Below are 461,373 nucleotides of genomic sequence, written 5' to 3' on the forward strand. Positions count from 1 at the left end.
CGGATGGTTCTTGCAGCGCCTGGGGTCGTCGTTTGCGGGTGTACTGTTTGGTGAGTCGTCGGATGCGCTGACCGCGTTGAAAGATTTTCGCCCGCAAATGAAGCTATTTTTGATCGTGCCGGCGGGTTCCGACGTTAAATCGCGCGAAGGTGTTGAGGTACTGGAAGACGTGAAAGGTCTCCTGTCCCAACGTTTCGATGCACATCCCGGCACGTTCTATTTGCTGCGTCCGGATCAGCACATCGCGATGCGCGCTCGTTCGTTAGAACCTCAGACCGTCCGTGAAGCACTCGCCCGCGCAACTTGCGCCCTGAACGAAACCCAGCCCGCATGATGAGGTCCGCCATGCTCGATACCACCTTGCGCCTCGCCGATCCCGATGCCTTCTATGAAGCGCTGATCGACATGCATCGCGACCTTGGCAACGACGAAAGCCAGCTAGTGAACGCAAAACTGATCCTGCTGCTGTCGAACCAGATCGGCGATATGGATGTGCTGCGCGAAGCGATGTCGATGGCACGCAGCGGCGTTGTGACTTCCGTTGCAGCCTCGATTGCCAGCGTATGAAATTGTAGAAAAGGACAAGACCATGAAACCAGAATCGCCCGGCGCGTTCACGAGTCACACCGACACGAGCCGCCACTATCAATCGGGATTTGCCGCCGACTTCGCCAGCGAGGCGTTGCCCGGCGCGCTGCCGCTCGGCCGCAATTCACCGCAGCGTGTGAACTACGGTCTCTATGCCGAGCAGCTTTCGGGCACCGCGTTCACCGCACCGCGCGGGCATAATCGGCGCTCGTGGTTGTATCGGATACGGCCGGCGGCGGTGCATCAACCGTTCACTCAGATTGAAGGTAATGACCTGCGCGCGAAGCTCGTCGCGAACTTCGCCGAGGTGCCGCCTACGCCACCGAATCAACTCCGCTGGGACCCGCTGCCGATGCCCGATGCACCCACGGATTTCATCGATGGCTGGGTGACGATGGCCGGCAACGGCGCGGCCGAATCCATGCAAGGCTGCGCGATCCATCTCTATGCCGCGAACCGTTCGATGCAGGATCGTTTCTTCTACAACGCCGATGGCGAATTGTTGATCGTGCCGCAGGAAGGACGCTTATCGATCGCGACTGAACTCGGCCGGCTCGATATAGAACCCTTTGAAATAGCGGTCATTCCGCGCGGTGTGCGTTTTTCTGTCGCGCTGCCGGATGGCACCGCGCGCGGCTACATTTGCGAGAACTTCGGTGCTTTGTTGAGGCTGCCGGACCTTGGGCCTATTGGTTCGAACGGTCTTGCGAACCCACGCGATTTCCTCACGCCGCACGCGGCTTATGAAGACCGCGAGGGCGCGTTTGAACTCGTCGCGAAGATGAACGGCGTGTTGTGGCGCGCGGATATCGGCCACTCGCCGCTTGACGTGGTCGCGTGGCACGGCAACTATGCGCCATACAAATACGACCTGCGCCTGTTCAACACCATCGGTTCGATCAGCTTCGATCACCCCGATCCGTCGATCTTTCTTGTACTGCAATCGCAGACGGATTCGCCGGGAGTGGACGCCATCGACTTCGTGATTTTCCCGCCGCGTTGGCTCGCAAACGAGGACACGTTCCGGCCGCCGTGGTTTCATCGGAACGTCGCGAGTGAATTCATGGGCCTCGTGCATGGCGTCTACGATGCAAAATCCGAAGGGTTCATGCCCGGAGGGTCGAGCTTGCATAACTGCATGTCGGGACATGGGCCGGACGCGGGGACGTTCGAGAAGGCGTCGAAGGCGGATACATCGACACCCGTGAAAGTAGGCGACACGATGGCGTTCATGTTCGAGACACGCATGCTGATCAAGCCAACCCGCTTCGCTCTGGAAACCGCGCAATTGCAGGCGCATTACTACGAGTGCTGGCAGGGACTGACCAAACATTTCAACCCGGAGCAACGATGAGTTTTTCAACTCATGAAGCGCTTGAAGCGACGCGCAATCCAGCGCTTAAAAGTTGGATCGAATCCGCGAATAATCCATCAAGCGACTTCCCGATCCAGAACCTGCCGTTCGGCATTTTCACCGATGAAGTCAATCCGTTGCCGCGCGCGGGCGTGGCGATCGGGGACTGGATTCTCGACCTCGCCGTTGTGTATCGAGCGGGGTTGATCGAATGCGAACCGGTGTTCGCGCAGCCCACGCTGAATGCGTTTATTACATTGGGAAGGGATACATGGCGACACGTTCGTGTCCAGGTGAGCGCGTTGCTTGCCGCCCATCGCGATACGCTGAAAAACAACACGGCGTTGCGTCCACGCGCGCTCATACCCCGGGCGAGTGCGATGCTGCATTTGCCTATCGATATCCCTGGCTACACGGATTTTTATTCGTCGAAGGAACACGCGACCAATGTGGGTTCCATGTTCCGCGATCCGAAGAACGCGTTGCTGCCGAACTGGTCGGAGATGCCGATTGGGTACAACGGGCGCGCTTCATCGGTGATCGTGAGCGGGACGCCGGTGCGCCGGCCGAGCGGCCAGATCAAGTTGCCCGATGCTGATCGGCCGGTGTTCAGTGCATGCCGGAAGCTGGATATTGAACTGGAGACGGGGTTTATCGTTGGCGCAGGGAATGCGCTGGGCGAGCCGATTGACTGTGAAGATGCGGAGTCGCATATCTTCGGCATGGTGTTGCTTAACGACTGGAGCGCCCGCGATATCCAGCAATGGGAATACGTGCCGCTCGGGCCATTCAACGCGAAGGGTTTTGCGACCACGATTTCGCCGTGGATCGTCACGCTCGATGCGCTCGAACCGTTCCGTGCCGCCACGCCGAAGCAGGAACCTGAACCGCTTCCGTATTTGCGCCACGCTGGTAATCATGCATTCGATATCGAGCTTGAAGTGCATTTGCGGCCGGCGCTGGCTGCGTCGGCGACGAAGCTCACGCGGACTAATTTCAAGCTGATGTACTGGTCGATGGCGCAGCAACTTGCGCATCACACGGTGGCGGGTTGCAACACGCGCGTGGGCGATCTGATGGGTTCCGGCACGATCAGTGGGCCGACGCCGGATTCATGCGGGAGCTTGCTTGAGATGACGTGGAACGGGCAGCGTCCGATTGCGCTGGACGAGGGCGGCGAGCGCAGGTTTATTGAAGATGGGGATGAATTGACGCTCACCGGATGGTGTCAGGGGGAGGGGTATCGGGTGGGGTTCGGCGAATGCCGAGGTGTGGTTTTGCCGGCGCGGGGCGTGGCCGAGGTTCCGGGTTAGTGGTTGGGGTTGATGCGGGGGTTCTGGGGGTAGCGGTTGGGGTTGATGCCGGGTTGGTGGGTTCTGAGGGTAGCGGTCGAGTTCAATGCCGGGTTGGTGCTTTCGGCCGTGGTGGTCTGCGAGAGTCGGATATTCTCTTTATCACTATTAGCCACTGTGCGTGGCGGCACGTCATTTCTTTGTCCAAAGCGACAAAGAAACGAAGCAAAGAAAACGCTTTTAAAACACGCTACCCTAAGTGTCCACAGCGTGCAGTTTTGATTCATAGGTGCCCCAAAAGCACGGTGCTCGCCAGAGCGAAGGATGTTTGAACCCCTCCTTCTCGCGAATCCCGACATGAACACGCTTCGCCACCAGTGCTCTCGGGCAAGCACGAGGCGCCCAGAAATCCGTACGGCATCACGCGTCTTTACTGCTTCGTATCTTGGTGGGTTGACTGCTTGGTCTGCGCAGCTATTTTTGTGGGCGACGCGGCCTGATACGTATTAACAACTTCGTTTTGGTAAGTTGATCAGGCTGCTTGTACGGTTTTCTTCGCGGCTATGGCCCCACGCATTCTGCGGCTTCGTTTCTGATGGGTTGGCCGTGTGATTCGTCGTGCGTACAAATTCGGCGGGAGGTCGTCCGCGGATAGCGCGGGGTGCCCCTTGGGCAGGTTCAACCACTGGTGGCGAAGCGTGTGGGTATCGGTGTTCGGAGAAGGAGGGGTTCAACCATCCGTGGCTCTGGCGAGCACCGTGCTTTTGGGGCACCTATGAATGAAAACTGCACGCTGTGGACACTTAGGGTAGCGTGGTTTAAAAGCGTTTTCTTTGCTTCGTTTCTTTGTCGCTTTGGACAAAGAAATGACGTGCCGCCACGCACAGTGGCTAATAGTGATAAAGAGAAAATCCAACTCTCGCAGACCACTAAGGCCGAAAGCACCAACCCGGCAATGACCCCGACCGCTAACCCTGGAACCTAGCAACCCGGCATAGACCCAGCCGCTAACTCCGAAACCGCCCCACCGATCACCAACCCCACCCCCGTCCACCGGCGCGAGCGAAACTAAACCACGCCGATGCTCGCGCGCCGCGCCCGTCGATCCATCGACGCCGACAGCAACGTCAATCCAAACGCGCCGCAGGCCATCACCACGCCTACCCACGGCAGCGCCGTGAGCGCCGCCCCCGCGCCAATCGTCATGCCCCCGAGCCACGCGCCAATCGCATTGCCGAGGTTAAACGCACCCTGATTCAACGTAGACGCAAGATTCGGCGCATCGCTTGCACGGTTCACGATCAACACCTGCAACGGTGGAACGATCGCGAAAGCGAGTACGCCCCAGACGAAGACGGTGATCATCGCGGGAATGGCGGCGTGCATCGTGGCGGCAAAAATGGCCTGGACCACAATGATCGACACAAGAAACGTCAGCAGCGAGCGCAATAGCTTCCAGTCCGCGAGCTTGCCGCCGAGCGTGCTTCCAACCGTCAATCCAAGCCCGAACAACAACAGCACCAACGTGACCGCGTGCGGTGAAAAACCGGTGACGTCTTCGAGGATCGGCGTGATGTACGTGAACACGGAAAAGAGACTCGCCGATGCCAGCACGCTGATGCCGAGCACCATCAGCACTTGCGGATTCTTGAGCACGTTGAATTCGCGCAGGATGCTCGATTCCCTCATCTCGATGTGCTTCGGCAGGCACACGGCCAGCGCACCAGCCGCGACCAGGCCGATCACCGTCACCACCCAGAACGTCGCGCGCCAGCCGGCCGCCTGACCGAGCGCGGTGCCGAGCGGCACGCCGAGCACGTTCGCCAGCGTGAGGCCGGTGAACATCAGCGCGATGGCTTGCGCGCGGCGGTTGGGCGCGACCAGGTCCGCAGCGACCACCGAGCCGATGCCGAAGAACGCGCCATGACAGAACGCGGTCAAAATGCGCGCGGCCATCAGCATCCAGTAACCCGGCGCGATGGCACACAGCAGATTGCCGACGATGAATACACCCATCAGGCTCATCAGCGCCTTCTTGCGCGGCATTCTCGCGGTGACGATAGCGAGAATAGGGGCGCCGATAGTCACGCCCAGCGCATAACCCGACACAAGCATGCCGGCTGCGGGGATGGATACCCCGAGATCCCGCGCGACGTTGGGCAACAAGCCCATGATGACGAATTCGGTCGTGCCGATACCGAACGCGGCAATGGCGAGGGCGAGAAGGGGCAGAGGCATGAGGTAAGCGGTGACTGAGTGCTGGCCGGTCGCGCGTTATCGGGGTGAAGAACGCAGGCTCGGGCGAGCTGAAGGAATCAAATTGTACCGAACGTTGTTGCGTTTGCTCGGTGGAAACCCCGAGATTTGTACAGTTGATTCAACGAGTTGGATTTTCAGCCTTTTGCGAGACTCTCACTGTTGCTTTTTGCCATCGGGCAGACTAGGTTGCAGGGTTGCTGCTTTACAACCAAGGACCTTCATGACTGCACTCCGGCATTTTTTCCCGTTGATTGTTGCCCCGCTGCTGGCATTCGCGGTCGTGCCAGGGGCGTTCGCTCAGGAAGCCGACGCGAGTTCGGGACCGATCCGCACCACTGGCGGCAGCGTGGTGTTCGTTCAGCAAGGAGCCACTTTCGAAGCCCAAATCGATGGCAAACCGTTCGATCAGCTGAACGCCCGCCGCATTGCGCATTTCGAAGAGCCGTCGGGGGCGCGGATGATTGTCGAAGCATTCGATACCGGCTCGCCCGAACTCGTTCTCTACGATTTCACCAGGCGCCCGCCCACGGTCGAGCACATGACAAAGCGCATGAAACTCACCAATGTGTTCTGGCAGCGCGATGAAGTGGTGCTGAAAAGTGCCGACGGCTGGTACAGGTTCCAGCGCGGGACGCTGACGAAACTGACATCATCGAAGATGACTTATCACTGAGTCCGCACCGCCATTATCCGATCCCCGGCTACCACGAAAATTCGCTCGCCCCAACGTCCCGATCGATGACTATCGGCACCGGCTTTCGCCTGCGCTGCGCGTGTTCTCGATATCCGACGCGGTCGCGGGGCACGGATTTTCGTATCACTACTTGGTTTGGTATCCTGATTACCCATATCGCATCATCGGCTGGCATGCTCATGGCGGCGCCCCTTCGAGGAACCCCTTGAGCATGCCGAGCGTATCAGCGTCGTCAATATGTTTGTCCGTACGCCATCTCAACATGCGTGGAAACCGCACGGCAATGCCCGACTTGTGGCGCGGACTCGCCTGAATCCCTTCGAAGCCAATCTCGAATACGAGCGTCGGCGTGACGCTGCGCACCGGCCCGAATTTTTCGATGGTCGTCTTGCGCACGACTGCATCAACCTTGCGCATCTCTTCGTCCGTCAAGCCGGAATATGCCTTCGCGAACGGCACAAGAGTGCGCACGCCATCGGCTTCGTCCCACACGGCGAAGGTGAAATCGGTGTACAAACTCGCCCGTCGGCCGTGGCCGCGTTGCGCGTAAAGCAAGACGGCGTCGATAGCGTAGGGATCGATCTTCCATTTCCACCAGGTCCCGGAAGCCTTCGTGCGCCCGACGCCATAAAGCGATTCACGTCCCTTCAGCATCAAGCCTTCAACACCTCGGCCGCGGCTTTCGTCGCGCAACGCGGCCAGGGTCTCCCAATCGGGCGCTTCAACTATCGGCGACACCCGCAGCAGGTCGACCGCCAGCGTCTCGCCCAACGCGGTGGCCAATGCATCGAGGTGCGCGCGGCGTTCGATCAGCGGCGTGACGCGCAGATCGCGGCCATTGGCTTCCAGCAAGTCGTAGGCGAGAAACGTGGCGGGTGAATCGGCAAGCACTTTCTTCGACAAGGTCTTGCGCGTGATCCGCGGTTGCAGCCGCGCAAACGGCAATGGCGCGTGACCACCGGGTTCCCACGCAAGAATTTCGCCGTCTATGACGGTGCCGTCCGCCAGCGCGGCGCCGAGCGAGGCGAGTTCGGGAAAGCGGTCGGTGATGAGATCTTCACCGCGCGACCACAGCCACACCCGGCCGCCGCGCTTCACGAGTTGCGCGCGAATCCCGTCCCACTTCCATTCAATCACCCACTCCGACGGCATGCCGAGCGTCGCCGGATCGGCTTGCAAGGGATGAGCGAGAAAAAACGGATAGGGCAAACCAAGGTCGCTTTCATGCGGCGTGGCGGCGTTTTCATCGTCCGTGCTTTCCGGTGCGATCAGCCGCAAATAACGCGCCGCGCCCGGCGTTTGCTGCGAATCGGTCCAGCCGACCATCCGCTGCGCAATGCGTTTGTGATCCACACCCGCGACTTCGGCGAGTGCACGCACGACGAGTTGGCGCGCGACGCCCACCCGAAACCCTCCGCCTATCAGCTTGGTCAACAAGAAACGTTCGCTCCAGTCGAGTTCGTCCCAGTAACCGAGCAAACGGGTTCGCAGCTCGCCCGGTTCCAGGCCGCGCAAGGTCAGCACGCGTTCCTCGATCCATTGCGCGAGGCCGAGTTCGGATGTGCGCTGCGCGGGCGGCAGGATATGCGCGATGGTTTCGGCCAGATCGCCGACCGCCTGATACGACTCGTCGAAGAGCCATTCCGGCAAGCCGGCGCGCTCGCGGGCAAATTCGATAAGAAGGCGAGTGGGCACCGATTGGCGAGGTTTGCCGCCGCTGAGAAAGTACGACGCCCACGCGGCGTCCTCGGGTTCGGCCGCCGAGAAATACGCGATCAGCGCCTCGAGTTTTTCTTTCGTCGACGTGGTGCCGTCCAGAGCGGTGTACAGCGCGGCGAAGCGTTTCATCGCGGCTTGGCCTCAGGCGGAGGAACGGGTTCGATGGCTTGCTGCGCGGACGGGCTCGCCTGACCGCTTTCCGCTGCGTCGGCTTCTATTGCGTCGTCGCCGTATTCGGTCGTGAACGCGCCGGCTTCCAGACCTTGTTCGCGAAGCCAGCGCACCATCGGCTCGATTTGTCCGTGCGTCACGATTACGCGTTGCGCGCCCGTTGCACCAATAGCGGTTTGCAAACCCGGCCAGTCGGCGTGATCGGACAGCACGAAGCCACGGTCCAGACCGCGCCGCCGCCGCGTGCCGCGAAGCCGCATCCAGCCCGACGCGAACGCATCGCTATAGTCGCCGAAGCGACGCATCCACGGGCTGCCTTGAGCGGACGGCGGCGCAATGATCAGTGCGCCCTTGAACGCGGTCTTGTCTTTCGCGGCGATGTCGCTGACGGGCCGCGTCGCTGGCAAATGCACACCCGCTTGCGTGTATGCCCGGTTCAGCGGTTCCACGGCGCCATGGCAAAAGATCGGGCCAATGGCCGGATCGACGCCTGCAAGAATCCGCTGCGCCTTGCCGAACGAATAGCAGAACAGCACGCAAGCCCGACCTTCAGCGGCGTTATGCCGCCACCATGAATCGATCCCGTCGAAGATCGCGCGGGACGGTTCCCATCGATAAATCGGCAAGCCGAACGTGGATTCCGTGATGAAGGTATCGCAGCGAACCGGTTCGAACGGTGCGCAAGTGGGATCGGGTTCGACCTTGTAGTCGCCCGAGGCGACCCAGATGCGCCCCGCGTGTTCCACGCGCACTTGTGCAGAGCCGAGCACATGGCCGGCCGGATGCAGCGACACGGAGACGCCGTTGACAACCAGGCGCTCGCCGTACGGAACACCCTGCAATGAAATGCCCGGCAGCCGCGACAGCAACACGCCGACACTCGCCTCTGCCGCGAGATAACGGGCGTGCCCGGCGCGGGCGTGATCTGCATGGGCGTGAGTAATGATTGCCCGATCAACGGGACGCCACGGGTCGATGTAGAAATCGCCCGGCGGGCAATAAAGGCCTTCCGGCCTCGCGACGATCAAGTCTTGCGATGCGTCCAACCGGTCCCCGCTCGCGGATAAAAGATAACGACAGGAAAATACGGCGCCAGGACGGCCAGGCGGAAATAGCCGCAGCGGCCGAAGGGTTATTGGATTACAGCAAACGGCATGCCGTCCTGAGGTAATGCAACCACAATATTCTTGAAAATTTTAATTGTATGAAGAATACTCTGATTATCCAAAAAGCTGATTTATCGGACGGGAAGTATAAAAATACCCGCCGATAAACTTCGCATTGAATCGCGCAATGGGATATTCAGGGAAATACCTGATAGCGCGGAGAGCCGTCAAACCAGGCTTTTACATTCCCGAGCGTTGTAGTGGCGATCTCGCTGAGGGCTTCGCGCGTGAAGAACGCCTGATGGGAGGTAATGATTACGTTTGGAAACGACAATAGCCGCGCGAGCACGTCGTCCTGCAGCATGTGATTCGAATGGTCTTCGAAAAAAAGGCCACCCTCTTCCTCGTAGACGTCGAGGCCAAGAAGACCTAGTTGCCCGCTTTTCAATGCGCCAATGAGCGCCCGGCTGTCGATCAAACCGCCGCGGCCCGTATTAATCAGCATGGCGCCGTGTTTCATGCGGGCGAGTGCGGCGGCGTCGATGAGGTGATAGGTGGAAGGTAAAAGCGGGCAATGAAGGCTGACAATATCCGACTCAGCCAGGAGGGTATTGAGGGGAACATAACGCGCTCCGGCTTGCAGAAGATCGGCTGCTGGCGTTCCAGGATCGAACGCCAGCAGCTTCATGTCGAAACCGGCCATGATGCGGCCGAATACCCGCCCGATTACGCCTGTGCCGATAATGCCAAGCGTTTTGCCGTGCAGGTCGAAACCCAGCAAGCCGTTAAGCGAAAAATCGCCATCGCGAGTCCGGGCATAAGCGCGATGCAACTTGCGATTCAGCGTCAGGATCAGCCCGGCGGCATGCTCCGCCACCGCATGCGGAGAATAAGCCGGTACACGTACCACGCCAATTCCGAGCCGGACTGCCGCCGCCAGATCGACGTGATTAAAACCTGCCGAACGCAGCGCCACGAGCTGCGTTCCGCCCTCACGAAGTGTTTCCAGGACAGCTTCGTCAAGGATGTCATTCACGAACGGACATACCACCGCACACCCGTGGGCAAGAATGGCCGTTTGCGCGTCAAGCTGTGATTCCTGGAATTGCAGGGAGTAACCAAATGCCGCGTTTGCCTCGGTGAAGACATCACGATCATATTGCCGGCTGCTGAAGACGATTATATGAATCGGCATCGAACGGTCTCCCCGTCAGCCTTAAAAACGTATATCAGTTAACGACCGCGCTCGTCGGGGGCACCATGGAAAGCCGCGAAAGAACGGTTTCCGGCTGCGGTAATCCGACTTCGCCGCCCGGGCCCATATGTTCAAGCGTGTAGTCAATGAATGCGCGCGTCTTGGCCGGCAGATATTGTCGACCTGGATATACGATAGACACCTTCACGTCCGGATCGTCAATAGCGTAATCACCCAATACCCGTACCAGCGAGCCGTTCTCCAGATCCGCCGCGACAATGCCTTCCGGAATGATCGAAATGCCCATGTGTGCAAGCGTTCCCAGCCGCACCATCAATGCGCTGTTGACAGTATAGACAGGGGCGAGCGTGACCTGGTCGGCGCTGCCGTTGTTGCGATGCCGGAAGTGCCAGGTGGCGCTGCGCATTTCGCTGGGGAGAGCCACGAACGCGTGGTGCAGCAAATCGGTCGGCGTGCTGGGCGAGCCGTGCTCTTCCAGATAAGCGGGCGTTGCGACGGGAATCAGTGTGTTGGTGGCGACCGGGCGTTCTACCAATGCCGTGCTCGTCACCATGAATGCCGTGACAATACCGACATCGAATCCGTCTTCCACAAGATCCACATGACGCTCGGATAAGGTTAGCCGCACATTCACCTTCGGATAGACCTGCCGGAAGCCGTCGATCAGTGGCGTCAGCGCCATGAGCGAAAGCGACCCGGATGCCACCACGCGCAATGTACCGCTAGGGTCGCCTTCGGTATGCGCCACCATTGACTCGAGATGATCAAGTTCTTCGAGCAATGCCCGGCAGCCTTCGAGATAACGCGTGCCAGCTTCTGTAAGTGAGAGGTTACGAGTAGTGCGATTGATTAACCGGGTACGTAGATGCGCTTCCAGCATTGCAATTGCGCGAGTAACAAGCGCGTTCGATACATCAAGTTGTTGTGCTGCACGCCGAAAGCTTTCGGTTTCCGACACCCGCACGAACACCCGCATGGCATGAATTTGATTCATCGTCTCTTACCTCTCAGTGTCCAAAAAAGCGTGGGACCGTATTACGCATCACCGCGCATACGGCATTGTTGATCGGCGCCAAAAAGCGTATTGACACCCATGCGGAATTGCAATATCTCGTTCGTTTCCTGTTTGCATTCCGCATTAACCGCAAGACTTTCACATTTGCTAACTCATTGCAATGGAAAATTACACTTCTCCGGATTTTGGAATGGATCGTCTGATTTATGCAGATTCTTGTTTCAAGAGTTGTGTTACGTCATTCGACTTTGGAAGCGTTCGATAAATAGCTTGGCTTATTGCATACAAACAGGCGGTCCGACTAGCCGAACCGCGATAAGCTCTGCCGGACGTTGTCAATACAGGGTTTTTATTGAATGGAAACGATGCCAATTAGTGCCAAAAATGAAGGCGGGCGTTAAATTTATACCGTCCCGACTTGACCACTGGCAAACTGACATCCCGGAGATGCACTGTTCATCGATTCCAGAATCACGATCACAATTAATCATGTCCTTAATTTGAGTCATTCAAAGCCGTTTGATAGTTTCATTTAAATAATCAATAGAGGCGATAATTTCATGATCTGGAACTTGCTGGCGAGCCAACCGGAAATTGCGTTGTTTGCGAGTCTGGCACTCGGTTTTTTTATTGGCTCTTTCAAGTTCGGACCCATACAGCTCGGCGGGGTATGCGGCACCTTGATCGTGGCGCTGATTCTTGGACAAAGCGGTGCGCGTCTTTCTCCGGATCTGAAGAATATTGCTTTTGCGTTGTTTATCTTCGCTCTGGGTTTCACCGGTGGGCCGCAATTCTTTGCGAATATCGGGCGCGGCTGGCGCTATGGGCTCCTTTCCGTCGTTGAACTGGTGGTGGTACTCGGGCTGGTGCTTGGGGCTGTCGCACTCTTCAAGCTCGATCGTGGTACCGCGGCCGGTTTGCTCGCCGGCGCCGCGACGGAATCGGCCGTGGTCGGCACGGCGTCCGAGGCAATCGGCAAGCTCGCGCTGCCTGCTGCCGAGATTGCCCGGCTGCAGGCAAATATCGTCACGGCCTACAGCGTGAGTTACCTGTTCGGGCTCGTCACCATCGTGCTGTTCACCAGCCAGATCGCGCCGCTCATGCTGCGCGTGAATCTGCGCGACGAAGCCGAGCGCCTGTGGCGCGCGCTCGGTGGCGACAGCGCGCTGGCCGACGGACAGCGGCTCGCGGCGCCGTCGCTCGTCGCGCGCGAAGTCCGCGTCACGAGTGCGGCGGATCTGAGCATCGATACCCTCGAAAAACGCTATGGCAACGAGATCACCGTGGCGCGCGTGGTGCGCGGCCGCTCGCTCGTGAAAGCGCAGCCGAATCTCGTGTTGAAGAAGGGCGACCGGATCGTGATTGGCGGCCGTCGTACGGCGCTCGTGGAGGCGCTGCCGGCCATTGGCGAGGAAGTCATCGGCCGCGATGTCGCCGACGTCTACGCCGACACCCTCGACGTCATGCTCACGCGGCGCGAAGTACATGGCCTGACGGTGGCGCAGGTGCGCGCCCGCGCAACGTCCGCCGATGGCCGCGGTGTCTATATCTCGGCCGTCACGCGGCTGGACAGCACGATCCCCGCGCTGCCGGGGACGGAATTGCATCGTGGCGACGTACTGACCTTGATCGGCTCGGCCGATGACGTGCGGCGCGGCGCGGCGAAGCTCGGCTACGTGGTGCGCGCGACGCTGAAAACCGACTTCGTGTTTCTCGGCATCGGCGTGATTGCGGGGATTGTCGTGGGGCACCTGAGCGCGCGCGTCGGCGGCGTGGAGGTCGCGCTGGGTACCGGCGGCGGCTGTTTGTTGTCCGGGCTGCTGTTCGGCTGGATTCGTTCGCGCTATCCCGTGATCGGTTCGCTGCCTTCCGCTGCAGCGCAGGTGCTCAAGGATTTCGGACTGTGCACATTTATCGCGGCGGTCGGCCTGGGCGCCGGCGCCGATGCGATCCGCCTGATCCGCGAATACGGCGTTGCGCTGCCGCTGGCGGGCGTGGTCATCACGCTCGGGCCGGCGCTGGTATCGCTCGCGGTGGGACGCTGGCTGTTGAAACTCGAAGTACCGATGCTGCTCGGCGCGATCGCCGGCCAGCAATGCAGCACGCCCGCGATCAGCGCGCTGGTCAGTGTGACGGGCAATGCGACGCCGGTGATCGGCTACACGATCACGTACGCGTTGTCGAATGTCCTCCTGCCGCTGATGGGGCCGGTGATCGTCGGGCTCGCGGGGAAGGTGGGATGAACAGGCTTACGTCGTAGAAAACCGGAATAGGCGCGTGGTGGGAAGCGTCAGCATCAGTATCGGGTTCAGATCCAGATTCAGCAGGTCGGGCAGGGCATACGAAACTAGCGAGGGCACTATGGAATGGATACATCAGGTTTTCACGAAGTCACCGGAGATTGCGCTATTCCTCTCTCTGGCGGTGGGGTACTTCATCGGCCAGATCAACTTCGGCAAGTTCCAGCTTGGTGGTGTGGGCGGGTCGTTGTTGGCGGCTGTCGTCATCAGTCAGTTCGGTGTACAGATCGATAACGGTGTCAAGTCTGTCATGTTCGCGATCTTCATCTATGCAGTCGGTTACGACTCGGGGCCGCAGTTTTTTAACTCGCTGTCGCGCAAGACTTTGCGTGAGATCGCGATGGCGGTGTTCCTCGCGGTATCGGCGCTGGTGACCGTGCTGGTGTGCGCGAAGCTGTTCGGCTTGAACAAGGGGATCGCGGCGGGACTGGCCGGTGGGGCGTTGACGCAGTCGGCGATTATCGGCACGGCAGGCGACGCCATCGCCCGGCTCGGGCTGCCGGTTGCCGAAACCAAAGCGCTCCAGGGCGACGTGGCGGTCGCTTATGCCGTGACGTACGTATTCGGATCGCTGGGCGCGATCATCGTGTGCGTGAATATCTTGCCGAAGTTCATGGGGCAGGGATTGAAGGAGGCCGCAGCCGAAGCGGAAAAAAGTTTGCTGGGCGGCACGGTCGCGCACGGAGCCGGCCAGACAGCGGCGATGCCGGAGCTGGTCGGGCGGGCGTATCGCGTGACAGGTGGCGGCGGTGCGGCGGAGCGCGCGGGTGGCGCGGATGCCGGGGGGCTGGCGATCAAGGCCGCTTCAGGCGAAGTGGGCGTGAGCGGTGCGGCGGGCCGGACAGTCGCCGAGATCGAGTTGGCCGAGTCCGACATGATCACGATCGAGCGAATTCGCCGGGCCGGTAAAGCGGTGGAGCCTCGCCCGGACGTGATGCTGCAAGTCGACGATATCGTGCTGGTCGTCGGCCGGCGTGAAGTGATGGTGACGGCGGCGTCGAACATTGGTGAAGAGGTCGCGGACACCGATGGCATCAGTGTCGTGATGCAGAACCGGCAGGGCGTGTTCACGCGCAAGGGCATGAATCACATGACGATTGCCGCAGTGCGCACGACCGTGGATCGCGACTTGCGGCACGGCGTATTTGTGCAGGAAATTCGCCGGGCGGACCAGCCGTTGCCGATCCTTCCCGAAACTCAGCTCGAACATGGCGATGTCATTACGTTCTATGGTTCGCCGCAGGATACGAAGCGCGCCGTGGACGCAGCGGGTTATGAATTGCCGATTACCAACAAGACCGATTTCATCTACATGGGCGTGGGGATCGTGCTCGGTTTGTTGATCGGGTTGATCGTGGTGAATGTGGGTGGCGTGCCGTTGACGCTGGGCTCCGGCGGGGGCTGTTTGCTGGCCGGGCTGCTATTCGGCTGGATGCGGGGCAAGCATCCGATGTACGGCGTGATGCCGTCGGCGGCATCGCAACTGATGAAGGATTTCGGGCTCGCGGCCTTCGTGGCGGCGGTGGGTCTGAACTCCGGGCTGGCGGCCGTGGTGACGGTGAAGAACAGTGGGCTCACGATCTTTTTGCTGGGCGCGATCGTGACTATCGTGCCGCTCGTTCTTACGATGCTTTTCGGCAGATACGTGTTGCGATACACAAACGCAGCGCTTCTGGCGGGTGCCCTGACCGGATCGCGTAGTGCGAATCCGGCGTTTGGCGGCGTGCTGGATAAAGCGGAAAGCGCGGTGCCGACGGTTCCGTTCGCGATTACCTATGCGTTGGCGAATGTATTGCTGACGTTGCTGGGACCGCTGGTGGTGGGATTGGTCTGACGAAGGGATGAGTGCACGCAAGTGCACTCAAAAAAATTTGAACTGAGGCCGACGGCTGGAGCCCAACAACATTCAGGATAAAAGGGAGCCGCCCATGACGCCGCCGCAAAAAACCGTTCGTCTTCCTGCAGCAACCATGCATGGGACCGGAGAGCAACTTCCGGCCTTGGGCCAGGGTACTTGGGAAATGGGCGACAGCGCCAGAACCCGCAGCGCGGAAATCGCCGCGCTTACGACTGGCGTGGACCTTGGCATGACCGTGATCGATACCGCGGAAATGTACGGTGAAGGCGAGAGTGAAAAGCTGATTGCCGAAGCATTGAAAGATCGCCGTAACGAGCTTTTTATTGTCAGCAAGGTTTATCCGCATAACGGTAGCGAAGCCGGCGTGAAGGCCGCGTGTGAGCGAAGTCTCAAGCGGCTACAGACTGACCGTATCGATCTATATCTCCTGCATTGGCGTGGCGGTGAAGACCTGGAAGGGGTGATCGGTGGTTTTGAGGCTTTGAAAGCGCAGGGCAAGATTCGCCATTGGGGCGTGAGCAATTTCGACACCGAGGACATGGTCGAACTCTTTGCCCTGGAAAATGGCAACCGGTGCGCGACCAACCAGATTCTGTATAACGTCGCGCGGCGCGGTCCCGAATTTGAACTCCTGCCGTGGCTGCGCGAACGCAATATACCGGCGATGGCCTACAGTCCTGTTGATCACGCGCGTCTGCCGAAACAAAGTGTACTCAATGACATCGCGAAGGCCCGCGGTTTGTCTGCGATGCAAGTCGCGCTTGCGTGGGTCTTGAGACAACCGCAGGTCATGGCGATTCCGAAAGCCGCGACCGTCGCTCATGTGATTGAGAACGCAGCGGCGCGAGAGGTGAATTTGTCGGGGGAAGAATTAAGTCTTATAGACGCGCAGTTCAAACCGCCGAAGTCAAAACGCCAGTTGGAAATGCTTTGAGACGGTAGGGGCGGGGGGGGCGGGGTTAGTGCTCAGGGTTGGTCGGTTCTGGGGTTAGTGGTCGGAGTCAATGCCGGGTTGGTGCTTTCAGTGTTAGTGGTCTGCGAGAGTTGGATTTTCTCTTTATCACTATTAGCCACTGTGCGTGGCGGCACGTCATTTCTTTGTCCAAAGCGACAAAGAAACGAAGCAAAGAAAGCGCTTTCAACCACGCTACCCTAAGTGTCCACAGCGTGCAGTTTTGATTCATAGGTGCCCCAAAAGCACGGTGCTCGCCAGAGCCACGGATGTTTGAAACCCTCCTTCTCCGAACACCGATACCCACACGCTTCGCCACCAGTGATTGAACCTGCCCAAGGGGCACCCCGCGCTATCCGCGGACAACCAACCACCAAATGTTCACGCGCCTCGAACCATGTCGCCAACCCCGCTGGAAACGAGATTGCGAAGATGCGTAAGGCCGTACCCACGAAAATAACTGTGCGGACCGCGCGGGTAACTCACCAAAACTGGAGCAACAACATGCGTGGTGCCGTGACCTACGGACATAACCGTCAGACCACGTAGCTGACACGCGAAGAGCGCGGCAGCCAGAACGCGTGAGGCCGCGCGGGTTCCTTGGCAATGGTGCTTGCCCGAGAGCGTACGGGGCGAAGCGTGTTCGTGTCAGGATTCGCGAGAAGGAGGGGTTCACACATCCGTGGCTCTGGCGAGCACCGTGCTTTTGGGGCACCCATGAATGAAAACTGCACGCTGTGGACACTTAGGGTAGAGCGGTTAAAGCGTTTTCTTTGCTTCGTTTCTTTGTCGCTTTGGACAAAGAAATGACGTGCCGCCACGCACAGTGGCTAATAGTGATAAAGAGAAAATCCGACTCAAGCAGACCACTAACGCCGAAAGCACCAACCCGGCATAGACCAGAACCACTAACCCAGAACCTGGCACCAACCCCAACCGCTAACCTCGGAACCCACCAGAATCCACCCCCAATCCACCGGCGCGAGCGTCTCATTCAGGCTTTTGCAAGCGCTTCAATTCGGCTACGGGAATATGACACCGAATCCTGTGCCCATCGGCGGCATGCGCGTACGGCGGCTCCTCCTGCTCGCAGATCGCTCCAATCTTGCGCGGACAGCGGGTATGAAACACGCACCCCGACGGCGGATCCGCAGCACTCGGCAACTCGCCTGAAAGGCGGATACGCTCGCGCGCCAGCGGTTCATCGCCGACTGCAGGAATCGACGACAACAACGCCTCGGTATAAGGATGATGCGGCCCGTCGAACACGTCCGTCGCACGGCCAATCTCCATCAGCCGGCCGAGATACAGCACCGCGATACGATCGGATAAATAACGCACCACGTGCAGGTCGTGCGAGATAAACACATAACTCACGCCGCGTTCGCGCTGCAAGTCGGCAAGCAGGTTCAGGATGGCGGCTTGCACGGAGACATCGAGGGCGGACGTGGGCTCGTCGCAGACCACGACGCGCGGATCGCCGGCGAACGCACGCGCAATCGCCACGCGCTGTTTCAACCCGCCCGACAATTGCCGCGTGCGCGAGCTCAGGTAACGCTCGGGCAAACGCACGGCGGCGGTCAGCGATTGCAGCCGCGCTTCCTTCGCCGCCCCCCGCAACGCACCGAGTTTCGACAACGACCGCGCGATCAGCCGACGCACCGAATGCGCCCGGTTCAACGCGGAATCCGGATTCTGGAACACGATCTGCAGCGACTTGACCTGCTCGTCGTTACGGTTTGTCACGCGCGCGGGCAGAGCGGCGCCGTCGAGTTCTATGACGCCGCCCACATCCGGCGAGAGTAAGCCCAGCAACAGCTTAGCGAGCGTCGTCTTGCCGCTGCCTGACTCGCCGACTAGCCCAAGCGTTTCACCCAGCGCCAGTTCCAGTGATACATCGTGTACCGCCCGCAGCGACTCCCCGCCGACATGAAACGTCTTCGATAAATTCTCCGCGCGCAACGCAACCGGTGCATCTGTCCGGTCGACAGCCGCGCTCAAAACCTCCGGCGTTGCACGCGGCAAGTCGATTGCACGTTCGTGATAGTGACAGCGCGCCATTTGGTCGCCATGCGCGGCCGCGACCCGGTACGGCGGTGGTGCGTCACGACGACAACGGTCATCGGCGAGCTTGCAGCGCTGCGCATAGATGCACCCCTGCGTCACCGATCCCGGCAGCGGCAGCGAGCCGGGGATGGTGTCGAGCCGGCCCGTGTCCTTACTGCGTCCCGTGGTCGGCAGGCAGCGCAGCAAGCCCACCGTGTACGGATGCCGCGGCCGCGCGAATACATCGCGCGTCGTGCCTTCTTCAACCAGTTTTCCCGCATACAACACGCCCACGCGATCACACATCCGCCCAATCACCGCCAGATTGTGGCTGATGAAAAGCACCGCTGTGCCAAGCTCCTCGCGTAATTGCGCGATCAGGTCGAGCACCTCGGCTTCCACCGTGGCGTCGAGCCCGGTAGTCGGTTCGTCGAGGATCAGCAACTCCGGATTGCACGCGAGCGCCATCGCGATGACCACGCGTTGCTGCATGCCGCCCGACAATTGATGTGGATAACTATCCATCACACGTTCGGGCGACGAGATCCGCACGCGCCGCAAGATGTCGATGGCGTGTTCCAGCGCTTCATGCACCGACGCACCCGCGAGCTCGAACGCCTCGGACACCTGCCGCGCAATCGTCAACGACGGATTCAACGCGCGGCCCGGGTCCTGATAAACCATCGATACCGCGTTGGCGCGCATGTGCCGCAATGCATCGGCGTTCATCGAAGCAATGTCGTGTCCGGCGATCGAAATCTTCCCCGACTTCACGCGGCCGTTGCGCGGCAGATAACGCAATATCGCGAGGGCCGCGGTGGACTTTCCACAGCCGGATTCGCCAACCAGCCCATACGCCTCGCCGCGTTTTATCCGTAACGAGATGTCCTGCAATACTTCACGGTCCCGCCCGCGCGAACGGTACGCGACCGTCAGGCCGACAAGAGTCAGCGCATCGGTTTCGGCGCTCTTCGATCCATCGAAGATGGGGAAGGCCGACGGCGGCGGTCCGTTCATCGTTCGAGCACTCCCTGAATACCATCGGCGACGAGGTTCACGCCCACTACCAGCGAGGCGATTGCCGCGGCGTCGAACACGACGGTCCACCATGCGCCACCCGCCATCAGCGTGTAGCACTCGGAGAGGGCGAGGCCCCAGTCGGCCGATGGCGGCTGAATGCCGAAGCCGAGGAACGACAGCGTGGCGACCGCGAAAATGGCGTAACCGAGCCGCACGGTCGCTTCCACGATGATCGGCTGCAGCACGTTCGGCAGGATCTCCGCGAACATGATGTAGAACGCGTTTTCGCCGCGCAATTGCGCCGCCAGCACGTAGTCCAGATTGCGCTCGGCGAACACGGCGGCGCGCACGGTGCGCGCGGTGATCGGCATGAAGGTGATGCCGATCACCAGGATCACGGTGACGTTGCTCGCGCCGACCGCCGCGAGCGCGAGCAGAGCGACGATCACCAGCGGCAACGCGAGCACCGCATCGATCAGCCGGCCGATCACGTTGTCCACCCATCCATCGAAATAACCCACGATCAAGCCAACCGCCGTCCCGGCTAGTGTTCCGAGCAGGGTCGCCAGCGGCGCGATGGTAAGAATGTCGCGCGCGCCAACGATCACGCGCGCGAACACATCGCGGCCGAGTTGATCGGTGCCGAACCAGTGCGTGGCGTCAGGCGGCGTGAGCGAGTTCAACGGATCGGACGCGTACGGGTCCTGCGGCACGACCCAATGTCCGATCAGCGCGCACGCGACCCAGAACAACAGGATCAGCACGCCGACCACGAACGTGGGTGAACGCAGCAAGGCCTTGCTGCGTTCGAAACGCGGCGCCTTGTGCGGCGCGGGCGCGACGGTTGCGGTGCTCATTGCGCGTTCCTCACCCGCAAGCGCGGATTCAACACGACATACAGCGCATCCGCGATCAGGTTCGCCGCCGTATAAATCACGCCGACGGTCAGCACGCCGGCTTCGAGCATCGGAAAGTCCTTGCCTTTGGCGGCGTTATAAATGAGCGAGCCAATGCCCTGATAGTGGAACAGCGTCTCCACGACCACCAGCCCGCCGATCATATAGCCGAGTTGCGTCGCGGCGACGGTAACGGTTGGCAGCAACGCATTGCGCAGCACGTGGCGCATGATCACCACGCGGCGTGGCAGGCCCTTGAGGATCGCGGTGCGCGTGTAGTCGGCATCGAGTGCTTCAACGGTGCCGGCGCGCGCCATTCGTGCGATGTAACCGAAGAACACCAGCACCAGCGGCAACACCGGCAGGATCAGATGCTGCAACTGGACGAATACATTCGACCCGGGCGGAAACGTTGCTTCAATCGGCAGCCATTGCAGCCAGATGCCGAACACGAGGATCAGCACGATGGAGGAGACGAACTCCGGCACGACTGTCGCCGATAACCCCGCAATGCTGATGGTCCGGTCGATCCAGCGGCCTTCGTGCAGCGCGGAGTAAACGCCGCCGGCAATGCCAAGCGGCACGACGACGATAAACGCCAGCGCGCCGAGCTTGGCCGAATTCAACAACGCGTCGCCTATGAAGGGTGCCACCGGCGCGCGATACGCATACGACTCGCCCATGTCGCCGCGCAGGAAGTGGGCGATCCAGCCGGCATATTGCGTGAGCAACGGCCGGTCGACACCCAGTTGATGATTGAGCGCGGCGACCGCGCGGGCGTCGGCCAGCGGCCCGAGGATTGCGCGGCCGACATCGCCGGGAAGCAACTGGCCGCCCGCGAACACGATCACCGACAACAGCCACAACGTGATGACCGCGAGCAGCAGCCGCACGCCGATAAACCGCGCAATGCGCGCGGCGCTTCCGGCGTTGCTGCGTGAGCTTACTTTCGGCGCGCCCGGCGCGGCGGGAGGAGAGACCGTGTTCATGATCGGAGCATCCTCGGGTCAGCCTTCAATGAGCGCGAGATTCAAAATGAACCGGCTACGCGCCGATAGTCGCGCGCTGGAAATACAACTGCGAAATGGCATTGAAGCGCACGCCTTTCACATTCGCCCGCGTGACGATCAACTGATCGTAGAAGTACGGAATCACAACCGGGGTTTCATCGAGCAGCAGGGTCTGGATTTGCCCTGAGAGTTTTTTCTGCGATGCCACGTCGAGCGCCGCCACGAAATCCGCTACCAGTTTGTCGTATTGCGGATTCTTGAAATGCGCCGCGTTCCACGTACCTTCGCTGGTGAGTGGTGCATTGAGGAACACGTTCGGCACGCCGCGATGTCCGTAATCCGTGATGCCGAGCGGCGAGTCGAGCCAGTCCGATTTGCCGTACGTGCCCGCGCCGTAATACAGCTCCTGGCTTTCCACCTTCAGCGTGATGCGGATGCCGACCGCCTTCGCCGCGTTCTGGATCACGACCGCGAGATCGGGAATTTCCATGTACTTCTCGGTCGTGAGCGTGACGTCGAAACCGTTCGGCACGCCCGCTGCCGCGAGCAATTGTTTTGCCTTCGCGACATCGAGTTTGCGCTGCGGCACGGACAGGTCGCTGGACGGAAACACCGGCGAGAACGGACTGTCGTTGCCGAGCGTGGCGTGGCCCTTGAACAACCCCTTCACGATCACCTCACGATTCACCGCCAGCGCCAATGCCTGGCGCACGCGTTTGTCCTTGAACGGGCCTGTGTCGGTGCGCATATGCATTTGCCGATGCGCGCTCGACTTCACGCCGAGCACCTTGAACTCGGGATTCGTCATCATGCTGAGCCCGCCCTGCACGGTGAAGTCGCCCATCACGTCGGCTTGCCGGCCTTGCAACGCAAGCAGCTCGGATTGTTCGTCGGCGTAGAACGCGAACGTCACCCGGTCGGGCAACGCTTTGTCGCCCCAGTAATCCGGGTTGCGTACAAACGACGCGCCCACTTTCGGCGTGTATTTTTCAAACTTGAATGGCCCCGTGCCCGGGAACGACTTCTCGTATGTGCCGCTGAAATTCGCCGGCAGGATCACGGCGTTGTACGTGTCCGAGGAAACGTAATACGGGAAGTTGCCGTTCGGCGCGTCCAGATGGAACTCGACCGTCATGTCGTCGATAACCTTCACCGAGCCCTTCGACAGCACGCCCTTGAGCACCGAAAGCGCCGCTGATCCGCTGGCCGGATCGGCGAGCCGATTGAAGGTTGCCGCGACGTCCTTGCCGGTCATCGACTGGCCGTCGTGGAACTTGACGTTCGGGCGCAGCTTGAAGGTCCATACATCGCCCTTGTCGTTCGGCTTCCACGAAAGCGCGAGGGAAGGGCGGAGCACGAGCGCCTGACCGTCATCGTCGATGAGAAATTCGCCCGTCTGATTGATCAGCGCGAGGCCGGCGGGGTCGGTGACGGTGAGCGGATCGACCTGACCCGATGGCGTCAGATGCGCGACGCGGATCGTGCCGCCGGGCTTGCCCGCAGGCGCTTGCGCCCGCGCGCGCGGCATGCCGATCAACCCGCCAGCGGCCATCGATAAACCCAGCAAGCTCGCGTGCCTTAGCACTTCGCGTCGCGACAGCCGGCCGGCCTTGAATTCGTCGATGGCATGGTTGCCGAGTTCTCCTGCCGATCCCCTCGATTGCTCCAGCGCTGCATTGAAGGGGATGAGCGAGTCCAGATCGGTTACGGTCTTTTTCATCGGGCTGTCCGGTTCGGGGTTCGGTTGTTGTTTTGACTCGACGATACCGCGCCGCCCAACGAGGGACGGCGGCAGCGACGGAATCGGATGCGCTTTCAGTTTAGCGGAGCAAATAGTGTTTCGATTCCCGGCGCGCGTTTCACATGCCAATTAATTGCGCGTGCTGTGGGACAGCCACGACGTTGCGGAAAAGCTTGCAGACCAGGCGTGAGGAGGGCGGTAGAAAATTCCGCGCCTCCGTGTGGTCATGCCGTCGGGCTCAATGCTGATGCGGATGTTTATGAATCGGATCGACCCAGAACACTTCCTCGGGCTGCTCCACCGCATCGATATTCAGATTCACCACCACCGCCTCGTTGTCGCTGCGCACGAGTACGCATTCCAGCGGTTCATCGGTGAGCGCATTGATCTCCTGATGCGGCACATACGGCGGCACGAAGATGAAATCACCCGGCCCGGCTTCGGCCGTAAATTCCAGATGATTGCCCCATTTCATGCGCGCCTGTCCGCGCACGACGTAGATCACGCTTTCCAGCGCGCCGTGATGATGCGCGCCGGTTTTCGCGTTCGGATGAATCGTGACCGTGCCGGCCCAGATTTTCTGCGCGCCTACGCGCGCTGCGTTGATCGCCGCCGCGCGATTCATGCCGGGCGTTTGCGCGGTGTTGGTATCGAGTTGATCGCCCTTGATCACCTTGACGCCGTTCTCGCGCCAGTCGGTGTGCTCATGCTCGTGCTGATGTTCGTCGCTCATTGTCTTCGTCTCCGCCGATCCGTGGAAAAGCCGCCGTCGATCTACGCTACCTTCAATCCGGCTAAAGCCCAAAAAAAGTCCGTTGCCGCCGGTAGGCAACAACGGACTTCTTCGGTCGCCCAACTCGTCGTCGAGCCTGGCAACGTCTACTTGGACTTCGAATTCACGATGGATTCCGCGACGTTGTTCGGCGTCTCGGCATAGTGCTTGAACTCCATCGTGTACGTGGCGCGGCCTTGGGTGAGCGAGCGCAGCGTGGTCGAGTAGCCGAACATTTCAGCCAGCGGCACCTCGGCGCGCACGATCTTGCCGCCGCCGCCCGCGATGTCCTCCATACCCTGCACGATCCCGCGGCGTGACGACAAATCGCCCATCACGTTGCCCATGAAATCCTCGGGCGTTTCCACTTCCACGGCCATCATCGGTTCGAGCAACACCGGCTTGGCTTTCCTCATGCCGTCCTTGAACGCCATCGACCCAGCCATGCGGAACGCGTTTTCATTCGAGTCCACGTCGTGGTACGAGCCGAAGGTCAGCGTCACCTTGACGTCCACCACCGGATACCCTGCCAGCACGCCGGCTTTCAGCGTTTCCTGAATACCCTTGTCGACCGCCGGAATGTATTCGCGCGGCACGACGCCGCCCTTGATTGCATCGACGAATTCGTAACCCGTGCCCGGCTTCTGTGGTTCCAGCTTCAGCACCACGTGACCGTATTGGCCGCGTCCGCCCGACTGCTTGACGAACTTGCCTTCAATATCTTCGACCGGGATGCGGATCGTCTCGCGATACGCGACCTGCGGTTTGCCGACCGTCGCTTCGACGCCGAACTCGCGGCGCATCCGGTCCACCAGAATTTCCAGGTGCAGCTCGCCCATGCCCGAGATGATGGTCTGGCCGGATTCCTCGTCGGTCTGCACGCGGAACGATGGATCTTCCTGCGCCAGCCGGTTCAACGCGATACCCATCTTTTCCTGGTCGGGCTTCGTCTTCGGCTCGACCGCTTGGGAGATCACCGGTTCCGGGAAAATCATGCGTTCGAGAATGATCGGATGAGCCGGATCGCACAGCGTGTCGCCGGTCGTGGCTTCCTTCAGACCCACGGCCGCGGCAATATCGCCGGCGCGCACTTCCTTGATTTCCTGACGCTCGTTCGCGTGCATCTGGAGAATCCGGCCAAGCCGCTCCTTCTTTTCCTTGATCGCGTTGTAGACCGTATCGCCGGAATTCACCACGCCCGAATACACCCGGAAAAAGATCAACTGGCCGACAAACGGGTCCGTCATGATCTTGAAGGCGAGCGCGGAGAACGGATCTTCGTCGGTCGGATGACGTTCCGCATGATTGTCGTACTCGTCCACGCCCATGATGGCGGGCACGTCCGCCGGCGACGGCAAGTAATCGATCACCGCATCCAGCATGGCCTGCACGCCCTTGTTCTTGAAGGCGCTGCCGCAGAACATGGGGACGATCTCGCTCCTGAGCGTGCGCGCGCGGATGGCTGCCTTGATCTCGTCCTCGCTGATCGCCTCACCGCCGATGTACTTGTCCATCAGCGCTTCATTTGCGTCTGCTGCGGCCTCGATCATCTTCTCGCGCCATTCTTCGGCGGTGGCGAGCAGGTTGTCGGGGATTTCCTGGTATTCGAACAGCACGCCCTGGCTGGCTTCGTCCCAGATGATTGCTTTCATCTTGACCAGGTCGATCACGCCCTGGAAGTGTTCCTCAGCGCCCACGGGAATCTGCATAGGCACGGCGACGCCTTTCAGGCGCTCGCCAATCTGACGTTGCACGCGGAAAAAGTCGGCGCCCACGCGGTCCATCTTGTTGACGAACGCAATGCGCGGCACCTTGTATTTGTTGGCCTGGCGCCAGACCGTTTCGGATTGCGGCTGAACCCCGCCCACCGAGTCATAGACCATGCAGGCGCCGTCGAGCACGCGCATGGAGCGTTCCACTTCGATGGTGAAGTCGACGTGTCCCGGTGTATCGATGATGTTGATCCGGTGTTCCGGATAATTTCCCGCCATGCCTTTCCAGAAGGCCGTGGTGGCGGCGGAGGTGATCGTGATGCCGCGCTCCTGTTCCTGCTCCATCCAGTCCATCGTGGCCGCGCCGTTGTGAACTTCACCAATTTTGTGATTCACACCGGTATAGAAAAGAATGCGTTCGGTGGTGGTGGTCTTGCCGGCATCGATATGAGCGCTGATACCAATATTCCGATAGCGGTCGATGGGAGTCTTGCGGGGCACTTGAACCTCCTGTTGATTGGTTGGAGCTTTGTAGCCCGAACCGGACACAATGGCCCGTCCGGCGGCTCCGGAGCGAAGCTTTGTCGTGCTGGGTGCTCACTTCGCTGGTTTATTAGAATAGCGCGTCGACAGGGTCTTTGCAGGATTCTTGCCAGCTCGGCAAAAAAGATGAATCTTTGATGACGCGCGCGGTGTCCCGGGCGCCGTCCCGGGTTGAGTCCTGTGCAGTGAAAAGCAGAAAGCCGGCGTGCGCGCAAAAAGCGGACAGCCGGCTTCGGACACAACTCGCGGGACTAGCGCCGCGTGAGCGGGGGCGTGAAGAGACTAACCCCGGAGACTAACCCCGCTCGATGCATACGTTATTGCAATGCAGGTAACCCCTTGATCTGCATGCCCGGCTGAAGTCCTTTCGATGCAAACCAGCCTTTGCTCATTTCCAGTGCGAACACACCATTATTGCGCGGGCAGTGGTTGTTTTCCGTCTCGGCCTGCATTTCGTCGATATCCGTGATCGTTCCGTCCGCGCGCATGAATGCGATCGACAGCGGGATCAACGTATTTTTCATCCAGAAACAATGCACGGCTGTTTCATTGAAGACGAACAGCATGCCTTCGTTGGGCTCGAGCTTCGTGCGATACATCAGGCCTTGTTCGCGATCGGCATCGTTCGCGGCCACGGCTGCGTCGATCACATACATGCCCGCGGTGAGTTTCGTGTGCGGAAAATCGGCGGGCTTTTTCGCACCCGGCGGCATTTGTCCTGCTTCTGCAGCCAGCGGTTGAGCGTGTGCTGCCAGCGGCGCGACCGCGATCAACGAAACGAGTGGAACGGAGAACGCGACAAGCGCGCGGCGCACAAGACGCCCAAGATCAAACGATGAAACCGAACGGGGCGAGAGCCATGAAAGACGCACGGCGAAACTCCTGGTGAGATGAAGCCGGTTAGCTGAAGAATCAGTGAAGACTGGCGCATGTTACTTGAGCGCGCGCACGCCGACAAAAAGTGAGTGGACGAATACAACCCGCATCAATAACCCAACCGATCCCAAGACCCAAAGAAAAAGGCAGAAACCTTTCCAGGTGTCTGCCTTTCAATGCCGCTTTCGCGGCAGCACTGCTTGGTGTAGCGTCGCGTTACCGCGATCTATTACCAACTTACTCCGACGCGGCCGAAGCAGCTGCAGCCGAAGCTGCCTTCTTGTGCGTAGCCTTCTTGTGGGTCGACTTCTTGTGTGTCGACTTGTGAGCGGTCGAAGCAGCTGCAGGAGCCGATGCTTCCGGAGCCGAAGCTTGTGCAAATGCAGCCGTTGCGAACAGGCCAGCGACGAGAGCAGCGATCAGTTTGTTCATGTTGTGAATCCTCAGCTTTAGTTTGATTTAACCTTATGACCCGGTCGATGGAGTCATGTCGGTAAACGAGCCATCCACCTTTTGGTTGACAGGGGATTCGAACAAAACTTCGATCCCGCTGCGAGCGCTTGAACCTTACATAAAGCCTTCGTGTGCCGGCTGTGTGTTGCGGTCCTTCGCTAATGCCGGATGGCGGTTTTAAGGCATCTGCAGCGAATAACGCCGCATGGCGGAAGTCCGTTGACCTGTTTTTTTCGGAATCGTGCAGCGATGATTGTTTGGAAACCGAAATTAATTTGTAATCTCCGGGTTCCGGTGAAACTTCACGCTTAAACGATGCCATTCCATGGCGCGCGCGGCGGCAGTTCGGTTGATGCGCCCGGTGCGAGTCCGAGACTGAATATATCCAGCGCGCCGATACCCACGCGCACCAACCGCAGTGTTGGATATCCGACGGCTGCGGTCATTCGACGCACCTGCCGGTTACGTCCCTCGCTGATCGACAGTTCGATCCACGTGGTCGGAATGGCGGCGCGGTATCGGATAGGTGGGTTACGTGGCCAAAGCTGGACCACCCGTTCCACGGGTTCAACCCGCTTCACGACACACGGCTGCGTCACGAATTCCCCGAGGTCCACACCTGCCGCCAGACGCTCGAGAGCATCTGCGTCGGGCGCGCCGTCCACCTGTGCCCAATACCGTTTGACCAGCTTGTGACGGGGCTCGGCTATACGCGCCTGGAGCGCGCCATCGTCGGTGAGGAGCAGCAGGCCTTCGCTGTCCGTGTCCAGGCGGCCGGCCGGATAAACGCCGGGCGTCTTCACCCAAACGCCTAACGAAGGATGCTTCTCGTGCGGCGAAAATTGACAGATAGTGCCGAACGGTTTGTTAAGAGCAAGCAGCGGCATGGCGGGGAATCGATGAGGAGACGCAATAAGGAAACGAGGCGGCGCTCAAGCGCAGCGCGGGAATCCGGCTATGGCGGATGGCGCGATATTAATGCATAATCCGAAGCGCCATGTCTTATGTCTTATATAAGACATAAGACATGAATCGGGCAGCGGTCGATCGTAGGCACAACGGCAGCCACAATCGCGGCAATAGCATCAACGCACGGTCTTTCGGACCGCGCTTGCGTGCACCGTTTTGTTGCAACGCGGCAAGACGGGTGCCGGGCAGGCCCTGTGCACGGTGGGCTAGAATACCCTTCTGGTCGCCTCGGGCGCCGCGCCGGCATTGGCGCTGGTGGCCCGGCCACCGTTCGCTCATCCGCTTTTCGCCGAATTTCCGAACGCATTCTGCGCATTTCTGTTTTAGCTAGCTAGCCATCTTTGGAGTCGACCATGCCGTATCAGCACATCAAGGTTCCGACGGGCGGTGACAAGATCACCGTCAATGCGGATTACTCGCTCAACGTTTCCGACCAGCCGATCATCCCTTTTATCGAAGGCGATGGTACGGGTCTGGACATCACGCCGGTGATGATCAAGGTCGTGGACGCAGCGGTGGAAAAAGCCTATGCAGGCAAGAAGAAGATCCACTGGATGGAAATCTTCGCGGGCGAGAAGGCCACCAAGGTGTACGGCCCCGACGTGTGGCTGCCGGATGAAACGCTGGACGTGCTGAAGGAATATGTCGTTTCTATCAAAGGGCCGCTTACCACGCCGGTCGGCGGGGGCATCCGTTCGCTGAATGTCGCGCTGCGCCAGCAACTTGACCTGTATGTCTGCCTGCGCCCGGTGCAGTATTTCAAGGGCGTGCCGTCGCCTGTGCGCGAGCCGGAAAAGGTCAACATGGTCATCTTCCGTGAGAACTCGGAAGACATCTACGCCGGCATCGAATGGGCGGCCGAGTCGGAAGAGGCGAAGAAGGTCATCAAGTTCCTGCGCGAAGAAATGGGTGTGACGAAGATCCGCTTCCCGGAAACGTCGGGGATCGGTATCAAGCCGGTGTCGCGTGAAGGCACGGAGCGCCTGGTCCGCAAGGCGATCCAGTACGCCATCGACCACAATCGCAACACCGTCACGCTCGTGCACAAGGGCAACATCATGAAATACACGGAAGGTGCGTTCCGTGATTTCGGCTATGCGCTGGCCCAGAAGGAGTTCGGTGCGGAACTCATCGACGGCGGCCCGTGGATGAAGATCAAGAGCCCGAAGGGCGGCGACGTTGTGCTAAAGGACGTTATCGCAGATGCGTTCCTCCAGCAGATCCTGCTGCGCCCGGCCGAGTACGATGTGATCGCCACGCTGAACCTGAACGGCGATTATGTGTCGGATGCGCTGGCGGCCCAGGTTGGCGGTATTGGCATTGCGCCGGGCGCGAACATGTCGGATTCGGTGGCCATGTTCGAAGCCACGCACGGCACCGCGCCGAAATACGCGGGCAAGGACTATGTGAATCCGGGTTCGGAAATCCTGTCGGCTGAAATGATGCTGCGCCACCTCGGCTGGACTGAGGCGGCGGACGTCATCATCAAGTCGATGGAAAAGTCGATCCTGCAAAAGCGCGTGACGTATGACTTCGCGCGTTTGATGGAAGGCGCGACGCAGGTTTCATGCTCGGGCTTCGGGCAGGTTCTGATCGAAAATATGTAAGTTCGGCCAAGCTTCTTAAGGAAAGCCCCGGCGCGAGTCACTCGCCCGGGGCTTTTTCATGGGCAGCGCGAACGCGATCGGGCTACTCCGCACAACTCTGTCAAAACTTGTCGCAAGCGACTGTTTCACTGCAGCGGAGTGATACCCTCGATTTGCTGGACAACATATGTGTTTTTATACAGTTCGCCTTACGTTGGACGCGCCTATGCCTCACCAAAATTCGCACCTGACTACGTTGTTCGCCCGCTGGCTCGCGGCGGAAACCCGTGGTTTGCTTGGTGGCCTTGCCGGCGGCGTGGTCGGAGGTGTTGTGGCGTTCACGCTGATAAACCGGTTTAGTTCAACGAGCCTGGCGAGCGGTGCCGACGCAATTTCCATTGCGAACACATACATTGTCTACTCAACATTCATGATCGCGGCGGTTGCCGTTTTCCTGACCATGGCGGGTTTGATTTTCACGCAGCATTTCGCCATGGAGAAAGAACGGCACGTCGCGGACGCCTTTGCGGCATTGGTGGCCGAAATGGGCCGCACTAACGGGTGCGCGGTCGAAGTGGTGAAAGAAGTCATGAAGAACGCCGAAGTGGTCCAGCATTTTGACGATCAGGTAAAGGAAAAACTCAGGGAGGTGATGCGTGCGCAACTGGACAACGCGGACCAGCGTAAGGCACGTGCGCGCAGCGAACATGATGCGCTGACCCGTATCGCCAGCGACCTGGAAAGTGCCTAGACCGTTTGAGAGGGGAGAATATGACAATCGTTTCCGCAATACCTGTCTTGCGAACCACCGCAGCGTTGGCGGCATTTTTGATGGCCGAGCGCCATTACGACATGGTGGAGTCCGCACCCCCCATCGACGTCGACGAAATCGCGCGGTTGCTCCAGATCGAGGTGACCGAACATGCGGATCCTGGCGCTGCCAATACGATCGGCAAGATAACGCTGAGTCACGAGGGGCCGGCGAGAGTCTGGATCAATCCGGCGGAAAATGCCTATGGCCCAAGGCGTCGATTCACCCTGGCTCACGAAATAGCGCACTTTTGCATGCACAGATCCACCGATCGCCACGAATTTATCGACGACAAAAGCACTATGAATCGCAGCGAATCCTATTGGAACAGTTACGAATCCGAGGCAAACCGGTTTGCTGCGGAACTGTTGATGCCGCAACAGCTCATTGAGTCGTTGGGACGGCGCGTAATCGATGCTTACAAGGCGGAGCACAACACCGAGAAAATGCCGTTGACGCGGTTTATCGACGTGATGGCGGTTAAATTTCGTGTTTCCCATCCGGCCATGGAGTTCCGATTGAGGAATGTCGGAATTGGCAAACACAAATAGGTAAAAGGCCAGGGTGCGCCCTGCGGGTTTCCCCTCGCGATGCAAAAATAAAAAAACCCGGCGCAATGCCGGGTTTCGAGGACAGCGCGCTATCGAACGGTCAGGCAGCAGATTCCTGGATGTTCGACGCCTGTTTGCCCTTGGGTCCCTGGACGATCTCAAAGCTGACCTTCTGGCCTTCCTTGAGGGTCTTGAAACCATTCATCTGTATCGCCGAGAAATGAGCAAACAGATCCTCGCCGCCTTCATCGGGCGTGATGAATCCGTAGCCTTTCGCGTCGTTGAACCATTTGACCGTACCAGTTGACATCACTTCCCCTCTCACTCTCGTCGCTACCACGAGCACGCTCGAAAAGCTTGGCAACCCACAATGTGGATGGCCCCCTCCTCACAAGCTCACCGCGGCCTTTCTCCAACTGAAACGCTTTCGGAAAAAAGTGCCAGTTTGATTGTTTAATCTCTTAAATCACGTGTCAAGAAAATTTTGAGATGGTTGTCAAGGCGTTGTAAAGACCTCATTTCAAGGGTTTTTCCCGCTTTGCGCGTATCCCGCCGCACAAGCACGCCATCTTGAAAAGTCGCATAATCGACGCACATGAGGAGTACAGGCAACAGGCGGCTGGCACCAGCAGTCGCAGCGGGTTGCAGGAGTAGGTCGCATGAGTGATTCGAACAAGCGGATTACTCAGTCAGTCGCCGCGTGGAAGGCGTCCAAGGTGGTACCGAAGGCAGACCGCGTCCGAGTGGACAATTCGTTTTTTTGAGAGCTGTGCGATACTGGATTCAACGATGTTTCAAGAGGGTCGGCCCGTGTCACAAGGGCTGGCGGAATTCAGCAAGCGACAGGTTGCGCGAAGTGTGCGGCGACACCGTTCAGTTCTCATCGCGAACGGAGTTTTGGCGAGATGGCGAGCCTGTCCGAGTTGTTTAGAATGGGCGTATGGCGATCAATCCCAACAAGCAGGATGGCACCGTACTGGAGCGGCAGGAACAAAAGCTGAAACAGCCGTCCATGTACAAAGTGGTGCTGCTGAATGACGACTTCACGCCGATGGAATTCGTCGTGTTCGTCGTGCAGGAACATTTCAATAAAGATCGTGAGACTGCGACGCAAATCATGCTGAAGGTTCATCGCGAGGGCAGGGGAGTTTGTGGGGTCTATACGCGGGACATCGCGTCGACCAAAGTTGAGCAAGTCGTTAGCCACGCGAGGCAAGCGGGTCATCCGCTGCAGTGTGTGATGGAGGAAGCATGATTGCCCAGGAACTGGAAGTCAGTCTGCACATGGCGTTTATGGAAGCACGTCAGGCGCGGCACGAGTTCATTACGGTCGAGCATCTTTTACTGGCCTTGTTGGACAACCCGACCGCGGCTGAAGTGTTGCGCGCATGCGCAGCAAATATTGAAGATTTGCGTCAAAACCTGCGCAATTTCATTCACGACAACACCCCGACCGTGCCCGGCACGGACGATGTCGATACCCAGCCGACGCTTGGTTTTCAGCGCGTGATTCAGCGCGCGATCATGCACGTGCAATCGACATCGAATGGTAAGAAGGAAGTGACTGGCGCGAACGTGCTTGTCGCTATCTTCGGTGAAAAAGACTCGCACGCTGTCTACTACCTGCAACAGCAGGGTGTGACGCGCCTCGACGTCGTCAATTTCATCTCGCACGGCATCGCGAAGACGAATTCCGGCGATGCAGCGAAGGCCAGCAGCGACGTGAACCCGGAAGCAGAAGATGCGGCTGCGCAGAAGGAAACTCCCCTTGCGCAATTCACGCAGAACCTGAACCAGCTCGCGAAGGATGGCAAGATCGATCCGCTGATCGGCCGCGAACTGGAAGTCGAGCGCGTGGTGCAAGTGCTGTGCCGTCGCAGAAAGAACAATCCGCTGCTGGTCGGTGAAGCCGGTGTCGGTAAAACCGCCATTGCCGAAGGGCTCGCCTGGCGCATTACGCGTGGCGAAGTGCCGGATATTCTTGCGGACGCTCAGGTGTATTCGCTCGATATGGGCGCATTGCTGGCCGGTACTAAATATCGTGGCGATTTCGAGCAACGTCTCAAGACAGTGCTGAAAGAGTTGAAGGAACGCCCGCATGCGGTGCTGTTCATCGACGAAATTCACACGCTCATTGGCGCAGGTGCTGCGTCGGGCGGCACGCTGGACGCATCGAATCTGCTGAAGCCGGCATTGTCGTCGGGTCAGTTGAAGTGCATCGGCGCGACCACGTTCACGGAATATCGCGGGATCTTCGAAAAAGACGCAGCGTTGTCGCGTCGTTTCCAGAAGGTCGATGTCGCCGAACCAACGGTTGAGCAGACCATCGCGATCCTGCGCGGTCTCAAGTCGCGTTTCGAAGAGCACCACGGCGTGAAATATTCGTCGGGGGCGCTGTCCGCGGCGGCTGAATTGTCGGCACGCTTTATTACGGACCGTCATCTGCCGGACAAGGCTATCGACGTAATCGATGAAGCGGGCGCAGCTCAACGCATCCTGCCGAAGTCGAAGCAGAAGAAAACCATCGGCAAGAACGAGATCGAAGAGATCATCTCGAAGATCGCGCGCGTCCCGCCGCAAAGCGTGTCGCAGGACGATCGCAGCAAGTTGCAAACGCTGGATCGTGACCTGAAGAGCGTGGTGTTTGGTCAGGACCAGTCTATCGATGCACTCGCCGCCGCGATCAAGATGGCGCGGGCGGGTCTCGGCAAGACGGACAAGCCGATCGGCGCGTTCCTGTTCTCGGGCCCAACGGGCGTCGGCAAGACGGAAGTGGCGAAGCAACTGGCGTTCACGCTGGGTATCGAATTGCTGCGTTTCGACATGTCCGAGTATATGGAGCGTCACGCGGTCAGCCGGCTGATTGGCGCGCCGCCGGGTTATGTCGGGTTCGATCAGGGTGGTTTGCTGACCGAAGCTGTCACGAAGAAGCCGCATTGCGTGCTGTTGCTCGACGAAATCGAAAAGGCGCATCCGGACATCTACAACGTGTTGCTGCAGGTCATGGACCATGGCACGTTGACCGATAACAACGGTCGCAAGGCGGATTTCCGCAACGTCATCATCATCATGACGACGAATGCGGGTGCCGAAGCAATGCAGAAGTCGGTGATCGGATTCACGAATCGTCGGGAAACCGGCGACGAAATGGCCGATATCAAGCGGATGTTCACGCCTGAGTTCCGGAACCGTCTGGACCAGATCATCAGCTTCCGCTCGCTGGATGAGGAAATCATCATGCGCGTGGTCGACAAATTCCTGATGCAACTGGAAGATCAGTTGCATGAGAAGAAGGTCGATGCGGTCTTCACCGACGGCTTGCGCGCGCATCTGGCGAAGCACGGTTTTGACCCGCTGATGGGCGCACGTCCCATGCAGCGCCTGATCCAGGACACGATTCGTCGTGCGCTGGCGGACGAACTGCTGTTCGGCAAGTTGATGTCGGGTGGTCGCGTGACGGTGGATGTGGACGAGAACGACAAGGTCGCACTCACTTTCGACGAAAGCCCGGTGCCGCGTAATCCGAATCCGGAAGCGGTCGAGGTTGAGTGACTGATTAGCAAGCGATGACTGAAGTCAGGTGACGCACGCTTGAGGTGTGTCATCATCGGCGAGGCGGCGCGGGGAAATTTCCCGCGCCGCCTCGCTTTTTTGCGTGCGCATTTGTTGCGGATAATGACTTCAAGAGGTTGATTTGAGCTTTAAACGTGGGTCGTTCGAGACCATTGTCGAACGGGAGAAGGGGCTGCACCGGAGTTTGACCGCCGGACAGATGTCGATGATTGCTATCGGCGGCGCGATTGGAACGGGGCTTTTTTTAGGCAGCGGTTTCGCGATCGGTTTCGCCGGGCCGAGCGTGCTGGTGAGCTACGCGATCGGCGCGTTGATCGCGTTGTTGCTGATGGGCGCGCTGGCCGAGATGACCGTTGCGCACCCGACTTCCGGATCGTTTGGCGCGTACGCGGAGTTTTATATCGGGCCGCTCGCGGGATATCTGGTCCGCTACGCGTACTGGTCGGCCGTCGTGTTTGCGGTCGGCACCGAGGTCAGCGCGGTCGCCGTGTTCATGAAGTACTGGTTCGCGAAAGTGCCGGGCTGGTATTGGATCGTTGGTTTTTCCGCCGCGCTGATTGGCGTGAACGCGGCGAGCGTCAAGGTGTACGGCGTGATCGAATACGCGTTTTCGATGCTGAAAATCGTGGCGATCGTTGCGTTTATCTTGCTCGGTGCGGTGTTCGTGTATGGCGCACCGGTGTCGTCAGGCGTCGGGCTGAACAACTTCACGGCGCACGGCGGGTTCTTTCCGCACGGCGTGAAGGGCATGTGGTTCGCGGTCATCGTGTCCATTTTCAGCTACCTGAACATCGAGACGATCGCGGTCGCGGCCGGCGAAGCGCGTGATCCGCAACGCGCCGTGGCCCGGGCATTTCGCTCGACCGTATTCCGGCTGGTGCTCTTCTATCTGCTCACGCTGGCGTTGATGCTCGCGATTGTTCCGTGGACGCAGGCCAGCACCGACGAAAGCCCGTTCGTCAAAGTGATGGCCGCCACGCACGTCCCGTTCGCTGCGGGCGTGATCAACTTCGTGGTGCTGATCGCGGCGCTTTCCGCGATGAACAGCCAGCTCTACATCACCACCCGCATGATGTTCAGCCTGTCGCGGGCCGGTTACGCGCCGGCGCGCTTCGGGCGTCTGAGCGCGAACGGCGTGCCCACCGCCGCGCTGTCTTTGTCGACTAGCGGCATTGCGCTGGCCACCATCCTCACCGCGTTCTGGCCGGCGATGGCGTTCGGCTTGATGATGTCGCTAGCCATTTTCGGCGCGATGTTCGCCTGGCTGATGATTTTCGTCACGCACCTCTTTTTCCGCGCCCGGTACGACGGACCGGCACTGTCTTTCCGGATGGTGCTGCACCCGTTCGGAAGTTTGCTGGGTGCGGGTTTGATGGCCGCGATCATGATTACCACCGCCTTCACGAGCGAATTTCGCATGACGCTCGTCTACGGTCTGGCATTCATGGTCGTTCTCGTCGCCGCCTACCTGCTCTGGTATAGGAAACGCGGGTAAACACCGGCCAGAAACCCCTTTGCATGTCTTTCGTTTCGAAACTAAAATCTTTCGAAACGAAAGTGCAAAGGTGGTGCTGCCCGTGTTGGCCAACAAGAATTCGCTTCATCGGCGTCTGCGTATCGTCGAACTTGTCCGCAAGCGCGGGGAAGTATCGGTTGACGAACTCGCTACGGCGTTTGACGTCTCCAGCGTCACGATCCGCTCGGACCTGAATTACCTGGAGCAGCAGCGCTACCTCATCCGGGCGTTTGGCAAGGCGCGCTACGTCGCTCAACGGCCCGGCGAGAACCTGCTGGCAGCGGTACCTCCGAGCGCGACACGGCAGGCCGCCGATATGGCGATTGCGCGCATGGCGGCGGATTTCATCGATGACCACGCGTCGGCGTTCATTGGCGCAGGTCTGATTACGCACAAGTTGCTGCCGCTGCTTGCCGACCGCGCAAACCTCGCGCTGACGCTTAACGACATCGCGATGGTGCCGACCGTCCAGCGTTTCATGCGCTGCGAATTGCGTCTCACCGGCGGTTCGCTCGATGACGATTCCACCGTGCTGCTTGGGCCGGACGCCGAGCGCTCGTTGTTTGCGATGTCGCTGGATCTGGTGGTGCTGGAGGCGAGCGGTATCGACCGCGAGGGCAATTTGCTGTGCGCCGATCCGCGTCTGGCAAGCGTATTCAAAGCCGCGTTAAAAAACGCCAAACGAATCGTAGTCGTGGCTTACCAGCCGGCGCTGCAAGGTGAGGGCGAGGTTTTCTGCCACGTGAGCCGCCTGGGCGGATTGGTACTCGATGACGCCATTGACCCGCCGACACTCGACCTGATTCTCAAAGCTGGACTGGACGTGCATCGGCGGGAAGAAGGGATTCTTGAATTTCATGGTAAGTAACCCTAAACAATAACTGGAGATAGTCACATGTTTCGTCGTCGTTCACTTCTTGCTGTTCTGGTCACCGCGTTTGCCGCAACTGCAACGGCCGCCCAAGCCGCCGATGTAAAGATTGGCGCATCTCTGCTCACGCAACAACATCCGTTTTACGTCGAACTCGCCAATGCGATGAAGGCTGAAGCGGCGAAGGATCACGCGCAGATCGATATCGCGATTGCGAATCAGGACTTGAGCAAGCAGATTGCCGATGTCCAGGATTTCGTGACGAAGAAGGTCGATGTGATCGTGATCTCGCCGGTGGATTCAAAAGGCGTGAAAGCCGCCGTGCTGACGGCGCAGCGCGCCGGGATTCCGGTGATCACCGTCGATATCAGCGCGCAAGGCGTGGAAGTCGCGTCGCACATTGCCACCGATAACTACGCGGGCGGCCTGCAAGCCGGCGCGTTGATGTGCAAGGTGCTGGGCGGCAAGGGCAAGGTTGGTGTGATCGATTATCCGACGGTTCAATCGGTGATCGACCGCGTGACGGGCTTCAAGAAGGCGCTGGAAGCATGTCCCGATGTGAAGATCGTCGCGATACAACCGGGCATCACGCGCGCCGATGCATTGAGCGCCGCGCAGAACATGCTGCAGGCGAATCCGGATCTCGCGGGCATCTTCGGCTTTGGCGATGACGCTGCAATGGCCGCCGCGGTGGCGGGTAAATCGGCGGGGAATCACGTGAAAGTGATCGGCTTCGACGGCATGCCGGAAGCGCGTGCAGCGGTGGACAAGAACCCGAACTTCGTTGGCGTGATTCGTCAGTACCCGGACAAGATGGGCGCGCTTGCCGTGGACACTGCGGTGAAGGTCGCAGAGAAGCAGCCCGTGCCGAAGCTGCAACCGGTGACGCCGGGTCAGTATCTGAACGCGTCGGTGAAATGAATACGGTTTTAAACCCGCGCCCGATGGTGCCGCTGCTCGAGTTGCGCGGTATCGCGAAATCGTTCGGTCCGGTCGAGGCGATCAAGGACGTCTCGCTCTCGATTTTGCCGGGCCGCGTTCATACGCTGCTCGGCGAGAACGGCGCGGGCAAGTCCACGCTGATGAAGATTCTCGCGGGCGTTCACGCGCCCACGCGTGGCGAGATTTTGCTGAACGGATCGTTGGCTACGTTTGCGAATCCCGGTGAGTCGCAGAAGGCCGGCATCGCGATCATCTATCAGGAACTCAGTCTCGCGAAGAACCTGAGCGTGGCCGAGAACATGTTCGCGGGACACGAGCCGCGGCGTTTTGGCATCGTCGATTTCAAGCGCTTGTATGCACAAGCACAGGCGTTGCTGGATGACCTGGGTATCGATATTGATGCCACTTCGTCCGTCTCGCGACTTTCCATGGCGCAGCGCCAGCTTGTGGAAATTGCCAAGGCGCTGAGCCGCGACGCATCGCTTGTAATCATGGATGAACCTACGTCCTCGCTGAGCGATCGCGAAGCCGAGATTCTTTTTCATATCGTCACGAAGCTGACGGCGACGGGCGCGGCGGTGGTTTATATCTCGCACCGCATGGACGAGATCATGCGTATCTCCGACGACATCTCGGTCATGCGCGATGGTCGCTACATCGCGACATTGCAGAAGGGCGAGACGACCATCGGCGCTTTGATCGCGATGATGGTCGGCCGCGAAATGAGCGATGTGTATCCGCGCCGCGAGACGCCTTATGCATGTCCTTCGTTGCCGTTGCTGAAGGTGAGCAACCTCACACTTCCCGGCCAATTTGAAGACATCAGCTTCGAGATTCACGCGGGAGAAATCCTGGGCTTCTTCGGACTGATCGGCGCGGGACGCTCGGAGGTGATGAAGGCGTTGTTCGGTATCGGCCGGCCAAGCGGCGAAATTACGATGAGCGGCAAGCGGCTGAAGTTGCGCAATCCGGCACATGCCATTCGCGAGGGCATCGCGTTTGTCACGGAAGACCGCAAGCACGAAGGTCTCGTGCTGATGCATTCGATCGCCAACAACGTGACGATGGCGAGTTTCGAAGAGCACGGTTCGCGCTTCGGCATCCTGAACCGCCGCTTCGAACGCGATGAAACCGCGAACGCAATCACGCGCATGAACATCCGTGCATCGGGGCCGTTTCAAGCGGTTGGAAACCTGAGCGGCGGCAATCAGCAGAAAGTGGTGTTCTCGAAATGGCTGGCGTTGAAACCCAAAGTGTTGATCCTCGATGAACCCACGCGCGGCGTTGACGTAGGCGCGAAGTTCGAGATTTATCGCGTGATCCGTGAGTTGGCTTCGACCGGGACCGCGATCATTCTTGTCTCGTCGGAATTGCCGGAAGCACTCGCCATGAGCGATCGCCTTGTCGTGATGCGCGAGAAACGCATCGTCCATGAATTTGATGCGCATGGTCCAACGCAGGAAGACGTGATGTCGTACGCAACAGGAGCCAAAACAGCATGAACCCGACTCAACTCAGCGGCGCCGCGTCCACGCGCCGCTCGCACGCAAGCGGCGCGCTACAACGCGCGGCCCGGCACTACGGCGGTATCGTCGTCGGCCTGATCGTTTTATGCGGATTCTTCTGGGCGCTGTCGCCGAACTTCATGTCGGTGAACAACCTCGTGAACGTGGTGATGCAGGTTTCCATCATCGCGATCCTCGGGTTTGGCATGACCTATGTGCTCCTGCTCGGCGATATCGACCTGTCGGTCGGTGCGACGATGGCGCTCGTCGGCACCGTCTGCGCGTTTGCATTGGAGCATGGCGCGTCGCCGTTCATGGCCGTGATCGCTGCGATGGTTACGGGGCTCGTTTTAGGGGCCGTGAACGGATCGCTGACCGCGTTACTGACGATTCCCTCGTTTATCGTCACGGTCGCCACCATGGGCGTTTTCCGGGGCTTGGCCTACCTCACGTCGAACGGAGTGCCCATTTCCATCGACGATGATCGCTTTGCCTTCCTCGGCAACGGTCTTGTGCTGGGCATTCCGCTGCCGATCTGGATCCTCGCGGTCTTGCTGCTGTTGAATCACTTCGTGCTCTCGCGTACCGTATTCGGACGCAAGGCGTATCTCGCGGGCGGAAACCGCGAGGCGGCGCTGTATTCGGGTATCGATGTAAACAAGCTGCGAATCATGATCTTCATGATCTCGGGCTTGCTCGCAAGTATTGGCGGCGTGCTGATGACCTCGCGGCTTTACTCCGCGCAGCCGAATGCGGGGATCGGCTATGAACTCGATGCCATCGCCGCTGCCGTGCTCGGCGGAACGAGTCTCTCGGGCGGCTATGGAACGATCACCGGGACGCTGATCGGCGCGCTGATTATCGGCGTCATCAACAACGGGATGAACCTGCTCAGCGTTCCGTATTTCTATCAACTCATCGTGAAAGGCATCGTGATCCTGGTCGCGGTGTGTATCGATGTTCAAACGAAGAAACGTCATGCCTAACTCAAACGGTGTTCCCTCCAAGAAGCCCGGCACCATCGTCGCGATGGGCGAGATCCTGGTCGAAATCATGGCCACTAAAATCGGCCAGAGCTTTCGTGAACCGGGGACGCTCATTGGCCCGTTCGCGAGTGGCGCGCCAGCCATTTTCATCGATCAGATCGCGAAGCTCGGCAGTCCGTGCGCGATGATCGGCTGCGTGGGCGACGACGACTTCGGCGTGCTCAACGTCGAGCGCTTGCGCAGCGATGGCGTTGACGTATCCGGTATCGCGGTGCTGAAAGATGCGACCACCGGCAGCGCATTCGTCACGTATCGCGAGGACGGTGATCGCGACTTCATCTACAACATTACGAACAGCGCGTCGGCGCAGTTGTCGGTGGCGAATCTGCGGGACGATCTGCTCGCGAACTGCGGCAATTTCCACGTGATGGGGTCGTCGTTGTTCTCGTTCCGGATTATCGAGGCGATGAAGCAGGCTATCGAAACGGTGAAGAGGAACGGCGGCACGGTGAGTTTCGACCCGAACATCCGCAAGGAAATGCTGCGGATTCCGGAGATGCGCGACGCGCTCGACTTCATCCTCGATTACACCGATGTGTTCCTGCCGAGCGGTCATGAAGTGACCTTGCTGGCGAGCGCGACGTCGGAGCGCGGGGCGATCGATGAACTGCTGAAGCGCGGCGTGAAGGAAGTGATCGTGAAGCGCGGCGCGCAAGGCTGCAGTTACTTCGATGCCAACGGCGAGACGCATCGGCCGGCCTTCAAAGTGCAGGAACTCGATCCGACCGGCGCCGGGGATTGCTTCGGCGCGACGTATATCAGTTGCCGCGCGCAGGGCATGGACGTGGATACATCGCTTAAATATGCATGTGCAAGCGGCGCGCGGGCGGTGGGAGTCAAAGGCCCGATGGAAGGAACGGCAACGTTCGCCGAACTCAATACCTTCCTGCAATCAGCCACGGAGTGAAGTCATGAACTCGATCGTCTCGCGTTTGAGCAATGCACACCCGGCGTCGGTGTGGCTGGCCGGCATCTATTCGATCTGCTCCGCGCACCCGTGGGTGCTGGAAGCAGCCATGCGGCAGGCGCTGGAAGACGAGACGCCCTTGCTGATCGAATCGACATCGAATCAGGTCGATCAGTACGGCGGTTATACGGGTATGAAGCCTGCTGATTTCGTGGACTTCGTTCGTGCGATTGCCGAACGCGTTGGTTTCCCACATGCACATCTGATTCTCGGCGGCGATCACCTTGGGCCGAACGCGTGGCGTCATCTTCCCGCAGAAGAAGCCATGCATCGCGCCGATGCGTTGATCGACGCATATGCGTCGGCGGGCTTCACGAAGATTCACCTCGATACCAGCATGTCCTGCGCCGATGACCCCGAGCGCTTATCCGATGCGGTGGTTGCTGCAAGGGCCGCACGTTTGTGCGCGGTAGCGGAGGCGGCGGTGAAACGCGCGGGTCTCGGCGTGAGTCCTGTGTATGTGATCGGCACGGAAGTACCGGTGCCGGGTGGCGCGGCGGAAGAGCTGGACATCGTTGAGCCAACCTCGCGTGAAGCGGCGATTGAAACGGCCCTGATCCACAAACAAGCGTGGCAAGAACACGGCGTGCAAGCCACGTGGCCGCGCGTGATTGCGCTCGTTGTGCAACCCGGTGTGGAGTTCGATCATACGAAGGTGATCGACTATGAGCCGGCGCGGGCCGAGTCATTGAAGAGCGCGCTGGACGATCTGCCCGGCATGGTCTTCGAGGCGCATTCCACCGATTATCAAACGCCCGAAGCGCTAAGCGCTTTAGTCCGCGACGGTTTTCGCATTCTCAAGGTGGGTCCGGGCGTGACCTTCGCATTGCGCGAGGCGTTGTATGCATTGGCCGACATAGAAACGCAGTTGATCGATGCGCATAAACGATCGAATCTGCGCACGGTCGTTGAGCGCGTGATGCTGAGCAAACCGGGTTACTGGGAAAAGTATTATCACGGCGATGCTGAGCAGCAACGCGTGTTACGCACCTATAGTTATAGCGACCGCGTGCGTTATTACTGGGCCGACACGGAGATAGGCGCAGCGGCGCAAACGTTGCTGGATAACCTGAGCGCTTTGAAGATTCCGGAGAATTTGCTCAGCCAGTTCTTGCCTGAGCAGTATTGGGCGGTGCGCCGCGGGCAGCTGAAAAACGAGCCGCTCGCGCTCGTGCAGGATCGCGTGCGGCAGGTTATCCGAACATACGCGGCGGCGTGCCGCGCTTGATTTCTTCGAACCAGCTCAGTGCTTGCCCGTGCTGCCGAAACCGCCGGCGCCACGCTCGCTCTGGGCGAAGTCATCGACAATATTGAACGTTGCCTGAACCACCGGCACGATCACCAGTTGCGCAAGGCGTTCAAGCGGGTTCAGCGTGAACGCCGTCGCGCCGCGATTCCACGTCGAGATCATCAACTGGCCTTGATAATCCGAGTCGATCAAACCGACCAGATTCCCCAGCACCACGCCATGCTTATGACCCAAGCCTGAGCGCGGCAGAATCAGCGCCGCATAATCCGGATCTTCGATATGAATCGCGAGTCCCGTAGGCACCAGAGTCGTCTGGCCGGGTTCGAGCGTGATGGGTTCATCGAGGCACGCACGCAGATCGAGTCCGGCGCTGCCAGTCGTGGCGTAGGCGGGCAGATAGTCGCGCATGCGCGCATCGAGGATCTTGATGTCGAGTTTCATGGGTTCTGTTTGTTGAGTTCGAATGCTTCGGCCAGCAATTCATACGAGCGCATGCGCGCCGGGTAACTTCCTGCAACCGTCAGCACGATCAGTTCGTCGGCGTCGAAGCGTTGTTGAAGTTCATGCAATTGTTCGGTCACGCGTTCTGGCGTGCCGATGATGCTGCGATTTTTTTCCCGCGCAATCACGCTCAGTTCGCGTTCGCCAAATGCCTGACCCGCACCTTGAGCAATCGATGGAATCGGCATGTTGAGGCCGTACGCCATTTGCACACGACGTAAATCAACCGCGCGTTCCAGTGCGGCGGCTTCTGCTTCGGTATCGGCGCAAATGACGAACACGGCGGCCGCGAGATAAGGCTTCGAGTCGTTGCGCGATACAAACCGGTCGCGATACGCCTCCGCCACCCTGTGTCCATATTGCGCATTAATAAAATGCGCGAACGCGAAACGAATGCCGAGCTGCGCGGCGAGCAGGCCGCCGAAATCGCTGGAACCTAGCATCCATAACTCGGGGCGCGTGGCGATTTCCGGCTGCAATAGCACGCCGTGCGCGAGATGATCTTCGGGCAGCGTGCCGTCGAACAGGCCGACGAGTTCGCCCACTTGCTGCGGGAAAATATCGCCGCGATTGTAGTCGCCGGCGGCCACTGCTTGCGCTGTGCGCATGTCGCCGCCGGGCGCACGGCCAACGCCCAGGTCCACTCGGTTCGGAAACAGCGCTTCGAGCATCAGGAATTGTTCTGCGACCTTGAACGAGCTGTAGTAGGGCAGCATGACGCCACCCGAACCGATCCGGATGCGCTGGGTAATGCTGCCGATTCGCGCGAGCAATACCTCAGGACATGGATTCGATACCCCGCGCAAACCGTGATGCTCGGCGCACCAGTAACGCGTGTAGCCGAGGTCATCGGCGAGGCGCGCGAGATCGAGCGTGGCCGCGATAGCATCAGCGGTGCTATGGCCGTGAATGACCGGCGTTTGATCGAGTACGGAGAGTTTCGTCGTCATGGTCCTGGCAACAGCAATGGGCTAAACCGGCAGGCTAAGACAGCAGTGAACCGCCACGCGGCGCCCGCTTCGCGATCTCGGCGATCAACAAGCGCGCCAGCAGTTTTTTATCGGCGCGCGGCAGGCGCGTGATACCCGATGCTTCGAACAGCACGACTTCGTTGTCGTCGAGGCCGAAGGTCAGCGGCCCGAGATTGCCGATCAGCAACGGCACGTTCTTGCGCGCGCGTTTCTCTTCGCCGTGCACTTCGAGATCGCCGCTTTCCGCCGCGAAACCGACGCAATACGGCGGGTTAGGCAAACGCGCGACGGTCGCGAGGATGTCCGGGTTTTCGACGAACGTGAAGGTGGGCATCGGCTGATTGGCGGTCTTCTTGATCTTGTGCTCGCTGAGGTGCTCAACGCGCCAATCCGCGACCGCCGCTACTGCAATAAAGATGTCCGCATCTGGCGTGGCGTGCAACACCGCGTCGTGCATTTGCTGCGCGGTCTGCACATCTTCGCGATACACACCCCAAGGCGTTTCCAGCGCAACCGGGCCGGCCACGAGATGCACGTCGGCACCGGCCTGAGCCGCCGCGCGTGCGAGCGCGAAACCCATTTTGCCGGATGATCGATTAGTAATGCCACGCACCGGATCGAGCGGTTCGAAGGTCGGACCGGCCGTAATCAACACGCGATGTCCTTGCAAAATCTTCGGCTGAAAGAATGCACAGATTGCTTCGAATGTCGCCGATGGTTCCAGCATCCGGCCATCGCCCACTTCACCGCACGCCTGCGCGCCGGAATCGGGTCCAAGCACTTGCACGCCGTCCCCGCGGAGTTGCGCAACGTTGCGTTGAGTCGCCGGGTTTTGCCACATCTGGCGGTTCATTGCGGGCACGACAAGCAACGGGCAATCGCGCGCGACGCACAGCGTGGAGAGCAGATCGTCGCAATTGCCATGCGCGAGCTTGGCGATAAAGTCGGTGGAAGCGGGCGCGATCACGATTGCATCGGCTTCACGCGACAAATCGATATGCGCCATGTTGTTGGCAATCCGCGCGTCCCATTGCGATGTGTACACGGGACGGCCGGACAGCGCCTGCATGGTCACAGGCGTGATGAATTGCGTGGCGGCGTCGGTCATGACGATCTGCACGGTCGCGCCGGCTTTCACCAGCAGACGCGTGAGTTCGGCGATCTTGTAGCACGCGATACCGCCTGACAGCCCAAGTACGAGATGCTTTCCTGCGAGTTCTGCGTTGTCCAATCCCGCCTCCATCGTCATGCTTTACCGTGCGAAGAAACTTACTTTGCCCCGCGCACGCGCCGCAATTCATCGAACACGAGCAGTACGGCGCCGATGGTGATCGCGCTGTCGGCGAGATTAAACGCCGGCCAGTGCCACGTATTGACGTGAAAATCCAGAAAGTCGATCACATGGCCATACGCAATCCGGTCGATCACGTTGCCGATTGCTCCGCCCATGATCAGCGCCAGCGCCGTGCAGAACAGCCGTTGCGTGCCGTGCCGTTTCAGCAAATAGCAGATCACGATAGCCGCGACCACGCCGAGCGCGGTGAAACCCCAACGCTGCCAGCCGCCGGCGGTGGCGAGAAAGCTGAACGCCGCGCCGCGGTTGTAGATCAGGAACAGGTTGAAGAACGGCGTGAGCGCGTGCGGTTCGCCGTAAGCGAATACGCGGGCGACGGCGATCTTCGACAACTGGTCGAAGAGAATCACGATCAACGCCACGCCCAACCACGGCGCGAGTGACCCGCTGCTTTGTTTCGACATCGTTCTTGCCATTATGCTGCGCTCCGCGATTCGCCGTTGCCGAAGAGATTGGTGATGCATCGGCCGCACAATCCAGGATGTTCCGCCGATGCCCCCACGTCCGCACAGTAATGCCAGCAGCGTTCGCATTTCAGATACGTCGATGCAATCACATCGACGCCTTCTTCCGCTTCGCTCGCCACCTTCACCACCCGCGCCGCCGATGTGATCAGCACGAAGCTGAGGTCATCGCCGAGACTGGTCAACGCATTGAACCGCGCGCCGCTCGCCCGTACGTCCACTTCGGCCTGCAGCGACGAACCGATCAGGTTAGCCGTGCGCGCTTCTTCCAGCGCCTTCGTGACGTCGCTGCGCGCCGAGCGGATCAGCGTCCACTTGTCGAGCAATTCGCCGGCCTCGGGCACTTGCGGATAGGTGTGATACACCTCGGTGAAAATGGTATCGCGGCCAGGTTGCAGCACCTTGTACGCTTCTTCCGCCGTGAACGACAGATACGGCGCGACCAGCCGCAACAAACCGTGCGCAATGTGATGCAACACCGTCTGCGCCGCGCGGCGTTCGCGCGAATCGGGCTTCATGGTGTAGAGCCGATCCTTCAGCACGTCCAGATAGAAACCGCCGAGGTCTTCCGAGCAGAACGTCGCGAGCTTCGATACAACCGGATGGAACTCGAATTTCTCGTAGTGCGCGAGCACATCGTCTTGCAAGTTCTGCGCGAGGGCGACGGCGTATTTATCGATCTCGAGCCAGTCTTCCACCGGACGCGCATCTTTCTCGAAGTCGAAATCGGAGAGATTGGACAAGAGGAAACGCAACGTATTGCGAATCCGCCGATACGTCTCCGTCACGCGTTTCAAGATCTCTTCCGAGATCGCGAGTTCGCCCGAATAATCCGTCGATGCAATCCACAACCGGATGATTTCCGCGCCCAGCCGGTTCGACACTTCATGCGGATCGACGCCGTTACCGAGCGACTTAGACATCTTGCGGCCTTCGCCATCGACGGTGAAGCCGTGCGTGAGCAGCGCGTTGTACGGCGGGCGGCCGTCGAGCATGGACGCGGTAAGCAGCGACGAATGGAACCATCCGCGATGCTGGTCCGAGCCTTCCAGATACAAATCCGCCGGGAATTGCAGCGAATCCTTGTGCGAGCCGCGCAGCACGTGCCAATGCGTCGTGCCTGAGTCGAACCACACGTCGAGCGTGTCGCGATTCTTCTCGTACATGTTGGCTTCATTGCCGAGCAGTTCCGCCGGATCGAGCGTTTGCCACGCTTCAATACCGCTCACTTCCACGCGCTTGGCCACTTCTTCGAGCAGTTCCAGCGTACGCGGATGCAGTTCGCCGGTTTCCTTGTGGACGAAGAATGCCATCGGCACGCCCCATTGACGTTGCCGCGACAGCGTCCAGTCAGGCCGGTTCGCGATCATGCTGTACAGGCGCTGCTTGCCCCATGCCGGGAAGAACGCCGTGTTCTCGATCCCTTCCAGTGCCGTCTCACGTAGCGTGCGCGACGTATCGTTGGGCTTCACGTCCATGCCGGCGAACCACTGCGATGTCGCGCGATAGATGATCGGCGTCTTGTGGCGCCAGCAGTGCATGTAGCTGTGCTTGTACTTCTCGGTTTTCAGCAGCGAATGTGCGCCGCGCAAGGCTTCCACGATCTGGTCATTCGCTTCCCAGATCGATAGTCCGCCGAACAACGGCAACGATTCGATATACCGCCCGTCGCCCATGACCGGGTTGATGATGTCCGAGTCCGTCATGCCATGCGCCTTGCATGACACGAAGTCTTCCACACCATATGCCGGCGACGAATGCACGATCCCCGTGCCGCTCTCGGTCGTCACGTACTCGCCCAGATACACAGGCGCCGTGCGTTTATAGCCGGGGTGGGCCGCGCTTAACGGATGATGAAAGCGCAGGCCGCTCAACTTCTCGCCCGTCGTGGTCGCGATGGTCGAACCCGTGAGGTCGTACTGCTTCAGGCATTCTTCTACGCGATCTTCGGCCAGGATCAGCAAGCCCTTTTCGGTATCGACGAGGCTATAGACGATCTCCGGATGCACATTGAGCGCCTGGTTCGCGGGGATGGTCCACGGCGTGGTCGTCCAGATTACGACGCCACCTTCCTGCTTAGGCAACGCGTTCAGGCCGAACGCCTGCGCGGTCTTTTCCGGCTCGGCAAAAGCGAACAGCACGTCGATGGTCGGATCGACCTTGTCCTGATACTCGACTTCGGCTTCAGCCAGCGCCGAACCGCAATCGAAACACCAGTTCACCGGCTTCAGCCCGCGATACACATAACCCTTCTCGAGGATCTTCCCCAACGCGCGGATTTCGCCCGCTTCGTTGGTGAAATTCATCGTCTTGTACGGATTGTCCCAGTCGCCGAGCACACCAAGGCGCCGGAAGCCGAGCTTCTGCTTTTCGATCTGCGCGCTCGCGTAGGTGCGCGCTTTTTCCATCACTTCGCGTGCCGGCAGCGACTTGCCGAACTGCTTCTCGATCTGGATTTCGATCGGCATGCCGTGGCAATCCCAACCGGGGACATAGACCGCGTCGAAGCCCGCCAGATTGCGCGCCTTCACGATCATGTCCTTCAGGATCTTGTTCACCGCGTGGCCGAGGTGGATGTCGCCGTTCGCATACGGCGGGCCGTCGTGCAGGATGAACTTCTTGCGACCCTTGCTGGCGGCGCGGATTTTTTCGTAGATCTTGTTGTCCTGCCATTCCTTGACCCATTGCGGCTCGCGCTTGGGCAAGTCACCCCGCATGGGGAACGGCGTATCCAGCAGATTGACCGGATATTTCGACTGGGGCTTGGCGTCTTTCTTGTTGCTCATGGATGACTCGATATCTATTCGATGAAGCGGCGGTGAGGCGGCGGTTCCAAGCGGGCAAGCTCGGGAACGGGCTCGAAGATGCGTATTTAGCGAGGCAGCGGGCAGCGCGTCGGGGGCGTTATTGGCAATCTAAGCTCCCGGCGCCACGCGCTCACCTAATTCGATCGGTGGCCGAGATGGCGAAACCGCTGTCGCGGCCACTTGAGTTCACGTCTGCAGCGAAATACGCGCGGGCGTTGGTCACGTCGCGCGCGATGGCTGCCGTCAGGGTTTCGAGGTCCACGTATTTTTCCTCGTCGCGCAGTTTTTTCAGGAATTCGATACGTACGAGCTTGCCGTACGCGTCGCCATGCCAGTCGAGCACGAAGGTTTCAAGCAGCACGCGGCCGGAGTCGTCCACGGTTGGGCGCAGTCCGAGGCTCGCCACGGCGGGCAGCGGGTCGGGTCCAAGCCCATGCACGCGCACGACGAAGATGCCTGCGAGCGCCGGCCGCTTGTGGGCGATCGGCATGTTGAGCGTGGGAAAGCCGAGATCGCGGCCGAGCTTTTGCCCGTGGACCACGTGGCCGCTGATCACGTAGGGGCGGCCGAGTGCGACGCGGGCGGCGTCCAGATCACCGGCTACCAGCGACGCCCGCACGCCCGAACTCGAAATGCGTGCGCCGTTAAGGTCCGCGACCGTTGCCATTTGTTCGACTTCGAAGCCGTGTTTGCGTCCGGCTACTTGCAGCGATTCGAAATCGCCGGCACGTTTGGCGCCGTAGCGGAAGTCGTCGCCGATCATGACCCAGCGCGCGTGCAGGCCGTTCACGATCACGTTTTCGACGAACGTATCGGGCGGCTGGCTGGCGAAGGTGTGATTGAAATGTTCGACCACGACGCGATCCACGCCGTTTGTGCGCAGCGCTTCGAGTTTGTCGCGCAGCATGGCGATGCGGGGCGGTGCGCCGGCGGGATTGAAGAATTCGCGGGGATGCGGCTCGAAGGTCATCACGCAGACCGGCAGTCCGCGGGCGTCCGCGGCGGCGCGCACGTGGGCGAGCAGCGCCTGATGGCCTCGGTGGACACCGTCGAAATTGCCGATGGTCAGCGCACAGGGCGCGCGGCTTTCGGCATTGGGTAGGCCGCGAAAGACTCTCACGATATCGGTTGGGTCGGCGGTTGGCGGTTAAATGGGCAGGGGCACTGCCAGTTGGGGCACTGCGCGTGCAGCGCGAAGCCGCAAAGCGTTCGATTATAAACGTTCAGGGGCGGTGGGGGTTTCGTTCGTACTTGGTCGGGCGGGGTTTTGGGGCTGGAGCGGTTGAGGGGCGGTTTTTTGGGGGGCGGGGTGTTCGGGTCTGGGGTTAGCGGTCAGGGGTCAGTGCCGGGTTGGTGCTTTCGGCCGTGGTGGTCTGCGAGAGTCGGATTTTCTCTTTATCACTATTAGCCACTGTGCGTGGCGGCACGTCATTTCTTTGTCCAAAGCGACAAAGAAACGAAGCAAAGAAAACGCTTTCAAACCACGCTACCCTAAGTGTCCACAGCGTGCAGTTTTGATTCATAGGTGCCCCAAAAGCACGGTGCTCGCCAGAGCCACGGATGTGTGAACCCCTCCTTCTCGCGAATCCTGACACGAACACGCTTCGCCCCGTACGCTCTCGGGCAAGCACCATTGCCAAGGAACCACTACGGCCTCACGCGTCTTTTCGGTTTCATTTTTTGGTGCGGTGGCTACGTGGTCTGAACAGTCGTTTCCGCCAGCAATGGCATCTCGCGTATTGGTACTTCATTTCTTGGCGGGTTAACTGCGTGGACTACTCGCTTATTTTCGCCGACTACGGACTCACGCATTTTCGCGGCCTCGTTTCCAGCAGGGTTGGCGACGTGGTTCGAGGCGCGTGCACATTTGGTGGTTGGTTGTCCGCGGATAGCGCGGGGTGCTCCTTGGGCAGGTTCAATCACTGGTGGCGAAGCGTGTGGGTATCGGTGTTCGGAGAAGGAGGGGTTCACACATCCTCCGCTCTGGCGAGCACCGTGCTTTTGGGGCACCCATGAATGAAAACTGCACGCTGTGGACACTTAGGGTAGAGCGGTTAAAGCGCTTTCTTTGCTTCGTTTCTTTGTCGCTTTGGACAAAGAAATGACGTGCCGCCACGCACAGTGGCTAATAGTGATAAAGAAAAAATCCGACTCTCGCAGACCACTAAGGCCGAAAGCACCAACCCGGCATAGACTCCGACCACTAACCCCAGAACCAACCACCCCGCCCCCCCAAACCCCGACCAAGTGCGAACGACCATCCCCGACCAAGTGCGAACGCCGATCCCCGAACGATCTGCCCGGCCCTCCTTGAATGATAAAATCCGCGGATGAAAAAAATCGTCATCCTGATTTCCGGGCGGGGAACCAATATGGAAACCGTCGTGCGGGCTTGCGCGCGCGACGGCTGGCAGGCGTTGGTGGCCGCCGTCATATCGAATCGCCCAGACGCCGCCGGGCTTGCGTTCGCGGCGGAGAATGGCATTCCGGCAACTGTTGTGGATCACCGTGATTTCACCACGCGCGAAACCTTCGATCAGGCGCTTGCACGCGTAATCGACGGCTTCGAGCCAGATCTCGTCATGCTCGCAGGCTTCATGCGCGTACTGACCGACGCCTTCGTAGAACGCTACGCAGGGCGCATGATCAATATTCACCCGTCGCTGCTGCCGTGCTTTCCAGGGCTCAAAACCCACCAGCAAGCACTCGATGCTGGCGTGCGCGTGCATGGCGCAAGCGTCCATTTTGTCACGCCGACGCTGGATCACGGACCCATCGTCGCGCAAGCGGCGGTGCCGGTCATGGCCGGCGACGACGCCGCCACACTCGCTGCGCGGGTGCTGGCTGTCGAACACATTATTTACCCACGCGCGGTGCGCTGGTTCGTCGAAGGGCGTCTTGCCATCGACGGCGAGCGTGTCGTGCTCACGCCACCAGAGCCGCAATGGCTCTTTGCCGACATTGCCGGGGAGGGCGTATGAGGCTTCATGGATTTTTGATAGGACAAACAGAGACGTTGCTGGCAGACGTTCTACGCTTCAGCGGCCCCGCCGACGCGGCTACCAGCCGCTTTTTCCGCGCGCATCCGAAGCTCGGCCACAACGAACGCGGTGTGATCGCCGAAGCGGTGTTCGCTGTCCTGCGCCGCAAGATGGAATTTTCGCATCTCGCCGAAAGCGGCAGCGGCAACCTCGCGCGGCGTCTCGCCTTGCTGGGCTTGATGCAGACGGCGGGGTTATCGGCGGTAAAGCCCTTCATTTCCGCCGATGAATACCAGTGGCTCAACCAGGTATCGAAGATCGATCCGGGCAGCTTGCCGGTGCGGGTGCGGACCAATTTGCCGCAATGGATCTACGACGCCATGACGAAGCGCTTCGATACCGAAGAGCTCGCCTTGCTCGCCGCCGCGCTGAACTACCCGGCGCCGCTCGATCTGCGCGCGAACCCGATCAAGGCGACGCGTGAACTGGTCATCAAGACGCTGACCGAAGCCGGTATCGATGCAGGCGAAATGCCGTATGCCCCGTTTGGCGTGCGTGTGGACGGCAAGCCGGCGTTGACGCGCCTGCAACCGTTCCAGGATGGCTGGATCGAGGTGCAGGACGAAGGCAGCCAGCTTTTGTGCTCGCTGGTTGCACCCCGGCGCGGCGAGATGATCGTCGATTTCTGCGCGGGCGCGGGCGGCAAGACGCTGGCGCTCGGTGCAATGATGCGTTCCACGGGCCGTCTCTACGCCTTCGACGTGTCCGACCGCCGGCTTGCCAAACTCAAGCCACGCCTGGCTCGCAGCGGTTTGTCGAATGTAAATCCGGTCCTGATCGACAGCGAGCACGACGCCAAGATCAAGCGCCTGGCCGGCAAGATCGACCGGGTTTTGGTCGACGCGCCGTGTTCCGGCCTCGGCACGTTGCGCCGTAATCCGGACCTGAAATGGCGCCAGTCGCCGGAATCGGTGGCGGAATTGACGCCGAAGCAGTTGTCCATCCTGACCAGCGCGGCGCGGCTGGTAAAAGTGGGCGGCCGTCTCGTCTACGCAACATGCAGCATGCTGGAAGCGGAAAACGAGGGCGTGGTCAACCAGTTCCTGGCAACGCATCCGGGCTTCAAGCTGGTTCCGGCGCGCGAGGTGCTGGCTGAACAACGCATTGACCTCGACACGGGCGACTACCTGCAACTTTGGCCGCACAAGCACGGCACGGACGGCTTCTTCGCTGCCGTACTTGAACGGTTGCCAGTTGCCGCGAAGGAAGCTCTAGTTGAAGAAGCAGCAGAGGAATAAGTAATATTTGCTCGGTTTGGCCGGCGGAATCGGGAAGCGATCCCCGGCCAAAGCTTTCAAAAGCGGGAAATTCGTGTTTACCGCACTAAACAGCAACGCGATTTAGCGGTCAAATTTCCTGTTGACCCTGCGCGAAATCAAAATTTTCCCTAATCGACACAAAGACTTGGAACGCATGACGTAAAATGCCGTCGAACCACGTGCATAATCCTTTCATGCACCCAACAGCCGTCGATTCGGTTTTCGTTCGGCTATTTTTTCCGCCTTTCAGGTAAATTGCCTTGCTGAATTCATCGCTTCAGTTTCTCGCCAACGGATTGCTCGACCTTTCGTGGTGGCAGATCTTGCTGTTCACGCTCGTGATGACGCACATCACGATCATCGGTGTGACCGTCTATTTGCATCGTTGCCAGGCGCACCGCGCGCTGGAACTGCATCCGGTCGTCAGCCACTTTTTCCGCTTCTGGCTTTGGGCCACCACCGGCATGCTGACCGGACAATGGGCGGCAATCCATCGCAAGCATCACGCTAAATGCGAGACCGAAGAAGATCCGCATAGCCCGCAAACGCGCGGCATCTGGAAAGTCTTGCTTGAAGGCGCTGAACTTTATCGTTCGGAAGCCAAGAACGAAGAAACCATGCGCAAGTTCGGTCACGGCACGCCGAATGACTGGATGGAACGCAACGTCTACACGCGCTACCCCATTCTCGGCATCAGCATCATGATGGTCATCGACATTGCACTGTTCGGCTTTGTCGGACTGACGGTCTGGGCCGTGCAGATGATCTGGATTCCGTTCTGGGCAGCGGGCGTAGTCAACGGACTCGCGCATTGGTGGGGTTACCGGAACTTCAATTCGGCGGACGCCAGCACGAACATCTTCCCGCTCGGCATCCTGATCGGCGGTGAGGAACTGCACAACAATCACCACACGTATGCAACGTCGGCCAAGCTGTCGAACAAGTGGTACGAATTCGATATCGGCTGGATGTATATCCGCATCATGTCGGCGTTTAAGCTGGCCAAGGTCAAGAAGATCGCGCCTACGCCGCGTCTGTCGGCTTCCAAGCCGGTGCTCGATCACGACACGCTGCAAGCCGTGCTGTCGAATCGCTATGAAGTGATGGCGCGTTATGGCAAGGCAATGAAGCGTGCGTATCGGCAGGAATTGTCGAAGCTGAAAGAAGGCGGCTCCGCCGACAAATATCAACTGATGCGTGGCGCTCGCAAGTGGGCGCACAAGGAAGAGGCGGGTCTGGACGAGCCGCAACGCCAGCAGTTGCCGGCGCTGTTCTCGGACAACCACAAGCTGCGCACCTACATTGAATTGCGTCAGGATCTGGCCGCCATGTGGGACCGTTCCAATGCGTCGCGCGAACAACTGCTCGCGCAATTGCAGGACTGGTGTCACCGGGCGGAACAGAGCGGCATCAAGGCGCTGCAGGACTTCGCGTCACGGCTGCGACGCTACGCCTGACGGCAGCAACCGCGCCGACCTTCGTCATCGATATCCGTTAAAATTTCATGACGTCACAAGACCCCGCTCTGGCGGGGTTTTGTCGTTTTGGGGCCTGGTTTTCACGACGGATTCACGGCGTATTCACGAGACACGGAGACGAGGAAGCGATGGAGCAGGCGATTAAAAGCGTCGAGTACGACCGGCCGCAGGGACTGACATGCGGCATCGGGCAGGCGTGGGCGAAAGTGCCGGACGCCCCGTCGCGCGAGGAAAAGCGCGAGTTGAAGGAGCGCATCCGCGCGTTGCTCGTGCGCGAGAAAGCGGTGTTGGTCGCGCATTATTATGTCGATGCCGAGTTGCAGGAACTCGCCGATGAAACCGGTGGCTGCGTAGCGGATTCGCTGGAAATGGCGCGTTTCGGGCGCGATCACGCGGCGCAGACGCTGATTGTCGCCGGTGTTCGTTTCATGGGCGAGACCGCGAAAATCCTCAGCCCCGAAAAACGCGTGCTGATGCCCGATCTCGACGCCACGTGTTCCCTCGACCTGGGTTGTCCCGCCGGCGAATTCTCCGCTTTCTGCGATGCCCATCCCGACCGCACGGTCGTGGTGTACGCAAACACCAGCGCTGCGGTGAAAGCGCGGGCGGACTGGATGGTGACATCGTCGATCGGGCTGGAGATCGTTGCTGATCTGCATGCGCGCGGTGAAAAGATCCTCTGGGCGCCCGACCGGCATCTGGGCGGTTATATCCAGAAGAAAACCGGTGCCGACATGCTGTCGTGGCAAGGTTCGTGTCTTGTCCACGATGAGTTCAAAGGCATCGAACTCGATCTGCTGCGCGCCGAGTATCCCGATGCAAAAATCCTCGTTCATCCGGAATCGCCGGAAGCGGTGGTGGCGTTGGCTGACGTGGTGGGTTCAACCACGCAGTTGATCGACGCGGCGGTGAGGCTTGAGGCGAAGCGGTTTATCGTCGCGACGGATCTTGGAATCCTGCACAAGATGCGGCTTGCGGCGCCGGACAAGGAGTTCATCGAAGCGCCAACGGCCGGGAACAGCGCAACCTGCAAGAGTTGCGCGCATTGTCCGTGGATGGCAATAAACGGCCTGACGAATCTGGCGGCCGTATTGGAACGCGGCCACAACGAAATTTTCGTTGATTCCCAGATCGCGGTTCGCGCACGGTTGCCGATCGACCGCATGCTCGATTTCGCTGCCCGTCACAAGAAGCGCGTCCAGGCAAGCGGTGATCTCGCGAAGGATGTTTCGTTGTTTTCAAACGTAGGAGCGGCGTGATGGCGGCGAGTCAGTTGGTTTCTCCCTTGCTTGAAGAAATCCGGGCCTTGTACGGCGCTGCGTTCGATCAGGCGCTTCAGCGCAATGTCACCGATGCACTGACAGAAGATATCGGCGACGGAGACCGGACCGGGCTTCTCGTGCCTGCCAACGTGCAGCGTACGGCACGCGTCACGGTCCGCGAGGAAGCGGTGTTGTGCGGCGTCCCTTGGTTCGAAGCGGTGATGCGCCGGGTGGATGAATCGATTCGTGTGGAATGGCTGTATCGCGAAGGGGCGCGAATGAGCGCCAATACGCCCGTGGTTTTGCTGCACGGGCCGGCGCGCGCGCTGTTGACGGCCGAGCGTAATGGACTGAATTTCCTGCAGATGTTGTCGGGGGTGGCGACCGCGACGCGTCGTTATGTTGATGCAATTGAAGGGACGCGGGCGCGGATTCTCGACACGCGCAAGACCTTGCCGGGTTTGCGCCTGGCGCAGAAGTACGCGGTGCGGGTGGGCGGCGGCGCGAACCAGCGGCTGGCGCTTTACGACGGCATTCTGATCAAGGAAAACCACATTGCCGCGGCGGGCGGCGTGGGTGCGGCGATGGATGCGGCGCTCGCGTTGAATGTCGGCGTGCCGATTCAGATTGAAGTGGAGACGCTCGAACAGCTTGAAACGGCGCTGGCGCATCGGGCGGAATCGATCCTGCTCGATAATTTCGCCTTCGATGCCATGCGCGATGCCGTGCGGCTGACCGCCGGCCGGGCGGTGCTGGAAGTGTCCGGCGGTGTGAACTTCGATACCGTGAGGACGATTGCCGAGACTGGCGTGGACCGAATTTCCATCGGCGCGCTGACCAAGGACGTGCGGGCCACGGATTATTCGATGCGGCTTGAATAGGGGCGTGATGCCCGGTTGCTGTTTTCAGGCTGGGTGGAAGAGCCTGAAAGCAGCAATCCCGGACCGGCTCCGACCACTGCGCTCAAAATCAATCCGCCACAGCTCACCGCCGACCGATCAGCAATTAGCCGGCATTTTTCTCCCATTGTGTCTAGACAACTTCAATAAACCTTAAAACAAATCGAACGACCGCCCGTCAAATTCTCCGCATCAACCGTAGTAAAGCCTCCGTAAGCCTTATCCATCAAGCTCCTCAGTATTTTCCCTAACTTCCCCTGCTCAGGCGAAAAAAACGTTGCCAGTCCTTTTTGTTCACTCCATGCTTGTATATACAAGTTGGCGTTCGCCACTTGATCCAACAACCTTCGTGGAAGAGTGGCTTAACAATGACAGGCAAAACGAAATTGCTCGCCCGGCTGGCTGCATCGGTGGCCGTTGGTGTAATCGCTCTCGGCGCTGCGAGCGCCCAGGCAAGAGACTGGAAATCCGTCACGATCGCTACCGAAGGCGCGTACGAACCGTGGAACCTGACGCTTCCCGGCGGCAAGCTCGGCGGCTTTGAGCCGGAACTGATCGAGAACGTCTGCGCCCGCATCAAGATCCAGTGCAACCTGGTCACGCAAGACTGGGACGGCATGATCGCCGGCCTGCAAGCAGGCAAGTTCGACGTGCTCATGGACGCGATTTCGGTCACGCCGGAACGCGAGAAAATCATCGCTTTCTCGACGCCGTACGCATCGACGCCCGCCGCTTTCGTGTCCGCCGATCAAAGCCCGTCCGCGCTCGCGAAGCAACCCGGTGCAGGCCAGACCGTCAAGCTGACCGGTGACGCCGCGCACGACAAAGCCACCGTCGATGCACTGCGCGTCGCGCTGAAGGGCAAGACCATCGGCATCCAGTCGGGCACGGTCTACACCAAGTTCATCGATACGAACTTCAAGGACGTCGCGACCATTCGCGAATACAAGACCGCGCCGGAGCATGACCTCGATCTGGTAGCCGGCCGCATCGACGTGGCTTTCGACGACAGCACCTACTGGGCGTCGGCATTCACCAAGCCGGAAAACAAGGGTCTCGCGTTCACCGGCCCGAAGATCGCCGGAACGGTCTGGGGTCCCGGCGAAGCGCTGGCATTCCGTCAATCCGACAAGGACCTGAAGGCTAAATTCGACCAGGGCATCCAGGCGGCACTCGCCGACGGCACGGTCAAGCGCCTCTCGCTGAAGTGGTTGAAGGTCGACGCGACGCCTTGAGGCGCTGCTGATTCACGAAGCCTGGCGAGCGCGCCGCGATAACCCGGCGCGCTCGACGATGTGTCACCGTTGGAGATAAAAGATGAGTCTGGTTCAACTACTCGGTTTCGGCGAGCAAGGATGGGGCAGCACCTTGCTGCTCGCGCTGCTCATGACCGTGGTGCTGACGATCGCCGCGCTCGCCGTAGGCGCAGTTTTCGGCGCGATGGTCGCCGCCGCAAAACTGTCTCGCAGCCGCACGCTGAGAATTCTCGGCGATGCCTACACCACGCTCTTTCGCGGCATCCCCGAGCTGCTGATCATCTATCTCTTCTACTTCGGCGGCTCGTCGGTGATGACCGCCGTCGGTCACTTTTTTGGTGCTGACGGGTTCATCGGCGTGCCGCCTTTCATGGTCGGTGCACTTGCCATTGGCCTGATTTCCGGATCGTATCAAGCTGAGGTGTATCGCTCGGCCGTGCTGGCGGTATCGCGTGGAGAGATCGAGGCAGCGCGGGCCATCGGCATGCCGACGGCAACGTTATGGCGACGCGTGCTGATTCCGCAAGTCATCCGTTTTGCGCTGCCGGGTATCGGCAACGTCTGGCAATTGAGCCTCAAGGATTCAGCGTTGATCGCCGTGACGGGACTCGCCGAACTGATGCGTACGAGCCAGGTCGCCGCCGGATCGACGCATCAATACTTCACGTTTTATATGGTCGGCGGGGCGTTGTACCTGGTCCTCACTAGCCTGTCGAACCGCGTCTTCGACCGCGCCGAAGCACGTATCGGCCGATCATTTCGCGGCACGCTCGCGCGCCACTGAGCCACCCATACGAATCCCTAGCGAATCCGACCATGAATATCGATTTCGAATTTCTCGGCGATACGTTCTCCAAACTATTAGCCGCTGTCCCCGCCACGCTCGGGTTGTTCTTCGCCTCGCTGATCGTGGGCGGGATGCTTTCTCTTGTGATCGTTGCGATGCGGGTGAGCCCGAACTGGGCGCTCAACCGTTTTGCGCGGGGCTATATCCTGGTGTTCCGCGGCTCGCCGCTATTGATCCAGATGTTCCTCGTGTATTACGGCCTGGGTCAGTTCCCGGCTGTGCGCGAGAGCTTCCTCTGGCCGTTGCTGCATGTACCGTATGTGTGTGCGATCGTCTCGCTCGCGTTGTGCACGGCTGGATATACCGCCGAGATTATTCGCGGCGGTTTGCAGTCGGTGCCCCACGGGCAGATTGAAGCGGCACTCGCGTGCGGCATGTCGCGCTGGACCGTGTTGCGCCGGATCATCGCGCCGATCACGCTGCGTTACGCACTGCCGGCGTACTCGACCGAAGCCGTATTGCTCGTCAAGTCGACGGCGCTGGCCAGTCTTGTCACGGTCTGGGACGTGACGGGCGTTGCGCAGCAGATCATCCAGCGCACCTACCGGACGATGGAGGTTTTTATCTGCGCGGCCGCTATCTATCTCGTGCTGAATTTCATCATCGTGCGGGCGCTGGGCATGCTCGAAAAGAAGCTCTCACCGCATCTGCGCGATCGCAACGCTACGGTGCCGAAGAAGCAGCGTTCACAGGCCACGCTCAAAGCGGCGACCGTCCCCGACAGCCAACACATCGATTCCTGAATCCAAGGGAGAAAACCTCATGAACGTAAGCACCTCCATTGCGCTGTCCGCGACCAACATCCACAAGTCATTTGGCGACGCGCACGTGCTCAAGGGCATTTCCCTCGACGCGCACGAAGGCGATGTGATCTCCATCCTCGGCGCGAGCGGGTCCGGCAAAAGCACTTTCCTGCGCTGTATCAACATGCTGGAAACGCCCGACGACGGTGAAGTGAGACTCGCGGGCGAAGCGATCGAAATGAAGCGTGGCCGCGATGGCCGCCTGCAGCCGGGCAACCGCAAGCAGGTCGACCGGATTCGTTCGCAGCTCGGCATGGTGTTCCAGAGTTTCAACCTCTGGTCGCACATGACGGTAATGCAGAACGTGATTGAAGGGCCGTTGCGCGTGCAGAAACGCACGCGTGCGGAAGCCGTTGAAGAGGCGGAGCAGTTGCTGACGAAGGTCGGCCTCTACGAAAAGCGCGATGCCTACCCCGCGCATCTGTCGGGCGGCCAGCAACAGCGCGTAGCCATTGCACGGGCTTTGGCCATGCACCCCAAGGTCATGCTCTTCGATGAACCCACGTCCGCACTCGATCCGGAACTGGTCGGCGAAGTATTGCGCGTGATGCGCGCGCTCGCCGAGGAAGGCCGGACCATGCTGGTCGTCACGCATGAGATGGGCTTTGCGCGGCATGTATCAAATCGCGTGATGTTCCTGCACCAGGGACGAGTCGATGCCCAGGGCGCGCCTGACGACCTGTTCAACGGCCGTTGCTCGGAACGGTTCCAGCAGTTCGTATCGAGTCATCATTCACGTACTGCTAACTAAAATAGAGCGAGGTTGACGTGTTGGCAAGTTCCTTTTTACCGACGCCATCGATTGATCCTATCGTCATCGGCGCGGACTTGAGTGATGGTTGCGGCAACGGGCGCTCGGCAGCGGCGGTGTCTTCCGTGTGTATCGACAAGCCGCTTGACTGGCGTGGCATTGCCCAGATTGCGAATGGCGCGAAGCTGGTTTTGTCGCCGGGGGCGCGCTCGCGGATCGACCATGCGCGCTCGCTGGTCGAGCAGATCGTCGAACGCCGGATTCGCGCGTATGGCGTGAACACCGGCGTGGGCGCGCTGTGCGACGTGGTCGTGTCGCCGTCGGAACAGCGCGCGTTGTCGCGCAATATCCTGATGAGTCACGCGGTCGGCGTCGGCGAGCCGCTGCGGGGTGAGGAGACCCGCGCGATCATCGCGGCGGCGGTGAACAACTTCGCGCATGGGCATTCCGGCGTGCGCCTCGAACTTGTGGAGCTGCTCGTCACGTTGCTCGACAGCGGGTTGACGCCAGAAGTGCCGGCATTCGGCTCGGTCGGGTATCTGAGCCATATGGCGCATATTGCGCTGGTGCTCATCGGCGAAGGATTTGTCCGCGATGACACTGGTCGTATGAGCGCTGCCGGCGCGTTGCAACGGCTGGCGCACGAACCGCTCGTGCTTGAGGCGAAGGAAGGCTTGAGCGTGGTCAACGGCACGCCTTGTGTGACCGGGCTTGCCTCGCTGGCGCTGGCGCGCACTGAGCGGCTGCTCGAATGGGCCGACACCATTTCCGCGATGTCTTTCGAGAACCTGCGTGGTCAAGCTGCGGCCTTCGATGCCGATTCGCTTGCGCTGCGCATATCGCCGGGATTGTCGTTGGTAGGCGCACACCTGCGGGCGCTTCTTGCTGACAGCGGCATTATCGCGGCGTCGTTCGGACGCAAGACGCAGGACCCCTTGAGCTTGCGGACGATTCCCCACGTGCACGGCGCGGCGCGCGACGTGTTCGCGACGACGGCGGAAGTGGTGAATCGCGAACTGGCTTCGGTCACCGATAACCCCGTCGTCGCCGGCACGCTCGCTTCGCCGCGGGTATTTTCGCAGGCGCATGCGGTGGGCGCGTCGATTGGCCTGGCGATGGATAGCCTGAGTACCGCGGTGGCCGAGGTCGCCGCGATGGCTGAGCGCCGCATCGACCGGCTGGTGAATCCGCTGGTGAGCGGCTTGCCCGCTTTTCTCGCCGATAGCGGCGGCACGTGTTCCGGTTTCATGATCGCGCAGTACACGGCGGCTTCACTGGTTGCGCACAATCGCCGCCTTGCAATGCCTGCGAGTCTGGATGGGGGGATTACCTCCGGCCTGCAGGAGGACCACTTGTGTCACGCGACGCCGGCTGCGTTGAAGGCTTTGGAAATCATCGCCAATGCCGAGCGGATCTTTGCTATCGAGTTGCTGGCGGCGACTCAGGCGTATGACCTGCAACCCGCTGACTTGTCGCGTGCGCCTGAAACCGACGCAATTTATCGAAGCGTCCGTGCGGTTATTTCGCGATACCGGGACGACCGGCCATTGGCGGGCGATATCGCCGCAGCCTGGGCGTTCGTCCACGACGCAAACCCCGCGTTTTAATTATCAGGGGCCTTGTATAGACAGATCGCGCACGCTCCGTTGCCGCCGATTCTGCCGTTTTTACGCGGGATCGGCGTTGGCCGCGCGGTTTATACCGGGCTGTCAGCGTCGTTCAAGTAAACCCCTAGCCGAATCCCTCTGCCCACCGCTTGCGCTCTGATTTGTTTTAATTCAGACTTGTATATACAACTCGCCGACCAAGCTCCATTGCTGGCTGAAACGCCCCGAGGAATTGGCTGCAAGATACCGAATGTTCACCATCCCGTCCGAGGAGTGCTTTGATGAAAAACCACAACCCGCGTCCCCTGCGCGCACCGCGCGGCACCGAGCTTACGTGCAAGAGCTGGCTCACCGAAGCGCCGTATCGGATGCTGCTGAACAACCTCGATCCGGAGGTCGCCGAGAACCCCGACAAGCTGGTGGTCTATGGCGGTATAGGCCGCGCTGCCCGCAACTGGGAATGCCTCGACAAAATCCTCGAAACGCTGCAACGCCTGGAAGGCGATGAGTCGCTGCTGGTTCAGTCCGGCAAACCGGTTGGCGTGTTCAAGACGCATGCCGACGCACCGCGCGTGTTGATCGCGAACTCCAACCTCGTGCCGAAATGGGCCACGTGGGAACACTTCAACGAACTCGACCGCAAGGGCCTGTTCATGTACGGCCAGATGACGGCCGGAAGCTGGATCTACATCGGCAGCCAGGGAATCGTTCAGGGAACGTACGAAACCTTCGTCGAAGCCGCGCGGCAGCACTTTAACGGCGACTGGAAGGGCCGCTGGATCCTGACCGCGGGGCTGGGAGGCATGGGCGGCGCGCAGCCGCTGGCGGCGACGCTGGCGGGAGCGGTATCGCTGAATATCGAGTGCGACCAGACGCGTATCGATTTCCGTCTGCGCACGCGCTACGTCGATAAACAAGCGAAGGACATCGATCACGCGCTTGAACTGGTCAAGCAGCACACGGCCGCTGGCGACGCTGTGTCGATCGCGCTGCTGGGCAACGCAGCCGAAGTGCTGCCGGAACTCGTGCGCCGCGCCAAGGCGGGTGGCATCAAGCCGGATCTGGTCACCGATCAAACCTCGTCGCACGATCTGATCAACGGTTATCTGCCGGCTGGCTGGAGCCTGGAGAAGTGGCGCGCGGCGTCGCTCGACCCGTCCCAGCACGCCGAGCTGAAGGCCGCTGCGCAACGTTCCTGCGCCCAGCACGTCCAGGCGATGCTCGATTTCCACGCGATGGGCATTCACGCCGTCGATTACGGCAACAACCTGCGTCAGGTCGCTTTCGACGACGGCGTCAAGAACGCGTTCGATTTCCCAGGCTTCGTTCCGGCGTATATCCGCCCGCTGTTTTGCGAAGGCAAGGGGCCGTTCCGCTGGGTCGCGTTGTCAGGCGATCCGGAAGATATCTACAAGACCGACGCCAAGCTGAAAGAACTGTTCCCGCATAACGCAGGCATGAACCGCTGGCTCGATATGGCACGCGATCGCATCGCGTTCCAGGGTCTGCCGGCGCGGATTTGCTGGCTGGGCCTGGGCGAGCGTCATGTCGCCGGTCTCGCGTTCAATGAAATGGTCAAGAGCGGCGAGCTGAAAGCGCCGATCGTGATCGGCCGGGATCATCTGGATACGGGTTCGGTTGCCAGCCCGAATCGTGAGACGGAAAGCATGAAGGACGGCACGGACGCCGTCTCGGACTGGCCGCTGCTCAACGCACTGTTGAACACAGCAGGCGGCGCGACGTGGGTCAGCTTGCATCATGGTGGCGGCGTTGGCATGGGTTACTCACAACATGCTGGCATGGTGATCGTTGCCGATGGCACCGACGCAGCCCAAAAGCGTCTCGCGCGCGTGCTGGTGAACGACTGCGCGTCGGGCGTGATGCGTCATGGCGATGCCGGTTACGAGCAAGCCATTGAATGCGCGAAGAGCTTCGGCCTCGATCTGCCGTTCATCACGACCTGATCATGGCACTGGCCTTCAGCATTATTCGCGCGGCCGATTTGAAGGCCGTGCCGTGGAAAAACGGAGGCGGTGCGACGCGCGAGATCGCCGCGTCGCCGCCAGGTGCGGCCTTCGATGCCTTCGACTGGCGCGTGAGCATCGCGGATGTATCGGAGGCGGGGGCGTTCTCGGTGTTCGAGGGCATCGACCGCGTGCTGACGCTGATCGAAGGCGCGGAGATGGTGCTTGTCGATGCAGACGGCCCGCGGCATGTTCTCGCTCGCTGGGATTCGCTCGCGTTCGCGGGTGAAACAAAGATAACGGCAGAATTGCCGCACGGCCCGACGCGGGATTTCAACCTGATGTTGAGGCGGGATCGTGTGTTGGGAAGTGTGACAGTGCGGCGTGATGCTGCAGCGTTGAGCGTGGCGCAGGGCAGCGTTGTGCTGGTCTGCGCGCTCGGCGAATTTGCGGTCGATGGTGAGCGTTTGTCTCAAGGCGATGCGCTTGTTTTTGAGGCCGGCGAACAGGCTTCTTTAAACGTCGAACCGGTTTCGGAAGGCGCGGTTCTCATCGACGCTCGTATTGTTTCGAAGGATCGCTGACATGACCAATAACAGCGTGCAAATCTGGCGCAATGCGCGTCTTGCAGCACGTGCCGATCCGGCAGATGTACTCGAAAACGCGGCGATTGTCGTGCGCGACGGGCGCATTGAATGGTTCGGGGCTGAAGCTGAAATACCTTCAGCATTTGCCGAAGCGGCAAGCAACGATCTAAAAGGAAGGATCGTGACGCCGGGTCTCGTCGATTGCCACACGCATCTCGTCTACGCCGGAAACCGCGCAGAAGAATTCGCGATGCGGCTTGAAGGGGCGAGTTACGAAGACATCGCGAAACGCGGTGGCGGTATTGTCTCGACGGTGCGCAACACGCGCGCCGCGAGCGAGGACGAATTGTTCGCGCAGTCGCTGCGCCGGCTGGACGCGTTGCTCGCCGAAGGCGTGACCGCGCTGGAAATCAAATCGGGTTACGGGCTGGACCTTCCGACCGAACGCAAGATGCTGCGCGTCGCGCGGCGACTCGCGGCGGCGCGGCCGGTGACCATCGCCACGACGTTCCTTGGCGCGCACGCGTTGCCGCCGGAGTACGCCGGCCGCGCCGATGACTACATCGCCCATGTCTGCAACGAGATGCTGCCGACGCTCGCGGCAGAAGGCCTGGTCGATGCCGTCGATGTGTTCTGCGAGCGCATTGCGTTCACGCTTGAGCAAGCGGAGCGCGTGTTTGACGCGGCATCGAAACTGAATCTGCCCGTGAAAATGCACGCCGAGCAGTTGTCGCTGATGGGCGGCGCGGCGCTCGCGGCGAAGCATCACGCGTTATCGGCCGATCACCTCGAATTCCTCGACGAAGCCGGCGCAATCGCGATGCGCGAAGCCGGCACCGTCGCTGTTTTATTGCCGGGTGCGTTCTATTTCATCCGCGAAAAACAGTTGCCGCCGATCGACCTGCTGCGTCGTCACGGCGTGCCAATAGCGCTCGCCACCGACAGCAATCCGGGGACATCGCCGAGTACGTCGCTGCTGCTGATGCTCAACATGGGCTGCACGTTGTTCCGTTTGTCGGTGGCGGAAGTGCTCGCGGGCGTGACGCGTCACGGCGCAAAAGCGCTTGGTCACGCCGATGTGAACGGTGAGATCACCGTTGGCGCGAAGGCGGATTTTGTTGCGTGGGATATCGAAACGCTGGCGGAATTGGCGTACTGGACCGGCCTTGATCGTTGCGCGCTGGTCGTGCGCCACGGCGCCGTGACCGTGGATAAACGAAAATAAGCGGAATTAAGTAGGATTCCACATGAATCGAAATAGCTTGTTTGCCGAACACGCGCGTTTGCAGGACGGATGGCATCGCGACGTGCTGCTGGAATGGGACGATCACGGTACCTTGGTCGCCGTTACGCCGGACAGCACGCAACCGGCGGGCGTGGATAAAGCCAAAGGTCCGGTGCTCGCCGGCATGCCGAATCTTCACTCGCATGCGTTCCAGCGCGCGATGGCGGGGCTCACCGAATATCGCGCGAATCCTGCCGACAGCTTCTGGAGCTGGCGCGACCTGATGTACCGGTTTGCCGCGCGCATTTCCCCGGACAGCATTGGCGACATTGCGCGCTGGCTTTATATCGAAATGCTGAAGGCGGGCTACACGTCGGTCTGCGAGTTTCACTACGTGCATCACGCGCCAGACGGCAAACCCTACGCGAATCCTGCCGAAATGGCCGCTCGCGTGGTCGATGCCGCAGCACAAACCGGCATCGGCATGACGATGTTGCCCGTGCTTTATCAATACAGCGGTTTTGGCGAGTGCGAGCCTACGCCCGGTCAAGCGCGGTTTATCCACACGCCGGAAAGCCTGCTCGATGCCCTCGTTTCATTGCGCTCGACGCAGCCCGAAAATGGCAACCTGCGATACGGCGTCGCGCCACATTCGCTGCGTGCTGTATCGAAGGAATCGCTGGGCCGTTTGCTCAGCGGACTCGACAGCGCTTTTCCAGGCGCCCCGGTGCACATTCACGTAGCCGAGCAGACGGCTGAAGTCGATGCCTCTCTGGAGACGCTGAAGGCGCGGCCCGTGCGCTGGCTGCTCGATAACTTCGACGTGAACGAACGCTGGTGCCTCGTGCACGCCACGCATGTCGACGAAAACGAAGTCCGCTCAATGGCCGCAAGTGGCGCCGTCGCGGGACTTTGCCTGACAACCGAAGCCAATCTCGGCGATGGCATTTTCCCCACGCATGCGTACCTGAACGACGGTGGGCGGTTTGGGCTCGGCTCGGACAGCCACATCGCCGTCGACTGGCGCTCGGAACTGCGCTTGCTGGAATACGGACAACGGCTCACGCGACGCGAGCGCAACGTGCTGGCATCGAATGAACAGGCACACGTCGCCGATCGTCTCTTCGACGCCGCAGGCCGAGGCGGCGCCAGCGCCACCGGCCGCGCAGTCGGCGCGCTGGAAGCGGGGCGTCGGGCGGATTTCATCGTGCTCGATCCCGATCATCCGGCGATTGCCGGGCATGCGCCGGACGCGTGGTTATCGGGCGTGGTGTTTTGCGAACACGGCGAGACGCCGGTGCTGGATGTGAGCGTTGGCGGGAAGCGCGTGGTGGAGGCGCGGCGGCATCGCGATGAAGGAGAGGCGTTCGGGCAGTATCGAAACACGCTGGCCGGATTGCTCAAATAAAGGACACGCCTGTGACGGATCAAGTTTTTACGTTGAAGCGCGGCACTGCGCCGCTGCTGATTTCGATTCCCCATGCCGGCACCCAGATTCCCGCCGACATAGCCGCGTCCATGACGCCGATCGCCCGCGAAGTCGATGACACCGACTGGCATCTCGAACGTCTCTACGCGTTCGCGGTGGAGATGGGCGCGTCGATCCTCGTGCCCGCGAATTCGCGTTATGTGATCGATTTGAACCGTCCGCCGGATGGCGCGAATCTTTATCCAGGACGCGATACGACCGGCCTGTGTCCCGTCGATACTTTCAACTGCGAACCGTTGTATCTCGCGGGCGCCGCGCCTTCGGATGCGCAGATCGCCAACCGTCGCGAGAAGTATTGGCGGCCGTATCACGATGCGCTGACCGAAGAGTTGGCGCGTTTGAAAGCGGCGCATGGCAAAGCGTTGCTGTGGGAAGCGCATTCCATTCGCTCACACGTGCCGCGTTTCTTCGACGGCAAGCTTACTGACTTCAACTTCGGCACGGCGGCCGGGGAAAGCGCGGTTGCGGGTCTCGCGGAAAAGCTCGAAGCGATGGTGGTCGGGCAGGGCGCTTACACGGCTGTGGCTAACGGGCGCTTCAAGGGGGGCTACATCACGCGGCACTACGGAGCGCCGCAGGACGGCATTCACGCGGTGCAACTGGAGTTGTCGCAGGTGACTTATATGGAAGAGACACGGCCGTACGCCTATGACGAAGCCCGCGCAGCAAGGGTCGCGCCGTTGATGCGGGATCTGGTGCAGTGCGCGCTAGATGCGGTGCGTTCGGCGTAACCAGGCGCGGTTCAAATCTCCCGCTGCCGATTGCTCCAAGGCAGAAACGAAAAAGCCATTCCAATTCGTGTTGGAATGGCTTTTTCGCTTTTAGCTAATGGGCTGTTGCTGCATACCTGCTATCGCAGTGCAATCCGCGGTTCCCTTCGTTCAAATTCCCCTGCGTCTCACAGACGGCGGCGTCAATACAGTCGGCAGCGCCTTCGGCAACGTCTCCGGCCAGTCGCGGCTGAAGTGCAAACCGCGGCTCTCGCGCCGTGAGCATGCGCTTTCCACAATCAGCGACGCGACATCAACAAGATTCCGCAATTCAAGCAGGTCGCGGCTCACCTTGAAGTTCGCGTAGTACTCGTGGATCTCGTCACGCAGCAGCGCTATCCGATGCTGGGCGCGTGCAAGCCGTTTATCGGTACGCACAATGCCCACGTAATTCCACATCAGCCGCCGCAACTCGTCCCAGTTGTGCGCGACCACGACTTCCTCGTCCGGATCGGAGACGCGGCTTTCATCCCAGGCAGGCAGGGGGGCATGGCCGCTCGCCGCGAAGCCGTCCTTTTCCATGGCTTGCGCCGCCGCGCGCCCGACCACCAGGCATTCGAGCAGCGAGTTGCTTGCCAGCCGGTTCGCACCGTGAAGCCCCGTGCACGAGGTCTCACCCACGGCATAAAGGCCGGCGCGATCCGTGCGGCCGGCCAGATCGGTGACCACGCCTCCGCACGTATAATGCGCGGCCGGCACCACGGGAATAGGCTGTTTCGTGATATCGATACCGAACTCGCGGCAGCGCGCCAGGATGGTGGGGAAGTGCTCCTGAAGGAACGCTTCCGGCTGATGGCTGATGTTGAGATACACGCAGTCAATACCTCGCTTCTTGATCTCGAAGTCGATCGCCCGGGCGACGATATCGCGCGGTGCAAGTTCAGCGCGTTCGTCGTGGGCGAGCATGAACCGCGTGCCGTCGGGCAGGCGCAGGATGCCGCCTTCGCCGCGCACGGCTTCGGAGATCAGGAAGGACTTCGCATACGGATGGAACAGGCAAGTCGGATGGAACTGGATGAACTCCATGTTCGATACCCGGCAGCCCGCGCGCCACGCCATCGCAATACCATCGCCGGTCGCGGTATCCGGATTCGTGGTGTACAGATACACCTTGCCTGCGCCCCCGGTCGCGAGCACGGTATGCGGCGCCTCGATGGTGACGGTACGTCCGCTCGCAAGATCGAGCGCATAAAGCCCATGACAGCGATGCCCGGGCAACCCGAGCCGCTCGGACGTGATCAGGTCGATGGCGTGATGATCTTCCAGGACCGTGATGTTCGGATGATTGCGCACACGCTCGTTGAGCGTGGTGACCACGGCGTGACCGGTTGCATCGGCTGCATGAATGATCCGCCGATGGCTATGGCCGCCTTCACGCGTCAGATGAAAGCCGAGCTCGGCGGACAGATCCTTCGTGAACGGCACGCCTTCGCCGATCAGCCATTCAATGGCCGCACGCCCGTTTTCCACGATGAATCGGGTAGCGGTCTCGTCGCACAAGCCACCGCCGGCGATCAACGTGTCGCGAACGTGGTTGTCGATACTGTCGGCTGAGTCGAGCACGGCCGCGATACCACCCTGGGCCCAGTCGCTGGCGCCTTCGCTTACGCTGCGCTTGGCGAGGATGGCCACGCGCCGGGTGTCCGCCAGATTCAGCGCCACGCTCAGGCCCGCCAGCCCGCTGCCGATAATTGCCACGTCGAAATTCATCCCGCCCTGTCTCCGTCAATTTTATCCGCTGCGACTTTCGGGATTCACGCCGGTGGCATGGAGAAAGCCTGGTCGGTAAGGATAACGCGTGCCACGCTACGCGGCCACTTGGCCGTTCGGCCAGTAGGGCGAACAGAGCGCACGAGTTCGGCCGGACAGGAAGGATGCCGGCACCAAAGCAAAAAGCCTCGCGTGAGCGAGGCTTTTTGTGATGCTGCAGCGAAAGAGACCGGATCTTATTTGATCTTGGTTTCTTTGTATTCAACGTGCTTGCGGACAACGGGATCAAACTTCTTGATCGCCATCTTTTCCGGCATGTTGCGCTTGTTCTTCGTGGTCGTGTAGAAGTGACCCGTTCCTGCGGTCGATTCCAGCTTGATCTTGTCGCGTGCGCCCTTGGCCATGTTCCTGCTCCTTAGACTTCGCCACGTGCGCGCAAATCTGCGAGCACGGAGTCGATGCCGTTTTTGTCGATCAGACGAAGGCCGGCGTTCGAGAGACGCAGACGAACCCAGCGGTTTTCGCTTTCAACGAAGAAGCGGCGATTTTGCAGATTGGGCAGGAAACGACGCTTGGTGCGGTTGTTCGCATGGGAAACGTTGTTGCCGCTCATCGGCCCCTTCCCGGTTACTTGGCATACACGTGCCATGAGAGCACTCCTAATACGCTTTAATTCTGAGTTCGAACGCCAGATACATTTGGGACCGCTTCGGGCTACCGAGAGGTTTGCCCGAAATGATGACCGCGTACGCTCGGAACAGGTTGGTTGAAAGAAGCAAACCGAGATTCTAACCGCAAAAAACCAGCAAAATCAACTCTTTTTGGTACCGGACGAGGTATCCGCCCATCTGGTCCGGGGCAGGTTTCGTGCGGTTTTCCGCCCGCAATGCCTCATTCAGGCTTGGTTTTGCCGCCTTTTGTGGCCAGCGGGCTATTAAATCAGTGAAATCAGCGTTCGGCTGTCACTTCGGCTGCAACTCATGCCGGAATCCATCCCTGTCGCGAAAACGAGAAAACCTCGTTCGAGGTCACCACCAGATGATCCAGCAGCCGGACATCGATCAGCACGAGCGAGTCTTGCAGCACGCGCGTCAGCCTACGGTCGTTTGCGCTCGGCTCGACGCCGCCGGAGGGGTGATTATGCGCGACGATCAGGCTGGCCGCATTTAATGTGAGCGCCCGCCGCACGATTTCGCGAGGATAAACGGCAACACGCGAGATCGACCCCTTCGCCGACTCGTCCACGGTGATCAGGCAATGTCTGATGTCGAGAAAAAGGGTGACGAACACTTCGTTGGGCCGCGTGCCGATCAGCCACTTCAAATAGTCTTCCACCGCCTGCGGGGCGTCCAGCAAGGGCCGGTCGCGGGTTTTTTCCGCGAGCGAACGCTGGCACAGCTCCGAGACAGCAAGCAGCAGCGCCGCCTTCGCCGGGCCGATGCCGCCGAACCTGCGTAATTCCGTCGCAGTCGTGCTCAGCACGCCTCTAATTGATTCGAACCGGACCAGGAGATCGCGCGCCACGTCAACGGACGTCATGCCAGGGCGGCCCGTATTCAGGAACAATGCCAGCAACTCAGCGTCCGATAACGTCTGAGCGCCCAGTTTTAACAGGCGTTCGCGTGGACGATCGCGCGCAGGCCAGTCGAGCATGCGCATGACGGCAGGCGCGATATGTGCGGGAGGCTCCGCGGCGAGCAGGTCGGCGGCAGAATAGGGCGCGTTGTTTTGCACCAGCTCGAGCCGGGCGTTCATGTCACGCTCCCGCCCGCGTGCAATCGCGGAAAGAACGTCGGAACCAAGGTTGAAATTGAGATTGAAATTAGCGTCGAACGCGGTGACTGGCCGGCCCGTCCGCCATCACGCCGGAGCATTGCTCGGATCGAGGCGGGGCTGTCGTACTGTGGCTTACAATGTAGGTTTGGCACTTCCCCGAGCGCCCGTTCAGTGGTTTGCCCAACGGATGCTTCAACTCCTGCGGCGCGGTGCCCGGGTGCCGGCCAAGCTTTCGCCACGACTGCGTCCCGTTTGGACGCCCGGCCTTTTATCGGACGGCGGGACCGGCTGAGAAGGTAATTACGGCTTTTACGGCTACCACGATCAAACATGAGCATCATTGATATTTCCGAGGTGAAACCCGGTTCGCATGTCACGCTTCATTACCGGCTTGCGCTTGAGGATGGAGCGGACATTGTCAGCACGTTTGCCGACAAGCCCGCCACGCTGTTATTAGGCGCCGGTCATCTTGCGCCGCCGCTCGAAGACATTCTGCTGGGTCTGAAGGTGGGCCACCACTCGACCTTTCGGCTGATGCCTGGCCAGGGGTTCGGTCCGCGCAATCCGGAAATGCTGCAATGGGTGTCGTTAGCCACGTTGCGTGAGAACGCGATGATCGGCGAGAATTTTTCTCCCGGCGACCTCGTCGAATTCAATGCGCCGGGCGGTGGCCGTTACGCGGGCGTGCTCAAGGAGGTTGGCGAGACCTCCGCGCTGTTCGATTTCAATCATCCGCTTGCCGGCCAGGCGCTGGCGTTCGAAGTGAAAATCATCGGAATTCTGTAGCCATGAGCTCCACTGACACCCTTCTCGATGTCGAAATTCTTCTCGCCCAGCCGCGCGGCTTTTGCGCCGGCGTCGATCGCGCAATCGAAATCGTGGAGCGGGCCATCGCGTTGTTTGGCGCGCCTATTTATGTACGCCACGAGATCGTGCACAACGCCTATGTCGTCGAGGATCTGCGCAAGAAAGGCGCAGTGTTCATCGAAGATCTGGCGGATGCGCCTGAAGGGAGCACGCTGATTTTCAGCGCGCACGGCGTGTCGAAAGCGGTGCGTTCGGAAGCGGAAACCCGCGGCTTGCGCGTGTTCGACGCTACCTGCCCGCTGGTGACCAAGGTGCACATGGAAGTCGCGAAGATGCGCCAGGAAGGCTTCGATATCGTGATGATCGGCCACAAGGGACACCCCGAAGTGGAAGGTACGATGGGACAGAGCGGTGAGGGCATGCATCTGGTGGAGGATATTGAGGACGTGGAAGCGCTCACGCTTGCCGATCCCGACCGAATTGCCTACGTGACGCAAACCACGCTGTCAGTGGATGACGCCTCTGCGATCATCGGGGCATTGAAGTTGAAATACCCGTCGGTGAAAGAGCCGAAGAAGCAGGATATTTGCTACGCCACGCAGAATCGCCAGGACGCGGTGAAGTTTCTCGCGCCTCAATGCGATGTGGTGATCGTGGTCGGCAGCCCGAACAGCTCGAATTCAAGCCGGCTGCGTGAAGTTGCTGAAAAGCGCGGAATCCCCGCCTATATGGTGGATTCCCCCACGCAAATCGACCCGAAATGGGTGGAAGGCAAAAAGCGCATCGGCGTGACGGCGGGCGCGTCGGCGCCGGAAGTGCTGGCGCAAGCTGTGATCGCGCGGTTGCGGGAACTGGGGGTGCGAAACGTGCGCCCGCTGGAAGGGATCGAGGAGACGGTTTCGTTTCCGCTGCCGCGTGGGTTGACGCTGCCGGGGTGATGCGCCATCCGCGAAGCGTCGTCCTTCGTTCCTGAATTAGAGGCTTAGAGGCGAAAGTCGAAATTGTATTGAGAGGCCGCTCCAACCCGTGTTGGCGCGGCTTTTTATTTGTGCGCCTTGAAAAATGTCGCGCCCAAACGCCGCACCCGCGAGCACGGCACCCGGGTCGCTACGAGAACGCCCGGATTGACCGGCTGATTTTGCACTCGCACCATGAAAGTGCGTTTTCGCGAATTCGCATGGCCGCCAAAGCAATGCAACGCATTGGTGTTTACCCACGATGCCAGTCAATGGTGCAACTTGCGCACCGGGGCGGGGCGCAACCGGGTTGCTCCGAGACCTCCGCCAGAGGCCAAAGAGAGGGTTGCAATGGAGGAAAACCCCTGTCGCTGAACAATATTGCACGTCTCAAAAACCGAGTTACAATGCGCGCGTTCCAAGCCGGATGGGCTGGAAACATCAGCTTCTCAGGGCGCCGGAGACCGATTGAATGCGAATTAAGTTTGGCTTTGTCGTGACCATCGCGGCTGCAGTTGCGATGGCAACGGCGTGCAGCAAAAAAAGTGACAACGAGCAAGCTGCGGGGGCGTCGGCGGTGCCGGAAGCCTCGGCGAGTGTCGGGGGAAGTGCGCCGGCCGTGCCGGCATCGGTGGCTGCGGCCTCCGCGCCCGTACCGGCCAGCACCGCGACTGTCGTCAGGATCGGCCACGTCGCGCCGCTTAGCGGACCGCTGGCCCATCTTGGGCAGGACAACGAAAATGGCGCAAGGCTGGCCATCGAGGAAATCAGTGCTCAGGGACTGACTATCGACGGTCACGCGATTCATCTCGAACTGGACACGCAGGACGACGCAGCCGATCCCAAGAAGGGTATTGCAGCGGCGCAGCAACTGGTGGCTGACCACGTGGTGGCGGTGGTCGGACATTTGAATTCGGGCGTGTCGATTCCGGCATCGAAGATCTATAGCGACGCGGATGTGGCGCAGATCTCGGGTGCGACGACCAACCCCGCGTTCACGCAGCAAGGGTACAAAACAACGTTCCGTGTGGTGCCGACGGACGCGCGCCAAGGGCCAGTGCTGGCGACTTATGCGCTCAAGACGCTGCACGCGCGCAAAATCGTGGTCGTCGATGACGCCACGCTCTACGGCCGGGGTCTCGCGAACGAGTTTGCCAAGGCTGTGGTCGCAGGCGGCGGCCGCATTACGGGTCACGAGGTGACGAGCGAAAAAGCGCGCGATTTCAAGGCGATCTTGAACAAGATCAAGCACGTCCAGCCGGACGCGGTGATGTTCGGCGGCATGGACGTGACCGGTGGACCGTTTGCCAAACAGGCTGCAGCTTTAGGCATCAAGGCGAAGATTCTTGGCGGTGACGGCATGTGTTCCGCCGACATGGCCACGCTCGCGGCCAACGCAGCGCCGAACGTGGTGTGCTCGGAACTTGGCGTGGACGTGTCGAAGCTGGACAAGGGCGGGGATTTCGCGCAGCGCTATGAAGCCCGTTTCCATCTGCCGGTCCAGAGCTACGCACCGTTCACCTATGACGCCGTATATGTGATTGTCGACGCCATGAAGCGGGCTAATTCGATTGAAGCGCCAAAGGTGCTTGCCGCGATTGCATCGACGGATTTCAATGGCCTGACAGGACACATTGCATTCGATGACAAAGGTGATTTGAAAGGCGGCGGCGCAATTACGCTAATCGATTTCAAGGATAACAAGAAGAACGTCATTGACGTCATCACGCCGTAACCGTGTGTTGCGGCGCCGCGCGGCGAATGCACACCTGGTTGAGCAACCCCTCGATTCGTAGTCACTTTCAGACGTTTTAGAGTTTTTTTTCAAGTACGCGCGGTGCGGTTGCGTTTTTTTCTTCCCTTCGGTTTATCGGCCAGCGATAAAGCGTAAATCTAGTCGCACGGGCTAAGGAGCCTTCAATGGATATCTTCATCCAGCAGATTATCAACGGGCTGGTGCTTGGCAGCGTCTACGCCATCATCGCGTTGGGTTACACGATGGTGTACGGGATTCTCGGCATCATCAACTTTGCACACGGGGATGTGCTGATGGTCGGCGCCATGGTCGCGCTGTCTGCCATCGGCGTCATGCAGAACCATTTCCCGGGCATGCCGTTATCGTTGGTGCTGGTCATCGCGCTACTGGTTGCCGCAGTCGTCTGCGCGTTGGTCGGCTACACCATCGAACGCGTGGCTTACCGGCCTTTGCGTAGGGCGCCGCGTCTTGCGCCGCTGATTACGGCTATCGGTGTATCGATTCTTCTCCAGACGCTGGCCATGATGATCTGGGGCCGCAATCCGCTGGCCTTTCCGCAACTGCTGCCGACTGATCCGATCAACGTGATCACCGCAACGGCCGATCGTCCGGGCGCCGTCATTTCAATGACGGAAATTGTAATTATCGTGGTCGCGTTCCTCGTGATGGGCGGCTTGCTGCTGCTCGTGCACAAGACGAAACTCGGCCGGGCGATGCGCGCCATTGCCGAGAATCCGGGCGTCGCGAGCCTGATGGGGGTCAACCCTAATTTCGTGATCTCCGCGACCTTCATGATCGGCTCTGCGCTTGCTGCGCTCGCCGGTGTGATGATCGCCTCCGAATACGGCAACGCGCACTTCTACATGGGCTTCATCCCTGGGTTGAAGGCATTCACGGCGGCGGTGCTGGGGGGGATCGGCAACCTGGGCGGTGCGATGGTGGGCGGCGTGCTGCTCGGCCTGATCGAACAACTGGGTGCCGGGTATATCGGCAATTTGACGGGCGGTGTGTTCGGCAGTAACTACCAGGACGTGTTCGCGTTCATCGTGCTGATCGTTGTACTGGTGTTCCGTCCGTCCGGCCTGCTCGGCGAACGTGTCGCAGATCGCGCTTAAACAGGGAGACCAAGCATGACTTCAATTCAACCGATCGAGCCGTCGACCACGCTCATCCCTGAAAGAAAAACGGCGAAGAATTACGCCGTCACGGTGCTGGTTACCGCGCTCGTGATCCTCGCGCCCATGTTGATCGGCGCGGCCGGCGGCAATTACTGGGTCCGCGTGCTCGACTTCGCGATGCTGTACGTGATGTTGGCGCTTGGCCTGAACGTGGTGGTGGGTTTTGCCGGCCTGCTGGACTTGGGCTACATCGCGTTTTACGCGGTGGGCGCATACGTGGCTGCGTTGCTGTCCTCGCCGCAACTGACCACGCAGTTCGAGTGGATCGCGCACCTGTTCCCCAATGGCCTGCATACGCCGTTCTGGATCATCGTGCCGTGCGCGATGGCGCTGGCGGCCACCTTCGGCGTGTTGCTCGGTGCACCGACGCTGCGTCTGCGCGGCGATTACCTGGCTATCGTGACGTTGGGCTTCGGGGAAATCGTCCGGATTTTTATGAACAACCTGGATCGTCCGATCAACATCACGAACGGGCCGAAGGGGATTACGGGCGTTGATCCGGTGTCGCTGTTCGGCTTCGATTTATCGAAGTCCCATTCGTTGTTCGGGTTCAACTTCCCCTCGGTTTACAACTATTACTACCTGTTCGTGCTGTGTTCGCTGTTCGTGATCTTCGTGTGCGTACGCTTGCAGCATTCGCGTATTGGCCGCGCGTGGGCCGCGATCCGCGAAGACGAAATCGCCGCCAAGGCGATGGGCATCAACACCCGTAACGTGAAGCTGCTGGCCTTCGCGATGGGCGCGTCATTCGGCGGTTTGTCGGGCGCGATGTTCGGTACGTTCCAGGGATTCGTCTCGCCGGAATCGTTCACGTTCTGGGAATCCATCGTGGTGCTGGCCTGCGTGGTGCTGGGCGGCATGGGCCACATTCCAGGCGTGATCCTGGGCGCGGTGCTGCTCGCCGTGTTCCCCGAATTCCTGCGCTCGACTATGGGTCCGCTGCAGAACTTCATCTTCGGTCATCAGATCGTGGACACCGAAGTCATCCGCCAGTTGCTCTACGGTCTCGCGATGGTGCTGATCATGCTGTATCGCTCGGAAGGCCTGTGGCCGTCTCCGAAACACGAAGACAAGATCGCGAAGATTGCGAAGCGCGCTGGCAAGAAGCCGGTGCGTGCCTAAGCCTCGAGCAGCGGAGAAAAAACAATGAGCGAAAAACCCATTCGACTGTCCGTGAAGGGCGTGAACAAGCGCTTCGGCGGCTTGCAGGCATTGGCCGAAGTTGGCCTGGAAATCAGGGAAGGAGAAATCTACGGCCTGATCGGCCCGAACGGCGCAGGCAAGACCACGTTCTTCAACGTGATCACGGGCTTGTACACGCCGGATTCGGGTTCGTTCGTGCTCGATGGCACGCCGTACACGCCGACCGCCGTGCATCAGGTGGCGAAGGCGGGCATTGCGCGTACCTTCCAGAACATTCGCCTGTTCGGCGGCATGACGGCGCTCGAGAACGTGATGGTCGGACGCCACGTGCGAACGAAGCACGGCCTGATCGGCGCGGTGTTGCAGACGCCGTCGGAGCGTCGTGAAGAGAAGGAAATCAAGGAGCGCGCGCTGGAGCTACTGGAGTATGTGGGCGTGTTGCAATACGCGGATTACACGTCGCGCAACCTGTCGTACGGGCACCAGCGCCGGCTGGAAATTGCGCGTGCGCTTGCCACCGATCCGAAGTTGCTCGCACTCGATGAACCCGCCGCCGGCATGAACGCGACCGAGAAGGTCGAGCTCACGCGCCTGCTCGACAAGATTCGCAGCGACGGCCGCACGATCCTCTTGATCGAACACGATGTGAAACTGGTGATGGGATTGTGCAACCGGATGACGGTGCTCGATTACGGCAAGGTGATCGCCGAGGGTCTGCCGCACGACGTGCAAAAGGATCCGAAGGTGATCGAGGCTTATCTCGGGGCAGGGGTTCACTGATGGCTACGATGAATGGCGCGAACGGCGCAATGTTGAAGATCAAGGGCCTGCAGGTCAGCTACGGTGGTATTCACGCCGTCAAGGGCGTGGACCTGGAAGTCGGCCAGGGCGAACTCGTGACGCTGATCGGCGCAAACGGCGCGGGCAAGACGACCACGATGAAAGCCATCACGGGTCTGAAGGCGTATTCGGCTGGCGATATCGAATACATGGGCCAGTCGATCAAGGGTGTGCCGTCGCATGAATTGCTCAAGCGCGGCCTCGCGATGGTGCCGGAAGGGCGGGGCATTTTTGCGCGCATGTCGATTCTTGAAAACATGCAGATGGGCGCGTACTTGCGTAACGACAAGGACGAAATCGACAAGGACACCGACCGCATGTTCGGCTTCTTTCCGCGGCTGAAAGAGCGGGCGTCGCAGTATGCGGGCACGTTGTCGGGCGGTGAACAGCAGATGCTGGCCATGGCGCGGGCTTTGTTGTCGCGGCCGAAGCTGTTGCTCCTCGACGAACCGTCGATGGGTCTCTCGCCGATCATGGTCGAGAAGATCTTCGAGGTGGTGCGTGAGATTTCGGGCGAAGGGCTGACAGTGTTGCTGGTCGAGCAGAACGCCCGGCTGGCGTTGCAGGCGGCGAATCGTGGGTACGTGATGGATTCGGGTCTGGTCACCATGTCGGGTGATGCAAAGACCATGCTGGATGATCCGAAGGTCCGGGCTGCTTACTTGGGTGAATGAGTCGGCGAGTAATCGGCGTTAACGAATGAAGAAGCCGCATGCCTTTGAAGAAGGGCATGCGGCTTTTTTTAATGCGCGATCAAAAGTTCAAAGCCGCTTACCGAGGCTGATCACTTCATCCCTCTGATAACCGAGCTTTGCGTAAAACGCCTGGGTTTCAGGCTTGTTCGCCATGATCTGCAAATTCAGCTTCGGACATCCGATGGCGGCAAGCGCGCGTTCCGCGTGCTCGACCAGCGCGCGGGCATACCCATTGCCGCGTTGATCCTTGGCGACCGCGAGCGAATACATCCATCCGCGATGTCCGTCGTAACCCGCCATCACCGTTCCGATCAGACGCTCTTCCAGCAAGCCGACGAAGAAGAACTCCGGCTGCATGGCGAGCTTGTTTCGAATCGATAAACGCGGGTCCCGCTGCGGTTTGCCAGGCGTGGCGTATTCGGGAAACGCTTGTGCCCAGAGCGCGAGCACGGCCTGCGTGTCGCGCTCATCGAAGACCCGGATAATCAAAGCGCGTCCAGCACGGAGCGCAGCATCGACATCATCTGGTCGATCTCGTCCTTCGTCACGTTCAGCGCCGGCATGAAGCGCAGCAGGTTCGGCCGCGCTGCGTTCAGAAGCAAACCATCCGGTCCCATGTCGCGCGCCATTTCGACAATCTTCGGGCCGTTGTCGTTATTGAGCAGCAACGCGCGCAGCAAACCTTCGCCGCGTTCGCCGTTAAAACCGCGCTCTTCCGAAAGCTGCAACAACTGCGCCTTCAGATACTCGCCGCGTTCCCGCACGCCTTCGAGAAAACCCGGCGCCGTCAGTTGCGAAATCACCGAAAAACCCGCTGCCGTCATCAGCGGATTGCCGTTGTAGGTGCCCCCCTGGTCACCGGGTTCGAAGCACGCCACTTCCTTAGTCGAAAGCAGCGCGGCCAGCGGCACGCCGCCGCCAATGCCCTTGCCGAGCGTCATGATGTCCGGCTCCACGCCCGACAATTCATACGCGAACAAGGTGCCGGCCCGGCCGCAACCGCTTTGCACTTCATCGACGATCAACAGCAACCCATGTTTCTTCGTCAGCGCGCGCAAAGCCTGCATGAACTCGCGGGTCGCCGGGATCACGCCGCCTTCGCCCTGGATAGGTTCGAGCATCACGCCGACGGTTTTATCGGTGATGAGCTTTTCCACCGATGCGATGTCGTTCAGATCGGCCTTCGGAAAACCCGGCACCTGCGGTGCATAGAGGGTGTCCCAGCCCGGCTTGCCGCTGGCCGACATGGTTGCCAAAGTCCGGCCGTGGAAGCTGTGATCGAACGTGATGATCTCGTACGCGCCGCCCTTGAACTTCTTGCCCCACTTGCGCGCAAGCTTGATCGCGCCTTCGTTGGCTTCGGCGCCGCTGTTGGCGAAGAACACTTTGTCGAAGCAGCTGTTGGCGGTCAGCAAGGCGGCGAGCTGGGCCATCGGCGCGTTGTAGAACGCGGGCGACGGGTTGATCAGCGTGCGAGCCTGTTTGTCCATGGCTTCGATCATGCCGTCGTTGCAATGACCCAGACTATTCACCGCCCAGCCCTGGATGAAGTCGAGGTATCGTTTCTCGTTGTTGTCGTAGAGCCAGGAACCCTTGCCGTGGGTGAACACGATCTCAGGACGGTTCGTGATAAACATCAGCGATTCGACGGGGTACTCTTGGAAATTCATGACGGCGGGCTCCACGAAAACAGCAAGTAAAAAAAGTGGCGAGATAAAAAACCGAACCAACAATGCAAAAAGCCACGGAATTCCGTGGCTTCATGGTGGCGAAGTGTGCGCCGGTTCGAAAACTCAAGCGCCAATCCGTGACGAGCCAGCGGCATCCCTAGGGGAGCGGCGAGCGGCGACGTCGAAGAGTGGCGTAAATCTTGAGCATTCGCGAAGAATACGTTACGAAGTTCCTGCGTGTAAACCATGTCGGCCCGATTTTTTTGTCGAGCCGCCACACTCGCAGGCTTTGGTGCGCCTAAACCGGATTGGCCAGATCCGCCGCGCTGGTGAACGAATCGGCGTAGAACTCGTCCTCCGGCAAGCGGTGATGACTCGTGAAATCGCGTTGCGCCGATTCCACCATCACCGGCGCGCCGCACGCGTACACCTGATAGCCGCTCAAGTCTGGCAGATCTTCGATGACAGCACGATGAACAAAGCCCGTACGTCCGGTCCACGCATCGCTTTCATCGGGTTCCGAGAGCACCGGCACGAACGAGAAGTTCGGTACATCTTTCGCCCACTGCTCGGCCATGTCCATCATGTACAGGTCCTGCTTGCGGCGGCCGCCCCAATAGAGCGTCATGGGCCGGTTCAGGTTCTTGAACACAGCATGTTCAATGATTGCCTTGATGGGCGCGAAGCCCGTGCCGGAAGCGAGCAGCACGATCGGCTTCTCTGAATCTTCACGCAGGAAGAACGTGCCGAGCGGGCCTTCGAAGCGCAGAATGTCGCGCTCTTTCATGGTGCCGAACACGTGGTCCGTGAAGGTGCCGCCAGGCATGTGACGAACGTGCAGCTCGATCGGGCCTTCGTGGTGCGGCGGGCTCGCCATCGAATAGCTGCGGCGCTTGCCGTCCTTCAGGATGAATTCGATGTACTGGCCAGCCAGGTATTGCAGCCGTTCGTTGGCCGGCAATTGCAGCTTCAGTTCAATGACGTCGGCCGCCTTGCGTTCCAGCGCGTTCACGCGGCAAGGCAGCTTCTTGACCTGAATGTCGCCTACGCCTGCCACTTCGCGTATGTCGATCGTCAGGTCGCCCTTGGGCGTCGCGCAGCAAAGCAGGGCCATGCCGCGGGTTTTTTCGTCGTTGGACAACGCCGACGACGAATGCGGCGCCTGCTCGACTTCGCCGGACACAACCGTGCCCTTGCATGAACCACAGGCTCCGTTCTTGCAGCCGTAGGGAAGTCCTATGCCCTGACGCAGGGCGGCGAGCAGCACCGCTTCGTCGGGTTCTACCTGAAACTGCCGGCCGCTTTGCCGGAGCGTTACGTTGAAAGCCATAGATCCTGGATGAGTTGGATGAGACAAATGCAAAAGCTGTCGCGGCTACAATCGACAGCATGATAGCCACTCGAAAACTACGCCGCGCGCGCGTGCTGATTGCCGGTTGCGGCGATGTCGGCCTGCGTTGCGTGCCGCTTCTCGCCCACCGTGCCGCCGCGCCTCGCGTGATCGCACTTTCAAGTCAACCCGCGCGCGCAGCCGAATTGCGCGCCGCAGGCACAACACCGTTGATTGCTAACCTGGACGAGCGCCGCAGCCTGCGACGGCTGGCCGGTCTTGCATCCACGGTGCTGCATCTCGCGCCACCGCAGAAAACTGGCGACGACGACAGCAGGACCCGCGCGCTGATTGCCGCGTTGAGTGCGCCGCGCCGCTCCGTTGCGCGCGAGGCGACCAGCGCCGTGGCCCGTCAGCGGGCATGGCGCGGATGGTTTCGTGCGACCTTCAAAAGCGGTATGCCTGCGACCGTCAGAATGGGCGGCAACGCGCACGCCAAAGCCATAAAAAGAGCGTCTATTGTACCCGACCGGGTTTCGGGCGCCGCCGCGCGCCGGCCGCGGATCCGCCTGATTTACGCGAGCACGTCCGGGGTTTACGGCGATTGTGGCGGGGCATGTATCGATGAGACGCGCCCGGTCAGGCCGGACAACGCACGCGCGAAACGACGTGTATCGGCGGAAACGCAATTGCGGGGCGCGACGCGGCGCGGCGTGCTGAGTGCATCGATTGTGCGGATTCCCGGCATCTACGCCGGCAACCGTCTGCCGCTGGCACGACTGCACAAGGGGACGCCGGCGCTTGCGCCGGCCGATGATGTCTACACCAACCATATCCACGCCGACGATCTCGCCGCCATTCTCGTGCTCGCGATCCGCCGAGCGCGGCCGCAGCGCGTGGTGCACGCATCGGACGACAGCGACTTGCGCATGGGGGATTATTTCGACCTGGTTGCCGATGCGTTCGGCTTGCCGCGCGTTCCCCGTGTTTCGCGCGAGCAGGCGGAGGCGCAACTCGAGCCGATGATGCTCTCGTTCATGCGCGAATCGCGACGTCTGCAGAACACCCGGCTGCGAGACGAAATGCGTTACGCGCTGCGTTATCCGAGCATCGGCGACTTCTTGCGCCAGGCGATCGTTCATCCGGCCGTTACATCAGTACCGGCAGCGTCTCCAGCAGGATGAAGCACAGCAAGGCCCCGATCAGCGCACCAATCAGGTTGGGTTGATAGCGATGGTGCCGATGCATTGTCACCAGCAATCCGACGATAAACAACACGCTGACGGCAACGAACGCAATCATTGCAATAGTCGTGTGAGCGGCCATGGTGGCCCTCCTGCTTCTTTTAATAGTCGTGTAAGCAGTATAGATTTTCGTCGTAAGAAAGCCATGCTGCAGTGCGGCGCCAGCGTGTTGTGTTAACACCTATGGAATTGCTACGGCGGGCGTAATGCTGCGGTTATTGCGAATCGATGAACGCCGATATATCCACGAGCACGGTGGAGCGTCCACGCAACGGCAACGCCAGCGCCGAAACAATCCGGATATGACCGAAGCCGTCGTAATGTTTGACCTCCACCGAGTCGCCATGTTTGCGCAGCATGGCCGCCAGACGGTCGGTGTTGCCGGGATCGACGACGGTATCGTCCGTGCCGGCTGCAAGGAACATGGGCGGCTCGTGGCCGGTGACGAAATTGATCGGCTGGCTCTCGGCGCGCGTGTCTGCCGGAAATACGTCGAATAGCGTGGGATCCGTGAGCGGCAGGAAATCGTAAGGTCCAGCTAGGCCGATCACCCCGCGCAAGTCGGTTTTCGACATCGATTGCGAAGCGAGATAACGCGGATCGGTCGCGATCAGCGCAGCCAGATGAGCGCCTGCTGAGTGGCCCATGACGAACAGCCGCGACGGATCGCCGCCGAATTCATGCGCGTGATCGTGGGTCCAGCGCGCGGCAGCCGCTGCGTCATCGACAAAACCAGGAAACGCCGTTTCCGGATACGTACGGTAGTCAGGCAGCACGGCCACGTAGCCGCGCGACGTCAACGCCTGCGCGACAAACAGATAATTGCCGCGATTGCCGGTCTGCCAGCTTCCGCCGTAGAAAAAGACGACAACCGGGCGCGGGCCAGCACTCACCGGGGCGGCGGGTACATAGACATCGAGTACCTGGCGCGGATCGTTTCCGTACGCGATATCTGACGTTTTCCTGTAACCACTCGACGGGATCGTGGCGTTCAAAAGTTTGACGGGACTGCAGGCGGCGAGCGCTGCAGCGCCGAGGCTGGCAAGACCCAATGTCACGATGCGGCGTTTTTGTTGTGTGGGCATAAATGTCGAAAAGCAGGGGGGATGCCACCTTCTACGCTCGAAGCGCCCGGATGGATGCAGCGCGTTGGGCTGCTCTGATGGAGACGTTAAACCCGCCGTGATCGTGACTTGGCGCGCTGTCGCACGAATATGACACACGAAGCGCGTCAGCAATGCCTGAGCATGGCGAGGTCTGCATCGTCCAGCCAGCGCCATTGGCCCTCGGCCAGTTCATCGGGCAGAGCAAACCCGCCAATACGCTCCCGATGCAATTTCTCCACGCGGTTCCCCGCCGCCGCAACCATCCGCTTCACCTGGTGATACTTGCCTTCGAGCACCGAAAGTTCGAGCTGGCGCTCGTCGCGTTGTTCAGCGCTGACCGCTGCAACGGGTTGCGATTCGCCATGCAGCAAGACGCCATTGCGCAACGCCAAGAGTTGAGCATCGTCCAGTGGATGGCGCGTGGTCGCCAGATACACCTTCGGTACCTTGCGTTTCGGCGATGTGAACGCATGCACGAACGCGCCGTCATCGGAGAGGAGCAGAAGGCCGGTCGTGTCCTGATCCAGACGTCCCACGCATTGCACGCCGCGCTCGGTCAACTGTGGCGGCAATAGGTGAAAGACGCTCAGGTGGTGCTGCGGATCACGTGAGCACTCGTAGCCCGGCGGCTTGTTCAGTACCAGATACGCTTTCTCCCGATATCGCCATGTCGCGCCATCGACTTGAAACTCGAATGACGCGAGCGTGTCGGACGCAATGTCGATCGTGGCATTGGCGGCATTGCTACAGGACGAGCCCGCGATGGACACGCGGCCATCGGCTATCAGCGCGCGGCATTGGCGGCGCGAGCCGAAACCCTGCGTGAAAAGAATGCGTTCGAGATCCATCAGGGTGGTTCTTGGCTCAGGCAGAAAGAAGGGACGGACATTCTAGCAACCCGCGTGCTTCGATCCCTTGCGGCGGCCGCCGAGCAACACCGGGATTTAGGTGAGCACATCATGAACGAGGGCCCTGTTGAATGCATTGCATACCGGCGCATCGACCCTCAGCCTCTATCGTCGGCCATCCGTAAAGCAGGCGATTAAGGTTTTTTCATAGTTGATCCCCTGCGTGACGTTTATGCTTTTCGCTTTGAGCCGTTTTGACCCGTTCCACGCGTATGACGAAAGGATGCTGACAATCCGGCACCCGATCGAGCACTCCGATCCCTCTTTTCACCCAAGGAGCAGGACATGGCAAGAAACACGGTTGCGGAATTTTTGGCCAGGACGCTGGCGGCAGCAGGCGTCGAACGTATCTGGGGCGTTACTGGCGACAGCCTGAACGGGCTCGCCTACAGCCTCGAGCAGCTCGGCTCCATTCGATGGATGCACACCCGCCACGAGGAAGTAGCCGCGTTTGCGGCAGGTGCCGACGCCGCATCCACTGGCAAGCTTGCCGTATGCGCGGGAAGTTGCGGCCCGGGCAACCTGCACCTGATCAACGGCTTGTATGACTGTCACCGTAACCAGCAGCCGGTGCTGGCGATTGCCGCGCATATTCCGTCGACGGAAATTGGACTGGGCTATTTCCAGGAGACGCATCCGACCGCATTGTTCAAGGAATGCAGCCATTACGTGGAACTCGTGTCGAGCGCCGCGCAGTTTCCCCGCGTGCTCGCACGCGCGATGCGCACGGCGATCGAAGAGCGCGGCGTCGCGGTGATCGTGTTACCCGGCGACGTCGCGTTGAGCGACGCGCCCGCGGAAAAGCCCGGCTGGTCCGCCACGGGACCGTCGACCATCCTGCCGTCGGACATCGATATCGACCGGCTCGCGGCCATGCTGAACGACTCGGAAGCGGTGACGCTGATGTGCGGCAGCGGCACCGCGGGCGCGCACGACGAAGTGGTTGCGCTCGCGGACGTGCTGGGCGCACCGGTCGTCCACGCCATGCGCGGCAAGCAGTTCATTGAATGGGATAACCCGTACGACGTCGGCATGACGGGGCTGATCGGTTTCAGCTCCGGCTATCACGCGATGATGTCGTGCGACACGCTGCTGCTGCTCGGCTGCGATTTCCCCTACCGGCCGTTCTATCCCGCCGACGCCAAGATCATCCAGATCGACTGGCGCGGCTCGAAGCTCGGCTCGCGCGCGCCGCTCGCGCTTGGGCTGGTCGGCACGGTCAAGGAGACCATCGCGGCGGTCCTGCCGAAGCTTACGCGCAAGTCTGACCGCAAGTTCATCGATACCGCCCGCAAGCACTATGCAACGGCGCGAAAGGGACTCGATGAACTCGCCACGCCGTCAGGCCCGGGCAACGCGATTCATCCGCAATACCTGACGAAACTGATTAACGAAGCCGCCTCGGAAGACGCCATTTTTACCGTCGATGTCGGCACGCCGACCGTCTGGGCCGCGCGTTACCTCACGATGAACGGCAAACGCCAGCTTCACGGCTCGTTCAACCACGGCTCGATGGCAAACGCGATGCCGCAGGCGCTCGGTGCCCAAGGCGCGAATCCGGGGCGCCAGGTGATCTCGCTCTCGGGCGATGGCGGTTTATCGATGCTGCTCGGCGACTTGCTCAGCGCCCGCCAACTCGACCTGCCGATCAAAGTGGTGGTTTATAACAACAGTCTGCTCGGCTTCGTTTCCATGGAGCTCAAGGCCGCCGGTTACCTCGATACCAACGTCGATCTGGCCAAAACGGACTTCGCCGCCATCGCTCAGGGTGCGGGCATTTTCAGCATCCGGGTAGAGGAGTCCGAGGACATCGCAGAGGCTCTGCAAAAGGCTTTCGCTTATCCCGGGCCGGCGCTCGTGGATGTGGTGACATCAAAGCATGAGCTGGCGATGCCGCCCAAAGTGGAATTGGCGCAGGCCAAAGGCTTCAGCCTTTACATGTTGCGCGCGATCCTGAATGGTCGCGGCGACGAAATCGTGGAGCTAGCCAAGACCAATTTCCGATAGGAATATTCTGAATTCGTTGAATTTCTTTACATTTCGAACAACAATGCGATGCTGCAATCGATTCAACACTCCAGGGAGATTGGCAAATGAAGAAGTTCTCGCAAATTGCAATGGTTGGTGCGCTCGCATTCGCGTTCGCAGGCACGGCAATGGCACAAGGTGCGGGTGGTGGTTCGAAGACTGACGAAAGCAAGCCTGCTGTCAGCCCGAAAGAACCCAAGCCGCATCTGCCGCACTTCAAGCATAAGAAGAAGGCAGCATCGGGCGCAAGCGGTACGGCGGCCAAGTAAGACAAGGCATCGCACCTGAAGGGCGCATCGGCTGCCGCATCTCATCTGCTTCAGCCATGGGTATCAACGACAAGGGTCAACCGCAGTAAGCGGCAAGGCCTGGAGTAAGGCGCCCGGGACAGCATGTTTCAAGCGCCACATACGGCGGCACGCGCGAGCGTGCCGCCGTATTATTTTTGAGGCGCCGCGAACAACCCCGGTAATTTCATACCATCGATCCGCGCACGCATTGCAGCGCGCAGTCCACCAGGCCGCGAATCAGCCGGTCACGTACCGACGCCCGTTTCCAGAGCACGCCAAAGCGGCGCGGCTCGGACTCCATCGGCAAGCTGATCCGCGCGATGCGCAGGGCGCTGGTCATTGGAGAGGCGACATCGGGTGCGAGCGATACCCCGAGTCCACGGTCCACCATCATCGCGATGGCCGCGAGCGAGCTTAGTTCGAAGCGCTCGTTGGGCACAATACCGACTCGCCTCAGATAACGCTCCGCTTCTTTACCGCCCGCGAGCGAGCGGTCGTAGCGGATCAGCGGCTCGTGCGCGAGCAGGTCATGCGCATCGCGTTTCGCCAGGCTCTGCGGCGCGATTACCACCAGCGGTTCCTCTCGAAGCAATTCCCACACGAAGGTTTTCGGCATCGCGAAGGCGGGATGCGTGCAGACGGCTGCATCGACGTCACCTTGCCGCAATGCTTCATACAATTCGTTCGACGTCCCCGACTGGATGAACACCTTCACATGCGGATGAGCGCTGACAAAACGCGCGAGGATATCGGGCAGCAGGCTATGTAGCGCCGTATTGATCGTGCCGAGCTTGAGCTCGCCGGTTGCATATTCGTCGTTGGCGAGGATCTTCAGGTCGGCGAGTTCACGCAGCAAACCCCGCGACTGCGCGACGATCCGGCTGCCGGCCGGCGTGACCGATACCGTCCGGCCGGCACGCGCGAGCAGTGGCGCGCCGAATTCGCGTTCGAGCGTGCGGATCTGCTGCGCGACCGCGGCAGGCGTCAGGTCGAGGCGGCGAGCGGCTTCGGCCATGGAACCGGTATCGACGACCAGCAGGAAACTGGTCAGGAACGAGGTTTCCATACAAGATACTTTTAGTTCATTTTGAAGGGACATTCTATCGCTTTATCTTCATTGTGCCGATGACTAGACTGGCGGCATGAAAAGCAAATTATTTGTTCCGGGCTCGCGGCCCGAACTGTTCGCCAAAGCGCTGGCGAGCCAGGCAGACGCCCTTTCTTTCGATCTCGAAGACGCCGTATCCGAAGCGCGCAAGCCCGAAGCCCGGGCACATCTGCGCGATTTTCTCCTGGGTTCTCCGCCGGGTTCGAACGCTTCCTCTTCTCCTGCGGACCGGTTCGGCGGCAAGACGCTGATCGTGCGCGTGAACGCCATCGACTCGCCTCATTTCGAAGCCGATCTCGCCGCCGTCGTGCAGGCGGGCGTCGATCTGATCAACTTGCCGAAACCGCGCAACGCCGACGACGTCCGGGCAGCCGCGAACGCGCTCGATGCCGCTGAACGCGCTAACGGCGTGACCGAGCCGATTGGCTTGCTGCTGAATATCGAATCGCCGGGCGCGTTGCGTCGTGCGTTTGAACTGGCCAGCGCGCATCCTCGCGTGAAAGGATTGCAGCTTGGGCTGGGCGACTTGTTCGAGCCGCTGGGCATCGCGCGACGGGAGACCGCGGCGATCCAGCAGGCCATGTTCGCCCTGAGCATGGCGGCGGGAGAGGCGGGCGTGTTCGCCTACGACTCCGCGTTCGCCGATATCCGCGATCAGGCTGGTTTCCAGGCCGAAGCGCGGCTCGCGCGCAGTCTTGGTTTTATCGGCAAGAGCTGCATTCATCCGAGCCAGGTTGCGCTCGCCAATGAAGTGTTCCAGCCGACGCCCGATGAGATCGCCCACGCGCAACGTGTGGTCGAAGCGGCGGCAGAAGCCGATGCGGCAGGCCGGGGCGCGTATGTGGTCGACGGCAAGATGATCGACGGCCCATTCCTCGCGCGGGCTCGGGCGATCGTGGCTCAGGCAGCTTCTAATGCGGCTTCTATTGCGGCTTCGACGGTTGCGTCAACGCAAGACCGGGAGCCGCAGGCATGAGCGTGTCATCCCGCAGACCCGATGGCGCACGCGGGCCGCTGAGCGGCATTCGCGTGCTCGACTTGAGCGCGTATATCGCCGGGCCGTATGGGTGCAGCCTGCTCGCCGACCAGGGCGCTGAAGTCATCAAGATCGAGCCGCCCGCAGGCGACAACCTGCGCAAATATCCCTCGACCCTTGAGAGCGAAAGCCGGGCTTTTCTCGGCGTGAACCGCAGCAAGCTCGGCCTCGCGCTCGACCTCAAACAACCTGAAGGGTTGGCCGCGCTGAAGGCGCTGGTGGCCAGCGCCGACGTCCTCGTGCACAACTTCCGGCCGAGCGTGCCGGCGCGGCTGGGTATTGATTACGAGCAGCTGAAAGCGCTCAATCCGCGGCTTATTTACTGCGCCGTGACCGGTTATGGCGAAACCGGGCCGCTCAAGGACAAGGCCGGTTACGACCAGGTGCTGCAGACCATGACCGGCATGTGCTCGATGCAAGGCAAGAGCGGCGGCCCGCCCGAGGTGCTGTACGGATCGGTGGTGGATTACTACGCGGCGGCGCTGGTGGCCGGTGGCGTGGCGTCGGCGCTGTTCGAGCGTGAGCGCAGCGGCGAGGGGCAATACGTGGGCGTGTCGCTGTTGCGCAGCGCGCTTGCCATGCAGTCGGCGCGTCTCGTCTGGGCCGACAGCGAGCCCCGCGAAGTCGGCCGGGACATGCGTTCAGGCGGCATCACCGGCATTCATCCGACGCGCGAAGGATACCTCTACATCTCCGCCAACACGCCGCATTTCTGGCAGGCGCTCTGCCGCAAGACGGGCCTTGATGCACTCGCCGCCGATCCGCGTTTCGATACCGTCAGGAAGCGCGCGCTGCATGTGAACGAAATCGTGCCGCAACTTCACGCCGCGTTGGCCGCGAAGAGCGCGCTGGAATGGGAAGCGCTGTTCGGCGAAGACGTGCCGTGCGCGGCGGCGCGCACGGTGGAAGATATGTTCGACGACCCGCAGGTGCTGGCCGAAGACATGATCGCGACGTATGAACATCCGGTGGTGGGGCGATATCGCGGGCTCAAGCGCTCGATCCGGTTCGGCCGGACGCCAGGTCCCGAACCGTTTGCCGCCCCCACGTTCGGACAGGATTCAGAGCAAGTGCTGAGCGAGCAAGGCATGTCGAGCGACGACATCGAAGTGCTGCGGGCGAAGCGCGTGATTGAATAAAAGCCAATAAAACGAACGGAGACACGTCATGCCCGAAATCACTCCAGCGCCACCGTTTGCCTGCGATGCGCACATGCATGTCTACGATGCCCGCTTTCCGCACACCGGCACGATGGTGAACAACGCAACTGCCGATGATTATCGGCGTGAGTTGCAGGCGCGCATTGGCACGACGCGCACGGTGGTCGTGACGCCGCGCATCTATGGCGTCGACAACCGCGTGACACTCGATGCCATCCAGCAACTCGGCGCCGACCGTACGCGCGGCGTGGCTGTGCTGCGCACCGACGTGACCGATGCCGAACTGGTCACGCTGCATGCCGGCGGTATCCGCGGGATTCGCTTCACTTTGTACACGCCGGTGCAGGCGGTGGTCGGCTTCGAGATGGTGGAGTCGCTGTCGCGGCGGGTGCATGAACTTGGCTGGCATGTCCAGTTGCATTGGACGGCGGCGCAGATCGTCGAACATGAGGCTTTGCTGAGACGCCTGCCGTCGAAGATCGTCTTCGATCACCTCGCGCGTTTGTCGTTACCCGACGGCATTGATCATCCCGCGTTTGGCATCGTGCGCTCGCTGCTGGATGGCGGTCGTGCGTGGCTGAAGTTGTCGGGTCCGTACCTTGATTCGCGCGTGGGCGAAGCGCAACGCTACAGCGATATGGACCGCGCGGCGCATGCGTGGGTCGGCGCCGCGCCTGAGCGGCTGGTGTGGGGCAGCGACTGGCCGCATCCAACCGAGGCTACCAAGCCCGACGATACCGCACTGTTCGACCTGCTTTCGCACTGGGTGGAAAACCCCGCGCAACGCCGCGCGATTCTGGTCGACAACCCTGCCGCGCTATATGACTTCTAACACCGCTCGACGCTGAAACATCCAACAACAATGACAAGGAGACTGACATGAAACCGGCGAGCGCCTCACCTTCGGGCGGCAGCGGTAAAACGCGCTTCACCAACGCGACCATTGAGCTTTTCGAGCGAGTAATCCCCGACCCGTTTGTTCTCGCTATCCTGATCACCGCGTTCGTCGCAGTCGTTTCAGCGTTGTTCGCGCCTCATCCTTCGTTCATTGGAATTGTTGGCGGCTGGTACAAGGGTTTCTTCGATATCCTGACGTTTGCGTTCCAGATCACGCTGATCCTCGTCACGGGCCATGCGTTCGCGCACGCGCCCCCTGTGCAGCGGCTTTTTCGTGCGGTCGTTTCGCTTGCGCGCACGCCGGTCCAGGCTGCCACGCTTACCTTTGTGTCGGTAGCCGTGGCATCGTTTCTCAACTGGGGTTTCGGGCTCGTGGTCGCAGCGCTGCTCGCGCGTGAAGTCGCCAAGCGCATGCGCGTGGACTTTGCGTGGATCGTCGCGGCGGGTTTCTCCGGCTGGGTCGTATGGGCGAGCGGCATCTCAAGTTCAATCGCACTCGCCCAGGCGACACACGGCAGCGCGATGAACGTCGTCGAAAAACTGACGGGACAGGTGCTGCCGTTCAGCAGCACGGTTTTCACCGCGTTCAACCTGGTGCCGACCATCGTGATGCTGATCGCCACGCCGATCGTGCTTGCCTTCCTCAAGCCCGCCGATGAAGACATCGTCGTACTCGATCTCGACAAGAATCCCGATCCGCCTGCCAAGACGCGTCCGTCAGGCAAGCTCACACCGGCGAAGTGGCTCGAATATTCGTGGGTGGGCAGCGCGTTTATCGGTGCGGCGGGGGTGTCGTTCCTGGCGATTGCGTGGACGCACAAGACCAGCTTCAGCGGCGTGAACGCAGTGATCTTCGTGATGTTCTTCGCGGGCGTGGTGCTGCACGGCTACCCTCTCGCTTACGCCGATGCCATCAAGAACGCCGCGCGCCAGACCGGGTCGATGATGCTGCAATACCCGCTCTACGGCGGCATCATGGGGATCATGGAGGCGACCGGTTTGCCCGACGTGCTGTCGCACTTTTTCATCGCCATTTCGAACGCGCATACGCTGCCGTTCTGGAGTTATGTGTGTTCGCTGATCGTGACCTTCCTCGTGCCGTCGGGCGGCGGCCACTGGGCGGTGCAAGGCCCGTTCGTGGTGCCGGCGGCGGTGGCGCTCCATGCATCGGTACCCGGCGCGACGATGGCAGTCGCCATGGGTGAACAGGTGTCCAACATGCTGCAGCCGTTCTGGGCCGCGCCGGTTGTCGCCATGGCGGGTGTCGGTGTGCAGCGCGTGCTTGGCTTCACCGTCATGACCTTCCTGCTCGGCGCCGTGGTGTATGGCGCAGCCTTGCTGTTGCTGATCTAGGCGTCCGCGTGACAGCAAAACGAAGTCACGGAGACTTGAATGGAGACGTCTGAAACACGCAGGGCCCACGCCGCTGCGCCCTCAAGCGCAACGGTATGAAGAGATTGGCCGTGTTCGCCTACATGCGTTGAATCGATCACCGCGCTTTCACTCTCCGCGCTGCCCAAGCCCTTTGACGATCACGCCGACAAACGCCTCCGTCACGGGCGGCAGCGTGCGTCCGCGCTTCTTCACGAGCGCAATCGGCCGCACGAAACCCGGTTCATCGATAACCCGCGTCACCAGTGCCGGTTCCGCGCGCACTTCGCGCGCCGAGCGGGGCAGGATGGTCACGCCTAGCCCTGCCCGGACCATTGCAACCGCCGTCATCATGTAGGTCGGCTCGCAGGTGGGCACGGGGGCGCAGCCGGCATGCTCGAACGCGGCATCCACCACTGCCCGCACGCTCGTTCCCGCCGCCGTCAACACCAGCGGATAGCGGACGATCTCCTCCAGGCCGATCCGCTTCCCAGCCGTCAACGGATGCCCCTCCGGGCATACCACGCACAGCCGGTCCTCCCCGGCGTGTAGCACTTCCAGCGAGGCATCGGTGACGTCGCCGCCGGTCAGGCCCACGTCTACATCCTCGTTACGCACCAGCGCGTTGACGACGCTCGCCACCACATCGCGGATCTGAAACGACACGTGCGGCAACTCGCGTCTGAAATCCTGGATCAGATCGGGCAGCAAACTTGCGGCGAACGACGGCAGGCACGCGAGCCGCACCGTGCCGGTGGAACCGTCGCTGAGCGCGCGGGCGTCGTGGAGGACCTGCTCCATGTCGCCGAGCGATTTTTGCAGGACGGGCAACAAATCCCGGCCGACCGGCGTCAACGCAACGCTGCGGCTATTGCGGTCGAACAGCCGCGCGCCGAGCGTTTCTTCGAGGCGCCGGATCTGCACCGTCAACGCGGGCTGCGACAGATGCAGCCGCACCGCCGCGCGCGTGAAATTACCCGCCTGCGCAACGGCGATGAACGCGCGGATGTCGCGGAGATTCAGGTCCATGGTTTTCGACCATTATGAAATGTGATTGCTGCCATCAAATCATTTCAATTGTTTTATCGACGTCCAGAAATTACGCTTGGTTGACTCATAAAACAATCGATTAAAAAGATCGGAGACAAACCTTGCTGCCCTTACTTGGCCTGGCCACTATCGTTGTCCTGCTCGCGGCGATTCTTTCAAAACGGATGTCGCCGCTGGTCGCGCTGATCATCGTGCCGATAGCGGCGTCGCTGATCGGCGGCTTCGGCTTGCAGACCAGCAAGTTTGTCATCGACGGGCTGAAGAGCCTTGCGCCCGTGGTCGGCATGTTCGTGTTTGCGATCCTGTATTTCGGCACGATTACCGACGCCGGCACGCTCGATCCGATCATCGACCGCATCTTGCGCACGGTCGGCACGCGGCCGACGCGCATTGTGATGGGCACGACGCTGCTAGCGCTGCTGATTCACCTCGACGGCTCGGGCGCAGTTTGCTTTCTCGTGACCATCCCCGCCATGCTGCCGCTTTACGACCGTCTCAAGATGGATCGGCGCGTGCTGGCTGCGGCGGCATCGATGGCGGCGGGGATCAATTTCCTGCCGTGGACCGGGCCGATGATCCGCGCGTCGGCGTCGCTGCATCTGCCTATATCGGCGTTATTCAATCCGTTGATTCCGGTGCAGATCGTGGGCCTTATATTTGTGTTCAGCGTGGCGTGGTGGCTTGGCCGGCGCGAGGAAAAACGATTGGGATACACGGGTGCCGACGGCGCAATCCCGATGCCGGGGCACGTGCCGGCGCGCGAACTCACCGACGAACAGAAAGCGCTGCGTCGACCAAAGAATTTCTGGTTCAACATCGTGCTGACGCTGATAGTGCTCGGCACGATGGTGGTAATGGGCGAGAAGATTCCGCCGGCGATCATGTTCATGGTCGGGTTGTGCGTCGCGTTGCTCGTCAACTATCCGAACGTGGATATGCAGCGTCAGCGCATTGATGCTCACGCACGCGCCGCGCTAATGATGGCCGGCATCCTGCTCGCGGCCGGCGTGTTCACGGGCGTGATGCAAGGCAGCGGCATGCTCAAGGCGATGGCGCAAGCCGCCGTTGGGTTCGTGCCGCCGTCGATGGCAACGCACATCCCGGTCGCACTCGGTTTCTTATCGATGCCGCTCAGCATGCTCTTTGATCCCGACTCGTTTTACTTCGGCGTGCTGCCTGTGATCGCGGAAGTGGCAGGGCAGCTTGGCGTGCCCGCCGTGCACGTCGGCCAGGCAGCATTGCTTGGGCAGATGACGACGGGGTTCCCGGTCAGCCCGCTCACGCCCGCGACGTTCCTGGTCGTCGGGCTGACCGGCATCGATCTCGCCGATCATCAGAAATTCACGTTTCCGCTGTTGTTCGGCGCATCGATCGTGATGACGATCGCGTGCGTCGTACTGGGCATCTTTCCTCTTTGAGCGCGTTCTCTTCACGCAAGGAATGGGTATGACTGCTGCACTCAACGCTGTGACCCAAGCCGTCCGCGTGCGGATCGGCGCGGGCGCGGGTTACTCGGGCGACCGTATCGAGCCTGCGGTCGAACTGGCCGAACACGGAGCGCTCGATTATCTCGTGTTCGAATGCTTGGCAGAGCGAACCATCGCACTTGCGCAACAGGCGCGGCGAGCGAATCCGGAGCTGGGTTACGACCCGTTGCTCGAGGCCCGGATGCGCGCAGTGTTGCCGGCGGCTACGCGCAACGGCGTGCGGATTATCTCGAACATGGGCGCGGCGAATCCGCTGGCGGCGGCGCGCAAGACGGCATCGATTGCGCGCGAGCTGGGTTTGATCGGTTTGAAAATCGCGGCAGTGAGCGGCGACGACGTACTCGATGTCGTGAGGCAAGGAGCGTATCGATTCGAGGAATCGGGCGATAGCGTTGCGGACTACGACAGCAGGCTCGTTTCGGCGAATGCGTATCTGGGCGCAGAGCCGATTGTCGAAGCATTACAGGCCGGTGCCGATATCGTGCTCACCGGTCGCGCCGCCGATCCGTCGTTGTTCACGGCGCCGCTGATCCACGCATTCGGCTGGGCGATGGACAATTGGACCACGCTCGGACAGGCGACGGTGGTGGGGCATCTGCTCGAATGCGCGGGACAGATCACCGGCGGTTATTTCGCCGATCCCGGGTTTAAGGACGTACCCATGCTCGCACGCCTCGGCTTCCCGATAGGCGAGGTCGACGCCGATGGCTGCGTCACGATCACCAAGGTCGCGCATGCCGGCGGCCGTGTGACGGAGGCTACGTGCAAGGAGCAACTGCTGTACGAGATCCACGATCCCCGCCGATATCTGCAGCCCGATGTCGTCGCCGACTTCACGCAGGTTCGCGTGGTGGAGGAGGCACCGGATCGTGTGCACGTAAGCGGTGGCCGCGGGACATCGCGTACCGGGACGTTGAAGGTGACCGTGGCTTATCTGGATGGGTTTATCGGCGAGGGGCAGATTTCCTATGGCGGTCCGGGTGCTGTCGCGCGCGCGAAACTGGCGCTTGAGATTGTGCGGGAGCGGTTGGAGATAATTGGCGTTGCGACCAGCGAACTGCGCTTCGATTTGATCGGTATCGATTCATTGCACGGCGCGACGCTGGGTGAGCGTAACGTGGAACCGTATGAAGTTCGGGTGCGTGTAGCCGGTCGCACGGATTCGATGGAGCAGGCTGTTCGTATCGGCAACGAAGTAGAGACGCTTTATACAAACGGTCCGGCGGGCGGCGGCGGGGTGACAAAGACTGCTCGCGAAGTGATTGCGGTGCAGTCGGTTTTGTTGCCACGAGAACTCGTGCGGCCATCGTTTGAAATGGTGGAGGCCTGAGATGAAACTACGCCAACTTGCTCATTCCCGAACCGGCGATAAGGGCAATACGCTGAATGTATCGGTGATCTGTTACGACGCACGGCACTATGATCATCTGCTCGCACATGTCACGCCGGAGCGCGTGAAAGCGCATCTGAGCGACGTGGTAAAGGGCGACGTGATGCGCTTTGAATTGCCGGGAATAGCGGCGGTTAATTTCGTACTCGGGCGCGCGCTGGGCGGTGGCGTGACTCGATCGCTTGCCCTCGATGCGCATGGAAAATCGCTGAGTTCGGCGTTGATGGATCTGGAGATTCCAGAGCCCTAAGGCGTCGAGTTGTTACGTTAAATGCGGAGTCGGATAAGTCCGGCCGCGGCGAGCCAAGCTCTCAATGCCCTAGCTGTCACCAGAGCGCTCCAGCCGTTTAACGACAAGCAATTTTCCAACAAACCAGCATCGCCATGACAACCACGTCATGGCGATGCCCGGTCTTCAAACGTTCACTCTTCGCTCGTTGCGGCCGCTGTCTTTCGCGGACGCCGGCTAGCGGGAGCCGTTTTACGTGGCGTCTTTTTCGCAGCCGTTTTCTTTGCAGGAGACGCGTCCGTTCTGTCAGCAGTTTCACCCGCAGCGGCAACCTCAACCGGCACTTCCGGCTGCGTCTTTGCCACGACTTTCTTCGCTGCCGCCTGACGTCCACGCCGCGCCACGCCGCGTTTGGGTGACGGCGTTTCGCTTACTTCGCTGGGTGGCGCAAGTGCTTCTTCCGTGCGTTCCACGAACACGAATTCTTCCTTGGCCTTCGGCGGTAGCGTGAAGAACGGCTGCTCGTCAGCGGCTTCCACATGAGCTTCGGGTGGCGCTTCATGTGCTACATCGAACAGCGGTTCGTGGACCTGCGGCCTTGCGTTCCGGTTGTTTCTGCGATTGCGTTCGCGGCCCTGCCTGGGTCGCGTGTCCACCTGCGCCTCAGGTTGCTGCGCATCTTGCAGTTCGTTGAGGAGCGGTTCCACGACCTGCGATTGCGGGTTCGGTCCGTCTCTGCGGTCGTGCTCGCCACCCGATTTGGAGCGCGGTTCTATATACGTTCCGGATTGGGCCTCGCGCGGTTCATCGAAGAGTGGTTCGGAAACTTGCTGACGCGGGTTGCGGCCTTTCCGCCGATTCCGGTCGTTGCCCGAGCTACCCGTATTCCCCGTCTGGCGGTTTTCCTTCGGCACGACGGGCGCCTCGATGTCCCTTACCGATTCAGTGACGGCCACCGACTGCGTGCGAAACACGAATGAACCCGACTTTTCGTCCCGTCCCACTTCGAGCAGACCACGTACCTGCGCTTCCTCCAGCAGATTGCCGAACGCGCGAAAGCCGTAGTACGACTCGTTGAAATCAGGTTTGCGCCGTTTGATCGCGCTCTTGAGCACCGAGGCCCAGATCTTCCCGCTCTCGCCGCGCTCGGAAGCGAGGTCATCGAATGTTTCCACCGCAATCGCGATGGCCTTGGCCTTGCGTGCTTCGAGTTCCTGCTTGGGCTGGCGGTCGTCGTCGGGTGAGCGCTTCGCCGACGATGCCGTTGCGTTCGCCTCCCGCGCGTCGCGGGCTTCACGGGCCTCGCGCGCTTCGCGTTTCGCAATGCTGCGTTGCTGCTCGCGGACGAGGTCATCGTAGAAAATGAATTCATCGCAGTTCGCGACGAGCAGGTCGGACGTGGAGTTCTTCACACCGACGCCGATCACCTTTTTCGCGTTCTCACGCAGCTTCGACACCAGCGGCGAGAAGTCCGAATCGCCGCTGATGATGACGAAGGTATCCACGTGCGATTTCGTGTAGCAGAGATCGAGCGCATCGACGACGAGCCGGATATCCGCTGAATTCTTGCCCGACTGACGCACGTGCGGAATTTCGATCAACTCGAAACTCGCTTCGTGCATGGCGGCTTTAAAACCTTTGTAGCGATCCCAGTCGCAATAAGCCTTTTTCACTACGATGCTGCCTTTGAGGAGCAGCCGTTCGAGCACCGGCATGATGTCGAACTTGTCGTACTTTGCGTCGCGCACGCCGAGGGCGACGTTTTCGAAGTCGCAAAACAACGCCATGCTGACGCTATCAGGGGATGAGGCCATAGAAACTCCAGCAGGAATGCCGGGTAAGCACGGCAGTATTAACGAGCGCACATGATATCTGTTTGTGCGGTGGGGTTTGAGAGGAAGGAAACAATCGTGACGGGGGAGGGGGCAGTCAGGGCCTTTCGGTCGCGAGCCGCGTTACGAACAGATCGAGGAACGAAGGTGTTCTGATCGGGGCGGCGGTGATACCCGGCCATGCCGCTCGCAGGGGAATCGGCGGCGTTCGAACTCCGCCAGGACGATCTTCAGAACGGCCTGAGCGAGTTCGTAGCGGACCTGTCAAAGCGGCACCATCCGTAATCTTTCCGAGCGCCGCAGCGGGATCGCGGCTGTCGGGAGCCGCTTGGGTCGCGCGTGGCTGGGGACTGTCGTTGATCTGATCGGTGGATTCCCCGGGTTGACCGCTGCTTCTTGCTAGCGTTGATCCGGCGCGGGCTCAATGCGAAAAAGCCGTCTCTGCATACGCAGAAACGGCTTTTTGGAAATGGTGCCCGGGGCCGGAATCGAACCGGCACGCCTTGCGGCGGGGGATTTTGAGTCCCCTGCGTCTACCAATTTCACCACCCGGGCAAACAGCATTTGAACCAGCCGACTGGAGGCGGAAAAATCCCGACGCCAACCGGCAAGTCAGCGATTATGCCGAAAATCGTTTCCGCGGGCAAGCCCTTGGATGCACGCAGCAGGCTACCGCGTTCACCGGCGCACTCACTGGCTCAAATACGTGAACTGGCCGTTCTTGATGATGCCCATCACGCTCGCCCGTTGATCCAACCCGACGTGATCGGTCGCGCTCGTGTTGACCACGCCGTTAGGCACGACCAGTTCATGCGCGTGTTCCAGCTCCGAGCGCAATGCCACCCGGAACGCCACCGTCCCCGGTTGCCCGGCTTTCAACGCACGCCCGACCGCATCCTGCAGCCGCGGATAGACCCCGGCTGCATCGCCGGCAAACTGCGTGACCGACCCCTTGCCGTACTTCGCCTCGTAAGCGTCAACGAAAGCCAGCGCCGCTTTCTTCGATGGATGATCAGAGGGCAAAGTCCGCGCGACCACCACCGGCTGCGTCGGGAACAGCGTGCCTTCCACGTCCTTGCCGCCGAGCTTGATGAACTCCGGCGTCGCAATGCCGTGTGTCTGGTAAATCGCGCCTTTATAACCGCGCTCGATCAGCGTGCGTTCCGGCAACACCGTCGGCGTACCCGCGCCCGCGATCAGCACCGCATCGGGTTTCTCGGCCATCAGCTTGAGAATCTGCCCGGTCACACTCGTGTCGGTGCGATTAAAACGCTCGCTCGCGACCACCTTGATATGCCGCAACTCGGCGAACTTCGAGAATTCGTTGAACCAGCTATCGCCGTAACTATCGGCGAAACCGATGAAACCGACCGTCTTCACGTTCCGGTTGACCATCGTGCGGGTCATCACATCGGCCATTGCGCGGTCGGTCTGGGCCATCTTGAACGCCCACACCTTCTTGCCTTCCTGCGGTTCGACAACCGATGCCGAGCCAATCAGCGTGATCATCGGCGTCTGGTATTCGGCCACCGGATCGAGCGCCGCGAGCGCTGCCGGCGTGATGTTCGGTCCGACGATCACATCGACCTTGTCTTCTGTAATCAGCTTGCGGATATTGCGCACGGCCGCGCCCGGGTCGGAGCCGTCGTCGAGAATGATGTATTCCGCCTGTTGACCCGCAATAGTCTTCGGCCACATCAGCATGGCGTTCTTGCTCGTGATCCCGATGGCGGCCGCCGGACCGGTGCTCGACAAATCGATACCAACTTTCAGTTGCGCGTTAGCCGCTGCACTGAAAAACGCGAGCGCGCTGACCATCAGCGCCGGGCGCATGAACTTCGACAACTTCATTGGAAGGTCTCCGCGAAGAGGTGTGGTTTAAAAACGCTGAAGTGTGGGATGACAAAAATCGCACGGCGCGGGTTTCGACGCGAGCGTTGCCCGTGTCTTAGGTCGTGCTCGAACCCCGGTCAATCAAAGCTCGTAGGTTTCGTGCTCGCCGGACAGCGCCTGCTCGATCAGCTTGCGGTTCATCGAAGGCGAGAGCAGTTCGACCAGCGTGTACACATAGCTGCGTAAATACGCGCCTTGTTTCAAAGCGAGCCGCGTGACATTCGTGCCGAACAGATGGCCGACGGGCATTGCGCGAAGGTGTTTGTCGCGTTCGGGGTTAAACGCGATATCCGCGAGAATGCCCACGCCCAGGCCCAGCTCGACGTAAGTCTTGATCACATCGGAATCAATGGCTTCCAGCACGATATCGGGCGACAGGTTGCGCAATGCGAACGCCTGGTTGATCTTCGAGCGGCCGGCGAACGCGTTGTCGTAGGTGATGATCGGGTATTGCGCGAGGTCGTCGAGCGTCAGCAGCTTGCGCTCGAGCAGCGGATGGTCCGGCATCATCACGGCCACGTGGTGCCACTGGAAACACGGCAGCGACACCAGTTCCTTATAGTTGGCGAGCGCTTCCGTGGCGATGGCGATATCCGCCTGATCATGTATGACCATTTCGGCGACCTGTGTCGGGTTGCCTTGCAGAATCGAAAGATGCACCTTCGGAAAGCGCTTCTTGAACTCCGCGATGGCGTTCGGCAGCGAATACCGCGCCTGCGTATGCGTGGCCGCGATCACCAGATTGCCCTGATCCTGTGCCGCGTAATCTTTACCGACACGTTTCAGGCTTTCCACTTCCTGCAAGATTTTTTCCACCGATGCCAGGATAATTCGCCCTGGTTCCGTCAGCGAACGAACCCGTTTGCCATGACGCGTGAAGATCTCGACCCCGAGTTCATCCTCCAGCTCGATGATCGCTTTCGATACCCCCGGCTGCGACGTGAACAGCGCTTTAGCGGCTTCGGTGAGGTTGTAGTTCTGCCGGACGGCTTCGCGCACGAAGCGGAACTGGTGCAGATTCATATATAACCCATCCGCATATCAAAGTAATTTATCAGTCGTTTGCAATATATAGGAAGTTTATTACCATCGAGCCAATTTTTCCAATATCGATATCTGTATTTGTCATAAGCAAATGAACGCATCGTCCGAACGGCGTTCCAGGCAATGACTCTACTTATAGAGACGTGCGGCGTGGCTAGGACGCCGTACTGACGGAACTACTGAAAACTGGGGCCCCCGAATGTATCAATACGATCAGATCGACCAGAAAATCGTCGACGAACGCGTCGCTCAATACAGCGACCAAGTGCGCCGCCGTTTGTCCGGCGAGTTGAGCGAAGAAGAATTCCGGCCGCTGCGTCTGCAGAACGGCCTGTACATGCAGCGGCACGCGTACATGCACCGTATCGCGATTCCGTACGGCAACTTGCGCAGCGACCAGATGCGCATGCTCGGCACGATCGCGCGTGAACACGACCGCGGTTATGGCCACTTTTCGACACGGACCAACATCCAGTTCAACTGGATCCAGCTCGAAGAAACGCCGGAAATCTTGCGCAAACTGGCGTCGGTGCAAATGCACGGCATTCAAACGTCAGGCAATTGCATCCGCAATATCACCGCCGATCAATTCGCAGGCGTCGCGCCCGATGAAATCGTCGATCCGCGTCCGTGGGCTGAAATCCTGCGCCAATGGTCGACTTTCCACCCTGAGTTCGCGTGGCTGCCGCGCAAGTTCAAGATCGCGGTCAATGGCTCGGTGGAAGATCGCGCAGCCGTGCAAGTGCATGATCTGGGCGTCTACTTGAAGAAGAACGCTGCGGGCGAAGTGGTGGCGAGCATCCTCGCGGGCGGCGGCTTGGGTCGTACGCCTATCGTCGGCGCGATCATCAAGGAAGACCTGCCCTGGCAGCATCTGCTGACGTATTGCGAAGCCGTGTTGCGTGTGTATAACCGCTACGGCCGTCGCGACAATATATATAAGGCGCGGATCAAGATTCTCGTGAAGGCGCTGAGCCCCGCGAAATTCGCGCAGCAAGTGGAGGAAGAGTGGGCGCATTTGAAGGACGGTCCTTCCACGCTCACGCAAGAAGAACTCACGCGCGTGTCGCAGTTCTTCGCACCGCCCGCGTATGAAAAGCTGCCGGATACGGATGTGTCGTATGAAAAGCATCTCATCGACAGCAAGCCGTTCGCGCGCTGGATCGAGCGCAACGTGCGGCCGCACAAGGTGGCGGGTTATGCGTCGGTGACGTTGTCGCTGAAGCCGACCGGCATTGCGCCGGGCGATGCAACGGACAAGCAGATGGAAGCCGTCGCCGATCTCGCCGATGAATTCTCGTTCGGCGAAATCCGCGTCTCGCATGAGCAGAACCTGATCCTGGCAAACGTGAAGAAACGCGATCTGTTCGCGGTGTGGGAACGCGCGAAAGCGCTGGGTTTCGCGACATCGAATATTGGTTTGCTGACCGACATCATTGCGTGCCCCGGCGGCGATTTCTGCTCGCTCGCGAACGCGAAGTCGATCCCGATTGCGCAAGCGATTCAAGAGCGTTTCAGCGATCTCGACTACGTGTACGACCTCGGCGACCTGACGCTCAACATCTCGGGTTGTATCAACGCGTGCGGTCATCATCACATTGGCAACATCGGTGTGCTCGGTGTCGATAAAGACGGCTCGGAGTGGTATCAGGTCACGCTCGGCGGCGAGCAAAGCTCGGGCGCAACGGGCGCGCATCTTGGCCGCGTGATCGGCCCGTCGTTTTCGGCGGAAGAGATGCCCGAGGTCGTGTCGCAAGTGATCGATACGTTCGTTGAGAATCGCATTGAAGGCGAGCGTTTCATCGAGACGTATGGCCGTATCGGCATCGCGCCGTTCAAGGAACGCGTGTACGCGTCGCGCCAGCCGGCACATGCTTGAAACGCTAAGGAATAAGCACATGGCTTTGATAATCAAGAACCGCGAAGTGGTTGAAGACGACTGGAACGTGGTGCGTGCGGCTGAAGATGGCACGCTGCCCGCAGTCGATGCGTTGTTGCCCGGCAAAGTAATTGTGCCGTTCACGTGGTGGAAAGAGCATAAGAACGCGTTGACCGCGGCGCACAAGAAGGAACCGATCGGCGTGTGGCTCGCCCCCGACGATGAACCCGCGGAACTGGTCGAAGACTTCGACAAGATCGCGCTGATCGCCGTCGATTTCCCCAAGTTCAGCGATGGCCGTGGTTTCAGCATAGGCCGCTTGCTGCGCGAGCGTTATCACTGGACCGGCGAGTTGCGGGCTATTGGCGACGTGTTGCGCGATCAGTTGCGCTTCCACGCGCGTTGCGGTTTCGACGCCTTCGCCGTTCGTGCCGATAAAGACATTCACGACGCATTGAACGCGTTCGGTGAATTGAGCATCCCGTACCAGAGCGCTGTGGACAATCCGGAACCGCTGTTCCGCCGTCGTGGCAAAGCTGCCGCCGGAGCGTCTGCATGAATGCCGAACTGCAAGCCAAAGCCGGTCGTCTTGATGCGCGGCTCGATTCCATCGCGCAACGTCATGCGAACGTCAAGCTAGCCAGCAGTCTCGCCGCCGAAGACATGTTGCTCACGCACGCCATTCTTTCGCGCGGCGTAAAGATCGGCATTTTCTCGCTGAACACCGGTCGTCTGCATGCTGAAACGCTGGGCATGATTGATCGCGTGAAAGAGCGGTATGGATACGACATTGAACAGTTTTATCCGCTGCCGGAAGCGGTTGAAGAGTATGTGCGTGACCACGGTTTGAACGCCTTCTACGAGAGCGTCGATCTGCGTAAAAGCTGTTGCGGAATTCGTAAGGTCGAGCCGTTGAATCGCGCGCTGAAGGATGTGAGCGCGTGGGTCACGGGACAGCGGCGCGAGCAATCGGTAACGCGCGTAGAGTTGCATGAGGAAGAGCACGACGCGCCGCGCGATATCGCGAAGTTCAATCCGCTCGCGGACTGGACCGAAGCCGATGTCTGGGCTTATTTGAAGGCCTTCGATGTCCCCGTCAACCCGCTGCATGCGCGCGGTTATCCGAGCATTGGCTGTGAGCCGTGCACGCGCGCTATCCGTCCGGGCGAAGACAGCCGGGCAGGACGCTGGTGGTGGGAATCGCGGGACACGAAGGAATGCGGCTTGCACGTGACGAATATAAGGATCGTGGAAGACCGCAGCGCAGCGCCAACCTCGGCGCTCTGAACGCATTGATATTGACGCACGACGCCACAAGTTTGGTGTCATGCAAAGCAACCAAGGAACGACGCATATGAGCAGCACGCTCGATTCAACACTCAACGCTCCCATCGCGAATCGCGGGACCCGGATGGATCATCTTGACTGGCTCGAAGCCGAGTCCATTCACATCCTGCGCGAACTCGTGGCCGAGTGCAGCAAGCCCGCGTTGCTGTTCTCCGGCGGCAAGGATTCGGTCGTTGTGCTGCATCTTGCGTTGAAGGCATTTGGCCTGGGCTCGGGTCGCAAGACCGTGCTGCCGTTCCCGCTGGTTCATATCGATACCGGTCATAACTTTAGCGAAGTCATCGACTTCCGCGATCGTCGCGCCGCTGAAATTGGTGCGGAACTCGTGGTTGGTCATGTCGAAGATTCGATCAAGAAAGGCACCGTGCGTCTGCGTCGCGAAACGGATTCGCGTAACGCCGCGCAAGCGGTGACGTTGCTCGAAACCATCGAGGAATACGGTTATACGGCGCTGATCGGCGGCGCGCGTCGTGATGAAGAAAAGGCCCGCGCGAAAGAGCGCATCTTCTCTTTCCGCGATGAATTCGGCCAGTGGGACCCGAAAGCGCAACGCCCGGAATTGTGGAGCATCTACAACGCGCGTTTGCATAACGGCGAGCACTTGCGCGTGTTCCCCATTTCGAACTGGACCGAACTGGATATCTGGCAATACATCGGGCGCGAGAAGCTTGAGCTGCCGTCCATTTACTATGCGCACGATCGCGAAATTATTCGCCGCAATGGCTTGCTCGTGCCGCTGACGCCGATCACGCCGCTGCTGGAAGGCGAAGTGTCCGAAGTCGCGCAAGTGCGTTTCCGTACCGTCGGTGACATCAGTTGCACGTGCCCCGTTGCCAGCGATGCCGACGACGTCGAGAAGATCATCGCGGAAACCGCCGTGACGGAAATCACGGAACGCGGCGCCACGCGCATGGACGATCAAGCGTCCGAAGCCGCCATGGAAACCCGTAAGAAACAAGGTTATTTCTAAGCATCACGCCGCAAACAAGGAACAGGGAAACATCATGAGTATTCATCAACCCGAAGACCTCGGCGTGTTGCGTTTCATCACGGCAGGCAGCGTTGACGACGGCAAGAGCACGCTGATCGGCCGCCTGCTGTTCGACAGCAAAGCGGTGTTGTCGGATCAGTTGTCGGCGTTGTCGCGGGCGAAGAACAAGCGCACCGTTGGTGACGAAATCGATCTGTCGCTGCTGACTGATGGTCTTGAAGCCGAGCGTGAGCAGGGCATTACGATCGACGTCGCGTATCGTTATTTCGCCACGGCCAAGCGCAAATTCATCATCGCCGATACCCCCGGCCACGAGCAGTACACGCGCAACATGGTGACGGGCGCATCGACCGCGCATGCCGCGATCATTCTGGTGGATGCCACGCGCGTGACGTTGCAGGATGGCGTAGCGCAACTGCTGCCGCAGACAGTGCGCCATAGCGCGATCGTCAAATTGCTTGGGCTGCAGCATGTGATCGTCGCGATCAACAAGATGGATTTGATCGAGTTCAGTGAGACGCGTTTCAACGAGATCCGCGACGCGTACGTTGAACTCGCACGTCGGCTTGGAATTGCCGATGTGCGCTTCGTGCCGGTGTCGGCGCTCAAGGGTGACAACATCGTGACCGCCAGCGAGCGCATGCCGTGGTATGCGGGCGAACCGCTGCTCGATCTGCTTGAAGCGCTGCCGGTTACGCAGCCTGTGGATCAAGCGCTGCGTTTCCCGGTGCAATGGGTCGCACGGCAGGACGGCAGTCAGGCCGACGATTTCCGCGGTTACATGGGCCGGGTGGAATCGGGCGAAGTGAAACTGGGCGACACCATCACCGTGTTGCCGGCCAATCGCGATGCAACCGTTGCCGAGATCATCGCACCGGTTCCGGGCGGCGTGGCGCAAGTGGATCGCGCGTTCGCGGGCCAGACGGTGACCATTCGCCTGGCGGAAGATGTCGACGTCTCGCGTGGCGATACGTTCGTGCCGCGCAACACGAGCGGCGCCAAGATCGAGCCGGCGAAGAAGCTGGACGCTGACCTCTGCTGGTTCGACGAGGAGCCGCTTTCACCGCAACGCAAGTACTTGCTGAAGCAGACCACGAACACGGTGTTCGCGCGGATTGGTGCAATCAAGGAAGTGCTCGACGTGCATACGCTGCTGCATTCGGTGGACCGCCATAACCTGACGATGAACGACATCGGCCGCGTGGCGCTGACGCTTCAAAAGCCGATCGTCTGCGATGCTTACGACACGCATCAGGGCACGGGCGCGTTTGTTCTTATCGATGAAGCGACGCATCACACGGTTGCGGCCGGGATGATTCGCTCGTATTCAGCCTGAGAATCGACTATGGGTAAGGTGTATTTGATCGGAGCGGGGCCGGGTGCTGCGGACCTGATTACGGTTCGGGGCGCCCGGTTGTTGAGCCAGGCGCAGGTCGTTCTGCACGACGCGTTGATCGAGCCGGCCATGCTCGACTACGCGCCGGACGCGCGCAAGATTGCGGTGGGCAAGCGCTGCGGACAGCGTTCAACGGCGCAGCATTTCATCAACAAGCAGATCGTCGATGCCGCCCGCGAACACGAGATCGTCGTGCGCCTGAAGGGTGGCGATCCCATGCTGTTCGGCCGCGCCGACGAAGAAATGCGCGCGCTCGAAGCAGCGGGTATTGAGTACGAAGTGGTGCCGGGGATCACGGCCGCGCTGGCAAGCGCCGCGACGTTGAAGCGTTCGCTGACCTTGCGCGGGGTGTCGCGTAGCGTTGCTCTGGCAACGTACAGCCGTGCCCCTGACAGCGATGAAATCCGCGAGCAGGCCAGCGCGGATTCGCTCGTGTTCTACATGGGCCGTGACAGCGCGCCGGAGATTGCGCAGCAACTGATTGATGCAGGGCGGTCGGCGTCGACGCCGGTTGCCATCGTCGAGGCTTGCAGTACGCCGCGCGAACGTTCGCTGACGCTGACGCTGGGCGAAATGGCGATTGGGGAAGCGCAGAATTGGCTCGATGCATCGCAGCCGAGTTTGCTGATGATCGGTGAGGCATTTGCAGATCGGTCGGTTATGGTAGTACCGGTCCAAAACGCGGAAGCGGCATTGCAACAGGCTGCTGCTTGATTGAGGCCGCAGGCGGGCGACGCGGTGAAACCGCGCTGCCTTGGCGAGCTTTAGACTGCTTGTGATTCGTCGTCTGAAAAGCCCCGTGGGTCACTGACCCACGGGGCTTTTTTCACCTGCGCCGGTTTCCTGATGCCTGCGCAATTGCGTGCTTCAACGACCCGTTTCGCGAGCGTTGAAGCACTACGCTTTCTCCACTTCACGCAGCCCAATGGCCTGCGGCTTGCGGAATGCAGAGGAGATTTTGTTGCACTCGGTTCGGGGAACACCGAACTCCTCGAAATAAGTCCGCCACTCTCTCACAACAGTCGACAAACGTTGGATGATTTCAACGGCCGCGTGTTTGAGCAGACCGAATCGGCCCGCCGCGGAGAGGGCGTTGTCGAGCGTCGCCAGCCGGCCCATTGCCGGACCTACGCCCAGTACGAGGAAACGCTCGGAGCCGACCTGCGGCTTCGGCACGACGTCGTAAAGGTCGCTCAGGCGCCAGCCCTTGTTTGCTCCGTCCCACACGAACGCATGATTGCGAAGATGGTCATCGTCGTTCGTCACGAGGATGTTGAACACCATTCGCTTGAACAACTCGATCTTGTCGGCCGCGACAAAGCCCGTGGCGCCGCGTTCACCGAGCAGGTCCGCCAGGTCCGTGTAATTAGCCGATGCGGTATCGCTTTCATGCATCTTGAGCATGGTCAGCGCGCTCACGACGTGGCGTTTGCCGAACGTACCGCCGGGCAACGGCACGCGGTCAAATCGTTCGATCAGCATGACATCGCGCCCGTCGGCCAAGTGAATGGGCCTGGTTGCGGGAACGCGCATACCGCACTCGCGGGCGAGTTCAAGCGTTGCACGCTCCACGACGGGAACGTTGAAACCGTCCCGGGCGACAGGAAATTTGGCGACCCATTGCCGGCCATCGTCCAGCAACACGGCTTTGGGTCGCGCGCCGCCGAAAGTTGCGCCAACGCTAAAGAGTAACTGCAGCTTTTTCGGAACCGGCTTGCCGTCCTGGATCATGGCTGCAGCGTCGAGCAGATAAGAAAGCTCTTTTGCATCCGGCAACTTGCCGGGTTCTGCAGGTGCGGTGGGGGAGTCCCTGAAATCCAGCGCGCCAGTCCGGTGGGGGCCGGCATGAGCCAGATATTCAGTCTCGGGCAAACCGTCGGGCGCCGCCCTCAACATATTCTCAATCACGCGCCGTCCCCAGGAATCCGGAGCCGCGTCACGGATTGCGCCAAACAGCGCCAGTCCTGCGGGGGGCTGAAATACCGTTTCCTTGGACTTCTTCGCCTCGCTCAGAGGCATGCTGACCGGGTCCACGGCAGCGGCGTTCGCACGCTGTAAGTACTTGTTGCCGTAGACGAAGGTCGACCCGACGGGCTTGATACCTTCTTCGAGTAGTTCGAGCTTACCGGCAGGGACCGCCTCGGCCGCTCCTTCGAGGGCGATGAAGACGTATTTGCTCCAGGTTGTTGTATTAAAAATCATACTCGCCTGTCTTCGAAGCGGTCTTGCGTGGACGCACGCGAGATTCCGTCTTGCGCCGCGCTTCGCCGACCACGTCGTTTTGCGGATTCGCGAGCGGCTGGAGCAATCCGAGGAGGCCGGCACGTTCGAACGCGTGCAGCCACGACGAGAAACTGACCGAAACATCGCCATTTTCTATGCGTATCAGGGTGCTCGGGCTGATGTTGGCTCGTTCGGAAAAATCCTTCCGGGTCATGTTGCGTGCGATCCGGGCGGCGGCGACCGCGCGTCCAAGTCCCGTGGCCTGAAGCCCAAGTTCTGGCGAAGAAAAATCCTTGTTGTTGCGCTTCATTTTGTCGTATCTGACATATAAACCCACTTAATTGGTCAGTATAGACAAAATCCTAAGATCGTCAATATTTCTACATGCAAAAATGGTCATATCTGAAAAAATAAGTGGCTTAATTGATCAGATATGACCATTTTTGGCTGATTAGAACGCGTTTGATTGATGATCTGGCCCGCACCGGGTGTCCGTTGAAGCTCGCTCCGGCCCTCTTCGGCGCGCAGGCACAATGGCGTCGGCCAGGAAAATCCTTCGGACAGAACAATGCCCCGGAAGTCCATGACTCGCGGGGCATGTGGAAAACGGTCGTGCTTTCGCCAGCACGCTAGTGAGGGGCGATAAACCTACTCAATCTGCCGAACGCAATATTGTGCGACCGCATCGAGCACCGAGTCGTCTTCACCCACCGCTGTTGCGCATTGGATGGTCAGCAATGGAAACATCGCGCGGCATCGATCGAGCAATTCAGGCAGGTCGCGCCGTATATGACCGCCTTGACCGAAGAACACGGGCACGACGGTGAGCGCGTCACACCCATCCGCCGCCAGGCGTTCGACAGCCGTGGGTAAATCGGGGGTCATCAGTTCAAGAAACGCCAGCGATACCGGCGCGCTGCGCATTGCGCGCAGCTTCGTGGCGAGCCGTTCGAAAGGCTCGGCCCAGCGTGGATCGCGTGCGCCGTGACCGAACAGGATCATGCCGTGCTTGCTCATCGCGTTCTCCCTCGTCTCAAAGCGCTGACGCCTGAAGCCCTAATGCTTGAAGCCTAATGCCGGTCCACCCACCGCAACCCGATCAAGCCGACGATCAGGTACGCCAGCGCCGGCGCTGCGGCCGTCAATGGCGCGGGCCAAGTGTTCAGCGTACCAATGTGTGAAAACAGCGTGTTGACCAGCTGGAAGCTCATGCCGATCATGATGCCGCCGAACACCTTCACACCGACCACGCCGGCGCGCGTATGCAGGTACGCAAACGGCAGGGACAGCACCAGCATCACCAGCACCGCGAGCGGATACAAGATCTTGCGCCAGAACGCGATCTGATACCGCTGCGTGTCCTGATGATTTTCCGTCAAATGCTGGATGTATCTGAAGAGGTTGAACATCGACATCCGGTCTGGCGACACCAGCAGCACCGACAAAATCTGCGGCGTGAGTTCAGAGCGCAGCGAATACTCGGGCAGGGTGATCTGTTTCGCGCGATACACGGGATTAAGCGCGTCGCCGGGGTTCACGGTTTGTGGCGGCGCGTCGATGAGTTCGGTATCCGTTACGTCGGTGAGCTTCCAGTGGCCCGGCGGCTGGAACACGCCACTTTTAGCGATGCGCACGTTCGTCAGCCGGAACAACGAATCGAATTCGTAGATGCGCACGTTCGCAATGGTCGTATCCGGATTCAGCGTGCCCACGTTCACAAAGCGGGTGACCTGTTCGCCGTCCGCGCGTGCGGTCAGCGTGTCTTTCACCCAGACGCCTGATTCGAAGTTCATCGACACCGACGAGCCCAGTGCTTCGAGCCGCACTTTCTCGGAGAGCTGGTCCGAGTAGGGGCCGACCACTTCGCCGATCACATACGTGAGCAGGACCATTGGTATGCCGATCTTGAGCAGCGAGCGCAGCGCCTTGCCGGTGGACAATCCGGATACGCGGAAGATGGTGAACTCGGACGCGGCGGCCATTTGCGCGAACACGTAGATGGCCGCAATCAGCGCGGCAACCGGGATGATTTCGTAGAAGCGCGAGGGCGTCTGCAAGCCCACTCGCAGCACGGCGAGCCCAAACTTGTAGTTGCCGTGGCCGACCGTGTTCAGCTCGTTGATCAAGTCGAAGAAGAAGAACAGGCCTGAGAACGCGAACAGGATGAAGATGAACGCGAGATAGATCTGACGCGCGAAATACCGTTCGTAAATGCGCATTGCGTCAGGCCCCTTTCGAGCGGGTAAACGCCGACAGCTTGAAGAGCGGCCGATTGCGTATGCGCAACCAGAAGATGAACCCGACCATGACCGAGACGATTATGTGCAGTCCCACCAGCCCGACAACAAACGACACCCGGCCTTGCTCGATCCACGACTGCACCACGTTCAGCAGGTTGGAATAAGTCAGATAGATCAGTACTGCCATGACGAGATTGATTGTTCGACTGCGTCGGGGGTTTTGGTAGGAGAGCGGAATGGCGAGCAGCATCAGGTTGATCGCGATCAGCGGCAGACCCGCGCGCCACGCGATTTCGGCAAGGTTGTCGCGGGTGGGATTGGCCAGCAGCTCGTTCGTATACATGCCGGTCGTGGTAGGCGTGTTCACGAATTGCTGGCTTTGAATTTTCACGCCGTAGCGCTCGAACTCCATGATCCGGAAGTTCGGCTGCCCCGGAATGCCGTCGTAGCGCCGGCCGTTTTCCAGCACCACGAAACGATCGCCATTGGCGTGCGTTTCGGTATGGCCGTTCTTCGATACCACCACGTTGACCTTGCCGCCTTCCGTGCTTGTCACGAACACGTTCTGCACATGCCCCTGATCCGGCGACATCTTCTCGATGAAAAACACGCGGTGGCTGGTTTGCGATTCACGGAACTGACCCGGTGCGAGCAGCGAGACTTCGTCGCGTTGCTGGAACCGTGCCTTGATGAGCTTGCTTTGCAAATTCGACCAGGGCCAGACCACGAACGCGAAAAATACGATGGCCAGGATGATGGGCGTGGAGAAGAGCGCGATTGGTTTGATCAGCGCCGTCTGACTGACGCCTGACGCGAGCCACACGACCATCTCCGAGTCGCGATACCAGCGCGTCAGCACGAAGAGGATGGACACGAACAGGGTCACGATCATGATCACGGCGAGATAGCCGATGACGGTAAGGCCGATCAGCACGACGACGTCGCGCGGATCGACTTGTCCCGATGCTGCAAAGCCGACGATGCGGATCATCATCGTGGTCAGCATGATCGTGAGCAGCACCATGAATACGGCGCCAGCCGTATACGCGAGTTCACGCTGAAGGGAGCGTTCGAAGATCATTGATTGTCAGGTGGAAACCGGCGGCGACCAGGCGGTTGGATTATGTGCGGGCCGCGCTTGGACCACGTTTGGACCACACGCCATGACAAACGTGCCGGATGAACGAGTCGACCGAGTCATGAGCGAGACATTCAATCCGGGTATCGCTGCCCGCGACCGCCTCGGAAAAAATAGCGGATAATTGCGGCTTTCTTCCTTCAGCCCAGATTTTATCCGAGGATAAGCGCGATGGACTTTAGCATAAAAGCCTGTGATTGGAGCAAAGGCTCGGCAAATGGTTTCCTTAACGGGAAGGCCGATGTAGTAGTGCTCGGAGTGTTCGAAGCGCAGACGTTGACGGGCGCAGCCCGCGAGATGGATTTGGTGACCAAGGGGCTGCTTACGCGCACGGTGAAAGCTGGTGACATGAGCGGCAAGGCCGGTTCCACGTTGATGCTGACCGAAGTGACGGGGCTTGGGGCGTCACGGATTTTGCTGGTCGGCCTCGGCAAGCAGGACGCTTTCAATCAGAAGGCTTACACGGAAGCCGCGCGCGCCGCATGGCGGGCGCTGCTTGCCACGAAGATCGCGAACGTGGCGTTCACGCTCGCCCAACTGCCGGTGCCCGAGCGCACCAGCGACTGGGGTGTGCGCTGCGCCATCCTCGCGCTGCGCGAGTTGACCTACAAGTTCACGCAGATGAAAAGCAAGCCGGAAAACGGCGATCGCGCGTTGAAGAAAGTGGTGTTCAGCATCGATGCCGCCGACGAAAAAGCTGCGAAGCTCGCGTTGAAACACGCCACGGCACTCGCCAACGGCATGGACCTGACGCGCGATCTCGGCAACTTGCCGCCGAACGTCTGCACGCCCACCTATCTCGGCCATACCGCGAAAAAGCTGGGCAAGGAATTCAAGCTGAAGGTGGAAGTGCTCGGCCAGAAGCAGATCGAAGCGCTGGGCATGGGTTCGTTCCTGTCGATCGCGAAAGGCTCGGTCGAACCGCCCGCGTTCATCGTGATGCATCACCAGGGCGCGGGTGCGAAGGCCGCGCCGGTCGTGCTGGTCGGCAAGGGCATCACGTTCGACACCGGCGGCATCTCCATCAAGCCCGGCGAAGGCATGGACGAGATGAAGTACGACATGCTCGGCGCTGGTTCGGTGTTCGGCACCATGCGCGCGATCGCGGAAATGGGGTTGAAGCTCAACGTGATCGGTGTGGTTCCGACCTGCGAGAACATGCCGGCCGGCAACGCGGTGAAGCCGGGTGACATTGTCACGTCCATGTCGGGCACGACTATCGAAGTGTTGAATACGGACGCGGAAGGCCGCCTGATTCTCTGCGACGCGCTGACCTACGTGGAACGCTTCAAACCCGCGGCAGTTATCGATATCGCCACGCTTACGGGCGCGTGCGTGGTGGCGCTTGGCCATCACAACACCGCTTTGTTCTCGAAGGACGACGCGCTGGCGGGCGAGTTGCTGGATGCATCGAAGGAAGCCATCGATCCGACCTGGCGCATGCCGCTCGACGACGAATACCAGGACCTGCTGAAATCGAATTTCGCCGATGTCGCGAACATTGGCGGACGGCCGGGCGGCGCGATTACCGCGGCGTGTTTCCTGTCGCGATTCGCGCAGAACTATCCTTGGGCTCACCTCGACATCGCGGGTACGGCGTGGAAAAGCGGCGCGGCAAAGGGCGCAACCGGTCGTCCGGTGCCCTTGCTCACGCAGTTCCTGGTCGATCGCGCGGGCCAATGAGCGTGGTTGAACCAAGCGTGAGCGGGGAGGCACAGCCATGACGCGTATCGATTTCCATTCGAATGTGGGGGATTCGATCGCGTACGCCTGCCGCCTCGTGCGCAAGGCTTACCTGAGCGGTCAGCCGTTGATCGTGCTGGCCGAACCCGAGCGGTTGAAGCGGTTCGACGAGCAATTGTGGACCTTCAAGCCGCTCGAGTTCGTGCCGCATTGCATGGCGGACAGCGCGCTGGCGGGGCAAACGCCGGTGTTGCTGACTGCGTCGCTGGAATCGCTGGGGCAGGATCTGCAGCAGCAGATCCTGCTGAACCTCGGCGCAACCGTACCGCCGCAGTTCGCGCGGTTTGAACGCCTGCTGGAAGTGGTCGGCAACGAGGAGCAGGAACTCGTGGCTGGGCGCGACCGGTATCGTTTCTATCGCGATCGGGGCTATGTGCTCAACAATTACAAGCAGGGCAGCTGAGCGTCTTACCCAATCGCTGCGTGCGCTGGCCGCGCGGTATGATCGCGAAAACGCGCGCCGTTACCGTTGTTAGCCCGCACCCGGCCTGCCATCAGGTTTCAACAGCCTGCCATCAAGAGACGGAGTCCACTCGTGCCCATCACCACCGCGCCCGATACGGCTGAAACACCCGAAAACTTCGATTCCTCCATTCCCGTGCTGACCGATGTCATCGTGCCGGGCCGGCCGGACCGTGCCCGTGTTGCACCGCGTGCGCCGGAGCCGGTGTTATCGCCGGCGGCTGTGCCATCGCACGAGGAGCTTGCACACGGCGCGGATCGTGACGCCGATGTGATCGCAGACAGGCTGCGCGGGCGCTTCACGCATTTTTTGACTGGCGATGGCCGGGCGTTGATCGAGGAACGCTGCAGGGAATCGTTGCAGGAGCATTCCACCTGGCTAGTCAGCCAGATTACGCGGGAGGTTGCGTTGGCGCTGGAAACCGAGTTGACGCAATGGGTGCGCGAGGCGGTGGCCGATGAACTGGAAAGGCGAGGGCGCAAGTAAGAAGGGGATTTCGGGGCGATTCTGGCTGCCGGAGCCGAGGCCGACCCAGCGCAGCGGCAATCCGGCATTTAACCCGGCATTAAATTCCCTGCCTACGCCGGCAGAACCTGAAACGGTCCGCCGGCGCGAGCGAAAAACAGCGAGCAATTACCCCGCAATCAACCCGTTACCGCGCCTTTGTTTGCCGGCAACGCGAGCGCAGCATACTTGGCCAGCACGCCACGCGTATAACGCGGCGCAGGCTGCGTCCACTCTCCGCGACGGCGCTCGATCTCGGCGTCATCCACGTTCAGTTGCAACAGCAGCTTGTGGGCATCGATGGTGATCGAATCGCCTTCCTTGATGAACGCGATCGTGCCGCCCGCATAGGCTTCCGGGGCAACGTGACCCACCACCATGCCCCACGTGCCGCCGGAGAAGCGTCCATCGGTAATCAGGCCCACCGATTCACCCAGCCCCTGGCCGATGATCGCCGAAGTAGGCGCCAGCATTTCCGGCATGCCCGGACCACCCTTCGGGCCGAGATAACGCAACACCACGATATCTCCCGCCTTGATCTGACCCGCGACAATCGCGGTCATCGCGCTTTGCTCGTCCTCGAACACGCGCGCAGGGCCGGTGATGACCGGGTTCTTCAGGCCGGTGATCTTCGCCACGGCGCCGTCCGGCGCCAGGTTGCCCTTCAGGATGGCGAGGTGGCCTTCGTCGTAGAGCGCCTTGTTGATCGGGAAAATCACGTCCTGGTCAGCGCGCGGCTTCGACGGCACGTCCTTCAGTTCTTCCGCGATGGTCTTGCCCGTGATCGTGATGCAATCGCCGTGCAGCATGCCCGCGTCGAGCAAGATCTTCAGCACCTGCGGAATACCGCCGGCCTTGTGCAGATCGGTCGCCACGTACTGACCCGACGGCTTCAGGTTGCAGATCACCGGCACTTTCTTGCGCATGCGCTCGAAGTCGTCGATGCTCCATTCCACTTCGGCCGCATGGGCGATAGCCAGGTAGTGCAACACCGCATTGGTCGAGCCGCCGGTCGCCATGATCAGCGCAACGGCGTTTTCGATCGATTTCTTCGTGATGATGTCGCGCGGCTTGAGATCGGCCTTGACCGCTTCGACCAGCACGCGCGCCGATTCCGCGGCGGACGTGACCTTTTCTTCGTCGGGGTTCGCCATGGTCGAGGAATACATCAGCGACATGCCGAGCGCCTCGAACGACGAGCTCATGGTGTTGGCCGTGTACATGCCACCGCACGAACCGCTCGACGGGCAGGCGTTTTTCTCGATGCCGTCGAAATCTTCCTTCGACATCCGCCCAGCCGAGAATTCGCCGACGGCTTCGAACGACGACACAATGGTCAAATCCTTGCCCTTCCAGTTGCCCGGACGGATCGTGCCGCCATACACGTAGATACCCGGTACGTTCATGCGGGCGAGGCCGATCATGCCGCCCGGCATGTTCTTGTCGCAGCCGCCGATTACAACCACGCCGTCCATCCACTGGCCTTGCACAGCCGTTTCAATACAATCGGCAATCACTTCGCGTGACACGAGCGAGTACTTCATGCCTTCGGTGCCCATCGACATGCCGTCCGAGATGGTGGGCGTGCCGAAGGTCTGCGGATTGGCGTCCGATTTACGAATCGATTCGACGGCGGCGTCCGCCAGCTTTTGCAGGCCGGAATTGCACGGCGTGATGGTGGAATGACCATTGGCGATGCCGATCATCGGCTTGTCGAAGTCTTCGTCCTTGTAACCGAGGGCGTAATACATCGAGCGATTCGGGGAACGCGCGATGCCTTGCGTGATGTTTTTCGAGCGGCGATTGAAGGCCATGTGGGGGCTCCTTGAGGATTTTATTGTCTGGTCGCGAAAGGATGAAGCTTGTACGAACGCGTGTCCAATATATTATTCAGGGTCTACTAGGTCGTGGAACATATCAGTGGAAACGCGGAACATTGAACTCAGATTGTTGCGATATTTTGTGACGGTTGCCGAGGAAATGCACTTCGGACGGGCCGCAGGGCGCCTCGCGATGACGCAGCCGCCGTTGTCGCAGGCTATCCGGGCGCTGGAAGACATGCTCGGCGTCGCGCTGTTTGTACGTACGAAGCGTTCAGTCGAGCTGACGCCCGTGGGCAAGGATCTGCTGCCCGAAGTTCGACGGCTGCTCGCCAGCGCGGATGCGTTAAGACCGCTCGCGCAATCGCTCGCGCGGGGCGAGGCGGGGGTTTTATCGCTTGCGTTCGTTTCCACCGCCGATTACGGGCTCCTGCCGCTCTTGCTGCGCGATTTTGGCGCCCGTTACCCTGGCGTCCGGCTGCAACTCGTGGAAGCCACCAGCGACGTTCAGGTTGAGGAACTGGTCGCGGGCCGCATCGACGCCGGGCTCGTCATTCCCCCGCTGCCGCCACGCCACGCCGTCGCGCTGTCGTATTTGCCGATCGCGCGCGAGCCGTTAGTCATCGCCATGTCCAGCGACGCCGCGGCTGCGCTCGGGCTGGGCGCCGAAGAATGGTCGGAGACGCCTGTGAGCCTTCACCAACTCGCCGATGCCCCGCTCGTCGTCTTTCCACGGCGTCTCGCGCCCGGATTCTATGACATCATTATGGGTTGCTACGGCGCGGCTGGCCTGATGCCGCGGGTCGGGCAGGAAGCCATCCAGATGCAGACCATCGTCAGTCTTGTGTCGGCTGGCATGGGCGTCGCGCTCGTGCCGCAATCGCTGCGTCATCTGCGCAGGACCGGAGTGGTGTATCGTCCGTTGCTCGAATCGGGGCCGGTGGTTGAGACCGGACTCGTGTGGCGCGCAGCGGAAGTCAGCCCGGTGCTCGCCGGTTTTATCGATATAGTGCGCGCTCATGCGGCTACCGTGCCTGCGTTGCCGTGACCCCAACACGTAAATAGAAACATGCTCATTCACCCCAATTTCGATCCCATCGCGCTTCATCTCGGTCCGCTCGCTGTGCGCTGGTATGGCCTCATGTATCTGCTGGCGTTTATCCAGTGCATCGTCATCGGGCGCTTGCGGCTGCGCTTGCCGTACGTCTCGGCGCAAGGATGGACCACGAAGGATATCGACGACATCCTGTTCTACGGGGTGCTCGGCACCATCCTGGGCGGCAGGCTTGGCTATGTCGTGTTCTACAAATCGAGTTTCTACTTCGCGAATCCGCTCGATATCTTCAAGGTGTGGGAAGGCGGCATGTCGTTCCACGGCGGCATGATCGGCGTGATTCTCGCGATGGTCCTGTTCGCGTGGCAAAGAAACCGGACCTGGCTGCAAGTCACCGATTTCGTCGCGCCGCTGGTCCCGCTCGGGCTGGCGGCCGGTCGCTTCGGCAACTTCATCAATGGCGAGTTGTGGGGCCGTGTGACCAATCCGAACGCGCCATGGGCCATGCTGTTCCAGAACGCATCTCCCGATGACGCCATCTGGCTGCGCACCCATCCGCAACAGGCCGCGCAGTGGCATTTGAATGAGATCTTCGAGCGTTACCAGATGCTGCCGCGGCATCCGTCGCAGTTGTACGAGATCGCGCTGGAAGGGTTCGCATTGTTTATCGTGATGTGGCTGATGTCACGCAAGCAGCGGCCGGTGGGCGGGATTTCGGCGGTGTTCCTGATTGGTTATGGCCTCGCGCGCTTCACGGTTGAGTTCGCGCGTGAGCCTGATGATTATCTGGGCCTGTTGGCCATGAACCTGTCGATGGGCCAATGGCTTTCGCTGCCTATGATCATTGGCGGAATTGGACTGCTTGTCTGGTCTTATCGACGTGGGCGCGCAGTGCCGTCGGAGTCCGCGAAACTCTCCTGAACGAGAGATCAGCCTTTGCAAATGCCATGAAAAAGCCTCGCGCGCAGCGAGGCTTTTTTATATAGCGAGCCTTGAACTGAGCGTCTAGCGGTTCATCTGTACCGAACCCGACACGTTCACGGTCACCGTCGACGTGCCCCCTTCCAGCGCCATGGGTGCCGACATCTTTGCATCCGCGCTCATGCTGCGCGCGGCCATCATCATGACCGGACGCGGCGATGACCCGTTATGACCGATGTTCACCTCGCGGATCGCATAACCGCTATAGCCGAATGCCTGGGCCGAACTCTGTGCCTGCTGCTTGAACGAAGCAATGGCCTGCGTCGAGAGTCTCTGTTCCGCGGCGCGCTGCGCTTCCGGCGAGAGCGAGAACGTCACACTGCCCACTTGCATTGAATCGCTCATCTTGCCCGCCAGCTTGGACGCAGCGGCGAAGTCCTTCGACTCCAGCACGACTTCCGTGCGGCCGCGCCATGCGGAAATACGGCCATCGCGATCGGTGGACGGATAGACGGTGAACGAACCACTGTGCGCGGTGACGTTATCGACGCCTTTGGCCTGGCGCAGCGCGGCGTCCGCGCGTTGGTTGAGCACCGACGTCAACGAGGCCGGGTCTTGCGCTTCCTGCTCATAGAACAGGGTGATGTCGACCACGTCCTGCGGCACGTCAGCACTGGCCTGTGCTGCGAGCGACAACACGCCCGACGGCTGCGCCTGAACGACGCTTTGCGCAAACGCGCTCTGTGCCATGGCAGCGCCTGCAAGCAGCACAGCGGCTGCCAGTGTGGAAGTGGTGTTTTTCTTTGTCATCGTCTAACTCCGTAAGCATGAGTGCGCGTCATGTGACGCGAAGCTTAGGCGCTTCTCATGCTCGCGAAGTTCCCTTCAACGAGGTTACAAAAGGTGTTCGGTGATAAAGCGCCATTGCGTTTCGGTAACCGGTGTGATCGACAGCCGATTGCCTCGGGCGAGCACTTGCATATCGGCAAGCTCTGCGTGATCGCGTAGCGTGGCGAGGGGGATAAGCGGCGTCTTCTTCACGAAGTGGACGTCGACGAGCAACCAGCGCGGCTTTTCCTGCGATGACTTGGGATCGTAGTAGTGGCTGGTGGAATCGAATTGGGTGGGGTCGGGATAAGCGGCCGACGACACTTTTGCAATGCCTGCGATTCCCGGCTGCGGACAACTCGAGTGATAGAACAGCACGCCGTCGCCAATCTGCATGCCGTCGCGCATGAAGTTGCGTGCCTGGTAATTACGCACGCCGGTCCAGGGCAGGGTTTTTTTGGGAGCGTGAGCGAGATGGTCGATGCTCGCTTCGTTCGGTTCCGACTTCATCAGCCAGTAGCGCATGAATGTCTTCCATGGAGAAAGGTGCCGTGCAAAGAAGCATGCACGATGCAGGATTCACGATGCAAAAGAAAACGGCGCCGGAGAAGCTCCAGCGCCGTTAGTCCATTCAGTCAACTCAATCACTTACCAGCATGCACAAAAAAACATACGCATGCTGTTGAAAAGGGTCCCCGCCCAAGCCGCTAGGCCGGCATCCTGAACCTGGGTTCAAGATTGGTCGCAGTAAGCAGCACTTTGGGCTCATCAGACAGAGTGACGCGCTCGCCAGTGCTACAAGGTCCCACAACCGTGCACAATGGCATTGGTTCAAGGAATATATGACCTTGGCAAACCAGGCAGGGAGCAGTCACTTTACACCAATCGACGACACGATGCAGCAATGATCCAGGAAAACTTTATGGTGACCGATGAATTCGTTAAATGCCTGAAGACGTAGCGGTTGACGCAGAATCGTGCCAGCATTCCGGCAACAAAATAACATCCGGATATTAGCTCGTACGTCAAGCACTTAAAGCAAATTCCAGCCACTACACACTTACCGCTACCGTATCTATTGCAGCAACTACCTCAGCAACTACTGCGCTTCGTATTGTGAAATCACGACGCCCAGTTGCTCGTTCATTTGATGCATGGTGCGGCGAATTTCTTCGGCCGGGAACGCCTCGCCGTGACGCACGCTGTTTTGCAGCTTGAGCAATTCTGACGCCAGTGACAACGCCGCCATCACCGCGATCCGATCCGTGCCGCGCACGCTGCTTGCGTTTCGCACTTTCGACATTTCCGCATCTACGCGCGCGACCGCTTCGCGCAACGCGCCTTCGGTTTCCGGCGAACATGCGAGCCGATACGGCGCGCCGAGAATGGATACCTCGATCTGTTTCGTCGTCATGCCTTTTCTCCGTGATGGTGTGATTCTTCATGCAACGCACCGTGCGCCGAGTCGGCGGTATCCGGTTCGATGCCGCCATCGGGAGGCAAAAGGGCAAGCTGGTTATCCGGCTCCGGTGCAGCTTTCGCACGCGGCAATTTTTCGAGAATCGCGTTGAGGCGAATCTGCGCGTCGTCGATCTTGGCCGACAGCGAGTCGCGTTCCGCCACCAGTGCGTCGCGTTCTTCGCGCATGGCCGCAAGTTCGCCCTGCGTGTTGGCATAGTCGGCGCGCAACTGTTCGAGTTGCTGGGCCAACGCGTGGTGAGCTTGATGATGGCGTTCGCTGATCTTGATCAGCCGGCCGATATTCTGTGACAGTGATTCGAGTTCGTTGAGCATGTGCTGCGTCCTCTTAAGACCTCGCATTTTAGCGCGCTTCTCCGGCGCTTCAGAAATTTGGTTCGTTTCCAGACGTAACAGCATTCAGTCTTCAAAGCATGGGCACGGCCCTTTATTTGTAAGGGGAAACGTTTTATATCGATTCATTTTCCCATTCATTCAGGCGTGCGAGCGTTCTTCGGAATATCGCACGGAGGCCTTTAAAACAGGGGTAAATCGAATAATCGAACCACGTTGTGGACGGTCAATATGCCCGCATGGTCCTGCTTTCTTGACGGGCCATTGTGCCGATCTTAAACTCCCGCCACCCTGGTGCTCATACGTGCGCTGCCAGCGCGCAGTTAAACGGGAAGCAGGGAGCAGAGTCAGCCCGGACGACTCACTCTGCGCTGCCCCCGCAACGGTAAGCGACTCGAACCCAAGTTGCAAGCCGGTCCTGGCGCGTTGTCCCGCCCATTTCACCACTCGAAAAATGGCGTCCGGCAGCACGCGGTTGGCCACTGCGCGTCCGCGCACGGGAAGGTCGCTCGATGGGTCGACATCCCGGATACCGGCTTAGAGGGAATGCAACGGCGGCGATCATCCGCCGTGCTTCAAGCTTCGACGATCTGTACTATCCGTTCAGCGGCAATCCGTTGGTCGCCCAAAGCTTGCATTCCGTGGGGCGGCGCGCTTATCGATAACCTCGGCAACCTCTTCAACAAGGACCATCAGCTTGCGCACTCGTACAGCACGCCGCACGCCGCGTCGCGGCGCCTCGATCATGCCCGGCCGACTGCCGCAGTGAACACTAAGCGCATGAACGCCCAGCGCGCTTTCATGGTCTGGACCGGGCTCGGCCTGGCCGCGCTCGCTGTCTTCGTGGCGTCGCTGGCGCTGGGGAGTATCGCCGTGTCGCCGCTGCGGGTGATGCAGGCGCTCGTGTCCCGGTCGACTGACGTGATCGATGAAATCGTGCTCAGCCTGCGCTTGCCGCGCGCGCTCGGCGGTTTTGCGGTGGGTGCTCTGCTTGGCATGGCCGGTGCATTGCTGCAGGTCTTGCTGCGCAATCCTTTGGCCGAACCGTATGTGCTTGGCGTATCGGGTGGCGCGGCTGCGTTCGCGCTCGCCGCGATGTTGTTCTCCCTGTCGTGGTGGAGCGTCGATGTTGCCGCGTTCACGGGCGCGTTCTTATCGATACTGCTTGTGCTCGGCCTCGCCCGGCGCGAGTTGTGGCGTGGGGAACCGCAGGACACATCGCCGAGATTGCTGCTCACCGGCGCAGTGATCGCGGCGGGGTGGGGCGCGTTGATCACGCTCATGCTCGCGGTCGCGCCCGAGAATCGCTTGCGCGGCATGGTGTTCTGGCTGACCGGCGACCTGAACGGCGTCTCGATGCCATGGACCGCTTTAATCGCGCTGGTAATTGCGTTGATCGCTATCGTACCGGTCGCGCCCCAGCTCAACATACTGCTGCGCGGCGACGTAGCGGCCGAGGCGCTTGGCGTGCGCGTCGTGCAGTTGAGAGTGCGCGTGTATCTCGTTGCGTCGCTGGCGGCAGCCGCTGCCGTGACGACGGCCGGGACCATCGGGTTTATCGGGCTTGTGGTGCCGCATGTGCTGCGGCTCGCGTTCGGCAACGATCAGCGCATGCTGCTGCCTGCATCGGCGCTGGCCGGCGGACTGGCGGTGATGGGAGCGGACCTGATCGCGCGCACGGTGATCGCGCCGGCGCAGTTGCCGGTGGGCGTCATCACCGCGCTGATCGGCGTGCCGGTGTTCTTGTGGATGCTCCTCAGGCGCGCGCCATGAACGGACTTCAGATCACTAACCTCACGTTGCGCGCGGGGACTCACAAAGCAACTCGCGTGTTGGTCGCGGACCTCACGCAGACCTTCGCGCCCGGCGAAATGTGGTGCATCGCCGGTCCGAATGGTGCGGGCAAGACGACCTTGATTGCAGCGATGGCGGGGGTATCGAAGACGGCATCGAATGCGATTTCACTCGATGGAAAAGCGTTGAGCGCCTGGGGCACTATTGAGTTGGCCCGCCGCCGCGCGTTGATGCCACAAGCCACGCACGATGCGTTCAGCGCCACCGTACTGGACACCGTCATGCTCAACCGCTTTCCGCATCTCACCGGCTGGGGTTGGGAAAGCGACGCGGACCGCGCGGCTGCGCACGCGGCACTGGATAGGCTCGGCCTCGCTGAGTTCGCTTCACGCGATGTCCTGTCGTTGTCAGGCGGTGAACGTCAACGTGTGGCGCTGGCCGCGACCTTGTGCCAGGACGCGCCGCTATTGTTGCTCGATGAACCGCTGGCGCATCTCGACGTGCATCATCAGATCGATTGCCTCGAAGCGCTGAGCGGCTGGGTCGGATCGAAACAACGCAGCGTGATTTTCTCGTGTCACGATCTGAACCTTGCCCGGCGTTTCGCCACGCACGCTTTACTGCTCGACGGCGCGGGCCACACGCATGCCGGCCGCGTTCGCGATGTCCTCACGCCCGAGCGTGCCGGCGCCGCATTCGGTTATCCGCTTACCCTGATCCAGCAGGATGGTCACGAGGCGCTCGTGCCCGTGATGCGTTCAACCTCTCCGTGAACAACACTATGAACGACATACTTCCCCGTCCTGAACCGCTCGATCGATCGATGGCGGCCGATTTGCAACAGGTGATCGATACGAAGACAAAACCGCCCGGCAGTCTCGGGCGGCTCGAATCACTCGGGCTTCAGATCGGGCTGATTCAACGGACTTTGCGGCCACGTATCGAGCGGCCGGCGATCATTGTTTTTGCCGGCGATCACGGCATTGCGGCCGAAGGCGTGAGTCCGTTTCCGCAGGAAGTCACCGTACAGATGGTCGCGAATTTCATCGCGGGCGGGGCGGCGATCAATGCGTTGTCGAAGGCGGCGGGCATGACGCTCGAAGTGGTGGACGCGGGTGTGGCGAGTGCATCGCCGGCAGCGCCAGGGTTCGTCGATGCAGCGATCCGGCGCGGCGGTACGCGTAACTTCGCGAACGAACCGGCGATGACGCGGGACGAAGTTCTGCAAGCCATTGAGCGTGGGGCCGCGCGCGTGCGTTTTCACGCGGCGCTCGGGACCAACGTGATTGGCTTCGGCGAGATGGGGATAGCGAATACATCGGCGGCGGCATGCCTGATGAGCCGGATCTGCAGCGTTGAAATTGATGCGTGCGTCGGACGCGGCACGGGTCTGGACGACGCCGGCTTGAACCACAAGCGCGACGTGCTTGCCGCGGCTTTAAAGAAACACGCGGCATCCACCGATCCGATCGAGACACTGGCCACTTTCGGCGGCTTTGAAATCGCGATGATCGTGGGCGCTTTCCTCGCGGCGGCTGAAGCGCGCATGACGATTCTCGTCGATGGTTTTATCGTTACGTCAGCGTTGCTTGTGGCTCACGCGCTTAACCCGGCGGTCCTTGATTACTGCGTGTTCGCGCATGCATCGGATGAAACGGGGCACCGGCGCATGCTGGAGCATTTCAACGCGGCGCCATTGCTGCAGCTTGGATTGCGTCTGGGCGAAGGCACCGGCGCCGCGCTTGCGTTGCCGCTGTTGCGCGCGGCGGTGGCGTTCATCAATGAAATGGCGAGCTTCGAATCGGCCGGCGTGTCCGACAAGGCCGTGTGATCCCGTGATGAACCGGCCATCGCAGGAACTCCACTACTTCTTCACCGCGCTCGGGTATTTCACTCGCGTGCCGGTGCCGCGTTGGGTCGGTTTCGAAGCGCATTATCTGAGTGCGGCGGCGCGCTATTTTCCGTTGATCGGCGCGCTGGTCGGCGGGCTCGGCGCAGTCGTTTATCTCGCCGCGCTGCAGGTGTTTCCGGCGGGCGTGGCCGTGTTGTTGTCGATGGCGGCAACGTTGCTTGTCACGGGCGCGTTCCACGAAGATGGCCTCGCCGATTGCGCCGATGCCTTCGGCGGCGCAACTACCCGCGAGGACGTGTTGCGCATCATGCACGACTCGCGAATCGGCGCGTTCGGCGCGATTGCGCTGATCGTCGTGCTTGCGCTGAAGTGGCAGACATTGGCCACGATGCTGCCGCTGCGCACCGCATGGATGATCGTCGCGGCGCATGCGGCGAGCCGAACGTTCGCCATCAGCTATCTCTGTACGCTCGACTATGTGCGGGCCGAAGGTAAGGCGAAACCGGTTGCGCAGAAGATGAGCGCGTGGGCGTTTCTGTTAGCCGCCTTGTTCGGATTGCCCTGGCTTTTCTGGCCCGACTGGCGGCTCGGATGCGTGATGATCGTGGCGCTCGGTGTGTTGCGTTTTGCCATGGGGCGCTACTTCGTCAAACGCATCGGCGGCTATACCGGTGACTGCCTCGGCTTCGCGCAGCAGATTTTTGAACTTGCTATCTACCTGATTGGACTCGGATGGATCTCGTCCTGATTCGCCATCCGGCTGTTGGTATCGACACCGGGATCTGTTATGGCCGCACCGATGTCCCGCTTCTAGGCGATGCGGCCGATTCAGCGCGTGCGTTGGAGGAGCGTTTGCGGCTGCTGAAAGTGCCTGCGGTTGAAGGCGTCTGGCATACAAGTCCGTTAAGCCGATGCCGTTTGCTAGCCGAAGCACTTGGTCCCATTCAAGCCGATGCACGTTTGCAGGAACTCGATTTCGGCGCATGGGAAGGGCAGCGCTGGGATGGCCTTGATCGCGCGATGCTCGATGCCTGGGCAGAGGATCTTGAACACGCCCGCGAGCATGGCGGCGAGAGCGTCGCGCAGTTTGCCGAGCGCGTAGTGGGTTGGGCCGATTCAATTTGTACCGCCAATACGACCGGCCCTGTTCACGCGGTGACGCATGCCGGCGTCATACGTGTACTGACCGCTCATTTGTTCGGCGTCCCGCGCGCGAACGCGATCCAATGGCCGCTGGATTTCGGCGCGATCGTCTGGTTGAAACGCGTGCGCGATGAGTGGTTGTTAGTGCGCTGGAACGCCTGAATCTCTATTTCGGACGCCGCGTTCTGGCCACTTCCAGGTCTTCGCACAACGCAGCCGCTCCGAGCGCGAGACGCGGTGTCGGCCGGTTGATCAGGTCCCCATCGATACCGAACAGATTGTTGCGCGCGACGGCTTTGATCGATGGCCATTTGCGCCATGCATCCAGCGACGGCAACGCATGTTCCGAACTCGTCGCGCCCGGCGTGGCCGTCACGATCGCTTCGGGATCGGCGGCGAGGACGGCTTCAGTCGAGATGGTAGGCACCAGCGGTTTCAGGTCGGCGAACACGTTGTGACCACCGCATAGATCGATCACTTCGCTGATGATTTGCGACCCGTTGAGCGTCATCAGCGGGTCGTCCCAGACCTGGTAAAACACGCTCACTGGCGGGCGGTTCGAATAACGCGTCCGCAAGCCGGTAATGTCGTGACGGAACGCTTCCGACGCCTTGTTCGCCTGAGCCGATGTCCCGAGCAGGATGCCGAGTTTATCGATGGTGACAGGGATATCGTCCAGTCTGTGCGGCTCGCTGAAAAACAGCGGCACATGCAGTTCGCGCAACCGGTCGATCTGACGCATTGCATTACCGTGCCGCCAGACGACGATCAAATCGGGTTTCATCGCGACGATGCGCTCGAGGTCCAGCGATTTGTTATCGCCAACACGCGGGATGGCTTTGGCTTGCGGCGGGTAGTCGCTATAGCTGACCGCGCCGACCACGCGCGCACCGCCGCCCGCCGCGAACAGGAGTTCGGTGACGTGGGGTGCAAGGCTCACGATGCGTTGTGCGGGAGCGCTGAGGGTAACGGTGGCGCCGGTGTCGTCGGTGACAGTGAGGGCTTCGGCTCGGGCTTGGGCCGATGCAAAAATCGCGGTAACGATGAAGCTCAACGTGAGGAAGTGGCGCAGGGTCATGAGGAGTGTTGGTTCGGGTGCGTCATGTATGGCTCGGGCAGCATAACAAGCGGGTCTTGTGATCGAAGCACGAATACGCGTTCGGTTTTGATTAGCATTGGGAGAGTGAACCGCGCGATAGGAAGGGCTCAGTCGTTCAGCGGATCGCTTTCACCGCGACGTTAAACGCTTCCTCAAACCGCTCCCATTCTTCTTCCGATCCCGTCAAACCAATCCGCAAACTTGGCAACGCGCCGTGCTCGAAGAGCCGTGTCCAGATTCCGCGTGTGGCTAAGGCATGCTGCAGCGCCGCCGCTTTGCCGGTCTCGAACCATACAAAAAGCGGCGTTGCATGGGGATCGAAGCCTCGTGTGCGGATCAATGCTGCCAGCCTTGCGCTATCGCGAGCCAGCGTGGCGCGAGTGTCCGCTTGCCATGAAAGATCATTAAACGCGGCTTGCACCGCGTGCCGTGCTGGACCACTTACCGTCCACGCACCCAGCGCTTCCGAAAGCGCATCGCGTAAGGGCGCCGCCGCGAGTACAAACCCCGCGCGAATCCCAGCCAGCCCATAAAACTTGCCGACCGAGCGCAGCACGATCAATCCCGGCCGCCCACTCTCCGATGCCAGCGAGATCGCCGCATCGCCGTAGGCATCGGCGAAGGCTTCATCAACGATCAACGTACCGCCGCGCCGGGACAATTGCTCATGCCACCGCAGCAGGACATCACGCGTGATACGTTCGGTCGTTGGATTGTTAGGATTCGCAACGATCACGTGATCAATGTCATCCTTCAAATCGATCGATGCAACATCGAGCCGAACTATCCGATGTCCGGCGCGTTCGAACGCCGGCCCATACTCGCCGTAGGTCAAGGGCGCAACGGCCGCAATGCCGCGCTTCAACACGCCAGGCAATGCGCGAATCGCCGCCTGACTACCCGCAACCGGCAGCGCCCCTGGCGCGCCATAGTGACGCGCTGCCAGCTCGGCCAGGCCATCGGCGTCTTCGGGCAAACGGCGCCACGCGTCCATTGGCACGGGCGGGACCGGATACGCCCGCGGATTGATCCCCGTCGATAAATCCAGCCAGTCGGCCAGCGCGATTCCGTATCGACGCGCGGCTTCCCGCAGATTTCCGCCATGCCGGATGGGATCAACCATGAAACCCCACACCCGTGAAAGCCAGCACCAGCAGCACCGCGAGCCAGAGCATCGTCGTACGTTCGACCAGCCGCAGCGCCGCCACCACGTGCCGCGGCGAGGCGGTCATTCCGAACCCGAGCACGGGCCGCGTTTCCAGAGCTCCGTTATAAATCGCCGGGCCGCCGAGCAGCACGTTCAGGCTTCCCGCGCCCGCCGCCATCACCGGCCCCGCGTTCGGACTGTCCCACAGCGGCGCCTGCGTGCGCCAGCAGCGCCACGCCGTGCGGGTGTCGCCCATCAGGGCGTAGCTTGCGGCCGTGAGCCGCGCGGGCACGAAGTTCAGGACATCGTCGAAACGGGCGGCCGCCCAGCCGAAACGCAGGTAACGCGGCGTGCGGTAACCCCACATCGCGTCGAGGGTGTTGGCGAGGCGGAACATCAGCGCGCCCGGCCCGCCCGCGATGACGAACCAGAACAGCGCGCCGAAAATCGCGTCGTTGCCGTTTTCCAGAGCGGATTCGACGGCGGCGCGGGACAGCGCGGCTTCATCGGCGTGGGTGGTGTCGCGCGAGACGATCCGCGCCGTCAGCTTTCGCGCGGCGGGCAGGTCGCCGATCCCGAGGGCACGGGCGATCGGCACGATGTGGTCCCGCAGGCTTTTGGCGCCGAGCGAGAACCACAGCAGCGCGGCATGCACGGCGCACGCAGCGGCGAACGGCAGCACGCTCACGAGAATCCAGCTCACTGCCACCGGCGGCACGACGGCCAGCAGCCACGCGAGAATGCCCGCCGGCCGCGCCCGGAAACCCGTATTCATCTTTGCTTCGATACGCGTGGCAAGCCGCCCGAACGCGACCAGCGGATGCCGCGTGGCCGGTTCGCCAAAGATCCGGTCGATCACCACGCCGGCAATGGCGAGCATCGCCGTAACGTAGAAGGAGAGCAGCAGCATGTCAGCCTTTGAGGACGAGCGGCAGGCCGGCGACCATCATGGTCACATGCGTGCTCGCGGCGGCGACGCGCTGGTTGAGGCGGCCGAGTTCATCGACGTAAAGGCGCGTCACCGATCCCACTGGCACCACGCCCAGGCCGATCTCGTTGCTCACTATGATCACCTTGCCGCGGACGTTTGAAAGCGCGGCGTCGAAGTCGCTGAAAGCCTCAAGCGGCGGCTCGTCGGGTGTGCTGCCGTCAGCGGGGAACAGCAAATTGGCGAGCCATAACGTCAGGCAGTCGATCAGCACCACATGACCTTCGCGATCCAGTTCGCGCAGCACGCCGCCCAGATCGAGCGGTGCTTCGACCAGCGCCCAATGCGCCGGCCGGCGTTCACGATGCTGTTCCACGCGCGCGGCGAATTCGGCATCGCCAATACGCGCCGTGGCCACGTAGGTAACGGGCAAACCGCTGTCGGCGGCCAGCCGTTCGGCAAACGCGCTCTTGCCCGAGCGCGCGCCGCCGAGAATGAAGGTGAGGTCGGGTGAAGTCATCGCAATATTGTACCGGCGGGCGCTACCATAGCGGCTTCCCAGAGAACCGATGAGCACGGAAACACCCATGCAATTTGCACCGCGCGGCACGCTGATGATCCAGGGCACGACCTCCGATGCCGGCAAGAGCACGCTGGTCGCGGGCTTGTGCCGGCTCGCGCGGCGCGGCGGCAGGAGGGTCGCGCCGTTCAAGCCGCAGAACATGGCGCTGAACAGCGCGGTAACCGTGGACGGCGGGGAGATTGGCCGCGCCCAGGCGTTGCAGGCAATTGCGGCGGGCGTGGATGCGGAAATCGACTTCAATCCCGTGCTGCTCAAGCCGACCAGCGATCGCGGCGCGCAGGTGATCATCCACGGCCACGCGCACGCCAATCTCGATGCCCGTGCGTATCACGCGTACAAAACCGTCGCCTTCGACGCGGTTCTCGCCTCGTACGCCCGGCTTCAGCAGCGTTTTGACGCGATTATCGTGGAAGGGGCGGGAAGCCCGGCCGAGGTGAACCTGCGGGACCGGGATATTGCCAACATGGGGTTTGCCGAGCGCGTGGATTGCCCGGTGGTGCTGGTGGCGGATATCGACCGTGGCGGAGTGTTCGCGCATTTGCTGGGGACGCTCGCGTGTTTATCGGAGACTGAAAGGGCGCGGATTCGCGGCTTCATAATCAACCGTTTTCGTGGCGATATCAGCCTGTTGCAGCCGGGTCTCGACTGGCTCGAAGCGCAGACCGGCAAGCCGGTGCTTGGCGTGGTGCCTTATCTGCACGGCCTGACGCTTGATGCCGAGGACATGTTGCCGAGCCAGTTGCACACGCGGGGCGAAGCCGGCGGCGAGTTGCTGAAGGTGATCGTGCCGGCGCTACCGCGCATCAGCAATCACACGGATTTCGATGCGTTGCGTGCGCACGCGCAGGTCGATTTCTCCTACGTGCGTGCGGGGACGGCGCCGCCACCGGCCGATCTGATCGTGCTGCCGGGGTCGAAAAGCGTGCAGCGGGACCTGGCGTGGCTGCGCGAAAACGGCTGGGATCGCGCGATCGAGCGGCATCTCCGATACGGCGGCAAGGTGCTGGGAATTTGCGGCGGCATGCAGATGCTGGGCCGCACGGTGGATGACCCGCAGGGGTTCGAAGGGCCGGCAGGCTGCGTGAACGGGCTGGGCCTGCTGGATCTCGACACCACGCTGACGGCGGACAAGCTGCTCGACAACGTGACTGGCAGGCTGACCTTAACCGCAGGCCCTATCCCAGCGCCCGTGCGAGGCTACGAGATCCACATGGGCCGCACGACGGGCGCGGCGCTTGCCCGGCCGGCCGTGATGCTCGACGGCGAGCGTCCGGACGGCGCGATTTCCGCCGATAACCAGATCGCCGCAACCTATCTGCACGGCATCTTCGATACCCCGGATGCCTGCGCGTCGCTGCTCAAATGGGCGGGTCTGCGTGATGCCGCGGCGCTCGATTACCCGGCATTGCGGGAGGCTTCGCTGGACCGTCTCGCCGATACGCTCGGGCAAGCGCTGGACCTTGACGCTATTGCCGCGATGTTCGTCTGAAAGCGGCGGGGCCTGGTTTGCGCTCGCGTCGGGTTTCGGGTGAGGTCAACATCCAGCTAGCCGATACGCGCCTGGAGAAGCGCCTTGGCTGGCCCAACTTTATCCGACTCGACACATCCCGTTGATGCGCCGTAACCGGCCCACGTTCGCCCAAACCTCTGCCTACCCCGGCGCAGTTTCAATACAAGATCATCTGCGTGCATCGAAACAACGCGATGGTTTTACCCTCGCCGTTCGTCACGACCGCGTCCCAGACATGTGTGCTGCGGCCGAGATGAACGGCGGTCGCCTTGGCCGTGATGACGCCCTCGCGCGCCGTGCCCACGTGGTTGCTCTTCAGTTCCACGGTCGTAAAATTCTTCGCGCCCTCGGGCAGATGGGCGATGCAGGCGTAGCCGCAACACGTGTCGGCAAGGCCGACCACCGTCGCCGCATGCAGGAAACCGTTCGGTGCGAGCACTTCGGGCCGAACGGTCAGTTTGCCGGTGAGCGTGCCACTTTCCATCGATACGAGTTCCACGCCGAGCAGCTCCGGCAGACGGCCGCGCTGGCGTTCGCGCAGATAGTCAAGGGTGATTTCGGGGCGCAGTGTGGCCATGTTGCGGAGTCCTTGAAGTTGAGTGGCGTTGTTGACGCGCATGGATTGAAATAGGCAAATCCGATAGTATCAACGGCTCGAACTTTTCACTTAATGCAGCGCTTACAGCACGCCGGGGGTTGTCGGCTGTGGAGCGCGGCCGACAACGCGTGGATTGAACCTATGACGGTGATCGTGGTGGCGAATCCGAAGGGCGGCGTGGGCAAGAGCACGCTGTCTACTAATCTGGCTGGTTATTTTGCGGCGAACGGCGAATGGGTCGCGCTCGCGGACCTGGACAAGCAGCAGTCTGCCCATGGCTGGCTGGGCTTGCGCCCGGACACGCTGCCGAAGATAGAAGAGTGGAAGACAAACGTTGATGCGCCGTCGAAGCCGCCGAGAGGCCTGGAGAAGGCGGTTATCGACACGCCTGCCGGGATTCACGGCACCCGTCTCGCGCTGGCGCTGGAGCTGGCGGACAAGGTGATCGTGCCGTTGCAGCCGTCCATGTTCGATATTCTCGCCACGCAGGAGTTTCTCGAACGGCTGCAGAAAGAGAAGGCGGTACGCAAGGGCACGATCGAGGTCGGCGTGGTGGGTATGCGGGTGGATGCCCGGACGAAATCAGCGGATCAGCTGCATCGGTTCGTGGAAGGGCTTGACCTGCCGGTGCTGGGTTTTATCCGCGATACGCAGAACTACGTGCAGGTCGCGGCGCACGGACTCACTATCTGGGACGTCGCTAAAAGCCGGGTGGAGAAGGATATCGAGCAGTGGCAGCCGATTATTGAATGGGTGTCGAAGAAGTAAAAGGTGATGTAGACGACCCCGAAGACCATAAAAAACGCCGGTTGGCTTCATTTCCATGAAAGCCAACCGGCGTTTTTTTGCGTTTTCTTAGCAGACCAGAACCCGATTCAGGTCCAGTTCTGCGTCGGCACGTGGTCGCGGTTTCCCTTGATGCGGTTCTTTTCATCGACGAACACGAGATCCGGCTTCCAGCCCGCCTTCAGTTCCGCTTCATCGACCAGCGCAAACGCCGCGATGATCACCAGATCGCCCAGTTGCGCCCGGCGCGCTGCCGATCCATTCAGCGAAATCATGCCGCTGCCACGCTCGCCCTTGATGGCATAGGTCGTCAGGCGTTCGCCGTTGTTCACGTTCCAAATGTCGATCTGCTCGTTTTCAACCAGATTCGCCGCTTCAAGCAAATCCTCGTCGATAGCGCACGAACCTTCGTAATGCAATTCGCAATGCGTGACCGTGGCGCGGTGAATCTTCGATTTCAAAAGCGTTCGCTGCATGTGTTTCTCGTTCAAATTTCCAGGTTGTCAATCAAGCGCGTAGTGCCCAGCTTGGCGGCGGCCAGTACAACGAGCGGGGTCGCGGTATCGCCGGGGCCGGGCGGCAGCAGGTCCACGCGCTTTCTCACCGCGATGTAATCGGGCTGCCAGCCGCGAAGCGCCAACGATTCCACGGCTTCTTTTTCTATCGATGCAAAGTCGCGATTGCCCGCCAGCACCGCATCGCGCACGCGATTCAGCGTTTTTGCGAGAATCGGCGCTTCGGCGCGCTCGGCCGCTTGCAGGAAGCGATTGCGCGAACTGAGCGCCAGGCCGTCGGCGTCGCGCACGGTTTCAGCCGCAATGATCTCCGTGGGCAGCGCAAACTGGTGGCACATCTGCCGCACGATCATCAGTTGCTGATAATCCTTCTTGCCGAATACCGCCACGCGCGGCTGCACGCATGACATCAGCTTCATCACGACGGTACACACGCCCTGGAAGAAACCCGGCCGGAATTCGCCTTCCAGGATGTCTCCCAGATTAGTGGGCGGATGAACCCGGTATTGCTGCGGCTCCGGATAAAGATCGGCTTCGGTCGGCGCGAACAGCACGTACACGTTCTCGGCCTGCAGCTTTTCGATGTCGTCTTGCAGCGTGCGCGGGTATTTATCGAAATCTTCGTTCGGTCCGAACTGCAGCCGGTTCACGAAAATACTGGCAACCACCGGGTCCCCATGCTGGCGCGCCAGCCGCATGAGCGACAGGTGGCCGTCGTGCAGGTTACCCATGGTCGGGACAAAGGCGGTTCGGTTCTGGCCGCGCAACTGGTCGCGCAGTTCATGGATCGAGCTGATGACTTTCATCTAGCAGGTGTCTCCTGGCGGGCAGCTTTGAAAACACTGCTCCAAGGGGAAAGAAAAGGGGAAGGGCGCTGCGCTGCTTATGCGCCACCTATGCGCAGCGGAAGGCTTAGGCCGGCGAATACGCGAGTCTCACGTAGATAGGCGCATACGGCTCGGCCTGGGTGATTTCAATCAGCGCTTCACGCGACAGTTCCAGCATCGCGATGAAATTCACCACCACGACGGGCACGCCGCGCGAGGGGTCGAAGAGATCGCAGAATTCCATGAAGCGGGCATTCTGCAGGCGCCGCAGGATCACGCTCATATGCTCCCGCACCGACAATTCCTCGCGCGAGATCTTGTGATGCTCGACCAGCCGGGCGCGCTTGATGACGTCGGCCCAGGCGGCGCGCAGGTCGTTTGCATCGACGTCGGGGAAGCGTTGCGCCGAACTCTGCTCGACGTACACGTCTGCCCGCAGGAAGTCGCGGCCCAGTTGCGGCAGGTGATCCAGACGCTGCGCCGCGAGCTTCATCTGCTCGTATTCCAGCAAGCGCCGCACGAGTTCGGCGCGCGGATCTTCCGCTTCCTCGCCGGTATCCGCCTTTTTCACCGGCAGCAGCATGCGCGACTTGATCTCGATCAGCATGGCCGCCATCAACAGGTATTCCGCCGCGAGTTCCAGGTTGGATTCGCGAATCTGGTCGACGTAGCCCAGGTACTGGCGCGTGACGTCGGCCATCGGAATGTCGAGGACGTTGAAATTCTGCTTGCGGATCAGGTACAGCAGCAAGTCGAGCGGACCTTCAAACGCTTCGAGAAAAATCTCGAGTGCGTCCGGCGGGATATACAGGTCCGTTGGCAGCTTCCAGAGCGGCTCGCCGTACAGGTGCGCAAACGCCACGCCGTCAATGGTGTTCGGCGTGGAGTCGGTCGCGGGCGCGGCAAGCGCCGCGGCGCGATCATCCTTGCCGGAGTGTCCTGGGTGTCCCGAACGCTCCGGCGCCTCGCGGGCGGCACTCACGTTCAGAAATTCTGGTAATAGACGTAGGGCGTTTGTTCGACCCGCGATGTCTTGATTTCCGAGCTCTCGTCCAGGTCGATAGGCTGCTTGTCCCACAGCAGCGCACGGCCCTGGCGCTGCTCTGCTTCGAGCGACGGTTTCTGCTCTTTCATCTGGTTGATGAACTGGGTGATGTCCGACAGGTACATGATTCGACTTCCGTTGGCTCAGAGCGATTCGAAAACGGGCGCGGCGGGGGGCCAAGCGAGTTGCCACCGTGACTTGCCGCCGTGATTCATCGCAATTTTACCGCAAGCATCGGGGAGCGGAGCGGTTAACCCGCCGGAAGGTCGCCGGAAAGCGGGGACATCGGCCATCAGGTCTACCGGAGCGGCCGGAAAAGTGAACGAGGCGTGAACGAAACGTGAACGAAAAGCGACGGTAAAACGATGTCAATTATTGATGCAGCGCGGAACAAGCGCCGTAGAGAGCCGTCCAAGGCGCACCTCCGGCATTTTTAGGAGCGAGTGAGGCGAAGCGGGCAAAGCCGGGCGACGGTCGGGTTGAACATTGTCCGATCGGCCAACCCGGTGGTTTTTGGGACAGCCGGCCGCGCCAGTGTGGTGAAATAGCGCCTGCTGGATCGACGCTCGGCGCTTGCCAGGCAAATGCGCCGGCAATTCGCCGCGACAGCGTCAGCATCAAGCCGGCACCGAGCGCCGGCCATTCCGTGTCACCCATGCAATCCCATTAATTCAACCCCGGAGGTCACGTTTGGCGGGGCGCCTGTTTGATCCGCTGCGCTTCAAGCGCGGGCAAGCCGATGACCGGCGGCTTCAGCCGCCGGTCATCGCGTCGTCGAAGGCGCCTTCCCGTGCGTGGTGGTGGACATCCGCGCGCCGTGTATTCTGGTCGCTCCACGCGCTGGCGTTGTTTGCGGTGGCCCAACCGGCGCATGCGAAATACGATGTGGATATCGACGCGCCGCGCAGCGTCCGGGCGCTGTTGAAAGACCATCTCGATCTGTCGCGGTTCAAGAAGCGTGACGACATCAGCGACGAACAATTCGACTTCCTGGTCACGGCCACGCCGCAGGAAGTCCGCGATCTCGTCGCGACCGACGGTTATTTCACGCCGATCGTGCGCACCGACGTGAAACATGACGGCAATAAAAAGTCAGTCACCATCAGCGTCGATCCCGGTCCTCAGACCAAGATCGCGTCCGTTTCGCTGACGTTCAAGGGCGCAATCACGACCGAAGACCCGGCGCAAGAAAACACCGCGCGCCTCGCGTTTTCAGTCAAGGAAGGCGATCCGTTCTCCCAAAACGCGTGGGATGACGCGAAGAATGCTGCGCTCAAAGCGCTACAGGCCCGCCGGTATCTCGGCGCGAAAATCTCGCAGTCGAAGGCCCGCGTGAATCCGCGCACGCATATAGCGGATTTGTCGGTGACATTCGATAGCGGCCCGACCTTCACCTTCGGCCAGCTGGACATCAGCGGCGTGCGGCGTTACCCGGAAAAGATCATTCACAATGTGAACCGGATTCATCCAGGCGACACCTACGACGTCGCGCGCGTGAACGAGTTGCAGCGCCAGTTGCAGAACACGCCGTATTACGCGTCGGTTGCTATTGACGCGGACAACGACGTCACCAAGCCGAATGAAACGCCGATGCACCTGAAGGTCAGCGAGTATCCGTACAACAGCGTGCGTTACGGCGTGGGTTATGCGACAGATACGGGTCCGCACATCCAGGGTGCTTACAGTTACCTCGATACCTTCGGCAAGGCTTATCCGTTCACGATATCCGGCCGCCTCGACCAGACTCAGCAATACGGCCAGGTGCAGCTCGCGATGCCGCCGGACGGCCGCACCTGGGTGAACAGCGTGCTGGCTTCGTACACGAACACGAACGTATCCGACACACGCATCTACAGCGCACGCGTGGGCGTGCAGCGCACGCGCTCGCTGCAGAACATAGACACCACGTTTTCGCTGCTCTTCTATGCCGACCGGCTGACACAGAATCTTGGGCCCCCGACCACCAGCCGTGCGCTCGTGCCGTCGTGGCAATGGGTGCGCCGTAATGTCGACGATCCGCTGTTTCCGCGCTCGGGCAACCTGATTCGGGCGGAAGCGGATGTAGCGGTGAAGGGCATCCTCACCGATCAAACCTTCGGCCGCGTTTATACGAACCTGCTGCAATACCTGCCGCTGGGCAAACGCGACCTGTTTGTGTTCCGCGCGGAGTTCGGCGGGGTGTTCACGGCGGGCAGTTCGAGCGGCATTCCCGCGTCGCTGCTGTTCCGGGCGGGCGGTGCGAATTCGGTGCGCGGTTACGGTTATCAGGCTATTGGTAATGACGTCGATGGCTCCGTATTGCCGACCAAGTATCTGATGACCGGCAGCACGGAGTATCAGCACTGGTTTTCGCACGATTGGGGCGGCGCGGTGTTCTTCGATATAGGCACCGCCACCGATACCTGGAAAGAGCGCGTATTCGAGCCGGGCACAGGTGTGGGCGTGCGCTGGCGCAGCCCGGTCGGGCCGGTAAACGTGGATATTGCGTATGGCTTCAAGAACCGGGACATCCGCCCGTACCTGACGCTCGGGATCGCCTTTTGATGAATTTGCCTGGATTATTTCGATTGTTCCTTCAAGCATGAGCGACCAGAACGGCCAATCTCCCGCAGATCAACCGGACCCTTCCGAGGACCGGGGAAACGGCGCGTCTGAAAACGGAACGCGTGATCCAAAGCCACGGCGTGGTGGCTGGCGGCGCCTGGCCAAATGGCTAGGCGGTTTCGTGCTGGTGCTCGTGCTGTGCTTCGCGCTCGGCGTCGCCATGATCCTGTACGCACTTAACAGCGAGCGCGGGACGCGTTACGTGTGGCAGGCGGCGACGTCGCTGCTCGGCGGCCGGCTGAGCGGCACGTTCGACGGCGGCGCAATATCGACGGGCCTGCGTTTGCGCAATGTGCACTGGAAAAGTCTCGACGGCCAAGGAACGGATATTGCCGTGGACAGCGTTTCCGGCAAGTGGGAACTGACCCGCGCGCCGTTGCGTTTCACCATCGATTATTTGCATGTCGGTACGGTCGATGCGCGCATTGCGCCTTCGCCAAAAGACACCAGCAAGACGGAGTTGCCGCAAGATTTGCGTTTGCCGATCCAGCTTGCCGTCAGCGACGTCACGCTCGACAAACTGCGCCTTCATGAAGGCGCGACAACCACCGAATTCTCGCGGCTCGCACTCGACGGACATAGCGACGGCCGTCATCACGAGGCGCGCATCCAGCGTCTAGATACACCGTTCGGCGCGATCACGGCCGCATTGAAACTCGATGGCGGCGCGCGCCCGTTCCCGTTGACTGGCGATGCCGGTTATTCGGGCGAAGTCAGCGGCGAGGCCGTGCAGGTGGCCGCGCATCTGACAGGTTCGCTGGAAAATCTCGCCGCCGATATCAACGCCAGCGGTTTGAAACTCAAGGGCCAGGCGCACGTTGAGGCTGCGCCGTTCGGCGACGTGCCGCTCAAGCGCGCGCTGGTTACCATCGATCACGTCAATCCACAGGCCTTCAGCCCGAGCGCGCCGTTCGCGGACCTCGCGCTGCGGGCAGAACTGACCCCCGATCCGGCTACGCCGAACGCGCTGGTGGTGACCGGGCCGGTATCGATCGTGAACGCGAAGCCGGGTTCGGTCGACAAGCAACTGCTTCCCTTGATCGATGCCCAGGCGAACGTGAAGCTCGATGCGTCGGCGCAAGTTATCTCCGACCTGAACGTGCGGCTGTTGAAGGACGCCACCATCACGGGCGGCGGAACGCTCAAGGGTGGGACAGGGCAGTTCGATCTGAAGGTCGCGAAACTCGACCTGAACGCGATCGAATCGACCATCCGTCCGACGCAGTTTGCCGGGCCGATCGGCATCCATCTCGATGGCGACAAGCAGACCATTACGCTCGATCTCAACGACCCCAAAGCGGCGTTGCACGCGCAGGGCAAGGTCACGCTAGACGCCAAACAAACCGCGTTTGACGACGTGAAACTGAGCGTAGGGAAAGGCCGTATCGAGCTGAGCGGCGCGCTTCAAAAGGACGTGCATTCGAGCTACGACCTGAAGGCGAAGGTCATCGATTTCAATCCGCTGCTGCTGACCGACGAACTGGTCGCGAAGCCTCCGCCGAAGGGATCCAAAGCGAAGCCGGCGGCGAAATCACGGCCCATCGAAGCGCGGGTGAACGGCACGCTTTCCGCGACGGGCGTACTCGCACCAACGCTCACCACCAAGGCGCAGTTCAAGCTCGGCGACAGCGTCTACGATAACCTCCCCCTCACCGGCGCGGGTACGATTCAGGTCGTGGGAACGCGCATCCTGCCGAGCACGGCGACGCTTTCCATTGCGGGCAACAATGTCGATCTCAATGGCAGTTTCGGCGCGCCGGGCGATCGCTTGCGTTTTCGTATCGATGCACCGCAACTCGAGCGGCTGGGCTTCGGACTGGCAGGGCTTGTAAAAGCCGATGGCGATGTCACCGGCTCGTTCGCGCATCCGAATCTGGCGGCCAACTATCAGGCCGACAGCGTGGTGTTCGGTGCAAACCGCGTTGGCCATGCAGAAGGCCGGGCGGAAGCCCGTGACGGCGCGAATGGCGCGCTGGTGTTCACCCTGCAGGCCCGCGATGTCAGCGCGGACGGCGTCGATCTCGCGAGCCTCGACGCGAACCTGAACGGTACGCGCGCGAACCATACGCTCAATGCAACCGCTGTGGGCAAGGTGCGCGGTAACGCGGTCAACCTGACGCTGGCTGCAAGCGGCCGCCTGACCGATGCCCGCGACGGCGCGCATTGGGACGGTACCGTCACGCGCTTGTCGAACAAGGGCACGCCGAACGTGAATCTCGATGCGCCGGTAACCGTGAGCTACGCGCCGAATCACGTGGCGCTGGGGGCGACGCGCTTATCGGCGGAAGGCGCCGTGCTCGACCTGAAATCGTTCGCGCTCGATGGTGGGCGCATCAGTTCGGCCGGCCAGTTGACGAACCTCTCGGTGGCGCGGCTGCTCGAAATCCGTCAGGAACTGGAGGGCGGACCGCCGCCGGCCAAGACCGATCTGGTTTTCGATGGCGACTGGAATTTCGCGCTCGGCGCCACCGCGACGGGCTACGTGCAGCTGAAGCGGCGTTCGGGCGATGTCTCCATCGACGCCGCCCGTGGTGTCGCGGCGCTTGGCATCACGGACATCACCGCTCGCGCGGACTTTACCGGCGGCAATCGGCTCAACGCGACGGTGCACGCGCAGGCCACGCGGATCGGCGTGATCGATGCCAATGTCCACACGAACCTGGTGGCGCGCGACGGCGTGCTCACGGTTGCCGACGAAGCGCCGCTGAGCGGAGCGATCGACGCCAACGTTCCAACGCTGCGCACGACCGGCGGGCTGTTCGGCCCGGCTTATCTGCTCGATGGCCACCTTGGGCTGAAGCTGACTATCGCGGGGATCGTGGCGAAACCGACGGTCTCCGGCATGCTCACCGGTGACGCCTTGTCGGTCACGGTCATCGATCAGGGCGTGCAGTTGAAGGACGGCGTGATCCGGATTGCGTTGTCGGAGAATCTTGTCGATCTGCAGCAGGTCGAGTTTCATGGCGCGAGCGGCACGTTGCGCGCGACCGGCAAGGTGCGGCTGGATCAGCAGCAGCCTGACCTGACGGCCAGCATCATTGCTGACAAACTCGAACTGTTTGCATCGCCGGATCGGCAGTTGCAGTTGTCGGGCAGTGCGTCCGTGGCAAACGCGGGTCTGCAGGGCGGCATGGCGATTGACGGCAAGTTCACCATCGATCACGCGCTCTTCGATTTGCCCGAGCAATCGGCGCCGTCGCTCGGCGACGACGTCGTGATCGTGCGTCCCGACGGGACGGTGAAGGGCGAGGATCAGAAGGTGGTCGCGACGGGCGACAAACCCGTGGGCGCGTTCGCGCCGCGCGCGAATATCGATATCAATCTCGGCCAGAAATTCCGCTTCCGTGGCGCGGGCGCGGACCTTGGTCTCGCCGGCACCGTCACGGCGATGAGCGCGCCGAATATGCCGCTGCGGGCGGTCGGCAATGTGCGCGTCACGCCGGGTTCCACGTATACGGCGTTCGGGCGGAAGCTGGGAATCGAAAACGGCTTTTTCACGTTCAACGGACCGGTCGCGAATCCCGGCATCAATATTCTGGCGATGCGCCGCAATCAGGAAATCGAGGCCGGCGTGCAGGTGACGGGCACAGTGCAGTCGCCGGTTGCCAAGCTGATCTCAGAGCCGAACGTGCCGGATAACGAGAAGTTATCGTGGTTGCTGTTCGGTCATGGCACGGATCAGGGCAACAACATTGGTCAGCAGAGCGCGATGACGAATGCGCTCGCATTGCTGGGAAGTTCGCAGGGCAAGCGGATTGCGCAGACGTTCGGGCTGGATGAGTTTTCTATCGGGACCAGTGAGGTTGGGCTGACCGATCCGCAAGTCGTGATGTTGTCGAAGGCGATCAATGAACGGCTCGTGCTGGGCTATGAGCAGGGTCTGCAGTCGGCAAGCAATGCGATCAAGGCGACGCTGAGCCTCTCGCGGTTCTGGTCGGTATCGGCTTACGGCGGCACGTTCCAGGGCATGGATCTGCTTTACACGCGGCGATTCGATTCGTGGTCGCGAAGGAACGGGCCGACGGACTCGAAGTAGGTTGCGGACCCCGTGAACGTTGTATGAAAGTCAAAAGGCCGTTTCCAACGTGAGTTGGAAACGGCCTTTTGGTTTTGCGTCCGGGCGCGGTGAAAAACCGCGCGACCGGTGCTTTTACTTCACGCTTTACTTCACGCGCATACCCGGCTTCGCGCCGCTGTGCGGTTCGAGGATGTACAAACCCGGTTCGGCTTTTTCGTCGTCGGCGGAAGCGGCCAGCACCATGCCTTCCGACAGCCCGAACTTCATCTTGCGTGGCGCCAGGTTCGCGACCATCACCGTGAACTTTCCGATCAGGTCCTGCGGCTGATACGCCGACTTGATCCCGGAGAACACGTTGCGGGTTTTTTCCTCGCCGATATCCAGCGTCAGCTGCAACAGCTTGTCCGACCCTTCGACCGCCGTGCAATTCACGATCTTCGCAATTCGCAGATCGACCTTGGCGAAGTCATCGATAGAAATTACGCCTTCCGCTTCCGGCTCTTTCACCTTCGCGGCTTTCTTCGACGCAGAAGCAGTAGCCGCTGGAGCCGCAGCAACCGCTTGCCCCGGCGCGACCGATTCCCGGTTTGCCGCGATCAGCGCTTCAACCTGCTTCGGATCGACGCGCGTCATCAAGTGCTTGTACGCGTTGATCGGCCGCAAAGAGCTGAGCGGCGCGGAGACATCTGCCCAGACGAGCGGCGCGATGCCCAGGAACCCTTCCACCGATACCGCCAGCACCGGCAGCACCGGCTTCAACGCCAGCGACAGCAAGCGGAACGCCTCCAGGCTCACGCTGCACGTTTCGTGCAGCGCAGCCGGGTTGGCTTCGTCCTTGGCCTGATCCCAGGGCTTCGCGGTATCGACAAACGCGTTGACGGTATCGGCGAGATCCATGGTCGTGCGCAACGCCCGCCCGTATTCACGCGACTCGTAAAGCGCCGCGATCTGCGGCACGGCGGCGCGCAATTGCAGCAGCAGCGGATGATCCATTGCGCTGTCCAGCACGCGGCCGTCGAAACGCTTAATCAGGAACCCTGCCGCCCGGCTCGCGATATTCACGTATTTGCCGACCAGATCGCTGTTCACGCGCGCGTGAAAATCTTCAAGATTCAGGTCGATGTCTTCCATCGTGTGGTTCAGCTTCGCGGCGAAGTAGTAGCGCAGCCACTCGGGGTTGATGCCCGTATCGATCACGCTTTTCGCCGTGATGAACGTGCCGCGCGACTTGGACATCTTCATGCCGTCGACGGTGAGAAACCCGTGCGCGAACACGTTCGTCGGCGTCCGATGGCCGGAAAACTCCAGCATTGCGGGCCAGAACAGTGTGTGGAAGTACAGGATGTCCTTGCCGATGAAGTGATACTGCTCCGTCTTCGATCCCGGCCGGATCCATTCCTCGAAATCGAGGCCGCGCGCGTCCGCCAGATTCTTGAAGCTGGCGTAATAACCCACGGGCGCGTCCACCCAGACGTAGAAATACTTGCCCGGCGCGCCGGGGATTTCGAAGCCGAAATACGGCGAGTCGCGTGAAATATCCCAGTCGGCGAGTTTGGCGTCGCCCTTGTCGCCGAGCCATTCGCGCATTTTGTTCGTGGCTTCCTGCTGCGCGAGTCCGCCGACCCAGCCGCGCAGGAAATCTTCGCAACGCGGGTCGGAGAGCCGGAAGAAATAGTGCGTCGAGGTCTTGCGCACCGGTGTTGCGCCCGATACCACCGAATACGGGTTGATGAGATCGAGCGGCTGGTACGTGGACCCGCAGACTTCACAGTTGTCGCCGTACTGATCTTTCGCGCCGCATTTCGGGCATTCGCCCTTGACGAAGCGGTCCGGCAGGAACATTTCCTTGACCGGATCGTAGGCTTGCTCAATATCGCGCGCGTCGATCAGACCGGCCGCCTTCAGCGACTCGTAGATGGATTCGCACAGCACGCGGTTTTCTTCGGCATCGGTGGAATAGTAGTTGTCGAACGAGATGCCGAAGCTGTCGAAATCGCGTTTGTGCTCTTTCCCCACGCGCTCGATCAACTGCTTCGGCGTGATGCCTTCCTGCTCGGCGCGCAGCATGATGGGGGTGCCGTGGGTATCGTCGGCGCCGACGTAGTAGACCTCGTGACCGTGCATTCGCAGTGAGCGCACCCAGATATCGGTCTGGATGTATTCGACCATATGGCCGATATGAATCTGGCCGTTCGCGTACGGGAGCGCGGACGTGACGAGAATCCGGCGATGGCCAGGGGTGGCTGACGCCGCTGCGGAGACGGGTGTGGACGAGGTGGGTGCTGACATAAGGCGCTGGCCCTGCGGTTGAAGAATTCAATGATTGCGTGAAAAAGCGAATCACGATTCTAACAGTCAAGGGGCTTTCGTTCGCACTCGGGGACGGGGTGGGCGTGCGGGGTGTTCGGGTTGGTGGTGGGGGCCAGGTTCTGGGGTTAGCGGTTCTGGGTCAATGCCGGGGTGGTGGTTTTGGGGTTAGTGGTCAGGGGTCAGTGCCGGGTTGGTGCTTTTGGCCGTAGTGGTCTGCGAGAGTCGGATTTTCTCTTTATCACTATTAGCCACTGTGCGTGGCGGCACGTCATTTCTTTGTCCAAAGCGACAAAGAAACGAAGCAAAGAAAACGCTTTCAACCACGCTACCCTAAGTGTCCACAGCGTGCAGTTTCTATTCATAGGTGCCCCAAAAGTACGGTGCTCGCCAGAGCCACGGATGTTTGAACCCCTCCTTCTCCGAACACCGATACCCACACGCTTCGCCACCAGTGATTGAACCTGCCCAAGGGACACCCCGCGCTATCCGCGGACGACCACCCTCCAAATGTGTACGCGCCTCGAACCACGTCGCCAACCCTGCTGAAAACGAGGTCGCGAAGATGTGTAAGGCCGTACCCACGCAAATAACTGTGGGGGCCACGCGGGTAACTCACCAAAACTGGAGCAGCAACACGCGTGGTGCCGCGAACTACCGACATAACGGTCAGACCACGTAGCTGACACGCGGAAGAGTGCGGCAGCCAGAACGCGTGATGCCGTGCGGATTCCTTGGCAATGGTGCTTGCCCGAGAGCGTACGGGGCGAAGCGTGTTCGTGTCAGGATTCGCGAGAAGGAGGGTTTCAAACATCCGTGGCTCTGGCGAGCACCGTGCTTTTGGGGCACCTATGAATGAAAACTGCACGCTGTGGACACTTAGGGTAGCGTGTTTGAAAGCGCTTTCTTTGCTTCGTTTCTTTGTCGCTTTGGACAAAGAAATGACGTGCCGCCACGCACAGTGGCTAACAGTGATAAAGAGAAAATCCGACTCACGCAGACCACCACGGCCGAAAGCACCGCCCCAGCATTGACCCCAACCGCCAACCCCGGAATCTAGCAACCCCCAACCCCAGGACCCTAGCAATCCGGCACTAAAATCCCAGACAAAACCTTAAAACGACCAAAGGCCCTGACGCACCCTGCGCCCCAAAAAAAATTCCAGACGAAAAATTCCAGACGAAAAAAAACCGGGGCGATCAACGGCCCCGGAGCAACAACGACAAGAGGAGAATGGCACGTGGCGGCAAAGCCAGCCACCTACCGTTAAGACAGACACGGACAGCAAGGGCAAAGTTTCAAATATTTTCGTGTTCGCAGCGGGTTTACTATTTCGCCGCGAAACGAATTGAATCTCCGAGCTTGAAATTGAATCTCCGACCCTGGCTACAGCGCCATTCCCCCTCATAAATCAAACGTCTTACTGAACCTGACCCGGCTGCGCGGTCGCGCGCAAATAGATTTCCACGCGACGATTCTGCGCACGGCCCAATTCAGTGCTGTTGTCAGCAATAGGTTGCGTCTGGCCCATGCCCTGCGCCGACAGACGCTGCGGTGCCACGCCGTGGCTAGCCAGATACGAAGCCACGCTTTGTGCACGATTTTGCGACAGCGTCTGGTTGTAAGCCGGCTGGCCGGTGCTGTCCGTATGCCCAACCACTTGCGCAATCAACTCAGGATGCTGCGTGAGCGTTTGCGTGACCTGGTCGAGCACCGGCGCGAAACCTGGCTTGATGGCGTAGCTGTTGGTATCGAACGAAATCGAGTTCGGAATGTTGACCTTCAGCGATCCGTCCGGCTGTTCCGTCACCTGCGTGCCCGTGCCCTTCGTTGCGCCGGTCAGCTTGCCCTTGATGGCCTGCCAGTTGTAACCGGTGATGCCGCCCGCCGCCGCGCCTACGCCCGCGCCGATGGCCGCACCCTTGCCGCCGCCGAAGATCGCGCCAAGCGCCGCGCCCGACGCCGCGCCAATGCCCGTGCCAACGGCGGCGTTATTGCCTTGCTGGGTGGCGCAACCGGCGACAAGCGCGCCCGCAACGGCGATTACACACAAGCGGGTCATCATTTTCGAGTTCATTTGTTCATTCTCCAGGATACCAATTCAGACAAAGCCGACACCGACAGCCCGAAGGGTCTTCCGGCGCGTCGTTACGGCTGCCACTACAATACGGCCAAGGATTCAAGCGATTATAACGATGCGTCCCCGAATCATGGCAGCGTCGGATAGTGCATCGCCCAGTGCTGCGACGCAACGTGGTGCAACAATTCCTTTCAATTTCATACTTTGCGCGCGGAACATTCGATCCGCTAAAGCAAAAAGCGTTCCCCTGGAGTTTCGATGAGTCTTGATCGCGCCCAGATCGATACCGCGCTCAGCGGTTTGATCGATCCGAATACCAGCCGCACTTTCGCGGACACGAAAAGCATCCGCAGCGTGGCCGTAGACGGGGCAAACGTCACCGTGAACATCGTGCTGGGTTATCCGGCGAAAAGCCAGTTCGACATCATCCGTGCGCTCGTGGCGGACGCCATCGCCAGCGTGCCGGGCGTGGCCGGCGTACAGGTCACGGTGGCTTCGCAAGTGGTCGCGCACGCGGTCCAGCGCGGCGTCAAGCTGCTGCCGAACGTGAAGAACATCATTGCGGTCGCGTCCGGCAAGGGCGGGGTCGGCAAGAGCACGACCGCCGTGAACCTGGCGCTCGCGCTGGCCGCGGAAGGCGCATCGGTAGGCATGCTGGACGCCGATATCTACGGCCCGTCGCTGCCCATGATGCTCGGCATCAGCGGCCGTCCGGAATCGCCCGACAACACGTCGATGAACCCGATGATCGGCCACGGCATCCAGGCCAACTCGATCGGTTTCCTGATCGAACAGGACAACCCCATGGTATGGCGCGGCCCGATGGTCACGTCCGCACTCGAACAACTGCTGCGCCAGACCAACTGGAAGGACCTCGATTACCTGGTCGTCGACATGCCGCCCGGCACCGGCGACATCCAGCTCACGCTCTCGCAGAAAGTGCCTGTCACGGGCGCGGTGATTGTCACCACGCCGCAGGACATCGCGTTGCTCGACGCCAAGAAGGGTTTGAAGATGTTCGAGAAAGTGGGCATCCCGATCCTGGGGATCGTGGAGAACATGAGCACGCATATCTGCTCGAATTGCGGCCACGAAGAACATATTTTCGGGGCGGGCGGGGGCGAGCGGATGTCGAAGGAATATGGCGTGCCGGTGCTCGGTCACTTGCCGCTCGATATCGCGATCCGCGAGAAAACCGATGCGGGCCAGCCGACGGTGATCTCGGAACCTGACAGCAAGATTGCTGACGCTTACCGGGCAATCGCGCGCAAGGTGGCCATTTCGATTGCCGAACGCCAGCGCGACATGACGTCGATGTTCCCCAGCATCGTAGTGCAAAACACTTAGAGCGCAGCGGGGCACGGGCGATTTTAGCGGCGCGTGTCGCGGTATCATGTCGCCTTGATTGGCGCAGCCGGGTGAACACACGGGGTGGTCGCGGGTCGCCATGAGGATCGCATGAAACAAAGATTCGACGGGCCTGAATCGCGCAGACTGCCTGCCGCGAGACACCCGGTCCCGAGCGTGATACTGAGTTTGAGCACGACTGTCAGCGTGTTGGCCAGTGTCATGCTGCTCGGCGGCTGTGGCCTTCTGTTCCAGAACCACGAAAAACGTGCCGACGCCACGTTGCAGCCTACCGGCGGCAATGCGGCGACCGGCACGGTCACGTTCATCGAACGCTCAGACGGCGTCCAGGTGTCTTACAACCTGTCGGGAATGCCACCCAACAGCGAGCACGCGCTGCAGATTCATGAGCGTGGGGACTGCATCATTCCAGCCTCGTCCGACGTCGGCCCCGTATTCGCGCCCGCGTCCGAGCGTAGTGACTCCGGCTCCAAGGTGGAAGGCGACCTGGCCAGCATTCGCGCCGACGCAAACGGTACGGCGACGGGGTTCATCGTCGCGCCGGACGTGTCGCTCGACGGCGTGCGGTCGGTGTTGTCGCGCGCCATCGTGCTTCATCGCGACGCAGCAGACACCTACGCCATCGTGCCGCACGGCGCCGGTCCCGCTCTCGCGTGCGGCGTAATTCGACAATGATCCGGCAGTGATCTTCCAATGAAATCAGGCTGTTGGGGCGCGTGACCCGGCCGGTTGGCATAGCCGCCTCGTGCAGCCGGCCGCGCGGCCGGTGCATCAAGTAAAATACGCGCTTCTCGTCTGGTCTGGCTGGCTTCGGCGTGCTTCTGCATTCATCCCGAGTCTCCGGCCACGCCCTGTTTCAAGCCCGGCGGCCCTCTCCAAGCCGCCTCTTTCGTTGGGTAGCGTTCCCTATGAGCATCAAGTCCGACAAGTGGATCCGGCGCATGGCCGAAGCGCACAACATGATCGAGCCGTTCGTGCGCGACCAGGTGCGAGTGTCTGAAGATGGCCGCAAGATCGTGAGCTATGGCACGTCCAGCTACGGTTATGACATTCGTGTGGCAGACGAATTCAAGATCTTCACCAACATCAATTCGACGATTGTCGACCCTAAGAATTTCGACGAGAAATCGTTCGTCGACTTCAAGGGCGACGTCTGCATCATCCCGCCGAACTCCTTCGCGCTTGCGCGGACGGTCGAATATTTCCGGATTCCGCGCTCGTGCCTGACGGTTTGCCTCGGCAAATCCACGTACGCGCGCTGCGGGATCATTGTGAACGTGACGCCGTTCGAGCCGGAATGGGAAGGATATGTGACGCTCGAATTCTCGAATACGACACCTTTGCCTGCCAAAATCTACGCGAACGAAGGCGTGGCGCAGGTTCTCTTCTTTGAAAGCGATGAGATCTGCGAGACCTCATACGCCGATCGTGGGGGCAAGTATCAAGGGCAAATCGGCGTAACGCTGCCGAAAACCTGACGTTTCTTGATCGTTCGAAACGTCATTGCAACGCTTTTTGAAAGACCGCTGGAATCGAGCACGCACAACTCGGCCAGCGGTCGTTCCATTTGGAGATTCGCCGCATGAAGTTCCGTTTTCCCGTCGTCATCATCGACGAAGATTTTCGCTCCGAGAACATCTCGGGTTCCGGCATCCGCGCGCTCGCCGAGGCGATCCAGGGTGAAGGCGTCGAGGTGCTCGGGCTGACGAGTTACGGCGATCTGACGTCGTTTGCGCAGCAATCAAGCCGCGCGTCGTGCTTCATCCTGTCGATCGACGACGACGAATTGCTGCCCTATGTAGATAACGTCGTGGTGGCCGAAGGCGATACGCCGGAGCTGGCCTCCGCGATCGTCGCGTTGCGCGCGTTCGTGCAAGCAGTGCGACGACGCAATGCGGATATCCCGATTTTTCTGTACGGCGAAACGCGCACGTCGCGGCACTTGCCCAACGACATCCTGCGCGAGCTGCACGGTTTCATTCACATGTTCGAGGACACGCCGGAGTTCGTCGCGCGCCATATTATCCGCGAGGCGAAGGTCTACCTCGACGCGCTCGCGCCGCCGTTCTTCAAGGAACTCGTGCAGTACGCGGAAGAGGGTTCGTATTCGTGGCATTGCCCGGGGCATTCGGGCGGCGTTGCGTTCCTGAAGAACCCGCTCGGGCAGATGTTCCACCAGTTCTTCGGCGAGAACATGTTGCGGGCGGACGTCTGCAATGCCGTCGATGAACTCGGCCAGTTGCTCGATCACACCGGGCCGATCGCGGCGTCCGAGCGTAATGCGGCGCGCATTTTCAGCGCGGACCATTTGTTCTTCGTGACCAACGGCACGTCGACGTCGAACAAGATTGTCTGGCACGCGACCGTTGCACCCGGCGATATCGTTCTGGTCGACCGCAATTGCCACAAGTCGATCCTGCACGCGATCACCATGACCGGGTCCATTCCCGTGTTCCTGACGCCGACGCGCAATCATTTCGGCCTGATCGGACCCATTCCGCGCGACGAGTTCAAGCCGGAAAACATTCGCAGGAAGATTGAAGCAAATCCGTTTGCTCGCGAGGCGCTCGCTAAAAATCCGAACGTGAAGCCGCGTATTCTGACCATTACGCAAAGCACGTATGACGGTATTGTCTATAACGTCGAGATGATCAAGGACCTGCTTGGCGACATGCTCGACACGCTTCACTTCGACGAAGCCTGGTTGCCGCACGCCGAGTTCCACGACTTTTATCAGGACATGCACGCGATTGGCGCGGGGCGTCCGCGTACGGGCGCGCTGGTGTTCGCGACGCACTCCACGCACAAGCTGCTGGCGGGAATTTCGCAGGCATCGCAGATCGTGGTTCAGGACTCCGAGAACAGCACGTTCGACAAGCATCGCTTCAACGAGGCGTACCTGATGCATACGTCGACCAGTCCGCAATACGCGATCATCGCGTCCTGCGACGTGGCCGCGGCCATGATGGAGCCGCCGGGTGGCACCGCGCTGGTGGAGGAGTCGATTGCGGAAGCGCTCGATTTCCGCCGCGCGATGCGCAAGGTCGACGACGAATACGGCGACGAATGGTTCTTCAAGGTGTGGGGACCGGAAGCGCTGGCGGAAGAGGGCATTGGGGACCGTGAGGAATGGGTGTTGAAGCCGAACGATCGCTGGCACGGTTTCGGGCCGCTCGCGGAGGGCTTCAACATGCTCGATCCGATCAAGGCGACCATCATCACGCCTGGACTCGACGTGGACGGCGAGTTCGGCGAGACCGGGATTCCGGCCGCGATCGTGACGAAGTATCTGGCGGAGCACGGGATTATCGTGGAGAAGACCGGGCTGTATTCGTTCTTCATCATGTTCACGATCGGCATTACGAAGGGTCGCTGGAATTCGATGGTTACCGAGTTGCAGCAGTTCAAGGACGACTACGACAACAACCAGCCGTTGTGGCGTGTGCTGCCTGATTTCATTGCGCTGCATCCGTCGTATGAGCGCATGGGATTGCGGGATCTTTGCGCGCAGATTCACAGCGTTTATCGGGCCAATAATATTGCTCGACTGACCACTGAAATGTATCTTTCCAGCATGGAACCGGCCATGAAGCCGTCCGAAGCGTATGCAAAGCTTGTTCATCGCGAGATTGATCGCGTGCCTATCGATGAACTCGAAGGACGCGTGACCAGCATTCTGCTGACGCCATATCCGCCGGGTATTCCGTTGCTGATTCCGGGCGAGCGGTTCAACAAGACGATCGTCGATTATTTGCGTTTCGCACGTGAGTTCAACGAACGCTTCCCGGGCTTCCATACGGATATCCACGGCTTGGTCGGGGAGATGATCAATGGGCGTATCGAGTATTTCGTCGATTGCGTGGCAGTCGAGCGTTGACGTGACGGTGTAAGAACGTAGGAATGAAGAAGGCCCGCATTGCGCGGGCCTTTTTAGTTCAGGTAACAATAAAAAGACGCTCTGCCACGCCCGGTTCCGGCAATGCCTTCGGTGGTCGCGCGAAGGCGGGATCGGCGGCCATATCGTGCAGCGCGTTTTCCAGCGACTCGCATAATGCCGTCAACGCCAGGTCGTTTTCTTCCAGACCGAACGGATCCTCGATCTGCGCCGCGATCGCCTCCAGCGACATGAACGCGTACGCGACCAGCAGCGCGAACAAGGGTGTGAGCAAACCGGCGCCATCGACAAGACCGAACGGCAGCATCACGCAGAACAGATACACGGTCCGGTGGATCATCACCGAATACGAGAACGGCAAGGGCGTCGATGCCAGCCGTTCGCAGCCGCCGATCACCGCGGACAACTCGTTCAGATTTTGCTCGAATGCGAGCACGGCGTAGCCGTCGAATGCGCCTTCGCGAGCGCGAGTGCTGGCCCATTCGCCGAGCCATCGCAGGATCATGGCCGAGCGATATTGCGCTTGAGCGACGCGCTGATAAAGCGTGGACGGAAGGCGCGTGGCAAGATCGGGGAGGGGATCCGTGCGGCGCATTTCGTGGCGCAGCGCATGACCCAGTGCGCCGATTGCCGCGATGAACTCGCGCGTGTCTTCGTCTTTTACGCCGCGCGGCAATGTCAGCGCCTGGCGCGCGATCGAGCGGCCGTGGATCAACAGCGAACCCCACAGCTTGCGGCCTTCCCACCAGCGCTCATAACTCGCGCTATTGCGAAAGCCGAGGAACACGGCGAGCGCGATGCCAACCAGCGCGAACGGTGGCGTGCCGAGCCCGACCGGATAATTGCGCACGTGGTCGTGCATCACGATCGCCGCGACTGACAACACGAAGATCAATGCAAGGCGCGGTAATAGCTGCGGCAATACGGACCCGCGCCAGACGAACAGCATGCGGAACCAGTTGAGTTTGGGGCGGATGATCATGGGCGTACCGGAAACAACGGAGTTGAATGCATGCTTCTGCGCAATCGCCGCGCGAGACTGTAGCCAGATCGGCTACGATCGTAGCCAAATTAGCTACGATCGATATCGATATCGGTCTAGCGCCGGGCTTAGCCGGGCGCCTTAATTACCCCAACGCCGCCCGAGCCGCCTTCGCCGCCGCCCGAACCTGCTCCGGCGCGGTTCCGCCAGCATGATTCCGGCTGGCGACCGAGCCTTCCAGCGTGAGATATTCGAACACATCGTCGCCAATCAAACGCGCCACGTTCGGCAATTCCGCGCGCATTTCATCAAGCGTCAGATCCGCCAGATCGCAGCCGCGGTCCACGCAGATCCGCACGGCCAGCGCCACCGCTTCGTGTGCATCGCGGAACGGCAGGCCGCGTTTCACCAGATAGTCCGCGAGATCGGTCGCCGTCGAGAAACCCTGCAGCGCGGCTGCGCGCATGGCATCCGGCTTCACCGTGATGCCCGCTGCCATTTCGGCGAAGATGCGCAGGGTGTCGGAGACGGTATCGACGGTATCGAACAGCGGTTCCTTGTCTTCCTGATTGTCCTTGTTGTACGCGAGCGGCTGGCCCTTCATCAGCGTGAGCAAAGCAACCAGATGCCCGTTCACGCGCCCCGTCTTGCCGCGCGCCAGTTCCGGCACGTCGGGGTTCTTCTTCTGCGGCATGATCGACGAACCGGTGCAGAAACGGTCAGCCAGGTCGATAAACCCAACCCGCGGGCTCATCCACAGCACGAGTTCTTCGGAGAAGCGCGACACGTGCGTCATGATCAGCGCGGCGGCCGCGGTGAATTCAATGGCGAAATCGCGATCCGAGACAGCATCGAGCGAGTTCGCGCAGATGCCGTCAAAGCCCAGCGTCTTGGCCACCGCGTGACGATCGATCGGATAGCTTGTTCCGGCGAGTGCTGCTGCGCCAAGCGGCAGGCGGTTCACGCGCTTGCGGCAATCGAGCAGGCGTTCGCTGTCGCGGCTGAACATTTCGACGTAAGCCAGCAGGTGATGGCCGAACGTTACCGGTTGCGCGACTTGCAGATGGGTGAACCCGGGCATGATCGTTTCGGCGTTTTGCTCGGCAATATCGATCAGCGCGCGACGCAGCTCAACCAGCAGTTCGCCAATCCGGTCGATCTCGCCACGCAGCCATAAGCGGATGTCCGTCGCGACCTGGTCGTTGCGCGAGCGTCCGGTATGCAGGCGTTTGCCGGCATCGCCGATAAGCGCCGTCAGCCGCGCTTCAATGTTCAGGTGGACGTCTTCCAGGTCGAGTTTCCACTCGAACTCACCGCGTTCGATTTCGCCGCGGATCTGCGTCATGCCTTGCTGGATGGCCTGGAAATCCGCATCGGCGATGATCTTTTGCGCGGCCAGCATGGCGGCATGCGCCAGCGATCCCTCTATATCTACAAGCGCGAGGCGTTTGTCGAAGAACACCGATGACGTGTAGCGCTTGACCAGATCGGACATTGGTTCGTTGAAGCGAGCCGACCAGGCTTCGCCTTTTTTGTGCAGTTGGGACGTCATAGTGATGCTCGTAAGAGGGCGGAAAGTCGATGGCAGGCGGCCGGGTGTGGCGCAATCCGGATAGAAACCCGCGGAACTGGCGATTTTACAGGCAATGGGAACGAGCAACCATCGAACGGAGGGAAGCGGCTTAGTCCGGCGCAATCCGGTCGATCGGAGCTATACGTACGTAACGACAAGGCGCAAAAGAAAAGGGCGCCTCGCGACGCCCCTTGATCAAACGATAACCGTCAAGCCGCTGGAATCACCTTACCCGTATAGACGACCGGGCCGGTCGGCCCATTCGGATTCGGCGATCCGCCGACAGGCTCCACGGATACGGCCAACATCGGATACGCGTTCACAGAAGCCGCCTTGAACCGCGCGGTTCCCCCGACTGGCAGCACGCCAAGCGAAACCGGGTGCCCTTCCTTGGGCAGGCCCCAGAGCTGCATGGATTTATCTGAGGGATCTGACGAGCCGCTCAAACGTCGCACTGTGACTTCAGACGTGCGGTCGTCCCACGTCACCAGCATCCTTGCGTTCGATTGCTGATCGGCGAGCGTCGCCACATACCCAATCCGCGGTTCCTGCGCGACTTGCGGCGCGGGCACGGGGGCGGGAACGGGCGCGACCGTCGACAGTTCTCGAATGGACACGACCAGCGCGATCGCCGCAATGGCTGTAGCGGCGATCGACCAGCCACGCCAGAACGAGAGATTCTCGAACCAGCTCGGCTTCGGTCGAGTAACCGGCGCAACGGACGGAACCGAGCCCGCCGTCGCATCGCGCCGGGCGTTCGCCAGATTCAAGCGCCGCTCGATCGCCGGCCAGATCTCGGGCGGCGGCGCGACCGCGGCCCCAAGTTCGTTCATTGCCGTCAACCGCAAACGCCAGGTTTCCACGGCGAGGCGAATCGCCGGGTCGTGCTGCGAAATAGCTTCAAACCGTCTGCGCGAACCCCCACGCAGCACGCCGAGCGCGTACTCGGCAGCAAGCTGGTCTACCAGGCCTGGGTATCGATGCAGATCCATCACAGACCTCCCAGGCACGTTTTCAGTTTTTCGAGGCCGCGCCGAATCCACGACTTCACTGTGCCAAGCGGTACTTTCAGGACATCGGCCACTTCGCTGTGGCTCTGATCGCGCAAATAGGCCAGCGCAACGGCCTGTCGCTGATTGGCTTCGAGCCGCCCCATGCAGAGGGCGAGTTGCCGTGCTTCCTGGCTCATCAACATCTGCTCGGAAGGATCTGCCTCATTTGCCGGCAAGGTATCGTCCAACGCATCGCTCCATTCTGTTTCGGCGCTTGCCCCGTTGGCCTTTTGCCGCCGCAAATAATCGAGGGCCCGGTTGCGGACAATCGCCGCCATCCAGGTCATCGGTGCGGACAGGCCGGCTTTGTAGTCGCCCGCATATCGCCAGATATTGACGAACGCGTCCTGCAAAACCTCTTCGGCCCACTCACGCTTCACCAATATACGAAGCGCGAGGCCAAACAGTTTCGAGGAAGTCAGATCGTAGAGCGCGCGCAACGCGGCGGCATCTTCGCTGGCGACACGATCGAGCAATTGCACGAGGGTGTCGGGGGTCGGGTCGTGGGGGAGTGTTGTTGTCATGGGACCGGTCGGGTGGGCGCGATTGATCTTATAGAAATAATCGATACAAACCGCGCTGGTTTTTTTGCATCCGGATGCATCCGTTTCGCTTTTATCTGCGTACCAACGGATACGAGCTTTGCGGCCCGCGAAACAATCAGCGCTGCACGCACAGCTCACCATGTGTCCCCGTTCTCCTCCGGCCCTGCCGGGGAGAGGCTGCTTTGCCCGACCGCGTAGGTCGGGCATTTTTTTGGGGCTATCGGTTCATGAACTTGCCAACAGCCTGGATTCGTGTGCCTCACGCGTATGCGGCAGCGCTCGGCAGTGGTTATCGTATTGAACGGCCCTCGGAGCGGGGGCACCGCCCTCTTTGAAGGAGGGCGTGTGCGGGCTATTCCCGTCGTTATGTCCCGTCGGCACCCACCAGCATCACCAGTTTCAAATCTTCCCGATGCGCCGGCTTGAACGTAATCTGGTCGAACACCAGGCGCCCGCGGGTCGGATGATTGAATTCCCGCATCCCGCCCTCCCGTTCGCCGACGTCCTGCGACGCCCAAAAGCGCGCGAATGCATCGCTGGCGGCACTGAGCGAATCGATCAGCGCTCGCGTGGGGGCATCGTTCAGATGGCGGATCGAATCTGCCCGGAACTCCGCTACCAGCCTTCGCGCGCGCGTTTCCCAATCTACGATCAAGCTCTGCGCCCCCGGCGCCGTAAACGTGAAGCTAAGCAGATTGCGGTCCTGAACGCCGTCCAGCCAGCCGACGAACAATTCCGCCGCTCGCGCGTTCCAGCGCAAGGCGTTCCACTGCCGGTCGAGGACGTAGGCGGGTGCATCGATCAATTCCACTGACTTCAACAGCGCTGCCGGCGCATCCTGCGCCGCTGGATCGGGTTCGGTGGGGTCCCGCTGGGCGGCCAGTTCAAACAGATATGCCCGTTCGGCCCGTGACAACTGCAGCGCCACGGCGATGCGCGCAAGCGCGTCGGCGGAAGCCGACACTGGCCGTCCCTGTTCGATCCACGTGTACCAGGTTGGACTGACGCCGCACAATTGGGCGACCTCTTCCCGTCGTAGGCCGGGTGTACGGCGGCGTGGGCCGGGCGGCAAGCCGACGGCCATGGGCGACAGCCGTTCCCGATGCGCACGGATGAAGTCGCCAAGCGCGCGGGCCGGCGTGGCGTCGAGGGGAGGCGCGGCGTCGGTTTTGCTGGCAGCGGGGGCGGCGGGTGACAAGGGCATGAGGTTCAATACACGCGTTGGAAAGTCCGGCAGTGGCTCGGGTAGTTTAGATACCAGAATAACCGCGCGACTTGTACCGGTACAAGAGGGTGCCATTGTAGCGTTGCGGGCGGCAAGAAAATGCGGACGAAAACCTGGAGCGATGGATGAGACTCGATGAGCAAGCTGCCGACGCGGCCGGTTCCCCCGCAGCGGTTCTGTACGGCCCATAACGGCGCGACGGCTGCTCGACGGTCCCTTTGCCACGGAAGCACGCAGCGCATCAAGTGCACCGGGAATTCGACAATTGACTCTCCCGGCGAGGTAATGAAAAAAAGCCGGCTGTGACGTGCACAAGCCGGCTTTTTCGATGAAGCGATCACGTTGCTACTGCTGGATCACCCCGTATTACGCAACCCTGCCGCAATCCCGTTGATCGTCAGATGAATCCCACGCCCCAGCCGCACGTTGTCATCCCCGGCACGATGGCGTTTCAGCAACTCCACCTGCAGGTGATTCAGCGGATCGAGATACGGGAAGCGGTTTTTAATCGACCGGGCGAGCAACGGATTATTCGCCAGCCGCTCGCTGTTCCCCGTGATCTCCGACAACACATTCGACGTCCGCTCCCATTCCGCCACGATCCGGCCGAACACATGCTTGCGGAGCTTTTTATCGGTGACGAGTTGAGCGTAACGTGATGCCACCGCAATGTCCGTCTTCGCCAGCACCATGTCCATGTTCGACAGCAAATTCGCGAAGAACGGCCAGGTCTTGTGCATTTTCTTGAGCGTGGCAAGACGCTTAGTACGTTCGGCTGCATCCGGCGACGCATCGAGAAAACCGGTCACCGCGCTGCCGAAGCCATACCAGCCCGTGAGAAGCAAACGGCATTGGCCCCACGAGAAGCCCCACGGAATAGCCCGCAGATCTTCGATCTTGCGCTGCTTCGGATCCTGCAGTTTCCGCGATGCCGGTCGGCTGCCAATGTTCAACTCTGCAATCTCCGAAATCGGCGTCGATTCGAAGAAATACTCCTTGAAGCCGGGTGTTTCATAAACCAGCGCGCGATACGCGGCCATCGCTGAATCGGACAGCGTCTGCATGGTGGCTTCGAACAGAGGCAACTGCGCCGGCGTGTTCTCGTGCGGCAAAAGCGATGCTTCGAGCGTGGCGGCAACCACGAGCTCGAGATTGCGCCGCCCGATCTCCGCATTGCCGAACTTGCTCGCGATCACTTCGCCTTGCTCGGTCGTGCGGATCTGGCCATCGACGGTACCCGGCGGTTGCGACAAGATCGCCTGATAGGTCGGACCACCTCCGCGACCGACCGTACCCCCACGGCCATGAAAGAGCCGCAGCGTGGTCTTGTGCTGCTTGAACAAAGCCACCAGCGCCAGTTCCGCCCGGTACAGCTCCCAGTTCGACGTGAGAAAACCGCCGTCCTTGTTGCTGTCCGAGTAACCGAGCATCACTTCCTGCTCGCCGCCTTGCAGTTCGACCAGCTTGTCCACGCCCGGCAGCGCGAAAAAATCGCCCATGATGTGCGGCGCATTGCGCAAGTCGGCGATGGTTTCGAACAGCGGAATCACCATCAGGCCATCGTGCGCGGGGTCTTTGGCATGTCCCAGCCGTCCGTGCAGCAAGCCCGTTTCCTTCTGCAGCAACATCACTTCCAGCAAATCGCTGACCGTTTCCGTGTGCGAAATGATGTAGTTGCGCACCGCGCGCGTACCGAATTTCTCACGCGTCACGCGTGCCGTTTCCAGCACGCCGAGTTCGCTCTTGGCAAGATCGGAGTAATCGAAATAGGGCAGGCGCAGCGGCCGTGGTTGTGCGAGCTCGCTCAGCAGCAACGCGATCTTGTCGGCTTCCGGCAACGCTGCGTAGTCATCCTGGACGCCCGCCCGCGCGAGCAATTCCGCGATCACCGCTTCGTGGATATCGGAGCTTTGACGCAAGTCGATGCTCGCCAGATGGAAGCCGAACACTTCTGCGGCACGCGCCAGCGGCGACAAACGCGGCGCCGACAAATACTCGCCGTGATGCGCCGCCAGCGATTCGATCAGCACATTCAGATCGGCTGCAAATTCCGCCGCCGATGCATACGGTTTCGCCGGATGACGACTACGCGCCGCGACCAGGCCGCGTCCGAGCCGCTCGTCGGCGCTCGCCACGAGCCGTGCATACACGCCGATCAACGCGCGCCGGTAAGGCTCATCGATACGATGCGGCGACGCGTCCGGCGACGCATCGGCCAGCGTCTTCAGCGCATCGCTCGCGCCGGCCAGCAAATGCGACACCGACAACTCCGCGCCCAGCTTGTGAACCTGCTCAAGATAATGTTCGAAGATCACCGTGGCCTGACGCGTGATGGCGTGCACGAGCGTAGGCGCGGTGACGTTCGGATTGCCGTCGCGATCCCCGCCGATCCAGCTCCCCATTTGCAGGAACGGCGGCAGGCGCGCGGGCAGGCCGTGTTCGGTCAGCGCGGCTTCAATGTCGGCGTAAAGCGCGGGAATTTCTTCGAGAAACGTCGTGTGGTAATACGAGAGCGCGTTTTCGATTTCATCGGCAACGCTCAGCCGAGCCTCGCGCAGCATCCGCGTTTGCCAGAGCGAGGTGACGCGCGAGCGCAGCATGGCCTCGTTGTGCGCCCGTTCGCGCGCGGTCAGTTCCTGATCGCGCTCGGCCAAGAGCCGCGCGACTTCGTGCTGCGCATCCAGGATGCTCTTGCGCGAGACTTCGGTCGGGTGGGCGGTGAGGACGGGAACGATAAGCGCGTCATCGAAAAATTTTTGCAGCGTAGCTTGCGCCGACTTCGCATTCGGACTCGCCTTCAGGCGTTCGATGGCATAGGCCATCGTGCCGGGCTGCGGCGTGGAACCGGCGAGCGCGTGAATCCGACGGCGCCGGTTGTGATGCCGGTCCTCCGCGATATTCGCAAGATGCGAGAAGTAGCTGAACGCGCGCACGACGCTCACCGTCTGCTCGGGCGAGAGCGATTTCAAGCGCTTTTCAAGTGTCTGCGACGCCTCGTTGTCTTCTTCACGCCGAAACTTCACGGCCGTCTGACGAATCGTTTCCACGACATCGAATACCTCGTCGCCTTCCTGCTCGCGCACCACGTCGCCGAGCAGGCGGCCGAGATAGCGGATGTCCTCAAAAAGCGGCTGGTCCTTGTTGTCGCGCGTGCGCGAGGGGGCTTTGCCGTTCTTCACAGTCTTCGCGGACGCAGGCGCAGGCGTGGCGGCGGCGCGGCCGTTGGCCACACGTTTAGTTGTCCCAGTTGCAGCCTTTTTCACGGGCGCGGCGGTTTTGGACGCCTTGCTGGCAGTAACGGTAGCGGTGGCCGCGCGGCTACGAACGGCGGGCGCCGTGGCAGGCGCAGCGGAAGAAGCATCCTTCGATACAGCGTTGCGGCGGGGGCGGGCATTGCGCGCCGATCCGGGAGACGTCACGTTGAATTCCTCTTGAAAGCCAGAGACAGGATACCGGGGTGGCCGGGCGCCAGAAAACACGAAAGGGCGCGAGACCGCCTGCCGGTGCGACGTTCGACTGCTTTGCCATGCCTTACTACACCGTAGCGGATGAAACCCGAGATTGCGAAGGCGCCCTACCGCGGCCACACGATAAAATGCGTGCCCCGGCGATGCCGCGCGATGCGGCACACCCTTGCTGTCTCCGTCCTGCCGCCTCGCTCGAAGCCCGCGCCGTGGCGTTCGGGCGCGGGGTCCGACTGTAATTGGGCCATGGCGTGCGTGCTACCATTGTTTGTTATCCATCCCGTCATTCGATTGACTTTGCAATGAACTCCGAGACGCCTTCCACGCCACCGCCCGACACTCTGGTCATTGCCTCGCGGGAAAGCCGTCTAGCCATGTGGCAGGCTGAGCACGTGCGGTTTGCGCTGCACAAATTATATCCATCTTGCGACGTCAAAATCCTGGGAATGACGACACGCGGCGACCAGATTCTCGACCGGACGTTATCGAAGGTCGGCGGCAAGGGCCTGTTCGTGAAGGAACTGGAAGCCGCGCTGGCCGACGGCCGCGCCGACCTGGCCGTGCATTCGCTGAAAGACGTGCCCATGGAACTGCCTGATGGCTTCACGCTGAGCACGATCCTTGAGCGCGAAGATCCCCGCGACGCCTTCGTCTCGCCGCACTATGCGTCGCTCTCGGAACTGCCTGAAGGAAGCATCGTGGGGACGTCCAGCCTGCGCCGCGAAGCCATGTTGCGCATGCAGTTCCCTCATCTCGACGTCCGCCCGTTGCGCGGTAATCTCGATACCCGGCTTGGCAAACTTGATCGTGGCGACTACGCGGCGATCATTCTTGCCGCCGCCGGCTTGAAACGCCTCGGCCTCGAATCACGGATTCGCCAGAGCTTGCCGGTCGAAATCAGCTTGCCCGCCGCAGGACAGGGCGCGCTGGGTATCGAGATCCGCGCCGGCCGCGACAATCTTGCCGCGTGGCTCGCGCCCTTGCATCATGAAGCGACGGCCGCTGCTGTCGAAGCTGAACGGATGGTGTCGCGCTCGCTCGGCGGCAGTTGCGAAGTGCCGCTTGCCGCGTATGCCGATTGGCGCGACGGCGTGCTGCATTTGCGCGGCTGTGTATCGACGGTCGATGGCACGCGGGTCCTGCGCGCCGAAGGCTCGGCCCAGGCCGCTGACGTACAGGCCGCGCTGGATCTTGGCAGTCGCGTCTCGGCCGAACTCGAAGCGCAGGGCGCAATGGATATCGTCCGTGAGTTGAGCACCGCGAGCGGCGCGCATATTCCTCCCGCTCCTCCCGCTGCGTCGCCTGCCGACTGATGGCGAGCGCTCAAGGATCTGCCCATTCATCGGCGCAAGGGCCAACGCAGCGACCCGCTGTTGTCGTCACGCGTCCTTTGGGCCAATCGGCCGTGCTACTGCCGCTGCTGGAGCGCGCCGGTTTCGAGCCAATTGAGTTTCCGCTCATCGATATCGGCCCGGTGGCCGATGCCGCGCCACTGCACGCCGCGCTCGGCGAACTTTACGCACCCGCGCCGCTTGGCTTTGCGCTGGTCGTGTTTGTATCGCCGAATGCGGTCGACCACGCGTTTGCCGCGCTCAGTTCAGCGTGGCCTTCGCAGATACCCATTGGCGTAGTCGGCCCCGGCAGCGTGGCTGCGCTCGCCCGGCAAGGCGTGGCGCAGCCGGCTTATACGATCATCAGCCCGCTTATCAGTCCAGCGCCCGGCGCAACGGCAACAACGGCGGCGCTAACCGACCCCCGTTACGATTCCGAGGCGTTGTATGCGGCTATCGAAGCGCATTTCGGTTCCGATGGCCTCAAGGACAAACGTGTACTGATCGTGCGTGGCGATGGCGGCCGCGAGTGGCTGGCGGACGCGCTCAGCGCGGCGGGCGCGAAAGTGGAGAAGGTCGCGGCGTACCGGCGGATCGTGCCGGAACCGTCCATGCGCGACTGGGAACGCATCCATGCATTGCTCGCCGGCGTTCCGCACGCGTGGCTGCTGACAAGCTCGGAAGGCGTGCGCAATCTTGAAGAGCTTGCCCGCGAACATCTCACCGTCGATGAAACCCTCACGCTCAAGCACGCGCCGCTCGTGAGCCCGCATCCGCGTATTGCCGAAGCCGCGCGGCAAGCGGGTTTTGATACGATTACGGTGTCCGGCGCCGGCGACGAGCGTATCGTGCAGGCGCTCACGGGCATCTTCGCCGCGGCAACGGAAAGAACGGAACAGACCGCGAAACAACCGAAACCCGAACAAGAACCCGGCGCGCAGGTTGCAAAAGCGCAGGAACATGGATACAAGGCCTCGACGGCAGCGCCGTTCAGCCAATCCAGTCAAACCAACCAGGAGTCCGCGCCGACGGATTCCAGGCCGGCTTCAACGCCGGCTCACCAACCGGCTCAATCACGCATGACTGATTCGATCGATTCAAGTAAAACCGCCCCGAAATCCGCTACGTCGACGCCGCCCCCGGCGTCGAACCCGCCGAACACACCGTTCACGCCCTACGAGTCTCAGCCGAAACAGCGTGGCGGCGGCGCGGGCACTGCGCTGCTGTGGCTGGTGCTGCTGATTGTCGTGGTGGTCGCGGGCGTGGGCGGTTTCATGCTCAACCGCAAGTTCGATCAGCGCGATGCGCAATTCGCGCAACGCCTGCAAGCGAATGACACGCAAACGGCCGCGTTGCGGGCCCAGGCAGACCAGGCCGCCAGTTCCGTGCAGGCGCTCAACACGCAGATCATCCAGTTCCAGGGCAAACTCACCGACGCGCAGGCGCAAAGCCAGGCGCTGCAACAGCAATACCAGGATCTGGCGAGCAATCGCGACGACTGGACCCTTGCCGAAGTCGAGCAGATCCTCTCCAGCGCGAGCCAGCAGTTGCAGCTCACCGGCAACGTCCAGCTCGCGCTGTTCGCACTGCAAAGCGCGGACACGCGCCTGGCCGCGACCACGGGTCCGCAGATCGTGACGATCCGCAAGGCCATCGCGCAGGACATGGACAAGCTGCACGCAACGCCGTCCACCGACCTCACCGGGCTGGCCATCAAGCTCGATACGGCCATCGATCAGATCGACTCCCTGCCGTTGGCGGGCGAAGCGCCGATCACGCCGGCCACCGCCCACGCCGATACTCCGCGCAATACCGCCTCCATCGCAGCCGCGACGGGCCAGCCTGTTTGGAAAGTTTGGCTGGAGCAGGTTGCCAGCGGGATCGGGCAGCAGTTGTCGAGCCTTGTGTCGGTGCGTCGCATCGATAACGCCGACGCCATGCTCGCATCGCCGGATCAAGGTTATTTTGTGCGCGAAAACGTGAAGCTGCGTTTGTTGTCGGCGCGCTTGTCGCTGCTGTCGCGCAGTGAACCCGCGCTCAAGTCGGATCTTCATGCCGCCGACACCGCGCTCGGCCGGTATTTCGACCAATCGTCGGGCAAGGTCAAGGCGGTCCGTGCGCTCTTGCAGCAAGTCGATCAGGCGTCGCTCGCCGTCACCGTGCCTGATCTGAACGCGAGTCTCGCGGCGGTCCACCAGTTCAAGCGAGGCGGATGATGACGATGCGCGGACTCATCTGGTTTGTACTGCTGTTCGCGGCAGCGGCGGGCTTGGCGCTCGTCGGTGTCTTCGACGGCGGGCAAGTGCTGTTGGTCATGCCGCCGTATCGGGTGGATATATCGCTGAATCTGTTCGTGGTGGCGCTGGTGGTGTCGTTCATCGTGATCTACGCCGTGCTTCGCGCCATTCGCAGCGTGCTGAAAATGCCGCAGCGGGTGTCGGCGTACCGGACCCGCTCGCGGCTCGCGAAGGCCAATGCCGCGTTGCGCGATGCCATCGGCCATTTGTATGCGGGACGTTTTTCCAAGGCGGAGAAGTCCGCGCGCGATTCCCTTATCGCCGATGAAAACGCCGGTGCTGCTGGGTTGATCGGCGCCAAGGCGGCGCACGAGATGAACGAGTACGCACGTCGCGACGAATGGCTCGCCAAGGTGCAGGGCAGCGACTGGCAGGACGCGCGTTTGATGGCCACCGCCGACATGCGCGCCGATGGCCGCGACGCGGACGGCGCGCTGGTCGCGTTGACCGAGATGCAGGCGCAGGGCGGCCGGCGCCTGCACGCACAGCAGATTGCGTTGCGCGCGCAGCAGCAGCTGAAGAACTGGGGCGAAGTGCTGAAGCTGGTCAAGACGCTTGAGAAACGCGAGGCGCTGCATCCGGCGGTCGCGGTGCGTTTGCGCCAGGTCGCAGCGGAAAATCTGCTGCGTGATCGGCGGCATAACCCGGACGCGTTGCTGGAGTTCTGGCAGTCGTTATCGGCGACCGAGCGGCAATCGCCTCGTCTTGCTGACCTTGCCGCCGAATTGCTGATTGCACTCGATAGAAGGAACGACGCGCGCAAGATCGTGGAAGAAGCGTTGAATCACAACTGGGACGCGCGGCTGTTGCGGCGTTATCCGGATTGTGCGTCGCCGGGCGATGCATTGCCGTTGATCCAGCGGGCCGAAGCCTGGCACAAGGAACGCACCGAAGACGCGGATCTGTTGTTCACGCTCGGGCGCTTGTGTCTGCATCAGCAGTTGTGGGGCAAGGCGCAGGCGTTCCTGGAATCGGCGTTGAAGCTCGCGGACAACGAACCGTTGAAGATTCGTACGCATCGGGCGCTGGCCCGTTTGCATGAGCAACTCGGCGATAGCGAAAAGGCGAGCCTGCATTATCGCGAGAGCGCGCTGGCCATGAACGTGGTTTGAGTTTTTACCGGCTTTAAAGAAACCGCAGGCTTCTTTCGTTTTCGAATTCGAAAGAAGCCTGCGGTTTTTTATTGCGGCATCGAGAGGCGGTCAACCGCGTTGGTCTTACGTGCCGCCGCGCCCAGACTGCTCTTCGCGTAACTTGCGATCAGATCGAGCGTCGGGTAATGGCCGGCCTTCGCCTTCAATGTCTCGCGCTGCGAGTTCGCTACGGCCAGTTGAGCACGACCTGATAGTTCGCGTCGCGTGCCGTATCGATCCATTGCTGCATGTCGGCCGGAACGGGTGGCGGCGTCACGCCGCGCGCGAGGCCATCCACCCCGGGTCACCAGATGCCCGACGATCTGCTCCAGCGCCGCCAGCTTCACTCAAGGTCGTTCTGCGCGCAATTTCCTGCGAGATCGCCTGATCGTATTTGGCCTGGGCTTCGTTGGTATCGGTGAGTGCGGGGTAAAACGAGAATACTAAAGCGGCCGGATCAGTACGTCGGCACGGCCGGATCGACCTGACGCGACCATGCGTCGATACCGCCGAACAGGTTGAATACCTGCGTAAAGCCGCGCGACTCCAGGAACATGCCGACTTGCGCGCTACGGGCGCCGTGGTGGCAGATGCAGACGATCTGCGCTTCGTCGTCCAGTTCTTCGCTGCGCGCGGGGATATCGCGCATCGGGATGGCGACAATATTGGCAAGCCTGGCGGTTTCGATTTCCCACGGTTCGCGGACGTCGAGCAGGACAGGGGCGGGACGCGATGTATCGGCGAGCCATTCGGCCAGTTCGGGTGCGGACAGATTTTGCATGGGATTCCGGTGAAAGTGGTCAGCGACAGCGAGCCGGCCGGCCCGCTGGTGCTACCCGCACAAACAAAGGTGCAGCGTGCAACTTGACGCTTCGGACTCGCCCCAGTAACGCGAGTCCGAGCGTGAAACCAGGTCGTGTCAGAACTTGAAGCGCGACGGTTGCACGGCGTTCTTGAGCGGCGGGATCAGCGTTTCGAAAATATCGGCGACGCGAAATTGCTTTTCGTCCACGCGCGTAATGATTTGCGCCTTCATGACCGGCGCGCCGCCGACAAACGCCGCCAGCCGGCCGCCGATCTTCAACTGATCGAGGAATTCCTGCGGCATGACCGGCAGGCCGCCCGACACGCAGATCACGTCGTAGGTTTCGCCTTCTTTCCAGCCGCGTGCGCCGTCGCCGAGCTCGACCTGCGCATTCGACACGCCGTTCGCCGTCAGGTTTTCTGCGGCCAGTTTCGCGAGTTCGGGCTCGATTTCGACGGTGGTGACCGAACGGCCACGTGCGGCGAGCAACGCCGCCATGTAACCCGATCCGGCGCCGATCTCAAGCACGACTTCGTGCTTTTTCACGGCCAGTTCCTGCAATACCCGCGCTTCGACTCGCGGAAACAGCATGTGTTGGCCGGCGGGCAGCGGAATCTCGAGATCCGCGAACGCGATGTTGCGATACGCGGCCGGAACGAAATTTTCACGCTTGACGATCGACAGCAGGTTCAGGACGTCCTGGTCCAGCACATCCCAGGGACGGATTTGCTGTTCGATCATGTTGAAACGCGCTTGCTCGATATTCATGTTCAGTCTGCGGGTCGATCGACCGTTGGGGTGGAGTTGACGTAACGAGTTGATGTAAATACGACGCCAGAAATAAGGCGAAAATCGAGGACAGATTGTAGCAAATAGCCGGCGGCCTTCGCTCGCGCGTGTGGGCGGGGCTGTGGCCGCGCATTTGCCGTAACGCTCCTGCGGCCTCGGATCAGTGCGGCAAGCGCACGTCCAGCTTGAGCGTGACCAGCCGTGCGAACAATATAAACCCGGTCGATACCAGCACGTTGTACACCCCTTCCAGCCCCAGCCAGTCGAGTCCGAGATACAGCCAGCAACCCGCGAACGCGCAGACCGCATACGGGCGCGAATCGCGCAGGATCAGCGGCACCTCGTTGCACAGCACGTCCCGCATGATGCCGCCGAACACCCCCGTCACCACGCCCATCATGGCCGCCGTGAACGCGGGCATCTCCGCATCGAGCGCAATCGACGTCCCGGAAATGCTGAACAGGCCCAGTCCGATGGCGTCTGCAATCAGCAGCGCGCGTTGATCGAACAGGCGTGTGGTCGTGCGCAGCAGGAAAGGTGCAAAAATCGCCATGATGAAGATGACGATCACGTAATCCTGGTGATGGACCCAGTAAAACGGCCGGCGCGACAGCAGCACATCGCGTATCGTGCCGCCGCCAAAAGCGGTGGCGAGCGCGACCAGAAAGGCCCCGACAGCATCCAGCCGGCGCTTTCTCGCTTCGATCAACCCGGAAATCGCATACGCGAAGATCGCGAACGCCTCCATGATGGAGATGGCCAGCGTGAGCCTGGGATGCACGGTTACGGCCCCTTTCGCTGGTCGCGCCGGTGGTCGGAATCGTGAATCCGGTGGTCCCGGTCTTGCGGATGACTGTGATGCTGCGATGAGGTGCCGGGCTGCAGCAGCACGAGCACGGCACCGGCGCCGCCGTCATGAGGCCGCGCCTGACAGAATGCGATCACTTCCTCTTTCTGCACGAGCCACGCGCGCACTTTGCCTTTGAGGACTGGTTCGCGTCCGATCGATCCCAGTCCCTTGCCGTGAATCACGCGCAAGCAGCGCAGCCCGCGTTTCACCGATTCACGGATAAATTCCGACAGCGCCTCACGCGCTTCCTCGCGCCGCATGCCGTGCAGGTCGAGTTGCGCCTGCACGATCCATGCGCCGCGCCGGAGCTTGCGCACCACTTCCTGGCGCACGCCGTGGCGGCAGTAGGAGAGGGAGTCGTCGGTATCGAGCAGGCTTTCGGGATCGTATTCGTCGGAGAGCGCTTCGTGCAGGACGGCCTCTTCATCCAGGCGCGTCTGCAACGGCAGCGGCGACGGCGGCACGCGCGGCAGCGGCATGCGGGGCGGGACTTTCAACGGCGCTACTTCACCGATCGAACGACGAAACACATCCGCGTCCGCCACGGCTTCGCGCTCGACCATCACGGCCGCAGCGCGCTGGATCTTGCGTTTGGCCGCAGCGGCCTCGAGGGAGCTGCGCAACGCGCCGAGCCCGGCGAGGCCATCGCGTTTCAACACCGCCGACAATTCTTCCGGCGTCGGCGCAGCGGCCTTGGGCGGAGCGGTGGCCGTGCCCGGCACGGCGTCGCGCTGGCGTTTCAGCTTGGGTTCGTTCGGATGGGGCAGGTTCTTGGGCATTACACGGCAGAAGAAGATGCACGGCGGCAGAACACGGTTCACGCCGCTTTCGGAAACCCTTTTTAACATGGGAAGAGGAAAAATCGGCGCGGAGGGCGTTTTCTTACTCGTTTTCGGTCGCCTTCAACCGCGCTCTTCAATCGCCTCCAACCGCGCTCAAACGAAAACGCCGGCCGATCCAAGGGATCGCGACCGGCGTTTCTTTGTCCCCGGCATACCCGTACGGGCAATACCGAGGCGTGTTCATGCGGCGCGCAAATTCGTGTTGATCGGGCGCCGCCTCTCCCGCTGCTTACCGTTCCGCTTCGGCGCTCATCGAGTGCACGGCGGGATTTTCATCGATGCTTTCAAGATAACGCTGCGCATCGAGCGCGGCCATACAGCCCGTGCCGGCGCTGGTGACAGCCTGGCGATAGATGTGATCCTGCACGTCGCCGGCGGCGAACACGCCCGGAATGCTTGTGCCTGTCGCGTTGCCTTGCAGGCCGCCATGCGTGATGATGTAGCCGTTTTTCATTTCAAGCTGGCCAACGAACAGGTCCGTATTCGGCTTGTGGCCGATCGCGACAAACACGCCTTGCAGCGGTACGTCGCTGGTCGTGCCCGTTTCGGTGCATTTGATGCGCAAGCCGGTCACGCCGGAAGCATCACCCGTGACTTCATCCAGCACGTGGTTCCACTTGATGTCGACCAGGCCTTCTTTTTCCTTCGCGAGCAAGCGGTCGATCAGGATCGGCTCGGCGCGGAACTTGTCGCGCCTATGCACCACCGTCACCTTCTTGGCGATACCCGCCAGGTACAGCGCCTCTTCCACGGCCGTGTTGCCGCCGCCGATCACGGCGACTTCGCCGTTCTTGTAGAAGAAACCGTCGCACGTGGCGCAAGCGGACACGCCCTTGCCCATGAACGCTTCTTCCGACGGCACGCCAAGATATTGCGCCGATGCACCCGTCGCAATGATCAGCGAGTCGCAGGTGTACTCGCCCGAGTCGCCGATCAGGCGGATAGGCCGTTCGGTCAGCTTGGCGGTGTGGATGTGATCGAAGACAATTTCAGTGTTGAAGCGCTCGGCGTGATCCAGCAAACGCTGCATCAGCTCCGGACCTTGCACGCCCATTGCGTCGCCGGGCCAGTTTTCGACGTCGGTGGTGGTCATGAGCTGACCGCCCTGCGCCAGGCCCGTGATAAGCAACGGCGACAGGTTGGCACGCGCCGCGTAGACAGCGGCGGTGTAGCCGGCGGGGCCGGAACCGAGAATCAGCACTTTTGCGTGTTTGGGCGAAGACATGAGAGCAATCCGTTGTGGTTAGGGCCGAACCGTTGATCCGCGTTGATCCGCGGTGATCGATGAACGATTCATATCGGCTTGAGCACGCGGACCGTGGAAAGTCGCTTGTGGCGGCTAACCGCTTGCCGCGCACCGTTGCCGATGACCTGTAGTTAGGTGCGAGTTCGCCATTATAAAGGGGGTAAAGAACGCTCGCCGAGTGATCCTTTTAATCGCGGCCATAGCACGCTGCAGGGCTTGCAGCGTGTAACGCGTGTGTTACAGGGTGAAACTGCAGACCATTTTTGCTCGATCATCGCAACGCAGCGTTTACAATGCGTCATTAAACCTGTCGACCCGCTGCACGCCGTGCGGCGGGTCAGAAAGCCTTACGGATCAATGGCAAAAGCTACCTATTCTGCAAGCGCGCAGGCATTGCCGCACCGCATGTCGCGCCTTTTCACCGAGATTCGATGGATCTTGCAGGTCGCGCTCGGCGTGTTCCTGCTCATGGCGCTGGTGAGCTACAGCCGCCACGATCCAAGCTGGACCCACGCCGCGCAAGTCGACCAGATCGCCAACTGGGCGGGCCGCGTGGGCGCGTGGACAGCAGACATCCTGCTGCTTTTGTTCGGGCTGTCGGCCTATTGGTGGGTCGTGCTGCTGGTGCGGCGGATCATCGCGAATTATCGGCGGATCACGAATCACGAAGCGGCTGACGCCGACGACTCGCCATCGAAAGATCGCACGTGGCTGGCCGAGGCGTTCGCGTTCGTGCTGGTGCTGGCCGCAAGCGACGGCATTGAAGCGCTGCGGATGTGGTCGCTCAAGGTGCAGGTGCCGCGGGCGCCGGGCGGCGTGATTGGCGAGGCGGTTGCGCACGGGGTTTCCCATGCGCTCGGTTTCACCGGCGCTACGTTGTTCCTGCTGGTCGCGCTGGCGATCGGTTTGTCGCTGTATTTCAACTTCTCATGGTTGTCCGTCTGCGAAAAAACCGGTGACGCCATCATGGCTACCATCACCGGCGCGAGAATGCGCCGTGAGGCGGGCCGGGACCGCAAGCTGGGTGAGGTGGCGGCTGAGAAGCGCGAAGGCAAGGTGGTGCGCGGGCGCGTGAAGATCGAGGAGCAGGAGCCGGTGATGATCGTGCCTCCCGTCGCGGCGGCCAAATCGGCGCGTGTGGAGAAGGAAAAGCAGGTGCCGCTTTTCACCGATCTTCCCGGCGACTCCACGCTGCCGCCGCTGGCTCTGCTCGACGCCGCGCCGGAAGTGAAGGAAACCATTTCCGCCGATACACTCGAATACACGTCGCGGCTGATCGAGAAAAAGCTGAAGGATTTCGGCGTGGAAGTGGCCGTGGTTGCCGCGTACCCGGGTCCGGTCGTGACGCGCTACGAAATCGAGCCGGCAACGGGAGTGAAGGGCTCGCAGATCGTCGGGCTGGCGAAGGATCTGGCGCGCTCGTTGTCGCTGGTCTCCATTCGCGTGGTCGAGACCATTCCGGGCAAGAATTTCATGGCGCTGGAACTCCCGAATCAGCGCCGCCAGACTGTGCGCTTATCCGAGATTCTCGGTTCGCAGGTTTATGCCGATGCCGCTTCGCCTTTGACCATGGGTCTGGGCAAGGATATTGGCGGTAAGCCGATATGCGCCGACCTCGCGAAAATGCCCCATCTGCTGGTGGCGGGAACCACGGGCTCGGGCAAGTCGGTGGGGATCAACGCAATGATCCTGTCGCTGTTGTACAAAGCCACCGCCGACGAAGTACGCATGATTCTCATCGACCCGAAGATGCTTGAAATGAGTGTCTACGAAGGCATTCCGCATCTGCTTTGTCCGGTCGTCACCGACATGCGGCAGGCCGGCAACGCGCTCAACTGGGCGGTGGCCGAGATGGAACGCCGCTACAAGCTGATGAGCAAGATGGGCGTGCGTAATCTTGCGGGCTTCAACAACAAGATCGACGAAGCCACCAAGCGCGACGAGAAGATCCCGAATCCGTTCAGCCTGACGCCGGATGAACCGGAACCGCTTAACCGCTTGCCGACCATCGTGGTCGTAATCGACGAACTCGCTGACCTGATGATGGTGGTCGGCAAGAAGGTGGAAGAGCTGATCGCGCGGATCGCGCAGAAAGCGCGCGCCGCCGGGATTCACCTGATTCTCGCCACGCAGCGGCCATCGGTGGACGTGATCACCGGTTTGATCAAGGCCAACGTGCCCACGCGGATGGCGTTCCAGGTGTCGTCGAAGATCGATTCGCGGACCATCCTCGACCAGCAAGGCGCGGAATCGCTGCTCGGCATGGGCGACATGCTTTATCTGCCGCCGGGCTCGGGATTGCCCGTGCGTGTGCATGGCGCGTTTGTTTCGGATGAAGAAGTGCATCGCGTGGTGGCCAAGCTGAAGGAGCACGGCGAGCCGAACTACATCGAGGGCATTCTTGAAGGCGGCGTGCTGGGCGATGGCGAGGACGGTGCGCCAGGCGGCGCGGGCGCGGGCGGAGAAGGCGAAGCCGATCCGCTCTACGACCAGGCCGTCGAAATCGTTATCAAGAACCGCCGCGCGTCGATCTCGCTTGTGCAGCGGCATCTGCGGATCGGTTATAACCGGGCAGCACGACTGCTCGAACAAATGGAAAATTCGGGGCTCGTTTCGTCGATGTCCTCGAACGGCAATCGAGAAATCCTCACGCCGGCGCGTGAAGCCGAATAAGGTTATCTGGAGAGTTTTTATATGCAGTCAGTTTTGGGATCGACTTTGAGATCGGCCATGAAACATCAAAGCCGGACAATAAAAGCCGTTGTTTTCGGCGTTTCCATGCTGCTGGCGTCGCAGGCTTTCGCAAGCGGTACCGAGCAATTGAAGGCGTTTATCGCGCAGGTTCACGCGGCGCATGGCAACTTTGTCCAGCGTGAGGTGAAGGCGCCGAGTAAGGCCGCTGCATCGGCTACGCAGGGCATGGCGTCGCGGCTTGGCGGCACGTCGAGCGGCACGTTCACGTTCGCGCGGCCGGGCAAGTTCATCTGGTCGTACGACAAACCCTACGCGCAAGTGCTGCAGGCTGACGGCGACAAGCTCTACGTCTACGATAAAGACCTGAACCAGGTCACGATCCGCCCGCTGGGCAATGCTCTAGGCGCGAGTCCGGCTGCGATTCTCTTCGGCAGCAATGACCTCGACAAGAATTTCACGTCGCGCGATGCGGGCGTGAAGGATGGCATCGACTGGCTGGAACTGACGCCGAAAGCACAGGACACGCAATTCCAGCAGGTTGGTATCGGCTTCAAGAACGGCAATCTCGAAGCGATGGAATTGCATGACGTGTTCGGCAATGTCACCTTGCTGACGTTCTCGAATATCGAGAAAAATCCGCCGCTGAAAGCCGATCAGTTCAAGTTCATCGTGCCGAAGGGCGCGGATGTGATCAACGGGTAATGTAGTGCAGCTTGTTCGGGATAGGCTGCTCAGTCGGGCTTAGCACGCAAACTCAGCCAGCGAACTCAGCAAGCGGGCGAGGGGATCTGACGGTCCTCACGCCTGAACCGCTCGCCTAAGTCGCTGGTGAACTCACCGCGTGAATTTCCGCACGAGTCACCGCCCGACCTACCGCCTAAGTCGCCGACGACCGTTGTTGCTCCCGGCGCCCGGACACTAACGCCAGATAAGCCAGCGCGCCGACCACGAGCGCCGGCAGCGTCGCGCCGAGATTCGGCAGCCACTGATTGATCGCGTGATACGCCGCGATTCCCAACGCCCATGCAATAAACCCGCTCACGTGCCAACCACCCGAGAACCCGTAGGGTCCACGCGGATCGGTGAGCGCGGCGATTTCAACGCGACGTTTTCTCACGATAAAGTGATCCACCAGCACCACGCCAAATAGCGGCGCGAACACCGATCCGATCAGCAGCAGGAAGTTCTGATATTTGCCCATCTGCACGAGCAGCGCGATCAGCGTGCACAACGCGCCGAACGCCGCCGACAGCAACGGCACGCTCGCCTTCGCCCAGAACGTGCCGGTGGAAACGGCGGCCGAATGGATATCGGCGAAAGCGTTGTCGATTTCATCGATGAGAATCAGCAGCAGCGCAATCCCGCCCGCCGCCTGGGCGAGCGCGACGGTCAGCAGCGCATCGCCGCCACCGGCCGCGAGGCCGTAGAACGCGCCGAGCGCATAGAACCAGATGTTCGCGATTCCGTATCCGAACAGCGTGCCGCGGAACGTGCCGCCCGCGCTGCGCCCGAAACGCGTGTAATCGGCAATCAACGGCAACCACGACAGCGGCATCGCCACCACCAGGTCGATACCCGCGCCGAACGGCATCTCACCCGTGCCGGGGCGGTTCATCAGCGCGCCAAAGTCTTGTTTCGACAGCAGATTCCACGTCAACCAGCCCGCGCCCCCTAGCAGCAGCCAGATTCCCCATGTACGCAAGAAGCGCCGGACGAACGACAGCGGTCCGGTGATCGCGAGCGTTGTCGCCAGCACGCCGAAGATCAAGGTCCAGATCAGCGGCATGGAGAGGCCGAATGATTGTTTGGCGAGGGCATCGGCGGAATCGCGCATCACGATGATTTCGAACGAGCCCCAGCCGACCAGTTGGACCGCGTTGATGACGGCGGGCACGGACGCACCGCGCAGTCCCAGTGTTGGGCGCAGCGACGACATGGCGGCCAGGCCCGTATCCGTGCCGACCACGCCGGCGAGCGCCAGCAAGACCACGCCGATCACCGTGCCGATCACAATGGCCGCAAGCGCATGCGGCAGCGACATGCCCGGTACGAGCAGTGCGCCGGCCTGCGCCACCAGCAAGCCGATGCCGAGTGAAAACCACAACGCGAAGGCGTCCGATGTGCCGAACGCACGGCGCCCGGCAGGGACCGGCAGAAGCGGCGCGTAAGTCGATGTGCCCGTTTCGCCGCTCGCGCCTGTTGTGTTCTCCTTCATGTTCCCTTGTCCCATTCGCGTTTCGTCCTTATCTGTAGGGCTTGGCCCGGTTCATGCGCGTTTCTTCGGTTCGTCCGCGGCTGTCATAATCACCGTTGCGGCTCGATTCGCGTTTTTCGAGGCGAAACGTTCATTTTGACGCAGCGGCGGCGTCCGTCTCGAAAAGCGCACGATTATCGCTGTCTTTGCCCAAATTGCACCACCAGACCTATCCGGAAACCTCCAGAGCGCCATGTTCGAAGAAAACCGTGCCAATGTTCCGCTTGCCGAGCGTCTGCGTCCTCGCACTATCGACGAGGTCATCGGCCAGAAACACCTGCTCGGCGCCAGCAAGCCGCTGCGCGTCGCCTTCGAGTCCGGCGAAGCGCATTCCATGATCCTCTGGGGGCCGCCGGGCGTGGGCAAGACCACGCTCGCGCGCTTGATGGCGGCGGCGTTTCACGCTGAATTCATCTCGCTTTCGGCGGTGCTGTCGGGCGTGAAGGACATTCGCGAGGCGGTCGAACTGGCGCAGATTCATCGGGCGAACGGGCATCAGACGCTGGTGTTTGTCGACGAAGTGCATCGATTCAACAAGAGCCAGCAAGACGCATTCTTGCCTCACGTGGAGTCGGGCCTGTTCGTGTTCGTGGGCGCGACGACCGAGAATCCATCGTTTGAGGTGAACAGCGCGTTGCTGTCGCGGGCGGCCGTTTATGTGCTGAAAAGTCTCGAAGCGAGCGAGCTCACCGAGTTGCTGGACCGGGCGCAAGGCGAACTGGGCGGTCTCACATTTACCGACGACGCTCGCGACGCGTTGATCGGTTCCGCCGATGGCGACGGCCGCAAGCTGCTCAACAACCTCGAGATCGTTGCGCGAGCGGCGGCGCAGCAGAAGTCGACGCATATCGACGGGGCGTTGCTGGGCAGCGCGCTTGCTGAGAATTTGCGTCGTTTCGACAAAGGCGGCGACGCGTTCTACGATCAGATCAGCGCGTTGCACAAGTCGGTGCGCGGCAGTAATCCGGACGCGACGCTTTACTGGTTTTGTCGAATGCTGGATGGCGGCGCTGATCCGCGTTATCTGGCGCGGCGTATCGTGCGCATGGCATGGGAAGACATCGGTCTCGCCGATCCGCGCGCGGGGCGGATTGCGCTCGATGCCGCCGAAACCTATGAGCGCCTGGGCACGCCGGAAGGTGAGCTGGCGCTGGCGCAGGCGCTGATTTATCTGGCGGTCGCGCCGAAATCCAACGCGGGCTACAAGGCCTATAACGAGGCGCGCCAGTTTGTCGGCAAGGATCAGTCGCGCGGGGTGCCGGTGCACTTGCGCAACGCGCCGACGAAGCTGATGAAGGAGTTGGGCTACGGGCATGAATACCGTTATGCCCACGATGAACCCGACGCGTTCGCGGCAGGGGAGACGTACCTGCCGGACGGCATGCGCGATCCGCACTGGTACGAGCCGACGCCGCGCGGGTTGGAAGGCAAGATCGGCGAGAAGATGGCGAGGCTGGCCGAGATGGACGCGCAATGGCGGCGCGCGAACAAAGGCGAGAAGAAGTGATCGCGGTCCTGTGCCGCGGTATTGCTGATGAATACCGTAACGACTAATTTCGAGACAGGTTTTTCTGGAACGGAAAACGCCCCGAACTTTAGTCCCAACGGCTAACCCGGCCAAAGCGCGACAATAACCCTTCGGTGCTGAGCTAAAATCGCGGATTCGCACCTACTAAGAACCAGCCCTGCCATGCTCGACATTCAACTTCTGCGCAAAGACCCCGACGCCGTCGCCCAGCGCCTGGCCCAACGCGGCTACACCCTCGACACCGCTGCGTTCGCGGCACTGGAAATTGAACGTCGCGAGATCCAGACGCGGACCGAAGAACTGCAGATGCGGCGCAATACGTTGTCGAAACAGATCGGTGCAATGAAAGGCCGTGGCGAAGACACTGCTGCGGTGATGGCGGAAGTGGGCGGAATTGGCGACACGATGAAAGCGTCGTCGGCACAACTCGACGACATCCAGAAGCGCCTCGCCGACCTGATGCTCGGCGTGCCGAACCTGCCGCACGAGAGCGTGCCGGTTGGCCGGGACGAGACTGAAAACGTGGAACTGCGCCGTTGGGGAACGCCGCGTTCGTTCGATTTCGAGGTCAAGGATCACGTCGATGTAGGCGCACCGCTCGGCCTTGATTTCGAGACTGGCGCCAAGCTGTCCGGCGCGCGTTTCACGCTGCTGCGCGGGCAGATCGCGCGACTGCATCGCGCACTTGCCCAGTTCATGATCGACACCCACACCGAGCAGCACGGCTACACGGAGGCGTACACGCCGTATATCGTGAATCCGGAGATTCTGGTCGGAACGGGACAGTTGCCCAAATTCGCGGACGACATGTTTCGGGTGGAGAAGGGCGGCGAAGAAAACACGGTCACGCAATATCTGATTTCGACCTCTGAGATTTCGCTGACGAATACGGTGCGCGAAAGCATTCTCGAAGCCGCTGCGCTGCCGGTGAAGCTCACCGCGCATTCACCCTGTTTCCGCTCCGAAGCGGGCTCGTACGGCCGTGATACGCGTGGCCTGATTCGCCAGCATCAGTTCGATAAAGTGGAAATGGTGCAGGTCGTGTCGCCGGAAAAATCGTACGACACGCTCGACGAAATGGTCGGCCACGCCGAAGCAATTCTGCAGAAGCTCGAACTGCCGTATCGCGTGATCACGCTGTGCACTGGTGACATGGGATTTTCGGCGTCGAAGACATTCGACCTGGAAGTCTGGCTGCCGGCGCAGAACACTTATCGCGAGATATCAAGCTGCTCGAACACGGAAGCATTCCAGGCTCGCCGGATGCAGGCGCGCTTCCGCAATGCGCAGGGCAAGCCCGAATTTGTTCATACGCTGAACGGGTCGGGACTGGCGGTAGGACGCACGCTTGTTGCGGTGCTTGAGAACTTCCAGAATGCGGATGGATCGGTGACGGTGCCGGCCGTATTGCGGCCGTACATGCGTGGCGTGGAAAAGCTGGAAGTGGTGGGATCGGAATAAGCGGCGCAATGAGTCGGTGTGTTGTAACCGGCTCACGAAAAGGGGTTGGAAATCGATTCCGAGTCGTCTATAATCTTCCTCTTCGCTGAGCATCGACCCGTTCAGCGAAGGCCGCAAAGAGCAGTAACAGGCACTAAAGCGGTTGCAGTAAATGGAAAGGTGGCAGAGTGGTCGAATGCGCTGGACTCGAAATCCAGTGTACGTTTAGGCGTACCGTGAGTTCGAATCTCACCCTTTCCGCCAAATTCAAAAACCCCCGCTGATCGAAAGATCAGCGGGGGTTTTGCCGTTCTAGCGCAGCTAGAACGTCTCGTAAGGTGTGCGACTCAGCCATCCACGTAGCTACCACGCATCACACCATGCGCTCTTGCTCAGCACTTCGGCAGCAGGTGTTCAATATCGAAGGTCGATTTGCCGTCGGGATTTTTGCTGGCGGAGCTTCGCGCCAGATTATTCGATGTCCGGCAGGCCCAATTGTCCGGTTTCTCGACGCTCGGCGTCGGCCGGCTCGACCCATCATCGGCCCCGGATGCGGGGTTTGCCACGGGTTCCGGCTGCGACGTCCCGGTAATCGAGGGCGACCGATACACATGGACCGGCAACACGGACAGCGAGACGGGATTGTCGGCGGACGGCGCGACCGCAACCGGGCCGGCAGTCTGGGCGTCTGCCGTTGAGCAAAGCGATGCAGCAGTCACCGCTGTGGCCAGCAAGCTTGCGCGGACGTTGAGAGCGAGGAGGTTCATGCGTGTACTTCCGTGGTGAGAGACCGGCAGCGGGCGCGGTGGGAATATCCAGGCAAAGGCGAAGCGTTCCGCGAAATGAAAACGCGATTTCACTTCTTTATCCTTGTCCAGCTCGCCGTTATATCAATCTCCGGTTCAAATCGGTAATTCGTTGCATTCGATTAAATAAACTGTGTGGGTGTTCTATTGATCGGCGTTGCAAATGGAGAACAAAATCATCGCAACATTGTTCCCTTTAGTCAGTTTTGAAGGGAAAGATTATAAATAATAACGCCAAAACGGGTAATTAGGATCGCTCTTATTGGTCCTGTACGCCCCTGCAATTTAGTCTTTCGCTTCGTTGCGAAATTCAGATCAACAGAAATCATGTGAATTCATATTCACAATGAATGTGCACGAAATGTGGCAATTAACGTTGCTTTTCGATTTAATGTTATGCATCAATCCCCATGTCCAACTTTAAGAAATTTTTTGCCGCACTGGTCATCGCCCTGACCGGTATTTCGTGCGCTCAAGCAAGCGAGTTCGCGGGCCCCTACGCCGGTATCAAGGTGGGTGAGAACTGGTCTGACGCGTCTGGCGTCCTCAATGTCAAGTCCCATGCCACCACTTTCCCCGGCCTGACCGCGGGCTACGGATTCGATGTAAAGCAGTTCGTGATCGGCGCGGAAGTATTCGGGGACTTTCATCACGGTTCAACCACCTATAAGGATGCTGGTATAGATCTCAAGGCCGGAATGCCATTCAACACGATCATGCCCTACGCGCGTTTAGGCATGACGGGAACCTGGCCTAATGCGCGCCTTCATGGCGGCTTGGGCGTTGAATATAAGTTCATGAAAAAAGTTAGCGTCGCAGCAGAATGGACCGCTGATTCAAACAGTCATGACGGAACCAAACGTAGTAACAACAGCGTCACAGTCGGAGTTCACTACTACTTCTGATTGGTTTCAGTAATTTCTTGCGTCAATATTAAAAAATCCCCGGTGAATGATTATTCGCCGGGGATTTTATTTGACCGATGCCGATTGAATTCAGGTCGTGCAGCGCGCTATATCGAAGCGCATTTCAGGCTCGGGCAACCCGCCATAATCTTCTGAAGATTTTTGCACCTTCACCGTCGACCCATATTGTGACGGCGTGAGCGTAACCAGCCACGCGTTCGGTCCAACCAGCAATTCCGAGGCGCTACCCAGCTTCGATGTTGACACCGCGGGCAGCTTGTCCTCCAAACAATTCAGGACATCACGGGGCTGGCGATGCGACGACACAAAGATCATCGGACTCGAAGCGCGAAGTTCAGGGACGCTCGCGGAACTGCACGCAGCAAGCGCAAGCACGGATGCAAACAAGGACGTGAACGGGACAACTCGGCGTGAGAGCATAAGCAATGGCGTCAGTAGAAACAAGGCAGCAAATAAGACAACAAACAAGGCAACATCAGAACAGCAACAGGCCGCAAATCAGGGGCAGAAACAACTCGCGCAACCCCCAGCCAAGCAAACTGAATCAAGCTGGATCAAAGCCTAAGGCATGAGGTCGCGCGGCCGCAAGGCAATCGAACGCGCCATTGAAAAAAGAGCGAAAAAAGAGCGGGAAAGCGCGCGATGCTATCATCGCCGGCATCCTGAATTAATGCGTCAGCGAACCATCCATATCGCGCGCCGACACACCAACGCTCCATGGCCATTACACTCAAGTCGCCTGCCGACATAGAAAAACTGCGTATTTCCGGGCGCTTGGCCGCAGAAGTCCTCGCGATGATCGGCGAGCATGTGCAGCCAGGGATCACCACGGAAGAGCTGGATACGATCTGCAACCGGTTCATTGTCGAAGAACTGAAGGCGATTCCGGCAAACGTGGGTTACATGGGTTTTACCAAGACCATTTGCACGTCGGTGAATCACGTGGTCTGTCACGGTATTCCCGGCCCGCGGGCTCTGAAGGATGGCGACATCATCAACATCGACGTCGCGATCATCAAGGACGGGTATTTCGGCGATACCAGCCGCATGTATTACGCGGGTACGCCGAGCCGCGAGGCGAAACGGCTGTGCGACACGACGTATGAAGCAATGGTCGCCGGCATTCGGGCGGTGCGGCCGGGCGCGACGCTGGGCGACGTCGGTTATGCGATTCAGACGGTGTCTAACCGCGAAGGGTATTCGATCGTGCGCGAGTATTGCGGACACGGCATTGGCCGCGTGTATCACGAGGATCCGCAAGTGCTGCATTACGGACAGCCGGGAGCCGGATTGCGTCTGAAGCCCGGGCTGGTTTTCACGATCGAGCCAATGGTTAATGCAGGCCGCGCCGCAACGCAGCAATCTCGCGATGGCTGGACTGTGACGACGAAGGACCGGTCGCTGTCGGCGCAATGGGAACACATGGTCGCGGTGACCGACGACGGCTTCGAATTGCTGACACCCTGGCCCGAAGGCACGGGCGAATACGCAGCACCCTGATGCACGCTGAGGCACCATAAAGCACCATGGACGAGCGGGATGGCAGGCCGGGAGACCCGCGGTGAGGGCACTTCGCGCATCGACTGAAATAATGATTTGACTCGTTCGCCTGTTCGGTTGAAGCTATTAAATAGACCAAGCCGGCTTAAGAAAGCTTAAGAAGCTTGTGAAAGCTTGAGAGAAAAACACCCGCATGAGTCCTTCACTAACTGTTCGCAGGATCGCCGCGCATCAAGGTGCAGTCCTGCGCGAGCTTCGCACGGCCTCATTGCGCGAGGCGCCTTACGCGTTCGGTGAGACGCTGGAGGAGGCCTTGTCCGCCGACGTCGCGAGCTTCGACGAAACGGCCGACCGCCACGCGAATTCACCCACCACCGCGTCCTTTATCCTGTACACCGAAGGTCATCCGGCGGGTTTGGTCGGTGCGTTTATCGATGAAGCGCCTGCGCCGCGCGCGTTCGTCTACGCGTTGTGGGTGGCGCCTGCCGTGCGGCATCTGCGCGGTGGCGAGTTGCTCGTGAACGCCGCCACGCAATGGCTCGCGGAGCGGCGGGTGCATGACGTCTTTGCCTGGGTCACCGACGAAAACCGCAACGCCATGCGTTTTTACGAGCGCCTGGGCTTTGGTCCTACCGGTGAACGTCGCCGGATTCCAGCGCATCCCGAGGAATATGAAACGCTGCTTGTGCGCCGCGTGAGCGATTCCCGTGACGTGACCTGAGCGCATGACCTGAACATCTGATCCGCCAGCGTTCGTCGCGGCTGGATTGGCCACGGCTCGCGTGGCTTGTCCGTCGCCGCTCATCCTGCCGTCCTCTGTCTCGCTTCTCTCGTTTCACACCATGCTGCCCGCGCTCGGGCGGCAATCTGAAATATTCCGTTTGCTTGCGTCACGCCTGTAAAATACGCAAAATTTTTGGCTTTACCTATGTCGCTCAAAAAAACGCCCTTTTTCGAATTGCGCAGCGGCTCTGTCGACACGCTTCTGTTTGTCGTCAAGACTACCGACCTCGACGCGCTGCGAACGGAACTCACGCGGCGCTTCGAAGCGACTCCCGAGTTTTTCGCGAACGATACGGTCGCCATCGACGTGCGCCGCCTGGCTGCCGGCGAACGTATATCGATCAGCGAACTCGCGGCGTTGCTCGACAGCGTACGCATGCGCCCGATCGGCGTAGTTGCATCGGGGGACCAGGCATGGGCGTCCGAAGGCGCGTTGCCGTTGCTTGAAGCGCGCGACCGGCGCGGCGCGCCGAAGCCGTCGGTGGACGCGGGCGTCGAGAACACCGAGGCCGCCGCCGTGATCGAAGCGGCCGTAGCGCAAACGCCTGCGCCCAGCGCGCCGGTGCCGAAGACGACCATCATCGACCGGCCGTTGCGTTCGGGCCAGCAGGTTTATGCGAAGGGCGATCTGGTCGTGCTCGGGCTCGTGAGCTACGGCGCGGAAGTGATCGCGGAAGGCAACATTCATATCTATGCGCCGCTGCGCGGCCGGGCGCTCGCGGGCGTGCACGGCAACCTCGACGCGCGCATTTTCTGCACGTGTCTGGAGCCGGAACTGATCTCGATCGCCGGCATCTACAGAACGATGGAAACACCGCTCGGCCCCGATGTCCTGGGCAAGCCGGTGCAGATCTGGCTCGACGAAGAAAAACTGATGATCGAACCGCTGCGGCTGACCTGAGAGGCCTGAGACGAATCAGCCAGGCGCGCCTGATGGGGACGGCGCGCTTTTCGGACAGGACGCGAGCGGATTTAATTGACGAACACAAGGTACAGGAATGGCAAAAATCATTGTGGTGACTTCGGGCAAGGGCGGCGTCGGCAAGACGACCACCAGCGCGAGCTTCGCATCGGCCCTCGCGTTGCGCGGGCATAAAACGGCTGTTATCGACTTCGATGTCGGCCTGCGCAATCTCGATCTCATCATGGGCTGCGAACGCCGCGTGGTGTACGACCTCATCAACGTGATCCAGGGCGAAGCGAACCTCAACCAGGCGCTGATCAAGGACAAGAAGTGCGAGAACCTGTACATCCTGCCAGCCTCGCAGACCCGCGATAAAGACGCGCTGACGCAAGACGGCGTCGAGAAAATCATCAACGACCTGATCGCGATGGACTTCGAATACATCGTCTGCGACTCGCCGGCGGGGATTGAATCGGGCGCGTTGCTCGCCATGCATTTCGCCGATGAAGCGTTGATCGTGACGAACCCGGAAGTGTCGTCCGTACGTGACTCGGACCGCATTCTCGGGATTCTTTCGTCGAAGACAAAGCGCGCGATTGAAGGGAAAGAGCCGATCAAGGAGCATCTGCTGATCACGCGCTACAACCCGAAGCGCGTGAGCGAAGGCGAGATGCTGTCGCTGACCGACATCCAGGAAATCCTGCGGATCGAACTGATCGGCGTGATTCCAGAATCGGAAGCCGTGCTGCATGCATCGAATCAGGGTCTGCCGGCCGTGCACCTCGATGGCACTGACGTAGCTGAAGCCTACAAGGACATCGTTTCGCGCTTTCTCGGCGAAGAAAAGTCCCTGCGCTTCACCGACTATCAGAAGCCAGGTCTGTTGCAACGTATCTTCGGCAACAAGTAAGGGGACGCAATGTCGATTCTTTCGTTTTTGCTGGGCGAGAAAAAGAAGTCCGCTTCGGTCGCGAAGGAACGCTTGCAGTTGATCATCGCGCACGAGCGAGCGGGCGGACACGCGCCCGCCGATTATCTGCCGGCGTTGCAACGAGAACTCGTTGCCGTGATTTCCAAGTACGTAAAGATTTCGAGCGACGATATCCGGGTTAGCCTCGAACGTCAGGACGATCTCGAAGTACTCGAAGTGAAGATCGAGATTCCATCGGTTTGAAGGTGGATGACGGTTTGAACCAGCGCTGAAATATTTCCTTGGCGTGCAGCATCCAAAGGCCGGAATCACTGGATTCCGGCCTTTTCACAAGTGCGCCTGCACCTTCAAGTCGCATAAGCGACTTACATCAATATTCCGTTGCAGTTTAGCCATCGTCGTTACACGGGCGCTGTCGGCTAAACCGTGGCCTCGCGCATTGAGTGTGTATCGCCGATACAAGGCGACCAACTCAAAGAGGCCGATCATGAAAATACGTTTGTTCATTGCCCAGGCGGCTATTGTTCTGGCCGGCGTCGCGGCGGTCGCTGGAAGTGCGTCGGCTGAAGTGATTATCGTGGCGCCGAATGCGCCGCCGCCCGTGCGTGTGGAATCCGTTCCGCCGGCGCGGGTGGGTTATGTGTGGGACAACGGCCACTGGCGCTGGGAACACGGCCGGTACGTGTGGAATCAGGGGCATTGGCAAGTCGAGCGCGTGGGGTACCACTGGGTGCCGGGACACTGGATCGCACGCGGCGGTGCATGGCGCTGGATGCCCGGACACTGGGCTTGACGCCCTCCGATACCTCGTTAGCCGCACGGGCGGCCTGTTAAGCGCCGCCCACATCCAATGAACCCGTTACCGGAGTTCCACATGAAAACCAAACTGTTGATTATCGGCTTGCTCGCAACCTTGCTGGGTGGCTGTATTGTCGTGCCGGCGCATCCGTATGCTTATCATCCGGTGCCACGCATCTACGTTTATTAAGTTTGCCCGAGCGCTATTTGGTGACTGGCTCTTGGTCCTCGACGGGCGTTTCAGGCACTTCGGGCGATGCCCGGGGCACGGGCAAAGGTAGCGGGGTCATGTAGCGCTGAGCCAACGCTTCGTAAAGCGGCGGTGAGAAGAAGCGCGACACCCGGCTCGCAATCAGGGCCGTTGCCATGAGCGAAATCACCAGCGCATGGCCGTTGATCATCTCCATCACGATCACGAACGACATGATCGGCGACTGCGTGACGGCCGCCAGATAACCTACCATGCCGAGCGCAATCAGCATCGACAGCTGCATATGGCTGAAGACCATATGGAGCACGTTGCCGAAGCCGGCGCCAATCGATAACGACGGCGCAAAGATGCCGCCCGGAATGCCGGGCAGATACGAGCCGATCATCGAGATCATCTTGAGCAGCGGATACAGTGGCGAAAGCTGCTCGTGGCCTTCCAGCAGGCCGCGCGCCTCGGCGTAACCGCTGCCGAAGGTCGTGCCGCCCGACACGAGCCCGATCACGGCGATAATCAGCCCGCAGAGCGTGGCGAACACAACCGGGCGGGTCGCGTGCATCTCGCGCAGACGTGCTGGAATCCATTTGGACGTATTGAGCAGCAACCAGCAAAACAGGCCGCCCGCGATGCCCGTCACGACGGCCGTGAGTACCACGGCGACCGCCAGCAAGCCGGGGAAATGCGCGCTGACGTCGATGGTGCCGAAATAGGTGTAATTGCCGTTCAGGCCGAGCGCGACGATACCCGCGAGGATGATGCCCGTGATCAGCACGCCGCTCGTACGCGCTTCGAAGCTGCGCGTCAGTTCTTCGATCGCGAACACAATGCCGGCAAGCGGGGTGTTGAACGCCGCCGATAACCCCGCCGCCGCGCCCGCCAGCACGAGTTGCCGTTCAATGCGGGCGTTCGAGCGCGGAAACAGTCGCCGCAGGTTGTACATCAACGCCGCACCGACCTGCACCGTCGGACCTTCGCGGCCGATGGTGAAGCCTCCCAGGATCGCGATAAACGAGATCCCCATCTTGGCGATCAGGATGGCCGGCGACAGCAGCCGTGTCCCCAGTCCGGGCGGACTATGCAATACGGCGATGACTTGTGGAATGCCGCTGCCTTCCGAGCCGCGAAAGAACTTCCGCGTGAGCCAGACGGATAACGCGGCCACCGCCGGCGTGAGAATCAGCGGCAACCAGACATGGTCGTGCTGAACGGTACGAAACGCGTTATAGCCCCAGTCGATGAGCTTCGCGTACAGCACCGCGACGAGCCCGACCGCAATCGCGCCAACCCAGAAAATGCCATAGCGATACCAGAGGCTGCGTGCGCGCCGAAGAGTAAATCGGGGCAGAGAGCGTAACGCGCGAATCATATGCAGTGAGCCATGCGACCGGCTGTCGGCAAAGCGGTGATTATACCGATCTGTCTCAATAATCCAGCCGATTGGTGCCCGGCAACGTACTTGCGAAAGTACTTGCGAAAAGAAAACGGGGCGCAGCTATGAGCCGGCGCCCCAAAACACTCTCGTCGGGGTGGCGAGAGTGGAGAGAGGAATGTAATGAATAAGTAAGGTATTATTCGGGCTTTTGAATGGCACGCAAACGTTTCAACGATGGCCCAGGGCGATTGAAAGTTTTATCGATTACTGTATTAGACGGGACGTGGAGTGCTTACTAAAGATCAGGTGGTCATTACTTCGAAAGCGACTACGGCGGCAATGGCGCCGGCATTTGCAATCAGCGCCTGCAACACGATTCCGCGCCAGCTCGTCGTCCGGAAACGCACGGCCAGCATGAGTGCGGTGAATAGCGCAATAGCGATTATCGCAACCACATCAGCACTTTGAAGATGAATGCGCATGACGCTGGCCTCACGAATGTTCAGTCTGAGTTGAGTATAGACAGGACGTGCCGGTACGCAAGTTGCACAAAAATAAGCGAAGGCCCGGTCGTTGTATTTATCCAATGATCTGATGGGAATTTTCCGGGCGCTGTCCGTACTAACCCGAACTGATGTTTTCCCGTGCAGGGCGAGCCTTATCCACGGAGCTGCTTTATGAATCCCCCAAATCGCCGTTCTCTCGAAGTGGATTTCTTCAGGGGAGTCGTGCTGCTGGTGATTGCCGTCGATCACATTTCGGGAAGCGTCTTATCCACATTTACACTCCATAGCTACGCGTTCTGCGATTCCGCAGAGGTTTTCGTGTTTCTGGGCGGATATGCATCGGCAGCCGCTTATACAACGCTGGCCGCGAACCGGAGTCACGGGGCCGCCTGCCGCCGCTTCCTGAAGCGCAGTTGGGAGATTTATCGCGCGTACCTTTTCACGGCTGTGATGATGCTGTTGGGCGGCGCGCTGCTCATGTGGCTGCGCATCGATACCCCCATGCTCCAGATCACCGAATGGCCGTCGTTCCTGGCCCGGCCGCTGGGGCTGACGTTTGATATCGCTACGTTGCGGCACCAGCCGTATTTATCGGCTGTATTGCCTATGTACGCCATGTTCGCGCTCGTCGTGCCATTCGTGGTGCCGTTGGCCGAACGTAAGCCGGTTGTCGTGCTGTTTGGCAGTCTCGGCGTATGGCTTTTTGCATCATCGCTCGCGCAATGGCTACCGTCGGCTTACGCGGAAGGGTGGTCCTTCAACCCGTTCGCGTGGCAACTGATGTTCGCGCTCGGTATCCTGGCGCGCGTGCAGCCGATCCCCGCCGAATTCCACGATTCGAAAACCGCGCGCTGGATGACCCGTGCGGCCGTTGTCGTGTTCCTGACGTTTGCGTTCGCGAAGCTGTTCCTGGAGACGCAGGCGCCTCCGGGATATATGAAGCAGAACCTGGCGAGCTTGCGCATAGTGAGTTTTGTCGTCATCGCGTGGCTGTTCGCTCAGGCGGTGCACGCCGGATGGATCAAGGCGCTGGCGAAGAGCTTGCCGAGCGTGGTGAACATTGGCAAGCAGGGGCTGGTGTGTTTTATCGCGGGCGCGTGCATGTCGCTGGTCATCGACACGGCCTTGCGGCTCGTGTCGCTTGGACAATACCAGTGGATCGCGGGGCTGACCGGTGACGCCACCGCGATCGGTAGCCTGATCTGGCTCGCGGCGCTCTGGCGTGACCGTAAGGAGGCGCAGCGGGCGCGGCTGCCGAAACGTCCGCCGGTTCCGGCGCACGCCTCGAACCGGCGTGACAGATGAAAGAGGGGGCGTGAACAAACGCGTGACGGCAAGTTCGTGAAACCTTGCCGGCACGCAAAACGCGCTACGAAAGCTTGATGTCCCGCGTTTCCCGCATGCACAGCACGCCGAGCAGGCTGATCGCCGCCGCGACCGACACATACCCGCCGACCCACGCCAACCCGCCCCGATTCGCCAGCAATTGCGCAATGTACGGCGCCACCGACGCCCCCAGGATCCCGCCCACGTTATACGCGACACCCGCGCCGGTATAACGCACGTTGGTCGGGAACAACTCGGGCAGCAGCGCGCCCATCGGAGCAAAGGTCACGCCCATCAGGAACAGTTCGATGGTGAGGAACAGCGCGACCGCGAAGGTGTTGCCGCTGCCGAGCAGCGGGGCCATGGTGAAGCCCGACAGGATCGCCGCGATACAACCCACAATCAGCACTGGCCGGCGGCCGAATTTATCGCTGGCTAATGCGGAAATCGGCGTCGCGATAGCCATGAAAAGCACCGCGAAACACAGCAAACCGAGGAATTTCTCGCGCGTGAAATGCAGCGTCGAGACGCCGTACGAGAGCGAGAAAACCGTCGAGATGTAGAACAGCGTGTAGCAGACGATCATCGCGATCGCGCCGAGCAGCGTGGGTTTCAGGTATTGGCTGAACAGCGTCGCGATAGGCACGCGCACGCGTTCCTTTTTCTCGATCGCCTCGCGGAACGCCGGCGTTTCCGCGATTTTCAGGCGCACATAAAGTCCGAGCGCCACCAGCACCGAGCTGACGATGAACGGCACGCGCCAGCCCCAGCTACGGAATTGTTCGTCGGTGAGCGAGAGCGCCAGTCCAAAGAACAATCCATTCGATGCCAGGAAACCCACCGACGGCCCGAGTTGCGGGAACATGCCGAACCAGCCGCGCTTGTTTTGCGGCGCGTATTCGGTGGCGAGGAGCGCTGCACCGCCCCATTCGCCGCCAAGCCCGATGCCCTGGCCGAAGCGCAGGATGCACAGCAGCACCGGCGCCAGGCCGCCGATGGACGCATAGCCCGGAACGAAGCCGATCAGCGTGGTCGACACGCCCATCACGAGCAGCGAGGCGACGAGCGTTGATTTCCGCCCGATGCGGTCGCCGAAATGGCCGAAGATGAACGAGCCGATCGGCCGCGCGATGAACGCAATACCGAACGTGACGAACGCCGACAACGCTTGCGCGGCGGGCGAGCTATGCGGGAAAAAGACCGGGCCGATAACCAGCGCGGCGGCGGTCGCGTAGACATAGAAATCGTAGAACTCGATCGCCGTGCCGATAAAACTCGCGAAGATCACGCGGGAACTGCTCATTTTCGCGTCGCTTGCGGGCGATGCGGGTAAGGAGCCCGAGGGTGAGGCTGATGACATGGTGTCTCCGGTTCGCCCTTCGTGTCGCGCCCGGGAACGGGGGCGCGCGTCGGGACGCTTTGTATTGAATGCGCAGCGTGCAACGGGCGCCGGGCGCTCGATGCGATGTATGTACGGCGATGAAAACGAACGGCGTTGGACTGCGCGCAGTGTGTCGCGGAGTCGACCGGTCAGGCGCGTCGATCAAGCGCTGGATGGGCGGCGACGACGGCTTTGCCGGCATGGCCGGCGTGGGGTATCGAAAATTATAACGACCGTGCGCCATGACCGGCAAGGAAACCGTATTGATGAATGCACCAATAGTTCCGCTCGGTTCCGCTCAATCGATGGTCGTTGCCTGCGGTGAATGGACGCTGCGTAGCTGGAATTGGCCGTTGTCGTTGAAGAGCCAGTCTTCGAACAAATCGAGCTGGCCGTTGCCGTCGAGCAGACGCGCGGGCGGCGTGGGCAATGGCGATGCGCGTCGCAGCGATGTGAGGGCAGTGGCTTCGGCTTCGTCGTCGCCATTGGTCCGATAGACCGATGACCGGATCACGCGGCCGTTGCGGTCCACGGTGAACGCGACCACGACGAGCGAGCGCAGCATGGCTTGTGGTGTGCCTTTGAGCACCAGCGACGGATTGCGATCGAAGATGTGTTGCGCGACGCGCACCTTGTACTGGTCAAGCGTCGCGCCGCTTACGGCGGCGGCGGGTTTGGGTTCAAGCGCGCTGGGCGGCGGGGTGATCGTGCAGGCGGCGATGGCTGCCGCGACTGCCGTGGTGAGCGCGATACGCGCGGTTTTCAAACGGGAGGTCATGGCTGGCGAAGCTCCACGAATTCGTTGCACTCATGCTTAACAATACGCGGGTGGTCCGGGTCTTGCTGCCCCATTTTGCACGTCCACTGCATTTTGATGCGCAAGGAGAAAGCCATGAGCAGCGATTCCACTGACGTGAAAAAGCCGAAGCCCGCCGAGCATAGCGATAACGAGGCAAGCAAGATGCCGGATCGCGCCGATGACGACCGTAAGCAGGCTCCGAGCGATAAGCCCGGGAAGAAGCAGGGGGAAGGCGAGCCGGACGTGGGGTGAGGTTTGGCGGTGTGTTGGGTACGCTAGCCCCGCATCGGTGACGACGCGGGGTTTTTTATCGAGCTAAAGCCAATTTTCGTACCAACAAAAAATGACATTGCTTTTGAGTTGATGTTAGTACAATAATTGGATGGGAATTATCTACGACAGCGCGAAGCGCGACAAAACCTTTAGTGAACGCGGACTGGACTTTGAGCTTGCTGCCGAGGTTTTTGCGGGCTTGACGCTGACGCAACCAGACTTGCGCTCCGATTACGGGGAACAACGATTCACGACTGCGGGCTGGTTGCATGGCCGGATTGTCGTGTTGGTTTGGACACCCCGCGCATCATAAGCATGAGGAAAGCAAATGACCGCGAAGCTAAAAGACTCACCCCGCACTTGGGTTGATCCCGACGATGCGCCCGAAATCACCAATGAATGGATCGCTGGCGCGGAGTTACGCGATGGGGGGAAGGTGGTTCGGCGGGGGCGTCCTCTAGGCAGCACGAAGACACCGACCACTGTCCGCCTGGACAACGAAGTACTCGAAGCGTTTCGCGCGACCGGACCGCGTTGGCAATCGCGCCTGAACGCTGCGCTCGCCGACTGGCTGAAGACCCACTCGCCGGACGAACTGCCGGTGTGATGCGCCTCGCTCTGATCTTTGTATATACAAAAAGACTGGCCGGGAACAAATTTTGTATATACAATTTGATCCATGCAAGTCTCCTTCGATGTGAATAAGAGCGCCCGCAACATCGCTGAACGGGGTTTATCGTTCGAACGGGCTGCTGAATTCAATTTCGAGACAGCGTTGATCGGTTCCGATGATCGGCGTGTTTATAGCGAAGTGCGGTACGTCGCTTTGGGATATCTCGACGAACGCTTGCATGTTCTCTGTTTCGCTGAAACCCATGATGGAATTCGCGTGATCAGTTTTCGCAAAGCTAATTCGAGAGAGGTGAATCACTATGCCAGCACGTAAGCCCATGATTGACGAGAGCGGCGAAGTTCGCGAACTGACTGCCGCGGACGTCAAGACGTTCAAGCGCGGTGGCGCTGCGTTACCCGCATCATTGCGAGCGAAGACGGGCGTTCGCGGTCCTCAGAAAGCGCCAACGAAGATTCCGCTATCGCTTCGACTTTCGCCGCAAGTCGTGGAGGCGTTTCGCGCGTCCGGTGAAGGATGGCAGACGCGAATCGACGTGGTTCTGGCCGATTGGCTCAAGACTCACTCGCCGGACGAACTGGCGGTGTGAATGGCTTGGTATGGAGGCGGGGAGTTGAAGCAGAGGGTTGCAGACAAGGCGGAGTGCTGTTCTGGCGGAAGCGGTGTCCCGAAGGTGTCAACTTAAAAAAGTACCGGGGGAAGTACCTGAAAATTTGGGTCCTTCGACTCCTGTGGAAAACGGGCAGAAGATCCGCAGAGCTATTGCGGGCGATGCTGAAAACTCTGGAGACATGGAGACAACTGATGACTACTTCTAAAACCTTTAGCAGAGGAACCTTTCAGTGTCTCCAATTTGTCTCCAAAACGAATGTTTGCTGAAGAGAGATTGGAGGCAAACGGTTGAGAGTTACTGCGCTAGGTGCGTCGCAACCGGTGATATACACCGATAGGCTTCGTGCATGCAAAGGTACCGCTCGGGGAAGCTAGCGCGCAAATGATCGCCCCACGCACCGACCTCTTCGGAGCGTCGGAAAAACATTCCCTTAGAAGAACCGATAGGTTAGAATTCCCGAATCAGGTGGATGCCTGAGGGTTGGGTTTAACAGTATTACGTAGGTCTAGAGGGATCCACGCTCGTCTTCGCAGATGGGCGATTACATTTAACGTGTAATCACGACCGGGAAGCCTCTGCTGGCGTTTTTGGAAACGGAACGCTGGTGGAGTGCGGATCGGAGCCTCCTTGGGGTGTACCCCAGTTAGGCGTGAAAGTGTGGGGAGTTGTCGGCGCAAGGTTATTTGCCCTCTTAGTGGCTCGTTCGGGGTAGGCGGGTGCTGCAGATTAACTGCAGACCGAACCTAAATGAGGCATGTATGACCAAAAAAATCTGTAACGTAATTACTGTAGTTGTCATGAACCCAGTTATTGACCGTCGGGAGACTGTTAATAGCCGCAAACCCGCCGGCGCCGGCAACATTAAAGACTTCTGGCGGGATCATTCCCGCTTGATCATCTTTATCGCAAGTTGCATGTTTCATGTTGTTATGAAATTTGTCAGCTAGCAATCCCCACAACTTTTTCTGCTTTAATGGCGCCATGGCTAGCTACGATAAGATCTACTACAACAGTTCGCCTATTGGCTCGATTTCTGCGTTAGCCACTACTTTGGACGTAAGTCAGTCCCGCCTTGAGAAGATTGCAGCTGACTCAAGTCAGTTCTATCTCGTCTTCCAAAAACAGGTTGGGAAAAAACTACGGACCCTATGTGATCCTATCGATGAGCTTAAAAGAATTCAGAAGAAAATAATCTCCCGGATATTTTCGCACTTGGAATTTCCCCCTTATCTGCACGGTGGAATAAAAGCATCTGATCCGAGGGATTTCCTGTCTAATGCAACTCATCATGCCCGCGCCCACATCGCTGTAGCGATCGACGTTGAAAATTTTTTCCCATCAATCAGCGAAAATTTGGTTGAAACTGCGTTTCGCCTATTGTTTAATTTCAAGCCCGACGTAGCCACTCTTCTTGCGAAGCTAACGACTCTTAACGGTAGCGTACCGCAGGGAGCGCCGACAAGCACTTACTTATCAAACTTTATAATGTTCGATAAGGAATATAGGTTAGTCGCGAAGCTGAAAGCACGGAACATTCGCTACACACGTTTAATCGACGACATTACGCTTAGCTCAGATAAGCCGCTTGATCCAAGTGTCGTCACTCGCATTACTACTGACGTTGTGAACTTACTAAGTAGCTACGGTTTTCGGCGGCATGAAAAGAAATACAAAATTTATACAAGAAGCAATCCTCACGAACTTATGACGATAACGGGTCTCTGGCTGAATCGAGGAGTTCCCAGAATAGCAAAGTCAACTCGAGATGAGATTTCGGCGAAAGTTGTCGCATTAAGCAAAAAAGCGCTTCGACCGGGCGCGACAAATGAGCCGGAATATCATGAGGAATTCGCAAGTCTTTCCGGAAGAGTCGCGGTGTTGCATAGACTGAAGCACACGGAGGGAATTAGGCTGCGTAGAATTCTGAGAAGCATCCCTCCTATCTATGATCTCGATCAGTGCATTAAGCTGCGAAAAATTATAGTGGCATTTAGTCGGCGCTCGGTTAATAGATCTAAACTCGGATATATTAGGAAGTTTTACAGGTTTCAATATTGTGTGGCCGTGATGAAAAATAGCAATCCCAAGTTAGCCAAGCAGCTTCAACGGGTATTGAACGCGGTACGGCCCACGAAAACTTTGAAGGACTTAAATGAGAGTAACGGGACGGCTTAAAGTCTATGACCCTGTGAAGGGGTTTGGATTCATCACAGTGGAGAAAGGCAAAGAGGTATTCGTAAACTATCAAGAGTTTGATGGGGCCTCGGACGCGGCCGTGGTCACGGGGCTTCTACTTGAATTTGATCTCGTCGAGGCGGCGAAAGGCCCCAGAGCCAGAAACGTCAAAATCGTCGGTTAACGACCGCTCATGAGCAGCACTCCGGGAGTCGTTGCAAGCTGTGCGCTAAAATCGGTCCGTCAAGCCGGTCTGGGCGCCGCATCTACTTTTCTGGCAGTCGAACCGAAAAAATCCGAGATCCTAACTATGCGCTTCCGATTTTCGATCTTCGCCTACCAGTGAGTGTGTCGAGAGGACAATTCGAAAAGGTGCTGGAAGAACGCGCTCGGCGCATAGAAGCTGGTCGAGTGGAAGATCACACTGATAGGCCAGAAGCCAAGGTACCTTTCTTCCTTCGCTATCTGCGCATCTTGGATGCGATTGAAGCAGGAGCGTTGTAGGCCGAGATAGCGGAGGTTCTTCGCAAAAATCTGGGCGGGGATCAGAAGAAAACCATTGCCAACAACCTGAAAGTTGCTTTGTCGCTCCGCGATGGCGGCTATCTCGCGTTGCCCCTATCGCAAATCGCAAGACCACGCAAAGAAGAACTTAAATACGGCTCTATTTAGGCGCTGAAGCCCATATAGCGTTGGATGCCTAGATAGCGAAGTTTGCATCCGTCTCTGCGCTTGGTTTCTCGTACGCCGAAACGTCAAATAATGGCCCCTATCCCGTGCCGCCTCGCACGGTCTCATAAGGTAGGAGCATAAATACCCGCACTGCAAAACACCTCGTCGCACACCGCGAAAATCATTCGCATGCGCGCGCTCACGGAGCGCGTCGGTTTAAGCAAGAGCGAGATTTACGGATACTAGAGACCTTAGATTCGCCGGAAGCCTTATGAGAAAAGGCTTTTCGGGATTTCATGACGCTGTCTGAATCGCTGTTTTTGGCGGAAGCGGTGTCCGCCATTTATCAATATCATGCAGTGTCATGACGTTTCAGTAGAAGCCTTATATACAAAGGAGTTGCGGGTAGTTGTTGCGTTAATCTGAGTCAACCAATATCATCTAATCGCAGCATGTTTGGCGGGTACGATGATGGGTTAACTCAGGGCGCGAGAAAATGCCAAAGGTAGCGAAAGAACTAGGTCCACTGGCGGTGTCGCGCCTCACGGCGGAGGGTATGCACCCTGTCGGCAAGGTGGCCGGGCTATACCTGCAGGTAACCGGCGCTAAATCGCGTTCGTGGATTTTGCGCGTTAAGGTGGGCGACCGCCGGCGCGAGATCGGGCTCGGTGCTTTCCCGGCAATCTCCCTCGCTGATGCGCGCTTAAAAGCTCAGCTAGAGCGCGACAAAATCCGAAAGGGCGTCGACCCTATCCTTGAGCGCCGTGAAGCTGCAAGTCGCCTCAAAGCAAGCCAGGATCTGGAGATGACTTTCGAGACCGCGGCTAAAAAATTCATGGATGCCAAATCGTCCGAATGGAAAAATCCGAAGCACGGCGATCAGTGGCGTAACACGCTGGAAACCTACGCCTATCCGTTTATCGGGCGTCTCTTCGTGCGCCACATCGGCCGTGACCATGTGATGCAAGTGTTAGATCCGATCTGGCTAACAAAAAATGAAACCGCGTCGCGTCTTCGCGGCCGCATCGAGGCAATTCTTAATTGGTGCAAGGTGAAGGCCTATCGGTCGGGCGAGAATCCGGCCACCTGGCGTGGCAATCTAGAGAACCTGCTTTCGAAGCCATCAAAGGTTCAGAAGGTCCGTAACCATCCGGCGCTTCCGTTCTCGGAAATTGGCGAGTTCATGCAGAACCTCCGGAAGATTGATGCCGTCGGTGCTCGTTGCCTAGAGTTCGCGATCCTGACAGTAGGTCGCTCGGGAGAGGTGCGCGGCGCCCGTTTCAGCGAAATTGATCGGGAAACAAAGGTCTGGCGCGTCCCGGGCGAGCGCATGAAGGCCAAGAAGGAACACCGCGTGCCGCTTTCGGAAGCCGCATTTGCTTTGATCGAGAAGATGCCGCAGACCGAAGATGACGGACTGATGTTTCCGAGCCCGCGCGGCAAGGTGCTGTCTGACATGACGTTGCTCATGATCGTCCGACGGATGGGCGTTGACGCCGTGCCTCACGGATTCCGTAGCACGTTCCGCGACTGGGCCGGGGAGATAACGAACTATCCGCGCGAGCTGGCCGAGGTCGCGCTCGCACACGTGAAGGGCGATGCAACAGAGGCAGCATACTGGCGCAGCGACATCTTAGAAAAGCGCCGGCGCATGATGGATGACTGGGCCCGCTTCATAGCAGCGCCAATGCCTAAAGGGACGGTGATCCCGCTGCACAAACAAGCATGACCGAACAACCGCGCCTAGCCCGACGGGGCGAATGCAGGGCTCCCTTACCCTGTCGGCGCGGTTCCTCAATAAGGGGTTTGCGGAAGGGCGCAATGGTAAAGAAGCCATCGTTTGCGGACATCAACAAGCGCAACAAGGATTTCTGGGCAGATATTCAAAAGCAAGTAGGCCCCCTGCTGAATAAGCCGTCGCTGGTCGCCGATACCATCGATGACATGAATGATGAAATCAAAAGATGGGGAAGCGTGAAGGGCGTTGCAAGTTTGGAATCTGCACTGATTAAAAAGGCGGCAAAGGAAAGCGCCCGACAGAGAAAGAACCGACAGGGAAAACCCGTCAAGAACCGAAAGCTGACGCACAGAGATGTGGTGATCGCAGCAATGCGTGCCGGAATCGCGAGGGACATGACGTGCTTGCAGTTTCTCGCCGCCGGCAAGAAAGATGCTTGGGAAGGACTTGAATTCGAGTTTCTGGAAGAGTCGGACTCCTACAAAGTTTCTTGCGGAATCCTTGAGCCAAGGACGGAAACCGATCCGCAAAAGGCGAAAGAGGCTGCCAGCAAGGTGGTGCCTTATAAGACGCTCGAAAGTTGGTACACGGTCGCAAAAAAATCCTGATCCCGAAGTAACCGGAAGTCTCGGGGTCGGTTCTTAGTACCGCTCCTTAATGAGTTTGCATGAACTCAGGTGAGCCACGACAAAGCGTGGCGATCTTTGGAGCGACATCATGTCCAAGAAATCGGTCGACGAAGCACTCGGCAGTTCTACGGTTCGCCACTTTGACGAACTACCCGGAAGCGCGCTAGTCGACGTCAAAGTTGTAGCGGCGGTCCGCGGAATCTCTATCCCAACCGCTTGGCGCCACGTCCGAAAAGGCATTCTGCCTGCGCCTCAGAAGAATGGCGGCTGCACTCGTTGGCTTGTGCGCGACTTGCGCGCGGCAGCTTGAGGAGCCGCGTATATGACCACCAGAAACAACAAGGGCCGCGACTCCGGCAAGAGTGCGACCCCGAAAAAGACCACCAAGAAAGATTCTAAGCAGAAGCCCGCTCGGTTGCAAGACATGAGCAGCGCCGCCCAGCGGAAACGCGTTCTTGAATACCTGCGCGCCTCGCCGCAGACAACCTATAGCCTTCGCGCCCACGGCATCTCACACCCTGCCCAGCGGGTTCGTGAGTTGATCGTCATGGATGGCTACCTGATCGATAGCAGCCCCGTGACGGCCATTGATAGCGATGGCTTCATGCATCGCGGCGTCGCGCTCTATTCGCTTTATGGTGAGCCGGCCACGCGCGACCTCTTCGAAGATTTGGAGGTCGCACATGTATGAAAAAGTCAAAGCGTCATGGCGCATCCAGTCGGGATGCGGGCGGCTTTGTGCCAATTCCATGGATGGTGCTGGACAGCGCCGCGTATCTTTCGCTGTCGCATCCAGCGAAGGCGCTGCTCTTGGAGATAGCACGTCAGTTCCACGGAGACGACAACGGGCGAATGATCGTCACGCTGGCGCATTTGAAGCCACGCGGCTGGACCTCGTACGACACGATCCAACGGGCAAAACAGGAATTACTGAACGCTGGCCTGATTCACGAGACGGTGAAGGGTCACAGACCGCACAAGGCGAGCTGGTACGGGCTGACATGGTTGAGCCTGGACAAGCTGGACGGGTACGACCCGGGAACGGCGGCCGGCTTTGTACGAAGCGCCTATCTGAAAACACAGCCCTTACTCCGCCAGGCGGTGTAGACGAGCGCCCTATTGCACCGGGAGACGGTGTAGAGACCCTTCCCACTACACCGGGAGACGGTGCAATAGAGCCCATTTTATGGCTTCTCTCTACACCGCCAGACGGTGACCCTCTAGATATGCCATCTACACGGGCAATTACGGCAAGGGGGAAAGCATGAGCGCGCCAATTCAATCTGACATCGAGCAGATCAAGCGAGTTCGCGCATCTGTCCGCCGGGCTCAAGTGAAAGCTCGCAAGGCGACGAAGGCAGCGGACGCCTTCTCCGCTGCTTGCCCTAATCCGTCAAGGGAGTCACAGAGCACGACCTCGGACACCCGCCATAAACCCTCCATTGGAGCAAAGAGCAAATGAACGAACGAATTGAGCTGAAGGCAGCAATCGAATCGCGGCGCGCTGCCGAGATGGCGCAACAGCAGGCCACTGAGACCTTGGCGCGTGCCGGGGAGTATCTGGCGACCGTTGAAAGCGAATTGGCGGTGCTGCAGGCTCGAAACCAATCCGAGATCGCGCAGCATGGCCGCCGCTTAGTTGAAAATTTCCGTGCTGGCGTGGATGGCGCGGCGCCCATTCAGTCCCAAACCGGTTCGCAGTTGATCGAGGCCGAACGTCAATATTCGGCGACCGCGGCTGCATACGCTGAGATTGAGCGAGATCTGTCGGAGTCCACCGCGGCCTACAAAGCAGCCGATATCGCCGTGACGATGACGGCGGCCCGCGTCTTGAGTGCTGAGAGCGAGGCGATTGCTGACGGCATTATCGAGGCAGAACGGCGCGCTGGTGAACTCCGCGAACAGCTCCGGGCAATCGTTACGATCTCGTCCGGCTTCGTACCTAGCCAGAAAGTGCGCGTACTCTCGCCACGCGCCATCGATGCCTTATCTCCGAAGGGCGATTCGCACGTTCCTGCAAATATCCATCGAGACAATGCAGCGACCTGGCGCACTCGCTTTGAAGCTTTACGCACTGACCCAGATTACGTTTTTCAAACCTGACCCAACTGAGGCGCAATTTCTGCGACGGCGGGTCAGGATGCTCCGCAGGTACGTCGCAGCGTGGGTTAGTCGATGAATCCCATGTGCATAAAAATCTTCGACAGCTCGGACGCCGTCGCAACGCGGGACGAGCCGGTGAGGCCGGGGGCGAGAGCCCTCGGCAACATCGTGACTTACAACCTCACACTTTTGGAGTACGAAATGACTGAAAAATTCATGGGTCGAGCCGGCGTCCACGACATGCCGGTTTCGTTCAACAATACCGAGCGTCTTGGCTATCCTGACAACTATCCGCTGAATGGCAGCGACGAGCGATCCGACAGTCTGAAGGCGCTCACAGTTGGCCGCTGGCACAAATCGATGTTCGAGGTCCATGACGACGGCGAGCACATCGAGGTCCGGCGCAAGCCTGAGATGGAAGTGACGGCCGCCGATGTGCGTGACGCTGCACTGCGAGATCCCCATGCAGGATTGAAGATGCTGAGCCGGCGGTTGAAGGCCATCTACAACAGCTCGCCGAAGGAATAGCCATGGACGACCGGCTGTGGTGTGTTTGGGTCGACGGTGTCGTGCAAGGCATCTACCCGCGAAGGATGGCATGGGACTTTGCAGAAGAAACGCGCCGGCAGCAGCCGGGATCGAGCGTCGCCATGGTTCGGTGTGATGCGACATTGCAGCCAGTACCCGACTGGGTATTGAAGTCGGATGGAAATTAGCCATGGCAAATCAATTCGGCCGAAAGGCATCTCTGATCGTCTCGACTGCCACGGTGGGGCTCGACCTATCGCAGATGCGGTTCAAGTTCAATACTCGAAACGCCGACGAGCAAGCGCCCGACACGATGTACGTTCGCATCTACAACCTCGCGCCGCAGACTGTCGCGAAGATCGGGACTTTCGGCCGCGCCGAGTTCAGCACGATCACGCTGCAAGCTGGGTATGAAAACGGCAGGGTCGGGATCATATTTCAGGGAACGATTAAGCAGACGGCCACCGGGCGCGAGCGTAACGTCGACAACTACCTCGACATCTGGGCTGCAGACGGGGACGACTGGTACAACTTCTCATGCATCAGCGTTTCACTTGCAGCAGGTCATACCCCGCAACAAGTCATCAGCGCCATCGTCAACGCGCCCTCAATCAACGGTGCGCCGCCCATCAACTTTGCGCAGGATGCGAGTGGCCTGATTGTCGGCGCTGGGGCAGGGCTGAAGCAGGCACTTTCTCGGGGCAAGGTGATTTTTGGGATGCCTCGCGACTATCTGCGCGATTGGGCGAACAAATACGGTTATCGCTGGAGCATCCAGAACGGCGAGATCGTCGTTGTGCTAATCACTGGCTATCGCCCGGGTGAAGCTGTAGTGCTGTCCTCAACGACGGGACTTATTGGGATTCCCGAGGCAACTCAGGATGGCGTCAAGGTGCGCGCGCTTCTAAATCCGTTGATCCGGATCGGGTGCCTCGTCCAGATTGCGCAGTCGGACATCAACCAGATCACCCAGCAACAGTGGGGGCTTAGTCTGAACCCGAAAACTGTCCCGACTGCAACGCTCGCGACTGCTGCGGGCTTCTATCGCGTCATGGTCGCGGAGTTTTCCGGAGATACGCGGGGGAACGAGTGGTATGTGGATTTGATATGTCTTGCCGTCGATGTGACGGCACCGGATCAAAACGATTCAGTCAAGTCATCCGGCTAACTAGGCGGAAGCGGTTTTCCGCATTAACGCACGGCGGCGCTTGGTCTGCGGGCAACCTAGAACAGGCGCCCGCCATCCTTCCCGCCATTGATAACCCTGATATTTGCAGGAGCAGAACAGATGACACAGGAAAAGCAGGAACCGCAGGCTGAAGCGATTGATCCGGTAGATGGGGCGACCGAACTGGCAGAGCCGGAAGCCAAGCACAAGAGTTCGAAGATTACCGCTATTTTGATGACCCGCCCGTCGTTCATGGCTGCACATACGGCCATGAGCTTCATACCGGACTCCATGAAGGATAACGGTCCGGCTAACATCCTGACCATGCACAAGGAATACTGGGGTATATGCAAGGAAGTGGTTGAAGGTGATATGACCATCCCCGAAGCACTTCTAATTGCACAGGCGATGTCGCTTAACTCGATTTACAACGAGTGCGCCAATTTGGCCGGCGCGAACATCGCGAATCGTCTACCTCAAGCCGAGGTACTGCTTCGCATGGCACTGAAGGCCCAGGCGCAATGCACTCAGACCCTGCGCGTGTTAGGCGAGTTGAAGAACCCGCGTGCGCCGGCCACGTTCGTGAAACAGCAGAACAATGCGGCGGGTAATCAGCAGGTCAACAACGCGCCGGTGACGCAGGGTGCGACCGCTCACGCGCACGGAGAAAAGGAAACGTCAGTCGCGACGAACGAACTATTAACCGATAACAGGGACGAGCAATATGACCAGACGCTGGACGCCGGAACAAAAATCGGCGCAGGCCGAGAAGATAAAACGCTGGAAGCCGTGGGAGCGATCGACCGGACCGCAGACTGACGAGGGCAAAGCCGCGGCCTCACAGAACGCCCTGAAGCACGGCATGAGGGGCGCGGCATGGATCGAGAAGCGGCGGGATCTGGCCGAACTACTTCGAGACGCGCGGGCGATGCTGCGGCGGTTCCGGTAGTTACCAGTCGCGTGGTTACCAGCATGGTTACCACGGTTTGGGCCTGTTTCCAGTGGCGTTGTTTCCAGCATGTTTCGACGGTTTGAGGGGGGGTGCGTTTCACGCGCACCCCTTATCAACTTGGGAATATGATAGGCGCTCGACAAATGGACATGGGTCGATTTATGTGTGGTTTTTGGCCTTCATCTCTCGTTGATTGGGCGCAGATCGCCGCCGCAATCGGCACCTGCGGCGCGGTGATCGTGTCACTTATTCTCGCCAACAGGGGGATTCAAACGAAGCTCGAAACGTCATGTGTAGTACTGCGCGGAATTGGCGATCCCCGCCTCAAAGTGGTTTATCGAAACGTCGGGCGCGACACCATTTACCTCGTAGGAATTGGAGGAACCGCAGCAGACGGATCAGAACTGCGCGAGAGGTTTATTACGGTCGAGGGCCACTTTGTCCTTCCTCCAAGCGCACCTGATACGACCATAATGGAAAAACACAACACCGTTACGCGGCCGGCCGATGGATTACCCAAACAATTCGTGCGCCTGTGGCTCGAAGACGTAAGTGGCAAACGGTTTCACGTCCGCAATTCGGACAAATGCCTCGGTGAATTGTGGAGTGAAATGCGCGAGGAGCCGGCCGCACCGATCGTGCGCCGCGACTTCCCTCAATAATCGCTTGGCGGATCACCCATCCGCCTTTTCACCAAGCCAGTAAACCGTCTCCGCAGAATATCCGAGACGCACCCACCATAAACCCCGCCATAAGCAATCCTGACTTAACCGGTTAGATCAGGACTCGCCTTTCAAATCGCTCTTAGGCTAAGTCCAAACGTTATCTCGAAGCAACTTGACGCATCAGAAGCAACTTAGCCCGTGTCGGTTGCGTTAAGAGGTATCAATGACCACTGCAATTTCAGAGGCTGGCGTCGATCCAACCGTCCAGCACTTCGACAAGATGCCTGAGTCGGCGTTTGTCGATGTCGCGACCGTAGCAGCTCTGCTCGGAGTTTCCCCGCAAACCATCCGTCGTCGCGCCGCCGAGGGTGAGATCCCTGCGCCGCAAGACATCTTTGGCCTGCAGCGCTATCGGGTGGGTGTCGTTCGCAACGTAATCTTAAAGTCGTTTGATCTGATCGCACTCGACGATTCAGCCGGCGGCTTTGATAAGCCGTTGCAGGAGCCAGTCAATGCCGATTGAAAACGACTTCATCCCTTTTGCGGTCGGCAGCGACGCAAACGTCATCAGCCAAGCAACATATGCGGAGAATACGGATCTCACGCAAAGCGGCTTTTCCGCTGGCATCGCTGTGGCGAACCAGTTGAATAAGGTCTGGCGCCAGTCAAGCATCATGGCGGCCGTACTCGCACAGTTCATCGTTGACCAGACGGGCAGCACCGCGATTGATGACGGGACGACGGCGACACTGCTGGCAAATCTAAAGCTTGCTGTTGGGTCGAACGGCGCTCGTGTCTCGGGCCTAATTGGCATAAACAACTCAACCACGCCGCTGACCCAATACAACGTGAGCGCGGCAAGCGTGACAGTGCTCAATCCGACGACTGGCGCGACTGCTGTGGTCGTTAATACTGCGACGATCACTGTCAATGCAGCAACGGCAGGCCCAGTCGCAAACGGTCGAGATCAGTCCGCTGCATTCACTGCGTCTCAGTGGCTGTATCTGTATTTCATCTACAACCCGGCGACGAATACGCTAAGCACGACCATCTCAGCAGCGACGCCAGCCGCGGGGCCTGCGCTCCCGACCGGGTACACCGCATGGGCATATATCGGCACGATCTACTGGAACGCTAGCTCGAATTTCGCGCAAGTCTATGCCCGTGGCTCTTGGTTTGCATACCAGAGTCCCGTTGCGGTATTAGCTTCCGGATCGGCTACAACTAACACTCCGGTTTCAATGCCGACAGTGGTCCCGCCCACTGCCTTTTCTCCGATGTTTGAGCTCCAAGTCACGAACATTTCGGTGACATCAGCCTCGGGAGGCCAATACAGCGGAACGTTCCTACTCACGATCGACAACATCACTAATTCGATGATTCAAGGGCTCCAAGGGGTCGGTGGTGCAAGCGCCACTTTCGGCATTTCTGGGTCGGTCAAGAGACTCCCGAATCTGTCGCAAGGCTTTAGCTATATCTGGGGGGCTTTGGGATCGAGTACGGGCCAGTCGGCCAACGTACTTTGTGGCGGATATTCCGTATCTAACGGAGGCGAATAAATGAACGCTTTTATCGATATCGATGGCTACTTGGATAAGCGAGGCGCTTGGCACCAAGGACATGGCGCTGACTGGGCTAACTATCTCCCGCAAGAGACGGCCGGATATCTGCTGTGTGCGCGGACTGGCGCCAGATGCAGCCGCACGCTGAGCCGAGGTTTCCAATTGCGCAACGTTGCGTAATTGGGGATTTCCTACTGTTTGTGCGTTTTTCGACAGAATCAAAGTCCGTTACTGGACTTTGATCAGACTTGCGGTCGCATGTCTGGATTTGGAGTGGAAGGTTCTGCCGAGGCCGGCGCAGCGGGCAGCGAACGCTTCTCCTCAGGTTTAGGGGAAGTTCGACTAGATGGCGGGACTTGGGCGGGTAGAGCGGTCAGGCGTGCCGCTCTACCTTGTCGCAGGGCGATTAGTGGCGGAGACAGGCTCCGCCAAAATATATGACCCTATTAATTTTTTGCAATTGATTGCACTACCGGGGTAAACCTTCGACGCGATCTAGCCGTTATCAGAAATGAGCGGGCATCAGCGTTGCGATGCCCAACATTGATTTATGTTAAGGTGCCCGCACATTGCGTGTATTCCCTTATTTTTCGCGCTCAGGCCGGTGCTACCATGGGTTGACCGTCTAAGATTTGATGGAAGGCGTGTATGCACACAGGAGTGGAATATGGCTACTGACAACAAATTTACCGTAGGCGAAGTGTTGGCAATCAACGACGCCGTCATGCACAGAAATTCAGGGCCGGTATCGAAATTGTCCTCCCAGGCTGCGGAGATTGTGCGCCGTTCAGACTTTTCCGTGAAGGAAATTGTCACGGCTTTCCAGACTGCGAGAGAGCATGTCGAAACTGACCTATAACGGCCGATGCCGATAAACCCAATTTATAAGAAACTTGTACAAGGCCCTGACGATACTGTCGGGGCCTTGGCTTATGCGCTCTACAAACAGCGCAAAGTCACATACATCACGGAAATTCAATCGGCTGAAAATCGCCCTCTGACGTCGGAAGAGATTGCTGCCTTTCAGCGACAAAACGCCAACGACGATCAGATTAAAGCATACAAGAAAGAGGCAGCGGCCCTAGCTTCGGAATTTTTGAATGCTGGGCTTGCCAGCAAACTGGCGGATGCGGAAGACGAGGCAAAAAACAACGTACGGGAAGCCGCTCTACGCTCGGAAATCAAGGCAATGGGACAAGAAGTTGCTGAGCTACGGAAACGACTTGAAGAGAAGCGCACCGTTGGTGGATGGCTCCAAGATGCCTTTGGAAACCTGATGGTCAACGTCGTAACGATCCTGCTTATTGGTCTCGCAGTGATCGGCCTCAAGGCTATCGACAAGCTTTCTACACACACCGAGTCAACGATAGGGATAGGCGACGAGAGTCCGGCAGAAGCTTCGCGCGCACCCTCAACAAATGAGCCTTCAACTACGCCACACAAGGCTGCGAGCCAACCTTGATGCGTAGGGCCTGAAGGACACATTAGTGGATTCCGTCCGTCGCGATTCGTGGCGGAACCTGTTTCCGCCCCGGCGCACCGCTTGGTGCGGCCAGGGAGTAACAACCTTATTACTTCCCGCCATCTACCCGCCATCTACCCGCCATCTGAGGCAAAAAAATCCCGCCGTTTAACGGGCGGGATCGGCGGGACGCTGAGAGGGCCATCACCTATAAATTATCTCTTGGCTAGCGCCTTCAGCACATCGCGGTGCGTGGCGATCACTTCGCGGATCGTGCGCAACGCGTCCGCCTTACCTTCAGGCGTCAACCAGTCAATAGGCGCAGCCTTCGGCTTGATCATCAATCGCGGCTTGAGTTCAACGCCGTACAGGACTTTGCCCTTCGTTTCGTCTGTCATGGCTGCGGCTTGTCAAAAGTGTTGCGTTCGATGACGCGATTGAAGTCGATGCCCACACGCGAGACGTCTCCCCGCATCCGGTCTAGGTCAGATCCTGCAGGCGTCGGGTATCTCACCGGTCGGCCCATGTCAGCCGCCGCGCCTAAGCCATGCAACAGCCCGCGTAGGAACGTTCTATACCTGCTTTCGCTTGACACCTTCATCTGGCGCTCCGCGTCCGTGTGAACCGCAAGCTTACCGCTTTTTCTTCTTTTCCCGCTCGTCCAGCGCCTTGACGACCCTGCCGGCCACGTTGTCGGCGAAGAGGTCCATCGTTGCGGTGTCGATCGGCGCCGCCTGCGCGCCGTCTCCGCCGGGCCCAAAAGTCTCCTCTAATCGCGCCACTACCTCGGCGGTAAGCGAGCGCTTGTGCTTCTCCGACGCTCGGTCAAGCCGATCTTTCAGGTCAGCGGGGATTCGTAAATTGATTTGGGGGTCGTCTCTAGCCATGGCTAATATTAATGCAGCACGGTGCTTGCATGCAATAAAGCACGGTGCTATATTTTGTCATGCGCTACCGAAAAGCGCGCCACTCAACGGGAGTTCACCATGATTCGCAAACAACTTAAGATTGGTCAATTGGTTAACGTAGGATTCCTGAAAGGTGCTCGCGTGATTGCAGACGTTGCGCGCGCTGCAGGCTACATCGGCGATACCTACGTCGTTGAGTGCGGTGGACAGTTGTACGAGCTGGCCGCTGGCCAAACGCGCCGGATCTCCATGGACGAAGCCGTCGCGCTTCCGAAGCAGTTCAAAGCCAAGCAGATAGCCAAGCAGCGTGCACATGCCACGCTTTCCAAAGCGTCGATCACGATGGAAGAGGCGATCGATGCAATGTGCGCCTTGACGGCCTAATCTGGAGAGGCCGCTTCGGCGGCGACCATCAACCGATATTTCGAGGTAAATCATGAGAACTGCAGCCGCTGTGCAGGCCGCCGGCGCGAAACCGGGCAGTCTGATCGATCAAATCACCCGCGACGCCCTGCGTCGTACCTCAATGGCGCCCACGTACATGGAAGCGCTCGACATCACCGGAGCCGCGTTGATTGCGGTCGCATACCTTGCGAAGGCCGAGGCGAATCATGGATGAGCCCTTTCCTACGGCCAAAGACTTCAAGGAAAAATTAGGTCAATTCAGCGCGCTGGCCACATTTATGTTCGTCGACGGTAAAGGCGTCTTGGAGCTTTTATCCGAGACCTGCAAAGCCGAACTGCGCTGCATGTGCACCGCGTTGAGCGAGGAACTTCAACAGTTTGCGAAGGAGGTGAATCATGACTAAGGTGGATGCCTCAAAATATCTCGTGACGATCATTTCAGACAGTATGTACGACCCAGCCGACCTCGATTCACTCATGATCGGCGATACCCTAGAAATAGATCCCTCGCTCACGCCAAGGGATGGCGACTTCGTGATCGTGGACTTTGTGACCGTGGAGTTGGGCGAGTTTAAGGGGGTAAGAAAGTTGGTCATCCGCGACGGCAAGCATCTGCTGACGTGGGGCAATCCTGCGTGGACCGAGGCGATAGAGCTGAGCGACGATGCAAAGATAGCCGGCGTTGTCAGCATGAGGAGCCGATCTCTCCTGAACGATGAAAGATTGGCGCCCGAGACGGAGGCAAGCCATGAATAACGTCCATTTGATTGGCGCACCTCGAAAAATCGGGTGCCCTCGCAAGCTGCCATTGCTTAACGCCCCGACGGCTTCTGTTCACGACTTGATGCCATACCGGAGTGTTCGGAAAAGCGTGATTGATGACGTTACCGAAATTCTTGGCCTCATCGAAGGTGCTGTATTTTCCGAGATCAACAACCACGGGCTCATCTTGGACGCCGGCAGCCAAGAGCGATTTCGCATAGCAATCGATTCTGTTCGTACAGTGGTGCGTGACATTCGCTTGACTCGCGGGGAGGTGAGTCATGGCTAGCATCCACACGATTGGCGCTCCGCGTAAGGCCGGTCGGAGACGCGGGATCGTCATCGCGGGACTGCCGTTAGCGCTGATAAAGGATTTCGCGGCTCCGATCATCTCGCCTCGCGAAAATGCGATCGTGAGTCGGGTTCTCATTGAAATCGCGGAAGATGGAACGATCCATTTGCCCGCGATTGTAAGTTGCGAAGAGCACGCGATTGCACTGATTCGACTTTTGAACGGAATCGCGGTTGATTTAGCTGACAGGCACCTATGACACCCGAACGCTACCTCATCCGCGATCGGGCCTATGGCGTCTGGCATCGAGAGAAATCCATCTGTCGGTTTCTCGGTCATCGCCAGGCGCGAACCTTGACCATGGCCGACCTCGATAGCGTGCTGTTCGTCGAGTATGGCCACTCAGGGAAGCTACCGCTCGCGCTGGTTGAGGTAGCGATGGACATCGGCCAAGAGAAACCCACAGGCGTGATCCGCGAGCTGGCAAAGCTCGCGAACCTGCCTGCTTTCGTCGCGCTGTACACGCCGGCAGCGACCGCCAATCCGACGGCGCCGGCCTGGAACGATATCGACGCGTTCCGTGTAAAGCGCGTCTGGCCGAAACCGGAACCCGAGTGGCGCACGCTTTCGCCGCAGGAATGGGCCGAGGCGCTGGTGAGCATTCGTGACTGGCAGCTCCGCCGATTCGTGAACCAAGCGGCAGCGAATGATGAAGTCTATTAACCGGTATCTCCATGGCACGATCGAAGCGATACAAGGGCGATGCGCTGAAGCGCGACGGCTCGACGTTCGCGGCCGTCCCTTACGTGGTGTTGGAGAGTCAAGGCTATATCAATCTTAGCGCCTACGCGCGGGCCTTGCTGCTGGAGTTCTGCCGAGAATTCAATGGCCGCAATAACGGCCGGCTGTGCTGCATCTGGGACCAATTGAAGGTGCGAGGCTGGAACTCGCCAAACACCGTCACCAAGGCAAAGGCCGAACTGATCAAGCAGGGTCTTGTCTGGGAATCGCGCAAGGGTGCTTTCCCGCATCGGCCGTCGTGGTACGCGCTTACTTGGCGCGATCTTGATGTCACTGAAGACTTGGACGCGGCGCCATCGGCGTTCCCGCGGCGCGCGTATTTGCACGTCGAGCCAATCGTCCGCGAAAAGAAGGTTGTCGGCCGGAAGAAGGCGAAATCTAGCGCTTCGACCGTTACATGGCATGTATCTAAGGCCGCTTGAATAAGTACATGGCGTGTAATGGACGTCGCGTTTCTAGTTACATGCCATGTACTTCTCTAAGAGTTGCCATCTGTTTGTCGTTCGGTCCGCCCAGATTCACCGGCAGAATCGTTCCCAATGATGGTGATGCCAGACGCGATGGCAATGATGGTGGTAGCGATCGTGATGGTAGTAGGCGAATGCGGGAGTAGTTGCGGAAAGGGCCGAGACAGCGACCACGATGGTCATGGCGATCTTCTTCATAGTTTCGCTCTTTGTAATGGTGGAGCAATCTATGAGCAGATGCCGTGCCAGAGGTTACCAAATCGGTAACGGGGTACTGATTTGGTAACCCTTCGAAGACCCTTCCGAGACCCTTTGATGGGAGTTGCCGAATCAGCAACGGTTGCCAAATGAGCAACCCATGGCTAACCCATAGGAAACCCGTGGGATAACGGTGGCTTCACAGTGAGTTCACGCGTCACGCTGCGTCACTGACGCGTCACCGTTACGCGTAACGCTTCGGTAACGCTACGTGCGTTACTTCGGTGCCCTGCGTTGCATCGCGTTGCACTTCGTTGCGCAGAACATCCGCCAACGGCGGGAGTTGCCATTTTATTTCAACGCCCCGAATTTTCGGGCGGACCCCAATGGAGAACGTTACTTGCCTCCATGGAGGCAAGCGCTTGGTTCGATTCAAAATCCGACCAAGACGCCCGGTCAGCGTCGCGTTGCGTCGACAAACTAGCGCCAGATGAAGCCGCGCGCTGAGCTGAGGTTTCCAATTGCGCAACGTTGCGTAATTGGGGACTTCCTCAATTTGAGGAAGTCGAACGCGACTGCTTAGCATCTGCTGGACATATCGTTTTTCGACAGAATCAAAGTCCGTTACTGGACTTTGATCTGATTTCCTGCATATGCGAGCATGGTGCTAGCACCGGAGTTCCGGTAGTCGCACCCGTAGACGATAGTGCGTCTACAACTTCCCCCATTGAGGGAAGCTAACGGTGCCGTTTTTGGGATGCTTGAGATAGAACGGTCCCGCTTTCGGTACTGTTCGCTCAGCGCAGTTTTGCACCTGAACAACACTTTAAGGATTGGCGGGACGTTTGGAGGGTAGGACTGAATAGAGTCCTGTGAGCCTTATAGAATAAGGCTTAGTGGCGGAAGCGGTGAGATTCGAACTCACGGACGAGTCACCCCGTCGCTAGTTTTCAAGACTAGTGCCTTAAACCGCTCGGCCACGCTTCCACGTTTCACACACAGCAACACCGGGAAAAGTGCGCTCAAACCGCGTCGCACCTTTCCGGCAAGGCGCGTATTGTAGCGCAACTTTCTCTCGCGTCCAGCAAGCAAGACGGACTCAACCTTCCAACGATCGGGTCGCCCGCAAACCCGGAAACAATCGCATCCATAACAACGCAACGGCGATCGTGCCCACGCCGCCAATCAGCACCGCGGGCACTGCGCCGAACAATCCTGCCGTCATCCCCGACTCGAACTCGCCCAACTGATTCGATGTTCCGATAAACAGCGAATTGATGGCGCCCACGCGTCCTCGCATATCGTCGGGGGTTTGCAACTGCACGAGCGACATACGCACGACGACGCTGATTACATCGGAGGCGCCTAGCGCGGCCAGCGCGATCAGCGAAACGTAGAGGTTCCGCGATAACCCAAACACGATCGTGGCAATGCCAAACGCGATTACGCCGCCGAATAACGCCGTCCCGGCCCGCCGCCGCAGCGGAAAATGCGCGAGATAAATCGATCCGCCCAGCGCGCCGACCGCAGGTGCCGCGCGCAGGACGCCGAGCGCCCACGGCCCGGCGTGCAGGATATCGCGGGCGAAAACGGGCAGCAATGCAGTCGCGCCGCCGAGCAACACCGCGAACAGATCCAGCGATAACGCCCCCAGGATCACGGGCTTGCGTCGAATGAAGGCGATGCCGGAGAAGAGCGATTCGAATGTCAGCGGCGTGCGCATGCGCACCACCTGTTCGATCTTTATCGATGACAGCACCACCGCCGCCCCAATGAACGCCACCGCGACCGCGCCATACACCGTAAGCGCCCCGAGCCCATAGAGCAGACCACCCATTGCCGGTCCGAGGATCTGCGCCGTCTGGTTCGCCGACGTCGACCACGCGGTCGCGTACTGTAACTGGGCGCGCGGAATCAGGTTGGGCAAGAGCGCGGCCATCGATGGCGACTCGAACGCGCGTGCTGATCCGGCAATGGCAGCGATCAAATAGATCAGCCCCTGGCTGGTGATCCCGCGCCACGTCGCCACGCACAGCGTCAACGCGGCCACGCCCTGAATCGCCTGACAGATGAACGCGATCGTGCGCCGGTCGTAGCGGTCGGCGACATGGCCCACCACCAGCGTGAGCATGAACATCGGCAGGAATTGCGAGAGGCCGACGAGCCCGAGTGCGAACGCGCTGTGCGTGATCGAGTAGATCTGCCAGCCGATTGCGACTGACATCATCTGGAACGCAACCGATGACATCACCCGCGCGCTCCAGAAGAGCGCGAAGGGACGGTGGCGCATCACGGAGCCGGTGGTCAGACTAGGGGCGGGTGCGTCCAATTTAACGCTCTTCCTTGATTTTTATCGAGGGCGTGTCCCTAAGAAAGAGCGCTTGCAGATCGTTGAGAAAATCCTGTCCGCGCTGCGTGGGCGCAATGCGTTCAATATCGCGCGTGATCAAGCCACGACGCTCCGCTTCAACCAGTCCCGGTTCGATCGCGGACATCGCAAGGCCGGTTCGTTCGTTGAACGAATGCACCGGAAACCCTTCCACAAGACGTAGCGTGTTCAGCATGAATTCGAATGGCAGGTCGCGCGGCCCAACCTCGTGCTCTTCCTGTACCGCCGCGCCGCCGAGCGCTTCATCCATGTACGTTCCCGGATGTTTGTATCGCACCTGACGCACGATTTTCTGCGGAAACGACAGCTTCGTGTGCGCGCCCGCACCAATGCCGAGATAGTCGCCAAAGCGCCAGTAATTCAGGTTGTGCTGGCTCTTCCTGTGCGGCTTCGCATAGGCCGACACCTCGTAGCGCTCATATCCCGCCGTAGCCGTGCGCTCGTGAATCCAGTCCTGCATGTCGGCGGAAGCGTCGTCATCGGGAACGGGCGGCGGGTACTTGGCGAACATGGTGTTCGGTTCGAGCGTCAGGTGATACAGCGACAAATGCGGCGGCGCAAAGCTGATAGCCGTTTCGATATCCGCCCGGCATTCATCCAGCGTCTGCCTGGGCAGCGCGAACATCAGGTCGAGGTTGAAGTTATCGAAGTTCCTGGCCGCTATTTCAACGGCCTGACGCGCTTGCGTTGCATCGTGAATCCGGCCGAGCGCTTTGAGATGCTGCTCGTTGAAACTTTGGATACCTATCGATAAACGATTCACGCCGCTTGCCCGGAACTGCGCGAACTTCGCGGCTTCGAACGTGCCGGGGTTGGCTTCGAGCGTGATTTCGGCGTCGGCGTCGAGCGGCAGCAGCGCACGGGCATCGGAGAGCAGGCGGTCCAGTCCTTTCGCCGACAGCAAGCTGGGCGTCCCTCCGCCGATAAAAATAGTGTGCACCTGCCGGCCCCAGACCATCGGCAACGCGCGCTCGAGATCGGCGCGCAATGCATCGAGATAACGGTCCTCGGGAAACGTCTCGCCTTTCCACTCGTGCGAGTTGAAATCGCAATACGGGCATTTGCGCACGCACCACGGGAAATGCACGTACAACGACAACGGCGGCAGCGACGTCAGCCGGATACTGCCCGGCGACGTGAACGCCTTGATCACGTTGATTGCCTGAGGGCCGCTTGAGCTGGTCGTCACGATATTTCCTTCAACCGCGCCAGCAGATGGCGAAGCGCAATCGCCCGGTGGCTGTTGGCGTTTTTCACGGCGGGATCGAGTTCGGCGGCAGTTTGTCCGAGCGACGGCACCAGGAAATGCGCGTCATAGCCAAAGCCGTTCGCCCCGCGCGGGGTATCGATGACTTCGCCGTGCCAGCGGCCTTCCGCAATCAGCGGTTCGGGGTCTGCCGCATGACGCACCAGCACGAGGACGGAGAAGAAATATGCGCGCCGATCTGATTCGCTAGCCAGATCATTCACGAGTCGCGCATTGTTTGCGGCATCGCTTTTCTCTCCACCGTTGAGCAATTGCGCATAACGCGCCGAATACACGCCCGGTGCGCCGCGCAACGCATGCACGCAGAGGCCGGAGTCGTCGGCGAGCGCGGGCATTCCCGTTGCCGCCGATGCATGCCGCGCCTTCGCCAGCGCGTTTTCGACGAACGTCACATGCGGTTCCTCGGCCTCAGACACGCCCAGCTCGCCTTGCGTCACGAGATCGATGCCGGCAGTGCTCAGCAGTGCTGCGAACTCGCGCAATTTGCCGGGGTTATTCGACGCGAGTACGACGCGTTTCAACGCGTTATCGGAAGCAGAATCAGACACTGAGCAGCTCCAGCGCGACCTTTTGTTTCGCGATCAACGTTTCGATACCGCTTTGCGCCAGATCCATCAGCGCGTTCATCTCGGCGCGCGTGAACGGTACGCCTTCGGCCGTTCCCTGTACTTCCACGAAACCGCCTGCGCCGGTCATCACGACGTTCATGTCGGTGTCGCACTGCGAGTCTTCGTCGTAGTCGAGATCGAGCACCGGCTGGCCGTTGTACACGCCGACCGAGATCGCCGCGACGAATTGATTGATCGGCGATTCAGCAATCTTGCCGGCGGCCAGCAGCTTGGTGACGGCATCGTGGGCCGCGACAAACGCGCCCGTGATGCTTGCCGTGCGCGTGCCGCCGTCGGCCTGGATCACATCGCAATCGATATGCAGCGTGCGCGCGCCCAGCTTGTTCAAATCGAATACGGAGCGCAGCGCGCGCCCGATCAGGCGCTGGATCTCCTGCGTGCGTCCGGTTTGCTTGCCGCGTGCAGCTTCACGGTCGTTACGGGTGTTCGTGGCACGCGGCAGCATGCCGTACTCGGCGGTGAGCCAGCCTTGATCACGGCCACGCAGGAATTCGGGCACGCGTTCGGAAATGCTTGCGGTGCAAATCACTTTGGTATCGCCGAATTCGACGAGAACCGACCCTTCCGCATGCTTCGTGTAGTGCCGCGTGATACGCACGTCGCGCAATTGGCCCACGGTACGGCCGCTCGGGCGGTTGAACGGGGCGGACGGGTTCAGCGTGGAGTCGGTCATGGAGGCGGCAAAGTGAAAGAAACGCAGTGAAAGGAGCTTGGGCTTACGGTAAAAAAGCGAAAAAATCGCGCCAAGGTTCGAATTTTATCCGTAATCGGAGTGGGCGTCCGGTGCGGCGTCCCGTGTTTATCCGCGCGCGCCGCATTGCGGCATCGCGTTTCCACGGGTGGGATCGGCAAAAATGGGATAATGCCAGCTTCCTCGCCCGGCCAACATTGCCTGCCATTCTCGTGCAGCTTCATACCGGGCGTTTCGAAGCGAACTGGCCGTGCAGCGCAAGCAGCAAGCAATAAGCAGCAAAGCCGCCACGGCCTTCAATCACGGACGCGACAATGATCTACAGCATGACAGGCTACGCCAGCGCTACGCGCGAAGTAGCGTCGGACGGCGCGGGCGCCAATGGCTCGGGCGTGGGGGTATCGGTGGAATTGCGCACGGTGAATTCGCGCTTCCTCGACATGAATTTCCGCATGCCCGAAGACGTGCGCGTCTGCGAGCCGCAATTGCGCGAAATGCTGATGAACAAGCTCTCGCGCGGCAAGGTCGATATCCGCATCAACCTGAATCGAGCAGAGCAGACCACCATTGCCGGCGTGCTCAATCGCGATGCGCTGTCGCAACTCGCCGCGCTGGAGCGCTCGGTGCTGGATATCTTCCCCGATGCCGAACGCATGCGCACCGGTGAAATCCTGCGCTGGCCGGGCATTTTGTCGGAGAGCGGGGTATCGGCGGAAACGCTGCGTGACGCGGTCCTGGCATGCGGCAAGCAGGCGATTGCTGAACTCATCGATGTCCGCGCCCGTGAAGGCGCCGCGCTTAGCTCCGTGCTGATCGCGAACGTGACGGAAATGGAAGCGATCGTGGCGAAGGTCACGCCGCTCGTGCCGGAACTGATCACGAAGCATCAGCAGAAAATTGTCGAGCGGTTGCAGGACGCATTAGGGATTGCGTCGCCGGAAGGCACGCAAACCAGCATCCCGCGCGAGGAAATCGCGGAACGGATTCGCCAGGAAGTGACCATCTACGGCATCCGTATCGACATCACCGAGGAATTGCAGCGTCTCTCCGCGCATCTGGCGGAAACACGCCACGTGTTGCAAAAGGGCGGCAAAGTGGGCAAGCGGCTCGACTTCATGATGCAGGAGCTGAATCGCGAAGCGAACACGCTCGGGTCGAAGGCGGCGGCGAAAGAACTCGCGGATTCGTCGATGACACTCAAATTGCTCATCGAACAGATGCGCGAGCAAGTGCAAAACCTGGAGTAACGCCGCTATGACCGACGCACAACGCAACACCTACGCCGGTGTTTATCCGGGCAACCTGTTCATGGTCGTGGCGCCGTCGGGCGCGGGCAAGTCGACGCTGGTCAACGCGCTGCTCGCGCAGGACGAAGCGATCCGCCTGTCCGTGTCGTACACCACGCGCGAACCGCGTCCGGGCGAGCAAAACGGCGTTCAATACCACTTTGCTTCCGTCGATGACTTCATGGCGCGCCACGCCGCCGGCGAGTTCCTCGAAAGCGCGGAAGTTCACGGCAACTACTACGCAACGTCACGCGTGTGGATTGAAGAGCAGATGAAAAGCGGCCACGACGTGCTGCTCGAAATCGATTGGCAAGGCGCGCAACAGGTCAAGAAACGCTTTCGCAATGCGGTGGAAATCTTCATCCTGCCGCCGTCGCTGGATGCGCTGGAAGAGCGCCTGAAAAAGCGTGGCCAGGATGCGCCGAACGTGATCGTGCGCCGTTTGCTGGCGGCCGGCAGTGAGATGGCGCATGCGCCGGAAGCGGAATATGTGCTGATCAACGAGAACTTCGAGCGCGCGCTCGGCGAATTGCAGTGTCTCGTTGCTGCCACACGGCTACGTTTCGGTTCACAGTACGCCCGTCATACGCAGTTGTTTGTCGAGTTAGGCATACACTCGCCGCACGCCGAGTGAACGGGGCTTTCCGGTCACATAAGGTAGAATGAAGAACATATCGAGAAGGAATCAACCATGGCCCGCATCACCGTCGAAGACTGTCTGAAAATGATCCCCAATCGCTTCGAGCTCGCGCTCGCAGCAACGTATCGCGCACGCCAGCTCGCTCAAGGCCATACGCCGAAGATCGAAAGCCGCGACAAACCGACTGTTGTTGCGCTGCGCGAAATCGCAGCCGGCCAGGTCGGCGTCGAGATGTTGAAGAAGGTTCCGGTCTGATTACGGGCCCGGACGTCTACGCGCCTTGTCACTAACCGCGTCAGCAAATCACGGAGGCGACCATGAATCCTGTTCCATCGTCCGTCTCTGTGGACCCGCATAACGACGTCCTCAGCACACAGTCTCACTCCGGGGCTCATTCCGAAGACCACGCGCTCGATCATGACAACGCTCATGATGCCGATTCGCCCTCGGCGGCGCGCAAGTACATCGACGCAGTCCTCGAACAATCGTTTCGCCATTTGTTCGGGCCGACTGCCACGCCGGAAAAGCCGCGCCGCCACGACGTAGTTTCCATCGCGAAACTGACCACTGAGCTGGCCGCGTATCTTTCGCCGGAAGAAATCAAGCAGGTCAAGCAGGCGTTCCATTTCAGCGATGAAGCCCATCTCGGGCAATATCGTCAGAGTGGTGAGCCGTACATCACGCATCCGGTCGCGGTCGCGGAAATTTGCGCCAGTTGGAAACTCGACGATCAATCGATCATGGCGGCGTTGCTGCATGACGTGATCGAAGATCAGGGCGTGACAAAGACCGAGATTGCGGAACGTTTCGGGCCGAAGGTTGCAGAACTTGTCGATGGCTTGTCGAAGCTGGACAAGATGGAGTTTCGCAATCGCGAAGAAGCGCAGGCGGAAAACTTCCGCAAGATGCTGCTCGCCATGGCGCGCGACGTCCGTGTGATTCTCGTCAAGCTGGCGGACCGGCTGCACAACATGCGCACGCTGGGCGCGGTGCCACCGGAAAAGCGGCGTCGCGTGGCGCGTGAAACCATCGACATCTATGCGCCTATTGCGCATCGGCTTGGGTTGAACAACACGTATCGCGAGCTGCAGGACCTGAGCTTCGCGAACTTCAATCCGCATAGGTACGCCACGCTCGAGCGCGCCGTGAAGGCCGCGCGCGGCAACCGGCGTGAGGTGGTGGGCAAGATCCTTGAAGCGGTCCAGCGCACAATTGCGGACGCGAAAATCAAGGCCGACGTGACCGGCCGCGAGAAAACCATCTTCAGCATTTACAAGAAGATGCGCGACAAGCAGTTGTCGTTCTCGCAAGTGCTCGACGTCTATGGCTTTCGCGTGGTCGTGGATACCGCGCTCGAATGTTATACGTGCATTGGCGCGCTGCATGCGCTCTACAAACCGGTGCCGGGCAAGTTCAAGGATTACATCGCCATTCCGAAGGTGAACGGCTATCAGTCGTTGCACACCACGCTCGTCGGTCCGTTTGGTGCGCCTATCGAATTCCAGATCCGCACGCGCAAGATGCATGAAATCGCCGAAGCGGGCGTAGCCGCGCATTGGCTTTACAAGAATGGCGGCGCTGACCTGAACGATGTGCAAAAGCGCGCGCATCAGTGGCTCAAGTCGCTGCTCGACATTCAAAGCGAAGCCGGAGACTCGAGCGAATTTCTTGAACACGTCAAGATCGATCTGTTCCCCGATGCGGTCTACGTGTTCACGCCAAAGTCGAAAATCATGCCGCTGCCACGCGGCGCGACGGCGCTGGATTTCGCGTATTCCATTCACAGCGATCTCGGTAATCAATGCGTCGCGGTGAAGATCAATAACGAGTTGCTGCCGCTACGCACCGAGTTGAAGAGCGGCGATATCGTGGAAGTGATCACGGCGCCTTATTCGAAGCCGAATCCCGCGTGGCTCGGTTTTGTGCGTACCGGCAAGGCGCGTTCGGCCATTCGCCACTATCTCAAGACCATGCGGTTGAACGAATCGGTTCAACTGGGCGAACGGCTCGTCGATCAAAGCCTCAAGGGCTATGGCCTGGCGTTGTCGGAAGTGACGCCTGAGGCCTGGGAAAAGCTGGCGCAATGGACTGGCAACAAGAGCCGCCAGGAAATTTTCGCGGATATCGGCCTGGGCCGGCGCGTGGCCGCCGTGATGGCGAAGCGCATTGAAGTGCTGATGACCGGTCGCGACGACGACGATTCCCCGCGCGAGAGCTTCAGCACGAATACCGCGCCGCCGGTTGTGATCACGGGCACTGAAGGTATGTCGGTTCAGTTGTCTGCCTGCTGTCGCCCGATTCCCGGCGACGACATCATGGGTTACATCGGCATCGGGCTGGGTATGGCGATTCACACTACCGAATGCCGTGTGGCCCAGCGGATTCACAAGCGCGATCCGGGTCGCTGGATTGACGTGGCCTGGGCGCCGCAGCCGGGCCGTCTATTCGATGTAGCCATCAAGGTGCTCGTCAGCACGTCGAAGGGCGTGTTCGCCCGTGTAGCGGCTGACATTACGTCCGCCGATGCCAACATTGTCCACATCGCCATGGACGAGGACGTGACGCAGGAATCCACCGTGCTGCGTTTCGTCATCCAGGTCAGCGATCGCGTGCACCTGGCGAACGTCATGCGGCGCGTGCGCACGAACCCGGACGTGATGCGCATCGCGCGTGAGCGGCCGAGTGACGAGCCGCATCATCGCAATACCGAAGGCGGCATGCGGATCGATCGCGAACGCGGCGATTATTAACGCCTGGCGTTCGCCTCTTGGCGAGAGCGGCTGGCGAGTTCTGAGTCTGAGTCTGAACCGCCGCCGCTGAAACGCGACCTGCGTGCCTGTACCCATTCTGCGTACACAGGGGCACTTATGAAAACATCAGAACTGGAAGGCGCCGAGCTCGACTATTGGGTCGCGCGCGGGCTGCATGACTTCATCCGCGAAATCCATTTCACCGATGGCGGCCAGACGCTGTCCATCCGCGGCAATGACCGTGGCCGGGCATGGGACGGGCGTTTCCTGCCATCGACGTCGTGGGAAGCGGCGTCAGTCGTACTGGAGCGCGCGTGCCGACTGGAGATGAACGACCACGGACGGGGCGAGGTCGTGTGCACGGCGATATTCGGCAAGGCCGGTGCGCAAGTGGAGGGGCGCGGACCGTCATTGCGTATCGCATTGCTGCGCGCGTTTCTGCTGCATGCGTTCGGAGACACGGTGGACGATGAATTCCCGCATCGTTCGCAAATGCTGCTCGGGGAACGGGCGGAACTGCTGGGCGAGCAGAGCGCAGCGGCGACGGTTGAAGATGCACCGTTGCCGGACGGACGTATAGGCGATATCGGGTCGACTGCGCGGCAGTAAGCAGGTTGCTGCGCCTCGCGCCCTGGTCAGCGGGTCCAGTCCAGCGCACGTCCAGGGGAAATCGCCGGACCGGCATGCAGATTTCGCTCGCGCAAACGCCCGCACAAATAAAAAGGGCCTTCCGTGAGGAAGGCCCTTTTAAAACTGGTGCGGCTGGCAGGATTCGAACCCACGACCCCTTGGTTCGTAGCCAAGTACTCTATCCATCTGAGCTACAGCCGCGCATGAAACAGGGTAATACAAAAAGCTGATACAGGAAACGCTTGCTTGAAACAAAACAACTAAACGCTTTGAAGAAGTGGTGCGGCTGGCAGGATTCGAACCCACGACCCCTTGGTTCGTAGCCAAGTACTCTATCCATCTGAGCTACAGCCGCACGCGAGACCAAGAGTATAGCCAAGCTCTCCCAAAAAAGGAAGGGTTACGCCTCGATTTCTGTAATACCGATCTCCTTCGTGTTACCGTGCACAGGAGCTATCTCGCTCCTCTTCACGTTATTTTGAGCGGTTTGCACCATGAACAAAGCATTTGTAAAGGAATCGGACGAGAGCGACGACGATCTCGACCTTGAGCAACCCGCTGGCGTCCCCCCAGGCACCAAGAACTACATCACGCCCGCGGGGCACCAGCGTCTGCGTGACGAACTGCTGCATCTGCTGGACGTCGAGCGGCCGGATGTCGTGAAACTGCTTTCCTGGGCGGCGTCCAATGGCGACCGGTCGGAGAACGGCGACTACATTTACGGCAAGCGGCGCCTGCGTGAGATTGACCGGCGGATTCGCTTCCTGACCAAGCGGCTCGACAAGGCGGAAGTGGTGGACAGCAGCCGGCAGGAAAACGTCGATCAGGTGTTTTTCGGCGCAACGGTCGATTACGCCGGCGACGATGGCGAAGTGCATACGGTGACCGTCGTGGGCGTAGATGAAGTGAATCTGGATGTCGGGCACGTGAGTTGGATCTCGCCTATCGCCCGTGCCTTGCTCAAGGCCAAGGTCGGCGATACGGTCACGCTGCACACGCCCGCAGGCGTCCAGCAAATCGATATCCTCGACGTGCGTTATCCGCCGAAGGTCTGAGGCGCTTCATCTGACGCAATAACGTCAGGAACCTCAGGACGAAAAAAAGGCGCCGCAAGCGGCGCCTTTTTCACATCGGTACAACCTTGAACAAGGCTTAGAAGCGGTGACGAATGCCAACCGTTGCCGAGACTTGGTTCGGGGTCGACGACATGCCTACGCCCGTGATCGGAGCGCCCAGGCCATCGCCCAGATCGATCGCGTGAACGTATTCGCCTTGCAGGTACACGTCGGTGCGCTTCGACAGCGAATAAGCTGTTTGCAGGGCAAACGTGTGGAACGAAGGCTTCTCGCCGTCAAGACGTGCGTCCGTGTACGTGTACTCGCCAGCCAGGCTCAATGCCGGGGTCAGCGCGTAACGGCCGTTCAATTCATAGTTGTTGAAACGAGCGTAGCCGCCCGACAGAGCAACGCCTGCGCCGCCGGTCGCGCCAGCCGTGATGGCTGCTGCGTCTTCAAGCTTCGTTTGCGTGAACACGAAGCCAACGGTTGCCGGGCCGAACGCGTAGTTCAAGCCAGCACCGAACGTGCGCTGCAGGCCAGCCACGAACGTGTTGTCAGTCGCGACAGCACCGCCGGTGTTCGAGATTGCTGCAGCAGTGCCAGCACCCGTCACCGAGTTGTTCAGTTGCAAGTAAGCAGCAGCAATATTCAACGGACCGTAGTTGTACGATGCGCCCGCGCTGTAAGCCCGGTTGTTCGAGAACCCGTCAGCCTGGTTCGAGAAGCCGTACATTGCGCCAAACTTGAAGCCGGCGTAGTTCGCGCTCTGATACTTGATCGTGTTGTTGACACGGAACGAGTTGTCGAGGTTGTCGTTGTCGAACGGGTGTGCGAACTGCGTGCCACCGTATTGCGTGCCGGTCAGAGCCAACGGGCCGAGGTAGTCGACCACGGAGTCATACTGACGACCCAACGTGACGGCGCCGTACTGGTTGCTCGACAGACCAACGAAGGCCTGACGGCCAAATTCGCGACCACCTTGACCCAGCGTGCCGTTAGCAATGCTGAAACCGTTTTCCAACGTGAAGATTGCCTTCAGGCCGCCACCGAGGTCTTCAGAGCCGCGCAGGCCCCAACGGCTGCCGTTCACGGCGCCGCTCGTCATCTTGAAGTTGTGATCGCCGCCTTGGTTGTTCGTGTACGTCAGGCCAGCGTCGATCAAACCGTAAAGTGTCACGCTGCTTTGAGCGTGAGCGGCGGTTGCAAATACGCCCGACAGGGCGGCGACCATGAGAGTCTTTTTCATCTTTGTAACTCCGAGAGCAGTTTGGGTCTGACAACCCAGGCTTGAAGGAAACTTTCACTCCGACGCGCTGCGAGAGGCGCTATCAGGTGATTTCATGTGCCAACAAAAGACACAGTCGTTTCCGGACCAGACGAAGTGTAAAGACGGCGTTACAGCACTGGCATTCCGATTTACGCAATAAAGTATTCTGCGATCGGCAATGATTGAGAAATGTAATCTAAGCCTTTGCTGGCAAGGCTTTGCGGGGGAATGGCGGGGTTGAATGCGCAGTGTCAACAGGGGTTCGTTGCGCAATTGCTACATGCGCCATCGTTAAAATACAACGCCAATAATCCTGGATGTCGATTGTTGACGGAACAGCAATAGATGATTGCCGGATCTGTTGGTGATTACGAGAAGGTGTGCCGTTATACTCAAATCTCTGCTTTCCGAGGCAGACTTTTTCGTTGACGGAAAAGATCTCCAAACCTTGTCGGCGCGACTTCCCAGTCGCGCTTTTTTTTGCCTGAACGGACTCAATGCCCGAAGCCTGTTTCGGGGCACTTTTTACTTAGTTAATTAGCCGCTTCAAGTACTTCTTCCCGCATCGCTTCAGCTTCATTCCCAATTTCGGGTGATTGCGCTTCGTCGCTGCTATCGAATGTCAGCAGACTCGATATTGTCCAGTCTTCCATCACATAACGGCGTGCGTCCATTGGCGAGGACAGAAGGTTCTGCCAATGATCGCCATGCCATGCCGGGTCGAAATCCAGAGCTGAATGCGATTCCAATACTGCTTGGGACGCTACCAACGTCCTGATCCACGAAAACATGCTTTTGAGTTCGGTCGTCACAGCAATGACCTCCTTTAAAGTGCTTGCGGTACGCTTTTATGATGCCGACAGCTCATTTCGGTAACAAGACTCGTAAACGCTTACGATTCGATAAAATAGTTACAAGTTGAGTAAATATTTCCTTCTGCCGGATATGGGCGGTTTAATCTGGAATTATTACGTCGGGTTGTTCTCTTTTCAGCCGTCGTGATTCAAGAGCGCATGCGTACTGGCGTTCGAAGCTCCTTCCCTGCGTCGAACCGGCCCGGAACCGGGTGCCTGAACGGACGTGAGCTAAAATGGCCGATCGATACGCCTTTTCCTGCGCGGATCGCTTCCATTCCTCTTTTAGCGGTCAGCGCCGTGCTCCCAATCGTTACTACTAATAGTGTTAGCTCAGAACCGCTGGTTTTCGTCGATCTCGAAACCACAGGCGGCGCCTTCGGCGTGGATCGCATCACTGAAGTAGGCGTGGTCGAGGTCGGACCGGCCGGCGTGACGCAGTGGAGTTCGCTCGTCAATCCGCAGCAGCCGATTCCGTTCTTTATCCAGCAACTCACCGGGATCAGCGATTCGATGGTGCGCAATGCGCCGACGTTCGAAGCAATCGCGCATGATTTGCTGGCCCGTCTCGACGGGCGGCTGTTTATTGCCCACAACGCGCGGTTCGATCACGGCTTCCTGCGCAGCGAGTTCAAGCGGGCCGGCATCAAGTTCCAGCCCGACGTGTTATGCACGGTCCAGTTGTCGCGCGCGATCTATCCGGCGCAACGTAGGCATGGGCTCGATGCACTGATCGAACGGCACGCGCTCGTGCCTGCGGCGCGCCACCGCGCGCTTGCCGACGCTGACCTGCTCTGGCAATTCTGGCAGCACCTGCATCGCGCATTTTCTGCCGATGCCCTGCATGGCTATATAGAACAGGTTGCCCGGCGTTTCCGGCTTGCTGGAGATATTGACGAGGACACCATCGAACAGATTCCGGCCGGCTGCGGCATCTACGTGTTTTATGGCGAGGACGACGTGCCGCTGTATGTTGGACGAAGCGTGCGCTTGCGCCAGCGCGTGCGTGCGCATCTGTCGGGGGTGAAACGTTCGGCCAAGGATCTGCGCCTCGCGGAGCTCATCCGGCGTGTGGAGTGGACCGCGACGGGCGGCGAGATCGGCGCGATGCTGGTGGAAGGGCGCTCGGTTGCACGGTTGCGTCCTGCACATAACCGGCTGTCCAAAGCGCGTCGCGACGACCCGAGTCACGCGCCCTGGACATATCCTGGCGCCATCGCGATAGAGGAAACGGATGCGACGACCAGCGCGCGGGTGTGGCATGTCGTCGATGCCTGGCAGTATTTCGGCATGGCCGGGTCGCTCGACGAAGCCGCGCAACTGCGCGCGGCAGCGCCTGCGGCATGCTTCGAGTTATCGACGTATCGCATTCTCAGCGAACGTTTGTCGCGCGGACTGACAATCGTGCCGCTTGCAGCCACCGCGTGCCTGTCAAGCGAGCCGGTCTAGCCGACCGCACCCACGCCACCTGACGCGCACACATGCGACAACGCGCGTGCGAGCGGTGCGTTTTGGGCGGAATCGTAGCGGGTGAGATGTTTCCAGCGCGCGATGCTGTCGGCCAGCCGCACCGGGCAGTCATCGGCATGGCGCAACGGCTCCACGCCCGCTAACGTGGACAGTAACGCGTTGGTCACGCGATCGAGCTTCGGCCGGGTCTCGCGGGCGAGGTCCGGTGGTGTCCCTTCTGGCGCACGCAATTTCCGCCAGTTATCGAAGAGGGCGTTCTGCACGTCCTTGCTCGCCTCGATCTGATCACGAAAGAAAGCTTGTGCAAACGCCGGATCGATGCCGGCGGATTTCGCGCGGCTATCGATAACGGCCAGCAACGCGGCTTCACGGGGTTGATCGGTGATGGGCTCGTGACGCGCCCATTTCCAGCGCGCGACCGGCTCGGCGAGCGCCAGCCGTTGTGACGACAACGCAATGAGATTCGTGAAGGGCGTGTCGTCGCCATCAGCGAGAGCCGCCGAGGAACAAGCGGTGATGGCAATAACAAAAGCAGCCATGGAAGCCATGGCGCGGAGAACTTGCAGAAGGGAATGGCGAAGCATGAATACCGGAGCCAGAGCGAGAAAGCCGCAGCTTAACGTATGACGCGCGGGGCGCGCGTATGGCAATTGATGAGGCGATCGTGAAACGTGCCACGCTCGTGGCGTTATTAGGTGAACCGGTCGGGCTATTCCGGTCGTGCTATTAATACCCGCGTGCGAATCCGGCGCTGCTGCAAAGGCATGCTGCAACGATCAAGCGTGCAGAAACCGTGGCTTGCATAACATCTGCAAACACCGTGGGCGTACTGCGCATTTCAGCAATTACTTCGGGTCGCACAGGTTACGTTGTTCGTCGAAGAATGCCTGCACGTATTCGGGCAACTCTGCGAGGAATTCGACCCCGACCGGTTCTTGATCCGGACATTGCACCTTGTCGGGCGTCGGGATTTTCGTCGGCTTGGCGTCCATCATTTTCTCTCCTTGTATAGGTCGATTATCAATCTCGACTCTGGCTTCGCGCTAGCGTCGAATGCGCGGCTGGTGCATTTCCACGTTTCTGTGTTGCTTTAACGGAACACCCTTGGCGTGACTTAAGGCTGTGATAATTCATCGCGCTGCAGCCGATATTTTTCCCTGCCTCAGGATTCGTTCGCCAACTTGTTTTTCGACCACTTCCACTGATTAAATTCGTCACCCGCTTATTGCTGATCTTTCCGATACCTGACGGCCGCAGCGGCAAATATTTCGCAATCTGCTTCAAAGGACATGGCTGACTGCCGGCTGTTTCTGTGTTCGAAAATGCGAGTCGTTGCTTAAAAAGCGAGTCTCCTTAATAGTGATAACGGCACGATTCAGTTGCGGTTGACCGTTTTACCTATCTTTAAAAAAATTTAACACTTTGCTGTGTCTTAAAGCGCACGTATTCATGCAAACGAATGTTCGCAAATCACGCGGGAAGAAAGCATCGGGGAAACGACGGGAAGTTTATGAATTACGCTCACTTAAAGTTTCACTTTAAGTACATGAACTTACCGATTGATCTTGAAGATCAATTTTGAGATGAGGCCGAAAAATTAAAAAACCCGCGAAGCCTGGAGGCGATGCGGGTTTCTTGAAATGAAGCTTGGTGCCGGAAAGAGGAATCGAACCCCCGACCTTCGCATTACGAATGCGCTGCTCTACCGTCTGAGCTATTCCGGCATCAGAGAAACGAGATTATAAGGACCTTCCGGCGAGTTTGGCAACACCCTACTGTCAATTAATTTCCGAGTGATAGCGTGTCACGCGTTCGACCTCGTTTTTCGATCCGAGGAACACCGGCACGCGCTGATGCAGGTTGGTCGGAACGATGTCGAGGATGCGCTGCTCGCCGTCCGTCGCAGCGCCGCCGGCCTGTTCGACGATGAACGCCATCGGATTCGCTTCGTACAACAAGCGCAGCTTGCCCGGACGATCGGGCGTGCGTTTGTCGGCGGGGTACATGAACACGCCGCCGCGGTTCAGGATGCGGTGCACGTCCGCGACCATCGACGCGATCCAGCGCATGTTGAAGTCGTCCTTGCGCGGGCCGTCCTTGCCTTCGTTCAGCTCGTTCACATACTTTTGCACCGGTTCGTACCAGTGACGGCTATTCGATGCGTTGATTGCGTACTCGCGCGTGTCGGCGGGAATCTGCATGTTGCTGTGCGTGAGTACCCACGAACCCAGCTCGCGATCGAGCGTGAAGCAGTTCACGCCGTGGCCGGTGGTCAGGACGAACACGGTTTGCGGACCATAGACCGCATAACCTGCCGCGACCTGGGCCGAGCCCGGCTGCATGAATGCCTGTTCGCTCGGCTCCGCGCCGTCCGGGCATCGAAGCACTGAAAAGATCGTGCCGATAGACACGTTCACGTCGATATTCGACGACCCGTCGAGCGGATCGAACGTGAGCAAATAGTTGCCCTTCGGATAGCGGTTCGGAATGGGGAAGATCTTTTCCATTTCTTCCGACGCCATCGCGGCCAGGTTGCCGCCCCATTCGTTGGCTTCGAGCAGGATTTCGTTCGAGAGGATGTCGAGTTTCTTCTGCACTTCGCCTTGAACGTTCTCGCTGCCGGCGGTACCCAGCGCTTCACCTAACGCGCCCTTGCTCACTTGATAGCCGATCTGTTTGCATGCACGTGCGATCACTTCGATCAACAGCCGCAGGTCGGCGGGAAGGTTTTGATGTTCCCGCTGCTGCTCGATCAGATACTTGGTCAGCGTCGTGCGACGGGAAATGGATGAGGGGGTCGACATTGCGTTGGGCTCCGGGAGCGTTAGACGAATGCCTCAGATTCTACCCGCTCGGAATGTGTCTCCCGATGTCACAGGAATGGGGTACCGGTTCGGCGAGTCTCACACTGGCTGATTTTCGGGATATGCGAGCATAAAAAAACCGGCGCCAAAGCGCCGATTTCCGATGAGCCCGAGGAAGGGGCCCAAAGGCTCAGAGGATTAAACGCTTAGCCGAGCGCTTTTTCCACAATCTCGCGTACATCACGCGATTTCACCTTCGACGCCACCCGTTCCAGCGCCGCGTGCGCCTTCTCGCTCAAGGCGGGCGTGTACCGGCGCCATTGCTCGAGCGTGCGAGCAAGGCGCGCAGCCACCTGAGGGTTCATTGCATCGAGCGCCACGACCTGTTCGGCCCAGAACGCGTACCCGGAACCATCGGCGGCGTGGAATTGCGCCGGATTCGCACCGCAGAAACTGAAAATCAGCGAGCGGGCGCGATTCGGATTTTTCAGCGTGAACGCTGGGTGTTGCATCAGCTTGCGCACGATGTCGAGCACATTGCGCTTCGGTCCGCCGCGTTGCGTAGCCTGCAGCGCGAACCATTTGTCGATCACAAGCGGTTCTTTCTCGAAGCGTTGGTAGAAATCGCTGAGCGCGGCGTCGGCGACGGTGGTATCGACGGAACCTGACGCGCCCGCCGTCAGCAACGCGGACAACGCAGCCGACCGGTCGGTCATGTTGTTCGCGGCGTCGTACTGGGCGCTTGCCAGTTCGATGGCGCGGGTGGGGTCGTCGAGTTGGCTCAGGTAGGCGAGGGCGAGATTCTTCAGCCCGCGCTTGCCTGCGTCGTCCGGCGTCGCGCGATATTCGCCCGGCGTGCGGTTCGCTTCGTACACGGCGAGCCAACGGTCGCGCAGGCCCGTGGCGAGGCGGCGGCTAACGAACACACGTGCCGCGTGCACGGCGGCGGGGTCCGACACAGCCATTTGTTCCGCAAGATATCCCTCGGACGGCAACATCAGCGCCAGTTCCTGGAATGCAGGCGTGAGCGTGCTGTCGTCGAGTACCTGGGCGAATGCGGATACCACCTGGTCGTCGAGCGTCAGTTCCTCACCTTTCGATGCCCGATCCGCCAGCGCAAGCAGTTCGCGCGTGGCGAGGCGCTGGCCGGCTTCCCATCGATTGAACGGGTCGCTGTCATGAGCGAGCAGGAAGGCCAACTGCTCATTGGTGTAGTCGTAATCCACCACGACCGGCGCCGAGAAGTTGCGCAGCAACGAGGGCAACGGCTCTTCAGCGACATCGGCGAACGTGAAGGTTTGTTCCTGTTCAGTGAACTCCAGCACGCGCGTAGTGCCTTGGGGCTCTTTCTCACCCTCAAGCTTCAGTGGCAGGTCAGCGCCGCTCTTGCCGATCAGGCCGACCGAGAACGGAATCAGCAGCGGACCCTTTTGCGTTGTGCGCGCGGCCTCGGACGCTTCGCCGTAGCCTTGCGTGAGCGTCAGCGTGTAACGCTTCGTGGCTGCGTCGTAACGCGTGCGTACCGTGATCCGCGGCGTGCCCGCCTGACTGTACCAGCGCTCGAATTGCGCCAGGTCGCGGCCGTTTGCGTCGGCCATTGCGTGGCGGAAGTCGTCGCAGGTGACGGCCTGGCCGTCGTGGCGCTGGAAATACAAGTCCATGCCGCGCCGGAAACCGTCACGCCCGAGCAGCGTCTGATACATGCGCACGACTTCCGAGCCTTTTTCATAGACGGTCATCGTGTAGAAGTTGTTGATCTCCACGTAGCTTTCCGGGCGCACCGGGTGCGCCATGGGACCCGCGTCCTCGGCGAACTGCATCTGGCGCAGCACGCGAACGTCGTCAATCCGTTTGGTCGCGCGCGCTGCATCGCTGGCTGCGCCTGGTTCGAGCCCAGCGGCCATGTCGGCGGAGAATTCCTGGTCGCGGAACACCGTCAGCCCTTCCTTCAGGCTCAACTGGAACCAGTCGCGGCAGGTCACGCGGTTGCCCGTCCAGTTGTGGAAGTACTCATGGCCGACCACCGCTTCAATGTTGCTGAAATCCACGTCCGTAGCCGTTTCAGGATTCGCGAGCACGTATTTCGTATTGAAGATGTTCAAGCCCTTGTTTTCCATCGCGCCCATGTTGAAGTCGCTCACGGCAACAATCATGAAACGGTCCAGGTCGAGCTCCAGCCCAAAGCGGCGTTCGTCCCATTCGATGGAATGAACCAGCGAATCCATGGCGTGTTGTGTCTTGTCGAGATCGTGAGGTTCGACCCAGACCTGCAGCAGTTTTTCCTTCCCCGAACCTGTCTTCATGCGCTGCTCGAGCTTGACGAGCTTGCCGGCCACCAGCGCGAACAGGTAGCTTGGTTTCTTGAACGGGTCTTCCCAACGCGCAAAGTGCTGGCCATTTCCCAGATCGCCTTCTTCGATCAGGTTGCCGTTCGACAACAGCACTGGGTACGCTTCCTTGTCCGCCCGCAGCGTGACCGTGTAGGTCGCCATGACATCGGGGCGGTCAAGGAAATAGGTGATGCGCCGAAAGCCCTCGGCCTCACATTGCGTAAAGAAATTGCCGCCCGATACATACAGGCCCGACAAAGTCGTGTTCGCGGCAGGGTTGCACACGCTTTCCAGGGTCAATTCAAACGCGTCGGGAATATTGCTCACCGACAAACCGTTCTCAGTAACGCGGACATCCGCATGCGGGCGCCCGTCGAGCGTTGCGCCAATGAACTCCATCTGCTCACCGAGCAACTCCAGCGTCGCCGCCGGCGCGGCGTCTGGGTTGCGGCGCAGGCGCATGGTGTTGCGCACTACCGTGCGTTCGGGGACGAGGTCGAATTCGAGCGCGACGGTATCAATCAGGAATGCGGGCGGCGTGTAGTCGGCGCGGCGGATTACGGCAGGTGCGGTCGAATTGGACATGGCGGTTCTGATTGAGTTGAGCGGGTGCCTTTGCTTTCGAGGCGGCCTTGTGTCGGATCATTGTACAAAGGCTCGCGGGATTGTGTGCTCGATTCGGGGTCGGCCGAACGGCCTGTTTCCCGAACTTCACCTGTCTGCGACAGTCTTTAAACAGGTGGAATCAGGCGGTTTTCGTGCGGTGCATGCGACACTTCGCGGTTGCTGTTTTACACATGACATCGCAACAAGATCAACAAGACAAATGAGGTCGGCCATGACGTTAGGACGGTTGTACGGGGAATTGAAGGGTGCGGCGCGCGTGGTGCTGATCGCCGGGTTCGCGCTGCTCGGGGGCTGTACCACCTATGTTCAGACGCAGGTGGCGGCGTTCTCCGACTGGTCCGGGACCGACGCCACGCGGACCTATGCGTTCGTGCGCTCGGCGCCGCAGCAGAACAGCATTGAACAGGAGACGTATGAAGTGCTCGCCGCAAACGAGCTCGCCACCCATTCGTTCAAGCAGGTTGCCGACGCCAGCGCGCGTTATCTCGTGGAATTGTCGTACTCCATTCGCGGCGACATGGTCACCGTGCGCCAGCCCGTCTATTACGATCCATGGCCCATGTACGGCGGCTGGTACGGCCGGCCGTACGGATGGGGTGGCTACGGCGGCTGGGGAGGATGGGGAGGGTGGGATATGGGACCGGCGGGTTATGTCGACCAAAGCTACCCGATCTTCGTCCACTCGCTGCAGATCCGCATGACCGAACGTGAAAGCGGGCGCGAGGTGTACAAAGTGACCGCGAGCAATTCAGGCGGCGAATCGTCGCTGGTCCGGGCCATGCCTTATCTAGTGCGCAGCGCGCTCACGGATTTTCCGTTGGGCAACGGCACCGTGCGCACGGTGAAAATCCCGTTCGATAAAACGGGCGGTATCAGTAACGAAGCGCCGGTTGCGGTGGGAGCAAACGAGAAGAGCGCTGTCCCGGCGCCCGCTCCCACGCCGGTTCCTGTGCAATAGCCGTCAAGCCGGCGCAGTTGTTGGGCCCCGTCTGAGAAAAATTTACCGCTATGGAGGCCGGTCGTTTGATCCGGCCGCCGCCTTTGTTGCAGTCCGCGAAACGCTCGAATTTCGATTAAAAATCCGCCTTCTTACAGGTTTATGGCGGAGTGCCCTTGTATGCAATTAAATTCGAAACGAGATATATTTCGAGGATGAACAAACCCCGCAATGCTAAACACCATGCCGTTCCTGAGCCCGCAACCTGGGATGCGCGGCTCGCTCGGCGCCTCGTTACACCGCTCATCGGCACGCCGATTACACCGAATCACCTGACCACTCTGCGCTTGCTGATTGGCATCGCCGGCGCTTATTACCTGTCGGTCGGCAGCTTCTGGTCGTGCAGCCTGGGCGCCTTGCTGATCGCGCTCTCCAATTTCGTCGATCATACAGATGGCGAACTCGCGCGAATCAGCGGGCAATCGAGCAAAATCGGTCATTTTTACGATCTCGCGTGCGATTCGGTGGTGACCGTGCTGCTGTTCGTGGGCCTCGGGTTTTATGTGAACGTGCATCATCCGGCCATGATCGTGTCGGCCGAATGGCTTGGCGGGATTGCGGGCGTCGCCGTCGCGCTGATCTTCTTCCTGCGTATGCGGATCGAATCAATGGCCGGCAAGAGCGGCACGAAGCAGGCCTCCATGGCGGGTTTCGAGACCGAAGATGTCTTGTATTTGCTGCCGGTGGTGACGCTGCTCAACGGCATGACGCCGTTCCTGGTGGCGGCTTCCATTGGTGCTCCGCTATTTGCCGTCTGGGTTGTCGTGGATTACCAACGCGCGCTGCGGCGTTTCGCCCGGGCCACGGCGCGTAACAAAGACTCTGATGGTCAAGATCAAGATTTGCAGGCTGTTCAATGAATTCATCTGTCGATTCCCTATCCACGCGTGCGTTTGGCGGCAAGCCCGCTGATCGCAAGAGCCTTCATGCTCTCGACGAAACCCTGGACGCGCATCTTCAGCGCCTGTCTCCCGAGCGCCAGACCGCGAAGCTGCACGAAACCTTCGATAACCAGGGCGCGTTCCTGTATCTGGACGACTTTCTGCCGCGCGAGTTCACCGAGAAGCTGGTCGCGGCTGTCCACGCGGTCATGCCCGCCATCAATCGCAATTACTTGCCGGGACACAAGCAGGGCGGCAGCGTCAGCCGTCACGCGATTGACGAACTCGCGCCGTTCATCGCCGAGTTGTACCGGTCGCCGGCGCTGATCAGCTGGCTGGAGAAAATCAGCGGCGACACGCTCCAGGAGTCGCCCGCCGACGATCCGCACGCGTACGCGCTGTATTTCTATACGAAGCCGGGTGACCATATTGGCTGGCACTACGATACGTCGTACTACGAAGGCCGCCGTTATACGCTGCTGCTCGGCGTGATGGACGATTCATCGTGCCGTCTCGACTACGAGTTGCACACGCGTTCGCCGGAGATCCCTGACCAGCCGGGTTCGGTGCAGATTCCGCCGGGCGGCCTGGTTTTCTTCGATGGCGACAAGCTGCGTCATCGCGTCACGCCGGCTCGCGCGAACGAATTCCGCGTGTCGCTGACATTCGAGTACGTCACGAATCCGAACATGCGGCCGTGGCAGCGGTTTATCTCGAACATGAAGGACTCGGTTGCGTACTTCGGCTTCGGACAGGTTTTCCGCCGCAAAGGCGGGAAGAACGGCGCCGCATGAGCCGCGCCGGAACGATCCTCCTGTCGCTCGGCGTGGTGTTGTTCATCGCGCTGCTGGGCTGGCAGGGCTTCGGTTCCGTAGCGACCGCGCTCGCGGCCGCGGGTTGGGGCCTGCTCGCGGTGGCGGCATTCCATCTGCTGCCTGTCGTGATCGACGCGCTGGCTATCGAAACGCTCTTTCCCCGCCATGAACGCGATGTGAGCTTCCGCGACGCGCTGTTCGCGCGCTGGACCGGTGAATCGGTGAATAGCCTGATGCCGGCCGGACAGATCGGCGGGCCGATGCTGATGGTGCGTTATCTTTCGCAGCGCGGCATGCGGGCGCGCGACGCGGCGGCAGTCATCACCGTCAGCACGACCATGCAATCCGTCGGACAAATGATCTTCGCGATGATCGGCCTCGCGTTGCTGAGCAGTTATGCGTCGGGCGTGGGCATGCTGCTGCCGGTGCTGATCGTGATCGTGGTGTGCTCACTCATGGTCGTTGGTTTTTTCTTCGCGCAGCGCAAGGGTTTGTTCGCCCGCGCGACGCGGTTTGCCTCGCAATTCGCGGCGCGCTTTTCGAAGAAGCGCGACTGGTCGTCGCTGGTGTCGCGTGCGGAAGCGGTGGATACCGCCGTGCTCGAACTCTACAAGAAGCCCGGACCGGTCGCCGCGAGTTTCGCGCTGAGCCTGCTGGGCTGGATCGTGGGTACCGGCGAGGTGTGGCTTGCGTTGCATTTGCTGGGCTCGCCGGTCGGCTGGGCTGAAGCGCTAATGCTGGAAAGTCTTGGCCAGGCCATTCGGGGCGCGGCGTTCTTCATTCCGGGTTCGCTCGGTGTGCAGGAGGGCGGCTATTTGCTGCTCGCGCGTCTGATCGGCTTGCCGCCGGAGGCCGCGCTCGCGCTTTCGTTAGCGAAGCGCGCGCGGGAATTGCTGCTCGGCCTGCCGGGTATCGTTTATCTGCATTTCGCTGAAAAGGGCTGGCAGCGCCGTCGTCTCGCGCGCGTGCCGGAAATCGAATAAAGCATCACCGATAGGATCAACATGCGCGCAATTATTCTTGCCGCCGGGATGGGTTTGCGCCTGGTTCAGCCGGAAGGGCAGCAAAAGCCGAAGTGCCTGCTGCGTTTCGGCGAGTCGTCGCTGCTCGAACGCCATCTGCAACTGCTGAAGACGGCGGGCGTTGACGAAATCGTCTTTGTGCTCGGCTTCAAGCATGAACAGGTGGAAGCCGAATTGGCTGCGATCGACTGGAAACCGCATACGGAAGTGGTCGTGAACCGCGAGTTTTCGCTCGGCAGCGTGCTGTCCGTCCACACGGCGGCCGAAGCGCTGACGCGCGGCGGCGACGTGCTGCTGATGGACGCCGACGTGCTCTACGACGAACGTATTCTCGAACCGCTGGTGGCGGGCGCGGGACCGGTGAACCGGTTGTTGATCGACCGTGATTTCGAAGCCGGCGATGAACCCGTGAAGCTGTGCGTGGCGAATGGCGTGCCGGTGGAATTGCGCAAGCAGGTGCTGGCGGATTTGCAATTCGACGTGATCGGCGAGTCGGTGGGATTTTTCCGCTTCGACGAAACGGCGGCGCGGCGTCTGGCCGAACTCGTCGCCGGGTATGTAGCGACGGGCCGTGCCAACCTGCCGCACGAGGAAGCCGTACGCGATTTGCTGCTGGAACGCAGCCAGGTATTCGACGTGGCCGATGTAACCGGCGCGCCGTGGATAGAAATCGATTTTCAGAACGACGTTAAACGCGCGGCCGACGAAGTCTTGCCGCAACTGCGTCAGCTTGCAGGAGCCCTACGATGAACGCACCGTATCAACTACCCGCGGCGTATGCCCGCTCCCTTCGCCTGCGCGAGATGCTGCAGAGCAATCAGCTCGAATTCCTGATGGAAGCGCATAACGGCTTGTCCGCGCGCATTGTGAAGGAAGCCGGTTTCAAGGCGATCTGGGGATCGGGTCTCACGATCTCCGCGCAGTTCGGCGTACGCGACAACAACGAAGCGAGCTGGACCCAGGTGGTCGACACGCTTGAGTTCATGGCGGACGCGAGCGACCTGCCTATCTTGCTCGATGGCGACACTGGCTACGGCAACTTCAATAACGTCCGCCGGCTGGTGAAGAAGCTGGAGCAGCGCGGCATTGCCGGCGTGTGTATCGAAGACAAGCAGTTTCCTAAGACCAATAGTTTTCTTAACGGCGAGCGTCAGCCGCTCGCCGAGATGGACGAGTTCTGCGGCAAGATCAAGGCCGGCAAGGACTCGCAGAGCGATCCGAATTTCTCCATCGTCGCGCGCGTGGAAGCGTTGATCGCGGGCTGGGGCATGGAAGAAGCGTTGAAGCGCGCGGAGGCTTATCGCCAGGCCGGCGCAGACGCCATCCTGATTCACAGCAAGCTGTCCAAGCCGGACGAAATCCTCACGTTTGCGCGCGAATGGGCCGGCCGCGGTCCGCTCGTGATCGTGCCGACCAAGTACTACAGCACGCCGACCGATGTGTTCCGCCAGGCCGGCATCAGCACCGTGATCTGGGCGAACCATTTGCTGCGCGGCGCGGCATCGACCATGCAGGCGATCGCCAAGGAAATCCACAGCAGCGAAACGCTCGTGAACGTGGAAGACCGCGTGGCGACGGTCAACGAAATCTTCCGCCTCCAGGACGCCGAGGAATATTCGACCGCTGAAAGCGTGTATCTGTCGTCGGCGAGTGCATCGCGTAACGCGGTCGTGCTGGCGGCAAGCCGGGGCGCGGGGCTGGAAGCCGTTACCGCCGATAAACCCAAGGTCATGCTGCCGATCGCGGGCAAGCCGCTGCTGCGCCGTCTGGTTGAAGCGTTCAAGAAAGAAGGCATCAACGACATTACGGTGGTCGGCGGTTATCGCGCCGATGCCATCGATACATCGGGGATCCGGCTGGTCGTGAACGAGAAGCACGCGCAAACGGGCGAACTGGCGTCGCTGGCATGCGCCGCGAAATCGTTCACCGCCGACACCGTGATCTCCTACGGCGATCTCTTGTTCCGCAGCTACATTCTTCGCGATCTCGTGGAGTCGGACAGCGATTTCTGCGTGGTCGTGGATTCGTCGCAGACCCCGGCGGCTGGCGTGGCATCGACGGATTTTGCGTATTGCTCGACCGCTGACGATCGCGCGTTGTTCGGCCAGAAGGTCTGGCTCGAAAGCGTGACGAGCTCGGCGGGTCCGGCAAATTCCAAGACGCCGCAAGGCCGCTGGATGGGCCTTCTGAACGTGCGCGGCGCAGGCCGGGAGCGGTTGGTCGCCATGCTCGAAAAACTGCAGCAACGTGATGACTTCGACAAGCTCGACATGGCCGCGCTGCTCAACGCGCTGGTGGCCGCGGACGAAAAGATCGAAGTGCAGTACGTGCACGGTCACTGGCGCGGCGTGAACGACCTCGACGAGTTGCGTCAAGCCGGCGATTTCGCACACGGTCAGGCGCCGTACGGATCGAACGGCTCGGGCTCCTCGGAGGCTGGCGCGTGATCGAAGCTGCACAATTTGTCGAAGCCGCGCGCGAGCGCGGTTTCGACTGGTACGCGGGCGTGCCGTGCTCGTATCTGACGCCGTTCATCAATTACGTGCTGCAGGACGAGACGCTGAATTACGTGTCGGCGGCCAATGAGGGCGACGCCGTCGCGTTGATCGCGGGCGTGGCGCTTGGCGCGTCGGGCGTGCATAAGGCGCGGCGCGGCATTTCGATGATGCAGAACTCCGGGCTCGGCAACGCGGTGAGCCCGCTGACCTCGCTTACGTGGACGTTCAGGCTGCCGCAATTGCTGATCGTTACGTGGCGCGGTCAACCGGGCGTCGCCGATGAACCTCAGCACGCGCTGATGGGACCGGTCACACCGGCCATGCTCGACACCATGGAGATTCCATGGGAGCTGTTTCCTACGGAAGCCGATGCGATCGGACCCGCGCTCGATCGCGCGACCGCGCATATGGACAGCACAGGCCGCCCGTACGCGCTGGTGATGCAGAAGGGCAGCGTCGCGCCCTACAAGTTGAACAAGAAAGGCTTGAGCGGTGTGCGTCAGCGCGCGTTGACCGAGCGCGCGAAGGTCCAGTCGTTTGAAGGCGCAAGCGAGCGTGTGTCACGCCACGACGCGTTGGAACGCGTGATCGCGCATACGCCGAAAGAGTCGACGGTCGTGCTGGCATCGACGGGATTTTGCGGGCGGGAGCTTTACGCTATCGATGACCGCGAGAACCAGGTGTATCTGGTTGGATCAATGGGATGCGTGACGCCTATGGCACTCGGCCTGGCGCTGTCGCGGCCTGACCTGAACGTGGTGGCGCTCGACGGCGACGGCGCCGCGCTGATGCGCATGGGCGTGTTCGCGACGCTCGGCGCTTACGGGCCGGCCAACCTCACGCACTTGCTGCTGGACAACGGCGCGCATGAGTCGACCGGCGGTCAGGCGACGGTGTCGCAAGGCGTCGAGTTCGCGCGGATCGCTTCGGCGTGCGGGTACGCGCTGGCGCTGGACGGCGATGACCTCTCGATCATCGACCGGTTGTTCGACGCGAAAGACGTCGATGGCGTGCGTTTCGCGCGGCTGTCGATCAACACGGGCACGCCGAGCGATTTGCCGCGCCCGTCGATTACGCCGGAAGATGTGCGTCGCCGGTTGCAAACGCATATCGGACGCTAGGCTGTCGCGCTGATCTTGCTTCGAATGCCACGCTGTTCACCCAAAGGCCGCACCAACCGATGTTGGCGCGGCCTTTGGCTTGGTGGGCGCGTGTTAATCGTGGGTGACCGTGGCCAATTGTGGTGAATCGGGCTTGCAGAAGATCGCGGTGATAAAAGGCGCGACGCGACGAATAACGGCGTCGCTGCCAGCCGCGCGAACTTTTTGCTTGACCGAATCTTCCCCGCCGATCACAACAGCGCCATAAGCCGAGTCGGCGATAGGATCGCCGTTGCCCTGCTTGAAAATCGCGTCATTTTTCTGGAACCCAACTACCGCGAACACGCCGAAGTCGAACGCGGTGAGATGACTATCGCGCGTTGGTTTAAACGCGTTGATTGAATTGGGCTCCACGCGCATGGGGGTCGTTTCTATCGCGTGATTTTCCTGAAGCGGCGCGATGAACGCGTGCGCGGTCGACTTGCAGTCGAGTTGCGCATCCAGCGCATAGGCCGAAGCTTGCGCGGACAGTGCTGCAATGAGCATGAATAAGCCGATGCGGACGGCTGGTACGAGTGGCTTCATGTTTGTTTGTTCCAACCCACGCGCCCGTGAAGGACGCGACGTGAGTACGCACACGGCGTTGCGAAAAGCCTAGACTTTAGCGGGAAGCTGGAAAGTGCGCTTAAACAAGTGCTTAGAGCCCGTCTGGCGGGGCGCTGCGGGGAGCGGGCTCAGTTCCATTTGCAGCGAATTCCGCGAGTATGCAATCCTCAGCGGAATTAAGGTGAACTGTGCGAATAGGTTCGAAAAAATCCTTAACCCACTCCTTTAATAAAGATAGTTAAGCGAATTAAGGCGTCCGGCAGGTTTCAGCGCTGAACGCGGAGCGCGCCGATTGCCCGGCGCGCTCAACTTGGGGCTTGGTCAGTCAAGGCAGCGCGCCAATGCACAATCGCGCGTTCGTGTTCGCATGTCATCGAGCAACCGGACAGCGAACCACAACCGCTTCAAGCCGCAGCCAACTCCGCCACCGTCCCGCGCCGCGTCCCTCTCCGATGCACGCATTTCCCCGCCGCATACGTCTCGAACACGGCGCGATCGTCGCCGAGCATCGCGAACGCGAACAGCAGTTCTTCCAGCGATTCAGCCCGCGAAGTCCGGCGATCAAGCAGAGGCGTACCAGCCGGGTCCAGCACAACGAAATCCGCCTCGCTGCCCGGCTGCAGCGTCCCGACACGGTCCGCCATATCGAGCACTTGAGCCGCGCCCGTGGTCGCCAGCCAGAACATGCGCGCCGCGGTCAGATGGTGTCCCGTCAGACGCGCGATCTTGTGCGCTTCGCCCATGGTTTGCAGCATCGAAAACGTGGTGCCGCCGCCTACGTCGGTTGCAAGTGCCACTGGCATCTTCGCGGCGCCGGCCTTTTCTATATCGAACAAGCCGCTTCCCAGGAACAGATTCGATGTCGGGCAATGCGACGCCACCGCGCCGGTTTCAGCCATGCGCTGGCGGTCGGTATCGTCGAGATAGATGCAGTGGCCATACACCGCGCGCTGACGCAGCAAGTCGTAGTGATCGTAGATATCCAGATAGCTCCGATGTCCCGGAAACAGGCTTTCGACCCACTTGATCTCATCGGTGTTTTCGGCGACGTGGCTCTGGATATACACGTCCTGGTGCTTGCGCGCGAGCACGGCGCAGGCTTCGAGTTGCGCCTCCGTCGAAGTGGGCGCAAAACGCGGCGTCAGCGCGTATTCCTGCCGCCCGCGACCGTGCCAGCGCGCGATGAGTTCAGCGCTGTCGTCGTAGCCTGATTGCGCCGTGTCGCGCAGATACTCCGGGCAGTTGCGATCCATCAGCACCTTGCCCGCGATCATGCGCAGGTTGCGTGACTCGCTTTCGCTAAAGAAGGCATCGGCGGATTGCTTGTGGACCGTGCAGTACACGAGCGCCGTGGTCGTGCCGCAGGCCAGCAGTTCATCGATGAAAAAGCTCGCCGTTTCCCGTGCATACGCCGGGTCCTCGAACTTGCGCTCGGTCGGAAACGTGTACGTGTTCAGCCACGGCAGCAGACCCGGCGCGGGCGAGGCGATCATGTCGGTCTGCGGATAGTGAATGTGCGAGTCGATGAAACCCGGCACGATCAACTTCTCCCGCGAGTCCTTAACGATTGCATCGGGCGCGATGGTCTCACGCAGCGCCGCATATGCGCCCGCTGCCACCACGCGGCCATCTTCCACCAGCAACAGGCCGTCGGTTTCATGCACGGCGTTGTCGTCGGAGAATGCGGGGTCGTCGCGGAACGTGAGTAGCTGTGCGCGGTAAGCGGTCTGAGTCATGGGTGAAACGTCTCCAGTAAAGCGGGTCAACGCCCTTATAGCTGTGTCAATAACAGCAACGACAGCGCGGCGACAATCCACATCGCCGGCTTGATTTCTTTTCTGCGGCCGGTGAACGACTTGATCACGACAAACGCGAGGAAGCCGTACGCTATTCCGTCGGTGATCGAATACGTCAGCGGGATCAGGATCATGGCGAGGAAGGCGGGAATGGCTTCGTCGAAGCGGCCCCATTCAATCTTCGTGATCGACTCCATCATGAACACGCCGACCAGCACGAGCGCGGGCGCGGTCGCAATGGCGGGCACGAGCGAAAGCAGCGGCGAGAGGAACAGGAAGGGCAGGAAACACAAACCTGCCACGACCGCGACCAGTCCCGTGCGGCCGCCCGCTGAAATGCCTGCCGCCGATTCGATGTACGCGTTCGCCGGGCTCGTGCCGAGCGGCGCGGAGACCAGCGCGGCGAATGAATCGACCATCATCGACTGGCGGATGTTGCGCGGGTTGCCGTCTTTATCGTAGAGCTTGCCGGCTTCCGAAATCGCCATGAACGTGGACAGCGCGTCAAAAAACGACGTGAACAGCATCACGAAAATAAACGGCCAGTAGATCACCTTCAGCGAGCCGAGCAAGTCCAGTTGGCCGACGGCTGAAAAGTCCGGCGCCGAGAACAATCCGTTCCAGTTCACGAGCGTTTTGGTGGCAATGGCGGCGGGCCAGTAAGCGGTGCCGTCGCCCCAGAAGCGGCCAATGGGAATGGCAATCACGGTCGTGAAAATGATGCCGATCATCAACGCGCCGGTTACCTTTCGTGCAACCAGAATCGTGGTCACGGCGAGGCCGATCAGGAACGTGATCACCACCGGATTCAGCGATGCCGAATGCACGATCGTCACCGGATCGCTGATGACAAACTTCGCGTTGACCAATCCGATCAGGCTGATAAACAGGCCGATGCCACACGACACGGCATGACGCAGGTTCGCGGGAATCGCATCGACGACCAGCTTGCGCGCGTTGAACGCCGCTAGCACCGCGAAGATCACGCCGGCCCAGAACACGCAGCCGAGCGCGGTCTGCCACGGCATCTTGCCGCTGTGAACCATCACGAAAGCGAACAGCGCGTTCATGCCCATGCCGGGCGCAACCAGCACCGGGTTGCGCGCATAGAGCCCCATCGCGCAACTGCCGAGGAAACTGACAATCACGGTGGCGGTCAGCGCGGCAGGGAAGGGGACGCCTGCCTGCGACAGAATCCCGGGATTGACGACGATGATGTACATCGCCGTGAGGAAGGTCGTGATGCCCGCAACAATCTCGGTCTTCGTGCGCGAACCCGCCGCGCGGATGCCGAAGAAACGCTCGAGCGTGGTTGTGTCGTTGGTAATCGTAGCCATGGCGTTCTCGCTCATGCCGCCGCGTGCGAGTTGTGCCAGTACGCATCGAGTCTGGCTACCATCGCAACGCGTTCGGCGTCCGTCACGAACGACGCTTCCAGGCTGTTCTTCAGCAGCGTGTAACACTCGGCGTCATTGAGATTCAATGCATCGAGAATCGCGAAATAGTTGGCGTTCACGTAGCCGCCGAAATACGCGGGGTCGTCGGAGTTGATCATCACGGCCACGCCTTGATCCAGCAGCGCCTTGAGCGTGTGTTTCGCCATGTCGTCGAACACGCGCAGCTTCAGGTTCGACAGTGGGCAGACGGTCAGTGCGATACGGGCATCGGCGAGACGGGCGACCAGCGCCGGGTCTTCCATGCTGCGCACACCATGATCCACGCGATCCACTTTCAACAGGTCGAGCGCTTCGTACACGTACGCGGGCGGCCCTTCCTCGCCTGCGTGCGCCACGAGCTTCAGGCCTTTCTCACGCGCCTTCGCGAACACGCGTTCGAACTTCGAAGGCGGATGGCCGCGTTCCGACGAATCCAGCCCGACACCAATCAGCCGGTGCCTGTATTGATCGAACAAGGGCAACGCTTCATCGAACGTTTTAAGCGCATCTTCTTCCGGCAAATGGCGCAGGAAACACAGGATCAGCTTGCTCGTCAAACCGCGCCGCTCACCTTCAGCCAGCGCGCTTTCGATACCCGCGACCGCGGTGGCGATCGATACACCGCGTTCGGTGTGTGTCTGCGGATCGAAGAAAATTTCGGTGTGCGTGACATGATCGGCGAGCGCGCGTTCAACGTATGCCAGGGTCATGTCGTGGAAATCGCGCTCGTGCAGCAGCACGCTCGCGCCCGCATAGTAGATGTCGAGAAACGATTGCAGGTCGGTGAACGCGTAGGCCGCGCGCAATGCGTCGATGGAGTCGTACGCGAGCGTCACGCCGTTGCGTTTGGCGAGTTCGAAGATCAGCTCGGGTTCGAGCGAACCTTCAATGTGAATGTGGAGTTCGGCCTTGGGCGCGCGGGCGATCTTGTCAGCGAGAGTGGGATTCATGCTTGTTTTGTGCTTTAAAAGGTCTGGATCACGCGGTTTGCGGATGCTGCGCCGAATTGTAGCTGTGCGCGGCGCGTTCCTCGACCTTCTGCAGCAACTGCGCTGCCACCGATACTGCAATCATTTCCGGCGCTTTATCGTCAATGCCGGGTACGCCGATCGGGCACGTCATGCGCTTGATCCGCATGGGGTCTATGCCCCGTGAAGTCAGTCGGCGCTCGAACAGCACCTTCTTCGTATGCGATCCGATCATGCCGAAAAATGCAAAATCACCGCGCCGGAGAATACGCTCGGCGAGCGTCAGGTCGAGCGCGTGGTCGTGCGTCATCACGAGGAAATAGCTGTTGGCCGGTGCTTCGTCCACAGCGGCTTCCGGGATTCCGCTGGCGTCCATCGTGACATTGTCGGGGAGCCGGTCAATGGGCGGGAAGGTTTCATCGCGCTCGTCGACCCACACCACGCGGCACGGCAGATTCGCGAGCACCCTGACGATCGCCGCACCCACATGGCCAGCACCGAACAGCACCACCTGAAACTCGCGCACTGCGATGGTTTCGGTCAGCAACGAACCGCTTTCATCGAAACCCGCGCCGTCCCAGAGCAGGCAATCGGGGCCGGCTACGCCCGGTTCCGGGTCGGAGATCATCACGCTGTCCGGGACCGGCCCGAAGCCGACGCTGCGCACCGTGGATAGTCCCTGCGCCATGCGTTTATTCAATGACGTGACCCAGCCGAGATCGCCTACATCCAGCCGCTCGAACGCCAGCACGACCGCGCCGCCGCAGCATTGACCGAGGCTTGGGCCGAGCGCGAAACGCTCGAGCCGCCGCATGTGCGGACTGCGCGCGCCGTCTTTGAGCACCTGTCGCGCGGTTTCAATCGCCTTCCATTCCAGATGGCCGCCGCCGATGGTGTGGCGTGCATCGTCACGCGTGACGATCATCTTCGTGCCCGCTTCGCGCGGCGCCGAGCCCTCCACGCGCGCGACCGTCACCAGCACGACGGCGTCGCCGTGTGCGAGAAGGTGTTGCAGATCGTGTAGCCAGGCTGGCATCGAACAGGCTCCGGTTTGTTAGTTGACCGACACAGGCTGCGCGACGTCTGCGGCCATTGGGGCGAACGCTTTCGCGGCCTGCGCGTCCAGCGCATTCAGGATCGATTCGGGTGTGGCCGGCGCGCGCAGTACGGGCGCATCGGTCGAATCGGGCGCGACCGACGCCACCGCGGCACGGATCGCCAGCAACACCGAGAAACCGAGCAGCAACGGCGGTTCGCCCACGGCTTTCGACAGGAACACGGTCGGCTCGACGTTCTGGTTATCGTAGAGCGCGATGTTCATCGCAGCGGGAATGTCGCTCACCGATGGAATCTTGTACGTCGACGGCGCATGCGTCATCAGCCGGCCGTCGCGATTCCACCAGAGTTCTTCCGTCGTGAGCCACCCCATGCCCTGGACAAAACCGCCTTCCACCTGGCCGATATCGAGCGCCGGATTGATCGACTGTCCCGCGTCGTGGAGGATGTCCGCGCGCAGCAGCCGCCACTCACCGGTGAGCGTGTCCACGACCACTTCCGAGATCGCCGCGCCATACGCGAAGTAGTAGAAGGGCTGGCCGGTCAGCGTTTTCGCATCCCAGTTGACCTTGGGCGTGGCGTAAAAACCATCCGACCACAACTGCACGCGCGCCAGATAGGCCGCTCCGACCAGTTGGTCGAAAGGCATCTGGCCGCCGTTCGACTCGACCACGCCATCGTGAAAACTCACGTCTTCCGCGCGTCCGCCGAGTTGCTTCGCGGCGAGTTCTGCAAGGCGTCCGCGAATGGTGAGCGCGGCGGCTTCGGCCGCCTTGCCGTTCAGGTCGCTGCCGGTGGATGCGGCAGTGGCCGATGTATTCGCGATCTTCGAGGTATCGGTGGCGGTCACGCGCACGCGCGACAACGGCACGCCCAGCGCATTCGCCACGACCTGCGCGACCTTGGTGTTCAGGCCCTGGCCCATCTCGGTGCCGCCGTGATTCACGAGCGCGGAGCCGTCTTTGTAGACATGCACGAGCGCGCCGGCCTGGTTCAGGAACGGCACATTGAACGAGATGCCGAACTTGACCGGCGTGAACGCGATGCCCCGCTTGAGTACGGGACTCGCTTTATTGAACGCGGCAATTGCGTTGCGCCGCTGCACATAAGCACTCGATGCCAGCAGTTCGTCAGTCAGCGGCGCGATGATGTTGTCTTCCACGGTCTGGCCGTAGGGCGTCACGTTGCGCTCGGTGATGCCGTAGTAGTTGACGCGACGGATATCGACGGGATCGCGCTTCAGACGGTGCGCGATTTCATCCATCATGATTTCCATTACCAGCGCGCCTTGCGGACCGCCGAAACCGCGAAACGCCGTGTTCGACTGCGTGTTCGTGCGGCAGCAGAGCGCGGTGATGTCGACGTCCTGCAGGTAATACGCGTTGTCGAAGTGACAGACGGCGCGCGTGGCCACCGCGCCCGACAAATCCGCTGAATAACCCGCGCGCAACGCAATTTCCACGCGCGCGCCTTGCAAGCGACCGTCGTTATCGAAACCGGCTTCGTAGGTGTAGACCGCGTCGTGGCGTTTGCCGGTGATCATGAAGTCGTCATCACGATCCGCACGCAATTTCACCGGCCGATGCAGCAGATGCGCCGCCAGCGACGCGATGCACGCGAAGATCCCCGACTGCGATTCCTTGCCGCCAAAACCACCGCCCATCCGGCGGCATTCGCAGATGACGTTATGCGTCGGCCAGTCGAGCATATGCGCGACCAGATGCTGCATTTCGCTCGGATGCTGCGTGGAACTGTAGACGAGCAAACCGTCGAGTTCCTTCGGAATGGCATACGCGATCTGCCCTTCGAGATAGAACTGTTCCTGGCCGCCAACCTCGAATTCGCCTTGCAGCCGATGCACCGCCGACGCGATTTTTGTGTCTGGATCGCCGCGTTTCAGATGCAGCGGCGGCAGCACGAACTGCTGTTTCGCTTTCGCGTCGCGCGGCGTCAGGATGGCTTCGCGCGGTTCGTATCGGATCACCTCCTCGCTTTTGGCGAGCGCTGCCGCGCGGCGCGCGAGATCGTGCGTTTCCGCGATGACCACGAACATCGGTTGTCCTAAATACAGCACTTCATCTTTCGCGAGGATCGGGTCGTCATGGAGTACGGGGCCGCAATTGTTCTCGCCGGGGATGTCGTCGGCGGTGAACACGGCGATCACGCCGGGCGCGGCCAGAACCAGATCGAGATTGATCGAGACGATGCGCGCATGCGCATGCCGCGACAGACCGAGCGCCGCGTGCAGCGTGCCACGCAGTTCCCCGATGTCATCGACGTAAGTCGCTTCGCCGCTCACATGCAGGGTCGCCGATTCGTGCGGCAAGCCGACGCCGATGGCCGCGCGCTCCGCCTTGTTCGCGGCCGCGTGTAACGCGAGCGCGTCAGCGGCGGCACGGTCGATGTGGTGTGGATCGGTACGCTTGTTCATCGCGTGGTCCTTGGGGCTTGGTGTGGCGTCATGTCGCGTATTGCACATCGAACGCGAACGCGTTGACGTCGCGGAGCGCGAGCGGCGAATCCTCACGGGTCTCCAGAAAGAAACGCAACAGCACGTTGCGCGCCACCTTGCTGCGGTACGCGCTCGACGCCCGCATGTCGGTGAGCGGCTGGAAGTCGACGTCCAGCGCGCGCATGGCGGCTTGCACGTTGGCCTCGTTCCACTCTTCATTCACCAGCAAGGCTTCCGCATTCGATGCCCGCTTGGGCGTGGCAGCCATGCCGCCAAACGCGAAACGTGCGGTTACCACGCGGTTGCCGTCGAGCGTCACGGCGAACGCGGCGCACACCGCCGAGATGTCCTGGTCGTAGCGCTTGGATACCTTGTAAGTCCGAAAGCGCAGTTTCGTCGATGGCAACGGCACGCGAATTCCCGCGACGAATTCGCCCGTTTCCAACGCGGATTTTTGATAGCCGAGATAGAAGGCGTCGAGCGGCATCGTGCGAACCTTGGCGGCTTTTTGCAGCACGATTTGGGCATCGAGGGCAATCAGTGCCGGCATGGAATCGCCGATAGGTGAACCATTCGCCACGTTGCCGCCGAGCGTGCCGGCGTTGCGGATAGGACGCGAAGCAAAGCGCGTCCACAATTCCGCCAGTTCCGGATACACAGCCGAGAGCGCGCCGTATGAATCTTCCAGCGAGGCCGCCGCACCGATGCTCAGCCATTGCCCGTCGCGGGTGATCGACTTGAGCTCGTTCACATTGCCGATATACAGGACGTCGCCGAGATTGCGGAATTGCTTGGTGACCCACAAGCCGACGTCAGTGCTGCCGGCCAGGATGCGCGCGTCCGGATGCTCGGCACGCAAGCGGGCGAATTCGGCGAGCGAGACGGGCGCGAAGAACGTCGGGTGGCCGAATGCAGCGCCGCGCGCGTCGGGCGCCGAGTAGGCGAGCGTTTCCTTGCGCTGGATGCTTTGGAGCTGGCGTTTGAGCGTCTCGCGATCAAGCGGCGCGCGAGGGTACTCGAACATTTTCTGCGACGCATCCACGATCGGCCGATAGCCCGTGCAGCGGCAGAGATTACCGGAGAGGGCAGCGTTGATTTCGTCCCGGGTGGGCAGGCCGGCGTCGGCGGGCTGATTCTGATACAGCGCCCACATCGACATCACGAAACCGGGCGTGCAGAAGCCGCATTGCGAGCCGTGGCAATCGACCATCGCTTGCTGGACCGGATGCAGCGTGCCGTCCCTGGCGCGCAGGTCTTCCACGGTAAAGAGCGCTCGGCCGTCAAGCGTAGGCATGAACTGGATGCAGGCATTGACAGCTTTGAGAACGGGTTGGCCGTCTATATCGAGTTCACCGATCACCACCGTACAGGCACCGCAATCGCCTTCCGCGCATCCCTCTTTGGTTCCGGTGCATTGGTCGTGCTCGCGCAAATGCTGGAGCACCGTGCGGGAAGCGGGTACGTCGTGCACTTCTCGCACGGCGTTGCGCTGGAAGAACCGGATGGTTTGCGTTGTCATAAATAAGTCCGAGACATTGCGGATCGGGCGCGCGTTACGCGAAAATCGGCGTCGGATTCAAAAGAAACCAGGCCGAAAGCGCGCACGTGGATCGCCATCCAAAGATAACGATATCACCGCAATATCTCAAAAATATTCCGGCGAACGTATCAAGACTATGCGAAGAGCCGGATGAGGGTCGGCGGAAACGACGCCAGAACCCCGAGGGATGGGACAGACCGCGATGAAGCGAGAGGAGACTTTTTGGGCCGTTGGTGTCGAAGTCCGGCGGACCGGATAACGGTGACAGACGTTCGTGCGCGGTGGCGCTACAAAAAAGCATGATTGGACAACAACGTCTTTGGCAAGCCTGAGGCCGGCCACGCAGCGCGGATCCGCAGTTCTTGCCGAAAGCGAGGGCAACTCGGCTAAGGTCTAAGGTCCGAACCGTACGCCATCCCCATTCAACCGGCGCGCAACCTGCGCTTGCCCCACAAACTGCCGGCGACGGCCAGGAAGATCACCGCAAACGCAATAAGGCCCCATTGCGGAAGCGAGAGTCCGAAAATGGGCGGATAGGGCGTCTCGCAAAGCCCTGCGACCTTGAAGACCTGAGGCAGCCACTTCGCGGGCGGAAGAGAATCCACGACGGGCTGGAGGGCATCGAACCCACAGCTGAATCCCGGATGCGCCTGCACATAAACGTGCCGTCCGGCTGCTACCACGCCCCCGAGAGCGGACAGCGCAACCAGCGTTTCGAGCAGCGCGATCCCGCTCCATCCCCGGAACGAAGCGCCGAGCAGGGCAAAGACCGCGATCAGCACGAAAAAGTAGCGTTGAATGATGCAAAGCGGGCAGGGATCTTCACCTTTGACGAACTGAAGATAGAGCGCTCCGCCCACGAGCCCGAGAGAGATCAAAGCGAGCAAGACCAGCAATCGTCGTTCGCGGCGAATCTCGCGCTCGTCGTGGTGCATGGTGAAATGGTTCAAGGAGTTGTTCATATTTTTCGAATTGTTCGAGAAAAAAACACCTGAAAGGGCACGTCCCGCGACGGAATTCTATCGCGATCCCTGCCCCAAGGCGGTTTCAGGCATGGCATGAACGGCTTAGCGCGTGGTTTCGAGTACGGCTTCCACGGCACGACCGATGGAGAGCAGCGTGTCGTCGCTGAACGGCGCCCCGGCCAGCATGAGGCCGACCGGCGCTTCGCCCCGCGGATGGCACGGCAGCGACAATGCGCAACTATCGAGGAAATTGAAAACAGAGGGGTTGCGCAGGATCAGCGCGTTGGTCCGGCCAAATGCTTCGTCATCGTGTTCGAGGTCGGCCACGCGCGGCGGCACGACCGGCACGGTCGGGCACACAATGGCGTCGAACCGCTGCCACAGCGCGCGCGCCTGCTCGATCATTACGGCGCGCGCCTGCAACAAGTCGATGTAATCAGCCGCGCTGGCGGGTTGGCCTTTCAGGATCCGGACGTGGACGCGGGGATCGTATTGATCGGCGTGTGCGTGCAGCAGCGGCCGATGCCATGCATAAGCCTCGACTGACGCGAAGCTGAATCGATTGACCTCGGCGAGTCGATCGAGCGGCGCGAAACGCACGTCTTCCACCAGCGCACCGGCTGCAGACAGATGTCCGATTGCCGCGGAGTAGGCACTGGCGACCGTTTCGTCGACGCCGTCCATGACGTAGTTCGTCAGCACGCCAAGACGCACGCCGTCCAGTGGACGGGTCGCGGGTACGCCGGAGTCCCGGCCGGCCAGGATGCGGTCGACAAGCGCGCAGCATGCCACCGACAACCCGATCGGCCCGAACGAGTCGAGCGTGGTGGACAGCGGCACGCCGCCTTGCGTAGGCACGCGGGCAGCGGTTGGCTTGAAGCCGGTGAGCCCGCAGAGCGCGGCCGGGATGCGTATGGAGCCGCCGGTGTCGGTGCCGAGCGCGATGGCCGCCATGCCGTCGGCCACCGACGCCGCAGCGCCTGATGACGAGCCTCCGGCAATCCGCTCGTCGCCCGCTACATTGCTTCGATACGGTGAGTGCGGCGTTCCGTAGTGCGGGTTCAGCCCGAGCCCGGAGAACGCGAATTCGCTCATGTTGGTACGCCCGACGATCACGCCGCCCGCCCGCCGCAGCCTGGCAACGGCGACGGCGTCGGCCTTTGCCGGCAGTGCGTCCGCCAGTACGCGCGAGCCGGCGCGTGTCACCTGGCCTTCGATATCGAAGAGATCCTTGACCGACACAGGAATGCCCGCCAGCGGCGAGAGGACGGTGCCCGCACGGCGCAACGCGTCGTGGGCGTCGGCGGCGGCGCGGGCGCGCTCTGCATCGACGTGCAGGAAGGAAACCGCTCCCTGCCCCGAAGGGTCGGCAATGCGTTCGAGCGCCTGCTCCACCAACTCGCGGCTGGTGGTTTTGCCGTCACGAAGCGCGGCGGCGAGTTGTGCGAGAGGCGCGAACTGAGACGAAGTGATGGGCATGATGTCGAGAGAAACCGGTGGCGTGGCGGGCTGTAAAAGGGGCTGCAAAAAGGGGCAAGGACGGGCGTTCTGCACAGAGCGCGAATGCGGCGCGGTGAGTGATCCGTTCGCACCGTGGCGTTGCTCATTGCCGTGCCGAAGGCCGCGATGAAACGCCTGATGTAACTTGCCCAAAAGTGGCTGTCATTCTAAGCCAGCCCAGTAATAAATACTCGACGCGGCGCGCGCGGCGCTCGATAAACCGGGCCCCTCGGCCATTCGGCCGATAGCGCCGTTACCGCTTCCTGCCTAAGCTTGGCGGGTTCCTGCAGGCGGTCTTTTGCAGCGGCAAACAACAGTCCTGTAAAAACCCAAGCGTTTGGGTTTACTTGCACGCAGCTAACGGATAGAGTGACTACATGCCAACGATTTTCCGCATCGGCGCTGCCCGCGTCGTGATTTATTTAAACGACCATCAACCTGCTCACGTGCATGTCCTTGATGGCAAGCAACACGCCATTTTCAACCTGCACTGTCCGGCCGGACCGCCGACCTTGCAAAAGAATCACGGTTTTTCGCACGTTGATGCAAATACCTTCGCTCGCCGGATGCAAAACGTAGTCGGCTCGCTGTGCACTGAATGGAAAACACTTCATGACTGCTTTTGTTGATATCACCGAACACCAGATGCGCGAAGCCGAAGAGCGGATGAGCAAGCACGTTGCCGAACATCCGGTCGCCCTGTCCGCCTCGTTTAATCCGGTGGACGGCAGGGTGGCTATCGAACTGTCGAATGGCGCGTTGTTCGCGATTCCCGCGCGGATTATTCAGGGTCTGGAAAATGCTTCGGACAGCGACCTGAATACGATCGAAATCACGGCGTCCGGCACGGGTCTGTATTTCCCCACCGTCGACGCCGACATTCTCGTGGCGCCGTTACTTGCTGGCGTGCTGGGGTCGCGATCGTTCATGGCCAGGCGACTGGGCAAGGAGGGCGGGGCCAGCCGCAGCGAATCCAAAGCGGCCGCGGCCCGCGCGAACGGCGCGCGTGGCGGCCGGCCGCGCAAGGTCACGGTGGACAGCGAGAAGCGTGAGGGTGGTGCCGCGCTCACGAAGAAATAAGCTGCGCTTAATAACGTAACTTCGAACGCAACTTCGTGCGTAAAGCGAGCTTACGTGGCGCAGCGATGCATTCAAGGCACGCGGTCCACCGCGGCGGGAATGTCTCCGCGGCTTATCGGTCAGATCGTCCGTGAAAACCGCTGCCTGGCGTTCCCGGCGAGATACCGATCGAAGATCATCGCCACGTTACGCACGAGCAGGCGGCCGGCGGGGAGCACATCAATCCCATCGCGGTTCACCTTGACAAGGCCATCGGCTTCAAGCGATTTCAGGCGCTCCAGCTCACTGGCAAAAGCAGCGTCAAACCGGATCCCATAAGCCGCTTCGAACGCATCAAAGCGCAGCGAAAACTGACACATTATTTCGGTGATGATGTCGCGCCGCAGCCGATCATCGGCGCTTAGCTGCACGCCTCGTGCAATCGCGAGTTCACCGCGATCGATCGCAGCGGCGTAACCGGCCATGTCCTTGGCGTTTTGCGCGTAGACATCGCCGACCTTGCCAATGGAAGAAACCCCTAAACCGATCAGATCGCAATCCGCCTGGGTGCTGTAACCCTGAAAATTTCGATGCAGCGTGCCCGCTCGCTGCGCAACAGCGAGTTCATCGTGTGGCAGGGCAAAATGATCCATCCCGATATACACGTAACCCGCCTCGGTCAGTTTCTCGATAACCCGTTCCAGAATCGCCAGACGCACGGTTGGCGAGGGCAAGGTGGCTTCGTCCATTTGCCGCTGCATCTTGAAAATGCTCGGCATATGCGCGTAGCCAAACACGGAAAGCCGGTCGGGAGCGAGCGTGATAATCGTGTCGAGCGTGCGGCTAAAGCTCTCTACGTTCTGATGCGGCAAGCCATAGATCAGATCGACGCTGACCGATTTGAAACCCTCGGCCCGTGCCGCCGACATGACCGTCTGCGTGGTTTCGAGCGGCTGAACGCGATTGATCGCTTGCTGCACGCGCAGATCAAAGTCCTGCACGCCGAAGCTCAGCCGGTTGAAACCCAGATCGCGCAATACACCGATTGTTTCCGCCGATGCCTCGCGCGGATCGACTTCAATCGAATACTCGGCCTGCGCGTCAGGTAGCAAGCGAAACGACTCAGCGGTCGCGGTCATCAGCTCGGCCATTTCATCGTGGGATAAAAACGTCGGCGTGCCGCCGCCCCAATGCAATTGCGAGACGGGCCGGGTGGTATCGAAACAGGCCGCCTGCAACACCAGTTCACGTTTCAGCCGATCAAGATACGGACGCGCGTGCGCACGATTTTTTGTAGCGATCTTATTGCAGGCGCAATAGAAGCAGACGGTGTCGCAAAATGGAATATGGAAGTACAGCGAAAGATCCGCCGATGCCGCTCCCGGGTCCGCCGCGGCCCGATGGTAATGGGCGGGATCGAAGGTGTCGGTGAACTGAACGGCGGTGGGATACGACGTGTAGCGCGGACCGGCCGCGTCGTATTTGGTGAGCAGATCGGGGCGAAAGAGGGACATTGCGGACAGACTTGAGGAGGGTGCTCCGAGTCTAGCCGACCCCTTCCCCTGGTTCTTGCGTGATAACGCCGCAGCCGCGCGGTGGCACAATGCCGGGTTGCCCCATTCGCCCCATTTGCCCAAACAGTACCAACCGATGTCTGCCGCCTCCCGCCCGAACTCCGTCCACGCCTGCCGCGAAAGCTGCGGTGCATGCTGTATCGCGCCATCGATTTCGAGCGCGATTCCCGGCATGCCCGACGGCAAGCCGGCCGGTGTGCGTTGCGTTCAGCTCGGCGCGGATCTGCGCTGTGCGATTTTCGGCGATCCGCGCAGGCCGGCCTGTTGCTCGGGCTTGCAGCCATCGGCGTCCATGTGCGGCGACACGCGCGCCTACGCGCTGGCCTGGCTCACGCAACTCGAAATCGATACGCAACCTGAGCGCGCCTAGCCGGTCGAACGCTCATCGCTTAAATTCAAGTTCAAGTCACTGGAGAATTTCGCATGACTCAAGCCGTTGCGCCGAAGCGGCGCCGGTTCCTGCTCGCGGCCCTTGGCGGCGCGAGCGCGGTGGCGCTGGGAACCCAGGGATGCGCCGCATCGATATTTCCGTTCATCCCCGATCACTACACGTTCAGCCAGGCGCAGGTCCGGGACGCGGTACAGCGCAAGTTTCCGTTCCAACGCACGGCCTCGCAGATCTTCGATGTCACGCTGAGCAATCCGCTGGTCGGCCTCGCGCCTGATCGCAACCGGATAACCGTACGGCTGGACGCGCGGCTCGCGACGCCGTTCATGCCCAATCCGGTCACCGGCGTGTTTACGCTTTCCAGTCAACTTTCCTACGATGCCGCCAGCCACTCGGTGATCCTGATGTCACCGACGGTCGACGACGTTCAGGTCTCCGGCGAGGCTGCGCAATACGCCCAGCAGATCAACGCGGTCGGCGCGGTCATGGCGACGCAGTTCCTGGACCGTTATCCCATCTACACATTCAAGCCAGAACAATTACAGTTTGCCGGTGTTAATTACGAACCCGGTACAATCACCGTCCTTACAAACGGCATACGCGTGCAGATCGTCGAGAAGTAGTTTTTTCGGCGCAATCCGGTACGCGCGTGCCCGAACGCTTGGCTGGCGACGGCCAAACTATGCCAAAAGGGCGGAGCGATGGACTGGATCCTGTTTTGCAAAGCGCTGATTCTGGGTGTGGTGGAGGGGTTGACCGAGTTTTTGCCGGTATCGAGCACGGGGCACCTGATCGTTGTGGGCAGTCTGCTGAATTTCACGGACGGCCAGGCCAAGACCTTCGACGTCGTGATCCAGTTCGGCGCGATCCTCGCGATTGTCTGGGAATACCGGCGCAAGATCGGCTCGGTCGTCGCCGGGTTGCCCACGCAGCCCAAGGCGCGCCGGTTCGCGCTGAACGTGATCATCGCGACCATTCCGGCGGTTGTGCTTGGCTTGCTGTTCGAAAAGCACATCAAGGCCGTTTTGTTCGCGCCGGTGCCGGTGTCCGTCGCGCTGATCGTGGGCGGGGTCGTAATCCTGTGGGCGGAAGCGCGGCATCGCGAGCGCAACATCGCGCCACGGGTGACGTCGGTGGAGGATCTTTCTTACGCCGATGCCTTCAAGGTCGGGCTCGCCCAATGCTTCGCGCTGATTCCGGGCACGTCGCGCTCGGGGTCGACGATTATCGGCGGGATGTTGTTCGGGCTGGAACGGAAAGTCGCCACTGAGTTTTCCTTCTTCCTCGCTATTCCGATTATTTTCGGCGCCACGCTTTACGAACTTGCGAAGGAGTGGCGCACGCTGTCCGTCGATTCGCTGGGCTTGTTTATCGTTGGGCTTGTGGCTGCGTTTGTCAGCGCATTCGTGTGTATCCGATGGCTGTTGCGTTACGTCGCCACGCACGATTTCACGGCGTTCGCGTGGTATCGGATCGGCTTCGGGCTGCTGATCCTGATTGTCGGGTATAGCGGCGGGTTGAGTTGGACGGAGTGATGATTCGCGGTTTTTAGAGCCGTTCGCCAGCGCGGCGGTGTTGGCTGAAACTGAAAATCAAGGCTCGAAGTCCGCAAGCAAATACGACACAGGCCGTTCCAACGTTGGTTGGAACGGCCTGTTTTTGTATTGGGCTGACAGATGTTTAGCTGTCTTTCAGCGGCGCTTGAATACGAGATCCCAAACGCCGTGACCGAGCTTTAATCCACGCCGTTCGAACTTGGTCACAGGCCGGTAATCGGGACGTTGCGCGTAATCCGAGCCGGCTGTGTTTTCCAGCGCCGGTTCCGCCGACAACACTTCGAGCATCTGTTCGGCATAGTTCTGCCAATCAGTGGCGAGATGCAGATACCCGCCCGGCTTGAGGCGGGACACGAGCAATGCAACGAACTTCGGCTGGATGAGCCGGCGTTTATGGTGACGCGCCTTGTGCCACGGATCGGGGAAGTAGATATGGACGCCATCGAGGCTGTCCGCCGCGATCATGTGTTCCAGCACTTCCACGGCGTCGTGCTGGACGACGCGAATGTTCGTCAACGCCTGTTCGCCGATCAGCTTCAGCAACGCGCCCACGCCCGGCTCATGGACCTCGATGCCGAGAAAATCATCGGCGGGGCGTGCCGACGCGATTTCCGCAGTCGTCCCGCCCATGCCGAAGCCGATCTCCAGCACGCGCGGCGCTTGACGGCCGAACGCGGCGTCCCAGTCGAGCGGCTGCGGCGCGTAGGGCACGACAAAGCGCGGTCCGAATTCATCGAGCGCGCGACGCTGTCCTGTGGATACCCGTCCCGCACGCGTGACGAAGCTGCGAATCCGCCGATGACGAAGCATGCCGGCCGCATCCGCCACTTCGTGGTCTTTGACCTCGTCGCTATTGTCGCTTTCGTTGGTCTCGTCTTGGCCGGGGGTGGGATCGTGGATCATCGAAAAAGGGCGCGGTTTCTGGGTTGAGCGGAGTTTGCGGCAAACGCGATGCAAATCTAGCGCTGCTGTAAATTAAAAAGCCGCCTTCGAAGGCGGCTTTTTGCGCAGGAAAACTGGAGCGGGCGATGGGAATCGAACCCACGGCTCTAGCTTGGGAAGCTAGGGTATTACCATTATACGACGCCCGCAGAGCGCGCTATTTTACGCGAAATACCCCGCCTACCGCAACTTTACGCGGATCGACGGAGATTGAACCCTGGAATTCACACCCCGAACATGGTCATGGTCACGGCCAGCCGCGTGACGATCATCAGCAGTACCTGAACGATCACGAACAGCAGGATAGGCGACAAATCGATACCGCCCATGCGCGGCAACACGCGCCGCAGCGGCTCGAGAAACGGCGCCGTGAGTTGATACAGCAGCGGCATGGCCGGGGATTGCGGGTTCAGCCACGACAGCAATGCCATCAGGATCGTCATCCAGATGATGAGATTCAGCGCCCATTTGATGACGGTGATCACCGCGACCGCGAGCAGTGTGGGCAGCATGGGCGCGAGTCCGGCGGGATCGACGCCCGCGAGCAGCACCAGCAGGATCACGAACACCAGCGCAGCGAGGAAAGCCGCGAGAATGCTCGCCCAGTCGATGGTCTTTGCCGCCGGCAGGATCTTGCGCAGCGGCAGGACGAGCCAGTTCGTGGCTTGCATCACCGCGTTGGACACGGGGTTGTACGGCGGCATGCGGACGACCTGCATCCAGGCGCGCAGCAGCAGGGCAGCGCCGAACAGCGTGAAGATTGTGTTGAGCAGAAAACGGGCGATCTCGCCGAACATCTCAAATCCTTTTCAAGGCAAAAGCGCGGCGCTCATGGCCGCGCGAAGTGATACCAGGGCAAGAAAAGCCGCAGCGGAAATCGCCCGGCTTCATGGAACAGTTACTCCCAGTCAGCTGCTGGCGCGGACGTCGCTGATCTGTACGACCGGCGGAACACCGTCGGGGTAGTAGTTAACGATGTCCGCGGAGAAGTCTTTCGCATGTGGCGAGACCGCAGCCGTGAAGGCGTCGACGGAATCGAACAGCAGGTGGCCCGCTGCGATATACGTGGGCGACGAACCCGGCGCGCCACCCGCGAGGCCCGCTTCCGCCGACCAACCCTTTAATACGCCGCCAAGCAAGCCGGCCACCCAGGGCATATGGCTCGTGCAGTAGTAATCGATGTCGAACGGCGCATTCTCGCGATACGGATAAAAAAAGCTCACCTTGATCATTGTTCGTTCTCGTAGCTGGAATGGGTTGGCGTCGAGGGTGGTGGCCGAAGCCGGAACTTCGCGTGGGTTCAACGCACGGTCCGGGTCCTGAACCAGACTCCAAACCGCGAATTGCAGCGCTCGTTGCTCGATCTTTGCCGGCGTCCGGCGTGGTGGCCGAACCCCTCGGCGGCTTTGCCACACTGGCGTGCCGGGCATCACGATAGCATGGCTTGATGGCGGCTTGTGCCGCTTGGCGTACGCCGGCACACGAGTGCCCCCATACGGCCGGCTATCCGTGTCGGATCGGGGCAATGGATCGGGCAATCAATCGTCGCGCGGCCCGGTCCCGTTCAGCACGAGTTCGATAGCGTGTGACATCGCGTCCAGTGCTTCCGCAGGCGGTGGCGAGGGCCGCCGTTTCGCCAGTGCGACCGCGCGCCGCGTGAGCAGTGCATATAGCGCGGCGTGATCGCCGCCGAGGCCCTGCAGCAGCGCCAGCTGCTTGATCACAATACCCGCGTCGCCGCGCGATACCGGGCCGGCAAGCGCGCCCGGCAAACCCTTTTCACGCGCGGTTTCGATGGTGCCGGCGAGCATCGGCAGGACGGCGCGCAATGCGTCGTCCTCGGTGAATCCCAACTCTTTCCAGAGCGTCACGGTCTCCGACAGCGAGCACAGCGCAAAGCTGGCCGCGTAGTGCGCGGCGGCGTGGTAGAGCAGGCGGCCGCCTGGCGGGATGGATAGCGGATGGCAGCCCAGAGCCTGAACCAGCGCGGTCAGCGTGTCGTGCAGGGACCCGCTCGCTTCGATCGTCACTGAACAGCCCGCAATGCGCGTCTGGTCGCTCGGCAGGCCGCCAAACAGGAACAACGGATGGAATCCGCCGATGTCCGCACCCTGCGCATGGGCAGCAGCGAGGACATCGACGGGCGTGGCGCCGCTGCAATGCACGACCGCCTTGGCGTCACCGAGGGGCGGATCCAGCCGCAAAGCGTTCGCCGTCGCACCGATGGAATCGTCGGGAACGGTTAGAAATACGATATCGGCGTGTTGCGCGACCGCGCTGGCGTCGTCGGCGACTAGACATGCCGGCAATTCGCCTGCGAATTCGCGTGCCGATGCCGCCGATCGGCTTGATATCGCGGTGACCGGGTAGCCCGCGCGCGACCAGACGGCTGCCAGGCAGCGCGCGAGGCGTCCGGCGCCGACGAAGCCCAAGCGGGGCATCGTTGAAAATGGCATGGTTGTTGCTCCGTAGAAATTGTTGCGATGCGCGGATTCGCGTTTGCAGCGCACGATGAAGTATCGCGCAACGGCGTTGGCGCCATAAAAACGGCGCGAAACACCGCCGCCAATGGTTTTGCGAGGCTCGAGCAAACTTGCGTTCCGGGCCTGAACAGTCAGGGTTGGTTTTTTGGCCGATGTGCGCCAGTGCTTGTTTTGCAACGTTCGGGAGTCGCCATGAGTATTTTTGCGTATCGGAAACACCTGCGTTTTCTCAGCCACACACATCGGCGTCAGTGGTGGGATCAGCGCAAACGGCTTACGCCGCGAGTCAGGATCAGTGGGGCATACGTGCCACCCAGCGTCACCCGCGAATTCGCTTACGTTAAGGTGGGCTGAACGGGTGCATTGAGCACCGTTTGCCTGAAAAAGCAGCACAGCTTGAAGATGCCCCGCTCGACGCTTACTTGGCCGGCGGGGCTTTCCATTTTCAGGGCGCTAAAAGCAAAGTGTAATGAATCATTACTTTGGTGACATTGGGAATAACGCTCCGGACAACCGTAGCCAGGCGGTGACTTTCTCAGCAAACCCTTAATCCATCTCGTTAATCCTTTGCGCCAAGGCCAGCGCGGTTGTCCGCCTGCTTGAAATTCGGCAGACAAAACCCATTTTTAGGACTGTAGATATTGCAATTTGCAACAAATGCTTAAGGTGGGATTCAGGGTTTTTAGCTACATTGAATGCATGTCGTTGCGGTAACCGGTCGTGTGTACAGGACCGTAGCGCGGAGAATAAAAGTGAAGAAGATAGTGCAGGTTCTGGCAGCTGCCGCGCTTGGCGTTGGCCTTGTGAGCGCCGCGCAGGCGCACGTTTCGGTGGGTATTGGCATTGGGGTGCCGGCTTATCCCGTGTACGCCGCTCCGCCCCCACCCGTGTATTACGCGCCGGGCCCAGTTGTATATGCACCGCCGCCCGTTGTGGTGGGCGGGTATTACGGCGGTCCGTACTGGCGCGGTCATTATCGTGGCGGTTACGGGTACGGATACCATGGCGGATATCGCGGCGGCTACCACGGTGGTTACGGTGGTTGGCGCCGTTGAATTCCGGGCATGACCGGATCGGCTAGCTGATTGATTGTTTGTTCGAGTATTGGATTGTCTGCAAAACAGCGCAACGCTGGCGTCGAGCCGGGTTGCGCTGTTTTATTTTGCGCCCGGGGTTCTTGCTTTATCGGCGCTGGGGCCAGCCGGCGGCGTTGGCTATTTGGCCAGCTTTCCAAACGCTCCACGATGCTGGGACAATGGAGGCTCCTCAACCGCCGCCCTTGAGTTCCGATGTCAATCCTTCCCGCACCTACCTACGCCGACGTTGCCGACGCCGCAGAACGCATTGCCGGCGCTGCGCATCGCACGCCGGTGATGACTTCCCGCACCGCCGACGCGCTTACCGGCGCGAACCTGTTCTTCAAGTGCGAGAACTTCCAGCGCATGGGCGCTTTCAAGTTTCGCGGTGCGTTCAACGCGATCTCGCATTTCTCCGAGTCCCAGCGCCAGGCCGGCGTCCTGACGTATTCATCGGGCAATCACGCGCAGGCAATCGCGCTGTCGGCGCGCATCGCCGGTATCAAGGCAACAATCATCATGCCGGAGGACGCGCCGGCCGCGAAGATGGAAGCCACGCGTGGTTACGGCGGCGAAGTGATCACGTACGACCGGTACACCGAGAATCGCGAGGAGATTGGTGCGAGGCTCGCGCAAGAGCGCGGCATGACGCTGATTCCGCCGTACGACCATCCGCATGTGATCGCGGGACAGGGGACGTCGGCGAAAGAGCTCATCGAAGAAACCGGGCCGCTGGATTATCTGTTCGTGTGCCTGGGTGGCGGAGGCTTGCTCGCCGGGTGCGCGCTGGCGGCAGCCGAGTTGAGTCCATCCTGCACGGTGATCGGCGTGGAGCCGGAGGCGGGCAACGACGCGCAGCAGTCGCTCGAACGCGGCGAGATCGTTCATATTGAGGTGCCACGTACGATTGCCGACGGCGCCGCATCCACGCACGTGGGTGAATACAACTTCCCGATTCTGAAGCGCTATGTGGACCGGGTCGTCACCGTCAGCGACGACCAGCTTGTGCAGACCATGAAGTTCTTCGCGCAGCGCATGAAGATGGTGGTCGAGCCAACGGGTTGTCTGGCTGCGGCCGCCGTGCTGCAGAACATCGTGCCGGTGAAGGGCAAACGGGTCGGTGTGCTGGTCAGCGGCGGCAATGTCGACCTCGCGCGGCTCGCTCAATTCCTCGCTTGATAGCGTGCCGTCATAAGGTCTGCGCGCCCTTCAGGATCAGGTCGTGATAACCGTTGACGATCACGCTGTACGCGAAGTACGCAAACAGCACCGCCGATAAAACGTGGCAAGCGCGCAGCAATGCTGTCCCTGCGCGTTTGCGGCCGTGGCTGGCGAGCGAGCAGATGAAGAGCGTCCAGCCGAGCCCGCCGCAAAAGAAGCCGATGAGAAACACGGATGCGCTCCCCGAGCCCGTTGCGCCGGCTTTCGCGATCAGTGCGCCGCCCACGGCGGCGAACCAGAGGATCGCGCTGGGTGAAGACACGGCGAGCAGGGTGCCGCGCATGAAGCTGCGCAGGTGAGAGGGCCGCGGTGTAGGGAGAAGATCGGGTTCCCCCGCCACCGGCGGCGCGGACGCCGGAAATAGCGCTTCACGTGCCATTTTGAAGGTCAGGAAAAGCAGCACGATTGAGCCGCCTATCCATACGACCCAGCGCACGGTATCGAACTGAAGTAGTGCCGCCATGCCCGCGAGCGCAAGCGCTGCGTAGATGAGATCGCCGAAACAGGTGCCGAGACCGAGCATCATGCCCGGCTTGAAACCGTGGGAAAGCGTCAGTGAGATGATCGCGACGTTTGCGATACCAATATCCAGACACAGCGACAACGACAGAAAAAATCCATCAGACAGCAATGGCAACACGTGCATCCCGACTTTCCTTTTTTGATCTTTTTATATTGAGCGAAGCGGGTTGTCCGGTTTCGCGTTTTTATGCTGCGGCGTGCGAGGTAACCGGACAAATGCTCCCGTACTAAAGTACTAAAACTGAACGCGTTCGAGCGGCACTGAGACCGCCAGCCGTCCCGTCTCTATACCCATCGTGTTGCGCATTGGCGGGTTTCCATAAGCGGCGAGTTGTGCGCGCTGCGTTTCGTGGCCGATGTCGAGTTGCCCGAGCACATGCGTGACGATTGCGTAAAGCACGGCCGTGTTGCCGTCTTCCACCTTGATCGCGATGCCCAGCGACCCGCGCGTGCCGGTAGCGCGCACGCCGATCGCGTAACTTGCATCGGCGCCTACTTTCCCGACCAGATTGCCGTCGAAGGCTTGTATCAACGCGGTACAGAATCGGCCATCGCCCGCGACGAGTTCCGGATACGTCGTCATCGCGCGATAGATCCGGGCCAGAGCTTTCGAGCGCGGCGCGGTTTCGGAATTAACATCGGCATCCGCATCCGCCATCTTCATGAACAGCCGTGCGAGCCTGTCCAGAGGGACGGCCGGCGTAGGCAGATTGCAGCCATCGATAGCCCATTGCACGCCGTCTTCCGGCAGATCGCAGACCTCGGCAACGGTGCGTTTCACCCGAACCTGAAGCGGATGCTCGGGCAGGTGATAGTCGCGAACGGCCGCCCCCAGCGCCTGCGCACCCGCCAGCATGCCCGCATGTTTGCCCGAGCAATTGCTGCATACGCCGGTTGGCGTGAAGTCACGCCTGATCCATTCTTTCCAGACCGCGTCTGACAAAGGGGCGTGGCCGCCGCATCGAAGATCGGCTTCGGTGACGTGCGCCTTCGCAAGCATCGCGCGCGTGCGCTCGATGTGGCGCGGCTCGCTGTTGTGTGATGCGCACATCAGCGCGAGATCGGCGTCGTCGAAACCGAAACGGTCCAGCGCGCCCGTTTCCAGCACCGCGAGCGCTTGCGCCGGTTTCGCCGCCGAGCGCGCCAGCGTCATACGTGACGGATCGCCGAACGTGTAGATCAACCGGCCTTCGTCATCGACGACCGCCACATGTGCGGCATGCGTGTTTTCAACCAGATCCCCTCGATAAACCGTCGCCGCAACGTTCATGAGCGCTTCCCTCCGGAAAAGCCGATTTCGTCCCACAACGCGTCGACGCGCCGCTTCACTGCATCGTCCATTGTGATCGGCCGGCCCCATTCGCGGTCCGTTTCGCCGGGCCATTTGTTGGTGGCGTCGAGCCCCATCTTCGATCCCAGCCCCGCCTTCGGCGACGCGAAATCGAGATAGTCGATCGGGGTGTTATCGACCAGCACCGTATCGCGCGACGGATCAATGCGCGTAGTGATCGCCCAGATCACTTCCTTCCAGTCGCGAATATTCACGTCGTCGTCCACCACCACGATGAACTTCGTATACATGAACTGGCGCAGGAAGCTCCAGACGCCGAACATCACGCGCTTCGCGTGGCCCGGATAACTCTTCTTGATCTGCACGATCGCCATTCGATAACTGCAGCCTTCGGGCGGCAGATAGAAGTCGGTGATCTCGGTGAACTGCTTTTGCAAGAGCGGCACGAACACTTCGTTGAGCGCGACACCGAGCACGGCCGGTTCGTCGGGCGGCTTACCTGTATAGGTAGAGTGATAAAGCGCGTCGCGGCGCATGGTGATCTTTTCGACAGTGAAGACCGGGAACCACTCTTGTTCGTTGTAATAGCCGGTGTGGTCGCCGTAGGGGCCTTCGAGCGCGTGTTCGTACTTCGACGACGCACTATTCGATGGCCGCGGCGGCGCGCCGGCGGGCAGTGGCGCAACAGGACCGTCCTGCGGATAGATGAAGCCTTCGAGCACGATCTCCGCGCGCGCGGGCACCTGCAACGTATCGACACCCGGCGTAAGGCACTTCGCCAACTCGGTTCTTGCGCCCCGCAACAAACCGGCAAATTGATATTCGGACAGCGAGTCCGGCACGGGCGTCACGGCGCCGAGAATGGTGGCCGGATCGGCGCCGAGCACGACTGCCACCGGATAAGGCTTGCCTGGATTAGCGAGTGCAAACTCGCGGAAATCCAGTGCGCCGCCCCGATGCGCGAGCCAGCGCATGATCAATTTATTGCGCCCGATCAGTTGCTGCCGATAGATGCCAAGGTTCTGCCGCGTCTTGTTCGGGCCGCGCGTGACGGTGAGTCCCCACGTGATGAGCGGACCGGCATCGCCCGGCCAGCACGTCTGAATGGGCAGGCGCGCCAGATCGACGTCCTGTCCTTCCCATACGATCTCCTGGCAGGGCGGCGAGCTGACGGTTTTCGGCGCCATGTCCCAGACGGCTTTCGCCAGCGACAGCAACTTGCCCGCGTCCTTCAGGCCCTTCGGCGGCTCGGGTTCCTTGAGCGCCGACAATAACCGGCCAACGTCGCGCAACGACTCGAGCGCGGCTTTATCGCTGAGCAGACTGGGATCGGCCGCCGCCTGTGCTTCCGTCTCGATACCCATGCCGAGCGCCACGCGCCTTGGCGTACCGAACAGGTTGGCCAGCACGGGCATGGAGTGTCCCACCGGCGCCTGGAACAGCAAAGCCGGACCACCCGAACGCAGCACGCGATCCGAGAGTTCGGTCATTTCAAGGACGGGCGAAACCGGCTGGTTGATGCGGCGCAATTCGCCGAGCGTTTCGAGGCGGGCAGTGAAGTCGCGCAGGTCTTTGTATTTCATCGGCTAAAGGGAAGGGGGCCTGCAGGAAGCGCGATCTGCGCAAAGGCGCACGGACAGCAGACGCGACGGCTGAAATTGCGGTTCAAGCGGCGTCCAAGCCCTTGTGAGGAACTTTCGCGCGCGGGCGATTGTCGATTTTACCTGTGTTGATGTCGGTACGTCAGAGCACACAACGGCACAATTCAGCGGTTTCCGCTGGAAAGTGGCTTGGCAGGCCGCTCTCGCCGTTCTGAACGGTGTTCATAATTACTGAAAGTAATAGCTTTTACATTTACCAGCATTGACGGATCATTTGAGCCTGCTAGAATCCTTTGGCATTGACAACACCAATTGAAACTTTTTACCACTGCCTCAGGTCTTTTGAAACGACGCGACGCGTCACCTGCGCCGGATTAGTACGGCGAATCAAGGCTTTGGTTTTCTTGCCGGCGCTCTTCTTCGCCGGTTTTTCGCGTGGTGACCTGTGTGCGCGCCCCGGCATGTCCTTCGTGCTGCGCGCACCCGGAAACGAAATGTTCCGGTCAGGTTCCCCCAACGGTTTGTGCCGTGTTCCCGATACCGCTCGTGGCTAACCCAGGGCTGGCGGTGTCGATTTCTGCGTGATGGACCAGTTTTTCCGGTTTTCATCTGCGGAAATCATGCAATTTGGGAGATCCATCCAATGAATGCTTGGTTGTCGTGGCGTCCCGACGCTCGCCTGGCGCTTCATCTACGCGCTGTGCTGCGTCGCGCCAAACACATGAGTCTGACGATTTTTAGCCTGGTCGGTGGTGCTGCTGTAGTGACCGCGCTGGCGCTCTGGCTGCTTCCAGCCTGGCGCGGCTCTTTCGCCGCCAAACTCATGCCCCTCGTCTCGGCCGCTGTACAGGCCGGTCCTGCCCGGTTGCTCTCCGGACAACCTTTCCCTCCCTTCGCGCTGGGTCATCAGCGTGAAGAGGATCTGCGTAACGGGACTGGGGGTACTGGCGATTCGACTTCGCTCGGCGCCGCTGCCAGCGACGACGACAGCACCCGTCAGCTCACGGGTGGCATGAGTCTCGCCGTGTCGCCCAATGGGCTCGATCCCCGCACGTTGCCGACCGTTTCGACGCTTGCCAGTGCAATTTCGTCGCAACGGGTTGTCGCCGATGCCCGCGACGACCGGGTGCTCGTGTCGGATCGTGAGCAGAACCTGGTGGCGAACTTCATTGCGCGGCGTTACCACGTGGCGCAGGAGCCGGTCGGTGAGCTTGTGAAAGCAGCCTTCGATACCGGCCGGGAGGTTGGCCTCGATCCGCTGCTGCTGCTGTCCGTCATGGCGATCGAATCGGGTTTCAATCCGTACGCTGAAAGCGGTGTGGGCGCGCAAGGGTTGATGCAGGTGATGTCGAAGGTTCACTCCGACAAATTCCAGTACTTCGGTGGTTCGCACGCAGCGCTCGAGCCCCTCGCGAACATCAAGGTCGGTGCGCTGGTGCTGAAGGATTGCATCGCGCGTGGCGGTTCGGTGGCGGGTGGATTGAAGTTCTACGTGGGTTCGACGGCGCAGGACGACGGTGGTTACGGTGCAAAGGTGCTGGCCGAACGTTCACGTTTTCGCGATGTAGCACGGGGCCGCAATGTGCCGATCGTCACGCCGCAAGCGCCAGTGCCGCCTGCGCCCAAGCAGATGGTGGCGTCGGCTTCGCCCACCAGCTCGGGAACAGGCGAAAAGCGTGTGCACGTGACGCTTGACGGTGCTCCGGCCATTACAGCGCCGCCCAAGTCTGAACCGCAAGCTAGCGACCACAACAATACCGATGACGCCGATGCGCAAGCGAAGCACGTAGCTTCGGCGGAGTTCGGTGCATAAAGGCCATGCGTTGGCAGCAGAAGCAGGACGCTTGGGTTGTTAGTCGCAGGCTGGGTAAGACAAAAAAACACAAAAAAGCCGTTCCAACTCGCGTTGGAACGGCTTTTTTGCTTCTGCTTTCCTGAGAAATCGTTAAGAGATCGGGGCCGCCTTGAATCTGCGGTTCAAGCCCGAAATAGCGTCCTGAGCCGTTGCACGGCCTCTTCAAGCTGTGAGTACGCCGTCGCATAAGACAGCCGGATATACTCCTGCGGCGCATGGAAACCGAAATCGGTCCCGGGTACCAGAACGACCCCGGCGTCATGCAGCATGGAACGCGTCAATGCGTTGCTGTCGCCGGCAGCCGGATGCGCGACGTGCCGCGTATCGGCATAAACGTAGAACGCGCCGTCCGGCACAACGGGCACTTCGAAACCAAGCGAACGCAACGCCGGCACGATGAAATCCCGCCTGCGCCCGAATTCAAGGCGTCGAGACTCGTATATTGCGAGCGTGGCCGGCTCGAAACACGCCAGCGCCGCATGCTGCGCGAGCGCCGACGCGCAGATGAACAGGTTCTGCGAGAGTTTTTCCATGGTGGCGACCATTGCTGGCGGCACCACGAGCCAGCCGAGCCGCCAGCCGGTCATGTTGAAGTACTTCGAAAAGCTGTTCACCGTGACCACGTCATCGCCCAGCGAAAGCGCCGACACGGGCTTCGCGTCGTAGCTCAGGCCCTGATAAATCTCATCGACGATCGTAAAACCGCCGTGCGCGCGCACCACATCGACAATTTTCGCCAGTTCGTCCGGCTCAATGGACGTGCCGGTCGGGTTGGACGGCGACGCGAGCAGTACCCCGCGCGTGGCGGGTGTCCAGTGCGCTTCGACCTGAGCGGCCGTTAACTGGAATCGCTCGGCCGGACCGCTCGGGATCAGCACCGGGCGGCCTTCGGTAGCGGCCACGAAATGGCGATTGCACGGGTAGCACGGGTCAGGCATCAGCACTTCGTCGTCGCGATCGACCAGCGCGGTGCACGCCAGCAGCAACGCGGCCGACGCCCCCGCTGTTACCACAATGCGCGCTGGGTCGATATCGAGCCCGAACGTGTCGCGATAATGCCCGGAAATAGCTTCGCGTAACGACGCCAGTCCGAGCGCATTCGTGTATTGCGTGACGCCGCGACGCAAGGCCTCGGTGGCGGCCGCGATCACCGGTTCCGGCGCCGTGAAATCCGGTTCGCCGATACCCATGTGAATGATGTTGCGCCCCGCGCGTTCGAGCGCCTGCGCTTCTTTCGCCAGTTCCATCACATAGAACGGCTCGATGGCGTCCACGCGGGCGGCGTATCGGATAGCTGCGTTCAACGGTTCTTTTGCGAAGTTCATGAATGGGGAAGACCGTTCGTTCAGCTACGCTGTCCGCGGCCTTGCGCTTCCGTCGGCCGCAACTGGACGGCGAGTTTATCCAGCACGCCGTTCACGTATTTGTGGCCGTCGGAGCCGCCGAAGGTCTTCGTCAGTTCGATTGCTTCGTTGATCACCACGCGATACGGAATGTCCAGGTGATGCTTGAACTCGAACGCAGCGACCATCAGCACCGCACGTTCGACCGGCGAAAGCTGTTCGAGCGGACGGTCGAGGCACGGCTGCAATTCGGCGGAAATGATGTCCGCTTCCTTGATCACGCCGTGCAGGATGGCGTCCAGATGCTCCTGATCGGCTTTATCGAAGCCTTGCGCACCGCGCAACTGAGCGTCGATCTCGCCGCCGGGCGCGCCCGACAGCAACCATTGATAAAGCCCTTGTGTCGCGAGTTCGCGCGAGCGTCGTCGAGCGCTTTTCATGCGCGGTCCTCGTCTTCTTCGTCTTCATCGTCGCCGCCGAGTTGTTCCAGCGCGACCGAGAGATTTGCCATTTCCACCGCCACGCGTGCTGCGTCGCGGCCCTTTTCCGTCATGCGGGCAACGGCTTGCTCGTCGTTTTCGGTCGTCAGGACTGCATTGGCGACCGGTGTGCCGAAGTCGAGCGCGATACGGGAAATGCCCGCGCCGCTTTCATTCGATACCAACTCGAAGTGGTACGTTTCCCCGCGGATCACCGCCCCAAGAGCAATCAATGCATCGAATTGACCCGATTCGGCCAGCTTTTGCAGCGCCAGCGGAATTTCGAGTGCGCCCGGCACGGTGACGAGCAGTACGTCTTCACCGATCACGCCAAGCCGTTCGAGTTCTTCCGTGCAGGCGTCCACGAGGCCGTTGCAGACCGGTTCATTGAAGCGCGATTGCACGATGCCGATGCGCAGTCCGTCGCCGTCGAGGTTCGGTTGATATTGTCCGATTTCCATTGTTTATCCGTTTTCAGTGTGATGCAGTGTGGTAGTTGGCGCTGGTCAGACCGAGCGTAAATGGGCGATGGAAGCGGGGTCGACCGAATCCGTCGAGGTCGTCGTGGCGGGGCAGCCCGGCATGGGGATGAACCCGGTCACCTCCAGGCCGTAGCCCGACATGCTGCCAAGCTTGCGGGGATTCGACAGCACCTGCATCTTGCCCACGCCCAATTCGCGCAAGATCTGCGCGCCGATGCCGTAGGTCTTGAAGTCAATCGGGCGGCGTTTCAGTTCGGCCGCTTTGTCCTCACGCTCGAACGCCTGGAATACATCGACGAGATGTTCTTTCGTGTCGCCGCAATTGAGCAGCACGATAGCGCCCAGGTCGCGGGCGGCGATTTCCTTCATCGCGGCGTCGAGGGTCCAGGAGTGCGTGGACGAGTCCACTTCGAGCAGATCCAGCACCGACAGCGGCTCATGCACGCGCACCGGCGTTTCCCGTTCCGGCGACGGCTGGCCGCGCACCAGCGCAATATGCGGCGAACCGCTTGGCTGATCGCGATACAGCACCGCGCGAAACGCCCCATGCGCCGTCTGCATGGTGCGCTCGGCGACGCGCTCGACGATTGATTCCGTGCGCGAGCGGTAGTGAATCAGGTCCGCGATCGTGCCAATCCGAATGCCGTGCAGTTCGGCGAATTCGATCAGATCGGGCAGCCGGGCCATTTCGCCGTCGTCGCGGATCACTTCGCAGATCACCGATGCCGGCGTCAGGCCGGCCATGGCCGTCAGGTCGCAGCCCGCTTCCGTATGTCCCGCGCGGACCAGCACGCCGCCCGGTTGCGCCATGATCGGAAACACGTGACCCGGCTGCACGATGTGCTCGGCTTTCGCGTCGTGCGCGACCGCGGCCTGAATGGTGCGTGCGCGGTCCGCGGCGGAGATGCCGGTGGTCACGCCTTCGGCCGCCTCGATACTCACCGTGAACGCCGTCCCGTACTGGGTGCCGTTTCGCTGCGTCATCAGCGGCAGGTTCAACTGGCGGCAGCGGTCCTGCGTCAGTGTCAGGCAGATCAGTCCACGGCCGTAGCGCGCCATGAAGTTGATCGCTTCCGGCGTCACGAAATCGGCGGCGATGACGAGATCGCCCTCGTTTTCGCGGTCTTCTTCGTCGACGAGGATCACCATCCGGCCAGCCTTCAGCTCGGCGATGATCTCTGGGGTGGAGGCGAGCGTCATTGCGGTGGTCGTCCGGTGCGAGAAAGGGCGTATTTTACGCCACCGACGATGTCAACGCGGGGGATTTGCCGGTTTTGGGCTGGCGTTGGCCGTTCGGCCGGTTATTAGCCGGATCCACGGGCGGCCGGTCGCGCCATGGTCGAGAGGAAAGCGAATCTGCGAGAAATGCCTCCCCGCCAGAATCGCCTTGCCTTCGGGGGACAGGTTCGGTAGACCGGTCGTCTCACGACCGGCAGATCCCTGACCAAAGTTCAATCGTTCAGCGCGCGCCATACGTCGTGTTGGCAAACAACGCGCCCTGTCCATGCGGCGGGGCACGCCAATAAGGTGGAGGGGCTTCGAGGACCGCCCCGAGTTCCGCTGCCGCGTGCCACGGCCAGCGAGGGTCATATAGCATCGCCCGCGCAAGAGCGACTGCGTCAGCCTTGCCACTCGCGATAATTTCTTCGGCTTGGCGAGCGTCGGTAATCAGGCCTACCGCAAACGTATTGACGCCAGTAGCGTCTTTTACTGCCTGCGCAAATGGAACCTGGTAACCCGCCCCTACGGTGATTTTCTGTAGCGGTGAGATGCCGCCCGACGAAACGTCAATCCAATCGACACCGCGATTTTTTAGCTCCCTGGAGAATGCGATGGTTTGCTCGGTGTCCCAGCCACCATCCATCCAGTCGGTCGCCGATACCTTTACACCGATGGGCTTTTCAGCGGGAAATGCAGCACGTACGGCATCGAAGACTTCGAGCGGGAAGCGCATCCGGTTTTCCAATGAGCCCCCGTATGCATCAGTCCGGTGGTTGGCGATCGGCGACAGGAATTCATGTAGCAAGTAACCATGCGCTGCATGAATTTCCAGGCCATCGACTCCTAGCCGTGCCGCGCGTATTGTCGAGGCGACAAACGCTTCTCGTATTCGATCAAGGCCCGAAGGTTCCAGGGCGAGTGGCGGTTCCTCGCCTTCCATCTGAGCTCGCGCGGAAGGACCGTGGGTCACCCATCCTCCTTTGGCTACCGGGATCAACTGGCCGCCTTTCCATGGCACGGCACTGGACGCCTTTCGACCCGCGTGTCCCAATTGCATCGTCACGGCGATCTTCGAATGCTGACGGATCGCCGCAAATACCGGCTTGAGCGCTGCCTCCGTCGTGTCGTCCCATAAGCCAAGGTCGCCGGGCGTGATGCGACCGTCCGGTTCGACCGCTGCGGCTTCGATGCACAACATGCCGGCGCCAGAAAGGGCAAGATTGCCCAGATGAATGAAGTGCCAGGAATTGGCCTCGCCGTTTTGGGCTGAGTACTGGCACATGGGTGAAACCACGATGCGGTTGGGGATCACCAAGCTTCGCAGCGCCAGTGGCGAAAACAATTGACTCATGAGTGTCTTCCAGAAAATTAAGCCGGGATACGAGACGGTAGGGTGATTAAACGCGGGAGCACGATGACGATGATGGCAAACATGGCTATGGCGGTTGAACCGAGATCAATCGCTACTTCAAGCCCCCAGGTAGTGGCCGCGGCGCCGAGAAGGAGCGCAACGAACCCCTGCATCAGGTAAGCGATCAGGTATAGGGCTGAAAACGTACCGCCTCGATGATGAGCGGGCGCATAGGTATTAATTAAGCTCAGACCGCCGAGGAACAAGAGGCTGTAACCGATTCCCGTCACTGCAATTGACGCAAGAAAGATTGCCAGGGAGTGTTGGTCAGCTGATAGCGCGAGGAGAGCCATCCCGATTGCGGAAGCGAATCCTCCGAGCGTCATGGCCAAACGGGACGGAAGGCGCTTCGCCAGAAGTCCGCATATGCCCCACACCACGGCGAACAGCGAGATCGCCGCGCCATCGACCAGTGTGTTCGCCGAGCCGACGAGATCGTGTGCGATCTGAGCACCAAGCGACAGGACCAGCGCACCGACGACGTAGGCAGTCAGGATCGCGGTCGACGACATGGCGAATACTTGGCGAAGGCCTTTGGGTATGCTGGGCGCCTTGAAATGCCAAGGTCCGGAAGTTTCGCCCGATGTGTGGCGCGGCAAGAACCACGCGGCCACGAACACCGCAGCGAGAACAATAAATAACACCCAGAAGTTCAGGCGCGTAGGAAAGGGGGCGTACTCGATCAGCGCGCCTGCGCTGAGTGTTGCCGCCGCTAACCCGACTGCCTGGGCGACAGTAGTGATGGAACTCGCGCGCTTTGCCTGGCCCGCTGCGCTGAACTCGATCATCGCGGCAGTCGATGGGCCAGCGGATAAGCCGACGCCGAGGCCCATGAACGACCGGCCGATGAAGATCCAGAAGACATTCGGCGCGATAGCGAACAGCAGTACGCCCACCAGCGAAGCGGCAAGCCCGAGCAACATCGTGGCGCGGCGTCCTATGTGATCGGAGATATCGCCAAGACATATGAGTACGCCGACGACCACGATGGGATAGATGGCGAAGATCGCGGCCGTAGTAGTGGTATTCAGGCCCCACTCTGATGCGTAGAGCCGATAGGTCATCGCCGGCGCCGCGCTGGTCCAGAGCGTGTGGGCAACGATAGCCGCCGCGACCCAGAAACTGGCTCGCTTTCCGAGTTGCCGCGGCGTGCCGTTCATGACTGAACTCCGATGGGTGTTGACGGATAATACGACCAGTCGTATTATCCGTCAACACCCATCGCGTGGGAGCAGGCGCCAATTCATTCGACCGCAACCGTTAAGTGCCCCTCGATGGGCTAACCTGCTTCACCCGATAAAATACATACGATCGGTCGTATAAATCAGGTATCTGAGGGATTTCATGGCTTCAAAAGTGCGCGAGAAAATTGTCGATGCTGCGGTAGATCGCTTTCACGCGCTCGGATTCAGTGCGTGCAGCGTGCAAGACATTGTCGACAAGGCCGGTTTGCCGAAGGGTACGTTTTATAACTATTTCAAGGCAAAGGAACTCCTGGCACTGGAGGTGCTGGAGGTCTACGGAAAAGACTGCGAGAGAGAGACGCTGTCAGACAAAACCCTCGCGCCGCTCGATCGTATTCGAAACCACTTCGAATTCATGGCGGCGCGGTTTGCTCGTTCCGGTTATGACAAGGGATGTCTGATTTGCAACTTTGCTGCCGAGACGTCGGACACCATGCCGCTGATCCGAGAGGCTCTCGATCAGTCTCTCACCGCATTGAGTGAGCTCATAGAAGTCGCCATTCGCGAGGCTCAGTCGGAAGGCAGCGTGACTACCGATCTCGACGCCGGGAAGGTGGCGCGCTTCTTGACCAATAGCTGGGAAGGGGCGGTGATACGGATGAAAGTCGTCAATAGCCGGGAGCCGCTCGACGACTTCTTTTCAATCCCATTTTCGCTTTTGACGCGTCCGAATCCAAACAGCCGGGCACCTCGAAAACCGGCGGCCAAGGTCTCCGCGAAGCGGACCGAGGGCTCGCGAACGAAATAACGGACCGGCAAAATCGCCAGGCGACGGCTTGCGCCCGATCCGGTCAACCAGCGTCCCTGTTGATAAATGCGATAGCAGCCTCGATGCCGCTTTCCAAAATCTCGTCGGAAAAGTTCTTGTCGCTGACAGCACGAGCTAGCTGGAGCGTTCCGACCATCATTCCATACAAAGCGATGGCATCACGCCGGCGCGCCTGCGCCGAAGGTGCCGGGAATTGAGCGGCCATCAGCTCAATGAACTCATCAATCTTCGAGGTGAAAACCTCACGAGTAGATTTCGGGTGGCGCGCGACCTCCGCGGCGAGCGCCGAGGTCGTGCAGCCCTTCCCTGGATGATCCCTATGGCGCGCGCTAAGGTAGTTTCGGACGACGCCCTCAAGACCCGCGCCGCTATCGATTACTCCGCCCAACAGCTCCTTGCGTTTGCCGAGTGCGTCAAGCAGGACCTGGCGAAACAAATCTTCCTTTGATTCGAAGTGCGTATAGAAAGCGCCATTCGTCAGACCGGCATCGGACATGACTGAGGCGATGCCGGCGGCAGCGACCCCTTGCTCGCGGAACCGTCGCGAAGCTACATCAATGATGTGTTGCCGCGTTACGTCGCTATGTCCTTTTTCGTATCGCATGGTGCGTTTCTCCTTAACAAATGCCGCTGCCGCCGCACTCCCTATGACTCGCTGGCGTCGTTCGCCCCGGGCTGAGCGGAATCGCCGAATCAATTGATACGGTCCATGCGTATAGGATTATACTCATACTTTAAAAGTACGATCGTAATTCAATAAACCAGCGTAAGGACTCGCATGAAACCTCAAGACAAGGTTGCACTTATCACCGGAGACGCGGCGCATATCCATGCCGCAGAGATCGTCGCGGACGGCGGGCATGCGGTAGCGCCCGCTGCCGTGCCGATCTATAGGCTTTCGGTAGCGCCGCTGTCGACGGTGAATCCGTCATGACAGAATCGTCTACCGCTACTGCTACCGCAGATATCGACGCAGGCGTCGTCGCCAGTCCGGGCAATCCCGGCAATCCCGGCTCGCCCAGAACGGCGGCCGCCAGTCGCAAGGCGGCCGCGCGCAAGGCGATCCTTGAGGGTCCGATTCTGTCCACCTTGCTTCGATTGTCATTGCCAACGCTGATCGTTCTGCTGGCTCAAACCGCGGTCAATATCGCTGAGGCCTACTACGTCGGCTTCCTGGGCACGAGTGCGCTGGCTGGCGTCGCGCTCGTCTTTCCCGTCTTCATGCTGATGATGACGATGTCCGCGGGCGGTCTGGGCAGCGGTGTGGGATCTGCCGTGGCACGAGCCGTCGGAGCAGGGCGGCAGGAGGACGCCGACGCGCTTGTTCTACATGCCATTGTCCTTGCAGTTATCGTTGGCGCCGTCTTCACGCTCGGGATCCTTTGGTGTGGCCCGCTGTTGTACCGTGCGCTCGGTGGCAGGAACGCCGCACTGGATGCTGCCGTCGAGTACTCGAACAATTTGTTCGCCGCATCGATTGCCGTGTGGATCGTCAACCTGCTCGCAGCCGCGCTACGAGGATCGGGCAACGTGAAGGTTCCTGCCACGGTGACATTGATCGGCGCGCTTGTCATGATTCCGGCCTCTCCGATCCTGATCTTCGGTTTCGGTCCGATCCCACGTCTCGGAATCGGCGGCGCCGGCCTTGCGTTTGCCATCTATTACGGCGCGGCCACGCTGGTATTACTGCGCTACATGATGTCGGGTCGCTCCGGTTTGACGCTGAAATTCGCGCGGCTGGAGGGCAGGCTCTTTGCGTCGATTCTCAAAGTGGGCGCGCCCGCCGCGCTCAATACGGTCCAGACCAATCTGACTGTCATCCTCGTCACCGGCGCCGTGGGCCTGTTCGGAACGAGTGCGCTTGCGGGATACGGTATCGCGTCGCGCCTCGACTACGTGATGATCCCGATCCTGTTTGGATTGTCGTCCGGGGTGCTCACCATGGTGGGCATCAACATTGGCGCGGGACAAGTCGCGCGTGCGAAACAGATCGCGTGGGTGTCTGTCGCGGTCGGTGTTGGCCTGACTGAAACGATTGGTCTGATCGTCGCCCTGTGGCCACTGTCGTGGTTGCATCTCTTCAGTCACGATGCCAATGTGCTGGCGCCTGCCATGACCTACCTGCACATTGTCGCTCCCGCCTATGGCCTTCTGGGATTTGGCTTTGTTATCTCTTTTGCAGCGCAAGGCGCTGGCCATGTTCTATGGCCGTACCTGGGCTCGACCTTACGGATGATCATAGCCGCGGGTATTGGCTTGATAGCGGTCAAGTTCCTTGGGGCCGGCATGCCTGGACTGGCGGCGATTGTCGCTGCGTCGCTCGCCGCTTACACGCTGGTGACGGCGATAGCGATGACCTCGCGCAAAGTATGGAGCCCTAACCGTAGCTGAAGCCCGGATGCCGCCGGACCCTTGGTGGCTTCGTAACGACGTAACGAGGGCGAGTACACCCTGGTTTTTACCCACGCAGGGTGGGATAGGGCCGCATCAGGTACCAAGGTAACCGGCGCCAGGTCCAGATTTCCCGGTCACACTACCTGCCATGTATAAAAGGCCGCTCGTTGATCCTTGGCATCAGACCGGATCAACGAGCGGATTACATCGTTACGCCGCTTCCATTGCTGGATAGTCGGTGTACCCGACCGGGCCTCGTACATAGTAGTGTTCCGGGCGCGGCGTATTCAGCGGAGCACCTGCCTTGAAGCGTGCCGGCAGGTCAGGGTTGGCAATGAACGGAATGCCAAACGCCACTGCATCCGCCTTCCCGATTTCCAGCCAGGCGCTGGCGCTCTCCTGCGTGAACAACTCATTCGCAATGTAGGTACCGCCGAACTCTTTCTTCAGGAGCGGTCCGATGCTGTCTTCACCTTCTTTTTCGCGGGTGCAGATAAAGGCAATCTTGCGCTTGCCCAGTTCGCGTGCGACGTATTTGAATGTTTCGAGCAGGTTATCGTCCCCCATGCTGTGATCGACGTGACCGTCCTCACCCGCGTCGGCGCGAGGCGCAAGATGAACACCTACGCGGCCCGGCCCCCACACTCCGATTGCAGCGTCAGTCACTTCGAGAAGCAGTCGCGCACGGTTTTCGCGGGAACCACCATATTGATCGGTACGCTTGTTCGTGCTGCTCTGGAGGAACTGGTCCAGGAGGTAGCCATTGGCGCCGTGGATCTGAACACCATCAAAACCGGCCCGCTTCGCGTTATCTGCACCTTGCCGATAAGCCTCGACGATTCCAGCAACTTCTGACGTTTCCAAGGCACGCGGGACCGGAAAATCGACCTTGGGACGGATCAGGCTGACATGTCCCCGTGCCGCAATTGCGCTGGGCGCGACAGGCGTCTGGCCATCGAGATAGGTCGGGTGAGAGATGCGGCCGACATGCCAAAGCTGGATGAAGATTCTGCCGCCGGCATCGTGGATGGCCTTGGTGACCTCGGCCCATCCGAGCACCTGCTCCTCCGACCAGATTCCGGGGGTATCGGGATAGCCGACGCCCATCGGGGTAACCGACACCGCCTCGCTGAGGATCAGGCCGGCAGACGCTCGCTGGGCATAGTATTGCGCCATGAGCGCGTTGGGCACACGGTCTTCGGCGCGGCAACGGGTCAGGGGCGCCATGATGATGCGATTCGGCAGTTCGAGATCACCGAGCTTGATAGGATCAAAAAGTGTAGTCATAACTCAAGTTCAAGAATGAAACGATTGAAAATCCACATCGCTTGTCGATTCGATAGTTAGACAATCGTCTAACTATCGGTGGCAATGTGGGTACACGGGCCGTGATACCGGACTCGTCAGTCCGCTTCCACGGATTTTCCGCCGACGCTGATCAGGCTGTCTTTGCAGATGGAAGATGCAAGGCCTGCAAGAAACTAGATTGTCGAGAGTTGATGGAGATAAGCCTGGAGGACATCACGTTTGATCTTCAAGTTCATGAATTTCCCTTCGCGGATTATCTCGATCAGCCCTGCACGTTCCAATTCCTTGATGTGATGCGAAAGTGTGGCTGCTGTCACGCCATGCGTGGTAAGCAGCGCGGTGCACGGATATGCGCCGGTCGTGGAGCCGACTTCCTTGAGTATCTGATATCGCCGTGGGGCCGCCAGAGCCTGAGCAATCAACTCAAACTGTCTTTCAGTTATAGCGCTTCTTGCCTGGCGGGATGGTTTCACGATTCACTCTCAATACGATAGTTAGGCAACCATCTAAATATACCCCCAATTAGTCCGCCATGAGCGGACGGGCGCTCGGCCGGCTGCCCGGCTTAACCGGGCGTGCTAAAGGAGAGCTCGACGCGCTTGCCGTCACGATTCGATTCCACGATCTGTTCAATCAGTTCATGCATGCGGATCGCGTCCGCGAAAGTCGGCGCAAGCGTCGAACCGGTCTTTACGTCACGTGCATGGGCGGCGTACAGGTTCGCCAATTCAACAACACTCGCCCCGAGTTTTCCCGGCGGCAGCCATTCATACTCCACCGGAATAGCCAGCGCGGTTAGCGGCTGTGCGTCACCTCGCGCGATTTCTATGCGGTTGAAAGCGTCGCCGAAGCTGGTGGTATTCGAGATTTTCAGATCGCCCTTGCTGCCGGTGATATCGATCTGTACTCCGAAATTATTGCGTTTTCCCGCCTCGAGATGGACCGTCAGCACGGCGCCATTGGCGAAAGTCCCTGCCAGCACGACCTGGTCAGGGCTGGTGTGCGGCAGCGTTTCTCCGGTTTCTATCAGAGTGACTTCTTTGAACTGATTGACAGTCAGCGCAGACAGGCTCTGCGGATAGCCGACCATCGTCGTGAACAAAGCGTCCAGGAAATGGCCGCCATAGATCGACAGAAGGCTGGAGAAGTTCTCTTCGGGTACCGTGTAGTAAAGCGACGCAGGCCGTTCACGCTGGAAGTACTCGACACTCACATGCAGGCGCACCGAACGTACTTCTCCGATCTCGCCCTGGTCCAGCAAATCGCGCACATAACGGTAGCCCGGATTGAGCCGCCGCTGCAGACCGATGATGGTGCGTACGCCCGCCTTGCCGGCCAACGCGAGCAACTCGCTCGACAACGCAGTGCTCGGCGTCAGTGGCCATTCGCAGTAGATGTCCTTGCCGGCCGCGATGGCAGCGCGGATGCCCTCTTCGTGCTGGAACGCGGGCGTCAACACGAGTACGAGATCCACTTCGGGATGCGACACCAGTTCCTGCAGCGATGCTGCCGCGTATTTGAAGCCATGGCGGGCGACCAGCGATGCCGCCTTTTCCTGGCTGCGGCTATACACCGCCGTCAGTTCATATTCCGGCAGCAGTTTCAGCGAAGGGAGGTGCCCATATTCTGACCAATGGCCCAGGCCGATGACACCCACCCTGATTTTGCCGGAGCCCGAAGCTGGCGTCGCGATGTTGTTCAAGAGAACTCTCCGATGTAAGGCTGTGCGGACCACCCTGCCCAGCGACATCGGAATAATAGGGTTCAGGGGAGTGAAGATAAATGGTCTTGGGTTCCGATCATTTCGGACATCTGAGTCCGCTACCACGACAGGTGTGACACGCTGCCGCCGCCGCGAGCCCGGTCTACCAACCGGACACCGTTCCTCCAGGCGATGCGCGATGCAGCCCATGTGACGGCCGCGGAAGCTCGCCCCTGGCACCACATCTTGTTCGATCTAGATTTGCAGATTCTCGCTGACATAGTCGATGAAAACACGCAGCTTGGGCGAGGCGTAACGGCTTGCCGGCCACAGGATCCAGAAGGTGACGGTCTGGTCCATGAAATCATCCAGCACGATATGTAATGCACCGCTCGCCAGAGCATCCCGCACGAGGAAGGTTGGCAGGAGGGCCAAGCCCTTGTCCTGAAGCGCAAGAAAGCCCAGGACTTCAATGGTGTTGCTGACGAATGTTTGCGGTAACTCCGGCTCCGCTTCCGATGCAGCGAGCTGGAACGGCCAGCGTTCCAGCTTGCCGCTGACGGGAAATTTATGCAGCAAACAGGCGTGCCGAACGAGTTCGGAAGGATGCGTGGGTACCCCGTGTCGCTTGAGATATCCGGTCGAGGCGACCAGCACTTGCCCGCAGGAACCCAGGCGTCGGGATACCAGCCGCGAGTCGTGCTGCTCACCGGTGCGAATGACGGCATCGAAACCTTCCTCGATGATATCCACCATGCGATCGGAGAGATCGACATCGAGCTCGATTTCCGGGTATTTCGTCATGAAGCCGTCCAGCACGGGCATGATCAGGCCGGACAGTTGCGGCGTGCTGATCCGCAACCTTCCACGAGGATTGCCGGCGGCATCGGACAGTTCGGCTTCTGCCGCTTCGACCTCGCCCAGGATGCGCCGGCACCGTTCCAGGAACAAGGCGCCTTCGGCCGTCAGCGTGATGCTGCGCGTGCTGCGGTGAAAGAGCCGCACGCCCAGGCGATCCTCGATACGCGCAATGCTTTTGCCCACCGCCGAAGACGATACGCCGAGCAACCGTCCCGCCTCGGTAAAACTGCGGGTCTCTGCCACCTGCACAAACATCGAAATGCCACTGAGGCTATCCATCGCCGCGTCCCGGGATCAATTTAAGACATATGTGTCCGATATATTCGGAACCTTAGCCTATTTTTCTTCTCCCGTTCAGTCCATACACTTCTCCTCAAGGTCGAAAACCCGCTGTTGATCCAACTTCACCAGCCACTGAATCTTGAGGAAATCATGTCCAAACTTCATTCCAGCGTCAAAGTCGGTCCCTACGAATTTTCCCATCGCGTGGTGTTGGCGCCGCTCACCCGCATGCGCGCCGAAGAAGGCGCCAAGCCGGGCCCGTTGATGGCCGAGTACTACGCACAACGCACTTCAGAAGGCGGCTTCCTGATTGGCGAAGCCACCATCGCTGCGCCCAACGGTAACGGCTACCTGGGTGCGCCCGGCCTGTACGACGACAGTCAGATTGCCGGCTGGAAGCTCGCGACCGACGCGGTGCACGCCAAAGGCGGCCGCATCTTCTTGCAGCTTTATCACGCTGGCCGCCAGTCCAACAGCCAGTTGCAGCCGGGTGGCGCCCAGCCGGTGGCACCCTCCGCCGTGCCGCATGGCGGCGTCGCGTACACCGAAGCGGGCTGGGTCCCGAACACGCCCAGCCGCGCGCTGACCCTCTCCGAGATCGCCGATCTGGTCGAGAGCTTCCGCACCGCAGCCATTCGCGGCAAGCAGGCCGGTTTCGACGGTGTTGAACTGCACGCCGCCAACGGCTACTTGTTCGACCAGTTCCTGCAGGACGGCAGCAACAAACGCACCGACATCTACGGCGGCTCGTTCGAAAACCGTGCCCGCTTCCTGATCGAAGTGACTCAAGCCGTCATCTCGGTCTGGGGCAGCGAACGCGTGGCGGTGCGCCTCGGCCCGAGCGGCACCTGGGGCGATATGTCCGACAGCAATCCGGAAGCGCTCTTCACTTACGTAGCGGAGGAACTGGCCAAATTGAACCTCGCCTACCTGCATCTGATCGAGCCGCGTGTGCTCGGTAACGTCGATGACGACAGCAAGGATCAGAACCCCGTTGCCGCGCAACTGATTCGCAAGCACTACAAGGGCACGATCATCGCTGCTGGCGGCTTCAAGGGCCACACAGCCGAAGCCATCTTGCAGGCGGGTGACGCCGATCTGGTCGCATTTGGCCGTGACTTCATCGCCAATCCGGATCTGCCCGAACGCCTGCGCCTCCAGTTGCCTTTGAATCCGTATGACCGTCCCAGTTTCTTTGGCGGCACGGACGTCGGTTATACGGACTATCCGTTCTATCGCAAGGACGCGGTAGCAGCGTAAGCGGAGCCCATGATGAACTCCACCACCATGCGCATTTCCCTTGCGCCGCTGTACTGGCTGGCGCTCGGCACGTTCGCAGTCGGCACCGAGAGCTTCATGATCGCCGGCCTGCTGCCCGATATAGCCGCCGACCTGCATACGAGCATTGTCGCCACGGGCCAGTTGGTGACGGTGTTTGCTTTGGCGTACGCACTCAGCTCACCGGTCCTGACGGCCCTGACAGGCGCGTTCCATCGACGCAGGCTGATGATCCTGTCGCTGTCGGCCTTCACGCTGGCTAACATCATTGCCTGGGGCGCCCAGAACTATTGGGAGTTGATGGCGGCGCGCATCCTGCTTGCAGCCGCCGCCGGCCTGTACGTTCCTGGCGCCAATGCGCTGGCCGGTGCCATCGCTGGTCCCGAACGGCGCGGCACGGCGCTGGCCATCGTCAACGGTGGCATCACGATCGCGGTTGCCTTCGGCGTGCCACTGGGCGCGTTGATTGGTGACCGGCTTGGCTGGCGCATGACGTTTGCGGGCGTCGCCGCGTTGTCCGCGGTGGCCACGGCTGGATTGCTGTTCGGCCTGCCCCGCACGATAGGCGCGGGATTGCCGACCGCTACGCTGCGCGAACGCATCCATGTCGCACGTCAGCCGGTCATCCTGATGACCTTGCTCGTCACTACGCTGTGGGCAACGGGCGCCTACACGATCTATACCTACCTGGCGCTGTTTATCGCCAAGACGACGCCGTTGCATGGCGGGCAGATTGGATACGTCCTGTTCACGTGGGGTGTTGCTGCAGCGGCGGGTGTGTTGATCGGCGGCAAGGCGGTGGATCGCGTTGGCCCGCGCCGCGTGATCGTCCCGTGCCTGATTGTGTCGATCCTCGCTTTCTCGCTTTTGTCGGCGAGCGCGCACTGGTTGCCGGCAAGCTTGGCGCTGGTCCCTGTCCTGCTGGGCGTGGTGGCCTGGGGTATGGCGCACTGGTCGTTTTACCCCGCGCAGCAAGCAGGGCTGATCAGCATCGCGGGCCTGCGCGGGACGCCGATTGTCCTGTCACTGAACGCCTCGTTCATGTATCTCGGCTTTTCGCTCGGCGCCGCGCTCGGTTCCCTTACCTTGAGTCTCACCTCGGTGAGCGATCTTGGCTGGACCGCTGCCGCCTGCGAAGTAGCAGCGTTGGTCTTGACGGTTTTTATCCGCAAGTTCCTGGTGCGGGGGCAGAAGCTGACTGTCGCTGCTGCCTGAAAAAACCGTTATTGCAGCGGCTTGTGATCGTCCTGCGACGTCGACAGAATTCGCTCCACGTAGCGCGCGATTATGTTGAATCAGCGGGGACAGGCCTTGGCCCGCAAAGCGGGGGCTGAATTATGGCTGTATACCGTCAAAAATTCCGTTACGCGGCGGTGTCGGGAACGAGACTGCAATGGACGGCACGAGACTCTTCGCATGGTGCGAGATGCCAGACCACATCCGTTCGGCACGAGGGCGATCACTGCTCGCGTCGCTCGTCGCGTTGACTCTCACATATAGCCAGCCTTTGTCAGTCGGGTAACCCAGGCACCGCGTTTGCCGTGCTGTGCCATCAGCCGCACCAAGCGGCGTCGAAATACTGATTCGCGTTTGGCGCTTGCATACGCTTCGGCAAGGTCCTGCAGCGCACGGAATGCCTGCTCGTAAGCCGATCCCGATCCCCGCTGGAGCTTTGAATCGATGTTGGACCAGGCGCTGTCTTCGTCCTCAAGAAGCGACGTAAGGTAGCCGGCGCGCTCTGCCTTGCGTCGTGCTTCAGCGGCATCGCGCACCTCGCGCTCCCGTTGTTCGCGAACGCCACGGTGAAAACTGACCCGCGCCGCAAGTTCGGTTACGCATCGGCGTTCGGGGAGTACGGCTCGACTGGGCGCCCGTGTCTGCTCCCACGTAAGGAACCCGCGCCGAAGGGTTCGTTCGGCTTCCTGGCTCCGTCCTTCGAGCAGCATGCGCAGCGCAGCCCGCATTTCATCTTTCGTCAACTTGAGCAGCCAAGGATCGAACCGCTCACTATCGTTCGACTCGGCGGCCAATGGAGGGCTCGTTTCTGCCGCGGCGGCGAGGCAGTCCGGATCGAGCATCAGGAATTCAGCAAGGGCGTTTTGCGCAGGCGTCAGCGTCTTGAGTCCGTCCGGCAACGGCGGTTCACGATCATCGTCGCGCAATTCGCCATTGCCCAGCCTGGCTAGCCAGCCGAGATAAAGTGGACGTGTATCGCCTCGGAGCAGTTCGTCCCGGATGGGCAGCAGACGTGCCATCCACCCTACGCCGTCAGCTTCTTCCGAAAAGCGAACGTGCTCTCCAGAGTCATCGTTGAACCACCAGTCGAGGAGGCAATGTTCATCGGTGTCGATGGCATCGAATGATTGCGCAAAGCGCGAATGTGTCGTGCGCCCTGTACGACCGGTATAGTCGCGCAGCGACCGTGCAACGAATATTTCTCGCGGAAACCGCAAAAGAAGACGGCAGCTACCCCAGTTAGCGGAGTAGACATGGGCGTCGAAATAGCGTTCTACCCAGTCGAGCGGATCGCCTTTGAGGTTGCCCCAGTGATATTCATTGACGAAGCTGGAGGCCGTAATCGTCGCGCGCGTGGAACGGCTTCGCAACTCGGCCCGCTGTTGTCCGGTAAGCGGTCTGTCGACTGCGGCAAATTCGTAATATTGGTATTCGCTCACGTTTCAATCTTCATTGTCGCTGTTAGCGGTTGCTCTTCGTCGCGTTGCCGCTGAACGTTTGCATCTCTGAACGGCCACTACAGAAGCCGGTCGGTTGGGATTGCACTTTCTATCCTGTAGCCCATTGCCCGATAGCATGAAATTGTAGCGAGCGGGGTCGAGGCCAGGTTTGCGAAACGGCGCGCAAGCGTCGCAAGCAAAGCATGAGGGTTGTCTGGACCCCGGAAGCAGAACAGGATCGGGACGAGGTGTGAGAATACATCGCGGCCGATAGCGTGGCTGCCGTTGCGCGGACAGACGAATCGTTCAGCGACGCTGCCGCGCAGTTGGTTGATTTTCCAGAGGTTGGGGCGTCCCGACAAGATCGCCGACACTCGTGAACTGATTCCGCACGAAAACTACCAAACTACCGGCTTGTGCATGAGATTGATGGCAACACCGTGTGGATGCTGGCACTGGTTCATACCGCCCGGCTGTGGCCGCCATTGCGGGACTGACTATTGCAGCGGCTTATGACCGTCCTGAGACGTCGACAGAATCCGCTCCACATACCGCGCAATTATGTTGAATCTGGCCCGAATCGCTTGCCCCGCCTAGCTGTGGTCAGTATACCGTCAGAAATACCGTCGACTGCTGCGAGTTGGCGTGAGGCGTCTGTAGACATATGGTGAGCCGAGGATCCCCCTTTCGCTGTGGATCGCATTCGATTATATTGCTGCTCCGTCGCGGTCAGGCACCATTCGGATTCGAGCATGAGTCTCCACACAGCAGGTTGGCAAATCGCGGTTTCCGGTGCTGTTGCCTTTATCGCGGCGTCTGCGGGTGTCGCCGTTCAGTGGCACATCGCACGGAGTAATCGCCGGCAACTCGAGAAGCAGTCGCGCGCCGTGCTCGACGTGCAAATGCGAGTCGCCGAGGAAAACCGCCAGCAACTGGTCAAGCAAACTACAGACACGCTCGAATTGCAGCGTCTTGTGACTAACCGCGCCGCCGCTTCTTTCGTTGCTGACAAGCGGCAGAAGTGGATTGACGAGTTACGCACGGACATGGCGACTCACCTCGCGCAATCGCAGGAAATTCTGTGGAAATGGGACGCCGTACGGAGCAAGGCGGAACACCTTAAGGCCAGCGGAAATCTGGCCCCTACCGCGTTGGCCGCGAAGACGCAAGAAGCGGCTGACGAACATTCGAAGGAAAACGGGCAGCGCGACTATCAGCACCAGGAACGTCACATCCGTATCCGGTTTCGCCTCAATCCGAAAGAAGATAGCCACATCAAGCTGCGTGGATATCTGGACGAGATTCGCGCGTTGCTCTCCCAGACGCAGATGGCCCAGGAGAGGGAAGCTGCGTTAGCTGTCATTCGGCGGATGCAAGTGCTTATCAACATCGCTAGCGATCTTACGCAGGAAATTCTGAAAACCGAATGGACACGGGTGAAGCAGGAGGTTGCCTATCCTGATATGTTGCTTAGCAAAATCCCTGTTCCACCGCTTCCCTGAATTCCACCTGTTCCGGAAGATCGCGATATCGGCTCCTCCTGGAAAGCTTGGCGCATATCGGCTGATTTATGAAGACACACTGAAGGAGCTTATCGGGCAGCGAATTGCCGAATCAGACTTGCCGCAGCAGGAAAAGTCGACGCTGCTCGAACAGGTCCGTTCATTGCCTGGCGAAACGATCAAGCATCTCACGATGAAACTTGTGGACGCAGGCTTGGCCAACTGCTCTGCAGGCCATTGAAACGTTCGCCCGCGGTCACGGCGTTTGAGAGCGTCGAACGACGCTACCCATGATTTCAGACAAGCGGATGAGGTTCTGTGTCTGTGAGCGCAACCCATCAGAGCTACGCACCGGAAAGATCACTCCTTTCACCGCGTGCAGTTAGCTGGCCAATCATTCCTGGCCAAGTGCTGAGGTGAGTGAGTAGACGCGGGAGCATGTCCATGAACTTGCTCGTTCCGGCGTAGAACTCAACAGCAACTTTTGCTACCTCAAGTCCATCGATCTCAATGATGTCTCGGTACTGCCGGACAGCATCCGGATCGCGATGAGCAATGGTTGAGTTTCTGAGGTATGCGAACTGGCGCTGTGCTCGCGACTGAGCCTTACGGATGGTTCGCAATGCATCTGTTATAGATTCCCTCAATTCCGCTGGAACGTTGCCCTCGTCGAGGGCCTGTCGTAACTTGTTTCCCGCCACTTTATCGATATCCAACTCATGGATAGTCAGCAACATAATTCGTGCAGCGAGACCCCTTTTCCATGGGTCAGGATGCGTCAGAGCATCGATTTTCACGGATTGAATATCTAGCTCTGCAATGAGAAAAAACAGGCCAAGGTTCAAAACGATGCTTGTTGCCTCGAAGCCGCGCCGCCGCGATCGCGCCGTCTCTTCTGCTGTTGTGCGCAGTGCAGAAACTAGGGCCATTTTCCTCTTTCTTTCAGACCACCGAAGCCTCTGCCGAATGAAGCGCCTCGCAAGTGCATGCGCAATTGGTCTCGTCTTACGGCGGACCGCCATGCGTACATAGCGCTCGACGAGTTCCTTGCGCTGCTGGAGAAGTTTTCGACGTGTACGTGGCATGCTTGGCTAACAGCTATATGTAGTTCAGACGCCTATGGGTTTAGCGATCCTGCCGGGTGTCCCAAATACGGAGTACGGCAATCATCGTGGGTTCTTCGGCATACGGAGGCAGGACTTCGTAGTGGAGTTCATACCGGCCCGCGAGACACACCCAGCGGTGCACTTCGCGAGCGGGCGGCCCGTCATATCCGTCAAGTTCTTCGCCCAGTCGATGAAAGTGGTCTTGTCCCAAGCGTTCTGCTTCGTCCAGCAGCGCGTTGACGACCTTGCGAGCGGTGGCGGCGTCGTTGAACTTCTTGATGTGGTCGGCAATGACTCCAAGGTCAGACATGGCCTTACTGGTGGGGATGACCTTGACGCTCACGCTTTCGGTACCGGCAGTTCGTTATCCGTGCCGAGGCTGTTTGCCCACACCCGGGCCTGTTCCATCGAGACGAAGCGACCGGCGGTGACGTCGTCCAATCCCTCCTGAATCAGGCGGCGCTTTTCTGCCTCGCGCGAGAGGTACTGGACGAGTGCCTTCTTGATGATCCACTGCCTTGGACGTTCGATCTGTTCCGACAATGCGTCCATTTCTTCCGCCAGTTCGACAGGCACCTGTGCCGTCAGTGTTCGAGTCTCGGTTGCCATCACGTACCTCGGATATTGATTAACAATACAGTCTATTATAAAGCAATAATCTTACCTCGGCCGCTGTGCCTTTACGTTCCGGATAGCTCGAAAATGGTCGCGATCAGGAGAGTGCGGCGTTCTGGAATTCCGAAGATTCGGGGTTTTTCGCGTGCCTAGCCAAAGTTATTTGGCTGTTGAGGGCATGATTTGACCCTTATAAAATGACGATACGACCGAAAAACCGACTAAAAACCGGTGGCGCATGCCATTCGCCGCTATTGAAAAAGCGGGCGGTGAGCGTGTGACATGGTGGCATGGCCGCAAGCGCGACAACTGTCGGGGAAAGAGCGTCGAACGATTCGCTCGAATATATGGGCTTTCCTTTTCGGACCCTTCTACTACCTTTTTCTCGGCATGTGGAAGAAGGCGATCACGCTGACAGTCCTTTTCGTTGAAACGGACGTCACGTGCGAGTGTCCTTGACCATTGCCGCGAATGACTTTACTAGCTTTCACAGTGTAAAATCAATGCGAAATCGTCCCAACAATAACATCATCACGTCAGCGGATCAGGACAGGAATGCAAGTAAGGTTAATACCGTCCGCACTACTTTTTCTCGGTTCGTATTTTCCTCTGAGCGTGATCCTGTTGCTTCAGGATATCGCCGACAACAGCTGGGCTAAATCGCTTTGCTGGTCTTTTAAGGATTGCGAACTGCCGGTCTTAACCAATCCGGGACGATCATTCACGTTTTTCATTATCTGTCTAGTAAGCCTTCTGTTTTTTATCTGGGTTCTCAATCGGATTCCCGGAGTACATGAACTCACGGTCAAGGAATCGAAGACTGTCCCGAACGATCTCATTAATTATGTCTTTCCCTACGTCGTATCATTCATGGGGCTGGATCTTGGGAGCAGCGGAAAATTTTATGGCTTCATCGTGTTTCTAGTTTGGATGTTCCTTATCACCTACCGGTCGGGCCAGATTTTGATGAATCCGCTTCTGCTCGCCACGGGCTGGCAGCTGTACGAGCTCAGTGCAGACATCAACGGCAATAGCAGGAGCGTTATTGCGTTGTCCAGATCAAAAATATATGCAGGTGACAAGCTAAAATCATGCGTCGTGCAGGGCGTCTACGTACTATCAAAATTCAAAGAGTAAATTATGGCCGCTAATGAAGCTCTAGCAAGTATGAAAAATTTTAACGTTGCTGATGCATCCCTGACGCTATGGACGTTCAAGAAAAGCGCCGGGAAAGGCGGCCGTTTTAAGGCGTTCGCCGCTGTAACGACCGATGAGCTTACGGCAGAACTCAAACGGATCGTTACTGACACCCTCGCGCGCTATCAGGAGGTTGAAGATTATCAACTGCTGGCCCAGCCGAATGAAGTCGGCTGCCTCTACCTCGAAGGAGATGAAACTACATTTCCGCAACTGCAGGACCAGATTGATCTGCCGCCTGAGGAGCATCTGATTACCAATGTGAAGCAGTTGGAGAACAGCGCCGGGTACGTGGTCCGGCTCCAGACGCATAACGACGTGCTGTACGGAGTCAGACGGCTCGCGAGTGACTGGCGTGTGAAAAAGCGAGCGTCGGTTGTCAATCTGGTCCTGAATGGCAACCAGCTTGACCTTGCGGGCGATGAATCCTTCCAGATTGCGAAGACATTTGACTTTTTCGCGACGAAAACCGATCTTCTGATCATCAACAAATCCAGTTTCGAGTCGCTGCTCGAATACAAACAGACATATGCGGTCTCCTTCACGGAATTACAGCAAAGCGATGAATTCAAAGCGGTTTTTTCGGATGTAGCCCTACTAGTGCAGCACGTCGGAACAAATGCGATGCACCTTCGGCGCATGGCCGTCGTGCAGGAGCGGGCCCACTATGCCAATCAGGACTATATGCAGCGGCTCCGCGCTACAAGCGCAGCGCGGAACTGGCAGATCCGGTTCGACGATCGTGGCCGGATCATCCCGACCGAAGACACGATCCGGACGGTCATCCAGGTTCTTCTCAACCACCGCCTCCACTCGGAATTGTCCGAGACGGACTTTGACGTGCCGTCCGCGAATCCCGTTTGAGGGTAGGTAATTTCATGCGCCCATGGCGTCGGTCGTCTAGATGGGGGCGATTCAGCGAGATGATGTCGGCGCGATCATCAGTCAGCGAAACTCCCGCCCGTCTCGACAAGTGTGATGCCCGTACGAAGTTCTAAACTCCAAAAGTCAGGTTGATAGATGTAGGGGACGAGTGAAAGTCATCGGCAGATTGTGGTGTCAGCAATCCATAGCCTGCTGTCGAGGGGCTGCTTGTGGCCGAGTTCATTCCGATGCGCATATCTCAGATAGGGCACGTCTATGTGTCCGCTGGACCGCTGTCGCGTTCGGAGTACTCGCAGAATTCGGATTTTCCCGAGAGCTGCGACGTAGCTGTGGCATAAATGCGTCAAGATTGCCTTTCAGGCTGTGCTCTCTTAACTGACTTGCTAATCCATATGGGTAAGGTGCGGCCGGTGGCATGATGGATAACTATGATGGCGCGCGACTTCCAGCTTTTCAATGTCGTGCGCCGTACGCAGAAGATCGGCAAAAAGGCGCGAATTCTCCGCTCTGCCCGATCTCCGGCGAGAGCCGCTGATCCCAATGCCAGCGCGGCAGACAGCCGGGTCGGTTGCCTTGGGGAGGCGTTTCTACAGAGGCGTGACCGCATACTTGGTGCAGAAAACGACGGTATACCGTCATCAAAACGTAGATTTAGCTGGACGCAGTGAGACGAGCGCACATGCTTATTTTCGAAAATTCTATTTATTTCAACGAGTTATGACCGTCCTTAGACGTCGACAGAATCCGCTCCACGTACCGCGCAATCAGATCGATCTCCAGATTGACCTTCGCGCCGGTTTTCAAATGCCGCAACGTGGTCACTTCCACCGTATGCGGAATCAGGTTGATCGAAAACTCGCAGCCATCGGGCCGGTCGTTCACGGTATTCACCGTCAGGCTCACGCCGTTCACCGTCACCGAGCCTTTATAAGCCAGATATTTACCGATATCCCGCGACGCCAGAATCCGTAACTCATGTGACTCGCCAACAGGGGCGAAGTGCGTCACTTCACCAAGACCATCCACATGTCCCGACACCAGATGCCCGCCCAGCCGATCATGCGCACGTAGCGCCTTCTCCAGGTTCACATCGCCGGGTTCGGACAAGCCTGCCGTCTTGCTAAGGCTCTCGCGCGACACATCGACGGCAAAAGACCCGGCCGACTTCTCGATCACGGTCATGCACGCGCCCTGGATCGAGATGCTGTCGCCAAGCTCCACGTCCGTGAGATCCAGCCCGCCGGAGGCCACCGTGAGGCGCACGCCGGTATCGGCATCGGTGGATGAACCCAACGGCGTAACCGCTTCAATGCGGCCGACCGCCGCGACAATTCCTGTGAACATCGTCGAGCTTCCTTACGTTACGTTGTGCGTTAGATAATCGGTTTCGCGTCCGTGGGCGCATCGGTTTTCACCACCGCGAAGCGCGCCAGAATGCGCAGGTCATCACCCAGCCGGTCAATCCTGTGAAACCGCAGATGCGGCCGGGCATCGAGTGTATCGGGTGGCGTGAAATCGAACATGCCCGGCGCGTTGCCCAGCAAACTCGGCGCGAGATAAACCAGCAATTCGTCGACACACCCCTCGCGCAGCAGCGAGCCATTGAGCTTGTGACCCGCTTCCACGTGCAGTTCGTTGATGCCGCGATCAGCGAGAACGCCCAGCATGGCGGGCAGATCGACCTTGCCGTGCTCGTTCGTCAATGGCGTGAATTCGATGCCGCGTTCGCGCAGCGCATCGGCTTTCGCGGGGTCGGGCTCGGCACCGCAAAACACCCACGGCGGCGCGCCTTCCAGGATCCGAGCGGTGAGCGGCACGTCAAGGCGGCTGTCGATCAGTACCCGCTGCGGCTGGCGCGGCGTTTCAATCGCGCGCACGGTCAGTTGAGGATCGTCCTCGCGCACCGTGCCGATGCCCGTCAAAATCGCGCACGCCCGCGCGCGCCATGCGTGACCATCGGCGCGGGCGGCTTCACCGGTAATCCATTGGCTTTCGCCGGTCGGCAAACCCGTGCGGCCATCCAGCGTAGCGGCGACCTTCATGCGTACCCACGGCCGGCGTCGCGTCATGCGCGATACAAAGCCGATGTTCATCTCGTACGCTTCATTGGCCAGCAGGCCGCAGCGCACATCGATACCCGCATCGCGGAGAATCGCCAGTCCGCGCCCGGACACGGCCGGATTCGGATCTTCCATCGCGGCGATCACCTTGGCGACCCGCGCGTCGATCAGCGCGTGCACGCACGGCGGCGTGCGGCCGAAATGGCTGCACGGTTCGAGCGTGACGTAGGCGGTGGCACCCCGCGGATCATGGCCGCGCGCTCGCGCGTCTTTCAACGCGCGAACCTCGGCGTGGTCCTGGCCGGCGGGCTGCGTGAAACCTTCGCCAATCACGTCGCCGTCTTTCACCAGCACGCAGCCGACGCGCGGATTCGGCGTCGTCGTGTACATGCCGCGTGCGGCCAGCGCCAACGCGCGCTCCATGTGCGAGAAATCGGTCTGCGAGAACATGGCGGCGGCGCTTAAGCGGCGAGGCGCGCGAACGCGCCGCGGGCGGCGTCGAGCGTCGCGTCGATCACGCCGTCGTCGTGGGCGATCGATACGAACCCCGCTTCATACGCCGATGGCGCGAAGTAGACGCCGGCATCGAGCATCTCGTGGAAAAACGCGTTGAAGCGGTTCGTGTCGCCCTGCGTGACTTCAGCGAAGCTTCCCGGGACGCTATCGGCGAAATACAGCCCGAACATCCCGCCGATAGCGTCCGCCGAGAAGGGCACCTTCGCTTCCTTTGCGACCGAAGCGAGGCCATCGGCGAGACGACGCGTTTGCTTCGTCAGCGTCTCGTAGAACCCCGGCGCCTGGATCAATTGCAGCGTTTTCAACCCGGCTGCGACCGCGACCGGATTCCCCGACAACGTGCCTGCCTGATACACGCCGCCGAGCGGGGCGAGATGCGCCATGATGTCCCGGCGTCCGCCGAACGCTGCAGCCGGCATGCCGCCGCCGATCACCTTGCCCAGGCACGTCAGGTCCGCCTTGATGCCGTAGACCTGCTGCGCGCCACCCAGCGCCACGCGAAAGCCGCACATCACTTCATCGAAAATCAGCACCGAGCCGTACTCGTCGCAACGGGCGCGCAGCGCTTGCAGGAATTCGGGCGTGGCTTTCACGAGATTCATGTTGCCGGCCACCGGCTCCACGATAATCGACGCGATTTCCGCACCGAATGCGGCAAACGCTTCGTTAAGCTGTTCGACGTTGTTGTACTCGAGTACGGTCGTGTGCTTGGCGGTATCGGCGGGAACGCCAGCGGAAGTGGGATTGCCGAACGTCAGCAGACCCGATCCGGCTTTCACGAGCAGGCTGTCCGCGTGACCGTGATAACACCCCTCGAACTTCACGATCCGATCACGCTTCGTGAATCCGCGCGCCAGGCGCAGCGCGCTCATGGTCGCCTCGGTGCCGCTCGACACCATGCGTACCTGTTCTATCGACGGCACCAGCTTGCAGATCTCTTCCGCGATCTCGATCTCGGACTCGGTCGGCGCACCGAACGAAAACCCGTTCGCGAGCACGCGCTGCACGGCCTCAAGCACTTCAGGATGGACGTGGCCGAGGATCATCGGCCCCCAGGAGCCGATGTAGTCGATGTACTGCTTGCCATCGGCGTCCCAGAAATACGGACCTTGCGCGCGTTCGATGAACCGCGGCGTGCCGCCGACCGAGCGAAACGCGCGCACCGGCGAGTTCACACCGCCGGGAATGGTTTTCTGGGCGCGTTCGAAGAGAGCTTCATTTCTGGACATGACGGGGCCTGCACTGGATGACGGGTTCGGCTGGAGAGGGCTGCGGTCGCGGGCTTCTATCAAGCCTGGATGGGCGCCGGGATCGGATCGGGCGGGGTCCGACCGGGTCTCGCGCCTGGGGCTCGCGGCTGCAGGAAATCAAGATGAAATTGTACCGGAGTCGTCTGCATCGAGTCCGCGACGCTCGGTCTGGCGCTGCATTCGAAAAGACGCCAGCGCGGCTTGTGAAAGCGGGGCGCGTACAATGCACACTGTTTTAAGGCTTTGTTTAAGCCGTTCGCTTGCATGCCGGACGTGGCCGTTGCGAGGTTTTTCGCCCTCGTATTGTGTTGGTTTCGCCACGTGTCACTCGCTACCCGTCACTCGCCAGTCCCCGAAAACCGCGCCTTTTCCTCACGCTCTCTTTCGCCTCTCATGCCCGAAATCATCAAGCGCCGTGCCGATCGCCGACTGATCCTGTTGCTCGGTGCGCTGGCGGCGTGCGGCCCGCTTTCCATCGATATGTACCTGCCGAGCCTGCCGGCTCTCGCCACTTCGTTCGGCACGACCGCCGCAGCGGCACAGATCACGCTGACCAGTTTCATGCTCGGCTTTTCGCTCGGCATGCTCGTGTACGGACCGCTCTCCGACGCCTACGGGCGCCGGCCGGTGCTGCTGGGCGGCATCGTGTTGTATACGCTTGCGAGCGTCGGGTGCGCGCTGTCGTTTTCCATCGATTCACTGGTTATCCTGCGCTTCCTGCAGGCGCTCGGCGCGGGGTCGGCGTCGGTTCTGGCGCGGGCCATTGCACGCGATGCCCACGCACCGTCGGATGCGGCCCGGGTGCTGTCGATGCTTGCCATTGTCACGTCGATCGGCCCGCTGCTCGCACCGTTGATAGGCGGCCAGTTGCTGCTGCTTGGGGGCTGGCGTGCGGTGTTCGTCACGCTCACGGTATTCGGCACGTTGTGCGCGGTCACTACGTATTTGCGCGTGCCGGAAACCTGGCCGCGCGAGAAACGCGCGACATCGGCGCTGGGGCGTTCGTTTGCGGCGTACGGGCGTCTTCTCACCGATCCCGTCACGTGGGGCCACACGTTATGCGGCGGCATGGCGTTCGCTTCGATGTTCGCGTACATCACCGCGACGCCGTTTGTGTATATCGACTACTTTCATGTGAAGCCGCAGCACTACGGGTTTTTCTTCGGGCTGAACATTATCGGGATTATCGGCTGGAACGTGGCGAACACGCGGCTCGTCGGGCCGCTGGGATCGCTGAAACTGATTTCGATCGCGTCGTTTGTCAGCGTGATCGCGGCGCTGGCGACGGCGTTCGTGTGTATCACCGGTTTTGGCGGCTTGTGGTCGATCGTCGGCTGTCTGTTCTTCGTGGTCGGCGTCGTGGGTTTGTTATCGGCCAACTGCACGACGGATTTGATGCATCGATACCCCCACAACGCAGGCGCCGCAGCCGCAGTGTTCGGCGCGGTGCAGTTGGCGCTCGGCGCGCTGGCGAGCGTTGCCGTCGGGATGTTCCACGACGGTACGCCGCAGGGGATGGGGATCGTGATCGGGGTGACGGGCGTGCTGACGTTCGTCGGCCGGACGCTGGTGCTGCGCTGGCATGGCACGCCAGTGCGGGCGAGTCGGGCCGGGTGATGCAGTCGGGCTTATTTGTTGCGATGTCCGCGCATTCGCTCAGCTAACCATCACCCCCGGCCGACCATCTGCTGCAAGAACGTGAACGCCGTCGCTTCCACGCGAGCGATACTTTCCGCCTCCACGCCCGCGCCGTGACCACCGTCGCGGTTCTCCAGATACCACACGCGCTCATGTCCCAGCGCCTGCATTCTTGCCGCCATTTTGCGGGCGTGGCCGGGATGCACGCGGTCATCGGTCGCCGACGACGTGAACAGCGCCGGCGGATAAACCGCATCGGCTTTCACGTTTTGATACGGCGAGTACGTCATCAGGAAGCGCAGGTCGCGGGCATCGGCGGGGTCGCCGTATTCGTCGATCCACGAGGCGCCTTGCAGCAGCAAGTGAAAGCGCGCCATGTCGAGCAATGGCACTTCGGACAACACCGCGCCGAACAATTCCGGACGCTGGACCAGCATGACGCCGGTCAGCAAGCCGCCGTTGCTGCCGCCACGAATAGCGAGTTGTTTCGATGTCGTCACGCCCGACGCCACCAGCGCTTCTGCAACGGCGATGAAGTCATCGAAGGCGACCTGGCGTTTCTCCCGCTGCGCCGCCTGATGCCACTCCGGCCCGAACTCGCCGCCGCCACGAATGTTCGCGACCGCGTACAGGCCTCCGCTTTCGAGCCACGCGATACCCGTGGTCGCGTCGTAATGCGGGTCGAGCGCGACTTCGAAGCCACCATAGCCGTAGAGCAGGCAGGGCGCGGTTTCCTGACCCTTGACGTTCGCCTCGCGGCCGATCAGCCAATACGGAATGGCGACGCCATCGGTTGATATCGCGTGACGACGCTCGGCGATAAGACCAGTCGCATCGAATTGAGCGGGAAGGCGAGCGAGCAGTTGCCATTCGCTTTCCGGCTGCGCGAAATCGGCATAGTAAAGCGACGGCGGCGTGAGGAAATGTTCGACGTGAACGAGCACGGTGTCGTCGCGTTCACTGTCGATGGAATCCACGTACGACTGGCTGGCGGCCGGCAGCGCGAAGTCGCGGCGGGTCCATTCGCCTTCCAGACCCGCTGGGGGGCCAAGCAATTCCACACGCGGCGAACCATCGTCCATCTGCGACACCACCAGCCAATGCTTCGTGAAGTCGATATCGGCGAGAACGTTTCGGCCTGACGGCGTGAACAGCACGGTGAAATTGCGCGCGCCTGTCAGGAAGGCATCGCGACGAATGACGAGCAGCGAACCGCTCGCGTAGGTCGTTGCGCCCGATTCGTAGGACTCGCGTGGCGTGACAAACAGCCAGCCATTCCAATGCTCCAGTTCCGCGTGCAGCGGGACATCGTATTGCTGCCACTCGCCGGTGGTTTCATCGAGCCAGTATTGCAGCGTCTCGAAGAACGACGTCGCGCGTGAAGCAAGATGGAGCTTTTCGAGCTGATCGTAATCCACGCCGGCCGATACATCGCGCCGTTTGCCTTCGAAGACCACGGGGGCATCGGCGAGTGGCGTGCCGCGCTTCCATTTGCGCGCCTGGCGTGGAAAGCCGGACGTGGTGAGCGCGGGCTTCTTGCTGTGCGCGCTGTCGTCCCAGCCAACGTATACCGTATCGCGATCGATCCACGAGATGCCATGCTTGCCGACATCGGGGAGCGTGAAGCCGTCTTCAACGAAGCGCTGCGTTTCGATATCGAATTCGCGGACCATGCACGCGTCCGAGCCTCCCGGCGACAAGCTCACCAGCGCGCGGTCCCAGGTAGGGTAGAGCATATCGAAGTCGTGCAGCGCCCAGCGGATGCCGTCCTTGGCGGCGCTCGTGTTCAAGTCGATCTGGTCAACGTCCAGGATGGTTTGCCATTCGGGCGTGCCGGCGAGCCATTTTTGCCAGGCTGTGCGCCGAACTATGCCCAGCGGGTTTTTCTCATCCTGCCAAGTGTTGTAGCCCCAATCGCCGTAACGCGAACATGAAACGATGCGTTCCTGCGAGGTGTAGGCCTTTGCCAGCCGCTTCGTGAGTGTGTCCGTGTCAGCTGTCTTGCCGAAGGCTTCTGTTGTGCGCGCGTTTTGCGCGCTGACCCATGCGTCGACCCGGGTGTCGTCAAGCTTTTCCAGTTCGATAAACGGATCGGGACCATCGGCAACAGGCCATTCGAGTTCGGGGCGTCGGCTGAGGAAGGAATCTGTCATGTCGGGAGGGGAGCCTGCTTTGGGTTGCCGGAGAGCGTGTAGCCGGCCTTGCCGGGAATTCGGAAGGGGAATTGTGCCTGACGGCGTTGCATCACGCCGCGTTGGGCCAAATTCATTTCGCGCTGCGTGCGTTCCTTGGCAACTTCTGCATGCGGCACTATTTAGGCGCTTAACCACGCTCGTCAAGTTCGCTATTGCTGGCCGAGCTCTCGCCTATTTGTGCTCATTATCACGCCCAGCTTCGTCTTATCAGGATCGTAACGAAGCACATCAATTTTTGCAAAAATCAGGCTCGATGAATATTTCGTTGCAAGGTCATGAATGCAAAATCAGATTGATTATTTATTTGGTTGCAAGTTTTATAGTATATGCCGTGGAGATTGAATCTGAATCGGAAAACTTATTAAAATGCGAGAACATCAAACGAATCAAAAAATAAATAAAGCAATCGGACACTCCCGCATAAGATAGGATGATCTCGAAGGCTAGCAGGTTTATTTAAGGTACAAACCCGGCTAACGCTTAGGCCATTATTCGGTAAAAGTGAAATACTCACTAATTGAACTATCCAATGATTCGTATAAAAATTCGGGCAGCGGGCGTCCATGCCCCATCCTTATCCAGTCAGTGATATCGAGCGAATGTCTCATTGTCATGGTGTGGTAGCTCAAAGAGAGGGGATTGGCGGTGTCGTTCCATTTCCTGTCAATAATCCAGCTAATCCGTCAGGCGATTCAATCTGTATCAACAACGAATTCCTGCTGTATATCGGGATCGTAAATGCGGCAGGGCACATATGCCAAATATCAATGAGGTTGCTCAATGAAATGGCGTGATGGTGATTCGAACTCTTTGGCATGTAACGTAATTGCATCAAGAGCGAGGCCGTAAATGAACCGGATTCGTTATGCCGCGCCGGATTGGGCGCTTGATTCCATGCAAATGGCAGCAGTGTTTGCCCAATTGCACCTCGGTTATAAAAATAGACGAACCTTTGCCGGCGGCCCTCGTAGCTGCCTGACACCCATTAGCGCCGGCATTCTGTTAATCAGCATTGGCGCGATCATTAGTCAGGCACAGGCGCAAACCGTTTCGATCCCCAGCGCGACAACTACTGTCACGTTGCAAACCCTGAGCCCGGGCTCGACCACCTTCGATGCGCCGGCGGGCACGGTGATCAATGTATCGTCGGGCGATGGCATCGACGGTAACAACGCCCAGAACTGGGTTCTCACCAATCATGGCTCGATAACCGGAGCCTTGGGGTTCTCGTTGTCATCGGCCACGCTCAATGGCGTCACCCTCGACAATTTTTCCATAATCGTGGGAACAACGTCTACGGGTGTCAACCTGTCCAACGGCGGCCAGGTGACCAATCATGCAGGCGCAACCATAGCGGGCGGCGCCGATGGCGTTCGAATCTCGGGCGCTGTCGGTACCGTCACCAACGATGGCTTGATTACAAGCGGCAGCAACAGTTTCTCCGGGGTGTACTTCGACGCCGGCGGCACGTTTACTCAAAGTGCAACTGGCGTGGTCGGCACGAATGGTGGCACGGGCTATGGTGTCGTTTTCAACGCCGGGCCTGTCGCTGGCACCAACGCCGGCACGATTTACGGGGCAGCGACAACCTACGCGTTCTGGACTCGCGGGGCATCAACGGGCGCATTCAGCAACAGCGGCCTGTTAAGCGCGGGTACTGGCGCTGTGCTCGCAAGCAGCGGCGGCGTTACCCTGACCAACACCGGCACCATCACCGGAACCGGTGGCACGGCTGTTTCTGTCACGGGGAGTGGCAATACGCTGGTACTCGGAACGGGATCGGTGCTGAACGGTGCTGTGACCGCCACCGGCACAAACAATGTGCTGACCCTGCAAGGATCGGGCAGTGCGGGCAACAATCTGACGGGATTCAATACCCTGAACATGTCCGGCACTGCCTGGACGTTGAGCGGTGCAAATTCGACCACAGGCATCACCGCCACCGCTACCAACGTGCAAAGCGGAGTCCTTACCCTTACTGGTGCACTCACCAACGGTGGCACGGGGGGCGGCACGACTATCGCTTCGGGCGCCACGCTACAGGTCGGCAATGGAGGTACCGCGGGCAGCGTGACTGGCAACATTGCTGAAAATGGCTCGCTCGTCTTTGATCGCAGCGATGCAGTTAGTTATGCTGCGCTTATCTCCGGAACCGGCTCGCTCACCCAGTCGGGTACGGGTAACCTGACGCTTTCTTCAGCTAATACGTATTCCGGCGCAACCGGTATCGAGGCGGGGACGCTCACCGCAGGCATCGCTAATATTTTTGCCAATAGCAGTGCGGTAACCGTGAACAGTGGCGCTATCTTCGCGCTGAATAATTTCGCCCAGACAGCCAACAACCTTAGCGGCGCTGGCTCTATCACTTTGGGTTCTGCAACGCTGACGGCCAACAACAGCAGCGACACGACTTTCAGCGGTCTGATTAGTGGAACAGGGGGGCTGACTGAGACAGGCAGCAATGCATTGACTTTGAGTGGTGCAGGCAGCTCGGTTGGAGCGGTTTCCGTCAATGCGGGAACTTTGAACTTTGCTCAAAGTGGCCTGTTCAATGCCACCACACTAACTGTTGCCAGTGGTGCATTTTCCCAGATCAACGGCGGCGCGCAAGTCACTACGTCGAACATTGTATCGATAGCCGGAAACCTTACATTGGATGGAGTCCTGAACGCTGGTGCCGGTATACATATGAGTGCCGGAAGTACTTTTCAGGTCGGTAGCACAGGCATATTCAACAGGCCGGGCGAGGTCAATAGCCTCGTTGTCGACGTGGGAGGCGCTGCGCCCAGCACCATCATTAACAATGGGACAATAAATACACAGGGAAGCGGGGCCGCCATCAAGGTGACCGGTGCTTCAGTCATTGCCAATATCACCAATACCGGTTCCATAGGTGCGAGCACGGGATTGACCGCCGCTGTGACCGGGATATGGTCACAGTCGGGTATTGCCAATATCGTCAATCGCGGAGCCATCTATGGTGGCAGCACAAGTACCGCACTTTACTTTGGTACCTCAGGCAACTCGCTGACGTTAGGTGCAGGTTCAAATCTGCATGGAGGGACCGGCACAACATCTTCTCTCGCTGCAGGGGTGAGCACTGACGCAGTCGCTATCAGCGCGGGTACCGGTAACACCATTACCCTGATAGAAACAGGCAGCGAAAATGGTGATTTTCTGGGGAGCGGTAATTTAACTACGCAGGGCTTTTCCAGCTTGACTGCCGCAACAGGCAGCATCTGGACTCTCGGCGGCCATATCAACCTGATCGGCACCACAGCCAATACGCTCGACGTCAGCGGCGCATTAACCGTAACCGGCCAGATCAGCAATAGCGGCACGGGTGGTGGCACGACCATCGAGAGCGGCGGGGTGCTGAATCTCGGTAACGGTGGCGCTAGCGGTAGCGTTACCGGCAATTTGATTGACAACGGCGCTCTGAACTTTAACCGCTCCGATGTCGTGACCTTTGCCAATGTGATCAGCGGTACGGGTACTGCTACGCAAGCCGGTACGGGCACAACGATCCTGACCGGTGATAACACTTATACGGGCGGCACCACCATCACTGCCGGCACCTTGCAGCTTGGCAACGGCGGCACCACCGGCAGCGTCGTCGGCAATATCACCGATAACGCCGCATTGAATTTTAACCACTCAGGTGCGTTGACCTATGGCGGAGTGGTCAGCGGCACGGGTTCGTTGACCCAGCAAGGCAGCGGCGCCCTGATCTTGACGGGCGACAGCGTCTACACGGGTGGTACCACCGTCAGCGCTGGCACCTTGCAACTTGGCAATGGTGGAACCACCGGCAGCGTCACTGGCAATATCACCGATAACGCCGCGTTGAATTTTGACCATTCAGATTCGGTGACCTATGGCGGAGTGATCAGCGGCACGGGTTCGTTGACCCAGCAAGGCAGCGGCGCCCTGATCTTGACGGGCGACAGCGTCTACACAGGTGGTACCACCGTCAGCGCTGGCACCTTGCAACTAGGCAACGGCGGCACCACTGGCAGCGTCACTGGCAACATCACCGATAACGCCGCGTTGATTTTTAATCGCTCGAATGCGGTGAGCTACGGTGGAGTGGTCAGCGGCACGGGCTCGCTGACACAAGCAGGCAGCGGCACGACCGTCCTCACCGGCATCAACACGTACGCGGGTGGCACCAACCTCAATGCCGGCATTCTGAGTGTCGGCGCCGACGCCAATCTCGGCGCCGCGGCGGGTGGGCTGAGTTTCAATGGCGGGGCGTTGCAGTTCACTAGTGCACTCACCACGGCTCGAGCGGTCACGCTCACCGCCGCCGGCACTATCGATACACAGGCCAACGCCGATACGCTTTCCGGTGTGGTCGCGGGCACCGGCGCACTCACCAAGCAAGGCACGGGCACGCTGACCCTCACCGGCGCCAACACCTACACCGGTGGCACGAATGTCAACGCCGGCACCGTGCAACTTACCGGAACGGGCACTATCGGCAGTGGTCCAGCCAATATCGCCAGCACGGGCACGCTCGCGCTGAACCCCGCCAGCGGCAACTACGCTTTCAATAACGTCCTCACCGGCAGTGGCTTACTGACTGCCACCCTCGGCAGCGCCACCAACACCTTCAACTTCGGCGCCGCTGCGGGCAGTGCTTTCACCGGCAAGGTCACGCTTAACCAGAGCACCTTTAGCCTCGCCGGCACCAACACCAGTGCACTCACGAACGCCACTCTGCAACTGAACGCCGGCAACACGACCACCGTGGGCGCGGGGGCGCAAACCATCGGCAACCTGACGCTGAACGGCAATGCCCTGGTCTTCGCTAACCTGCCCTCCGGCACGCTCAGCACCGGGGCACTCACGCTCAATAGCGGCACCGTGCGCATCGACCCCGTTGGCGCCGTCAACCCAACCGGATCCCTGCTCACTCAGGATGACGGCGCCAACACCCAACTGATCAGCGCCAACAGCGTCAGCGGCAATGTAAGCAACCTCTCGCTCACCGATCTGGCGGGGAACTCGCTCACCAGCACAACCGCGAACATTGCTCAAAATGGCAACACCGTTGCCATCGGTACCTACAGCTTCACGCTGAACACCGGGGCCAACAGTGGCCTGTACGCGGGCTACGGCCTTAGCCAACTCGATCTGCAAACCGGCCAGACCCTCACGCTTGCCGGTGACACGGCCGCAGCCGGGGCGGCTGACATGAAGGCCCGCATCACCGGCAGCGGCGCGCTCACCATCGACGCCACCAACAGCATCACCTTGACCAACGCCGCCAATGACTACACCGGCAACACAACCGTCAGCGGCGGTACGCTGATACTCGGCAGCAACAACGCGTTGGGCAACACGGCGTTACTGGCGCTGAATGCGGGAACGACCGCCGATATCAACGGCAAGACCCAGGCGATAGGTGCGCTCGGCGGCGCGGGGGCCCTCAATATCGATGCCGGCAATCTGACGATCAACAATGGCGGTACGTTTAGTGGCGTTATCAGCGGCACCAGTGGCGCGCTGAATGCCAACGGCGGCACGCTGATCCTGACTGGCGACAACACCTACACCGGCGGTACGACGATCAACGCGGGGACGTTGCAGATCGGCAATGGCGGCACTACCGGCAGCTTTGCGGGCAATATCACAGATAACGCTGCAGTAGCGTTTAACCGCAGCGACACCGCGACCTATGGCGGGGTGGTCAGCGGCACGGGTTCACTGACCCAGCAAGGCAGCGGCGCCCTGGTCTTGACGGGTGACAACACCTACAGCGGCGGCACGGCCATCAACGCGGGCACGTTGCAGATCGGCAATGGTGGAACGACTGGCTCGGTGAGCGGCGATATCGCGGATAACGCGGCGCTGGCGTTTGATCGCAGCGACACCGCGACCTATGGCGGCGTGGTCAGCGGCACGGGTTCGCTGACCCAGCAAGGCAGTGGCGCCTTGATCCTGACGGGTGACAACACCTACACCGGCGGCACGGCCATCAACGCGGGCACGTTGCAGATTGGCAATGGCGGAACCGTCGGCTCAGTGGCCGGTGACATCTCCGACAACGCCGCGTTGGTGTTCAATCGCAGCGACGCCACGACCTACGGCGGAGTAGTCAGCGGCACGGGTTCACTGACCCAGCAAGGTAGCGGCACAACCGTCCTGACCGGTACCAACACCTACAGCGGCGGGACCAACGTCAACGCCGGTACGCTGGAACTTAGCGGCGCGGGCAGCATCGGCAGCGGCAATGCCAATCTCGCCAACGCCGGTACCTTACTGATCAACAACCCGGCCAGCGGCAACTACACCTTCAATAACGCATTAACCGGCGGCGGCACCATGCAGGTCCTGCTCGGCAACAGCACCAACACGTTCACCCTAAGCAATACGGTTGGCAGCGCTTTTGCCGGCACCATCGCCGTTTCCGGCGGCACATTCACCCTGGACAACAATGCCCAGAGCGCCATGCCCAGCACCACACTGCGCCTGGACACCGGCGGACTGGCCCAGATCAACGCCAATCGCACCATTGGCAACCTCACCTTCAACGGCGGCACGTTCCAGATCACCGCCACCGGTTTTATCCCCGACGGCAAACTCACTGTCGGCGACCTGAACGTTGCGTCCGGTGGCACCGTCGCCCTTGGCATCCCGAGTGACTTCCCGGTTCACGCGCTTCCCCCGCAACCCTCGCTGTTCGACCAGGACGACAACATCCAGTTGCAACTCATTGCCGCCACCGGCACCGTGACCGGGGCGGGTTCCCAGCTCGCACTCACTAAATTTGACGGCTCCCCGGTTGCTGCTCCGCAGAACGTCACGCTGAGCGAAAATGGCGCGACCGTCGCGATAGCCAGCTACAACTACGCCACCAATGTCCTGGCCGGCGCCAACGCCGGTGTATGGCTCGGTTATGACCTTCTGCAACTCGACCTGCAAGCCGGCCAGACGCTGGAACTGACCAACGCCAACGCTGTCGACAACACCCTGAGCGCCAAGATCACCGGCAGCGGCAACCTTTTCATCGATGCAGTCAACACCGCCATTCTCGCCAACGCCACCAACGACTACACCGGTACGACCACCCTCAATAGCGGCACGCTCCTGCTCGGCAGCGACAACGCGCTGGGTCACACCGCTTTACTCGACGTGAGTGCGGGCGCCACTGCCGATATCAACGGCAAGACCCAGGCGATAGGCGCGCTCGGCGGGGCGGGTGCTCTAAATATCGATGCCGGTAATCTGACGATCGACAACGGCGGTACGTTTAGTGGCGTTATCAGCGGCACCAGTGGCGCGCTGAACGCCAACGGCGGCACGCTGATCCTGACTGGCGACAACACCTACACCGGCGGCACGACGGTCAACGCGGGGACGTTGCAGATCGGCAATGGCGGCACCGCTGGCAGCTATGCCGGCAACATCACGGATAACGCTGCAGTAGCGTTTAACCGCAGCGACACCGCGACCTATGGTGGAATAGTCAGCGGCACGGGTTCACTGACCCAGCAAGGCAGCGGCACCCTGGTCTTGACGGGTGACAACACCTACACCGGCGGCACGGCCATCAACGCGGGGACGTTGCAACTCGGCAATGGCGGAACGACTGGCTCGGTGAGCGGCGATATCGCGGACAACGCGGCGCTGGCGTTTAATCGCAGCGACACCGCGACCTATGGCGGCGTGGTCAGCGGCGCGGGTTCGCTGACCCAGCAAGGCAGTGGCGCCTTGATCCTGACGGGCAACAACACCTACACGGGCGGCACGACAATCAGCGCTGGCACTCTGCAACTCGGCAATGGCGGAACGGCGGGTGGCATTGTCGGCGATGTCAGTAACAACGGAATGCTGGCATTCGATCGCTCCGACAACCTGACCTTCGATGGAATCATTAGCGGCACCGGATCGGTAACCCAAGCCGGCAGCGGCATGGTCCTGTTCAATGGCGTGCAAACGTACAGCGGTACGACGAACATCAACGCGGGCACCTTGGCTATCGGGGATGCGTCCCATCTCGGCGCCGAATTAGCCGGCGGCGGGTCGATCACAGTCGGTGCTGCGGCCGCACTGGGTGGTTATGGCAAGGTCGCCGGGTCCGTGATCAACAACGGCGTGATTGCCGTAGGTAACGCGCTTCCGGCGTTCGCCAATGGTCCGGATGCCAGCTTCACTATCGCGGGAAATCTCGACAATAGCGGCACCGTGACGATGTCCAACGGCATCGCCGGTGACCGGATGATCACGGGGGGCGTCTATACCTCGAACGGCGGCAAAGTCCTGATCGATACCGTCCTGAACCAGGGCGGAGCCGCGTCGAATTCCGATTTGCTGGTCGTGGGCGGCACCGCGGTTGGCGCGAAGGGCGCCACGCAGTTAGTGGTGACGAACGTCGGTGGCGCCGGGGCGACGACGGTAGATAACGGCATCATGGTGGTACAGGTTCAGGACCCCACGCATTCTGCAACGGGCGCCTTCTCGTTAAGCGGCCGGGCGGTGGCGGGTCCGTATGAATATCAACTGTTCCAGGGGGGCGTACAGAGTTCGGACGGCAACTGGTACTTGCGCACTGAGCTTGAACCTACGCCTCCAACGCCCCCCACGCCGCCCACACCCCCTGAGCCTCCCGCACCACCGCAGCCAATGTTTCGGCCAGAAGTGGCGGCTTACCTGGCTAACCAGCATGTGGCTGGAGAGATGTTCGTTCACAGCCTGGACGACCGCACCGGTGGGCTCTCTCAGACTTCCGGGAGCGGATCGAGCGGGCCAGGTTCGGTCTGGCTTCGGATGGAAGGACGTAACGAAGGCAGCAACAGCAGCGATGGCACCTTCCACGTGAACACCGATTCGTTCTTCATGCAAGGCGGCGGCGAGGTGGCGCAGAAAAAGCTGATCTCCAATGCCGATCTCCTGCATCTCGGGCTGATGGCTACTTACGAGACAGCCCGAAGCAACGTGGAGGCCGCCGGCAACTCGGCGCAAGCAAGCGGCAACGTGGCTGGCTATAGCGTCGGAGCCTATGGCACCTGGTACCAGAATGAAGCGAGCCGGCTTGGCGCTTACGCGGACACCTGGCTCCAGTATGGCTGGTTCAATAACAGCGTCGACGGCGACGAATTGCCCACGGTGAACTACAACGCGCACGGCTGGGCGGTATCGGGCGAGTTGGGCTATGCGTTCCCGCTGATCAACGACTGGGTGTTCGAGCCGCAAGGCCAGTTGCTTTACGTGGACTATCACCAGAATTCGCTGACCGAGCCGAACGGCACGCAGGTGGATAACGCCAGTTCCAGCGGGGCCATCACACGGCTGGGGCTGCGTCTGCAACGCACCTTCGAGCGCAGCGCGGGCAAGAAAGTGCAGTTCTATGCAACGGCCAACTGGTGGCACACGAGCACGGACAGCACCATCTCGTTCGACCAAGTGTCGGTGGGCAGTTTGTACCCCGCCAATCGTTATGAGGCGAAGCTCGGACTGAATGGCGATCTCGGAAAGAACTGGAGCGCCTGGAGCAATGTAAGCGGTGCATGGGGCGCGCAGAGTTATCACGCCTATGTCGTGCGTCTCGGCCTCAAGTACGCGTGGTGATGCGTCAAACCATGCGATCCGCCCCCTACGGCGAGGCAAGCATCCTCGTCCCGATCTCATCGGCCCGATATCGTGGAAAATCTCCGCGCTACGCCACGCGGATCGGCACGGAACCGCTCCCTCATAAGGCCGCTGAATTGCCACACGGGCCAAACGGGCCACACGGGGCTGGTTTTTCGAGATGAACTATTCCGATAGGATGCCTTCGCAACCCGCTGCTTCATTGATTGAAACAAGGGGAGCGTATCGAGGTCTCGGACCATTCTCGGACCATCGGGCCGACATAAATTCTCACCCTATCTGGAGCAAGCTTGATGACTGATGTAAAAATCAAAGCCAATGTATTTGTGGCCACGCCCAGCTACGGTGGCGTCGTGACCACCAGCTATGTCCATGGGCTTCTCGATCTGTACGACACCGCTGACGAACACGGATTTGGTCTTTGGGTAAATTTCAATAGCTTCGACAGCCTGATCACGCGTGCTCGCAACACGATGGTCGCGGAATATCTTGCGGACGATCGGTTCACGCACCTGATGTGGATCGACGGCGATATCGGTTTCAAGGGTTCGGATGTCGTTCGCCTGCTTCAGGCCGATCGTCCTTTGGTGGCGGGCGTCTATCCGCTGAAAACCGATGGCTGGCCATCGGAGGGCTTGCCGGAGGCTTTGCCGGTTGGCACGAAGAAAGTCGATTTCCGCGCACGCTTCGCCCGTTATCCGGCCACCTCGGTTTCGGCCGAACTGGAACCGGACGAAAACGGTTTTCTCGATGTCATCGACGCACCGACTGGATTCATGCTCATCAAACGCGAGGTATTTTTGAAACTCGCAAGCAGCTTTCCGGAGCTTCGTTACCGGGCTGACCTGGTTGATCGGCCGGACCACAAGACCGGGAAAATCGCCAGGAACCACTACGCGTTCTTCGACACCATGATCGACCCGCAGTCCGGGAGCTATCTTTCGGAGGACTATGCGTTTTGCCGGCGGTGCGCGGCGATCGGCATTACGCCTGCCATCGATACGAAATCGAATCTGAGCCATCAAGGCTCCGCCGTGTTCGAGGGCGATCTGGGCCGCAGCCTGGAGCGCCAGCGCGCTGAGTATCACGCGGGCGAGGCAGGGCAGTAAGCCATTAAGCAACGGGCGCGCGAACGCCAGGCATCCAGAACAAAAAGCCGCTGTCCGTGAGGGCAGCGGCTTTTTCCAAGCAAAACGTTCAACCTCAAGCCAGCCGTTCTTCGCTCTTCGAATCGAACAACACAGCCTTCGATACATCGAACAACAGCGTCATGTTCGTCAGCGGTTGCGGGTTCGACGCCGGATGCACGCGGCTCACCACGCGCTTGCCGTTCACCTGCGTGAACACCAGCGTATCCGGACCCGTAGGTTCGATCACATCGATCTTCACCTCAATTGGCTGCAACCGCGCGTCTTCAACGTTATGCGCGCTGCGCGCATCGGTAATCCGCTCCGGCCGCAAACCAAGAATCACGTTCTGACCGATCTTGCCGCGCATGGCCGTGGCATCGAACGGCAGGTTCAACACGGTGCGCGTCACGCCCGTATCGACCTCAAGTCCGACGCCCGATCCGGCATCGACCAGCTTGCCATCGATAAAATTCATCGGCGGCGCGCCAATGAAACCCGCCACGAACAAGTTCGCCGGCGAATCATAGATGTCCTGCGGTGCGCCGAACTGCTGCACCACGCCGTCCTTCATCACCGCGATCCGGTCGCCGAGCGTCATGGCTTCGATCTGATCGTGCGTCACATACACAATCGTCGTTCCAAGGCGCTGATGCAGCAGCTTGATCTCCGAGCGCATCTCGATCCGCAGTTTGGCATCAAGGTTCGACAGCGGCTCGTCGAACAGGAACATTACCGGATCACGCGCCAGCGCACGCCCCATGGCCACGCGCTGACGCTGACCGCCCGACAACTGGCCGGGCTTGCGATCGAGCAAATGCTGGATCTGCAACGTGTCCGACACGCGCGTGACGATCGCCTTTTGCTCGTCCTTCGGCACCTTGCGAATGTTCAGCCCGAACGAGATGTTCTCGCGCACCGTCATGGACGGATACAGCGCGTACGACTGGAACACCATCGCAATGTCGCGATCTTTCGGCGAGAGGTTGTTCACCGTCTTGCCGTCGATCATGATGTCGCCCTTGGTGACCGTTTCCAGCCCGGCGATCATATTGAGCAACGTGGACTTGCCGCAGCCTGAACCGCCCACGAGGATCAGGAACTGCCCGTCCTCGATGTCGATGTTCACGCCCTTCAGAACGGGCACGCCGTTCGCATAAGTCTTGTACACGTCACGGATAGAAAGGCTTGCCATGCTGTGAATCCTTTAATGTCTCTGCGCCGAATTAATGTTCTTCCGCGCTTCAGTTGATCTTCTGTCGCGGGCGCCGTTCAGCAACTGAAGGCGCCCCGCGGAAATCAGCCCCGGAATCAGCCCTTCACCGCGCCCGCTGTCAGGCCGCGCACGAAGAACCGGCCGGCGACCATGTAGACGAGCAGGGTGGGCAGGGCGGCAATGATCGCGGCAGCCATGTCGACGTTGTATTCCTTCACGCCCGTCGATGTGTTGACCAGGTTGTTCAGGGCGACGGTGATCGGCATTGAATCGACGCCGGAGAACACGATCCCGAACAGGAAGTCGTTCCAGATCTGCGTGAATTGCCAAATCAGGCACACCATGAAAATAGGCAGCGACACCGGCAGCAGGATCTTCGTGAAGATGGTGAAGAAACCCGCGCCGTCAATACGTGCCGCCTTCACCAGTTCCGCCGGAATGCTCACGTAGAAATTGCGGAAGAACATGGTGGTGAACGCAATACCGTAGACCACGTGCACCAGCACGAGACCGGTCGTGGTGTTCGCGAGTCCCAGCAAACCTTGCAAACGCGCCATCGGCAAAAGGATGGCCTGGAACGGGATGAAACATCCGACCAGCAGCATGGTGAACACGGCGTCGGCGCCGCGAAAGCGCCAGTGCGTGAGCACGTAACCGTTGAACGCGCCGACTATCGACGAGATCAGCACGGCCGGGATCACCATGCGCACGGAGTTCATGAAGAACGGTTCCATGCCGTCGCAACGCACGCCGGTACACGATTGCGACCACGCCTTGATCCAGGGTGCGAACGTGAACGAGGTCGGCGGCGTGAGCAGGTTGCCGGTGCGCAACTGGTCGAGGTCCTTGAAGGACGTCGAGAGCATCACGTAGATCGGGAACAGGAAATACAGGGCAAACAGAACCAGCGCCGCATAGATGACGGCGCGGCTGATCGTCATCTTAGATTCCATTGCGCGTGCTCCTCGATTCCAGATACATGAGCGGCACCAGCACGGCGACGACGGTGGCGAGCATCATCATGGATGAAGCGGCGCCCAGGCCCAACTGCCCGCGGTTAAACGAAAACGTGTACATGAACATGGCTGGCAGCGAAGACGACGTGCCCGGACCGCCCGCGGTCATCGCAACCACGAGGTCGAAGGTCTTGATGGTGATGTGGCAGAGAATCAGCAGCACGGAGAAGAACACGGGCCGCATGCTCGGGATCACGATCTTGCGATAGATCCGCGGCAACGATGCACCGTCCATCTGCGCGGCCTTGAAGATCTCCGCGTCCACGCCGCGCAAACCGGCGAGGAACAGGGCCATCACGAAGCCGGTGGATTGCCACACGGCCGCGATCACCACGCAGAAGATCGCCTTGTCGGGGTTGCCGAGCCAGTCGAACGAGAAGCTCGTCCAGCCCCAGTCGTGGAAGACCTTTTCCAATCCGAGGCCGGGATTCAGGATCCATTGCCACGCCGTACCCGTCACGATGAACGACAACGCCATCGGGTACAGGAAAATCGCGCGCAACGCGCCTTCGTTACGGATCTTCTGGTCGAGCAGGATGGCCAGGAACAGCCCGAGCCCGACGCAGATCGCAATGAACGGAATGCCGAACCAGCCGAGGTTCGCAGCCGACGTCCACCAGACGTCGTTCGAGAACAGCTCGGTGTAGCGCTGGAAGCCGGTGAATTCATAGCGCGGCATCAATCGCGAATTGGTCAGCGAAAGCCAGCCGGTGATAAGGATAAAGCCGTACACGAACACCAGTGCAATCAGCACGCTTGGCGCGAGTACGAGCTTCGGAATGTATGTATCGGCAAGCGCCGCCAGAGGCGACGTGCGGCGAGGCGGGGTGCGCGATGTCTTGCTCGCGATACCGCTAGGGGAGGCAGCCACTTCTCGACTCCTGGAAATTTGCCGGCAAGAGTCTCAGGCCGGAACAGGGATACAGCAGTTTTTACGCCAACTCATGCTTGGGATTTGCCCGGGCGCGCGGCCGGTTAAAAAGCCGCGCGCCCGGTGTCAAACGAAACGATTACTTCTCGCTTACTTCGCGCGGTTACTTCGTCTTCGCGGCATTCGCGAGAGCGGCAACTGCGCTCTTCGAATCCTGCGTCGAGTTCATGAACTTCGTCACGACGTCAGTGATCGCGCCTGCTGTTGCGTCGCCTTGCGCCATGCCGTGTGCCAGCGACGGCACATAACCGCCGGCCTTGATGGCCGTCTGTTCATCGGCGTACGACTGCTTGCCGCAGGCGTCGAACTTGGCCATCGATACACCCAGGCGAACCGGGATCGAGCCCTTGTACAGGCTGAACTGTTCCTGGAACGCAGGCGACATGATGGTCTTGGCGAGCGCCAGTTGTCCCGGCGTTGCTTCCTTCGAGCCCTTCTGCTGGAAGAACACGAACGAGTCGACGTTGAACGTGTACTGCTTGGAGGTGCCCGGCACCGGTGCGCAGACATAGTCCGTACCGGCGGTCTTGTTCGCGCCCGCGAACTCGCCCTTGGCCCAGTCGCCCATGAATTGCATGCCGGCCTTGCCGTTGATGACCATGGCGGTCGCCAGGTTCCAGTCGCGGCCGGTGCGGCCGTTATCGAAATACGTTTCGATCTTGCGCACCGTGTCGAAGACCCCAACCATCTGGTCCGACGTCAGCGTCTTCTGGTCCAGGTCGACAATCGCCTTCTTGTAGAAGTCCGCGCCTTGCGACAGCACGACGTCTTCCCACAAGGTCAGGTCTTGCCACGGCTGGCCGCCTGCTGCCACCGGAACGATACCCTGGGCCTTCATCTTGTCAGCCAGCGCGAAGAATTCCGGCCACGTGGTCGGAACCTTGCCGCCTGCCTTGTCCAGTGCCGCCTTGTTGATCCACAGCCAGTTCACGCGATGCACCGAGAAGGGCGCGGCGACGTAGTGGCCATCGGCACGAATCGTCTTGTCGATTTCGGGCGGCAGGTTCTTTTTCCAGTCGCCGGCAACCGAGTCGATCGGCACGAGCACGCCTTGTTCAGCCCATTCCTGGATCAGCGGACCCTTGATCTGTGCTGCCGATGGTGCGTTGCCCGAGATGACCTGGGTCTTGAGCGCCGTCATGGCCGCCGCGCCCGCACCGCCTGCAACGGCGAAGTCCTTCCAGGTGTAGCCCTCTTTGGTCATGTCGTCTTTCAACACGCCAACGGCCTTCGACTCGCCACCGGAAGTCCACCAGTGCAGTACCGACAGGGATTCAGCCGCCTGAACCGTCTGCGCCGACACGCCGCACAACAGACCTGCGGCGCCGAGCGCGCCGATGAGCTTGCGAAATTTCATTGTTTATCTCCTCCGAACACCTGAACAAAAAACGATTGGCCCCTGATGCCGCCAGGAAGCGATGGCTGGAACATGAACAAACTGAAGTGGCCGGTTATCGGCGGTGTCGGCGGGAAAAGGCCAAGCGTTGTCCAGGGCAAGGAACCTTGGGCACGCCAGCCTGGCCGGCAGACCGAACCACGGCCGCACGGCTCTCAAGAGATGAGTGTGTCGAATCGCAACTGTGTCTCCTCTTTTGATTTTTGCCCGTTCACACTGGCATGAACCAGCGCGGCGTGCGTCCGGGGTTTTGCATCAAGCGGCTTTTGTCCCTTGCCGCACCGTTGCCTATCTGGCAAAAGCGTCATCGGCTGAGGTCAATTACCATGCAACTAGACATGAATCTCCGGGAAAACACGCATGTTCTGATTGACTAAGTGTTTTTTTCCGGGATCACGTTACCCCTTGATTTGAATTGTAGTTAAACTACAATTCAGTGTCAAAAAAAATTTTATTGGACTACGGTCCTCCTGAACCCTGCGGAGACACATGCAAAACGACTCTAATTTCACCTTTGTTCTGTTCGGCGGAACAGGCGATCTGTCGATGCGCAAGATCCTGCCGGCGCTGTTCGAAGCGCACCGTGGCGGCATGCTCGCTGAAGGCGGCAAGATTGTCGCGGTGGCGCGCGCCGCCGAAGATCGCGAGGCGTATTTGAATTGGGTCGAAGAACACGTCAAGCCGCACGTGTCGAAGAATGGCGTCGACGAAAGCGTGTGGAAGAGTTTCCTGGAGCGTTTCGTCTACGTTCGTCTCGACCTTGGCAAGCCGGAAGACTTCAAGTTGCTGCGCGATGCGGTGAACGAGCACGAGGGCACGCGGGTGTTTTATCTGGCGACGGGACCGTCGTTGTTCGTACCGATCTGCCGGGCGCTCGCCGATGTCGGCCTGAACGAAAACGCGCGGATCGTGCTGGAAAAGCCGCTGGGTTACGACTTGAAGTCGTCGAAGGCAATCAACGACGCAGTGGGCGAGATCTTCGCGGAAGAACAGATCTACCGGATCGATCATTACCTCGGCAAGGAGCCGGTGCAGAACCTGCTCGCGCTGCGCTTCGGCAATGCGCTGTTCGAACCGTTGTGGCGCCGCGAGTGGGTGGAGAGCATCCAGATCACGATTGCGGAAGAGCTTGGCGTGGAAGCGCGCGGCGACTTCTACGACAACACCGGCGCATTGCGCGACATGGTGCAGAACCACTTGCTGCAGCTGCTTTCCATCGTCACGATGGAACCGCCGCATTCCATGGATTCGGATTCCGTGCGGGACGAAAAGCTGCGCGTGCTGCGCGCGCTTAAACCTGTCGATCCGCGCGACATCAGCAAGGTCGCCGTGCGCGGGCAATATCATGCTGGCGTGATCAAGGGGACTTCGGTGCCGGCGTATGCGACCGAAAAAGGCGTGCGCCCGGATAGCAATACCGAGACGTTTGTTGCGTTGAAGGTGGAAATCGAAAACTGGCGCTGGGCTGGCGTGCCATTTTTCCTGCGCACAGGCAAGCGGCTGGCGGATCGCACGGCGGAGATTGTTGTGAACTTCCGCCCCGTGCCGCATTCGGCGCTGGGTGCGAACGCATTGCGTGCCGGTGCGAACCGGCTGGTGATTCGCTTGCAGCCGAACGAAACCATTCGCTTGTATTGCTTGGCCAAGCAGCCCGGCGAGGGCATGAATCTCGCGAGCGTCCATCTGGATCTCGCCTTCGACAAGTTTTTCAAGGAAGGGCAGATGGAGGCGTATCAGCGCTTGCTGCTCGACGTGATCAATGGGCGTCTCGCGTTGTTCGTGCGGCGTGACGAGCAGGAAGCGGCGTGGCGTTACGTGGAGCCGATCCTGGACGAATGGGCGGCGTCTGCTAAACCGCCGAAGCCTTATGCATCGGGTACCTGGGGACCGGCGGCCGCAAGCGCGATGCTGGCGCAGCACGGAACGTGCTGGTTGGAAGAAGAGAATTGAAGCCGGGAATCAAGATGAGTAGTGAGACCGTGGTACTGGGTCGGTGGAACGTGTTCTAGGACGTACGCGCTGTAGACATGTTGCAATTAAAGCCGAGACAAATCCTGTTGCGCGACGCTGAAAGTGGTTCAAGCAGTGGTTCAAGCGTTGTCGTAACGGGCGAAATGAAACCAAAACAAGGCAGCATGGAGGAGCAGTGATCCAGCTTCATACTTTTGATGAGCCAAGCGCCCAATCCGACGCATTGGCAGAAGCGGTAGGCGATGCGCTTACCGCAACGCTCGCGGCTCGCGGAGCGGCGTCGGCTGATGCCGCTGTGGCTGGCAACCCCATCCAGCACGCAACGCTCGCCGTATCTGGCGGCACGAGCCCGAAGCCATTCTTGCAAACCCTGTCGACCTGCGCGCTTGACTGGGCGCATATCGACGTCACCCTGGTCGATGACCGCTGGGTGCCCGAGACGGACGGCGCAAGCAATGCGCGCTTTGCGCGTGAAACGCTGTTGCAGAACGCAGCGAGCGGCGCGTATTTCCTGCCGCTGGTGGACACGGCACGGCCGCTGGACGCGCACATTGCGGACCTGAACGCCGATCCGCAGCGCCGGGTGCCTGACGTCGCCGTGCTCGGCATGGGCGAGGACGGCCATACGGCGTCCATTTTCGCCGATGCCCCTGAGTGGGCGTTTGCCATATCGACGGCTGACCGGTTCATCTCGGTTCATCCGGGCAGCGCGCCGCACGCGCGTGTTTCGTTGTCCATGTCCGCGCTCAAGGATGTCAAGCAGCTTTATCTGTTCATTAGTGGCCAGAAGAAGCTGGATGTACTGAACGCTGCGCTTGCCGCACCGCAAAAAAACGCCATCTCCACGTTGGCAAATGCTCAGGGAGTCAGGCTCGATGTCTACTGGTGTGCAAAGTAAGGCCGTAACGGTAGCGGCCGGAAGTCAGCACGCCGACGGACCCAGGCTTTTGGCCGATGTTGGCGGCACCAACGCGCGGTTTGCACTTGAGATGGCGCCGGGCGTGATTGGCGAAATACGTGTGTATCCCGGCCGCGACTATCCGGGCATTGCTGAGGCGATGCAGCAGTATCTGAAGGACATCAAGGTGAGCCGCGTCAACCACGCGGCGGTGGCGATTGCGAATCCGGTGGATGGCGATCACGTCTCGATGACGAATCACGACTGGAGCTTTTCGATAGAAGCCACGCGCCGGGCGCTGGGTTTCGACACATTGCTGGTCGTCAACGACTTCACCGCCTTGGCGATGGCGTTACCCGGCTTGACCGACGCGCAGCGTGTGCAAGTGGGTGGTGGTTCGCGCCGTCAGAACAGCGTGATTGGCTTGCTTGGGCCGGGTACGGGCCTGGGCGTGTCCGGCCTGATTCCCGCCGATGACCGCTGGATTGCGCTTGGCAGCGAGGGCGGTCATGCGAGCTTTGCGCCGTCGAACGAACGTGAAGACCTGGTGATGCGTTTTGCGCGCACGAAATGGCCGCATGTGTCGTTTGAGCGCGTGGCGGCGGGACCGGGTTTGTTGCTGATTTACGAGGCGCTTGCCGAACGCGATGGTGTGACGGTGCCGGACGATCTCGAATCGGCCAGCATTACGCAGCGCGCGCACGATGGCGAGGCGTTGGCGCTTGAAGCCGTGAACTGTTTCTGCGGCATTCTGGGTACGTTTGCCGGGAATATTGCGGTGACGCTGGGTGCGTTGGGCGGGATTTTTATCGGCGGCGGGGTGGTGTTGAAGTTGGGCGAGTTGTTCACGAAGTCGCCGTTTCGCGAGCGGTTTGAAGCGAAGGGGCGTTTCCAGCAGTATTTGTCGAGCGTGCCTACGTTCATCATCACGGCGGAATATCCGGCGTTTCTTGGGGTATCGGCCATTTTGTCGGAGCAATTGTCGAATCGTGCGAACGGCGGTTCGTCCGCGGTATTCGAGCGGATTCGCCAGATGCGCGATGCGTTGACGCCTGCCGAGCGCCGCGTGGCGGATCTTGCGTTGAATCATCCGCGTTCGATCATCAATGATCCGATCATCGATATTGCGCGCAAGGCCGACGTCAGCCAGCCCACGGTGATTCGTTTTTGCCGGTCGTTGGGATGCCAGGGGCTATCGGATTTCAAGTTGAAGTTGGCGACGGGTTTGACCGGTACGATCCCGGTGAGTCACAGCCAGGTTCATCTGGGCGACACTGCCACTGATTTTGGCGCGAAGGTGTTGGACAACACGGTGTCTGCGATTCTGCAACTGCGTGAGCATTTGAACTTCGACCATGTGGAACGTGCGATTGACATTTTGAATGGTGCGCGGCGGATCGAGTTTTACGGCTTGGGCAATTCGAACATCGTGGCGCAGGATGCGCATTACAAGTTCTTCCGTTTCGGCATCCCGACCATTGCTTATGGCGATTTGTACATGCAGGCGGCGTCGGCGGCGTTGTTGGGCAAGGGCGATGTGATTGTGGCGGTATCGAAGTCGGGGCGTGCGCCGGAGTTGTTGCGTGTGCTTGAAATTGCGATGCAGCAGGGCGCGACGGTGGTGGCGATCACGTCGAGCAACACGCCGTTGGCCAAGCGTGCAACGGTGGCGTTGGAGACTGATCACATTGAGATTCGTGAATCACAGATGTCGATGATTTCGCGCATTTTGCATTTAGTGATGATCGACATTCTTGCGGTAGGCGTGGCGATCCGCAGAGCGGTACCGAACGCTGGCGCTGACGTGAGCGAAGCAATGACGAAGGTGAGGGAAGCGGGCGATGACGAGACGGGCGCGGTGCTGGACTGGCTGAGTCACGGCGCGGCAGGCATAGCACGCGATTAGTGGGGCATGAGTGACTGTGGCGATAAAAAGCCTCCGATGCGAAGTTTGCATCGGAGGCTTTTTAGTTAGAGGTCACGGCACGATAAGGATAACTGAGGGCCGCGCTGATCCGTGGGGGGGCGAGAGCTTGCCCGAGAGCACTGGTGGCGAAGCGTGTTCGTGTCAGGATTCGCGAGAAGGAGGGGTTCACACATCCTTCGCTCTGGCGAGCACCGTGCTTTTGGGGCACCTATGAATCAAAACTGCACGCTGTGGACACTTAGGGTAGAGCGGTTAAAGCGTTTTCTTTGCTTCGTTTCTTTGTCGCTTTGGACAAAGAAATGACGTGCCGCCACGCACAGTGGCTAATAGTGATAAAGAGAAAATCCGACTCAGGCAGACCACTAAGGCTGAAAGCACCAACCCGGCATAGACTCCGACCACTAACCTCGGAACCTAGCAACCCGGCATAGACGCGACCGCTAACCTCGCCCACCAACCACAACCAGTCGAGAGGAAACCTAACAATCTCAACCCACAGCCCCCGAAGATCTAAAACAACCCACACCCCTAAAAGAAGACCAAAACCCGTCCACCGGTGCGAACAATAAAAAACGGTGCGATGCCCTTTCGAACACCGCACCGATACGCGCCTCTCGCAGCAGCGTGAAAACCTTATGACTCTCTCTCTGTCGTACTTGCTCCGGCTGATTCGTTCGGTTTAGAACGAGTGCTGGATGCCTGCGTACACACCGCTTTGGCTGTGACCCGGCAGCGGGTTATCGGTCGAAACCGTATTACCCGGGTTGTTGGCGTTCAGGCCAAAGTTTGCCGTCTTGCTGTTCTGCGTGGTTGCGACCTGGATATCCAGCAAGGTGCGCTTCGACAGGTTGTACGAGCCGCCGACCGTATAGATGGTCGCATTGCCGGCACCGTTGTTGGCGTTGACGTGATAGACCGCTGCGATCAACGCTGCTGCCGGCGTTGCTTGCCACGTTACGCCGCCCCATTCGTGATCGAGGGTGGTCGGCGTGCCAAGCGGCAACGAACCAGCGCCTGCGGTACGGATTGCCTGATACGCGCCCTGGATCTTGAACTGACCGAGGAACACGTTGAACATCGCCGTGTATTCACGCGAGGCCGAGAACGCACCGAAATTCGACGTGGATGCCGTGCCGTCCAGCTGGCCGTTGCTAGGATCGCGGATTTCGTCGTACATGCCGCGCAACTGGAACAGCGACGTCGTGTACGTGACCTGAGCGCCCGCTTCGCGGCCTTGCGGCGTCGTGCCGTTACCGTTGAAGGACGTCGCGTTCGAGAACGCGTACTGGCCGTAGAAGTCCAAGCCCTGGAACTTCGGCGACTGGTACGAAATGTTGTTGCTCGATTGCGTCCAGTTACGACCGCGCACCAACGAAGCCGACGACCAGTTCGACTGACCGAACGGGTCAAAGTCCCACACGCCGTTGGCGATGAACAGTTCGCGACCCAGCAACAAGGTACCGAACTGATCGTTGGCGAGGCCTACCGTCGCCCAGCGATTGAAGATCTCGTTGTTGCCCGGACCTGCGCCCGTCGTGGTGCTGAAGCTGCCTTCCAACTGGAACACGGCCTTGTTGCCGCCGCCCAGGTCTTCCACGCCCTTCATGCCCCACAGGCTCGTACCCCAGTCGCCGCTTTCCGCGCGGAAACGGTTCGAGCTGCCGGTGGTAACGCCATTGGCCCCGCCTGTCGGGGCACCATTCATGTATTCCAGACCGGCGTCGAGCCGGCCGTAGAGCGTCACGCTACTTTGAGCGTGCGCCACAACGCCGACCGTCAGCAGCGAAGCCGCGAGCAAAGCTTTCTTCATCATCTCCTCCAACCCTGTCAAAAATAGAAGCCTAAAAGCGGCGGTATTGGTCCGGCGCCAGCGCACCGAACCGGAAACTATTTAGAGGGATGACACCCGAAGGACGGGTGTCCGTGACGTCCGGGATGCCACGTTGAGTGGCTGCCCGTGTCACAACCGACTTGGGATCGGTGTCTCCTCAGTTCTTTTTGAAGTAAAACTACTTTTAATGAACTTCGTTTCCGTACTTTGATTACTAATTTAGCAAAATACCTTTGTGCCGCCAAGAAAATTGTTGCCAACCCACTTTCTGTCTCGAAAATGCAATGATCGGTGTGTTGCGGGTTTGCACGAGGTGGGCAAAAAAAGGCGCAAACCCTTGTGGGATAAGGGTGTGGGTGATCTTGCCCCTTAACGCTATGGATTGCCTCTATTGACGGACGATGCGCGTGCGGTTAATGCACCGAGGGCTTAAAGACCCCGTGTCTGTTTAGATATACCAACTAAAAAAGCGCCCCTTGGGGCGCTTTCGGTTTTGCGGCGTGGCCAGTCTGTAGTTTTACTTCAGGTTGCCCGACAGGAATTGTCTGAGCCGCTCGCTGCGGGTGTTGCCGAAAACGTCGTCGGGACGTCCTTCTTCTTCTATCCGTCCTTGATGCAGAAACACCACGTGATTCGACACGTTGCGGGCGAACGCCATTTCGTGCGTGACCACGATCATCGTGCGGCCCTCCTCGGCGAGCGTCTGCATGACCTTCAGCACCTCGCCCACCAGTTCGGGGTCGAGCGCCGAAGTCGGTTCATCGAAGAGCATGACGTCCGGGTGCATCGCCAGCGCCCGCGCGATCGCCACGCGCTGCTGCTGGCCGCCCGACAGATGCGACGGATACTGCTGTTCCAGCCGCGGCGCGAGTCCTACTTTCTCGAGATAGGTGCGCGCGCGCTCAAGCGCTTCCTGCTTCGAGAGCCCCAGCACCTTCAGCGGCGCCTCCATCACGTTTTCCAGCACGCTCAGGTGCGACCACAGGTTGAAATGCTGGAACACCATGGAAAGACGCGTGCGCATGCGCTGCAACTGCTTGGGTTCAGCCGCTTTCAGCGCGCCGTACTTGTCCTTGAGCGTGCGGATTTCTTCGCCATCGACAAAAATCCGGCCCTGATTTGGTTGCTCCAGGAAGTTGATGCAGCGGAGCATCGTGCTCTTGCCCGACCCGGACGAGCCGATGACGCTGATCACATCGCCGGCTTTCGCCCTTAGCGAGACGCCCTTGAGGACTTCGTTGTCGCCGTACTGCTTGTGCAGGTTATCGACGAAAAGCTTGGATGCCGGTGTGTTCATGAGGTGCCGATCCTGTTCCTGTTCCTTGAGGCTTATTTACCCTGCGGCCGCAAGTAGGCGAGCCAGCGATACTCGGCACGGCGAAACAGCCACACGAGCGCGAACGAGATGCACAAATAGAGCAGGGCGGCGATGCCGAACGCCTGGAACGATTGATAAGTCGCGGAATTCACGTCGCGGGCAATCTTGAGGATGTCCGGCACGGTCGCGGTGAACGCGACGGTGGTCGCATGCAGCATCAGGATCACTTCATTGCTGTAGTAGGGAAGCGCCCGGCGCAGCGCCGACGGCAGGATCACGCGCCGGTAGAGCGTGAACGACGACATTCCGTACGCCCGCGCTGCTTCAATTTCACCGTAGGGCGTTGCCCGGATCGCGCCGGCGAAGATTTCGGTGGTGTACGCGCAGGTGTTCAGCGTGAACGCGAGCAGCGTGCAGTGCATGCCGTCGCGGAAAAACTGGTTGAGCAACACGTGGTCGCGGACCACTTGCAGGCTGTAGAGGCCCGTGTAGCAGAGCAACAGTTGCACGTAGAGCGGCGTGCCACGGAAGATATACGTGTAGACCCAGACGCCGCGCGACAGGAACTTGTTCTTCGATACCCGCGCGACCGACAACGGGATCGACAGGCAGAAGCCGAGCACGATCGATACAACCAGCAGCCATAGGGTGATGGCGAGGCCGGTGATGCGATAACCGTCGGTGAACAAATAGTTGCGCCAGTATTCCTGGATGATTTCGAGCATGGATTCCGCCGCGTGGGGGTTACCTGGGGTTGCCTGGTAGTGTCTGGGTTCGCTGTGCTTGTCTTCAAGCGAGGGCGCTTGGCGCACATGCGCCGCATGCCGGCTGCGACTGCTTTCGGCTTCTCATGTTGCTCATGGCTAGAGGTCAGCCTTGCGCACGCCCGACGAGTACCGCCGTTCAAGCCACATCAGCACGAGATTCGATATCGTGGTGATCACGAGATAGACCGCGCCCGCGAGCAGCGTGAAAAAGAAGAACCGCAACGTGCCCTTGCCGGCGTCCTGCGCCGCCTTGACCACGTCCGCCAGACCGATGATCGATACCAGCGCGGTCGCTTTCACCATCACCTGCCAGTTGTTGCCAATGCCCGGCAGCGCGAAACGCATCATCTGCGGGAACATGATTCGCGAGAAGGTTTGCCACGGGGTCATGCCGTAAGCCGCGCCCGCCTCAAGCTGGCCGCGTGGCACGGAGAGGAACGCGCCGCGGAAGGTCTCGGTGAAATACGCGCCATAGATGAAACCGAGCACGATGACACCGGCGACGAACGGATCGATATCGATCTGATCCCAGCCCAGGAAATCGGTGAGGTGATTGAGCCAGATCTGGATGCTGTAGAACAGGAGCAGCATCAGCACGAGGTCCGGAACGCCGCGCACGAGCGTGGTGTAGATCGTGCCCGCGCCCGAAGAAATGCGATTCCTCGACAGTTTCGCCGCCGCGCCGAGGAGCCCGATCACGAATGCGAACACGAGCGACAAGACCGCCAGCTTGACGGTTTGCCATGTGCCCGAGAGGATAAGCGGCCCGTAGCCTTGCAGAAACATGGTGATTCCTTGATGACATGCGCGTGTGCCGTGGCCTTCGCTTTTTTTCGCTGTTGCCTGTTCAGCCGCGCTTTTTTTCCTGAATTCACATAACCGCTGTCTCGCGGCCTGCTTCGGGTGTTCGGTGAACCCGGGCCTCTCGCCGTGCTTGGTTCCTGGTTTATCTACACCCGCCGTCAGCAGCCGCGCTGCTTCGTTCTACCTCTCGCCCGCTCCCCGGCAAACAAACTGCGGTCACGTCCGGTCACCGCCGCTTCGACCGCGCCCAGAGGCACTTGCTGCCGACCGTCTTCGGCGGTGCTTATTCTAGGTGTCCAAAATTGGTGCGTTTTGTCGACAAAGGCCTTTCGCCCGAAAAAATGCGACCTCGGCTGAAGTACGCGGACGCACCGTGCGGCTTTCCCGGCGCGCCTTTCCGGCGGGGCGTCGACATCTCAGGCGGCCGTTGACCCTTGAAAAGGCCGGTATTCTACCCGAAGCCGACCGGCGCCCGAGGCCTTGCGCCACGCGCCGGTTCGAGCGTCCCATGACCCGATTTTCCCTGCAATGCCCGCGCACTATCGAGATTGCACGCATTTTCAGGACGGTGTGGTGCCTGCACGGGCGATTGTTTAGCGTGGTGAGCGCCCTTACATTCTCTCCATCGCAATATCACCGGGAGTTCGATATGTTTGAAATTCGACGCGCCAACGAACGCGGCCACGCTAACCATGGCTGGCTTGATTCGTATCACAGCTTTTCGGTCGCCGGCTATGACGACCCGAAGCACGTGCATTTCGGCGCGCTGCGGGTAATCAATGAGGATCGCGTTGCAGGTGGCCAGGGTTTCGGGACGCACGGCCATCGCGACATGGAAATCATCAGTTACGTGCTCGAGGGCGCACTGTCGCACAAGGACAGCATGGGCAACGGCTCGACCATCCGTCCCGGCGACGTCCAGCGCATGAGCGCCGGCACGGGCGTGCGGCATAGCGAGTTCAATGGCTCGGCCACTGAAACCGCGCATTTCCTGCAGATCTGGATCATCCCGGACGCAGCGGGCAATGCGCCGGGCTACGAGGAAAAGCGTTTCGACGACGCTGAAAAGCGTGGCCGGCTGCGGGTGATCGCGTCGCCGGAGGGCCGGGACGGCGCGGTCAAGCTGGGCGCCGATGCCGAGCTTTACGCAGGTCTTTTCGACGGCGATGAACGCGCGGAATTCAACGTGCCGGCCGGGAGGCGAGTGTATGTGCACGTGGCGCGGGGCGCGATTTCGGTGAACGGCGAAGCGCTGGTGGCGGGCGATGCCGCGAAGCTGGAAGGGGTGTCGAAGGTCACGCTGGATCAGGGCGCCGGCGCTGAAGTGATCCTGTTCGACCTGGCGTAAACAGTTACTTGCTGAACTTTCCCGTCTTTGGGGGAAGGGATGAGAAAAGGCCGCGGAAGCGATTCCGTGGCCTTTTGTATTGGTTAGCGCGCTTTGAATTTCCCGGAGGCGTTCGGATGACGCCGCGCCGCGCGCCCGCTGGACCAACACGGAACTGGCTTGTATTGATCAATCGCGTCGCCCGTCGTTTCAACGTTAAAAGTAATGTCACATCCGGGCAATGCAAAAAAAACCGTTCCAACGTCAGCCGGAACGGTCTGTCTGGCGCCATGCGATTGAACCGGCGGACCGCGCCGCTTCAATCGCAGGCTCCGGGCGCCTACCTCAGCCAATGCTCAGGCGGCGCTCACGGATTAACGGCCGATGCTCCAGCAGGCGCACCGTGCATGCCGCGATGCTGACTCCAGCGCTCATGCATCTTTTCCCGGCGCGCTTCCATTCTCGCGAAGCGCTGCTTGAGCGCTGTACTGACCGTGGTCTTCTGCTGGTCGTTCAGCGTGTTGTAGAAGTTCAGCCACGCGGCGCTCGTCTGGTCGCGCAACTGGGCATTCTGCTGCTCAATCTTCTGATGCGCCGCATACATGGCGTTCAGATCGAGAATGGGCTGCTGCTTCATTGATGCCATTTGTGCGTGCATCTGCTTGTGGCTTTCACGCATGGCCTCATGGTTCTGTTTCATGGTGCCAAGCGCGGCCTGCCACGCTTTTTCCTGGTCTGCGTTGAGATTGAGCTGGCTGTGCAACTTGTCGAACTCTTTCTTCATCTGCATTCCCCGATGATGCCCGCCCGGGCCGCCGGGACCGCCCATCATGCCTGCACCGCCGGGCGGCGGCGCGTCGGGCGCGGCGGCGCTGGCGGCATTGACCGCGCCGATCGACAGGGCGAGCGCAGCGGCGGCGGTGGCGAGGAATCGGGACTGCTTCAACATGGTTTACTCCTTTTTTGATTTCCAGAGCCGATCTGGCTGCGCCGTTTCGGTGGTCGCGCCTTCGGTAAGACACAGCGTAGACAGTCGCCGCGAAGCGCGTGTTACGAGCGGGGGCCTCGTTATTACGCCGGTTTACTTCCGCCTTTCGCGGTAACACCCAGTAAACGTTTCCAGTGTGTTTGCAACGTGGAGGCTGCGGACTGGCGTTAAACTGCGTCGCATGGCTACTCAAATACTTGTCGTCGACGACGACTCTGAACTGCGCGACCTCCTGCGCGACTACCTGGTCCGGCAAGGCATCGAGGTATCGGTGCTGCATGACGCGGGTACGCTCGAACGGCGCCTCGAACGCGAGCGTCCGGACCTGATCGTGCTCGACCTGATGATGCCGGGTGTGGACGGACTGACCGCATTGCGCAAGTTGCGCGCTTCGGGTGACGACATTCCGGTGATCATGCTGACGGCCCGCGCGGACGACGTGGATCGCATCGTCGGACTGGAACTTGGCGCTGACGACTATCTGGGCAAACCGTTCAACCCGCGCGAATTGCTGGCGCGCGTGCAGGCAGTGTTGCGCCGGCGCCGTACGATTCCGTCGGCGGCGCCCGAGCAGCGCGAACCGTTTTCGTTCGGGCGTTTCCGGCTCGACTTCCAGTCGCGCACGCTTCATCAGGACGAAACGCCGCTCACGCTGTCGGGCAGCGAGTTCGCATTGCTGAAGATTTTCGTTAATCACCCCATGCGCACGCTGACGCGCGAGCGCCTGCTCGAACTGCTGCACGGTCCCGAATACGACGGCACCGACCGCGGTATCGACGTGCAGGTGTGGCGTCTGCGCCGGATTCTCGAAACCGATCCGTCCACGCCGCGCTTCATCCAGACGGTGCGCGGACGCGGTTATGTGTTCGTGCCGGACGGCGAGCAAAATGCGTCGGCCCATTGATTCACTGTTCGGCCGGCTGGTTGTCCTGGTCATCGGCGTGCTGGTGTTGTCGCACGTCGCCTGGTTCACGGTCATCCGGCTCGAGCGGGATCAGACGCAAACTCGCTACGCGGTAGAAGAGGCCGCGTTCCTGGTCGACGCCGTGCGCCAGCACATCGCGAATTCGCCGGATCAGCCGCTGCCGTCGAGCGTGAGCGTGGTCGAGCCCAACAGTCATGAAGTTCCCAAACCCTTCACCGACGCTGACAGCAGCCGCGTGCCGCCGCAGTTCGGGCGATTTATCGACGACTTGCGGGATCGCTTGCCAGACGGCACCGACATCCGCATCGGCGAGCCGGGCGGCCCGCCGCGCCTGTGGGTGCGAGGCGCGAAGGACGCCAGCTGGATTGTCGTGCCGGTTCAGCCTTTGCGGCCGCCGCGTTCGCGCGACCGGATGCTGCTCTGGCTTGCGATTATTTTTTCCACGGCGGTGATGGCCGCACTCTTTGCCGCGTGGCAATTACAGACGCCGTTGCGTTCGCTGGCGCAGGCGGTCGGCCGCTTCGGCCGGGGTGAACCTACTCCGCCGGTGCCCGAGCGTGGTCCGCGCGAGCTGCGGCAGTTGACCCACGGGTTCAACCAGATGGTGCGCGAAGTGGAGCAGACGGAAAGCGACCGCGCGGTCATGCTGGCTGGGGTCGCCCATGATCTCAAGACGCCGCTTGCGCGTTTGCGCCTGCGTGCTGAAATGATGGATGAAGCGAAACTACGGGACGGCGTGGTGCGCGACGTGGATTCCATGGCGCATATCGTCGACCAGTTCCTTGTGTTCGCACACGACGGCGCCGATCGTAGCGAGCCGGCCGAAGTTGATCAGCAGTGCGAGCGCATTGCGCGCAGTTATCGCGCTGTCACTGTGGGCGCGCCGTCTATTCAGACCCGGCTTACAGCCGGGCGGGATTTCGCGTTGCCCGCGGCGACGCTTGACCGCTTGCTGTCGAACCTGCTCGATAACGCTCACGCGTACGGCGCACCGCCGATCGTGATCGAAACGTTGCGCGGGACGAATGGCTGGATTTTGCGCGTCATGGACAGCGGCAGCGGGATCGCGGCACACGATCTGGTGAAGGCGAGCCGGCCGTTCGTCAGGCTCGATCCGGCGCGCGGCGGCAGTGGCCACAGCGGGCTGGGGCTTGCGATTGTTGAGCGGCTGGTACGGCGGGCGGGCGGTGAATGCGAAATTGGCAATCGCCCCGAAGGCGGCCTGCAGGCCGTGATGACCTTTCCCTTCGATGTGGTGGCGCGCTCGGCCGAGATGCTGCATGGCGACGTGCTGCATGAAGCGCGCATGATGTGATTGGCCAGCCCGGGGCTTGGCGTCCTCGGGCGGCGGGTTTCGCGCGTGGCCAAAACTCCGCCGCCAGAACCCCGCAGCGCCAGCGAACCCAAGCCTGGCGCGAGGCGAAATCCCTAGTCGAACAAGGTATTGAGCGCGGAAGCTGCTTCGCTGTCGACCGTGTTGTACGTCACGGTCGCGGCTTCGAAAATATAGTGCGTGGTGTATTTGCCGAACCGTGCCAGGATTTCCTCCTGGATCACTTCGGGGGCGACCTCAAGACGCAAATACCAGGCAGTCGAAGAGAGTCGTGTCTGGAACGCACCATACTCGGCCAGCAAGTGATCGAACGCTTCAGCGTCCTGATCGCGGCAGACAATGACCAGATTTCCCTTCATGCACCCCTCCTGATTCTTGATAACGGCAGATATCGAACTCGAAGATCGATAATACCTGCTGTCGTGCCGCTGCCGCACCACGCCTTTCGGCCAACGTCTCGCTAAATTGCCGTTTTAACCGGTTTAACTTTGCGTCAGACCGTTTCAGGATGCAGCGGCAGGGGGGGCCGGGTATCGGCCGGGCGCACTTCGCTGCGGTCGCGCCCTCCCGATTTCGCCGCATACAACGCCAGATCCGCGCGCTTGAGCAGGTTTTCGGCCGTGTCGCCGTCGCTCATTTCCGTGATGCCAATGCTCACGCTCAGCGTGGAGTCGTCGGGGAGATAAGCGCAATGCTCCTGGTTGAAGCGCTTGCGCAGGCGTTCGAGAACCGTGTGGGCATCGGCGAGCGAGGTATGCGGCAGCAGCAGACCGAATTCCTCACCGCCCAGGCGCCCGACACCGTCGCTCGCGCGCAGTTGCCCTTCGCACATCCGCACGAAATGTTCGAGCGCGCGGTCACCGGTGGCGTGGCCGAAGCGGTCATTCACCTGCTTGAAGTGGTCAAGATCGGCGATTGCAACTGACAGCGGCATGCCGCCCGAGCGGGCCAGATCGACTTCGCGGCGCAAGGTATCGAGGAAATAACGTCGCGACAGCGCTCCGGTCAACGCGTCGTGCCGGGCTTCAGCGGACAGCAGCGCATTGGCCGACTGCAACTGGTTGGCCAGATGGCGCGTGGCCCGGTGCAAGCGCCGTTCGCGCAGGTATGACACGGTGATCACAATGGCCAGCAGGCTCACGCCGAGCGTCGTCAGGAACACGAGCAGCCTGTCGCGACGTTGATTGCTCACAATTTCCGTCCAGTTCGGCAGCGGATGGACAATATGCGCGGCAAGCCCCGAGTTCAGACCGGTGCGTTCGTCGTAGAGAGAGGGCGTGTTGCTGTCGCCGGAGGAGAAAAACGAGTGTGCGAGCGAAGGCGGCAGCCAGGGCGCGTCCGCCCGCACGCGGTCCCCAATGTTGGTCAGCGGCAGCGTACGGAAATCGACCCGCCGATACGCATCCAGCCGCTCCGCCCTCGACATTTGCAGCACGGGCGAATCCGGCAGCACGCGGTTTTCGAGCCGGCTTTCGTGAGCCATGATGATCACGCCGTTGCTGTCGGTGACGAATGTGCCCGCGCGCGCTACCCAGTGGCGCAAGCGGTCGATACTCACTTTGGCGATCACCGCGCCTACCAGGAAGCCGTCGCGATACACCGGCGTCGCGATGAAGATGCCGGGGTCGCCGTTCATCCGGCCGACGCCGTAAGTTTCGTTGAACGCGCCGAGCAGCGCTTTCTGGATATAACCGCGCATGCGCATGTCGATGCCAACGAAGCTGTTCGAGTCATTCCCGTTGCTCGACGCCACGCAAAACCCATCGCTATTGACGACCCACACATAGTCGAGGCCCGTGAATCCGCGGGCGTTGCGCAGGAAGTTGTCGAGTTTGGCGAGCGCCGGCGCGGCGAGCCATTTTGCCCGCCGCTCGGGCTCGGTTTGCCTGATTTCTTCCGTGGAACCGTGGGATTGGGCGAGCGCCAGCTGGATCATGTCCATTTCGGCGATAGTGGCCGGAATCGCCCGGGACATGGCGATGTCGCTGGCAATGATCTGCGCGGTGTTGTCGACGATCGACGCAGCCATTTGCTGCTCCACGCGTACCGACGCGGTCAGTTCTTGCTGTACCATTCGGTCCGACACCATCCCGGCGGCAACCCAGCACACGCATGCGAGCAACGCGAAGGCGAGCGTCGCGATGGCGCGGTGGAAGGTTGTCTTGTTCATCGATCCTCTGGCCTGTCTGACTGTGGCGCGACCGCGCGTCACGAGCATGTTATGAGTGTTTTACCGGCATATGAGCATCTTACCGGGCGCAGCCGCGCGTATATCGGTAGTTCGCCCAACCGCAGTCCGATTTGCCCAGGTTCGCTCCGGTTCACCCACTTGGCCCACGCCTTCACGCCTCGATTGGACGACGTTTTCTCCCGGCCATCAAGGTGTTATCGGCACGAGCGCGCGTTTCTGAACCGTGTGTCCACGTTCGCCACGGGTCAGCCGTTTAACCCAGGGGCGGTGCTGAGGGCGGTGGATCAGGAAAACCGGCAACAGACCCGCCGGCCGAGGTTGTGCGTGAAACAAAGGTTGGTGTAGTGTCGTGCGTTTCCGAAATAGTCAAGTTGTGTGTCGGCCGGGTGGGCGAGTGTTCAATGGCACCGCACCACCATGCGCCGGGTTCTGCCTGGAACGCGCAGGACTCCGCTGGTTTGACGGAGAGGCGAGGTCAGGCCGCGCCCGCGCCCGCGCCTGGCGGATGAGGGAAGGGCGGAGTATCCGCTTGGGAAACAAGAATACAGGCAATAACACAGGCGCCGGACGCTGCCTCGCGCAACGGCGGCCTGCTGCAACGAGCCTCAACGGGAAGGGCGTGGAATGGATTTCGGCTTTAACCTGACTCGAACGGCGAACGCTTCGGCGTTGCGTCTGTTGCCTAATCGATGGGACTTCGTCGCGTTCCCGCTGATTATCTGCGTGCTTGCGCTCACCGTAGTCGGCTTTCACGAGACGTTGGCGCCCATCTCGACACTGCAAACGCAGGCCATTTCGCTCGACCCGGCGAACCTGCCCGAATACGCGCTGCGCACTACCTTGCGCATGCTTGCGGCCATGGTGGCGTCGCTGGTCTTCACGCTGATCTACGGCACGCTCGCGGCGAAGAGCCGGCGGGCGTCCGTCGTGCTCGTGCCGATCCTGGACATTCTCCAGTCGGTGCCGGTGCTCGGTTATATCTCGTTCACGGTCACGTTCTTTCTCGCGTTGTTCCCGGGCCGCGTGTTCGGCGCCGAGCTGGCGGCGATCTTCGCCATTTTCACGAGCCAGGCGTGGAACATGACGTTCAGCTTCTATCAGTCGCTGCGGACCGTGCCGCGCGATCTCGATGAAGTCTCGCGCGGTTTTCACCTGACCAACTGGCAGCGCTTCTGGAAGCTCGAAGTGCCGTTTTCGATGCCCGGCCTCATCTGGAACATGATGATGTCGATGTCGGGCGGCTGGTTCTTCGTCGTCGCCTCCGAAGCGATCGTGGTCGGTAACCGCACCATCGTATTGCCGGGTATCGGCGCGTATCTGGCAACGGCCATTGGCGAGCGCAATCTCGGCGCGATCGGCTGGGTGATCCTGGCAATGACCGTTGTGATCCTGGCCTACGATCAGCTCATGTTCCGTCCGCTGGTTGCGTGGGCCGACAAATTCCGCATGGAAAACACGAGTTCGGGCAACGTGCCGGAGTCGTGGCTGCTCGACCTGATTCGCCGCACGCGCCTGATTCACCAGTTGCTCGTGCCGGCGGGCTGGATGATCGGCAAGATGGCGCGGGTGCCGCTGAAGCTGCCGTCGCTGCAAGGCCGCCTGCCGAAATTCCCGATAGGCGCGTCCGGGCCGACGCCCGCGGCGCGCAGCAAGTCCCGTAATCCGTCCCGTGCCGGCGATATCGCGTGGGCGGTCATCGTCCTCGCGCTGACGGTGTTCCTGGTGTGGAAGGTGACGGTGTTCGTGAGCACCGGCGTCACGTGGGGCGAAGTCTGGCACGTCTTCTGGCTGGGCTTGATCACGCTGTTTCGCGTGATGGTGCTGATCGCGCTGGCTTCGGTGATCTGGGTTCCGATCGGCGTGCTGATCGGGCTGCGGCCCGCCCTGGCCAGCAAGATCCAGCCGCTCGCGCAGTTCCTGGCCGCGTTCCCGGCGAACTTGCTGTTCCCGGTGTTTGTCGTGGTGATCGTGAAATTCGACCTGAACCCGGATATCTGGCTCTCGCCGCTGATCGTGCTGGGCACGCAGTGGTATATCCTTTTCAACGTGATTGCCGGGGCGACGTCGTATCCGAACGATTACCGTGAAGCGGCCACCAATTTCCAGATCAAAGGCTGGCAGTGGTGGCGCCAGGCCATCCTGCCGGGCATTTTCCCGTACTACGTGACTGGCGCGATCACCGCATCGGGCGGGGCGTGGAATGCGAGCATCGTGGCGGAAGCGGTGTCGTGGGGTCATACGAAAATCGTGGCCCACGGGCTTGGCGCGTACATAGCGCAAAGCACCGCCGACGGCGACTATCCGAAAATCATCCTCGGTATTGCCGTGATGTCGCTGTTCGTCACACTCTTTAACCGGCTCCTGTGGCGGCCGTTGTTCGCTTTCGCTGAAGCGCGCCTGAGGCTGGACTGAGTCCGAAGCCCGTCATCCGGCCGAACGCCCGCCGCCAACGGCCCAAACCGTGAAATTTTTGTAATCAGCAACACGCGAGCGCCTATGTCAACGCAGACGAATACGACCACCCAAACGCCGCCGATCCCGCCGCGCCCCGGCCAGGAAATCCTGCGCGTCGACAAAGTCAGTCGCGGCTTCAACAAGACGCAGGGCGAACTGCTCGTGCTCGAAGACGTGAACCTGACGCTCAACGAAGGCGAGATTGTCGGGTTGCTGGGCCGTTCGGGTTCCGGCAAGTCGACGCTGCTGCGGATCATCGCCGGCCTGATCGAGCCGACAGGCGGTGAGGTCACCTATCTGAACGAGCCGTTGCACGGCCCGGCAAAAGGCGTGGCCATGGTCTTCCAGACCTTCGCGCTGTTTCCGTGGCTGACCGTGCTGCAGAACGTGGAAGCGGGGCTGGAGGCGCAGGGCGTGCCGTCGAAGCTGCGGCGCGAGCGGGCGCTGGCGGCCATCGACCTGATCGGTCTCGACGGTTTCGAAAACGCGTATCCGCGTGAGTTGTCGGGCGGCATGCGCCAGCGGGTGGGTTTTGCGCGCGCGCTGGTCGTCGACCCCACGTTGTTACTCATGGACGAGCCGTTCTCCGCGCTCGACGTGTTGACCGCGGAGAACTTGCGTACCGATCTGCTCGATCTCTGGACGCAGGGCAAGATGCCGATCAAGTCGGTGTTGATCGTGACGCATAACATCGAAGAAGCGGTGTTCATGTGTGACCGGATCCTGGTGTTGTCGTCGAATCCGGGGCGCGTGATGGCTGAAATCCGGGTGCCGTTCAAGCACCCGCGCAATCGTCTTGATCCGGCGTTCCGTCGTCTGGTCGATGACATCTACGCCAAGATGACCGCGCGGCAGTTCGGCGAAGAGAAGAAAAAGGGCCTGGAACTGAGCAGCTGGCTGCCGCAGGTGTCGACCAACCTGATGGCGGGTCTGATCGAAACGCTTGCGGCTGATCCGTATCACGGCCGTGCCGACATGCCGGAGATCGCGCGGTCGCTGCATCTGGAAGTGGACGATCTGTTTCCTGTAGCCGAAGTGCTGCAGCATCTGGGTTTCGCCGACGTGCGCGAAGGCGATATTTTCCTGACGCCGCCGGCGCGCGTGTTCGCCGAGTTTGGTACGCAGGAGCGCAAGATGATGTTCGCGGAGCATTTGCTGCGGCACGTGCCGCTCGCAGCCCGGATCAAGAAGGTGCTGAACGAACGGCCTGGGCATCGTGCACCGCGTGTGCGCTTCGAGCAGGAACTGGAAGACTTCCTCTCCGATAAAGCCGCCGAGGAAACCCTGGACGCGGTGATCAACTGGGGCCGTTACGGCGAGATTTTCTCGTACAACGACCAGACCGAGATTTTCAGTCTGGAGGATGTCGAGTCCTGACGGACGGAGACAAAACACCGGTTCAACGGTGCGGCTTTTAAAAAAAACGCGGCTCATCCAGAAACGGATGCCGCGTTTTTTGCGTTTGCACGTCTTTGTTTTAGTTATCGATCTGCGGTTCTGGTTCGGTCATCACGAGGTTTCCGGCCGGTAAGCGCGTGATTGCCTGCAGTTATGGAAGGACTCCGAAGGATCGTTTCATATCGCGCTGAGAGCCAGTCCTATTATGGCTTTGAACGTTTCGATACCGCGCCATTGAATCGCTTTGCGCAAGATTGCTCCAGCGGAAATCGTGGATTACGCTTTGATCCCCAACCGGACACGCACCCGTCGACACGCCTGGCTAAAACTGGCGCGGGACGATCACACACGGCAGGGCAGACGCGTCGTCAGCCCGAAACGTGGAGACAAAAGATGCGCTCGCTGTTGCCGCCCAACTGGCTCTTCAAACCCGCTCGGCTAACCCGTCTGTCTATCGGCGTGACGTGTTTGCTGCGCGTTCCGTCTGCGCTCGCTGTATGCGACAACCTGGCGCCCGCAAGCGGAGAAACCACCACATGCAACACCAATGCGCCGAATCCATCGACGCTGCCCGTGGTAGCCGCCAACGGAAGCACGGGCGTCACCGTGGTCGTGCTGCCCGGCTCCGGCATCAGCGTGACCAATATCAACGGCATCGTCGTTCGGGATTCGAGCACCGTGACGAACCTTGGAACGCTGCAAATCAACGGGGATACGTTCGATGCCATCTCGTCCGGGGGAAGCGCAAACGGCCTCGGGCACAACTCGCTGACCAACGGCGGCTCGATCCAGACCGGCGGAGCGGAGTCCGAGGGCATGTTCAATACATCGGCGGCGGTGAGGATGCTGAACGCCGCGGGCGGGGTGATTTCCACGGGCGGTGCAAGTGCGGCAGCCATGCTGGACTTTTCCAACGCCGGCGGCGGCTCGCTGACCAACAACGGCGCGCTTACCACTTCCGGCGACGGTTCCTACGGCATGGCCGCCGAGACTTCCGGAGACACGATCGTCAACAACGGCACGATTACGACGTCGGGAACCAGTTCTTATGGTCTTTTCGCGAACGGCAGCGGCGTCGGAACGACGTTGACCAACAACGGGTCCGTCGAGACATCCGGACCGAACGGCCACGGCATCATCTCCCTCGATGCCACGCCGGGACTCATCACGAACACGGGTTCGATCGTGACGCATGGGCCGAACGCGCTCGGCGCATATCTCGCGAACACGGTCACCCTGGTCAACGCCGCGGGGGCACGTATTGCCAGCGATCAGGACAACGGTATCGACGCCAACGGCGGTGGCACGTTCACCAACGCCGGGACCATCTCGGGCGGCAACGTAGGGATGTCGGTGGTTGGCGGCGACACGGTGATCGTGAACAGCGGGGTGATCGCGGGCGGTACGAATCTCGGCATCTCCACCACGGGCCCGTACGTCGTCACCATCACGAATACCGGCCAGATATCGGGCGGCGGTGGCGTTGCCGTATGGACCGATACCGGCGTGAACACGTTCAACATGGACGGCGGCACAGTCACCGGACTGATCCGGCAAGGCACCGGCGTCAACACGTTCGTGATGCAGGCGGGCCAGGTCGATTCCGTCGATCAGGGCGGACCGCAGCCGCGCTTCACGCTGAACGGCGGAGTCGTCACGGGCGGCCTGACAAACGGCGGCGCCGTCACGATCACCGGCGGGCGCATTGGCAGCGTGGGGCTGACGGCCGTCACCAATACCTTCACCATGTCTGGAGGACAGGTCGATGCAAACCTGACGGCCGGTTCCGGCGATACGGCGTTGACGCTATCGGGCGGGGCGATCGGCGGCACGGTCACGCTCGGCAATGGCACGAACGCCATCACGGTCACGGGCGGATCGATTGCGCAGGGTCTTGCATCAGGCGACGGGACCACGACCTTCGGATGGCTGGGCGGGGGCGTGATCGGCGGATCGGTGTCGTTCGGAGCAGGCGGGGTCACCGCCACGTTGTCGAATCTGAGCGATGCCAACCTTGCCGGGATATCGACATTCGATGGCGGCGCCGGTCACGACGCCCTCACGTTCGATCACACGCAAGCCAGCGGCCTGAGCCGTTTCGTGAACTGGGAAAGCATCGCGGTGACGAACGCCAGCCGGCTCACGCTCGACGGCCAGGGACTGACGCTCGGCGATGCCGCGACGCAAACCGGTGTGCTCGGCATCGATTCGACGAGCACGCTTGCGTGGAACGGTGGCGGGTCATCGGCAATCATGGCCGCCGGGCCGGGCGGCCTCGTGACGGTAAGCAACGCGGGCACGATCGATTTGACCGGCGGCGCGGGCCCGCACAGTGCGCTGGTCGTCGGCGGCAACTATGTCGGGCAGGGCGGCAAATTGCTGGTGCAGAGCGTGCTCGGGACGGACGGTTCGCCGAGCGGAAAACTGGTGATTTCGCAAGGCGCGGCGACGGGCAATACGGCGATCGGTGTGACGAACGCCGGCGGCGCAGGGGCGCTGACAGTGGCCGACGGGATCATGGTCGTGCAGACGATTCAGGGCGGGACGACGGCCGCGACGGCGTTTTCGTTGTCGCAGCCGGTCAAGGCCGGGGCGTTCACGTATTACCTGTTTCGAGGCGGGGTGACGGCGGGAACGGGGGACGACTGGTATTTGCGGTCGAGCATCACGCCGGTGCCGCCCGTGCCGCCCGTGCCGCCTGTTCCACCGGTGCCGCCTGTGCCACCGGCTCCCCCCGCACCGCCGCCCACATCGCCTGTGCCACCGGCTCCCCCCGCACCGCCGCCCACATCGCCTGCGCCGCCCACATCGCCTGCGCCGCCTGCACCTCCTACGTCGCCGGCACCGCCGCCGACAGACCCGGCACCGCCGCCCATACAGCCGACATCGCCGCCGCAAGCACCGACGCCGCTCTATCGCATCGAAGTACCGCTCTACGCGGAGATCCCCTCAATCACGCGCGAGCTTGGTATCGAACAGATTGGCACTTTTCACGACCGCCAGGGCGATCAATCGATGTTAAACGAGGCGGGCGCGGTGCCTGCGGCATGGAGCCGTGTCTGGGGTAACCGGACGATCACAAGCAGCGACACGGGCGTCGATCCGCATTTCAACGGTTCGACCGGCGGCGTGCAAATTGGTCAGGATGTGTACGCTGACACCACCGCCGACGGCCGTCGGAATCACTATGGTTTTATGCTCGGCGCCTCGCGCGCTTCAGGCGATGTGAGCGGTTTCGCGCTGGGCATGCCGGCTGTGTCGGCGGGCAATCTGAGTATCGATGCCGGGAGCCTCGGCGCGTACTGGACGCACATCGGCGCGGGCGGCTGGTACACCGATACGGTCGTGATGGGCAGCGCGTTGACGATCAAACCGTCGTCGAACGACGGCGTCAACCCAACCACGCACGGCCGGTCCATCGCAGGTTCCATCGAGGCCGGCTTGCCATTTGCGTTGCCGGCCGGATTGCGTATCGAACCGCAGGCGCAACTGATCTGGCAACACGTGGCCCTCGACGATCTCAACGATGGTATTTCGACCGTCGCCTTCGATAACCCAAGTTCCCTGGCCGCTCGTCTCGGCGTACGCCTGACAAGCCGTATGGAAGCGCTGGGCGCGATCTGGCAGCCGTATGCACGCGTGAATCTCTGGCGCTACTTCAATGCCGGGAGCCACGTGACGTTCGGCGATACAACCGTGATCGCCGCGGAGTCATCGGCGACGATTGCCGACGTGGAAGCCGGGGTGGCCGTGAACGTGAGCGCGCGCGGCAGCGTATTCGTGAACGTGCACTACGCGACGAACGTGAGCGGCGCGCGTCGCGAGTCGGTGGGCGGAGACGCGGGCGTACGTTGGCGCTGGTGACGCGCCAACGCGGAGGGAGGCACAATCTACTACTGCAGATTGCCCCAGCGTTCCACCGCCGGTTCCGCCGATGCCCATTTCCAGCCGCCGCCACTATTGTCATTGCCCTTGCAGGCCTGCGCGAGGAACCAGTCCTGATGCGCGTCCGGCTTGTCGCCGTCGGCGACCGAGAATGCGAACTCCCGGCAGGTCGCCAGCGCGCTGCTGAATTCGCGCAGCACACGCACGTCGCCATGACCGTTCTCCACCGGCAGCGCATGTTTCACGCGCCAGGGTTTCGTATCGCCGATGGGGAGATCGCCCGCGGTCGTCGCAATGGCGATCTGCTGGTCGCTATGCAGGCGTTTCATCAGACGCTGAACGGCTTCGTCGGTGGCGGCCTGGACCGCGATACCCACGCCGAAACCGATGGCCGGATTGCTGGTGATCACGCCCGTGGAGACCCCCGCTGCCGCGCCGGCTGCCGCACCGATCGAGCCGCAGCCGCTGAGGAAGACGCAGCTCGCAGCGACGCCGGCCGCGAGCATCAAACTGAGGCCGGGTTTCATTGCAGCGCACCCCAGCGCGGCGTGGCAGGTTCCGCCGACGCCCACTTCCAGACCTGGCCGTCACGGCAGATTGACGCAACGTAGAAACCGCTGTCGGCCGGATGATCCTTGGTGGCATCGGTATCGACGGAGAATACGATCTCCTTGCAATCGAGCGTCCCTGTGCTGATGGTCCGGCTGACCGTCACGCGGCCCTTCTCGTCCGGCTCGATGGGCACGCTATGCACCGCGAACCACGGTGCCACCGCGCCGACGGCGAGCGGACCGGCTGCCCCGGCGATCCTGTCTTGCGTATAGGTGTGCATCACGCGCTCGCTGTACTGCACGCCGGCCTTGGCCGCAGCCACGGCGCCAAGGCCGATGCCGGTTGCCACCGCGGCGTTGCGGGTCACGCTGCCCGCGATGGCGGCGCCGGCTATACCGGCGCCTGCCACGGCGCTTTCACCATATAAGGAGCTACACCCTGAGAGGGTGGCGCATGCGAGTGCTCCAATCAGGAGCGTTGCCAGTGCGACGGCGCTGGGGGGCCGCCGGTGAATCGTTTTCTGCATGATGCTGTACCTTCCTCGCCTTTCCTTATTCCTTCGATAACGACAACCGGCTTGCCTGTGCGAGCACTGAAAGGAACACTAAGCAATCGGAGCGCCCGCGCATTTTGAAGGATGCAGCGAAATGAAGGGCAAAGAAATTTGCAAGAAATTGCAAATGCGGGGAACGTAGTGCGCAAAATGAAAAAGTACCGTGACAAATTCACGGGTGGACGCGTCGATGAGCCGCATCAGGGCCCATCGACTTCATCTACGCAGCGAACACAAAAGGACGCAACGACGCTCAGCTTTCCGCGCCCGTCGACGTTGACGCGTCCCCGTCGCCTTCGTTCTCGTACGTGCCGAGGCGGTTGTACAGCGTCTTGAGGCTCACGCCGAGCGCCTTGGCGGCGCGGCGTTTGTCTCCTCCGCAATGCTTGAGCGTGCCGAGGATGATTTGTTTCTGCGCATCGGCGAGCGGCGTGCCGACCCACACGTTCATCGCATCGCCTTGCGTGACCGGTTTTTTAACCCGCGATGCCAGATGCGGATGCGCAATCTCCACGGTCTTCTCAGCAAGGATGAACGCGCGATACACGGTGTTCTTCAACTCGCGCACATTGCCCGGCCATGAGTACGTGCGCAGCATGTCGAGCGCGCGTTTGCTGAAGGCCTTGTTCGTCCCTTCTTGCGCGTTCATCTCCGAGAGGAAGTGCTGCGCGAGGAATTCGCGGTCGGTATCGCGTTCACGCAGAGGCGGCGCGCGCAACGGAAACACGGCGAGCCGATACATCAGGTCCTCTCGCAAGCCGTTCTCCTTCACCGCCACAATCGGATCGCGATTGGTCGCCGCGATCACGCGGACATCGGAGTGAATCAGGTCATTGCCGCCCACCCGAAAGAACGTGCCCGTTTCCAGCGCACGCAGCAGCTTGACTTGTCGAACCGGTGACATCTCGGTTACTTCATCGAGGAACAGCGTGCCGCCGTTGGCATGCTCGAAGTAGCCGAGGCGTCCCTGCACGGCACCTGTGAAGCTGCCTTTCTCGTGGCCGAAGAGTTCAGGTTCGATCAGGTTATCGGGGATCGCGCCGCAATTCACGGCAACGAACGGGGCTTCGCGGCGGGCGCTCTGATCGTGGATCGTGCGTGCAATCAGCTCCTTGCCCGTCCCCGATTCACCGATGATCAACGCGGTGGCATCGGTGGCGGCCACGCGTTCGATCTGCGAGTACAACTCCATCATCACGGGCGATGAACCGTACAAAAGTCCATACGATTTCAACCCGGCAATTTCACCAGCATTGCGTTTTTTTTGCGATGGCGTGTCGCCGGAGGCGACAGCCGGCGAGTCCAGATCGATTGACGCCATGAGTCTTTGTCCTGCAAATGTTATTCGGGCGACAGCTCGGCCGCTGGGGGAAGACGAGGCGGCGCCGCAGGGCCGAAGCGGTCACGGCCAGTCGGATGGCAGGCCCGTTGTGACTGCCGCTCGGGTAGGCGAAGCATCGTTCGACGGCACCGGTTCCGTCATTTCAGGGACCAGCGCTTGCATGCGGCTTATCTCATAAACCGTATTTAACCATCCGTAACGACTTAGCGCCAATGTGCTTTGCATGCGCCTGGTCCTTTCGGTGCCCTTTGTCGTTGTCCTTCCTCACACCATTGAATACACAAATCTCCACACGAATGGAAACCCCTGCCGCGAGCCGGAAAGCTTCACCGATATCGCCAGGACATTACCTGTCCCGGGCGTAATTGTTACGCGTTTGACGTGGCCAGAGCCGCTGCGCTTTGCACGCAATCGATGGTCATCGCCATGCCGGCATACGCATTGGCCGAGATGGCACGAAACCTGCGACTCGCTTGGCATCTGCAATGAAAGGCCGGTATCCGGCACCAAGCCATGGAAGATTCCCTTCACTTCGACATTCCCGTGCGACCGCGCGCGCGTCCCGTCCGCCGGGCTCGCGCACAGTCGCGCGTGACCGAGCGTCCGGAACTACTGACGGCCGAACCGATCAACCTTTATCACTGGGCCGCCGTCGCGCTGGTGACCGCGTTGATGTGCGTGGTCATGGCTTGCGCTGCCGGCACACCGACGCTCGCGCGGGCGGCGAGCGTCACGAGCGCTGCGTTTGCCGCACTCGGAGGCGTGCTGGTGCTGGGCGCCATGCTACGCGCGATGCGACTGCGGCGCTCGGAACATCAGGCGCCACTCAACACGCGGATATCGTGATGTGGGCGCAGAAGCCGCCACGTCCGGCGGGACATCTATCAGACGTATCGGACACACTGGTCGTCTCAAATGTTAATGGCAAGGGGTTTCATAACATGAGTCAAACCACGGTTCAGATGTCGCTGGGCAAGCAAAAGGTCATCGAAGACATCAAGGTATTGCTGAACGATTCGGAAGAACTTGTGCGGCTTAGTGCATCGTTGCCCGCTGAAGGCGTGGACGCGTTGCGCACGCGCTTGCGGGACCACGTCGATGCAGCGCGCAACGCGCTTGAAACAGCACAATCCAATGCGCAGGAGCGGTATCGCGCCAGTCTGGACGGCACGGTGCAATACACGCGCGACAATCCGTGGCAGGCGTTGGGCATTGCGGCGGGAATCGGCTTTCTGGCGGGCATCCTGGTTTCGCGATAACCGTAACCCCCACAACCGCGATAAACGGAGGAATCACAATGGCACGACCCAAACTCGGCCTGTTCGGTGCATTGTTCGCGATAGGCAGCGTCCTGGCCTGGCGATGGGCACAAGCACAGCGCGACGCTTCAAGACGCAATACGCGTGAACTGAACCGTTGGGAAGATGAGGGCGGCAAGGTCGTCACGCCGGCAAGCGCTTCGGCTGCACCGCCCGTGGCGCCGGTCAAGCCGTCGAACACTCCGGCCAACGGGGCGCTCGGTGGAACCCCGGAAGCATGGCATTTTCCGCATAGCTGATAGAGAGACGAATAGAGACGCCTTTGCCGGGTCCATTGCGCAATCTCAATGCGCGACCGGAACACCAGGCTCATGCGGCAAGAGAGACTATTCGAAACGCACGCCCAGGCGTGCGTTTCATCTTGATAAAGCCTTATAATCGACTCATCCACAGTAATAAGTTCGCTATATGGCAATAATTGCGCGACGCAGTCAGGCGCCATTCGCGAAACCGGAAAGACTTTCATCTTTCGGCGTACTTGAGTTTCTCTCGGTGCCCATTCGGCCTGGCGGCGTACTGCTTTCATAGCATCGTCCCAGAGACCTCCACGACGCTTTCTGCGCCGTGTGACCCTCAACACTTTGGATAAATTCAAGACGCATGCCACACGTATTGATTGTCGATGACGATCCCAGTACCCGCGAGGCACTAGCCGCGATCATCGGCGAAGACGGACTGACAACAGCGACTGCGGGCGATTTGCGCGAAGCGCGGATTCAGCTTGTGCGCCAGACGCCGGATGTCGTATTCACCGACCTCAAGCTGCCCGATGGTTCGGGCGTCGATCTGTTCGAGGACCTTGATCCCCGATCCGGCGTGGAAATCATCGTCATTACCGGACACGCGACGGTGGAGTCAGCGGTCAGCGCGCTCAAGATGGGCGCAACCGACTACCTCGTCAAACCAATCAACATGCAGCGCGTCAAGGCGATCCTGAGCCGCCTGCCGCGTCCTGGCGACCTCAAGGCCGAGATCGGTACCTTGCGTGGCGAGCTGCGCCGCATGGGCCGCTTTGGCCTGATGCTCGGCAATTCGCCCGCGATGCAAACCGTCTATGACCAGGTCGGCCGGGTGGCACCTACGGCGGCGTCGGTATTGCTGATCGGTGAATCGGGTACCGGCAAGGAAGTCGCCGCGCAGACGCTTCACGAGTTGAGCCTGCGTCGCAAACATTCGTTTATTGCGGTGAATTGCGGGGCGATCTCGCCGAACCTGATCGAGTCGGAGATGTTCGGGCATGAGCGTGGTTCGTTCACCGGCGCGGATCGTCAGCACAAGGGTTACTTCGAACGCGCGAACGGCGGCACGCTGTTCCTCGATGAAATCACCGAGATGCCGATCGAATTGCAGGTGAAACTCCTGCGCGTGCTCGAGACGGGCATGTTCATGCGGGTGGGTACAACGAAGGAACTCGAGACCGACGTACGCCTGATTGCCGCTACGAATCGTGATCCGGAGCAGGCTGTGCTTGAAGGCAAGTTGCGGCTTGATTTGTATCACCGGCTCAACGTCTTCCCGATCAACCTGCCGCCCTTGCGCGACCGCGGCACGGACGTGGAGTTGCTTGGCCAGGCGTTCCTCGACGAGCTCAATTCACGCTACAACACCAAGAAGACGTTTCCGGCCGCTGTGCGCGACATGCTCGCGTCGTACCCGTGGCCGGGTAATGTGCGCGAGCTGAAGAACTACGTGCAGCGCGCGTACATCATGTCGGGCGCCGAGTCGGACAGTACCGCGGCTGTGCCGTTGCAGATCTCGCTGGCGAAGCCATCGGCGGGAACGGCCGTTACTATTCCATTCGGCACCTCGCTGGCCGAAGCGGATCGTCAGTTGATCCTCGCCACGCTTGAGCAATGCGGCGGTGTGAAGACGCGCGCAGCGGAGATTCTTGGCATCAGCCTGAAGACGCTCTACAACCGGCTGGTTGAATACGGCGATGACGCCGCGAACAAAGCGGCGATAAGTGAAGCCAGCGAAGTAGGGGACGCCGACACCAGCCGCCGCTAGGTTTCAGCGTTCATGGTTTCATCGTTCATCGCGGCATGATAGCTGGCAGCGGCCGGGTATCACGCGCAGACTGAGTCAGCGCCCGTCTCATTGGGACTTCGAAAGATGTCCGCTTTGGACGGGCGATTTTCGTTGGTGCGCGCGAAAGCAGCGCCGATAATGTCAGAACGCTCATGGGTTGAATGCGAGAGGCACTTGAACCCGGGGCATGGCCCTTGCTGCGACTGAATAGCTTGGCTCGCGGGCGGTCCGGTACCTTGGCCGCAGGCGTCCGAGCTCGAGAGTCCTTGGCCGGATCGGCCGCTGCGCGCGATCCGAACGAGTGTCATCACCAAAAGATCCAGGGAGCCCGCCATGACCGATCTCGCCTCGTTTCAACGCCAATCCCGGAACGTATTGCATGTATGGCAAGTGTTGCGGGTTTCACGATCGCCGCATTTGATGCCGGTCCACGCCCAGACCCCGCAGCCGCCTGACCCGCCCTTTAATCCCGATACACCGCCGTCGCCTCAAGAACCCCCCGACACGATTCCCGATCCGACGCGCGAGCCGCCATCACCACCGAGTCAGCCGATCGGCGATCCGCCACCGGGACCGAACGAAACGCCGCATGTTTCAGGCACGCGGCATTGAGACAGCCGGTGGCGGAAGCATTGAACATATTTCATCGTCGCTGTAGGCATTACAACGCATTAGGCAAGAATGACTGGGTGAGAGCATTGAGTCTGGTCATTCTTGCTGGATTTTGCTGATAATCCGCCGCCGAACCCTTCTCCGACGGCCTTCTTCCTGGAGGCACCCATGAGGCACCCCGCACTCCGTCGTTCAGCACGCCATTCATCGAAGCGTGAGCCGCGGCCCGATCCAGCCAAAATGATCCCACCAGAGGCCGCTGCTGTTCCGGCTGTTCCGGCTGATCCGGCCAGTTCCGGCGACCCGCATTCGTCGCATGACCCCGCCGCGCAGAACCGACCGGCGCCGGGCGTACCGCCGGATGGCGACCATAACCAGGGTGGTATCCGGAAAGAAGGGCTCGATTACCAGCGGGATCTCGGGTCGGAGCAAGACGCCTGAATCGGGTTTGAAGCAGCCGGATTGTGTATGCGCGCCACCATGAAAATCTTCTGCGCGGCGCGCAACGGCCGCGTGTTTTTGTTCGTTTGTCACATTTATACACAATTTTTATTTTCCAAATTGTAAAAAAGGCACGTGTCTTGCATTGCTATTCCGATCAATTCGAACGAGCAACGACAACTGATGAGGTGAAGCAGTAATGAGCAGATTGATCGTGGTATCGAATCGTGTCGCGCCGATCCAGGAAGGCAAACCTGCTGCAGGCGGTTTGGCGATCGGCGTTCTGGACGCGCTGAAGGAGACAGGCGGTGTGTGGTTCGGCTGGAGCGGCGAGATTGTGGGCGAGGCCTCGGCGCCGGTCATCGAGAAGCGTGGCAACGTGACGTATGCGACCGTCGGGCTGACCCGGCGGGATTACGACCAGTACTACCGTGGCTTTTCCAACGCCACGTTGTGGCCGACATTTCACTACCGCAACGACCTGTCGCGCTTTGACCGCGAGGAATATGCCGGTTACGCGCGGGTGAACGAGGCGCTGGCTAAACAGCTCAAGCCGCTGCTCGAACCCGACGACATCATCTGGGTGCACGACTATCATTTGCTGCCGTTCGCGCAGGAATGCCGGGCGGCGGGCATCAAGAATCCCATCGGGTTTTTCCTGCATATCCCGTTTCCCGTGCCTGAAATCCTGCGGACGGTGCCGCCGCACGAAGAGTTGATCAAGGCGATGTGCAGCTACGACGTCGTCGGTTTCCAGACCGAGGCGGACAAGCAGTCGTTTGTGGATTACATCGAGCGCGGGCAGTTGGGGCATTTCAGCGAAGACGGGATGCTGCAGGCGCATGGACGCATGTTGAAGGTCGGGGCGTATCCCATCGGCATTTATCCGGACGCCATTGCAAAGGTCGCCGAGCAATTTTCGAATCGCAAGCCGGTGAAGAGCCTGCGCGATAGCCTGCGTGGCCGCAAGTTGATCATGAGCGTGGACCGGCTCGATTATTCGAAAGGGCTTGCCGAGCGTTTCCAGGCATTCGAACGTTTGCTGCTGCACGCGCCGGGGTGGCATGGGCGGGTCTCGATGGTCCAGATTGCGCCGCCAACGCGTTCGGACGTGCAGACGTATCAGCGCATCCGCCAGAATCTGGAAGGGGAGGCCGGGCGTATCAATGGCCGTTTTGCACAACTTGACTGGACGCCGATCCAGTATCTCAACCGCAAGTACGATCGCAGTTTGCTGATGGCGCTGTTCCGGTTGTCGCAGGTTGGGTACGTCACGCCGTTGCGCGACGGGATGAACCTCGTGGCAAAGGAATACGTGGCATCGCAGGACCCGGCCGACCCGGGCGCGCTTGTGCTGTCGCAGTTTGCCGGCGCGGCGGATCAGTTGCCGGGCGCTCTGGTCGTCAATCCGTTCGACTTGTCGCAGATGTCCGAGGCGTTGGAGCGGGCGTTGTCGATGCCGCTTGCGGAACGCCAGTCACGTCACGCGGACATGATGGCGCCGTTGCGTGAGAACAATCTGTCGGTGTGGCGCGATTCGTTCCTGACCGATCTCCGCAGCGTGGCAACAGCTGCATCGGTCACGAAGAAAGCGGTGAGGCAGGTGACGGAGGCGAAACGCCCGGCGCGCGTAGCGAGCTGAGTGGAGAGCCAAGTACAGAGCCAAGTATCGAGTTAAAAGCCTCAGACGAATCCAGCCCCGCGCCGATAAATCGCTGCGGGGCTTTTTGTTGGCGAGGTCGATGAGGGCGGAACGGGACTTGCGTCGCAGAAGACACGTTCATCAGGAGGCGATCATGAGTGGAAGTACATTGGACCCGGATGAAGAAGGTGGCGTGGAGGCAGGCAAGGGACATGGGACCGGCGCATTGGGCCCAAGCGATTCGTCCGATAGCGGCTCGGATGTGCAGGGCGAGAAGCGTTATCCGGGCGATATCGAGGAAGAACTCGACGCGCATGCGCTCGGCCAGTCCGCAGCCGAGCTGAACAGCGACACGGACCGGTATGGAACGGGCGAGATGGCGTCCGCCGATGGTGACAACAATCTTGAACCCGATTCGGACATCCTGCCGGACGGTGTGGAAGACGAGGCGCGCGCGATAGACGACGAAACCGCCGATCCGGCCAGCGATGAAGACCTTTAGGACGCAAGCGCTGCAAAACGGCGCGCCCGTCAGGGCGTGCGGTTTTGCGTTCAAGAATAATAATAAGAAATACTAAGCAAATAAACGAAAGCGCCGGCGTTAATTCACCGGCACCAGCCAAACCTCAAATCCGCGCTACCATCGCAAAAAGCAAAACTTGCGGGAGCGCCCAGCCTTGAACACAGCAGCAAGAGACCAAAGACTGAAGTCCTTCTGGTCGTGGATCCAGGACCCGATTGTGCAGTGGGCGCAGGACCACGGGCTGATGTTTTCAGCGGCGATCGCGTTTTTTGCGGCGTTCTCGCTGGCGCCGACGCTGGTAATCATCATCGCGGTGGCGAGCATCTTCTTCGGTGCGGATGCGGTCCAGGGGCGTCTGTTCGGCGAAATCGCCGGGATAGTGGGCGCCGACGCCGCGCACGGCCTGGAATCGATCGTCGCCAACGCGTGGCATGCGGACATCGCGACGCGCACCGCGATCTTGTCAGGGGTGGGCGTGCTGGTCGGAGCCTCGGCAACCTTTTCGTCGCTCCACACGGCGCTCAACGTGATCTGGCCTGCGCCCATCACGGGCACCCGGGCCAGCATCATTGCCCTTTTGCGGGTCCGCGCGATTTCTTTCGCGTTCGTCCTGGGCGCGGCCTTGCTGATTGTTGCGTTGCTCGTCCTCGATGCCCTCGTGGTCCTGGTCGGTCAGTGGGTGCTGGGCACGAGCGGGCCGTCCTTCCTGATCGCCGCGTTAGCGCAGCGAGCCATTTCCCTGCTGATGATGGTGCTGGCATTCGCGGTGCTGCTCAAATTCCTGCCCAGCGCGCGCATGCAATGGCGCGATGCCGCGCTCGGTGCATTGACCGCCGCAGTGTTGTTCGAGTGCGGCAAACGGCTCTTTGCGTTCTATCTGCAGCACGCGGGCATGGCGAACACATTCGGTGCGGCGGGGTCGCTCGCGATCATCCTGATGTGGCTGTACTACTCGGCGGCGGTGTTCCTGCTGGGCGCGGAGGTGTCGGCAATGGTCGCGCGCAGGCGCACGCAGCAAGCCTCCGGCTGGCGATAAAAAACGCCCCTGGACATAGTCGAGGAGCGTTTTTTTCAGCCTGCTTTCCAGCCTTCAGGCCGGATCGTCTATTCAACCGCGACGCAACTCCGCCGGCGGCACCTTCATCAAATGGCGATATTTCGCCACCGTCCGGCGCGCCACGATCACCCCCTGGTCTGCAAGCATTTTGGCGAGACTCACATCGGACAGTGGATCGCTGCTGCTTTCCTTCGCGATCATTTCCTTCAGCAGGGCGCGCACGGCAGCGGCCGAGCAGGTACCGCCGCTTTCCGTGCTGAGTTCGCGCGGGAAGAAGTGCTTGAACTCGAAGATGCCCCGTGGCGTGGACATGTACTTGTTGCCCGTCGCGCGGGAAATTGTCGACTCGTGGAGTTCGAGTTCATCGGCGACATCGCGCAATACCAGCGGTTTCAACGCGATTTCGCCGTAGTCGAAGAACGCCTTCTGATGCGACACGATGCATTCCGCCACGCGCTGGATCGTCGTGAAGCGTTGCTGGGCGTTGCGGATCAGCCAGCGCGCTTCCTGCAATTGTTGGGCAAGCGGTGAGCGGCTTGCCCCCGCCGATTGTGCGAACAGTTCGGCATACATGCGATGAATACGCGCACGGGGCAGCACGGCGGGGTTGATCGTCACCACCCAGTTCTTCTTTACCTGCCGCACGATCACGTCGGGCACCACATAGTTGTCTTCAGCCGCACCATAGTTCGCGCCCGGTTTGGGGTCGAGCTTGCGTACCAGAGCACAGGCAATGCGCAGTTCTTCCGCGCTGCAGCCAATCTTCTTCTGCAACTCGGCCTGCTCGCGTCGCGCGAGCCGTTCGAGATAATGGGTGACAATCTCGAGTGCGACTTCGCGTCCCGGCGTTTCCGGGTCCAGCGCGTCGAGTTGCAGCGACAAACATTCGGACAAGTTACGCGCGCCCACACCAGGCTTGTCGAGCGATTGCACGAGCTTCAACGCGATGTTCAACTCATCCTCGGACAACGCCGGCTCTATATCCACGAGCTCCGACAGTTCCTGCAGATCCTGACGCAGATATCCGTCGTCATCGAGTGCTTCGATGATGAGCTGCGCCACTGCGCGGTCGCGATCGTTGATCGGATAAAGCCGCAGCGTGTCGTGCAGCGTTTCATGCAGCGAGGGTTCAATGCGAACCCAGTCGGCCGGGTCGGAGCCTTCGCCATCGCCGTTATTACGCGTCGATGTCCGGCCGAACGGATCGGATGAGAACTCGTTCATGGAGTCCTCATGCGACTGGGAGTCATTGCTCTCCGAGGTGTCGGCGCTACTTTCGGCACTCATGGGGGCATCGACGGGCGCGTTCTGGTCGGTGGGCGCAGGCGTGTCGGCCATGGAGTTGCCATTGTCGGTCGACAGCGCGTTGTCTTCTGCTTGCGTCTCGTCGTACTCAAGGAACGGGTTCGTATCAAGCGCGTTGCGCAATTCCTGCTGAAACTCGAGCGATGAAAGTTGCAGCAGACGAACCGATTGCTGAAGGCGCGGCGTGAGCGCAAGACTTTGCTTGGTGCGTAGTTCGAGGGAAGGCGGCATTGCGTGTTGTTCCTCAATGTTAGGACTTTCGTGGGTCCTTAAGAGCAACAGTCATGCCATGCGCGCCGCAGAGCGCGTGAGCGCTAGGTTTCAATACGATTTTCATTCGCTGGCGCCATGCCGGGGCGTTCGATCGGCCGGCAAATGCGCGCATTTTTTACACGCGCACGGGCAAAAGCACTGCGGATAGGAAGCAGCGCCTCAGGTCTTACGTCGCGGGTAAACATCGCATGGACAAAACAGCGGGTGCGCGTTGCAGCGTACGGTCTCGACGCGGCCTTCAACGTTTCATTTGCCGGTTATCGCGGCCGGCGCGGCACGGTCTTTGCGTCTGACCTTTTACTATCCGTGGGGTCTTGGCGCTGCGGGTATGAAAACGAGCAGGGCTTTGCAGCAAAGATGCTGCGGCCGTACGAGGCGGCCTACGCTCAAATAAGACAGCGGCAACGCCGCAGTTTTTTAAACCAACTAGAAGGAGAATCACGATGAAATCGACCCAAATCCTGAAGGCAGCCGGCAGTATCGCGTGTGTCGTGTTTGCGCTTAACGTCAGTGCACAAACCGCGACGACATCGACAGGCGCCTCCACGTCGATTGGTACCAAGGTCGATGACACGGCAGTCACGACCAAGGTCAAGGCGGAATTGCTGGGCGCCAAGAATGTCAAGTCCACGCATATCCATGTGAAGACGCGTGCTGGCGTTGTGTCGCTGACGGGTACGGTGCCGTCGGCCGAAGACAAGAGCGGTGCGGAAGACGTGGTGTCGAAGGTGGACGGCGTGTCATCGGTGCGCAACCACCTGAAGATTGTAGAGTAAAGGGCCGGTGAAAAACGGACAGCGTGCTCGCTGTCCGTTTTGTTTGTACGTTGGTATCTGGTTGGAAGGGACGCAGTTTTACAGAATAATTAATAAGAAGTCCGAATATATTTAATCTTGATGTAGTCAGCCGCTCGTAACGGACCTGAGGCTTCGCTTGATCCCTATGAACCGGTTCCCGGGGAAGGGAAATTTTCATGAATCAAACAAAAAAGATTGCCTTGCCGGGTGTACCGGCTTTTGCACTCTCAAGCGGCAGGGGTGCCTCGGCTGCTGCAGGCGGGGTTTTCTGACGTCCATCGTCGTTTTGATGAGCATAAAAATAAATATGGATACCGAATTGTTATGCGAATTCATAAGTGAGAATTCAAAAAAATCCGGCGCACCTTTCAGCGCGCCGGCGTGATTTCAGCCTACGACCCGTGGTTACGGCTTGGCAGCAGCGTATTGGTCGCGCAGATCGCGAATGCGGTCGTGATTTTCGATTACACCCTGGTATTGGCGCTCGACCACCGCCCGCACGTCCGCCGGCAGTTCCTTGTCCAACGCGTCACGATAATTTTTCTTCGCAACATCCTCCCCCCGCTCGCATTCTTCGAGGATCGCGTGATCGCTACGATGGGTCACGGCCGACTTGATGTCCACCCAGCCGCGATGTAGCGCTCCACCGACCGTCCCGCTGGTTTGCGGTTTTCCACCCAGCCGCTGGACCACATCCTGCAATTCCTGCGCACCGCGTGCACAGTCCTCGGCGCGGCCGGTAAACAGTTGCTTCAGGGTTGCGTCCTTGGTGTCTTCAGCGGCCTTCCGAAAGCCCTTCTCGCCGTCCTTCGACGTTTCAACCAGATCGTTCAGTACCGATACGATGTTAGTGCTCATATGAACCTCCTTTGAGTAATCGAAGATGGCCCGCGGTCCCCTGATTCCCCGGATCGCGGTCCAAGGGAGAGACGCAACGGCTGTGCCCGATGCTCGCGCGTTCCATGCCAAAGGGCGAATGGTTTTGGGGTTAGCGGTCTGTCATCAATTCAGTAATCGCTACTAGAAAATAGAGCCAATACTTGGCACGTGGCACGGGCTTTGCACAATGACTGCCAAAACTGAATGTTGGAGAAGCAATGACCGTTAATACCCGCGAGTTTCTTGTGTTCGTTGCAATCGTCACATCCGCGATCGTGCTGCAAGTGCGTCAGCACGAGATCGATGGGAGTCTCGCGGCCGCGCATGCGCAATCGACGCATAAAGGCCTTTGCAACCCGGCGGCGTCAGCATTGATGAACGGTCCCCAGCGCGCGAGTTGCGAATCGACGAATGATATGCGCGGCACAAGTGCGCCATCGAGAGCACGGGTTCAACTATGGGTGTAATTCGTAGCTTTCCTAAACATGTGAGGTAAATCAGGCCGCTCGCCGAGCGGCCTGATTTACCTCGACGCCTGACCTACCCAACCTTACGCACGCGGTTCCGCGAATTCCCGAACCGGCTCCGGTGGCTTGACCGGATCGAAGTCGGCCCAGCGGCCGTTTCGCCATTGACCCGATGCACGCTCGACTTCCATGCCGCCCGCATCGCGAAGAATGGCTGCTGCTTGCGCCTGCAATTCCGGGCCGACATGCACCGCGACGACAACGCCGGAATGCCTCGCGTCAAGGGCATTAGCCGAGCCATGATTTTCGGTGCTGGTCGAATCGGCGGCCGGCCGTTTGCCGGACTGCGCATGCGCCATTGCGCCAGCTAGCGATCCGACATAGGCCCCTGCCCCGGCGGCGAGCACCGCCGCCAGCCAAGGGGTTTTGAACAACACAAAAACGCCTGCGCCCACGATCGCGCCGATCACCGCGCCGATCGTGACACCTTTGCCCGCTCCCTTGCCTGCCTCTTTCGCCCCGGCATCTGCGTAGTGATCGCCGCCCGTGGCGAGCCGTGCGTGCTGTCCGCTCGGCGCCACGTAGAAAAGCGTCACATCCTCTTCGAGAAATCCGCTCGCAAAAAGACGTTGGGCTGCGGATTCGGCTTTGGGAAAGGTTTGAAACCGTCCTGCAATGATCAGAGACATGAGGACCTCCGGGAAGCGTTTATTTCAATGAACCGCCTCAATGAACCGTGCGAATGAACCGCACCAGTGAACCAATGACGGATGGAGCGCGCTGCTCATTCCGGCTCCATGCCCGCCACGCGGAACAGTCCGCTACGTAATACGACGCCCTCTCCGCCATTGCTGTCAAGCGCTTCGGCGCACACCGAGCGGATCCTCGCGCGGCCCCGTTCGAACGCCGCGAGCAGGTCGTCCTCTCGTGCAGACGCAGCGCCGAAATGATCCTCGAGCGCTTCGGCGGAAATGGAACATATCACCGGTTCACCGTCGATCAGCGCGGCGAAATGAAGGGCGAAATCGTCGCCGTCGTAGGTGGGCGTGGCGTCGGAAAACTGGATATGCATGGTCGAGTCCTCATAGGCTGGCCGAGGTTGCGCAACGGTCGAGGCGAGCGCAGCGGAGGCGGCCGTCATGATGTCACGCCCTTGAGTCTGGCGAGTTGCTGTGCCATTGCATAGTGATGCTTGATAATAGGAAGCGCCCTGGCGGCAAGGTTTTTGAGTGGCGTGTTACTGCCGTCCTTGCTCTCGGTACTAAAGACGGCCACTGCTTTCCGATGCCCGTCCACAGCCACCTGTGCAATGTAAGCCTTGTCGAAGTCCGCGCCGTGCAACGACTCCAGGCTTCCCGTTACTGATGCATCCGCGCTCGGCGCCGCGGTAACGCCTTGCCGCTTCGCAACAATATCGAGGTTGCGCGCGAGCCGGGTGTGATCCGCGATCATCCGTTGCGCGAAGCTCTTGACCTGCGCATCAGATGAATTCGTCAATGCCAGCTTGCTGGCCGCGATTTCAGTTGCGCCCGCCGTGCCGGCGTCCTGCACGAACTGCTGATCGGCCGGCGACAATTGGGCTTGGGAAAAGTGGGAGGCGGCCAAAGGCGCGGACGCCGCATCGGACGGCGCAGGCGTCGCCGCGCCGTCCGACCCTGGGCGTGCCGGCGCTACCGCGTTGCCGTTTTGCGCGCTCGCATTCACCGATGCAAAACTTGCGCTCAGTACGAGCGCTGCGATCGTGCCAGCGCCCAGGCAGCGCCGTGACATTCGTAGCCCCTTACCAGGATGCAAAGCGTTCAAACTTTGGCGAATATTCGTCGGCATCGATTTCGTCATTCGGTTCTCCGTAGCGAATCAGAACAATCGGAACAATCGGAAACAACCTGGAATCCCGCACTCAGGCTGCTTTCTTTCGCTCGCTGAGCGCTTCGATAATGACTTTGTTGAACGCAGGAAGATCGTCGGGCTTGCGACTCGTGATGAGATTGCGATCGCGATGCACTTCTTCATCGACCCATGTGCCGCCGGCATTGCGGATATCGTCCTGCAGGGTCGGCCAGCTCGTCAGCGTGCGGCCCGACACAATTCCCGCCGAGATCGGCAGCCAGCCGCCGTGGCAGATCACGGCGATGGGTTTGCCGTCCTTATCGAACTGCTTCACGATGTGTTGCGCCTTCGCATCGACGCGGATCGCATCTCCGTTGACCACGCCGCCCGGCAACACGACTGCGTCGTAATCGGAGGCACGCGTCTGGTCGAAGGTGGCGTCGACCTTGACCTTGTCGCCCTTGTCGGTGTGCACGAAACCCTGGATCTGTCCCGGCTTTTGCGAGATCACATCGACTTGTGCACCGGCTGCCTTCAGCGCCTTTTGCGGTTCGACCAGTTCGGCTTGCTCGAAGCCATCGACAGCGAGAATTGCGACCTTGTAACCATTGAGGGAATCAGCCATGAAATACGCTCCTTTATGCATTGAACGAACCGGCTCCGGTGTTCGGAGCCACGCTCGTTCAATTCAGCAAAGGGTGTGCCCAGGTTCCTGTAAGGCAGGCAAGCAGGGCACGTCGGCTTCAGGCTGTCGCGGGCGTCTTGCCGCGTGAAATCCGCATCAGGCTGACCATGGCCGCTGCGGCTGCAAAGCCCGCCGCGACGATCAGCGTAATGGTCGTACCGTGCTGCGGCGCAATGCCGAAGATCAGCGCAACGAGCGCCGCGCCGAGCGTCTGTCCCGAGAGCCGCGCGGTGCCGAGCATGCCGCTTGCGCCGCCGCTGCGATGACGCGGCGCCGACGACAGCATCTGGCGATTGTTCGGCGTCTGGAACAATCCGAAGCCCAGGCCGCACAGCGCCATGCGCCACGCGATATCGACGGGTGCGGGATGTGCGCCGGTTGTCGCGAGCAGCAGCAAGCCGAGCATCATGAGGGCCAGCCCGACGCCGCCGAGCACGCCCGCCGAATACCGGTCGGACATCATGCCGGCGAGCGGCGCGATGAAGACGATCACCAGCGGCCACGGCGTCATCAGAAAGCCAGTCAGGACCTGGCTCATGCCGAAGGTGTTCTGCAGCAGGAACGGCAGCGAGACGAACGCCAGCATCTGCGCGGTGAACGAGCAGAAAGACGTGAGGATCGACAGCGCGAACACCGGGATTCGCAGCAGATCGACAGGCAAAAGCGGCGAGGCCTGCGTCAGTTGCCGCCGCACGAAAAAATATCCGACCACGCCGGCCACGAGAAACTCGGCGAACACGTACGAACGATGTTCGCCGTGACCGAGCCCATCGACGGCGGTGATCGCGAGGCCGAACACCGCCGCGTTCATCAGCGCGCTGAGATAGTCGTAGGGTTGCCGGTGTCCCGGCGTGCGCGGCAGCGCTTTCCAGCCGGCCGCGTACGCAGCGATGCCGATCGGCACGTTGATCGCAAAGAGCCACGGCCACGGTGCGATCGCGAGAACGCCGGACGCAACCGTAGGTCCGATCACCGACGAGATCGCCACCACGGAGGCGTTGATGCTGACGCCGCGGCCGAGATGCTCGCTGGGATAGATCATGCGGATGAGGGCCGTGTTGACGCTCATGATGCCCGCTGCGCCGAACCCTTGTATCACCCGTGCAATGGCAAGGGAGGTCAGCGACCCGGAGAGCGCGCAGCCGAACGATGCGATGGTGAACAGCGCGAGTCCCGACATGTACACCCGCCGGTAACCGATCCGGTCACCGAGCGAGGCGAGCGGCAGCAGCGAGACCGTGATGGCGAGCTGATACGCGTTGACCACCCAGATCGAGTCGGCGGGACTGGCGTTCAGATTGCGGGCGATGGTCGGAAGCGCAACGTTCGCGATAGCGCCGTCGAGTACCGCGAGAGTAATGCCGAGTGCTACGACCAGGATGGCCCAATAGCGCTGGGGAAGAGGAAGACCTTGGTCTGCGTCCATCGGTAGGGAAGAGGAAGGGGGCCGCGAAGTGTAAGGCTCGCGCCTTTCAGACGGTTTACTTGAAAACGCGTTCAACACGCGCAGGGCCGCGCGACGCCGTGCCAGATGGCGCGCGCGATCCTGATCCGGCGCTTATTTCAACTGATACAGGCCGGTATAGGTGGCCGAATCGATTTCGTTCAGATGCGTCATGAAACGGGCGACCGCGTTGGTCGTCGAGACATCGAGCGGCAGGTGCTCTGCCTTCAGCGCATGAATCCGGAAAATGTACCGATGCGGTTTGTCGCCGCGAGGGGGCGCCGCGCCACCGAAACCAACCGTGCCATAGTCGTTGCGCATTTGCAGCGCGCCGGCGGGCAGCAGGCTGCCGTCGGCCTTGCCGGCGTTTTGCGGCAGCGAGCGGGTGTCCACCGGAATGTTCACCACGATCCAGTGCCAGAAGCCGCTGCCGGTGGGCGCGTCGGGGTCGTAGACGGTGAGAGCGAGGCTCTTGGCTTCGACCGGCACGCCGTCCCATTGCAGCGCGGGCGAGATGTTTTCGCCGTCTACGCCGAATGCTTGCTGATCGAGTTCATGATTCTTCGAAAGATGTCCGTTGGCCGCGAATTCATCGGACCAGATGCGAAAGTCAGCCATGGGAACGTGTCTCCTTTGACAGGGTTTTAAAGGGGCTTGATATGCCGGCGCGTGGCCGGCGTTCAGCCATTCGCGCGGGCCTGTGGAGGCCGCAAGGCGTGCGGCCGTTCAGCGCCTTCGCGCAGCAAACATGCCTGAAGTCCTTCATTGTTGCTCAACGCCGCGGCGTTTGCGTCCCCTTGATTATTTCCTTCCAGCATTCTTGCGCCACGTCTGCGCATAAAATGGCGGAACCGGACCATATCAAGCTAGATCATCGGAAAAGGATGGACATGCCGAACAACCAGGGGCGCGCTTTGCAGAGTATGGCAGCGGCATCGACGACTGCATCGAACGCGCCGGCGGACGATGCCGATATGTTCGACCTCGCGCCCGTTTCGCTGTGGCTCGAGGATTTCAGCGCCGTGCGCGAGGTGTTCGAAGGCTGGCGTGCCCAGGGCGTTGTCGACCTGCGCGCTTTTCTGCTTGAAGACTTGGCGCGGATCGCCGAATGCTCGTCGCGCATCCGGCTGATCAAGGTCAACCGGCGCACGCTCTCGCTGTTCGGCGCGAAGGATATCGACCATCTGGTGCGTAATCTCGGCGCCGTTTTCCGCGACGACATGCTGCTCACCCACGCGGACGAACTCGAACAACTATGGTCCGGCAAACCGGCGTTCGTGAGCAAGACGGTGAATTACGCGCTCGACGGCAAGCGGCTCGACGTATTGCTGAAAGCGGTCATCCTGCCTGGTCACGAAGCAACCTGGGACCGCGTGCTGGTGACCGTCGAAGACATTACGGAACTGGAAGATGTGCGCCGCAAGGCCGCGCTGAGCGAGCTTTATGCGCGCGGCCTGTTCGAGCATTCGCCCGTTTCGCTGTGGGTTGAGAACTTCAGCTCAGTGAAGGCGCTGCTGGACGATATACGTGAACGCGGGATTGTCGACTTCCGGACGTTCACGAATGTTCATCCGGAATTCGTCGAGCGCTGCATGCAGGAAATTCACGTGCTCGACGTGAATCAGCACACGCTGACCATGTTCGGCGCACCGGACAAAGCCGTGTTGCTCGCGCGTCTGGGCGATGTTTTCCGCGACGAGATGGTGAGCCATTTCCAGGAACAGCTCATCGATTTATGGGAGAACCGCCTGTTTCATCAGCGCGAGGTCGTCAACTATTCGCTGGAAGGGCAGCAGTTGCATGTGCATCTGCAATTCTCGGTGTTTCCCGGCCACGAAGCCGATTGGGATCTCGTTCTCGTCGCGCTCACCGACATCACCGCGCGCAAGAAAGCGGAGGCGTACCTGGAATTTCTCGGCAAGCACGACGCGCTGACGAAACTCAAGAACCGCTCGTTTTATATCGATGAAATGAACCGGCTGGAGCGCAAGGGGCCGTTCCCGGTGACTGCCGTCGCCGTCGACGTGAACGGTCTCAAAACCGTCAACGATCAACTTGGTCACGCGGCCGGCGACGCGTTATTGCGGCGCGCCGGCGAAGTCCTCGGCAAGGCGGTGGAGAAGCCGAGCCACGCCGCGCGCATTGGCGGCGACGAGTTCGTGCTGCTCCTGCCTGGCGTAGACGAACGCGGCGGCGCTGCGGTGATCGAAAGCATCCGGCAACTGCTTGAGGTCAACAACCAGTTCTATTCGGGCATGCCCTTGAGTTTTGCGATGGGCGCGGCCACCGCGCGGGACGGTGAGCGGCTGGAGGTCATGCTGCAACGTGCCGACGCCGCCATGTACGCCGAAAAGCGTGCCCATTACGGCACGGCCGGCTAAGCGCTGCTTCCTTATTTCGTTACCTCGTCGATACCCTGGGTCAGCGCCGGGCACGCTTCGCCGATCTCCTTTGCGTACTCGGTGGGGTTGCTCGTTTTCATCGCCGAGAAGCGGTCGACCGTGGCTTGCGCTTCCTTGTAGCCGAGATTCCACTCGCCGTCGAAATCGGGCGCGGCGGGAAAACTCTTGCGCGTCATTACTTTGAACCTGTCGATCTTCACGCGGTCGATGTGGCAGATATCGGCGGCTCCCCGTGCAATGTTGGCGCTCGTGCGCACGCCTTCGGCCGCGAGACTTTGCGGTGACGGCGGCGGCACCGCAGGATGGCCCGGCGGCAATGTCTGAGCGGGAAACGGCTGCTGGGCGGGCGCGTTTTGTGCGTTAGCGTTCAGTGGCGCGGCGCACGCGCCACCTGCAATAACGCATGCAATCAGGGTCGGCTTGACCATCGAGTTGAAGGCCGACGCAACGCGGGCCAGGGCTTGCTTGTGAGTCATTCGATTCCTTGTGAGGGCGCGCAACCGGGTCTGCAAAATTCTGCGGAAGTATAGCGAAACCCGGCGAAAGCCCTTGAAACAAGGGTTTTCTCGAAGAATCCGCCTGCGATGAAGGTCCGAATGAGGTCCGAAAGCGGGTCGACGCCATCGCGGAGCGCACCAACACAACGAAGCGCATGTTGTATTACTACTTCGGCAGCAAGGAAGGGTTGTACGAAGCGGTTATCGATGAGGCTTACGGCAAGATCCGCGCGCTCGAACAGTCATTGCATCTGGACACGATGGACCCGCGCGAGGGCTTGCGCGAACTTGTCGAATCCACGTTCGACTTCCACGACAAACACCGCGATTTCGTCCTCAAGTTGAGCCGGTTGCCCAACGCGAAGAACGCCCCGGCAAACAAGCCATGAGCGCCCTAGAACAAGCGAATTAAATCCCCTGCCCACGCCCCGATTCCAGGCGCTTGACCTATGCTTGAATCATGGCAGTCGACCGGAATGGAGGGCGCCATGGAGGGTTTGGCGAATATCCTCGTTGGTCTCGCGGCGCTCGCCGCGCTCGCGATTGCGGTGCTCGCGCACGACTGGCGTGACGAATTCCGCGACCGCATGCTGGGCCGCCGCAGTCACGCCGGCTTTGGCACGTTACGCGACTGGTGGCTTCGGCACCGGCACTGAGCGTCCGTGCGATATCTCGTGCGACCTGCTTAAACCTGCTTACGAGCGGTCTTTCGCGAACGGGCGAACCGGGGCCGGTTGCAGGACCATGCGTGGCACGGGCTGAATTGGCGGTGTTGGGTCGGGGCTGAATCCGGGCGCGGTATCGAGCGTCCGGTTGCCGGCTTCGTGGGCGTCGATTTGCAGATACAGCCGATGAACCGTCTGGATCTGCGTGTGAGAAAGATGCGAGCTCCGCGCGACCAGCGCAAGCCGCTCGCGCCAGTAGGTGGGCGGCATGATGGGGCACAACGCGTCGTCAATCAATGAACGCCGCAGCACCAGCTCGAGGTGCGTCAGTTCCTGGTCTGCCAACAGCGCGGAAGGCGCACCCTGGAGTTTCATATCGATGAAGGAGTTCATCAATGCCTAACGGCAGCGATGAAAAAAACTTTAGCGAACTCCTGGCCGGTACGAATCCTTCGTGAGCGGTTTATTGAATGGGTCTTGCCACTGCCCGGTCCAGATCGGCGCGCGCCCGGTTCACCTTGCGCTCCCAGGCCGCTATGTTCAGCTGATCCGTGCCCTTTTTCCTGGCGCGCGCCAACTCCGCTTCCCAGTCACGCAAACGATTCCTGGCCTCGGCCACGGCACTGTCGTGGCGTCTCAATGCGTCTGCACGTTTTTGCGCGATCGCGTCGGGCGTGCATTCGGCGTTGGTCTTGTCGAGTTCGGCTTGCAGCGCGTCGAGTTGCGCCGAGTTGTCCTGGTTCAGCGCGGTCGCCATTTGCCTTTCGAGGGTCTGGCGATGGGCATCGCAGGCATCGGTTTCCTGTGAGGCGTGAGCGGTCGACAAACACAAGCTTAAGGCGACAGCGGCAAGCAATTTCATAGCGGAATCCGTGGCTGGCGAGATTGGGCAGGGGCAAACGGTGTCTAAACGGTATTTAACTTGTACAAGGTGTCCGCTTGCTCGGTCGGGACGGGGCGGGGTATTGGGTATTGAATTACGCTCGCGCTCCGTTCGTCCGGCCAAGGTCGGCGTATTTTAACGAGTTTGCGAGGACCGATGGGGCCAATACGACGGCCCTGCGTCCGCTCAGTAACGCCTGGTCGCATGTTCAGGCGGAACGCGTCTTGCGCGAACCTGCTGGAACGGGCCAACCGTTTACATTTTTGCGAGGAATACGCCGATGCGTTTCGATTACAAGGGTTTTCACATCGACTGTCGCTCACGACACGATCAAGATGGCTTGTACTACGCGCAGGCTCGCATGATCCGCATGCCGGCAGCGGACGATGCGCATCCGGAAAAGCACGAGTCAGGCGACATAGACGCGTTCGATAACGACGGCGATGCCATCGCGTGCGCGCGGGCTTGGGCGCTCGACTGGTGCGACGAGCACGAAGCGGCAGGGCGAGGCTGACGGCAAGCCTCGCGCGTCATCATGCTAGGATCGCGTCCTGCCAACGGGAGAAGTCATGCGTTATATGCACAATGAACATGTCATCGACGTGTTCGTCGAACAACGCGGCACCCGCTGGGACTGGTCCGTGCAGGCGGGCAGCTTGCCGCTCAAGACGAATGCGGGCGAGATGGCGCCGACCAGCAATGTCGCTGAAAACGAAGCGCTTCATTGGGCGAAGCGTGAGTTGAACCGACGCTTTCCGGTCGAGCCGGAATGACAGGGTAGTGGGTCTAGCTTGTTCACGCGTGCTGCCTGGCGCTGCGATTTAATACACGGGTAATACGGGCTTAAAGTTCCTTGCATCGGCGCCGTTAGTGTTGGCATGGATACCAAAGAACCCTCCCCCGAAGCCTCTCGCGCTCTCATCCGAGCTGCGGGTGAAACGCTCGAACTGATCTGCCGCCTGCGTGGGGTTGATATCGAAGAGCTCTCCGACGACGAGCTTGGCGAGTTCTTTTCCAACGCGCTGGGCGATGACATCATCGGTCCGTGGTGATTGGGGCGGACCGCTGCGAATGTGCGATGGATGGCACGGCGTGGTTCTTCAGTCTTTCAGTCTTTCAGCGAGGCATTAAAGCCCGCTCGACCCGTGCCCTTATTGCGCTCGTGAATCCAGATAAACGCGCTTATACCGATACCCGTAGCGCACTCGATGCCGCCGACGAAGCGTTGGAATTGCTTTGTCACCTGAGGCAGATTCCACTCGACAGTTTGTCCGATGCGCAATTGGGTGAGTTCTTTTTCAACGCACTTGAAGACGAATTCGGCGGCGTCTATCTCGGCGGGCGAATCCAAGGATCGTTTCTGATGCCGATGTGACCGGCGCTCGCAATGGGTGTCAGGTGTTTTTATGCGAGACGCCTGTCCACAGGTTGCTTACGACGTATTACCTTGGCCTGTCAGGATCCGGATTGACGGGGCCAGTCGAAAATATCGTGCGTATGGGTCTAAAGTTTTTGCAATAGTGGCCGTTAGCGGATGCATGGACATGACCAACCCCACCGCCACCGCGTTTCGGAATCTCGTCATTGCTGCTGACGAGACGCTCCACGTGCTTTGCCGCCTGCGCGGTATTACGCTCGACGATTTGTCGGAGGACGCGCTGGAAGCGTTTTTCTTCCAGGCACTCGACGACGAATTCTGGGTCGGTGCGCGGTAAGTAGCGTTAAAGCGCGGTCAGTAGCGGAGCGCGCTGATATCCGCCGGCATCGAACGGCGGCTTGTTCCTTTCTTCCTTCTTGTCTACGCGAGCAGGTCTGGCCGCGCTGTAAAACGCGGATTGGCTAACCACGCAACAAACTCGTCGCGCCACTGCTCGAAAGCGTTCTCGTCCAGGTCGAACACTTCATCGACATGGCCGGCATCGCGCAAGTAGGCGCCCACTACCTGACGCCCGTCCCAATAAGCCACTGCGAAATCGGTCAGGTCCGCGGTCATGCCGCGCGGCTGGTCGCGAAGCAGCATGTTGAGTTGAGCCTTGAAAACGGTGAAGGTCGTGGCCATGGTGGGGTCCCGAAGAAAAATCGACACGCGGCGAGGCGAAACAGGGCTCGCTAAGAGTAGCGCTTTCCGGGGCCTTCGTGCATTGGGAAGCGTGGTCTACGTCGCTTACGCGCGGCTTGGCGGCGGTGTCGGGACAAATGCAGGAAATGCCGCAAGACCGCAAGACCGCAAGACCGCAAGACCGCAAGACGATAACGGCAGAGAAAAGCCCCGCCGGCAACCGCGTCCGGCTCGAGTGGGTTGACGCCCAGCGATATTTAAGTTACTTGCATTCCTTGCTGTTACCCATAATAATTATGGGTATGGTTTCCAGCCCCACGCCCTTCCGACTGAACGATCAAAGCTTGAGGCGCCTGATAAGCGACGCAGCTAAAGACACGTCTAGAGTGTTTTTCACGCCGCATTCGAAGAAGCGGATGAAGGAGCGGAAAATTTCGCCGACGCAAGTGTATGACTGCCTGCGCAGCGGCCTGGTAACCGAGCCCTCGCACACGAACATTCATGGGCACTCGCAATGCACGCTTACGAGGAGAAATGCTGGCGATGAGGTTCGGGTGGCTGTCGCACTAGAGCGCGCTGAGAATGGCGGTTGGGTTGTTGTGTTGACTGTTTTTTGAGGTAGACGATGTACCACTACACAGAGATCGGGCTTCAGAACGTGTGGCTGGAAAACGGCTACAACGAGCGGAAGACCCCATACGGAAAGGCCATTTCAATTGAAGACGCTGATGGGCTGCACAAAGCCATCGGGCGGGCGGTGGCTTGCAAGAGCCACCTGACGGGCGCTGAATTCAGATTCTTGCGCAAGGAGATGGATTTGTCCCAGCACGGCGTTGCGGATCTCCTTGGCACGTCAGAGCAGACTGTTGCGTTGTGGGAGCGGCGCGGCAAGATTCCGAAGACCGCAGACCGTATGATTCGGGCGATCTATTTGGAATCAGTTGATGGCAATGTAAAGCTCAAAGAACTCATTGGCCGCATCGCTGATCTGGACCGCAAGGAAGACCAGAGAATGGTTTTCCATGACACGGATGCGGGATGGTTTCCGCGAGCGGCATAGCTAGGACAGCCAGCGATGGGGGCTCGACGCATGCGAGGTTTTTGGAAATTGCTGGGCACTACTGGGAACTAAGATGGTCCCCCCGGCAGGAATCGAACCTGCATCTAGCGCTTAGGAGGCACTTGTTCTATCCATTGAACTACGGGGAGATGGATAATTCAGCGGGTGGACCCAAGCCCTGTTCATACCGGCTTTGTCCTTTCCCAACGTGCGTTTCCGGCCGATTCGCTTCTTCCTAAATGAAGCGCCGTGACGCACTGTGAAACCTGATTGCTTAACTTGGCTGCTACGCTTTTGCTACAGAGCGGCGCTTTTGGCGACTTATACAAAGAGGTAGCAGTCCCAGACCGCTCGACCTTGCTGTTCAACGGCTTCGGGCAAAGAAAATGGCTTTAATCTTACCCGTCGGCGAACGCTGGTGAGCATAGATCCGGCGCAGCGGGCAGAGTATATCAAAGACATTTAAAACGAAAGGCGCCAGGCACGGCCGCGCGAGCAGGACAGCGCAATCGATCGCAACCGTTATGCCGCCGATGCCCGCACCGCCACAATAGCTGCGCTGATAACCAGGTATAGATTGACGTGCTTCCGTAAAAAAACCGTCAGGTCGGTTTCGGTGCGTCCTTCGTGACTCCGACTGCCTCGTCGCCGGTAGAGACCGCCAACACGACGCGATTTCGTCCCATGGCCTTGGCCGAGTAGAGCGCTGCGTCGGCTCGTGCCATCAGGTTTGCCAGCATTTCACTAGCTTGATATTCATCCACGCCAGCACTGAACGTGCACGTCACTTCTCCGCAAGTCACGTTTAACGTGGACGCGGCCAGATGCAAGCGCAAACTGTTCACCAACGTGAGCGCGTCCGCCCTGGTTGTTTCAGGGAACAGAATTGCAAACTCTTCCCCGCCAAGCCGCCCAAAAATGTCTCCTCGCCGGATGCCCTGCGACACAATCGACGAAAAGTGAGCGAGCGCGCGGTCGCCGGCCGCGTGGCCGTGAGCGTCATTGACCGCTTTGAAGTTGTCGATGTCGAGGATCGCAATCGCGAAGCGGGATTTTGCGCGGTTGGTACGCTCCAGCTGCAACTCGGCCTGAGCCATAAACTCGCGTCGCACAAGGGCGCCGGTCAGCTCATCGATAGCTGCCAACCGCTCCATCCTCTCCGCCATGCGGTCATACGCAAGCATGAGCGCGCCGATCGAGAGGCATGGCAGGGTGACGATGCCGACCGCGAGAAACGCAATGGTCATGGGCGTTGGCTCGAGGAACCGTGTGTGATGTTCCCAGCCGAGGCCAGCGGCGAGCCCGCGAACAATATGAACGAGGCCGCCGAGCGCGGCGATAATCGCGACGAACTGGTAACTGTACCCCGGTCGATGCAGCGGCCTCCTGGTGTAGGTTATCCAACCCACCGACAAACGAACGTAGGCGAGAAAGGCCGACATCAAGGCAACCCGGGCCGCTTCGTTCGGCGAAAGACAGGTCCAGTAGATAACGCCAATCACCAGCATCGTGAACGCAGCGACCTCGTAAAGGCGCGAAGGTCGAAGGCCGAAGAATAGTCGGCAACCTTGTAGGACAAGGAATGCGGCGCTAGCGAATAACAAACTCGCGATCACAATGGTCAGCGGTGTCGGTGAACTGTCATCTAAAGCTAATGCGACAAGTGCGACCACCATCAGGACGTTTGCACTGATCCAGCGAAACAATCCGGGTATCCCGGACCGCACCAGCGAGCCAAATACGACCACGCTGATCGCGCCGGACATAATTCCGACAACGTAAAGTGCGACGGGACTGAACATAGGTTTTCAGTGGGAAGTGTGACTGAAAAGTGACTGAAAAGATTCGTGCGAGCCGAATAGGTTGAGCGCCTGACACTCTCGTTTCCACGTTGCACGAAGCTGCTGAACAACAACGCCCGCGGCTCAGATAATACGCTCTGGCACCCAATATTCGTAAAAATGCGCAGCGATGCCGCGTTCTCGCGCACTGGCATAGTGACAAGTTGCTCGCAAGGCTGGAAGCAGCCGGGATTGGCCGACGTGCTGCGCTCGAATTCTGCCGGGTAAGGTGCTCAGCCGAGGGCAACTGGCTGTTTTTATAGCTTTGGCGCAGCGTCAGGCAGGGAAGGGGAGTTGTGCGACCGCTCGAATCAGAAGTGCTTTGAGCAAGGCCGGAAAGATCCGCGGAGATGACGGGCTCGGTGAGTGGAGCCGTGAAGCAACAACCTAAAGCGCCGACTGCTCTCCGCACACGTCAGTCGCAGCCCCGCGATTGCTGCCTCCCGCCAAACCCGAGATCAAGGTCAATGCCGTTCGCAACATATCGTCCGACAGTGTGCTGTCTTTTGGCCGCGCGAATGGTTTGATCGACTTGTCCGTGCACTCGTTGCCCATGACGCGGTCGTTCGCAGGCGCTGCGCTGCGGATGACGTTATCGGCGGCGACGTTGGCGAACGCGCACCCGCTGGCTGCCAAAGCAAACGCAGCAACCCAGTATTTCGTCTGATTCATGCCCTTTCTCACCGGTCGATTAACAAGTAGAACTGCCGATTATCGTTGCCACTTCATCACAGGGTCAACTTAATCGCGCCAGAGCCGCCACATTAATCCTCTCGTCTGGAATAAACCGCTACTTCATCCGATAATACAAACGTCCCCGGGCCTCGCCATGACCGAACTCGAAACCTCTGCCGTCGTGTTCTTGTGCCTGCTCGCGGCCACGGGGCTTGGTGTATTCGTGCGTCCGCTACTCCCTGAGGAACACAAGGCGCATGAAACCGTACAATTGCTGAAACTTGTGGTCGGCATGCTGGTTACGTTCGCGGCGCTTGTGCTGGGTTTGCTGACGGCATCGTCGAAAACTCTATTCGATACCACCACTGCCGACATCCGTGCCTATGCCGCTGCACTGATCCAGCTCGACGACAGCTTGCGCGAGTACGGCCCGGATGCCGACGCTCCCCGCCGGATCCTGCGCGCCTACACGGCGGCCGCGATCGCATCCACATGGGTGCGGGAACCGCCGCCTCCCGGCAACGATTATCAAAAAACGCCGGTGCCGGGCTCCGGCACCGGTAAACTCGATAGCAGCGCACTGGGCGCGATGCTTGAACGGGCACAACGATACACACGCGAGTTGCAGCCGGCTGATCCGTTCCACCAGAAGCTCGCCGAAGAAGCGCTTGAGCGGTTTGACCAACTGATCCAGCAACGCTGGAAAATTGTCGAGGAAGCGCGCGGTTCGGCTTCTTCGCCGTTCGACCGGATTCTCGTCTTCTGGCTGCTCATCATCTTCCTTTGCTTTGGCCTGATCGCACCACGTAACGCACTGGCGCTTGTTACGATCACGCTCGGGGCGTTATCGATAGCGTCGACGGTGCTCGTGATCCTCGATCTCAACACGCCGTTCGCGGGCTCCATCCTCGTGCCAAGCCAGTCCATGCGCGACGCGCTTGCTCACTTAAGCCGATGAAACGCTGCCAACTTTTCTGATGCCATCGACGCTCTACACTGACCCGCGCCTCGTCGCGCTCTACGACACCCTGAACCCCTTCGCCGCCGATACAACCTTCTACCTGGCGCTGGCCACAGGCATGCAGCGCGTAATTGATCTCGGTTGCGGAACGGGTTTGCTCGCGTGTGAACTGGCGTCGCGGGGGCATCGGGTCATCGCCGTCGATCCCGCGCCCGAGATGCTGCACGTGGCGCGGCATAGACCGAACGGGGACCGCGTTCAGTGGATTGAAGGCGATGCCCGCGCGCTCGCTTTGCTGCCGCCCGCCGACCTGCTGGTGATGACGGGCCACGTCGCGCAGGTTTTCCTCGACGACACCACGTTCCTCAATACGCTCAAAGCTGCACGCTACGCGCTGCGTGAAGGTGGCACCCTGGCGTTCGAGAGCCGCAATCCGGCCGTGCGAGCGTGGGAATCCTGGACGCCCGCGCGATCACGCAGGTTAATCGAGGTGGACGGAGTCGGCGAGGTGGAGGTGTGGCAGGACGACGTGAGCGCAAGCCCGGAGTCGGGCATTCGCTTCAACACGTATTATCGATTCAAGGCGGCAGACGAGACGCTGACGTCCGCGAGCGAACTGCGCTTTCGCACCCAGGACGAACTCACCGCCCAACTTGAGTTGGCAGGGTTCCGCCATCTCGCGTGGCAGGGCGATTGGGACGGGGCGGCGGTATCGACCGCGAGCCGGGAGCTGATTGTGGTCGCGCGCTGAACCGGCGCGAAATCAGGCTGAAACGACCGAATGCAACGGCTAAGCCCGCAGCCGGATCAGAACTCGACTGCAACGAAATCTTCTTTGCCGACGTCGCATAACGGACAACGCCACGTGTCCGGGATCTCGGCGAAACGGGTTCCGGCCGCAATGCCCTCTTCCGGCAAACCGTCTTCTTCGTTGTATATCCAACCACAAATCAGACAAACCCAGCTTTTATATTCTAAAACTTCACTCACGACAGACTCTTTCTTCTCGTTCGACAAAACATCGTTAAATATTCCACGCGGCGGCGTTGTGCCGGCAAATTCGTATTCCGGGTTATGCCGCGCGTGGCTGCCGAAACGTCCGGCGACCCGCATAGTACCGGAATGTCAGAATCGGTTCATCGAAGTGACGTAGCCCGGGCGGGGCAGAAGCACGGATCCGCGTGATTTCTTATGCTCGGTGTATCCTCTCCCCGGCGGTTTTTGAGTCCCTTGTGTGTCGTCCGGCGGGTCGCGCCGCGTCGATTACGCCACGCGTGTTATACGAAACCGTTTTGGCCTGTCTGGATGGATAGTTGATCCGGCAGCCGCATTCTTCTGGGAGCGAAAAAAATGATGTTCAAGAAAATGTTGTCGGGAGCGGTGTTGTCGAGCGTTTTCCTTGTGGCTGCTGCGGTGCACGCGCAACAGGCCCGGGTGTTTTTCGTCGAACCGAAACAGACTCTTTCTTCTCGTTCGACAAAACATCGTTAAATATTCCACGCGGCGGCGTTGTGCCGGCAAATTCGTATTCCGGGTTATGCCGCGCGTGGCTGCCGAAACGTCCGGCGACCCGCATAGTACCGGAATGTCAGAATCGGTTCATCGAAGTGACGTAGCCCGGGCGGGGCAGAAGCACGGATCCGCGTGATTTCTTATGCTCGGTGTATCCTCTCCCCGGCGGTTTTTGAGTCCCTTGTGTGTCGTCCGGCGGGTCGCGCCGCGTCGATTACGCCACGCGTGTTATACGAAACCGTTTTGGCCTGTCTGGATGGATAGTTGATCCGGCAGCCGCATTCTTCTGGGAGCGAAAAAAATGATGTTCAAGAAAATGTTGTCGGGAGCGGTGTTGTCGAGCGTTTTCCTTGTGGCTGCTGCGGTGCACGCGCAACAGGCCCGGGTGTTTTTCGTCGAACCGAAAGACGGTGCAACCGTCACAAGCCCGGTGCATATGGTCTTCGGCCTGGAAGGCATGGAGCTCGCGCCGGCCGGCGATATGGATCCGCAAAAAGGCCACCACCATGTGCTGATCGACGCAGGCCCGATGCAAAAGGGGCTCGTGATTCCAATGAACGATAAATCGCTGCATTTCGGCAAGATGCAGACGGAAGCGGACGTGAAGCTGCCCCCGGGCGATCACACGCTGACCTTGCAATTCGGCGACGGCGCACACCAGTCGTTTGGACCGGAAATGAGCCAGACGATCAAGATCCATGTGAAGTAACGGCCTCGCGCCGCGGGTCATCGGCCGGCGCCGGGCCGCTCTGATCCTGGCGCTCATCTCAAAAAACGCGGCGCGGCCGCGTTTTTTTGCGGCTTATCGGGCAGCTTTGCCTTGTCCTGATGGCATAGGGCCTGCAAGCGGCCGCCAGGCGCGCCGGTCAAGACCGGTACAATGGCCCCTTCCAGTATTTGCACTTTTCCGGCTGCCTCCCATGTCGCTTTATTCCATTTCGAACGCGCAACTCGCGTTCGGCCACGTTGCGTTGCTCGATCACGCTGACTTTTCACTCGAAGCGGGCGAACGCGTCGGCCTGATCGGCCGCAATGGCGCGGGCAAGTCGTCGCTGCTGAAGATCATCGCCGGGCTCACCAAGCCGGACGACGGCCTCATCACGCGGCAAAACGAGCTCACGACCGTGTACGTGCCGCAGGAACCCGAGTTCGACCTGGAGGCGTCGGTGTTCGACGTCGTCGCGTCCGGCTTGTCCCATGCGCGGGAACTGCTCGACGAATATGACGTCGTGGCGCACAAACTTGCCGATACCCCCGAAGGTCCCGAGCACGACGACCTGCTGACACGCATGAACGCGCTGCAATCCTCGCTCGACCTGCACGATGCCTGGAGCTGGCAAACCCGCGTGGCGACCACGCTGCAGCAGATCGGGCTGGACGGCGACGTTCGTTCGGGCGCGCTTTCGGGCGGCATGAAAAAGCGCGTGGCGCTGGCTCGTGCGCTGGTCGTGCAACCAGACGTGCTGCTTCTGGACGAACCGACCAATCACCTCGACTTCGACGGCATTCGCTGGCTGGAAGAGATGCTGGTCACGCTGCGCACGGGTTTGCTGTTCATCACCCATGACCGGGCTTTCCTCGACAAGGTTGCTACCCGCATCGTGGATCTGGATCGTGGGCGCTTGCTGTCGTATCCAGGCAATTACAGCGCGTACCAGACGCGCAAGGCGCAACAGCTTGAGATCGAACAGGTCGAAGCGGCCAAGTTCGACAAGCTGCTGGCGCAGGAAGAAGTGTGGATCCGCAAGGGCGTGGAGGCGCGGCGTACGCGCAGCGTCGGGCGTATCGCGCGGCTGGTGGAAATGCGCAACGAGCGCGCCGAACGCCGCAACGTGCAGGGCAACGTGAAGCTGGATGTGGGCCAAGGCGAGCGCTCGGGCAAGATCGTCTCGGAACTGACCGACGTGACGAAGAAATATGGCGATCGAACGATTGTCGACAACTTCAGCGCCACCGTCATGCGCGGCGACAAGTTTGGATTCATCGGTCCGAACGGCGCGGGCAAGACCACGCTGCTCAAAATGATCCTGGGCGAACTCGCGCCGGACGAAGGCACGGTGCGCACCGGCACGAATACGCAGGTAGCGTATTTCGACCAGATGCGCGCGCAGCTCGACCTCGACAAAACACTCGCCGACACCATCAGCCCAGGCAGTGAATGGGTCGAGGTGAACGGCGTGAAGAAGCACGTCATGAGTTATCTGGGCGACTTCCTGTTCGCACCCGAGCGCGCGCGTTCGCCTGTGCGCTCGCTGTCGGGCGGGGAACGCAACCGGCTACTGCTCGCGCGTCTGTTTGCCCGGCCCGCGAACGTACTGGTGCTGGACGAGCCGACCAATGACCTGGATATCCAGACGCTCGAATTGCTGGAAGAACTGCTCACCGACTACGACGGCACCGTGCTGCTGGTGAGTCATGATCGCCAGTTCCTGGACAACGTCGTGACCTCGGTCTTTGCGTCGGAAGGCGGCGGCATGTGGCGCGAATATGTGGGCGGTTTCACCGACTGGCAGATCCAGCGCGAACGTTCCGAGAGAATCGCTCTCGACGCCGCCCGCGACACGGCCAAGCAAGCGAAGAAGGAAGACGGGCCCAAAGACAGCGGCGCCGGTCGCAATTCGCAGCGCTCGACCAAATTGCCGTACAAGGAAGTGCGCGAGCTGGAGGCGCTGCCGACGCAGATCGCCGCACTCGAAGCGGAGCAAAAGTCGATTGCGGCCAAGCTCGAAGACGGGTCGGTGTTCGCGAAAGATCCGAAAGAAGGCACGCGGCTGAGCGAACGGCATGCGGCTATCGACGAGGAATTGCTGGTCGCGCTCGAACGCTGGGAAGAACTGGAAGCAAAGCGCAAGTAAGCCGGCCTTTGGGACCTGTGTCTTCCCCATATCGAAAAAATTGTCGAAAACAGTAAAATACGTCGCGTTTTCGGGCGCACGGCCTTGAGGAAAGGGTCACCGAAGGATTTCCGCGGTTACACCGTGGTGACACCTTGCAGTGAAACGCTGTAGTCCAGGCGAGAGGCCGTCGCGGTTTCGAGTTAATAACGCGCAATCCGGCGCGGCCGGCTCAGGCGCGGTTGGCCGGGTTGGCCCGCTATGTTCACGCATTCGCCGGTTGTCCGGCGTGGCCGCTCTCTGAATTCTGCTATCGAATTCGAGTCGCGGCCACCCGGACTGCCGGACCCACGTCCAGACATGTCCACGAAAAAACCCAGCGCCGCCGACAGCGGCAAGAACAGCGGATACAGCGAAGCATCGATCAAGGTGCTCAAGGGTCTCGAGCCGGTCAAGCAACGGCCCGGCATGTACACCCGCACTGAAAATCCGCTGCACATCATTCAGGAAGTCATCGACAACGCCTCCGACGAGGCGCTCGGCGGCTACGGCAAGCAGATCACGGTCACGCTGCACGCCGATCATTCGGTATCTGTCGAAGACGATGGACGCGGCATTCCGTTCGGCATGCATCCGGAAGAAGGCGTGCCCGTCGTCGAGATCGTGTTCACGCGCCTGCACGCGGGCGGCAAGTTCGACAAGGCCGCCGGCGGTGCGTATACCTTTTCGGGCGGCCTGCACGGCGTGGGTGTATCGGTGACGAACGCGTTGTCCACGCGGATGGATGTGACCGTGTGGCGTGACGGCAAGGTCGCGGATCTCGGCTTTTCGAATGGCGACGTGGTGAAGCAGCTCGAAACCCGCGCCATGAATCGCGGCGAGAAGAAGTCCGGGACCCGTGTTACTGCCTGGGCCAATCCCAAATATTTCGATTCGCCGAATCTGCCGGTCGGTGAATTGCAGCGGCTCTTGCGCTCGAAGGCGGTGTTGCTGCCGGGCGTGGAAGTCGTGCTCATTAACGAAAAAACCGGCGAACGCCAAAGCTGGAAATACGAGGACGGGTTACGTGGTTACCTGCTCGAAGGCATGGGCGGCAGCGACCTGCTTATTCCCTTGTTCGAAGGCGAGCGGTTCGCGGGCAATGCGAAATCGACTGAGGAAACCTTCGCCGAAGGCGAGGGCGCAACGTGGGTCGTGGCGTGGAGCGAAGAAGGCCCGTTGTTGCGCGAGTCGTACGTCAACCTGATCCCGACGCCCGCCGGCGGCACGCATGAATCGGGCTTGCGCGACGGACTGTTCCAGGCGGTCAAGAGCTTCGTCGAACTGCATAACCTTCAGCCCAAGGGCGTAAAGCTGCTGGCGGAAGACGTGTTCGCCCGGGTGTCGTTCGTGTTGTCGGCGAAGGTGCTGGATCCGCAGTTTCAAGGGCAGATCAAGGAGCGCCTCAATAGCCGCGACGCGGTGAAACTCGTGTCGTCGTTTACGCGGCCCGCGCTCGAACTGTGGCTGAACCAGCACGTGGAGTACGGCAAGAAACTCGCTGAACTGGTGATCCGCCAGGCCCAGGCGCGTACGCGTGCCGGGCAGAAGATCGAAAAGCGCAAGAGCTCGGGCGTGGCGGTGCTGCCCGGCAAGCTGACCGATTGCGAATCGACGGATATCTCGCGCAACGAACTCTTCCTGGTCGAGGGCGATTCGGCTGGCGGCTCGGCGAAGATGGGTCGCGACAAGGAATTCCAGGCCATCCTGCCGTTGCGCGGCAAAGTGCTGAACACGTGGGAAACCGAGCGCGACCGGCTGTTCGCAAACAACGAAGTGCATGACATCGCGGTGGCGATCGGCGTGGACCCGCACGGTCCGGACAGCCTGGACCAGAAAGCCGATCTCTCGAATCTGCGTTACGGCAAGATCTGCATCCTGTCGGACGCGGACGTGGACGGCTCGCACATCCAGGTCCTGCTGCTCACGCTGTTCTTCAAGCACTTCCCGCAGCTGATCGAGCAGGGCAATGTATGCATCGCGCGGCCGCCGCTGTTTCGCGTCGATGCCCCCGCGCGCGGCAAGAAGCCGGCGCAAAAGCTCTACGCGCTCGACGAAGGTGAGCTCGAGGCGATTCTGGACAAGCTGAGGAAGGACGGCGTGCGCGAGACGCAATGGTCGATCAGCCGCTTCAAGGGGCTGGGCGAGATGAGCGCGGAGCAGTTGTGGGACACCACGATGAACCCGGACACGCGCCGTCTGCTGCCGGTTCAGGTGGGCGATCTTGGGTTTGACGACACGGTCACACGCATGACGATGCTGATGGGCAAAGGCGAAGCGGCGTCGCGGCGCAGTTGGCTCGAGGAGAAGGGCAACGAAGTTGAAGCCGACATTTGACGCGTTCATGCTTCGGCTTAGGCGACGCCCGACCTGACGCTGTACGTACACCCTGAACCTCGTCAACGCATAACACTGGAAATCTGATGGACGATCTCTTCGCGGACCAAGAAGCCGCGCCGGAAGGCGAAAAACTGACGCTCGGCGATTACGCCGAGCGCGCGTATCTCGACTATGCGGTGAGCGTGGTCAAAGGCCGGGCGCTGCCCGACGTTTCCGACGGCCAGAAGCCCGTGCAGCGCCGCATCCTGTTCGCGATGAACGAGATGGGCCTCGCCAACACCGCCAAGCCGGTGAAGTCGGCCCGGGTGGTGGGCGACGTGCTGGGTAAATACCATCCGCACGGCGACCAGTCGGCCTACGACGCGCTCGTGCGTCTCGCGCAGGCGTTTTCAATGCGCTATCCGTTGATCGACGGGCAGGGCAATTTCGGCTCGCGCGACGGCGATGGCGCGGCCGCCATGCGTTACACGGAAGCGCGTCTCACCCCGATCGCGAAATTGCTGCTGGATGAAATCGACATGGGTACCGTCGATTTCATGCCGAACTACGATGGTTCATTCCAGGAGCCGAAGCTTTTACCCGCGCGCCTGCCGTTCGTGCTGCTGAACGGCGCGTCGGGCATTGCCGTGGGGATGGCGACCGAGGTTCCTTCGCACAATCTGCGTGAAGTCGCGGCGGCCGCGGTTGCGATGATCCGCGATCCGAAGATCGATCACGCACGGCTGGTCGAGCTGATTCCCGGTCCGGATTTTCCGGGCGGCGGGCAGATTATTTCGACTCAGGCTGAGATCGCGGCGGCCTATGAAACCGGCCGTGGCAGCCTGAAGGTGCGGGCGCGCTGGAAGATCGAGGACATGGCGCGCGGTCAGTGGCAACTGGTCATCACGGAATTGCCGCCGAGCACATCCGGCCAGAAGGTGCTCGAGGAGATCGAGGAACTGACGAACCCGAAGATCAAGCTCGGCAAGAAGGCGCTGAGTCCTGATCAGTTGCAGACCAAGCAAACGCTGCTCGCCTTGCTCGACACGGTCCGCGACGAATCCGGCCGCGACGCGCCGGTGCGGCTTGTGTTCGAGCCGAAGTCGAGCCGTATCGACCAGATGGAGTTCGTGAATTCGCTGCTCGCGCACACGAGCCTGGAGTCGAACGCATCGATCAACCTGGTGATGATCGGCGCGGACGGCCGGCCGCGCCAGAAAAGCATCGGCGAGATCCTGCACGAATGGGTGGGCTTCCGCTTCACGACGGTCACGCGCCGCACGCAGCATCGGCTGGGGAAGGTGAACGACCGGATTCATATTCTTGAAGGGCGGATGATCGTCTTTCTGAATATCGATGAAGTGATCCGTGTCATCCGCGAAGCCGATGACCCGAAGCAGGCGTTGATGGACAGGTTCAGTCTCAGCGAGCGTCAGGCCGACGACATTCTTGAAATCCGTTTGCGGCAACTGGCGCGGCTCGAAGCAATCAAGATCGAGCAGGAACTGAAGGAATTGCGCAGCGAAAAGGAAAAGCTCGAAGAGTTGCTGAACAGCGACGCCGCCATGAAGCGGCTGCTGATCAAGGAGATTGAAGCGGACGCCAAGCAATATGGCGACGATCGCCGCACGTTGATCCAGCCTGAAAAGCGGGCAACGTTCGAGGTGCGGGTGGTCGACGAGCCGGTGACGGTGGTGGTATCCCAGAAGGGCTGGGTGCGGGCGTTGAAGGGGCATGGCCTCGATCCGGCCAGCTTCCAGTTCAAGGCCGGCGACGGCATTTACGCTGCGTTCCAGGCGCGTACGCCCGACATGCTGATCGCGTGGGGCAGCAACGGGCGCGTGTACTCCGTGCCGGTTGCAATCCTGCCGGGCGGGCGCGGCGATGGTGTGCCGGTCACGTCGCTGATCGAACTCGAGTCGGGGTCTCACCTGCTGCATTACTTCGCCGCTCCGGTTGAGCAGCCGCTGCTGCTGGCATCGAGTAACGGCTTTGGCTTCATGGCCAAGCTGGGGGACATGGTGAGCCGGGTGAAGGCGGGCAAGTCATTCATGACCATCGACGAAGGCGCGGCACCGCTGACGCCCATGCCGGTCCTGCCGGGCGCCACGAAGGTCGCGTGCTTGTCGAGTAATGGACGCCTGCTGGTATTCGATATAGATGAGATGAAGACCTTGTCAGGCGGTGGCCGTGGTGTCATTTTGATGGCACTCGATCCGAAGGAGACGTTGCGGCAGGCGCTGGCTATCGACGCACGCGGTTTGGTGCTGATCGGTACAGGCCGGGGCGGCAAGGCGCGTGACGAGAAACTTGGCGGTGCGGCTCTGGAAGCCCACGTAGGCAAACGGGCGCGCAAGGGCCGTGCGCCCGAGTCCACTATCAAGGTGACGGAGTTGCGGCCGGTGTTCGAAGGCTGATTACTGACGCGCACTGACGCGCCCCGGGTTGGCTAAGCCGGCCCGGGGCGTTTGTTTATCTCGAAAATACTTGAACTGGCTCCGTCTGGCTGAGTCGAACGCCCGAACCTTATGAAAAAGGTGGTGGCCGAAGTGGCGGATAAGTGCTTGCGTGATTAAGCGCTTGGCCCGGCAGTGGGAACCGGTGATTCACCTGCATTTAGGAACGTTAATGAACAAAGCGATTGAAGTGGCGCTGTTCCTGCATTTGTTGGGAGTGGCGGTCTGGATTGGCGGGATGATTTTCGCTCACTTCTGCCTGCGGCCGGCAATAGCGGATTTATCGCCGCAATTGAGGTTGCCGTTATGGGAGTCGGTATTCGCTCGATTCTTTAACTGGGTGGCGGCATCGGTGCTGGTGATATTGCTGACGGGCGGGTTTTTGCTGACGCAATTCGGCGGCGCCCAGGCGGCGTTGCCGTTACACGCCATGGCAGGTCTCGGCATTGTGATGATGCTGATTTTCGGCCATATCCGTTTTGGTGTATTCCCGAAAATCCGCCGCGCAGTGCAATCGCAAAACTGGCCGGATGGCGCGAGGGCGGTGGGTACCATCAGAAGGCTGGTGCTGGTTAATATTGTGCTGGGTGTGGTGACAGTGGGTACGGCGGTTTTATCGCGGGGAATGTAGCGCGTTGTTGCACAAACCGTAGCAGAAACGAATGACGGATTGCAGCGGTCAGTCTCAGCATTTCATTCCATGTTTGAAGGTATTCCGGCTCATGGTCAATACCCTCGCGACGGTCTAGAGTGCTGGGATTTAATCGTCCGGGACATGGGCAATGCGTGCTTCGAACAGGTCAGAAAGGGAATGTTCCGGTCGTTTGGTACGTCAGTCGAAAACGGGGCGTCGTTGGCGGGACGCGTCTATAACCGTCCTGATCCTGATCAATTGCATGGTGGGGAAAGCAAATGCAACTGATCTCGGCAGTTCCGCGACCGGTTATGTATTGACTCCGGCGGGCAACCCCTACAACGTGATTGCCGGCGCGTATATTGATACGAGCACGCAGAGTAGTGACGCCATATACGGGGACATCGATCACGACGGCCCCTGGACGCTAACTAACAACGGGTCCGTTATTGGCGGTCATTTCCCCATTCAGTTTGACAGCCCGGCGGTGATCGTCAATAACGGATCGGTAATCACCCAGAGCAGCACGGCCATCGCTTTGTACGACGGCGGTAACGTAACCAATTCCGCCGGTGCCTCGATCGTCGGCCACCTGGATGGCATCTTTGCCAATAACTCAGATAGCTCGGTCACTAATGGAGGCGACATTGGCGGCTCTGCATTGGACATAACGAAAGCTCAGTCGGGGGTTCACTTGCCGAGCGGCGGAACGGTCATTAATCTCTCGACCGGAAGAATTGCAGGCTATGGCCCCGCCATTCTCGCCAATTCCGCGACTACCGTTCAGAACGCTGGCGTTATTCTTTCGGCGAACGGCACGGGAATCGATCTGACTGAAGGCACGGCCGGAGTTGGCAGCGTGGTCTACAACAGCGGCAGTATCACTGGCGCGGACGGCACGGCGATCCTGTTCGGCCCGGAGAACAATACCTTGATTCTGGCGGGCACCTCGGCGATTACCGGAATCGTCGATGCCAGTGCGCATGGCGTATCCACCACCAATACGCTGATTCTTGGCGGAACCGGTTCGGGAAGATTCGATATGTCGAGCCTTGGCGCGACGGAACAATATCGCGGCTTCGACATTCTGCAAAAGAACGATTCGGGCATCTGGACTTTCACCGGCACTAACGGTGCCGCGCAGACATGGCTCGTGAGCGGCGGCGGCGTGGAGATGGCAGGGCGGTTGACCGGTAGCGTCATAGCAACGCCGGGGGCAACGGGGATCGATATCGAGGTGGCGTCCGGCGGCGCGATTATCGCTTCGTCGGGAAACGCGGTGTCGGTTAATGATTCGAGTCGTGTAATCAATAGCGGATTAATAAGTAGTAGTGCCGATGGTGCTGCCGCTGTCATCGCGAACGGTGCGGGAACGAGTGTTGTCAATGCGGGTTCCATCGCAGCGATGGGTAGCGCAGCCGGGATTGCGATCAATGCGTCAACTGGCGCGGCGAGCTTGACCAACGAGCAGGGCGGATCGATTACAAGTGCAGCGGGCAATGCTGTACAGGCCGGCTCGAACGTTTCGATTCTCAACTCGGGTTCCATTGCAGCGACGGGCGGAAGCGGAGCGGGGATTACGATCGATGCGTCAACGGGTCCTACGACGCTTCTGAACAAACAAGGTGGATCGATTAACAGCGCGGCGGGTGTTGCAGTGCAGGCCGGGTCGAATGTCTCGATCACCAATGCGGGATCTATCGCAGCGGAAGGTGCAAACGGAACGGGCGTCATGATCGATGCACTAACAGGTTCATCGAGCTTGACGAATGAGCTGGGAGGATCGATTGCAAGTGCAGCGGGCAATGCCGTACAGGCTGGCTCGAACGTCTCGATCGTCAACGCAGGGTCTATTGTAGCGACAGGAGGGAGCGGAGCGGGCATGACGATCGATGCGTCAACCGGTCCTACGACGCTTCTGAACAAGCAAGGTGGATCGATCAAAAGCGCGGCGGGTGTTGCCGTCCAGGCCGGTTCGAATGTCTCGATCACCAACGCGGGATCTATCGCAGCGGAAGGTGCAAACGGAGCGGGCGTCATGATCGATGCATTAACAGGTTCATCGAGCTTGACGAATGAGCCGGGCGGATCGATTACAAGTGCGGGAGGCGCTGCCGTACAGGCCAGTTCGAACGTCTCGGTTTATAACGCCGGAACCTTGGCCGGAAATAGCGCCGCGGTGAGTTTTACAGGGTCGAATAACCGCTTGACGCTCGATAGTGGCAGTCAGGTATCAGGCGATCTCGATGGCGGAAACGGTTCGGCAAATGCGCTGGTCCTGCAGGGTTCGGGAACACTCTCCGGCCGCACCTACGGTTTTTCCACGCTCGCGATGCAAGGCGCTGACTGGACCGTGTCCAGTTCTGTTCAGGTAGGTAGCTCCAGCGCAATTGAAAGTGGTACCTTGAGGCTGACAGGCACCTTGACCAGCCCGGCGATAATCGTCGCTCCGGGCGCCACCTTGACTGGAACAGGAACCTTGAATGGCGCGCTCATGGTGCAAGGCGTCATTGCACCGGGCGTGACGGGCACCGCAGCAACAACCGTTCTTCAGCCCTTGGCGATCGGCACGCTGTCAGTCATTGGCTCATACGTCCAGACTGCTGGCAGCCGCTACGAAGCCAATGTCTCGCCGCAAGGAATCGATCTCATCAGCGTCGATGGCACCGCAACGCTACAGGGTGGCACCGTACAAGCGCGGTTGCGCGCTGGATTATTCACGCCAAGTGACACGTACAAGATAATTAGTACAACTTCTGGACTGAATGGCACTTACTCGGGCATCGCAGTATCTAACCCATTCGTCTTGCCCACGTTAGTCTACGACGCGAACAACGCATACATTCACGTACAACGCGGCTTCCAGTTCGCCGGTGGCACGCCAAACCAGATAGCGGTCGAGGCGGCGCTCGATCACGGCGTAGCGGGCATCGGCGCGGGTGCTTTGCCGACTAGCGATTTTCTGTCCGTCACGGGTGACCTGCTGAACCTCGAAGGTTCATCGGCTTACGCGGCACTCGACCAACTGGGCGCGGAAGCCTATACGGCGTTCCCCAACGCGCACTTCGAAGCCGCGCGGCTGGGCATGGACGCAATCGATTCAAGATTGACCGCGGCACGCACCACAGGTGCATGTGCGGCAGGCGAGGCGACTGCGTTACCTGCCAATGGAACGCGGGCATGTTCGTGGATCAGCGTGCTCGGCAGCACGGGCAGCACAGGCGGATATGACACGTGGCTTGGCCAGCAAACAAGTCTGGCCGGCGTGATATCCGGCGTCGATTATCGCGTCGCGCCGCAGTTCACGCTGGGCGCCGCGTTGATTGCTGTCCACGGCAATACGTCGACGGACACGCTGCCTGTTCACGGCCAATTTGATACCTATCAGGCTGCGCTTTACGGCAGCTATGTGCCGGGAGCGTATTGGCTCCAGGCCACGATTGGCTATGCGCGCAATGACGATGAAATGAAACGTTCCCTCCTTTTCACCGATACCCCGCGCACAGCGCTTGGAAACGTCGATGGAAACCAGTACTTCGCATCGCTACGTAACGGCGTGGATCTGCCAATGGCGAAATTCGGTGTATTCACGCCATTCGTGGCGCTTGAAATGCAGAGTGTGGAGAGTCCGGCATTCACTGAAACCGGAGCAGATTCGGCGAATCTGGCCGTCTCCGGGAATACGGCGAATTCAATGCGGTCGCTACTGGGTGCGCAATGGCGTAAAGATATCGACTGGATCGGCCGTGCCTGGAGCCTGAACGCGCAACTGGCCTCGGCTCATCAATATGGCATGCAGACACAAGCGATTAACGCGAGCTTCGAAGGCGCAGCCGATAGTGATTTTACGGTTCACGGCAGCGGACCCGCGCGAGATATGGCACAAGTCGGTCTTGGCGCGCGAGTGGAATTGGGCCGGCAAATCCACGCCGTCTTGCGCTATGACGGTGCATTCGGCGGTGGTGGTCACACGCATGCAGGAAGTGCAGGCGTCGATTACAGATGGTGACGCCAGGAAACCTGAGCTAATCGACCCACAGGATAGGATCAATCGACGGTATTAGACGGAGTGTCCCCCCACGGCAGGGCCGCCGCTACGTCGGCCATGAGCCCGAGGCCGCAGACCCCGAACCGGTCGAGCAGCGCTTGCACACCGTCCGCCGGAACCGCGCGAGAAAAGAGAAAACCTTGTGCTTCGATGGGCCCAAGCCGCGACAACCACGCAACCTGTTCCTCGGTTTCGGTCCCTTCAACCACAACCGTCAATCCCAGCGATCGGGCGAGATTAACGATGGCAGACACCATCACACAGACGCTGCGATCATGCGGAATCGCCTGAATAAACGAGCGATCGACCTTGAGCGTATCGACGGCAAACCGGTTCAGATAAGACAGCGACGAATATCCGGTGCCGAAATCGTCCAGTGCAATCCTGACACCCAGTCGCTTCAACGCAGAAATCTTTTCCGCGACGATATCCGGAAACTCCATCATCACGGTTTCAGTAATCTCGAGTTCGAGTTTCCCCGGCGCTATACCGCTTTCGCGAATGGCAGCCGCTACTGTCTCAAGCAAATCACCGCGCCAGAACTGCACCGCCGAGATATTCACCGCGAGTGACAACCCGTCATACCCTTGACGTTGCCAGACGGCTAATTGCCGGCAAGCTGTATGAATCACAAAGTCGCCGATAGGCACGATCAGTCCCGTCGATTCCGCGACCGGAATGAACTCGTTAGCCGGAATCAGACCATGCTGCGGGTGATTCCATCGCGCCAGCGCTTCGAAACCGGTGATACATCGTCGAGTCAGATCGATCTTTGGCTGATAAGCGAGGAACAATTGATCCTGGGCCAGGGCGACTCGTAATTGCTGTTCCCACTTCATCAAATGATCGGCGCGATGTGATAACTGCGGCGAATAGAACTGGTAACAGTTCTTGCCCGCATCCTTCGCGCTGTACATGGCCAGATCGGCCTTCTTCAACAAATCGATTTCGCTTTCGCTCGACACGGAATACAACGCAATGCCAATGCTCGCGTGCAACACGAAGGCGCTCCCGCGCACATCGAAAGGCGTCGCGAACATATGCGAAACGGCTTCCGCCAGTTCAACCGCTTGCCGCTCGACGTCGGCGCCCTTCACCACGACCACGAATTCATCGCCGCCAATACGCGAGAGCATGCCGTTGTCGCTGACCGTTTGCGCCAGCCGCGAAGCGGTCATCTGCAGGACGATGTCACCGGCGTTATGGCCGAGGGTGTCGTTGACCGTCTTGAAGTTGTCGAGATCGATGAAAAGCAGCGCAAGATGGCCGACGTTCTCCGGCTTGGCAACGTCGTGACGCAGCATTTGCAGCGTGGAATAACGGTTTCGCAGACCGGTCAGCAAATCGTATTCAACCAGATGCGTCATCTCGCGCTCACGTCCGAGCAGCTTGCCGATCAGCCCGGTCGCGACCGCGAAGAAGCCAAGCATGGCGAGCGAGATGAAAGTCGCCATCAGCAGATAAACGCGCCGCGTGTGATGGAAGTCGGTAAATTCCTCCGCCTGTGACAACCCGACAAGCACACCGAGCGGATAGCCATCTATGTGCCGATACGAAACGATGCGCGTGACGTTGTCGATCGGATCGACATAGATGCCGGATGCGTGGTCGGAGGTCGGGTACACACCGCTTGCAGTGAACGCGGCGGGCGGGTTGCCATTGCCGTCGACCTTTTTGATCGGGTGGCCGTCCGGTCGGGCGGACGTCGCGGCTGCACCCATACCGGTGCTGCGCGCGAGCACCGAGCCGTTGTCCGAAATCACGGCGACCACGCCGTCGCGTCCGATTGACGCCACGTTGTAGAAGTCGCTCGTGAAGTAGCTGGGGTCCTCCGACACCACCACGACGCCCGCGAATGAGCCGTCGGGATGATTCAGGCGGCGCGTGATCTGCAGCGTCCATTGCCGGGAGACGCGGCCGAGGACGGGCTTGCTGATGTAGAGCAGGTCGTCGTTGGAAAGCTGGTGGATCCGGAAATGTTCCCGATCGGAAAGATCGACGGGTTTCGGCGTGACGCCCGAGGTCGAGGCGATCAGCATGCCGTGTTCGTCAATCAACGAAACCTGCACGAGCGTGTCGCTTTGCACCACGCCTTTTTCAACCGTGCTTGCGAGGTTGAACTGTCCAGGAGTCTTTTCGAACTCATATTTGACGAAACGCGTGATCTGGTCGACCTGGTGAATGGCCTTGATCGTGTGCTGCTCGAGCGCGGACGAGAGAATGGCTGCTGAGGCCATCGACGCGTGAGTGGCGGCGTCGCGCTCCACCGACAGGCGCGCAAAGATCACCGTCCACAGCAGGACGAGCACGAGCGCGCCCAACGCCGGAATGGCGAACAATGCGCGGCGCCGTCGCGGAAAATCCGCTTGTTTCATGTCGCGTGGCGCTTTGGGCCGTGATCGATTCATGGGTTTGGTCAGTCCATGGACCCTGTGACGGGTTGCGCCGATGGTGCATCCGGAACAACAGAAATGGGTGTCGGCATTGCTGCAGCGCGTCCAATGCCGGTGAGGCGGGCGTTATTGCCGTTTTTCCGGTGAATCCGGGCCATCGTTCGAGTTTGTTTGCAGACCCTCTTTGCAGGCAGGGGCCTACGTGCGCATCAAGTACGCTTGCATTTCGCTTGCGATGGTTTTGGTAATACTGCTGTCAGAACTCCGTCCAGCGTTGACCCCGCTACCCGCCGGTTATGCAGTCTCTCCCGCGTGAGGCTGATTTCCATAATGGCTGAGTCAGATAATACCAATGACAACCGGCTTAGATATTACTGAAGCCGACTCATTTAAGGAAGCGCGGCGGCGCGGCGAAGTATCGAGGTATACACGGATAGGCTGAAACGCTTGTCTGGAGGGCCTTCGGCACGGGGCGGCACTCGTTTCGCCAATGTGAATTTAAGCGAACGAAATGCGGTAATTTGTATCCCGATTTGTATCCCGATGCCGGCTGGCATCGGGATTAAGAACAAGACCAAAATTCGTTGCTGCTATTTACGATTCTTAAGCGTTTAAAGCAAGGGTTTCAGCTCACTTCGGCAATCAATTCGATTTCAACGCAAGCGCCCAGCGGAATCTGCGCGACGCCAAATGCCGAGCGTGCATGCTTGCCACGCTCACCGAAAATATCGGCGATCAACTCGGACGCGCCGTTGGTCACCAGATGCTGCTCGGTGAACTCGAACGTGGAGTTGACCAGGCTCATCACCTTCACGATCCGCGTCACCCGGTTCAGGTCGCCGACGTGCGCGTGCAGCGTCGCGATCAGGTCGATGGCGATGGAGCGCGCGGCGGCGCGGCCTTCTTCGGTCGTCAGCGTAGCGCCCAGTTTGCCTACCCAAACCTTGCCGTCCTTCTTCGCGATGTGGCCGGACAGATAAACCGTGTTGCCGCTTTGTGCGCTCATCACGTAGGCGGCGGCAGGGGCGCCGGCCGTCGGCAATTCAATGCCGAGTTCCTTCAGCTTGTCGTAGACGTTCAGTTGGGCCATGGGGTATTCCCTAAAAATGGAAAGGATGACGCGAGAGCACACCGGGGCGGTCGTCCGCCGCAGCGCGCTTGCAATGCAACAAGATCAGACCAGCGCGCGGATCAGCGCGCCGAGCTTGGCGACACCTTCGTCGATCTTCGCCGGCGGCACGGTCACGAACGACAGGCGCAGCGTGTTGTGTTCCGCTTCATTGGCGAAGAACGGGCCGCCGGGCACGAACGCGACGTGCTGCTCGATTGACTGCTCGAGCAGCTTCATTGTATCGATGTGCTTATTGACGTGGTTTGGCAGCTTCACCCACACGAACATGCCGCCTTCCGGACGGTTCCATTCGACGCCCGCCGGCATGTGCTGCTCGAGCGACGCGAGCATGGCCGCGCACTGATCACGATACAGCGCGCGGATCTTCGGGATATGCGTCTCGAGAAAGCCGTCCTTGACGACCTCGTACACGATGCGCTGCGTGAGGCTCGGTGTATGCAGGTCGGTCGCCTGCTTCGCCTGCACCAGCTTGAAGTGCAATTCCTCCGGCGCAATGATGTAACCCACGCGCATGCCGGGCGACAGGACCTTCGAGAACGAACCCAAATGCACGATATGATCGGGCGCCATCGACAGCATGGTTGGCAGCGGTGCGCCCGCGTAGTCGAGCGCGCCGTACGGATCGTCCTCGATCACCGGGAAGCCCGCGCGTTGCGCAAATGCGGCCAGCGCGGTGCGGCGTTCCAGCGACAGGCGACGGCCCGTCGGATTCTGGAAATTCGGCTGCGCGTACAAGAGGCGCGCACCGGCCGTCAGCGTGGCGTCGAGCGAGGACGGGATCAAGCCGTGTTCGTCGGTAGGGACTTGCACGTAGGTCGGCTCGTACATGGAAAACGATTGCAGCGCGCCGAGATACGTAGGCGTTTCGACCAGTACGCGGCTGGCGGGGTCGATCAGCACCTTGCCGAGCAGGTCGAGCGCTTGCTGCGAGCCCGTTGTGATCAGCACTTGCGACGGCCGGATCGACGCGCCGTTGACCGAGTAGCGTTGCGCGACCCATTCGCGCAGCGGCAGATAGCCTTCGGTGGCGCTGTATTGCAGCGCGGCGGCAGGGCTGTCACGCAGAATGCGGTCGCACGCTACGCGCATTTCCTCGACCGGAAATGTAGCCGGTGACGGTAATCCGCCCGCGAATGAAATGACCTCGGGCCGCTCGGTGACCTTCAGGATTTCGCGAATGGCCGAACTGGTGAGCTTTCTCGCACGTTCGGAAAGCTGCCACGGCTTGGCTTGAAGGTCGGCTTGATTCATGGGGTCCTCGGTTGGTCTCGGTAAGCGGTTCTAATGCGTATGCGGGTTGATAAAATGTTGCAGGGTGCTTCGAATAAGGTCCTGCGCACTGCATGCAATCCGGCGCAATTGGTGAACGGCGGCGGACGCTTATTATGGCGTGCCCGGTGCTCCGGTGGTCGGGTCGGTTGTCAAACCCGGTACAAGTACGAAGCACGCCAGATGTTCTAGCGCTCGTCTTCCTGCATTGTTTCGTCTTGCGTCGGCTCGGCCGTGTCTTCAGGCGTGTCCGCGTCATGGGCGGCGGTCGCTTCCTCGGTCTTCTTGCTCTTGGCGCGCTTGCGGGCCGGCTTGGCCGGTGCGACCTCTGCCTGGTTGGCCGCTTCGATCGATTCCGCCGATTCCCCCAGCGTAACAATGGAACCATCCGCCAACTCAAATTCCGCGACGAGTACCGGCGTGCTCGCGGTCACCTCGACCTGCATCAGATGCGACACCCCGAGCCATGCCAGTTGCTCGGAGATCAGGTGCGCTCGCGGATGAAAACCCGTCAGCGACTTCAGCGCGATACCCGTTTCCGGCAACGATTCGCTCGGATGCCGCGGCGTGTCCCACTGGATCAGCGACGGCAGGAGCCCGTGGCCGGCACCCTGCCACGCTGGAAAAGTGCCATCCGGGGGAATGGTGAGATCCCACGCGTTCCCGCCGCGTGTCATGGGAACCACGGCCGGGATGCGCTCCGGGTATTGCGCCTGCCAGCGTGTCAGCAGCTTCGGCCGGTTCACCCGCACGACCCAGTGCACGAGTTGCGGGCCGGCTTCGAGACGCAAGCGCCGCGCCGGGTCGTCGAGTCCAAAAAGGCGTGGACGCGGTGTTTCCGACGTTTCGATCAGTTCCGCGTTCGGGTCGATCGCGATCACCTCAAGATACGTGCCGCCCCACAGGTTCAGCAGGCGGTTATGCGTGCGCATCAGCGGATGCGCACCGCCTCCGGTCACGTCCACTCCCAGTGTCGCGGCGATAAAGTCCGCGCCTTCTTCCAGCGTGCGGGCGGCGATAACGAGGTGGTCGAGTTGCAGCGGATGAGCGGTCATAGTGCACGAATAGCTTGAAGGAAAATTGCCCGGACAACACCGGCTGAGCTCGTCAGCATACCCGTTCCGTCCGGCCGTGCCGTTGCGTTGGCTCTGCGTTAGCCATCCGGCCGGGGGAATCGGCCGGGTAATTGACGTTTGGCTCGAAGCGGCCGAAAACCGGTCCCGAAACCTCGTCTGTGGCAGGGAAAACGCATAAACCGCGTACAAAAACCGCCAACTTTACCTATCGTCCCAGTCTCAAATGTATCGTCAACGACCGTAACAGTAACGGTACAATCGATCCGATACCCTGCGGTACAGTCATCGAACGCATTCAATCCCGATGGAACCTGACATGTCAGTCCCGCTCGACCAGATTCCCGCGCCGCACGGCGCGCCGCAACTGACGCTCGTCGACCAGCTGGTCCAATGGGGCCGGCGCCGTATTGACGAACGCGTGTTCCGTCCGGGCATGCGCATGCCGTCGATCCGCAAACTCGCGGTGGACAAGGGCGTGTCGCGCTTCACGGTGGTGGAGGCGTACGAACGGCTGGTCGCGCACGGATATCTCGACTCGCGGCGCGGCTCCGGGTTTTTCGTGCGCGATCGGACCAGTTCCAACGATTCCCACGTTCACCCCACATTGGCCAGTGAGCGCGCACCGGTGCCGAGCAGCATCGACGTGGTCTGGTTGCTGCGCAACATGCTGCATACATCGAGTCCGGCGAAGGGGCCGGGCATAGGTTATCTGCCGGCTAGCTGGCTGAACGGCGAATTGCTGACCAGCGCGCTGCGCTCCATGAGCCGGCAAAGCGGTGCACAAATGCTGGGTTTTGGCACGCCGCAGGGGTTTCTGCCGCTGCGCCAGCAAATTCAGACGCGGCTGGAGGAGCTGGAGATAGGCGCGTCGACGGAGCAAATCGTGATGGTGTCCGGCGTGACGCAGGCCATCGACCTGATCGCGCGAATTTTCGTGAAACCCGGCGATACAGTCATAGTCGGGGATCCCGCCTGGTTCCAGATGTTCGGCCGCTTCGTGGCGCAGGGCGCGCGGCTTGTCGGCATGCCGTACACGCCGGACGGCCCTGATCTCGACGCGCTCGAAGCCATGGTCCAGACCTGGCGCCCGAAGATGCTCGTGATCAATTCCGTGCTGCAGAATCCGACCGGTACGTCGCTGAGCGCGGCGCAGGCGTTTCGCATCCTGCAACTGGCCGAGACCTATGATTTCATCGTGGTGGAAGACGATATCTACGGCGATCTCTGCCCGACCAATTTCCCCGCGACGCGCCTCGCGAGCCTCGACCAACTGAAGCGGGTGATTTTTCTCAACAGTTATTCGAAGACGCTCGCGCCGAACTTGCGCGTGGGTTATGTTGCCGCGGCGCCTGAAGTCGCGAACGCTATCGCCGATCAGAAAATGCTGGTCGGCATGACGAGCCCTGAACTCAACGAGCGCGTGCTGTACAAAGTGCTCACCGACGGCCACTATCGGCGTCACGTCGAACGGCTGCGTGCAAAACTGGACGGAGTCCGGGAGAAAACCGTCCGGATGTTCGAAAAAGTCGGCTACAAGCCGTATCTGGTGCCATCGGCGGGCATGTTTTTATGGGCCGATACCGGCGTGGACTCCGAGGGGCTCGCCGCCGCCGGCCACGAAGCCGGCTTTTTACTGACGCCCGGCAGCCTGTTTTCCCCGCATCAACTGCCCAGCACGTGGATGCGCTTCAACATCGCGAATTGCGGCGATCCAGGCCTGCCCGCGATGCTCTCCGGTTACGCAGATCGCGTGGGATAAGGCGCCTGCAGCATCGGCTTGAGCAACGTCACGCTCCCACGGCCCGCCTCTTGAAATTATCGCAGGGCGACCTCATTTGTCGCAGAATCCGCGCGATGCTTTTCCGGCAATGGCCGCCAAGGCATTTACCGTGACGGCCAGTACGTACCGTCCGGTCACAAAATGCCAGCCGCTTCGCTACCGCTTAAAAACCCGTCAACACTAGACACAACCAGAGGAACCGACCATGGCACAAGAAACCATGAGCTTTCAGGCAGAAGTGAAACAACTTCTGCATCTGATGATCCATTCGCTTTACAGCAACAAGGAAATTTTCCTGCGCGAGCTGATTTCGAACGCATCGGACGCGGCGGACAAGCTGCGCTTTGAAGGTATCGAAAATAGTGCGCTGTACGAGAATGATCCGGATCTGCGCATCCGCATCTCGTACGACAAGGCGGCGCGCACCGTGACCATCGACGATAACGGTATCGGCATGAGCCGCGACGAAGCGATCTCGCATCTCGGCACGATCGCGCGCTCGGGCACGAAGGAATTCTTCTCGAAACTCTCCGGCGATCAGCAGAAAGACGCTGCGTTGATCGGCCAGTTTGGCGTGGGCTTTTACTCGGGTTTTATCGTCGCGGACAAGATCACCGTTGAAACGCGTCGCGCCGGTTTGCCGGCAAGCGAAGGCGTCCGCTGGGAAAGCGCGGGCGAGGGCGATTTCGTCGTCGAACAGATTGAACGCGCGCAACGCGGTTCGAGCATCACGCTGCATCTGCGTCCGGAAGAGGACGAATTCCTCTCCACGCACAAGCTGAAGTCGATCATCCAGAAGTATTCGGATCACGTCGCACTGCCCATCCTGATGAAGAAGGAAGAGTGGGATGCCGAGAAGTCCGAGATGGTCACGAAGGACGAAGACGAGACAGTGAATCAGGCGAGTGCGCTCTGGACGCGTCCGAAGAGCGATATCGCCGACGAGCAGTACAAGCTGTTCTATCAACATCTTTCCCACGATCACGACGATCCGCTCGCGTGGACCCATAACCGCGTGGAGGGCCGCAGCGAATACACGCAGTTGCTGTACGTGCCGAAGCACGCACCGTTCGATATGTGGAACCGCGATCATAAAGGCGGCCTGAAGCTCTACGTGAAGCGCGTGTTCATCATGGACGACGCGGAACAACTGGTGCCGGCGTACTTGCGATTCGTGAAGGGCGTGGTCGATTCTGCTGATTTGCCGCTGAATGTATCGCGTGAAATCCTGCAGGAAAGCCGCGATGTGAAGGCCATTCGTGAAGGCGTGACCAAGCGCGTTTTGTCGATGCTGGAAGAAGTGGCATCGTCGTCGGCAGAAGCCACCGATGACGCCGAGAAAGCCAAATACGCCACGTTCTGGAAGGAATTCGGCCAGGTGTTCAAGGAAGGTATCGGCGAGGATTACGGCAATCGCGAACGGATTGCCAAGCTCGTGCGATTTGCTTCCACGAATACGGATTCGTCGGAGCAGACCGTGGCGCTCGCCGACTATGTCTCGCGCATGAAGCCCGAGCAAACGAAGATCTATTACGTCACGGCTGACAGCTGGGCGGCCGCGAAGAACAGCCCGCACCTTGAAGTGTTCCGCAAGAAGGGCGTGGAAGTGCTGCTGCTGACGGATCGTGTCGATGAATGGATGCTGTCGTTCCTCAACGAATTCGATGGCAAGCCGCTGCAAAGCGTGGCGCGCGGCGATCTGGATCTCGGTGCGCTGAACGACGAAGAAAAGCAGGCGCAGGAGAAGGTCGGCGAAGAGTTGAAGCCGCTGGTGGAAAGCATGAAGGCCGCGCTGGGAGGCAAGGCTAAAGATGTGCGCCTGACGTTCCGCCTGACCGATTCGCCGACGTGTCTCGTTGCCGATGACGGCGACATGAGTGGCTACTTGCAACGCATGCTGAAGCAAGCAGGTCAGGCAGCGCCGCAGATGCAGCCGATTCTGGAAGTGAATCCGGATCATCCGCTGGTCAAGCAACTGCACGCCGATGACGCGAACTTTAGCGACTGGTGCCATCTGCTCTTCGATCAGGCGATGCTCGCCGAAGGCGGCACGCTGGAAGATCCGGCGAGTTTCGTGAAGCGGACTAACGCGTTGTTGCTGGCGCGGTAAGTCAGCGTTCGGAAGAAGTAAAAAAACGCGCTGCCAGGAAACTGGCAGCGCGTTTTTTATTGCAGCTGCAGCGCAGGATACGCGGCGTTACGATTTACTTCGCCTTGCGTTCCTTGTTGGCCTGCGCGACGACCGACGCCGCCAGAGTCTTGGTGTCCTTTGAATATTTATCGCTGTGAAGAACCTGCCCGGCCTTATGTTCCATCTCGGCGCCCGTTTGATTCTTCGTATGCGTTTGTGATAATGCCGATGCAGCGAGGCTCTTGGCAATCACCGACGTCTTCGGATCATGCAGCGTGTGCGACGCCAGCGTAGCGACGACCTTCGATGTTTGTTTAGTATTGACCGACATGCGTTTCCTCTCATGCTTTATAGATGGCTCGCAACAAGATTGCCGCGAGCGCCGGTCCGTCGTTTATTGACCGGCCGGTTCGTCAGTCTCCCGTGAGCGCACGCCGACATCTATACGAATCCTCCTATATACGTGTCTGGTTTTATAATCTCGCGCATGCCAAAAGCTCCTCTTGCCGGTACTCATGCCTGGCGCGCTCGTCCGCTTCCCACTTTCACCGCCGACCAGAAAGATTGGCTCACGCGCGGCGGTTCGCTGACCGCACATTTGCGTGAACTAGGCGATGTCACCGTCGATGTCACCCGCGAGACGGTCGGGCAGCCGTGGCGGGACGAAGCCGCGGCGCTGGACATCACGCCGCGCACGCCGGTATGGATCCGCGAAGTCGTGTTGAATGTGAACCGCGTGCCGTTCGTCGCGGCGCACAGCATCGTGCCGCTCGACGCCAGTTCGGGCGTCTGGCAGGCCATGCGTCGATTGCGCACGCGCCCGCTCGCCGAGTTGCTCTATAGCGATAGCAGCGTGTGGCGCTCGCCGCTCACTAGCCGAAGAATCGACGCGCGCGATCCGCTCTATAGACTGGCCGCCAGGCAAACGCCGCTTCAAACGCCGCACGCGTTTGTCGCGCGCCGCTCGGTGTTCATCAGGCAGGACGCGCCGCTGATGGTCACCGAATGCTTCCTGCCGGCGCTATGGTCTTTCCTCGCGCATCGTGAAAAATGCTGAAAGGCTTCCCACCCATCGCCGATGAAAACACGCACACGCTGATTCTCGGCAGCTTTCCCGGCGTGGCGTCGCTCGATGCCGCGCAGTATTACGCGCATCCACGTAACCAGTTCTGGCGGCTGGTGGGTACTGTGATCGGTGAGTCTTTAAACGAACTTCCCTACGATGAACGCGTGCTCAAGCTACTCACGCACGGCATTGGCCTATGGGACGTGCTCGCCGCCTGCGAGCGCGAAGGCAGTCTCGACACCGCGATCCGCCACGCCAACCCCAACGATTTCGCCTCATTCCGCCTGCATGCGCCGCGACTGAAAAAGCTCTGCTTCAACGGCAAGACCTCAGGCCGTTTCGAGCCTGTGATCCGCGCGGCAGGCTATGAAACCCTGGTCCTGCCGTCGTCGAGTCCGGCGAATGCTATCCTCTCGTTCGATCAAAAATTGCGCTTCTGGCGCGACATCCTCAAATGACCCAATTAATCAAACGCGCGTCGGCGGAAGCTCGCGCGTTCGGCAGCAAGCGTCAAGACAAGCTCGACAAGCAAGACCAGAGGCGCGGCAAGCGCTCGAAGCGCGACCACGATCTCGACGACGCACCGCGCATCGATGTCCCGCGCAAACCCCGTTTCTCGCCGGTGACGTTCTCGGAAGAGGATGGTGTGCGTTTCCTGCATTTCGGCACTGAATGGGTGCAGGGCGCGATGCGCCTGAAAAAGCCGAATCACCTCGAACTTGAATACGCTCAGCAGATGATGGCGTGGCTGTTGTTCATCGAAACGCCGAAGCGCATCGTGCAACTCGGACTCGGTTCTGCCGCGCTGACCAAGTTCGCCCATGCGTTCCTGAAGCGCGCGAAGGTGGAAGCGGTCGAGCTGAATCCCTCCGTCGTGATAGCAGCGCGCACGATGTTCGAACTGCCGAACGACGACGCCCGCCTCACCGTCCACGAACAGGACGCGTGGGACTTCGTCAATGACCGTGCGAATCACGGCACCATCGGCGCATTGCAGATCGATGTCTACGACGCCACCGCGCGCGGCCCCGTGCTGGATAGCACCTCGTTCTATCGTGCGTGCCGGGCTTGCCTGACGGCGCCGGCGGGCGTGGTGACGGTCAACCTGTTCGGCGATCATCCGAGCTTCGTGCGCAACATGAAGCGCCTGAACGAAGCCTTCGACGGCCGCGTGATCGCGCTGCCCGAAGTCCACGACGGCAATCGCATTGCCATCGCGTTTGCCGGTCCGGAACTCGACGTGCCATACGCGCAACTCGAAAAGCGCGCCAAGCTGATCGAGAAGGAATTGAAGCTGCCAGCCCGTCAATGGGTGAAGGGGCTGGCAATCAGCGCCGGCGCGGACGACGCAACCCGCTTCTCCATCTGATCGCCAAGGGTCCAGGCTAAAGCCCCCACGGCGAGATACGACCGCGAACCCGCTGCCCGAATGTAATGTCTTCGACCGAAGCAGGGCAGGACAGCAAGACATTACATCGGGCTGTTTTCCGTCATTACGGTTCGGGTTCGCCCTGCTTGACCCGCTTTTCAGCGTCCATATACTCCACGTGTTATTTCGGGGCGCTATTAGACCGAGAGACTGAGCTTTGCCGCGAGACCCGCTCAGAGCCTTGGTCGAGCAGCACATTTCAAAAAAAGAGGAGAGCGTCATGGCTCAAGAGGCGGTGACCGCCAGTGGTCAAGTTCGCAACAAGCAGTGGCTCTGGCTGCTGGTTCTTCCGTGGATCGGCGTGGTCTGGGTGCCGTTCTACAACAAGATCGAGCCCGTGCTCATGGGCTTTCCATTTTTCTACTGGTACCAGTTGCTCTGGGTGCTGATCAGCGCGGTGATTACGGCCTTGGTCTATGTCAAGACCAAGCCCATCCACGATGTTCCCAAGCTCACGCCCGGGAGCCCGCGATGATGAATTCCACGGCAACCTTCGTCTTCGTCCTGTTTTTTGTCGGCGTGACGATCCTGGGTTTTGTTGCTGCTCACTGGCGCAAGGCCGATCTCGGACAACTCGATGAATGGGGCCTGGGCGGCCGTCGCTTCGGCACGATCGTCACGTGGTTCCTGCTCGGCGGCGATCTTTATACGGCCTACACATTCGTCGCGGTTCCCGCTCTTGTATTCGGCGCGGGCGCGACCGGCTTCTTCGCGTTGCCGTACACCATCCTGATCTACCCGTTCGCGTTCGTGGTGTTCCCGAAGCTCTGGGCGATCTCGAAGAAGTTCGGCTACGTCACCGCTGCCGACTTCGTGCACGCTCGCTACAACAGCCGCATGCTGGCGCTGGCCATTGCCGTGACGGGGATTGTCGCGACGATGCCCTATATCGCGCTGCAGCTTGTCGGTATTGAAGTGGTGATCGGCGCGCTCGGCTTCGATACAACGGGCTTCATCGGCGATCTGCCGCTGATCATTGCGTTCGCGATTCTCGCGGCCTACACGTACACGTCTGGCCTGCGCGCGCCGGCCATGATCGCGGTCGTGAAGGACGTGCTGATCTACATCGTGATCATCGCTGCCATGATCATCATCCCGGCACAGCTCGGCGGTTTCGGCGCGATCTTCAGTCATGTCGATCCGGCGAAGATCCTGCTGAAGGCACCCGATGCATCGAGCCTGAACGGTTACAGCGCGTACGCCACGTTGGCGGTCGGGTCAGCGCTTGCGCTGTTCCTGTATCCGCACTCGGTGACGGCGGTGCTGTCGTCGAAGTCGGGTAACACGATTCGCCGCAACATGGCGCTTCTGCCGGCGTATTCGCTGGTGCTCGGTTTGCTCGCGTTGCTGGGTTACATGGCGCTGGCATCGGGCGTGAAGGACATGCCGGAATTCGCCCCGTACTTCAAGGCGTATGGTGCGAACTTCGCCGTCCCGGCACTGTTCCTGCACTTCTTCCCGTCGTGGTTCGTGGGCGTGGCGTTCGCAGCAATCGGTATTGGCGCGCTGGTTCCGGCGGCCATCATGTCGATCGCAGCGGCCAACCTGTACACGCGCAACGTGCATAAGGAGTTCGTGAACACGAACATGACGCCGGAGCAGGAAACCAATGTTGCCAAGCTGGTGTCGCTGCTGGTGAAGGTGGGCGCTGTCGTGTTTATTCTTGCGCTGCCGCTGACCTACGCTATCCAGTTGCAACTGCTCGGCGGGATCTGGATTATCCAGACGCTGCCGGCGCTGGTGCTCGGTCTGTACACGCGGGTTCTTGATCACCGTGGCTTGCTGCTCGGCTGGGCCGCCGGCATTGCGACGGGTACATGGATGGCGGTGTCGCTGAAACTGGCTGGCTCGATCTTCACGATCCACCTGTTCGGCTATGCGATTCCCGGTTACGCCGCGGTGTGGGCACTGGTCGTGAATCTGGTGGTATCGATCGTGGTGAGCATTCTGGTGCGTGTGATCGGTCTGAAGCGCTCGGACGACCGTACGAGCCCCGAGGATTATCTCGACGTCGCGGAAACCTGATCCTGATCTTGATCCGGGAAAAACGGGCGATCCAACCCCGTTCTGACCCGAAAGCTGGTAAAACGCCCGTAACGGATGTTGCGGGCGTTTTGTTTTGTGCGCCCGCTTTCATCAGCCTCTTGCCCCGCTTTTGCCCGTCAATACACTGGAACCGCATGTCCTCGACCGATACGAGCAGGCCTCACCGCAGCCAGGCACGGCGCTTACTGCATGTGCTCGGCTCGCCGTATTTTCGCTATCGCTACGCTAAATACCTGCATGCGGCGCGCGTGGCGCTGGCCATGCTTGCGTCGATTGCGTTGACCTCGGGCATCGATATTCCGCACGGCGAATGGTCGTCGGTGACGTTGCTGGTGGTGATCGGTGGTTTGCAGCATCACGGCAATATCCGCAAGAAGGCTGCGGAGCGCGCGCTGGGCACGCTGCTTGGCGCGTCGCTAGGGTTGGGGCTGATCCTGCTGCAATCGGCTACCCATTCGACGATGATCACGTACGTGCTGCTGGCGGTGATTGCCGGCGTTTGCGCGTATCACGCCATCGGCAAGCCGGGATATATCGCGTTGCTGACGGCCATCACGACGATCATCGTCGCGGGACACGGCGATCTGTCCATCGAAGTCGGCCTGTGGCGCACCTTGACGGTGCTGATCGGAATTGTGATCGCGCTCGCGTTTTCGTTCGTGCTGCCGCAATACGCGACCTATTCATGGCGCTACCGCCTCGCCGACAACATGCGCGACTGCGCGCGGATTTACGGCGCGATCACGGAAGGGCTGCCAATGCCCGCCGACACCCTGACCAAGCGCTTTCTCACGATGAACGCGCGGCTGGTGAGCTCGCGCTCCTTGCTGGCGTCGGTGGCAAAAGAGATCGACGTGCCGGCCGCGGTGCTCGACGACATCCAGCGCCAGCACCGGTCAATTCTGAGCGCGCTCGAAATGATGGCGTCGGCCATGCCGGCGGACGGGCCTGGACTCATCGCGAGTGCTCACGCAGACGAGCGGGCGATCAGGCACACGTTGCTGCTGATCGCCCGTGCGTTGCGGTTCGGGCGGGTAGGCTTGCTGCACGCCGCGACCGGGTCTCCCGCAGCGGCGGCGCGACTGGAGCGCAACGTCCGGGTTGCCGCGGAGCTCGCGCCCGAATTGCAGGGACCATACTGGCTCGCGCAACGGCTGGCGGAACAGGTCGACAGACTGCGTTTGCGGCTGATCGAGATCGAGCGGCAATGGAACATCGAGGGCGCGCAGCCGTTTCATCGGTGAATGGGTGACGGGGTTGAGCACCCCTGCGCTCCGAGGGGGCGCTATCCGCCGAGGTCGTCCATGACGGTCACCATCCACGGGATGCCGAATCGATCGCAAACCATGCCGAACCCGCTGGTCCAGAACGTCCGTTGCCACGCCATCCGGACGTCGCCGCCGTCGCTGAGTGCCGTGAACATTTTCTCGCCGGATGCGAGGTCATCGGCGGAGATCGAAATACTGAAACCCGAGAAAACCTGAGGCGCGGCGTTCACGCCATCGGACGCCATGATCAGGCTTGCCCCTATCCTGAACGTCGCGTGCATGACCTTGTCCAGCCATTCTGGTGTGGCTTTCACGCCTTCGGGAGAATCCTTGAAATGCAGGACGGACAAGGTTTCCGCGCCGAGCGCTTTTTGGTAGAACGCGAGCGCTTCTTCGGTGCGGCCGTTGAAGAACAAATAGGGTTCGAGACGCATTGGCAACTCCTGGTGAGTCGGGCAGCTTAGCCGCCCGTGCCAAAAGTCTAGCCCACGCCGGCGGGCTAAAAACGCACTCCGCAGCCTCGATCCGCATAAAAAAAGGCGTCGGCGCAATAGCGCCGACGCCCGTTTTCAGACGCGAAATACAGGTGTTGCAACCGCGAAATTATTTCAGCGCTTCGATCAGTTTTTCGAGCTTGACGGCGTCGGCGGCGAACGCACGGATGCCTTCTGCCAGCTTTTCGGTTGCCATGGCGTCGTCGTTGACGAGGAAGCGGAAGCTCGATTCATCGACTTCGATCTTGCTCACGGGATCATTCGCGACCGCTTCCGGCGACAGCTTGCGCTCCACCTTTTCAGTGCTCTCGGCGAGCTTTTGCAGCAGATCCGGGCTGATGGTCAGCAGGTCACAGCCGGCCAGTTCGGTGATCTGGCTGACGGTGCGAAAACTCGCGCCCATCACTTCCGTCTTGTAGCCGAACTTCTTGTAGTACGCGTAGATCTTGCGCACCGATTGCACGCCCGGATCGTTCGCGCCGCCCATCTTGACTGCGTCCCAATCCGCGCCTGCCGACTTCTTGTACCAGTCGTAGATGCGGCCGACGAACGGCGAGATCAATTGCGCGCCGGCGTCCGCTGCGGCCGCGGCTTGCGCGGTCGAGAACAGCAGCGTCATGTTGCAATGGATGCCTTCTTTCTGCAGCGTTTCCATGGCGCGGATGCCTTCCCACGTCGAGGCCAGCTTGACCAGGATGCGCTTGCGGTCAATGCCCGAGTCTTCGTACAGCTTGATGATGTCGCGGCCCTTGGCGATCGAACCTTTGATGTCGAACGACAGGCGGGCGTCGACTTCTGTCGATACACGTCCCGGGACGATCTTCAGGATTTCCTTGCCGAAAGCGATCAGCAGCTGGTCGATGATCTGGCCCATCGGCTTGCTCGCGTGGTCCTTGACGGTCTTCTCGAGCAGCGGCTTGTAGGCATCGTTCTGGACGGCCTTGAGGATCAGCGATGGGTTCGTGGTCGCGTCTTGCGGCTTGAACTCGCCGAGTTGCTGGAAGTTGCCGGTATCGGCGACGACGGTGGTGTATTGCTTGAGCTGGTCGAGAGCGGTGGTCATATCTGGTCTTCGGCGCGTTATGCCGTTGTCAAAGATGCGGAATGCCCGCGGGTGAAAGGGTTGTGCGAGACCGCCGGTGCTGGTGCTGCGCCAAAGCTGCTGGCGAGCGGCTCGCCCAAGATTGCCATTCTATTCCTGCCGCGCCATTTGGCGCAGAGAACGCCGTGGTTCGCGGTTGTGCTTCTTGCCTTCGGCCGCTGATCTGCCGCGTTGCATACGATGCTCAACTCGTTTCGACGGCAGGTGGCTTCGAGAGTTCACCCGCTGCGCCGGTCACCGCGATTGCTGACCTGCAAGTACAAGGGTGGCCGATGTTGCGCGAGGGGTAAGCTCCACCCTCCATGTCTCTTACGCAATTCCGATGCCCGGAGCCCGGCATTAACCCACGTCCCATTACACGTTGTTCGCGTGAACATTTCGCGTCGATACGATCAATCTACGCCCGCCGCGCGTTGAGCACAATCTGCGTGACGACGCCCGCTACCAGGCCCCAGAACGCGGAGCCGATAGACAGCAGCGTCAGTCCCGACGCGGTGACCATGAACGTGACGAGCGCGGCTTCGCGTTGCCGCGGGTCGCTCATCGCGTTGGTGAGGCCGCTCATGATCGAGCCGAACAAGGCCAGCGCGGCGACTGACACGACCAGCGCTTTTGGCATCGATGCGAACAAGGCGGCGATGGTCGCACCGAACACGCCGGCCAGGAGATAGAAAATCCCGCACCAGACAGCGGCCATGTAGCGCTTCGAGCGGTCTTCGCTGGCTTCGGGGCCGGTGCAGATCGCGGCGGTAATGGCTGCCAGGTTGATGCCGTGAGAGCCGAACGGCGCGAGCACAAGCGACGCGAGGCCGGTTGTCGCGATCAGCGGCGCTGACGGGGTGTCATAACCGTCCGCGCGCAGCACGGCGATGCCGGGCACGTTCTGCGAGGCCACCGCGACCACGAACAGCGGTATGCCGATACTGATGACCGCCGCGAGCGAGAAGTGCGGCAGGGTGAAAACGGGGTGGGCGAGCGCGACGTGGAACTGGCTGAAGTCGAGCAAACCGAGCGACCCCGCAGCCACGATGCCAACCACGAGCGTCATCAGGATGGCATAGCGGGGCGCGAGGCGTTTCACGACCAGATAGGTGAAGAACATCGCGAGGACTAGGGCGGTCTGGAACTGGGCGGCCTTGAAGATCTCGATGCCGATCTCGAACAGGATGCCGGCCAGCAGCGCGGCGGCAATGCTGGCCGGAATTTTCCGCATGAGCGTATCGAACCAGCCGGTGAGGCCCACGATGGTGAGCAACACCGCGCACACGACGAAAGCGCCGATGGCGTCCGGGTACGCCACGTTCGGGAGCGAGGTCACGAGGAGAGCGGCGCCGGGCGTCGACCAGGCGGCGACTATCGGCGCGCGAAACTTGAGCGACAGGCCGATCGTGCAAAGCGCCATGCCAATGGAGAGGGCCCAGATCCAGGAGGAAATCTGGGCATCGGAGAGATGGGCGGCACGCCCGGCCTGGAACATGAGGACGAGCGAACTGGTATAGCCCGTCATCATGGCGACGAATCCCGCGACAAGCGCGGAGACGGAGGAATCGGCGAGGGGGCGGAAGGTCGTGGCGGGCGGATTCATGCGAAACCTTGGAGGACGAGTCGCAGATCGTACTGGCCGGAGGGGATTAAGGGCAGTGACAGTCTGGAAAAAAATTGCCGTGCCACTTTAAATCGAGGTGAATAAAAGGGGGCAAAGGGGCCGGTATAAGCCCTTGAATTTGTATTGAACGGCGCGCGGCGGGAGAGCCGCGTAACAAACGCCGGTTATTTGGAAAGCGCCCGCATCGCGCTTTCAAGCCCGCCAAGCGTCAACCCAAACATTCGGCCGCCCAGTACTTGCCGAATAATCGATACCGATTGCCGATATTCCCAAAGCCTTTCAGGCTCAGGATTGAGCCACGCGAAATGGGGGAACTGATCGGCGAGTCGCCTTAGCCAGACCGCGCCGGCTTCGGCATTGTTATATTCAACCGATCCGCCGGGTTGAACGACCTCGTACGGACTCATGGTTGCATCGCCGACAAAAATCAGCTTTGTATCCGGCGAAAATTTGTGCAGCACATCGAACGTGGCGGTGCGTTCGCCATGTCGTCTCCGGTTGTTTTTCCAGAGATAGTCATACACGCAGTTATGGAAGTAATAAAACTCCAGATGCTTGAACTCCGATTTCGCTGCGGAAAACAGTTCTTCAACGCGCTTGATATGGTCGTCCATCGACCCGCCTACATCCAGCAGCATCAGGACCTTCACATTATTGTGGCGCTCCGGCACCATCTTGATATCTAGCCAGCCGGCATTGGCGGCGGTGCTGCGAATGGTGTCGGGGAGATCGAGTTCATCGGCGGCGCCTTCGCGCGCGAAACGCCGCAAGCGTCGCAACGCCACTTTGATATTACGTGTCCCTATCTCGACCTGATCGTCGTAATCCTGATACGCGCGCTCATCCCAAACCTTGACAGCCGTCCGGTTGCCGGCGGAATCCCCGCCAATTCGAATCCCCTCCGGATTAAACCCGCCATTGCCGAACGGCGACGTCCCGCCTGAACCAATCCACTTGCTGCCGCCTTCGTGCCGTTCATTCTGCTCATCGAGAAGTTGCTTCAGCCGTTCCATCAATTTATCGATACCGCCAAGCGCTTCTATCTGGCGTTTTTCCTCGGGCGTGAAATCCCGCTCCAGCCGTTTCTTGAGCCATTCGAGCGGCACAGTGAACGCGTCTTCATCGAGTGTTGCGATACCGTTGAAATAGGCGCCGAACGCCTGATCGAATTTATCGAAGTATTTCTCGTCCTTGATCAGCGTCATGCGCGCGAGAAAATAGAACTCGTCGATAGAAGGCCCGATTACCTGGGCCTTGAGTGCTTCAAGCAGCGTCAGGTATTCCTTGACCGAAACCGGTAGCTTGGCGCCGCGCAGAGAATAGAAAAAGTCGATCAGCATGCCGGGCTCCTTGCCCAATCTGTCGCAGTACGAGTCGCGCTATGAGTCGAGCGGCAAGTCGAACCGCGTTTCGAGTTTGGCGCGCAGATTCGCGCGTACGGCCGGCCACTCGGACTCGATAATCGAAAATACCACCGTATCGCGATAAATGCCGTCCCGGCCGATCTGGTGATTGCGCAGAATCCCGTCTTCCTTCGCCCCCAGCCGCGCAATAGCCGCGCGCGATTGCCGGTTCATGAAGTGAGTCCGGAACTCGACGGCGATGGTCTTCAGCGTATCGAACGCGTGCGAGAGCAGGAGCAGCTTGGCCTCGGTGTTGATCGCCGTGCGCTGCACGCGTTTGGCATACCACGTACTGCCGATCTCCAGCCGCCGATGTGCCGCCTCGACATTCATATAACGCGTGCTGCCGATTACGTCGCCCGTCTGCGCGTCGATGATCGCGAAGGGTTGCGCGCCGTCTGAATCGCGCATGGCGAGCGCCGCGTCCATCCATGCGGTGATCGTCTCGGGCGAGGGGACGCTCGTGTACCAGAGCTTCCACAACTCGCCGTCCGCTGCGGCGTTGGCGAGCGCATCCTGGTGTTCGCGTTCGAGCGGCACGAGTCTCACGTACCTGCCTTCCAGCGTAACCGGATCGATCCAGCGGCTCATGCTTGCAGCCCTTTCAACGGTTGTTGCGGTTCATGAACAGCAGGCGCTCGAACAGGCTCAGGTCCTGTTCGTTCTTGAGCAACGCGCCATGCAACGGCGGGATGACCTGTTTCTGATCGGTGGAGCGCAGCGCTTCGGGGCCAATATCTTCGGCCAGCAGCAGCTTCAGCCAGTCGAGCAATTCCGATGTCGATGGTTTCTTCTTCAGGCCCGACACGTTGCGCAACTCGAAGAAACTTTGCATCGCGGCGGCGAGCAGTTCCTGCTTGATGCCGGGGAAATGCACCTCGACGATCTGCTTCATCGTCGTGGGTTCGGGGAATTTGATGTAGTGGAAAAAGCAGCGGCGCAGAAACGCGTCGGGCAGTTCTTTTTCGTTGTTTGACGTGATGATCACCAGCGGCCGGTGTTTCGCTTTCACCAGTTCGTGGGTCTCGTAGACGTAGAACTCCATCCGGTCGAGTTCGCGCAGCAGGTCGTTCGGGAATTCGATGTCCGCTTTATCGATTTCGTCGATCAGCAGCACGCCGGGTTCATCGGCGTCGAAAGCCTGCCACAGCACACCCTTGACGATGTAATTGCGAATGTCCTTCACGCGTTCGTCGCCAAGCTGGGAATCGCGCAGGCGCGACACCGCGTCGTACTCGTAGAGGCCCTGCTGGGCTTTGGTGGTCGACTTGATGTGCCATTGCAGGAGCGGCATGCCGAGCGCGGCGGCGACTTCCTCGGCCAGCATCGTCTTGCCGGTGCCGGGCTCGCCCTTGATCAGGAGCGGGCGCTGCAGGGTGATGGCGGCGTTGACGGCGAGCTTGAGATCGTCGGTGGCGACATATTGCGATGAACCTTCAAAACGCATGACGCGTCCCTCGGAGAAGGAAAAATTGCAGTATAAGTCAGAAGGGTTTTGGCGGAGCCGCCCCCCGAAACGTCCAATCGTGCTCAACCGGGTCATTTGCTGCCGAAGGAGAATCAAATGTCCATCGGACAGATTGTCGCAGTCTGCCGGAACCCAGGCGCTGCGGCCTTGAGCGATGGGGCCGGCCCCGCTGCGGCCGGTGGACGCAGGGTAGGTCGCGCGGTACAATTAGCGCGATTTTTTTGGCCCGCGTGGCTGGAAAACGAAAACGCGCGAAAACGCGCGGATCTGCGCTCCTGGGGACTGTTTTGGGCCCTCGTTCAGCGCGCGTCCGTTTGACCAGTCCCGAGAAAGTCCCGGAACGCCAGGCGTCCAAGGTGCCGGATTTCCCCTCATGCCAGGTTAGAAGCTATGAATAAATTCGTCGGCAAATGTGCCGTGATCGCAGCGCTGTCGGGGCTTGCCGGCTTCGCGACACAGGCATCCGCCGATGTCGTGGGCAACGCGAAAGCAGCCCAGGGCAAAGTTGCGATGTGTATCGGGTGCCACGGCATTCCCGGTTACCGGACCGCGTATCCCGAGGTGTACCGGGTTCCCATGCTCGGTGGCCAGAGCGCCCGCTATATTGAGAACGCGCTGCATGCCTACAAGAAGGGCGATCGCCATTTCGAGACGATGCATGGCATAGCGACCACGCTGTCCGATCAGGATATCGCCGACATCGCTGCGTATTACGCCGCGCAAACCCCCTCTTCGAAGAACAATCCCGACAAGTGATCCGCGTTGCGCCCGCATCTGAATGTCAGATCCAGGGCGCCCGTCACCCGGTAATCACTAATCGCGGATAGGAGAATTCATGAAGGCACTCGACACAGTGTTGAAGACAGCATGCACGGCAGCCGCGCTGATCGGCGCGATCGGCGTTCTGGCCATGCAGCCGGCGCATGCAGCCGATGCAAGCAATGGCAAGGTGCTCACCGAGGCCCACAATTGCGCGGCCTGCCACGGCCCGAACCTGAACAAGCCGGTGAGCGCGGAGTATCCGAAGCTCGCAGGCCAGCACGCCGACTATCTGTACTGGGCGTTGCGCCAGTATCAGATGGGCAACGGCAATCCGAACTTCGGGCGCAACAACCCGATCATGGCCGCACAGGTGCAAAGCTTGTCGCAAAGTGACCTGAAGGACATCTCGGCGTATATCGAATCATTGGATGGCGATTTGATCGTGAAGAAGTAAGCATCGCCGGATCGTCTTTGTCGGTTTGATGGACGCATAAAAAAAACACCCCGCCGGTGAATGACTCGCGGGGTGTTTTCGTTTTTTGGTTCAGCGCTCGGGCCTCGGGCCTTGCTCTTCAGTCTCGCGACGCCCGTTGTTCGATCAGCGCAAGATACGCGTCGGTGTCCGGCGGCGTGTTGTTGCGCTGTGATTCCCAGATGATCTGCCCAAGGCATTCCATGATGGCGTGCTGAGCGTCGTGCGTCGAACCCATCCGGCCGACCAGCCGCTCATGCGCGCGCCGGATGCCGGGCGGTTGATCGATGGACAATTGCTCGGTAATGGCGAGATGCATCGATAAATGCAGGAACGGGTTGCTCTTGCCCTGATCCGGCGAGTAGTCGGCGTGGGCCACGTCGGGATCGGCGAGTTCTTGCTGGTATTCAGGATGCTCGCCGATCCAGTCCGCGGCAATGCTCTCAAGCGGTGTCAGGACGCCACCCTCGCGCTGCTTGCGCCAGGTGTCGGTGAAAAATTGGCGAACTTCGTCGCGGCTGGGGTTGAACATGGGTGTGGAGTGGCTTGCAGGGGTCGTTTTCAGAGGCTCATTTTAAGCTGCATCGCTGCCTTTCGCCCGTTTCGGCGCGTGTCGACCTTCCCGGTGCTTATTCCACTTATTCCTCTTATTCGATAGGCGCCGGCGTCTTCGGCCGGAATTCGCACAGCGGCTCGATCGCGCAATGCCAGCATTCCGGCACGCGTGCCCGGCAGACATAACGGCCGTGCAGGATCAACCAGTGATGGGCGTCCTGTTTGAATTCATCGGGGACGAATTTCTCCAACGCTATTTCGACCGCGCGCACGTCCTTGCCCGGCGCGAGCCCAGTCCGATTCGATACCCGAAAGATATGCGTATCCACGGCGATGGTCGGATGCCCGAACGCCGTGTTCAGGATCACGTTTGCCGTCTTTCGTCCAACGCCGGGGAGCGATTCAAGCGCCTCGCGATCGTCCGGGACCTCGCCTCCGTATTGCTCCACCAGGATCTTGCACGTGGCGATCACGTTCTTCGCTTTCGTCCGAAACAATCCGATGGTCTTGATGTACTCCCTCACACCTTCTTCGCCCAGCGCCAGCACCTTGGCCGGCGTGTTGGCGACCGGGTACATGCGCCGCATGGCTTTGTTCACGGAGACATCGGTGGCTTGTGCCGACAACAGCACCGAGATCAGCAATTCGAACGGCGATTCATGCTCGAGTTCGGTGGTCGGATGTGGATTCAGGCTTTGCAGCGTTTCAAAGATCGCACGGCGTTTTTGGGCGTTCATCGTGTTCAGGTCTTGTTATCGTTACCAGGTTCACGGTCGGGGTCGATGGCAGGTGTCGAACTTTTGTCGTTATCAGGGTGCGTCATACCGAGACGGCGGCGCCGCGCTTCCGCTGCATCGATCTGCGCCTGAACTTCCGGGCTGACCGCGTCGGTATTTTTCGGCCCCACGCCAAGTTTGGCCATCTCTTCTTTCTTCTGGCGTGCACGGTCCATCGCGGCCTGGATGATGGCGCGCTTTTTTGCCTGCGCGTCGTCGTCGGCCGTGGTGGCGGCCTGCGCCGTTTTTGAGTCAACCGATTCATTCGGCTCGGTATTCAGTCGAGCACGTGGCTCGGTGCTTGGATTGGCACCCGACGCACCCGCCATGCGTGCCGCCTTGCGCGCTTCGGCCGCGTCGCGTTCACGTGCGAGGCGTGCCTGGCGAAAGTCGTGCCGCTCGCGTGCCGCGTTGGCTTCCTGCTGGCTCCATGCGTCCCAGCCGGTTTTCTCGCCCGTGACCGGGACCATGGCGATGCAATCGACCGGGCAGGGCGGCACGCACAGGTCGCAGCCGGTGCAGAGCTCGGGGATGATCGTGTGCATCTGCTTCGCCGCACCGACGATCGCATCGACCGGACACGCCTGCAGACACAGCGTGCAGCCGATGCAAAGATTTTCATCGATGATCGCAAGCGGCCGGGGCCGTTCCACGCCGTTATCGGGATTCAGCGCAACGACAGGCTTGCCGAGCAGGCTGGCCAGGCGGACCACACCTTCCTGTCCGCCCGGCGGGCACTGGTTGTAGTTTGCCTCGCCAGCGGCAATGGCCTCCGCGTACGGCCGGCAAGCGGGATAGCCGCATTTGGTGCATTGCGTCTGGGGCAGCCGGTCTTCGATCTGGTCGGCGAGGGTTTTGGCAGGGGTTGCGGTCACTACAATCACATTAACGGCTTGGGGAGGATGGCGCGGACGGGCTCGTGACCTTGGCGCGAAGGCGTTGCAACACGAACGGTCCATTCATCTGGCGTTGGCCAGGCTTGTGGATCCGACAAAACAGACGATTGGCCCTTGGCCCGATCCGTATAATCCGCGTTCGGCGAGATTCGACGACATTCGGCGACAGCACGTGGGGACATGTCGAGCGCTCTGGTTCGCGCTCATTTTTGACGTCCTGTTCGAGCGTTTCCGGCCGTTGCACGGGATGCGGCATTATCGCTGAATTTCAAGCTGTTCCCAACCATTCCCAATTGCCAACCTGCCAACGATGTGCACATAATCAAATTGCTTTCGATTGACTGCAGGACGGTATTCCCCAATCACGTTGGCGTAACCGATCCATCGCATGCGTCCTGAGGACACGGGAACGCGTGACGCTATTTCGATAACGCGGTTTGTCGATCACAAAGCCACCATGAACCAGCCAAAAATCAAAAGAGATCCCGAGGGTACACGCCGTCGCATCCTGCTCGCCGCCGCAGAGGAATTTGCTGCGGGCGGCTTGTTCGGCGCACGTGTCGACCAGATTGCACGCCGTGCCGAAACCAACGAGCGAATGCTCTACTATTATTTCGGCAGCAAGGAGCAGTTGTTCACGGCTGTGCTCGAACATGCATTCGCCGCACTCACCGAGGCTGAAAAGACGCTGGATCTCGATGGGATCGCACCCGTCGAAGCGATCACGCAACTGGCGCATTTCATCTGGAATTATTATCGTGAGCATCCCGAACTCTTGCGGCTCATCAATAACGAAAATCTGCACGAAGCCCGCTATATAAAGGGTTCCACGCGTATTCGGGAGTTGATATCGCCGGTGGTCGCCACGCTTGCGAAGATTCTCGAACGTGGTCAGCACGCCGGACTATTTCGCAATAACGTCGACCCGCTGCGCTTTTACGTGACTTTGTCGGGGCTTGGGTATTACATCGTATCGAATCGTTTCACGCTCGAAGCCACGTTCGGACTCGACTTCAGCCGCGACGCCGAACGCGATGAAATCATCAAGATGAACACGGAATTGCTGCTCGCGTATTTGTTGCGGCGCTGATGCATCGGGCCTGCTCGTCGCAGAGGGGCCCTTCAATGAAACACGCCGCGTAAAACGCGGCGTGCTGTGTCATGCCAATCAATTCCAGGCGGCTATTCCGTCAGACCGCGATCAGGCCGGGACAGCTTCCTTTTTCGGCGCCTTGTCGTGCGCGAGAATGAATTCGCGCAGTTGCGGATACACCATCGTGCGCCAGCGGCGTCCCGAGAAAATGCCGTAGTGGCCGGCCTTCTCCGCCATGTAGTGGCGTTTGTTCTTCGCCGCAATGCCGGTGCACAAGTCATGCGCAGCACGTGTCTGGCCGCTGCCTGAAATGTCGTCGAGTTCGCCTTCGATGGTCAGCAGTGCCGTGTTCTTGATGTCCTGCGGACGCACGAGCTCACCATTGACGTTCCACGTGCCTTCGGCCAGGCGGAACTCCTGGAACACAATGCGAATGGTGTCGAGGTAGTAGTCGGCGTCCATGTCGAGCACGGCGTTGTATTCGTCGTAGAAGCGGCGATGCTGCTCCGCATCTTCGTCGTCACCACGCATCAGGTTCTGATAGAAGTCCCAATGCGCCGTCACGTGCCGCTCCGGGTTCATGGCGACAAAACCGGCATGCTGCAGAAAGCCCGGATACACCTTGCGGCCTACGCCCGGATAGTTCGCCGGCACCGTGTAGATCACGTTGTTCTCGAACCATTCGTATGAATGTTCACTCGCGAGCGAGTTGACCGACGTGGGGCTGCGACGCGCATCAATGGGGCCGCCCATCATGGTCATGGTGCGCGGCGTGTCTTCACCGCGGCTGGCCATCAGCGCGATTGCGGCGAGCACCGGCACGGTAGGCTGGCACACCGAGATCACGTGCAGGTCTTTCGCGCCAATATGGCGGATGAATTCCTGGATGTACTCCACGTAGTCGTCGAGATGGAACGACCCGTCTTCAAGCGGCACCATGCGGGCGTCGAGCCAGTCGGTCAGATAGACCTTGTGATCGTGCAGCAGCGTCTTCACCGTGTCGCGCAACAGCGTGGAGTGGTGACCCGACAGCGGGGCGCACACCAGCACGATAGGTTCCGTCTTGAGTTCGGTGACGGTTGCGCTGTCGTCGGAGAAACGCTTGAAGCGGATCAGCCTGCAGAAGGGTTTTTCCACCACGATCTGCTCGACGATAGGAATGGCATGGCCGTTCTTCTCGATCTGATGCAGTTCGAACTCGGGCTTCTCGTAATCCTTGCCCAGGCGATACAGCAATTCGTAGCCGGCCGCGAGCCGCGTGGAACCGGGCACGTACGCGAGCGGGCTGGAAGGATTGGTGAACGACTTCGATGCCGCTTCCGCCCATGCCGTAAGGGGGCTCAACATGGCCCGCTGAAATTCGTGGAATTGATAGAGCATGTCTGACCTGTATAAATCCGGCTGCGCCCGTCTCCGGGAGCGTGTCCGGCGGTTGGCCTCTATCGGCGGTGGCGTCATGCCGGGTCAGGCTTTCGCTGGTTCCCGGCTCGGCGTGCAGGTCGTCGATTGCACCGCATTGCTGGTGCTGGCAGTTATTCGTTGTTGCTTGCGTTGTTGCTTGTTCGCTTCATGAGGGGTCGCAGGGAAGAGGGGCGGGACTGGGCATCAAGCCGGCGTTGCCTTCCGGGCTCAACACGGTTCTGGGCTCAACACGAAACAGCACACAAAACGCATGCCGGCTAAGCCGTGATCCAGACCCCATTCAAAATTTCAATTCACCGAACGACCGGTCGGAAAGCCTCTTCGATCATAGCCAAGAACACGCTTTTGTGCAACGCAACATACGTGCTCTTTACCGCTATTCAGCATGAATTTAGCGTTGAAATCGTCAATTTCCGTTAATTATTCGAACAACATTACATTTTGCTTTCTTTTGCGAGCGTTGCGTCCGAGGGTTTGTCCTGACGCGACGTGGGCTGGCCGGTAGCCTTCGCCATGCCTTGTTCGTGGCGCATCAGGTTCATGCCGGTATGCACGAGCGCGACATGCGAGAACGCTTGCGGAAAGTTACCAACCAGACGTTTCGCGACCGTGTCATATTCCTCGGCCAGCAGGCCGACGTCGTTGGCGAGACCGAGCAAACGCTCGAACATCGCGTACGCTTCCTCGTGGCGGCCCTGCAGCGCGAGATTGTCGACCAGCCAGAAGCTGCACGCCAGAAACGTGCCTTCCCCGGGCGGCAGTCCGTCCTGTACTTCCGTCGTGTGGTATCGCTTGACCAGCCCGTCATGGGTGAGATCACGCTCGATGGCGTGGACCGTGGAGATCACGCGCGGATCTTCCGGAGGCAGAAAGCCGAGCAGTGGAATCAGCAGCAAACTGGCATCGAGAGCGTCGCCGCCGTAAGTTTGCGCGAACGAGTTCATCGACGGATTCCAGCTTTTCTCGCATACATCCGCGTGAATGGTGTCGCGTACCGCGCGCCAGTGGTCGATCGGGCCTTCCAGGCTGAACTGTTCCGCCGATTTGATCGCGCGGTCGTAGGCGACCCACGCCATGACCTTCGAGAACGTGAATTGTTGACGGCCGCCGCGCGTTTCCCAGATGCCTTCGTCCGCTTCCTGCCAGATGGTGTCGAGATGATCGAGCATGGCGCGCTGGATCGACCATACGGTTTCATCGCTTTGGAGGCCGCCCACGCGCGCGAGATGTAGCGCGTTCATGACCTCGCCGTAGACATCGAGTTGCAACTGGTTGACCGCGCCATTGCCAATGCGCACAGGTTTCGAATTCTCGTAACCCGGCAGCCAGTCGACTTCCCATTCGGGCAAGCGCCGCTCGCCCGCAATGCCGTACATGATCTGCACCTGATCCGGCGACCCGGCCATCACGCGGCCCAGCCATGCCCGCCAGGCGCGCGCTTCGTCGTAGTAACCGCTGCGCATCATTGCGAGGAGGGTGATGGTGGCGTCGCGTAACCAGCAGTATCGATAATCCCAGTTGCGCGTGCCGCCCAGTTGCTCAGGCAACGACGTGGTCGGTGCAGCGACAATACCGCCGGTCGGTTCGTAAGCGAGCGCCTTGAGCGTAATCAGCGAGCGGCGGATGGCCGGACCCCAGCGGCCGTCAAGATTGCTGCGTCCCGACCACTCCAGCCAGAAGTTCTCGGTGCGCGCGAACTGCGTATGGGGATCGAGCGCGCGAGGCAGATGCAAATGCGATTGCGAATACACGAGCGAGAAGGGGACGCGCTCACCCTCGCTTACGGTGAATTCGCCGACGGTGCGCATGTTCTCGCCGGTGAGCTCGATGGGCGTGCGCAACACGCATAGATCGGGACCGGCGATTGCGCGAATACCGCTTTCGTCGGGGAGCCGGCTGACCCAGGGAATGGAGGAGCCGTAATCGAAGCGCAGCACCAGTTCCATTTTCATCTTCACCGTGCCGCGCCGGCCTACCACGATCCGCACAAGGTCGGACGCGCCGTCACGGACCGGCATGAAGTCGATGAGCGAAACCTTTCCGTCGGGCGTTTCGAAATCGGTTTCCAGGATCAGCGTATCGCCGCGATACCGGCGGGTGATGACCGGCGGCGGGGCGCCGTCGGGCAGGTCGGGCGTGATCAGCCAGCGGCCGTTTTCCGGCGTGCCCAAGAGGGCCGCAAAACACGCGCCGGAGTCGAAGCGCGGCCAGCACAGCCAGTCTATCGAGCCCTCTTTTGAAATCAGGGCAGCGGTGTGACCATCGCCGACCAGGGCGTAGTCCTCAATCAGTGCGGGCATAGGCTAGGGGAGTGAGGTCGATGCGGCCGCAGTACAGGTGCCGCGTGGTTGGGGGAGGCCAGGCTGTTCCAGTCCTTCGAGTGTTCGATTATGAAGCGCATTCGCATTTCGCGTTTTTCATGCGTACCGGTTGCGAGCTTCTGTCGCAAGCTTCGGTCCCTTACTCCCTGTGTAAGTGACCTTGCAGACGGCCGCGCAAAAGGCCTTGCAAAACCGCAAGCGCAGGAAGGTTGAAAAAACTTGTGACAAATGCCTAGAATGAATCTTCGCGCCTGACGCTTTCGCCGAAAGCAGTAACGTGGGTCCGTCGTACCGTGGTATCGGACCTGTTGATGCACGTCACGCGCTCCCTGCTTGCCTAACGTTTTCGAGGACATCGAAAGTGAAAGCCATGCTGAATCCGTCGAGAGCCGATTGCATCGCCATCCTGTCGGCCGCGAGCCACATCGTCGATCAAACCGCGCTCCTGGATCTCAATTACAAGAATCTCGGCCTGTCCCGCAACGGGATGGAGACCGCCGCGTCGTTCCTGATCGAACGCGCCTGTTTCACGCGGCATCGCGAGGTCGATGGGCGCACCGCCGTGGGCGGTTTGTCGCTGCAGGGCCGGATGCGGCTCGACCAGCTTGCCAATAACTGATACCGATTGCGCTGCAGCGCGCAACGGCTTCGTTCAACTTCAGAACATTCTTAGCGCGGGATCGCGGTTGCGACCCCGCGTTCAGCGTTTGCTCGTCGTTCGGAAGGTTCGGAACGTTCGGAACCTCGCTCCAATAACAGCGTCTTAAGGAGCGCGTGACGGCTAGCAGTGCGATGGCGGTGTTCGTGTCGATGTCGTCAGAAATGTGTCGTGCTGAGTCCGAATACGCCGATCAGCCCGATGATGATCAGGTAAATCGCAACGATGAAGTTGAGCAGGCGCGGCACGATCAGGATCAGAATGCCCGCTATCAGCGCGACCAGCGGTCCGAGGCTCAGATGGATATTCATGGCGACTCCTTGTTGATTTTTTGATGGGAATTGGTTTGCATCATTCGGTTTGCATCATGCGCCGAAGCAGTGACCGGTGACAATTGGGACAATCGGGCGCTTGTCCACGGCTCATATAACCTGAAACAAGCCGTAATAACGAACGATCAGGAGGCTGTATGCATTTGGCGGATCTCACCCATTTCTCTCATTTGACGCGTTTGGCATGTCGTTTTCCTCATTTTCCTTCCACGCTCCGTGTCCGGGGCTTCGCTTCCACGCAAACATCGTGCCGCGCCGTCGGGCCGGCGCGTTTAAAGCAGTCCGGGCGGTCGCGATTGATGTCGAAAGGTGTCGCGGCGGGTGTTGCCGCGAGTGTTGCCGCTGTGTTGTCGCTGGCTGCCGCCCAAGCCTTCGCACAAGGGGCGGGTACGGCCGCCGCCACCGGCACGTCAGCGACTTCCGGCGCTGCCGATAACGGTGTATTCGACTTGCTCGTGGGCACGTATACCGGCAGCGGCAAGAGCGAGGGTCTCTATGTGTACCGGTTCGACACGGGCACCGGTGCGATCACGCGCCTTTCATCCGCGCAGGCGGTGAATCCGTCGTATCTTGTGGTGAGCCACGATCGGCAGCATGTCTACGCGGTCAACGAGCTTCCCGGCGATAACGGTCCCGCTTCTCAACGCGGCGGCGTCAGCGCATTCCGCTTCGATCCGTCGAGCGGGCAGCTCACCTTCGTGAACCGCGTCTCTTCCGATGGCAACGATCCCGCGTATCTCGCTTTATCGCCGGATGGCCGTTATTTGCTGACCGCCAACTACTCGGTGGCATCGAATCCGGGCGGCAGCTTTGCCGTGTTTCCACTGGAAGGTGACCGGGTTGATCCGTCGGTACTCACCGTGCATCACGACGGCAGCGGTCCCGTGAAAGGGCGCCAGGACAATTCGCATGTGCACTCCACGGTGTTTTCGCCCGATGGCCGTTACCTGTTCGCGCAGGACCTGGGTGCGGACAAGATCTATTCATATAGATACACGCCCGACGGCAGCCGCGGTTTGTTCGGGCCGACCGAGTCGCGTTATACGCTCGTGAAACCGGGTTCCGGGCCGCGCCACCTGATCTTCGATCAAGCCGGCAAACATGCGTACCTCACAACCGAAATGAGTGCGTCGGTGTCGGTGTACGACTATGACGACGGCAAGCTCACGCTAAGGCAAACCCTGCCGATGACCGCGCCCGGTTTCAAGGGCAAGGTGGGCGGCAGCGCGATCCATCTGTCGCCGGACGGCCGTTTCCTCTATGCGACCAATCGTGGCGATGCGAACGAACTCCTGACCTTCGCCGTGAATCCGTCCGATGGTCATCTCAAGCTGCTCAACCGGCGTTCGACGCTCGGCAAGTCGCCGCGCGAATTTGCTATCGATCCGACCGGCCGCTGGCTGATCGTCGGCAATCAGGACAGCGACAGCGTCTACTTTTTCCGGCGCAATCCGGACACGGGCGAACTTGCGTCCGATCCCAAGCGCCTGGAGATTGGTTCACCGGTCGATTTCAAGTTCGTTTCGCCATCCTGAGGATTTTTTAATCAACTGTGCGGGTCGTCGGGGGTTCGCGGCTTGCACAGGTTTTCTGGCTTTTTCCTGGTTCTTTCTTGGTTTTTAAGTAACGTGGTTTTTGTTTAACTGGTAAGGCCGGGGTTGTCCCGGTATCGAAGGAATTCAACGTTGAACATTACGTCAGTAGTTGGTAGCGAGTCGGGTCCTACCGCTCGCAGTACGGAGCAGGACGCACCCACACCACCGGGTTTTATCTGCGCGTTCCGGTTTGCCGGCGCGGAGGCCTTACGGCTGTCGTGGGATGAAGCGCGTCGCGAGATCGCGGGCGACGGCCCGACGTGGCTGCATTTGAGCGCAAACGACGACACCGTCGAAAGCTGGCTGACCGGCGTGACCGCCATGCCCGACGTCGCCCGCGAATTCCTGAACGGTGAGGACAAGCGCCCGCGCGTGCACATGGGCGGGACGTTCATGTACGGCGTGGTGGCGGATCTGGAGCGCGTCGCGGAGACCCCGGACGCCGATCCGAACGCGCAGGCCACGCGCCGCGCGACGGGCGCGCTGCGCTTTTACGTCGATAAGAACCGCATGATCACGGTGCGCGCGCAGCCGCTTCAATCCACCGACCGGCTGCGTCATGCGGTGCTCGAAGGCGCCGTGTTCCGGGATACCGTCGATCTTTTCGCCGGCCTGATTCGCGCGTTGAACGAGACGTTCGCGGATCGTATCGATGAAATCGGCGACCGGCTCGATGACGTCGAGGAGGGCGTGCTCGATGGTCGCCATTCGAACTGGCGCGCCGAGCTGGGGTCGGTGCGCAGGAGGCTGGTGGAGGTGAAGCGGTTTGTGGATCCTGAGCGCAACGCGCTGACGCAACTGGTGCTGCGGCGGCTGGAGTGGGCAGAGCCCCGATCGATGGAAACGCTGATCCAGGCAATTCAGGTGCTCAACGGGCTGGCTGCCGGACTCGAGGCGCAATACGAACGCTCGAAGTTGCTGCAGGACGAGATTGCCGCGTTGCTCTCGGAGGACATCAACCGCAAGCTGCTGTGGCTCGCGGTCATGTCCGCGTTGCTGATGCCCGCAACGCTTGTGTCCGGTATCTTCGGCATGAACGTGGCGGGGCTGCCGGGCACGCACGATACCTATTCGTTCTTGATCGTGATGGGCGTGATGGCCGTTTGCGCCGCCTTCACGCTGTATTTGTTGCGGCGCTTTCGGTTGTGGTGACGTGAGGTGAGATGGCCGGGGCCCAGGTTATGGTTTCGCAACCTTGCCTGGGCATCGGTCATCTGATAACGGCTTATTCCGCTGGTCCCGGTGCGAGCACCTCGCGATTTCCATTCGTGCTCATCGGTGAAACCAGGCCCGCTGTTTCCATCTGTTCGACCAGTCGCGCTGCGCGGTTGTAGCCAATGCGCAATTGCCGCTGCACCGACGAGATCGATGCCCGGCGCGTGCGCAACACGAACGATACGGCTTCGTCGTAGAGCGGATCGGCTTCGGCATCCGGCGTATCGCCGAACAGGTCCGGCGTGCCACCTTCGGGCGTCGGTCCCGACAAAATCCCTTCCTCGTACTCCGGTTCGCCGAACTGCTTCAGATACTCCACCACGCTATGCACTTCCTCGTCCGCGACAAACGCGCCATGCACGCGTTGCGGATAACCCGTGCCGGGCGGCAGGAACAACATATCGCCGGCGCCGAGCAGGGACTCCGCGCCCATCTGGTCGAGGATCGTGCGCGAATCAATCTTCGATGACACCTGAAACGCCACCCGCGTCGGAATGTTCGCCTTGATCAGCCCGGTGATCACATCCACCGACGGCCGCTGCGTTGCGAGAATCAGGTGAATGCCGGCGGCGCGCGCCTTTTGCGCCAGCCGCGCGATCAACTGCTCGATCTGCTTGCCGGCGACCATCATCAAGTCGGCGAGCTCGTCGATCACGACCACGATCATCGGCAGCTTGGCGAGCGGTTCGGGTGCGTCGGGCGTGAGCGAAAACGGGTTCGTCAGCTTCTTGCCCGCAGCTTCGGCATTGCGGATTTTCTGGTTGAAACCCTGCAGATTGCGCACGCCTACCGCCGACATCAGCTTGTAGCGCTTCTCCATTTCCCCGACACACCAGTTCAGCGCGTTCGCGGCCAGCTTCATGTCGGTGACCACCGGCGCGAGCAGATGCGGAATGCCTTCGTACACGGACAGTTCCAGCATCTTCGGGTCGATCATGATCAGGCGCACGTCTTCCGGTTTCGCCTTGTAGAGCAGCGACAGGATCATCGCGTTGATCGCCACCGATTTGCCCGAACCCGTCGTGCCCGCGACCAGCATATGCGGCGCGCGCGCGAGGTCGGTCACGACCGGATTGCCGACGATGTCCTTGCCCATCGCGATCGTGAGGAACGACTTCGAGTCGCGATAAACGTCGGCTTCCAGGATTTCGGAGAGCCGGATCATCTGCCGTTTGGCGTTCGGCAATTCGAGTCCCATGCAGGTCTTGCCGGGAATCGTCTCGACCACGCGGATGGATGTCAGCCCGAGTCCGCGCGACAGGTCCTTCATCAAGCCGACGATCTGGCTGCCGCGCACGCCTAGCGCCGGTTCGACTTCGAAGCGCGTGATGACCGGTCCCGCCGATGCACCGACCACGGTCACCGGTACCTTGAATTCCTGCAGGCGCTGCTCGATCAACTGGCCCGTTTCGGCGAGATGTTGTTCGGAGACCGGTTCGACTTCGTCGGATGCGGGTTCGAGGAGGTCGAGGCCGGGGAGATCGACGGCCGACGCCGCGGGCGCGTGGAACTCGAATTCGGTCGCGATGAAACCGCGCACCGGCGGGCGGGAATCGGATTGCTGCGGGGTTGTTTCAGGCGCGGGAGCCGGGGTCGCGTCCGCGCTCGCACTTGCATCCGCGTTCGCAATGGCGCGCGGGAAATGGACGATGTTCGAAGCGTGGTTGTAGTTCGGGCCTGCTTGTGCTTCGGTCGCGGTTTTCCATTCCGTTTGCGTCGTTCGATCGGTTGGCGTTTGCGTTTGTGCCGCGTATTCGTTCGGAGCGAGAGAGGCGGGCGGGGTATCGATGCTGGTTTCGACGTTTGCGTTCGTTTCGTCGGGCGCGGCATGTGGCGTATCGACGTCGCTCAACGGCGCACGGGTGGCGCCCAAATCTGCTTGCCACGGCGGCGTGTGCGCCTGACCCGTGGACGCAGTTGCGGAGCTTCCCGATAACGACGATGCCGGTGTCGCCGGGACGATGTCACGCGTCGTCTGTACAGGGTGCGTCTGACCGGCGCGGACGGCCCACGGCGGGAGATCGGCGAGGTGAACTGGCGTTTGCGTTTGCGTGGATGGTGACGTATTGGGCGACGTCGTCGTGTTCGGCGTTGTCGATTCCAGGCGCGTAGATGAACTGTTCAGGTCACGGGTTTCGATCGACCCAGAACCGTTCGATGGGTTGAGCGCGGCATTGCTTGCAATGGCGGAAGAGGCCAGGTGCGCGGTTCCGTCGATATCGGCCGGCCATATCGGATCCGACGTCTGATTCTTGGTCTCGTCGCTATCGGTGCGCTGCACGGGAAGGTTCGACAACGGGTTCGAGCGTACATCGACGGATTGCGTCGTGACCGGGGCGGTTGCCGGTGTTTGTTCGATACCGTTATCGTGCGCTGTCGGTGATACGGGATAGGGCAGGGCGCCGTTGTTGTGGATGTCTGCGTTGCTCGTGCTTGCATCCGTGCCGGTCTCCGGCTGCGTTGGCTCGCGCACGATAGTCTGGGCGGCAGAGGCGAAGGTGTAGCCATCGCGTAACGAAGCGCTGGACGAATACGTGCCCGCAACACTCGATGCCGCCAGCGACGCAACGCCTTCCGCCGTTCCCGGCTGGTCGGCGTGGTTCGCGGGTGGGTTGGTTATCGGCGATGGAGTAGTCGTGTCTGACGTCGGGGACGAATCGGAGATGATTGTGGTCTTCTCAAGATCCGTCGCGTTCGGTGTCGGTGTGTTGGGGGTTGCATGACTCGCGAGACCCGCACTTACCAACGATGCAGAAACAGCCGGGGGCGCAAATGCCGACGCCGGAGAAGCTAGGGGCGTGGTGATAGCTGAGGACGCTGGAGGAGCGGAACCCACGGGGCTAGCCGAAGTGGCCAGCGCGTTGGGAGTACCCGAAGTACCCGAAGTACCCGAAGTACCCGAAGCGTTCAACGCCGCTGCATCGTGTCCGTTAGCTGCGCCACTTGTATCTGGCAACGCTCCCGCTTCCCGCGCTGTATCAACGCCACCTGCGCGCGTGGTCCATTGCGCCGTGCTTTGCTCGATGGAGCGCAGCGTCTCCTTTATCCGTTCAGGTGCTGGCGGCGGACCGGCAGGTTTGGCGGGAACAGCCGCGAATGCCGTTGTCGCAGCAAAAAAAGAGTCGCTCGACACGCCCGGAGGAACCGATTTGCCGCTGGCCGGGTTCATCGATGTATTGCGCGAAGCGGCGTGGGAAACGCCGGAGGAACCCGACGCACGAATAGCGCCCGGCGTGCTCCGGTTCAGCAACGGACGCGATATCGATATATCTGGAAGCCGCGACGCGGCAGCATCCACGGGGCGGCCCATTCCCCGCGTTGCCGATGTCCGGGCCGCATTCGGCGGCACGGCACTTGCCGTTCCCCCAGCCGTTCCCCCGGTACCCGCCGCACTCGCGATCCGCGTGACGCCACCCGATCCGGCGCTCGTCCCCACCTCGGGCGCGTTCACGCTTGCCGTCCTTTCCCGCGTTCCCGACGACGATCCAGACTCCGGGCCGCTCTTTAGCCAGCCCGCCGGTGCGATCGGTTCGAGCGGCTCCCGAGGTCCTGTTCCACGACCGCTGTGCGAAGCGGCAGGGCGTGCATCGGGGAAGCGGTCCGAATAGCTGTCTTTGCCGGCGCCCGGTTCACGATGTGTCGACGACAAAGGTTCAACCGGCCGCGCAGCCTCGGGCCCGCGCATCGGCCGCTCGGCGTCGCTGCGCCGTGCAGGCTGCGGACGCCAGACGGTCGGCCGCTGATAGCGGCCGCTTGGGCGTTGCGTTGCAGTCGGCAAGCCGAGTGCCGGAGCATCGTGCGAGGTTCTACCAGAAGTCGTGACACCGCTCCCAACCGTGCTCCCCGCCTTGAAGCTGCCGAGACCCGCGCTCGCTCCCCGCGTTTGCGCCTTATCGCGCGATGCCCGGGCACGCGATGGTTTCTCTCGGACCGACCGTTCCCGTGGTGTGAACCACTCGGGTTTGAGGCCCAGGCCGAATGCGCCGTTTGCCCAGCCAAGGGTCTCGCGCCATTGGAACCCGCAGAGCCACGGCAAGCTGATGAGAAACACGATGGCCGCACCGGCACCCACGCTCAACGCGGCCAGCGTGCTCACGACGCCGGCCTGTCCGCCCAGGCCGAGCAACAGCGCGTGGCCGAGATGGTCGACGTCGGCTGCGAATGCGAACGAATGAAACAGGGCGGCTTCTAGCGCGCAGCTCGCGAGGAGCACGCAGAAGAAACCGAGCCAGAGCCGGATCGTGCCCGGACCGCGCAGGCCGCCGCCGTTGGGGAGAACGGACTTGACGATGCGCCAGAGAAGGGGGATGAACCAGACGGCCGAAGCACCGAACCAGCCGAAAACTACCGTGTGCATGCAAGGAACCAGGAATGATGTAAGCGATGTGAGCAGCGAACCCAGGCTCAGACAAATATGAATCAGTACCGCCGAGTTTAACCGCCATGAACGCGGCGAGGGCGGGCGGTGGTCAAGCGATCAAGCATTCGGCCGCAGGTGACGATTGATGCATCGAGACGGTGTTGGCCGGGTCAGGCGAGCGGTCATATTTCGTTTCAAAGACGCACACAGCCAAACGAAAAACCAACGCGTTTAATTGCGTCAAACGACGTCAAGCGCCTGGACGCCAAATGCCCTGACTCGACCAGGCGCCAACGTCCAACAGACTCCGTGACGACCGCCTGAAACGCAACCGCCTTTCCTCAACCTCCACCCTCAAGAACCCTAACCCTCCAAACCGGCCTTCATCGATCTCAAGGTTGCGCGCCTCGTGTGAACGTCATCACGTCGCCGTTCTTGAGCGTGATCTGCAATTGTTGCGGCGGCTGCATTTGCACGCCGGTTTTTTCGATATTCGTCAGGCCCTGGAGGAACGGTTGTTCGAGCGCGCTGCCCGGTCCCGGCGCGCACGCCATCCGCGTGCTGGCAAGGGGGCCGAAGGACAGCTCGCCGCCGGCCAGATCGTAGGTACCGGTGAAACGGTTGCAGCCGGAAAAGCCGTTCGTCTTGCGTTGGCCGCCTAGCGTCGAAAAGTTCAGGGTGATCGGCGCTCCGCCCGCGCTACCGCCAGCGGCGCCAGCCGGACTGGCCGGAACCGGGCGCGACTTGCCGTCGGCATTGGTCCAACTGGTGAGTTGCCATTGGGTATCGTCGAGAAGCTGGGTCGCGGCCGGGTTGTAAGGATCGGTCGGCGGCGCGGCGCTGTCCGGATGTGTCGGCATCGTGCAACCTGCCAAAGCCGCACCGAAAGCGAGAGTCACGATCGACACCACGGTTGCCAATGAGGGCCTGGAACGCGGGAACGCAGCATGGACCCGGCTGCGCGCCGAAACACGCGCAGGTTGCGAACGGGAGGGCTGCATCGACATGGAATTTCCTTGGAGCTGGCAAAACCGTAAGGGTATCGCACTCGTCCCAAGATTGACCAAGGCAGATTGCGGCAAAGTCATTGCAACATGTAAAGAAAGGTTAGCGCGACCGCTTGTTCGATCGCACCAAAGCCGCCGTGGAGGCGGCCGCCGCGCAACGCCGCTACCATCGCTGATCCGCCAGCCCGCGCCCGAAAACACAACACCGATCGCGTCCGGAAAAGGGTCCGCGTGTTAACATCGCGGGCTTGACAGGCCTCTTTTTCTGGAGCATCCATGCAGAGCGCGAAGTCCGCTGCGTCCGCCGTTTCTTCCCCTCAATCCGGCATGCAGCCGATGCAGCAGCCGGCGAAAATCGGCACGCCGCTCACGCCCGGCGCGACGCGCGTGATGCTGCTCGGCGCGGGCGAACTCGGCAAGGAAGTGATCATCGCGTTGCAGCGGCTCGGCGTGGAGACGATTGCGGTCGACCGTTACGCCGATGCCCCCGGCCATCAGGTCGCGCATCGCTCGCATGTGATCGACATGACCGACGGCGCGGCGTTGCGCGCGTTGATCGAAGCTGAACGGCCGCATTTGATCGTGCCGGAGATCGAGGCCATCGCAACCGATACCCTCGCCGAAATCGAAGCCGAGCGGCTTGCCGTCGTGATCCCGACCGCGCGTGCGACGCAACTCACGATGAACCGCGAAGGCATTCGCCGTCTCGCCGCCGAAACGCTTGGGCTTCCGACGTCGCCCTACGCGTTCGCCGAGTCGCTGGACGAGATGACGGCGGCCATCGGCAAGATCGGTTTTCCGTGCGTGGTGAAGCCGGTGATGTCGTCGTCGGGCAAGGGGCAGTCGGTGCTCAAAAGCGCCGCGGATATCGAACCGGCGTGGCAGCACGCGATGGCTGGCGGCCGCGTCAATCATGGGCGTGTGATCGTGGAAGGGTTTATCGACTTCGAGTACGAGATCACGCAGCTCACCGTGCGTGCGGTCAGCCCGGAAACCGGCGATCTGCAGACGTATTTTTGCGAGCCGATCGGCCATGTCCAGGTGGCGGGCGACTATGTGGAATCGTGGCAACCGCAGGCAATGAGCACTGCGGCGCTCGCAAAATCGCGCGATGTCGCGGCAAAAGTTACGACGGCCCTCGGTGGCCGCGGATTGTTCGGCGTCGAATTGTTTGTGCGCGGCGACGACGTCTGGTTTTCCGAAGTCAGTCCGCGACCGCATGACACGGGTCTGGTCACGCTTGCCACGCAGCGCTTCTCTGAGTTCGACCTGCACGCGCGCGCGATCCTCGGTCTTCCCGTCGATACAACCTTGCGCGCGCCGGGTGCGTCGGCGGTGATTTATGGCGGACTGGACGAAGCGGGCGTCGCATTCGAAGGCGTTGCTGACGCGCTCGCCGTGCCCGATTCGGACCTGCGCCTGTTCGGCAAACCGGAAAGCTTCGCGAAGCGCCGCATGGGCGTTGCGCTTGCAACTGGACGCGATACCGACGAAGCGCGGGAACGCGCGAAACTGGCCGCGTCTAAGGTAAGACCCGTCTCCACTCGATGACGGCAACACGCCGCTCGCGGCGAGCTTTTCGCGGGCGGCACGGAGGTTTCAAGTGAAATGGTGTGCAATGGTCGCGCTGTGCGCGACGTTGGTCGGTTTGGCCGGATGCGGCGTGGCGGCGGCGCCGTGCCGGGTGGCATCGGCGGGATTGAAGATGGTGCCGCTGGTCGGCCACGTGGCGGCCGCGCCGACCGATGCGTGCGCGGGCGTCATTGATCCTTGATGATGTTGGGTGAGTCGTTTGAAGGCGTCGGCTATTCCGGCAGGCCGGGTCCGACGCCGCTCCGTGCATCCGAAGCTTGGCCGTTGCACGGCGGGTTCACCGGGAAAGAGGTAACGAAAGGATAGAACGATGAAGGATGGAAAGAGGCAAGCACGGTTCCAGCGGATGGAACGGACGGAACGAATGGTCAGATCGATCGCTTTGACAGCCGGTACGCTGGTTGTGATGTCCGTGACCCATTCGGCGGTCGCGATGCCGCTGACCGTACCGCAGATTCAGACCGCGACGACCAACACGCTGCGTTACGAATGCCGCGGCGGCGGCACGCTGACCGTGCAGTACATGAACACGAAGAACAAGCAGAGTTTTGCGCTGCTGACCGTCGATGGCCGGAAGATGTTGTTTGTGAATGTTCTGGCGGCATCGGGGGCGAAATACGTTGGCGATCACTACACGTGGTGGACCAAAGGCCCAGAAGGTTCGCTCACCGACGACACCGCCGATCCGAAGGCCCCGCCGATACTTGCCGACTGCAAGACGGAAAGCTAGAGAGCCGTTTGACCGCATGACGAAAAAAGAGTCCGTTCCGATTCACGTTGGAACGGGCTCTTTGCATTCGATGTCCGATTATTCGACGTCCGATTCATCCAGAACCTTGAACCCGGACGCCTGTAAGGTTTGAAGGCTGACGCTTCCGTTGACTTAAACGCGCGGCGTCGTCCGCGACATCGAATGGCTATCCGGAGTAAGGTTGTATCCGCACGCGCAAACCGCGTGCAGGTCAACTGACCATAAACGGACGGGCGGGTGCCGCGCGGCCTTCGTGTGGCTTTCTTGTGGCCTCATTCAGCAGCACCCGGTCCATTTCATTTCCGTCTTTTGCACGACATTTACCGTGCACGCCGTCCCCAAGCGAGACTCTCCATGAAAGCATCGGATCTGTTCGTCAAAGCGCTGGAAGCAGAAAAAGTCGAATACGTGTTTGGCATTCCCGGCGAGGAAAATCTCGATCTCCTCGAGTCGCTGCGCCGCTCCAAAATCAAGCTCGTCCTGACTCGCCACGAACAAGCTGCGGGTTTCATGGCCGCAACCTACGGCCGCCTGACGGGCAAGACCGGCGTGTGCCTGGCCACGCTCGGGCCCGGCGCGACCAATTTCGTGACCGCCGCCGCGTATGCGCAACTCGGCGGCATGCCCATGCTGATGGTCACCGGCCAGAAGCCGATCAAATCGAGCAAGCAAGGCAGTTTCCAGATCGTCGATGTCGTGCGGATGATGGAGCCGCTCACCAAATACACGCGCTCGATGGTGTCGATCGGCAATATTCCGGCGTCGGTGCGCGAGGCGTTCCGGCGCGCGGAAGAAGAGCGTCCGGGCGCCGTGCACCTTGAACTGCCGGAAGACGTGGCGCACGAAGAGGGCGACGGCGCGCCGATCCCGAAGAGTTTCAGCCGTCGTCCGATCGCGGAGGAAAAGGCGGTGGAGCATGCCGTCGCGGCGATCCGCGAGGCGAAATATCCGCTGCTGATGATCGGCGCGGGCGCCAATCGCAAGACCACGACGAAGATGTTGCGCGAATTTGTCGACCAGATCGGCATTCCGTTCTTCACCACGCAGATGGGCAAGGGCGTGATCGATGAGTCGCATCCCATGTGGCTTGGCAACGCCACGCTTTCCGATGGCGACTTCGTGCATCGCGCGATCGATCACGCCGATTGCATCATCAATATTGGCCATGACGTGATCGAAAAGCCGCCGTTTTTCATGCGTAGCGGCGACGGCGATGAAAAGACCGTGATCCACGTGAATTTCCTCGGCGCACAGGTCGATCCGGTGTATTTCCCGCAGATCGAAGTGGTGGGGGATATCGCAAACGCGGTGTGGCAGATGAAGGAATTGCTGAAAAAGAGCGAGCAAAACTGGGATTTTTCGCGCTTCAAGATGATCAAGGAACATTTCGACGCGCAACTGGCAAAGGGCCAGCACGACGACCGGTTCCCGCTTTATCCGGTGCGCATCGTCAAGGACGTGTACGACACCATGCCGAAGGACGGCATCATTTGCCTCGATAACGGCATGTACAAGATCTGGTTCGCGCGTTATTACCGGGCGCACGAACCGAATTCCATTCTGCTCGACAACGCGCTTGCATCGATGGGAGCGGGCCTGCCGTCTGCTATTGCAAGCAAGATCGTGCACCCCGACCGCAACGTAATGGCCGTTTGCGGCGACGGCGGTTTCATGATGAATTCGCAGGAAGTGGAAACGGCCGTGCGGCTGAAGCTCGATCTGGTGATTCTCCTGCTGCGCGACGATGCGTTCGGCATGATCCGCTGGAAGCAGGAAAACATGAATTTTCCGGATTTTGGAATGACGCTGCGGAACCCCGATTTCGTCTTATATGCGCAAAGTTATGGGGCGCTCGGGCATAGAGTGAATTCGGCGGACGAGCTCGCGCCCTTGCTGCGCGAGTGTTTCACGACGCCGGGCGTGCATCTGATCGATGTGCCTATCGACTATTCGGACAACGAGCGCGTGTTGAACCGCGAAATCAAACGGCTCAGCGCGCAACTTTAGACCTACTAGCGGCTAAGCAGAGGCTGACATGCTAAAGAAAACCTATCCGTATTACCTGGCAAACGTCGCCGTCGCGGCGAACACGGACCTGGAAGTCACCGATAAATTCAGCGGCGAAGTGGCGACCCGCGTGGCAATGGCGGACGCGAAGGCGATCGATGCGGCCATCGGCCACGCCGTTGCGGCCCAGCGCGCGATGCGGGAATTCAAGCCGTATCAGCGGCAAGCGGTGCTCGATCATTGCGTGAAGCGCTTTCGCGAGCGTTTCGATGAACTCGCCGAGGCGCTGTGCATTGAAGCGGGCAAGCCGATCAACGATTCGAAAGGCGAGGTCACGCGGCTGATCGATACCTTCCGGGTCGCGGCCGAGGAGTCGGTGCGTATTGACGGCGGCATGATCAACTTGGAGATCGCGCCGCGCGCGGCCGGTTACCACGGCTATTACAAACGCGTGCCCATTGGCCCGTGCTCGTTCATCTCGCCGTTCAATTTTCCGCTGAATCTCACGGCGCACAAGGTCGCGCCGGCCATCGCGGCGGGTTGCCCGTTTGTGCTTAAACCGGCGAGCCGCACGCCCGTCGGCGCGCTCATCATGGGCGAAATTCTCGCCGAAACCGATCTGCCGAAAGGTGCGTTCTCGATTCTTCCGGCTCATCGCGACGGCGCTGATCTTTTCACCACCGATGATCGGTTCCGTCTCCTGTCGTTCACGGGATCGCCGGCGGTCGGCTGGGAGCTGAAGAAGAAAGCGGGCAAGAAGAAGGTGATTTTGGAACTCGGCGGCAATGCGGCGGCGATTGTCGATCGCGATCAGGCTGACCGGCTGGATTACGTTGTGGACCGGCTGGCGTTCGGCGCGTTTTATCAGTCGGGGCAGAGTTGCATCGGCGTGCAGCGGATCCTGATTCACGCCGATATCTACGACGCCTTGCGTGAAAAGCTCATCGCGAAAACGAAGTCGCTGAAAATGGGCGATCCGAAGGATGAGAAGACGTTCGTCGGCCCGATGATCTCGGAATCCGAGTCGAAGCGGCTGGCCGGCTGGATGGACAGCGCCGTGGCGAGCGGCGCGAAAATCATCGCGGGCGGCAAGGTCGAAGGCGCAATGTTCGAAGCGACGTTGCTGGAAGGCGTGCAACGCGACCAGGATCTGTATCGGAAGGAAGCGTTCGGGCCGGTCGCGATCCTGGAAAAGTTCACGGACTTCAGCCAGGCGCTCGAAACGGTCAATGACAGCGATTTCGGTCTTCAGGCCGGCGTGTTCACGGACAGCCTCACGAACGTGAATCTTGCGTGGGACGAACTGGAAGTAGGCGGCGTGGTGGTCAACGATGTTCCGTCATTTCGCGTTGATAACATGCCATACGGTGGTGTCAAGGATTCCGGACTGGGCCGGGAAGGCGTGAAATACGCGATCGAGGACATGACGGAATTGCGTCTGATGGTCGTCAGGGATGCGCCGAAACCCGTACAGAAACCGAAATAGGCTGTTATAGCAGCCGAGGCCGCGGCGCTCAGGTCCGTCTGGCCGGGCTTCCCGGCCGCGGCGCCGCCTTGAAGGCGCGTCGCGGATCAACGTGATGGCGGGCGGGGGAGTGCTACAATAGCGGGCTTTCCCGTAGTCCGAGCGCCTCACCCGGCGGGGATCGGGAACCGGACGGGAAGCTAGGTCCTTGGGCCGGCAGATCGGTGTTCTTTCATATCGATTGCCAAGCTTTTTCATGCCTGCGGCGGTTGCCGTCATGGTCATGCAGCACCAGCACTTGCCACCCGTACTTAGCCGTTTGCACCCGCTTTGTACCGCTATACGTACTACGCCATCCGGTTGCTTCAGACCGGATCAAGCGAGGATTCGCAGCGATCTAAACCCTGCGGATCTGAAGTCCGCGCGTTGATCGTTGTTTGCCGGTTGCATCGACGAAACACGCGGTTCTTCTTCATCCGATGTCCATGAGCGGTGGAATGACCGCTCGCGCGCCGCTCCGGCGCATTTTTAGCGAAAGCGAAAGCCACCAAAGTCACCATGTCCGATTCCGTCGCCACGAACCCGTCCGCCGCTTCATCCGACGCCGCACCCGGGGCTGATTCCAGCACTGAAGTTCAAGCGAGTCCTGCTGCGCCCGCTGCCACATTCGCCCCCGCGCTCGAGTTGGGCGCCACTGAATCCGCGGTGCCCGGTCCCGTGCCCACGTTCGACCAGTTCGGCCTGTCCGCCGACATCCTGCGAGCGGTGGTCGATTCCGGCTACACGATCCCCACGCCGATCCAGGCGCAAGCTATCCCCGTGGTGCTGGCCGGCCGCGACATGATGGGCGCCGCGCAAACGGGCACGGGCAAGACGGCGAGTTTTTCGCTGCCGATCATCCAGCGCCTGCTGCCCATGGCCAGCACGAGCGCATCGCCCGCCCGCCATCCGGTGCGCGCGCTGATTCTCACGCCAACGCGTGAGCTCGCCGACCAGGTCGCAGCCAACGTGCAGGCGTACTCCAAGCACACGCCGTTGCGCAGCACGGTGGTGTTCGGCGGTGTCGACATGAACCCGCAATCGGAAGCGCTGCGGCGCGGGGTTGAAATTCTGATCGCCACGCCCGGACGCTTGCTCGATCACGTTCAGCAAAAGACGCTGAATCTTGGCCAGGTGCAGATTCTCGTTCTCGACGAAGCCGATCGGATGCTCGACATGGGCTTCCTGCCGGATCTGCAGCGCATTCTGAATTTGCTGCCGAAGGAACGTCAGACGCTGCTGTTCTCGGCCACCTTCTCGGGTGAAATCAAGAAGCTTGCAGCAACCTATCTGCGTAATCCGCAAACCATTGAAGTCGCGCGCAGTAATTCCACGAACGCCAACGTTCGGCAGATCGTTTTCGAAGTCGCGGAAAGCGATAAATCCGGCGCAGTGACGCAATTGATTCGTGAGCGCGGCCTGAAACAGGTGCTGGTGTTTTGTAACAGCAAGATCGGCGCGAGCCGGTTGGCGCGCGTGCTGGAGAAGGACGGGATTATTGCGACGGCGATTCACGGCGACCGTACGCAGGGCGAGCGCATGCAGGCGCTCGACGCATTCAAGAAGGGCGAGATCGAAGCGCTGGTCGCAACCGACGTGGCCGCCCGGGGTCTCGACATCACCGATCTACCGGCAGTGATCAACTTCGACCTGCCGTTCAGCGCGGAAGATTACGTACACCGGATTGGCCGGACGGGTCGTGCGGGTGCGTCGGGCGACGCTTTGTCGTTGTGCAGCCCGAACGAGCGCAAGCAACTCGCCGATATCGAAAAGCTGATCAAGCGGCCGCTGGAAGTCATGGTGCTGAAGGTCGACGTGCCCGTGCGGCGCGAATCGTCTTCCGCTCCTCGTCGCGAAGAGCGCTCGGCGCGGCCGGAGCGCGGTGAGCATCGGCATGCGCGTAGCGAGGAGCCGCGTCGTCGTTCGACGTCGTTCGAGCGTTCGCATACGCGTCAGCAACCTATCGACGATTTCTTCCTGAAGCCGTACGAGCCGTCGGCGGCATCGACGAGAAAAACTCAGGATGACGCCGCTGCGGAAGCCGAACGCAAGAACACGCCGCGTCAGCCGCTGGCTGCGCTGCTCGGTGGGCTGGGGATGCCGCGGAGAACACCGTCGGGGTCTTGAGTTACCGGCTGGTGGTAGGGTGAGTGAAAAAAACGATGGAGCGGCAGAGATGCCGCTTTTTTGTTTTTCAACGCTCTATTTTCAACGTCCTGCAATAACGATCCTAAATCGCGAACCGCTTCGCCCATTGCGCCGTTACATCGGAGAAAAATGCTTCGAGCGAACCGGCCGGGGAGGGATACAGACCGAGATGCTTCGCCGCTTGCGTCAACTCAATCAGCGGGGCTCTGGTATCAAGCGCCGTTGCACCCGTTTGCTTGCTGAGTTTCTCACCTTGTTCGTTCACTATGACCGGCACGTGCAGATAAGCGGGCGTTGAAACGCCCAGGCAGCGTTGCAAATAAATCTGGCGCGCGGTCGAGTCCAGCAGATCGGCGCCGCGCACGATATGCGTAATGCCAGCCGCCGCGTCGTCCACGACTACCGCCAGTTGATAGGCCCACTCTCCATCCGCACGCTTGAGCACGAAATCACCGACCTCTGTTGCCAAGTCCTGCGCTTGCATTCCCTGCCAGCGATCCTTGAAGCTCAGAACGGCGGCGTCGCCATCTGGAACGCGCATTCGCCACGCACGCGGTGGTTTTCCATGCAGCCCGTTGCGACATGTACCCGGATAAGCCAGCGTGGCGTGTCGAGCGTGGCGGGTATGGCTGTGTGCGAGGGAATCGGCTATTTCGCGACGCGTGCAAGCACACGGAAACACGAAGCCGGCGGCCAGTAATTGCTCGAAGGCCTGCTGGTATGCAACTTCACGCTGACTTTGCCAGACCGGTTGTTCGGCGGAAACCATGCCGAACCTGCCCAACGTGTCCAGGATTTCCTCGGCCGCGCCCGGCACGGTGCGCGGTCCGTCGACGTCTTCGATCCTGACCAGCCACGTTCCTCGATGAGCCCGGGCATCGAGAAAACTCGCCAACGCGCTCACCAGCGAGCCGAAATGCAGCGGACCGGTGGGGGAGGGTGCAAAGCGGCCGCGATAGCCCGGTTCAGCGTTCATCTCGCCCGCCGACCTGTGAGTTTGGGATGCACAACGCGGCCATCAGATCAGCGCGGGGCGCGCGACGAAAGGTCGTGCGCCGCTGGCGTGCCGGAAGCCTCTGCGTGCGATTCGTGCGGGCCGTGGTTCGGGCTAGGGAACGACGCCTGGCCGTCTGCTGTTATCGCGGCGTGTGCCTCGTCGGTATCGGTGGCGTCGTCTTCCGTGGTTGCCGTGGCCCCCACACCTTGGGCTTCACCGTTCTGCGTAATCGCCGCCGGTTCGAGCGCGGCATTCAGCGCCGTCCGGTGATCGAATACAAAACACTCACCGTGGTAATGTGCGCCGCCCACTTCCTCGAAGTATTTAAGAATGCCGCCCTCGAGTTGATAGACGTGGTCAATGCCCACTTCCTTCATGTGGATGGCCGCTTTCTCACAGCGAATCCCGCCCGTACAGAACGACACCACTGTCTTGCCATCGAGATCCGCGCGATGCTCCTCGATTACACCCGGAAATTCACTGAATTTCGCGATGCGGTAATCGAGCGCCTGATCGAAGGTGCCGACGTCGACTTCGAACGCGTTGCGCGTGTCGAGCATGACGACGGGACGGCCCTCGTCGTCATGTCCCCGATCCAGCCACGATTTCAGCGTGGCTGCGCCGACGGACGGCGCCCGGCCCAGTTCGGGCCGGATTGCCGGCTTTTTCATGGTGATGATTTCGCGCTTCAGCTTGACGAGCATCTTGCCGAAAGGCTGCGTGGCCGACACGCTTTCCTTGAACTCGATATCGGCGAATTTCCCCTCGAAGAGCGAGTCAGTACGCAGGTAGTCCATGAACGTGCCAATTTGCTCCGGCTCGCCCGCGACAAACAGGTTGATGCCCTCCGGCGCGAGCAGGATCGTGCCGCGCAGGCCGAGTGCGGTGCACCGGTCAACAATCTGCGGACGCCAGTCGGCGCCGTTCTCGATGGTCACGAACTTATAGGAGGAAAGGTTGACGATGCTCATGACGCAAATGCTCTTAAAGTGCTGGAAAACGGGCGTTGCCGGAGGAAAAAGCGGTTTCGACGAGCGCCAGGGGCGTTCACCGAATCCGTATTATCCCGCAAACGGCGCGCGCTTCGGACTCGACCGATCGGCCGATGAGCCCACGCCGATGCGGCACTTTTTTCATCCGGCTTGATTAGCCCTGGCCGAACGGCTAACGCAGCCGTCGGGGCGAATTTCGCGAATAGGCGCATGTACAATATCGTTCATGTCAGATCCCCGCTTTGTCCATCTTCGTGTTCACTCCGAATTCTCGATTGCCGACGGCATCGTGCGCCTTGACGACGTCGTTAAAGCCGCTGCCAAGGACGGTCAGGGCGCGCTCGCGCTGACCGACCTCGGCAACGCTTTCGGCCTCGTCCGTTTCTATAAGGAAGCGCGCGGCAAGGGTGTCAAACCCATTGCCGGCTGCGACGTCTGGATCACCAATCCCGCAGATCGCGACAAGCCCTCGCGTTTGCTGTTACTGGTGAAGAACCAGCGCGGTTATCTCAACCTGTGCGAACTGCTGTCGAAAGCCTGGTTGACGAATCAATATCGCGGCCGCGCTGAGGTCGAATACGAGTGGCTGGAAAGCGGATTGTCGGAAGGCTTGCTGGCGCTGTCGGGCGCGCAGTATGGCGATATTGGCATGGCATTCGCCGCCGGTAACGATCAAGCCGCGGAACGTCACGCGGAGCGCTGGGCCAAGCTTTTTACGGGGGCGTTTTACATCGAGTTGCAGCGCGCGGCGCTGCCGGGCGGCGAGACGTACATCCAGCAGGCCGTCGCGCTGGCCGCGAAGCTCAAGCTGCCGGTAGTCGCTACACACCCGATGCAGTTCATGACCCCGGACGACTTCACGGCGCACGAAGCGCGCGTGTGTATTTCCGAAGGCGATATGCTCGCGAATCCGCGTCGGCAAAAGCGCTTCACGACTGAGCAATATTTCCGTACGCAAGAGGAAATGTGCGCAATGTTTGCGGACATTCCGTCGGCGCTCGCGAACACGGTCGAAATTGCGAAGCGCTGCAATCTGACGCTCGAACTTGGCAAGCCGAAACTGCCGCTGTTCCCGACACCCGATGGCATGTCGCTCGACGACTACCTCGTGCATTTGTCGAAGGAAGGTCTCGAGAAACGGCTGATCCAGCTTTATCCCGATGAAGCCGCGCGCGAAGCGCAGCGCGAGACGTATTACGCGCGCCTGGAATTCGAGTGCAAGACCATCATTGGCATGGGCTTTCCGGGCTACTTCCTGATCGTCGCCGATTTCATCATGTGGGCGAAGAACAATGGCGTGCCGGTCGGTCCGGGCCGTGGCTCGGGCGCGGGTTCGCTGGTCGCGTACGCGCTGTTCATCACCGATCTCGACCCGCTCAAATACAACCTGCTGTTCGAACGTTTCCTGAACCCGGACCGCGTGTCCATGCCTGACTTCGACATCGACTTCTGTCAGGAAGGGCGGGATCGCGTCATCCAGTACGTGAAGCAGAAGTACGGCGCGGACGCCGTGTCACAGATCGCGACCTTCGGCACGATGGCGGCGAAGGCTGCCGTGCGCGATATCGGCCGGGTGCTCGACCTGGGTTACATGTTCACCGATGGCATCGCCAAGCTGATCCCGTTCAAGCCGGGCAAGCATGTGACCATCGCGGACGCGCTGAAGGAAGAGCCCACGCTGCAGGAACGCTTCGACAACGAAGACGAAGTGCATCAGCTGATCGAACTTGCGCAGCGCGTGGAAGGGCTGACGCGTAACGTCGGCATGCACGCGGGCGGCGTGCTGATCGCGCCGGGCAAGCTCACGGACTTCTGCCCGCTTTATACGCAGGGTGAAGACGGCGGTGTCGTCAGCCAATACGACAAGGACGACGTGGAAGCGGTCGGGCTGGTGAAGTTCGACTTCTTGGGTTTGACTACGCTTACGATCTTGGACTGGGCGGAGCGGTATATCCGCCGTCTGGATCCGTCGAAGGAAAACTGGAATCTGTCACAGGTTCCGCTTGACGATCCCGCTTCGTTCCAGATCCTCAAGAAAGCCAATACGGTGGCTGTGTTCCAGCTGGAAAGCCGCGGCATGCAGGGCATGCTGAAGGATGCACAGCCTGACCGCTTCGAAGACATCATCGCGCTCGTGGCGTTATACCGCCCAGGTCCAATGGACCTGATCCCGAGCTTCTGCGCACGTAAGCACGGCCGCGAGATCGTGGAGTATCCGGACCCGCGTGTTGAATCCGTCCTGAAAGAGACCTACGGCATCATGGTCTATCAGGAGCAGGTGATGCAGATGGCGCAGATCATCGGCGGATATTCGCTCGGTGGCGCCGACTTGCTGCGTCGCGCGATGGGTAAGAAGAAGGCCGAGGAAATGGCCGAGCATCGCGAACTGTTCCGGCAGGGCGCGGCGAAGAATGGACTGACGGCGGTAAAAGCCGACGAAATCTTCGACTTGATGGAGAAGTTCGCTGGCTACGGTTTCAACAAGTCGCACGCGGCCGCTTATGCGTTGCTCGCGTATTTCACGGCGTGGCTCAAGGCACATCATCCGGCCGAATTCATGGCGGCGAATATGTCGCTCGCCATGGACGACACCGACAAGGTCAAGATCCTGTTCGAGGATTGCCTGGTCAACAAGATGGCCGTTTTGCCGCCGGACATCAACCAGTCGGCGTACCGCTTCGAACCGGTGGCCGAAGCTGACGGTACGCGTTCGAAGACCATTCGATACGGCCTCGGCGCGGTGAAGGGCAGCGGGCAGAGTGCTATCGAAGAAATCTTGCGCGCGCGGGAAGAAGCGCCGTTCACCGATCTCTTCGATTTCTGCATGCGGGTGGATCGGCGCATGGTGAACCGGCGCACGGTGGAAGCGCTGATCCGTGCCGGCGCATTCGATTCGCTGCATGACAACCGGGCGCAATTGATCGCATCGGTATCTCTTGCAATGGAAGCGGCCGATCAAGCCGCGGCCAACGCCATGCAGTCCGGTCTCTTCGACATGGGCGACGAACCCCAGCAAGGCCACGAACTTCTCGACGAACCCATGTGGTCGGACAAGAAGCGTTTGCAGGAGGAGAAGAGCGCGCTGGGTTTCTACCTGTCGGGTCATCTCTTCGACGCCTACAAGACCGAAGTGCGGCGTTTCGTGCGCCAGAAGATCGGCGAATTGAAGGAAGGGCGCGACAAGCTTGTCGCGGGCGTGATCACGACCATGCGCACGCAGATGACCCAGCGCGGCAAGATGCTGATCGTGAATCTGGACGACGGCACCGGCCAGTGTGAAGTGACCGTGTACAACGAGCAGTTCGAAGCGAACAAGGCGCTCTACAAGGAAGACGAGTTGCTGGTCGTGCAGGGTCAGGCGCGTAATGACGCGTTCACTGGCGGCATTCGCTTCACGGTGGATGCGGCAATGGATCTCGAACGCTCACGCAGCCGCTATGCGCAGGCGGTGAAGGTGGAAATGAACGGCAACGCCGACGCGCTGCGTCTTAAGAAGGTGCTGGAAGCGCATAGCGCGCCGCCTGAACAGGCCGCTGCGCCGGTATCGGCAGCAGTGCAGGCACCGTCGCGCGGAGGTTCGCGAGGCGGTGATCGCGACGGCGGCCGTGGCCAGCGGCAGCCGGTGCATATCCCGAATGGCCTGAACGTGAGTATCGTGTATCGCAGCGAGCATGCGGAGGGTGAAGTACGGCTAGGCGACGCGTGGCGCGTAAAACCGACCGACGATCTCATTACGGCATTGCGCGGCGAATTCGCGGGAAGCTCGATCGAAATCGTGTATTGATGCGCGCCGGGATGAAAGTCGCCATCTCCGCCAACGCGCTGAAACTCAGCGGTGGACTTGAACGTTACGCGCTGGACCTGATTCGAGGGCTCAACGCGGCCGGCTTCACCGGCGAGCGCAAGCCGGTGTTTTTCGCGCGCAAGATCGATGCGTCGCAGCCGGAAAGCCAGATGGTCGATGCGCGCCGGATCAACGTGTCGTTCCTGCCTTCCAGGTTGCGCGACACGTATTACAACTGGGCGCTCAAACGAGCGCGCAAGAAAGCGCGGGTGGATCTGCTGATTGGCTGCAATCGTGTGGAGTCCTCCGAGATAGCGATTTGCGGCGGTACGCATATCGGCTTTCTCGCCGCGACCGGCCGGCGGGAGCGCCGTTCGGACAGCCGCCAGATAACGCTGGAGCGTTTGCAATATCAGCAAGCCAGCGTGATCGTCGCGCACTCGGAAATGATGCGCGACGAATTGCGCTCACTCTACGGTGTGGCCGACTCAAAGATCCGCGTGTTGTATCCGCCGGTGGACGGCACACGGTTTTCCCCTGTGCCGGACGAGAAGCGCAGCGAACTGCGCAAGCAGTTTGGTTTCACCGATCACGAAATCGTGCTGCTGTTTCCATCGAGCAGCCATGAGCGCAAGGGGTTGCCGCTGATCGAGACGGCGCTGCGTGACAGCGGTCTGCCGGTGGTTGTCGCGGTCGCCGGGCGGCCGCCCGCGCAGACCTCGGCGCAAGTGCGCTATATCGGTTACGCGAGGAATATCGAAGACGCTTATCGGGCTGCGGATTTCACCGTGCTTGCCTCGAAGTACGAGCCGTTCGGGCTGGTCGGTATCGAATCCGTCATGTGCGGGACGCCGGTGATTTTCCCAACCAGCGTAGGCTGTTGCAGCGCGATTGCGGACGACGCGAAATTTACCTTCCAGCCGGGCGATGCAGATGGCCTGCGGCACGCCGTCCGGCGCGCACTGGATGCAAAAAATACCAACGTGACGGCGGCATCCATTCTCTACGACACCAGCATTGCCGCGCACATCAAGTTGTTGCTGACGCTTGCCGAGGGCGTCGCTGCCAACATGCCGGTCAGCGCATCCGGTTCAGTTCAGCGAGCTTGAGAAACCGGTAATACACGGTCTGCGCATTGAACACGGCAATCATGAAACCCGCGCGGCCGTCGAGAAAACCGCGTCGCAGAAAGTAGGTACGAACAAAGGCCCATGCCCCGCGCAGCACCGCAGTGCCCAAACTGCCGCGTTTGCCCGCCGCATGGCGTTGACGCGCGCCGGCCGTGGAGTAGTTATCCAGTTTGCGCAGGACGGTCTCGAAGTCCTCGTAGGAATAGTGCATCAGCTTGCCCTGCAGACGCGCGACCTTCGTTGCATCCGGGTTCGTCAGCACTAGCCGCTCGTGCACGAGGTCATCGGAGAAACGAGCCGTGCCTCGTTTGAACAAACGCGGAATCCAGTCCGGATACCAGCCGCTGTGCCGCACCCATTGCCCGCAAAAATTCGACAGCCGGTCGATCGCGTAGACCTCGGCTTGCGGCTTCGAGAGCGCCGCACGGATCGCGGCGCCCAATTCCGCCGATACCACTTCGTCTGCGTCGATGGACAACACCCAGTCGGTCGTAAGCGCATCGAGCGCGCGATTTTTCTGCGGTCCGAACCCCGGCCAGTTGGGCGCCTCAATCACGCGCGCGCGATGCGCCTCCGCTATGCCGACTGTTGCGTCGGTACTGCCGCCGTCGATCACGACGATTTCATCGGCGAAGGAAACCGCCTCGAGACACTGCGCGAGGCGTGCGGCTGCATTGAAGGTAATGAGGGCAATACCGAGCGTTGGACGAGTCATGGGGCTTAAGCGTGGGGTATGCGAATTGCTATAATTTGATGCAAAAAGTTTCAGCGGTGAATGCTGCGTTTATAGTCGCTGTCTCGATGCGTTGTCTCGTCCCTAACCGGGCGCGCGAGGGCGTGCGGCGCTTGGCAAGGCTGGGTGAATTCACGCCATACGCGTTGCGCATCGATCTTGGCCGCCCGGCCACCGTTATACCAGACCAGTAGGCGCATGCTCCGGTCGGACGGGCCACGGGCCTGAAAAGCCGCGGCCCGGCGTGAGCCCGAATGCGCTGAAAAGACGCCAACGCGCGCGGCGCCGGCGCACGAGATTCAGCGCACTGACACAGCGCCAGAAACGCCAGAAACACACGAAACGCAGGGTCTTAACCCGGCGCCCAGCGCTCGTCGCCGTTCACCTTTTGAAACCATCAAGATTCACCCGGAGTTCGCCATAGCAATGAAACCGCTGAGAATTCTGCACAGCGAATCGTCCAACGGATGGGGCGGTCAGGAACATCGGACGTTCAAGGAAATGCTCGCGCTGCGCGAACGCGGTCATGTGCTCGAACTCGTGTGCGTGCCGGGCGCGCGGCTCGGCGAGCGTCTTCGTGCGGAAGGTTTTGCGGTCCACACCACGACCATGCGTTCAGGCGCCGACGTCAGCGCGGTTGCGCACATGCGGCATATTCTCAAGCAAGGCCGCTTCGATGTGCTAAATACCCACAGCGGTCGCGACAGCCTGCTCGGCGGCGCCGCCGCGCGGCTCTCGGGCACGCCGCCGCGCGGCTCTCGGGCACGCCGCTGATCGTGCGGACGCGGCATCTGGCGCTCGCCATCACGTCGCGGGCGACCTACACGTGGCTGCCGCACAAGGTGGTAGCGGTGAGCCAGTCGGTGATGCGTTACCTGGTGTCCGCGGGCGTGCCGCAGAAGGATATCGTCACGATCTATACGGGCATCGTCAAATCGCAGCCGGTGAGCCGCGTGAGCTCCACGTTGCGCGCGGAACTGGGTCTTCGCGAGGACGCGGTGATCGCGGGCACGGTTGCCATCATGCGCGACAAGAAGGGGCATCCCGACCTGATCCGTGTCGCGAAACCGTTGATCGAGCAGCGGCCGAACCTGCATTTTGTCTTCGCCGGCGACGGTCCTCTCTTTGACGAAATCAGCGCGAACGTGCAGGCGCAGGGTCTTGGCCGTCACATCCATTTACTCGGCCTGCGCCGCGATATCCCGAACGTATTGGCGGGCTTCGACCTGTTCGTGCTGCCGACTCATCAGGAGGCGCTGGGCACGTCGTTCATCGAGGCAATGGCAGCAGGCCTTCCGGTGATCGGGACGGCGGTGGACGGCGTGCCGGAAGTGATCGACGACGGTGTCAACGGCCTGCTCGTGCCCGCGCACGACGACCGCGCGCTGGCCGCCGCGCTGCTCCGTCTGGTCGATGCTCCCGACGAACGCCGCCGCATGGGCGCGGCCGGTTTGCGGACCACGCAGACGCGCTTTTCCGTCGATACCATGGCCAGCGAGACGGCCGCGTTTTACCGAAGCAGCCTGAGCGAGCGGGGCGCTGCATGAACACGGCGCTGAATACGGCGCGTGCAGTGCCCGTGCTGATGTATCACCACGTGAGTCCGGCGGCCGGCGCGGTGACGGTGTCGCCCGTGCATTTCGCGGATCAAATGGCCATGCTCGCGCGCGAGGGTTACACCACGCTCGGCGCGCGGGCGTTCAGCGAATTTCTGGCGGGCAAGCCGGTGCCGGCGAAGTCGGTCGTGCTCACCTTCGACGACGGTTATCTCGACAACTGGGTTCACGCGCATCCGGTGCTTGCAGAACACGGTTTTACCGCGCTCGGATTCCTTGTGTCTGGCTGGGTGAACAGTGGTCCTGTGCGCCCGAACGCGGTGGACCCGGCGTCCCACCTGAACTTGAACTTGCTGGGCCACTCGGCAGCGAAGGCGGCGATCGAGGCCGGTGAGACCGACCGGGCCATCATGCGCTGGTCAGAAATCGACGCAATGCGTCAAGCCGGGACCTTCGAGTTTCACAGCCACACGCACACGCATACGCGCTGGGACCGCGTGAGCGCCAATCCAGCTAGCAAACGCGCGAGCCTGCGCGATGACCTGCTGCAAGCACGGGCGACGCTCGCGCATCACCTTGGAGAGGTATCGGATCATCTCTGCTGGCCGCAAGGCTATTTCGATACCGACTATGTGGAAGAAGCGCACGCGGTGGGTTTCCGTCATCTATACACCGTTGAACCCGGTACCAACCAGCATCACGGCAATCCGGGGCGCATCTTGCGGCTGGACGTGCGCGACAAGCCGGCCACGTGGCTGAAAAGCCGTCTGTGGGTGCATAGCCGGCCGCTTCTCAGCGGTCTTTACCTGAAAATCAAATGACGGTTTGCCGGCGGTTTTCCCGTCCCTTGCTGACCCGCCGGGAGCTGCCTTCGGGCTTGCCCGTTTCGATCATTCCGAGCACTTATTACGATGCATGATCGCCACGTTTCCGTCATTGGCCTGGGCTATGTGGGTTTGCCCGTCGCCATTGCATTCGGCTTGCAACGCCGCACGATCGGTTTCGATACGAGCCCGGCGCGGCTAGCCGATCTGCGCGCGGGCCTCGATCGCAATGGCGAAACCAGCCGCGAGGAACTGGCCGCTACTCTTCTGGAACTGACCGATAGCATCGAGGTGCTCCGGCAAGCCAATTTTCATATTGTCGCGGTACCCACGCCGATCAGCGCGGGCGCGCAGCCAGATCTGATGCCGGTGAAACAGGCGTCCGAGACGGTGGGTCGCGCGCTTAAACGCGGCGACGTGGTGGTGTACGAATCGACGGTCTATCCCGGCGTCACGGAGGAAATCTGCATCCCGATCCTCGAACGTGAATCAGGCCTCAAGCTGGGAGTGGACTTCACGGTTGGCTACAGTCCGGAGCGCATTAATCCCGGCGACAAGCAGCACACGTTTTGCAATATCGTGAAGATCGTGTCCGGGTCGGACGCCGCAACGCTTGACCTCGTGGCGCGGGTCTATGGCTCGGTGGTGACGGCCGGTGTGTACCGTGCCGGTTCGATCAAGGTGGCCGAGGCCGCGAAGGTTATCGAGAATACGCAGCGCGACCTGAATATTGCGCTGATGAACGAGGCGGCCATCATCTTCGATTACCTCGATATCGACACGCGCGAAGTCCTGGACGCCGCCGGCACCAAGTGGAACTTCCTGGATTTCACGCCGGGACTGGTGGGCGGACATTGCATCGGCGTGGACCCGTATTACCTGACGCACAGGGCGCAGGTTTCCGGTTATACGCCTCAGGTGATCCTCGCCGGGCGGCGCGTGAATGACGGCATGGGCCGTTTCGTGGCCGATCGCGCAGTGAAGACGCTGATCCGGACCGGCCGCGCACCGCTGCATGCAAAGGCGACGGTGCTCGGGCTGACGTTCAAGGAGAATTGTCCGGATCTGCGCAATTCGAAAGTGATCGATATCGTGCATCACCTGCAAGACTACGGACTCGAGGTTCAGCTTCACGATCCGCTCGCGGATACGGTAGAAGCCTTCGATGAATACGGCGTGACGCTGACCAGTTTCGACGCGCTGGAACCGGCCGATCTGATCGTTCTGGCGGTTCCGCATCGTGATTTCCTGGCGAAGACGGACGCGTTGCTGGCGCTGGCGAAACCGGGCGCCGTGTTCGCCGACGTAAAGTCCAGCCTGCCGCTTGACGTCATCAGCGCGGCCGGTCTTGTAGTATGGCGGTTATGAAAACCCGGGCTCACCACGGCCAACCGGCATAATCTCGATTTCACGTAGGAACGCCACCCGATGAGCCGACTTTCCGGACGCGTGCGCATTTTCGCCCGCGCGTTGCCCCGGCTGGCGTTGAAGCCATTGCGCCACAAGCCTCGAGTCTTGAAGCGCATCCTGATCGCGCATCATTTGCTGCTCGGCGACACGCTTTTGCTCACGCCGCTCGTCGCGAAACTTCGCGCACAAAATCCTGACGCGCAGATCGTGCTGACCTGTCCCAAGCCGATCGTGCCGCTTTATGCGGGCAGGCCGTTTGGCATCGACGTCATTCCCTTCGACCCGCGCGATTTCCGCTCGGTCAATGCGGTGCTGCGTTCGGGACCGTACGATCTTGGCATCGTGGCCGGGGATAATCGACACGCATGGCTTGCGTTGGCGGCGGGGTGCCGCTGGATCGTCGGACATGCTGCGGACACACCGGCCTGGAAAAACGCGCCGCTCGACGAAGCCGTGCCGTATCCCGACGCGCCCGCGGCATGGGCGGATCTCGCGGCCGAACTGGTGGCCGGGCCGCCGCCGCGGCCGTATCGGCTGAGCGACTGGCCGGCGCCCGCGCCCGCCGCGTTCCCGGAGCCTGACGCGCTCGTGTTGCGACGTCCTTACGTGGTGTTACATCCGGGTGCGAGCACGGCGGTCAAACGCTGGCCCGATGAACGCTGGAAAGCACTGGCGGCGTTTGTCGAAGCGCGGGGTTTCACGCCTGTGTGGAGCGGCGGACCGAGCGAGACGGCGCTGATCGAGGTTATCGATCCCGATGCCCGCTATCCGAATTTCGCGGGCCGGATCGATCTGGGACAGGTATGGCACCTGTTCTCCGGCGCGCGGGCGATCGTCTGTCCGGACACAGGCGTGGCACACCTCGGGCGTCTGACCGGCGTGCCGACGGTTACCTTGTTCGGCCCCGGTAACGCGGTGATACATGGCGCGGGAAACTACTGGCGCGATGCGCCGTTCATGCCGGTTACTATCGCGGACATGCCGTGCCGCGATGAACCGGTTATTTTCAGACGGCACGTGGCCTGGGCTCGCCGTTGTGACCGCAATACGACGACTTGCGTCGCATGGCGCGGTGACCATGCGGACTGCATGGGATTTATTTCGCTTGAGGTCGTCTGCAACTGCTTGCAGGCGGTCCTTCCGGGAGTGCAATGACGAAGACGTGCAAGCAGGTGGAACGCGTGCTGTGGGTGGCGTGTCCAGTGATTATGTTTGTCGCGATGTTCGCCCACATGACTGCGTTCGAGAACATGGCGCTGGGGCTGGTGGGTATCGGCACGATCGCCGCGGCTTGTTCTTCGGAGCGGCCGTCGCCGCTGCACTGGCCGCTGCTGTGGCCTATCGTTGTCTGGAGTGCGTGGGCGCTGGCGTCGATCGCGTGGTCGCCGTATCCGCGCGACAGCATGCACGCGTGGCTCGACGAAGTGTTGTATCCGCTGGTGTCGTTCTTCGCGTTCTGGCTGATCGGCACGCGCACGGCCAGACCTGAGCGGATGGTGTTGATCAACTGGGTGGCCTGCGTGCTGCTGGCCGCCGGCAGCCTGTATTACTGGGGCCGTTTGCAGCCGCCCACGAATCCCTCCGACATCCTTCTCCACTATTACAACCGCGTCGGCCACACAAGCACACTCGCCATCTTTTCGATGACGCTCTTCACCGGCCTGATGCTGAACCGCCGCTGGTGGCCGATCGGCCTGAGCGGGCTGGTGCTTGCTTTTGTCATCGGGCTGGCGACGCTCAACCGTTTCTTTTGGCCGGCCGCAGCCGTGACGCTCGTGATTGCGTGTTACCCGTTGTACCGGAAACACTTGCTGGTCGCGGGCGTGTGCATTGCGGTGATCTGCGTGGCGGCGGTCGGCACGCTCGAATTGAGCGCACGGCTTCGTTACGGCCATGCCATGCCGACACCCGCTGCGCGGGAGTTGAAGATGGGTGGGGACCAGGTGTACGTACCCAAGGCGCTGGCGGGCATTGGCGACGTCATGTCTTCCGATACCCGTCCCAAACTGTGGGCATTCTACGGTCGTGAAGGCGAGTCGCATACGTGGACGGGCGTTGGTTTCGGCAAGCCGTTGCCGGGGCGGGTATTTCAAAGCGAAATACCCCCCGCGTTGCTGGAGACGGAACCGCAGGCGCTGACGCATGCGCACAATCTGTTTTTGAATACATGGCTGGAGACGGGGATAGTGGGCGTGGTGCTGGAGGCTGCGCTGCTGATTGCGTTGATCCGGCGCTTCTGGCGGTTGCGGCATGTGGTGCCGTGGCTGAGCGCGGCGGGCATGGCGCTGGTTATCGGGATGATTGCAAAGAATTTCACCGACGACTTCATGTGGCAGACCACCGCGCTTGCCTTTTGGTGTTTTTCGGGGCTCCTGCTCGGTCGCGGCGAGCGCCTGGCGGGGAGGGTTGCGCCGGCGCGACGGGCTTTATCGCAGCAGTAGCGGCGGAAATTCAACTTGGCCGTGGCTCTCGCCCGGACGAGCCTCTGGGTGAGTCTCCTGGCGAGCCTCTTAATGAGACAAGAGGGTCCGGCGCATTACAATAGCGGTTTGCCGCATCGGCGGGATTCAGCGCGCTCAGCGCCGCCCGGGCGCAGGTTCAGTCCTGCTCCGCCCGCCGTCCGCCGTGCGATCCACGGATCCACGGGATCCACGACTAAGGACACCTTTTGAGTCAGAAGCCAACCTTGAGCAAGACGATCGGCAGCGGGCAGACCACGTCGCCGGCCGCCGTGATGAGCCGGCTCTGGCCGTACATCCGCCCCCTGATCTGGATTGTCGCGCTCGGCCTGATCGCCATGGGTTTCGTCGCCGCGAGCGAGGCAGGCATTCCCATGCTGCTCAAGCCGCTGCTGGATCACGGCTTTGGCGCGAAAGGCAGCGCCAGCGCCAAGTGGATCGTGCCGGCCGCCGTGGTCGGCCTCGCGGTCGTGCGGGGCGGCGCGCAATACGCGTCGGGCTACTTGCTCGCTTATGTCACCAACAAGATCCTGCTCGAACTGCGTCTCAAGATGTTCGACCGGATGATCCACACCAGCGCCGGTTTCTTCCAGCGGGAAACGGCCAGCACGATCATCAACGCCATCGTGTTCGAGGTGAACCAGATCCTCAACGTGCTCCAGAGCGTGGTCGTTACGCTCGTGCGCGACTCGCTGACTGTCGTGTTCCTGCTGGGTTACCTGTTCATCCTCAACTGGCGGCTGACGCTGGTGATCGCGGTGATCCTGCCGGCTATCGGCTGGCTGGTGAGCAAGATCAATCGCCGGTTGCGGCGGCTCAATCGCGAGTCGCAGTTGCTGACGAACGAACTGTCGTACATCGTGGAAGAGACCGTTGGCGGTTATAAGGTCGTCAAGGTGCATAACGGCCAGCGCTACGAAAACGACCGTTTCACCGAGATGAGTAACCGCCTGCGCGGTTATTCCATGCGCATGACGGTGTCCGGCGGCCTCGCGCAGCCGCTTACGCAGTTTTTGGCATCGATTGCGCTGGCGATCGTGATCACCATTGCCGTGGTGCAGTCGGCGAATGACCAGACGACCGTCGGCGGTTTCGTGGCGTTCGTCACCTCCATGCTGCTGGTGATCTCGCCGCTCAAGCATTTGATCGATATCAACCAGCCGCTGCAACGCGGCATGACGGCGGCGGAACTGATCTTCGGTCTTATCGATGAACCTGTCGAGCCCGAAGGCGGCGGCCGGCCGCTCGTGCGCGCCAGCGGCGAGGTGGAGTTCCGCGAGGTGTCGTTCAGTTACGGATCGACCGGGACGCCAACGCTCGACGCCATCTCGTTCAAGATCGCGCCCGGCGAAATGGTGGCGCTGGCCGGTGCGTCGGGAAGCGGCAAGACTACGCTGGTCAACCTGTTGCCGCGTTTCTTCGATCCCGCCAGCGGTGCGGTGCTGGTCGATGGCGTGCCGCTGCCCGAGTACAGCCTGCACGATCTGCGCGGACAAATGGCGATGGTGAGCCAGGACGTGGTGCTCTTCAACGACACGATCGCCGCCAACGTCGCGTACGGCCAGACGCCGGATCGCGAGCGGGTGATGGCGGCGCTTGCCGCCGCGAATCTCGCCGATGTCGTCGCGGCGATGCCCGACGGCGTGGACACGCGCGTGGGTGGCAACGGCATGCGCCTGTCGGGCGGCCAGCGGCAGCGGCTGGCTATTGCGCGGGCGATCTACAAGGACGCGCCTATTCTTATCCTCGACGAAGCCACGTCCGCGCTCGATTCCGAGTCCGAACGGCACGTGCAGGAAGCCTTGGAAACGCTCATGAAGGGGCGCACGACGCTGGTGATTGCGCACCGCCTTTCGACTATTGAACGTGCCGACCGGATTCTGGTGATGGACGCCGGGAAAATCGCGGAGCAAGGCAGCCACGCCGAGTTGCTGCGCCACAACGGGCTGTACGCGAATCTTCACCGGATTCAGTATCAGCAGCAGGCAGCCTGAAGCTTTTTCGTTTTTAATCGATGCGCGCCCCTGGTCTGAACGGCTAAGGGCGCGTTTTTGTTTGGGGAGCGTGTGGAGTGGCCGGTTGAGTCCTGTGCAGCGGATGGCGTTTCAGCGGAGCCCGGGGTGGACGGCTGTGCCTGACGAAGCGCTGAAACCTGAGGTGCTTGCGAATTAACCGCCGCATTTGTACGGCCCTGCGGGTCGAGGCGCCCGCTCCGTTATGGACGAACGTACTCGCGGATCAAGCGCCGCGTTTATCCAGCCCTGCAGGCCGAGGCCCCCATTGCACTATGACCGAACAGCCACGGTGGGCGCGGCCGTAGCGCGCCGCTGCAGTTTCTTGCGATACATCAACGTCCACACCGTGAGCGCGCCATAGATGGCGTAACCGATGAACGGCGAAACGACCAGGAAACGCTCGATCGGCCAGTGCCACGCCAGCCAGCTTCGAAGCGCGTTCTCGCCCGTCAGGCCGAGACCCCACACGGCCGTCATCAGACGAACCGATCGACGCAGCGCAGGCCGTTCGTTCCAGAGCGCTTCGAAGCGCGCCGCGCCGCCTTCGCCTTCACGCGCGACGGTTGCCCGAGCGAGGTAAAAGGTGAGCGGACGCCGCATCGCAAGCGACAGCAGGAACACGATGCCGATAGCACCGGAGGCCATCGATTCACGCATCAGCAGCAGACGCGGACTGCCGCCGAGCGCCATCAGCACAATGGATAGCACGATGCCGAGCAGGACCAGGATGCTGAGGGCATCGACGCGGCGGGTTCTCGCGAACTCCACGAGACTCCAGACGACAGGCGGCACCGCCGATGCGTACAGCGCGCCGAGTTCGCCCCAATGCGGCAACGCGAGCCGATACGCAACCCACGGCAGGACGAGATTGACTCCGAGTTCAACGACAAGACCTGCGCGTATCTTCATGACGAAATGGTGCCGGGGAAGAGAAGTGGAAGCGTTAAGGGAAGCAATGAGGCAAGCACGGCGCGAGCGATCCTCATTGCGTGAACACGGACACGATGATCGCTATCCACAGCGCACCTACGCCGCCCAAAAACGCGTGCCGTGCGAGACGCAGGCGGGATTCATCGTCGGGGTGCTTCGTGGGTGATGTGGCGAGCCAGGGCACGGAACCCAGGCACGCGAAACCGACGAGCGCCAGCAGGGCGACACAGACATCGCCCGCGCGCCAATGCGAGCCCTCGTGAATACCCCAGTAACCGAGGAACACGATACCAATGGAAAACACCGTTGATGCGGCCGAACTGAGTGCCTGGACCGATCCCGCTGGAAATTGCATGACCTGTCTCCCGACACGCGTGAAAGCACGCGAGATGTCGCCATCATAGGTGAAACAGGCCGGGGGAAAGGAGATGCTGCAAGGATGAGCGCGAGCGCAGGCGCCTGGAAGCGGCGCTTTGGGTCAGGCTCAGCCATCGTCTCTGCTTGGCGCGCTTTCTCTCACGATTTCGCTCGTGATTTTCGCTCGTGCCGCCACCGGCAGAATCCACCCCTGACGCGCGCCGAACCTATCCGCTAGTCCCTGACGTTACCCCTCTTGCGAGCCTTGAACGTCGCCATGCGGCGCCTCGGACTCGACGTTTGCCGTGACCTTTTCCCGTGTCATCGACTTCACCCGGTCTTGAATAAACCGCTGCCCCGACACGACGATATAAAACGCCAGCGGCGTGAACACCAGCCCCAGCACGGTCGCCGTAATTGCGCCGCCGAATACGCCGGTCCCGATCGATCGCCGGCTTTCCGCCCCGGCACCGCTGGACACGAGCAAAGGCACGACGCCCAGCAAAAACGCCGCCGATGTCATCACGATCGGCCGGAAGCGCGCGCTCGCCGCCGCGATAATTGCCTCCGCCAGCGGCGTGCCATCGGCGTACAAGGCGCGTGCGAACTGCACGATCAGGATCGCGTTTTTCGCCGATAACCCAATCACGGTGATCATCCCGACCTTGAAGTAGACGTCGTTCGGCATGCCGCGCACGAGCATCGCGATTACTGCGCCAATCACGCCCAGCGGCACGATCGTCAGCACCGCGAGCGGAATGGTCCAGCTCTCGTAAAGCGCCGCGAGCGCCATGAACACGGCCAGTAGCGACAAGCCGATCAGTATCGGCGTCAGGCGGGCGGCACGCGTTTCTTCAAGCGCCGTGTCGGTCCAGTCGAAACCCACGCCCACCGGCAATGCTTGCGCAAGCCGCTCCATTTCGGCCATCGCTGCGCCGGAACTTGTGCCGTTGGCGGGACGGCCGCTGACATCGAGCGAAGGCGAACCGTTGTAGCGCGTCAGGACCGACGGCCCGGTCGTCCAGTGCAGCGACGCCACGGACGACAACGGCACCATCTGCCCCGCGGCGTTACGCACCGAGAGGCTCATGAGACTGTTTTCGGTCATGCGCGACGGCGCGTCGGCAGCGACCATCACGCGGCGCATGCGGCCGCCCGAAGGGAAGTCGTCGATATACGACGAGCCAAAGGTGTTCCCCAGCGCGTCGCCGATCTTGTCGAACGAAACGCCCAACGCATAAGCCTTCGCGCGGTCCACGTCCAGCTCGATGCGCGGCGCGTCCGGCAACGTTTCCGAATGCACATCGGCGAAAGCGGGATTGTTGCGAGCCTGCTCGAAGAGTTGTTCGCGCGCGGCGTTCAACGCTGCAACGCCAATGCCGCCGCGATCTTCCAGCCGCATCACAAACCCTTCCGAATGGCCGATGCCGGGCACCGACGGCGGCATCTGGGCAGCCACGTCGCCGTCCATGATCTTGGAGAACGAGCGGTTCAGCGTATCGCGCAGGGTGGCCGCGTCGGTGTCCCGCGCCGACCAGTCCTTCAAATCGACAAAACACATGGCCACGTTCTGGCCGCTGCCCTGGAAACTCCAGCCGACCACACTCGTCACATTCGCCACCGCTGGCTCGCGCTTCAGGATCGCTTCCGCCTGCTCGACGACGGCGAGCGTGCGCGCCTGCGTGGCGCCCGCCGGTAACTGCACCGTCACCTGAAGCTGCGCCTGGTCTTCCTGGGGCAGGAAGCCGCCCGGCATATGCAGATAAAGCACCGCGCACGCGCCGGCCAACACGAGATACACCGCGAGCATGGGACCTGCGCGGCGCAGCACGCGCGCAACGAGCCCGCGATATCCCCGCGAGGTCCAGTCGAATGCCGCCGTGAAGCCGAACGAACGGCCAGCGGCCGTATGCGAGTCGCCTGATCCATGCGAGCCGTGCGCACCATGCCGCAACGCGCTTCGCGGCGGCGCTTTTAGCAGGCTCGCGCACAGGGCCGGCGTCAGCGAAAGGGCCGTGAACGCAGACACGAGAATGGACGCGATCATCGCGACTGTGAACTGCCGGTAAATCCCACCGACACTGCCGGGGAAAAACGCCATCGGCACGAACACGGCGGTCAGCACGGCCGTAATGCCGATGATCGCGCTGCCCATCTGCTGCATCGCCCGGCGCGTGGCCGCGCGTGGCGCGAGACCCTCTTCGCGCATTACGCGATCGACGTTCTCGACCACGACGATGGCATCGTCGACCAGGATCCCGATCGCCAGCACCATCGCGAATAGGGTGAACACATTGATCGACATGCCGAGCACGTAAAGCGCAAGCAGCGAGCCGGTCAACGCAACCGGAATGACCACGGTGGGGATCAGCGCATAACGCAGGTCGCGCAGGAACAGCCACATGACGAGGAACACCAGCAGCACCGCTTCGACCAGCGTCAGCGCCACTTCGTGCAACGCGACGTGGACGAACCTGGAGCTGTCGAACGGGATTTCGACTGCCGTGCCCGGCGGCAGGCTGCGCGACAGGTCGGCAAGCTTCGCGCGGATCGCGGCGGACGTTTCCATCGCGTTGCCCTGCGGCGAGAGCCGGATGCCGACCGTTGCCGCCGGCTTGCCGTTCAGCCGCGAAAACGACGCGTAGCTGTCGCGGCCCAGTTCGACCCGCGCGACATCCTTCAGCCGAACGGCCGATCCATCCGCGCGTGCTTTCAGCACGATCTCGCCGAATTCGGCCGGCGAGATCAATTGTCCCCTGACCGTGACCGACGCCGTCAATTGCTGACCGGTGACAAAAGGCACGTCGCCGAGCGTGCCGGCCGTGACCGTCGCGTTTTGCGCCGCGATGGCCTGCGTGACATCGGCGGCGGCCAGGTTGAATTCGCGCAGTTTCATCGGGTCGATCCAGACCCGCAACGCCTCTCCGGCATCCCACAATTCGGCTGAGCCAACGCCCGGCGCGCGCTTCAGATCGCGCAGCATGGTGCGGTTGACGTAGTCGCTCAGTGCCACGGAATCGCGCTGACCGTCAGTGGACGTGAGCGCGACGAGCATCAGGAACGTGCCGGTCGACTTGAAGACGCTGATGCCTTGCTGCACGACTTGCTGCGGCAGACGCGACTCGATCTGCTTCATCCGGTTCTGGACATCGACCATCGCGATGTCCGGGTTGGTACCCGCCGAAAACGTGGCCCCGATCTCAAGTTCGCCGAGGCTGTCGCTGGTGGTTTCGTAGTATTGCAAGCCTTCGGCGCCGTCCAGGCTTTCTTCGATCACGCTCGCGACGGTGTTGTCCACGCTTTCCGGCGACGCGCCCGGATACATCGCGTCAATGACGATGCGCGGCGGTGTCAGCCGTGGATATTGCGCGACAGGCAGAAAGGGCGTGACCAGTGCACCCGCCACAAAAATGGCCAGGGCAACAATCCACGCAAAAACCGGACGATCGATGAAAAAAGACGGCACGCGGGTCCTGACGATTCAATGAGGTTTATTGAAGGCTACCGGGATTTGCCGATCTTCATCGGGAATGGTCGCGGCCGGGATGCCGCGCCATTCCCGCGGCGACCGCCAGTGACGACTTATCCGGGATTACGCCAATCTTGCGTGGCGAAACGTTGTGTCGAGACGGTTGTGCCGGATAAGCGAGCTTCGAAACCTGGCGACGATGGGATTTCGTCCAGACGTTCATCCAAGCGTCAGCGGAGTGATCTTAAAAACATAAAATAATCGTGTCCAGCATTATTAGAAAGAAGCTCTTTTAGCTCACGTTTTCAGCGTGAATTTCGCCGATCGCGGTAATTTTCATCATTATTTTATATTGAAAGACAATAAGACTATGCATTTAAAGCATGAGCTATTATTAGATGTGATATTTGATGGCGGTTGTTATGGCACGATCAGGTTCAAGATGAGTCGATCTGGATAACTCATTGTCGACAGGCCATTGGGGCGGCCCGTCGAACCTTGCTCAGCCATCAATCATCAACCAAACTGGGAGGTCTTGTCCGAGGCCGTTTTCTCCAGCATCGAGATGACGGCTTCTATATGGCCTATGCGCTTGCGTTGCGTCGGCATGAGGCTCATTGATAATACCGAATCAACACGGGTTCGCCAATATGATAAAGACAACCCGTGACGTGATGCAATCCGGTTGATTATCTGTTCCAGATGCGCAAGATCGGTTTCTATGAGTAGATGATTCATTATGTTCCCCGGTAGCGCCGTCATTTTTGCGGTCGCTGGTTATTGCCATCCGGTTCGACGCTTTTATATGCGTTGTAACAGGCGGCAAGACATGGTGCTTGATTAAAATCAGGCCCTGACAAATTGAATAAGAGCCGCTGCGCCCGTGCACTGGTCAATGCCCGGCTTATAAGGTCTCACGCATGACTCATGCCATACTTCGCCTCGTTCAGGGAAACGCTACCGGCCCTTCACTGGTAACGTTTGGCGGGCAACTGGAAATAGCCGGAAACCATTGAGTGGCGATCATGCGCATCACCGCCGTTACGACGTTACGGCATGCCACGTTACGTTTGTTCGCGGCATAAACGTGAGCGGATCTGACGCAAACGATAAACCGACCGTACGTGCTAATTGGCATTAAATCGGAATATGTCACTGTTGCCGATCTAAATCATTGCGGCATTTTTTCGATAAAATCTACCGATGGATCGCCATTGGCCATTGTCATCAATAATCATTTTGTACCGAATCGGGGCCTCGGCGTTTCGCAAAGTTCAACAAATACTTCGTAGAAGAAATAACGTGATTAATCAGAATCTTCTCTCCGGATTGTCCGATACGGGTTAGTATCGTTGAAATAAAGCTGACGGCAATAACGTTGTTATTAACCTGTTTCTATCTCGCGAGACGGATGGACTCCCGGCGCGGATGGCCCAGGAAGCAAGCTTGCAAATCACTTTTTAACCCGGTGAACCGGGAGGTTTGCAAATGCTCGAAAGGAGCCTCCATTGACCATTAGAAAACAGCCCGGTGCCCGGATCATTTCGCCCTCGGAATCCTTGCCGAATCCCCATTCACTCGATTTCCCGATTGTCGGCATTGGCGCGTCGGCGGGCGGAATCCAGGCGTTGATTCGGCTGCTCCAGGGTATGCCGGCGGACGGCGGCATGGCATTCGTCGCCGTGCTGCATGTATCGCCGAATCACGCGAGCCATGTCGACGAAGTGCTGCAACGCTCGGTCTCCATGCCGGTCGTGCAGGTCTTCGGCACCACGCCGATCGAAAAGAACACGGTCTACCTGATTTCACCGTCGAACGATTTATCGCTCGCGGACGGTTGTCTTCATGTCGTCCCGAGCGACCCATCGCGACGCCGGCCAGTCGCGATCGACCTGTTCTTCCGGAGTCTGGCGGACGCGCACCGGGCACGCTCGATCAGCATCATCCTCTCGGGGATGGGCAGCGACGGCTCGATGGGCATTGCGCGGATCAAGGAGCAGAACGGCATAAACATCGTGCAGGACCCGATGGACGCGGAATACGACGAGATGCCGCGCAATGCGCTGGCAACCGGATTCGTCGATATCGTGCTGTCCGTCGAGCGGATGCCCGCCCGCCTCATCGAGCTGCGCGACAACGCCCACGCGATGAAAGCCTTGCACGCCGCTGACGACTCGCCGCTAAACGAGCCCGGCATTGAACCCGGCATTGAATCTGGCATTGAGCCAGCCGTCCCGAACGCCGATATCGACGTGCTTCAGGCATTGCTGAGCATCCTGCGCATCCGCACGGGCCACGACTTCCGGCACTACAAGCGCGGGACGGTGATGCGGCGCATCGAACGGCGGCTGCAAGTGAACGGCGTAGCCGATCTGGCCGGGTACAAGCGGTTTATCGAAATGCATCCTGAGGAAACGACGGCACTTCTGAAGGACATGCTGATCGGCGTGACGAATTTTTTCCGCGACCGCAAATCGTTCGATGCCCTGGAGCAGCGGGTGGTGGCGAACCTCTTCGCAGCGCGCCCGCTCGACGAGCCGGTGCGCGCGTGGTCGGCGGGGTGCTCGACGGGGGAGGAGGCTTATTCGCTGGCGATGCTGCTGAGCGAGCACGGGCCGGCCCACGGCAAATTTCCGCTGATCCAGGTGTTCGCTACGGATGTCGACGCGAGCGCGATCGAGACGGCGCGTGCGGGCGTTTATGCCGGATCGATCGTGGCGGACGTATCAGCCGAGCGCCTGAGCCGGTTTTTTGTGAAGCCCGGCGGCCGTTACCAGGTGAGCAAGGAATTGCGCCAGAGGGTGGTGTTCGCTGTCCACAACATCCTGAGCGATCCGCCGTTTTCGGGAATGGATCTGATCTCGTGCCGCAACCTGCTCATCTACCTCGATAGAACCGTTCAGCACCGGGTCCTGGAGACGCTTCACTTTGCGCTGCGGCCGGGCGGATTCTTGTTTCTCGGCGGCGCAGAATCCATCGAGATTGCGAGCGACCTGTTCGAGCAAGTGGACAAGCGCAACCGCATTTACCAGTCGAAACGCGTTGGTACGCGTGCTACGCCGCCGCTGCCGCTGATCCGCCCCGCGATTTTCGATATCCCCAGGCGGCCCGGTCTGGGGCATGGAACGCCCGCGTCGCTGGCGGCGCTGCGTCAGCGTGTATTCGAGCGTTATGCGCCGCCTAACGTGACCGTGGATCGCGATGGCGTGATCCTGCATATGTCCGACCACGCCGGGCGCTTCCTGCAGTACGTCAGCGGAGAACCCTCGCGGAATCTGCTCACGCTCGTCAACCCGGAGTTGCGCGCGGAGTTGCGGAGCGCGCTGCATCGCGTATTGCGCGACGGGGACAGCGTCGTGTCGCGGCGCGTGCGTTTTTCGCGCGGCGAGACGCTCTCGTTCGTCAATATATCGGCACGATTGTTCAAGGACGACGGCAGTGGCGAAGACGTGATTGTCGTGTTCTTCGACGAAATCGAGAACGAGGTTGCCGCGCAACAGGACGCCCCCGCGAACAAAGCCCAAGCCGATACCGATACCGACAAACTCATCGATCTCGAACATGACCTGCATCGTGCGCAGACGCAAATGGAGTCGTTGACGGAAGGCGCCAGCGTGTCCGCCGAGGAGTTGATGGCGTCGAATGAAGAATTGCAGGCGATCAACGAAGAACTGCGCTCGACCAGCGAGGAACTGGAAGCGGGCAAGGAAGCACTGCAGTCGGTTAATGACGAACTGGTCACGGTGAATCTCGAACTCTCGGACACCGTCGCCGAAACAGCCAAGGCCAACGACGATCTGCGCAACCTGATCTCGTCAACCGGCATTCCAACGGTGTTCGTCGACCGCGAGATGCGTATCAAGCGATATACGCCGCCGGCGGTCGAGCTCTTCAAGCTGATTGCGTCGGACATCGGGCGGCCGTTGCTGGATCTCACGCATCGGCTCGACTATCCACAAATGGCCGACGATGCACACGCGGCCTTCGACACCCTCACGCTCACCGAGCGCGAGATCCGCACGAATCGTGGCGAATGGTTTCTTGCGCGCGTGCTGCCGTATCGCACGGCGGACGATCAGATTGATGGAGCGGTCATCACGCTGATCGACATCACGGCGCGCCGGGCGGCCGAAGCGGCGGCGCGCAGCAGTGAAGAACGCTTGCGGCTGGCGGCGGTTACCACGAACGACTACGCGATCATCGTGCTGGACATGGACGGGTTGATCGTCACGTGGAACGGCGGCGCGCAACGCATTTTTGGCCATGCGGAGAGCGTAGTGCGAGGCCAGCCGCTTGATCTCATCTTTCTTCCCGGTGACCGTGAAGCGCGCGTGCCTTTGCGCGAGCGGCAACGCGCCACTCAGGCCGGACGTGCCGAAGACGAGCGCTGGCACGTGCGCTCCGACGGCACCGAAATCTATTGCAGCGGCGTCACCACGCCGATCGAATCCGATCAGTTCCGCGGTTACGCGAAGATCGCTCGCGATGTCACCAACAAGACCGGCGTCGAGAGCCAGAAGCAACTTTCACTCACGCTGGAGCGCGCGATTCGTGCGCAGTCCGAAGCGGCGGACCGGTTAAAGGACGAGTTCTTTTCCGTGTTGTCGCATGAGCTCAAAAACCCGCTCAACCTGATTCACGTGAAGGCCGAATTGCTCACGCGCATGCCTGATGTGCGGGACATCCCAAGCGTGCAGGACGCCGCCGATGCCATCCAGCGCGCGGTGGCGGGGCAGGCCAGGATCATCGACGACTTGCTCGACCTGTCGCGTGTACGTACCGGCAAGCTTGCGCTCCGGTTCGCGCCGGTGGAGGTCGCGTCCGTGCTGCAAGCGGTGGTGGCTGCGAGCGCGGCGGATGCGCGGGCGGGGGATATCGAGTTGTCGGTAGCGGGCGCCGATGCCGCTGTGATGATTCGTGCCGATGCCGAGCGCGTCGAGCAGATGGTCTGGAATCTCGTGCGCAACGCGCTGAAGTTCACGCCGCATGGCGGGCGGGTGAGGATCGCGTTATCGCGGCAAGGCGGGTTTGTTTGTGTCGAGGTGGAGGATACGGGGCAGGGTATCGATCCCGGCTTCCTGCCCCGTATCTTCGAGATGTTCAGCCAGGCCGATGGCGGCGGCCGTCGTGATCGAGGTGGCCTTGGGATCGGGTTGTCGCTTGTGAAGCAACTCGCGGAGTTGCACGGCGGGCGTATTGAAGTGGAGTCGGCGGGGCAGGGACAAGGGGCGCGCTTCCGGCTGTGGCTGCCGGAGAACGCGCCGTCGCCGCCGATGGAAACACCGCGTGAAACCGTTGATCCGGGCATCTTGAAGGGTCTGCGCGTATTGCTTGTCGATGACTCCATCGAAGCGTTAGAGGCGTTTCGTACGCTGCTTGAAATGGAGGGGGCGCAGGTGCGTGCCGAGCCGAGCGCCGAGCAGGCGCTTGAAGCGGCGGCGCAGCAGGAGTTCGATGTGGTGCTGTCCGATATCGGCATGCCGGCCATGAACGGCTACCAGATGATTCGGCAAATGCGAAAGACACCGCGGACCGCGCGGCTGCCTGCGCTGGCGCTCACCGGGTTTGGCCGCGAACAGGATGTCGCCCGCGCGCTCGATGCCGGGTTTGACGGTCATTTGAGCAAGCCGGTATCGTTGAAGGGACTGGTCGCGGCGATTGCCCGGAGTTTGCGGAAGTGAGGGGGGGCTTGTGCCAATCCAGGACGGCTGTTGTTTGCAATTTGTTAGCATTATGCTAACATTGGTCATGTACACGATCGAATACACCAAAGACGCTGCCAAAGTACTCAAAACAATGCCGCGTAACGTCGGTGCCACGATCCAGGCAAAGATAAAGCTGCTTGCGAACGATCCGTACTCGGCTGCCAATGTGAAGAAGTTAACCGGACGCGATGGCTATCGGTTACGTGTTGGTGACTGGCGTGTTTTGTTTGAAATCAACGATGGCAAACTGGTGATCCTGGTGCTTGCCGTCAGACCTCGAGGAGGGGCTTACGAATGACTGCCATTCAATTTATCGAGCGCGACGGTCGCGCTGAATTCGCGATCGTGCCTATCGAAATCTGGAACCGCGTCGCGCCGTTGATCGAGGATCTCGATGACGAAGCGCTTTTTGATCAAGCGAAAGCAGCCGACGATGGTTTCCACGTGCCAGTCGCTGTGCTCGATGCTGAGTTGGCCGGCGCACACCCAATACGCGCCTGGCGCGAATATCGCAATCTCACTCAGGATGCGTTGAGCGAAGCATCCGGCATTAGCAAGCCGTATTTGAGCCAGATCGAAAGTGGGAAGCGAAACGGCACGTTCAAAAAACTTGCTGCTATAGCCAAGGCGCTCGCTGTGCCCGTGGATATCCTTGCGCAGCCGTAGTGTTTTGTCCCGTCGAGTTCCTACATCAAAACAATATCGTATTGCTCCTGACTCAGATTCGACTCCACCTGAAGCGAAACCGGCTTGCCAATAAAGTCCATCAACATCGCCAGATGTTGCGACTCTTCCTCGAGAAACAAATCGATCACCTGCTGCGACGCCACCACGCGAAACTCGCGCGGATTGAACTGACGCGACTCGCGCATGATCTCGCGCAGCACGTCGTAACACACGGTGCGCGGCGTCTTCACCTGGCCTTTGCCATCGCAGGTCGGACACGGCTCGCACAACACATGCGCGAGCGATTCACGCGTGCGCTTGCGTGTCATCTCAACCAGCCCCAACTGAGAAAACCCGTTCACCGTCACCCGCGTCCGGTCTCGCGATAACGCCTTCTTCAATTCGCCAAGGACCTGATCGCGATGCTCGACGTTTTCCATGTCGATGAAATCGATAATGATGATCCCGCCCAGATTGCGCAACCGCAGTTGCCGTGCAATGGTGTGCGCTGCTTCGAGATTGGTTTTGAAGATCGTATCGTCGAAATTACGCGCACCTACATAACCGCCCGTATTCACGTCGATGGTGGTCATTGCTTCGGTCTGGTCGATCATCAGATAACCGCCCGACTTCAAGTCGACCCGGCGTGACAACGCGCGCTGAATCTCGGCTTCAATGTTGTACAGGTCATATAGCGGCCGCTCGCCCGCATAGTGATGCACACGGGAAGCCACAGCCGGCGTGAACTCGATCGCGAAGTCGGCCAGCATCTGGTACGTCTCGCGCGAATCGACCTGAATACGCGAAGTCTCGTCGTTGACGAAATCGCGTAACACGCGCTGTGCAAGATTGAGATCCTGATGCAGCAGCGAGGTCGGCGCTACCCGCGTCGATTGCGCGACAATCGTCGCCCATGTCTTGCGCAAATAAGCGACATCGGCCGCAAGCTCTTCACTCGACGCATCTTCCGCAATCGTCCGGACGATGTAGCCGCCTTTTTCGTCAACGGGAAGAACAGCCGTGAGCCGTGCCCGGATGGCCTCGCGTTCAGCCTCGCTGGCAATCTTCTGCGAGATCCCGATATGCGGCTCCTGCGGCAGATAGACCAGTGTTCGCCCCGCGATACTCACCTGCGTGGAAAGCCGCGCGCCCTTGGTGCCGATAGGATCCTTGACCACCTGCACCATCAGCGCCTGGCCTTCGAACACGATCTTCTCGATCGGCGTATGCGGCGCGTTCGAATGCGTTTCGCCGGCAATACGCGGATGCCAGATATCCGCCACGTGCAGGAACGCCGCACGTTCGAGCCCGATATCGATAAAGGCCGACTGCATGCCAGGCAGCACGCGCACGACCTTGCCGAGATAGACATTGCCTACCCGTCCGCGCGACAACGTGCGCTCGACGTGCAGCTCTTGCACCGCGCCTTGCTGAACGAGGGCAACGCGGGTTTCCTGCGGTGTGACGTTGATCAGGATTTCTTCGTTCATGGACTGTTTAGAAGTCAACGCGCGCCACGCGCAGGAGTGCTGCTGTTTCGAAAAGAGGCAGGCCCATGATACCCGAATAGGACCCCTCGATCCGTTCGATAAACGCCGCGGCGCGTCCCTGAACGCCATATGCACCGGCCTTTCCGAGCGGTTCGCCCGTGGCCGCGTAACGCTGCAGTGCAGCACGTTCGACAGCGGCGAACCGCACGAGCGAACGCGACAGAACAGGCGTGAGCAGAACGCCGTCTGCATCGACCACGGCAAGCGCTGTCAGCACCTCGTGATCGCGTCCGGATAGCCGTTCGAGCATTGCGACGGCATGGTCCGCGTTGTCGGGCTTGCCCATGATCGCGCCATCGAGGGTGACGGTTGTATCGGCCACCAGAATGGGTGCCGCACGATGTGCGCCCTTCTGGCGGCGAGCGTAGGCCGCTTGCGCCTTTGCTGCGCAAACACGCAGTACATAGACGTCGGCCGCCTCACCGGGCAACTCGGCTTCGAGCGCTTCGGCGTCTTCATCGGGACGCGGCAGCAACAACTCGAAGCGCACGCCGAGTTGCTGTAACAGTTCTTGCCGCCGGGGACTTTGCGACGCGAGATAAACAAAAGGGAAGCTGGACGATGGCATGTTCGCGGATATTGAAGGTCACGCGCCGTAGCCCCAAGCGTGGTTGTTCAACGCCCGATGCCACACCTCATACGTTACGCGCGATGATAGGGATGATTTTGCGTGATGCTCCACGCGCGATAAAGCTGTTCGGCCAGCAGCACGCGGACCATGCCGTGCGGCAGCGTGAGACTTGAAACACGCAGCAGGACTTCGGCACGCGCCTTGACCTGCGGGTCGAGACCGTCGGCGCCGCCGATCACGAACGCCACGTCACGGCCTTCCTGCTGCCAGTCCGGCAATGCGCCGGCGAGTTGCATGGTGGTCCAGTCACGGCCGCGTTCATCGAGCGCGACAAGCCGCGCATTCTTGGGCAGCGCCGCCTCGATTCGCAGGCGTTCGGCAGCCATCACGCTCTCGGCGTTACGTCCCGATGAACGCTGTTCGGGCTTGATCTCACGCAACTCGACGCGCAGCTCGGGCGGCATGCGTTTCGCATACTCGTCGAAGCCGGTCGCGATCCAGTCGGGCATCTTGTGGCCGACCGCGAGGATATGAAGTTTCATGGCGACAGTGCAAAGCGCTTCACCCGCACTACGTCCGCGCTTTTACCTTGACGGGCAGCGCGACGTACGGGTGCGGCCAGCGTCAGCGGCGCGTGGTCTTGCGAGCTGGCTTGGCTGCCGGCTCGTCGTCTTCTTCGTCGTCCGACACGCTCACCTGGGCGCCGCTGAAGCCACCCGAGCTTTGCAGTTTCACCCGCACGGGTTTGTCGCCCCAGACCTCTTCGAGGTTGTAGTACTGGCGCAGCGCCGGTTGCAGGATATGGACGACGGCGTCGCCGCAATCGACCAGCACCCACTCGCCGACCTCTTCGCCTTCGGTGCTGATGACGTCGCCGCCCAGCCCCTTGACCTTGTCGCGCACGCTGTTGGCGAGCGCCTTGGTCTGACGATTCGACGTGCCGCTCGCGACGATGACACGGTCGAAGAGGGCGGTCAGGTGGGTGGTGTTGAACACCTTGATGTCCTGCGCCTTGACGTCTTCGAGACCGTCGATGATCGCGCGTTGAAGCTTTGTGATTTCCATATTTTTACCGATGGTTTTTACCGATGATACAAGTGGTGTTGAACAATATAGTCCCATACGGCGGACGGTACATGACTCTCGGCGTCCCTCTCACCCACCGCGTGCGCCCGCAGGCTTTCTCCCAACTGCTCACGGATCTCCGTTGCCGATACTTCCAGCTCCAGCGCGGAATCAATCAGCAGATGACCGTGCGGCGTGGCTTGCAGCACTTCAGCCGGGGCGCTGCGCGCGGCAATCTCCGCGGCTACGGCGGGAGAAACCGTTGAGACATTAAATCCGGCGCGGGTTTCCACGCACACGTGCGCAAACTCGAACAGGCGTTTCCAGTCGCGCCATGAATCCAGATGCACGAGCTGGTCGGCGCCGATCAAAAGTGACAGCGACGCGTCCGCACCTTCCCGGGCACGCCAGCGAGCCAGCGTCTCCACGGTATAGGTCGGGCCGTCGTGGTCGATTTCATCGGTGGCGACGATGACTTGCAACCCTTCCGCATGCAGCGAATCCGCCGCCGCGCGGGTCATGGCAAGCCGGTGATGCGCCGCGGTTACATCCTTTTTCTGCCACGGCTGGCCGGCCGGCAACAGCACGAGTTCGGTCAGGTCGAGCAACTCGGCGAAACGGCGCGCAAGGGCCAGATGAGCGTCGTGAATCGGGTCGAACGTGCCGCCCAGCAAACCGACGCGTCGAGCGCAAGGGAGGTTCGATTTCAGTGGACGATCCTCTTCGGGGACAGATTGCAACAGGTGCAGCGATCAGGTCTCATAGTCTGCAGCCTTCTTGCGGCTTCTTTCGCAGTTCTTTTATAGCCACTCTCGTGGCACCAGGAAATCGGAGTAAAGCCGCGCTTCGGGCGTGCCCGGCTCCGGCTTCCAGTCGTAGCGCCACGTGACGGCCGGCGGCATCGACATCAGGATGGATTCTGTCCGGCCGCCACTTTGCAGCCCGAACAACGTACCGCGGTCGAAGACGAGGTTGAATTCCACGTAACGGCCACGCCGGTAGGTCTGGAATTCCCGCTGCGCTTCGCCGTAAGGCGTGTCACGACGGCGTTCGATGATCGGCAGATACGCGGCCAGGAAGCTGTCGCCGACACTGCGCATCATGGCGAACGATTCGTCGAAGCCGGGTTCCGAGACGTCGTCGAAGAAAATCCCGCCGACCCCACGCGCTTCATTGCGATGTTTGAGATAAAAATACTCGTCACACCATTTCTTGAAACGCGGGTACAGATCTGTACCGAAGGGCGCCAGCGCGTCGCGGCATATGCCGTGAAAATGCCGCGCGTCTTCCTCGTAGCCGTAATAAGGCGTGAGGTCCATGCCGCCGCCGAACCAGAACAGCGGGGGCTCACCCGCTTTTGTCGCGATCAGCAGGCGCACGTTCATGTGCACGGTAGGGCAGTGCGGATTGCGCGGATGCATGACAAGCGACACGCCCATGGCCTCGAAACCACGCCCGGCAAGTTGTGGACGCGCGGCGCTCGCCGAGGGCGGCAAAGCGTCACCGGATACATCGGAGAAACCGATGCCGCCGCGTTCGAAAAACTGGCCGCCTTCGAGAATCCGTGTGCTGCCGCCTCCGCGCAACCGTTCTTCCGGGCCACGCTGCCAGGAATCGATGAGGAATTCATGGCCGTCGAACGCGCCAAGCGTCTGCGCGATCTGCTCTTGCAAACCGGTCAGATAAGTGCGGACAGCTTGTACGTCGTAGGTTGGAGCGGTCATCGTGGACTGTTTTACGGCTTGCGGGGAAAGAGCCCGGAGTGGGGCGAACCTTGGATTGGCCCAAAGTTGCCTCGTCCTGTGCGCGTTCCTTCTAAAAACGCACTGCCGGACGCGAAGGTCCGGCAGTGCGTTGCTCAATGTGCTGCGTTTCCGGCGACGGTTTCTAATGACGGTTTCCGGTCACCTTGCTTCCGGCTACCTTAACACCGGTTCCGCTTCAGCTCTGGCGGTCGGCCGCTTTACGATTCAATGCGCGATAACCAATGTCTCGCCGATACTGCATGCCGTCGAACGCGATTTGATTGATCGTATCGTAGACGACGGACTGCGCGCCACGTACCGAGTCGGATAAACCCACGACGCACAACACGCGTCCGCCCGATGTACTGAGCTTGCCGTTTTCCAGCGTGGTGCCTGCGTGGAAAGTCACGGCTTCCGGCGTCTCCGGAGGAATGCCATTGATCCGGTCACCCTTGCGCGGCGTGTCCGGGTAGTTGTGCGCGGCCAGCACGACGCCAAGCGCTGTGCGCCGGTCCCACTCGATCTCCGCCGTCGCCAGTGTCCCGGCGATCGCCAGTTCCACTACCTTCGAGAAATCGCCCTTCAAGCGCGCCATGATCGGTTGCGTTTCCGGATCGCCCATCCGGCAATTGAATTCGAGCGTTTTCGGATTGCCGTGCGCGTCGATCATCAGGCCCGCGTACAGGAAACCGGTGTAGCGGATGCCTTCCTGCTCCATGCCACGCACGGTCGGCAGGATGATTTCGCGCATGACCCGGGCGTGCAGTTGCGGCGTGACGATGGGCGCGGGCGAATAAGCGCCCATGCCGCCGGTGTTCGGGCCCTTGTCGCCGTCGAGCAAGCGCTTGTGGTCCTGGCTCGAGGCCAGTGCCAGCACATGCTTGCCGTCCACCATCACGATAAAGCTCGCTTCCTCGCCGTCCAGGAATTCTTCGATCACCACGCGCGCACCGGCGTCGCCCAGTTTGTTGTCGGCGAGCATGGAGTCCACCGCCGCGTGCGCTTCTTCAAGCGTCGTTGCCACGACCACGCCTTTGCCGGCCGCGAGTCCGTCGGCCTTGATGACGATGGGCGCGCCCTTCGTGTCCAGATACGCGTGGGCAGCGGCTATGTCCGTGAACGTTTCGTATTCGGCCGTCGGAATAGCGTGGCGCTTCATGAACGCTTTCGCGAAGTCCTTCGAGCTTTCGAGTTGCGCGGCTTCCCTGGTCGGGCCGAAAATTTTCAGGCCACGTGAGCGGAACAGGTTGACGATACCCGCCGCGAGCGGACCTTCGGGGCCGACCACAGTCAGCGCAATCTGCTCTTTCTCCACGAAATCAGCGAGTGCGGCGGGATCGGTAATGTCGACATTGAGCAGACGCTCGTCCTGAGCCGTTCCGCCGTTACCCGGCGCGACATAAACCATCTGCACGCGCGGCGACTGCGCGAGTTTCCACGCGAGCGCGTGTTCGCGACCGCCGGAACCGACGACGAGTAACTTCATTTAAATCCTCGAAGATCTTAAGAAATTCATGGCGGCAGGAGGGTGGACCTGGGTCGAATCGATTTTTATCAATTCGAGCCGATTTAAATTGGTCCACCGCGCCTGATCCGCGGATATCTGCTTTGTCATGCGCCGGATCTTGGCCGGTCGTCTGCCGAATCCTCGGCGGGTGCATTGACGGTGGAAGTGGTTCGCGCCATCACGCGGCTGCGTCACTCGACTTCCTGGCTGTCAAACGCGGCTTCCGGCCAGGTTCGGCCCACCTCAACGGCTATATCCAGCCTGCATTTCAGGGTCGGATTGCTGGAAACATGCCCGGCGTGGTCTGCCGGCTTGCCTTTCACATAACGCGCCAACCGGCGGGTTTATTTACCCATGGCCACCGTATTCGGCGCGCACGCGTCCGGGCTCCGCTGTTCAAACAAACGACTGAACCCACCGCCACATGCACCAATCGAGCCAGAAACGGACAGTGGCTTCGGACGTCCCACACCGGGCACATCCGCGCCGCACGGGTGTTCAGACAAACCGTCGCGGCGGCTTTGTGGCCGACCGGCTCATTTACCCGGCAATCATTCCTGGTCGATGGCCGCGTTGGTGTACACCTCTTGCACGTCGTCCAGATTTTCCAGCGCGTCGAGCAATTTCTGCATTTTCGCCGCGTCCTCGCCGGTGAACTCGACTTCCGTCTGCGGCTTCATGATGATTTCCGCCACTTCCGCCTTGAACCCCGCAGCTTCCAGTGAATCTTTCACCTTCTGGAAGTCGTTGGCGGGGCAAACTACTTCAATGCTGCCGTCGTCATTCGTCACCACGTCGTCCGCACCTGCCTCGAGCGCCGCTTCCATCAGCTTGTCTTCGGACGTGCCGGGACCGAACAGGAACTGGCCGACGTGATCGAACATGAACGCCACCGAGCCGTCCGTGCCCATGTTGCCGCCGAACTTCGAGAACGCGTGGCGGACTTCCGCAACGGTCCGGGTACGGTTGTCCGTCATGGTGTCCACGATGATCGCCGCACCGCCGATACCGTAGCCTTCGTAGCGAATTTCTTCATACGTCGCACCGTCGACACCACCCACACCGCGCTGGATAGCGCGGTTGATGTTGTCCTTGGGCATGTTGGCGTCGTAGGCCTTTTCGACGGAGAGCCGCAGGCGCGGGTTTGTATCCATTTCTCCGCCGCCCATGCGGGCCGCGACCTGAATTTCCTTGATAAGACGCGTCCAGACCTTGCCTCGCTTGGCATCGGTCGCCGCTTTCTTATGCTTGATGTTGGCCCATTTTGAATGACCCGCCATACCTTTCTCCATCGCGCGCGAGCTTCTCTCGCACGCCTGTGTGTCAATGATGCCGCCCTATCCCGCAAAGGCGCTTTTCGCCAGCCGGCATTTTTATGTTCGCGCCGTACGGTTGCAGGGCTCAAATCGGAAGGCGCGGCAGGGCGCATGCCTTGGTTGGCGGTTCTACGAGGCCGGGCCGGTTGCCGACAATCTGCAAATTCACGATTTCGCGAACTCGAACCAACACATCCGCCCATAACCCGCTGCCGGCCGACTGATGTTAGCTAATCCGGTCAGCCAATCCTGCCTGCTAATCCCGCCAGCCAACCCAATGCGCGAACCGCTTATTTGGCGGACCCGAATTTTATCATGGCGCGCTGCTTCGGCAGGCGTTGGCCTTGCTCCAGCGGCGCGCACGTCCTTTCATGTTCCCGTGCTGGCGCTTGGTTCTGTGCTAGTTCTTCGTACCAAACAGCCGGTCGCCTGCGTCGCCCAGGCCCGGCACGATATACGCGTGCTCGTTCAAATGCGAGTCGAGCGAAGCCACGTACAGCTTCACGTCCGGATGGGCGTCCGAGAAAACCTTCACGCCTTCGGGCGCCGCAACCAGCGCCACGAAGATGATGTTTTCACCGAGCACCTTGCGCCGTTTCATTACGTCCACGGCATGGACCGCCGAATAGCCGGTTGCGAGCATTGGGTCGCACAGGATGAACACGCGCTCTTCCAGGTCCGGTGGCAGGCGCACGAGATATTCGACCGGCCGGTGATCCTCCGCGCGATACACGCCGATATGGCCGACCCGCGCCGATGGAATCAGGTCCAGCAGCCCGTCCGACATGCCGATACCGGCCCGCAGCACCGGCACGATAGCCAGCTTCTTGCCGGCGATCACGGGCGAGTCTACGGTGACCAGCGGGGTTTCAACGCGCTTCGTGGTCAGCGGCAGGTTGCGCGTGATTTCATAACCCATCAGCAACGTGATCTCGCGCAGCAACTCGCGAAACGTTCGCGTGGACGTGTCCTTGTCCCGCATGTGCGTCAGCTTGTGCTGAATCAGCGGGTGGCTGAGGATGA

The 461,373-nt window shown here is 60.4% G+C and carries 415 protein-coding genes, 8 tRNA genes, 1 other RNA gene and 2 pseudogenes (2 of these 426 cut by a window edge); 228 read left to right on the forward strand and 198 right to left on the reverse strand.

All coding sequences use genetic code 11. The features are described 5' to 3' along the window. The 4 genes in view from ACSQ36_RS03230 to fahA are tightly spaced (at most 22 nt apart) and all read left to right on the forward strand, a layout consistent with a single transcriptional unit that may run on beyond the window. Positions 1–334: the end of an FAD-dependent oxidoreductase gene (locus tag ACSQ36_RS03230; protein WP_436180882.1), read on the forward strand. 1,334 nt of this gene lie to the left of the window's left edge; 334 of the gene's 1,668 nt are visible here — the last part of the coding sequence; the start codon falls outside the window, past its left edge; its stop codon occupies positions 332–334. Between the two features lie 11 nt (positions 335–345). Further along, entirely contained in the window at positions 346–567 is a 222-nt protein-coding gene (locus tag ACSQ36_RS03235) for a DUF2783 domain-containing protein (protein ID WP_436180883.1), read from the forward strand. A 22-nt stretch (positions 568–589) separates the two neighbouring features. Beyond that, positions 590–1,942 (forward strand): homogentisate 1,2-dioxygenase, encoded by a 1,353-nt coding sequence (gene hmgA, locus ACSQ36_RS03240; protein WP_436180884.1) that lies wholly within the window; start codon positions 590–592, stop codon positions 1,940–1,942. Then, positions 1,939–3,255 carry a fumarylacetoacetase gene (gene fahA, locus ACSQ36_RS03245; RefSeq protein WP_436180885.1) on the forward strand — a complete coding sequence of 439 codons (1,317 nt, stop codon included), beginning with the start codon at positions 1,939–1,941 and terminating at the stop codon, positions 3,253–3,255. Before hmgA ends, fahA begins: the two co-directional genes overlap by 4 nt. A gap of 1,047 nt (positions 3,256–4,302) precedes the next feature. On the opposite strand, the gene ACSQ36_RS03250 is transcribed toward fahA, so the two are convergent. Continuing rightward, positions 4,303–5,472, reverse strand: coding sequence for an MFS transporter (locus tag ACSQ36_RS03250; RefSeq protein ID WP_436180886.1), 1,170 nt, complete (start codon positions 5,470–5,472; stop codon positions 4,303–4,305). Between the two features lie 241 nt (positions 5,473–5,713). Between ACSQ36_RS03250 and ACSQ36_RS03255 the strand changes: the two genes are divergently transcribed. Further along, complete coding sequence (locus ACSQ36_RS03255) at positions 5,714–6,166, forward strand: hypothetical protein (protein ID WP_436180887.1); 453 nt, start codon at positions 5,714–5,716, stop codon at positions 6,164–6,166. A gap of 198 nt (positions 6,167–6,364) precedes the next feature. On the opposite strand, the gene ACSQ36_RS03260 is transcribed toward ACSQ36_RS03255, so the two are convergent. The 4 genes from ACSQ36_RS03260 to ACSQ36_RS03275 form a co-directional block, all read right to left on the reverse strand. Continuing rightward, positions 6,365–8,035 carry an ATP-dependent DNA ligase gene (locus ACSQ36_RS03260; RefSeq protein WP_436180888.1) on the reverse strand — a complete coding sequence of 557 codons (1,671 nt, stop codon included), beginning with the start codon at positions 8,033–8,035 and terminating at the stop codon, positions 6,365–6,367. Further along, positions 8,032–9,123 (reverse strand): ligase-associated DNA damage response exonuclease, encoded by a 1,092-nt coding sequence (locus tag ACSQ36_RS03265; protein WP_436180889.1) that lies wholly within the window; start codon positions 9,121–9,123, stop codon positions 8,032–8,034. The genes ACSQ36_RS03260 and ACSQ36_RS03265 overlap by 4 nt, the downstream gene beginning before the upstream one ends. 256 nt (positions 9,124–9,379) lie before the next feature. Beyond that, positions 9,380–10,372, reverse strand: coding sequence for a 2-hydroxyacid dehydrogenase (locus ACSQ36_RS03270; protein WP_436183074.1), 993 nt, complete (start codon positions 10,370–10,372; stop codon positions 9,380–9,382). A 40-nt stretch (positions 10,373–10,412) separates the two neighbouring features. Further along, positions 10,413–11,393 (reverse strand): LysR family transcriptional regulator, encoded by a 981-nt coding sequence (locus ACSQ36_RS03275; protein WP_213762319.1) that lies wholly within the window; start codon positions 11,391–11,393, stop codon positions 10,413–10,415. 581 nt (positions 11,394–11,974) lie between these two features. Here ACSQ36_RS03275 and aspT point away from each other — a divergent pair. The 3 genes from aspT to ACSQ36_RS03290 all read left to right on the forward strand — a co-directional run bounded on the left by aspT (position 11,975) and on the right by ACSQ36_RS03290 (position 16,506). Further along, positions 11,975–13,657, forward strand: coding sequence for an aspartate-alanine antiporter (aspT, locus tag ACSQ36_RS03280; protein WP_436180890.1), 1,683 nt, complete (start codon positions 11,975–11,977; stop codon positions 13,655–13,657). A gap of 118 nt (positions 13,658–13,775) precedes the next feature. After that, positions 13,776–15,548, forward strand: a complete 1,773-nt coding sequence (locus ACSQ36_RS03285; protein ID WP_436180891.1) for an aspartate-alanine antiporter family protein — start codon at positions 13,776–13,778, stop codon at positions 15,546–15,548. A 94-nt stretch (positions 15,549–15,642) separates the two neighbouring features. Next, positions 15,643–16,506, forward strand: a complete 864-nt coding sequence (locus ACSQ36_RS03290; protein ID WP_436180892.1) for an aldo/keto reductase — start codon at positions 15,643–15,645, stop codon at positions 16,504–16,506. A 1,008-nt stretch (positions 16,507–17,514) separates the two neighbouring features. Here the strand turns inward: ACSQ36_RS03290 and ACSQ36_RS03295 are convergent. From ACSQ36_RS03295 to ACSQ36_RS03335, 9 genes are all read right to left on the reverse strand, one after another. Beyond that, on the reverse strand, positions 17,515–19,587 hold the full coding sequence (locus tag ACSQ36_RS03295; RefSeq protein WP_436180893.1) for a dipeptide ABC transporter ATP-binding protein: 2,073 nt from the start codon (positions 19,585–19,587) through the stop codon (positions 17,515–17,517). Continuing rightward, complete coding sequence (locus ACSQ36_RS03300) at positions 19,584–20,447, reverse strand: ABC transporter permease (protein ID WP_436180894.1); 864 nt, start codon at positions 20,445–20,447, stop codon at positions 19,584–19,586. Before ACSQ36_RS03300 ends, ACSQ36_RS03295 begins: the two co-directional genes overlap by 4 nt. Then, positions 20,444–21,475, reverse strand: coding sequence for an ABC transporter permease (locus tag ACSQ36_RS03305; RefSeq protein ID WP_436180895.1), 1,032 nt, complete (start codon positions 21,473–21,475; stop codon positions 20,444–20,446). Before ACSQ36_RS03305 ends, ACSQ36_RS03300 begins: the two co-directional genes overlap by 4 nt. Before the next feature lie 55 nt (positions 21,476–21,530). After that, positions 21,531–23,216 (reverse strand): ABC transporter substrate-binding protein, encoded by a 1,686-nt coding sequence (locus ACSQ36_RS03310; protein ID WP_436180896.1) that lies wholly within the window; start codon positions 23,214–23,216, stop codon positions 21,531–21,533. 259 nt (positions 23,217–23,475) lie between these two features. Continuing rightward, a complete protein-coding gene (locus tag ACSQ36_RS03315) occupies positions 23,476–23,970 on the reverse strand; it encodes a cupin domain-containing protein (RefSeq protein ID WP_436180897.1) in 495 nt (164 codons plus the stop codon). Positions 23,971–24,116: 146 nt separating this feature from the next. Next, positions 24,117–26,222, reverse strand: coding sequence for an elongation factor G (fusA, locus tag ACSQ36_RS03320; RefSeq protein ID WP_436180898.1), 2,106 nt, complete (start codon positions 26,220–26,222; stop codon positions 24,117–24,119). Between the two features lie 359 nt (positions 26,223–26,581). After that, positions 26,582–27,037: a DUF192 domain-containing protein gene (locus ACSQ36_RS03325; protein ID WP_218627180.1), complete on the reverse strand. Its 456-nt coding sequence runs from the start codon at positions 27,035–27,037 to the stop codon at positions 26,582–26,584. A 340-nt stretch (positions 27,038–27,377) separates the two neighbouring features. Continuing rightward, the gene (locus ACSQ36_RS03330) at positions 27,378–27,572 is read right to left on the reverse strand and encodes a hypothetical protein (protein ID WP_213762330.1); all 195 of its coding nucleotides are present in this window, start codon (positions 27,570–27,572) and stop codon (positions 27,378–27,380) included. A 329-nt stretch (positions 27,573–27,901) separates the two neighbouring features. Beyond that, positions 27,902–28,480 (reverse strand): pseudouridine synthase, encoded by a 579-nt coding sequence (locus tag ACSQ36_RS03335; RefSeq protein WP_436180899.1) that lies wholly within the window; start codon positions 28,478–28,480, stop codon positions 27,902–27,904. A 435-nt stretch (positions 28,481–28,915) separates the two neighbouring features. Here ACSQ36_RS03335 and icd point away from each other — a divergent pair, with 435 nt between their 5' ends. The 3 genes from icd to ACSQ36_RS03350 all read left to right on the forward strand — a co-directional run bounded on the left by icd (position 28,916) and on the right by ACSQ36_RS03350 (position 31,510). Further along, positions 28,916–30,169 (forward strand): NADP-dependent isocitrate dehydrogenase, encoded by a 1,254-nt coding sequence (gene icd / locus ACSQ36_RS03340; protein WP_213762332.1) that lies wholly within the window; start codon positions 28,916–28,918, stop codon positions 30,167–30,169. A gap of 310 nt (positions 30,170–30,479) precedes the next feature. Continuing rightward, a complete protein-coding gene (locus tag ACSQ36_RS03345) occupies positions 30,480–30,899 on the forward strand; it encodes a hypothetical protein (protein ID WP_436180900.1) in 420 nt (139 codons plus the stop codon). An 80-nt stretch (positions 30,900–30,979) separates the two neighbouring features. Beyond that, a complete protein-coding gene (locus ACSQ36_RS03350) occupies positions 30,980–31,510 on the forward strand; it encodes an ImmA/IrrE family metallo-endopeptidase (protein ID WP_436180901.1) in 531 nt (176 codons plus the stop codon). A gap of 100 nt (positions 31,511–31,610) precedes the next feature. Here ACSQ36_RS03350 and ACSQ36_RS03355 read toward each other — a convergent pair whose 3' ends face one another. Then, positions 31,611–31,820 (reverse strand): cold-shock protein, encoded by a 210-nt coding sequence (locus tag ACSQ36_RS03355; protein ID WP_031359827.1) that lies wholly within the window; start codon positions 31,818–31,820, stop codon positions 31,611–31,613. Positions 31,821–32,450: 630 nt separating this feature from the next. On the opposite strand from ACSQ36_RS03355, the gene clpS reads away from it, so the two are divergent. From clpS to ACSQ36_RS03400, 9 genes are all read left to right on the forward strand, one after another. Continuing rightward, positions 32,451–32,765 carry an ATP-dependent Clp protease adapter ClpS gene (clpS, locus tag ACSQ36_RS03360; protein WP_031359828.1) on the forward strand — a complete coding sequence of 105 codons (315 nt, stop codon included), beginning with the start codon at positions 32,451–32,453 and terminating at the stop codon, positions 32,763–32,765. After that, positions 32,762–35,062 carry an ATP-dependent Clp protease ATP-binding subunit ClpA gene (clpA, locus tag ACSQ36_RS03365; RefSeq protein ID WP_213762335.1) on the forward strand — a complete coding sequence of 767 codons (2,301 nt, stop codon included), beginning with the start codon at positions 32,762–32,764 and terminating at the stop codon, positions 35,060–35,062. The genes clpS and clpA overlap by 4 nt, the downstream gene beginning before the upstream one ends. 220 nt (positions 35,063–35,282) lie before the next feature. Next, positions 35,283–36,578, forward strand: coding sequence for an amino acid permease (locus tag ACSQ36_RS03370; protein ID WP_436183075.1), 1,296 nt, complete (start codon positions 35,283–35,285; stop codon positions 36,576–36,578). Between the two features lie 82 nt (positions 36,579–36,660). After that, positions 36,661–37,467, forward strand: coding sequence for a DeoR/GlpR family DNA-binding transcription regulator (locus ACSQ36_RS03375; RefSeq protein ID WP_436180902.1), 807 nt, complete (start codon positions 36,661–36,663; stop codon positions 37,465–37,467). A gap of 27 nt (positions 37,468–37,494) precedes the next feature. Next, positions 37,495–38,391: a substrate-binding domain-containing protein gene (locus ACSQ36_RS03380; RefSeq protein WP_213762338.1), complete on the forward strand. Its 897-nt coding sequence runs from the start codon at positions 37,495–37,497 to the stop codon at positions 38,389–38,391. After that, complete coding sequence (locus ACSQ36_RS03385; protein ID WP_436180903.1) at positions 38,388–39,914, forward strand: sugar ABC transporter ATP-binding protein; 1,527 nt, start codon at positions 38,388–38,390, stop codon at positions 39,912–39,914. Before ACSQ36_RS03380 ends, ACSQ36_RS03385 begins: the two co-directional genes overlap by 4 nt. Beyond that, positions 39,911–40,903: an ABC transporter permease gene (locus ACSQ36_RS03390; RefSeq protein WP_436180904.1), complete on the forward strand. Its 993-nt coding sequence runs from the start codon at positions 39,911–39,913 to the stop codon at positions 40,901–40,903. The genes ACSQ36_RS03385 and ACSQ36_RS03390 overlap by 4 nt, the downstream gene beginning before the upstream one ends. After that, positions 40,896–41,870 (forward strand): tagatose kinase, encoded by a 975-nt coding sequence (locus tag ACSQ36_RS03395; protein WP_436180905.1) that lies wholly within the window; start codon positions 40,896–40,898, stop codon positions 41,868–41,870. The genes ACSQ36_RS03390 and ACSQ36_RS03395 overlap by 8 nt, the downstream gene beginning before the upstream one ends. Before the next feature lie 4 nt (positions 41,871–41,874). Further along, positions 41,875–43,158: a D-tagatose-bisphosphate aldolase, class II, non-catalytic subunit gene (locus tag ACSQ36_RS03400; RefSeq protein ID WP_436180906.1), complete on the forward strand. Its 1,284-nt coding sequence runs from the start codon at positions 41,875–41,877 to the stop codon at positions 43,156–43,158. 15 nt (positions 43,159–43,173) lie between these two features. Here ACSQ36_RS03400 and dut read toward each other — a convergent pair whose 3' ends face one another. The 6 genes from dut to ACSQ36_RS03430 form a co-directional block, all read right to left on the reverse strand. Further along, positions 43,174–43,620 carry a dUTP diphosphatase gene (dut, locus tag ACSQ36_RS03405; protein WP_213762342.1) on the reverse strand — a complete coding sequence of 149 codons (447 nt, stop codon included), beginning with the start codon at positions 43,618–43,620 and terminating at the stop codon, positions 43,174–43,176. Then, positions 43,617–44,630 carry an LLM class flavin-dependent oxidoreductase gene (locus ACSQ36_RS03410; protein WP_436180907.1) on the reverse strand — a complete coding sequence of 338 codons (1,014 nt, stop codon included), beginning with the start codon at positions 44,628–44,630 and terminating at the stop codon, positions 43,617–43,619. The genes dut and ACSQ36_RS03410 overlap by 4 nt, the downstream gene beginning before the upstream one ends. Before the next feature lie 34 nt (positions 44,631–44,664). Beyond that, the gene (gene coaBC / locus ACSQ36_RS03415; RefSeq protein WP_436180908.1) at positions 44,665–45,882 is read right to left on the reverse strand and encodes a bifunctional phosphopantothenoylcysteine decarboxylase/phosphopantothenate--cysteine ligase CoaBC; all 1,218 of its coding nucleotides are present in this window, start codon (positions 45,880–45,882) and stop codon (positions 44,665–44,667) included. 38 nt (positions 45,883–45,920) lie between these two features. Then, complete coding sequence (gene lspA / locus ACSQ36_RS03420; protein WP_436180909.1) at positions 45,921–46,421, reverse strand: signal peptidase II; 501 nt, start codon at positions 46,419–46,421, stop codon at positions 45,921–45,923. Next, complete coding sequence (gene ileS, locus ACSQ36_RS03425; protein WP_436180910.1) at positions 46,421–49,255, reverse strand: isoleucine--tRNA ligase; 2,835 nt, start codon at positions 49,253–49,255, stop codon at positions 46,421–46,423. Before ileS ends, lspA begins: the two co-directional genes overlap by 1 nt. A 151-nt stretch (positions 49,256–49,406) precedes the next feature. Next, a complete protein-coding gene (locus tag ACSQ36_RS03430) occupies positions 49,407–50,396 on the reverse strand; it encodes a bifunctional riboflavin kinase/FAD synthetase (protein ID WP_436180911.1) in 990 nt (329 codons plus the stop codon). 1,210 nt (positions 50,397–51,606) lie between these two features. Between ACSQ36_RS03430 and purN the strand changes: the two genes are divergently transcribed. From purN to hutG, 15 genes are all read left to right on the forward strand, one after another. Continuing rightward, a complete protein-coding gene (gene purN / locus ACSQ36_RS03435) occupies positions 51,607–52,257 on the forward strand; it encodes a phosphoribosylglycinamide formyltransferase (protein WP_436180912.1) in 651 nt (216 codons plus the stop codon). Next, entirely contained in the window at positions 52,254–53,555 is a 1,302-nt protein-coding gene (locus ACSQ36_RS03440) for an RsmB/NOP family class I SAM-dependent RNA methyltransferase (protein ID WP_436180913.1), read from the forward strand. The genes purN and ACSQ36_RS03440 overlap by 4 nt, the downstream gene beginning before the upstream one ends. Before the next feature lie 281 nt (positions 53,556–53,836). Continuing rightward, on the forward strand, positions 53,837–55,033 hold the full coding sequence (locus ACSQ36_RS03445) for a DesA family fatty acid desaturase (RefSeq protein WP_213762349.1): 1,197 nt from the start codon (positions 53,837–53,839) through the stop codon (positions 55,031–55,033). Between the two features lie 149 nt (positions 55,034–55,182). Beyond that, entirely contained in the window at positions 55,183–56,313 is a 1,131-nt protein-coding gene (gene nadA / locus ACSQ36_RS03450; RefSeq protein ID WP_436180914.1) for a quinolinate synthase NadA, read from the forward strand. Next, a complete protein-coding gene (gene nadC / locus ACSQ36_RS03455) occupies positions 56,313–57,197 on the forward strand; it encodes a carboxylating nicotinate-nucleotide diphosphorylase (RefSeq protein ID WP_436180915.1) in 885 nt (294 codons plus the stop codon). Before nadA ends, nadC begins: the two co-directional genes overlap by 1 nt. A 386-nt stretch (positions 57,198–57,583) precedes the next feature. After that, positions 57,584–58,450 carry a transporter substrate-binding domain-containing protein gene (locus ACSQ36_RS03460; RefSeq protein WP_436180916.1) on the forward strand — a complete coding sequence of 289 codons (867 nt, stop codon included), beginning with the start codon at positions 57,584–57,586 and terminating at the stop codon, positions 58,448–58,450. Between the two features lie 82 nt (positions 58,451–58,532). After that, positions 58,533–59,255: an ABC transporter permease gene (locus tag ACSQ36_RS03465; protein ID WP_213762353.1), complete on the forward strand. Its 723-nt coding sequence runs from the start codon at positions 58,533–58,535 to the stop codon at positions 59,253–59,255. A 32-nt stretch (positions 59,256–59,287) separates the two neighbouring features. Then, positions 59,288–60,061: an ABC transporter permease gene (locus ACSQ36_RS03470; RefSeq protein WP_436180917.1), complete on the forward strand. Its 774-nt coding sequence runs from the start codon at positions 59,288–59,290 to the stop codon at positions 60,059–60,061. 19 nt (positions 60,062–60,080) lie between these two features. Further along, entirely contained in the window at positions 60,081–60,872 is a 792-nt protein-coding gene (locus tag ACSQ36_RS03475; RefSeq protein ID WP_436180918.1) for an ABC transporter ATP-binding protein, read from the forward strand. Between the two features lie 116 nt (positions 60,873–60,988). Continuing rightward, a complete protein-coding gene (locus ACSQ36_RS03480) occupies positions 60,989–62,479 on the forward strand; it encodes an HAL/PAL/TAL family ammonia-lyase (protein WP_436183076.1) in 1,491 nt (496 codons plus the stop codon). Positions 62,480–62,760: 281 nt separating this feature from the next. Further along, entirely contained in the window at positions 62,761–64,443 is a 1,683-nt protein-coding gene (hutU, locus tag ACSQ36_RS03485; RefSeq protein ID WP_436180919.1) for a urocanate hydratase, read from the forward strand. A gap of 2 nt (positions 64,444–64,445) precedes the next feature. Next, positions 64,446–65,027, forward strand: a complete 582-nt coding sequence (locus tag ACSQ36_RS03490; protein WP_436180920.1) for a HutD/Ves family protein — start codon at positions 64,446–64,448, stop codon at positions 65,025–65,027. Position 65,028: 1 nt separating this feature from the next. Beyond that, entirely contained in the window at positions 65,029–66,255 is a 1,227-nt protein-coding gene (gene hutI / locus ACSQ36_RS03495) for an imidazolonepropionase (protein WP_436180921.1), read from the forward strand. A gap of 22 nt (positions 66,256–66,277) precedes the next feature. Continuing rightward, positions 66,278–67,663 (forward strand): formimidoylglutamate deiminase, encoded by a 1,386-nt coding sequence (locus tag ACSQ36_RS03500; protein ID WP_436180922.1) that lies wholly within the window; start codon positions 66,278–66,280, stop codon positions 67,661–67,663. 11 nt (positions 67,664–67,674) lie between these two features. Next, positions 67,675–68,475, forward strand: a complete 801-nt coding sequence (hutG, locus tag ACSQ36_RS03505; RefSeq protein WP_213762360.1) for an N-formylglutamate deformylase — start codon at positions 67,675–67,677, stop codon at positions 68,473–68,475. Between the two features lie 150 nt (positions 68,476–68,625). On the opposite strand, the gene nadB is transcribed toward hutG, so the two are convergent. The 4 genes from nadB to radC all read right to left on the reverse strand — a co-directional run bounded on the left by nadB (position 68,626) and on the right by radC (position 71,979). Further along, entirely contained in the window at positions 68,626–70,224 is a 1,599-nt protein-coding gene (gene nadB / locus ACSQ36_RS03510; protein WP_436180923.1) for an L-aspartate oxidase, read from the reverse strand. Between the two features lie 236 nt (positions 70,225–70,460). After that, positions 70,461–70,628 carry a 50S ribosomal protein L33 gene (rpmG, locus tag ACSQ36_RS03515; protein WP_006478046.1) on the reverse strand — a complete coding sequence of 56 codons (168 nt, stop codon included), beginning with the start codon at positions 70,626–70,628 and terminating at the stop codon, positions 70,461–70,463. An 11-nt stretch (positions 70,629–70,639) separates the two neighbouring features. Then, on the reverse strand, positions 70,640–70,873 hold the full coding sequence (rpmB, locus tag ACSQ36_RS03520) for a 50S ribosomal protein L28 (RefSeq protein WP_031359861.1): 234 nt from the start codon (positions 70,871–70,873) through the stop codon (positions 70,640–70,642). A 329-nt stretch (positions 70,874–71,202) separates the two neighbouring features. Next, positions 71,203–71,979 carry a RadC family protein gene (gene radC / locus ACSQ36_RS03525; protein ID WP_436180924.1) on the reverse strand — a complete coding sequence of 259 codons (777 nt, stop codon included), beginning with the start codon at positions 71,977–71,979 and terminating at the stop codon, positions 71,203–71,205. 351 nt (positions 71,980–72,330) lie between these two features. Here radC and ACSQ36_RS03530 point away from each other — a divergent pair, with 351 nt between their 5' ends. The 7 genes from ACSQ36_RS03530 (at position 72,331) to ACSQ36_RS03560 (ending at position 79,354) form a co-directional block, all read left to right on the forward strand. Beyond that, positions 72,331–72,786: an FKBP-type peptidyl-prolyl cis-trans isomerase gene (locus ACSQ36_RS03530; protein ID WP_213762363.1), complete on the forward strand. Its 456-nt coding sequence runs from the start codon at positions 72,331–72,333 to the stop codon at positions 72,784–72,786. Between the two features lie 2 nt (positions 72,787–72,788). After that, complete coding sequence (gene ispH, locus ACSQ36_RS03535; RefSeq protein WP_089163464.1) at positions 72,789–73,745, forward strand: 4-hydroxy-3-methylbut-2-enyl diphosphate reductase; 957 nt, start codon at positions 72,789–72,791, stop codon at positions 73,743–73,745. A gap of 490 nt (positions 73,746–74,235) precedes the next feature. Further along, positions 74,236–75,498 carry a branched-chain amino acid ABC transporter substrate-binding protein gene (locus tag ACSQ36_RS03540; RefSeq protein WP_436180925.1) on the forward strand — a complete coding sequence of 421 codons (1,263 nt, stop codon included), beginning with the start codon at positions 74,236–74,238 and terminating at the stop codon, positions 75,496–75,498. A gap of 185 nt (positions 75,499–75,683) precedes the next feature. Further along, positions 75,684–76,634: a branched-chain amino acid ABC transporter permease gene (locus tag ACSQ36_RS03545; RefSeq protein WP_436180926.1), complete on the forward strand. Its 951-nt coding sequence runs from the start codon at positions 75,684–75,686 to the stop codon at positions 76,632–76,634. A gap of 15 nt (positions 76,635–76,649) precedes the next feature. Then, positions 76,650–77,819: an ABC transporter permease subunit gene (locus ACSQ36_RS03550; protein WP_213762366.1), complete on the forward strand. Its 1,170-nt coding sequence runs from the start codon at positions 76,650–76,652 to the stop codon at positions 77,817–77,819. Between the two features lie 24 nt (positions 77,820–77,843). After that, entirely contained in the window at positions 77,844–78,620 is a 777-nt protein-coding gene (locus tag ACSQ36_RS03555; protein ID WP_436180927.1) for an ABC transporter ATP-binding protein, read from the forward strand. 29 nt (positions 78,621–78,649) lie between these two features. Continuing rightward, complete coding sequence (locus ACSQ36_RS03560) at positions 78,650–79,354, forward strand: ABC transporter ATP-binding protein (protein WP_089163536.1); 705 nt, start codon at positions 78,650–78,652, stop codon at positions 79,352–79,354. 87 nt (positions 79,355–79,441) lie between these two features. On the opposite strand, the gene ACSQ36_RS03565 is transcribed toward ACSQ36_RS03560, so the two are convergent. The 3 genes from ACSQ36_RS03565 to ACSQ36_RS03575 all read right to left on the reverse strand — a co-directional run bounded on the left by ACSQ36_RS03565 (position 79,442) and on the right by ACSQ36_RS03575 (position 82,375). Further along, positions 79,442–79,864, reverse strand: a complete 423-nt coding sequence (locus tag ACSQ36_RS03565; protein ID WP_436180928.1) for a GNAT family acetyltransferase — start codon at positions 79,862–79,864, stop codon at positions 79,442–79,444. Further along, positions 79,861–81,045, reverse strand: a complete 1,185-nt coding sequence (locus ACSQ36_RS03570; RefSeq protein WP_436180929.1) for an acetylornithine transaminase — start codon at positions 81,043–81,045, stop codon at positions 79,861–79,863. The genes ACSQ36_RS03565 and ACSQ36_RS03570 overlap by 4 nt, the downstream gene beginning before the upstream one ends. 298 nt (positions 81,046–81,343) lie before the next feature. Then, positions 81,344–82,375 carry a CDP-6-deoxy-delta-3,4-glucoseen reductase gene (locus ACSQ36_RS03575; protein ID WP_213762370.1) on the reverse strand — a complete coding sequence of 344 codons (1,032 nt, stop codon included), beginning with the start codon at positions 82,373–82,375 and terminating at the stop codon, positions 81,344–81,346. Positions 82,376–82,434: 59 nt separating this feature from the next. Between ACSQ36_RS03575 and ACSQ36_RS03580 the strand changes: the two genes are divergently transcribed. After that, positions 82,435–83,559 carry an NAD-dependent epimerase/dehydratase family protein gene (locus tag ACSQ36_RS03580; RefSeq protein WP_436180930.1) on the forward strand — a complete coding sequence of 375 codons (1,125 nt, stop codon included), beginning with the start codon at positions 82,435–82,437 and terminating at the stop codon, positions 83,557–83,559. Here ACSQ36_RS03580 and ACSQ36_RS03585 read toward each other — a convergent pair. The 3 genes from ACSQ36_RS03585 to ACSQ36_RS03595 form a co-directional block, all read right to left on the reverse strand. Further along, positions 83,525–83,701: a hypothetical protein gene (locus tag ACSQ36_RS03585; RefSeq protein WP_213762372.1), complete on the reverse strand. Its 177-nt coding sequence runs from the start codon at positions 83,699–83,701 to the stop codon at positions 83,525–83,527. The genes ACSQ36_RS03580 and ACSQ36_RS03585 overlap by 35 nt on opposite strands. 133 nt (positions 83,702–83,834) lie before the next feature. Beyond that, positions 83,835–84,704, reverse strand: a complete 870-nt coding sequence (locus ACSQ36_RS03590) for an alpha/beta hydrolase (protein WP_436180931.1) — start codon at positions 84,702–84,704, stop codon at positions 83,835–83,837. 146 nt (positions 84,705–84,850) lie between these two features. Then, complete coding sequence (locus tag ACSQ36_RS03595) at positions 84,851–85,573, reverse strand: pseudouridine synthase (protein ID WP_436180932.1); 723 nt, start codon at positions 85,571–85,573, stop codon at positions 84,851–84,853. 345 nt (positions 85,574–85,918) lie between these two features. Between ACSQ36_RS03595 and poxB the strand changes: the two genes are divergently transcribed. Both poxB and ACSQ36_RS03605 read left to right on the forward strand, forming a co-directional pair. Beyond that, a complete protein-coding gene (gene poxB, locus ACSQ36_RS03600) occupies positions 85,919–87,640 on the forward strand; it encodes a ubiquinone-dependent pyruvate dehydrogenase (protein ID WP_436180933.1) in 1,722 nt (573 codons plus the stop codon). Between the two features lie 86 nt (positions 87,641–87,726). Beyond that, on the forward strand, positions 87,727–87,930 hold the full coding sequence (locus ACSQ36_RS03605) for a hypothetical protein (protein WP_213762376.1): 204 nt from the start codon (positions 87,727–87,729) through the stop codon (positions 87,928–87,930). Positions 87,931–88,135: 205 nt separating this feature from the next. On the opposite strand, the gene ACSQ36_RS03610 is transcribed toward ACSQ36_RS03605, so the two are convergent. After that, positions 88,136–89,017 carry a LysR family transcriptional regulator gene (locus ACSQ36_RS03610; RefSeq protein WP_213762377.1) on the reverse strand — a complete coding sequence of 294 codons (882 nt, stop codon included), beginning with the start codon at positions 89,015–89,017 and terminating at the stop codon, positions 88,136–88,138. Positions 89,018–89,093: 76 nt separating this feature from the next. Here ACSQ36_RS03610 and ACSQ36_RS03615 point away from each other — a divergent pair, with 76 nt between their 5' ends. Genes ACSQ36_RS03615 through ACSQ36_RS03630 form a run of 4 tightly spaced genes read left to right on the forward strand, consistent with a single transcriptional unit; the run spans position 89,094 to position 93,505 of the window. Then, the gene (locus ACSQ36_RS03615) at positions 89,094–90,035 is read left to right on the forward strand and encodes an HpcH/HpaI aldolase/citrate lyase family protein (protein ID WP_213762378.1); all 942 of its coding nucleotides are present in this window, start codon (positions 89,094–89,096) and stop codon (positions 90,033–90,035) included. Then, on the forward strand, positions 90,032–91,234 hold the full coding sequence (locus ACSQ36_RS03620; RefSeq protein WP_436180934.1) for a CaiB/BaiF CoA transferase family protein: 1,203 nt from the start codon (positions 90,032–90,034) through the stop codon (positions 91,232–91,234). Before ACSQ36_RS03615 ends, ACSQ36_RS03620 begins: the two co-directional genes overlap by 4 nt. A gap of 28 nt (positions 91,235–91,262) precedes the next feature. Next, positions 91,263–92,087 carry an amidohydrolase family protein gene (locus ACSQ36_RS03625; protein ID WP_436180935.1) on the forward strand — a complete coding sequence of 275 codons (825 nt, stop codon included), beginning with the start codon at positions 91,263–91,265 and terminating at the stop codon, positions 92,085–92,087. A 47-nt stretch (positions 92,088–92,134) separates the two neighbouring features. Next, positions 92,135–93,505, forward strand: coding sequence for a short-chain fatty acid transporter (locus ACSQ36_RS03630; RefSeq protein WP_436180936.1), 1,371 nt, complete (start codon positions 92,135–92,137; stop codon positions 93,503–93,505). A 147-nt stretch (positions 93,506–93,652) separates the two neighbouring features. Here ACSQ36_RS03630 and ACSQ36_RS03635 read toward each other — a convergent pair whose 3' ends face one another. Next, positions 93,653–94,552, reverse strand: a complete 900-nt coding sequence (locus ACSQ36_RS03635; RefSeq protein ID WP_436180937.1) for a LysR family transcriptional regulator — start codon at positions 94,550–94,552, stop codon at positions 93,653–93,655. A 122-nt stretch (positions 94,553–94,674) separates the two neighbouring features. Here ACSQ36_RS03635 and ACSQ36_RS03640 point away from each other — a divergent pair, with 122 nt between their 5' ends. The 3 genes from ACSQ36_RS03640 to ACSQ36_RS03650 are packed head-to-tail and all read left to right on the forward strand — an operon-like array spanning position 94,675 to position 97,700. After that, a complete protein-coding gene (locus ACSQ36_RS03640; protein WP_436180938.1) occupies positions 94,675–95,991 on the forward strand; it encodes a CitMHS family transporter in 1,317 nt (438 codons plus the stop codon). A 28-nt stretch (positions 95,992–96,019) separates the two neighbouring features. Further along, complete coding sequence (locus ACSQ36_RS03645; RefSeq protein ID WP_436180939.1) at positions 96,020–97,390, forward strand: acyclic terpene utilization AtuA family protein; 1,371 nt, start codon at positions 96,020–96,022, stop codon at positions 97,388–97,390. 1 nt (position 97,391) lies between these two features. Beyond that, positions 97,392–97,700: an AtuA-related protein gene (locus ACSQ36_RS03650; RefSeq protein ID WP_436180940.1), complete on the forward strand. Its 309-nt coding sequence runs from the start codon at positions 97,392–97,394 to the stop codon at positions 97,698–97,700. Positions 97,701–97,873: 173 nt separating this feature from the next. Here ACSQ36_RS03650 and ACSQ36_RS03655 read toward each other — a convergent pair whose 3' ends face one another. From ACSQ36_RS03655 to ACSQ36_RS03670, 4 genes are all read right to left on the reverse strand, one after another. Further along, positions 97,874–99,466 (reverse strand): NYN domain-containing protein, encoded by a 1,593-nt coding sequence (locus tag ACSQ36_RS03655; RefSeq protein ID WP_436183077.1) that lies wholly within the window; start codon positions 99,464–99,466, stop codon positions 97,874–97,876. Positions 99,467–99,981: 515 nt separating this feature from the next. Then, positions 99,982–100,066, reverse strand: a tRNA-Leu gene (locus ACSQ36_RS03660). 135 nt (positions 100,067–100,201) lie between these two features. Then, positions 100,202–101,362: an ABC transporter substrate-binding protein gene (locus tag ACSQ36_RS03665; protein ID WP_436180941.1), complete on the reverse strand. Its 1,161-nt coding sequence runs from the start codon at positions 101,360–101,362 to the stop codon at positions 100,202–100,204. Positions 101,363–101,485: 123 nt separating this feature from the next. Next, positions 101,486–102,427, reverse strand: coding sequence for a CysB family HTH-type transcriptional regulator (locus ACSQ36_RS03670; protein ID WP_213762452.1), 942 nt, complete (start codon positions 102,425–102,427; stop codon positions 101,486–101,488). Positions 102,428–102,647: 220 nt separating this feature from the next. Between ACSQ36_RS03670 and ACSQ36_RS03675 the strand changes: the two genes are divergently transcribed. The 6 genes from ACSQ36_RS03675 (at position 102,648) to cobA (ending at position 108,775) form a co-directional block, all read left to right on the forward strand. After that, positions 102,648–104,327 carry a nitrite/sulfite reductase gene (locus ACSQ36_RS03675; protein WP_436180942.1) on the forward strand — a complete coding sequence of 560 codons (1,680 nt, stop codon included), beginning with the start codon at positions 102,648–102,650 and terminating at the stop codon, positions 104,325–104,327. 19 nt (positions 104,328–104,346) lie between these two features. Then, on the forward strand, positions 104,347–104,886 hold the full coding sequence (locus ACSQ36_RS03680) for a DUF934 domain-containing protein (RefSeq protein ID WP_213762454.1): 540 nt from the start codon (positions 104,347–104,349) through the stop codon (positions 104,884–104,886). After that, positions 104,883–105,614 carry a phosphoadenylyl-sulfate reductase gene (locus ACSQ36_RS03685; protein ID WP_436180943.1) on the forward strand — a complete coding sequence of 244 codons (732 nt, stop codon included), beginning with the start codon at positions 104,883–104,885 and terminating at the stop codon, positions 105,612–105,614. Before ACSQ36_RS03680 ends, ACSQ36_RS03685 begins: the two co-directional genes overlap by 4 nt. Positions 105,615–105,681: 67 nt before the next feature. Next, on the forward strand, positions 105,682–106,644 hold the full coding sequence (gene cysD / locus ACSQ36_RS03690; protein WP_436180944.1) for a sulfate adenylyltransferase subunit CysD: 963 nt from the start codon (positions 105,682–105,684) through the stop codon (positions 106,642–106,644). Positions 106,645–106,675: 31 nt separating this feature from the next. Continuing rightward, the gene (locus ACSQ36_RS03695) at positions 106,676–108,001 is read left to right on the forward strand and encodes a sulfate adenylyltransferase subunit 1 (protein ID WP_436183078.1); all 1,326 of its coding nucleotides are present in this window, start codon (positions 106,676–106,678) and stop codon (positions 107,999–108,001) included. Positions 108,002–108,010: 9 nt separating this feature from the next. Further along, positions 108,011–108,775: a uroporphyrinogen-III C-methyltransferase gene (gene cobA, locus ACSQ36_RS03700; protein WP_436180945.1), complete on the forward strand. Its 765-nt coding sequence runs from the start codon at positions 108,011–108,013 to the stop codon at positions 108,773–108,775. 183 nt (positions 108,776–108,958) lie between these two features. Here the strand turns inward: cobA and ACSQ36_RS03705 are convergent, their stop codons facing one another. The 5 genes from ACSQ36_RS03705 to lptF form a co-directional block, all read right to left on the reverse strand. Beyond that, entirely contained in the window at positions 108,959–110,263 is a 1,305-nt protein-coding gene (locus ACSQ36_RS03705; RefSeq protein WP_436180946.1) for a type II toxin-antitoxin system HipA family toxin, read from the reverse strand. After that, on the reverse strand, positions 110,253–110,594 hold the full coding sequence (locus ACSQ36_RS03710; RefSeq protein ID WP_213762458.1) for a helix-turn-helix domain-containing protein: 342 nt from the start codon (positions 110,592–110,594) through the stop codon (positions 110,253–110,255). The genes ACSQ36_RS03705 and ACSQ36_RS03710 overlap by 11 nt, the downstream gene beginning before the upstream one ends. Before the next feature lie 338 nt (positions 110,595–110,932). Next, a complete protein-coding gene (locus ACSQ36_RS03715) occupies positions 110,933–111,301 on the reverse strand; it encodes a sirohydrochlorin chelatase (RefSeq protein ID WP_213762459.1) in 369 nt (122 codons plus the stop codon). Positions 111,302–111,354: 53 nt separating this feature from the next. After that, positions 111,355–112,503, reverse strand: a complete 1,149-nt coding sequence (gene lptG / locus ACSQ36_RS03720) for an LPS export ABC transporter permease LptG (protein WP_213762460.1) — start codon at positions 112,501–112,503, stop codon at positions 111,355–111,357. 4 nt (positions 112,504–112,507) lie between these two features. Continuing rightward, positions 112,508–113,605 (reverse strand): LPS export ABC transporter permease LptF, encoded by a 1,098-nt coding sequence (gene lptF / locus ACSQ36_RS03725; protein ID WP_436180947.1) that lies wholly within the window; start codon positions 113,603–113,605, stop codon positions 112,508–112,510. A 228-nt stretch (positions 113,606–113,833) separates the two neighbouring features. On the opposite strand from lptF, the gene ACSQ36_RS03730 reads away from it, so the two are divergent. From ACSQ36_RS03730 to ACSQ36_RS03740, 3 genes are all read left to right on the forward strand, one after another. Continuing rightward, positions 113,834–115,345 (forward strand): leucyl aminopeptidase, encoded by a 1,512-nt coding sequence (locus tag ACSQ36_RS03730; protein ID WP_436180948.1) that lies wholly within the window; start codon positions 113,834–113,836, stop codon positions 115,343–115,345. A 37-nt stretch (positions 115,346–115,382) separates the two neighbouring features. Continuing rightward, the gene (locus ACSQ36_RS03735) at positions 115,383–115,808 is read left to right on the forward strand and encodes a DNA polymerase III subunit chi (RefSeq protein WP_436180949.1); all 426 of its coding nucleotides are present in this window, start codon (positions 115,383–115,385) and stop codon (positions 115,806–115,808) included. Between the two features lie 132 nt (positions 115,809–115,940). Next, positions 115,941–116,354 carry a DUF2486 family protein gene (locus ACSQ36_RS03740; protein WP_436180950.1) on the forward strand — a complete coding sequence of 138 codons (414 nt, stop codon included), beginning with the start codon at positions 115,941–115,943 and terminating at the stop codon, positions 116,352–116,354. A gap of 158 nt (positions 116,355–116,512) precedes the next feature. On the opposite strand, the gene ilvD is transcribed toward ACSQ36_RS03740, so the two are convergent. Further along, positions 116,513–118,186 carry a dihydroxy-acid dehydratase gene (ilvD, locus tag ACSQ36_RS03745; RefSeq protein ID WP_436180951.1) on the reverse strand — a complete coding sequence of 558 codons (1,674 nt, stop codon included), beginning with the start codon at positions 118,184–118,186 and terminating at the stop codon, positions 116,513–116,515. A 166-nt stretch (positions 118,187–118,352) separates the two neighbouring features. Between ilvD and ACSQ36_RS03750 the strand changes: the two genes are divergently transcribed. Continuing rightward, positions 118,353–119,240 (forward strand): LysR substrate-binding domain-containing protein, encoded by an 888-nt coding sequence (locus ACSQ36_RS03750; RefSeq protein WP_436183079.1) that lies wholly within the window; start codon positions 118,353–118,355, stop codon positions 119,238–119,240. Between the two features lie 21 nt (positions 119,241–119,261). Continuing rightward, positions 119,262–120,167 carry a prolipoprotein diacylglyceryl transferase gene (gene lgt / locus ACSQ36_RS03755; RefSeq protein WP_213762467.1) on the forward strand — a complete coding sequence of 302 codons (906 nt, stop codon included), beginning with the start codon at positions 119,262–119,264 and terminating at the stop codon, positions 120,165–120,167. A gap of 84 nt (positions 120,168–120,251) precedes the next feature. Here lgt and ACSQ36_RS03760 read toward each other — a convergent pair whose 3' ends face one another. The 5 genes from ACSQ36_RS03760 to ACSQ36_RS03780 all read right to left on the reverse strand — a co-directional run bounded on the left by ACSQ36_RS03760 (position 120,252) and on the right by ACSQ36_RS03780 (position 122,789). Continuing rightward, positions 120,252–120,977, reverse strand: a complete 726-nt coding sequence (locus tag ACSQ36_RS03760; RefSeq protein ID WP_436180952.1) for an SIMPL domain-containing protein — start codon at positions 120,975–120,977, stop codon at positions 120,252–120,254. 84 nt (positions 120,978–121,061) lie between these two features. Next, positions 121,062–121,520: an EVE domain-containing protein gene (locus ACSQ36_RS03765; protein WP_436180953.1), complete on the reverse strand. Its 459-nt coding sequence runs from the start codon at positions 121,518–121,520 to the stop codon at positions 121,062–121,064. A gap of 163 nt (positions 121,521–121,683) precedes the next feature. Then, a non-coding RNA gene (gene ssrS, locus ACSQ36_RS03770) (6S RNA) lies at positions 121,684–121,865 on the reverse strand. A gap of 229 nt (positions 121,866–122,094) precedes the next feature. Further along, positions 122,095–122,409 carry a cell division protein ZapA gene (locus tag ACSQ36_RS03775; protein WP_213762470.1) on the reverse strand — a complete coding sequence of 105 codons (315 nt, stop codon included), beginning with the start codon at positions 122,407–122,409 and terminating at the stop codon, positions 122,095–122,097. Beyond that, complete coding sequence (locus ACSQ36_RS03780; protein WP_213762471.1) at positions 122,406–122,789, reverse strand: ATPase; 384 nt, start codon at positions 122,787–122,789, stop codon at positions 122,406–122,408. Before ACSQ36_RS03780 ends, ACSQ36_RS03775 begins: the two co-directional genes overlap by 4 nt. Before the next feature lie 798 nt (positions 122,790–123,587). Here ACSQ36_RS03780 and ACSQ36_RS03785 point away from each other — a divergent pair. From ACSQ36_RS03785 to cobC, 5 genes are read left to right on the forward strand one after another with little or no spacing between them, the layout of a single operon-like run. Further along, positions 123,588–124,580, forward strand: a complete 993-nt coding sequence (locus tag ACSQ36_RS03785) for a FecCD family ABC transporter permease (RefSeq protein WP_436183080.1) — start codon at positions 123,588–123,590, stop codon at positions 124,578–124,580. Beyond that, on the forward strand, positions 124,577–125,374 hold the full coding sequence (locus ACSQ36_RS03790) for an ABC transporter ATP-binding protein (protein ID WP_436180954.1): 798 nt from the start codon (positions 124,577–124,579) through the stop codon (positions 125,372–125,374). The genes ACSQ36_RS03785 and ACSQ36_RS03790 overlap by 4 nt, the downstream gene beginning before the upstream one ends. Before the next feature lie 8 nt (positions 125,375–125,382). Further along, the gene (gene cobT / locus ACSQ36_RS03795; protein WP_436180955.1) at positions 125,383–126,432 is read left to right on the forward strand and encodes a nicotinate-nucleotide--dimethylbenzimidazole phosphoribosyltransferase; all 1,050 of its coding nucleotides are present in this window, start codon (positions 125,383–125,385) and stop codon (positions 126,430–126,432) included. Between the two features lie 7 nt (positions 126,433–126,439). After that, on the forward strand, positions 126,440–127,201 hold the full coding sequence (locus ACSQ36_RS03800) for an adenosylcobinamide-GDP ribazoletransferase (protein WP_436180956.1): 762 nt from the start codon (positions 126,440–126,442) through the stop codon (positions 127,199–127,201). Continuing rightward, positions 127,186–127,758 carry an alpha-ribazole phosphatase gene (gene cobC, locus ACSQ36_RS03805; RefSeq protein ID WP_436180957.1) on the forward strand — a complete coding sequence of 191 codons (573 nt, stop codon included), beginning with the start codon at positions 127,186–127,188 and terminating at the stop codon, positions 127,756–127,758. Before ACSQ36_RS03800 ends, cobC begins: the two co-directional genes overlap by 16 nt. A 4-nt stretch (positions 127,759–127,762) precedes the next feature. On the opposite strand, the gene ACSQ36_RS03810 is transcribed toward cobC, so the two are convergent. From ACSQ36_RS03810 to cobU, 4 genes are all read right to left on the reverse strand, one after another. Continuing rightward, positions 127,763–128,674: a cobalamin-binding protein gene (locus tag ACSQ36_RS03810; protein WP_436180958.1), complete on the reverse strand. Its 912-nt coding sequence runs from the start codon at positions 128,672–128,674 to the stop codon at positions 127,763–127,765. Between the two features lie 136 nt (positions 128,675–128,810). Beyond that, positions 128,811–129,818: a threonine-phosphate decarboxylase CobD gene (gene cobD, locus ACSQ36_RS03815; RefSeq protein ID WP_436180959.1), complete on the reverse strand. Its 1,008-nt coding sequence runs from the start codon at positions 129,816–129,818 to the stop codon at positions 128,811–128,813. Next, complete coding sequence (gene cbiB, locus ACSQ36_RS03820) at positions 129,811–130,752, reverse strand: adenosylcobinamide-phosphate synthase CbiB (protein ID WP_436180960.1); 942 nt, start codon at positions 130,750–130,752, stop codon at positions 129,811–129,813. Before cbiB ends, cobD begins: the two co-directional genes overlap by 8 nt. A 1-nt stretch (position 130,753) precedes the next feature. After that, on the reverse strand, positions 130,754–131,290 hold the full coding sequence (gene cobU / locus ACSQ36_RS03825) for a bifunctional adenosylcobinamide kinase/adenosylcobinamide-phosphate guanylyltransferase (RefSeq protein WP_436180961.1): 537 nt from the start codon (positions 131,288–131,290) through the stop codon (positions 130,754–130,756). 67 nt (positions 131,291–131,357) lie between these two features. On the opposite strand from cobU, the gene ACSQ36_RS03830 reads away from it, so the two are divergent. Beyond that, entirely contained in the window at positions 131,358–132,842 is a 1,485-nt protein-coding gene (locus ACSQ36_RS03830; RefSeq protein WP_436180962.1) for a cobyric acid synthase, read from the forward strand. A 178-nt stretch (positions 132,843–133,020) separates the two neighbouring features. Here ACSQ36_RS03830 and ACSQ36_RS03835 read toward each other — a convergent pair whose 3' ends face one another. Beyond that, complete coding sequence (locus ACSQ36_RS03835) at positions 133,021–133,440, reverse strand: PaaI family thioesterase (protein ID WP_213762481.1); 420 nt, start codon at positions 133,438–133,440, stop codon at positions 133,021–133,023. Positions 133,441–133,602: 162 nt separating this feature from the next. On the opposite strand from ACSQ36_RS03835, the gene ACSQ36_RS03840 reads away from it, so the two are divergent. Next, complete coding sequence (locus ACSQ36_RS03840; protein ID WP_213762644.1) at positions 133,603–134,229, forward strand: ParA family protein; 627 nt, start codon at positions 133,603–133,605, stop codon at positions 134,227–134,229. Positions 134,230–134,336: 107 nt separating this feature from the next. Here the strand turns inward: ACSQ36_RS03840 and panD are convergent, their stop codons facing one another. The 4 genes from panD to ACSQ36_RS03860 form a co-directional block, all read right to left on the reverse strand. Beyond that, a complete protein-coding gene (gene panD, locus ACSQ36_RS03845) occupies positions 134,337–134,723 on the reverse strand; it encodes an aspartate 1-decarboxylase (RefSeq protein ID WP_047896052.1) in 387 nt (128 codons plus the stop codon). 11 nt (positions 134,724–134,734) lie between these two features. Continuing rightward, the gene (gene panC, locus ACSQ36_RS03850; protein ID WP_436180963.1) at positions 134,735–135,568 is read right to left on the reverse strand and encodes a pantoate--beta-alanine ligase; all 834 of its coding nucleotides are present in this window, start codon (positions 135,566–135,568) and stop codon (positions 134,735–134,737) included. A gap of 106 nt (positions 135,569–135,674) precedes the next feature. Then, a complete protein-coding gene (locus tag ACSQ36_RS03855; protein WP_346730450.1) occupies positions 135,675–136,460 on the reverse strand; it encodes a segregation and condensation protein A in 786 nt (261 codons plus the stop codon). A gap of 113 nt (positions 136,461–136,573) precedes the next feature. Next, positions 136,574–136,762 (reverse strand): DUF3460 family protein, encoded by a 189-nt coding sequence (locus ACSQ36_RS03860; protein WP_031362245.1) that lies wholly within the window; start codon positions 136,760–136,762, stop codon positions 136,574–136,576. Between the two features lie 586 nt (positions 136,763–137,348). Here ACSQ36_RS03860 and ACSQ36_RS03865 point away from each other — a divergent pair. Both ACSQ36_RS03865 and ACSQ36_RS03870 read left to right on the forward strand, forming a co-directional pair. Continuing rightward, a complete protein-coding gene (locus ACSQ36_RS03865; RefSeq protein ID WP_436183081.1) occupies positions 137,349–139,178 on the forward strand; it encodes an autotransporter assembly complex protein TamA in 1,830 nt (609 codons plus the stop codon). A gap of 37 nt (positions 139,179–139,215) precedes the next feature. Further along, positions 139,216–143,274 carry a translocation/assembly module TamB domain-containing protein gene (locus ACSQ36_RS03870; RefSeq protein WP_436180964.1) on the forward strand — a complete coding sequence of 1,353 codons (4,059 nt, stop codon included), beginning with the start codon at positions 139,216–139,218 and terminating at the stop codon, positions 143,272–143,274. Positions 143,275–143,400: 126 nt separating this feature from the next. Here the strand turns inward: ACSQ36_RS03870 and metG are convergent, their stop codons facing one another. Together metG and ACSQ36_RS03880 are read right to left on the reverse strand one after the other, a co-directional pair. Next, positions 143,401–145,545, reverse strand: a complete 2,145-nt coding sequence (gene metG / locus ACSQ36_RS03875; protein WP_436180965.1) for a methionine--tRNA ligase — start codon at positions 145,543–145,545, stop codon at positions 143,401–143,403. Between the two features lie 1,438 nt (positions 145,546–146,983). Further along, complete coding sequence (locus tag ACSQ36_RS03880; protein ID WP_213762486.1) at positions 146,984–147,640, reverse strand: OmpA family protein; 657 nt, start codon at positions 147,638–147,640, stop codon at positions 146,984–146,986. A gap of 261 nt (positions 147,641–147,901) precedes the next feature. Between ACSQ36_RS03880 and apbC the strand changes: the two genes are divergently transcribed. From apbC to ACSQ36_RS03900, 4 genes are all read left to right on the forward strand, one after another. Further along, positions 147,902–148,990, forward strand: a complete 1,089-nt coding sequence (gene apbC / locus ACSQ36_RS03885; RefSeq protein WP_213762487.1) for an iron-sulfur cluster carrier protein ApbC — start codon at positions 147,902–147,904, stop codon at positions 148,988–148,990. Positions 148,991–149,212: 222 nt separating this feature from the next. Further along, the gene (locus tag ACSQ36_RS03890) at positions 149,213–149,686 is read left to right on the forward strand and encodes a superoxide dismutase family protein (RefSeq protein WP_255631199.1); all 474 of its coding nucleotides are present in this window, start codon (positions 149,213–149,215) and stop codon (positions 149,684–149,686) included. Between the two features lie 233 nt (positions 149,687–149,919). Beyond that, the gene (gene dcd, locus ACSQ36_RS03895; protein ID WP_089163519.1) at positions 149,920–150,489 is read left to right on the forward strand and encodes a dCTP deaminase; all 570 of its coding nucleotides are present in this window, start codon (positions 149,920–149,922) and stop codon (positions 150,487–150,489) included. Positions 150,490–150,593: 104 nt separating this feature from the next. Then, complete coding sequence (locus tag ACSQ36_RS03900; RefSeq protein ID WP_213762489.1) at positions 150,594–152,888, forward strand: arginine/lysine/ornithine decarboxylase; 2,295 nt, start codon at positions 150,594–150,596, stop codon at positions 152,886–152,888. Positions 152,889–152,946: 58 nt separating this feature from the next. Here ACSQ36_RS03900 and ACSQ36_RS03905 read toward each other — a convergent pair whose 3' ends face one another. From ACSQ36_RS03905 to ppc, 6 genes are all read right to left on the reverse strand, one after another. Continuing rightward, the gene (locus ACSQ36_RS03905; RefSeq protein ID WP_436180966.1) at positions 152,947–153,888 is read right to left on the reverse strand and encodes a bestrophin family protein; all 942 of its coding nucleotides are present in this window, start codon (positions 153,886–153,888) and stop codon (positions 152,947–152,949) included. A gap of 145 nt (positions 153,889–154,033) precedes the next feature. Then, positions 154,034–155,440 (reverse strand): argininosuccinate lyase, encoded by a 1,407-nt coding sequence (gene argH / locus ACSQ36_RS03910; RefSeq protein WP_436180967.1) that lies wholly within the window; start codon positions 155,438–155,440, stop codon positions 154,034–154,036. A 230-nt stretch (positions 155,441–155,670) separates the two neighbouring features. Next, positions 155,671–156,453: an anti-sigma factor gene (locus tag ACSQ36_RS03915; RefSeq protein WP_436180968.1), complete on the reverse strand. Its 783-nt coding sequence runs from the start codon at positions 156,451–156,453 to the stop codon at positions 155,671–155,673. Next, positions 156,453–157,037 (reverse strand): sigma-70 family RNA polymerase sigma factor, encoded by a 585-nt coding sequence (locus ACSQ36_RS03920; protein ID WP_436180969.1) that lies wholly within the window; start codon positions 157,035–157,037, stop codon positions 156,453–156,455. Before ACSQ36_RS03920 ends, ACSQ36_RS03915 begins: the two co-directional genes overlap by 1 nt. 385 nt (positions 157,038–157,422) lie before the next feature. Next, positions 157,423–158,262, reverse strand: coding sequence for a helix-turn-helix transcriptional regulator (locus ACSQ36_RS03925; protein WP_213762494.1), 840 nt, complete (start codon positions 158,260–158,262; stop codon positions 157,423–157,425). Between the two features lie 377 nt (positions 158,263–158,639). After that, a complete protein-coding gene (ppc, locus tag ACSQ36_RS03930) occupies positions 158,640–161,702 on the reverse strand; it encodes a phosphoenolpyruvate carboxylase (RefSeq protein WP_436180970.1) in 3,063 nt (1,020 codons plus the stop codon). Positions 161,703–162,049: 347 nt separating this feature from the next. On the opposite strand from ppc, the gene hemC reads away from it, so the two are divergent. Genes hemC through ACSQ36_RS03945 form a run of 3 tightly spaced genes read left to right on the forward strand, consistent with a single transcriptional unit; the run spans position 162,050 to position 166,487 of the window. Beyond that, positions 162,050–163,060: a hydroxymethylbilane synthase gene (gene hemC, locus ACSQ36_RS03935; RefSeq protein ID WP_436180971.1), complete on the forward strand. Its 1,011-nt coding sequence runs from the start codon at positions 162,050–162,052 to the stop codon at positions 163,058–163,060. After that, entirely contained in the window at positions 163,060–165,294 is a 2,235-nt protein-coding gene (gene hemDX, locus ACSQ36_RS03940; RefSeq protein ID WP_436180972.1) for a fused uroporphyrinogen-III synthase HemD/membrane protein HemX, read from the forward strand. Before hemC ends, hemDX begins: the two co-directional genes overlap by 1 nt. After that, positions 165,294–166,487 (forward strand): heme biosynthesis protein HemY, encoded by a 1,194-nt coding sequence (locus ACSQ36_RS03945; RefSeq protein WP_436183082.1) that lies wholly within the window; start codon positions 165,294–165,296, stop codon positions 166,485–166,487. Before hemDX ends, ACSQ36_RS03945 begins: the two co-directional genes overlap by 1 nt. A 68-nt stretch (positions 166,488–166,555) precedes the next feature. On the opposite strand, the gene ACSQ36_RS03950 is transcribed toward ACSQ36_RS03945, so the two are convergent. The 6 genes from ACSQ36_RS03950 to trxB all read right to left on the reverse strand — a co-directional run bounded on the left by ACSQ36_RS03950 (position 166,556) and on the right by trxB (position 171,019). Continuing rightward, positions 166,556–166,855 (reverse strand): hypothetical protein, encoded by a 300-nt coding sequence (locus tag ACSQ36_RS03950; protein ID WP_436180973.1) that lies wholly within the window; start codon positions 166,853–166,855, stop codon positions 166,556–166,558. Positions 166,856–166,965: 110 nt separating this feature from the next. Beyond that, positions 166,966–167,289 (reverse strand): rhodanese-like domain-containing protein, encoded by a 324-nt coding sequence (locus tag ACSQ36_RS03955; RefSeq protein ID WP_436180974.1) that lies wholly within the window; start codon positions 167,287–167,289, stop codon positions 166,966–166,968. A gap of 138 nt (positions 167,290–167,427) precedes the next feature. After that, a complete protein-coding gene (locus ACSQ36_RS03960; RefSeq protein ID WP_213762500.1) occupies positions 167,428–168,081 on the reverse strand; it encodes a protein-L-isoaspartate O-methyltransferase family protein in 654 nt (217 codons plus the stop codon). 181 nt (positions 168,082–168,262) lie between these two features. Further along, positions 168,263–168,883 (reverse strand): trimeric intracellular cation channel family protein, encoded by a 621-nt coding sequence (locus ACSQ36_RS03965; RefSeq protein ID WP_436180975.1) that lies wholly within the window; start codon positions 168,881–168,883, stop codon positions 168,263–168,265. 2 nt (positions 168,884–168,885) lie between these two features. Then, positions 168,886–169,731 (reverse strand): Smr/MutS family protein, encoded by an 846-nt coding sequence (locus ACSQ36_RS03970; protein WP_436183083.1) that lies wholly within the window; start codon positions 169,729–169,731, stop codon positions 168,886–168,888. A 292-nt stretch (positions 169,732–170,023) separates the two neighbouring features. Next, positions 170,024–171,019, reverse strand: a complete 996-nt coding sequence (gene trxB, locus ACSQ36_RS03975; RefSeq protein WP_213762502.1) for a thioredoxin-disulfide reductase — start codon at positions 171,017–171,019, stop codon at positions 170,024–170,026. Positions 171,020–171,397: 378 nt separating this feature from the next. On the opposite strand from trxB, the gene ACSQ36_RS03980 reads away from it, so the two are divergent. Further along, the gene (locus tag ACSQ36_RS03980) at positions 171,398–173,713 is read left to right on the forward strand and encodes a DNA translocase FtsK (RefSeq protein WP_213762503.1); all 2,316 of its coding nucleotides are present in this window, start codon (positions 171,398–171,400) and stop codon (positions 173,711–173,713) included. A gap of 57 nt (positions 173,714–173,770) precedes the next feature. Further along, positions 173,771–174,436: an outer membrane lipoprotein chaperone LolA gene (gene lolA, locus ACSQ36_RS03985; RefSeq protein ID WP_436180976.1), complete on the forward strand. Its 666-nt coding sequence runs from the start codon at positions 173,771–173,773 to the stop codon at positions 174,434–174,436. Positions 174,437–174,611: 175 nt separating this feature from the next. Here lolA and cytX read toward each other — a convergent pair whose 3' ends face one another. After that, positions 174,612–175,949 (reverse strand): putative hydroxymethylpyrimidine transporter CytX, encoded by a 1,338-nt coding sequence (cytX, locus tag ACSQ36_RS03990; protein WP_436183084.1) that lies wholly within the window; start codon positions 175,947–175,949, stop codon positions 174,612–174,614. Between the two features lie 232 nt (positions 175,950–176,181). Here cytX and ACSQ36_RS03995 point away from each other — a divergent pair, with 232 nt between their 5' ends. The 3 genes from ACSQ36_RS03995 to ACSQ36_RS04005 all read left to right on the forward strand — a co-directional run bounded on the left by ACSQ36_RS03995 (position 176,182) and on the right by ACSQ36_RS04005 (position 179,220). After that, positions 176,182–177,495, forward strand: a complete 1,314-nt coding sequence (locus tag ACSQ36_RS03995) for a replication-associated recombination protein A (protein ID WP_436180977.1) — start codon at positions 176,182–176,184, stop codon at positions 177,493–177,495. Positions 177,496–177,678: 183 nt separating this feature from the next. Next, positions 177,679–178,977, forward strand: coding sequence for a serine--tRNA ligase (gene serS / locus ACSQ36_RS04000; protein WP_436180978.1), 1,299 nt, complete (start codon positions 177,679–177,681; stop codon positions 178,975–178,977). Between the two features lie 153 nt (positions 178,978–179,130). After that, positions 179,131–179,220 (forward strand) — tRNA-Ser (locus tag ACSQ36_RS04005). 128 nt (positions 179,221–179,348) lie between these two features. On the opposite strand, the gene ACSQ36_RS04010 is transcribed toward ACSQ36_RS04005, so the two are convergent. After that, a complete protein-coding gene (locus tag ACSQ36_RS04010) occupies positions 179,349–179,723 on the reverse strand; it encodes a hypothetical protein (RefSeq protein WP_436180979.1) in 375 nt (124 codons plus the stop codon). Positions 179,724–180,172: 449 nt separating this feature from the next. Between ACSQ36_RS04010 and ACSQ36_RS04015 the strand changes: the two genes are divergently transcribed. Then, entirely contained in the window at positions 180,173–180,667 is a 495-nt protein-coding gene (locus ACSQ36_RS04015; RefSeq protein WP_436180980.1) for an outer membrane protein, read from the forward strand. 90 nt (positions 180,668–180,757) lie between these two features. Here ACSQ36_RS04015 and ACSQ36_RS04020 read toward each other — a convergent pair whose 3' ends face one another. Next, positions 180,758–180,934: a hypothetical protein gene (locus ACSQ36_RS04020; RefSeq protein WP_255631176.1), complete on the reverse strand. Its 177-nt coding sequence runs from the start codon at positions 180,932–180,934 to the stop codon at positions 180,758–180,760. Positions 180,935–181,405: 471 nt separating this feature from the next. On the opposite strand from ACSQ36_RS04020, the gene map reads away from it, so the two are divergent. The 6 genes from map to ACSQ36_RS04050 all read left to right on the forward strand — a co-directional run bounded on the left by map (position 181,406) and on the right by ACSQ36_RS04050 (position 185,599). Then, positions 181,406–182,188, forward strand: coding sequence for a type I methionyl aminopeptidase (map, locus tag ACSQ36_RS04025; RefSeq protein WP_436180981.1), 783 nt, complete (start codon positions 181,406–181,408; stop codon positions 182,186–182,188). 193 nt (positions 182,189–182,381) lie between these two features. Beyond that, positions 182,382–182,909, forward strand: a complete 528-nt coding sequence (locus ACSQ36_RS04030; protein WP_436180982.1) for a GNAT family N-acetyltransferase — start codon at positions 182,382–182,384, stop codon at positions 182,907–182,909. Between the two features lie 207 nt (positions 182,910–183,116). Next, entirely contained in the window at positions 183,117–183,872 is a 756-nt protein-coding gene (gene minC, locus ACSQ36_RS04035) for a septum site-determining protein MinC (protein ID WP_213762513.1), read from the forward strand. 97 nt (positions 183,873–183,969) lie between these two features. Then, on the forward strand, positions 183,970–184,785 hold the full coding sequence (gene minD, locus ACSQ36_RS04040) for a septum site-determining protein MinD (protein WP_213762514.1): 816 nt from the start codon (positions 183,970–183,972) through the stop codon (positions 184,783–184,785). Positions 184,786–184,794: 9 nt separating this feature from the next. Then, positions 184,795–185,049, forward strand: a complete 255-nt coding sequence (gene minE, locus ACSQ36_RS04045; protein ID WP_031359136.1) for a cell division topological specificity factor MinE — start codon at positions 184,795–184,797, stop codon at positions 185,047–185,049. Between the two features lie 244 nt (positions 185,050–185,293). Beyond that, positions 185,294–185,599: a YXWGXW repeat-containing protein gene (locus ACSQ36_RS04050; protein ID WP_436180983.1), complete on the forward strand. Its 306-nt coding sequence runs from the start codon at positions 185,294–185,296 to the stop codon at positions 185,597–185,599. Between the two features lie 208 nt (positions 185,600–185,807). On the opposite strand, the gene ACSQ36_RS04055 is transcribed toward ACSQ36_RS04050, so the two are convergent. Both ACSQ36_RS04055 and ACSQ36_RS04060 read right to left on the reverse strand, forming a co-directional pair. Then, positions 185,808–187,178 (reverse strand): chloride channel protein, encoded by a 1,371-nt coding sequence (locus ACSQ36_RS04055; protein WP_436180984.1) that lies wholly within the window; start codon positions 187,176–187,178, stop codon positions 185,808–185,810. Between the two features lie 308 nt (positions 187,179–187,486). Further along, on the reverse strand, positions 187,487–187,771 hold the full coding sequence (locus ACSQ36_RS04060; protein WP_436180985.1) for a hypothetical protein: 285 nt from the start codon (positions 187,769–187,771) through the stop codon (positions 187,487–187,489). Positions 187,772–187,861: 90 nt separating this feature from the next. Here ACSQ36_RS04060 and ACSQ36_RS04065 point away from each other — a divergent pair, with 90 nt between their 5' ends. Beyond that, positions 187,862–188,995 (forward strand): OpgC domain-containing protein, encoded by a 1,134-nt coding sequence (locus ACSQ36_RS04065; protein WP_436180986.1) that lies wholly within the window; start codon positions 187,862–187,864, stop codon positions 188,993–188,995. Positions 188,996–189,059: 64 nt separating this feature from the next. Here the strand turns inward: ACSQ36_RS04065 and ACSQ36_RS04070 are convergent, their stop codons facing one another. Then, complete coding sequence (locus ACSQ36_RS04070) at positions 189,060–190,376, reverse strand: MFS transporter (protein WP_436180987.1); 1,317 nt, start codon at positions 190,374–190,376, stop codon at positions 189,060–189,062. Positions 190,377–190,495: 119 nt separating this feature from the next. On the opposite strand from ACSQ36_RS04070, the gene ACSQ36_RS04075 reads away from it, so the two are divergent. Further along, entirely contained in the window at positions 190,496–190,627 is a 132-nt protein-coding gene (locus ACSQ36_RS04075) for a hypothetical protein (protein WP_436180988.1), read from the forward strand. A 68-nt stretch (positions 190,628–190,695) separates the two neighbouring features. Here the strand turns inward: ACSQ36_RS04075 and ACSQ36_RS04080 are convergent, their stop codons facing one another. Then, a complete protein-coding gene (locus ACSQ36_RS04080) occupies positions 190,696–191,175 on the reverse strand; it encodes an energy transducer TonB family protein (RefSeq protein ID WP_436180989.1) in 480 nt (159 codons plus the stop codon). Positions 191,176–191,289: 114 nt separating this feature from the next. On the opposite strand from ACSQ36_RS04080, the gene ACSQ36_RS04085 reads away from it, so the two are divergent. The 5 genes from ACSQ36_RS04085 to ACSQ36_RS04105 all read left to right on the forward strand — a co-directional run bounded on the left by ACSQ36_RS04085 (position 191,290) and on the right by ACSQ36_RS04105 (position 192,689). Further along, positions 191,290–191,448, forward strand: a complete 159-nt coding sequence (locus ACSQ36_RS04085; RefSeq protein ID WP_213762520.1) for a hypothetical protein — start codon at positions 191,290–191,292, stop codon at positions 191,446–191,448. A gap of 130 nt (positions 191,449–191,578) precedes the next feature. Beyond that, on the forward strand, positions 191,579–191,782 hold the full coding sequence (locus ACSQ36_RS04090) for a BrnT family toxin (protein ID WP_436180990.1): 204 nt from the start codon (positions 191,579–191,581) through the stop codon (positions 191,780–191,782). 15 nt (positions 191,783–191,797) lie between these two features. After that, positions 191,798–192,076, forward strand: a complete 279-nt coding sequence (locus tag ACSQ36_RS04095) for a BrnA antitoxin family protein (RefSeq protein WP_436180991.1) — start codon at positions 191,798–191,800, stop codon at positions 192,074–192,076. A 72-nt stretch (positions 192,077–192,148) separates the two neighbouring features. Further along, entirely contained in the window at positions 192,149–192,415 is a 267-nt protein-coding gene (locus tag ACSQ36_RS04100; protein ID WP_436180992.1) for a BrnT family toxin, read from the forward strand. Then, on the forward strand, positions 192,402–192,689 hold the full coding sequence (locus ACSQ36_RS04105) for a BrnA antitoxin family protein (protein WP_158936422.1): 288 nt from the start codon (positions 192,402–192,404) through the stop codon (positions 192,687–192,689). Before ACSQ36_RS04100 ends, ACSQ36_RS04105 begins: the two co-directional genes overlap by 14 nt. Positions 192,690–193,456: 767 nt before the next feature. Here the strand turns inward: ACSQ36_RS04105 and ACSQ36_RS04110 are convergent. Further along, positions 193,457–193,696 (reverse strand): hypothetical protein, encoded by a 240-nt coding sequence (locus ACSQ36_RS04110; protein ID WP_436180993.1) that lies wholly within the window; start codon positions 193,694–193,696, stop codon positions 193,457–193,459. On the opposite strand from ACSQ36_RS04110, the gene ACSQ36_RS04115 reads away from it, so the two are divergent. The 15 genes from ACSQ36_RS04115 to ACSQ36_RS04185 all read left to right on the forward strand — a co-directional run bounded on the left by ACSQ36_RS04115 (position 193,695) and on the right by ACSQ36_RS04185 (position 206,367). Continuing rightward, complete coding sequence (locus ACSQ36_RS04115) at positions 193,695–194,888, forward strand: reverse transcriptase family protein (RefSeq protein WP_436180994.1); 1,194 nt, start codon at positions 193,695–193,697, stop codon at positions 194,886–194,888. The two genes, ACSQ36_RS04110 and ACSQ36_RS04115, sit on opposite strands and share 2 nt — an antisense overlap. Beyond that, entirely contained in the window at positions 194,866–195,072 is a 207-nt protein-coding gene (locus ACSQ36_RS04120) for a cold shock domain-containing protein (RefSeq protein ID WP_436180995.1), read from the forward strand. Before ACSQ36_RS04115 ends, ACSQ36_RS04120 begins: the two co-directional genes overlap by 23 nt. Positions 195,073–196,056: 984 nt before the next feature. After that, on the forward strand, positions 196,057–197,289 hold the full coding sequence (locus ACSQ36_RS04125) for a tyrosine-type recombinase/integrase (protein ID WP_436180996.1): 1,233 nt from the start codon (positions 196,057–196,059) through the stop codon (positions 197,287–197,289). Positions 197,290–197,381: 92 nt separating this feature from the next. Next, positions 197,382–197,906, forward strand: a complete 525-nt coding sequence (locus ACSQ36_RS04130; protein WP_436180997.1) for a hypothetical protein — start codon at positions 197,382–197,384, stop codon at positions 197,904–197,906. Between the two features lie 343 nt (positions 197,907–198,249). After that, a complete protein-coding gene (locus ACSQ36_RS04135) occupies positions 198,250–198,618 on the forward strand; it encodes a helix-turn-helix domain-containing protein (protein WP_436180998.1) in 369 nt (122 codons plus the stop codon). Beyond that, entirely contained in the window at positions 198,615–199,034 is a 420-nt protein-coding gene (locus ACSQ36_RS04140; protein ID WP_436180999.1) for a hypothetical protein, read from the forward strand. The genes ACSQ36_RS04135 and ACSQ36_RS04140 overlap by 4 nt, the downstream gene beginning before the upstream one ends. A gap of 351 nt (positions 199,035–199,385) precedes the next feature. Beyond that, positions 199,386–200,030: a hypothetical protein gene (locus tag ACSQ36_RS04145; RefSeq protein WP_436181000.1), complete on the forward strand. Its 645-nt coding sequence runs from the start codon at positions 199,386–199,388 to the stop codon at positions 200,028–200,030. A gap of 201 nt (positions 200,031–200,231) precedes the next feature. Continuing rightward, positions 200,232–200,558 carry a hypothetical protein gene (locus ACSQ36_RS04150; RefSeq protein ID WP_436181001.1) on the forward strand — a complete coding sequence of 109 codons (327 nt, stop codon included), beginning with the start codon at positions 200,232–200,234 and terminating at the stop codon, positions 200,556–200,558. 190 nt (positions 200,559–200,748) lie between these two features. Further along, positions 200,749–201,726 (forward strand): phage protein, encoded by a 978-nt coding sequence (locus ACSQ36_RS04155; protein WP_436181002.1) that lies wholly within the window; start codon positions 200,749–200,751, stop codon positions 201,724–201,726. Between the two features lie 120 nt (positions 201,727–201,846). Then, positions 201,847–202,545, forward strand: a complete 699-nt coding sequence (locus tag ACSQ36_RS04160; RefSeq protein WP_436181003.1) for a hypothetical protein — start codon at positions 201,847–201,849, stop codon at positions 202,543–202,545. Between the two features lie 276 nt (positions 202,546–202,821). Further along, the gene (locus tag ACSQ36_RS04165) at positions 202,822–203,340 is read left to right on the forward strand and encodes a hypothetical protein (RefSeq protein ID WP_436181004.1); all 519 of its coding nucleotides are present in this window, start codon (positions 202,822–202,824) and stop codon (positions 203,338–203,340) included. A 226-nt stretch (positions 203,341–203,566) separates the two neighbouring features. Continuing rightward, positions 203,567–203,866 carry a helix-turn-helix transcriptional regulator gene (locus ACSQ36_RS04170; RefSeq protein WP_436181005.1) on the forward strand — a complete coding sequence of 100 codons (300 nt, stop codon included), beginning with the start codon at positions 203,567–203,569 and terminating at the stop codon, positions 203,864–203,866. After that, a complete protein-coding gene (locus ACSQ36_RS04175; protein WP_436181006.1) occupies positions 203,856–204,902 on the forward strand; it encodes a hypothetical protein in 1,047 nt (348 codons plus the stop codon). Before ACSQ36_RS04170 ends, ACSQ36_RS04175 begins: the two co-directional genes overlap by 11 nt. A 670-nt stretch (positions 204,903–205,572) precedes the next feature. Then, complete coding sequence (locus tag ACSQ36_RS04180; protein WP_436181007.1) at positions 205,573–205,764, forward strand: hypothetical protein; 192 nt, start codon at positions 205,573–205,575, stop codon at positions 205,762–205,764. 6 nt (positions 205,765–205,770) lie between these two features. Next, positions 205,771–206,367: a hypothetical protein gene (locus ACSQ36_RS04185; RefSeq protein WP_436181008.1), complete on the forward strand. Its 597-nt coding sequence runs from the start codon at positions 205,771–205,773 to the stop codon at positions 206,365–206,367. Between the two features lie 215 nt (positions 206,368–206,582). On the opposite strand, the gene ACSQ36_RS04190 is transcribed toward ACSQ36_RS04185, so the two are convergent. Both ACSQ36_RS04190 and ACSQ36_RS04195 read right to left on the reverse strand, forming a co-directional pair. Continuing rightward, positions 206,583–206,765 (reverse strand): hypothetical protein, encoded by a 183-nt coding sequence (locus ACSQ36_RS04190; RefSeq protein WP_436181009.1) that lies wholly within the window; start codon positions 206,763–206,765, stop codon positions 206,583–206,585. 234 nt (positions 206,766–206,999) lie between these two features. Next, complete coding sequence (locus ACSQ36_RS04195; RefSeq protein WP_436181010.1) at positions 207,000–207,254, reverse strand: Arc family DNA-binding protein; 255 nt, start codon at positions 207,252–207,254, stop codon at positions 207,000–207,002. Positions 207,255–207,353: 99 nt separating this feature from the next. On the opposite strand from ACSQ36_RS04195, the gene ACSQ36_RS04200 reads away from it, so the two are divergent. Genes ACSQ36_RS04200 through ACSQ36_RS04235 form a run of 8 tightly spaced genes read left to right on the forward strand, consistent with a single transcriptional unit; the run spans position 207,354 to position 209,957 of the window. Beyond that, positions 207,354–207,659, forward strand: coding sequence for a hypothetical protein (locus ACSQ36_RS04200; RefSeq protein ID WP_436181011.1), 306 nt, complete (start codon positions 207,354–207,356; stop codon positions 207,657–207,659). Between the two features lie 52 nt (positions 207,660–207,711). Then, positions 207,712–207,894, forward strand: a complete 183-nt coding sequence (locus ACSQ36_RS04205) for a hypothetical protein (protein WP_436181012.1) — start codon at positions 207,712–207,714, stop codon at positions 207,892–207,894. Beyond that, the gene (locus tag ACSQ36_RS04210) at positions 207,887–208,084 is read left to right on the forward strand and encodes a hypothetical protein (protein ID WP_436181013.1); all 198 of its coding nucleotides are present in this window, start codon (positions 207,887–207,889) and stop codon (positions 208,082–208,084) included. Before ACSQ36_RS04205 ends, ACSQ36_RS04210 begins: the two co-directional genes overlap by 8 nt. Beyond that, positions 208,077–208,436, forward strand: a complete 360-nt coding sequence (locus ACSQ36_RS04215; RefSeq protein ID WP_436181014.1) for a LexA family protein — start codon at positions 208,077–208,079, stop codon at positions 208,434–208,436. Before ACSQ36_RS04210 ends, ACSQ36_RS04215 begins: the two co-directional genes overlap by 8 nt. Further along, positions 208,429–208,731 carry a hypothetical protein gene (locus tag ACSQ36_RS04220; RefSeq protein ID WP_436181015.1) on the forward strand — a complete coding sequence of 101 codons (303 nt, stop codon included), beginning with the start codon at positions 208,429–208,431 and terminating at the stop codon, positions 208,729–208,731. The genes ACSQ36_RS04215 and ACSQ36_RS04220 overlap by 8 nt, the downstream gene beginning before the upstream one ends. Beyond that, positions 208,724–208,993: a hypothetical protein gene (locus ACSQ36_RS04225; RefSeq protein WP_436181016.1), complete on the forward strand. Its 270-nt coding sequence runs from the start codon at positions 208,724–208,726 to the stop codon at positions 208,991–208,993. Before ACSQ36_RS04220 ends, ACSQ36_RS04225 begins: the two co-directional genes overlap by 8 nt. Next, the gene (locus ACSQ36_RS04230) at positions 208,990–209,457 is read left to right on the forward strand and encodes a hypothetical protein (protein ID WP_436181017.1); all 468 of its coding nucleotides are present in this window, start codon (positions 208,990–208,992) and stop codon (positions 209,455–209,457) included. The genes ACSQ36_RS04225 and ACSQ36_RS04230 overlap by 4 nt, the downstream gene beginning before the upstream one ends. A gap of 11 nt (positions 209,458–209,468) precedes the next feature. Then, positions 209,469–209,957: a hypothetical protein gene (locus ACSQ36_RS04235; protein ID WP_436181018.1), complete on the forward strand. Its 489-nt coding sequence runs from the start codon at positions 209,469–209,471 to the stop codon at positions 209,955–209,957. A gap of 96 nt (positions 209,958–210,053) precedes the next feature. On the opposite strand, the gene ACSQ36_RS04240 is transcribed toward ACSQ36_RS04235, so the two are convergent. The 6 genes from ACSQ36_RS04240 to rph form a co-directional block, all read right to left on the reverse strand. Next, positions 210,054–210,200 (reverse strand): hypothetical protein, encoded by a 147-nt coding sequence (locus tag ACSQ36_RS04240; RefSeq protein ID WP_436181019.1) that lies wholly within the window; start codon positions 210,198–210,200, stop codon positions 210,054–210,056. An 897-nt stretch (positions 210,201–211,097) separates the two neighbouring features. After that, a tRNA-Ser gene (locus ACSQ36_RS04245) sits at positions 211,098–211,187 on the reverse strand. 112 nt (positions 211,188–211,299) lie between these two features. Next, complete coding sequence (locus ACSQ36_RS04250; protein WP_436181020.1) at positions 211,300–212,490, reverse strand: MFS transporter; 1,191 nt, start codon at positions 212,488–212,490, stop codon at positions 211,300–211,302. Positions 212,491–212,530: 40 nt separating this feature from the next. Then, on the reverse strand, positions 212,531–213,778 hold the full coding sequence (hemW, locus tag ACSQ36_RS04255) for a radical SAM family heme chaperone HemW (RefSeq protein WP_436181021.1): 1,248 nt from the start codon (positions 213,776–213,778) through the stop codon (positions 212,531–212,533). Further along, entirely contained in the window at positions 213,775–214,404 is a 630-nt protein-coding gene (gene rdgB / locus ACSQ36_RS04260) for an RdgB/HAM1 family non-canonical purine NTP pyrophosphatase (protein WP_436181022.1), read from the reverse strand. The genes hemW and rdgB overlap by 4 nt, the downstream gene beginning before the upstream one ends. After that, on the reverse strand, positions 214,397–215,143 hold the full coding sequence (gene rph, locus ACSQ36_RS04265) for a ribonuclease PH (protein WP_436183085.1): 747 nt from the start codon (positions 215,141–215,143) through the stop codon (positions 214,397–214,399). The genes rdgB and rph overlap by 8 nt, the downstream gene beginning before the upstream one ends. Before the next feature lie 347 nt (positions 215,144–215,490). On the opposite strand from rph, the gene ACSQ36_RS04270 reads away from it, so the two are divergent. The 5 genes from ACSQ36_RS04270 to ACSQ36_RS04290 all read left to right on the forward strand — a co-directional run bounded on the left by ACSQ36_RS04270 (position 215,491) and on the right by ACSQ36_RS04290 (position 220,461). Then, entirely contained in the window at positions 215,491–216,423 is a 933-nt protein-coding gene (locus ACSQ36_RS04270; RefSeq protein ID WP_158936426.1) for a YicC/YloC family endoribonuclease, read from the forward strand. A 7-nt stretch (positions 216,424–216,430) separates the two neighbouring features. Further along, positions 216,431–217,096 (forward strand): guanylate kinase, encoded by a 666-nt coding sequence (gmk, locus tag ACSQ36_RS04275; protein WP_213762529.1) that lies wholly within the window; start codon positions 216,431–216,433, stop codon positions 217,094–217,096. A gap of 57 nt (positions 217,097–217,153) precedes the next feature. Continuing rightward, positions 217,154–217,357, forward strand: a complete 204-nt coding sequence (gene rpoZ, locus ACSQ36_RS04280) for a DNA-directed RNA polymerase subunit omega (protein WP_031359151.1) — start codon at positions 217,154–217,156, stop codon at positions 217,355–217,357. Positions 217,358–217,419: 62 nt separating this feature from the next. Next, positions 217,420–219,852, forward strand: a complete 2,433-nt coding sequence (locus ACSQ36_RS04285) for a RelA/SpoT family protein (RefSeq protein WP_436181023.1) — start codon at positions 217,420–217,422, stop codon at positions 219,850–219,852. Positions 219,853–219,969: 117 nt separating this feature from the next. Next, positions 219,970–220,461 carry a phage protein NinX family protein gene (locus tag ACSQ36_RS04290; protein WP_213762531.1) on the forward strand — a complete coding sequence of 164 codons (492 nt, stop codon included), beginning with the start codon at positions 219,970–219,972 and terminating at the stop codon, positions 220,459–220,461. Between the two features lie 145 nt (positions 220,462–220,606). Here ACSQ36_RS04290 and ACSQ36_RS04295 read toward each other — a convergent pair. Together ACSQ36_RS04295 and ACSQ36_RS04300 are read right to left on the reverse strand one after the other, a co-directional pair. Further along, a tRNA-Arg gene (locus ACSQ36_RS04295) sits at positions 220,607–220,683 on the reverse strand. Between the two features lie 77 nt (positions 220,684–220,760). Beyond that, positions 220,761–220,837, reverse strand: a tRNA-Arg gene (locus ACSQ36_RS04300). Positions 220,838–220,976: 139 nt separating this feature from the next. Here ACSQ36_RS04300 and greB point away from each other — a divergent pair. Beyond that, the gene (gene greB / locus ACSQ36_RS04305; protein ID WP_213762532.1) at positions 220,977–221,537 is read left to right on the forward strand and encodes a transcription elongation factor GreB; all 561 of its coding nucleotides are present in this window, start codon (positions 220,977–220,979) and stop codon (positions 221,535–221,537) included. Between the two features lie 97 nt (positions 221,538–221,634). On the opposite strand, the gene ACSQ36_RS04310 is transcribed toward greB, so the two are convergent. Together ACSQ36_RS04310 and ACSQ36_RS04315 are read right to left on the reverse strand one after the other, a co-directional pair. Next, complete coding sequence (locus ACSQ36_RS04310; protein WP_213762533.1) at positions 221,635–222,786, reverse strand: porin; 1,152 nt, start codon at positions 222,784–222,786, stop codon at positions 221,635–221,637. 554 nt (positions 222,787–223,340) lie between these two features. Beyond that, positions 223,341–223,619: a hypothetical protein gene (locus ACSQ36_RS04315; RefSeq protein ID WP_436181024.1), complete on the reverse strand. Its 279-nt coding sequence runs from the start codon at positions 223,617–223,619 to the stop codon at positions 223,341–223,343. Between the two features lie 342 nt (positions 223,620–223,961). On the opposite strand from ACSQ36_RS04315, the gene ACSQ36_RS04320 reads away from it, so the two are divergent. Next, the gene (locus tag ACSQ36_RS04320; RefSeq protein ID WP_346730448.1) at positions 223,962–225,110 is read left to right on the forward strand and encodes an exonuclease domain-containing protein; all 1,149 of its coding nucleotides are present in this window, start codon (positions 223,962–223,964) and stop codon (positions 225,108–225,110) included. On the opposite strand, the gene ACSQ36_RS04325 is transcribed toward ACSQ36_RS04320, so the two are convergent. The 5 genes from ACSQ36_RS04325 to pepN form a co-directional block, all read right to left on the reverse strand. Continuing rightward, positions 225,107–225,679 (reverse strand): chorismate mutase, encoded by a 573-nt coding sequence (locus tag ACSQ36_RS04325; protein ID WP_436181025.1) that lies wholly within the window; start codon positions 225,677–225,679, stop codon positions 225,107–225,109. The two genes, ACSQ36_RS04320 and ACSQ36_RS04325, sit on opposite strands and share 4 nt — an antisense overlap. 297 nt (positions 225,680–225,976) lie before the next feature. Continuing rightward, positions 225,977–226,126 carry a hypothetical protein gene (locus tag ACSQ36_RS04330; RefSeq protein ID WP_213762659.1) on the reverse strand — a complete coding sequence of 50 codons (150 nt, stop codon included), beginning with the start codon at positions 226,124–226,126 and terminating at the stop codon, positions 225,977–225,979. Positions 226,127–226,779: 653 nt separating this feature from the next. Continuing rightward, positions 226,780–226,855, reverse strand: a tRNA-Thr gene (locus ACSQ36_RS04335). Positions 226,856–226,909: 54 nt separating this feature from the next. Then, positions 226,910–227,935, reverse strand: coding sequence for a class 1 fructose-bisphosphatase (locus ACSQ36_RS04340; protein ID WP_213762536.1), 1,026 nt, complete (start codon positions 227,933–227,935; stop codon positions 226,910–226,912). A 206-nt stretch (positions 227,936–228,141) separates the two neighbouring features. Next, positions 228,142–230,850 (reverse strand): aminopeptidase N, encoded by a 2,709-nt coding sequence (gene pepN, locus ACSQ36_RS04345; RefSeq protein WP_436181026.1) that lies wholly within the window; start codon positions 230,848–230,850, stop codon positions 228,142–228,144. Between the two features lie 253 nt (positions 230,851–231,103). Here pepN and ACSQ36_RS04350 point away from each other — a divergent pair, with 253 nt between their 5' ends. The 7 genes from ACSQ36_RS04350 to aepY all read left to right on the forward strand — a co-directional run bounded on the left by ACSQ36_RS04350 (position 231,104) and on the right by aepY (position 238,226). Continuing rightward, positions 231,104–231,850 carry a DUF4136 domain-containing protein gene (locus ACSQ36_RS04350; protein ID WP_213762538.1) on the forward strand — a complete coding sequence of 249 codons (747 nt, stop codon included), beginning with the start codon at positions 231,104–231,106 and terminating at the stop codon, positions 231,848–231,850. Between the two features lie 194 nt (positions 231,851–232,044). Then, positions 232,045–232,749, forward strand: a complete 705-nt coding sequence (locus ACSQ36_RS04355; RefSeq protein WP_213762539.1) for a CDP-alcohol phosphatidyltransferase family protein — start codon at positions 232,045–232,047, stop codon at positions 232,747–232,749. Continuing rightward, a complete protein-coding gene (locus ACSQ36_RS04360; RefSeq protein ID WP_255631179.1) occupies positions 232,746–233,564 on the forward strand; it encodes a HalD/BesD family halogenase in 819 nt (272 codons plus the stop codon). Before ACSQ36_RS04355 ends, ACSQ36_RS04360 begins: the two co-directional genes overlap by 4 nt. After that, complete coding sequence (locus tag ACSQ36_RS04365) at positions 233,561–234,568, forward strand: flippase-like domain-containing protein (RefSeq protein ID WP_213762540.1); 1,008 nt, start codon at positions 233,561–233,563, stop codon at positions 234,566–234,568. The genes ACSQ36_RS04360 and ACSQ36_RS04365 overlap by 4 nt, the downstream gene beginning before the upstream one ends. A gap of 21 nt (positions 234,569–234,589) precedes the next feature. Continuing rightward, positions 234,590–235,357: an NTP transferase domain-containing protein gene (locus ACSQ36_RS04370; RefSeq protein ID WP_213762541.1), complete on the forward strand. Its 768-nt coding sequence runs from the start codon at positions 234,590–234,592 to the stop codon at positions 235,355–235,357. Beyond that, the gene (aepX, locus tag ACSQ36_RS04375) at positions 235,354–237,054 is read left to right on the forward strand and encodes a phosphoenolpyruvate mutase (RefSeq protein ID WP_213762542.1); all 1,701 of its coding nucleotides are present in this window, start codon (positions 235,354–235,356) and stop codon (positions 237,052–237,054) included. Before ACSQ36_RS04370 ends, aepX begins: the two co-directional genes overlap by 4 nt. Continuing rightward, positions 237,051–238,226: a phosphonopyruvate decarboxylase gene (aepY, locus tag ACSQ36_RS04380; RefSeq protein ID WP_436181027.1), complete on the forward strand. Its 1,176-nt coding sequence runs from the start codon at positions 237,051–237,053 to the stop codon at positions 238,224–238,226. Before aepX ends, aepY begins: the two co-directional genes overlap by 4 nt. A gap of 93 nt (positions 238,227–238,319) precedes the next feature. Here the strand turns inward: aepY and ACSQ36_RS04385 are convergent, their stop codons facing one another. From ACSQ36_RS04385 to ACSQ36_RS04425, 9 genes are all read right to left on the reverse strand, one after another. After that, positions 238,320–238,790, reverse strand: coding sequence for a hypothetical protein (locus tag ACSQ36_RS04385; RefSeq protein WP_436181028.1), 471 nt, complete (start codon positions 238,788–238,790; stop codon positions 238,320–238,322). Positions 238,791–239,215: 425 nt separating this feature from the next. Continuing rightward, on the reverse strand, positions 239,216–240,547 hold the full coding sequence (gene guaD / locus ACSQ36_RS04390) for a guanine deaminase (protein ID WP_436181029.1): 1,332 nt from the start codon (positions 240,545–240,547) through the stop codon (positions 239,216–239,218). Positions 240,548–240,582: 35 nt separating this feature from the next. Further along, positions 240,583–241,944, reverse strand: a complete 1,362-nt coding sequence (locus tag ACSQ36_RS04395; protein WP_436181030.1) for an NCS2 family permease — start codon at positions 241,942–241,944, stop codon at positions 240,583–240,585. 11 nt (positions 241,945–241,955) lie between these two features. Further along, entirely contained in the window at positions 241,956–242,993 is a 1,038-nt protein-coding gene (locus ACSQ36_RS04400; protein WP_213762547.1) for an adenosine deaminase, read from the reverse strand. Between the two features lie 28 nt (positions 242,994–243,021). Beyond that, complete coding sequence (gene xdhC, locus ACSQ36_RS04405; protein WP_436181031.1) at positions 243,022–244,047, reverse strand: xanthine dehydrogenase accessory protein XdhC; 1,026 nt, start codon at positions 244,045–244,047, stop codon at positions 243,022–243,024. 18 nt (positions 244,048–244,065) lie between these two features. Continuing rightward, entirely contained in the window at positions 244,066–246,498 is a 2,433-nt protein-coding gene (gene xdhB / locus ACSQ36_RS04410; protein WP_436181032.1) for a xanthine dehydrogenase molybdopterin binding subunit, read from the reverse strand. Positions 246,499–246,526: 28 nt separating this feature from the next. Next, positions 246,527–248,038 (reverse strand): xanthine dehydrogenase small subunit, encoded by a 1,512-nt coding sequence (xdhA, locus tag ACSQ36_RS04415; RefSeq protein ID WP_436181033.1) that lies wholly within the window; start codon positions 248,036–248,038, stop codon positions 246,527–246,529. 443 nt (positions 248,039–248,481) lie between these two features. Beyond that, positions 248,482–248,994 carry a disulfide bond formation protein B gene (locus ACSQ36_RS04420; RefSeq protein WP_436183086.1) on the reverse strand — a complete coding sequence of 171 codons (513 nt, stop codon included), beginning with the start codon at positions 248,992–248,994 and terminating at the stop codon, positions 248,482–248,484. Positions 248,995–249,126: 132 nt separating this feature from the next. Continuing rightward, positions 249,127–250,503, reverse strand: coding sequence for an amidase (locus ACSQ36_RS04425; RefSeq protein WP_213762551.1), 1,377 nt, complete (start codon positions 250,501–250,503; stop codon positions 249,127–249,129). A gap of 398 nt (positions 250,504–250,901) precedes the next feature. On the opposite strand from ACSQ36_RS04425, the gene ACSQ36_RS04430 reads away from it, so the two are divergent. After that, positions 250,902–251,153 (forward strand): DUF4160 domain-containing protein, encoded by a 252-nt coding sequence (locus tag ACSQ36_RS04430; RefSeq protein WP_158936452.1) that lies wholly within the window; start codon positions 250,902–250,904, stop codon positions 251,151–251,153. Further along, the gene (locus ACSQ36_RS04435) at positions 251,137–251,604 is read left to right on the forward strand and encodes a DUF2442 domain-containing protein (RefSeq protein WP_436181034.1); all 468 of its coding nucleotides are present in this window, start codon (positions 251,137–251,139) and stop codon (positions 251,602–251,604) included. The genes ACSQ36_RS04430 and ACSQ36_RS04435 overlap by 17 nt, the downstream gene beginning before the upstream one ends. A gap of 119 nt (positions 251,605–251,723) precedes the next feature. Here the strand turns inward: ACSQ36_RS04435 and hemN are convergent, their stop codons facing one another. Further along, the gene (gene hemN / locus ACSQ36_RS04440; RefSeq protein ID WP_436181035.1) at positions 251,724–253,097 is read right to left on the reverse strand and encodes an oxygen-independent coproporphyrinogen III oxidase; all 1,374 of its coding nucleotides are present in this window, start codon (positions 253,095–253,097) and stop codon (positions 251,724–251,726) included. Between the two features lie 136 nt (positions 253,098–253,233). Between hemN and ACSQ36_RS04445 the strand changes: the two genes are divergently transcribed. The 3 genes from ACSQ36_RS04445 (at position 253,234) to ACSQ36_RS04455 (ending at position 255,080) form a co-directional block, all read left to right on the forward strand. Next, positions 253,234–253,527, forward strand: coding sequence for a YkgJ family cysteine cluster protein (locus tag ACSQ36_RS04445; protein ID WP_213762554.1), 294 nt, complete (start codon positions 253,234–253,236; stop codon positions 253,525–253,527). 53 nt (positions 253,528–253,580) lie between these two features. After that, positions 253,581–254,168 (forward strand): DUF1439 domain-containing protein, encoded by a 588-nt coding sequence (locus ACSQ36_RS04450; protein ID WP_436181036.1) that lies wholly within the window; start codon positions 253,581–253,583, stop codon positions 254,166–254,168. Positions 254,169–254,246: 78 nt separating this feature from the next. After that, positions 254,247–255,080 (forward strand): undecaprenyl-diphosphate phosphatase, encoded by an 834-nt coding sequence (locus tag ACSQ36_RS04455; protein ID WP_436181037.1) that lies wholly within the window; start codon positions 254,247–254,249, stop codon positions 255,078–255,080. Between the two features lie 156 nt (positions 255,081–255,236). Here the strand turns inward: ACSQ36_RS04455 and trmB are convergent, their stop codons facing one another. The 5 genes from trmB to ACSQ36_RS04480 all read right to left on the reverse strand — a co-directional run bounded on the left by trmB (position 255,237) and on the right by ACSQ36_RS04480 (position 258,499). Continuing rightward, the gene (gene trmB / locus ACSQ36_RS04460) at positions 255,237–256,004 is read right to left on the reverse strand and encodes a tRNA (guanosine(46)-N7)-methyltransferase TrmB (RefSeq protein ID WP_436181038.1); all 768 of its coding nucleotides are present in this window, start codon (positions 256,002–256,004) and stop codon (positions 255,237–255,239) included. A gap of 114 nt (positions 256,005–256,118) precedes the next feature. After that, positions 256,119–256,192 (reverse strand) — tRNA-Gly (locus ACSQ36_RS04465). A 75-nt stretch (positions 256,193–256,267) separates the two neighbouring features. Then, complete coding sequence (locus ACSQ36_RS04470) at positions 256,268–256,840, reverse strand: YggT family protein (RefSeq protein ID WP_213762558.1); 573 nt, start codon at positions 256,838–256,840, stop codon at positions 256,268–256,270. A gap of 111 nt (positions 256,841–256,951) precedes the next feature. Continuing rightward, complete coding sequence (locus ACSQ36_RS04475) at positions 256,952–257,275, reverse strand: EthD family reductase (RefSeq protein WP_436181039.1); 324 nt, start codon at positions 257,273–257,275, stop codon at positions 256,952–256,954. A gap of 306 nt (positions 257,276–257,581) precedes the next feature. Next, complete coding sequence (locus ACSQ36_RS04480) at positions 257,582–258,499, reverse strand: Rossmann-like and DUF2520 domain-containing protein (RefSeq protein ID WP_436181040.1); 918 nt, start codon at positions 258,497–258,499, stop codon at positions 257,582–257,584. 779 nt (positions 258,500–259,278) lie between these two features. Here ACSQ36_RS04480 and ACSQ36_RS04485 point away from each other — a divergent pair. Together ACSQ36_RS04485 and ACSQ36_RS04490 are read left to right on the forward strand one after the other, a co-directional pair. Next, a complete protein-coding gene (locus tag ACSQ36_RS04485) occupies positions 259,279–259,581 on the forward strand; it encodes a hypothetical protein (RefSeq protein WP_436181041.1) in 303 nt (100 codons plus the stop codon). Between the two features lie 234 nt (positions 259,582–259,815). Continuing rightward, a complete protein-coding gene (locus tag ACSQ36_RS04490) occupies positions 259,816–260,781 on the forward strand; it encodes a threo-3-hydroxy-L-aspartate ammonia-lyase (RefSeq protein WP_213762562.1) in 966 nt (321 codons plus the stop codon). A 10-nt stretch (positions 260,782–260,791) separates the two neighbouring features. On the opposite strand, the gene ACSQ36_RS04495 is transcribed toward ACSQ36_RS04490, so the two are convergent. From ACSQ36_RS04495 to ACSQ36_RS04505, 3 genes are all read right to left on the reverse strand, one after another. Further along, positions 260,792–261,469, reverse strand: coding sequence for a LysE family translocator (locus ACSQ36_RS04495; RefSeq protein WP_436181042.1), 678 nt, complete (start codon positions 261,467–261,469; stop codon positions 260,792–260,794). Positions 261,470–261,580: 111 nt separating this feature from the next. Next, positions 261,581–262,615 carry an asparaginase gene (locus ACSQ36_RS04500; RefSeq protein WP_436181043.1) on the reverse strand — a complete coding sequence of 345 codons (1,035 nt, stop codon included), beginning with the start codon at positions 262,613–262,615 and terminating at the stop codon, positions 261,581–261,583. Continuing rightward, entirely contained in the window at positions 262,612–264,219 is a 1,608-nt protein-coding gene (locus ACSQ36_RS04505; RefSeq protein ID WP_436181044.1) for a UbiD family decarboxylase, read from the reverse strand. The genes ACSQ36_RS04500 and ACSQ36_RS04505 overlap by 4 nt, the downstream gene beginning before the upstream one ends. A 661-nt stretch (positions 264,220–264,880) precedes the next feature. On the opposite strand from ACSQ36_RS04505, the gene ACSQ36_RS04510 reads away from it, so the two are divergent. Then, entirely contained in the window at positions 264,881–266,050 is a 1,170-nt protein-coding gene (locus ACSQ36_RS04510; RefSeq protein ID WP_436181045.1) for a transglycosylase SLT domain-containing protein, read from the forward strand. Positions 266,051–266,214: 164 nt separating this feature from the next. On the opposite strand, the gene ACSQ36_RS04515 is transcribed toward ACSQ36_RS04510, so the two are convergent. From ACSQ36_RS04515 to ACSQ36_RS04540, 6 genes are all read right to left on the reverse strand, one after another. Further along, a complete protein-coding gene (locus ACSQ36_RS04515; RefSeq protein ID WP_436181046.1) occupies positions 266,215–267,417 on the reverse strand; it encodes a pyridoxal phosphate-dependent aminotransferase in 1,203 nt (400 codons plus the stop codon). A 20-nt stretch (positions 267,418–267,437) separates the two neighbouring features. Next, positions 267,438–267,875: a transcription antitermination factor NusB gene (gene nusB, locus ACSQ36_RS04520; RefSeq protein ID WP_213762568.1), complete on the reverse strand. Its 438-nt coding sequence runs from the start codon at positions 267,873–267,875 to the stop codon at positions 267,438–267,440. Further along, a complete protein-coding gene (gene ribH / locus ACSQ36_RS04525) occupies positions 267,872–268,375 on the reverse strand; it encodes a 6,7-dimethyl-8-ribityllumazine synthase (protein ID WP_436181047.1) in 504 nt (167 codons plus the stop codon). The genes nusB and ribH overlap by 4 nt, the downstream gene beginning before the upstream one ends. A 45-nt stretch (positions 268,376–268,420) precedes the next feature. Beyond that, positions 268,421–269,596 carry a bifunctional 3,4-dihydroxy-2-butanone-4-phosphate synthase/GTP cyclohydrolase II gene (gene ribBA, locus ACSQ36_RS04530; RefSeq protein WP_213762570.1) on the reverse strand — a complete coding sequence of 392 codons (1,176 nt, stop codon included), beginning with the start codon at positions 269,594–269,596 and terminating at the stop codon, positions 268,421–268,423. 259 nt (positions 269,597–269,855) lie between these two features. Further along, the gene (locus tag ACSQ36_RS04535; protein ID WP_436181048.1) at positions 269,856–270,968 is read right to left on the reverse strand and encodes an NADH:flavin oxidoreductase/NADH oxidase; all 1,113 of its coding nucleotides are present in this window, start codon (positions 270,966–270,968) and stop codon (positions 269,856–269,858) included. A 17-nt stretch (positions 270,969–270,985) separates the two neighbouring features. Next, positions 270,986–272,188, reverse strand: a complete 1,203-nt coding sequence (locus tag ACSQ36_RS04540) for an MFS transporter (protein ID WP_436181049.1) — start codon at positions 272,186–272,188, stop codon at positions 270,986–270,988. 184 nt (positions 272,189–272,372) lie between these two features. On the opposite strand from ACSQ36_RS04540, the gene ACSQ36_RS04545 reads away from it, so the two are divergent. Then, positions 272,373–273,020 carry a TetR family transcriptional regulator C-terminal domain-containing protein gene (locus ACSQ36_RS04545; RefSeq protein WP_436181050.1) on the forward strand — a complete coding sequence of 216 codons (648 nt, stop codon included), beginning with the start codon at positions 272,373–272,375 and terminating at the stop codon, positions 273,018–273,020. Positions 273,021–273,063: 43 nt separating this feature from the next. Here the strand turns inward: ACSQ36_RS04545 and ACSQ36_RS04550 are convergent, their stop codons facing one another. Beyond that, the gene (locus ACSQ36_RS04550) at positions 273,064–273,645 is read right to left on the reverse strand and encodes a TetR/AcrR family transcriptional regulator (protein WP_213762574.1); all 582 of its coding nucleotides are present in this window, start codon (positions 273,643–273,645) and stop codon (positions 273,064–273,066) included. 174 nt (positions 273,646–273,819) lie between these two features. Here ACSQ36_RS04550 and ACSQ36_RS04555 point away from each other — a divergent pair, with 174 nt between their 5' ends. Together ACSQ36_RS04555 and ACSQ36_RS04560 are read left to right on the forward strand one after the other, a co-directional pair. After that, the gene (locus ACSQ36_RS04555) at positions 273,820–273,975 is read left to right on the forward strand and encodes a hypothetical protein (protein WP_436181051.1); all 156 of its coding nucleotides are present in this window, start codon (positions 273,820–273,822) and stop codon (positions 273,973–273,975) included. Beyond that, a complete protein-coding gene (locus ACSQ36_RS04560) occupies positions 273,972–275,432 on the forward strand; it encodes an MATE family efflux transporter (RefSeq protein WP_436181052.1) in 1,461 nt (486 codons plus the stop codon). The genes ACSQ36_RS04555 and ACSQ36_RS04560 overlap by 4 nt, the downstream gene beginning before the upstream one ends. Positions 275,433–275,645: 213 nt before the next feature. Here ACSQ36_RS04560 and ACSQ36_RS04565 read toward each other — a convergent pair whose 3' ends face one another. The 4 genes from ACSQ36_RS04565 to ACSQ36_RS04580 all read right to left on the reverse strand — a co-directional run bounded on the left by ACSQ36_RS04565 (position 275,646) and on the right by ACSQ36_RS04580 (position 279,585). Further along, positions 275,646–276,722 carry an alkene reductase gene (locus ACSQ36_RS04565; protein WP_436181053.1) on the reverse strand — a complete coding sequence of 359 codons (1,077 nt, stop codon included), beginning with the start codon at positions 276,720–276,722 and terminating at the stop codon, positions 275,646–275,648. 194 nt (positions 276,723–276,916) lie between these two features. Then, positions 276,917–277,216, reverse strand: coding sequence for a winged helix-turn-helix domain-containing protein (locus ACSQ36_RS04570; RefSeq protein WP_213762578.1), 300 nt, complete (start codon positions 277,214–277,216; stop codon positions 276,917–276,919). A 92-nt stretch (positions 277,217–277,308) separates the two neighbouring features. Then, positions 277,309–278,445, reverse strand: coding sequence for a Gfo/Idh/MocA family protein (locus ACSQ36_RS04575; RefSeq protein WP_436181054.1), 1,137 nt, complete (start codon positions 278,443–278,445; stop codon positions 277,309–277,311). Positions 278,446–278,700: 255 nt separating this feature from the next. Further along, positions 278,701–279,585: a LysR substrate-binding domain-containing protein gene (locus tag ACSQ36_RS04580; RefSeq protein ID WP_436181055.1), complete on the reverse strand. Its 885-nt coding sequence runs from the start codon at positions 279,583–279,585 to the stop codon at positions 278,701–278,703. 153 nt (positions 279,586–279,738) lie between these two features. Between ACSQ36_RS04580 and ACSQ36_RS04585 the strand changes: the two genes are divergently transcribed. Together ACSQ36_RS04585 and ACSQ36_RS04590 are read left to right on the forward strand one after the other, a co-directional pair. Continuing rightward, positions 279,739–280,848 (forward strand): alkene reductase, encoded by a 1,110-nt coding sequence (locus tag ACSQ36_RS04585; RefSeq protein ID WP_436181056.1) that lies wholly within the window; start codon positions 279,739–279,741, stop codon positions 280,846–280,848. A 9-nt stretch (positions 280,849–280,857) separates the two neighbouring features. Further along, positions 280,858–282,081: an MFS transporter gene (locus ACSQ36_RS04590; protein ID WP_436181057.1), complete on the forward strand. Its 1,224-nt coding sequence runs from the start codon at positions 280,858–280,860 to the stop codon at positions 282,079–282,081. 275 nt (positions 282,082–282,356) lie between these two features. On the opposite strand, the gene ACSQ36_RS04595 is transcribed toward ACSQ36_RS04590, so the two are convergent. Further along, positions 282,357–283,541, reverse strand: coding sequence for a hypothetical protein (locus tag ACSQ36_RS04595; RefSeq protein ID WP_436181058.1), 1,185 nt, complete (start codon positions 283,539–283,541; stop codon positions 282,357–282,359). Positions 283,542–284,428: 887 nt separating this feature from the next. Here ACSQ36_RS04595 and ACSQ36_RS04600 point away from each other — a divergent pair. Continuing rightward, positions 284,429–285,043, forward strand: coding sequence for a hypothetical protein (locus ACSQ36_RS04600; RefSeq protein ID WP_436181059.1), 615 nt, complete (start codon positions 284,429–284,431; stop codon positions 285,041–285,043). A 344-nt stretch (positions 285,044–285,387) separates the two neighbouring features. Here ACSQ36_RS04600 and ACSQ36_RS04605 read toward each other — a convergent pair whose 3' ends face one another. The 3 genes from ACSQ36_RS04605 to ACSQ36_RS04615 form a co-directional block, all read right to left on the reverse strand. Then, entirely contained in the window at positions 285,388–285,972 is a 585-nt protein-coding gene (locus ACSQ36_RS04605) for a hypothetical protein (RefSeq protein WP_436181060.1), read from the reverse strand. 196 nt (positions 285,973–286,168) lie between these two features. Then, a complete protein-coding gene (locus ACSQ36_RS04610) occupies positions 286,169–286,492 on the reverse strand; it encodes a type II toxin-antitoxin system RelE/ParE family toxin (protein WP_436181061.1) in 324 nt (107 codons plus the stop codon). Next, entirely contained in the window at positions 286,489–286,758 is a 270-nt protein-coding gene (locus tag ACSQ36_RS04615; RefSeq protein WP_436181062.1) for a CopG family ribbon-helix-helix protein, read from the reverse strand. Before ACSQ36_RS04615 ends, ACSQ36_RS04610 begins: the two co-directional genes overlap by 4 nt. 288 nt (positions 286,759–287,046) lie before the next feature. Between ACSQ36_RS04615 and ACSQ36_RS04620 the strand changes: the two genes are divergently transcribed. The 3 genes from ACSQ36_RS04620 (at position 287,047) to ACSQ36_RS04630 (ending at position 288,825) form a co-directional block, all read left to right on the forward strand. Beyond that, on the forward strand, positions 287,047–287,223 hold the full coding sequence (locus ACSQ36_RS04620; protein ID WP_436181063.1) for a DUF2628 domain-containing protein: 177 nt from the start codon (positions 287,047–287,049) through the stop codon (positions 287,221–287,223). A 96-nt stretch (positions 287,224–287,319) separates the two neighbouring features. Beyond that, positions 287,320–287,901, forward strand: coding sequence for a hypothetical protein (locus ACSQ36_RS04625; RefSeq protein WP_436181064.1), 582 nt, complete (start codon positions 287,320–287,322; stop codon positions 287,899–287,901). Positions 287,902–287,904: 3 nt separating this feature from the next. Further along, positions 287,905–288,825 (forward strand): Kiwa anti-phage protein KwaB-like domain-containing protein, encoded by a 921-nt coding sequence (locus ACSQ36_RS04630; RefSeq protein WP_436181065.1) that lies wholly within the window; start codon positions 287,905–287,907, stop codon positions 288,823–288,825. Positions 288,826–289,548: 723 nt separating this feature from the next. Here ACSQ36_RS04630 and ACSQ36_RS04635 read toward each other — a convergent pair. Genes ACSQ36_RS04635 through hemL form a run of 3 tightly spaced genes read right to left on the reverse strand, consistent with a single transcriptional unit; the run spans position 289,549 to position 292,651 of the window. Then, positions 289,549–290,190: a riboflavin synthase gene (locus ACSQ36_RS04635; RefSeq protein ID WP_436181066.1), complete on the reverse strand. Its 642-nt coding sequence runs from the start codon at positions 290,188–290,190 to the stop codon at positions 289,549–289,551. Positions 290,191–290,219: 29 nt separating this feature from the next. Beyond that, the gene (gene ribD / locus ACSQ36_RS04640; RefSeq protein WP_436181067.1) at positions 290,220–291,356 is read right to left on the reverse strand and encodes a bifunctional diaminohydroxyphosphoribosylaminopyrimidine deaminase/5-amino-6-(5-phosphoribosylamino)uracil reductase RibD; all 1,137 of its coding nucleotides are present in this window, start codon (positions 291,354–291,356) and stop codon (positions 290,220–290,222) included. An 11-nt stretch (positions 291,357–291,367) separates the two neighbouring features. Further along, positions 291,368–292,651, reverse strand: a complete 1,284-nt coding sequence (gene hemL, locus ACSQ36_RS04645) for a glutamate-1-semialdehyde 2,1-aminomutase (protein ID WP_436181068.1) — start codon at positions 292,649–292,651, stop codon at positions 291,368–291,370. A gap of 414 nt (positions 292,652–293,065) precedes the next feature. Between hemL and ACSQ36_RS04650 the strand changes: the two genes are divergently transcribed. Further along, positions 293,066–294,289 carry a Bcr/CflA family multidrug efflux MFS transporter gene (locus ACSQ36_RS04650; RefSeq protein ID WP_436181069.1) on the forward strand — a complete coding sequence of 408 codons (1,224 nt, stop codon included), beginning with the start codon at positions 293,066–293,068 and terminating at the stop codon, positions 294,287–294,289. 50 nt (positions 294,290–294,339) lie between these two features. Here the strand turns inward: ACSQ36_RS04650 and ACSQ36_RS04655 are convergent, their stop codons facing one another. Then, the gene (locus ACSQ36_RS04655; protein WP_436181070.1) at positions 294,340–296,463 is read right to left on the reverse strand and encodes a prolyl oligopeptidase family serine peptidase; all 2,124 of its coding nucleotides are present in this window, start codon (positions 296,461–296,463) and stop codon (positions 294,340–294,342) included. A 73-nt stretch (positions 296,464–296,536) separates the two neighbouring features. On the opposite strand from ACSQ36_RS04655, the gene ACSQ36_RS04660 reads away from it, so the two are divergent. The 3 genes from ACSQ36_RS04660 (at position 296,537) to ACSQ36_RS04670 (ending at position 307,211) form a co-directional block, all read left to right on the forward strand. Then, positions 296,537–296,902: a hypothetical protein gene (locus ACSQ36_RS04660; RefSeq protein ID WP_436181071.1), complete on the forward strand. Its 366-nt coding sequence runs from the start codon at positions 296,537–296,539 to the stop codon at positions 296,900–296,902. A gap of 452 nt (positions 296,903–297,354) precedes the next feature. Next, positions 297,355–306,081, forward strand: a complete 8,727-nt coding sequence (locus ACSQ36_RS04665; protein ID WP_436181072.1) for an autotransporter-associated beta strand repeat-containing protein — start codon at positions 297,355–297,357, stop codon at positions 306,079–306,081. A 314-nt stretch (positions 306,082–306,395) separates the two neighbouring features. Continuing rightward, positions 306,396–307,211: a hypothetical protein gene (locus ACSQ36_RS04670; RefSeq protein ID WP_436181073.1), complete on the forward strand. Its 816-nt coding sequence runs from the start codon at positions 306,396–306,398 to the stop codon at positions 307,209–307,211. Positions 307,212–307,305: 94 nt separating this feature from the next. Here the strand turns inward: ACSQ36_RS04670 and ACSQ36_RS04675 are convergent, their stop codons facing one another. From ACSQ36_RS04675 to ACSQ36_RS04690, 4 genes are all read right to left on the reverse strand, one after another. Next, a complete protein-coding gene (locus ACSQ36_RS04675) occupies positions 307,306–308,424 on the reverse strand; it encodes an ABC transporter ATP-binding protein (RefSeq protein WP_213762590.1) in 1,119 nt (372 codons plus the stop codon). A gap of 116 nt (positions 308,425–308,540) precedes the next feature. Continuing rightward, on the reverse strand, positions 308,541–309,398 hold the full coding sequence (locus tag ACSQ36_RS04680; RefSeq protein WP_213762591.1) for a carbohydrate ABC transporter permease: 858 nt from the start codon (positions 309,396–309,398) through the stop codon (positions 308,541–308,543). After that, positions 309,388–310,311: a carbohydrate ABC transporter permease gene (locus tag ACSQ36_RS04685; protein ID WP_346730451.1), complete on the reverse strand. Its 924-nt coding sequence runs from the start codon at positions 310,309–310,311 to the stop codon at positions 309,388–309,390. Before ACSQ36_RS04685 ends, ACSQ36_RS04680 begins: the two co-directional genes overlap by 11 nt. A 184-nt stretch (positions 310,312–310,495) precedes the next feature. Beyond that, entirely contained in the window at positions 310,496–311,749 is a 1,254-nt protein-coding gene (locus tag ACSQ36_RS04690; protein ID WP_213762593.1) for an ABC transporter substrate-binding protein, read from the reverse strand. Positions 311,750–312,277: 528 nt separating this feature from the next. Here ACSQ36_RS04690 and zwf point away from each other — a divergent pair. From zwf to ACSQ36_RS04705, 3 genes are all read left to right on the forward strand, one after another. Next, positions 312,278–313,738 (forward strand): glucose-6-phosphate dehydrogenase, encoded by a 1,461-nt coding sequence (zwf, locus tag ACSQ36_RS04695; RefSeq protein WP_436181074.1) that lies wholly within the window; start codon positions 312,278–312,280, stop codon positions 313,736–313,738. A gap of 196 nt (positions 313,739–313,934) precedes the next feature. Continuing rightward, positions 313,935–314,657 (forward strand): 6-phosphogluconolactonase, encoded by a 723-nt coding sequence (pgl, locus tag ACSQ36_RS04700; protein ID WP_436181075.1) that lies wholly within the window; start codon positions 313,935–313,937, stop codon positions 314,655–314,657. Beyond that, the gene (locus ACSQ36_RS04705; RefSeq protein WP_436181076.1) at positions 314,635–316,563 is read left to right on the forward strand and encodes a bifunctional transcriptional regulator/glucokinase; all 1,929 of its coding nucleotides are present in this window, start codon (positions 314,635–314,637) and stop codon (positions 316,561–316,563) included. Before pgl ends, ACSQ36_RS04705 begins: the two co-directional genes overlap by 23 nt. A gap of 700 nt (positions 316,564–317,263) precedes the next feature. Here the strand turns inward: ACSQ36_RS04705 and ACSQ36_RS04710 are convergent. From ACSQ36_RS04710 to ACSQ36_RS04725, 4 genes are all read right to left on the reverse strand, one after another. Further along, entirely contained in the window at positions 317,264–318,394 is a 1,131-nt protein-coding gene (locus ACSQ36_RS04710) for a porin (RefSeq protein WP_213762597.1), read from the reverse strand. A 538-nt stretch (positions 318,395–318,932) separates the two neighbouring features. Continuing rightward, entirely contained in the window at positions 318,933–319,712 is a 780-nt protein-coding gene (locus ACSQ36_RS04715; RefSeq protein ID WP_436181077.1) for an ABC transporter ATP-binding protein, read from the reverse strand. A gap of 32 nt (positions 319,713–319,744) precedes the next feature. Further along, complete coding sequence (locus tag ACSQ36_RS04720; protein ID WP_213762599.1) at positions 319,745–320,458, reverse strand: ABC transporter permease; 714 nt, start codon at positions 320,456–320,458, stop codon at positions 319,745–319,747. Between the two features lie 138 nt (positions 320,459–320,596). Next, on the reverse strand, positions 320,597–321,286 hold the full coding sequence (locus ACSQ36_RS04725) for an ABC transporter permease (RefSeq protein WP_213762651.1): 690 nt from the start codon (positions 321,284–321,286) through the stop codon (positions 320,597–320,599). A gap of 667 nt (positions 321,287–321,953) precedes the next feature. On the opposite strand from ACSQ36_RS04725, the gene ACSQ36_RS04730 reads away from it, so the two are divergent. Further along, entirely contained in the window at positions 321,954–322,652 is a 699-nt protein-coding gene (locus tag ACSQ36_RS04730) for a pirin family protein (protein ID WP_436183087.1), read from the forward strand. A gap of 346 nt (positions 322,653–322,998) precedes the next feature. Here the strand turns inward: ACSQ36_RS04730 and ACSQ36_RS04735 are convergent, their stop codons facing one another. Further along, the gene (locus ACSQ36_RS04735; RefSeq protein ID WP_436181078.1) at positions 322,999–323,580 is read right to left on the reverse strand and encodes a periplasmic heavy metal sensor; all 582 of its coding nucleotides are present in this window, start codon (positions 323,578–323,580) and stop codon (positions 322,999–323,001) included. 220 nt (positions 323,581–323,800) lie between these two features. Here ACSQ36_RS04735 and ACSQ36_RS04740 point away from each other — a divergent pair, with 220 nt between their 5' ends. Both ACSQ36_RS04740 and ACSQ36_RS04745 read left to right on the forward strand, forming a co-directional pair. Further along, on the forward strand, positions 323,801–324,523 hold the full coding sequence (locus tag ACSQ36_RS04740) for a response regulator (protein WP_031362548.1): 723 nt from the start codon (positions 323,801–323,803) through the stop codon (positions 324,521–324,523). Further along, the gene (locus ACSQ36_RS04745) at positions 324,507–325,859 is read left to right on the forward strand and encodes an ATP-binding protein (protein WP_213762602.1); all 1,353 of its coding nucleotides are present in this window, start codon (positions 324,507–324,509) and stop codon (positions 325,857–325,859) included. Before ACSQ36_RS04740 ends, ACSQ36_RS04745 begins: the two co-directional genes overlap by 17 nt. Before the next feature lie 113 nt (positions 325,860–325,972). On the opposite strand, the gene ACSQ36_RS04750 is transcribed toward ACSQ36_RS04745, so the two are convergent. Both ACSQ36_RS04750 and ACSQ36_RS04755 read right to left on the reverse strand, forming a co-directional pair. After that, positions 325,973–326,236 carry a double-stranded DNA-specific endonuclease gene (locus ACSQ36_RS04750; protein WP_213762603.1) on the reverse strand — a complete coding sequence of 88 codons (264 nt, stop codon included), beginning with the start codon at positions 326,234–326,236 and terminating at the stop codon, positions 325,973–325,975. Positions 326,237–326,370: 134 nt separating this feature from the next. Next, positions 326,371–328,047 (reverse strand): sensor domain-containing diguanylate cyclase, encoded by a 1,677-nt coding sequence (locus tag ACSQ36_RS04755; protein WP_436181079.1) that lies wholly within the window; start codon positions 328,045–328,047, stop codon positions 326,371–326,373. Between the two features lie 645 nt (positions 328,048–328,692). On the opposite strand from ACSQ36_RS04755, the gene ACSQ36_RS04760 reads away from it, so the two are divergent. From ACSQ36_RS04760 to ACSQ36_RS04770, 3 genes are all read left to right on the forward strand, one after another. Continuing rightward, entirely contained in the window at positions 328,693–330,480 is a 1,788-nt protein-coding gene (locus tag ACSQ36_RS04760; protein ID WP_436181080.1) for an ABC transporter permease, read from the forward strand. 84 nt (positions 330,481–330,564) lie between these two features. Continuing rightward, positions 330,565–331,899 carry an ABC transporter ATP-binding protein gene (locus ACSQ36_RS04765; protein ID WP_436181081.1) on the forward strand — a complete coding sequence of 445 codons (1,335 nt, stop codon included), beginning with the start codon at positions 330,565–330,567 and terminating at the stop codon, positions 331,897–331,899. A gap of 414 nt (positions 331,900–332,313) precedes the next feature. Continuing rightward, positions 332,314–335,784 (forward strand): autotransporter outer membrane beta-barrel domain-containing protein, encoded by a 3,471-nt coding sequence (locus ACSQ36_RS04770; RefSeq protein WP_436181082.1) that lies wholly within the window; start codon positions 332,314–332,316, stop codon positions 335,782–335,784. A 29-nt stretch (positions 335,785–335,813) separates the two neighbouring features. Here ACSQ36_RS04770 and ACSQ36_RS04775 read toward each other — a convergent pair whose 3' ends face one another. From ACSQ36_RS04775 to ACSQ36_RS04785, 3 genes are all read right to left on the reverse strand, one after another. Next, positions 335,814–336,332, reverse strand: a complete 519-nt coding sequence (locus tag ACSQ36_RS04775; RefSeq protein ID WP_436181083.1) for a hypothetical protein — start codon at positions 336,330–336,332, stop codon at positions 335,814–335,816. After that, positions 336,329–336,883, reverse strand: a complete 555-nt coding sequence (locus tag ACSQ36_RS04780; protein WP_436181084.1) for a hypothetical protein — start codon at positions 336,881–336,883, stop codon at positions 336,329–336,331. The genes ACSQ36_RS04775 and ACSQ36_RS04780 overlap by 4 nt, the downstream gene beginning before the upstream one ends. Before the next feature lie 280 nt (positions 336,884–337,163). After that, complete coding sequence (locus ACSQ36_RS04785) at positions 337,164–338,231, reverse strand: sigma-54 interaction domain-containing protein (RefSeq protein ID WP_436181085.1); 1,068 nt, start codon at positions 338,229–338,231, stop codon at positions 337,164–337,166. A 534-nt stretch (positions 338,232–338,765) separates the two neighbouring features. On the opposite strand from ACSQ36_RS04785, the gene ACSQ36_RS04790 reads away from it, so the two are divergent. From ACSQ36_RS04790 to ACSQ36_RS04830, 9 genes are all read left to right on the forward strand, one after another. Further along, positions 338,766–339,098, forward strand: a complete 333-nt coding sequence (locus tag ACSQ36_RS04790) for a hypothetical protein (protein ID WP_436181086.1) — start codon at positions 338,766–338,768, stop codon at positions 339,096–339,098. A 95-nt stretch (positions 339,099–339,193) separates the two neighbouring features. Then, a complete protein-coding gene (locus ACSQ36_RS04795; RefSeq protein ID WP_213762612.1) occupies positions 339,194–339,511 on the forward strand; it encodes a DUF883 family protein in 318 nt (105 codons plus the stop codon). 38 nt (positions 339,512–339,549) lie between these two features. Beyond that, entirely contained in the window at positions 339,550–339,810 is a 261-nt protein-coding gene (locus ACSQ36_RS04800) for a hypothetical protein (RefSeq protein WP_213762613.1), read from the forward strand. Between the two features lie 361 nt (positions 339,811–340,171). Beyond that, entirely contained in the window at positions 340,172–341,578 is a 1,407-nt protein-coding gene (locus tag ACSQ36_RS04805) for a sigma-54-dependent transcriptional regulator (RefSeq protein WP_436181087.1), read from the forward strand. 354 nt (positions 341,579–341,932) lie between these two features. After that, entirely contained in the window at positions 341,933–342,211 is a 279-nt protein-coding gene (locus tag ACSQ36_RS04810) for a hypothetical protein (RefSeq protein WP_436181088.1), read from the forward strand. A gap of 168 nt (positions 342,212–342,379) precedes the next feature. Next, the gene (locus tag ACSQ36_RS04815; protein WP_436181089.1) at positions 342,380–342,652 is read left to right on the forward strand and encodes a hypothetical protein; all 273 of its coding nucleotides are present in this window, start codon (positions 342,380–342,382) and stop codon (positions 342,650–342,652) included. 199 nt (positions 342,653–342,851) lie between these two features. Next, positions 342,852–344,294 carry an alpha,alpha-trehalose-phosphate synthase (UDP-forming) gene (gene otsA / locus ACSQ36_RS04820; RefSeq protein ID WP_436181090.1) on the forward strand — a complete coding sequence of 481 codons (1,443 nt, stop codon included), beginning with the start codon at positions 342,852–342,854 and terminating at the stop codon, positions 344,292–344,294. A 151-nt stretch (positions 344,295–344,445) separates the two neighbouring features. Next, positions 344,446–344,796, forward strand: coding sequence for a chemotaxis protein (locus ACSQ36_RS04825; RefSeq protein WP_436183088.1), 351 nt, complete (start codon positions 344,446–344,448; stop codon positions 344,794–344,796). Positions 344,797–344,971: 175 nt separating this feature from the next. Beyond that, positions 344,972–345,853, forward strand: a complete 882-nt coding sequence (locus ACSQ36_RS04830; protein WP_436181091.1) for a YihY/virulence factor BrkB family protein — start codon at positions 344,972–344,974, stop codon at positions 345,851–345,853. 72 nt (positions 345,854–345,925) lie between these two features. On the opposite strand, the gene ACSQ36_RS04835 is transcribed toward ACSQ36_RS04830, so the two are convergent. After that, on the reverse strand, positions 345,926–347,410 hold the full coding sequence (locus tag ACSQ36_RS04835; RefSeq protein WP_436181092.1) for an RNA polymerase factor sigma-54: 1,485 nt from the start codon (positions 347,408–347,410) through the stop codon (positions 345,926–345,928). A gap of 485 nt (positions 347,411–347,895) precedes the next feature. On the opposite strand from ACSQ36_RS04835, the gene ACSQ36_RS04840 reads away from it, so the two are divergent. Next, positions 347,896–348,228, forward strand: coding sequence for a BON domain-containing protein (locus tag ACSQ36_RS04840; RefSeq protein WP_213762618.1), 333 nt, complete (start codon positions 347,896–347,898; stop codon positions 348,226–348,228). A gap of 426 nt (positions 348,229–348,654) precedes the next feature. Here the strand turns inward: ACSQ36_RS04840 and ACSQ36_RS04845 are convergent, their stop codons facing one another. Next, positions 348,655–349,107 carry a PA2169 family four-helix-bundle protein gene (locus tag ACSQ36_RS04845; RefSeq protein WP_436181093.1) on the reverse strand — a complete coding sequence of 151 codons (453 nt, stop codon included), beginning with the start codon at positions 349,105–349,107 and terminating at the stop codon, positions 348,655–348,657. 239 nt (positions 349,108–349,346) lie between these two features. Here ACSQ36_RS04845 and ACSQ36_RS04850 point away from each other — a divergent pair, with 239 nt between their 5' ends. Next, positions 349,347–349,595 carry a hypothetical protein gene (locus tag ACSQ36_RS04850; protein WP_436181094.1) on the forward strand — a complete coding sequence of 83 codons (249 nt, stop codon included), beginning with the start codon at positions 349,347–349,349 and terminating at the stop codon, positions 349,593–349,595. 83 nt (positions 349,596–349,678) lie between these two features. Here ACSQ36_RS04850 and ACSQ36_RS04855 read toward each other — a convergent pair whose 3' ends face one another. The 6 genes from ACSQ36_RS04855 to ACSQ36_RS04880 form a co-directional block, all read right to left on the reverse strand. Continuing rightward, entirely contained in the window at positions 349,679–350,284 is a 606-nt protein-coding gene (locus ACSQ36_RS04855) for a hypothetical protein (RefSeq protein WP_213762621.1), read from the reverse strand. Positions 350,285–350,379: 95 nt separating this feature from the next. Further along, positions 350,380–350,736, reverse strand: coding sequence for a DUF1488 domain-containing protein (locus ACSQ36_RS04860; RefSeq protein WP_436181095.1), 357 nt, complete (start codon positions 350,734–350,736; stop codon positions 350,380–350,382). Continuing rightward, positions 350,733–351,365, reverse strand: a complete 633-nt coding sequence (locus ACSQ36_RS04865) for a DUF4142 domain-containing protein (RefSeq protein ID WP_436181096.1) — start codon at positions 351,363–351,365, stop codon at positions 350,733–350,735. The genes ACSQ36_RS04860 and ACSQ36_RS04865 overlap by 4 nt, the downstream gene beginning before the upstream one ends. A 130-nt stretch (positions 351,366–351,495) precedes the next feature. Continuing rightward, a complete protein-coding gene (locus tag ACSQ36_RS04870; RefSeq protein WP_436181097.1) occupies positions 351,496–352,050 on the reverse strand; it encodes a type 1 glutamine amidotransferase domain-containing protein in 555 nt (184 codons plus the stop codon). A gap of 118 nt (positions 352,051–352,168) precedes the next feature. Further along, positions 352,169–353,536 (reverse strand): MFS transporter, encoded by a 1,368-nt coding sequence (locus ACSQ36_RS04875; RefSeq protein WP_436181098.1) that lies wholly within the window; start codon positions 353,534–353,536, stop codon positions 352,169–352,171. A gap of 132 nt (positions 353,537–353,668) precedes the next feature. Beyond that, positions 353,669–354,172 carry a YbhB/YbcL family Raf kinase inhibitor-like protein gene (locus ACSQ36_RS04880; protein ID WP_436181099.1) on the reverse strand — a complete coding sequence of 168 codons (504 nt, stop codon included), beginning with the start codon at positions 354,170–354,172 and terminating at the stop codon, positions 353,669–353,671. Between the two features lie 305 nt (positions 354,173–354,477). Between ACSQ36_RS04880 and ACSQ36_RS04885 the strand changes: the two genes are divergently transcribed. After that, positions 354,478–355,935, forward strand: coding sequence for a diguanylate cyclase domain-containing protein (locus ACSQ36_RS04885; protein WP_436183089.1), 1,458 nt, complete (start codon positions 354,478–354,480; stop codon positions 355,933–355,935). A gap of 11 nt (positions 355,936–355,946) precedes the next feature. Here ACSQ36_RS04885 and ACSQ36_RS04890 read toward each other — a convergent pair whose 3' ends face one another. After that, positions 355,947–356,432: a hypothetical protein gene (locus ACSQ36_RS04890; protein ID WP_436181100.1), complete on the reverse strand. Its 486-nt coding sequence runs from the start codon at positions 356,430–356,432 to the stop codon at positions 355,947–355,949. A gap of 134 nt (positions 356,433–356,566) precedes the next feature. Here ACSQ36_RS04890 and ACSQ36_RS04895 point away from each other — a divergent pair. Together ACSQ36_RS04895 and ACSQ36_RS04900 are read left to right on the forward strand one after the other, a co-directional pair. Next, positions 356,567–356,800: pseudogene (locus tag ACSQ36_RS04895) on the forward strand (TetR/AcrR family transcriptional regulator); the annotation flags it as partial. Between the two features lie 102 nt (positions 356,801–356,902). Then, positions 356,903–357,109 carry a hypothetical protein gene (locus ACSQ36_RS04900; RefSeq protein ID WP_436181101.1) on the forward strand — a complete coding sequence of 69 codons (207 nt, stop codon included), beginning with the start codon at positions 356,903–356,905 and terminating at the stop codon, positions 357,107–357,109. A gap of 39 nt (positions 357,110–357,148) precedes the next feature. On the opposite strand, the gene ACSQ36_RS04905 is transcribed toward ACSQ36_RS04900, so the two are convergent. Next, entirely contained in the window at positions 357,149–357,511 is a 363-nt protein-coding gene (locus ACSQ36_RS04905; protein WP_436181102.1) for a hypothetical protein, read from the reverse strand. A 70-nt stretch (positions 357,512–357,581) separates the two neighbouring features. After that, positions 357,582–357,980 (reverse strand): DUF1090 family protein, encoded by a 399-nt coding sequence (locus ACSQ36_RS04910; RefSeq protein ID WP_213762626.1) that lies wholly within the window; start codon positions 357,978–357,980, stop codon positions 357,582–357,584. 301 nt (positions 357,981–358,281) lie between these two features. Here ACSQ36_RS04910 and ACSQ36_RS04915 point away from each other — a divergent pair, with 301 nt between their 5' ends. The 5 genes from ACSQ36_RS04915 to ACSQ36_RS04935 all read left to right on the forward strand — a co-directional run bounded on the left by ACSQ36_RS04915 (position 358,282) and on the right by ACSQ36_RS04935 (position 359,716). Then, on the forward strand, positions 358,282–358,515 hold the full coding sequence (locus tag ACSQ36_RS04915; RefSeq protein ID WP_213762627.1) for a hypothetical protein: 234 nt from the start codon (positions 358,282–358,284) through the stop codon (positions 358,513–358,515). Between the two features lie 55 nt (positions 358,516–358,570). Continuing rightward, the gene (locus ACSQ36_RS04920) at positions 358,571–358,774 is read left to right on the forward strand and encodes a hypothetical protein (protein WP_031361269.1); all 204 of its coding nucleotides are present in this window, start codon (positions 358,571–358,573) and stop codon (positions 358,772–358,774) included. Between the two features lie 105 nt (positions 358,775–358,879). Continuing rightward, positions 358,880–359,053, forward strand: coding sequence for a hypothetical protein (locus ACSQ36_RS04925; RefSeq protein WP_213762628.1), 174 nt, complete (start codon positions 358,880–358,882; stop codon positions 359,051–359,053). A 26-nt stretch (positions 359,054–359,079) separates the two neighbouring features. Then, positions 359,080–359,376 (forward strand): hypothetical protein, encoded by a 297-nt coding sequence (locus ACSQ36_RS04930; protein ID WP_436181103.1) that lies wholly within the window; start codon positions 359,080–359,082, stop codon positions 359,374–359,376. 169 nt (positions 359,377–359,545) lie between these two features. Continuing rightward, entirely contained in the window at positions 359,546–359,716 is a 171-nt protein-coding gene (locus ACSQ36_RS04935; RefSeq protein ID WP_436181104.1) for a hypothetical protein, read from the forward strand. 83 nt (positions 359,717–359,799) lie between these two features. On the opposite strand, the gene ACSQ36_RS04940 is transcribed toward ACSQ36_RS04935, so the two are convergent. Then, a complete protein-coding gene (locus ACSQ36_RS04940; RefSeq protein WP_436181105.1) occupies positions 359,800–360,060 on the reverse strand; it encodes a hypothetical protein in 261 nt (86 codons plus the stop codon). 302 nt (positions 360,061–360,362) lie between these two features. On the opposite strand from ACSQ36_RS04940, the gene ACSQ36_RS04945 reads away from it, so the two are divergent. Then, positions 360,363–360,677 carry a DUF4258 domain-containing protein gene (locus ACSQ36_RS04945; RefSeq protein ID WP_436183090.1) on the forward strand — a complete coding sequence of 105 codons (315 nt, stop codon included), beginning with the start codon at positions 360,363–360,365 and terminating at the stop codon, positions 360,675–360,677. Positions 360,678–360,685: 8 nt separating this feature from the next. Beyond that, on the forward strand, positions 360,686–361,120 hold the full coding sequence (locus tag ACSQ36_RS04950) for a helix-turn-helix domain-containing protein (RefSeq protein WP_158936538.1): 435 nt from the start codon (positions 360,686–360,688) through the stop codon (positions 361,118–361,120). A gap of 74 nt (positions 361,121–361,194) precedes the next feature. On the opposite strand, the gene ACSQ36_RS04955 is transcribed toward ACSQ36_RS04950, so the two are convergent. The 3 genes from ACSQ36_RS04955 to ACSQ36_RS04965 form a co-directional block, all read right to left on the reverse strand. Continuing rightward, a tRNA-Arg gene (locus ACSQ36_RS04955) sits at positions 361,195–361,269 on the reverse strand. 453 nt (positions 361,270–361,722) lie between these two features. Continuing rightward, positions 361,723–362,922 carry a GGDEF domain-containing protein gene (locus ACSQ36_RS04960; protein ID WP_436181106.1) on the reverse strand — a complete coding sequence of 400 codons (1,200 nt, stop codon included), beginning with the start codon at positions 362,920–362,922 and terminating at the stop codon, positions 361,723–361,725. 426 nt (positions 362,923–363,348) lie between these two features. Further along, positions 363,349–363,633, reverse strand: coding sequence for a hypothetical protein (locus tag ACSQ36_RS04965; protein ID WP_436181107.1), 285 nt, complete (start codon positions 363,631–363,633; stop codon positions 363,349–363,351). 157 nt (positions 363,634–363,790) lie between these two features. On the opposite strand from ACSQ36_RS04965, the gene ACSQ36_RS04970 reads away from it, so the two are divergent. Both ACSQ36_RS04970 and ACSQ36_RS04975 read left to right on the forward strand, forming a co-directional pair. Further along, entirely contained in the window at positions 363,791–364,594 is an 804-nt protein-coding gene (locus ACSQ36_RS04970) for a hypothetical protein (protein ID WP_436181108.1), read from the forward strand. Between the two features lie 19 nt (positions 364,595–364,613). Further along, complete coding sequence (locus ACSQ36_RS04975; RefSeq protein ID WP_436181109.1) at positions 364,614–365,348, forward strand: class I SAM-dependent methyltransferase; 735 nt, start codon at positions 364,614–364,616, stop codon at positions 365,346–365,348. A gap of 56 nt (positions 365,349–365,404) precedes the next feature. Here the strand turns inward: ACSQ36_RS04975 and ACSQ36_RS04980 are convergent, their stop codons facing one another. Further along, on the reverse strand, positions 365,405–365,587 hold the full coding sequence (locus tag ACSQ36_RS04980; RefSeq protein WP_213763541.1) for a rubredoxin: 183 nt from the start codon (positions 365,585–365,587) through the stop codon (positions 365,405–365,407). An 838-nt stretch (positions 365,588–366,425) separates the two neighbouring features. Here ACSQ36_RS04980 and ACSQ36_RS04985 point away from each other — a divergent pair. The 6 genes from ACSQ36_RS04985 to ACSQ36_RS05010 all read left to right on the forward strand — a co-directional run bounded on the left by ACSQ36_RS04985 (position 366,426) and on the right by ACSQ36_RS05010 (position 378,400). Beyond that, positions 366,426–366,818, forward strand: a complete 393-nt coding sequence (locus ACSQ36_RS04985) for a DUF4399 domain-containing protein (protein ID WP_436183091.1) — start codon at positions 366,426–366,428, stop codon at positions 366,816–366,818. Positions 366,819–367,029: 211 nt separating this feature from the next. Then, positions 367,030–368,964: an ATP-binding cassette domain-containing protein gene (locus ACSQ36_RS04990; protein WP_436181110.1), complete on the forward strand. Its 1,935-nt coding sequence runs from the start codon at positions 367,030–367,032 to the stop codon at positions 368,962–368,964. Positions 368,965–369,303: 339 nt separating this feature from the next. Then, the gene (locus tag ACSQ36_RS04995) at positions 369,304–371,319 is read left to right on the forward strand and encodes a DNA topoisomerase IV subunit B (RefSeq protein ID WP_213763500.1); all 2,016 of its coding nucleotides are present in this window, start codon (positions 369,304–369,306) and stop codon (positions 371,317–371,319) included. 86 nt (positions 371,320–371,405) lie between these two features. Then, positions 371,406–373,718: a DNA topoisomerase IV subunit A gene (parC, locus tag ACSQ36_RS05000; RefSeq protein ID WP_436181111.1), complete on the forward strand. Its 2,313-nt coding sequence runs from the start codon at positions 371,406–371,408 to the stop codon at positions 373,716–373,718. A 211-nt stretch (positions 373,719–373,929) separates the two neighbouring features. Further along, positions 373,930–374,388, forward strand: coding sequence for a CopD family protein (locus ACSQ36_RS05005; RefSeq protein ID WP_213763498.1), 459 nt, complete (start codon positions 373,930–373,932; stop codon positions 374,386–374,388). Positions 374,389–374,653: 265 nt separating this feature from the next. Beyond that, positions 374,654–378,400 (forward strand): autotransporter domain-containing protein, encoded by a 3,747-nt coding sequence (locus ACSQ36_RS05010; RefSeq protein ID WP_436181112.1) that lies wholly within the window; start codon positions 374,654–374,656, stop codon positions 378,398–378,400. A gap of 38 nt (positions 378,401–378,438) precedes the next feature. On the opposite strand, the gene ACSQ36_RS05015 is transcribed toward ACSQ36_RS05010, so the two are convergent. From ACSQ36_RS05015 to ACSQ36_RS05030, 4 genes and pseudogenes are all read right to left on the reverse strand, one after another. Next, positions 378,439–380,847 (reverse strand): bifunctional diguanylate cyclase/phosphodiesterase, encoded by a 2,409-nt coding sequence (locus ACSQ36_RS05015; protein ID WP_436181113.1) that lies wholly within the window; start codon positions 380,845–380,847, stop codon positions 378,439–378,441. A 610-nt stretch (positions 380,848–381,457) separates the two neighbouring features. Continuing rightward, positions 381,458–381,922, reverse strand: a complete 465-nt coding sequence (locus ACSQ36_RS05020) for a RidA family protein (RefSeq protein WP_436181114.1) — start codon at positions 381,920–381,922, stop codon at positions 381,458–381,460. A gap of 84 nt (positions 381,923–382,006) precedes the next feature. After that, on the reverse strand, positions 382,007–383,215 hold the full coding sequence (locus ACSQ36_RS05025) for a PLP-dependent aminotransferase family protein (RefSeq protein ID WP_436181115.1): 1,209 nt from the start codon (positions 383,213–383,215) through the stop codon (positions 382,007–382,009). Positions 383,216–383,616: 401 nt separating this feature from the next. Then, positions 383,617–384,288: pseudogene (locus tag ACSQ36_RS05030) on the reverse strand (VOC family protein); the annotation flags it as partial. 337 nt (positions 384,289–384,625) lie between these two features. On the opposite strand from ACSQ36_RS05030, the gene ACSQ36_RS05035 reads away from it, so the two are divergent. Both ACSQ36_RS05035 and htpG read left to right on the forward strand, forming a co-directional pair. After that, positions 384,626–386,068, forward strand: a complete 1,443-nt coding sequence (locus ACSQ36_RS05035) for a PLP-dependent aminotransferase family protein (RefSeq protein ID WP_213763492.1) — start codon at positions 384,626–384,628, stop codon at positions 386,066–386,068. A 226-nt stretch (positions 386,069–386,294) separates the two neighbouring features. Continuing rightward, entirely contained in the window at positions 386,295–388,199 is a 1,905-nt protein-coding gene (htpG, locus tag ACSQ36_RS05040) for a molecular chaperone HtpG (RefSeq protein ID WP_436181116.1), read from the forward strand. A 94-nt stretch (positions 388,200–388,293) separates the two neighbouring features. Here the strand turns inward: htpG and ACSQ36_RS05045 are convergent, their stop codons facing one another. Then, positions 388,294–388,551 carry a hypothetical protein gene (locus ACSQ36_RS05045; RefSeq protein ID WP_213763490.1) on the reverse strand — a complete coding sequence of 86 codons (258 nt, stop codon included), beginning with the start codon at positions 388,549–388,551 and terminating at the stop codon, positions 388,294–388,296. Between the two features lie 156 nt (positions 388,552–388,707). Between ACSQ36_RS05045 and ACSQ36_RS05050 the strand changes: the two genes are divergently transcribed. The 6 genes from ACSQ36_RS05050 to ACSQ36_RS05075 all read left to right on the forward strand — a co-directional run bounded on the left by ACSQ36_RS05050 (position 388,708) and on the right by ACSQ36_RS05075 (position 394,005). Beyond that, the gene (locus ACSQ36_RS05050; protein ID WP_436181117.1) at positions 388,708–389,277 is read left to right on the forward strand and encodes a chorismate--pyruvate lyase family protein; all 570 of its coding nucleotides are present in this window, start codon (positions 388,708–388,710) and stop codon (positions 389,275–389,277) included. Further along, on the forward strand, positions 389,271–389,744 hold the full coding sequence (locus ACSQ36_RS05055; RefSeq protein WP_213763488.1) for a DNA-deoxyinosine glycosylase: 474 nt from the start codon (positions 389,271–389,273) through the stop codon (positions 389,742–389,744). The genes ACSQ36_RS05050 and ACSQ36_RS05055 overlap by 7 nt, the downstream gene beginning before the upstream one ends. Beyond that, entirely contained in the window at positions 389,741–390,655 is a 915-nt protein-coding gene (locus tag ACSQ36_RS05060; protein WP_213763487.1) for a spermidine synthase, read from the forward strand. The genes ACSQ36_RS05055 and ACSQ36_RS05060 overlap by 4 nt, the downstream gene beginning before the upstream one ends. 280 nt (positions 390,656–390,935) lie before the next feature. Continuing rightward, the gene (locus ACSQ36_RS05065; RefSeq protein WP_213763486.1) at positions 390,936–391,190 is read left to right on the forward strand and encodes a DUF3311 domain-containing protein; all 255 of its coding nucleotides are present in this window, start codon (positions 390,936–390,938) and stop codon (positions 391,188–391,190) included. Then, on the forward strand, positions 391,190–392,740 hold the full coding sequence (mctP, locus tag ACSQ36_RS05070; RefSeq protein ID WP_436183092.1) for a monocarboxylate uptake permease MctP: 1,551 nt from the start codon (positions 391,190–391,192) through the stop codon (positions 392,738–392,740). The genes ACSQ36_RS05065 and mctP overlap by 1 nt, the downstream gene beginning before the upstream one ends. A gap of 155 nt (positions 392,741–392,895) precedes the next feature. Further along, positions 392,896–394,005 (forward strand): FUSC family protein, encoded by a 1,110-nt coding sequence (locus tag ACSQ36_RS05075; protein WP_436181118.1) that lies wholly within the window; start codon positions 392,896–392,898, stop codon positions 394,003–394,005. A 41-nt stretch (positions 394,006–394,046) separates the two neighbouring features. On the opposite strand, the gene ACSQ36_RS05080 is transcribed toward ACSQ36_RS05075, so the two are convergent. Together ACSQ36_RS05080 and tal are read right to left on the reverse strand one after the other, a co-directional pair. Beyond that, positions 394,047–394,463: a VOC family protein gene (locus tag ACSQ36_RS05080; RefSeq protein ID WP_213763484.1), complete on the reverse strand. Its 417-nt coding sequence runs from the start codon at positions 394,461–394,463 to the stop codon at positions 394,047–394,049. 169 nt (positions 394,464–394,632) lie between these two features. Continuing rightward, entirely contained in the window at positions 394,633–395,586 is a 954-nt protein-coding gene (gene tal, locus ACSQ36_RS05085; protein ID WP_213763483.1) for a transaldolase, read from the reverse strand. On the opposite strand from tal, the gene ACSQ36_RS05090 reads away from it, so the two are divergent. Next, positions 395,557–395,787, forward strand: a complete 231-nt coding sequence (locus ACSQ36_RS05090) for a hypothetical protein (protein ID WP_436181119.1) — start codon at positions 395,557–395,559, stop codon at positions 395,785–395,787. The genes tal and ACSQ36_RS05090 overlap by 30 nt on opposite strands. A gap of 235 nt (positions 395,788–396,022) precedes the next feature. Here the strand turns inward: ACSQ36_RS05090 and ACSQ36_RS05095 are convergent, their stop codons facing one another. The 4 genes from ACSQ36_RS05095 to ACSQ36_RS05110 all read right to left on the reverse strand — a co-directional run bounded on the left by ACSQ36_RS05095 (position 396,023) and on the right by ACSQ36_RS05110 (position 400,081). Further along, a complete protein-coding gene (locus ACSQ36_RS05095; RefSeq protein WP_436181120.1) occupies positions 396,023–397,210 on the reverse strand; it encodes a benzoate/H(+) symporter BenE family transporter in 1,188 nt (395 codons plus the stop codon). 185 nt (positions 397,211–397,395) lie between these two features. After that, positions 397,396–398,571 (reverse strand): vWA domain-containing protein, encoded by a 1,176-nt coding sequence (locus ACSQ36_RS05100; protein WP_436181121.1) that lies wholly within the window; start codon positions 398,569–398,571, stop codon positions 397,396–397,398. A gap of 39 nt (positions 398,572–398,610) precedes the next feature. Next, positions 398,611–399,225, reverse strand: coding sequence for a GNAT family N-acetyltransferase (locus ACSQ36_RS05105; protein ID WP_213763479.1), 615 nt, complete (start codon positions 399,223–399,225; stop codon positions 398,611–398,613). A gap of 13 nt (positions 399,226–399,238) precedes the next feature. Next, entirely contained in the window at positions 399,239–400,081 is an 843-nt protein-coding gene (locus tag ACSQ36_RS05110) for an AAA family ATPase (RefSeq protein WP_062090977.1), read from the reverse strand. 411 nt (positions 400,082–400,492) lie between these two features. On the opposite strand from ACSQ36_RS05110, the gene ACSQ36_RS05115 reads away from it, so the two are divergent. Further along, entirely contained in the window at positions 400,493–400,858 is a 366-nt protein-coding gene (locus ACSQ36_RS05115) for a c-type cytochrome (RefSeq protein WP_097261818.1), read from the forward strand. 79 nt (positions 400,859–400,937) lie between these two features. Continuing rightward, complete coding sequence (locus tag ACSQ36_RS05120) at positions 400,938–401,318, forward strand: c-type cytochrome (RefSeq protein WP_213763478.1); 381 nt, start codon at positions 400,938–400,940, stop codon at positions 401,316–401,318. Positions 401,319–401,436: 118 nt separating this feature from the next. Here ACSQ36_RS05120 and ACSQ36_RS05125 read toward each other — a convergent pair whose 3' ends face one another. From ACSQ36_RS05125 to rsxB, 3 genes are all read right to left on the reverse strand, one after another. After that, complete coding sequence (locus tag ACSQ36_RS05125) at positions 401,437–401,868, reverse strand: DUF1841 family protein (protein ID WP_031361310.1); 432 nt, start codon at positions 401,866–401,868, stop codon at positions 401,437–401,439. 115 nt (positions 401,869–401,983) lie between these two features. Then, positions 401,984–402,628, reverse strand: a complete 645-nt coding sequence (gene nth / locus ACSQ36_RS05130; RefSeq protein WP_213763477.1) for an endonuclease III — start codon at positions 402,626–402,628, stop codon at positions 401,984–401,986. Positions 402,629–402,633: 5 nt separating this feature from the next. Then, positions 402,634–403,542, reverse strand: coding sequence for an electron transport complex subunit RsxB (gene rsxB / locus ACSQ36_RS05135; protein WP_436181122.1), 909 nt, complete (start codon positions 403,540–403,542; stop codon positions 402,634–402,636). A gap of 478 nt (positions 403,543–404,020) precedes the next feature. Here rsxB and ACSQ36_RS05140 point away from each other — a divergent pair, with 478 nt between their 5' ends. Next, a complete protein-coding gene (locus ACSQ36_RS05140) occupies positions 404,021–404,653 on the forward strand; it encodes a TetR/AcrR family transcriptional regulator (RefSeq protein ID WP_213763475.1) in 633 nt (210 codons plus the stop codon). Between the two features lie 111 nt (positions 404,654–404,764). Here ACSQ36_RS05140 and ACSQ36_RS05145 read toward each other — a convergent pair whose 3' ends face one another. Together ACSQ36_RS05145 and ACSQ36_RS05150 are read right to left on the reverse strand one after the other, a co-directional pair. Then, positions 404,765–406,036: a polyhydroxyalkanoate depolymerase gene (locus tag ACSQ36_RS05145; protein WP_436181123.1), complete on the reverse strand. Its 1,272-nt coding sequence runs from the start codon at positions 406,034–406,036 to the stop codon at positions 404,765–404,767. A gap of 476 nt (positions 406,037–406,512) precedes the next feature. Then, positions 406,513–408,378 (reverse strand): glycoside hydrolase family 15 protein, encoded by a 1,866-nt coding sequence (locus ACSQ36_RS05150; RefSeq protein ID WP_436181124.1) that lies wholly within the window; start codon positions 408,376–408,378, stop codon positions 406,513–406,515. A gap of 391 nt (positions 408,379–408,769) precedes the next feature. Between ACSQ36_RS05150 and ACSQ36_RS05155 the strand changes: the two genes are divergently transcribed. Continuing rightward, positions 408,770–409,018: a hypothetical protein gene (locus tag ACSQ36_RS05155; protein ID WP_213763539.1), complete on the forward strand. Its 249-nt coding sequence runs from the start codon at positions 408,770–408,772 to the stop codon at positions 409,016–409,018. A 197-nt stretch (positions 409,019–409,215) separates the two neighbouring features. Here ACSQ36_RS05155 and ACSQ36_RS05160 read toward each other — a convergent pair whose 3' ends face one another. After that, positions 409,216–409,368 (reverse strand): DUF3096 domain-containing protein, encoded by a 153-nt coding sequence (locus tag ACSQ36_RS05160; RefSeq protein WP_075645423.1) that lies wholly within the window; start codon positions 409,366–409,368, stop codon positions 409,216–409,218. 320 nt (positions 409,369–409,688) lie between these two features. Between ACSQ36_RS05160 and ACSQ36_RS05165 the strand changes: the two genes are divergently transcribed. Continuing rightward, complete coding sequence (locus ACSQ36_RS05165; RefSeq protein ID WP_436181125.1) at positions 409,689–410,924, forward strand: lactonase family protein; 1,236 nt, start codon at positions 409,689–409,691, stop codon at positions 410,922–410,924. Positions 410,925–411,074: 150 nt separating this feature from the next. Continuing rightward, positions 411,075–412,136 carry a transporter gene (locus ACSQ36_RS05170; protein ID WP_218627210.1) on the forward strand — a complete coding sequence of 354 codons (1,062 nt, stop codon included), beginning with the start codon at positions 411,075–411,077 and terminating at the stop codon, positions 412,134–412,136. Between the two features lie 73 nt (positions 412,137–412,209). Here ACSQ36_RS05170 and ACSQ36_RS05175 read toward each other — a convergent pair whose 3' ends face one another. Together ACSQ36_RS05175 and ACSQ36_RS05180 are read right to left on the reverse strand one after the other, a co-directional pair. Continuing rightward, positions 412,210–416,556: a DNA translocase FtsK gene (locus ACSQ36_RS05175; RefSeq protein WP_436181126.1), complete on the reverse strand. Its 4,347-nt coding sequence runs from the start codon at positions 416,554–416,556 to the stop codon at positions 412,210–412,212. Positions 416,557–416,951: 395 nt separating this feature from the next. Then, complete coding sequence (locus tag ACSQ36_RS05180) at positions 416,952–417,560, reverse strand: META domain-containing protein (protein ID WP_436183093.1); 609 nt, start codon at positions 417,558–417,560, stop codon at positions 416,952–416,954. A 342-nt stretch (positions 417,561–417,902) separates the two neighbouring features. Here ACSQ36_RS05180 and purT point away from each other — a divergent pair, with 342 nt between their 5' ends. The 6 genes from purT (at position 417,903) to ACSQ36_RS05210 (ending at position 425,548) form a co-directional block, all read left to right on the forward strand. Further along, positions 417,903–419,117, forward strand: coding sequence for a formate-dependent phosphoribosylglycinamide formyltransferase (purT, locus tag ACSQ36_RS05185; RefSeq protein WP_436183094.1), 1,215 nt, complete (start codon positions 417,903–417,905; stop codon positions 419,115–419,117). Between the two features lie 67 nt (positions 419,118–419,184). Beyond that, positions 419,185–419,340, forward strand: coding sequence for a DUF6726 family protein (locus ACSQ36_RS05190; RefSeq protein ID WP_346730470.1), 156 nt, complete (start codon positions 419,185–419,187; stop codon positions 419,338–419,340). Positions 419,341–419,523: 183 nt separating this feature from the next. Next, positions 419,524–419,889, forward strand: a complete 366-nt coding sequence (locus ACSQ36_RS05195; protein ID WP_436181127.1) for an MliC family protein — start codon at positions 419,524–419,526, stop codon at positions 419,887–419,889. Positions 419,890–420,264: 375 nt separating this feature from the next. Beyond that, on the forward strand, positions 420,265–421,917 hold the full coding sequence (locus tag ACSQ36_RS05200; RefSeq protein ID WP_213763470.1) for an acetolactate synthase large subunit: 1,653 nt from the start codon (positions 420,265–420,267) through the stop codon (positions 421,915–421,917). 28 nt (positions 421,918–421,945) lie between these two features. After that, on the forward strand, positions 421,946–423,403 hold the full coding sequence (locus ACSQ36_RS05205; protein WP_436181128.1) for an aldehyde dehydrogenase family protein: 1,458 nt from the start codon (positions 421,946–421,948) through the stop codon (positions 423,401–423,403). Positions 423,404–423,940: 537 nt separating this feature from the next. Next, on the forward strand, positions 423,941–425,548 hold the full coding sequence (locus ACSQ36_RS05210) for a DEAD/DEAH box helicase (RefSeq protein WP_213763468.1): 1,608 nt from the start codon (positions 423,941–423,943) through the stop codon (positions 425,546–425,548). A 103-nt stretch (positions 425,549–425,651) separates the two neighbouring features. Here ACSQ36_RS05210 and gluQRS read toward each other — a convergent pair whose 3' ends face one another. Together gluQRS and ACSQ36_RS05220 are read right to left on the reverse strand one after the other, a co-directional pair. Next, on the reverse strand, positions 425,652–426,545 hold the full coding sequence (gene gluQRS, locus ACSQ36_RS05215; protein ID WP_436181129.1) for a tRNA glutamyl-Q(34) synthetase GluQRS: 894 nt from the start codon (positions 426,543–426,545) through the stop codon (positions 425,652–425,654). Positions 426,546–426,592: 47 nt separating this feature from the next. Then, positions 426,593–427,537 (reverse strand): sulfurtransferase, encoded by a 945-nt coding sequence (locus ACSQ36_RS05220; protein WP_436181130.1) that lies wholly within the window; start codon positions 427,535–427,537, stop codon positions 426,593–426,595. Between ACSQ36_RS05220 and ACSQ36_RS05225 the strand changes: the two genes are divergently transcribed. From ACSQ36_RS05225 to ACSQ36_RS05235, 3 genes are all read left to right on the forward strand, one after another. Further along, positions 427,530–427,712: a hypothetical protein gene (locus ACSQ36_RS05225; RefSeq protein WP_436181131.1), complete on the forward strand. Its 183-nt coding sequence runs from the start codon at positions 427,530–427,532 to the stop codon at positions 427,710–427,712. The genes ACSQ36_RS05220 and ACSQ36_RS05225 overlap by 8 nt on opposite strands. Before the next feature lie 63 nt (positions 427,713–427,775). After that, a complete protein-coding gene (gene dnaE / locus ACSQ36_RS05230) occupies positions 427,776–431,342 on the forward strand; it encodes a DNA polymerase III subunit alpha (protein WP_436183095.1) in 3,567 nt (1,188 codons plus the stop codon). An 11-nt stretch (positions 431,343–431,353) separates the two neighbouring features. Continuing rightward, on the forward strand, positions 431,354–432,451 hold the full coding sequence (locus ACSQ36_RS05235) for a glycosyltransferase family 4 protein (protein WP_436181132.1): 1,098 nt from the start codon (positions 431,354–431,356) through the stop codon (positions 432,449–432,451). Here the strand turns inward: ACSQ36_RS05235 and ACSQ36_RS05240 are convergent. Beyond that, positions 432,420–433,187, reverse strand: a complete 768-nt coding sequence (locus ACSQ36_RS05240; RefSeq protein WP_436181133.1) for a glycosyltransferase family 2 protein — start codon at positions 433,185–433,187, stop codon at positions 432,420–432,422. The genes ACSQ36_RS05235 and ACSQ36_RS05240 overlap by 32 nt on opposite strands. Positions 433,188–433,631: 444 nt before the next feature. Between ACSQ36_RS05240 and ACSQ36_RS05245 the strand changes: the two genes are divergently transcribed. The 7 genes from ACSQ36_RS05245 to msbA all read left to right on the forward strand — a co-directional run bounded on the left by ACSQ36_RS05245 (position 433,632) and on the right by msbA (position 441,448). Beyond that, entirely contained in the window at positions 433,632–433,979 is a 348-nt protein-coding gene (locus ACSQ36_RS05245; protein WP_436181134.1) for a glycosyltransferase, read from the forward strand. A gap of 2 nt (positions 433,980–433,981) precedes the next feature. Continuing rightward, entirely contained in the window at positions 433,982–434,752 is a 771-nt protein-coding gene (locus ACSQ36_RS05250; RefSeq protein WP_436181135.1) for a glycosyltransferase family 4 protein, read from the forward strand. Continuing rightward, positions 434,749–435,582 (forward strand): polysaccharide deacetylase family protein, encoded by an 834-nt coding sequence (locus ACSQ36_RS05255; RefSeq protein WP_436181136.1) that lies wholly within the window; start codon positions 434,749–434,751, stop codon positions 435,580–435,582. Before ACSQ36_RS05250 ends, ACSQ36_RS05255 begins: the two co-directional genes overlap by 4 nt. Positions 435,583–435,672: 90 nt before the next feature. Next, positions 435,673–436,953 (forward strand): nucleotide sugar dehydrogenase, encoded by a 1,281-nt coding sequence (locus ACSQ36_RS05260; protein ID WP_436181137.1) that lies wholly within the window; start codon positions 435,673–435,675, stop codon positions 436,951–436,953. 60 nt (positions 436,954–437,013) lie between these two features. Continuing rightward, positions 437,014–438,150, forward strand: a complete 1,137-nt coding sequence (locus tag ACSQ36_RS05265; RefSeq protein ID WP_436181138.1) for a glycosyltransferase family 9 protein — start codon at positions 437,014–437,016, stop codon at positions 438,148–438,150. Beyond that, the gene (locus tag ACSQ36_RS05270; RefSeq protein WP_213763460.1) at positions 438,147–439,436 is read left to right on the forward strand and encodes an O-antigen ligase family protein; all 1,290 of its coding nucleotides are present in this window, start codon (positions 438,147–438,149) and stop codon (positions 439,434–439,436) included. Before ACSQ36_RS05265 ends, ACSQ36_RS05270 begins: the two co-directional genes overlap by 4 nt. A 293-nt stretch (positions 439,437–439,729) precedes the next feature. Then, positions 439,730–441,448 (forward strand): lipid A export permease/ATP-binding protein MsbA, encoded by a 1,719-nt coding sequence (gene msbA / locus ACSQ36_RS05275; protein ID WP_436183096.1) that lies wholly within the window; start codon positions 439,730–439,732, stop codon positions 441,446–441,448. A 291-nt stretch (positions 441,449–441,739) separates the two neighbouring features. Here the strand turns inward: msbA and ACSQ36_RS05280 are convergent, their stop codons facing one another. The 4 genes from ACSQ36_RS05280 to ACSQ36_RS05295 all read right to left on the reverse strand — a co-directional run bounded on the left by ACSQ36_RS05280 (position 441,740) and on the right by ACSQ36_RS05295 (position 446,963). After that, positions 441,740–442,378, reverse strand: a complete 639-nt coding sequence (locus ACSQ36_RS05280) for a VC0807 family protein (protein ID WP_213763459.1) — start codon at positions 442,376–442,378, stop codon at positions 441,740–441,742. A 73-nt stretch (positions 442,379–442,451) separates the two neighbouring features. Beyond that, on the reverse strand, positions 442,452–442,754 hold the full coding sequence (locus ACSQ36_RS05285; protein ID WP_436181139.1) for a hypothetical protein: 303 nt from the start codon (positions 442,752–442,754) through the stop codon (positions 442,452–442,454). A 249-nt stretch (positions 442,755–443,003) separates the two neighbouring features. Beyond that, on the reverse strand, positions 443,004–446,222 hold the full coding sequence (locus ACSQ36_RS05290; protein WP_436181140.1) for a multidrug efflux RND transporter permease subunit: 3,219 nt from the start codon (positions 446,220–446,222) through the stop codon (positions 443,004–443,006). Positions 446,223–446,741: 519 nt separating this feature from the next. Continuing rightward, complete coding sequence (locus tag ACSQ36_RS05295; protein WP_436181141.1) at positions 446,742–446,963, reverse strand: hypothetical protein; 222 nt, start codon at positions 446,961–446,963, stop codon at positions 446,742–446,744. A 770-nt stretch (positions 446,964–447,733) separates the two neighbouring features. Here ACSQ36_RS05295 and ACSQ36_RS05300 point away from each other — a divergent pair. The 3 genes from ACSQ36_RS05300 (at position 447,734) to ACSQ36_RS05310 (ending at position 452,596) form a co-directional block, all read left to right on the forward strand. Beyond that, positions 447,734–451,906 carry a CheR family methyltransferase gene (locus ACSQ36_RS05300; RefSeq protein WP_436181142.1) on the forward strand — a complete coding sequence of 1,391 codons (4,173 nt, stop codon included), beginning with the start codon at positions 447,734–447,736 and terminating at the stop codon, positions 451,904–451,906. A gap of 67 nt (positions 451,907–451,973) precedes the next feature. Then, on the forward strand, positions 451,974–452,228 hold the full coding sequence (locus ACSQ36_RS05305; RefSeq protein ID WP_436181143.1) for a type II toxin-antitoxin system RelE family toxin: 255 nt from the start codon (positions 451,974–451,976) through the stop codon (positions 452,226–452,228). Beyond that, complete coding sequence (locus ACSQ36_RS05310) at positions 452,225–452,596, forward strand: helix-turn-helix domain-containing protein (protein ID WP_436181144.1); 372 nt, start codon at positions 452,225–452,227, stop codon at positions 452,594–452,596. The genes ACSQ36_RS05305 and ACSQ36_RS05310 overlap by 4 nt, the downstream gene beginning before the upstream one ends. Before the next feature lie 20 nt (positions 452,597–452,616). Here the strand turns inward: ACSQ36_RS05310 and rng are convergent, their stop codons facing one another. The 9 genes from rng to upp all read right to left on the reverse strand — a co-directional run. Beyond that, on the reverse strand, positions 452,617–454,086 hold the full coding sequence (gene rng / locus ACSQ36_RS05315; RefSeq protein ID WP_213763452.1) for a ribonuclease G: 1,470 nt from the start codon (positions 454,084–454,086) through the stop codon (positions 452,617–452,619). 7 nt (positions 454,087–454,093) lie between these two features. Next, on the reverse strand, positions 454,094–454,714 hold the full coding sequence (locus ACSQ36_RS05320) for a Maf family protein (RefSeq protein WP_436181145.1): 621 nt from the start codon (positions 454,712–454,714) through the stop codon (positions 454,094–454,096). 74 nt (positions 454,715–454,788) lie between these two features. Then, positions 454,789–455,259 carry a 23S rRNA (pseudouridine(1915)-N(3))-methyltransferase RlmH gene (gene rlmH, locus ACSQ36_RS05325; protein ID WP_213763450.1) on the reverse strand — a complete coding sequence of 157 codons (471 nt, stop codon included), beginning with the start codon at positions 455,257–455,259 and terminating at the stop codon, positions 454,789–454,791. A gap of 82 nt (positions 455,260–455,341) precedes the next feature. Then, entirely contained in the window at positions 455,342–455,782 is a 441-nt protein-coding gene (rsfS, locus tag ACSQ36_RS05330; RefSeq protein WP_089160712.1) for a ribosome silencing factor, read from the reverse strand. A 17-nt stretch (positions 455,783–455,799) separates the two neighbouring features. Then, positions 455,800–456,525 carry a nicotinate-nucleotide adenylyltransferase gene (locus tag ACSQ36_RS05335; protein ID WP_436183097.1) on the reverse strand — a complete coding sequence of 242 codons (726 nt, stop codon included), beginning with the start codon at positions 456,523–456,525 and terminating at the stop codon, positions 455,800–455,802. 57 nt (positions 456,526–456,582) lie between these two features. Next, positions 456,583–457,506, reverse strand: a complete 924-nt coding sequence (hemF, locus tag ACSQ36_RS05340; protein ID WP_436181146.1) for an oxygen-dependent coproporphyrinogen oxidase — start codon at positions 457,504–457,506, stop codon at positions 456,583–456,585. A 217-nt stretch (positions 457,507–457,723) separates the two neighbouring features. Next, a complete protein-coding gene (gene purD / locus ACSQ36_RS05345) occupies positions 457,724–459,013 on the reverse strand; it encodes a phosphoribosylamine--glycine ligase (RefSeq protein ID WP_213763447.1) in 1,290 nt (429 codons plus the stop codon). Between the two features lie 572 nt (positions 459,014–459,585). Beyond that, positions 459,586–460,314, reverse strand: a complete 729-nt coding sequence (locus ACSQ36_RS05350) for a YebC/PmpR family DNA-binding transcriptional regulator (RefSeq protein ID WP_436181147.1) — start codon at positions 460,312–460,314, stop codon at positions 459,586–459,588. Between the two features lie 436 nt (positions 460,315–460,750). After that, positions 460,751–461,373: the 3' portion of a uracil phosphoribosyltransferase gene (gene upp, locus ACSQ36_RS05355; protein ID WP_089160717.1), read on the reverse strand. 31 nt of this gene lie beyond the right edge of the window; 623 of the gene's 654 nt are visible here — the last part of the coding sequence; the start codon falls outside the window, past its right edge; the stop codon is at positions 460,751–460,753.

This window comes from Caballeronia sp. LjRoot34 (assembly GCF_964253815.1).
Taxonomy (GTDB): Bacteria; Pseudomonadota; Gammaproteobacteria; order Burkholderiales; family Burkholderiaceae; genus Caballeronia.

Bases quoted from the DNA above. Each gene is read 5' to 3' on its own strand.
- ACSQ36_RS03235 (WP_436180883.1), top strand. From the start codon at position 346: ATGCTCGATACCACCTTGCGCCTCGCCGATCCCGATGCCTTCTATGAA.
- hmgA (WP_436180884.1), top strand. From the start codon at position 590: ATGAAACCAGAATCGCCCGGCGCGTTCACGAGTCACACCGACACGAGC.
- fahA (WP_436180885.1), top strand. From the start codon at position 1,939: ATGAGTTTTTCAACTCATGAAGCGCTTGAAGCGACGCGCAATCCAGCG.
- ACSQ36_RS03250 (WP_436180886.1), bottom strand. From the start codon at position 5,472: ATGCCTCTGCCCCTTCTCGCCCTCGCCATTGCCGCGTTCGGTATCGGC.
- ACSQ36_RS03255 (WP_436180887.1), top strand. From the start codon at position 5,714: ATGACTGCACTCCGGCATTTTTTCCCGTTGATTGTTGCCCCGCTGCTG.
- ACSQ36_RS03260 (WP_436180888.1), bottom strand. From the start codon at position 8,035: ATGAAACGCTTCGCCGCGCTGTACACCGCTCTGGACGGCACCACGTCG.
- ACSQ36_RS03275 (WP_213762319.1), bottom strand. From the start codon at position 11,393: ATGAATCAAATTCATGCCATGCGGGTGTTCGTGCGGGTGTCGGAAACC.
- aspT (WP_436180890.1), top strand. From the start codon at position 11,975: ATGATCTGGAACTTGCTGGCGAGCCAACCGGAAATTGCGTTGTTTGCG.
- ACSQ36_RS03285 (WP_436180891.1), top strand. From the start codon at position 13,776: ATGGAATGGATACATCAGGTTTTCACGAAGTCACCGGAGATTGCGCTA.
- ACSQ36_RS03290 (WP_436180892.1), top strand. From the start codon at position 15,643: ATGACGCCGCCGCAAAAAACCGTTCGTCTTCCTGCAGCAACCATGCAT.
- ACSQ36_RS03295 (WP_436180893.1), bottom strand. From the start codon at position 19,587: ATGAACGGACCGCCGCCGTCGGCCTTCCCCATCTTCGATGGATCGAAG.
- ACSQ36_RS03300 (WP_436180894.1), bottom strand. From the start codon at position 20,447: ATGAGCACCGCAACCGTCGCGCCCGCGCCGCACAAGGCGCCGCGTTTC.
- ACSQ36_RS03305 (WP_436180895.1), bottom strand. From the start codon at position 21,475: ATGAACACGGTCTCTCCTCCCGCCGCGCCGGGCGCGCCGAAAGTAAGC.
- ACSQ36_RS03310 (WP_436180896.1), bottom strand. From the start codon at position 23,216: ATGAAAAAGACCGTAACCGATCTGGACTCGCTCATCCCCTTCAATGCA.
- ACSQ36_RS03315 (WP_436180897.1), bottom strand. From the start codon at position 23,970: ATGAGCGACGAACATCAGCACGAGCATGAGCACACCGACTGGCGCGAG.
- ACSQ36_RS03330 (WP_213762330.1), bottom strand. From the start codon at position 27,572: ATGAACAAACTGATCGCTGCTCTCGTCGCTGGCCTGTTCGCAACGGCT.
- ACSQ36_RS03335 (WP_436180899.1), bottom strand. From the start codon at position 28,480: ATGCCGCTGCTTGCTCTTAACAAACCGTTCGGCACTATCTGTCAATTT.
- icd (WP_213762332.1), top strand. From the start codon at position 28,916: ATGCCGTATCAGCACATCAAGGTTCCGACGGGCGGTGACAAGATCACC.
- ACSQ36_RS03350 (WP_436180901.1), top strand. From the start codon at position 30,980: ATGGCCGAGCGCCATTACGACATGGTGGAGTCCGCACCCCCCATCGAC.
- ACSQ36_RS03355 (WP_031359827.1), bottom strand. From the start codon at position 31,820: ATGTCAACTGGTACGGTCAAATGGTTCAACGACGCGAAAGGCTACGGA.
- clpS (WP_031359828.1), top strand. From the start codon at position 32,451: ATGGCGATCAATCCCAACAAGCAGGATGGCACCGTACTGGAGCGGCAG.
- clpA (WP_213762335.1), top strand. From the start codon at position 32,762: ATGATTGCCCAGGAACTGGAAGTCAGTCTGCACATGGCGTTTATGGAA.
- ACSQ36_RS03370 (WP_436183075.1), top strand. From the start codon at position 35,283: ATGTCGATGATTGCTATCGGCGGCGCGATTGGAACGGGGCTTTTTTTA.
- ACSQ36_RS03380 (WP_213762338.1), top strand. From the start codon at position 37,495: ATGTTTCGTCGTCGTTCACTTCTTGCTGTTCTGGTCACCGCGTTTGCC.
- ACSQ36_RS03385 (WP_436180903.1), top strand. From the start codon at position 38,388: ATGAATACGGTTTTAAACCCGCGCCCGATGGTGCCGCTGCTCGAGTTG.
- ACSQ36_RS03390 (WP_436180904.1), top strand. From the start codon at position 39,911: ATGAACCCGACTCAACTCAGCGGCGCCGCGTCCACGCGCCGCTCGCAC.
- ACSQ36_RS03395 (WP_436180905.1), top strand. From the start codon at position 40,896: ATGCCTAACTCAAACGGTGTTCCCTCCAAGAAGCCCGGCACCATCGTC.
- ACSQ36_RS03400 (WP_436180906.1), top strand. From the start codon at position 41,875: ATGAACTCGATCGTCTCGCGTTTGAGCAATGCACACCCGGCGTCGGTG.
- dut (WP_213762342.1), bottom strand. From the start codon at position 43,620: ATGAAACTCGACATCAAGATCCTCGATGCGCGCATGCGCGACTATCTG.
- ACSQ36_RS03410 (WP_436180907.1), bottom strand. From the start codon at position 44,630: ATGACGACGAAACTCTCCGTACTCGATCAAACGCCGGTCATTCACGGC.
- lspA (WP_436180909.1), bottom strand. From the start codon at position 46,421: ATGGCAAGAACGATGTCGAAACAAAGCAGCGGGTCACTCGCGCCGTGG.
- ileS (WP_436180910.1), bottom strand. From the start codon at position 49,255: ATGAGCAACAAGAAAGACGCCAAGCCCCAGTCGAAATATCCGGTCAAT.
- purN (WP_436180912.1), top strand. From the start codon at position 51,607: ATGAAAAAAATCGTCATCCTGATTTCCGGGCGGGGAACCAATATGGAA.
- ACSQ36_RS03440 (WP_436180913.1), top strand. From the start codon at position 52,254: ATGAGGCTTCATGGATTTTTGATAGGACAAACAGAGACGTTGCTGGCA.
- nadA (WP_436180914.1), top strand. From the start codon at position 55,183: ATGGAGCAGGCGATTAAAAGCGTCGAGTACGACCGGCCGCAGGGACTG.
- nadC (WP_436180915.1), top strand. From the start codon at position 56,313: ATGGCGGCGAGTCAGTTGGTTTCTCCCTTGCTTGAAGAAATCCGGGCC.
- ACSQ36_RS03460 (WP_436180916.1), top strand. From the start codon at position 57,584: ATGACAGGCAAAACGAAATTGCTCGCCCGGCTGGCTGCATCGGTGGCC.
- ACSQ36_RS03465 (WP_213762353.1), top strand. From the start codon at position 58,533: ATGAGTCTGGTTCAACTACTCGGTTTCGGCGAGCAAGGATGGGGCAGC.
- ACSQ36_RS03470 (WP_436180917.1), top strand. From the start codon at position 59,288: ATGAATATCGATTTCGAATTTCTCGGCGATACGTTCTCCAAACTATTA.
- ACSQ36_RS03475 (WP_436180918.1), top strand. From the start codon at position 60,081: ATGAACGTAAGCACCTCCATTGCGCTGTCCGCGACCAACATCCACAAG.
- hutU (WP_436180919.1), top strand. From the start codon at position 62,761: ATGAAAAACCACAACCCGCGTCCCCTGCGCGCACCGCGCGGCACCGAG.
- ACSQ36_RS03490 (WP_436180920.1), top strand. From the start codon at position 64,446: ATGGCACTGGCCTTCAGCATTATTCGCGCGGCCGATTTGAAGGCCGTG.
- hutI (WP_436180921.1), top strand. From the start codon at position 65,029: ATGACCAATAACAGCGTGCAAATCTGGCGCAATGCGCGTCTTGCAGCA.
- ACSQ36_RS03500 (WP_436180922.1), top strand. From the start codon at position 66,278: ATGAATCGAAATAGCTTGTTTGCCGAACACGCGCGTTTGCAGGACGGA.
- nadB (WP_436180923.1), bottom strand. From the start codon at position 70,224: ATGAATTTCGACGTGGCAATTATCGGCAGCGGGCTGGCGGGCCTGAGC.
- rpmG (WP_006478046.1), bottom strand. From the start codon at position 70,628: ATGGCCAAGGGCGCACGCGACAAGATCAAGCTGGAATCGACCGCAGGA.
- rpmB (WP_031359861.1), bottom strand. From the start codon at position 70,873: ATGGCACGTGTATGCCAAGTAACCGGGAAGGGGCCGATGAGCGGCAAC.
- radC (WP_436180924.1), bottom strand. From the start codon at position 71,979: ATGAACGCCCGGCTCGAGCTGGTGCAAAACAACGCGCCCTATTCTGCC.
- ACSQ36_RS03530 (WP_213762363.1), top strand. From the start codon at position 72,331: ATGAGCATCATTGATATTTCCGAGGTGAAACCCGGTTCGCATGTCACG.
- ispH (WP_089163464.1), top strand. From the start codon at position 72,789: ATGAGCTCCACTGACACCCTTCTCGATGTCGAAATTCTTCTCGCCCAG.
- ACSQ36_RS03540 (WP_436180925.1), top strand. From the start codon at position 74,236: ATGCGAATTAAGTTTGGCTTTGTCGTGACCATCGCGGCTGCAGTTGCG.
- ACSQ36_RS03545 (WP_436180926.1), top strand. From the start codon at position 75,684: ATGGATATCTTCATCCAGCAGATTATCAACGGGCTGGTGCTTGGCAGC.
- ACSQ36_RS03550 (WP_213762366.1), top strand. From the start codon at position 76,650: ATGACTTCAATTCAACCGATCGAGCCGTCGACCACGCTCATCCCTGAA.
- ACSQ36_RS03555 (WP_436180927.1), top strand. From the start codon at position 77,844: ATGAGCGAAAAACCCATTCGACTGTCCGTGAAGGGCGTGAACAAGCGC.
- ACSQ36_RS03560 (WP_089163536.1), top strand. From the start codon at position 78,650: ATGTTGAAGATCAAGGGCCTGCAGGTCAGCTACGGTGGTATTCACGCC.
- ACSQ36_RS03570 (WP_436180929.1), bottom strand. From the start codon at position 81,045: ATGAATTTCCAAGAGTACCCCGTCGAATCGCTGATGTTTATCACGAAC.
- ACSQ36_RS03575 (WP_213762370.1), bottom strand. From the start codon at position 82,375: ATGGCTTTCAACGTAACGCTCCGGCAAAGCGGCCGGCAGTTTCAGGTA.
- ACSQ36_RS03580 (WP_436180930.1), top strand. From the start codon at position 82,435: ATGATAGCCACTCGAAAACTACGCCGCGCGCGCGTGCTGATTGCCGGT.
- ACSQ36_RS03585 (WP_213762372.1), bottom strand. From the start codon at position 83,701: ATGGCCGCTCACACGACTATTGCAATGATTGCGTTCGTTGCCGTCAGC.
- ACSQ36_RS03590 (WP_436180931.1), bottom strand. From the start codon at position 84,704: ATGCCCACACAACAAAAACGCCGCATCGTGACATTGGGTCTTGCCAGC.
- ACSQ36_RS03595 (WP_436180932.1), bottom strand. From the start codon at position 85,573: ATGGATCTCGAACGCATTCTTTTCACGCAGGGTTTCGGCTCGCGCCGC.
- poxB (WP_436180933.1), top strand. From the start codon at position 85,919: ATGGCAAGAAACACGGTTGCGGAATTTTTGGCCAGGACGCTGGCGGCA.
- ACSQ36_RS03605 (WP_213762376.1), top strand. From the start codon at position 87,727: ATGAAGAAGTTCTCGCAAATTGCAATGGTTGGTGCGCTCGCATTCGCG.
- ACSQ36_RS03610 (WP_213762377.1), bottom strand. From the start codon at position 89,017: ATGGAAACCTCGTTCCTGACCAGTTTCCTGCTGGTCGTCGATACCGGT.
- ACSQ36_RS03615 (WP_213762378.1), top strand. From the start codon at position 89,094: ATGAAAAGCAAATTATTTGTTCCGGGCTCGCGGCCCGAACTGTTCGCC.
- ACSQ36_RS03620 (WP_436180934.1), top strand. From the start codon at position 90,032: ATGAGCGTGTCATCCCGCAGACCCGATGGCGCACGCGGGCCGCTGAGC.
- ACSQ36_RS03625 (WP_436180935.1), top strand. From the start codon at position 91,263: ATGCCCGAAATCACTCCAGCGCCACCGTTTGCCTGCGATGCGCACATG.
- ACSQ36_RS03630 (WP_436180936.1), top strand. From the start codon at position 92,135: ATGAAACCGGCGAGCGCCTCACCTTCGGGCGGCAGCGGTAAAACGCGC.
- ACSQ36_RS03635 (WP_436180937.1), bottom strand. From the start codon at position 94,552: ATGGACCTGAATCTCCGCGACATCCGCGCGTTCATCGCCGTTGCGCAG.
- ACSQ36_RS03645 (WP_436180939.1), top strand. From the start codon at position 96,020: ATGACTGCTGCACTCAACGCTGTGACCCAAGCCGTCCGCGTGCGGATC.
- ACSQ36_RS03650 (WP_436180940.1), top strand. From the start codon at position 97,392: ATGAAACTACGCCAACTTGCTCATTCCCGAACCGGCGATAAGGGCAAT.
- ACSQ36_RS03655 (WP_436183077.1), bottom strand. From the start codon at position 99,466: ATGGCGTTGTTTTGCGACTTCGAAAACGTCGCCCTCGGCGTGCGCGAC.
- ACSQ36_RS03665 (WP_436180941.1), bottom strand. From the start codon at position 101,362: ATGAAGTTGTCGAAGTTCATGCGCCCGGCGCTGATGGTCAGCGCGCTC.
- ACSQ36_RS03670 (WP_213762452.1), bottom strand. From the start codon at position 102,427: ATGAATCTGCACCAGTTCCGCTTCGTGCGCGAAGCCGTCCGGCAGAAC.
- ACSQ36_RS03675 (WP_436180942.1), top strand. From the start codon at position 102,648: ATGTATCAATACGATCAGATCGACCAGAAAATCGTCGACGAACGCGTC.
- ACSQ36_RS03680 (WP_213762454.1), top strand. From the start codon at position 104,347: ATGGCTTTGATAATCAAGAACCGCGAAGTGGTTGAAGACGACTGGAAC.
- ACSQ36_RS03685 (WP_436180943.1), top strand. From the start codon at position 104,883: ATGAATGCCGAACTGCAAGCCAAAGCCGGTCGTCTTGATGCGCGGCTC.
- cysD (WP_436180944.1), top strand. From the start codon at position 105,682: ATGAGCAGCACGCTCGATTCAACACTCAACGCTCCCATCGCGAATCGC.
- cobA (WP_436180945.1), top strand. From the start codon at position 108,011: ATGGGTAAGGTGTATTTGATCGGAGCGGGGCCGGGTGCTGCGGACCTG.
- ACSQ36_RS03705 (WP_436180946.1), bottom strand. From the start codon at position 110,263: ATGATTTTTAATACAACAACCTGGAGCAAATACGTCTTCATCGCCCTC.
- ACSQ36_RS03710 (WP_213762458.1), bottom strand. From the start codon at position 110,594: ATGAAGCGCAACAACAAGGATTTTTCTTCGCCAGAACTTGGGCTTCAG.
- ACSQ36_RS03715 (WP_213762459.1), bottom strand. From the start codon at position 111,301: ATGAGCAAGCACGGCATGATCCTGTTCGGTCACGGCGCACGCGATCCA.
- lptG (WP_213762460.1), bottom strand. From the start codon at position 112,503: ATGCGCATTTACGAACGGTATTTCGCGCGTCAGATCTATCTCGCGTTC.
- lptF (WP_436180947.1), bottom strand. From the start codon at position 113,605: ATGATCTTCGAACGCTCCCTTCAGCGTGAACTCGCGTATACGGCTGGC.
- ACSQ36_RS03730 (WP_436180948.1), top strand. From the start codon at position 113,834: ATGGACTTTAGCATAAAAGCCTGTGATTGGAGCAAAGGCTCGGCAAAT.
- ACSQ36_RS03735 (WP_436180949.1), top strand. From the start codon at position 115,383: ATGACGCGTATCGATTTCCATTCGAATGTGGGGGATTCGATCGCGTAC.
- ilvD (WP_436180951.1), bottom strand. From the start codon at position 118,186: ATGGCCTTCAATCGCCGCTCGAAAAACATCACGCAAGGCATCGCGCGT.
- ACSQ36_RS03750 (WP_436183079.1), top strand. From the start codon at position 118,353: ATGCACTTCGGACGGGCCGCAGGGCGCCTCGCGATGACGCAGCCGCCG.
- lgt (WP_213762467.1), top strand. From the start codon at position 119,262: ATGCTCATTCACCCCAATTTCGATCCCATCGCGCTTCATCTCGGTCCG.
- ACSQ36_RS03760 (WP_436180952.1), bottom strand. From the start codon at position 120,977: ATGACAAAGAAAAACACCACTTCCACACTGGCAGCCGCTGTGCTGCTT.
- ACSQ36_RS03765 (WP_436180953.1), bottom strand. From the start codon at position 121,520: ATGCGCTACTGGCTGATGAAGTCGGAACCGAACGAAGCGAGCATCGAC.
- ACSQ36_RS03775 (WP_213762470.1), bottom strand. From the start codon at position 122,409: ATGACGACGAAACAGATCGAGGTATCCATTCTCGGCGCGCCGTATCGG.
- ACSQ36_RS03780 (WP_213762471.1), bottom strand. From the start codon at position 122,789: ATGCTCAACGAACTCGAATCACTGTCACAGAATATCGGCCGGCTGATC.
- ACSQ36_RS03785 (WP_436183080.1), top strand. From the start codon at position 123,588: ATGAACGCCCAGCGCGCTTTCATGGTCTGGACCGGGCTCGGCCTGGCC.
- ACSQ36_RS03790 (WP_436180954.1), top strand. From the start codon at position 124,577: ATGAACGGACTTCAGATCACTAACCTCACGTTGCGCGCGGGGACTCAC.
- cobT (WP_436180955.1), top strand. From the start codon at position 125,383: ATGAACGACATACTTCCCCGTCCTGAACCGCTCGATCGATCGATGGCG.
- ACSQ36_RS03800 (WP_436180956.1), top strand. From the start codon at position 126,440: ATGAACCGGCCATCGCAGGAACTCCACTACTTCTTCACCGCGCTCGGG.
- cobC (WP_436180957.1), top strand. From the start codon at position 127,186: ATGGATCTCGTCCTGATTCGCCATCCGGCTGTTGGTATCGACACCGGG.
- ACSQ36_RS03810 (WP_436180958.1), bottom strand. From the start codon at position 128,674: ATGACCCTGCGCCACTTCCTCACGTTGAGCTTCATCGTTACCGCGATT.
- cobD (WP_436180959.1), bottom strand. From the start codon at position 129,818: ATGGTTGATCCCATCCGGCATGGCGGAAATCTGCGGGAAGCCGCGCGT.
- cbiB (WP_436180960.1), bottom strand. From the start codon at position 130,752: ATGCTGCTGCTCTCCTTCTACGTTACGGCGATGCTCGCCATTGCCGGC.
- cobU (WP_436180961.1), bottom strand. From the start codon at position 131,290: ATGACTTCACCCGACCTCACCTTCATTCTCGGCGGCGCGCGCTCGGGC.
- ACSQ36_RS03830 (WP_436180962.1), top strand. From the start codon at position 131,358: ATGCAATTTGCACCGCGCGGCACGCTGATGATCCAGGGCACGACCTCC.
- ACSQ36_RS03835 (WP_213762481.1), bottom strand. From the start codon at position 133,440: ATGGCCACACTGCGCCCCGAAATCACCCTTGACTATCTGCGCGAACGC.
- ACSQ36_RS03840 (WP_213762644.1), top strand. From the start codon at position 133,603: ATGACGGTGATCGTGGTGGCGAATCCGAAGGGCGGCGTGGGCAAGAGC.
- panD (WP_047896052.1), bottom strand. From the start codon at position 134,723: ATGCAGCGAACGCTTTTGAAATCGAAGATTCACCGCGCCACGGTCACG.
- panC (WP_436180963.1), bottom strand. From the start codon at position 135,568: ATGAAAGTCATCAGCTCGATCCATGAACTGCGCGACCAGTTGCGCGGC.
- ACSQ36_RS03870 (WP_436180964.1), top strand. From the start codon at position 139,216: ATGAGCGACCAGAACGGCCAATCTCCCGCAGATCAACCGGACCCTTCC.
- metG (WP_436180965.1), bottom strand. From the start codon at position 145,545: ATGTCAGCACCCACCTCGTCCACACCCGTCTCCGCAGCGGCGTCAGCC.
- ACSQ36_RS03880 (WP_213762486.1), bottom strand. From the start codon at position 147,640: ATGAACTCGAAAATGATGACCCGCTTGTGTGTAATCGCCGTTGCGGGC.
- apbC (WP_213762487.1), top strand. From the start codon at position 147,902: ATGAGTCTTGATCGCGCCCAGATCGATACCGCGCTCAGCGGTTTGATC.
- ACSQ36_RS03890 (WP_255631199.1), top strand. From the start codon at position 149,213: ATGCTGCTCGGCGGCTGTGGCCTTCTGTTCCAGAACCACGAAAAACGT.
- dcd (WP_089163519.1), top strand. From the start codon at position 149,920: ATGAGCATCAAGTCCGACAAGTGGATCCGGCGCATGGCCGAAGCGCAC.
- ACSQ36_RS03900 (WP_213762489.1), top strand. From the start codon at position 150,594: ATGAAGTTCCGTTTTCCCGTCGTCATCATCGACGAAGATTTTCGCTCC.
- ACSQ36_RS03905 (WP_436180966.1), bottom strand. From the start codon at position 153,888: ATGATCATCCGCCCCAAACTCAACTGGTTCCGCATGCTGTTCGTCTGG.
- argH (WP_436180967.1), bottom strand. From the start codon at position 155,440: ATGACGTCCCAACTGCACAAAAAAGGCGAAGCCTGGTCGGCTCGCTTC.
- ACSQ36_RS03915 (WP_436180968.1), bottom strand. From the start codon at position 156,453: ATGGATCTGCATCGATACCCAGGCCTGGTAGACCAGCTTGCTGCCGAG.
- ACSQ36_RS03920 (WP_436180969.1), bottom strand. From the start codon at position 157,037: ATGACAACAACACTCCCCCACGACCCGACCCCCGACACCCTCGTGCAA.
- ACSQ36_RS03925 (WP_213762494.1), bottom strand. From the start codon at position 158,262: ATGCCCTTGTCACCCGCCGCCCCCGCTGCCAGCAAAACCGACGCCGCG.
- hemC (WP_436180971.1), top strand. From the start codon at position 162,050: ATGAACTCCGAGACGCCTTCCACGCCACCGCCCGACACTCTGGTCATT.
- hemDX (WP_436180972.1), top strand. From the start codon at position 163,060: ATGGCGAGCGCTCAAGGATCTGCCCATTCATCGGCGCAAGGGCCAACG.
- ACSQ36_RS03945 (WP_436183082.1), top strand. From the start codon at position 165,294: ATGACGATGCGCGGACTCATCTGGTTTGTACTGCTGTTCGCGGCAGCG.
- ACSQ36_RS03955 (WP_436180974.1), bottom strand. From the start codon at position 167,289: ATGCAAAATCTGTCCGCACCCGAACTGGCCGAATGGCTCGCCGATACA.
- ACSQ36_RS03960 (WP_213762500.1), bottom strand. From the start codon at position 168,081: ATGAATATCGAGCAAGCGCGTTTCAACATGATCGAACAGCAAATCCGT.
- ACSQ36_RS03970 (WP_436183083.1), bottom strand. From the start codon at position 169,731: ATGCCCAAGAACCTGCCCCATCCGAACGAACCCAAGCTGAAACGCCAG.
- trxB (WP_213762502.1), bottom strand. From the start codon at position 171,019: ATGTCTTCGCCCAAACACGCAAAAGTGCTGATTCTCGGTTCCGGCCCC.
- ACSQ36_RS03980 (WP_213762503.1), top strand. From the start codon at position 171,398: ATGGCAAAAGCTACCTATTCTGCAAGCGCGCAGGCATTGCCGCACCGC.
- lolA (WP_436180976.1), top strand. From the start codon at position 173,771: ATGAAACATCAAAGCCGGACAATAAAAGCCGTTGTTTTCGGCGTTTCC.
- cytX (WP_436183084.1), bottom strand. From the start codon at position 175,949: ATGAAGGAGAACACAACAGGCGCGAGCGGCGAAACGGGCACATCGACT.
- ACSQ36_RS03995 (WP_436180977.1), top strand. From the start codon at position 176,182: ATGTTCGAAGAAAACCGTGCCAATGTTCCGCTTGCCGAGCGTCTGCGT.
- serS (WP_436180978.1), top strand. From the start codon at position 177,679: ATGCTCGACATTCAACTTCTGCGCAAAGACCCCGACGCCGTCGCCCAG.
- ACSQ36_RS04010 (WP_436180979.1), bottom strand. From the start codon at position 179,723: ATGAACCTCCTCGCTCTCAACGTCCGCGCAAGCTTGCTGGCCACAGCG.
- ACSQ36_RS04015 (WP_436180980.1), top strand. From the start codon at position 180,173: ATGTCCAACTTTAAGAAATTTTTTGCCGCACTGGTCATCGCCCTGACC.
- map (WP_436180981.1), top strand. From the start codon at position 181,406: ATGGCCATTACACTCAAGTCGCCTGCCGACATAGAAAAACTGCGTATT.
- ACSQ36_RS04030 (WP_436180982.1), top strand. From the start codon at position 182,382: ATGAGTCCTTCACTAACTGTTCGCAGGATCGCCGCGCATCAAGGTGCA.
- minC (WP_213762513.1), top strand. From the start codon at position 183,117: ATGTCGCTCAAAAAAACGCCCTTTTTCGAATTGCGCAGCGGCTCTGTC.
- minD (WP_213762514.1), top strand. From the start codon at position 183,970: ATGGCAAAAATCATTGTGGTGACTTCGGGCAAGGGCGGCGTCGGCAAG.
- minE (WP_031359136.1), top strand. From the start codon at position 184,795: ATGTCGATTCTTTCGTTTTTGCTGGGCGAGAAAAAGAAGTCCGCTTCG.
- ACSQ36_RS04050 (WP_436180983.1), top strand. From the start codon at position 185,294: ATGAAAATACGTTTGTTCATTGCCCAGGCGGCTATTGTTCTGGCCGGC.
- ACSQ36_RS04055 (WP_436180984.1), bottom strand. From the start codon at position 187,178: ATGATTCGCGCGTTACGCTCTCTGCCCCGATTTACTCTTCGGCGCGCA.
- ACSQ36_RS04065 (WP_436180986.1), top strand. From the start codon at position 187,862: ATGAATCCCCCAAATCGCCGTTCTCTCGAAGTGGATTTCTTCAGGGGA.
- ACSQ36_RS04070 (WP_436180987.1), bottom strand. From the start codon at position 190,376: ATGTCATCAGCCTCACCCTCGGGCTCCTTACCCGCATCGCCCGCAAGC.
- ACSQ36_RS04075 (WP_436180988.1), top strand. From the start codon at position 190,496: ATGAAAACGAACGGCGTTGGACTGCGCGCAGTGTGTCGCGGAGTCGAC.
- ACSQ36_RS04080 (WP_436180989.1), bottom strand. From the start codon at position 191,175: ATGACCTCCCGTTTGAAAACCGCGCGTATCGCGCTCACCACGGCAGTC.
- ACSQ36_RS04085 (WP_213762520.1), top strand. From the start codon at position 191,290: ATGAGCAGCGATTCCACTGACGTGAAAAAGCCGAAGCCCGCCGAGCAT.
- ACSQ36_RS04090 (WP_436180990.1), top strand. From the start codon at position 191,579: ATGGGAATTATCTACGACAGCGCGAAGCGCGACAAAACCTTTAGTGAA.
- ACSQ36_RS04095 (WP_436180991.1), top strand. From the start codon at position 191,798: ATGACCGCGAAGCTAAAAGACTCACCCCGCACTTGGGTTGATCCCGAC.
- ACSQ36_RS04100 (WP_436180992.1), top strand. From the start codon at position 192,149: ATGCAAGTCTCCTTCGATGTGAATAAGAGCGCCCGCAACATCGCTGAA.
- ACSQ36_RS04105 (WP_158936422.1), top strand. From the start codon at position 192,402: ATGCCAGCACGTAAGCCCATGATTGACGAGAGCGGCGAAGTTCGCGAA.
- ACSQ36_RS04115 (WP_436180994.1), top strand. From the start codon at position 193,695: ATGGCTAGCTACGATAAGATCTACTACAACAGTTCGCCTATTGGCTCG.
- ACSQ36_RS04110 (WP_436180993.1), bottom strand. From the start codon at position 193,696: ATGGCGCCATTAAAGCAGAAAAAGTTGTGGGGATTGCTAGCTGACAAA.
- ACSQ36_RS04120 (WP_436180995.1), top strand. From the start codon at position 194,866: ATGAGAGTAACGGGACGGCTTAAAGTCTATGACCCTGTGAAGGGGTTT.
- ACSQ36_RS04125 (WP_436180996.1), top strand. From the start codon at position 196,057: ATGCCAAAGGTAGCGAAAGAACTAGGTCCACTGGCGGTGTCGCGCCTC.
- ACSQ36_RS04130 (WP_436180997.1), top strand. From the start codon at position 197,382: ATGGTAAAGAAGCCATCGTTTGCGGACATCAACAAGCGCAACAAGGAT.
- ACSQ36_RS04135 (WP_436180998.1), top strand. From the start codon at position 198,250: ATGACCACCAGAAACAACAAGGGCCGCGACTCCGGCAAGAGTGCGACC.
- ACSQ36_RS04140 (WP_436180999.1), top strand. From the start codon at position 198,615: ATGAAAAAGTCAAAGCGTCATGGCGCATCCAGTCGGGATGCGGGCGGC.
- ACSQ36_RS04145 (WP_436181000.1), top strand. From the start codon at position 199,386: ATGAACGAACGAATTGAGCTGAAGGCAGCAATCGAATCGCGGCGCGCT.
- ACSQ36_RS04150 (WP_436181001.1), top strand. From the start codon at position 200,232: ATGACTGAAAAATTCATGGGTCGAGCCGGCGTCCACGACATGCCGGTT.
- ACSQ36_RS04155 (WP_436181002.1), top strand. From the start codon at position 200,749: ATGGCAAATCAATTCGGCCGAAAGGCATCTCTGATCGTCTCGACTGCC.
- ACSQ36_RS04160 (WP_436181003.1), top strand. From the start codon at position 201,847: ATGACACAGGAAAAGCAGGAACCGCAGGCTGAAGCGATTGATCCGGTA.
- ACSQ36_RS04165 (WP_436181004.1), top strand. From the start codon at position 202,822: ATGGACATGGGTCGATTTATGTGTGGTTTTTGGCCTTCATCTCTCGTT.
- ACSQ36_RS04170 (WP_436181005.1), top strand. From the start codon at position 203,567: ATGACCACTGCAATTTCAGAGGCTGGCGTCGATCCAACCGTCCAGCAC.
- ACSQ36_RS04175 (WP_436181006.1), top strand. From the start codon at position 203,856: ATGCCGATTGAAAACGACTTCATCCCTTTTGCGGTCGGCAGCGACGCA.
- ACSQ36_RS04180 (WP_436181007.1), top strand. From the start codon at position 205,573: ATGGCTACTGACAACAAATTTACCGTAGGCGAAGTGTTGGCAATCAAC.
- ACSQ36_RS04185 (WP_436181008.1), top strand. From the start codon at position 205,771: ATGCCGATAAACCCAATTTATAAGAAACTTGTACAAGGCCCTGACGAT.
- ACSQ36_RS04190 (WP_436181009.1), bottom strand. From the start codon at position 206,765: ATGACAGACGAAACGAAGGGCAAAGTCCTGTACGGCGTTGAACTCAAG.
- ACSQ36_RS04195 (WP_436181010.1), bottom strand. From the start codon at position 207,254: ATGGCTAGAGACGACCCCCAAATCAATTTACGAATCCCCGCTGACCTG.
- ACSQ36_RS04200 (WP_436181011.1), top strand. From the start codon at position 207,354: ATGATTCGCAAACAACTTAAGATTGGTCAATTGGTTAACGTAGGATTC.
- ACSQ36_RS04205 (WP_436181012.1), top strand. From the start codon at position 207,712: ATGAGAACTGCAGCCGCTGTGCAGGCCGCCGGCGCGAAACCGGGCAGT.
- ACSQ36_RS04210 (WP_436181013.1), top strand. From the start codon at position 207,887: ATGGATGAGCCCTTTCCTACGGCCAAAGACTTCAAGGAAAAATTAGGT.
- ACSQ36_RS04215 (WP_436181014.1), top strand. From the start codon at position 208,077: ATGACTAAGGTGGATGCCTCAAAATATCTCGTGACGATCATTTCAGAC.
- ACSQ36_RS04220 (WP_436181015.1), top strand. From the start codon at position 208,429: ATGAATAACGTCCATTTGATTGGCGCACCTCGAAAAATCGGGTGCCCT.
- ACSQ36_RS04225 (WP_436181016.1), top strand. From the start codon at position 208,724: ATGGCTAGCATCCACACGATTGGCGCTCCGCGTAAGGCCGGTCGGAGA.
- ACSQ36_RS04230 (WP_436181017.1), top strand. From the start codon at position 208,990: ATGACACCCGAACGCTACCTCATCCGCGATCGGGCCTATGGCGTCTGG.
- ACSQ36_RS04235 (WP_436181018.1), top strand. From the start codon at position 209,469: ATGGCACGATCGAAGCGATACAAGGGCGATGCGCTGAAGCGCGACGGC.
- ACSQ36_RS04240 (WP_436181019.1), bottom strand. From the start codon at position 210,200: ATGAAGAAGATCGCCATGACCATCGTGGTCGCTGTCTCGGCCCTTTCC.
- ACSQ36_RS04250 (WP_436181020.1), bottom strand. From the start codon at position 212,490: ATGCGCCACCGTCCCTTCGCGCTCTTCTGGAGCGCGCGGGTGATGTCA.
- ACSQ36_RS04270 (WP_158936426.1), top strand. From the start codon at position 215,491: ATGATCTACAGCATGACAGGCTACGCCAGCGCTACGCGCGAAGTAGCG.
- gmk (WP_213762529.1), top strand. From the start codon at position 216,431: ATGACCGACGCACAACGCAACACCTACGCCGGTGTTTATCCGGGCAAC.
- rpoZ (WP_031359151.1), top strand. From the start codon at position 217,154: ATGGCCCGCATCACCGTCGAAGACTGTCTGAAAATGATCCCCAATCGC.
- ACSQ36_RS04285 (WP_436181023.1), top strand. From the start codon at position 217,420: ATGAATCCTGTTCCATCGTCCGTCTCTGTGGACCCGCATAACGACGTC.
- ACSQ36_RS04290 (WP_213762531.1), top strand. From the start codon at position 219,970: ATGAAAACATCAGAACTGGAAGGCGCCGAGCTCGACTATTGGGTCGCG.
- greB (WP_213762532.1), top strand. From the start codon at position 220,977: ATGAACAAAGCATTTGTAAAGGAATCGGACGAGAGCGACGACGATCTC.
- ACSQ36_RS04310 (WP_213762533.1), bottom strand. From the start codon at position 222,786: ATGAAAAAGACTCTCATGGTCGCCGCCCTGTCGGGCGTATTTGCAACC.
- ACSQ36_RS04325 (WP_436181025.1), bottom strand. From the start codon at position 225,679: ATGGCTTCCATGGCTGCTTTTGTTATTGCCATCACCGCTTGTTCCTCG.
- ACSQ36_RS04330 (WP_213762659.1), bottom strand. From the start codon at position 226,126: ATGATGGACGCCAAGCCGACGAAAATCCCGACGCCCGACAAGGTGCAA.
- ACSQ36_RS04340 (WP_213762536.1), bottom strand. From the start codon at position 227,935: ATGTCGACCCCCTCATCCATTTCCCGTCGCACGACGCTGACCAAGTAT.
- pepN (WP_436181026.1), bottom strand. From the start codon at position 230,850: ATGTCCAATTCGACCGCACCTGCCGTAATCCGCCGCGCCGACTACACG.
- ACSQ36_RS04350 (WP_213762538.1), top strand. From the start codon at position 231,104: ATGACGTTAGGACGGTTGTACGGGGAATTGAAGGGTGCGGCGCGCGTG.
- ACSQ36_RS04355 (WP_213762539.1), top strand. From the start codon at position 232,045: ATGAACAAACCCCGCAATGCTAAACACCATGCCGTTCCTGAGCCCGCA.
- ACSQ36_RS04360 (WP_255631179.1), top strand. From the start codon at position 232,746: ATGAATTCATCTGTCGATTCCCTATCCACGCGTGCGTTTGGCGGCAAG.
- ACSQ36_RS04365 (WP_213762540.1), top strand. From the start codon at position 233,561: ATGAGCCGCGCCGGAACGATCCTCCTGTCGCTCGGCGTGGTGTTGTTC.
- ACSQ36_RS04370 (WP_213762541.1), top strand. From the start codon at position 234,590: ATGCGCGCAATTATTCTTGCCGCCGGGATGGGTTTGCGCCTGGTTCAG.
- aepX (WP_213762542.1), top strand. From the start codon at position 235,354: ATGAACGCACCGTATCAACTACCCGCGGCGTATGCCCGCTCCCTTCGC.
- ACSQ36_RS04385 (WP_436181028.1), bottom strand. From the start codon at position 238,790: ATGAAGCCACTCGTACCAGCCGTCCGCATCGGCTTATTCATGCTCATT.
- guaD (WP_436181029.1), bottom strand. From the start codon at position 240,547: ATGACTCAGACCGCTTACCGCGCACAGCTACTCACGTTCCGCGACGAC.
- ACSQ36_RS04395 (WP_436181030.1), bottom strand. From the start codon at position 241,944: ATGGCTACGATTACCAACGACACAACCACGCTCGAGCGTTTCTTCGGC.
- ACSQ36_RS04400 (WP_213762547.1), bottom strand. From the start codon at position 242,993: ATGAATCCCACTCTCGCTGACAAGATCGCCCGCGCGCCCAAGGCCGAA.
- xdhC (WP_436181031.1), bottom strand. From the start codon at position 244,047: ATGCCAGCCTGGCTACACGATCTGCAACACCTTCTCGCACACGGCGAC.
- xdhB (WP_436181032.1), bottom strand. From the start codon at position 246,498: ATGAACAAGCGTACCGATCCACACCACATCGACCGTGCCGCCGCTGAC.
- xdhA (WP_436181033.1), bottom strand. From the start codon at position 248,038: ATGACAACGCAAACCATCCGGTTCTTCCAGCGCAACGCCGTGCGAGAA.
- ACSQ36_RS04420 (WP_436183086.1), bottom strand. From the start codon at position 248,994: ATGCACCACGACGAGCGCGAGATTCGCCGCGAACGACGATTGCTGGTC.
- ACSQ36_RS04425 (WP_213762551.1), bottom strand. From the start codon at position 250,503: ATGCCCATCACTTCGTCTCAGTTCGCGCCTCTCGCACAACTCGCCGCC.
- ACSQ36_RS04430 (WP_158936452.1), top strand. From the start codon at position 250,902: ATGCCAACGATTTTCCGCATCGGCGCTGCCCGCGTCGTGATTTATTTA.
- ACSQ36_RS04435 (WP_436181034.1), top strand. From the start codon at position 251,137: ATGACTGCTTTTGTTGATATCACCGAACACCAGATGCGCGAAGCCGAA.
- hemN (WP_436181035.1), bottom strand. From the start codon at position 253,097: ATGTCCCTCTTTCGCCCCGATCTGCTCACCAAATACGACGCGGCCGGT.
- ACSQ36_RS04445 (WP_213762554.1), top strand. From the start codon at position 253,234: ATGTCTGCCGCCTCCCGCCCGAACTCCGTCCACGCCTGCCGCGAAAGC.
- ACSQ36_RS04450 (WP_436181036.1), top strand. From the start codon at position 253,581: ATGACTCAAGCCGTTGCGCCGAAGCGGCGCCGGTTCCTGCTCGCGGCC.
- ACSQ36_RS04455 (WP_436181037.1), top strand. From the start codon at position 254,247: ATGGACTGGATCCTGTTTTGCAAAGCGCTGATTCTGGGTGTGGTGGAG.
- trmB (WP_436181038.1), bottom strand. From the start codon at position 256,004: ATGATCCACGATCCCACCCCCGGCCAAGACGAGACCAACGAAAGCGAC.
- ACSQ36_RS04470 (WP_213762558.1), bottom strand. From the start codon at position 256,840: ATGTTCGGCGAGATCGCCCGTTTTCTGCTCAACACAATCTTCACGCTG.
- ACSQ36_RS04475 (WP_436181039.1), bottom strand. From the start codon at position 257,275: ATGATCAAGGTGAGCTTTTTTTATCCGTATCGCGAGAATGCGCCGTTC.
- ACSQ36_RS04480 (WP_436181040.1), bottom strand. From the start codon at position 258,499: ATGCCATTTTCAACGATGCCCCGCTTGGGCTTCGTCGGCGCCGGACGC.
- ACSQ36_RS04490 (WP_213762562.1), top strand. From the start codon at position 259,816: ATGTCAATCCTTCCCGCACCTACCTACGCCGACGTTGCCGACGCCGCA.
- ACSQ36_RS04495 (WP_436181042.1), bottom strand. From the start codon at position 261,469: ATGCACGTGTTGCCATTGCTGTCTGATGGATTTTTTCTGTCGTTGTCG.
- ACSQ36_RS04500 (WP_436181043.1), bottom strand. From the start codon at position 262,615: ATGAACGTTGCGGCGACGGTTTATCGAGGGGATCTGGTTGAAAACACG.
- ACSQ36_RS04505 (WP_436181044.1), bottom strand. From the start codon at position 264,219: ATGAAATACAAAGACCTGCGCGACTTCACTGCCCGCCTCGAAACGCTC.
- ACSQ36_RS04510 (WP_436181045.1), top strand. From the start codon at position 264,881: ATGAATGCTTGGTTGTCGTGGCGTCCCGACGCTCGCCTGGCGCTTCAT.
- ACSQ36_RS04515 (WP_436181046.1), bottom strand. From the start codon at position 267,417: ATGAACTTCGCAAAAGAACCGTTGAACGCAGCTATCCGATACGCCGCC.
- nusB (WP_213762568.1), bottom strand. From the start codon at position 267,875: ATGAAAAGCGCTCGACGACGCTCGCGCGAACTCGCGACACAAGGGCTT.
- ribH (WP_436181047.1), bottom strand. From the start codon at position 268,375: ATGGAAATCGGACAATATCAACCGAACCTCGACGGCGACGGACTGCGC.
- ribBA (WP_213762570.1), bottom strand. From the start codon at position 269,596: ATGACGCTCGCCTCCACCCCAGAGATCATCGCCGAGCTGAAGGCTGGC.
- ACSQ36_RS04535 (WP_436181048.1), bottom strand. From the start codon at position 270,968: ATGAGTCAATTGTTTTCGCCACTGGCGCTGCGAAGCTTGGTGATCCCC.
- ACSQ36_RS04540 (WP_436181049.1), bottom strand. From the start codon at position 272,188: ATGAACGGCACGCCGCGGCAACTCGGAAAGCGAGCCAGTTTCTGGGTC.
- ACSQ36_RS04545 (WP_436181050.1), top strand. From the start codon at position 272,373: ATGGCTTCAAAAGTGCGCGAGAAAATTGTCGATGCTGCGGTAGATCGC.
- ACSQ36_RS04550 (WP_213762574.1), bottom strand. From the start codon at position 273,645: ATGCGATACGAAAAAGGACATAGCGACGTAACGCGGCAACACATCATT.
- ACSQ36_RS04555 (WP_436181051.1), top strand. From the start codon at position 273,820: ATGAAACCTCAAGACAAGGTTGCACTTATCACCGGAGACGCGGCGCAT.
- ACSQ36_RS04560 (WP_436181052.1), top strand. From the start codon at position 273,972: ATGACAGAATCGTCTACCGCTACTGCTACCGCAGATATCGACGCAGGC.
- ACSQ36_RS04565 (WP_436181053.1), bottom strand. From the start codon at position 276,722: ATGACTACACTTTTTGATCCTATCAAGCTCGGTGATCTCGAACTGCCG.
- ACSQ36_RS04580 (WP_436181055.1), bottom strand. From the start codon at position 279,585: ATGGATAGCCTCAGTGGCATTTCGATGTTTGTGCAGGTGGCAGAGACC.
- ACSQ36_RS04585 (WP_436181056.1), top strand. From the start codon at position 279,739: ATGTCCAAACTTCATTCCAGCGTCAAAGTCGGTCCCTACGAATTTTCC.
- ACSQ36_RS04590 (WP_436181057.1), top strand. From the start codon at position 280,858: ATGATGAACTCCACCACCATGCGCATTTCCCTTGCGCCGCTGTACTGG.
- ACSQ36_RS04605 (WP_436181060.1), bottom strand. From the start codon at position 285,972: ATGGCCCTAGTTTCTGCACTGCGCACAACAGCAGAAGAGACGGCGCGA.
- ACSQ36_RS04615 (WP_436181062.1), bottom strand. From the start codon at position 286,758: ATGGCAACCGAGACTCGAACACTGACGGCACAGGTGCCTGTCGAACTG.
- ACSQ36_RS04620 (WP_436181063.1), top strand. From the start codon at position 287,047: ATGGTGGCATGGCCGCAAGCGCGACAACTGTCGGGGAAAGAGCGTCGA.
- ACSQ36_RS04625 (WP_436181064.1), top strand. From the start codon at position 287,320: ATGCAAGTAAGGTTAATACCGTCCGCACTACTTTTTCTCGGTTCGTAT.
- ACSQ36_RS04630 (WP_436181065.1), top strand. From the start codon at position 287,905: ATGGCCGCTAATGAAGCTCTAGCAAGTATGAAAAATTTTAACGTTGCT.
- ACSQ36_RS04635 (WP_436181066.1), bottom strand. From the start codon at position 290,190: ATGTTCACAGGAATTGTCGCGGCGGTCGGCCGCATTGAAGCGGTTACG.
- ribD (WP_436181067.1), bottom strand. From the start codon at position 291,356: ATGTTCTCGCAGACCGATTTCTCGCACATGGAGCGCGCGTTGGCGCTG.
- hemL (WP_436181068.1), bottom strand. From the start codon at position 292,651: ATGTCCAGAAATGAAGCTCTCTTCGAACGCGCCCAGAAAACCATTCCC.
- ACSQ36_RS04650 (WP_436181069.1), top strand. From the start codon at position 293,066: ATGCCCGAAATCATCAAGCGCCGTGCCGATCGCCGACTGATCCTGTTG.
- ACSQ36_RS04655 (WP_436181070.1), bottom strand. From the start codon at position 296,463: ATGACAGATTCCTTCCTCAGCCGACGCCCCGAACTCGAATGGCCTGTT.
- ACSQ36_RS04665 (WP_436181072.1), top strand. From the start codon at position 297,355: ATGAACCGGATTCGTTATGCCGCGCCGGATTGGGCGCTTGATTCCATG.
- ACSQ36_RS04670 (WP_436181073.1), top strand. From the start codon at position 306,396: ATGACTGATGTAAAAATCAAAGCCAATGTATTTGTGGCCACGCCCAGC.
- ACSQ36_RS04675 (WP_213762590.1), bottom strand. From the start codon at position 308,424: ATGGCAAGCCTTTCTATCCGTGACGTGTACAAGACTTATGCGAACGGC.
- ACSQ36_RS04680 (WP_213762591.1), bottom strand. From the start codon at position 309,398: ATGGAATCTAAGATGACGATCAGCCGCGCCGTCATCTATGCGGCGCTG.
- ACSQ36_RS04690 (WP_213762593.1), bottom strand. From the start codon at position 311,749: ATGAAATTTCGCAAGCTCATCGGCGCGCTCGGCGCCGCAGGTCTGTTG.
- zwf (WP_436181074.1), top strand. From the start codon at position 312,278: ATGCAAAACGACTCTAATTTCACCTTTGTTCTGTTCGGCGGAACAGGC.
- ACSQ36_RS04705 (WP_436181076.1), top strand. From the start codon at position 314,635: ATGTCTACTGGTGTGCAAAGTAAGGCCGTAACGGTAGCGGCCGGAAGT.
- ACSQ36_RS04710 (WP_213762597.1), bottom strand. From the start codon at position 318,394: ATGAAGAAAGCTTTGCTCGCGGCTTCGCTGCTGACGGTCGGCGTTGTG.
- ACSQ36_RS04715 (WP_436181077.1), bottom strand. From the start codon at position 319,712: ATGAACACACCGGCATCCAAGCTTTTCGTCGATAACCTGCACAAGCAG.
- ACSQ36_RS04720 (WP_213762599.1), bottom strand. From the start codon at position 320,458: ATGCTCGAAATCATCCAGGAATACTGGCGCAACTATTTGTTCACCGAC.
- ACSQ36_RS04725 (WP_213762651.1), bottom strand. From the start codon at position 321,286: ATGTTTCTGCAAGGCTACGGGCCGCTTATCCTCTCGGGCACATGGCAA.
- ACSQ36_RS04730 (WP_436183087.1), top strand. From the start codon at position 321,954: ATGTTTGAAATTCGACGCGCCAACGAACGCGGCCACGCTAACCATGGC.
- ACSQ36_RS04735 (WP_436181078.1), bottom strand. From the start codon at position 323,580: ATGTTGAAGCAGTCCCGATTCCTCGCCACCGCCGCCGCTGCGCTCGCC.
- ACSQ36_RS04740 (WP_031362548.1), top strand. From the start codon at position 323,801: ATGGCTACTCAAATACTTGTCGTCGACGACGACTCTGAACTGCGCGAC.
- ACSQ36_RS04745 (WP_213762602.1), top strand. From the start codon at position 324,507: ATGCGTCGGCCCATTGATTCACTGTTCGGCCGGCTGGTTGTCCTGGTC.
- ACSQ36_RS04750 (WP_213762603.1), bottom strand. From the start codon at position 326,236: ATGAAGGGAAATCTGGTCATTGTCTGCCGCGATCAGGACGCTGAAGCG.
- ACSQ36_RS04755 (WP_436181079.1), bottom strand. From the start codon at position 328,047: ATGAACAAGACAACCTTCCACCGCGCCATCGCGACGCTCGCCTTCGCG.
- ACSQ36_RS04760 (WP_436181080.1), top strand. From the start codon at position 328,693: ATGGATTTCGGCTTTAACCTGACTCGAACGGCGAACGCTTCGGCGTTG.
- ACSQ36_RS04765 (WP_436181081.1), top strand. From the start codon at position 330,565: ATGTCAACGCAGACGAATACGACCACCCAAACGCCGCCGATCCCGCCG.
- ACSQ36_RS04770 (WP_436181082.1), top strand. From the start codon at position 332,314: ATGCGCTCGCTGTTGCCGCCCAACTGGCTCTTCAAACCCGCTCGGCTA.
- ACSQ36_RS04775 (WP_436181083.1), bottom strand. From the start codon at position 336,332: ATGAAACCCGGCCTCAGTTTGATGCTCGCGGCCGGCGTCGCTGCGAGC.
- ACSQ36_RS04780 (WP_436181084.1), bottom strand. From the start codon at position 336,883: ATGCAGAAAACGATTCACCGGCGGCCCCCCAGCGCCGTCGCACTGGCA.
- ACSQ36_RS04785 (WP_436181085.1), bottom strand. From the start codon at position 338,231: ATGGCGTCAATCGATCTGGACTCGCCGGCTGTCGCCTCCGGCGACACG.
- ACSQ36_RS04790 (WP_436181086.1), top strand. From the start codon at position 338,766: ATGGAAGATTCCCTTCACTTCGACATTCCCGTGCGACCGCGCGCGCGT.
- ACSQ36_RS04795 (WP_213762612.1), top strand. From the start codon at position 339,194: ATGAGTCAAACCACGGTTCAGATGTCGCTGGGCAAGCAAAAGGTCATC.
- ACSQ36_RS04800 (WP_213762613.1), top strand. From the start codon at position 339,550: ATGGCACGACCCAAACTCGGCCTGTTCGGTGCATTGTTCGCGATAGGC.
- ACSQ36_RS04805 (WP_436181087.1), top strand. From the start codon at position 340,172: ATGCCACACGTATTGATTGTCGATGACGATCCCAGTACCCGCGAGGCA.
- ACSQ36_RS04810 (WP_436181088.1), top strand. From the start codon at position 341,933: ATGACCGATCTCGCCTCGTTTCAACGCCAATCCCGGAACGTATTGCAT.
- ACSQ36_RS04815 (WP_436181089.1), top strand. From the start codon at position 342,380: ATGAGGCACCCCGCACTCCGTCGTTCAGCACGCCATTCATCGAAGCGT.
- otsA (WP_436181090.1), top strand. From the start codon at position 342,852: ATGAGCAGATTGATCGTGGTATCGAATCGTGTCGCGCCGATCCAGGAA.
- ACSQ36_RS04835 (WP_436181092.1), bottom strand. From the start codon at position 347,410: ATGCCGCCTTCCCTCGAACTACGCACCAAGCAAAGTCTTGCGCTCACG.
- ACSQ36_RS04840 (WP_213762618.1), top strand. From the start codon at position 347,896: ATGAAATCGACCCAAATCCTGAAGGCAGCCGGCAGTATCGCGTGTGTC.
- ACSQ36_RS04845 (WP_436181093.1), bottom strand. From the start codon at position 349,107: ATGAGCACTAACATCGTATCGGTACTGAACGATCTGGTTGAAACGTCG.
- ACSQ36_RS04850 (WP_436181094.1), top strand. From the start codon at position 349,347: ATGACCGTTAATACCCGCGAGTTTCTTGTGTTCGTTGCAATCGTCACA.
- ACSQ36_RS04855 (WP_213762621.1), bottom strand. From the start codon at position 350,284: ATGTCTCTGATCATTGCAGGACGGTTTCAAACCTTTCCCAAAGCCGAA.
- ACSQ36_RS04860 (WP_436181095.1), bottom strand. From the start codon at position 350,736: ATGACGGCCGCCTCCGCTGCGCTCGCCTCGACCGTTGCGCAACCTCGG.
- ACSQ36_RS04865 (WP_436181096.1), bottom strand. From the start codon at position 351,365: ATGTCACGGCGCTGCCTGGGCGCTGGCACGATCGCAGCGCTCGTACTG.
- ACSQ36_RS04870 (WP_436181097.1), bottom strand. From the start codon at position 352,050: ATGGCTGATTCCCTCAATGGTTACAAGGTCGCAATTCTCGCTGTCGAT.
- ACSQ36_RS04875 (WP_436181098.1), bottom strand. From the start codon at position 353,536: ATGGACGCAGACCAAGGTCTTCCTCTTCCCCAGCGCTATTGGGCCATC.
- ACSQ36_RS04880 (WP_436181099.1), bottom strand. From the start codon at position 354,172: ATGGCTGACTTTCGCATCTGGTCCGATGAATTCGCGGCCAACGGACAT.
- ACSQ36_RS04885 (WP_436183089.1), top strand. From the start codon at position 354,478: ATGGCAGCGGCATCGACGACTGCATCGAACGCGCCGGCGGACGATGCC.
- ACSQ36_RS04890 (WP_436181100.1), bottom strand. From the start codon at position 356,432: ATGACTCACAAGCAAGCCCTGGCCCGCGTTGCGTCGGCCTTCAACTCG.
- ACSQ36_RS04900 (WP_436181101.1), top strand. From the start codon at position 356,903: ATGCTTGAATCATGGCAGTCGACCGGAATGGAGGGCGCCATGGAGGGT.
- ACSQ36_RS04905 (WP_436181102.1), bottom strand. From the start codon at position 357,511: ATGAACTCCTTCATCGATATGAAACTCCAGGGTGCGCCTTCCGCGCTG.
- ACSQ36_RS04910 (WP_213762626.1), bottom strand. From the start codon at position 357,980: ATGAAATTGCTTGCCGCTGTCGCCTTAAGCTTGTGTTTGTCGACCGCT.
- ACSQ36_RS04915 (WP_213762627.1), top strand. From the start codon at position 358,282: ATGCGTTTCGATTACAAGGGTTTTCACATCGACTGTCGCTCACGACAC.
- ACSQ36_RS04920 (WP_031361269.1), top strand. From the start codon at position 358,571: ATGCGTTATATGCACAATGAACATGTCATCGACGTGTTCGTCGAACAA.
- ACSQ36_RS04925 (WP_213762628.1), top strand. From the start codon at position 358,880: ATGGATACCAAAGAACCCTCCCCCGAAGCCTCTCGCGCTCTCATCCGA.
- ACSQ36_RS04930 (WP_436181103.1), top strand. From the start codon at position 359,080: ATGGATGGCACGGCGTGGTTCTTCAGTCTTTCAGTCTTTCAGCGAGGC.
- ACSQ36_RS04935 (WP_436181104.1), top strand. From the start codon at position 359,546: ATGACCAACCCCACCGCCACCGCGTTTCGGAATCTCGTCATTGCTGCT.
- ACSQ36_RS04940 (WP_436181105.1), bottom strand. From the start codon at position 360,060: ATGGCCACGACCTTCACCGTTTTCAAGGCTCAACTCAACATGCTGCTT.
- ACSQ36_RS04945 (WP_436183090.1), top strand. From the start codon at position 360,363: ATGGTTTCCAGCCCCACGCCCTTCCGACTGAACGATCAAAGCTTGAGG.
- ACSQ36_RS04950 (WP_158936538.1), top strand. From the start codon at position 360,686: ATGTACCACTACACAGAGATCGGGCTTCAGAACGTGTGGCTGGAAAAC.
- ACSQ36_RS04960 (WP_436181106.1), bottom strand. From the start codon at position 362,922: ATGTTCAGTCCCGTCGCACTTTACGTTGTCGGAATTATGTCCGGCGCG.
- ACSQ36_RS04965 (WP_436181107.1), bottom strand. From the start codon at position 363,633: ATGAATCAGACGAAATACTGGGTTGCTGCGTTTGCTTTGGCAGCCAGC.
- ACSQ36_RS04970 (WP_436181108.1), top strand. From the start codon at position 363,791: ATGACCGAACTCGAAACCTCTGCCGTCGTGTTCTTGTGCCTGCTCGCG.
- ACSQ36_RS04975 (WP_436181109.1), top strand. From the start codon at position 364,614: ATGCCATCGACGCTCTACACTGACCCGCGCCTCGTCGCGCTCTACGAC.
- ACSQ36_RS04985 (WP_436183091.1), top strand. From the start codon at position 366,426: ATGTTGTCGGGAGCGGTGTTGTCGAGCGTTTTCCTTGTGGCTGCTGCG.
- ACSQ36_RS04990 (WP_436181110.1), top strand. From the start codon at position 367,030: ATGTCGCTTTATTCCATTTCGAACGCGCAACTCGCGTTCGGCCACGTT.
- ACSQ36_RS04995 (WP_213763500.1), top strand. From the start codon at position 369,304: ATGTCCACGAAAAAACCCAGCGCCGCCGACAGCGGCAAGAACAGCGGA.
- parC (WP_436181111.1), top strand. From the start codon at position 371,406: ATGGACGATCTCTTCGCGGACCAAGAAGCCGCGCCGGAAGGCGAAAAA.
- ACSQ36_RS05005 (WP_213763498.1), top strand. From the start codon at position 373,930: ATGAACAAAGCGATTGAAGTGGCGCTGTTCCTGCATTTGTTGGGAGTG.
- ACSQ36_RS05010 (WP_436181112.1), top strand. From the start codon at position 374,654: ATGGTGGGGAAAGCAAATGCAACTGATCTCGGCAGTTCCGCGACCGGT.
- ACSQ36_RS05015 (WP_436181113.1), bottom strand. From the start codon at position 380,847: ATGAATCGATCACGGCCCAAAGCGCCACGCGACATGAAACAAGCGGAT.
- ACSQ36_RS05020 (WP_436181114.1), bottom strand. From the start codon at position 381,922: ATGGCCCAACTGAACGTCTACGACAAGCTGAAGGAACTCGGCATTGAA.
- ACSQ36_RS05025 (WP_436181115.1), bottom strand. From the start codon at position 383,215: ATGAATCAAGCCGACCTTCAAGCCAAGCCGTGGCAGCTTTCCGAACGT.
- ACSQ36_RS05035 (WP_213763492.1), top strand. From the start codon at position 384,626: ATGTCAGTCCCGCTCGACCAGATTCCCGCGCCGCACGGCGCGCCGCAA.
- htpG (WP_436181116.1), top strand. From the start codon at position 386,295: ATGGCACAAGAAACCATGAGCTTTCAGGCAGAAGTGAAACAACTTCTG.
- ACSQ36_RS05045 (WP_213763490.1), bottom strand. From the start codon at position 388,551: ATGTCGGTCAATACTAAACAAACATCGAAGGTCGTCGCTACGCTGGCG.
- ACSQ36_RS05050 (WP_436181117.1), top strand. From the start codon at position 388,708: ATGCCAAAAGCTCCTCTTGCCGGTACTCATGCCTGGCGCGCTCGTCCG.
- ACSQ36_RS05055 (WP_213763488.1), top strand. From the start codon at position 389,271: ATGCTGAAAGGCTTCCCACCCATCGCCGATGAAAACACGCACACGCTG.
- ACSQ36_RS05060 (WP_213763487.1), top strand. From the start codon at position 389,741: ATGACCCAATTAATCAAACGCGCGTCGGCGGAAGCTCGCGCGTTCGGC.
- ACSQ36_RS05065 (WP_213763486.1), top strand. From the start codon at position 390,936: ATGGCTCAAGAGGCGGTGACCGCCAGTGGTCAAGTTCGCAACAAGCAG.
- mctP (WP_436183092.1), top strand. From the start codon at position 391,190: ATGAATTCCACGGCAACCTTCGTCTTCGTCCTGTTTTTTGTCGGCGTG.
- ACSQ36_RS05075 (WP_436181118.1), top strand. From the start codon at position 392,896: ATGTCCTCGACCGATACGAGCAGGCCTCACCGCAGCCAGGCACGGCGC.
- ACSQ36_RS05080 (WP_213763484.1), bottom strand. From the start codon at position 394,463: ATGCGTCTCGAACCCTATTTGTTCTTCAACGGCCGCACCGAAGAAGCG.
- tal (WP_213763483.1), bottom strand. From the start codon at position 395,586: ATGACCACCGCTCTCGACCAGCTCAAGCAATACACCACCGTCGTCGCC.
- ACSQ36_RS05095 (WP_436181120.1), bottom strand. From the start codon at position 397,210: ATGAATCCGCCCGCCACGACCTTCCGCCCCCTCGCCGATTCCTCCGTC.
- ACSQ36_RS05100 (WP_436181121.1), bottom strand. From the start codon at position 398,571: ATGCTGATCGACTTTTTCTATTCTCTGCGCGGCGCCAAGCTACCGGTT.
- ACSQ36_RS05105 (WP_213763479.1), bottom strand. From the start codon at position 399,225: ATGAGCCGCTGGATCGATCCGGTTACGCTGGAAGGCAGGTACGTGAGA.
- ACSQ36_RS05110 (WP_062090977.1), bottom strand. From the start codon at position 400,081: ATGCGTTTTGAAGGTTCATCGCAATATGTCGCCACCGACGATCTCAAG.
- ACSQ36_RS05115 (WP_097261818.1), top strand. From the start codon at position 400,493: ATGAATAAATTCGTCGGCAAATGTGCCGTGATCGCAGCGCTGTCGGGG.
- ACSQ36_RS05120 (WP_213763478.1), top strand. From the start codon at position 400,938: ATGAAGGCACTCGACACAGTGTTGAAGACAGCATGCACGGCAGCCGCG.
- ACSQ36_RS05125 (WP_031361310.1), bottom strand. From the start codon at position 401,868: ATGTTCAACCCCAGCCGCGACGAAGTTCGCCAATTTTTCACCGACACC.
- nth (WP_213763477.1), bottom strand. From the start codon at position 402,628: ATGAACGCCCAAAAACGCCGTGCGATCTTTGAAACGCTGCAAAGCCTG.
- ACSQ36_RS05140 (WP_213763475.1), top strand. From the start codon at position 404,021: ATGAACCAGCCAAAAATCAAAAGAGATCCCGAGGGTACACGCCGTCGC.
- ACSQ36_RS05145 (WP_436181123.1), bottom strand. From the start codon at position 406,036: ATGCTCTATCAATTCCACGAATTTCAGCGGGCCATGTTGAGCCCCCTT.
- ACSQ36_RS05150 (WP_436181124.1), bottom strand. From the start codon at position 408,378: ATGCCCGCACTGATTGAGGACTACGCCCTGGTCGGCGATGGTCACACC.
- ACSQ36_RS05155 (WP_213763539.1), top strand. From the start codon at position 408,770: ATGCTGAATCCGTCGAGAGCCGATTGCATCGCCATCCTGTCGGCCGCG.
- ACSQ36_RS05160 (WP_075645423.1), bottom strand. From the start codon at position 409,368: ATGAATATCCATCTGAGCCTCGGACCGCTGGTCGCGCTGATAGCGGGC.
- ACSQ36_RS05165 (WP_436181125.1), top strand. From the start codon at position 409,689: ATGTCGAAAGGTGTCGCGGCGGGTGTTGCCGCGAGTGTTGCCGCTGTG.
- ACSQ36_RS05175 (WP_436181126.1), bottom strand. From the start codon at position 416,556: ATGCACACGGTAGTTTTCGGCTGGTTCGGTGCTTCGGCCGTCTGGTTC.
- ACSQ36_RS05180 (WP_436183093.1), bottom strand. From the start codon at position 417,560: ATGCAGCCCTCCCGTTCGCAACCTGCGCGTGTTTCGGCGCGCAGCCGG.
- purT (WP_436183094.1), top strand. From the start codon at position 417,903: ATGCAGCAGCCGGCGAAAATCGGCACGCCGCTCACGCCCGGCGCGACG.
- ACSQ36_RS05190 (WP_346730470.1), top strand. From the start codon at position 419,185: ATGGTCGCGCTGTGCGCGACGTTGGTCGGTTTGGCCGGATGCGGCGTG.
- ACSQ36_RS05195 (WP_436181127.1), top strand. From the start codon at position 419,524: ATGGTCAGATCGATCGCTTTGACAGCCGGTACGCTGGTTGTGATGTCC.
- ACSQ36_RS05200 (WP_213763470.1), top strand. From the start codon at position 420,265: ATGAAAGCATCGGATCTGTTCGTCAAAGCGCTGGAAGCAGAAAAAGTC.
- ACSQ36_RS05205 (WP_436181128.1), top strand. From the start codon at position 421,946: ATGCTAAAGAAAACCTATCCGTATTACCTGGCAAACGTCGCCGTCGCG.
- ACSQ36_RS05210 (WP_213763468.1), top strand. From the start codon at position 423,941: ATGTCCGATTCCGTCGCCACGAACCCGTCCGCCGCTTCATCCGACGCC.
- gluQRS (WP_436181129.1), bottom strand. From the start codon at position 426,545: ATGAACGCTGAACCGGGCTATCGCGGCCGCTTTGCACCCTCCCCCACC.
- ACSQ36_RS05225 (WP_436181131.1), top strand. From the start codon at position 427,530: ATGCTCATGACGCAAATGCTCTTAAAGTGCTGGAAAACGGGCGTTGCC.
- ACSQ36_RS05220 (WP_436181130.1), bottom strand. From the start codon at position 427,537: ATGAGCATCGTCAACCTTTCCTCCTATAAGTTCGTGACCATCGAGAAC.
- ACSQ36_RS05235 (WP_436181132.1), top strand. From the start codon at position 431,354: ATGAAAGTCGCCATCTCCGCCAACGCGCTGAAACTCAGCGGTGGACTT.
- ACSQ36_RS05240 (WP_436181133.1), bottom strand. From the start codon at position 433,187: ATGACTCGTCCAACGCTCGGTATTGCCCTCATTACCTTCAATGCAGCC.
- ACSQ36_RS05245 (WP_436181134.1), top strand. From the start codon at position 433,632: ATGAAACCGCTGAGAATTCTGCACAGCGAATCGTCCAACGGATGGGGC.
- ACSQ36_RS05255 (WP_436181136.1), top strand. From the start codon at position 434,749: ATGAACACGGCGCTGAATACGGCGCGTGCAGTGCCCGTGCTGATGTAT.
- ACSQ36_RS05260 (WP_436181137.1), top strand. From the start codon at position 435,673: ATGCATGATCGCCACGTTTCCGTCATTGGCCTGGGCTATGTGGGTTTG.
- ACSQ36_RS05265 (WP_436181138.1), top strand. From the start codon at position 437,014: ATGAGCCGACTTTCCGGACGCGTGCGCATTTTCGCCCGCGCGTTGCCC.
- ACSQ36_RS05270 (WP_213763460.1), top strand. From the start codon at position 438,147: ATGACGAAGACGTGCAAGCAGGTGGAACGCGTGCTGTGGGTGGCGTGT.
- msbA (WP_436183096.1), top strand. From the start codon at position 439,730: ATGAGCCGGCTCTGGCCGTACATCCGCCCCCTGATCTGGATTGTCGCG.
- ACSQ36_RS05280 (WP_213763459.1), bottom strand. From the start codon at position 442,378: ATGAAGATACGCGCAGGTCTTGTCGTTGAACTCGGAGTCAATCTCGTC.
- ACSQ36_RS05285 (WP_436181139.1), bottom strand. From the start codon at position 442,754: ATGCAATTTCCAGCGGGATCGGTCCAGGCACTCAGTTCGGCCGCATCA.
- ACSQ36_RS05295 (WP_436181141.1), bottom strand. From the start codon at position 446,963: ATGAATCATCTACTCATAGAAACCGATCTTGCGCATCTGGAACAGATA.
- ACSQ36_RS05305 (WP_436181143.1), top strand. From the start codon at position 451,974: ATGTACACGATCGAATACACCAAAGACGCTGCCAAAGTACTCAAAACA.
- ACSQ36_RS05310 (WP_436181144.1), top strand. From the start codon at position 452,225: ATGACTGCCATTCAATTTATCGAGCGCGACGGTCGCGCTGAATTCGCG.
- rng (WP_213763452.1), bottom strand. From the start codon at position 454,086: ATGAACGAAGAAATCCTGATCAACGTCACACCGCAGGAAACCCGCGTT.
- ACSQ36_RS05320 (WP_436181145.1), bottom strand. From the start codon at position 454,714: ATGCCATCGTCCAGCTTCCCTTTTGTTTATCTCGCGTCGCAAAGTCCC.
- rlmH (WP_213763450.1), bottom strand. From the start codon at position 455,259: ATGAAACTTCATATCCTCGCGGTCGGCCACAAGATGCCCGACTGGATC.
- rsfS (WP_089160712.1), bottom strand. From the start codon at position 455,782: ATGGAAATCACAAAGCTTCAACGCGCGATCATCGACGGTCTCGAAGAC.
- hemF (WP_436181146.1), bottom strand. From the start codon at position 457,506: ATGACCGCTCCAACCTACGACGTACAAGCTGTCCGCACTTATCTGACC.
- purD (WP_213763447.1), bottom strand. From the start codon at position 459,013: ATGAAGTTACTCGTCGTCGGTTCCGGCGGTCGCGAACACGCGCTCGCG.
- ACSQ36_RS05350 (WP_436181147.1), bottom strand. From the start codon at position 460,314: ATGGCGGGTCATTCAAAATGGGCCAACATCAAGCATAAGAAAGCGGCG.